This window comes from Bacillus sp. SORGH_AS_0510 (assembly GCF_030818775.1).
Classification (GTDB): domain Bacteria; phylum Bacillota; class Bacilli; order Bacillales; family Cytobacillaceae; genus Neobacillus.
In genome coordinates this window covers 2,791,106-3,252,478 of record NZ_JAUTAU010000001.1, presented here as the reverse complement: position 1 = coordinate 3,252,478, position 461,373 = coordinate 2,791,106, and the positions used below count along the sequence as shown (strand labels likewise).

458 protein-coding genes, 2 tRNA genes, 1 other RNA gene, 11 pseudogenes, 4 riboswitches and 2 other annotated features (2 of these 478 only partly in view) are annotated in these 461,373 nt (G+C 38.0%); of the genes and pseudogenes, 355 read left to right on the top strand and 117 right to left on the bottom strand.

What is annotated here, in order from left to right:
- From QE429_RS16670 to QE429_RS16655, 4 genes are all read left to right on the top strand, one after another.
- A protein-coding gene (locus tag QE429_RS16670) for a GNAT family N-acetyltransferase (protein WP_307288508.1) crosses the window boundary here: on the top strand, positions 1 to 188 show its final stretch. 274 nt of this gene lie to the left of the window's left edge; only the last 188 of its 462 coding nucleotides appear in the window; the start codon falls outside the window, past its left edge; its stop codon occupies positions 186 to 188.
- Positions 188 to 646, top strand: a complete 459-nt coding sequence (locus QE429_RS16665; RefSeq protein WP_307288507.1) for a hypothetical protein — start codon at positions 188 to 190, stop codon at positions 644 to 646. Before QE429_RS16670 ends, QE429_RS16665 begins: the two co-directional genes overlap by 1 nt.
- A gap of 643 nt (positions 647 to 1,289) precedes the next feature.
- Positions 1,290 to 2,303: an AraC family transcriptional regulator gene (locus QE429_RS16660; protein WP_307288506.1), complete on the top strand. Its 1,014-nt coding sequence runs from the start codon at positions 1,290 to 1,292 to the stop codon at positions 2,301 to 2,303.
- 126 nt (positions 2,304 to 2,429) lie between these two features.
- Entirely contained in the window at positions 2,430 to 3,224 is a 795-nt protein-coding gene (locus QE429_RS16655) for an SDR family NAD(P)-dependent oxidoreductase (protein WP_307288505.1), read from the top strand.
- A gap of 240 nt (positions 3,225 to 3,464) precedes the next feature.
- Here the strand turns inward: QE429_RS16655 and QE429_RS16650 are convergent.
- Together QE429_RS16650 and QE429_RS16645 are read right to left on the bottom strand one after the other, a co-directional pair.
- Positions 3,465 to 4,293: pseudogene (locus QE429_RS16650) on the bottom strand (tyrosine-type recombinase/integrase).
- 215 nt (positions 4,294 to 4,508) lie between these two features.
- A pseudogene (locus tag QE429_RS16645) lies at positions 4,509 to 5,739 on the bottom strand (IS110 family RNA-guided transposase); the annotation flags it as partial.
- A 350-nt stretch (positions 5,740 to 6,089) separates the two neighbouring features.
- Here QE429_RS16645 and QE429_RS16640 point away from each other — a divergent pair.
- From QE429_RS16640 to QE429_RS16625, 4 genes and pseudogenes are all read left to right on the top strand, one after another.
- Complete coding sequence (locus QE429_RS16640; RefSeq protein ID WP_307288504.1) at positions 6,090 to 6,800, top strand: hypothetical protein; 711 nt, start codon at positions 6,090 to 6,092, stop codon at positions 6,798 to 6,800.
- A gap of 430 nt (positions 6,801 to 7,230) precedes the next feature.
- Positions 7,231 to 7,944, top strand: a complete 714-nt coding sequence (locus QE429_RS16635) for a hypothetical protein (protein WP_307288503.1) — start codon at positions 7,231 to 7,233, stop codon at positions 7,942 to 7,944.
- 672 nt (positions 7,945 to 8,616) lie between these two features.
- Positions 8,617 to 8,820 carry a hypothetical protein gene (locus tag QE429_RS16630; RefSeq protein ID WP_307288502.1) on the top strand — a complete coding sequence of 68 codons (204 nt, stop codon included), beginning with the start codon at positions 8,617 to 8,619 and terminating at the stop codon, positions 8,818 to 8,820.
- A 157-nt stretch (positions 8,821 to 8,977) separates the two neighbouring features.
- Positions 8,978 to 9,247, top strand: a pseudogene (locus QE429_RS16625) (transposase); the annotation flags it as partial.
- A 203-nt stretch (positions 9,248 to 9,450) separates the two neighbouring features.
- On the opposite strand, the gene QE429_RS16620 reads toward QE429_RS16625, so the two are convergent.
- Entirely contained in the window at positions 9,451 to 9,804 is a 354-nt protein-coding gene (locus tag QE429_RS16620) for a hypothetical protein (RefSeq protein ID WP_307290961.1), read from the bottom strand.
- A gap of 650 nt (positions 9,805 to 10,454) precedes the next feature.
- Here QE429_RS16620 and QE429_RS16615 point away from each other — a divergent pair.
- Entirely contained in the window at positions 10,455 to 10,895 is a 441-nt protein-coding gene (locus QE429_RS16615) for a cell wall hydrolase (RefSeq protein ID WP_307288500.1), read from the top strand.
- Positions 10,896 to 11,655: 760 nt separating this feature from the next.
- Here the strand turns inward: QE429_RS16615 and QE429_RS16610 are convergent.
- Positions 11,656 to 12,057 (bottom strand): GNAT family N-acetyltransferase, encoded by a 402-nt coding sequence (locus QE429_RS16610; protein WP_307288499.1) that lies wholly within the window; start codon positions 12,055 to 12,057, stop codon positions 11,656 to 11,658.
- 209 nt (positions 12,058 to 12,266) lie between these two features.
- On the opposite strand from QE429_RS16610, the gene QE429_RS16605 reads away from it, so the two are divergent.
- Positions 12,267 to 13,244: a hypothetical protein gene (locus tag QE429_RS16605; protein WP_307288497.1), complete on the top strand. Its 978-nt coding sequence runs from the start codon at positions 12,267 to 12,269 to the stop codon at positions 13,242 to 13,244.
- A gap of 971 nt (positions 13,245 to 14,215) precedes the next feature.
- On the opposite strand, the gene QE429_RS16600 is transcribed toward QE429_RS16605, so the two are convergent.
- Entirely contained in the window at positions 14,216 to 15,520 is a 1,305-nt protein-coding gene (locus QE429_RS16600) for an Nramp family divalent metal transporter (RefSeq protein WP_307288496.1), read from the bottom strand.
- Between the two features lie 248 nt (positions 15,521 to 15,768).
- On the opposite strand from QE429_RS16600, the gene selB reads away from it, so the two are divergent.
- On the top strand, positions 15,769 to 17,652 hold the full coding sequence (gene selB / locus QE429_RS16595) for a selenocysteine-specific translation elongation factor (protein ID WP_307288495.1): 1,884 nt from the start codon (positions 15,769 to 15,771) through the stop codon (positions 17,650 to 17,652).
- A 236-nt stretch (positions 17,653 to 17,888) separates the two neighbouring features.
- Here the strand turns inward: selB and QE429_RS16590 are convergent, their stop codons facing one another.
- The 4 genes from QE429_RS16590 to QE429_RS16575 form a co-directional block, all read right to left on the bottom strand.
- Positions 17,889 to 19,352, bottom strand: coding sequence for a TerD family protein (locus QE429_RS16590; protein WP_307288494.1), 1,464 nt, complete (start codon positions 19,350 to 19,352; stop codon positions 17,889 to 17,891).
- A 118-nt stretch (positions 19,353 to 19,470) separates the two neighbouring features.
- Positions 19,471 to 20,928 (bottom strand): alanine/glycine:cation symporter family protein, encoded by a 1,458-nt coding sequence (locus QE429_RS16585; RefSeq protein WP_307288493.1) that lies wholly within the window; start codon positions 20,926 to 20,928, stop codon positions 19,471 to 19,473.
- Positions 20,929 to 21,084: 156 nt separating this feature from the next.
- On the bottom strand, positions 21,085 to 24,222 hold the full coding sequence (locus QE429_RS16580; RefSeq protein WP_307288492.1) for an MMPL family transporter: 3,138 nt from the start codon (positions 24,220 to 24,222) through the stop codon (positions 21,085 to 21,087).
- Positions 24,223 to 24,225: 3 nt separating this feature from the next.
- Positions 24,226 to 24,687: a MarR family winged helix-turn-helix transcriptional regulator gene (locus QE429_RS16575; RefSeq protein WP_307288491.1), complete on the bottom strand. Its 462-nt coding sequence runs from the start codon at positions 24,685 to 24,687 to the stop codon at positions 24,226 to 24,228.
- Positions 24,688 to 24,876: 189 nt separating this feature from the next.
- Here QE429_RS16575 and QE429_RS16570 point away from each other — a divergent pair, with 189 nt between their 5' ends.
- The 6 genes from QE429_RS16570 to QE429_RS16545 all read left to right on the top strand — a co-directional run bounded on the left by QE429_RS16570 (position 24,877) and on the right by QE429_RS16545 (position 30,540).
- Complete coding sequence (locus QE429_RS16570) at positions 24,877 to 25,851, top strand: efflux RND transporter periplasmic adaptor subunit (protein WP_307288490.1); 975 nt, start codon at positions 24,877 to 24,879, stop codon at positions 25,849 to 25,851.
- Between the two features lie 2 nt (positions 25,852 to 25,853).
- Entirely contained in the window at positions 25,854 to 26,564 is a 711-nt protein-coding gene (locus QE429_RS16565) for an ABC transporter ATP-binding protein (RefSeq protein ID WP_307290865.1), read from the top strand.
- Positions 26,533 to 27,708 carry an ABC transporter permease gene (locus QE429_RS16560; protein ID WP_307290864.1) on the top strand — a complete coding sequence of 392 codons (1,176 nt, stop codon included), beginning with the start codon at positions 26,533 to 26,535 and terminating at the stop codon, positions 27,706 to 27,708. Before QE429_RS16565 ends, QE429_RS16560 begins: the two co-directional genes overlap by 32 nt.
- Positions 27,709 to 27,950: 242 nt before the next feature.
- On the top strand, positions 27,951 to 28,622 hold the full coding sequence (locus QE429_RS16555) for a response regulator transcription factor (protein WP_307288489.1): 672 nt from the start codon (positions 27,951 to 27,953) through the stop codon (positions 28,620 to 28,622).
- Positions 28,623 to 28,631: 9 nt separating this feature from the next.
- A complete protein-coding gene (locus QE429_RS16550) occupies positions 28,632 to 29,909 on the top strand; it encodes a sensor histidine kinase (RefSeq protein ID WP_307288488.1) in 1,278 nt (425 codons plus the stop codon).
- Positions 29,910 to 30,003: 94 nt separating this feature from the next.
- Positions 30,004 to 30,540 carry a PepSY-associated TM helix domain-containing protein gene (locus QE429_RS16545; protein ID WP_307288487.1) on the top strand — a complete coding sequence of 179 codons (537 nt, stop codon included), beginning with the start codon at positions 30,004 to 30,006 and terminating at the stop codon, positions 30,538 to 30,540.
- A 47-nt stretch (positions 30,541 to 30,587) separates the two neighbouring features.
- Here the strand turns inward: QE429_RS16545 and QE429_RS16540 are convergent, their stop codons facing one another.
- Entirely contained in the window at positions 30,588 to 31,478 is an 891-nt protein-coding gene (locus QE429_RS16540) for a cupredoxin domain-containing protein (RefSeq protein ID WP_307288486.1), read from the bottom strand.
- A 168-nt stretch (positions 31,479 to 31,646) separates the two neighbouring features.
- Positions 31,647 to 31,862: a binding site (T-box leader), on the top strand.
- A gap of 74 nt (positions 31,863 to 31,936) precedes the next feature.
- Here QE429_RS16540 and proS point away from each other — a divergent pair.
- Together proS and QE429_RS16530 are read left to right on the top strand one after the other, a co-directional pair.
- Entirely contained in the window at positions 31,937 to 33,367 is a 1,431-nt protein-coding gene (gene proS, locus QE429_RS16535) for a proline--tRNA ligase (protein ID WP_307288484.1), read from the top strand.
- Positions 33,368 to 33,594: 227 nt separating this feature from the next.
- Complete coding sequence (locus tag QE429_RS16530; RefSeq protein WP_307288482.1) at positions 33,595 to 34,155, top strand: GNAT family N-acetyltransferase; 561 nt, start codon at positions 33,595 to 33,597, stop codon at positions 34,153 to 34,155.
- A gap of 37 nt (positions 34,156 to 34,192) precedes the next feature.
- On the opposite strand, the gene QE429_RS16525 is transcribed toward QE429_RS16530, so the two are convergent.
- On the bottom strand, positions 34,193 to 34,792 hold the full coding sequence (locus tag QE429_RS16525) for a YdcF family protein (protein ID WP_307288480.1): 600 nt from the start codon (positions 34,790 to 34,792) through the stop codon (positions 34,193 to 34,195).
- Between the two features lie 100 nt (positions 34,793 to 34,892).
- A complete protein-coding gene (locus QE429_RS16520) occupies positions 34,893 to 35,741 on the bottom strand; it encodes a DegV family protein (RefSeq protein WP_307288479.1) in 849 nt (282 codons plus the stop codon).
- Positions 35,742 to 36,026: 285 nt separating this feature from the next.
- Here QE429_RS16520 and hmpA point away from each other — a divergent pair, with 285 nt between their 5' ends.
- The 5 genes from hmpA to QE429_RS16495 all read left to right on the top strand — a co-directional run bounded on the left by hmpA (position 36,027) and on the right by QE429_RS16495 (position 41,103).
- Positions 36,027 to 37,241 (top strand): NO-inducible flavohemoprotein, encoded by a 1,215-nt coding sequence (hmpA, locus tag QE429_RS16515; RefSeq protein ID WP_307288477.1) that lies wholly within the window; start codon positions 36,027 to 36,029, stop codon positions 37,239 to 37,241.
- A gap of 415 nt (positions 37,242 to 37,656) precedes the next feature.
- Complete coding sequence (locus QE429_RS16510) at positions 37,657 to 38,433, top strand: SGNH/GDSL hydrolase family protein (RefSeq protein ID WP_307288476.1); 777 nt, start codon at positions 37,657 to 37,659, stop codon at positions 38,431 to 38,433.
- A gap of 13 nt (positions 38,434 to 38,446) precedes the next feature.
- Positions 38,447 to 39,361 carry an ABC transporter ATP-binding protein gene (locus QE429_RS16505; RefSeq protein WP_307288474.1) on the top strand — a complete coding sequence of 305 codons (915 nt, stop codon included), beginning with the start codon at positions 38,447 to 38,449 and terminating at the stop codon, positions 39,359 to 39,361.
- Entirely contained in the window at positions 39,354 to 40,334 is a 981-nt protein-coding gene (locus QE429_RS16500; RefSeq protein WP_307288473.1) for an ABC transporter permease, read from the top strand. The genes QE429_RS16505 and QE429_RS16500 overlap by 8 nt, the downstream gene beginning before the upstream one ends.
- 400 nt (positions 40,335 to 40,734) lie before the next feature.
- Complete coding sequence (locus QE429_RS16495; protein ID WP_307288472.1) at positions 40,735 to 41,103, top strand: VOC family protein; 369 nt, start codon at positions 40,735 to 40,737, stop codon at positions 41,101 to 41,103.
- An 80-nt stretch (positions 41,104 to 41,183) separates the two neighbouring features.
- Here QE429_RS16495 and QE429_RS16490 read toward each other — a convergent pair whose 3' ends face one another.
- The gene (locus QE429_RS16490) at positions 41,184 to 42,407 is read right to left on the bottom strand and encodes an NAD(P)/FAD-dependent oxidoreductase (protein ID WP_307288471.1); all 1,224 of its coding nucleotides are present in this window, start codon (positions 42,405 to 42,407) and stop codon (positions 41,184 to 41,186) included.
- A gap of 292 nt (positions 42,408 to 42,699) precedes the next feature.
- Here QE429_RS16490 and QE429_RS16485 point away from each other — a divergent pair, with 292 nt between their 5' ends.
- A complete protein-coding gene (locus tag QE429_RS16485) occupies positions 42,700 to 43,251 on the top strand; it encodes a hypothetical protein (RefSeq protein WP_307288469.1) in 552 nt (183 codons plus the stop codon).
- Positions 43,251 to 43,376 carry a hypothetical protein gene (locus tag QE429_RS16480; protein ID WP_307288467.1) on the top strand — a complete coding sequence of 42 codons (126 nt, stop codon included), beginning with the start codon at positions 43,251 to 43,253 and terminating at the stop codon, positions 43,374 to 43,376. The genes QE429_RS16485 and QE429_RS16480 overlap by 1 nt, the downstream gene beginning before the upstream one ends.
- Positions 43,377 to 43,413: 37 nt before the next feature.
- Here the strand turns inward: QE429_RS16480 and QE429_RS16475 are convergent, their stop codons facing one another.
- From QE429_RS16475 to QE429_RS16440, 8 genes are all read right to left on the bottom strand, one after another.
- The gene (locus QE429_RS16475; RefSeq protein WP_307288466.1) at positions 43,414 to 43,629 is read right to left on the bottom strand and encodes a twin-arginine translocase TatA/TatE family subunit; all 216 of its coding nucleotides are present in this window, start codon (positions 43,627 to 43,629) and stop codon (positions 43,414 to 43,416) included.
- A 66-nt stretch (positions 43,630 to 43,695) separates the two neighbouring features.
- On the bottom strand, positions 43,696 to 44,289 hold the full coding sequence (locus QE429_RS16470; protein ID WP_307288464.1) for a hypothetical protein: 594 nt from the start codon (positions 44,287 to 44,289) through the stop codon (positions 43,696 to 43,698).
- Positions 44,290 to 44,314: 25 nt separating this feature from the next.
- Positions 44,315 to 45,514, bottom strand: a complete 1,200-nt coding sequence (gene dltD, locus QE429_RS16465) for a D-alanyl-lipoteichoic acid biosynthesis protein DltD (RefSeq protein WP_307288463.1) — start codon at positions 45,512 to 45,514, stop codon at positions 44,315 to 44,317.
- Positions 45,511 to 45,747, bottom strand: coding sequence for a D-alanine--poly(phosphoribitol) ligase subunit 2 (gene dltC / locus QE429_RS16460; RefSeq protein WP_307290862.1), 237 nt, complete (start codon positions 45,745 to 45,747; stop codon positions 45,511 to 45,513). Before dltC ends, dltD begins: the two co-directional genes overlap by 4 nt.
- A gap of 20 nt (positions 45,748 to 45,767) precedes the next feature.
- Positions 45,768 to 46,934, bottom strand: a complete 1,167-nt coding sequence (gene dltB, locus QE429_RS16455; protein WP_307288462.1) for a D-alanyl-lipoteichoic acid biosynthesis protein DltB — start codon at positions 46,932 to 46,934, stop codon at positions 45,768 to 45,770.
- On the bottom strand, positions 46,931 to 48,448 hold the full coding sequence (gene dltA, locus QE429_RS16450; RefSeq protein WP_307288461.1) for a D-alanine--poly(phosphoribitol) ligase subunit DltA: 1,518 nt from the start codon (positions 48,446 to 48,448) through the stop codon (positions 46,931 to 46,933). The genes dltB and dltA overlap by 4 nt, the downstream gene beginning before the upstream one ends.
- 17 nt (positions 48,449 to 48,465) lie before the next feature.
- Complete coding sequence (dltX, locus tag QE429_RS16445) at positions 48,466 to 48,615, bottom strand: teichoic acid D-Ala incorporation-associated protein DltX (protein ID WP_307288459.1); 150 nt, start codon at positions 48,613 to 48,615, stop codon at positions 48,466 to 48,468.
- A gap of 169 nt (positions 48,616 to 48,784) precedes the next feature.
- Positions 48,785 to 49,834, bottom strand: a complete 1,050-nt coding sequence (locus QE429_RS16440) for a M42 family metallopeptidase (RefSeq protein ID WP_307288457.1) — start codon at positions 49,832 to 49,834, stop codon at positions 48,785 to 48,787.
- A gap of 174 nt (positions 49,835 to 50,008) precedes the next feature.
- Between QE429_RS16440 and QE429_RS16435 the strand changes: the two genes are divergently transcribed.
- Complete coding sequence (locus tag QE429_RS16435) at positions 50,009 to 50,320, top strand: hypothetical protein (RefSeq protein WP_307288455.1); 312 nt, start codon at positions 50,009 to 50,011, stop codon at positions 50,318 to 50,320.
- 157 nt (positions 50,321 to 50,477) lie between these two features.
- On the opposite strand, the gene corA is transcribed toward QE429_RS16435, so the two are convergent.
- The 3 genes from corA to QE429_RS16420 all read right to left on the bottom strand — a co-directional run bounded on the left by corA (position 50,478) and on the right by QE429_RS16420 (position 54,081).
- The gene (gene corA / locus QE429_RS16430; protein ID WP_307288454.1) at positions 50,478 to 51,428 is read right to left on the bottom strand and encodes a magnesium/cobalt transporter CorA; all 951 of its coding nucleotides are present in this window, start codon (positions 51,426 to 51,428) and stop codon (positions 50,478 to 50,480) included.
- Between the two features lie 76 nt (positions 51,429 to 51,504).
- A complete protein-coding gene (locus QE429_RS16425; RefSeq protein ID WP_307288453.1) occupies positions 51,505 to 52,812 on the bottom strand; it encodes a hypothetical protein in 1,308 nt (435 codons plus the stop codon).
- 114 nt (positions 52,813 to 52,926) lie between these two features.
- Entirely contained in the window at positions 52,927 to 54,081 is a 1,155-nt protein-coding gene (locus tag QE429_RS16420) for a TIGR04053 family radical SAM/SPASM domain-containing protein (RefSeq protein ID WP_307290860.1), read from the bottom strand.
- A gap of 281 nt (positions 54,082 to 54,362) precedes the next feature.
- Between QE429_RS16420 and QE429_RS16415 the strand changes: the two genes are divergently transcribed.
- The 3 genes from QE429_RS16415 to QE429_RS16405 all read left to right on the top strand — a co-directional run bounded on the left by QE429_RS16415 (position 54,363) and on the right by QE429_RS16405 (position 57,360).
- Positions 54,363 to 55,136 carry a C40 family peptidase gene (locus QE429_RS16415; RefSeq protein ID WP_307288452.1) on the top strand — a complete coding sequence of 258 codons (774 nt, stop codon included), beginning with the start codon at positions 54,363 to 54,365 and terminating at the stop codon, positions 55,134 to 55,136.
- Positions 55,137 to 55,292: 156 nt separating this feature from the next.
- Positions 55,293 to 56,747 (top strand): PAS domain-containing sensor histidine kinase, encoded by a 1,455-nt coding sequence (locus QE429_RS16410; protein WP_307288450.1) that lies wholly within the window; start codon positions 55,293 to 55,295, stop codon positions 56,745 to 56,747.
- On the top strand, positions 56,731 to 57,360 hold the full coding sequence (locus QE429_RS16405) for a TVP38/TMEM64 family protein (RefSeq protein ID WP_307288449.1): 630 nt from the start codon (positions 56,731 to 56,733) through the stop codon (positions 57,358 to 57,360). The genes QE429_RS16410 and QE429_RS16405 overlap by 17 nt, the downstream gene beginning before the upstream one ends.
- Here the strand turns inward: QE429_RS16405 and QE429_RS16400 are convergent.
- The gene (locus tag QE429_RS16400; protein WP_307288448.1) at positions 57,357 to 57,707 is read right to left on the bottom strand and encodes a hypothetical protein; all 351 of its coding nucleotides are present in this window, start codon (positions 57,705 to 57,707) and stop codon (positions 57,357 to 57,359) included. The genes QE429_RS16405 and QE429_RS16400 overlap by 4 nt on opposite strands.
- A 101-nt stretch (positions 57,708 to 57,808) precedes the next feature.
- Here QE429_RS16400 and QE429_RS16395 point away from each other — a divergent pair, with 101 nt between their 5' ends.
- Positions 57,809 to 58,252, top strand: a complete 444-nt coding sequence (locus tag QE429_RS16395; protein ID WP_307288447.1) for a GNAT family N-acetyltransferase — start codon at positions 57,809 to 57,811, stop codon at positions 58,250 to 58,252.
- A 136-nt stretch (positions 58,253 to 58,388) separates the two neighbouring features.
- Here the strand turns inward: QE429_RS16395 and QE429_RS16390 are convergent, their stop codons facing one another.
- Positions 58,389 to 58,901, bottom strand: a complete 513-nt coding sequence (locus QE429_RS16390) for a CBO0543 family protein (RefSeq protein WP_307288446.1) — start codon at positions 58,899 to 58,901, stop codon at positions 58,389 to 58,391.
- A gap of 70 nt (positions 58,902 to 58,971) precedes the next feature.
- Between QE429_RS16390 and QE429_RS16385 the strand changes: the two genes are divergently transcribed.
- Positions 58,972 to 59,586: a LysE/ArgO family amino acid transporter gene (locus QE429_RS16385; RefSeq protein ID WP_307288445.1), complete on the top strand. Its 615-nt coding sequence runs from the start codon at positions 58,972 to 58,974 to the stop codon at positions 59,584 to 59,586.
- 560 nt (positions 59,587 to 60,146) lie between these two features.
- Here the strand turns inward: QE429_RS16385 and QE429_RS16380 are convergent.
- Entirely contained in the window at positions 60,147 to 61,517 is a 1,371-nt protein-coding gene (locus QE429_RS16380) for an MFS transporter (protein WP_307288443.1), read from the bottom strand.
- Positions 61,518 to 61,650: 133 nt separating this feature from the next.
- Here QE429_RS16380 and QE429_RS16375 point away from each other — a divergent pair, with 133 nt between their 5' ends.
- Positions 61,651 to 62,157 (top strand): NUDIX hydrolase, encoded by a 507-nt coding sequence (locus tag QE429_RS16375; RefSeq protein ID WP_307288441.1) that lies wholly within the window; start codon positions 61,651 to 61,653, stop codon positions 62,155 to 62,157.
- Between the two features lie 66 nt (positions 62,158 to 62,223).
- On the top strand, positions 62,224 to 63,246 hold the full coding sequence (locus QE429_RS16370) for an FUSC family protein (protein ID WP_307288440.1): 1,023 nt from the start codon (positions 62,224 to 62,226) through the stop codon (positions 63,244 to 63,246).
- Here QE429_RS16370 and QE429_RS16365 read toward each other — a convergent pair.
- A complete protein-coding gene (locus tag QE429_RS16365; protein ID WP_307290857.1) occupies positions 63,221 to 64,768 on the bottom strand; it encodes a multicopper oxidase family protein in 1,548 nt (515 codons plus the stop codon). The two genes, QE429_RS16370 and QE429_RS16365, sit on opposite strands and share 26 nt — an antisense overlap.
- A gap of 132 nt (positions 64,769 to 64,900) precedes the next feature.
- Here QE429_RS16365 and QE429_RS16360 point away from each other — a divergent pair, with 132 nt between their 5' ends.
- The 5 genes from QE429_RS16360 to QE429_RS16340 are packed head-to-tail and all read left to right on the top strand — an operon-like array spanning position 64,901 to position 70,169.
- Positions 64,901 to 65,911 (top strand): XdhC family protein, encoded by a 1,011-nt coding sequence (locus tag QE429_RS16360; protein ID WP_307288438.1) that lies wholly within the window; start codon positions 64,901 to 64,903, stop codon positions 65,909 to 65,911.
- The gene (locus QE429_RS16355; RefSeq protein WP_307288436.1) at positions 65,893 to 66,528 is read left to right on the top strand and encodes a nucleotidyltransferase family protein; all 636 of its coding nucleotides are present in this window, start codon (positions 65,893 to 65,895) and stop codon (positions 66,526 to 66,528) included. Before QE429_RS16360 ends, QE429_RS16355 begins: the two co-directional genes overlap by 19 nt.
- Entirely contained in the window at positions 66,516 to 68,849 is a 2,334-nt protein-coding gene (locus tag QE429_RS16350; protein ID WP_373463208.1) for a xanthine dehydrogenase family protein molybdopterin-binding subunit, read from the top strand. The genes QE429_RS16355 and QE429_RS16350 overlap by 13 nt, the downstream gene beginning before the upstream one ends.
- Entirely contained in the window at positions 68,850 to 69,689 is an 840-nt protein-coding gene (locus QE429_RS16345) for an FAD binding domain-containing protein (RefSeq protein WP_307288434.1), read from the top strand.
- Positions 69,690 to 69,713: 24 nt separating this feature from the next.
- The gene (locus QE429_RS16340) at positions 69,714 to 70,169 is read left to right on the top strand and encodes a (2Fe-2S)-binding protein (RefSeq protein WP_373463207.1); all 456 of its coding nucleotides are present in this window, start codon (positions 69,714 to 69,716) and stop codon (positions 70,167 to 70,169) included.
- Between the two features lie 20 nt (positions 70,170 to 70,189).
- Here QE429_RS16340 and QE429_RS16335 read toward each other — a convergent pair whose 3' ends face one another.
- Positions 70,190 to 72,259 carry a peptidoglycan D,D-transpeptidase FtsI family protein gene (locus QE429_RS16335; RefSeq protein ID WP_307288433.1) on the bottom strand — a complete coding sequence of 690 codons (2,070 nt, stop codon included), beginning with the start codon at positions 72,257 to 72,259 and terminating at the stop codon, positions 70,190 to 70,192.
- Between the two features lie 196 nt (positions 72,260 to 72,455).
- Here QE429_RS16335 and QE429_RS16330 point away from each other — a divergent pair, with 196 nt between their 5' ends.
- The 5 genes from QE429_RS16330 (at position 72,456) to pssA (ending at position 77,438) form a co-directional block, all read left to right on the top strand.
- The gene (locus QE429_RS16330; protein ID WP_307288432.1) at positions 72,456 to 73,988 is read left to right on the top strand and encodes a carboxypeptidase M32; all 1,533 of its coding nucleotides are present in this window, start codon (positions 72,456 to 72,458) and stop codon (positions 73,986 to 73,988) included.
- A 13-nt stretch (positions 73,989 to 74,001) separates the two neighbouring features.
- Positions 74,002 to 74,640 carry a pyridoxamine 5'-phosphate oxidase family protein gene (locus tag QE429_RS16325; protein WP_307288430.1) on the top strand — a complete coding sequence of 213 codons (639 nt, stop codon included), beginning with the start codon at positions 74,002 to 74,004 and terminating at the stop codon, positions 74,638 to 74,640.
- Between the two features lie 272 nt (positions 74,641 to 74,912).
- Positions 74,913 to 75,692, top strand: a complete 780-nt coding sequence (locus QE429_RS16320; RefSeq protein WP_307288428.1) for a TerC family protein — start codon at positions 74,913 to 74,915, stop codon at positions 75,690 to 75,692.
- 353 nt (positions 75,693 to 76,045) lie between these two features.
- Positions 76,046 to 76,717: a phosphatase PAP2 family protein gene (locus tag QE429_RS16315; RefSeq protein WP_307288427.1), complete on the top strand. Its 672-nt coding sequence runs from the start codon at positions 76,046 to 76,048 to the stop codon at positions 76,715 to 76,717.
- A 19-nt stretch (positions 76,718 to 76,736) separates the two neighbouring features.
- On the top strand, positions 76,737 to 77,438 hold the full coding sequence (gene pssA / locus QE429_RS16310) for a CDP-diacylglycerol--serine O-phosphatidyltransferase (RefSeq protein WP_307288425.1): 702 nt from the start codon (positions 76,737 to 76,739) through the stop codon (positions 77,436 to 77,438).
- A gap of 216 nt (positions 77,439 to 77,654) precedes the next feature.
- On the opposite strand, the gene qoxD is transcribed toward pssA, so the two are convergent.
- From qoxD to qoxA, 4 genes are read right to left on the bottom strand one after another with little or no spacing between them, the layout of a single operon-like run.
- The gene (qoxD, locus tag QE429_RS16305; RefSeq protein WP_307288424.1) at positions 77,655 to 77,948 is read right to left on the bottom strand and encodes a cytochrome aa3 quinol oxidase subunit IV; all 294 of its coding nucleotides are present in this window, start codon (positions 77,946 to 77,948) and stop codon (positions 77,655 to 77,657) included.
- On the bottom strand, positions 77,949 to 78,554 hold the full coding sequence (gene qoxC / locus QE429_RS16300; RefSeq protein ID WP_307288423.1) for a cytochrome aa3 quinol oxidase subunit III: 606 nt from the start codon (positions 78,552 to 78,554) through the stop codon (positions 77,949 to 77,951).
- Positions 78,544 to 80,520, bottom strand: coding sequence for a cytochrome aa3 quinol oxidase subunit I (qoxB, locus tag QE429_RS16295; RefSeq protein ID WP_307288422.1), 1,977 nt, complete (start codon positions 80,518 to 80,520; stop codon positions 78,544 to 78,546). The genes qoxC and qoxB overlap by 11 nt, the downstream gene beginning before the upstream one ends.
- On the bottom strand, positions 80,510 to 81,484 hold the full coding sequence (gene qoxA, locus QE429_RS16290) for a cytochrome aa3 quinol oxidase subunit II (protein WP_307288421.1): 975 nt from the start codon (positions 81,482 to 81,484) through the stop codon (positions 80,510 to 80,512). Before qoxA ends, qoxB begins: the two co-directional genes overlap by 11 nt.
- A 351-nt stretch (positions 81,485 to 81,835) precedes the next feature.
- Here qoxA and QE429_RS16285 point away from each other — a divergent pair, with 351 nt between their 5' ends.
- From QE429_RS16285 to QE429_RS16270, 4 genes are all read left to right on the top strand, one after another.
- Positions 81,836 to 82,138, top strand: a complete 303-nt coding sequence (locus QE429_RS16285) for an iron-sulfur cluster assembly accessory protein (protein WP_307288419.1) — start codon at positions 81,836 to 81,838, stop codon at positions 82,136 to 82,138.
- 1,806 nt (positions 82,139 to 83,944) lie between these two features.
- Positions 83,945 to 85,660, top strand: coding sequence for an ABC transporter ATP-binding protein (locus tag QE429_RS16280; RefSeq protein WP_307288417.1), 1,716 nt, complete (start codon positions 83,945 to 83,947; stop codon positions 85,658 to 85,660).
- A 135-nt stretch (positions 85,661 to 85,795) separates the two neighbouring features.
- Positions 85,796 to 86,545 (top strand): Cof-type HAD-IIB family hydrolase, encoded by a 750-nt coding sequence (locus tag QE429_RS16275; protein WP_307288415.1) that lies wholly within the window; start codon positions 85,796 to 85,798, stop codon positions 86,543 to 86,545.
- Between the two features lie 124 nt (positions 86,546 to 86,669).
- Positions 86,670 to 86,870: a cold-shock protein gene (locus QE429_RS16270; protein ID WP_307288414.1), complete on the top strand. Its 201-nt coding sequence runs from the start codon at positions 86,670 to 86,672 to the stop codon at positions 86,868 to 86,870.
- 91 nt (positions 86,871 to 86,961) lie between these two features.
- Here QE429_RS16270 and QE429_RS16265 read toward each other — a convergent pair whose 3' ends face one another.
- Together QE429_RS16265 and QE429_RS16260 are read right to left on the bottom strand one after the other, a co-directional pair.
- Positions 86,962 to 87,162, bottom strand: coding sequence for a YwbE family protein (locus QE429_RS16265; RefSeq protein WP_307288412.1), 201 nt, complete (start codon positions 87,160 to 87,162; stop codon positions 86,962 to 86,964).
- Positions 87,155 to 87,349 (bottom strand): hypothetical protein, encoded by a 195-nt coding sequence (locus QE429_RS16260; protein ID WP_307288410.1) that lies wholly within the window; start codon positions 87,347 to 87,349, stop codon positions 87,155 to 87,157. The genes QE429_RS16265 and QE429_RS16260 overlap by 8 nt, the downstream gene beginning before the upstream one ends.
- Positions 87,350 to 87,621: 272 nt before the next feature.
- Here QE429_RS16260 and katA point away from each other — a divergent pair, with 272 nt between their 5' ends.
- The 15 genes from katA (at position 87,622) to QE429_RS16185 (ending at position 103,298) form a co-directional block, all read left to right on the top strand.
- Positions 87,622 to 89,079, top strand: a complete 1,458-nt coding sequence (gene katA / locus QE429_RS16255; RefSeq protein WP_307288408.1) for a catalase KatA — start codon at positions 87,622 to 87,624, stop codon at positions 89,077 to 89,079.
- A gap of 287 nt (positions 89,080 to 89,366) precedes the next feature.
- Positions 89,367 to 90,206, top strand: coding sequence for an oxidoreductase (locus QE429_RS16250; protein WP_307288407.1), 840 nt, complete (start codon positions 89,367 to 89,369; stop codon positions 90,204 to 90,206).
- Positions 90,207 to 90,494: 288 nt separating this feature from the next.
- Positions 90,495 to 91,574, top strand: coding sequence for a serine hydrolase (locus QE429_RS16245; protein WP_307288405.1), 1,080 nt, complete (start codon positions 90,495 to 90,497; stop codon positions 91,572 to 91,574).
- A 29-nt stretch (positions 91,575 to 91,603) separates the two neighbouring features.
- A complete protein-coding gene (locus QE429_RS16240) occupies positions 91,604 to 92,128 on the top strand; it encodes a CBO0543 family protein (RefSeq protein ID WP_307288404.1) in 525 nt (174 codons plus the stop codon).
- 140 nt (positions 92,129 to 92,268) lie between these two features.
- Positions 92,269 to 92,739, top strand: a complete 471-nt coding sequence (locus QE429_RS16235) for a GyrI-like domain-containing protein (RefSeq protein ID WP_307288403.1) — start codon at positions 92,269 to 92,271, stop codon at positions 92,737 to 92,739.
- Between the two features lie 89 nt (positions 92,740 to 92,828).
- Positions 92,829 to 92,975, top strand: a riboswitch (FMN riboswitch).
- Positions 92,976 to 93,099: 124 nt separating this feature from the next.
- Positions 93,100 to 94,194, top strand: a complete 1,095-nt coding sequence (ribD, locus tag QE429_RS16230) for a bifunctional diaminohydroxyphosphoribosylaminopyrimidine deaminase/5-amino-6-(5-phosphoribosylamino)uracil reductase RibD (RefSeq protein ID WP_307288401.1) — start codon at positions 93,100 to 93,102, stop codon at positions 94,192 to 94,194.
- A 2-nt stretch (positions 94,195 to 94,196) separates the two neighbouring features.
- Positions 94,197 to 94,859: a riboflavin synthase gene (gene ribE / locus QE429_RS16225; protein WP_307288399.1), complete on the top strand. Its 663-nt coding sequence runs from the start codon at positions 94,197 to 94,199 to the stop codon at positions 94,857 to 94,859.
- A gap of 43 nt (positions 94,860 to 94,902) precedes the next feature.
- Positions 94,903 to 96,096, top strand: a complete 1,194-nt coding sequence (locus QE429_RS16220) for a bifunctional 3,4-dihydroxy-2-butanone-4-phosphate synthase/GTP cyclohydrolase II (RefSeq protein ID WP_307288398.1) — start codon at positions 94,903 to 94,905, stop codon at positions 96,094 to 96,096.
- A gap of 115 nt (positions 96,097 to 96,211) precedes the next feature.
- A complete protein-coding gene (locus tag QE429_RS16215) occupies positions 96,212 to 96,337 on the top strand; it encodes a hypothetical protein (protein ID WP_307288396.1) in 126 nt (41 codons plus the stop codon).
- A 43-nt stretch (positions 96,338 to 96,380) separates the two neighbouring features.
- Entirely contained in the window at positions 96,381 to 96,851 is a 471-nt protein-coding gene (ribH, locus tag QE429_RS16210; protein WP_307288394.1) for a 6,7-dimethyl-8-ribityllumazine synthase, read from the top strand.
- 336 nt (positions 96,852 to 97,187) lie between these two features.
- A riboswitch (cobalamin riboswitch) is annotated at positions 97,188 to 97,376 on the top strand.
- Positions 97,377 to 97,507: 131 nt separating this feature from the next.
- Positions 97,508 to 99,316, top strand: coding sequence for a DUF4430 domain-containing protein (locus QE429_RS16205; RefSeq protein ID WP_307288392.1), 1,809 nt, complete (start codon positions 97,508 to 97,510; stop codon positions 99,314 to 99,316).
- A 54-nt stretch (positions 99,317 to 99,370) separates the two neighbouring features.
- A complete protein-coding gene (locus QE429_RS16200) occupies positions 99,371 to 100,105 on the top strand; it encodes a DUF4430 domain-containing protein (RefSeq protein WP_307288391.1) in 735 nt (244 codons plus the stop codon).
- A gap of 18 nt (positions 100,106 to 100,123) precedes the next feature.
- A complete protein-coding gene (locus QE429_RS16195) occupies positions 100,124 to 101,002 on the top strand; it encodes an energy-coupling factor transporter transmembrane component T (protein WP_307288389.1) in 879 nt (292 codons plus the stop codon).
- On the top strand, positions 100,984 to 102,627 hold the full coding sequence (locus QE429_RS16190) for an ABC transporter ATP-binding protein (RefSeq protein ID WP_307288388.1): 1,644 nt from the start codon (positions 100,984 to 100,986) through the stop codon (positions 102,625 to 102,627). Before QE429_RS16195 ends, QE429_RS16190 begins: the two co-directional genes overlap by 19 nt.
- Positions 102,606 to 103,298 carry an ECF transporter S component gene (locus QE429_RS16185; RefSeq protein WP_307288387.1) on the top strand — a complete coding sequence of 231 codons (693 nt, stop codon included), beginning with the start codon at positions 102,606 to 102,608 and terminating at the stop codon, positions 103,296 to 103,298. Before QE429_RS16190 ends, QE429_RS16185 begins: the two co-directional genes overlap by 22 nt.
- 28 nt (positions 103,299 to 103,326) lie before the next feature.
- On the opposite strand, the gene QE429_RS16180 is transcribed toward QE429_RS16185, so the two are convergent.
- On the bottom strand, positions 103,327 to 105,426 hold the full coding sequence (locus QE429_RS16180) for a transglycosylase domain-containing protein (protein ID WP_307288386.1): 2,100 nt from the start codon (positions 105,424 to 105,426) through the stop codon (positions 103,327 to 103,329).
- Positions 105,427 to 105,635: 209 nt separating this feature from the next.
- On the opposite strand from QE429_RS16180, the gene QE429_RS16175 reads away from it, so the two are divergent.
- From QE429_RS16175 to QE429_RS16155, 5 genes are all read left to right on the top strand, one after another.
- Positions 105,636 to 106,325, top strand: a complete 690-nt coding sequence (locus QE429_RS16175; protein WP_307288385.1) for an ABC transporter ATP-binding protein — start codon at positions 105,636 to 105,638, stop codon at positions 106,323 to 106,325.
- Positions 106,322 to 107,671, top strand: coding sequence for an ABC transporter permease (locus tag QE429_RS16170; protein ID WP_307288384.1), 1,350 nt, complete (start codon positions 106,322 to 106,324; stop codon positions 107,669 to 107,671). The genes QE429_RS16175 and QE429_RS16170 overlap by 4 nt, the downstream gene beginning before the upstream one ends.
- A gap of 391 nt (positions 107,672 to 108,062) precedes the next feature.
- Positions 108,063 to 108,329: a phage holin gene (locus QE429_RS16165; RefSeq protein WP_307288382.1), complete on the top strand. Its 267-nt coding sequence runs from the start codon at positions 108,063 to 108,065 to the stop codon at positions 108,327 to 108,329.
- A gap of 147 nt (positions 108,330 to 108,476) precedes the next feature.
- On the top strand, positions 108,477 to 109,697 hold the full coding sequence (locus QE429_RS16160; protein WP_307288380.1) for an MDR family MFS transporter: 1,221 nt from the start codon (positions 108,477 to 108,479) through the stop codon (positions 109,695 to 109,697).
- A gap of 335 nt (positions 109,698 to 110,032) precedes the next feature.
- Positions 110,033 to 110,455 (top strand): hypothetical protein, encoded by a 423-nt coding sequence (locus QE429_RS16155; protein ID WP_307288379.1) that lies wholly within the window; start codon positions 110,033 to 110,035, stop codon positions 110,453 to 110,455.
- A 47-nt stretch (positions 110,456 to 110,502) separates the two neighbouring features.
- Here the strand turns inward: QE429_RS16155 and QE429_RS16150 are convergent, their stop codons facing one another.
- Positions 110,503 to 111,447 (bottom strand): aldo/keto reductase family protein, encoded by a 945-nt coding sequence (locus QE429_RS16150; protein WP_307288377.1) that lies wholly within the window; start codon positions 111,445 to 111,447, stop codon positions 110,503 to 110,505.
- A 176-nt stretch (positions 111,448 to 111,623) separates the two neighbouring features.
- Here QE429_RS16150 and QE429_RS16145 point away from each other — a divergent pair, with 176 nt between their 5' ends.
- The gene (locus QE429_RS16145) at positions 111,624 to 111,857 is read left to right on the top strand and encodes a hypothetical protein (RefSeq protein ID WP_307288375.1); all 234 of its coding nucleotides are present in this window, start codon (positions 111,624 to 111,626) and stop codon (positions 111,855 to 111,857) included.
- Between the two features lie 123 nt (positions 111,858 to 111,980).
- On the opposite strand, the gene QE429_RS16140 is transcribed toward QE429_RS16145, so the two are convergent.
- On the bottom strand, positions 111,981 to 112,154 hold the full coding sequence (locus QE429_RS16140) for a YczF family membrane protein (RefSeq protein ID WP_307288372.1): 174 nt from the start codon (positions 112,152 to 112,154) through the stop codon (positions 111,981 to 111,983).
- A gap of 160 nt (positions 112,155 to 112,314) precedes the next feature.
- On the opposite strand from QE429_RS16140, the gene QE429_RS16135 reads away from it, so the two are divergent.
- The 3 genes from QE429_RS16135 to QE429_RS16125 are packed head-to-tail and all read left to right on the top strand — an operon-like array spanning position 112,315 to position 116,240.
- Positions 112,315 to 113,910, top strand: a complete 1,596-nt coding sequence (locus tag QE429_RS16135) for a spore germination protein (RefSeq protein WP_307290854.1) — start codon at positions 112,315 to 112,317, stop codon at positions 113,908 to 113,910.
- Positions 113,907 to 115,112, top strand: a complete 1,206-nt coding sequence (locus tag QE429_RS16130) for a Ger(x)C family spore germination protein (RefSeq protein WP_307288370.1) — start codon at positions 113,907 to 113,909, stop codon at positions 115,110 to 115,112. Before QE429_RS16135 ends, QE429_RS16130 begins: the two co-directional genes overlap by 4 nt.
- A 24-nt stretch (positions 115,113 to 115,136) precedes the next feature.
- Complete coding sequence (locus QE429_RS16125; RefSeq protein ID WP_307288368.1) at positions 115,137 to 116,240, top strand: GerAB/ArcD/ProY family transporter; 1,104 nt, start codon at positions 115,137 to 115,139, stop codon at positions 116,238 to 116,240.
- 40 nt (positions 116,241 to 116,280) lie between these two features.
- Here QE429_RS16125 and QE429_RS16120 read toward each other — a convergent pair whose 3' ends face one another.
- The 4 genes from QE429_RS16120 to QE429_RS16105 all read right to left on the bottom strand — a co-directional run bounded on the left by QE429_RS16120 (position 116,281) and on the right by QE429_RS16105 (position 119,171).
- A complete protein-coding gene (locus tag QE429_RS16120; RefSeq protein WP_307288367.1) occupies positions 116,281 to 117,912 on the bottom strand; it encodes a PAS domain-containing sensor histidine kinase in 1,632 nt (543 codons plus the stop codon).
- Between the two features lie 156 nt (positions 117,913 to 118,068).
- Complete coding sequence (locus tag QE429_RS16115; protein ID WP_307288366.1) at positions 118,069 to 118,323, bottom strand: YpbS family protein; 255 nt, start codon at positions 118,321 to 118,323, stop codon at positions 118,069 to 118,071.
- Between the two features lie 17 nt (positions 118,324 to 118,340).
- Entirely contained in the window at positions 118,341 to 118,844 is a 504-nt protein-coding gene (locus QE429_RS16110) for a GNAT family N-acetyltransferase (RefSeq protein WP_307288365.1), read from the bottom strand.
- Between the two features lie 174 nt (positions 118,845 to 119,018).
- Positions 119,019 to 119,171 carry a YpzG family protein gene (locus QE429_RS16105; protein WP_307288363.1) on the bottom strand — a complete coding sequence of 51 codons (153 nt, stop codon included), beginning with the start codon at positions 119,169 to 119,171 and terminating at the stop codon, positions 119,019 to 119,021.
- Positions 119,172 to 119,565: 394 nt separating this feature from the next.
- On the opposite strand from QE429_RS16105, the gene QE429_RS16100 reads away from it, so the two are divergent.
- The 30 genes and pseudogenes from QE429_RS16100 to QE429_RS15955 all read left to right on the top strand — a co-directional run bounded on the left by QE429_RS16100 (position 119,566) and on the right by QE429_RS15955 (position 149,922).
- Entirely contained in the window at positions 119,566 to 120,327 is a 762-nt protein-coding gene (locus tag QE429_RS16100; RefSeq protein WP_307288362.1) for an SDR family oxidoreductase, read from the top strand.
- Positions 120,328 to 120,596: 269 nt separating this feature from the next.
- Positions 120,597 to 120,956 (top strand): DUF3147 family protein, encoded by a 360-nt coding sequence (locus QE429_RS16095; RefSeq protein WP_307288360.1) that lies wholly within the window; start codon positions 120,597 to 120,599, stop codon positions 120,954 to 120,956.
- A gap of 23 nt (positions 120,957 to 120,979) precedes the next feature.
- Positions 120,980 to 121,354, top strand: a complete 375-nt coding sequence (locus tag QE429_RS16090) for a DUF3147 family protein (protein WP_307288359.1) — start codon at positions 120,980 to 120,982, stop codon at positions 121,352 to 121,354.
- Between the two features lie 195 nt (positions 121,355 to 121,549).
- Positions 121,550 to 122,728: an acyl-CoA dehydrogenase family protein gene (locus tag QE429_RS16085; protein ID WP_307288357.1), complete on the top strand. Its 1,179-nt coding sequence runs from the start codon at positions 121,550 to 121,552 to the stop codon at positions 122,726 to 122,728.
- Between the two features lie 54 nt (positions 122,729 to 122,782).
- Complete coding sequence (locus QE429_RS16080) at positions 122,783 to 123,547, top strand: beta-ketoacyl-ACP reductase (protein ID WP_307288355.1); 765 nt, start codon at positions 122,783 to 122,785, stop codon at positions 123,545 to 123,547.
- 19 nt (positions 123,548 to 123,566) lie between these two features.
- Positions 123,567 to 124,016 carry a MaoC family dehydratase N-terminal domain-containing protein gene (locus tag QE429_RS16075; RefSeq protein WP_307288354.1) on the top strand — a complete coding sequence of 150 codons (450 nt, stop codon included), beginning with the start codon at positions 123,567 to 123,569 and terminating at the stop codon, positions 124,014 to 124,016.
- Complete coding sequence (locus tag QE429_RS16070) at positions 124,013 to 124,423, top strand: MaoC/PaaZ C-terminal domain-containing protein (protein ID WP_307288352.1); 411 nt, start codon at positions 124,013 to 124,015, stop codon at positions 124,421 to 124,423. The genes QE429_RS16075 and QE429_RS16070 overlap by 4 nt, the downstream gene beginning before the upstream one ends.
- A 99-nt stretch (positions 124,424 to 124,522) precedes the next feature.
- Entirely contained in the window at positions 124,523 to 125,290 is a 768-nt protein-coding gene (locus QE429_RS16065; RefSeq protein WP_307288351.1) for a class II aldolase/adducin family protein, read from the top strand.
- A gap of 166 nt (positions 125,291 to 125,456) precedes the next feature.
- Positions 125,457 to 126,365 (top strand): ketopantoate reductase family protein, encoded by a 909-nt coding sequence (locus tag QE429_RS16060; protein WP_307288349.1) that lies wholly within the window; start codon positions 125,457 to 125,459, stop codon positions 126,363 to 126,365.
- A 23-nt stretch (positions 126,366 to 126,388) separates the two neighbouring features.
- Positions 126,389 to 127,996 (top strand): long-chain-fatty-acid--CoA ligase, encoded by a 1,608-nt coding sequence (locus QE429_RS16055; RefSeq protein WP_307288348.1) that lies wholly within the window; start codon positions 126,389 to 126,391, stop codon positions 127,994 to 127,996.
- A gap of 24 nt (positions 127,997 to 128,020) precedes the next feature.
- Positions 128,021 to 129,169 carry an acyl-CoA dehydrogenase family protein gene (locus tag QE429_RS16050; protein ID WP_307288347.1) on the top strand — a complete coding sequence of 383 codons (1,149 nt, stop codon included), beginning with the start codon at positions 128,021 to 128,023 and terminating at the stop codon, positions 129,167 to 129,169.
- Between the two features lie 15 nt (positions 129,170 to 129,184).
- Positions 129,185 to 130,369 carry a thiolase family protein gene (locus QE429_RS16045; RefSeq protein WP_307288346.1) on the top strand — a complete coding sequence of 395 codons (1,185 nt, stop codon included), beginning with the start codon at positions 129,185 to 129,187 and terminating at the stop codon, positions 130,367 to 130,369.
- A 27-nt stretch (positions 130,370 to 130,396) separates the two neighbouring features.
- Positions 130,397 to 130,780, top strand: coding sequence for a PaaI family thioesterase (locus tag QE429_RS16040; RefSeq protein ID WP_307288344.1), 384 nt, complete (start codon positions 130,397 to 130,399; stop codon positions 130,778 to 130,780).
- Positions 130,781 to 130,798: 18 nt separating this feature from the next.
- Positions 130,799 to 131,197 carry a PaaI family thioesterase gene (locus QE429_RS16035; RefSeq protein WP_307288342.1) on the top strand — a complete coding sequence of 133 codons (399 nt, stop codon included), beginning with the start codon at positions 130,799 to 130,801 and terminating at the stop codon, positions 131,195 to 131,197.
- A gap of 199 nt (positions 131,198 to 131,396) precedes the next feature.
- On the top strand, positions 131,397 to 132,170 hold the full coding sequence (locus QE429_RS16030) for an SDR family oxidoreductase (protein ID WP_307288340.1): 774 nt from the start codon (positions 131,397 to 131,399) through the stop codon (positions 132,168 to 132,170).
- A 195-nt stretch (positions 132,171 to 132,365) separates the two neighbouring features.
- Positions 132,366 to 133,535: a thiolase family protein gene (locus QE429_RS16025; RefSeq protein ID WP_307288339.1), complete on the top strand. Its 1,170-nt coding sequence runs from the start codon at positions 132,366 to 132,368 to the stop codon at positions 133,533 to 133,535.
- 89 nt (positions 133,536 to 133,624) lie between these two features.
- Complete coding sequence (locus QE429_RS16020) at positions 133,625 to 134,212, top strand: TetR/AcrR family transcriptional regulator (protein WP_307288337.1); 588 nt, start codon at positions 133,625 to 133,627, stop codon at positions 134,210 to 134,212.
- A gap of 27 nt (positions 134,213 to 134,239) precedes the next feature.
- The gene (locus tag QE429_RS16015; protein WP_307288334.1) at positions 134,240 to 135,916 is read left to right on the top strand and encodes a long-chain fatty acid--CoA ligase; all 1,677 of its coding nucleotides are present in this window, start codon (positions 134,240 to 134,242) and stop codon (positions 135,914 to 135,916) included.
- Positions 135,917 to 136,015: 99 nt separating this feature from the next.
- The gene (locus tag QE429_RS16010) at positions 136,016 to 136,879 is read left to right on the top strand and encodes a branched-chain amino acid ABC transporter permease (RefSeq protein WP_307288333.1); all 864 of its coding nucleotides are present in this window, start codon (positions 136,016 to 136,018) and stop codon (positions 136,877 to 136,879) included.
- Positions 136,879 to 137,911: pseudogene (locus QE429_RS16005) on the top strand (branched-chain amino acid ABC transporter permease). The gene QE429_RS16010 and the pseudogene QE429_RS16005 overlap by 1 nt, the downstream one beginning before the upstream one ends.
- A gap of 2 nt (positions 137,912 to 137,913) precedes the next feature.
- Entirely contained in the window at positions 137,914 to 138,681 is a 768-nt protein-coding gene (locus QE429_RS16000; RefSeq protein WP_307288331.1) for an ABC transporter ATP-binding protein, read from the top strand.
- Entirely contained in the window at positions 138,674 to 139,381 is a 708-nt protein-coding gene (locus QE429_RS15995; protein ID WP_307288328.1) for an ABC transporter ATP-binding protein, read from the top strand. The genes QE429_RS16000 and QE429_RS15995 overlap by 8 nt, the downstream gene beginning before the upstream one ends.
- Before the next feature lie 228 nt (positions 139,382 to 139,609).
- Positions 139,610 to 140,824, top strand: a complete 1,215-nt coding sequence (locus QE429_RS15990; protein ID WP_307288326.1) for an ABC transporter substrate-binding protein — start codon at positions 139,610 to 139,612, stop codon at positions 140,822 to 140,824.
- A 272-nt stretch (positions 140,825 to 141,096) separates the two neighbouring features.
- Entirely contained in the window at positions 141,097 to 142,050 is a 954-nt protein-coding gene (locus QE429_RS15985) for an MBL fold metallo-hydrolase (RefSeq protein ID WP_307288324.1), read from the top strand.
- Positions 142,047 to 143,567: a class I adenylate-forming enzyme family protein gene (locus QE429_RS15980; protein ID WP_307288322.1), complete on the top strand. Its 1,521-nt coding sequence runs from the start codon at positions 142,047 to 142,049 to the stop codon at positions 143,565 to 143,567. The genes QE429_RS15985 and QE429_RS15980 overlap by 4 nt, the downstream gene beginning before the upstream one ends.
- A 22-nt stretch (positions 143,568 to 143,589) precedes the next feature.
- On the top strand, positions 143,590 to 144,483 hold the full coding sequence (locus QE429_RS15975; protein WP_307290852.1) for a R2-like ligand-binding oxidase: 894 nt from the start codon (positions 143,590 to 143,592) through the stop codon (positions 144,481 to 144,483).
- A 43-nt stretch (positions 144,484 to 144,526) separates the two neighbouring features.
- On the top strand, positions 144,527 to 146,050 hold the full coding sequence (locus QE429_RS15970; protein ID WP_307288320.1) for an aldehyde dehydrogenase family protein: 1,524 nt from the start codon (positions 144,527 to 144,529) through the stop codon (positions 146,048 to 146,050).
- Positions 146,037 to 147,281 carry an iron-containing alcohol dehydrogenase gene (locus QE429_RS15965; protein ID WP_307288318.1) on the top strand — a complete coding sequence of 415 codons (1,245 nt, stop codon included), beginning with the start codon at positions 146,037 to 146,039 and terminating at the stop codon, positions 147,279 to 147,281. The genes QE429_RS15970 and QE429_RS15965 overlap by 14 nt, the downstream gene beginning before the upstream one ends.
- 441 nt (positions 147,282 to 147,722) lie before the next feature.
- Positions 147,723 to 148,937 carry an acyl-CoA dehydrogenase family protein gene (locus QE429_RS15960; RefSeq protein WP_307288316.1) on the top strand — a complete coding sequence of 405 codons (1,215 nt, stop codon included), beginning with the start codon at positions 147,723 to 147,725 and terminating at the stop codon, positions 148,935 to 148,937.
- 130 nt (positions 148,938 to 149,067) lie between these two features.
- Positions 149,068 to 149,922: a GNAT family N-acetyltransferase gene (locus tag QE429_RS15955; RefSeq protein WP_307288315.1), complete on the top strand. Its 855-nt coding sequence runs from the start codon at positions 149,068 to 149,070 to the stop codon at positions 149,920 to 149,922.
- Positions 149,923 to 149,970: 48 nt separating this feature from the next.
- On the opposite strand, the gene QE429_RS15950 is transcribed toward QE429_RS15955, so the two are convergent.
- The gene (locus QE429_RS15950; protein ID WP_307288313.1) at positions 149,971 to 150,732 is read right to left on the bottom strand and encodes a flagellar motor protein MotB; all 762 of its coding nucleotides are present in this window, start codon (positions 150,730 to 150,732) and stop codon (positions 149,971 to 149,973) included.
- On the bottom strand, positions 150,716 to 151,519 hold the full coding sequence (gene motA / locus QE429_RS15945; protein WP_373463267.1) for a flagellar motor stator protein MotA: 804 nt from the start codon (positions 151,517 to 151,519) through the stop codon (positions 150,716 to 150,718). Before motA ends, QE429_RS15950 begins: the two co-directional genes overlap by 17 nt.
- 457 nt (positions 151,520 to 151,976) lie before the next feature.
- Here motA and QE429_RS15940 point away from each other — a divergent pair, with 457 nt between their 5' ends.
- From QE429_RS15940 to QE429_RS15830, 25 genes and pseudogenes are all read left to right on the top strand, one after another.
- Positions 151,977 to 152,819, top strand: a complete 843-nt coding sequence (locus QE429_RS15940) for a CheR family methyltransferase (protein ID WP_307288310.1) — start codon at positions 151,977 to 151,979, stop codon at positions 152,817 to 152,819.
- Entirely contained in the window at positions 152,788 to 153,822 is a 1,035-nt protein-coding gene (locus tag QE429_RS15935) for a protein-glutamate methylesterase/protein-glutamine glutaminase (protein WP_307288309.1), read from the top strand. Before QE429_RS15940 ends, QE429_RS15935 begins: the two co-directional genes overlap by 32 nt.
- A gap of 202 nt (positions 153,823 to 154,024) precedes the next feature.
- Positions 154,025 to 155,761: a flagellar hook-length control protein FliK gene (locus tag QE429_RS15930; protein ID WP_307288307.1), complete on the top strand. Its 1,737-nt coding sequence runs from the start codon at positions 154,025 to 154,027 to the stop codon at positions 155,759 to 155,761.
- A 15-nt stretch (positions 155,762 to 155,776) separates the two neighbouring features.
- Positions 155,777 to 156,214: a flagellar hook assembly protein FlgD gene (gene flgD, locus QE429_RS15925; protein ID WP_307288306.1), complete on the top strand. Its 438-nt coding sequence runs from the start codon at positions 155,777 to 155,779 to the stop codon at positions 156,212 to 156,214.
- A gap of 37 nt (positions 156,215 to 156,251) precedes the next feature.
- Positions 156,252 to 157,142, top strand: a complete 891-nt coding sequence (locus QE429_RS15920) for a flagellar hook-basal body complex protein (protein WP_307288305.1) — start codon at positions 156,252 to 156,254, stop codon at positions 157,140 to 157,142.
- Positions 157,143 to 157,193: 51 nt separating this feature from the next.
- Complete coding sequence (gene fliM / locus QE429_RS15915) at positions 157,194 to 158,168, top strand: flagellar motor switch protein FliM (protein ID WP_307288303.1); 975 nt, start codon at positions 157,194 to 157,196, stop codon at positions 158,166 to 158,168.
- A gap of 1 nt (position 158,169) precedes the next feature.
- Positions 158,170 to 159,294 carry a flagellar motor switch phosphatase FliY gene (gene fliY, locus QE429_RS15910; protein ID WP_307288301.1) on the top strand — a complete coding sequence of 375 codons (1,125 nt, stop codon included), beginning with the start codon at positions 158,170 to 158,172 and terminating at the stop codon, positions 159,292 to 159,294.
- A gap of 27 nt (positions 159,295 to 159,321) precedes the next feature.
- On the top strand, positions 159,322 to 159,684 hold the full coding sequence (locus QE429_RS15905) for a response regulator (protein WP_373463206.1): 363 nt from the start codon (positions 159,322 to 159,324) through the stop codon (positions 159,682 to 159,684).
- Between the two features lie 172 nt (positions 159,685 to 159,856).
- Complete coding sequence (locus QE429_RS15900; RefSeq protein ID WP_307288299.1) at positions 159,857 to 160,156, top strand: hypothetical protein; 300 nt, start codon at positions 159,857 to 159,859, stop codon at positions 160,154 to 160,156.
- A 161-nt stretch (positions 160,157 to 160,317) separates the two neighbouring features.
- Positions 160,318 to 160,743: pseudogene (locus QE429_RS24485) on the top strand (MCP four helix bundle domain-containing protein); the annotation flags it as partial.
- 873 nt (positions 160,744 to 161,616) lie between these two features.
- Positions 161,617 to 162,480: pseudogene (locus tag QE429_RS24550) on the top strand (methyl-accepting chemotaxis protein); the annotation flags it as partial.
- A gap of 242 nt (positions 162,481 to 162,722) precedes the next feature.
- Positions 162,723 to 164,727 (top strand): annotated as a pseudogene (locus QE429_RS15890) (chemotaxis protein CheW).
- Positions 164,728 to 164,747: 20 nt separating this feature from the next.
- Positions 164,748 to 165,188 carry a chemotaxis protein CheW gene (locus QE429_RS15885; RefSeq protein WP_307290849.1) on the top strand — a complete coding sequence of 147 codons (441 nt, stop codon included), beginning with the start codon at positions 164,748 to 164,750 and terminating at the stop codon, positions 165,186 to 165,188.
- A gap of 34 nt (positions 165,189 to 165,222) precedes the next feature.
- On the top strand, positions 165,223 to 165,735 hold the full coding sequence (locus QE429_RS15880) for a chemotaxis protein CheW (protein ID WP_307288294.1): 513 nt from the start codon (positions 165,223 to 165,225) through the stop codon (positions 165,733 to 165,735).
- Between the two features lie 14 nt (positions 165,736 to 165,749).
- A pseudogene (locus tag QE429_RS24480) lies at positions 165,750 to 166,337 on the top strand (MCP four helix bundle domain-containing protein); the annotation flags it as partial.
- Between the two features lie 60 nt (positions 166,338 to 166,397).
- Positions 166,398 to 167,960 carry a methyl-accepting chemotaxis protein gene (locus tag QE429_RS15875; protein ID WP_373463265.1) on the top strand — a complete coding sequence of 521 codons (1,563 nt, stop codon included), beginning with the start codon at positions 166,398 to 166,400 and terminating at the stop codon, positions 167,958 to 167,960.
- Positions 167,961 to 168,160: 200 nt separating this feature from the next.
- Entirely contained in the window at positions 168,161 to 170,020 is a 1,860-nt protein-coding gene (locus QE429_RS15870; RefSeq protein WP_307288290.1) for a methyl-accepting chemotaxis protein, read from the top strand.
- 43 nt (positions 170,021 to 170,063) lie between these two features.
- Positions 170,064 to 170,345: a methyl-accepting chemotaxis domain-containing protein gene (locus QE429_RS15865; protein ID WP_307288289.1), complete on the top strand. Its 282-nt coding sequence runs from the start codon at positions 170,064 to 170,066 to the stop codon at positions 170,343 to 170,345.
- Positions 170,346 to 170,724: 379 nt separating this feature from the next.
- Positions 170,725 to 171,168 (top strand): YaaR family protein, encoded by a 444-nt coding sequence (locus tag QE429_RS15860; RefSeq protein ID WP_307288286.1) that lies wholly within the window; start codon positions 170,725 to 170,727, stop codon positions 171,166 to 171,168.
- Between the two features lie 22 nt (positions 171,169 to 171,190).
- Positions 171,191 to 171,625 carry a DUF6115 domain-containing protein gene (locus QE429_RS15855; RefSeq protein ID WP_307288284.1) on the top strand — a complete coding sequence of 145 codons (435 nt, stop codon included), beginning with the start codon at positions 171,191 to 171,193 and terminating at the stop codon, positions 171,623 to 171,625.
- A 17-nt stretch (positions 171,626 to 171,642) separates the two neighbouring features.
- Complete coding sequence (locus QE429_RS15850; protein WP_307288283.1) at positions 171,643 to 172,527, top strand: flagellar hook-basal body protein; 885 nt, start codon at positions 171,643 to 171,645, stop codon at positions 172,525 to 172,527.
- Between the two features lie 23 nt (positions 172,528 to 172,550).
- Complete coding sequence (locus tag QE429_RS15845; RefSeq protein ID WP_307288281.1) at positions 172,551 to 173,408, top strand: flagellar hook-basal body protein; 858 nt, start codon at positions 172,551 to 172,553, stop codon at positions 173,406 to 173,408.
- 168 nt (positions 173,409 to 173,576) lie between these two features.
- Positions 173,577 to 175,085: a flagellar filament capping protein FliD gene (gene fliD, locus QE429_RS15840; RefSeq protein WP_307288279.1), complete on the top strand. Its 1,509-nt coding sequence runs from the start codon at positions 173,577 to 173,579 to the stop codon at positions 175,083 to 175,085.
- Positions 175,086 to 175,383: 298 nt separating this feature from the next.
- Positions 175,384 to 175,713 (top strand): carbon storage regulator, encoded by a 330-nt coding sequence (locus tag QE429_RS15835; RefSeq protein WP_307288278.1) that lies wholly within the window; start codon positions 175,384 to 175,386, stop codon positions 175,711 to 175,713.
- Positions 175,714 to 175,821: 108 nt separating this feature from the next.
- Entirely contained in the window at positions 175,822 to 177,003 is a 1,182-nt protein-coding gene (locus tag QE429_RS15830) for a flagellin N-terminal helical domain-containing protein (protein WP_307288277.1), read from the top strand.
- A gap of 416 nt (positions 177,004 to 177,419) precedes the next feature.
- Here QE429_RS15830 and QE429_RS15825 read toward each other — a convergent pair whose 3' ends face one another.
- The gene (locus tag QE429_RS15825) at positions 177,420 to 178,271 is read right to left on the bottom strand and encodes a DNA endonuclease (RefSeq protein ID WP_307288276.1); all 852 of its coding nucleotides are present in this window, start codon (positions 178,269 to 178,271) and stop codon (positions 177,420 to 177,422) included.
- A 185-nt stretch (positions 178,272 to 178,456) separates the two neighbouring features.
- Between QE429_RS15825 and flaG the strand changes: the two genes are divergently transcribed.
- The 33 genes from flaG to QE429_RS15660 all read left to right on the top strand — a co-directional run bounded on the left by flaG (position 178,457) and on the right by QE429_RS15660 (position 204,501).
- Complete coding sequence (gene flaG, locus QE429_RS15820) at positions 178,457 to 178,816, top strand: flagellar protein FlaG (protein WP_307288274.1); 360 nt, start codon at positions 178,457 to 178,459, stop codon at positions 178,814 to 178,816.
- Positions 178,817 to 178,831: 15 nt separating this feature from the next.
- Positions 178,832 to 179,407: a DUF6470 family protein gene (locus QE429_RS15815; RefSeq protein WP_307288272.1), complete on the top strand. Its 576-nt coding sequence runs from the start codon at positions 178,832 to 178,834 to the stop codon at positions 179,405 to 179,407.
- 204 nt (positions 179,408 to 179,611) lie between these two features.
- The gene (gene flgM, locus QE429_RS15810) at positions 179,612 to 179,887 is read left to right on the top strand and encodes a flagellar biosynthesis anti-sigma factor FlgM (protein ID WP_307288270.1); all 276 of its coding nucleotides are present in this window, start codon (positions 179,612 to 179,614) and stop codon (positions 179,885 to 179,887) included.
- An 11-nt stretch (positions 179,888 to 179,898) separates the two neighbouring features.
- Positions 179,899 to 180,384 (top strand): flagellar protein FlgN, encoded by a 486-nt coding sequence (locus QE429_RS15805; protein WP_307288268.1) that lies wholly within the window; start codon positions 179,899 to 179,901, stop codon positions 180,382 to 180,384.
- 26 nt (positions 180,385 to 180,410) lie between these two features.
- Positions 180,411 to 181,856 (top strand): flagellar hook-associated protein FlgK, encoded by a 1,446-nt coding sequence (flgK, locus tag QE429_RS15800; RefSeq protein WP_307288267.1) that lies wholly within the window; start codon positions 180,411 to 180,413, stop codon positions 181,854 to 181,856.
- Positions 181,857 to 181,866: 10 nt separating this feature from the next.
- On the top strand, positions 181,867 to 182,061 hold the full coding sequence (locus QE429_RS15795; protein ID WP_307288265.1) for a flagellin N-terminal helical domain-containing protein: 195 nt from the start codon (positions 181,867 to 181,869) through the stop codon (positions 182,059 to 182,061).
- Positions 182,021 to 182,758: a flagellin N-terminal helical domain-containing protein gene (locus tag QE429_RS15790; RefSeq protein WP_307288263.1), complete on the top strand. Its 738-nt coding sequence runs from the start codon at positions 182,021 to 182,023 to the stop codon at positions 182,756 to 182,758. The genes QE429_RS15795 and QE429_RS15790 overlap by 41 nt, the downstream gene beginning before the upstream one ends.
- Positions 182,759 to 182,897: 139 nt before the next feature.
- Positions 182,898 to 183,524 carry a flagellar brake protein gene (locus QE429_RS15785; RefSeq protein WP_307288262.1) on the top strand — a complete coding sequence of 209 codons (627 nt, stop codon included), beginning with the start codon at positions 182,898 to 182,900 and terminating at the stop codon, positions 183,522 to 183,524.
- Positions 183,525 to 183,847: 323 nt separating this feature from the next.
- Complete coding sequence (locus QE429_RS15780; protein WP_307288260.1) at positions 183,848 to 184,741, top strand: hypothetical protein; 894 nt, start codon at positions 183,848 to 183,850, stop codon at positions 184,739 to 184,741.
- A 196-nt stretch (positions 184,742 to 184,937) separates the two neighbouring features.
- Positions 184,938 to 185,318: a flagellar export chaperone FliS gene (gene fliS / locus QE429_RS15775; protein ID WP_307288258.1), complete on the top strand. Its 381-nt coding sequence runs from the start codon at positions 184,938 to 184,940 to the stop codon at positions 185,316 to 185,318.
- Between the two features lie 14 nt (positions 185,319 to 185,332).
- The gene (locus tag QE429_RS15770) at positions 185,333 to 185,680 is read left to right on the top strand and encodes a flagellar protein FliT (protein WP_307288256.1); all 348 of its coding nucleotides are present in this window, start codon (positions 185,333 to 185,335) and stop codon (positions 185,678 to 185,680) included.
- A 211-nt stretch (positions 185,681 to 185,891) separates the two neighbouring features.
- A riboswitch (cyclic di-GMP riboswitch) is annotated at positions 185,892 to 185,975 on the top strand.
- A gap of 151 nt (positions 185,976 to 186,126) precedes the next feature.
- Complete coding sequence (locus QE429_RS15765; protein ID WP_307288254.1) at positions 186,127 to 186,441, top strand: hypothetical protein; 315 nt, start codon at positions 186,127 to 186,129, stop codon at positions 186,439 to 186,441.
- A gap of 22 nt (positions 186,442 to 186,463) precedes the next feature.
- On the top strand, positions 186,464 to 187,132 hold the full coding sequence (locus tag QE429_RS15760) for a glucosaminidase domain-containing protein (RefSeq protein ID WP_307288252.1): 669 nt from the start codon (positions 186,464 to 186,466) through the stop codon (positions 187,130 to 187,132).
- A gap of 156 nt (positions 187,133 to 187,288) precedes the next feature.
- The gene (flgB, locus tag QE429_RS15755) at positions 187,289 to 187,681 is read left to right on the top strand and encodes a flagellar basal body rod protein FlgB (RefSeq protein ID WP_307288251.1); all 393 of its coding nucleotides are present in this window, start codon (positions 187,289 to 187,291) and stop codon (positions 187,679 to 187,681) included.
- Between the two features lie 5 nt (positions 187,682 to 187,686).
- Positions 187,687 to 188,136 (top strand): flagellar basal body rod protein FlgC, encoded by a 450-nt coding sequence (flgC, locus tag QE429_RS15750; RefSeq protein ID WP_307288250.1) that lies wholly within the window; start codon positions 187,687 to 187,689, stop codon positions 188,134 to 188,136.
- 12 nt (positions 188,137 to 188,148) lie between these two features.
- Positions 188,149 to 188,448, top strand: coding sequence for a flagellar hook-basal body complex protein FliE (gene fliE / locus QE429_RS15745; protein ID WP_307288249.1), 300 nt, complete (start codon positions 188,149 to 188,151; stop codon positions 188,446 to 188,448).
- Between the two features lie 31 nt (positions 188,449 to 188,479).
- Positions 188,480 to 190,078 (top strand): flagellar basal-body MS-ring/collar protein FliF, encoded by a 1,599-nt coding sequence (fliF, locus tag QE429_RS15740; RefSeq protein ID WP_307288247.1) that lies wholly within the window; start codon positions 188,480 to 188,482, stop codon positions 190,076 to 190,078.
- 5 nt (positions 190,079 to 190,083) lie between these two features.
- A complete protein-coding gene (fliG, locus tag QE429_RS15735) occupies positions 190,084 to 191,094 on the top strand; it encodes a flagellar motor switch protein FliG (RefSeq protein ID WP_307288245.1) in 1,011 nt (336 codons plus the stop codon).
- Complete coding sequence (locus QE429_RS15730; RefSeq protein WP_307288244.1) at positions 191,078 to 191,908, top strand: FliH/SctL family protein; 831 nt, start codon at positions 191,078 to 191,080, stop codon at positions 191,906 to 191,908. Before fliG ends, QE429_RS15730 begins: the two co-directional genes overlap by 17 nt.
- A complete protein-coding gene (fliI, locus tag QE429_RS15725; protein WP_307290847.1) occupies positions 191,889 to 193,214 on the top strand; it encodes a flagellar protein export ATPase FliI in 1,326 nt (441 codons plus the stop codon). The genes QE429_RS15730 and fliI overlap by 20 nt, the downstream gene beginning before the upstream one ends.
- A complete protein-coding gene (fliJ, locus tag QE429_RS15720; RefSeq protein WP_307288243.1) occupies positions 193,211 to 193,645 on the top strand; it encodes a flagellar export protein FliJ in 435 nt (144 codons plus the stop codon). Before fliI ends, fliJ begins: the two co-directional genes overlap by 4 nt.
- A gap of 13 nt (positions 193,646 to 193,658) precedes the next feature.
- Positions 193,659 to 194,516: a MotE family protein gene (locus QE429_RS15715; protein ID WP_307288242.1), complete on the top strand. Its 858-nt coding sequence runs from the start codon at positions 193,659 to 193,661 to the stop codon at positions 194,514 to 194,516.
- A gap of 26 nt (positions 194,517 to 194,542) precedes the next feature.
- Complete coding sequence (locus QE429_RS15710) at positions 194,543 to 195,109, top strand: flagellar biosynthetic protein FliO (RefSeq protein ID WP_307288240.1); 567 nt, start codon at positions 194,543 to 194,545, stop codon at positions 195,107 to 195,109.
- A 5-nt stretch (positions 195,110 to 195,114) separates the two neighbouring features.
- Complete coding sequence (gene fliP, locus QE429_RS15705) at positions 195,115 to 195,861, top strand: flagellar type III secretion system pore protein FliP (RefSeq protein WP_307288239.1); 747 nt, start codon at positions 195,115 to 195,117, stop codon at positions 195,859 to 195,861.
- A 16-nt stretch (positions 195,862 to 195,877) separates the two neighbouring features.
- A complete protein-coding gene (fliQ, locus tag QE429_RS15700; protein WP_307288238.1) occupies positions 195,878 to 196,147 on the top strand; it encodes a flagellar biosynthesis protein FliQ in 270 nt (89 codons plus the stop codon).
- 3 nt (positions 196,148 to 196,150) lie between these two features.
- Positions 196,151 to 196,927 (top strand): flagellar biosynthetic protein FliR, encoded by a 777-nt coding sequence (gene fliR / locus QE429_RS15695; RefSeq protein WP_307288236.1) that lies wholly within the window; start codon positions 196,151 to 196,153, stop codon positions 196,925 to 196,927.
- A 2-nt stretch (positions 196,928 to 196,929) separates the two neighbouring features.
- Complete coding sequence (gene flhB / locus QE429_RS15690) at positions 196,930 to 198,024, top strand: flagellar biosynthesis protein FlhB (protein WP_307288234.1); 1,095 nt, start codon at positions 196,930 to 196,932, stop codon at positions 198,022 to 198,024.
- On the top strand, positions 198,021 to 200,054 hold the full coding sequence (gene flhA / locus QE429_RS15685) for a flagellar biosynthesis protein FlhA (RefSeq protein ID WP_307288233.1): 2,034 nt from the start codon (positions 198,021 to 198,023) through the stop codon (positions 200,052 to 200,054). The genes flhB and flhA overlap by 4 nt, the downstream gene beginning before the upstream one ends.
- A complete protein-coding gene (gene flhF, locus QE429_RS15680; protein ID WP_307288232.1) occupies positions 200,051 to 201,355 on the top strand; it encodes a flagellar biosynthesis GTPase FlhF in 1,305 nt (434 codons plus the stop codon). The genes flhA and flhF overlap by 4 nt, the downstream gene beginning before the upstream one ends.
- Position 201,356: 1 nt before the next feature.
- On the top strand, positions 201,357 to 202,241 hold the full coding sequence (locus tag QE429_RS15675) for a MinD/ParA family protein (protein WP_307288231.1): 885 nt from the start codon (positions 201,357 to 201,359) through the stop codon (positions 202,239 to 202,241).
- An 11-nt stretch (positions 202,242 to 202,252) separates the two neighbouring features.
- A complete protein-coding gene (locus tag QE429_RS15670; RefSeq protein ID WP_307288229.1) occupies positions 202,253 to 202,591 on the top strand; it encodes a hypothetical protein in 339 nt (112 codons plus the stop codon).
- Positions 202,592 to 202,624: 33 nt separating this feature from the next.
- On the top strand, positions 202,625 to 203,428 hold the full coding sequence (locus QE429_RS15665) for a sigma-70 family RNA polymerase sigma factor (protein ID WP_307288228.1): 804 nt from the start codon (positions 202,625 to 202,627) through the stop codon (positions 203,426 to 203,428).
- A 134-nt stretch (positions 203,429 to 203,562) separates the two neighbouring features.
- Complete coding sequence (locus tag QE429_RS15660; RefSeq protein ID WP_307288226.1) at positions 203,563 to 204,501, top strand: manganese-dependent inorganic pyrophosphatase; 939 nt, start codon at positions 203,563 to 203,565, stop codon at positions 204,499 to 204,501.
- Positions 204,502 to 204,555: 54 nt separating this feature from the next.
- On the opposite strand, the gene QE429_RS15655 is transcribed toward QE429_RS15660, so the two are convergent.
- The 3 genes from QE429_RS15655 to QE429_RS15645 form a co-directional block, all read right to left on the bottom strand.
- Positions 204,556 to 205,107, bottom strand: coding sequence for a DUF3231 family protein (locus QE429_RS15655; protein ID WP_307288225.1), 552 nt, complete (start codon positions 205,105 to 205,107; stop codon positions 204,556 to 204,558).
- A gap of 128 nt (positions 205,108 to 205,235) precedes the next feature.
- A complete protein-coding gene (locus QE429_RS15650; RefSeq protein ID WP_307288223.1) occupies positions 205,236 to 205,889 on the bottom strand; it encodes a hypothetical protein in 654 nt (217 codons plus the stop codon).
- A 428-nt stretch (positions 205,890 to 206,317) separates the two neighbouring features.
- Entirely contained in the window at positions 206,318 to 207,139 is an 822-nt protein-coding gene (locus QE429_RS15645; protein WP_307288222.1) for a Cof-type HAD-IIB family hydrolase, read from the bottom strand.
- 234 nt (positions 207,140 to 207,373) lie between these two features.
- On the opposite strand from QE429_RS15645, the gene QE429_RS15640 reads away from it, so the two are divergent.
- Both QE429_RS15640 and QE429_RS15635 read left to right on the top strand, forming a co-directional pair.
- Positions 207,374 to 209,677 carry an alkaline phosphatase PhoX gene (locus QE429_RS15640; RefSeq protein ID WP_307288221.1) on the top strand — a complete coding sequence of 768 codons (2,304 nt, stop codon included), beginning with the start codon at positions 207,374 to 207,376 and terminating at the stop codon, positions 209,675 to 209,677.
- A 298-nt stretch (positions 209,678 to 209,975) separates the two neighbouring features.
- Positions 209,976 to 210,551, top strand: coding sequence for a DNA-3-methyladenine glycosylase I (locus QE429_RS15635; protein ID WP_307288220.1), 576 nt, complete (start codon positions 209,976 to 209,978; stop codon positions 210,549 to 210,551).
- A gap of 76 nt (positions 210,552 to 210,627) precedes the next feature.
- Here the strand turns inward: QE429_RS15635 and QE429_RS15630 are convergent, their stop codons facing one another.
- Complete coding sequence (locus tag QE429_RS15630; protein ID WP_307288219.1) at positions 210,628 to 210,789, bottom strand: hypothetical protein; 162 nt, start codon at positions 210,787 to 210,789, stop codon at positions 210,628 to 210,630.
- A gap of 296 nt (positions 210,790 to 211,085) precedes the next feature.
- Between QE429_RS15630 and QE429_RS15625 the strand changes: the two genes are divergently transcribed.
- Entirely contained in the window at positions 211,086 to 211,730 is a 645-nt protein-coding gene (locus QE429_RS15625; RefSeq protein ID WP_307288218.1) for a TetR/AcrR family transcriptional regulator, read from the top strand.
- An 84-nt stretch (positions 211,731 to 211,814) separates the two neighbouring features.
- Positions 211,815 to 212,282, top strand: coding sequence for a CBS domain-containing protein (locus tag QE429_RS15620; protein ID WP_307288215.1), 468 nt, complete (start codon positions 211,815 to 211,817; stop codon positions 212,280 to 212,282).
- 325 nt (positions 212,283 to 212,607) lie between these two features.
- Here QE429_RS15620 and acpP read toward each other — a convergent pair whose 3' ends face one another.
- Entirely contained in the window at positions 212,608 to 212,835 is a 228-nt protein-coding gene (acpP, locus tag QE429_RS15615) for an acyl carrier protein (protein ID WP_307288213.1), read from the bottom strand.
- 136 nt (positions 212,836 to 212,971) lie between these two features.
- Positions 212,972 to 214,102, bottom strand: coding sequence for a metallophosphoesterase (locus tag QE429_RS15610; protein ID WP_307288211.1), 1,131 nt, complete (start codon positions 214,100 to 214,102; stop codon positions 212,972 to 212,974).
- A 201-nt stretch (positions 214,103 to 214,303) separates the two neighbouring features.
- On the opposite strand from QE429_RS15610, the gene QE429_RS15605 reads away from it, so the two are divergent.
- The gene (locus tag QE429_RS15605) at positions 214,304 to 215,065 is read left to right on the top strand and encodes an MBL fold metallo-hydrolase (protein WP_373463205.1); all 762 of its coding nucleotides are present in this window, start codon (positions 214,304 to 214,306) and stop codon (positions 215,063 to 215,065) included.
- A 41-nt stretch (positions 215,066 to 215,106) separates the two neighbouring features.
- Here QE429_RS15605 and QE429_RS15600 read toward each other — a convergent pair whose 3' ends face one another.
- Both QE429_RS15600 and QE429_RS15595 read right to left on the bottom strand, forming a co-directional pair.
- Positions 215,107 to 215,616, bottom strand: a complete 510-nt coding sequence (locus QE429_RS15600; protein WP_307288207.1) for a DinB family protein — start codon at positions 215,614 to 215,616, stop codon at positions 215,107 to 215,109.
- 139 nt (positions 215,617 to 215,755) lie between these two features.
- Complete coding sequence (locus tag QE429_RS15595; RefSeq protein ID WP_307288205.1) at positions 215,756 to 216,211, bottom strand: DinB family protein; 456 nt, start codon at positions 216,209 to 216,211, stop codon at positions 215,756 to 215,758.
- Between the two features lie 653 nt (positions 216,212 to 216,864).
- On the opposite strand from QE429_RS15595, the gene QE429_RS15590 reads away from it, so the two are divergent.
- The 10 genes from QE429_RS15590 to QE429_RS15545 all read left to right on the top strand — a co-directional run bounded on the left by QE429_RS15590 (position 216,865) and on the right by QE429_RS15545 (position 225,460).
- Entirely contained in the window at positions 216,865 to 217,734 is an 870-nt protein-coding gene (locus tag QE429_RS15590) for a LysR family transcriptional regulator (RefSeq protein ID WP_307288204.1), read from the top strand.
- Between the two features lie 181 nt (positions 217,735 to 217,915).
- Positions 217,916 to 218,539, top strand: coding sequence for an SH3 domain-containing protein (locus QE429_RS15585; protein ID WP_307288202.1), 624 nt, complete (start codon positions 217,916 to 217,918; stop codon positions 218,537 to 218,539).
- A gap of 56 nt (positions 218,540 to 218,595) precedes the next feature.
- Positions 218,596 to 219,153, top strand: coding sequence for a LysM peptidoglycan-binding domain-containing protein (locus tag QE429_RS15580; protein ID WP_307288200.1), 558 nt, complete (start codon positions 218,596 to 218,598; stop codon positions 219,151 to 219,153).
- A gap of 165 nt (positions 219,154 to 219,318) precedes the next feature.
- Entirely contained in the window at positions 219,319 to 221,748 is a 2,430-nt protein-coding gene (locus QE429_RS15575; RefSeq protein ID WP_307288198.1) for a heavy metal translocating P-type ATPase, read from the top strand.
- Between the two features lie 10 nt (positions 221,749 to 221,758).
- Positions 221,759 to 222,589 carry a hypothetical protein gene (locus QE429_RS15570; RefSeq protein ID WP_307288196.1) on the top strand — a complete coding sequence of 277 codons (831 nt, stop codon included), beginning with the start codon at positions 221,759 to 221,761 and terminating at the stop codon, positions 222,587 to 222,589.
- A gap of 98 nt (positions 222,590 to 222,687) precedes the next feature.
- A complete protein-coding gene (locus QE429_RS15565; protein ID WP_307288194.1) occupies positions 222,688 to 223,032 on the top strand; it encodes a metal-sensitive transcriptional regulator in 345 nt (114 codons plus the stop codon).
- 13 nt (positions 223,033 to 223,045) lie between these two features.
- On the top strand, positions 223,046 to 223,252 hold the full coding sequence (gene copZ, locus QE429_RS15560; protein WP_307288192.1) for a copper chaperone CopZ: 207 nt from the start codon (positions 223,046 to 223,048) through the stop codon (positions 223,250 to 223,252).
- Between the two features lie 83 nt (positions 223,253 to 223,335).
- Positions 223,336 to 224,109 carry a TatD family hydrolase gene (locus QE429_RS15555; RefSeq protein ID WP_373463263.1) on the top strand — a complete coding sequence of 258 codons (774 nt, stop codon included), beginning with the start codon at positions 223,336 to 223,338 and terminating at the stop codon, positions 224,107 to 224,109.
- A 170-nt stretch (positions 224,110 to 224,279) separates the two neighbouring features.
- A complete protein-coding gene (locus QE429_RS15550) occupies positions 224,280 to 224,573 on the top strand; it encodes a transposase (RefSeq protein WP_307288169.1) in 294 nt (97 codons plus the stop codon).
- Entirely contained in the window at positions 224,501 to 225,460 is a 960-nt protein-coding gene (locus QE429_RS15545) for an IS3 family transposase (protein WP_307290844.1), read from the top strand. Before QE429_RS15550 ends, QE429_RS15545 begins: the two co-directional genes overlap by 73 nt.
- A 243-nt stretch (positions 225,461 to 225,703) precedes the next feature.
- Here QE429_RS15545 and QE429_RS15540 read toward each other — a convergent pair whose 3' ends face one another.
- Together QE429_RS15540 and QE429_RS15535 are read right to left on the bottom strand one after the other, a co-directional pair.
- Entirely contained in the window at positions 225,704 to 226,969 is a 1,266-nt protein-coding gene (locus QE429_RS15540) for an MFS transporter (protein ID WP_307288190.1), read from the bottom strand.
- Positions 226,970 to 226,982: 13 nt separating this feature from the next.
- Positions 226,983 to 228,290 (bottom strand): alkaline phosphatase family protein, encoded by a 1,308-nt coding sequence (locus tag QE429_RS15535; protein ID WP_307288189.1) that lies wholly within the window; start codon positions 228,288 to 228,290, stop codon positions 226,983 to 226,985.
- Positions 228,291 to 228,484: 194 nt separating this feature from the next.
- Here QE429_RS15535 and QE429_RS15530 point away from each other — a divergent pair, with 194 nt between their 5' ends.
- Positions 228,485 to 229,414, top strand: a complete 930-nt coding sequence (locus QE429_RS15530; protein WP_307288188.1) for an alpha/beta hydrolase — start codon at positions 228,485 to 228,487, stop codon at positions 229,412 to 229,414.
- A gap of 21 nt (positions 229,415 to 229,435) precedes the next feature.
- Positions 229,436 to 229,723, top strand: a complete 288-nt coding sequence (locus QE429_RS15525) for an HNH endonuclease (RefSeq protein WP_307288187.1) — start codon at positions 229,436 to 229,438, stop codon at positions 229,721 to 229,723.
- Positions 229,724 to 229,731: 8 nt separating this feature from the next.
- Here QE429_RS15525 and QE429_RS15520 read toward each other — a convergent pair whose 3' ends face one another.
- A complete protein-coding gene (locus QE429_RS15520) occupies positions 229,732 to 230,049 on the bottom strand; it encodes a hypothetical protein (protein ID WP_307288184.1) in 318 nt (105 codons plus the stop codon).
- Positions 230,050 to 230,213: 164 nt separating this feature from the next.
- Between QE429_RS15520 and QE429_RS15515 the strand changes: the two genes are divergently transcribed.
- A complete protein-coding gene (locus QE429_RS15515; protein ID WP_307288182.1) occupies positions 230,214 to 231,464 on the top strand; it encodes an ATP-binding protein in 1,251 nt (416 codons plus the stop codon).
- A gap of 19 nt (positions 231,465 to 231,483) precedes the next feature.
- Here the strand turns inward: QE429_RS15515 and QE429_RS15510 are convergent, their stop codons facing one another.
- A complete protein-coding gene (locus QE429_RS15510) occupies positions 231,484 to 233,559 on the bottom strand; it encodes a metallophosphoesterase family protein (RefSeq protein WP_307288181.1) in 2,076 nt (691 codons plus the stop codon).
- A gap of 206 nt (positions 233,560 to 233,765) precedes the next feature.
- Between QE429_RS15510 and QE429_RS15505 the strand changes: the two genes are divergently transcribed.
- The 3 genes from QE429_RS15505 to QE429_RS15495 all read left to right on the top strand — a co-directional run bounded on the left by QE429_RS15505 (position 233,766) and on the right by QE429_RS15495 (position 237,506).
- Positions 233,766 to 234,794, top strand: a complete 1,029-nt coding sequence (locus tag QE429_RS15505) for an ATP-grasp domain-containing protein (RefSeq protein ID WP_307288179.1) — start codon at positions 233,766 to 233,768, stop codon at positions 234,792 to 234,794.
- Between the two features lie 136 nt (positions 234,795 to 234,930).
- Entirely contained in the window at positions 234,931 to 235,794 is an 864-nt protein-coding gene (locus tag QE429_RS15500; protein ID WP_307288176.1) for an ABC transporter permease subunit, read from the top strand.
- Positions 235,794 to 237,506, top strand: coding sequence for a hypothetical protein (locus tag QE429_RS15495; RefSeq protein ID WP_307288174.1), 1,713 nt, complete (start codon positions 235,794 to 235,796; stop codon positions 237,504 to 237,506). Before QE429_RS15500 ends, QE429_RS15495 begins: the two co-directional genes overlap by 1 nt.
- A gap of 61 nt (positions 237,507 to 237,567) precedes the next feature.
- On the opposite strand, the gene QE429_RS15490 is transcribed toward QE429_RS15495, so the two are convergent.
- Positions 237,568 to 237,942 carry a nucleotide excision repair endonuclease gene (locus QE429_RS15490; RefSeq protein ID WP_307288173.1) on the bottom strand — a complete coding sequence of 125 codons (375 nt, stop codon included), beginning with the start codon at positions 237,940 to 237,942 and terminating at the stop codon, positions 237,568 to 237,570.
- 169 nt (positions 237,943 to 238,111) lie between these two features.
- Here QE429_RS15490 and QE429_RS15485 point away from each other — a divergent pair, with 169 nt between their 5' ends.
- Entirely contained in the window at positions 238,112 to 238,504 is a 393-nt protein-coding gene (locus tag QE429_RS15485; RefSeq protein WP_307288172.1) for a hypothetical protein, read from the top strand.
- A gap of 49 nt (positions 238,505 to 238,553) precedes the next feature.
- Here the strand turns inward: QE429_RS15485 and QE429_RS15480 are convergent, their stop codons facing one another.
- Positions 238,554 to 239,597 carry a putative glycoside hydrolase gene (locus QE429_RS15480; RefSeq protein WP_373463262.1) on the bottom strand — a complete coding sequence of 348 codons (1,044 nt, stop codon included), beginning with the start codon at positions 239,595 to 239,597 and terminating at the stop codon, positions 238,554 to 238,556.
- A gap of 214 nt (positions 239,598 to 239,811) precedes the next feature.
- Between QE429_RS15480 and QE429_RS15475 the strand changes: the two genes are divergently transcribed.
- On the top strand, positions 239,812 to 241,329 hold the full coding sequence (locus tag QE429_RS15475) for a helix-turn-helix domain-containing protein (RefSeq protein WP_307288170.1): 1,518 nt from the start codon (positions 239,812 to 239,814) through the stop codon (positions 241,327 to 241,329).
- Between the two features lie 476 nt (positions 241,330 to 241,805).
- Here the strand turns inward: QE429_RS15475 and QE429_RS15470 are convergent, their stop codons facing one another.
- On the bottom strand, positions 241,806 to 242,765 hold the full coding sequence (locus QE429_RS15470; RefSeq protein ID WP_307290844.1) for an IS3 family transposase: 960 nt from the start codon (positions 242,763 to 242,765) through the stop codon (positions 241,806 to 241,808).
- Entirely contained in the window at positions 242,693 to 242,986 is a 294-nt protein-coding gene (locus QE429_RS15465; protein ID WP_307288169.1) for a transposase, read from the bottom strand. Before QE429_RS15465 ends, QE429_RS15470 begins: the two co-directional genes overlap by 73 nt.
- A 400-nt stretch (positions 242,987 to 243,386) precedes the next feature.
- On the opposite strand from QE429_RS15465, the gene hutU reads away from it, so the two are divergent.
- From hutU to QE429_RS15430, 7 genes are all read left to right on the top strand, one after another.
- Complete coding sequence (gene hutU, locus QE429_RS15460; RefSeq protein ID WP_307288168.1) at positions 243,387 to 245,060, top strand: urocanate hydratase; 1,674 nt, start codon at positions 243,387 to 243,389, stop codon at positions 245,058 to 245,060.
- Between the two features lie 25 nt (positions 245,061 to 245,085).
- Positions 245,086 to 246,378, top strand: coding sequence for an imidazolonepropionase (gene hutI / locus QE429_RS15455; protein ID WP_307288167.1), 1,293 nt, complete (start codon positions 245,086 to 245,088; stop codon positions 246,376 to 246,378).
- Positions 246,356 to 247,351, top strand: a complete 996-nt coding sequence (locus tag QE429_RS15450) for an agmatinase family protein (protein WP_307288165.1) — start codon at positions 246,356 to 246,358, stop codon at positions 247,349 to 247,351. The genes hutI and QE429_RS15450 overlap by 23 nt, the downstream gene beginning before the upstream one ends.
- A gap of 60 nt (positions 247,352 to 247,411) precedes the next feature.
- Entirely contained in the window at positions 247,412 to 248,749 is a 1,338-nt protein-coding gene (locus QE429_RS15445; protein WP_307288163.1) for a YjiH family protein, read from the top strand.
- Between the two features lie 169 nt (positions 248,750 to 248,918).
- Entirely contained in the window at positions 248,919 to 249,926 is a 1,008-nt protein-coding gene (locus QE429_RS15440; protein ID WP_307288162.1) for a serine/threonine-protein kinase, read from the top strand.
- An 85-nt stretch (positions 249,927 to 250,011) separates the two neighbouring features.
- Positions 250,012 to 251,127 carry a glycosyltransferase family 4 protein gene (locus QE429_RS15435; RefSeq protein WP_307288160.1) on the top strand — a complete coding sequence of 372 codons (1,116 nt, stop codon included), beginning with the start codon at positions 250,012 to 250,014 and terminating at the stop codon, positions 251,125 to 251,127.
- A complete protein-coding gene (locus tag QE429_RS15430; protein WP_307288158.1) occupies positions 251,124 to 251,900 on the top strand; it encodes a HipA family kinase in 777 nt (258 codons plus the stop codon). Before QE429_RS15435 ends, QE429_RS15430 begins: the two co-directional genes overlap by 4 nt.
- 54 nt (positions 251,901 to 251,954) lie before the next feature.
- Here the strand turns inward: QE429_RS15430 and QE429_RS15425 are convergent, their stop codons facing one another.
- The gene (locus QE429_RS15425) at positions 251,955 to 252,410 is read right to left on the bottom strand and encodes a hypothetical protein (RefSeq protein ID WP_307288157.1); all 456 of its coding nucleotides are present in this window, start codon (positions 252,408 to 252,410) and stop codon (positions 251,955 to 251,957) included.
- A gap of 323 nt (positions 252,411 to 252,733) precedes the next feature.
- Here QE429_RS15425 and QE429_RS15420 point away from each other — a divergent pair, with 323 nt between their 5' ends.
- The 10 genes and pseudogenes from QE429_RS15420 (at position 252,734) to QE429_RS15375 (ending at position 260,765) form a co-directional block, all read left to right on the top strand.
- Complete coding sequence (locus QE429_RS15420; RefSeq protein ID WP_307288156.1) at positions 252,734 to 252,991, top strand: glutaredoxin family protein; 258 nt, start codon at positions 252,734 to 252,736, stop codon at positions 252,989 to 252,991.
- 83 nt (positions 252,992 to 253,074) lie between these two features.
- Positions 253,075 to 253,185, top strand: a riboswitch (TPP riboswitch).
- Positions 253,186 to 253,455: 270 nt separating this feature from the next.
- Positions 253,456 to 254,268 (top strand): hydroxyethylthiazole kinase, encoded by an 813-nt coding sequence (thiM, locus tag QE429_RS15415; protein ID WP_307288155.1) that lies wholly within the window; start codon positions 253,456 to 253,458, stop codon positions 254,266 to 254,268.
- 15 nt (positions 254,269 to 254,283) lie between these two features.
- Positions 254,284 to 255,102, top strand: a complete 819-nt coding sequence (thiD, locus tag QE429_RS15410; RefSeq protein ID WP_307288154.1) for a bifunctional hydroxymethylpyrimidine kinase/phosphomethylpyrimidine kinase — start codon at positions 254,284 to 254,286, stop codon at positions 255,100 to 255,102.
- A pseudogene (thiE, locus tag QE429_RS15405) lies at positions 255,099 to 255,753 on the top strand (thiamine phosphate synthase). Before thiD ends, thiE begins: the two are co-directional and overlap by 4 nt.
- Positions 255,754 to 255,760: 7 nt before the next feature.
- On the top strand, positions 255,761 to 256,267 hold the full coding sequence (gene thiW, locus QE429_RS15400; RefSeq protein ID WP_307288153.1) for an energy coupling factor transporter S component ThiW: 507 nt from the start codon (positions 255,761 to 255,763) through the stop codon (positions 256,265 to 256,267).
- Between the two features lie 13 nt (positions 256,268 to 256,280).
- Complete coding sequence (locus QE429_RS15395; RefSeq protein WP_307288152.1) at positions 256,281 to 257,564, top strand: acetylornithine deacetylase; 1,284 nt, start codon at positions 256,281 to 256,283, stop codon at positions 257,562 to 257,564.
- Between the two features lies 1 nt (position 257,565).
- Entirely contained in the window at positions 257,566 to 258,237 is a 672-nt protein-coding gene (gene tenA, locus QE429_RS15390) for a thiaminase II (protein ID WP_307288151.1), read from the top strand.
- Complete coding sequence (locus QE429_RS15385) at positions 258,215 to 258,982, top strand: ABC transporter ATP-binding protein (RefSeq protein WP_307288149.1); 768 nt, start codon at positions 258,215 to 258,217, stop codon at positions 258,980 to 258,982. The genes tenA and QE429_RS15385 overlap by 23 nt, the downstream gene beginning before the upstream one ends.
- On the top strand, positions 258,972 to 259,742 hold the full coding sequence (locus tag QE429_RS15380) for an ABC transporter permease (protein ID WP_307288148.1): 771 nt from the start codon (positions 258,972 to 258,974) through the stop codon (positions 259,740 to 259,742). Before QE429_RS15385 ends, QE429_RS15380 begins: the two co-directional genes overlap by 11 nt.
- Positions 259,743 to 259,757: 15 nt before the next feature.
- A complete protein-coding gene (locus tag QE429_RS15375; RefSeq protein ID WP_307288146.1) occupies positions 259,758 to 260,765 on the top strand; it encodes an ABC transporter substrate-binding protein in 1,008 nt (335 codons plus the stop codon).
- Between the two features lie 127 nt (positions 260,766 to 260,892).
- Here the strand turns inward: QE429_RS15375 and QE429_RS15370 are convergent, their stop codons facing one another.
- Positions 260,893 to 261,621: a protein-glutamine gamma-glutamyltransferase gene (locus tag QE429_RS15370; RefSeq protein ID WP_307288143.1), complete on the bottom strand. Its 729-nt coding sequence runs from the start codon at positions 261,619 to 261,621 to the stop codon at positions 260,893 to 260,895.
- A 126-nt stretch (positions 261,622 to 261,747) separates the two neighbouring features.
- Positions 261,748 to 262,968, bottom strand: a complete 1,221-nt coding sequence (locus tag QE429_RS15365; RefSeq protein ID WP_307288141.1) for an MFS transporter — start codon at positions 262,966 to 262,968, stop codon at positions 261,748 to 261,750.
- Between the two features lie 287 nt (positions 262,969 to 263,255).
- On the opposite strand from QE429_RS15365, the gene QE429_RS15360 reads away from it, so the two are divergent.
- Positions 263,256 to 263,456: a cold-shock protein gene (locus QE429_RS15360; RefSeq protein WP_077617474.1), complete on the top strand. Its 201-nt coding sequence runs from the start codon at positions 263,256 to 263,258 to the stop codon at positions 263,454 to 263,456.
- Positions 263,457 to 263,617: 161 nt separating this feature from the next.
- Positions 263,618 to 264,406 (top strand): hypothetical protein, encoded by a 789-nt coding sequence (locus tag QE429_RS15355; protein WP_373463261.1) that lies wholly within the window; start codon positions 263,618 to 263,620, stop codon positions 264,404 to 264,406.
- 853 nt (positions 264,407 to 265,259) lie between these two features.
- On the opposite strand, the gene QE429_RS15350 is transcribed toward QE429_RS15355, so the two are convergent.
- On the bottom strand, positions 265,260 to 265,541 hold the full coding sequence (locus QE429_RS15350) for a hypothetical protein (protein ID WP_307288135.1): 282 nt from the start codon (positions 265,539 to 265,541) through the stop codon (positions 265,260 to 265,262).
- Between the two features lie 226 nt (positions 265,542 to 265,767).
- On the opposite strand from QE429_RS15350, the gene QE429_RS15345 reads away from it, so the two are divergent.
- Positions 265,768 to 267,129, top strand: a complete 1,362-nt coding sequence (locus QE429_RS15345; RefSeq protein ID WP_307288132.1) for an MATE family efflux transporter — start codon at positions 265,768 to 265,770, stop codon at positions 267,127 to 267,129.
- Positions 267,130 to 267,239: 110 nt separating this feature from the next.
- On the opposite strand, the gene QE429_RS15340 is transcribed toward QE429_RS15345, so the two are convergent.
- Entirely contained in the window at positions 267,240 to 267,437 is a 198-nt protein-coding gene (locus QE429_RS15340) for a hypothetical protein (RefSeq protein ID WP_307288130.1), read from the bottom strand.
- Between the two features lie 219 nt (positions 267,438 to 267,656).
- Between QE429_RS15340 and QE429_RS15335 the strand changes: the two genes are divergently transcribed.
- The 8 genes from QE429_RS15335 to QE429_RS15300 all read left to right on the top strand — a co-directional run bounded on the left by QE429_RS15335 (position 267,657) and on the right by QE429_RS15300 (position 275,703).
- Positions 267,657 to 268,688 (top strand): Bug family tripartite tricarboxylate transporter substrate binding protein, encoded by a 1,032-nt coding sequence (locus QE429_RS15335; RefSeq protein ID WP_307288128.1) that lies wholly within the window; start codon positions 267,657 to 267,659, stop codon positions 268,686 to 268,688.
- 64 nt (positions 268,689 to 268,752) lie between these two features.
- Positions 268,753 to 269,205 carry a tripartite tricarboxylate transporter TctB family protein gene (locus QE429_RS15330; RefSeq protein ID WP_307288127.1) on the top strand — a complete coding sequence of 151 codons (453 nt, stop codon included), beginning with the start codon at positions 268,753 to 268,755 and terminating at the stop codon, positions 269,203 to 269,205.
- 31 nt (positions 269,206 to 269,236) lie between these two features.
- The gene (locus tag QE429_RS15325) at positions 269,237 to 270,763 is read left to right on the top strand and encodes a tripartite tricarboxylate transporter permease (RefSeq protein ID WP_307288125.1); all 1,527 of its coding nucleotides are present in this window, start codon (positions 269,237 to 269,239) and stop codon (positions 270,761 to 270,763) included.
- A gap of 77 nt (positions 270,764 to 270,840) precedes the next feature.
- The gene (locus QE429_RS15320; protein ID WP_307288123.1) at positions 270,841 to 272,466 is read left to right on the top strand and encodes an ATP-binding protein; all 1,626 of its coding nucleotides are present in this window, start codon (positions 270,841 to 270,843) and stop codon (positions 272,464 to 272,466) included.
- Positions 272,429 to 273,136 (top strand): response regulator, encoded by a 708-nt coding sequence (locus tag QE429_RS15315; RefSeq protein WP_307288121.1) that lies wholly within the window; start codon positions 272,429 to 272,431, stop codon positions 273,134 to 273,136. Before QE429_RS15320 ends, QE429_RS15315 begins: the two co-directional genes overlap by 38 nt.
- Positions 273,137 to 273,264: 128 nt before the next feature.
- The gene (locus QE429_RS15310; RefSeq protein ID WP_307288119.1) at positions 273,265 to 273,996 is read left to right on the top strand and encodes a sigma-70 family RNA polymerase sigma factor; all 732 of its coding nucleotides are present in this window, start codon (positions 273,265 to 273,267) and stop codon (positions 273,994 to 273,996) included.
- A gap of 29 nt (positions 273,997 to 274,025) precedes the next feature.
- Positions 274,026 to 274,607, top strand: a complete 582-nt coding sequence (gene clpP / locus QE429_RS15305) for an ATP-dependent Clp endopeptidase proteolytic subunit ClpP (protein WP_307288117.1) — start codon at positions 274,026 to 274,028, stop codon at positions 274,605 to 274,607.
- A gap of 616 nt (positions 274,608 to 275,223) precedes the next feature.
- Positions 275,224 to 275,703 (top strand): hypothetical protein, encoded by a 480-nt coding sequence (locus tag QE429_RS15300; protein ID WP_307288115.1) that lies wholly within the window; start codon positions 275,224 to 275,226, stop codon positions 275,701 to 275,703.
- Positions 275,704 to 275,755: 52 nt separating this feature from the next.
- On the opposite strand, the gene QE429_RS15295 is transcribed toward QE429_RS15300, so the two are convergent.
- Entirely contained in the window at positions 275,756 to 276,496 is a 741-nt protein-coding gene (locus QE429_RS15295) for an HAD family hydrolase (protein WP_307288113.1), read from the bottom strand.
- 199 nt (positions 276,497 to 276,695) lie between these two features.
- On the opposite strand from QE429_RS15295, the gene QE429_RS15290 reads away from it, so the two are divergent.
- The 15 genes from QE429_RS15290 (at position 276,696) to wrbA (ending at position 290,268) form a co-directional block, all read left to right on the top strand.
- Positions 276,696 to 277,265 (top strand): MOSC domain-containing protein, encoded by a 570-nt coding sequence (locus tag QE429_RS15290; RefSeq protein ID WP_373463260.1) that lies wholly within the window; start codon positions 276,696 to 276,698, stop codon positions 277,263 to 277,265.
- 198 nt (positions 277,266 to 277,463) lie between these two features.
- Entirely contained in the window at positions 277,464 to 278,075 is a 612-nt protein-coding gene (locus QE429_RS15285; protein WP_307288111.1) for a TetR/AcrR family transcriptional regulator, read from the top strand.
- Positions 278,076 to 278,414: 339 nt separating this feature from the next.
- On the top strand, positions 278,415 to 278,558 hold the full coding sequence (locus tag QE429_RS15280) for a YrzI family small protein (RefSeq protein ID WP_307288110.1): 144 nt from the start codon (positions 278,415 to 278,417) through the stop codon (positions 278,556 to 278,558).
- Between the two features lie 69 nt (positions 278,559 to 278,627).
- Positions 278,628 to 279,176: a hypothetical protein gene (locus tag QE429_RS15275; protein WP_307288109.1), complete on the top strand. Its 549-nt coding sequence runs from the start codon at positions 278,628 to 278,630 to the stop codon at positions 279,174 to 279,176.
- Between the two features lie 69 nt (positions 279,177 to 279,245).
- Positions 279,246 to 279,431, top strand: a complete 186-nt coding sequence (locus tag QE429_RS15270) for a hypothetical protein (RefSeq protein ID WP_307288108.1) — start codon at positions 279,246 to 279,248, stop codon at positions 279,429 to 279,431.
- Between the two features lie 213 nt (positions 279,432 to 279,644).
- The gene (locus QE429_RS15265; protein ID WP_307290842.1) at positions 279,645 to 279,800 is read left to right on the top strand and encodes a YezD family protein; all 156 of its coding nucleotides are present in this window, start codon (positions 279,645 to 279,647) and stop codon (positions 279,798 to 279,800) included.
- Between the two features lie 126 nt (positions 279,801 to 279,926).
- Entirely contained in the window at positions 279,927 to 280,643 is a 717-nt protein-coding gene (locus tag QE429_RS15260) for a phosphoadenylyl-sulfate reductase (RefSeq protein ID WP_307288106.1), read from the top strand.
- A gap of 14 nt (positions 280,644 to 280,657) precedes the next feature.
- Positions 280,658 to 281,725 carry a sulfate permease gene (locus tag QE429_RS15255; RefSeq protein WP_307288104.1) on the top strand — a complete coding sequence of 356 codons (1,068 nt, stop codon included), beginning with the start codon at positions 280,658 to 280,660 and terminating at the stop codon, positions 281,723 to 281,725.
- An 82-nt stretch (positions 281,726 to 281,807) separates the two neighbouring features.
- Positions 281,808 to 282,956 (top strand): sulfate adenylyltransferase, encoded by a 1,149-nt coding sequence (sat, locus tag QE429_RS15250; protein ID WP_307288103.1) that lies wholly within the window; start codon positions 281,808 to 281,810, stop codon positions 282,954 to 282,956.
- A gap of 12 nt (positions 282,957 to 282,968) precedes the next feature.
- The gene (gene cysC, locus QE429_RS15245; RefSeq protein ID WP_307288101.1) at positions 282,969 to 283,568 is read left to right on the top strand and encodes an adenylyl-sulfate kinase; all 600 of its coding nucleotides are present in this window, start codon (positions 282,969 to 282,971) and stop codon (positions 283,566 to 283,568) included.
- A 27-nt stretch (positions 283,569 to 283,595) separates the two neighbouring features.
- Positions 283,596 to 284,372, top strand: a complete 777-nt coding sequence (gene cobA / locus QE429_RS15240) for a uroporphyrinogen-III C-methyltransferase (RefSeq protein ID WP_307288100.1) — start codon at positions 283,596 to 283,598, stop codon at positions 284,370 to 284,372.
- 167 nt (positions 284,373 to 284,539) lie between these two features.
- A complete protein-coding gene (locus tag QE429_RS15235) occupies positions 284,540 to 285,265 on the top strand; it encodes a sirohydrochlorin chelatase (RefSeq protein ID WP_307288098.1) in 726 nt (241 codons plus the stop codon).
- 179 nt (positions 285,266 to 285,444) lie between these two features.
- Positions 285,445 to 287,271, top strand: a complete 1,827-nt coding sequence (locus tag QE429_RS15230) for an assimilatory sulfite reductase (NADPH) flavoprotein subunit (protein ID WP_307288096.1) — start codon at positions 285,445 to 285,447, stop codon at positions 287,269 to 287,271.
- Between the two features lie 24 nt (positions 287,272 to 287,295).
- Positions 287,296 to 289,014, top strand: a complete 1,719-nt coding sequence (cysI, locus tag QE429_RS15225; RefSeq protein ID WP_307288094.1) for an assimilatory sulfite reductase (NADPH) hemoprotein subunit — start codon at positions 287,296 to 287,298, stop codon at positions 289,012 to 289,014.
- Positions 289,015 to 289,656: 642 nt separating this feature from the next.
- A complete protein-coding gene (wrbA, locus tag QE429_RS15220) occupies positions 289,657 to 290,268 on the top strand; it encodes an NAD(P)H:quinone oxidoreductase (RefSeq protein WP_307288092.1) in 612 nt (203 codons plus the stop codon).
- A 53-nt stretch (positions 290,269 to 290,321) separates the two neighbouring features.
- Here wrbA and QE429_RS15215 read toward each other — a convergent pair whose 3' ends face one another.
- The 4 genes from QE429_RS15215 to QE429_RS15200 all read right to left on the bottom strand — a co-directional run bounded on the left by QE429_RS15215 (position 290,322) and on the right by QE429_RS15200 (position 292,959).
- Entirely contained in the window at positions 290,322 to 290,696 is a 375-nt protein-coding gene (locus QE429_RS15215; protein ID WP_307288090.1) for a MerR family transcriptional regulator, read from the bottom strand.
- Positions 290,697 to 290,714: 18 nt separating this feature from the next.
- Positions 290,715 to 291,425, bottom strand: coding sequence for an SDR family NAD(P)-dependent oxidoreductase (locus QE429_RS15210; protein ID WP_307288088.1), 711 nt, complete (start codon positions 291,423 to 291,425; stop codon positions 290,715 to 290,717).
- Positions 291,426 to 291,544: 119 nt separating this feature from the next.
- Positions 291,545 to 292,636 (bottom strand): AbrB family transcriptional regulator, encoded by a 1,092-nt coding sequence (locus tag QE429_RS15205; RefSeq protein WP_307288086.1) that lies wholly within the window; start codon positions 292,634 to 292,636, stop codon positions 291,545 to 291,547.
- A gap of 29 nt (positions 292,637 to 292,665) precedes the next feature.
- Entirely contained in the window at positions 292,666 to 292,959 is a 294-nt protein-coding gene (locus QE429_RS15200) for a YciI family protein (protein WP_307288084.1), read from the bottom strand.
- Between the two features lie 247 nt (positions 292,960 to 293,206).
- Here QE429_RS15200 and QE429_RS15195 point away from each other — a divergent pair, with 247 nt between their 5' ends.
- Positions 293,207 to 294,100, top strand: coding sequence for a GNAT family N-acetyltransferase (locus QE429_RS15195; RefSeq protein ID WP_307288082.1), 894 nt, complete (start codon positions 293,207 to 293,209; stop codon positions 294,098 to 294,100).
- A 69-nt stretch (positions 294,101 to 294,169) separates the two neighbouring features.
- On the opposite strand, the gene QE429_RS15190 is transcribed toward QE429_RS15195, so the two are convergent.
- Complete coding sequence (locus QE429_RS15190) at positions 294,170 to 294,469, bottom strand: hypothetical protein (RefSeq protein ID WP_307288080.1); 300 nt, start codon at positions 294,467 to 294,469, stop codon at positions 294,170 to 294,172.
- A 144-nt stretch (positions 294,470 to 294,613) separates the two neighbouring features.
- Between QE429_RS15190 and QE429_RS15185 the strand changes: the two genes are divergently transcribed.
- Positions 294,614 to 295,072, top strand: a complete 459-nt coding sequence (locus QE429_RS15185) for a GNAT family N-acetyltransferase (RefSeq protein WP_307290840.1) — start codon at positions 294,614 to 294,616, stop codon at positions 295,070 to 295,072.
- Here QE429_RS15185 and QE429_RS15180 read toward each other — a convergent pair.
- Positions 295,047 to 296,150: a C40 family peptidase gene (locus QE429_RS15180; protein ID WP_483862227.1), complete on the bottom strand. Its 1,104-nt coding sequence runs from the start codon at positions 296,148 to 296,150 to the stop codon at positions 295,047 to 295,049. The genes QE429_RS15185 and QE429_RS15180 overlap by 26 nt on opposite strands.
- Positions 296,151 to 296,406: 256 nt before the next feature.
- Here QE429_RS15180 and QE429_RS15175 point away from each other — a divergent pair, with 256 nt between their 5' ends.
- Entirely contained in the window at positions 296,407 to 296,862 is a 456-nt protein-coding gene (locus tag QE429_RS15175; protein ID WP_307288078.1) for a GNAT family N-acetyltransferase, read from the top strand.
- 51 nt (positions 296,863 to 296,913) lie between these two features.
- On the opposite strand, the gene QE429_RS15170 is transcribed toward QE429_RS15175, so the two are convergent.
- Together QE429_RS15170 and QE429_RS15165 are read right to left on the bottom strand one after the other, a co-directional pair.
- Positions 296,914 to 297,735 (bottom strand): SGNH/GDSL hydrolase family protein, encoded by an 822-nt coding sequence (locus QE429_RS15170; protein ID WP_307288076.1) that lies wholly within the window; start codon positions 297,733 to 297,735, stop codon positions 296,914 to 296,916.
- Between the two features lie 118 nt (positions 297,736 to 297,853).
- Entirely contained in the window at positions 297,854 to 298,825 is a 972-nt protein-coding gene (locus tag QE429_RS15165; RefSeq protein ID WP_307288074.1) for a bile acid:sodium symporter family protein, read from the bottom strand.
- A gap of 217 nt (positions 298,826 to 299,042) precedes the next feature.
- Here QE429_RS15165 and QE429_RS15160 point away from each other — a divergent pair, with 217 nt between their 5' ends.
- Complete coding sequence (locus QE429_RS15160) at positions 299,043 to 299,507, top strand: SRPBCC family protein (protein WP_307288073.1); 465 nt, start codon at positions 299,043 to 299,045, stop codon at positions 299,505 to 299,507.
- 69 nt (positions 299,508 to 299,576) lie between these two features.
- Here QE429_RS15160 and QE429_RS15155 read toward each other — a convergent pair whose 3' ends face one another.
- Both QE429_RS15155 and QE429_RS15150 read right to left on the bottom strand, forming a co-directional pair.
- A complete protein-coding gene (locus QE429_RS15155) occupies positions 299,577 to 300,017 on the bottom strand; it encodes a YaiI/YqxD family protein (protein WP_307288071.1) in 441 nt (146 codons plus the stop codon).
- 124 nt (positions 300,018 to 300,141) lie between these two features.
- Positions 300,142 to 300,606 (bottom strand): low molecular weight protein-tyrosine-phosphatase, encoded by a 465-nt coding sequence (locus QE429_RS15150; RefSeq protein ID WP_307288069.1) that lies wholly within the window; start codon positions 300,604 to 300,606, stop codon positions 300,142 to 300,144.
- A 221-nt stretch (positions 300,607 to 300,827) separates the two neighbouring features.
- On the opposite strand from QE429_RS15150, the gene QE429_RS15145 reads away from it, so the two are divergent.
- On the top strand, positions 300,828 to 301,580 hold the full coding sequence (locus tag QE429_RS15145; RefSeq protein ID WP_307288067.1) for a 2-phosphosulfolactate phosphatase: 753 nt from the start codon (positions 300,828 to 300,830) through the stop codon (positions 301,578 to 301,580).
- Positions 301,581 to 301,644: 64 nt separating this feature from the next.
- Here the strand turns inward: QE429_RS15145 and QE429_RS15140 are convergent, their stop codons facing one another.
- The 3 genes from QE429_RS15140 to QE429_RS15130 form a co-directional block, all read right to left on the bottom strand.
- The gene (locus QE429_RS15140) at positions 301,645 to 302,154 is read right to left on the bottom strand and encodes a DoxX family protein (RefSeq protein ID WP_307288065.1); all 510 of its coding nucleotides are present in this window, start codon (positions 302,152 to 302,154) and stop codon (positions 301,645 to 301,647) included.
- Positions 302,155 to 302,331: 177 nt separating this feature from the next.
- Positions 302,332 to 303,297: a S66 family peptidase gene (locus QE429_RS15135; protein WP_307288063.1), complete on the bottom strand. Its 966-nt coding sequence runs from the start codon at positions 303,295 to 303,297 to the stop codon at positions 302,332 to 302,334.
- A 93-nt stretch (positions 303,298 to 303,390) separates the two neighbouring features.
- Positions 303,391 to 304,458, bottom strand: coding sequence for a tellurite resistance/C4-dicarboxylate transporter family protein (locus QE429_RS15130; RefSeq protein ID WP_307288061.1), 1,068 nt, complete (start codon positions 304,456 to 304,458; stop codon positions 303,391 to 303,393).
- A gap of 281 nt (positions 304,459 to 304,739) precedes the next feature.
- Between QE429_RS15130 and QE429_RS15125 the strand changes: the two genes are divergently transcribed.
- A complete protein-coding gene (locus QE429_RS15125) occupies positions 304,740 to 305,144 on the top strand; it encodes a hypothetical protein (protein WP_307288060.1) in 405 nt (134 codons plus the stop codon).
- Between the two features lie 162 nt (positions 305,145 to 305,306).
- Complete coding sequence (locus QE429_RS15120; protein ID WP_307288058.1) at positions 305,307 to 305,450, top strand: hypothetical protein; 144 nt, start codon at positions 305,307 to 305,309, stop codon at positions 305,448 to 305,450.
- Positions 305,451 to 305,521: 71 nt separating this feature from the next.
- On the opposite strand, the gene QE429_RS15115 is transcribed toward QE429_RS15120, so the two are convergent.
- The 3 genes from QE429_RS15115 to QE429_RS15105 form a co-directional block, all read right to left on the bottom strand.
- Positions 305,522 to 305,845: a hypothetical protein gene (locus QE429_RS15115; RefSeq protein WP_307288057.1), complete on the bottom strand. Its 324-nt coding sequence runs from the start codon at positions 305,843 to 305,845 to the stop codon at positions 305,522 to 305,524.
- 947 nt (positions 305,846 to 306,792) lie between these two features.
- Complete coding sequence (locus tag QE429_RS15110) at positions 306,793 to 307,080, bottom strand: hypothetical protein (RefSeq protein WP_307288056.1); 288 nt, start codon at positions 307,078 to 307,080, stop codon at positions 306,793 to 306,795.
- Between the two features lie 89 nt (positions 307,081 to 307,169).
- Complete coding sequence (locus QE429_RS15105; protein ID WP_307288054.1) at positions 307,170 to 307,643, bottom strand: DinB family protein; 474 nt, start codon at positions 307,641 to 307,643, stop codon at positions 307,170 to 307,172.
- A 97-nt stretch (positions 307,644 to 307,740) separates the two neighbouring features.
- On the opposite strand from QE429_RS15105, the gene QE429_RS15100 reads away from it, so the two are divergent.
- The 3 genes from QE429_RS15100 to QE429_RS15090 all read left to right on the top strand — a co-directional run bounded on the left by QE429_RS15100 (position 307,741) and on the right by QE429_RS15090 (position 309,461).
- The gene (locus QE429_RS15100) at positions 307,741 to 308,451 is read left to right on the top strand and encodes a helix-turn-helix domain-containing protein (protein WP_307288052.1); all 711 of its coding nucleotides are present in this window, start codon (positions 307,741 to 307,743) and stop codon (positions 308,449 to 308,451) included.
- 5 nt (positions 308,452 to 308,456) lie between these two features.
- On the top strand, positions 308,457 to 308,741 hold the full coding sequence (locus QE429_RS15095) for a hypothetical protein (RefSeq protein ID WP_307288050.1): 285 nt from the start codon (positions 308,457 to 308,459) through the stop codon (positions 308,739 to 308,741).
- A 150-nt stretch (positions 308,742 to 308,891) separates the two neighbouring features.
- Positions 308,892 to 309,461, top strand: a complete 570-nt coding sequence (locus tag QE429_RS15090) for a general stress protein (protein ID WP_307288048.1) — start codon at positions 308,892 to 308,894, stop codon at positions 309,459 to 309,461.
- Between the two features lie 432 nt (positions 309,462 to 309,893).
- On the opposite strand, the gene QE429_RS15085 is transcribed toward QE429_RS15090, so the two are convergent.
- From QE429_RS15085 to QE429_RS15075, 3 genes are all read right to left on the bottom strand, one after another.
- Entirely contained in the window at positions 309,894 to 310,097 is a 204-nt protein-coding gene (locus QE429_RS15085; protein ID WP_307288047.1) for a YbdD/YjiX family protein, read from the bottom strand.
- Positions 310,090 to 312,165 (bottom strand): carbon starvation CstA family protein, encoded by a 2,076-nt coding sequence (locus tag QE429_RS15080; RefSeq protein ID WP_307288046.1) that lies wholly within the window; start codon positions 312,163 to 312,165, stop codon positions 310,090 to 310,092. Before QE429_RS15080 ends, QE429_RS15085 begins: the two co-directional genes overlap by 8 nt.
- Before the next feature lie 212 nt (positions 312,166 to 312,377).
- Complete coding sequence (locus QE429_RS15075) at positions 312,378 to 312,896, bottom strand: hypothetical protein (protein ID WP_307288045.1); 519 nt, start codon at positions 312,894 to 312,896, stop codon at positions 312,378 to 312,380.
- A 207-nt stretch (positions 312,897 to 313,103) separates the two neighbouring features.
- Between QE429_RS15075 and QE429_RS15070 the strand changes: the two genes are divergently transcribed.
- From QE429_RS15070 to QE429_RS15060, 3 genes are read left to right on the top strand one after another with little or no spacing between them, the layout of a single operon-like run.
- On the top strand, positions 313,104 to 313,679 hold the full coding sequence (locus QE429_RS15070) for a DeoR family transcriptional regulator (protein ID WP_307288043.1): 576 nt from the start codon (positions 313,104 to 313,106) through the stop codon (positions 313,677 to 313,679).
- Positions 313,680 to 313,694: 15 nt separating this feature from the next.
- Positions 313,695 to 315,341, top strand: a complete 1,647-nt coding sequence (locus tag QE429_RS15065; protein WP_307288041.1) for a copper resistance CopC/CopD family protein — start codon at positions 313,695 to 313,697, stop codon at positions 315,339 to 315,341.
- A 33-nt stretch (positions 315,342 to 315,374) separates the two neighbouring features.
- On the top strand, positions 315,375 to 316,007 hold the full coding sequence (locus tag QE429_RS15060; protein WP_307290836.1) for a YcnI family copper-binding membrane protein: 633 nt from the start codon (positions 315,375 to 315,377) through the stop codon (positions 316,005 to 316,007).
- A 67-nt stretch (positions 316,008 to 316,074) separates the two neighbouring features.
- On the opposite strand, the gene QE429_RS15055 is transcribed toward QE429_RS15060, so the two are convergent.
- From QE429_RS15055 to QE429_RS15045, 3 genes are all read right to left on the bottom strand, one after another.
- Positions 316,075 to 316,806, bottom strand: coding sequence for a YhcN/YlaJ family sporulation lipoprotein (locus QE429_RS15055; RefSeq protein WP_307288039.1), 732 nt, complete (start codon positions 316,804 to 316,806; stop codon positions 316,075 to 316,077).
- A gap of 278 nt (positions 316,807 to 317,084) precedes the next feature.
- Positions 317,085 to 318,002, bottom strand: coding sequence for an MBL fold metallo-hydrolase (locus QE429_RS15050; RefSeq protein WP_307288037.1), 918 nt, complete (start codon positions 318,000 to 318,002; stop codon positions 317,085 to 317,087).
- 75 nt (positions 318,003 to 318,077) lie between these two features.
- Positions 318,078 to 318,650, bottom strand: a complete 573-nt coding sequence (locus tag QE429_RS15045; RefSeq protein ID WP_307288036.1) for a phosphatase PAP2 family protein — start codon at positions 318,648 to 318,650, stop codon at positions 318,078 to 318,080.
- A 530-nt stretch (positions 318,651 to 319,180) separates the two neighbouring features.
- Between QE429_RS15045 and QE429_RS15040 the strand changes: the two genes are divergently transcribed.
- Positions 319,181 to 320,599 carry an amino acid permease gene (locus tag QE429_RS15040; protein ID WP_307288034.1) on the top strand — a complete coding sequence of 473 codons (1,419 nt, stop codon included), beginning with the start codon at positions 319,181 to 319,183 and terminating at the stop codon, positions 320,597 to 320,599.
- A 29-nt stretch (positions 320,600 to 320,628) separates the two neighbouring features.
- On the opposite strand, the gene QE429_RS15035 is transcribed toward QE429_RS15040, so the two are convergent.
- The gene (locus tag QE429_RS15035; RefSeq protein ID WP_307288032.1) at positions 320,629 to 323,304 is read right to left on the bottom strand and encodes an AfsR/SARP family transcriptional regulator; all 2,676 of its coding nucleotides are present in this window, start codon (positions 323,302 to 323,304) and stop codon (positions 320,629 to 320,631) included.
- 205 nt (positions 323,305 to 323,509) lie between these two features.
- On the opposite strand from QE429_RS15035, the gene QE429_RS15030 reads away from it, so the two are divergent.
- From QE429_RS15030 to QE429_RS15000, 7 genes are all read left to right on the top strand, one after another.
- Entirely contained in the window at positions 323,510 to 324,190 is a 681-nt protein-coding gene (locus QE429_RS15030; RefSeq protein ID WP_307288031.1) for a DUF2306 domain-containing protein, read from the top strand.
- 2 nt (positions 324,191 to 324,192) lie between these two features.
- Positions 324,193 to 324,807, top strand: a complete 615-nt coding sequence (locus tag QE429_RS15025; RefSeq protein WP_307288029.1) for a VC0807 family protein — start codon at positions 324,193 to 324,195, stop codon at positions 324,805 to 324,807.
- A gap of 18 nt (positions 324,808 to 324,825) precedes the next feature.
- Positions 324,826 to 325,329: a GNAT family N-acetyltransferase gene (locus tag QE429_RS15020; RefSeq protein ID WP_307288028.1), complete on the top strand. Its 504-nt coding sequence runs from the start codon at positions 324,826 to 324,828 to the stop codon at positions 325,327 to 325,329.
- 17 nt (positions 325,330 to 325,346) lie between these two features.
- A complete protein-coding gene (locus QE429_RS15015; protein WP_307288026.1) occupies positions 325,347 to 326,363 on the top strand; it encodes an alpha/beta fold hydrolase in 1,017 nt (338 codons plus the stop codon).
- 73 nt (positions 326,364 to 326,436) lie between these two features.
- Entirely contained in the window at positions 326,437 to 326,826 is a 390-nt protein-coding gene (locus QE429_RS15010) for a VOC family protein (protein ID WP_307288025.1), read from the top strand.
- Positions 326,827 to 327,699: 873 nt separating this feature from the next.
- Entirely contained in the window at positions 327,700 to 328,662 is a 963-nt protein-coding gene (locus QE429_RS15005; RefSeq protein ID WP_307288023.1) for a helix-turn-helix transcriptional regulator, read from the top strand.
- A 75-nt stretch (positions 328,663 to 328,737) separates the two neighbouring features.
- Positions 328,738 to 329,370: a type 1 glutamine amidotransferase family protein gene (locus tag QE429_RS15000; RefSeq protein ID WP_307288021.1), complete on the top strand. Its 633-nt coding sequence runs from the start codon at positions 328,738 to 328,740 to the stop codon at positions 329,368 to 329,370.
- Between the two features lie 541 nt (positions 329,371 to 329,911).
- Here the strand turns inward: QE429_RS15000 and QE429_RS14995 are convergent.
- Both QE429_RS14995 and QE429_RS14990 read right to left on the bottom strand, forming a co-directional pair.
- Positions 329,912 to 330,487 (bottom strand): dihydrofolate reductase family protein, encoded by a 576-nt coding sequence (locus QE429_RS14995; RefSeq protein WP_307290834.1) that lies wholly within the window; start codon positions 330,485 to 330,487, stop codon positions 329,912 to 329,914.
- Between the two features lie 1,013 nt (positions 330,488 to 331,500).
- Positions 331,501 to 331,959, bottom strand: a complete 459-nt coding sequence (locus QE429_RS14990) for a GNAT family N-acetyltransferase (protein ID WP_307288020.1) — start codon at positions 331,957 to 331,959, stop codon at positions 331,501 to 331,503.
- Positions 331,960 to 332,115: 156 nt separating this feature from the next.
- Here QE429_RS14990 and QE429_RS14985 point away from each other — a divergent pair, with 156 nt between their 5' ends.
- From QE429_RS14985 to QE429_RS14950, 8 genes are all read left to right on the top strand, one after another.
- Positions 332,116 to 332,568 carry a GNAT family N-acetyltransferase gene (locus tag QE429_RS14985; RefSeq protein ID WP_307288018.1) on the top strand — a complete coding sequence of 151 codons (453 nt, stop codon included), beginning with the start codon at positions 332,116 to 332,118 and terminating at the stop codon, positions 332,566 to 332,568.
- 66 nt (positions 332,569 to 332,634) lie between these two features.
- Complete coding sequence (locus QE429_RS14980) at positions 332,635 to 332,892, top strand: DNA-binding protein (RefSeq protein WP_307288016.1); 258 nt, start codon at positions 332,635 to 332,637, stop codon at positions 332,890 to 332,892.
- Between the two features lie 159 nt (positions 332,893 to 333,051).
- Positions 333,052 to 334,203, top strand: coding sequence for a cell wall-binding repeat-containing protein (locus QE429_RS14975; protein ID WP_307288015.1), 1,152 nt, complete (start codon positions 333,052 to 333,054; stop codon positions 334,201 to 334,203).
- 472 nt (positions 334,204 to 334,675) lie between these two features.
- Positions 334,676 to 335,182: a HEAT repeat domain-containing protein gene (locus QE429_RS14970; RefSeq protein ID WP_307288013.1), complete on the top strand. Its 507-nt coding sequence runs from the start codon at positions 334,676 to 334,678 to the stop codon at positions 335,180 to 335,182.
- Between the two features lie 133 nt (positions 335,183 to 335,315).
- The gene (locus QE429_RS14965; protein WP_307288012.1) at positions 335,316 to 335,606 is read left to right on the top strand and encodes a hypothetical protein; all 291 of its coding nucleotides are present in this window, start codon (positions 335,316 to 335,318) and stop codon (positions 335,604 to 335,606) included.
- A 125-nt stretch (positions 335,607 to 335,731) separates the two neighbouring features.
- On the top strand, positions 335,732 to 336,127 hold the full coding sequence (locus tag QE429_RS14960; protein WP_307288011.1) for a hypothetical protein: 396 nt from the start codon (positions 335,732 to 335,734) through the stop codon (positions 336,125 to 336,127).
- An 88-nt stretch (positions 336,128 to 336,215) separates the two neighbouring features.
- The gene (locus QE429_RS14955; protein WP_307288010.1) at positions 336,216 to 336,677 is read left to right on the top strand and encodes a hypothetical protein; all 462 of its coding nucleotides are present in this window, start codon (positions 336,216 to 336,218) and stop codon (positions 336,675 to 336,677) included.
- 1,681 nt (positions 336,678 to 338,358) lie between these two features.
- Positions 338,359 to 338,796 carry a YfmQ family protein gene (locus tag QE429_RS14950; RefSeq protein WP_307290832.1) on the top strand — a complete coding sequence of 146 codons (438 nt, stop codon included), beginning with the start codon at positions 338,359 to 338,361 and terminating at the stop codon, positions 338,794 to 338,796.
- A gap of 47 nt (positions 338,797 to 338,843) precedes the next feature.
- On the opposite strand, the gene pdxR is transcribed toward QE429_RS14950, so the two are convergent.
- A complete protein-coding gene (gene pdxR / locus QE429_RS14945) occupies positions 338,844 to 340,280 on the bottom strand; it encodes a MocR-like pyridoxine biosynthesis transcription factor PdxR (RefSeq protein ID WP_307288009.1) in 1,437 nt (478 codons plus the stop codon).
- Between the two features lie 198 nt (positions 340,281 to 340,478).
- Here pdxR and QE429_RS14940 point away from each other — a divergent pair, with 198 nt between their 5' ends.
- On the top strand, positions 340,479 to 340,871 hold the full coding sequence (locus QE429_RS14940) for an iron chaperone (RefSeq protein WP_307288008.1): 393 nt from the start codon (positions 340,479 to 340,481) through the stop codon (positions 340,869 to 340,871).
- 176 nt (positions 340,872 to 341,047) lie between these two features.
- Here QE429_RS14940 and QE429_RS14935 read toward each other — a convergent pair whose 3' ends face one another.
- Positions 341,048 to 341,773: a MurR/RpiR family transcriptional regulator gene (locus tag QE429_RS14935; RefSeq protein WP_307288005.1), complete on the bottom strand. Its 726-nt coding sequence runs from the start codon at positions 341,771 to 341,773 to the stop codon at positions 341,048 to 341,050.
- 211 nt (positions 341,774 to 341,984) lie between these two features.
- Here QE429_RS14935 and QE429_RS14930 point away from each other — a divergent pair, with 211 nt between their 5' ends.
- On the top strand, positions 341,985 to 343,418 hold the full coding sequence (locus QE429_RS14930; RefSeq protein ID WP_307288004.1) for a glycoside hydrolase family 1 protein: 1,434 nt from the start codon (positions 341,985 to 341,987) through the stop codon (positions 343,416 to 343,418).
- A 345-nt stretch (positions 343,419 to 343,763) separates the two neighbouring features.
- Positions 343,764 to 344,306, top strand: coding sequence for a GNAT family N-acetyltransferase (locus tag QE429_RS14925; protein WP_307288003.1), 543 nt, complete (start codon positions 343,764 to 343,766; stop codon positions 344,304 to 344,306).
- Between the two features lie 45 nt (positions 344,307 to 344,351).
- Here the strand turns inward: QE429_RS14925 and QE429_RS14920 are convergent, their stop codons facing one another.
- Positions 344,352 to 344,522, bottom strand: coding sequence for a hypothetical protein (locus QE429_RS14920; protein WP_307288001.1), 171 nt, complete (start codon positions 344,520 to 344,522; stop codon positions 344,352 to 344,354).
- 167 nt (positions 344,523 to 344,689) lie between these two features.
- Between QE429_RS14920 and QE429_RS14915 the strand changes: the two genes are divergently transcribed.
- The 4 genes from QE429_RS14915 (at position 344,690) to QE429_RS14900 (ending at position 349,357) form a co-directional block, all read left to right on the top strand.
- A complete protein-coding gene (locus tag QE429_RS14915; RefSeq protein WP_307288000.1) occupies positions 344,690 to 345,250 on the top strand; it encodes a class I SAM-dependent methyltransferase in 561 nt (186 codons plus the stop codon).
- A gap of 128 nt (positions 345,251 to 345,378) precedes the next feature.
- On the top strand, positions 345,379 to 346,245 hold the full coding sequence (locus tag QE429_RS14910; protein ID WP_307287999.1) for a D-alanyl-D-alanine carboxypeptidase family protein: 867 nt from the start codon (positions 345,379 to 345,381) through the stop codon (positions 346,243 to 346,245).
- 190 nt (positions 346,246 to 346,435) lie between these two features.
- On the top strand, positions 346,436 to 347,266 hold the full coding sequence (locus QE429_RS14905) for a pentapeptide repeat-containing protein (protein WP_307287998.1): 831 nt from the start codon (positions 346,436 to 346,438) through the stop codon (positions 347,264 to 347,266).
- An 852-nt stretch (positions 347,267 to 348,118) separates the two neighbouring features.
- The gene (locus QE429_RS14900; protein WP_307284559.1) at positions 348,119 to 349,357 is read left to right on the top strand and encodes an IS110 family RNA-guided transposase; all 1,239 of its coding nucleotides are present in this window, start codon (positions 348,119 to 348,121) and stop codon (positions 349,355 to 349,357) included.
- An 832-nt stretch (positions 349,358 to 350,189) separates the two neighbouring features.
- Here the strand turns inward: QE429_RS14900 and ppsA are convergent.
- A pseudogene (gene ppsA, locus QE429_RS14895) lies at positions 350,190 to 352,794 on the bottom strand (phosphoenolpyruvate synthase).
- A 230-nt stretch (positions 352,795 to 353,024) separates the two neighbouring features.
- On the opposite strand from ppsA, the gene QE429_RS14890 reads away from it, so the two are divergent.
- Entirely contained in the window at positions 353,025 to 353,279 is a 255-nt protein-coding gene (locus QE429_RS14890) for a DUF3949 domain-containing protein (protein ID WP_307287997.1), read from the top strand.
- 51 nt (positions 353,280 to 353,330) lie between these two features.
- On the opposite strand, the gene QE429_RS14885 is transcribed toward QE429_RS14890, so the two are convergent.
- Positions 353,331 to 354,314, bottom strand: coding sequence for an NAD(P)-dependent alcohol dehydrogenase (locus tag QE429_RS14885; RefSeq protein WP_373463259.1), 984 nt, complete (start codon positions 354,312 to 354,314; stop codon positions 353,331 to 353,333).
- A 180-nt stretch (positions 354,315 to 354,494) separates the two neighbouring features.
- Between QE429_RS14885 and QE429_RS14880 the strand changes: the two genes are divergently transcribed.
- The 4 genes from QE429_RS14880 (at position 354,495) to QE429_RS14865 (ending at position 359,996) form a co-directional block, all read left to right on the top strand.
- Positions 354,495 to 355,061, top strand: a complete 567-nt coding sequence (locus QE429_RS14880; RefSeq protein WP_307287995.1) for a GNAT family N-acetyltransferase — start codon at positions 354,495 to 354,497, stop codon at positions 355,059 to 355,061.
- A 343-nt stretch (positions 355,062 to 355,404) separates the two neighbouring features.
- Positions 355,405 to 356,436 carry a threonine aldolase family protein gene (locus QE429_RS14875; protein WP_307287993.1) on the top strand — a complete coding sequence of 344 codons (1,032 nt, stop codon included), beginning with the start codon at positions 355,405 to 355,407 and terminating at the stop codon, positions 356,434 to 356,436.
- A gap of 235 nt (positions 356,437 to 356,671) precedes the next feature.
- Positions 356,672 to 358,744 carry a GAF domain-containing sensor histidine kinase gene (locus QE429_RS14870; RefSeq protein WP_307287992.1) on the top strand — a complete coding sequence of 691 codons (2,073 nt, stop codon included), beginning with the start codon at positions 356,672 to 356,674 and terminating at the stop codon, positions 358,742 to 358,744.
- Positions 358,745 to 358,886: 142 nt separating this feature from the next.
- Positions 358,887 to 359,996: an FtsZ/tubulin family protein gene (locus QE429_RS14865; protein WP_307287991.1), complete on the top strand. Its 1,110-nt coding sequence runs from the start codon at positions 358,887 to 358,889 to the stop codon at positions 359,994 to 359,996.
- Between the two features lie 745 nt (positions 359,997 to 360,741).
- Here the strand turns inward: QE429_RS14865 and QE429_RS14860 are convergent.
- Both QE429_RS14860 and QE429_RS14855 read right to left on the bottom strand, forming a co-directional pair.
- Positions 360,742 to 361,677: an acetamidase/formamidase family protein gene (locus QE429_RS14860; protein ID WP_307287990.1), complete on the bottom strand. Its 936-nt coding sequence runs from the start codon at positions 361,675 to 361,677 to the stop codon at positions 360,742 to 360,744.
- A 74-nt stretch (positions 361,678 to 361,751) separates the two neighbouring features.
- Positions 361,752 to 362,579, bottom strand: coding sequence for a GNAT family N-acetyltransferase (locus QE429_RS14855; RefSeq protein ID WP_307287989.1), 828 nt, complete (start codon positions 362,577 to 362,579; stop codon positions 361,752 to 361,754).
- 127 nt (positions 362,580 to 362,706) lie between these two features.
- Between QE429_RS14855 and QE429_RS14850 the strand changes: the two genes are divergently transcribed.
- The gene (locus QE429_RS14850) at positions 362,707 to 363,486 is read left to right on the top strand and encodes a nitroreductase family protein (protein ID WP_307287988.1); all 780 of its coding nucleotides are present in this window, start codon (positions 362,707 to 362,709) and stop codon (positions 363,484 to 363,486) included.
- Positions 363,487 to 363,492: 6 nt separating this feature from the next.
- Here QE429_RS14850 and QE429_RS14845 read toward each other — a convergent pair whose 3' ends face one another.
- Positions 363,493 to 364,353, bottom strand: a complete 861-nt coding sequence (locus tag QE429_RS14845) for a hypothetical protein (RefSeq protein WP_307287987.1) — start codon at positions 364,351 to 364,353, stop codon at positions 363,493 to 363,495.
- Between the two features lie 317 nt (positions 364,354 to 364,670).
- Between QE429_RS14845 and helD the strand changes: the two genes are divergently transcribed.
- From helD to nadR, 19 genes are all read left to right on the top strand, one after another.
- A complete protein-coding gene (gene helD / locus QE429_RS14840) occupies positions 364,671 to 366,980 on the top strand; it encodes an RNA polymerase recycling motor HelD (protein ID WP_307287986.1) in 2,310 nt (769 codons plus the stop codon).
- Between the two features lie 281 nt (positions 366,981 to 367,261).
- The gene (locus tag QE429_RS14835) at positions 367,262 to 367,594 is read left to right on the top strand and encodes a dockerin type I domain-containing protein (RefSeq protein ID WP_307287984.1); all 333 of its coding nucleotides are present in this window, start codon (positions 367,262 to 367,264) and stop codon (positions 367,592 to 367,594) included.
- A 147-nt stretch (positions 367,595 to 367,741) separates the two neighbouring features.
- A complete protein-coding gene (locus tag QE429_RS14830) occupies positions 367,742 to 368,161 on the top strand; it encodes a Gmad2 immunoglobulin-like domain-containing protein (RefSeq protein ID WP_307287982.1) in 420 nt (139 codons plus the stop codon).
- A gap of 434 nt (positions 368,162 to 368,595) precedes the next feature.
- Positions 368,596 to 369,408 (top strand): formate/nitrite transporter family protein, encoded by an 813-nt coding sequence (locus tag QE429_RS14825; protein ID WP_307287980.1) that lies wholly within the window; start codon positions 368,596 to 368,598, stop codon positions 369,406 to 369,408.
- Between the two features lie 162 nt (positions 369,409 to 369,570).
- Positions 369,571 to 372,543, top strand: coding sequence for a formate dehydrogenase subunit alpha (fdhF, locus tag QE429_RS14820; RefSeq protein WP_373463204.1), 2,973 nt, complete (start codon positions 369,571 to 369,573; stop codon positions 372,541 to 372,543).
- A complete protein-coding gene (locus QE429_RS14815; protein ID WP_307287978.1) occupies positions 372,543 to 373,022 on the top strand; it encodes a helical membrane plugin domain-containing protein in 480 nt (159 codons plus the stop codon). Before fdhF ends, QE429_RS14815 begins: the two co-directional genes overlap by 1 nt.
- 82 nt (positions 373,023 to 373,104) lie before the next feature.
- Positions 373,105 to 373,461: a Na-translocating system protein MpsC family protein gene (locus QE429_RS14810; protein ID WP_307287976.1), complete on the top strand. Its 357-nt coding sequence runs from the start codon at positions 373,105 to 373,107 to the stop codon at positions 373,459 to 373,461.
- A gap of 16 nt (positions 373,462 to 373,477) precedes the next feature.
- Positions 373,478 to 374,293, top strand: coding sequence for a formate dehydrogenase accessory sulfurtransferase FdhD (gene fdhD, locus QE429_RS14805; RefSeq protein ID WP_307287974.1), 816 nt, complete (start codon positions 373,478 to 373,480; stop codon positions 374,291 to 374,293).
- 199 nt (positions 374,294 to 374,492) lie between these two features.
- Positions 374,493 to 376,115, top strand: a complete 1,623-nt coding sequence (locus tag QE429_RS14800) for an Ig domain protein group 2 domain protein (protein ID WP_373463258.1) — start codon at positions 374,493 to 374,495, stop codon at positions 376,113 to 376,115.
- A 509-nt stretch (positions 376,116 to 376,624) separates the two neighbouring features.
- Positions 376,625 to 377,848, top strand: a complete 1,224-nt coding sequence (locus QE429_RS14795) for an MFS transporter (protein ID WP_307287972.1) — start codon at positions 376,625 to 376,627, stop codon at positions 377,846 to 377,848.
- Positions 377,849 to 378,113: 265 nt separating this feature from the next.
- Entirely contained in the window at positions 378,114 to 378,497 is a 384-nt protein-coding gene (locus tag QE429_RS14790; protein ID WP_307287971.1) for a J domain-containing protein, read from the top strand.
- A 142-nt stretch (positions 378,498 to 378,639) separates the two neighbouring features.
- Positions 378,640 to 380,010, top strand: a complete 1,371-nt coding sequence (locus QE429_RS14785) for a dipeptidase (RefSeq protein ID WP_307287969.1) — start codon at positions 378,640 to 378,642, stop codon at positions 380,008 to 380,010.
- 129 nt (positions 380,011 to 380,139) lie between these two features.
- The gene (locus QE429_RS14780) at positions 380,140 to 380,460 is read left to right on the top strand and encodes a ribonuclease E inhibitor RraB (protein ID WP_307287967.1); all 321 of its coding nucleotides are present in this window, start codon (positions 380,140 to 380,142) and stop codon (positions 380,458 to 380,460) included.
- Positions 380,461 to 380,641: 181 nt separating this feature from the next.
- Complete coding sequence (locus QE429_RS14775; RefSeq protein WP_307287965.1) at positions 380,642 to 381,502, top strand: ParA family protein; 861 nt, start codon at positions 380,642 to 380,644, stop codon at positions 381,500 to 381,502.
- Entirely contained in the window at positions 381,495 to 381,899 is a 405-nt protein-coding gene (locus QE429_RS14770; protein ID WP_307287964.1) for a hypothetical protein, read from the top strand. The genes QE429_RS14775 and QE429_RS14770 overlap by 8 nt, the downstream gene beginning before the upstream one ends.
- A gap of 128 nt (positions 381,900 to 382,027) precedes the next feature.
- Positions 382,028 to 382,453, top strand: coding sequence for a DUF3995 domain-containing protein (locus tag QE429_RS14765; RefSeq protein ID WP_307287963.1), 426 nt, complete (start codon positions 382,028 to 382,030; stop codon positions 382,451 to 382,453).
- A 348-nt stretch (positions 382,454 to 382,801) separates the two neighbouring features.
- The gene (locus QE429_RS14760) at positions 382,802 to 383,572 is read left to right on the top strand and encodes an NUDIX domain-containing protein (protein ID WP_307287962.1); all 771 of its coding nucleotides are present in this window, start codon (positions 382,802 to 382,804) and stop codon (positions 383,570 to 383,572) included.
- Positions 383,573 to 383,585: 13 nt separating this feature from the next.
- Positions 383,586 to 384,281: a nicotinamide riboside transporter PnuC gene (gene pnuC, locus QE429_RS14755; RefSeq protein ID WP_307287961.1), complete on the top strand. Its 696-nt coding sequence runs from the start codon at positions 383,586 to 383,588 to the stop codon at positions 384,279 to 384,281.
- A complete protein-coding gene (gene nadR / locus QE429_RS14750) occupies positions 384,282 to 385,310 on the top strand; it encodes a multifunctional transcriptional regulator/nicotinamide-nucleotide adenylyltransferase/ribosylnicotinamide kinase NadR (protein ID WP_307287960.1) in 1,029 nt (342 codons plus the stop codon). It begins immediately after the preceding gene.
- A gap of 100 nt (positions 385,311 to 385,410) precedes the next feature.
- On the opposite strand, the gene QE429_RS14745 is transcribed toward nadR, so the two are convergent.
- Entirely contained in the window at positions 385,411 to 385,653 is a 243-nt protein-coding gene (locus QE429_RS14745) for a glutaredoxin family protein (RefSeq protein ID WP_307287959.1), read from the bottom strand.
- A gap of 167 nt (positions 385,654 to 385,820) precedes the next feature.
- Between QE429_RS14745 and QE429_RS14740 the strand changes: the two genes are divergently transcribed.
- The 13 genes and pseudogenes from QE429_RS14740 (at position 385,821) to QE429_RS14680 (ending at position 400,128) form a co-directional block, all read left to right on the top strand.
- On the top strand, positions 385,821 to 385,967 hold the full coding sequence (locus tag QE429_RS14740; RefSeq protein WP_307287958.1) for a hypothetical protein: 147 nt from the start codon (positions 385,821 to 385,823) through the stop codon (positions 385,965 to 385,967).
- Positions 385,968 to 386,101: 134 nt separating this feature from the next.
- Positions 386,102 to 386,488, top strand: coding sequence for a hypothetical protein (locus QE429_RS14735; protein WP_307287954.1), 387 nt, complete (start codon positions 386,102 to 386,104; stop codon positions 386,486 to 386,488).
- A gap of 66 nt (positions 386,489 to 386,554) precedes the next feature.
- Complete coding sequence (locus QE429_RS14730; protein ID WP_307287953.1) at positions 386,555 to 386,917, top strand: hypothetical protein; 363 nt, start codon at positions 386,555 to 386,557, stop codon at positions 386,915 to 386,917.
- A 308-nt stretch (positions 386,918 to 387,225) separates the two neighbouring features.
- Entirely contained in the window at positions 387,226 to 388,119 is an 894-nt protein-coding gene (locus QE429_RS14725; protein WP_307287952.1) for an EVE domain-containing protein, read from the top strand.
- A 64-nt stretch (positions 388,120 to 388,183) separates the two neighbouring features.
- Positions 388,184 to 388,495, top strand: coding sequence for a nucleotide pyrophosphohydrolase (locus tag QE429_RS14720; protein WP_307287951.1), 312 nt, complete (start codon positions 388,184 to 388,186; stop codon positions 388,493 to 388,495).
- Positions 388,495 to 390,348, top strand: a complete 1,854-nt coding sequence (locus tag QE429_RS14715) for a DUF2075 domain-containing protein (protein ID WP_307287950.1) — start codon at positions 388,495 to 388,497, stop codon at positions 390,346 to 390,348. Before QE429_RS14720 ends, QE429_RS14715 begins: the two co-directional genes overlap by 1 nt.
- Before the next feature lie 1,009 nt (positions 390,349 to 391,357).
- Positions 391,358 to 391,489, top strand: a pseudogene (locus QE429_RS24475) (excalibur calcium-binding domain-containing protein); the annotation flags it as partial.
- A gap of 244 nt (positions 391,490 to 391,733) precedes the next feature.
- A complete protein-coding gene (locus tag QE429_RS14705; protein ID WP_307287947.1) occupies positions 391,734 to 392,060 on the top strand; it encodes a nucleoside triphosphate pyrophosphohydrolase in 327 nt (108 codons plus the stop codon).
- Positions 392,053 to 394,479 carry a DEAD/DEAH box helicase family protein gene (locus QE429_RS14700; RefSeq protein ID WP_307287945.1) on the top strand — a complete coding sequence of 809 codons (2,427 nt, stop codon included), beginning with the start codon at positions 392,053 to 392,055 and terminating at the stop codon, positions 394,477 to 394,479. The genes QE429_RS14705 and QE429_RS14700 overlap by 8 nt, the downstream gene beginning before the upstream one ends.
- A gap of 239 nt (positions 394,480 to 394,718) precedes the next feature.
- Positions 394,719 to 396,659, top strand: coding sequence for a hypothetical protein (locus QE429_RS14695; protein WP_307287944.1), 1,941 nt, complete (start codon positions 394,719 to 394,721; stop codon positions 396,657 to 396,659).
- On the top strand, positions 396,649 to 397,494 hold the full coding sequence (locus tag QE429_RS14690) for a hypothetical protein (RefSeq protein WP_307287942.1): 846 nt from the start codon (positions 396,649 to 396,651) through the stop codon (positions 397,492 to 397,494). Before QE429_RS14695 ends, QE429_RS14690 begins: the two co-directional genes overlap by 11 nt.
- 1 nt (position 397,495) lies before the next feature.
- Positions 397,496 to 398,266: a DUF6339 family protein gene (locus QE429_RS14685; protein WP_307287941.1), complete on the top strand. Its 771-nt coding sequence runs from the start codon at positions 397,496 to 397,498 to the stop codon at positions 398,264 to 398,266.
- 182 nt (positions 398,267 to 398,448) lie between these two features.
- Positions 398,449 to 400,128, top strand: a complete 1,680-nt coding sequence (locus QE429_RS14680; protein WP_307287940.1) for a DUF262 domain-containing protein — start codon at positions 398,449 to 398,451, stop codon at positions 400,126 to 400,128.
- A gap of 200 nt (positions 400,129 to 400,328) precedes the next feature.
- On the opposite strand, the gene QE429_RS14675 is transcribed toward QE429_RS14680, so the two are convergent.
- Positions 400,329 to 400,727, bottom strand: coding sequence for an ABC transporter ATP-binding protein (locus QE429_RS14675; RefSeq protein WP_307287939.1), 399 nt, complete (start codon positions 400,725 to 400,727; stop codon positions 400,329 to 400,331).
- A 196-nt stretch (positions 400,728 to 400,923) separates the two neighbouring features.
- On the opposite strand from QE429_RS14675, the gene QE429_RS14670 reads away from it, so the two are divergent.
- The 15 genes from QE429_RS14670 (at position 400,924) to QE429_RS14605 (ending at position 418,098) form a co-directional block, all read left to right on the top strand.
- Positions 400,924 to 402,831, top strand: a complete 1,908-nt coding sequence (locus QE429_RS14670) for a 3'-5' exonuclease (RefSeq protein WP_307287937.1) — start codon at positions 400,924 to 400,926, stop codon at positions 402,829 to 402,831.
- Between the two features lie 60 nt (positions 402,832 to 402,891).
- Entirely contained in the window at positions 402,892 to 404,019 is a 1,128-nt protein-coding gene (locus QE429_RS14665; protein WP_307287936.1) for an HNH endonuclease, read from the top strand.
- A 135-nt stretch (positions 404,020 to 404,154) separates the two neighbouring features.
- Entirely contained in the window at positions 404,155 to 404,235 is an 81-nt protein-coding gene (locus QE429_RS24470) for a putative holin-like toxin (protein WP_373463257.1), read from the top strand.
- 443 nt (positions 404,236 to 404,678) lie between these two features.
- Entirely contained in the window at positions 404,679 to 405,995 is a 1,317-nt protein-coding gene (locus QE429_RS14660; protein WP_307287935.1) for a M20/M25/M40 family metallo-hydrolase, read from the top strand.
- A 5-nt stretch (positions 405,996 to 406,000) separates the two neighbouring features.
- Complete coding sequence (locus QE429_RS14655; RefSeq protein WP_307287932.1) at positions 406,001 to 407,206, top strand: M24 family metallopeptidase; 1,206 nt, start codon at positions 406,001 to 406,003, stop codon at positions 407,204 to 407,206.
- Positions 407,207 to 407,208: 2 nt separating this feature from the next.
- Positions 407,209 to 408,531 carry a M20/M25/M40 family metallo-hydrolase gene (locus QE429_RS14650; RefSeq protein WP_307287930.1) on the top strand — a complete coding sequence of 441 codons (1,323 nt, stop codon included), beginning with the start codon at positions 407,209 to 407,211 and terminating at the stop codon, positions 408,529 to 408,531.
- On the top strand, positions 408,491 to 409,705 hold the full coding sequence (locus QE429_RS14645) for a M24 family metallopeptidase (protein WP_307287928.1): 1,215 nt from the start codon (positions 408,491 to 408,493) through the stop codon (positions 409,703 to 409,705). Before QE429_RS14650 ends, QE429_RS14645 begins: the two co-directional genes overlap by 41 nt.
- Positions 409,686 to 410,645 (top strand): ABC transporter permease, encoded by a 960-nt coding sequence (locus QE429_RS14640; RefSeq protein ID WP_307287927.1) that lies wholly within the window; start codon positions 409,686 to 409,688, stop codon positions 410,643 to 410,645. The genes QE429_RS14645 and QE429_RS14640 overlap by 20 nt, the downstream gene beginning before the upstream one ends.
- A 25-nt stretch (positions 410,646 to 410,670) precedes the next feature.
- Positions 410,671 to 411,594, top strand: a complete 924-nt coding sequence (gene opp4C / locus QE429_RS14635; RefSeq protein WP_307287925.1) for an oligopeptide ABC transporter permease — start codon at positions 410,671 to 410,673, stop codon at positions 411,592 to 411,594.
- A gap of 18 nt (positions 411,595 to 411,612) precedes the next feature.
- Complete coding sequence (locus tag QE429_RS14630) at positions 411,613 to 413,313, top strand: peptide-binding protein (protein ID WP_307287923.1); 1,701 nt, start codon at positions 411,613 to 411,615, stop codon at positions 413,311 to 413,313.
- Between the two features lie 88 nt (positions 413,314 to 413,401).
- On the top strand, positions 413,402 to 414,466 hold the full coding sequence (locus tag QE429_RS14625; protein WP_307287921.1) for a M24 family metallopeptidase: 1,065 nt from the start codon (positions 413,402 to 413,404) through the stop codon (positions 414,464 to 414,466).
- Between the two features lie 17 nt (positions 414,467 to 414,483).
- Positions 414,484 to 415,509, top strand: a complete 1,026-nt coding sequence (locus tag QE429_RS14620; RefSeq protein WP_373463203.1) for an ABC transporter ATP-binding protein — start codon at positions 414,484 to 414,486, stop codon at positions 415,507 to 415,509.
- Entirely contained in the window at positions 415,475 to 416,443 is a 969-nt protein-coding gene (locus QE429_RS14615; protein ID WP_307287918.1) for an ABC transporter ATP-binding protein, read from the top strand. The genes QE429_RS14620 and QE429_RS14615 overlap by 35 nt, the downstream gene beginning before the upstream one ends.
- 21 nt (positions 416,444 to 416,464) lie before the next feature.
- Complete coding sequence (locus tag QE429_RS14610; RefSeq protein ID WP_307287917.1) at positions 416,465 to 417,607, top strand: NAD(P)/FAD-dependent oxidoreductase; 1,143 nt, start codon at positions 416,465 to 416,467, stop codon at positions 417,605 to 417,607.
- Positions 417,608 to 417,621: 14 nt separating this feature from the next.
- Positions 417,622 to 418,098 carry a DUF3830 family protein gene (locus QE429_RS14605; protein ID WP_307287916.1) on the top strand — a complete coding sequence of 159 codons (477 nt, stop codon included), beginning with the start codon at positions 417,622 to 417,624 and terminating at the stop codon, positions 418,096 to 418,098.
- 114 nt (positions 418,099 to 418,212) lie between these two features.
- On the opposite strand, the gene QE429_RS14600 is transcribed toward QE429_RS14605, so the two are convergent.
- Positions 418,213 to 419,340, bottom strand: a complete 1,128-nt coding sequence (locus QE429_RS14600) for an aminotransferase class V-fold PLP-dependent enzyme (RefSeq protein ID WP_307287914.1) — start codon at positions 419,338 to 419,340, stop codon at positions 418,213 to 418,215.
- A 37-nt stretch (positions 419,341 to 419,377) separates the two neighbouring features.
- Between QE429_RS14600 and QE429_RS14595 the strand changes: the two genes are divergently transcribed.
- Both QE429_RS14595 and QE429_RS14590 read left to right on the top strand, forming a co-directional pair.
- The gene (locus tag QE429_RS14595) at positions 419,378 to 420,082 is read left to right on the top strand and encodes a Crp/Fnr family transcriptional regulator (RefSeq protein WP_307287912.1); all 705 of its coding nucleotides are present in this window, start codon (positions 419,378 to 419,380) and stop codon (positions 420,080 to 420,082) included.
- 241 nt (positions 420,083 to 420,323) lie between these two features.
- Positions 420,324 to 421,169 carry an AAA domain-containing protein gene (locus QE429_RS14590; protein ID WP_307287910.1) on the top strand — a complete coding sequence of 282 codons (846 nt, stop codon included), beginning with the start codon at positions 420,324 to 420,326 and terminating at the stop codon, positions 421,167 to 421,169.
- 476 nt (positions 421,170 to 421,645) lie between these two features.
- Here QE429_RS14590 and QE429_RS14585 read toward each other — a convergent pair whose 3' ends face one another.
- Positions 421,646 to 422,206, bottom strand: coding sequence for a hypothetical protein (locus QE429_RS14585; protein WP_307287909.1), 561 nt, complete (start codon positions 422,204 to 422,206; stop codon positions 421,646 to 421,648).
- Between the two features lie 581 nt (positions 422,207 to 422,787).
- Between QE429_RS14585 and QE429_RS14580 the strand changes: the two genes are divergently transcribed.
- From QE429_RS14580 to QE429_RS14525, 12 genes are all read left to right on the top strand, one after another.
- Entirely contained in the window at positions 422,788 to 423,240 is a 453-nt protein-coding gene (locus QE429_RS14580; protein ID WP_307287907.1) for a YaiI/YqxD family protein, read from the top strand.
- 30 nt (positions 423,241 to 423,270) lie between these two features.
- Positions 423,271 to 423,462 carry a hypothetical protein gene (locus QE429_RS14575; protein ID WP_048008527.1) on the top strand — a complete coding sequence of 64 codons (192 nt, stop codon included), beginning with the start codon at positions 423,271 to 423,273 and terminating at the stop codon, positions 423,460 to 423,462.
- Positions 423,463 to 423,928: 466 nt separating this feature from the next.
- Complete coding sequence (locus QE429_RS14570; RefSeq protein WP_307287898.1) at positions 423,929 to 424,513, top strand: hypothetical protein; 585 nt, start codon at positions 423,929 to 423,931, stop codon at positions 424,511 to 424,513.
- A 371-nt stretch (positions 424,514 to 424,884) separates the two neighbouring features.
- On the top strand, positions 424,885 to 425,313 hold the full coding sequence (locus QE429_RS14565; protein WP_307287897.1) for a hypothetical protein: 429 nt from the start codon (positions 424,885 to 424,887) through the stop codon (positions 425,311 to 425,313).
- Between the two features lie 64 nt (positions 425,314 to 425,377).
- The gene (locus QE429_RS14560; protein ID WP_307287895.1) at positions 425,378 to 425,920 is read left to right on the top strand and encodes a hypothetical protein; all 543 of its coding nucleotides are present in this window, start codon (positions 425,378 to 425,380) and stop codon (positions 425,918 to 425,920) included.
- Between the two features lie 235 nt (positions 425,921 to 426,155).
- Positions 426,156 to 426,809 (top strand): DsbA family oxidoreductase, encoded by a 654-nt coding sequence (locus tag QE429_RS14555; RefSeq protein ID WP_307290828.1) that lies wholly within the window; start codon positions 426,156 to 426,158, stop codon positions 426,807 to 426,809.
- Positions 426,810 to 426,939: 130 nt separating this feature from the next.
- On the top strand, positions 426,940 to 427,491 hold the full coding sequence (locus QE429_RS14550; protein WP_307287894.1) for a GNAT family N-acetyltransferase: 552 nt from the start codon (positions 426,940 to 426,942) through the stop codon (positions 427,489 to 427,491).
- 110 nt (positions 427,492 to 427,601) lie between these two features.
- Positions 427,602 to 427,692: transfer RNA gene (locus QE429_RS14545), tRNA-Ser, on the top strand.
- Between the two features lie 12 nt (positions 427,693 to 427,704).
- A tRNA-Leu gene (locus QE429_RS14540) sits at positions 427,705 to 427,786 on the top strand.
- Positions 427,786 to 427,871, top strand: an RNA gene (ffs, locus tag QE429_RS14535) — signal recognition particle sRNA small type. Before QE429_RS14540 ends, ffs begins: the two co-directional genes overlap by 1 nt.
- A 114-nt stretch (positions 427,872 to 427,985) precedes the next feature.
- Entirely contained in the window at positions 427,986 to 428,342 is a 357-nt protein-coding gene (locus QE429_RS14530) for a hydrolase (RefSeq protein WP_307287893.1), read from the top strand.
- Between the two features lie 174 nt (positions 428,343 to 428,516).
- Positions 428,517 to 429,746 (top strand): Bcr/CflA family multidrug efflux MFS transporter, encoded by a 1,230-nt coding sequence (locus QE429_RS14525; protein ID WP_307287892.1) that lies wholly within the window; start codon positions 428,517 to 428,519, stop codon positions 429,744 to 429,746.
- Positions 429,747 to 429,804: 58 nt separating this feature from the next.
- On the opposite strand, the gene QE429_RS14520 is transcribed toward QE429_RS14525, so the two are convergent.
- Together QE429_RS14520 and QE429_RS14515 are read right to left on the bottom strand one after the other, a co-directional pair.
- The gene (locus tag QE429_RS14520; RefSeq protein ID WP_307287890.1) at positions 429,805 to 430,674 is read right to left on the bottom strand and encodes a nuclease-related domain-containing protein; all 870 of its coding nucleotides are present in this window, start codon (positions 430,672 to 430,674) and stop codon (positions 429,805 to 429,807) included.
- Positions 430,675 to 430,709: 35 nt separating this feature from the next.
- Positions 430,710 to 431,138 carry a hypothetical protein gene (locus QE429_RS14515; RefSeq protein ID WP_307287889.1) on the bottom strand — a complete coding sequence of 143 codons (429 nt, stop codon included), beginning with the start codon at positions 431,136 to 431,138 and terminating at the stop codon, positions 430,710 to 430,712.
- A gap of 249 nt (positions 431,139 to 431,387) precedes the next feature.
- On the opposite strand from QE429_RS14515, the gene QE429_RS14510 reads away from it, so the two are divergent.
- The 4 genes from QE429_RS14510 (at position 431,388) to QE429_RS14495 (ending at position 434,316) form a co-directional block, all read left to right on the top strand.
- On the top strand, positions 431,388 to 432,140 hold the full coding sequence (locus QE429_RS14510) for a YwaF family protein (RefSeq protein ID WP_307287888.1): 753 nt from the start codon (positions 431,388 to 431,390) through the stop codon (positions 432,138 to 432,140).
- A 76-nt stretch (positions 432,141 to 432,216) separates the two neighbouring features.
- On the top strand, positions 432,217 to 433,209 hold the full coding sequence (locus QE429_RS14505) for a macro domain-containing protein (protein ID WP_307287886.1): 993 nt from the start codon (positions 432,217 to 432,219) through the stop codon (positions 433,207 to 433,209).
- Positions 433,210 to 433,287: 78 nt separating this feature from the next.
- The gene (locus tag QE429_RS14500; RefSeq protein WP_307287885.1) at positions 433,288 to 433,941 is read left to right on the top strand and encodes a vWA domain-containing protein; all 654 of its coding nucleotides are present in this window, start codon (positions 433,288 to 433,290) and stop codon (positions 433,939 to 433,941) included.
- Between the two features lie 162 nt (positions 433,942 to 434,103).
- The gene (locus QE429_RS14495) at positions 434,104 to 434,316 is read left to right on the top strand and encodes a hypothetical protein (protein WP_307287884.1); all 213 of its coding nucleotides are present in this window, start codon (positions 434,104 to 434,106) and stop codon (positions 434,314 to 434,316) included.
- Positions 434,317 to 434,332: 16 nt separating this feature from the next.
- On the opposite strand, the gene QE429_RS14490 is transcribed toward QE429_RS14495, so the two are convergent.
- On the bottom strand, positions 434,333 to 434,518 hold the full coding sequence (locus QE429_RS14490; RefSeq protein WP_307287883.1) for a hypothetical protein: 186 nt from the start codon (positions 434,516 to 434,518) through the stop codon (positions 434,333 to 434,335).
- Between the two features lie 396 nt (positions 434,519 to 434,914).
- Between QE429_RS14490 and QE429_RS14485 the strand changes: the two genes are divergently transcribed.
- The 4 genes from QE429_RS14485 (at position 434,915) to sstT (ending at position 439,214) form a co-directional block, all read left to right on the top strand.
- Positions 434,915 to 435,877 (top strand): S8 family peptidase, encoded by a 963-nt coding sequence (locus tag QE429_RS14485; protein ID WP_307287880.1) that lies wholly within the window; start codon positions 434,915 to 434,917, stop codon positions 435,875 to 435,877.
- Between the two features lie 350 nt (positions 435,878 to 436,227).
- Positions 436,228 to 436,983, top strand: coding sequence for a hypothetical protein (locus QE429_RS14480; protein WP_307287878.1), 756 nt, complete (start codon positions 436,228 to 436,230; stop codon positions 436,981 to 436,983).
- 114 nt (positions 436,984 to 437,097) lie between these two features.
- Entirely contained in the window at positions 437,098 to 437,715 is a 618-nt protein-coding gene (locus QE429_RS14475; RefSeq protein WP_307287876.1) for a hypothetical protein, read from the top strand.
- A 260-nt stretch (positions 437,716 to 437,975) separates the two neighbouring features.
- Positions 437,976 to 439,214, top strand: a complete 1,239-nt coding sequence (gene sstT, locus QE429_RS14470) for a serine/threonine transporter SstT (RefSeq protein ID WP_307287875.1) — start codon at positions 437,976 to 437,978, stop codon at positions 439,212 to 439,214.
- A 363-nt stretch (positions 439,215 to 439,577) separates the two neighbouring features.
- On the opposite strand, the gene QE429_RS14465 is transcribed toward sstT, so the two are convergent.
- On the bottom strand, positions 439,578 to 440,078 hold the full coding sequence (locus QE429_RS14465; RefSeq protein ID WP_307290826.1) for a MerR family transcriptional regulator: 501 nt from the start codon (positions 440,076 to 440,078) through the stop codon (positions 439,578 to 439,580).
- A gap of 205 nt (positions 440,079 to 440,283) precedes the next feature.
- Here QE429_RS14465 and QE429_RS14460 point away from each other — a divergent pair, with 205 nt between their 5' ends.
- The gene (locus QE429_RS14460; RefSeq protein ID WP_307287874.1) at positions 440,284 to 440,421 is read left to right on the top strand and encodes a hypothetical protein; all 138 of its coding nucleotides are present in this window, start codon (positions 440,284 to 440,286) and stop codon (positions 440,419 to 440,421) included.
- Positions 440,422 to 440,682: 261 nt separating this feature from the next.
- Here QE429_RS14460 and QE429_RS14455 read toward each other — a convergent pair whose 3' ends face one another.
- On the bottom strand, positions 440,683 to 441,681 hold the full coding sequence (locus QE429_RS14455; RefSeq protein WP_307287872.1) for an NADP-dependent oxidoreductase: 999 nt from the start codon (positions 441,679 to 441,681) through the stop codon (positions 440,683 to 440,685).
- 151 nt (positions 441,682 to 441,832) lie between these two features.
- Positions 441,833 to 442,546, bottom strand: a complete 714-nt coding sequence (locus QE429_RS14450; RefSeq protein WP_307287870.1) for a hypothetical protein — start codon at positions 442,544 to 442,546, stop codon at positions 441,833 to 441,835.
- Positions 442,547 to 442,692: 146 nt separating this feature from the next.
- Between QE429_RS14450 and QE429_RS14445 the strand changes: the two genes are divergently transcribed.
- The 3 genes from QE429_RS14445 (at position 442,693) to QE429_RS14435 (ending at position 444,721) form a co-directional block, all read left to right on the top strand.
- Positions 442,693 to 443,115, top strand: coding sequence for a DUF1801 domain-containing protein (locus QE429_RS14445; protein ID WP_307287869.1), 423 nt, complete (start codon positions 442,693 to 442,695; stop codon positions 443,113 to 443,115).
- A 13-nt stretch (positions 443,116 to 443,128) separates the two neighbouring features.
- Positions 443,129 to 444,421: an ATP-binding protein gene (locus tag QE429_RS14440; RefSeq protein ID WP_307287868.1), complete on the top strand. Its 1,293-nt coding sequence runs from the start codon at positions 443,129 to 443,131 to the stop codon at positions 444,419 to 444,421.
- Between the two features lie 177 nt (positions 444,422 to 444,598).
- Positions 444,599 to 444,721: a hypothetical protein gene (locus QE429_RS14435; protein WP_307287866.1), complete on the top strand. Its 123-nt coding sequence runs from the start codon at positions 444,599 to 444,601 to the stop codon at positions 444,719 to 444,721.
- Positions 444,722 to 444,759: 38 nt separating this feature from the next.
- Here the strand turns inward: QE429_RS14435 and QE429_RS14430 are convergent, their stop codons facing one another.
- From QE429_RS14430 to QE429_RS14420, 3 genes are all read right to left on the bottom strand, one after another.
- Positions 444,760 to 445,377, bottom strand: a complete 618-nt coding sequence (locus QE429_RS14430; RefSeq protein WP_307287864.1) for a DUF47 domain-containing protein — start codon at positions 445,375 to 445,377, stop codon at positions 444,760 to 444,762.
- Between the two features lie 140 nt (positions 445,378 to 445,517).
- The gene (locus QE429_RS14425; protein WP_307287862.1) at positions 445,518 to 445,685 is read right to left on the bottom strand and encodes a hypothetical protein; all 168 of its coding nucleotides are present in this window, start codon (positions 445,683 to 445,685) and stop codon (positions 445,518 to 445,520) included.
- A complete protein-coding gene (locus QE429_RS14420; protein WP_307287860.1) occupies positions 445,685 to 446,119 on the bottom strand; it encodes a MarR family winged helix-turn-helix transcriptional regulator in 435 nt (144 codons plus the stop codon). The genes QE429_RS14425 and QE429_RS14420 overlap by 1 nt, the downstream gene beginning before the upstream one ends.
- A 138-nt stretch (positions 446,120 to 446,257) precedes the next feature.
- On the opposite strand from QE429_RS14420, the gene QE429_RS14415 reads away from it, so the two are divergent.
- From QE429_RS14415 to metG, 3 genes are all read left to right on the top strand, one after another.
- Positions 446,258 to 446,890 (top strand): peroxiredoxin, encoded by a 633-nt coding sequence (locus QE429_RS14415; protein ID WP_373463202.1) that lies wholly within the window; start codon positions 446,258 to 446,260, stop codon positions 446,888 to 446,890.
- Between the two features lie 160 nt (positions 446,891 to 447,050).
- Positions 447,051 to 447,476 carry a VOC family protein gene (locus tag QE429_RS14410; protein WP_307287859.1) on the top strand — a complete coding sequence of 142 codons (426 nt, stop codon included), beginning with the start codon at positions 447,051 to 447,053 and terminating at the stop codon, positions 447,474 to 447,476.
- Positions 447,477 to 447,641: 165 nt separating this feature from the next.
- Positions 447,642 to 447,920 (top strand) — a binding site (T-box leader).
- 57 nt (positions 447,921 to 447,977) lie between these two features.
- Positions 447,978 to 449,612 (top strand): methionine--tRNA ligase, encoded by a 1,635-nt coding sequence (metG, locus tag QE429_RS14405; protein WP_307287858.1) that lies wholly within the window; start codon positions 447,978 to 447,980, stop codon positions 449,610 to 449,612.
- Between the two features lie 16 nt (positions 449,613 to 449,628).
- On the opposite strand, the gene QE429_RS14400 is transcribed toward metG, so the two are convergent.
- Entirely contained in the window at positions 449,629 to 449,811 is a 183-nt protein-coding gene (locus QE429_RS14400; RefSeq protein WP_307287856.1) for a YolD-like family protein, read from the bottom strand.
- 283 nt (positions 449,812 to 450,094) lie between these two features.
- Here QE429_RS14400 and QE429_RS14395 point away from each other — a divergent pair, with 283 nt between their 5' ends.
- From QE429_RS14395 to QE429_RS14385, 3 genes are all read left to right on the top strand, one after another.
- Entirely contained in the window at positions 450,095 to 450,532 is a 438-nt protein-coding gene (locus QE429_RS14395) for a MarR family winged helix-turn-helix transcriptional regulator (protein ID WP_307287854.1), read from the top strand.
- Between the two features lie 20 nt (positions 450,533 to 450,552).
- Entirely contained in the window at positions 450,553 to 451,314 is a 762-nt protein-coding gene (locus tag QE429_RS14390; protein ID WP_307287852.1) for a hypothetical protein, read from the top strand.
- Between the two features lie 535 nt (positions 451,315 to 451,849).
- Positions 451,850 to 452,014 (top strand): CPBP family intramembrane glutamic endopeptidase, encoded by a 165-nt coding sequence (locus QE429_RS14385; protein WP_307287850.1) that lies wholly within the window; start codon positions 451,850 to 451,852, stop codon positions 452,012 to 452,014.
- Positions 452,015 to 452,075: 61 nt separating this feature from the next.
- Here the strand turns inward: QE429_RS14385 and QE429_RS14380 are convergent, their stop codons facing one another.
- On the bottom strand, positions 452,076 to 452,600 hold the full coding sequence (locus tag QE429_RS14380) for a GNAT family N-acetyltransferase (RefSeq protein WP_307287849.1): 525 nt from the start codon (positions 452,598 to 452,600) through the stop codon (positions 452,076 to 452,078).
- A 300-nt stretch (positions 452,601 to 452,900) separates the two neighbouring features.
- On the opposite strand from QE429_RS14380, the gene QE429_RS14375 reads away from it, so the two are divergent.
- Both QE429_RS14375 and QE429_RS14370 read left to right on the top strand, forming a co-directional pair.
- Complete coding sequence (locus tag QE429_RS14375; RefSeq protein WP_307287847.1) at positions 452,901 to 453,446, top strand: RNA polymerase sigma factor; 546 nt, start codon at positions 452,901 to 452,903, stop codon at positions 453,444 to 453,446.
- Positions 453,424 to 454,596, top strand: a complete 1,173-nt coding sequence (locus tag QE429_RS14370) for a DL-endopeptidase inhibitor IseA family protein (protein WP_307287846.1) — start codon at positions 453,424 to 453,426, stop codon at positions 454,594 to 454,596. Before QE429_RS14375 ends, QE429_RS14370 begins: the two co-directional genes overlap by 23 nt.
- A 68-nt stretch (positions 454,597 to 454,664) precedes the next feature.
- Here QE429_RS14370 and QE429_RS14365 read toward each other — a convergent pair whose 3' ends face one another.
- Entirely contained in the window at positions 454,665 to 456,458 is a 1,794-nt protein-coding gene (locus QE429_RS14365) for a DUF4153 domain-containing protein (RefSeq protein WP_307287844.1), read from the bottom strand.
- A 234-nt stretch (positions 456,459 to 456,692) separates the two neighbouring features.
- On the opposite strand from QE429_RS14365, the gene QE429_RS14360 reads away from it, so the two are divergent.
- Positions 456,693 to 457,268 (top strand): GNAT family N-acetyltransferase, encoded by a 576-nt coding sequence (locus QE429_RS14360; RefSeq protein ID WP_307287842.1) that lies wholly within the window; start codon positions 456,693 to 456,695, stop codon positions 457,266 to 457,268.
- A gap of 3 nt (positions 457,269 to 457,271) precedes the next feature.
- Here QE429_RS14360 and QE429_RS14355 read toward each other — a convergent pair whose 3' ends face one another.
- Positions 457,272 to 457,838, bottom strand: coding sequence for a CBO0543 family protein (locus QE429_RS14355; protein WP_307287840.1), 567 nt, complete (start codon positions 457,836 to 457,838; stop codon positions 457,272 to 457,274).
- A 161-nt stretch (positions 457,839 to 457,999) separates the two neighbouring features.
- Between QE429_RS14355 and QE429_RS14350 the strand changes: the two genes are divergently transcribed.
- The 5 genes from QE429_RS14350 to QE429_RS14330 form a co-directional block, all read left to right on the top strand.
- Complete coding sequence (locus QE429_RS14350) at positions 458,000 to 458,491, top strand: GNAT family N-acetyltransferase (protein ID WP_307287839.1); 492 nt, start codon at positions 458,000 to 458,002, stop codon at positions 458,489 to 458,491.
- Between the two features lie 34 nt (positions 458,492 to 458,525).
- Entirely contained in the window at positions 458,526 to 459,050 is a 525-nt protein-coding gene (gene lepB / locus QE429_RS14345) for a signal peptidase I (protein ID WP_307287838.1), read from the top strand.
- 132 nt (positions 459,051 to 459,182) lie between these two features.
- Positions 459,183 to 459,611 carry an RrF2 family transcriptional regulator gene (locus QE429_RS14340; RefSeq protein ID WP_307287837.1) on the top strand — a complete coding sequence of 143 codons (429 nt, stop codon included), beginning with the start codon at positions 459,183 to 459,185 and terminating at the stop codon, positions 459,609 to 459,611.
- Between the two features lie 83 nt (positions 459,612 to 459,694).
- Positions 459,695 to 460,093 (top strand): transcriptional regulator SpxA, encoded by a 399-nt coding sequence (gene spxA, locus QE429_RS14335; protein WP_307290822.1) that lies wholly within the window; start codon positions 459,695 to 459,697, stop codon positions 460,091 to 460,093.
- Positions 460,094 to 460,339: 246 nt separating this feature from the next.
- Positions 460,340 to 461,373 carry the 5' portion of an MFS transporter gene (locus QE429_RS14330; RefSeq protein WP_307290821.1) on the top strand. The gene runs 169 nt beyond the window's last position, so the window shows 1,034 of its 1,203 coding nt (coding positions 1-1,034); it begins with the start codon at positions 460,340 to 460,342; the stop codon falls past the right edge of the window.

Genomic DNA, 461,373 nt, shown 5'->3' with positions numbered 1-461,373 from the left:
CACAGAAGTTGTTGAGTGAAGTAGAGAGTAGGAATTCGCAAATTTCCGTTTATAAAGTATCAACAGGTAAAGACAATCCCCCAGCGAAGAATTTATATCTGAAAAATGGCTTTACATTCCTAAGTGACATTGAAGTAGTACCAGGATTATATATTAGTAATTTTGAAAAAAGAAAGGTGGAAGAATGATGACTACAACAACGTTATCTCATAAACATTTGGCTGTGAATAGCTTTAATGCGGTGTGGGACTTGCTCGATTTGCCTCAAAGAACAAAGGAAGAGGAAGAGAAAATGATTCATCTTGCTCATACATCGTTTTGGCATTGGACGCAAGTAGAGGATCATAGTGCAAAAAATCTATCGATTGGATATTGGCAATTATCTAGAGTGTATGCCGTTGCCCAACTGGGGGAGAGAGCATTATATTTTGGTGAACGGTGTTTGGAAGTCAGTATGAAGAATGAGATTGAACCATTCTATATTGGTTATGCTTATGAAGCTCTGTGTCGGGCTAATGCACTTTTAGAAAAAGATGAACAGGCAAAGGATCAATTTAACCTTGCAATGGAATATGCACAGCTAGTTAAGGTTGAAAGTGCAAAAGAAAGTTTGATAAAGGATTTAAATTTCATTTTTTCCATATAAGTTAAGGCGGGAGCATCATTTCATGCACTCGCCTTTTTTACAGATCATTTTATTAAATGCTATTGATTATTCGTTGCAAGTTTAGGTCTGAGTAGTTAGGGGAATGATTAAATCTTTTTCTTTTTGTATTTTTTCTCAGACTGGATGCTCCTTAATGAAAAACTGAATATACATTTATATTTAATGCAAAATTGGCAAGCAGTGCTTATTGTATTAACGGAGTTTAGTTGAACAATTGTCATTAGCTGTTTTTTAACAATATGGCCATATTGTGAAGTATAGCCATATTGATTCCAGGTAAATTATTTTAATGCTAAGATCAATTAAGCCCAAGATTATAATGATTGGCTTTCTGATGTGTAGGTGCAAATAACAAAACACTAAAACATATTTAAACGACTTAGGTAATTAGGATTATTTAGGGTGTCTTTTAATGAAGCTGCCTGTATAAACGGCAGCTCCATTACGTTAATGGTACCTATAACTAACGGATTTATTCGACGTAGTTGGCTAGTAAAATGTCGCCCTTTGCTAGTTACAAGGCTACATTGAATAGGTAATATAATATCTGTCCCGTTAACTAGGCAGAACACTATCACAACCAAAACTAGTGAATGTGTAGATAGCTAAAGGAGGATCCATTATGAAGTCTCATACTCGTATAAAAATGCCGGTAGGATTTTGGGCAGGCATACATCAATTAGGGATTGCCCCCCACGAAGTGGCTCGAAAAGCACGACTACCGCTCACCATTATAACTGACCCATTTGTCACTACCGACCAATATTTCGCAATTTGGCAGGCTTATTCGGATCTCATTGATGACACTGCCAAAGGAATTATCAAGCTTACGACCGTCTTTGAAACAGCACATTATCCACCCACAGTCTTAGCGACTTACCATGCTCGTGATTACCGTGACGCTCTGAAACGAATGGCACGGTACAAACAAATGTGTCCCCCTGAAAGCATACGTATCACCGAGGGAGATGAGAACTGTACAATTGAATTAGATTGGTTGTATACCGAGCAACCAGGTCCACCGATGCTGGTTGGGATCACTCTGGCATTTCTTTTGGAGCTTGGACGGAGGGGCACAGGCCAACCTTTGATGGCAAAATTTGTCGAATTTACACACTCAATGGGCGATAAACAGGCACTTGAAGCTTACTTCGGCTGCCAAATCCGGACTGGTGCAAAATGTAACAGGTTGACGCTACATCGAGGAGATCTGGACCTCCCTTTTGTCTCGTACAACGAAGAGTTGCTGGAGATCCTGACTCCCGTATTAGACAAATCGTTGGATGAGCAGCAACGCAGTCGCTCAATCACAGAAATGGTCAAGTGGATTATGAAACGTAGCCTAACAGGAGGGCGCCCTGACATTCAGACTGTCGCAAGCGAGTTTGGGATGAGCGATCGTACCTTGCAGCGACGCCTTACTGACGAAGGCACGAGCTTCAAGCATCTTTTGACACAAGTCCGACATGAGTTAGCTCGAGAGTACCTCGCAAACCCCTCGTTCGATATTAAAGAAGTAGCCTTCATGATTGGATATGAAGACCAGAACTCGTTCTACCGCGCCTTCCGCATTTGGGAAGGTGATACTCCCTCAAATTGGCGAATTGAACATTTAGGTACAAACTCGATAAATTAACTTTGTCTTAAAAGGAATTTTATTAACACTATATTAAGAAAGAAAAACCTAATTATTACCTCAAAGGGTAGAAGCCTGTTTATTTTAACTTATTATTAAAAGGTAAATGAAATGGAGAAATGTATTATGGATATGGGATTAAACAATAAAACAGCTTTAGTTACAGGATCAACTAAAGGTATAGGTAAAGCAATTGCCATTGAACTTGCCAAAGAAGGTGTCAATGTACTAATTAATGGACGAAATTATGAAGAGGTAGAAATAATTGTAAATGAAATTAAATCGGATTTCCCGGCTACCTCTCCTCAAAATGCTACAGCCGATATTGTCGATATTACACAAAGAGAAGCTTTATTTAAAAAATACCCCACTATTGATATTTTAGTTAACAATATGGGTATTTATGAAATTATGCAATACGAGGACATCGACGATGAAGTATGGGAAAAATACTTCCGTACTAATGTTCTTGCTGCAAATGGATTATCTAAATTTTATTTACCTAAAATGATAAAAAACGATTATGGTCGCATTATTTTTATTGCGAGTGAAGAAGCAATCATGCCTTCAGGACAAATGCCTCAGTATTGTATGACAAAATCAATGCTATTATCATTGTCAAAAAGCTTATCTAAATTAACAATAGGGACAGAAGTTACAGTCAATACAATCATGCCAGGACCAACACTCTCTGAAAATGTTCACCAAATAATTGAGGGTATTTACCCTAATGCTGATATGACTTTTTCAGAAAAAGAGAAAGAATTTATGATTACAAACCTACCTCAATCTGAAATACAACGATTTATCAAGCCAATTGAAATAGGTAGACTAGCTACATTTGTGTGTAGTCCTTATGCATCCGCATTTAAAGGTTCTCCTATCCGTATAGATGGGGGAATGGTACCGACTATTTTTTAGTATTTTTCTATTTTATATATTGTATAAAAGTTTAACAAACGTATAACAATAGGATGCTCTATTACTTTAGAATTGGAGCATCCTATTCCCTTTCTTATTCCACAAAAGGGCGCTTTTCTTTAGTAAGAAGGCGTCTTTTTTATATGCTCCTTCACAAAAGATTATGAAGATTATCACTTAAACTATAGGGTGCAATAGTGAAAAGGCAGCGAAGTTATCCTTTGCCTTTTGCCAACCAATCTAAAAGTATTTTCTATAAAACTCCCTTCTAAGGCTCCCGCATAACTGAGCATAAATCCTTGTAGTCTCGTTTTTTTCGTGTCCTAATAAACTTTGAATAACATCAATGGGAGCTTCGTTGTTCAAAAAGTGTGTGGCGTAGTTGGTGAGGTTGAATTTCTTTGTTAATTCCTGCCCGACTTGATATTCGTTTTATGATGTACCTCATCTGTCCAATACTCATCCTATTTAGGTGCCGTTCAGTAACAAAAATAGCTGGATCTTTATCCTGGCGAAGGTTTAAGTATCGTTTAAGCCAGATTTCACATCGTAAATTAAAGTATACCTCTTTCTCCTTGTCACCCTTTCCAAGCACAATGGCTGAACGATTTGACCAATTAATACAATTTTTATCTAGATAAACAATTTCACCTATTCTATAACCTGTTGAAAACATAAATTCAAATAATGCCTTTTCCATTGGATTTATACAGGCTTCCCTTAAATGTTCAATTTCTCTCTCCGTTAGAAACTTCGGAATCCGTTTACCTTGTTTTGGTTCTTTTATTTTTGCTGCTGGGTTTCTAGGTAAATGCCCTTCCTCGTGTGACCAACGAAATAAAGATTTTATAAAGCGAATTCGATGAGCTAAACTTGATGGCTTTAGATGTTCACTGGATTTTGCTAAGTATCCTTTCAGTTGATCAGTCGTCAATGACTGAATATCCACATCGTTAAAGTGTTGAATCAGTAACTTGGACTGGAGCTTATATGCATTTAATGTCTGAGGAGAGAAGCCTTCAATCCTTTTGTCCGATTCATATAATTCCCAGGCTTTTGATAATAACAAAATAATTCCTCCATTTCGGTTATATTAGAGGAATTATTGCCCTGATTATAGAATTGAAAACGTGGTATTGAAGTAAACCAGCTAATAGTTTGTCAATATTTTTCAATAAAAACTTAAAATATCTCATGCTATACTAAAAATGTGCATGCCAAATAACCTTCCGTTATTCTGGTTTTGGAAGGTTTTGTGTTATTTAGTTTATTTTTGGTTCTAAATATATCTTGGAAAGTAGTTCTTTTCTTTAAAAGGGCAAATATCCAATGCAAGAGCTTATTTACACATGCTATTACAGCTACTTTAAAGGGTTTTCCTTCGCCACGTTTCTTGTCGTAAAACTCTCGCATTTTCTTGTTGCGAGGGATGATTTCATCCGTTGTTTTCTTTTTACGGCAATCACGAATGGCACAACGAACAGCCATATATAAGGCGTGACGAAGCCTACTAGACCCTCTTTTTGTTATTCGATTCTTTGTGGCTGTAAACTTACCAGATTCGAATACACTAGGATCAACTCCAGCGAAAGCTACCAGCTTTTTAGGATCAGTAAATCGATCTATCTCTCCAATTTCTGAAATGATCGTTGCAGCGATTTTTTCTCCGATACCAGGGATAGATTTGATAATATTATATTCTTCAATTTCTTTAGCGAGGGTATCTATCTCCGACTCTAACTTTGATAGGTGCTCTTTGTATTGAAGAATCATATCAATATACATACCAAGGCTTAAAATATGACTTTGGTAAACTGTCTTTTCAAAAGGGTTACGAGCTGCCGCAGCCTTAAGTTTAATCGCACTTTCTTTTGCCCCACCGGATTGATCGACTTTTACATAATTCATGTATCTTGTCTGTAATGGTTTCTTCACTTGCTTTAATAATATCCTCGGAAGAGGGGAACTCTGAGAGTGTTAAGAGTGATACCACAGAATATAAATCGCCAAAAACCCCTTTATATTCTGGAAACACTTGTTCAAGAACAGCCTGAAATTGAAGCTTGGTTTGAATTGTGACTCCAGTAATATTTTCATGCTGTCTTGTAAGATTACGAAGGTTTAATAATTGGACACCACGCTTTTTATAAGGCTCTAACTCCTCTTTATAGAACAGCTCACAAAGAAGATAGGCATCTATGGCATCTGTCTTTACTTTCCTTAAACTTGAACCTCTTGCCTTATATGAAATCAACGGATTGATAATAATCAATAAATATCCTCGTTCTTCCAAGTAATGAACAACAGGAGTTTGATAATGCCCTGTAGCTTCTAGAATTATTGAAGGCTTCTTACCAGACTCTTTTTTCACTTCCTCCAGAAACTTTACAAGATAACTAAGCCCCTCAACAGTATGAGATACTTTAAAACTCTTGCGGTATGGTTTGCCTTTATCTAAAAATGCTTGAACTTGACTTTCCCCTTTTGAAATATCCAGACCAACGACTGGATTCATTCTAAATCCTCCTCCTAAACTAGTAATTTGCCAGTACCCCTAATTCCTCCATGCAGTGTCACAGCTTCGCTTGTTATACGAGATCTACGTCCCAACCAGCCTCAATCATGTTTCTACAAGTAGGGGGCGAACGGTTTACTTGACGGGGTCAAAGCCCCACGAGCAGTTACGTTCTGCCCTGGCTACTGATATAATAAGACCAAATAAAAAATGGTCAACCAGAAATATTTAGCATTCTGGCTAACCTTATAATACGAACGTAGCAGTTTAGTTCAAGAAGAAGGACTTTAATATTTGAATATAGAAATAGTAAAAATAAAGGAAATGGCTGTTTATGTTGAGGTGGTACGATGGGAATTTTTATAAACATTTATTCAAATAAGCATATTGGTTCTGAAAAATACGCAAAAAGTTTTTTTGATTTAATGGACAAAAGTGGATTAAATATTGAAAAAGTAGGATTATTCGAACCAGTAAAAAAGTCATTTTCATTGGAGGATGCTATTTGTATGTGGACGAAAGCAGAACCTGGAATATATGACTTCGAAACCAACAAAATGATTGGTAAATCAGGCGGAATGGTTGGAAAGAGTAAGGGATATTGGTTTCAAACTCATTGGTGGTTGCACCCGACTGAGTTTAGTCTGAACTATATATCTATTTATTTAAATAAAAAAGTATATAATCAAATAAAAAAAGATATATTGCCATTGTTCGAAGGGTTAGTGGACTGTTTCGAAGCTATTTATGGCTATGTTACAGAAGAAGAGGCTGTGAGTAGGCAGCATATAACAGGAACATTAAAGGAAAGAATTCCAGGTGTCTTTTGGCTTAATTACTTTTCTCAAGTCTTTGTAGATTACTTAAATAATGGGAATTCATTTTATGAAATACCTTGGGAACGAATAAAGGAATTTAGTAATAAGGGAATTGTTACACAATTGACTGATAATCCCTTCGACCAAACAATTGCTGATTTGGAAAAAAAGGCACAAGAATTATTAGGGGTAAGTAAATTTAATGCAACTGCAAAAAATTATCCAAAAATACTTATGCAGTGATACTTATTATGCAAATGGGGTGTTGATCCGAGAAGGATTAACGCTTCTTCTTTTAGTTGAACTTTATTGAAGTAACAAAGCAGGATAGTTCAATAAAATACTAAAATATAGATAAATAAAACTGTCTCATTAGGGGGACAAAAATGGGAGTTGTTTTTACGTTCTTAAGCATATGGGTATGTAGTTTCCTCATTGCGAGAGCTTTAAGTCCCTATTCAAAAGCACACTGGAAAAATGATGTAATAATCACATTTGCACAATCATTAATAATTTCGATATTGATAGTGTTTTTTTTTAAAAGTCTTCTTCGACTAACGGTGCAGGATAGTGCAACAAGGATTAAGGAAAAATAAAACCAATTTATTTGGATGTGAAATTAAGGCATAATTATCTTACGATTATTCACTTGTTTTTTAAGGGAGATATTTAAATGGGGAGAAAAAAGAAAGAATTAAGTGTGGAGTTTCCATATTGGAATGAATTTCACCCGTCATTCATAGAAAAAATGATAAAACAACTGGATGAAAGCGGTAGTATGTTAATAGGTGAACCACTTATAAATTATATTTGGGGTTTTACTATTGACGGAGTTGAGGTGTTGTTTGATAAAGACGGAAATGGTTATACATTGGTATCCATTGTGGATTGGAGAAGTATGTCCAAGGATGCTTCAATTAGGTGGAGTTCACCAAGTGGAAGGAGAATTTCCCCAATAAGTAATGTTGCTGAATTGGATTTAACATTTAGCTGGTGTGCAGATTTTCCAATAGATGAATTAAAAAGAATGTCCAAGAAAAAACAATTTATAGTTGACTCTGAAACATTTCCATTTGATGTTGAGTATTCTAGTTTTATTGAATCCGAAATTCTTCTTGAAATAGGTCTAAGAAAACAGGGAAGCGTTGAGGAGAAACAACTGATAATTGATACACTAAAGCAAGCTTATGAAAGTTGGAACATTGAAGCAGAAAAATCAAGCGGTCATTTTATAAAATTTATGAGGTATATAAGGAAAATAAGAAATAAGTATGTTTTTTACTTTGACTTGGGTAGTAGTGGTCACGAAGCCATACGCTTTCTAATTCAATCATTAGCAACTAACGATAACTTTGGTATTTCAAAAATATTTGTAAAACAAACCTAACAAACGGTGGGAATTCTGCAATTACTGACAGCCCATTAGTTATTTTGTGTTTATGAAATAATGTACTTAAGCTAAACGGGGGCATTTCTTCAAGAAGGAGAAGTGCTTTTTTGTGGAAATTATTAAGCTAACGGAGAAGGTTAGCTTTAGAAGGAAATCTTTCATAATTTATAGAATGATACTCTAAGGATATAGGAACAAGGAGGATCTATGGAAAGAATAGCTAGGAAATCAGGTATTATTTACTTTTTTGCTGTTTTTTTAATGTTCGTGAAAAACTTCTTACCATTAGAGCAGAAATTTCATGATACATTAAGCATCATTATATTTTTAATTGTTCTTACCGTTGCTATCATAAAATATAGGTTGAAAAAACAAAGTATATGATTGGTGTTTTTTCTTTCCATAACGGGATATGAGACTGCTAGGGTTGAGGCTTCCTTGTTCCACGAACGAAGTAGGGTAGTTGAATAAGAATACGGGTTGTATAATTTCAATTGAGTCGTGAATTGACTTAATACAGGCTATTAGTTTTGAATTAAAAGTCCATTTTATTTGTTAGATAAGGCATTTGTCCTTTAATTTCTAAAATTCAAGACAAATACCCAAGAACTTTAACCCAAACATGCATATGCTCTAATGTAAAGTGAAATGAGGAGGATGAATGCTTGTATGATTAATGCCTATAATGAGAGAGTTGGTTTAGGTGGACCAGGCTCAGGTTTTGGTTTTGCACCAGGACTTGGATTTGGAGCTCCAGGCTATCCACACCAACACTACCCGAACTACCACCATCATCACTACCCGTACTACCATCATCATTACCCGTACTATCATCACCACTATCCATACCACCACCACCACTACCCTTATTAAAATTTGCTAAAGAATTTACCGTTAAAATAAAAGGGAACAGAAATTTCTGTTAAACAGGCGTGTTTTTGCAATAGCGGAAACGCCTGTTTCTTGTTTAGAATGATGAATGTTTTTGATTTATAGCTGAAGGAAACTACATTTTAATGACAATATGTAAAGGTCAAAGAACAAGCAAAAGGTCGTTACTCGCCATTTCTGGTAAGAATTCAAGGAGAAGGTACGCACTAACAGACTTTCACTTTCTGGAAAAATGCTTTATAAATTCAGAAGAGAAAAAGTGGAGCGAAGCTTCGCAGATTCGAAAGAACTGCATGGTCTTCGCTATTGCCGGTTACGGGGACTACACAATGCGAGTGAGCAAGTGTTACTCACTGCAGCGTGTCAGAATATGAAAAAGATCGCCACTCACCTAGCCAATCTAGGATAATGGGGTGACGAACTTAATTCTGTAATCAATAAATGAAAATTTAGGCATGAAATTTAAAAGGACAAATAAAAAAAGCTTGTAAAGAAAAAAATAGTACCTTCCTCAACAAGCTGAAAGCCCTTAAAGGGGCTTTTTTGTGTCTGAAAGATTCTCAGCAAGATGTATGTATAAGTGGAGGCTATTGAGATTTGGCTTAATTGTAATTAATATAGAGCTGACTGTGGTGCCTGTGGCGGAGCAGGAAGATGCACTCCCTGTGGTGGATGTGGTTGAGCAGGAAGATGCACTCCTTGTGGAGGATGCGGTGGAGCAGGAAGATGTACGGGGTATGGTGGGTATGGATGTGGAATGCCAGGTGCTCCAAAACCGAGCCCAGGAAAATAACCAAAATCTGAACCTGGTCCTCCTAATCCAAAGCCTGGATAAAACCATAAACCTAGTCCAGGTTCACCAAATCCCAGACCAGGATAAAAACCATATCCTGAACCTGGTCCATCCAGACCAATGCCTGGATAGATCCTTTCATCTGTTGGATAAGCAATATAATATGGAAGCACAATTATCCTCTTCATTTTATTTTACTTTATGCGAAAGCCCAGACGCAGTGTTTTAATATAGAGTTGGAGTTGGAGGAGAACAATGGAAGTTAACAATATCTCTTAAAGCAACCGAATATTGATTCCATCTTCCGCCGAAAAACCTATAGCCATAAACTCTTTGATGCCCGACAGTCGTCAAAAAAAACCAGAAATTGTCTCCGTTTCTAAGCCACAAATACGTGAAACGATAGATACAATTTTCGAGACCCCAGGTATTCAGGGCAGATGGCATTTGTCGTGTATTTACCATAATTCGAAGTTCACTCCTTAATTGTGATTAGACTTATAACCAATTTTATGCTCAGGGTTAAAGTTTGGATTGGATGTATGCCTAGTAGCCCACCTGAATTCGAAAAAGAATGAAGATGGAGGATATATGAATGGATTGAGCATCTATTATTATTGAGAATGGTATCTCTAACCAAAGGAAATTATAAATAGTTTACAGGCCATGGAGTTGTTCAACTAACGAGTGCGATACTTCAATAATATAGATTGCTATTCTTATTCAACAGGCAGTTGCATAAAAGTAATTAAACATTTCTTATTATCTAATCAATGACATGGGTGTAGGTTTTTTTCATACTATATTTTTGGGAGGTGATGAAATGGCAAGAGTAAGGGCTAGAAGTCATGAAGTAGATGAAATGGCAAGAATGATGAGAGCAGAAGCAGAAGGCGAAGGAAGGCAAGGAATGTTATATGTTGGAAATGTAATAATAAATCGTGTTGTTGCAGAATGCTTAGATTTCAAAGATGTAAACAATATTCATGATGTAATATTTCAAATACAAGGAGGAAATTATTCTTTTGAAGCAGTGCAAAAAGGGAATGTTTTTTATCAAAGATCAAGAACCTCTGAAAGAAGATTAGCACAACAAAATATAAATGGTTGGAGAGTTCATCCTGCGAAATATGCTCTTTGGTATTTTAATCCACATGCTCCATGCCCACCAACATGGTATGGTCAACCTCATACTGGTCAATTTAAAGAACATTGTTTTTATGAACCAAAACCTGGAACATGTGATAGTGTTTATAGAGGTTAAGCTTACTCTTAGAGTAAGCTTTATTACATAGTTAGAATATTTACATAAAATAATACTTTTAGTAATAGTTTTATCTAAGAAAGCAAGATTGTGAAGTATTGTACTTAAGCTAACAGGTGCTTTGACACAATAAGGAGTAAAAATAAAAAGAGCCTAAAATATGCAAGTTTTTATGCACTACTTGTTTATTTTGGCTCTTTTTTCATTCAAAAGAGTTATAACCATTTATCGCCTTTTTTAAATGCCCAATACAGGCTGAAAATGGCAGACTAAATAATGGGGATATTTGCTAATATTGCTATTTACACTTAGGTAAAAACAAAACAAACCAGATTTTGAGGAGTTACTTCAACTTCTCAAAAATATTGCAGAACCCACTATACTGCCAATTAGTAGAGAGTGCCATTTACAAACATGGCATTGGACGCAGGTAGAGGATCATACGGCAAAAAATCTATCGATTGGATATTGGCAATTGTCTAGAGTGTATGTTTACTTTGGTAAACAGTGTCTAGAGGTGAGTTTGGAACATAATATTGAACCATTTTATATTGGATATGCGTATGAAGCATTATAGAGGGCATACACTTTATTAGGTGAAACGGACGCTTCTAAAAAGGCGTATTCAACAGTACTAGTCTATGTAGAACAAATAGTCGAAGAGAAATCAAAAGAGATGTTAGTAAATGATTTACGGGCGATAGAATAAAACAGTGGAGGCAACCTTTTTGGGACAGCCTCCACTGTTTTATTTGTCACTCTAAATCTCAAATTCTTGGATTGAACGGCGTTTTTCATCATATTTTTCGCTGTAATTGCCGTTAGTAAATGAAGAGATTGTGCTTTTCCAAAAAGCTTGTGCTGGATAATTTCTTTCGATTTGTGTAATGTGCCATTTGCCAGGGAACATAGAAAAAAGTTTGTTTGCTGCAAGTTTTCCAAAGCCTTTACGATTATATTTTCGAATGATAAAAAATTCGAGAATGGTGTTAAGTTCTGTTTCAGTAGCACTTTCAACTAAAGCAAAACCAATAAGTTCATCTTCCTTCTTAATGAAAAAAGGGTGAAGGTTTGGGCTGCTCCAGTAGGGGGTTAGATTAACAAGGTTTGTAAAGACCGGTCTCTTCAAGGGTAATTGTTGGCAAAAACTGTGTAAATTCATAGATGTAGAACTGCATAAGGTTATGTAAAATTTGTTCCTCTTCCTTTAAAACTCTGACTAATTCAATCATTTTATCCTCCGAAATTTGCTTTCTTGTATTACTACATTTGACATCATCACCTTATTTTCCTTTATATACAAAAAAGGAATTTTACAAGTATGAATCAAATATTAACTATAAAAATATTGTAGAATTCGAGGGGAACTTGATGGATGAATCAAAGTTTTATGCTTATTGTCTGCAAGGAGATGTTCCAGCAGCGTATGAATACCTTTGTTCGATAAAAAATAAGAACAAAAAAACCAAAGCGCTAGAATTGAAGTATCATCGAAGATTCTTTACAGAGAAACCAATCTTTCGGATTCAATCTAAAGATCCTTGGATAAGAAGAGTACTACTAGCTTACTATCAATACTTTATTGCAGTTTTAACAAAACAAAACGCATTTGTAGCAGAAATTCAATTAGCACAATCTCTTGCGCCATGCATTCCCGATAAACTTTCTAATATGGATCTTGATCAGTTAGAAAGTCAATTAGAGGTGATCTTTAATAAGAAGGGCTATCACTTCTTAGGTGGTTTGACTGGTCCCTTTAGAGGTCCTTTTATCTGGAAGACAATGGAGAGGGAAGAGTTTAAGATTGAACTACCACATCATACACAAGAGGTAACCGTTTATTTTTTATCAGATTTTTTACTGCAAAGTTGGATATATTTTTCGACCTTTGGGGTAAAACGGGCGGGTGGCTGGGCAAAGCCAGAAGGTCTTTATTATGTAAATGATCGACCGAATAAAATAAATATGGATGATTCTGAGTTTCAAGTTAGCTATTTAAAACATGAGGCTCAGCATGTAAGTGATTATGCCAGCTTTCCAAATCTGCAACCAAAAGATTTAGAATACCGGGCAAAACTAGTTGAACTCATTTATGAGCCCAATTCTTATAGATTACTAAAGAAATTTTATTATGAGCGTAAAAATGACCCAGGATTTCCACATCCGTATTCATCCTATGTGTTAATGGGAAGATTAACTGAGCTTGCGTTTAGTGATGAAGAGATTGTAGAAGTAGAAAAGTGGAAAACTATACCATCTCCCTTGATTCAAAAGTGGGCTTTGAGGTTATATGAAGAGCATGCAAAGGAGTTAGAAAAAATGGGGGAAGGAGCAGTGGGAGTTATTTAAACATAAAAAACACCAAAGCTGTAATATAAAGGGTTCACTTGTGGGGTGCACGAAGATAAATTGACAGATGAAATGGCATGTTAATTGACACATGCCATTTTGTTGTTATATTAAGGTTTAATTCAATTTCTTTTAGTATTGGCAGTCCAATATTAAAGTGTTTTTTGAGTGACAATACATATTGTACATTGAAAATTCGTGTCAATTTAGATGTCATTTAGAATGCCAAAATAAGTGCAAATTAGAGGTTAATGGGAGAAGGGGAAGGAAAATTAGAGCTTCGGTTGTTGAGACGAGTTCATAACGACTGAAGCGTTATGAAAATCAGGACTTCGGTCGTTAGAAGGGTTCATAACGACCGAAGGGCTAAAAAAATCAGGGCTCCGGTCGTTTAGAAGGGTTCATAACGACCGAAGGACTAAAAAAATCAGGGCTTCGGTCGTTTAGAAGGGTTCATAACGACCGAAGGGCTAAAAAAATCAGGGCTTCGGTCGTTTAGAAGGGTTCATAACGACCGAAGGGCTAAAAAAATCAGGGCTTCGGTCGTTTAGAAGGGTTCATAACGACCGAAGGGCTAAAAAAATCAAGGCTTCGGTCGTATAGAAGGGTTCATAACGACCGAAGGGATAAAGAAATCAGGGCTTCGGTCGATTAGAAGGGTTCATAACGACCGAAGGGCTAAAAAAATCAAGGCTTTGGTCGTATTGAAGGGTTCATAACGACCGAAGGGATAAAGAAATCAGGGCTTCGGTCGATTAGAAGGGTTCATAACGACCGAATCGTTAAGAAAATCAGGGCTTCGGTCGTTTTGAGCAAAAGAGCGCATATACAATTTATTCAGATACTCTTCTTCATGTTGATTTCTGAGTAAAATAGACTGTGATTTACGCTGCCGAAACGTGGTTGGGCACCTCTTAAGTGAATCCTTTAAGTTGTAATAGCTGGTGGTGTTTTTTTTCTAATAAATCATTTTATCCCAAAAACGTCTGAACAACCAACCACACATTTAATCCCAGAATGGTGATAGCAAATAAAGTGGCTAGAACTGTGGTTATTCGTTTATTCGTTAATACACCCATAATCTCTTTCTTTTGTGTAAAGTAGATTAATGCAATGATTGGGAACGGCAGTACAATACTTAAAACTACCTGGCTTATTACAAGGGTTCGAGTTGGATCTACTCCCATCGCAACGATAATTACCGTTGGGAGCATAGTAATCAGACGGCGGAACCATAATGGGATAGTAAAACCTACAAACCCCTGCATAATGACCTGCCCAGCCATCGTACCTACCACGGAACTTGAAACACCTGAAGCCAGTAGCGATATGAGAAACACACTTGCTGCAGCTGAGCCGAGCAGAGGTGTTAATGTGTGATAGGCTGATTGTATGTCGGCAATTTGACTATTGCCAGTCGTGTTGAAAACAGAAGCAGCCATATACATCATGGATAAGTTGACAAATCCAGCTAATGTCATAGCAATGAAAATCTCTTTCGTACTAAACTTTTGGATTTTTATTTTTTCTACATCATTCCTTGGAACAATCCGTCTCTGCGTTAAGCTAGAGTGTAAATAGATCGCATGTGGCATAACAGTTGCTCCAATTACACCTACAGCAAGCATGATACTCTCATTATTGCCCAGCCATGGGACGACACTGTGATAGGCAATTTGCGAAAGATTTGGTTGAGAGAGAACCGTTTCTGCTAAGTAACACAACCCTATCAGGACGGCAAATGCTGCAATAAACTTTTCTAATGGTCGAAAACCATATTTTTCTAACATTAGTATTAAGTAGGTTACGATTCCAGTAATAATAGTTGCAATTAACATCGGAATGCCTGCAAGTAAATTTAAGGCAAGTGTTGCACCTAAAAATTCTGCAAGGTCCGTTGCCATAGCTGCCAGCTCTGATACTATCCACATAACCATTACAAGCCATTTTGGCATATGGTCTCTGCAAATTTCAGGGAGACTTTTGCCGGTTGCAATCCCTAGTTTGGCAGACATATTTTGTAAAAGCATTGCCATTAGGTTGGCTAAGACAATAACCCATAGCATTTTATAACCAAAACGTGCGCCGCTTTGAATATTTGTAGCAAAATTTCCTGGGTCTATATAAGCAATGGATGCAATGAAGGCGGGCCCAAGGAACGGCAACAATGCTCGTATCCCTTTTACTTTTCCGTTTATGGCATCTCTAGCGGCAGAAACAGTGCGGTGTTCTGCTGCTCGAGCCCTTTCTACTGCAAAGGAATCTGTCTGGCTCATAAAGACACCATCCTTTCATTTTATATTTTTCTATGATGCAAGCTTTGTTCACGGGCGAACAAAAGTTGCGTGTGTGCAAATTTATAAAACTATTATATAAAATTTACAAAAATTTGTGAATGATTTTGCCTATGGAAGAAGATTAAACTTTGATTAGAATGAAATCAACTGTCTAAGAATGTTAACTTGAACAATTGAGTTATTAAGGCTACAGTAATTATAAGAACGATTTTAAGAAGGTGGCAACCGTGGAAAAACGATATTTTACAATTGGTATGGCGGGTCATATTGACCATGGAAAAACCTCATTAACCAAAGCACTTACCAATGTAGATACCGATCGCTTAAAAGAGGAAAAAGAGCGTCAAATCTCTATTGAATTAGGATTTGCTCCTTTATATGAAGATAATGAAATACAAATCTCTGTTATTGATGTACCAGGACATGAACGATTTATCCGACAAATGATTGCCGGAGTTGCAGGTATCGATTTGGTTGTATTAGTGGTAGCAGCAGACGAAGGTGTTATGCCACAAACCCGTGAGCATTTAGATATTTTAAAGTTCCTTGGTGTAAAAAATGGCTTGATTGCTATTACTAAGATAGATCGCGTTGATGAGGAATTCATTGATCTGGTAAAAGATGATATTTTAGATGAGCTAACGGGAACGGTTTTTGAAAACTCGCCTTTTGTACTTGTGGATAGCTTATCAGGAAAAGGTATTGAAGAAATTAAGAATGTAATTATTACCACACTAAAAGAACAAGAAATGCGTGATGCTAAAGGGGCTTTCCGATTGCCGATCGACCAAGTGTTTACTGTAAAGGGTCAAGGAACAGTTGTTCGTGGAACGGTATACGAGGGATCCGTGGAAGAGGGGCAAGCCTTAAAAATTATGCCTAAAGGGCTGGAAGTAAGAGCACGGCAGATTCAAGTGCATCATAAGCCTGCACAAAAAGCTTATGCCGGACAGCGTACTGCGATCAATCTTTCTAATATTTCTAAGGAAGAGGTAGAACGGGGTGACGTCCTAGTTTCCTCAGAACATTTTATCGTATCAAAAACAGTGGATGTTGCTATTCGAATGGTAGAGGACCTAGAACATATGGTCAAACAGAGAATGCCGATTAAGCTTCATATTGGAACAGCAGAAGTTATGGGCAGGATTGTATTCTTTGATCGAAACGAGATTAAAGAGGAAAATGGTGAAATCCTTTGCCAGCTTCGACTGGAAGAGGAGATTTTGACTAAGCGGGGAGACAGGTTTATTTTACGAAGACCAAGCCCTCAGGAAACTATTGGCGGTGGTTGGGTGATTGATCCCCGCGGTAGTAAATATCGATTTGGTAACCAAACAATAGAAGAATTAGCAAAGAAAAAGGCAGGTTCACCGAAGGAACGCATTACTGCTACCCTGATTGAGGCGAAAAGTTTACCGTTAACAGAACTAATTAAACGAACCGCTTTGGATGAGACAACGCTGTTACAGCATTTACATGATGCAAACTTTGTTTATTACAATGCAAAAGAATATACTCTTCAATCGTTAATCAATTCTATAGAGGAAGATATTTTTGACAGGCTACAGGAATTTCACCTGGCGCATTCAATGAAAGTAGGGATCAATAAAGCGGAGCTGTTACAATCCTTGCAAAACAAATTCCCAAAACCATTGTTAGATTTTGTTGTTGAACATGGGATAACAAATGCAGTATTTAACCGGAAAGAGCAATTTGTATTCTTAGCTTCATTTGTTCCACATGTTCCGAAAAGCTGGTCAAAGAGAACAGAAAACCTGTTAGAAGAATTGAAACAGGACGGGTTAAAAGTTCGTTATTTGAAAGACTATTTTTCAGCTGCAGGCATACCTGAAAATCTAATCTTTGATTTAAGAAAGTTTTTAGATGACCAAGAGCAAATTGTATTGTTAGATGACCAATTTGCTTATCATGGAGAGATTTTTACTGAAGCAGTTCGTAACCTTCGAGGTCAAACAGGGCCTGAATTCGAAGTAGGCGAAGCAAAGGATATCTTGGAATTATCCAGGAAGTATATGATTCCATTTTTAGAAAGACTAGATGCCAAAGGATTAACTAAAAGAGTAGAAAATAAGCGCAAGTGGGTAAATTGAAAAATTTTCCTATTGTAAATGGTTTCTGCAAGAACCCGAGCTGATAAATAGACGGAAAAATTCCGTCTATTTAATCAAAAAATGTGAAAAAGGAAGATTTTTCTTAGCATAAGCGGAAAATCTCCGCTAATTTTACTTTTACTGCTTACTCGATTAAGGGATGCCAATAGACTTTTCATACCGGCACGTATTTTAAAAACGGAACCCTCTATTCCAAGTGAATAGAGGGTTTTTAATTATGAAAGAAACTCCGCTGGGTTTAATCCTAGCTCACGACAGATGTCAGACACCATTTGTTTTTCATTATTATCAAAATTCCCATCTGCATATCCGATCGCAATGCAATAGCGTGCCACTAATCTGGCTATTTCTGGTTTTGTTCTTATTTTTCCAAGGGCTCGGAAGGCTTCTGCCTGTCCCATCATCCGGTTATTTTCAATTTTAGAAACAAAGAGGTTAAATTTCTGAATTACTTTATTTGTATCAAAGACTCGTAATTCCTCGCTTTGATGAACAAATTCTAACATCTTTTGCCGTTCCACTGTGTCTAAATAACCATCAGCCATAGCGACCAAGGCACAAGCTGCAACAACGGCTTCAAGAACATCCTGGCTTTTATAGCGGTTAAATAATTCTTGAGCTCTTCTTTTTTGATTGTTTGCCCATTCTGCATAATCAGTTTGGGAAGGTGACCATGTACTGCCACAGTTATTACATGTAAACTTCAGTTGGTTTTTCCCGATGAAACCGCCCAGTAGCCCGACTGGTCCAAGGATTAACCCGCCAATAGCTGCTTTACCCAGTCCGAAGCCTTTTTTACCGGTTCGAACATTAGAGGAATGACAGCGTGGACAAATAATTTCGTCTCCACCATATGTTTGATAAGCTCCAGAATTCGTTGGGTATGATGACTGCGTCGGGTATCCGTATGCAGGCTGCTGATACGATGATTCCGGCTGCAGATGTATCGGCTGTTGATTAACGCCTTGGTTTGGCTGGTATGGATTATAATTGTTTTGATTTGGTTGGTAGAGATTTCTATCATTTTGCTGGTATGAATCTGTTGGTTGATAATAAGTATTAGTTTGCTGAGAAGGTGGTGCTGTTGGTGCACTTATCGGAGGATCATCAACCGTAATTCCAAAGTTCTTGCAAAGTGCGGCTAGTCCACCTTGAAAGCCGCTTGCAATGGCATTGAATTTCCATTCACCATTATGACGGTACAATTCTGCAGCAACGATAGCTGTTTCTACCGTAAAATCCCTGCCCAAGTTGAATCTAATTAATTCTTCATTCGTCATTTCATTAAAGATACGAACATATGAATCAGAAACTTGTCCGAAATTTTGCCGTTTCACCTGTGCATCGTGAATGGTTATTGTAAAGGCAATGCGGTGGATATGGGCAGGGACACGATTTAAATCTATTTTAATTTGTTCGTCGTCACGATCTCCAGCTCCTGTGCGGTTGTCTCCACTATAAATGATTGAACCATTACCCCCTGAGGGATTATTATAAAAAACAAAGTCTTGGTCGCTGTTTACTTTGCCAGTTTGTCCAAGTAAAAATGCTGAAGCATCTAAATCGAAATTGGAGCCAAGCTGACTAATATTCCAACCTAACCCAACAACTACTTTTTGAAGGCCAGGATATGATTTGGTTAAATCAACTTTCTGCCCCTTGCTAAGAGTTACACCCACATCTTTCACTCCTCATTTCATTCTTATTATGTACTACGAAAAAATGGAGGAAAAGTTTCACAACAATAAAAAGAAGGGACTAACCCGATTGAGTTAGTCCTTTAAACCTTTTACAAGATCATCCAGTCTTTTTTTCTAAAGGCTTGGAATATTCTTTTTCCCAGAAATCAGCATTTTCAATGCCTAATTTAACGGGATCAAATACAGGATCTTTTCCATCTTTAAGCTGTGCTTCATAGTCTTTCAGTACTTTCATCGCCGGTTTTGTTAAAAGGAGAATGGCGATAATATTTAGCCAAGCCATACTTCCAACACCAATATCACCTAATGTCCACGCTAGTCCTGCTGTCTTTATACTTCCGTAAAATACCATTCCTAAAATCGCAAACTTAAGTACATATTCAGTCCATAAACGCTTTGTTTTTTGATTGATATAGGCAAGATTTGTTTCTGCCATATAATAATAAGCCATGATAGTTGTGAAGGCGAAGAAGAATAGAGAAATAGCTACAAATGGTCCTCCGAAGCCTGGCATTACTGATTCAACAGCAGATTGCGTATAGGCTGGACCCGGTTCAATATCACCAAGGTTATTGACAATTTGCGCTTTACCTTCTGGGGCAACATTATACATGCCAGTGATAAGAATCATGAACGCAGTGGCAGAACAAACAAATAAGGTATCTACATATACAGAGAATGCTTGAACAATTCCTTGTTTAGCAGGGTGAGAGACTTCTGCTGCAGCTGCAGCATGTGGAGCAGTACCTTGTCCTGCTTCGTTTGAATAAATCCCACGTTTAACTCCCCAAGAAATAGCTGCGCCTATAATTCCTCCGAATGCCGCATCCATACCAAATGCACTAGAGAAGATAAGTCTTAACACACCAGGTAGTTCAGAAATATTCATAGCTACAATGATAAGGGCAACAAGAATATAACCTAAAGCCATGAAAGGAACAACAAGTTCAGCAACTCGTGCGATACGTTTAACACCGCCAAAAATGATAGTTGCTAGGAAAACAACAATAACTCCACCAGTAATTGCAGGACTAATCCCAAAAGCATTATCAACACTAGCGGCAATACTATTTGCCTGAACACCAGGTAAAAGTACTCCAGTGGCAATAACTGTCACAATAGCAAAGAGTACCGCGTACCATTTCATTTTTAGTCCTTTTTCTATGTAAAAGGCAGTACCTCCACGGAATTGACCGTTATGTTTTACTTTATAAACCTGACCTAGTGCGGCTTCAACAAATGCTGAACCTGCACCTAAGAAAGCAATCGCCCACATCCAAAATACGGCACCAGGACCTCCGAAGGCAATGGCAGTTGCTACACCAGCAATGTTACCAGTACCAACACGGCCTGATAAGGCAAGGGTTAATGCTTGGAAAGATGAAATACCAGCTTCTGACTTCCCACCTTTAAACATTAAGGGAATAATGTCCTTCATATGTCTTACTTGCAGAAATCTTGTTGCAAAAGAGTAAAATAATCCGACACCTAAGCATAAATAAATAAGTGCTGGGCTCCAAATAATCCCACTGAGCCAATTAACAAACTGTTCCATATATTTCCCCCTTTGATAGATTACTTTTTAATTATATAACAGGATATTATACAATTAAAAGAATTTTTTTAATTGTTTAATTATTCTAATATATTAGTGCGTTAACGGATTAAAAAATACACCCCGACCGTTAAAGGTTGGGGTGTATTAAATGACTTATTTTTTTACAAATGGCCACCAGTTTGCTTCACCAAAGGTTCGTACCATTACGGGAACAAATAGTGGTAACACCACAAGTGAATATAAAGCCAAACCGATTAATAGAATAGTAGCTATTTCGAGTAATGATAGTACTCCTGATGGCATCATGGCTGCAAAGGTACCACCTAAGATAATGGCTGCTGAAATGATTACAGTGCCCATTTTTTTCATTGATAGAAGAATAGCTTGTTGAACTGGCATATCACGATATTCGTTAAAACGATCCATTAAGAAAATACTATAGTCGATACCTAACGCGACTAGAATGACAAACGCAAAGAACGGAACTGCCCAACTGATTCCTGTATAGCCTAACCAATTGACAAAAATGGTTTCTGAAATGGCCATAGAAGTAAAGTAGGTTAACACTAATGAACCAATTAAATAGAGTGGCATAATGAGTGAGCGAAGTAAAATAATCAAAATAATACTAATCCCCACTAACATTAAGACAACTGTTCGAGAATAATCAGCCTCTGAAATGGTGTCAAGATCATGGTGCATACTGGATACACCACCGACAGCTACTTTTGCATTCTCCAGCTTTGTCTCCTTTACCGCCCGTTTGACTGCCTGCTTTATTTCAGGAATGCGGTCAATCGCCTCATTGGAGTAAGGGTTTTTGTTAAAGACCACATCAATAGTCATCACTTTTCGATCGTTTGACATGTAGGCATCGAGCGCTTGTTCAAAGTCCTTACTGTTTAGAACATCCTGTGGAATGTAAAAGCCGTTTTGTTTTTGCTTCGATACATCTGAAAGGTAATTCTGTGCGGAATTTAGCCCATTATATACTTGGTTTAGTCCATCTGCTCCTTGAGATAGGCCATCTGAAAGATCAGAAATTTGACTATTTATATCTTGAAAACCAGTTAAAAACTGTTCCTGCCCATTTTTTAAAGCATCTAAGCCCTTGGAGACAGGAGAGAGGCCTTCATTTATGATTCTACCTGAACCATTTGCAGCTTCCGATAGGCCAGTTTCAAGTTCACCAATTCGATTGACAAACACCTCTAAACCTTTTATGAGCTCTTCTTGACCGGCCAATAGTTTTTCGAATTGAAAATTAACTTTGTTAATTCCCTCTTGGGCTGTACCTAACTGAGAATTTAGATACTTTATATTTCCTGATAATTGTTCTGTGATTCTTTGTGCCCCTGGTGAATTAGAATTCCCTTTTATAGCCTCTTTAATAGATTGATAGTTTTGATTTTGGTTAATGGTTGGATATTCTTGTTCAAGACCACTAAAATATTGATCCATCACAAGTAGGTTTTGGTGTAAATCTTCAACATTTACGGCAATTGTATTGTAATTTTCTTTTAAGGCAACAAGCCCAGTATTAGTATCTTTGTACCCTTGTAGAAGTTGTTGGCCTCCATCCAATACACTTTCCGCACCTGCTTTGATTTTGCTTAACCCATCACGTGCCTCGCTAACCTTTAATGAACCGTCACTTAAGCCTTTTTGCATGACAGTGAGCTTTTCTTTAATAGTTCCTACTCCTGTTTTTAGATCATTGGTACCCTTAATCAATGTGTTAAGCCCATCAGTTGCTTCCTTCATTTTTGGTTGGTTCGAACTCATTTGGCTTACAGCTTCTTCTAGGCCGTTACTGATTTTTTTAATTCCCTCATTACTTTGGCCAAGCCCGTCTTCCAGGCTAACAACTTGTTTAGAAATGTAAAAGTCATCAATAGGTGAACCAGTTGGACGAGTAACAGAACGAACGGTGTTTACGTCATTGACTTTCTTTAATTCTTGACTGATTTTTTCAGTAATGGCTATATATTCCGTCGTATTCATTTGATCATCGTTTTTAATAACAATTTGAGTTGGCATCGATTCTCCAGGACCAAATGAATCGGCAATGATATTAAACCCTTTTATTGAAGGATAATCATCGCTGATTTCTTCCAGCGAGTTAAACGACAATTGGTCATCATAAGTAAATAAGAACGGAACAGAAATAAGGGCGACAAGAATAAAAGCAATTAGAGGTCTTGCCAGTGCAAATTTACCCATCACGCCCCAGAATTTGCTTTCCCCATGCTCCAGCTTTCCTTTCGATGGCCAAAAAAGTTTTTTGCCTAATACAGCCATGAAGAAAGGAACGACGGTAACAAGCGCAATTAACAAAATGGCGACTCCGACAGCTACTGCAGCAGCTGATTTATAAAGCTGGAAGGTGGAAAGCCCAATAGAAGCAAAACCAATCATTACTGCAATTCCACTAAAGAAAACGGTTTTACCCGCTGTGCGATAAGTAGTAATAATCGCTTCCTTCACATCTTTTCCTTCTGCCATTTCCTCTTTAAAGCGGCTAAGGAGCAAGATACAATAATCCGTTCCTATTCCGAATAGTACGGCTACTAAGAAAATCTGAGTAAACGTGGATAAAGGAAAATCAACCTTATCCACCAACAGAGCAACAATGGATTGGGCTGTAAGATAGCTGAATCCTACAGTTACTAAAGGAATAATGGGCGCAATGACCGATCTAAATACTAACAAAAGCACGATCAGAATAAATCCAACTGTAATTCCTTCTGTTTTTTTCAAGCCTTCCTGTGAATTGGTCACAAGGTCCTCACTTATCACCCAGTTTCCGGTATAATAATGTTCCAATTTAATTTGCTCGATGGCATCATACAAATCTTTTGATATTTCTTTTGCATCTCGATTATTAGCTGTTACCTTTACGGAAACTAAGATGGTTTTTCCATCTTTAGACACAAGCTGGTCTTTTAATTGCTCTTGTTTAAAATGGGAAAGGATTTCAGTGATTCCGAGCTCCTCTTTGTTTTTTTCCAGGATATTAACGGCTTTTTCTGCATTGAGAAAATCTTTCTTCGTTAATTTCTTTTCACTGTGGAAAACAAGTGCAGTCTGCAGATCCCTTCCTTTATTTTCACTAGATTGAACATCTCTAAGGATTTTCTCTGCTATGGTTGATGAGTAGCCTTCGGGAACAGAAATTTGTCCTTTCTCACGTACAAGGCCTTCCATATTTGGTGCCACCGTAAAAAGAGTAGCAATCACAGCTATCCAAGCGACTAGAATGAACCATTTTCCTTTAATAATCGCGTTCAAGGATTATTCCCCCAGTTCTTCCTTTTTCTTGTTAGTTAAAATTGCAGCTAACTTTTCATAAGTATTCACAAAGTTAACAATTTCTGTTTCATCAAATTGGGTAATGATCGATTCGACTAGTAAGCGTACTTTTTCTTGGCAATCCTGAAATAAGGATTCACCTGCAACAGTCAACGTTAAATAAACAACCCTTCGGTCGTTTTCATCGCGTGTTCGCTGAATCAGTCCTCTTTCTACCATTCGGTTAATAATTGCTGTTATGGCACTTTTATTCACTTCAAATGCATCAGCTAATTCAGAAGAGGTACATTCCTTAGATTGGTTGATATATCGTAATATGTAGTGCTGGTCATTTGTCAATTCATTGCCTATTTGTCCCTTAATTAATGACTCGGCTTTTTTGTGTACCTGAAAGGATAACGTCACATAGCGGTCAATCAATTCCTGTACGGTTTTATTATCCATTCCTACACCTCCCCTTTTGGAAAAAGTAGTTCAACCATTTAACTATTCACTTGTTTAACTATAAAACAAAGAAAAATTTCAGTCAATATTTTCCCTTAAGGAAAAATTAAGGTTTGAAAGCAATAATACTTTATGAAAACTTTCAGCTTCCTGGTTAAGAGCCCAGGTATAAAAAGGAGTAGAAAACAAATGAAAAAATGGGTGTTACTAACGATAGGCATACTTATAGTTGGCTTTGTCGGCTATCAATATTTTTCAACAAAAACAAAGAGCCAAACAGCATCAGCACAGGTAAGGACAGCAATTGTTCAAAAAGGAACGCTAGAAGTTAAAATCAGTGGATCAGGAACAGTTCAGCCAGTAACGAGTGAAGATATTAAAGCAAAAGACAATAACAATGAAATTGATGAAGTGTTGGTTTCTGTAGGTGAAGAGGTTAAAGAAGGGGATGAGCTAATTTCTTTTACGGATGGAAGTGATCCAATCACTGCGACAGCTGCGGGAATCGTCACTACTATTGCTGTTTCAGCTGGTGAGCGGGTAACAAGTGGACAAGTTGTTGCACATGTTACGAACTATAAAGACTTGGAGACAGTGGTACAAATAGATGAGCTTGATATTCCACAGATAAAAAAAGATCAAACTGTAAATATCAAAATAAATGCCTTCCCAGATCAAAGTTACACAGGTAAGGTGACGAATATAGCTGAAGAAGGTACTTCTTCCAACGGTGTGTCTACTTTTGATGTAACGATTCATATTGATAAACCTGTTAATCTTAAAGTTGGTATGAGTACAGAGGCTAGTATATTAACAGCAAGCAAGAAGGATACATTATATGTGCCGCTCGATGCCATTCACAGCAGTAATAATGAAAAATATGTCCTACTAACATCAGCCTCGGACAATTCACAATCTAATGGCGGAACAGAACAACAAATGGTAAAAACGGGATTAGCTAATGAAGATTATGTCGAAATTACCGAAGGTTTAAAAGAGGGACAAGTTGTTCAATTACCACAGCTTGCCACTGGTACCTCTTCAAACAATACAAGAGGCTTCATGCAAGGTGGAGGATTTGGCGGAGGAAATATGGGTGGAATGGGCGGTTTTAACCGCAGTGGTGGTCGTCAAGGACAATTTAGTGGAAGGACCGGTAACTAGTGATGGCCAAACCAATTATTCAAATTAAAGGTTTAATGAAGACCTACCAACTTGGAGGAGAGACAGTCCATGCTCTAAATAAAGTTTCAATTGATATTGAGCAAGGAGAATTCTTAGCCATCATTGGCCCATCTGGTTCCGGTAAATCCACTCTAATGAACATGTTAGGCTGCCTCGACAGACCGCAGTCGGGAACCTATTTATTGGATGGTAGAGACATCAGCAAGATGAATGACAATCAATTGGCGACGATTAGAAATAAAAAAATAGGATTTATCTTTCAAAATTTTAATCTCTTAACTAAGTTAACAGCACTTGAAAATGTAGAATTGCCATTGTTATATAGCGGGGTTCCCACCAAAGAACGACGGGAGAGAGCTTTAGAAAGCCTTGAAAAAGTAGGTTTAAAGGAGAGGGCAGGCCATTTGCCAACCCAGCTTTCAGGGGGACAGCAGCAACGGGTGGCGATTGCTAGAGCACTTGTAGGAAATCCATCCATCCTTCTTGCGGATGAACCAACAGGTGCACTTGACAGTAAAACTAGTAAAGAAATTCTACTCATTATGCAAGAGCTTAATGAAACAGGGCATACCATTATTTTAATAACGCATGATTTAGCCATTGCAAAGCAAGCGAAGAGAATGGTCAGTATTCAAGATGGCCAGCTTCAAGAAAACGGGGGTGACCTTGTTGGGAATCTTTCAATCTATTAAAATGGCACTCCGCAGTATTAGAGGGAATAAGCTTAGGTCTGCTTTAACGATGCTGGGAATGATTATTGGAGTGTCCTCTGTCATCATCCTTGTTTCAATCGCACAAGGATCGGCCAAAAATGTGACGAGTCAGATTAATCAGCTTGGAACGAACCTCTTAACGATTAATACCTTTGGCACAGATTTAGCATTATCAGAAGATAAAATCGATGGGCTTGGTAAACTAAATGGTGTGAAGGCTATTTCTCCTGTTGTTTCTGGACGGGTAAATGTTAAAAAAGATAAAACCTCTTCACAAGTGACACTAACAGGAACCAATGCTGCTTATTCCATTGTGCGTGACACTAAAGTGAGTGCAGGGCGTTTCATTACAGATTTAGATATTGAATATAGACAAAAAATTGCAGTAATCGGTGCAGATACGGCATCAACCTTTTTTGGTGCGGAAAACCCTATTGGTCAATACATTCAAATTGAGGGAACATCCTTTAAAGTAGTAGGTGTCCTCGTATCAAAAGGCAGTTCACTTGGGCAAAGCGGTGATAATGTGGTTATCGTTCCAATTAGTACGGGACAGCGGTTGGTCAAGAGTACAACGATTAATCAAGTATATCTTCAAGGAAAAAGTGAAGACCAAATGGACTATGTCATGAACGAAGTAGAAAGGAAAATGGCTTCTATATTTCCTAATAAAAGTGATTCCTATAGTGTAACAAACCAACAGGATTTAATGGATACGATGAGTTCTGTTACAGATACGATGACTATGATGCTTGGAGGGATTGCTAGTATTTCTCTACTTGTCGGTGGAATTGGAATTATGAATATAATGCTTGTATCTGTTTCAGAACGAACCAAAGAAATTGGTATTCGTAAAGCAATAGGGGCAAAAAGGAGAGATGTCCTTTTACAATTCCTTATTGAAGCGGTTGTCTTAAGTGGAGTAGGTGGGGTTATTGGGATTTTAGCAGGAGTAGGCATAGGAAAATTATTATCCTCTCTATTAAGCTTGACCGTATCGTTTACTTCTTCAGTAATGATATTATCGTTTTTATTCTCGTTAGCAGTAGGTGTGATTTTTGGAGTATTCCCTGCTAATAAAGCTTCTAAGTTGAATCCGATTCAAGCACTGAGATATGAATAGTGAAACAAAGCGGATCGCATCTATTGCGGCCGCTTTGTTTCCTCTATAATTAGAAAAGCGTAAGCGCCTTGGTCAGCCCCGACAGGCAAATATTCTTCGGGAAGAAAAGTCCGCCTTTTGACTTTTATTGCCGAAGGTTATTTGACCCGAGGGGCTAGGCGCTGGAGCTGGACAATTCTCGAAGTCGGATATTATACTTTTTTGTAACATCAAAATAGACCTTTTTACTAGGAGAGATAGAGATGCGTTTACTAGTTGTCGAAGATAATCTTTCGTTGTTGGAATCAATTGTTGAATTATTATCAGACGAATTTGAGGTTGATCAAGCAACGAATGGAGAAGATGCATTGTTTTTGGCCATGCAAAACATCCATGATGCTATTGTTTTAGACGTAATGATCCCCGAAATAGATGGATTTGAAGTCCTTCAGACGATTCGTAAAGAAGGATTAAAAATACCAGTCCTGTTTCTGACAGCTAGAGATTCCCTGGAAGACCGTGTGAAGGGGTTGGATAGCGGCGGAGATGATTACTTAGTGAAGCCATTCCAAGCAGCGGAGTTAAAAGCAAGGATCCGAGCATTATTACGAAGAAGTGGCAGCTTAACTACTAATCAGACCATACAATATCGTGGAATAGAACTATTAGGAAAAGAAAGAGACATTGTGGCAAATGGTGAACAAATCAAACTTACAGCCAAACAATATGAACTACTAGAATACCTCATTCAAAACAAAGGGGCTATTTTAACCAAGGAACAAATCTATGATCGCGTATGGGGCTTTGATTCAGATACAACCATTGCCATTGTTGAGGTTTTCATGCATCACCTTCGAAAAAAACTAGAACCATCGGGTTACCATTCTGATATTAAAACGATTCGTGGAGTAGGTTATATGCTTAACGAAGAGTAGGGGGAGCAAATGTTTCGGCAAACACTTATCCGATTAACATTTATTAATTCAATCGTCTTTATTATCCTAATTAGCGTGCTTGGTGCTATTATTTATTTTTATACGGAGAACAGATTATATAAGGATGTTAATGAGTCACTAGAAGAATCACTTAAACACTTTGAGAATCAGCCGAGACCTGGTATAGGCCCATTAAAAGGTGAGAAAAAAGAAGATGAGCCTGGGGTGAAAGCAAGATTTGTCCGAAGAGACCCAAGAATCATGACCTTAATTTGGGATGAAAATAAACAATTAATCGCGGAACAAAACCGTGATTCTGACCTTTTTCTAGATAATGAAGAGGCAATTCGACCGAAAACATTAAATAGTCTAGAGGATGTGAATGTGGAGCAATTTTCTTTTCGATATGTTGCATTCGAAGTTGTTCATCCTGAGTTAGGTAAAATTACCGTTCAATTTATTCGAAATGTAGACTCAGAAAATGAGTTACTAAAAAGACTCCTGTTAATTATTATCATCGGAATTTGTATCGGAGTCGTTCTAGCTGTTGTATCGGGTTATTTCTTAGCGGGCAAAGCACTTGTGCCGATTAAAAAGGCATGGCAAAAGCAGACAGAGTTTGTTTCTGATGCATCGCACGAACTGCGAACCCCATTAGCTGTAATCCAAGCAAAGACAGATATTCTTTTTCGATCACCAGCAGCAACGATAAAGGATAAAATATTAGATATTTCAGCCATTTCTAATGAATCAAGACGTCTGTCGAAACTTGTGGCCAATTTATTGACGTTGGCCAGGTCTGATTCCGATCAGATTGAAATGAGGAAGAAGTCTTTCCGCTTAGATGAACTATTAAAAGAAATTCTACATCATTATGAAGAGATTGCTCTATACCAAGAGAAGGAACTTCGTTTATGTGCTCTTGAACCGGTGGAATTTTATGCAGATAAAGAAAGGATTCATCAGCTTATTGTTATCTTGTTGGATAACGCAATAAAGTACACGAAAGAAGGAGGGGAAATCCTACTTTCATGCAGGCAAAGTCACTCCTCCATCCACTTAGAAGTAAAGGATAATGGGATTGGTATCCCAGAAGAAGATATTCCAAAAATATTTGACCGTTTCTATCAAAGCGACAAAGCTCGAACCGCTGCCGAAGGTACGGGTCTTGGCTTGTCAATTGCAAAATGGATTATCGAGAAACATCATGGAAAAACCAAGGTTCAAAGTAGTCTCGGTAAAGGAACGACCATTGAAATTATTTTTCCAAGAACCCAAAAAAATTAATTTTGGGTTCTTTTTTAAGGAAATCTTAAGGAACCCTCAACATAATAGGCTTATGAATGGAAACAACATTATGTTGAAAGGAGAAAACACCGTAATGAAGAAACTAAGAAGGGCGCACTTATGGATCGGATTAATTGCATCTGTATTAATTTTTATGGAGTCGCTTACCGGCTTATTAATGAATGAACCATGGTTAATGGGACAAGCTCAAGTTGAAGGTGGAAGAGGAAACTTTCAGCCGGGTCAGTTCAATGGAGGACAATTTAGACAGAATGCTGGTCAAGGAAATGGTCAAATGCAAGGGCAAAATGGGTTTAATAGAAATGCTCAATCCCAGGGACAAACTGGCTCGAATGAAAATGGACAATTTCAAGGAACTTCTGGGTTCGGCAGGAATGGGAATTTTCCTGAAGGATTTCGTGGAGAAAGAATGGGACAAGGATCATTCATGAGCACCATCCGAGGTCTGCATGAAGGAAGAATCGGTAATACTGACGTGAAATGGCTAATTGATTTAACGGCAATCGCTATGATGTTCCTTACCGGTTCAGGAATCTATTTATCTATTCAAATCCTGCGCACAGATAGAAAGAGAAAAAAGCGGTACTTAGAAAATCAAGAAGTTTTATAGGTGAAAAAAAAGCTGACTTAATTGGAGGAAGTCAGCCTTTTTGTCTTTTATTCTACGATTATTGTTCCTTTAAACATTTCCATGCCGCAACTAAACGTATATTTTCCTGTTTTATCAGGGGTAAAGGAAAGTTTGGTCGTTCCAACTTTTAAGTTAACGTTTTTAATATTAAAATCAGGAATCATAAATGTTGATAAACAGCTATCTTCCAGTGGATTATTGATCTCTAGTTCTATTGGAACACCCTTTTTCACACGGATGACATTAGGGGTGTATCCTGTCTTTGTTACGAGCATGTTTATTTTTGGTTTGCTTTGATCGGTAACATCGATTTCTGTTGCAGATGCCTTTTTAGCTGCGTTTTCTTGTTTTGTTACAGCTTGTGCTGTCTCTGATTTCCCTGGAATCTTTACCATATCAGTACTATACATAAATAAAAATAGTGATACGAGAACAGCTCCTCCTCCTAATATTGCAAATGGAGATAGTTCTTCGGTATCAATTGAAAATTTATTCTTCGTGGTTACGGAAATGTAAACAATAACAAAACCGATTATCACAATATAGAATCCTAATAAAATTCCAAGTAGTATGGTGGGGGTTATGTATTGAAGAAATAATCCAAGAATTGCTCCATTAATCCCACCGATTAACCCAAAGATAGAAGCCATTAGTATCGCAAGTAATCCAATAGGGTGTCCTGCTAAGAAGCCAATTACGAATCCAATAATCATGCTAACGCCAACAACTAAAAATGTTTCACCAGAGAGAATTCCAATAATGCTTCCGGTCAACAAGCCTGTAATAATAGCAATTACCATGCTAAGCAGTAATCCTGGAGTATTGCTCAGTTGATTTTTATTGCGGTATAGAAGGTAAATGGTATAGCCGGTCCCTATAGCAACAAGTACGGCCGATATGATTGAAAAAATAGTCATTTGATTGGTCTCCTCTTATGTGTGCTGAATCATTTTTAGAAATAAACAACATAAGAGTATTATAATTGTAAATTATGTATACAAAAGTGCCTATTAAGTGAATTATATGAACGTTTTATGAACCTTGACTTTTTGGTTGATGAAATATATAATTTCTTCAAAAATACTATTGAAACGATGACGGGGATTAGTAAAGTGAATTGTGTCTTACCAAGAGAGGAAACCATTGGTGCGAGGTTTCTTAAGACAGTCATTTGAACCTGCCTCTGAGTTCTGTATCGGATATCTTGAAGATACATGCGGATCAAATCCGTTATCATGCAAAGAGTTTAAAGCGAATGCTTTATGAATTTAGGGTGGTACCGCCAGGCCTTGGTCCCTTTTTTGGGATTAGGGCCTTTTTGCATGTATACGGAAGCTCTGTGTATTTATTTTAATAAATTTAATGAGGTGTCAAGATGGCTAAGGAATTTGTAAAAGATGTCACGGCGATGGATGATGATTTCGCCCAGTGGTATACAGATGTTGTAACTAAAGCAGATTTAATTGACTATTCAAGCGTTCGCGGATCAATGATTATTCGTCCGTACGGATATGCTTTATGGGATAATATTAAAAACGAATTAGATCGTCGCATCAAAGAAACTGGACATGAGAATGTCTATATGCCTTTATTCATTCCAGAAAGCTTATTACAAAAGGAAAAAGACCACGTGGAAGGCTTTGCTCCAGAAGTAGCATGGGTTACACACGGCGGTTCTGAAGAATTAGCTGAGCGTTTGGTTGTCCGCCCAACTTCTGAGGTTCTTTTTTGTGAGCATTATAGTAATATCATTCATTCATACAGAGATTTACCAAAGCTTTATAATCAATGGGCTAACGTTGTTCGCTGGGAAAAAACAACACGTCCATTCTTACGTACATTAGAATTTTTATGGCAGGAAGGCCATACTGCCCATGCAACAGATGAAGAGGCAATGGAAGAAACCATTAAAATGTTAAATGTATATGCAGCGATTTGTGAGGAAATCCTTGCGATTCCAGTTGTAAAGGGACAAAAAACAGAAAAAGAAAAGTTTGCGGGTGCAAAAGCGACTTTTACTATTGAAAGCTTAATGCACGACGGAAAAGCGTTGCAGTCTGGTACCTCGCACCACTTTGGTACTGGTTTTGCGGAAGCTTTTAACATTCAGTACACGGATAAAGAAGGTAAACTACAGTATGTTCACCAAACTTCTTGGGGCTTTACAACAAGAATCATTGGGGCATTAATCATGGTGCATGGGGACGACCGCGGTCTAGTCATTCCTCCAAAAGCGGCTCCAACCCAAGTCATGATTGTACCTATTGCTCAGCATAAAGAAGGGGTGCTGGACTTTGCCTATGATTTGAAAAAGTCACTAGGACAGGTTGCGCGTGTTGATATTGATGCAAGCGATAAAAAGCCAGGCTGGAAGTTCAATGAGTACGAAATGAAGGGTGTTCCAGTTCGTCTAGAGGTTGGACCAAAGGATATTGAAAATAAACAGGTAGTATTGGTAAGACGCGATACCTTAGAAAAGGTCATTGTACCAATGGATGAATTGGAAACTAAACTTGTTGCGTTACTTGACGAGATTCAGACTAATTTATACAACAAGGCATTGAATCACCGTGAAGAAAGAACTTCTCTAGCGACTACACTTCCTGAGTTAAAAGAAACTCTAGAGGAGAAGCCAGGATTTATCAAAGCTATGTGGTGTGAAGATGTAGCTTGTGAGGACAAAATTAAAGAAGAAACTGGGGCAACTTCAAGATGTATGCCATTTGAACAAGAACAAGTTTCTGACAAATGTGTATGCTGCGGCAAAGAAGCTACTAAGATGGTTTACTGGGCAAAAGCATACTAAGAATGGGGGCTCTTCCTTTTTAGGAGGGCCTTTTTTGTGTGTATTTGTAGATATATCTCAAAACCGTGTAGATATATACCGAAAATGTGTAGATAAAGGCTGAATTTGTGTAGATATAATCTAAATTTGTGTAGAAAAAACCTGATTTTGTGTAGAAATAATTTTTATTAAAAGGAATTTACAGCATCCTAGCGAATTGTATAGTAGTTAAAAGGAGGATTTGAACAATGAAACCGATACTCATCGACTTTCCAGAGCAGTTGACCACAGAAAGACTACTCATTCGCAAACCCATGCCTGGAGATGGAAAGGCCGTATATGACGCCATGCAGGCTTCTTTAACTGAACTGAAGGAATATATGCCGTGGGCACATAGAAATCAAACAGTAGAAGATGTCGAAGTGAATATGAGGGAAGCACACGCAAAGTTTTTGACTCGTGAAGACCTTCGGTTGCACCTTTATGATAAAGAAACACGAGAATTTATCGGGTCTTCCGGCTTACATAGAATTAACTGGAGTGTTCCAAAATTTGAAATTGGCTACTGGATTGATACGAGGCATAGTGGAAAAGGTTATATCACTGAAGCCACACATGCAATCACAGAATTTGCCTTTACGGAGCTGAAAGCCCGTCGAGTGGAAATTCGCTGCGACTCAAATAATTCGAAAAGCCGGGCAATTCCAGAAAAGTTAGGATTCACATTAGAGGGGATCTTAAAAAATGACGGATTGTCAGCCGATGGGATAGAAATAAGAGATACATGCGTTTATGCAAAAACGAAATAACGTAAAAGAGGTTGACTTTGTGAATCAACCTCTTTTTTTAATCTAGTAAGTATCTTTTTAAATAAAACTTAGTAATCGCCAAATATTCACGAATATAGGATTTTACTACAGCCTGTAACGGGGTTTTCGCAGGCAGCCCATTTACCTCTAGACCCTGGTCTTTTGCAATGGAAACAGCACGGTAAATATGAAACGTATTAGTCACAATCAATCCCGAGTCCGCATTTTTCGGAATCAACTTTTTAGAGTACTCTATATTTTCATAGGTATCTGTGGAACGGTCTTCCAACAAGATACGAGACTCACTGATACCCAACTTGATAAGTTCTCTTCTGATCGACTCAGCCTCAGTAATATCTTCACCAGGCCCTTTTCCGCCAGAAGCGATTGCGATAGTATTTTCGTTTTCCTTTAAATAACTGGCTGCAGCCTTAATCCGGCTTGCGAATGCAAGAGAAGGAACAGTTCCTTTTACCCTTGCCCCTAGAACAATAATATAATCGACATGTTTGGGTACATCCGTTTGAATATGCTGACTAATCTTAAACTGCAAGACACCAACATAAATTAACCCTAATACTACAAGTATACTCAAATAGGTCAATAACCTTTTTCTCATCCGTTCCAATCCAATCATTTGATTTTGTTAAAACTATGACTCTCTCTTTATATTAGACTAAATTGGATGAATTAACCAATATATTTTCTATAGTAAAAGAGGCCAAAATTCGGCCTCTTTATTCACACACCCATGACAAGCCAATTGTACCAACACCGGTATGAACACCAGCAACCGTAATGAGCATTAATATTTCAGTTTCAATTGTGGGGAAAGTCTCTTTCATTACTTTTTCCAGCTCAGTTGCTTTCTTGATATCGTTTGCATGAACAATCGCAACCTTTTTCACTGTTTTGGTCTCTAGGTCCTCTTTCAATTTATTCACAAGCCATGCAATGACTTTTTTATCCGTACGAACTTTATCTTTAATTTTGGCAGCACCTTCTTCAATGGATAAAATCGGCTTGATATTAAAGAGGGAAGCTATTATTTTTTGGCTGCCTGATACCCTGCCGCTTTTATGAAGCTGATCAAGGTTTGAAGGAATCAAATATAAGCGCGTCTTGTCAAGCAAACCGTTTAAATGGGACATTATATCGTTAATTTCTACACCCTGTTCAGCTAACTCTATTCCTCTTTTTACTAAAAAGGAAAGGGGAAACGACCCCGTTTGCGAATCAAATGCATATAGTTTAAAGTCTTCCATTTCAGCTGCCATTACAGATGATTGGTAGGTTCCAGTTAACAGGCTAGATGCATGAATGGCTACTCCAAAATCATATTCTTCCTTTAATTTACTATATAAGTCGACAAAGTCTGAAATAGAAGGCTGTGAGGATTGAAATTTTCCTTCTTCATTTTTCATACGTTCATAAAACTCTTCTTCGCTAATGTCAACAGTTTCCTTGTAGAATTCATCATTAATTACAACGTGCAAAGGGATGACATGTATATGATGCTGTTCAATAAATTCTTTACTTAGAGAAGCAGTAGTATCTGTAATCCACGCAATCTTTGGTTTATTCATAAAATCTTCTTCCTCCAGTGGAATTCTCTATAACCACACTAAACGATACAAGAGCTTTGAATAGGTAGTCAAGTTACATTTGTCATACTCAAAAAAAGAACTGACAAAAAAAATCATCATTATTTTAAAAAAGGAGTAATTGATAGATTTTTCGGTAGTCAATGATTTTTGAACTAGTTCGAATTATTCAAATATAACAATGTGTGATTTAAATCACTTAATCATTGTAATAAATCTCATATAATCACTATGCAGACAGTGATAACGTATATAGGAGTGATTACTTTGTTAAATCAAAAAACAATTGAAATTATTAAATCTACAGTACCCGTTTTAGAAAAACATGGAGAAACTATTACAACACGTTTTTATCAACTTATGTTTGGAAATCATCCTGAACTATTAAATATATTTAATCATGCAAATCAGAAGCAAGGCCGTCAGCAAAAAGCATTAGCAGGCACAGTTTATGCTGCTGCTATGTACATTGATAACCTAGAGGCTATTCTGCCAGTTGTAAAACAAATTGCACATAAGCACCGCAGTCTTGGAATTAAACCTGAGCATTATCCGATTGTTGGAAAGCATTTGCTGCTTGCTATCAAAGATGTGTTAGGAGATGCAGCAACTGATGAGATCATCGATGCATGGGCGCAAGCATATAACCTTATTGCAGATGCTTTTATCAGTGTAGAAGCAGAAATGTATGATGAGGCTGAAAAACAAGATGGCGGTTGGGAAGGATTCAGACGTTTTATTGTTGACCGTAAAGTAGTGGAGAGCGATGTTATTACTTCTTTTTATCTAAAACCAGAAGATAATAAGGGTATTGCTACTTTTATTCCAGGACAATACATCAGTATTAAAATGGAATTTGAGAGAGAAGATTTCACACATATCCGTCAATACAGCTTATCCGATGCTCCTGGTAAAGACTATTACAGAATTAGTGTAAAACGTGAAGTAGGAGCAGGAAATCCAGATGGTAGAGTATCAAATTACCTTCATGACGGAGTGAAGGAAGGCGATATTCTAAAAGTCAGTGTGCCTGCTGGCGACTTTATTTTAAATACAGAAAAGGTTACACCTGTCGTCTTGTTAAGTGGTGGTGTTGGATTAACACCGATGATGAGTATGTTAAAAACTGTTGTTGAGATTCAGCCAAACAGAGAGGTAACTTTTGTTCATGCAGCACAAAATGGTAATGTTCATGCACTTAGAAATGAAGTGGAAGATTTAACAAAGCTTGAAACAGTGAAATCATTTTTCTTCTATGATTCTCCAACGGAAGATGACCGAAAATACAATCGTTTTGATGTAGAAGGATATATCACACGTGAATGGTTGGAGGAAAAGGTTGATAAAGATCAAGCCGATTTCTATTTCTGTGGACCAGTACCTTTCATGAAGGCCATCAATCGCGCATTAAAAGAATTAGGAGTCAAGGAAGATAGAATTCACTTTGAATTCTTTGGACCAATGGGCAATTTAGAAGAATAGTTATATAGATGTGGCCGGTTCCCATTATGGGAATCGGCTTTTTATCATTTAGGCTGTGTTAAAGAACAGTGTTGATTTTTACACACTGTTGATTGGAGCGGAAGGTGCGAAGATCCTCGAAAATGCTATCGCATTTCCTTCGTGCGGTGAAGATTCGATGAAGCTTATTCAATGTCCTGTGGGAGTATGGTTTAAGGGAGACCCCGCAGGCGCGTTTCTCCGAGGAGGCTCTCCGAAACACCCACGGAAAGCGAAGCACCTGGAGCGTAAATCAACAGGCAGGTTTAACAGAGCCATCATTTAAGAAACATTCTTTTGAAAAAGTTATTGAATGTTTGTGAAATAAGGAGGTTGAAAGTTTGTTTCAAAGCCGAACTGTGATTAAATAATAGAAAAGGCCAGAAAGGAAGTTTTTATGAGTAAAAATCTTATCCGTTCAATTACTGCCGTCTCCGTATTATTTTGCCTCATCTGGCTTATTGGACTTGGTTGGGCAGTAGGAGAATATTATGCAGGGAAGCCAGAAAAAGTACCTGAAAGAACGACTGAAAAAACAGTAATGAAAAGTAAAAAAGGACTAAACATTGTTGCTTTAGGCGATTCGTTAACTAGAGGAACAGGAGACGAAACAGGTAAAGGATATGTAGGGGTTTTAATGGATGAAATTAAAGAAAAGACAAAAGGTCCTGTCCAAATTACCAACCTGGGGATAAATGGCCAAAGATCAGATCAGCTCCGCAAACAGGTACAAGAAAAAGAAGTGGGGCGGCAGATTAAGAAAGCAGACTTGGTTCTTGTAACGATTGGCGGAAACGATTTGTTCCGAGGTGGAAAAGCCATAATGGATTTTGGAACGGATGATGTTGCGACAATCGAGAAAAAGTATCTTGAAAACCTTAAGGCTATATTCGAACAAATCCGAAAGAACAATCCGGATGCCAATGTGTTTTTTATAGGATTGTATAATCCATTTATTGATTTAGACCAGGGAAAAGAGATGTCAAAGGTGGTTCGACATTGGAATTATGATAGTGCGGAAATTAGTGCAGCCTACCCTAAAATTGTATTTGTCCCTACGTTTGACTTATTTGAGTTAAAGGTCAACGATTATTTATATTCTGACAAGTTTCATCCAAATTCAAAAGGGTACCGTTTAATTGCAGAACGGGTAGCCTCATTGCTCACCTGGTAAGGAGAGGGAAATAATGGAGAAAAGTATAACGTTATCTGTAAAAAATCTAAAAAAAGAAATTGGGAGAAGAGAAATCATTAAAGGGTTAACCTTTGATTTACATGAGGGTGAAGTGTTTGGTTTCCTAGGACCAAATGGGGCTGGTAAAACAACTACGATTCGGATGCTTGTGGGTCTTATTAAACCTACATCTGGAAGTATTCAGATTTGTGGATATAACATTGAAACTCATTTTTATGAGGCAATGAAAAATTTGGGCTGTATTGTGGAAAATCCAGAATTATATCCTTATTTATCTGGTTATAATAATTTGCTTCATTTTGCTCGGATGCTTGACGGTATCGGAGAGGAACGGATTAGAGAGGTAACGGACTTGGTTGGTTTAAGTGAAAGGATTCATGATAAGGTTAAAACGTACTCACTTGGAATGAGACAACGTCTTGGAATTGCACAAGCCTTGTTAGGAAACCCGAGAGTGTTAATCCTCGATGAACCGACAAATGGTCTAGATCCTGCCGGAATTCGTGAAATGCGCCAATTTATCCGCTTTTTAGCAGAGAAGGAAGGATTGAGTGTTCTTGTCTCGAGTCATTTATTAAGTGAAATTCAATTACTCTGTGATCGGGTAGCTATTATTTCAAAAGGGTCGGTCATTCGTATAGATACGGTCCAGCAACTACTGTCCAATCGAGAAAAAGTAGTCTGGCAAGTCCATCCGTTTGAAACAGGGAAACAAGTATTGTCTACTTTAACTACGATTGAAGAAAGAGATGATGGAACACTTGTGACAGAGTTCGATGAGCAAAATGTTCCTGAATGGAATAAACAGCTTGTTCTTGCTGGGGTTTCAGTAACGGAGATGAATCGAAAAATGCCAGTGCTTGAAGATTTATTCCTCGAACTTACAGGGGGTGACTCCATTGAATAGGTTGATTCAGAATGAAATGATGAAGTTGATTGCCAAAAAGAGACTAGTTGTGATTGCCATCATTATTGGCGTTTTAGTTTTGTTATTTACATATGCGCAGTATAAGCAGGTTGAGACGCAGCGTGAAAAATTAGGGACTAGTGATTGGCGCACGATTTTACAGCAGCAAATTGTTGATACGACAAACCGTTTGAGCAGTAGCCGGATCACGGATGAGTGGAAGAAGCAATTGCAAATATCCTTACAGCAACAACAATATTATTTGGACCATGATATTAATCCAGCCGAACCTGGTGCGCCAACATTTATGAGAATATTTATTGAGAATTCCATAGATTTATTTATTCCTTTAATGGTTATGGTGATTGCCAGTGATTTAGTGTCCTCCGAGCATAGTTTAGGTTCCATTAAACTGCTGTTGACGCGTCCAGTAAGAAGATGGAAGGTCCTGCTAAGTAAATATATTACACTGTGCTTAGCTGTTTCCTTAATAATAGCTATTGCTGGGATCCTTTCCTATCTTATTTCTGGGATAGTATTTGGTTATAATGGTTGGGGGGCACCGATATTAACAGGATTTAATGTAACGGAAACAGGATTAAATACAACAGACGTGAAACTGCTTAGCCTTTGGAAGTTTTTATTGATGGATTTTGGCTTAGTTTGGTTTGTTTCCATTGTTGTGGGTACTCTTTCCTTTATGTTATCTGTTTTGATTCGAAGTACAGCCGCAGGAATGGGCGTCATGCTTGCCGCTTTAATATCAGGAGCAATTTTGAGTAATATGGTTTCATCATGGGAATCGGCTAAGTATTTCTTTATGGTAAACCTCCGTTTAACGGATTATATGAAGGGCTCGGCTCCTCCGATTGAAGGGATGAATCTCTCCTTCTCCCTAATGGTCTTGTTCGTCTGGTGGGCAGCAGCACTACTTGTTTCATTTGTTGTATTCACAAAGAAGGATGTTTATTAATGTAAGGCTTTGTTAAAGAACAGTGTTTATTTATACACCCTGTTGATTGGAGCGGAAGGCACGAAGCCTCCTCGAAAATGCTATCGCATTTTCTTCGTGCGTGGGCGGATTCAAGATGCAATTCAATGTCCTGTGGGAGTATGGTTCAGGTGAGACCCCGCAGGCGCGTTTCGCCGAGGAGGCTCACCGAAAAACACCCACGGAAAGCGAAGTGCCTGGAGCGGAAATCAACAGGCAAGTTTAACAGCGCCTAATGTAAAAAGAGGTTAACTTCCTTTCTTTGGGGTTAGCCTCTTTTTACATTGTGCATTAACTTTTTTGAAATCCATTAAAATTTGATAGAAAATTATAAATTTTATAAAATAGAATAATATAAATGTACCTAAACGGAGGGATAAACATGGCTTTTGAAATAAAGAAAATTGATCATATACAACTTGCTGCGCCACAAGGCTGTGAAGAGGATGCAAGAAATTTCTTTGGTGAGCTCTTAGGACTTATGGAGGTCGAAAAACCAGAAGAATTAAAGAAACGAGGTGGAGTTTGGTTTGAATTTGGAACCTTCCAGCTTCACATCGGTGTAGAAAAACCGTTCTCACCTGCCAAAAAGGCACATCCCGCGTTTGTTGTAGAAAATATTGAGGAATTAAAGGTACATCTGAAAAAGCATGAAATTGCCTTCCAAGAAGATGATAATCTTCCTGGAGCAAGCAGAATACATGTAAATGACCCTTTTGGAAATCGGCTTGAATTTTTAGAGTGGGTGTAAGTGGATTGGTACGATCATACTATAAAAAATGAGCCCCATTCCAGGTGTTGGATATGGGGCTTCTGTCTTAAGGAACTGAATTATTGTTTTACAGTGACTTTTATTGGCTCATGGCCTACACCAAAATGCTGCTTGTAGATGAGGGAAGGACCACCAAGATTAAACAGATACCGTGCTTCAATTACTTGTTTCATAAAGGCACCAAATAAACCAGATAGACGGAAGTTACCCACTTTTCCTACAGCTGCCCAAGTACCAATTGATGCAACCGAGCCTTTGTGGTGGTATTGAAATGCTGTTAACTCACCTCCGCGAATTGTTGCAACCATATTCATTGCACAAACATCTGCTTCTTGAAGTGCAACCTGTGCAGTAGGCGGTAAAGAAGATTTTTCATCCTTCATGAATAGTGAGCAATCACCAATACTGAAAATATTTTCGAAGCCTTCAACGCGTAAATATTGGTCTATTGGGAGCTTGCCGTTCTTAATAGGTAAACCACATTGCTGAATAATTGTATTTCCTTTTACCCCACAAGACCAAATTAACGTCCTGGTTAAGACTTCCATTCCATTCTCTAAAACTACTTTTTCTGGAGTACATTCTAAAATTTTCATACCCGTTAATAATTCAACATTATGTTTTTCAAGGACCTCGGTTGTATACTCAATCGATTCTTTAGGGAAAAATGGTATCACTGTAGGCGCCGCCTCTATTGCGACAATTTTAACATTTTCGAATGGCACATCATATTGTTTACAAAGCTTTGGGAGACCTTCTGCAAGTTCACCCAGCATCTCAATGCCAGTAAATCCACCACCTGCAACGACAAAAGTTAGTCTTGACGGATCAAAGTCTTCTTTATAAAGGTTTAGTTGTTTAATAATTTGATTATAGATTGCTTTTGAACTTCTAAAACTTCGAACTTCAAACGCGTGCTCTTTTATTCCAGGTATCCCGAAGGTCTCAACTTCAAATCCAAGTGCAACTAATAAAAAATCATATGGAACCAAATCGCCACCCTCAAGTAGAACCTCTTGCTTTGATATGTCGATTGAAGATACCGTTCCTTTTTTAAAATAGGTCTTTTCTGGGTCGATCAATTCAGGGATAGACATGGCAATTTGTTTATCGGCTGCTGTACCAACACCGGTTTTATGCAATTGAGTCGTTATATAATGATAATCATGTTTATTAATCAAAGTAACATCTGCTTCACCAGATTTTAATAGCTTCTCAAGCTTTTTGCTGGTAATAATTCCACCGTAACCTGCACCTAAAATAACAATTTTTGATCTTTTCATTATGGTTCACTTCCCCTATACAAAATGAATGTATTCTCTAGATTTATTGTGAAATGTTTCACAAGTTTAGTTTAAAAAAATGAGAGCTAAAAGCTCATTTTAGTCATTTTGTGAAATACTTCACATTCATTCTCTATTTTTAGAATACGATAATTTTTAAGTGTTCACAAGTAATTTATCCTCTAAAATTTTGTCTAAATGGTAAATTTTTTTTATTAAATTGGGAAAGATAACCACGTAGCACAATTAGGTCTGTACATTTACTAAAATAATGTCTTGAAAGGTGATAATAATGAAAATCAAAATGTTAGTTTTAATCATGGGATTATTGTTCTCATTACCGGGCTTTGCCTTTGCTACTTCACCTGAGCAAGGAGATCATGCTAAAAAGGCACCATGCGATTGCCAAGAGGAAGGTAAGCATCATCATATGATGCATAAAGATTGGCAAGCACATATGGCAGAAAAAGAGCAAAAACTGTTAACTTGGGTTGATCAATATACTCCAGATAAAAAAGCAGAATGGACAAAAGTGTTGGAGGAGAAAAAGGCACTCCGTAACAAATGGATGAGTCCTGAAAATGCCCAAAAGCGTGAGCAATGGAAAAAAGAGAGAATGGCCAAAATGGAAGAACTGAAGAAGCAATTGGATGAAGGAAAAATAACGAAAGAAGAATTTATTCAAAAAGTACACGGTGGAAAAGGAATGGGACACTGGAAGACGTTCCATGAACTGCGGATGGCAGTGGAAAAAAAGGATAATCAGCAGGCGGCCAATCTACTTAATCAGCTATTAGAACAGTACAAGCAGCATAATGTTAAATTGAATGAGATGTTGAAATAATGAGCAAAAAAAAATTAATGATTACGACACTGGGGTTAGGGGCTGCATTCTTATTAAGAAGTGAGAAGTCACGTAAAAAATTAATGGATCAATTTCAATCGTTTGCAGAAAAGACAAAAAGATAAACAAATGAGGTTGACTCAAAAGTCAACCTCATTTGTTTTATTTTTTCAAATCAATCTTCTCTTGTTTTACTTCTTTGATATCTTCTTTAATTTCTTCTTTTATATCATCCGCAATGCCTTCTGTTGCTTTTTTAAATTCACGAATAGACTTACCAAAGGCACGTCCAATTTCAGGTAATTTATTTGGACCAAAGATAACCAAGGCAACGATGAGGATTAAAATGAGTCCGGGAAAACCAATATTAGAAAACATTTTTTCACTCCTAGTGATGGGTTGTATTCATTTCACTTCACTTCATATTATACCGTTATATGTTTACTATGAGAAGGTAGCATGAAGCATAAATAGAATTAAAAATGTGATGGCTAATTTAAAATGCCAATTTCTATCGGTCCGTTTAAAACGATTGATACCAACCACCATAAGGGAAAATAGTAGTATGACAGAGGCGATTCCCGAACCATAAGTAAAGTTGAATTTAAAGCCTCTGATTATTGCTAAGAAACCATGTAGAAAGGCAACGCCAGCTGATATCAGAGCGACTGGAACATGCCATTTTCGGACGATTTTTGCAACAGATTGAACAAGTGGCTTGATTTCAACCTGTGCTATCTTAAGAGATTTAATCTGCTTTGTCTTTAAAATCCAAAAGACAGGGTAAATGGAAATAGCAGCAAAAAAGCCAATTCTAGAGATGGAGCCTAATTGTTTAAACATTCCTTTATAGTGGCGAAAGTCTTGACTCATGAGCGCCTGGTGGTTATACGAAATGTACATTAATCCAGTAACAATCAAAATAACTGATAAAAATAGAAAGGTAATAAATAATTTGCGGTCCTTGGAACTAGGGATTTTCCTCGATAAAAAGGTACTTTTTTTAGCAGAAATAGACTGCTCTCTAATGGGAATCACAACCTTTTCATAGTAATGTAGGCATCTAGTTTCTTACAACTTGATTCTTTGAATGATCTTGCTTGTAAAATTCCATAATGGCTCGGTCTGTATATACCCATCCTTTCCATCCGATATGAATAGTATCCTTCATAAAATAAGGATCATATTCATGGTTAGAGAAGTCCGCAATTTGAAACCCTTCAGCTTCTATTTGATTTTTAATCCGCTTATAGTAGGGGGAACGTCCCTCTTTAGTAAATCCTGTGAAATCGTACCACTTTCCATTTACAGGAACGGAGATAAACAAAGGTTGTGCACCGTTTTCTTTCAATACGTCGAGCACTAATTGAAAGTCTTTATATTCAGGTGATTTGCCATAGGAGGCACCTTGTTTCTTACCCTTTAATGAAGGCGCTAATTTCTTAATCTTATTATATTGGTTATTTGATATATCAAAAGGATTGTTGGTCGCTCTTTTTTTACCAAACTGCGTTGCCATAGCTTGTAATTGTCCCCAGGATTTATCCCTTACCTTTGGACTCAAATCCCGATTCCGATGAATTCCACCTACTAGTGTATAATATAGGTCCTTTTTTTCAAGCAAATCGCGATAGGCATAAGCAAAGGGGCGGACGATAGTTGCTTCTCGTTTAGTCCATACATTTTTCGAAATCTCTGCCTTATAAATGGTTGAAAGGATGGGATCATTTTCGATTGGTGAAAAAGTTAATAATCGTTTGATTGCCCGCTTTTTAATGACTGGGTCAATCTGATGATTAAAAGCAAAATCGTAACCCTGTAACGCTGAATAATTTGGAACAAAGTGTGACTCGTCTGTACCTTTCGGCTGAAACCATTGTGGGGACAAGACGAAAATAATTTTTTTCCCTTTCAGCTGGTCCGTATGTTCAGAAAAATTTAATAGATGTATCAATGATTCTGTTCCCCCTCGTCCAATAAGGAAGGGGGTGAAATCGGCATTTGTTTCTTTAAAATAATTGGAAGGATGAAACCGATCCAATCTAGCAAGTTCTGAGGACCCGTAAATGGGTAAGAATTGAGGGTCCTCAAGCATCTTTTGTTGCACATACTTTCCTTGAAACATAAAAGGATTTAATTCTGTTGCCGCTTGATTGATCCTAGATTTTGGTATCAACGACTCTATTAACTGATTCGGTAAGAGCACCAATAGTAGCAAGAGAATGAAAGCTAGGATTAATGGTGAAAATAGCGGTTTTTTCATTTCATATCAGCCAACTGTAGAGCAATGTTATTTGGTGTATTCCATAATTCCCGATCAAACTCAGAAATTGGAACAAGAATATCCAATCGTTCTTCAATTTGAATAAGTAATTCTACAGTTCCGAATGAATCCAATAAACCAGATTGAAATAAATCAATATCTGGGTTTTCCTTTACAACCTCATCTTGACAAACCTCAGTTAAAATTTCAATTATTTCATTTTTTAATTCAATTAATTCTATTTTCATAGTAATTAAACTCCTTTGTTAAATAGTTGTCCGGAAAAAATATAAAAACCAAAGCATATAAAATGAAAGGTAATTATGATAGCCACTACATGGGTAAACTTATTATGCGGCCACCATTTGTGTTTTTTATTAAACTGTTCAAACGAATTGTATAAGACCATCAGTATGGCATGATAAATGCCATAAAGAATATACTGAATTTCTAGTCCATGCCAGACACCCATAAGCAAGAATAGTAGGATGTAACCAAGGTTTGAGATTATATTTCGGTTCTTTATCCATTTCTTTTTTGTCATCCAAAAAACAAAACGCATATATACATAATCTCTAAACCAAAATGAAAGACTTAGGTGCCAACGATTCCAAAAGTCTTTAATATTTCTACTAATAAATGGCTTATTGAAGTTCTCAGGAGATTTAATTCCCATTAAATAACTGACACCAATGGCAAATGCACTGTAGCCGGCAAAATCAAAAAAGAGATAAAAACTATATGCATACATATAATAAAGATGATGTTGAAAATGGCTGTGTTCAATAAATCTTAGATTAGCAATGAAAAAGTGGTTAATAGAATAACCAATAATATATTTATATAAAAAGCCCAGAAAAATTTTGTTTATTCCTTCATATAAGAGAACTTTATATTCCTCTCCTGAGATGTTCCGCTGGACATCTTTCGCAAATCGACGGTATCTGTCGATTGGACCAGAAGAAATCGTTGGGAAAAAGAGAATAAAATATAGTAAATGGAAGAGGGGTGGAACCTGCTTGATAAGACCATCCCTTGTTTCCATTATTAATTGAATACCTTTAAACGTTAAATATGAAATGCCGAGAAATCCAATCCAATTTACTTGTGAGAAGTATGGTAACAATTTCGATAGAATTAATGGAAAGACGGAAAGGAAAACCGCCAAATAAAAAATACTGGCCTGGTTTGCCTTCTTTCGATAGTGAATGTATCCGTAAATTAAGATAATCTGCCATATGATAAATAAAATTAAAGCAATTGTTCCCTGTAAACTTGAAGCAAAAATGATACTTAAACCTATTATTGTAACCAGCAGATTATAGTGATAAAATCTTTTCCCAAGTAATCCTAGGATAAACGTTGGGGCTAACAGGATGGCGATAATAAAAAAGAAAGTAAAGGATCCATAGGGTGTCATAATAAGACCATATCCTTTATTCTTTTACGGTCCATTTTTCCGTTTGCTGTCATCGGAAGTTCATGAAAATAAGAGAATTTCCTTGGTATCATATATGCTGGCATCACTTTGCTCAACTCTCCTTTAATTGCACCAGTTAATTGGTAGGGTTTTTCAAAGGAATGTTCAGCAGGGACGATGGCAGCTAATAAATAGTCAATTTTTCCCTCGCGATCCATGGGAATAACAATTGCTGATTGGACAAATGTTGATTGGGAAAGATGGTATTCAATCTCTTCTAATTCCATTCGATAGCCATGAAGCTTAATTTGAAAATCGATCCTTCCCTGATAAAAAAGATTACCATCGCTGTCTCTAAAACCAGCATCGCCTGTCCGGTAGGCAGGTGTATCCTTATAGGTGAAAAATGCTTTATCAGTTAGCTTTGGTTGACCTAAGTACCCTTTGCTGACTCCTGGGCCAACTATGATGATTTCCCCTTTATCTCCATCAGGAACAAGGTTACCCTGCTCATCAAATAATAGTATCTCCGTATCATTCTTTGGTTTCCCGATAGGGAGGGTATGGTATGCTTTCAATATTTCATCTGTCACTTCTATGGAGGTGACAGCTACAGTCGCTTCAGTAGGGCCATAGGTATTGAAACATCTAGCTCTTGGAAACCGATTCATTAATTGCTTACAGATTCCCTGTGGTAAAACTTCACCGCAAAAGAGAAACACAGATAGTTCAGGCAGTAGTTCTTCATTAAAAGAAGGATCCATCAGACACATTTGGGCAAATGATGGAGTAGATGTCCACACTTGAGCGCCTGAACGCAGTAACTCCTCGAATAGAACCTTTGGCTTTTCAATCATTTCTTTTGTAATAGCAAAAAGGGATCCCCCCGTCATTAATGCTGGATACAGGTCCATTACTGAAAGATCAAATGAAAAGGGTGCTTGATTCAAAAACCTTTTTTGTTCCTGGATAGGAAAGTCTTCCACCATCCAGTCAATGAAGCTTTGTAAATTATCTGCGGATATTTGAACTCCTTTAGGAAGTCCGGTACTACCCGAAGTGTAAATGATATAAAAATTATCTTTTCCTTCCACCCAATTAGACTCTTCAATAGGCCCCGAAGAATGAAGGTCAGACATGATCTGTTCGTAGATAATATTTGTCACCTTGCAATCAACCAAAGGCAGTGGATGACCGGAAGTGTTGATGATTAGCTCTGCTTCTGCATTTGCGATAATATGGGTGATCCTATCAGCAGGAATAGAAGTATCTATAGGAATATAAGGATGACCTGCCATGACACTTCCTAGGAATGAAGCAATGATGGAGGAATCCATATGACCGTAAACAACAATAGGTGAATGTTTTTTTATAGTTTGCTTTAAAAGGAATGCAGCAACTTTTTCAGACTGATTCCAAAGCTCGCCGTAAGTGGTTACATGGTTTGGTGATACAAAGGCAACTGTGTTTGGTCGTATATGTGCAATGTTTCTAATTTGTTGTAATAATTTCATGGCTGAACTGCCTCCTATTAAAAATCATTGTAAATATAGGTACCGGCGCTTGCATCGTTAAATCCATACATAAAAAACAATAATAGTAGTATGAGAAAATAATAGATAAAGCGTCCAAACCATTTAAGCTTTTGATTAGCTAAGAAATGTTTTATTTTATTGAACATGTTTGTTCAACCTCACCTGTTAAAATTTGAACCTATTTATCATAAAGCGTATTTGTATTTTTAACATTAAAATCAGATGAGGAAACCATTAATTTTTCATTATTATAAAAGGAATTTTGCAAAAAAAATGACCAAGTGGTGAACACTTGGCCAACTAAAAATTGCTTATTTAAAGTACTAAATCTGATTGTACGTAATGATAGAGAAGTTTTGCTGTGTTTTCTATAGATGATTGATGCGTGCGTTCGAATGCATGTGAGGAATCAATTCCAGGCCCGATTAACCCATGGACAATATCGTGACCAGAACGAATGGCAGCAGACGCGTCTGAACCATAAAATGGATAAATATCGAGTTTGTACTCGATTTTATTTTCTTTAGCTAAACGAACTAGATTTTTCCTCAATTCATAATGATAAGGACCGCTGGCATCCTTCACACAGATAGAAACCGTGTATTCATCCGTGGATTGCCCGTCTCCCATAGCACCCATATCTACAGCTAAATATTCTACTGTTTCAGGGGTTATGTTTGAGTTGCCTCCGTACCCGATCTCTTCGTTGTTTGAAATTAAAAAATGTGTTGTAAAAGGTAAGCTTATATTTTCTGTTTTAATTTGCTTTATTAATTGAAGAAGAATGCCGACACTTGCTTTATCATCCAAATGCCGGGATTTAATGTACCCACTTGAAGTTATTTCTACACGTGGATCGAATGAGACGAAATCGCCGACTTCAATACCTAGAGCACGAATTTCTTCTGCATTCGTCACTTTTTCATCCAATCGAATTTCCATATTCTCCTGATTACGCTCTGCTTTTCCTGCGTCCTTATATACATGCACAGAAGTTTGATGCATTAAAATTGTCCCTGTAAAATTCTTTCCACTACTGGTCTCAATTTGGCAGTATTCACCTTCAATAGAGTTATATTTGAACCCCCCGATTAAATCAATTTTTAATCTGCCATTTGATTTAATTTCTTTGACCATGGCCCCTAATGTATCAACATGAGCAGTAAGCATACGATGTTTGCTCGTATCTTTTCCTTCTATAGTCGCAATCAGTCCGCCTTTTCGATTTCTAAAATTCTTGATTTGCAACTCGTTAAGAAATTTTTCTACAAAGGTGATCACTTCGTTGGTGTTACCAGAAGGACTTGGAATGGAAACTAAGTCTTTAATTAGATGTAATGTTTCCTCTGTATATGTATTTGTCATGGTTTTTACCCCTTTCTGAATCTTCTTTCTTATTATACCTAAAGTTAAGTCATTTTTTTAAAGAGTTTGCATAGAGTAACATGTATAAATTTTTTCAAGAAGGGTTAGGAAATCAAAAAATGGGTATGAATGTAATACTTACTTTATTTACTAATGGTAACGGGGGAGAAAAAGGTGACCAGAGCTGAACTGTATAACCAAAAGCCAAAGCAATTTTCTTGGAAGGGTTTAATCTTTTTCACGCTCATTAGCTTGATTCTAGCTGCAGGATTTGTATTCTTTCACTATTATGAGCAATGGACTATAAAAATAGAAGCACCGTCCGAGAATTTAGGAGAAAAGGTTGTTATTGAATTACCGACAGGGCAGAAGGTGTATACCTATGATAATTTAATCTTCAAAAAAGACGGAAAGACCTATTATAAAGGGGAACGTAACACGATTGATTTAACTGGCGGAACCGTAGCATATGAAAATTGGGAGTAACAAAAAGCGAACGACTAGTCGTTCGCTTTTCTTATTTGTCTAGCTACAGCGCCTAGCCCCTCGGGTCAAATAACCTTCGGCAATAAAAGTCAAAGAGCGACTTTTCTTGCCGAAGAACATTTGCCTTTCGGGGCTGACCAAGGCGCTTTCGCTTTTCTTATTTAAACCATCCCTTCTTATTGAACCATATCGACATTCCAATTCCAACGAGGATCATCAATACAATTGTGGCAAAATAACCGTATTTCCATGTTAATTCTGGCATATAGTGAAAATTCATTCCGTACAAACCAGCAATAAATGTAAGCGGCATGAAAATAGTGGTAATGACTGTTAAAACCTTCATTACATGGTTTGTCTGATGGGAATTGATTGAAATATAGCTATCACGGATATCTGTCGTTAATTCTCGATTGGCTTCAATCATCTCTGTTAATTTTAATAAATGGTCATGTATATCAGAAAAATACTCGTTTCTCCCGCGGATATATGTAACCCTTTGAGAATTTAGGATTCTGTATATCAAATCCCTCATAGGTGTGATGGTATGGCGTAAAGAAAGCAGGTGATGTCTCGTATCGAATAAGACTTCTAACAATTCTTCCATCGTTCTTCTTTGTGAATTCTCATCAATCTCGTTTAACATATCTTCAATTTGATAGACGAGTGGAAAATAATTATCGACCATTTTATCAAGAACATAATATAGAACATGAGAAGGATCCCATTTTTCGATTGTGGTCGAGAGGCTTAAACGTCTCCATACTTCATCAATCTCTGTTGATGGATTATGATGAAAAGTAATGACATATCTTTCACTGAGAAAGATATCAACCTCTTCTTTCGTAATGGTTTGTGGATTTAATGCCTGAGTGACAAAAAAGGTATAGTTTTCATAGTAATCAAGCTTTGGTCGCTGTAATTGATGTATACAGTCTTCAATGGCAAGAGGATGGAAAGCAAGTGGGCTCTTTAAATATTCAACCTCTTTATCTGTGGGCTCATGAAAATCAATCCAATACCATTGATAATCTCCTTCGACTAGTTGTGAGATGGAAAGATCACTTACAATTTCGTAGCTGTGGGTTACCGCAATGGTTCTAATCATAAAATCTCCTTATTGATAAGTTACTACATACAATATAAAGGATAGGCTAACAAAAAACAGCCATTATGAATGAAGTTTATCTTTTTTTGTTTATTAAAACATTCTCTTGGACCCACTTTTTACGTTTTTTCTGCTTTTGTAATCCTTGAAACAAACTTTGCAAACCAAGAAAGAAGACGGTAACAATTCCACTAAAGACAATAAAAACTGCAAAATATTCAAAAGGGTTATAGGACTGAAAATGACTCCATTTGATATTTCCTTTTAAATCATGGGTAAACAAATTCATACTAAAGATTCCACAGACAACTGTATACAAGGTTAAGATTAGCAGCAGTAAGCTGTCTCTTTTTGTTACAATGTTTTCTTCAAATTTAAATAGGCTAAAAAGAGTCTCTTTCATATTGCTATACAGTTGTTCTATTTGAAGTGTTGCCCTTAATTGCCGAAAGAGTTCTTGACCCAATGATTGTGCAGGGTAGACATTAAAGTAATAATTTGATGTAAAAGAGTTGATCAAATAATTAAGTTTCTCAAAGTCTAACGTTGCTTTATCGATATTTATTTCTGAAAAATTTTTTACAATTTTTATTAAGACCAATTGATGAAATAAATTGATGATCACCGAATAATAAAAGGGCCCAAAATATTGAGTGATTTGCTGGGGGTTCTCCATTTGTTCATCATTTGTAAAATAGGTAAAGCTTAATTCATCAAAAATCATTGGATTAGTAACTTCCACCTCATGAAAAGAGATAAAAGAATGTACATACATTTTATTTGGAGGTAAAAGTGCATTTGTTTTCTCACACAAGAATGGGCGTAGAGGAGGGAAGATCATAGAGAAAATAAAATCTCTTACAGTTGGATAACTTTCCCCGCCACATGTAATGGTGTTTAATAATTCACTCTTAAGATACCTAAAACAATTGGAGAATTCTTGTATTTGCGAATAAGACTGATGATTGATTTCTGTGCGTATTGTTAGAAAGCCAAGTTCATATGGGCAAATAAATACATCAGCTGAGAGAATTCGAAATGGGACTAGTGTATGTAACCCTTCCATTTGCGCTTCAACATTGAGTGATTTAGTGTACCTACGTAATCCTTTTTCCTGAGTTGTCTTTGGAAAAAGGATGGTGTTTGTTATAGGAAGAAAAAAATCTTCCAATTCCTTATGGGAAACCTGAAATTTACCGTAAAAGGCCGTCTCTGTATGATAATCATCCAAATGAAACGGAGTATAATGATTTCCTTGCAAAAAGTCAGCTAAGTGTTGAACTATACTGGCTTTTAATGAGATGGGGATGATAAATTGAAAGAGAGCTGTAGAAACATGACTATCTTTTGTTTGGGTGTGCTGCATGGAAATTGGTCCTTTCAAATAAAAGATTCCTAAAAACAAGTTTCCCAAAAAGCAGTAAACTTAACCCGTAAAAGCGATAAAAAGAGACTGATCATATTGAATCAGTCTCGGTTAGATCAAAAGAAATAGCAATTAAGTAATAGGTGATGTTTCATTATTCCTCATGGATAATGGGATATATACACAGAATGGTTCACTTTCCATATAATCACCTGTCACCGCAAAGGTTCTAGAGCGCGAACCACCGCAAATTTTGTTATACTCACAAACTCCGCACTTACCTTTATACAGATCAGGTTGGCGCAACGCTTTAAATACTTTTGCTTCGCGATAGATTTCTGCGAGTGGGGTGTCACGAATATTTCCACCTACAATCGGCAGTAGACCACTTGGCATTACATCGCCAATATGAGAAACAAATGCAAATCCATTTCCGTCATTTACACCCTTTGGTGCACGTTTTAAGCCATCGTGCATAGAAGCAAAGTCAGTGGTAATCGAATCCTCGTAATGAATTTCACCCTTTTCAATTAAATGATCCCGGGTTTTTTGTTGTAAAACAACTCTTCGATAATGTTGTGCAGCTGTAGTTTTAATATCATATGGAGCCGTTTTGCTCAATTCATATAGCCAGCGGAACACTTTTTCATGCTCTGCGGGTGTAATACATGCATCCATTTGGCCTCTTCCCGTAGGTACCAATAAGAAGATGTACCACATAACCGCCCCAAGGTCAGCTACTAATTGGGACATTTGTTCAAGTGAGTCATAATTGTACCGGGAGATAACAGTATTTATTTGTAAGGGCATTTCTAATTCATTTAGGTATCGGATTTTTTCTACGGTTAAATCGAATGAACCAGGCGTTCCGCGAAAATGATCGTGAATTTCAGGTGTCGGTCCGTCTAAGCTAAAACCCCATCGTGATAATCCTACTTCCTTGGCACGCTTCATTTTCTCCTTGGTTACATTAGCGGTTGCACTTGGTGTCATCGAAACACGCATTCCTTTTTTTACTGCATATTCTGCAAGTTCAAATAAGTCCTCTCGCATCATACAATCCCCGCCAGTAAAAACAAGCATTGGATTATCCATTTCATAGATTTGATCAATTAAATTAATCCCTTCCTCATGGGACAGCTCCCTTGGATCTGGAGTGAGCTGTGCATCTGCGCGACAATGAACACATTTAAGCTGACAAGCTCTTGTTACTTCCCAAATTACAATAAATGGGTTTTTGTCATAATCAATAGCATTTTGCATGCCATGTCCATGGGGATGACCCATAGCATGTGGATGTCCTTTTCCTATTCCTTGCATCTTCATCACCAAGATTCATATAATTTTATAAAACATAAAAAGTGTATCTATAGGTTTATTATAATTTTGATATCTCCACGTGCATGAAAGGTTTGTTACAATATTTCTACATTACAGGATTCTAGGGCTTACCCCTTGATTAATAGATTTCCAAAAACTACTATGAAAACCATATCTTTGGGATTTAAACCAGTCCCGTTCTCCTTTATGATAGGAAGGTAAAACAACTTAAGGGAGAGCAGCCATCCATGAAAAAACATCTACTGACAGTAGTAGCAACTGCCGGCATCTTGTTTAGTTCTTTTGGTGGAAATGCAAGTGCGCACGAAAATCTTTATACGGTACAATCAGGAGATACCCTTTGGAAAATCTCGCAAAATAATCAGGTATCACTTTCAGACTTAAAGGCTTGGAATCAGCTCACGAGTGATACAATTTACGTAAACCAAAAACTCTCATTATTGGCACCGCATAGCCATGAAACAACCTCAACTACGTATACCGTTCAAAAAGGGGACACACTTTGGGGAATTGCTAACCGCTTTAATCTATCTATTTCCCAACTGAAATCTATTAATAACCTAACCTCTGATACTATTTATGTCAGCCAAGTATTAAAAATAGCTCAATATACGTCATCTATACCAAATCCTGAGACGACTGTTTCCAAAGCAGAATTGGTTGTAACTGAAGCAAAGAAATATATCGGTTCACCGTATTTATGGGGAGGTACAACACCATCAGGGTTTGACTGCAGTGGTTACACTAGTTATGTTTTTAATAAAGTTGGGATTACCATACCAAGAACAGCTTCAACTCAGTGGTCGGGTTTGAGAGTGGTTAGTACGCCCATGCCTGGAGATCTTCTATTTTTTGAGACATATGCATCAGGACCAACACATGTGGGAATTTATTTAGGAGAAAATAAATTTATCCAAGCGGGGTCAATGGGTGTTTCAATAGCTGATATGACAAATTCTTACTGGAAGCCTCGATATCTCGGTGCAAGGACAGCTTTTTAATAGAATGGTAAAAAAGTCTTTTATCAAGCATAGAAGACTTTTTTTTACGTTTTAAAAATCTGAAAATTTATACTTTAAGAAAAATGGATTTGGCTTTATACTAAATAAAGTGTATTTGGAGGCAACGAAAATGTCATTACTGTTTCGGGGGTTGAAATGTTTAATTTAACTCTATACCATGAAGTGTTTTACCAGTCTAGAATTCCACAGGTAATTGCTTCAATAGATTTTTCATTAACTCAATATAATCCAGCTTTTTGTGATTTTGTAGGGTATCCAATGGCAGAAATCTCATCACTAACGATTGAATCATTTTCTCATCCAGAGGATATGCCTATAGATACTCAATTATTTGGAGAAATATTAACTGGTCAAAAAGATGAGTATCAGCTTGAAAAAAGATTTATTCATAAGTCAGGTGATATAAAAACAGGAATCTTAACCGTTTCAAGAGTACGAGAACAATCAACCGGCGAGGAATTTCTATTGGGACAAGTTCTCGACATTACTGAAAAAAAACAAATGGAGATGGCGTTGAGACACCGTGAGAAAAAATATCGTCTTCTTGCAGAACACTCATCAGATATGATTACGTTGCATAAAGATGATTTTACCTATCTTTACGTTTCTCCATCTGTAAAAACGGTATTAGGTTACGAACCTTTAGAAATGATTGGGGGGAATCCTCGTCAATTTATACACCCTGATGATTATTGGGAAATGAGAAAACAGTTGCGCCTTTCAACATTTCATGAGTCGAAATTAATTACATACCGCTGTAGAAAAAAGGATGGTTCCTATATCTGGCTTGAATCGACTACAAAAACATTAACTGATTCTGTAAGTGGTGAAGCAAAGGAAATCGTTTCGGTTTCTAGAGATATTCAGCAGCGTATGGAAACAAACGAAATGTTACGCAAATCAGAAAAACTGGCAGTCGTCGGGCAAATGGCTGCAGCGGTTGCTCATGAAATCCGTAATCCCTTGACACCAATTAAAGGCTTTATGCAATTGCTAAACAACGAAAATGAAATTAATCCCATTTACTTAAAGGTTATTTTAGATGAATTACAACGGGTGGAGAGTATTATTTCTGAGTTTTTAACAATGGCCAAACCTCATGCAGAAAAAACCACCATGGTTCAAATTGACCAGGTGGTGATGCAGGTAGTACAACTGTTACAGACAGAAGCGATTATGATGAATAAAGAATTAAATATCTCTTCAATTGAAAACATTCCAACCATTGAAGGAGACCCCAATTCATTAAAGCAAGTATTTATGAATGTTATTCAGAATGGTCTCGATGCTATATCAAAGCAAGGCAAGATTGATGTATCTATTTCTACAGATGAAACGGGTGTTATTGTGGAAATTGCCGATAACGGATGTGGAATTTCACAAGAAAGGTTATTAAAGCTGGGAGAACCATTTTATTCAACTAAAGAAAAGGGAACTGGTTTAGGGTTAATGACAAGTTACCGTATTATTGAGAGTCATAATGGAAAAATCAATATTGAGAGTATTGATGGTGAAGGAACCACAGTAACGATATGGTTGCCAGTCTCAATTAAGAGAAAAGAATGGAGTAGTCGTGGTAAAAAAGATTAGTAGTTTAAGTATTTTTTTTATGATTGTTGCCTTTGGTTTCCTTCAGAAAGATGAATGGTTTTCAATCGTAAAACAGGGTGGAATGGTTGCTGTATTAATTAGCATGCTTCTTGTAGCTATTTGTGTCTTCTTTCCGATCATTCCCTATCCTGTTTTAGCTGGAGGAATTGGAGCCGTTTTTGGGGCACCAGTGGGTACGATAATATCCATAACGGGTGCTATGGCTGGGACAATGGCTTTTTTTTATTTGAGTAGGTATGGGTTTAAGGATTTTGCACAAAAAAAGCTGGAAAGATACAAAAGAGTAAAAGAGTACGAGGAATTCCTAACAAGAAATTCCTTTACAGCCATATTAACAAGTCGGTTGATACCGATTATCCCTGCGCCCGTCATTACGATTGTCTGCGGTCTAAGCCAGGTCAAATGGCTTCCTTTTTTTGCTGCCTCAGTCATTGGAAAACTTCCTAATACGATTATTCTATCATTTGCAGGAGAAACCTTTAGTAGCAATAAGGTTTTATCATTTGGTTTGTATGGTCTTTATTTACTAATTATTTTATCCATTAACTTTTTGGTTGTTTATCGAAAATCAGCCAAAAAATCATTGGATTAAATGACCTTCTGAATGATTAGATCATTTTGGTTTTCAACAATGATTACATCGTTAAAAAAGCTTTTTAAAATCAGCCACTTGGCAGGGTAGGTATAAATAAAATCCTCCATCGCTTGGATTGAATAATAGACAAAGCAATCATAACTGCGCTCACCGTTCTTGAGATCATAAAGGAGAGCATGTGGGACTGTGTAATACTCGTTTAGTTGGTATGGATTGAGTTTGGTAATTTGAATGTTTTGCTCTGCCAAAAATTTTTTAATAGATTTTTCTTGGAGGGCAATGCTTTCTTCCTTTGAAAGTCCGTTAATACAAATGCGATCATTCACGAAAAATATTCCCTTCATTTACTTCCACCTCTCTGTAAACTTTCTTGGTAATGTTATTGACAGCTTGAGGGAGAAGTATACTTAAATGACAAATACATGAAAGAGTAGGTGGAGAAAACATGTCTATTTGGAGTAGAGACGGTTATACAATCAGCACGGAAATGCAACATCTTGATATCCAGGTCATACACAGGTTTTTAAGTACGGATTCCTACTGGGCCAAAGGAATATCCATTGAATTAGTAGAAAAGTCAATAAAACACTCGTCTATTTGTTTTGGGTTATTTAAGGGTGACCCAAGACTTGAAACAGCTGTTCAAATTGGTTTTGCACGTGCAACCACAGACTTTGTTCGATTTGCTTATATCATGGATGTTTTTGTTTTGGAAGAGTATCGTGGGAAAGGGTTATCGAAGTGGTTAATGGAGGTTGTTACAGAGCATTCTGACCTTAGGGATGTAGGGAAGATGCTGTTATGTACCAACGATGCCCATGGTCTGTATTCCCAATATGGATTTCATGAAATTAGTAACCCTGAGATATTTATGGAGAGAAAAAACTAATACTAGGGGCTGCTACTTCAGCAGCCCCTTACTTTTTATTTTTATACAAAAAGATCGCCATAGCAACATACACTGAAAAAAGTAGGATCAAAAATAGGGGAAGCGAGAGTATAGAATTGGTCAATTTCTCACGTCCTTATTTTAATTCGTGCAACATCGGGTGAAAAATGAAAAGTAAAATCGCGATGATGGGAATCGAACATAGCATAGCAGCCAAGGGATTTTTATAGTGAGTTCTTAAAATGATAAACATGATGGTATTAAAAATAGTGGACCATAATGGTCCCCAATCATTCTCGTATATAAATAATCCTCTTTTGTAAAAGAGATATTCTATAGACGAAAAATAGGCAATCCAAACCACAATAAAAATGATCCCTTTTTTCCCTTTTGGAAAATACTGCAGATAAATCATAATCACTACAGGAATTATGAAAAAGGTAAAAACAAGTTCAATTATCGTATGATTTAACCATTGAACAGTTACGGCTTTGTAGGCCCATAAGGTATGGTTGTAAAATATAAAGTTATAAGCTAGGTTGCATATGATAAAATACTGAATGGTTGGATAAAACTCTTTCCATCGCTTCCAGTCTACGAAAATTTTAGCGAAAATAATATATACAACCAACACAATTACAAGGTACACAGGCAAAAATCCTTTTTTAGTATATATGTTAACCAAAAAATAGAAAAAGTATGTACATAGGAGAGAGAAGATGTATAGTGCAATCCTTCATGGCTTCATTCTGGCATTTGGTCTGATCCTGCCATTAGGAGTCCAGAATGTGTTCGTATTTAATCAGGGAGCAATCCAACCAAGGTGGATTTATGTTCTCCCTGTTGTTTTAACTGCATCAATTTGTGATACAATTTTGATTTCCTTGGCCGTTTTTGGGGTATCAGCTGTTGTTTTAGGGGTGCCATGGATTAAAGTAACCCTTCTACTTATTGGTGTCCTGTTTTTAATCTATATGGGTTATTCGACTTGGAAAAGCCAAGCACAAATGCAAGAGGCAAACAGTCAAACCTTTACTCCCAGAAAACAAGTAATGTTTGCCGCGTCTGTTTCCTTATTAAATCCTCATGCCATTATGGATACCATCGGTGTGATTGGAACTAGTTCTTTGTCGTATACAGGAGTGGAGAAGTTTTCTTTTACACTTTCCTGCATATTTGTGTCATGGGTGTGGTTTTTTGGACTGTCCTTAGTGGGAAGGGTTGTCGGGAAGCTTGATCATACGGGGAGATTCATCGTGATTTTAAATAAAATTTCAGCCATCATTATGTGGGGAACCGCGGTTTATCTTATTTTATCGTTACTGTACTTTTAAGCAGTTTTTCATCCTATTCTAACTGGGAGCAAATTTGGACAGGTGTAGTTAATTTAAGTAAATCGATTCCGAAGATGAGGGGACTTCTGACAGAGATGGTTCATTCGAGAGAAAGATTGTCTTAACAGGATGCAACTTCCGACAATGTTAGTACATATTAAAGAAATACTGTCCGAACAAAAAAATACCCGGCACAAGTGCCGGGCTGTACATCCTATATATTAAGGGGGGCGGAGGTTAAAGGTTCTTCCGTGAACCTATTATTATAATAGTTGATAAATATGAAAAAACTATGAAGGAAAGATTAATAGTTTAAGAAAGGTGACAAGCATGAAGGATTACCATTGCTGTGCCACATGCACGCACTTTAAGATAGACAAGACAGGACAGAAAATTGTTTATTTCTGTGGCCGCTTAGGGTATCCAACGCAATCAAATTATAAATTTAATTGCTGGGACCCAAAGGATCACATAAAGAAGTTAATGGCAGCAAACAAAAACACATCCAATTAAATGAGGCTGACCTTTATAATTATAAGGTCAGCCTCGAATATAATTAACTACACATGTTTCATTTTCTTAAAATGCAAGGTATCTCTTGCAAACCATAAGCTCATTAAAAAACTGATTATACCAGTTATGATCAGGACAGCTCCAATCACTTTCATGCTTTCTGCTGAGATTTCTTCTCCAAAAATTAAACCAAGTATAATAGAGGATAAGATGGAGCCTAAGTACCTGCAGGTTTGAAACAGTCCTGATGTGGTACCCACTATCTCTTTTGGACTCTCTTTTATCATCGCTACTTGAAGCACCACATTACCAATACCATAGCTTAATCCCATGATCGATAGAATGATTCCGATTCCCCAATATGAAGAACCAACAAAAAACAAAGTAAAGGTGAACCCTCCAACAATGGAGAGAAAAGATCCAATGATAATAGGCTGGTATACCCCTTTTTTGTCAATCCATTTCCCAGTCACAGAAGAAATAACAATGCTGATGCCTGACATAAACAGCATTAATAATCCACTCTTTTCAACAGTTAACCCTAACACCTCTTGAAAGTAGCTAGGCAGTCCAAAAAATAAACAATAAAAAAAGATATTTAATAAAATAAACTGAACATACACCATTGATAGTTGGGGGTGGGATTTGAAAATTCGAATATCGATAAATGGTTCCTTTACCTTTAACTCTCTCCAGACAAAGAGACAAAAGAACAGGATACCAGCAATACCTGATAAATAATGGACCTTCGCTTCAAAGGATAATAGGAACCACAAAAAGAAAACCATTCCTGCTGCAAAGAAGAACATACCCATAAAATCCATAGTAGATAATAAACTTTTTATATGCTCTTTATCCTTTTTTATATCTTTAGGGAACATGTACCATCCTAGTAGAAAACTTATGATGATAAACGGGAAGTTCACCCAAAAAATGGCAGGCCAGCCTCCCCAAACAATTAAGAAACCTCCTATTGTTGGACCAAGCGCCACCATTGCTGAAGCAAAAATCGAAAGGACGGCAAGAGCGGATGCTTGACGGTCCTTGATATTGTCTCGAATTAACGCCATACCGGAGGGGTAAATAGCGCTGCTGCCGATTGATTGAATAAGTCTCATACCTAGTAATAGAAGAAAAGAGGATGATAGTGGTGCACCAAGAGCGGAAAGTGCAACAAGGACAAGTCCAGTTAAAAAAGTCTTTTTTCTACCAAATAAATCTCCAATTTTCCCGGTTACTGGCTGAGCAACAGCACTCGCTAGGTAAAAGCTAGATATAAGCCAGGATACAGTGGCAAAGGATAGCTGAAAATCCTTTTGAATACTATGTAAGGCTAAGGCGATCATTGACGAGTTGAGCGGATTTAACATCGTTCCAGTTGCAACCGCTGATAAAAATAAAGTACGATTCTTCTTCATGAGTTCATCCTTCACTATGTTCAAGTTGTTTTTAATTTTTGTATAATCTAATCATATCCTTCCTTAATATACCAAAATAATGTGGAAAAAGTGATAAAATATGCAAATAAAGAAGAATTAAAAGGAGGCATCTATGGAAAGAGATATAACGTTGATTGAATTAGAAGGAATGAAACTGAAAGAGGATGAATTTCATAGACCCTATTTCGAACTAGAAGAAAATGACGGGGTTGTAATGTTGGCTAAGGAGAAAGATTTTTTCATACTTATTGAGCAATATAGAAGACCTGTGGGAACGATTGTTCAGCAATTGCCCGGTGGTGGTGTGAAAAAAGGGGAAGAACTACAATCTGCTGCAAGACGTGAATTTCTTGAAGAAACTGGGTATCAATGTGGGACAATCCATTACTTAGGAAAACTGCAACCCGCATCTTGGAGAACAAACGAAATTACACACGTTTTTTTTACGGAGGAAGTTGGAATTAAACGAAGCCAGCAGCTCGAAGACCATGAGAAGATCAAAGTAAAAAAAGTAAAGATAGAAGAGTGTGTCAATCAAGTGAAAGAGAATAAAATGAATGATTCGGAGCTTTGCTACGCCTTATTACAGGCTATTTTAAATGGGTATATTGTAATTTAGTGAGATTGTAGAAACGAATGGTAGGGAACACTATCTCTAATTAGTTAAGTAGGAGACAGGTCCCCAATGGTAAAGAATAAGCAGATCAAGAAGCAATTGGAGAATAAAACCCATTTGATATGGAAAATGGCATTGGCATCTGCCTTGTCATGGGAGATTGCAAAATTGGCAGGCTCTAATCATCCTTATTTAGCACCCATTTCAGTTATTCTTTGTTTGCAAACAACAATTAATCAATCAATACAATTCTCCTATCACCGGATGGTGGGAACGATTATTGGGATATGTATTACGGTTCTTTTATCACCTTATTTAAGCGTAAATGGGTGGACATTAGGACTTTTAATCTTAGTAGGTTGTTTTATTGCCAAATGGCTTAAGAGAGATGAAACCGTTATTCACCAGCTGGCATTAACTGTACTTTTAGTCTTTGTGTTAGAACAAAAATCATCTGACTATCCCATTGACCGCTTTCGTGACACGTTAATAGGGGCAATTATTGCCGTTATTGTCCATATGTTTATAATTCCACCCAATTTTACAAAACAAGCTATAAAAACGATTCATCATTTTTCACACCAACTCACAACGTTATTGAACCGAGTTGCCCATTGGATTGAAACAGGCTTAGATCAAAAAGTAGGGAGTGCATTGCAACAAGAAGTCAATCAATTGCTGCAGGAGCTACACCAAATGAAAAATGTCGTGCAAGATGCGGAGGAAAGTCTTACTTACAATCCGTTTGCTGGTAAGTCAAGAAAGAATCTTCAAGGATATAAAGATAAAATTTCTCTACAAGCGTACGGATACACGTATTGCGCCACTGTTATTCAAATATTTACGGAATGGGCAAAAGCGGGTACTCTAGCTTCCAATCATCAACTGGATTGGTCAAAACAACTTCTGGCACTTGAACCACTATTTAATAGCAATGAACCGAATGAACATCCTGGTGGAACATTGAGGGTAAGCTTATCACCTAACCTCGAACCACATCAATTTCACGTTGCACTATATACTGAAACCATTTTGTTAGTAAATAAAACGGGAGTACTCTTAAATCCTAAAGCGAATTCGATGGAAGAATAATATACGGACGCATCATTTCGTAATCCTCATGCTCCAGCATGTGACAATGCCACACGTACTGACCAGTATAAGGAAAAAACGGAATAATGACTCGGGTGACATGCCCAGGTGGACATTTTACAGTGTCCTTCCAGGCGCGTTCTCCCCACTCAGGGGGGATTGGGGCACCGGTATAACTTATTTCTTGAGTTTGGTTAAAAAGCTTTACATTAAAGGGGCGGCGGTCAAGAATTTGAAATTGAACCAAATGGATATGAATAGGGTGATCATCCTCAGTTGTATTCACAAAACTCCATATTTCAGTAGAACCAACCTGCGGATTTTCTGTTATCGGAAAATCCCATTTTTTCTTATCTAAGAGAAATAAAGGTCTGCCGTATGAATCCTTTTCTTCACCTAACTCCAACCATCTAGTTTTATTTACGTTTGATGACTCTAAGGTAGGAATAGGGCCTAAATAGGCAGGGATGACACTCGTATCAATCATCGATAGTGGTTTAGTTACGCGAAACTGCATTACGCTTCCTGTTGTATCCGGGTCCGTCGGTTCTCCAGACGGGAAATGTGTTGGAGCGTCATTTTTCAAAAGAACCGTCTGACCCTCCATATTGCTGAAGTCAATAATAATGTCCATTCTTTCTGCTGGTGCAATCAGTAAGGTTTTCACACCAATGGGCCGTTCCAGAAATCCACTATCTGTGCCAATTTGATAAAAAAGCTGGCTTGAATCAAGGCTTAATCGGAAAAAGCGTGCATTGGATGCATTTAAGAAACGAAATCGATATTTTCTAGGTTCGACTTCTAAGTAGGGCCAAACGGTCCCGTTAACAACAATTGTATCTCCAAAGAAGGAGGGTATAATAGAGGGCTGAATGCCAGATGGATGATCCTCCAGTTGACTGGGATAAGCCAATGAACCATCCTCGTGAAAAGAGCGGTCTTGAAGAAGGAGTGGTATTTCAAATGATCCTGAAGGTAGATTTAAAGAACGTTCATGACTGTCACGGATAAAATAAAATCCTGCAAGACCCGCATAAATATTCAGTCGCGTTAATCCAATGGCATGGTCGTGGTACCAAAGAGCTCTCGAGCTTTGTTGATTACCATATTCATAGACAGATTTTTCAAAAAAAGGACCAGTCACATGAAAATCTTTTGTGAACCAAGCATCCGGGTACCCGTCACTAGCAGGCTCCGTCCTGCCGCCATGAAGGTGAACAACTGTTCGAACAGCAGGCTTCTCCTTTTCGGCACCATGAACCGTATGATCAATTGGAAAAAGATGATGGTCTGGGAGTTTATTTAGCCACTTGACATATACTCTTTCACCAGATTCTACTTCAAATGTTGGTCCTGGGTATACTCCTTCATATCCCCACACCTTTGTTTTAGGTAAGTCACTATGCAGAGACTGCATTTTTTCTACCATACTGACTTCATAATACGTATAATCCGCTGTTTTCCATTTGGGTTTTAATACTGGTGGAATGGACAGCAGATCTTTAAATTTCAAGAGCTTCATCATATACTCTCCTCCTAGCTGCTAATTAATAATGATTATGAAAGAAGAGGACGAAAAATTAATCATTCTAGGAATAGCTTCCTTATTAATATAAATAAACTAGAAATTTTCTGTTTGAAGTGGGGGACTTCTATGGATGATATATATCCAATTTTAGATGTAATGGAGCAGGAAGGAGAGAAGGTATTAGCAACGATTATTCGTGTCAATGGCTCTGCCTATAAGAAGGAAGGAGCATCAATGATTTTTTTTGAGGACGGTTCCTATAAAGGAATGTTAAGTGCTGGTTGTTTGGAAACGGATTTATCCATACGCGTAAGAAAAGTGATGATGCAGCAAGAGGCGGAGATTCTTCAGTACGACTTAAGTGAGGAGAGCGATTTAGGCTGGGGACAGGGGGCAGGCTGTAATGGCACGATCGATATCCTGCTGGAGCCTGTGACGGATCAATTAGTCGAGGATTTTAAGTTTGTAAAAAAGTTATTAAACAGTCAAAAACCTGTGATTGTATTAAAGCGATTAGATGAATTAGGGGAGTATGTGTTTATTGAGGAAGAAGGTGCGTCGTTTGGGAATTGGTCTGGAAATATTCCAGTCCTTGAGTTTACATCTAAGAGCGGCATTATGACGGAATTTTCTATTTTTCAACATACCTTCCAACCTAAACCCCGTCTAATAGTATTTGGAGCTGGACCTGATGCCAAACCTCTTGTCGCACTGGCTGTGGAAACCGGTTTTTCGGTTATTATTTGTGATTGGCGTAAAGAATTTTGTCAAAAGAGTAATTTTCCTAAAGCAGATCTTCACTTAATTGGAACTCCAAATGAATTAATTGAACAACTATCCTTCTCGCCATACGATTTCGCAGTGATTATGTCTCATCATTTCCATCGGGACCAGGAATTTCTCCACCACTTACTACATGAAAATATCCGCTATTTAGGTGTATTAGGACCAAGTGAAAGGACGAAAAGGCTGCTAAATGGGGAAGACATTCCACCATGGCTGTATTCGCCTATTGGTACACCTATTAAAGCCGTAGGTCCTGATGAAATTGCAGTAAGCATCGTTGCCGAAATGATTGAGGTATGGAGAACGCCAAGACATGAGCGTGTGGAGCTTTTATGGACCATCCCCGACTAGTAGGAATTTTTCTGGCAGCAGGTAGAAGTAGCAGGATGGGGTGTTCCAAGCTTAATTTACCACTTGGAAATAGGTTTGTAGGTAGCATGGCTTTTGAGGCGGCACTCGATTCCAATTTAGATGTTACCATCGCGGTCACGCGAAAGGGTGATTCACTTCATTGGTTTACTCCTTTTTCAAAAAAGAAGGGTTGGAGATTGCTAGAATGCCAACATGCGGATGAAGGACTTAGTGCTTCTCTTAAAGTAGGAGTGCGTGCGGCTTCACAGTTAGGTGCAGCTGGAGTGTTAGTGATATTAGCGGATCAGCCAAACATCACGGTTCAAATGATTAATCGATTAGTTGAGGAGTTTTCTGAGTTTCAGGACTATGACTATATATCCTATACGCACAATGGGATAGCAAAACCACCCTTATTAATGAGCAGGAAGCTTTTTCCTTTCATTGAGAGGCTAGAAGGAGATCAAGGAGCCCGTGAAATCATCCGTGGTCGAGAAAGGGGAATCGGAAAACACCTGATTGCTGATGGGAATGATTGTTTTTTTGATGTGGACACAATGGAGGATTATCAATATCTTAAGGAAAAATGGCAATCACATAAGCGATGGGAGGGGTGACAGTGGAGATTCTTGGGAAGAGTGTTATTCGTAAGGATGCACTTGATAAGGTTACAGGCAGAGCAAAGTATACTCATGACTACCATTCTTTGCCCATGTTATCTGCAAAAATGGTTATTAGCCCTTATGGTCATGCAAGAATTGTGAATATCGATACTACAGATGCATGGGCGGTTCCTGGTGTTAGAGCAATTCTTGCTGGTCAGCAATTTCCTCTTACAGGAGAAGCGATTCGGGATCGTCCGCCTATTGCCGTTGATAAGGTCCGGTATCACGGTGAACCGGTTGCACTCGTTGTGGCTGATACGCCTGCACAAGCTAAAAAGGCAGCAGACCTTATTAAGGTCCAATATGAATTGCTGCCCGTTGTTAATTCTCCAACACAAGCGTTTCAAAAGGATGCACCTTTGGTTCATGAGCGGTTAGGTGAATACAAAAAAGAAAAATATGTGTATCCCGTACCTAATACGAATATTGCTACACATATAAAAATTCGGAAAGGTAACATGGAAAGAGGGTGGAATGAAAGCGAAGCGGTAGTGGAGGCGACCTTCTCCTTTGCCCCGTCTGATCATGCAGCAATGGAAACTAGATGTGCCACCGCAGAGATCATGCCGGATGGGCATATTCTTATTACTACCTCTTCACAGGCGCCGTTTATGGTAAAAAGGCTTATTTCTGACTATTTCGGCGAGGATATTGGCAAAATTATTGTCCAAACGCCCTTGGTTGGAGGAGCATATGGAGGAAAGGCATCCGTTCAGCTTGAAATTCTTGCATACTTGGCTTCCAAGGAAGTGGGAGGTAAAGCCGTAAAAATACTAAATACGAGAGAAGAGGATATACTCACTTCACCATGTCATATCGGTTTAGATGCTTTCATTAAATTGGGAGCCGATCGAACGGGGAAAATCAAGGTTGCTGAGATTCGATTTTTATGGGATGCTGGTGCCTATTCTGATAAAGCAAATGATTTAACAAGAGCAGGAGCTGCGGACTGTACTGGGCCCTATAATATTGAAAATGTTTGGTGCGATTCTTACTGTATGTATACCAATCATCCCTACGCGGCACCGTTTAGGGGCTTTAGTCATTCTGAGCTTTCTTTTGCGATCGAAAGAACAATGGATTTGCTTGCTCAGAAATTAAGGATGGATCCCCTTGAATTAAGATATATAAATGCGATTATGCCAGGTCATACTACACCGACAAGAGTGCGATTGAATAAAAGTAATGTTGGTAATCTACAAAAATGTATTGAAAGAGTGAGAGATTTAATTAACTGGGATGAAGGGGCAATCAAAGAAATAAATGAGCGTTACATTCGAGTGAAGGGCGTTAGCTGTAGTTGGAAAACCTCAACAATAGATCCCAATGCACCCTCAGGAGTAATATTAACGTTTAATCCTGATGGGAGTATCAACTTAATGTCAGGTGTTATTGAAATTGGTACAGGAACTAAAACCGTTCTTGCCCAAATACTAGCTGAGCGTTTAAAAATGGATATAAAGAAAATCCATGTCCGGATGGAAGTGGACACACAGACGACTCCAGAGCACTGGAAAACAGTTGCTAGCAGAGGAACGTTTATGGCGGGAAGGGCTGTACTGGAAGCAGCCGATGATGTGATCAGACAGTTAATAGATATTGCTTCCGCAGTATTAAGAGCTCCTAAAGAGGACTTTGTCGTCGGGAACAGCCGTGTTTATCTAAGAGATGATCCAACAGTTGGACTTGATTTTAAGGAAATAGGCTATGGGTATGAGTACCCGAATGGGAACTCTATTGGAGGACAAATCATTGGAAAGGGGAATTTTATTTTACGACATCTTTCACACCTGGACCCTGAGACTGGGGCTGGAAGACCCGGGCCAGAATGGACGGTAGCCGCATATGGGGTTGAAGTAGAGTTTGACAAAAGGGATTATACTTATCGACTACTTAAAGCGGCTACTGTAGTAGACATTGGAAAAGTGTTAAATGAAAAAGCAGCTCTAGGGCAAGTAATGGGTGCGATGAGTATGGGGCTTGCTTTTGCGGGAAGGGAAACATTTTATTTTGACGAGTTAGGCCGCGTATTAAATCCGCAACTTCGAACCTATCGTCCGCTCAGATACGGTGAGAATCCGGAATACTTGGTTGGATTTGTGGAAACACCGCAGCTTGATGGACCCTATGGAGCAAGAGGTGTAGGGGAGCATGGGTTAATGGGAATGCCAGGGGCGCTTGGGAATGCGCTGTCTACAGCTGCAGGCGTATCTCTTCATCATTTACCGCTAATTCCTGAATTAATTTGGCGAGCAAAGGAGGCGAATAAGTAAATGCTTCCCTTTGATTTTGATTATTTTAAACCAGAAACGTTACAAGAAGCTGTCGAGCTTTATCAGTATCTCAACCAGCAGGGAAAGCAGCCTATGTACTTTTCTGGTGGAACAGAATTAATCACCCTCGGCCGCATTGATTTGGCCTATACTGAGGCTGTGATTGATATAAAGGGAATACCTGATTGTACGATTATGGAGGAAAGTGGAAAGCAAGTACTGCTTGGCAGCACACTCTCTCTTACAAGAGTGGAAGAACGGAATCTTTTCCCACTTTTGACGAAAACAGCTAGTGAGGTAGCTGACCATACAGCTCGTGGAAAAATAACGTTGGGCGGAAATATTTGTGCAAGAATTTTTTATCGAGAAGCAGTTCTTCCATTTTTACTTGCTGACAGTCAGCTCTTAATTGCAGGTCCTGAAGGAGAAAAAATGGTAATGATTCATGATGTTTTTAATCGACAGTTACAATTAGACGAAGGTGAATTTTTAGCACAGATAGTTACTGATAATCGCTTTGTAACAGCACCCTATTTTAGCAGGAAAAGGAGGCAGCAATGGGAGACTGGGTATCCGCTGATTACCGTTGCTGCCTTAAAAATAGCACAGAAAATTCGTGTAGCTGTCAGCGGGTTATGCCCATTTCCTTTTCGTTCGAGTGAGGTTGAGGAATCGCTAAATACCAAGGTACTCACAGCAGAAGGAAGAGTTGATAGGGCGCTTTCGGTCCTACCAAACCCGATATTAGACGATATCGAAGGTTCCGCAGATTATAGATTATTTGTTTTACGAAATATATTAATAGATGTGATTGATGCACTAGATGGAGTTAGCGGTTGAAGGTAATAAAGGGGAGAAGATAGCGTGAAATCACACAACATTACGTTAAATATCAACGGTGAAAATCAGATGACCACAGTTCGTTCTGCCGATACCCTTTTATATACACTACGTGGCAAATTTGGAATGACAGGTTCGAAACCAGGCTGTTTAAACGGGGACTGTGGGGCGTGTACGGTAAACATCGACGGTTGGCCAATGAAATCTTGTCTAATGTTAGCCGTTGAGGCTGTTGGAAAAAAGGTCACTACCATTGAGGGATTGAAAGGCACACCGATTCAGCAGGCTTTTATTGAAAACTTTGCATTTCAATGTGGGTACTGTACTCCGGGATTCATTATGAACTGTCATTCGTTAATTACGCAGCACCCACATGCAGATGATAAGACTATTAAAGAATGGCTGGAATCAAATATCTGCCGCTGCACCAGTTATTTTGAAATTGAAAAGGCAGTAAAATCAGTTCTAAAAAATAAATAGAGGGGCCAGATTAGGCTCCTCTATTTATTCTTAAGCTGAAAATACGTATCAAGAACCTTACGGCCAATTTTCAAATTGGCTCTGTTGTCTACCGTTCCTTGGTAGGCCCAAGGAACAATCACGGCCATTGCCACTTCTGGATTATTGCTTGGTGCATAACTTACCAAACTTAAATTCATGACAGGTGGAGGCTCTTTCCCAAATTGACTTCTTAAGGGACCATCGTAAAAGGCTTCTGCCGTTCCTGTTTTTCCTGCAGGTGAATATTGGACACCAGTGAAAAACTTAGTTGCCGTTCCACCTGGCTCCTGCATCACTTTCCTGAATCCAGATTGAACTCGGTCCATCCATTGTTTTTTTGCATCAATGGTATTGAGTACAACAGGAGAAATTTCTTGCGATACTGCCCCGACCTCCTCACCGTCACTAGCAGGTTCTCTAAATTGTTTTACTATATGTGGCTGCATTCTGTACCCGCCATTTGCGATGGTTGAGACATATTGCGCAAGTTGCATTGCTGAGTAAGTATCGTATTGTCCAATAACTAGGTCAAGTAAATATCCTGGGAGCCTACTTTGCCCCTTAAATCCTGACTGCTCATTTGGTAAATCTATTCCTGTTCTTGTTCCCAGCCCAAAGGAGGCAAATGAATTTCTAATCGTTTCAAAGGCTTTTGGGTTAGTGAAATTTAATGGTTTATCGTACTCATAATGCCCTTTCCCAATCCGTATGGCCGTATGGAACATATATACGTTTGAAGATTTTTTCAAAGCATCGATTTCATTTAATCTTCCCAAATAGGAATAGGATTTCTTGATAGGAGTGTCTTTAATTTTTATTCCTGTATCATCAAACACCGTCCCAGGAGAAATGGCTCCAGTTTTATAGCCAGTTAGAATGGTTGCCCCTTTTACGGCAGACCCCACGTTGTATGTAGTTGTAAACGTTCCAAGTGCATCATCAATCATTTCTACTTTACCATTGTCTGAGTTCTTTACTATTTTTTTACCAGACATCGCTAGTATCTCACCTGTATGTGGGTCCATTAACACAACATAGGCCCGATCGGTTAAAGCTGTACCAGGAGATTTTTTTGCTGCCCACAATTCTTCTTCAATAATTTTATCGACAGCCATTTGTAAGTCCATATCGATTGTTAGGACAAGGTCTTTTCCTTTCTTTCCAGTTGTCACGGGTTGTGTTTCAATGACACTTCCCGTCTTATCGGTAATGTTTTTTATTTTTGATTTATACCCGTGTAAAACATCTTCATATTGCATTTCCAACTGACTTTTTCCTACACGGTCATTTCGACTGTAACCTCTTGCTAAAAAGTAATCCAATTGGTCTGCCGGCAGACCTTCATCAGGTTTGGTTACTTTTCCTAAAACAGACCTCAATGTTTCATTAAAACCGTAGGAGCGATCCCAGTCTGTCGTTGTTTCAACGCCTGGAAGGGATTGAAGATTTTCACTTACAACGGCAAATTCTTTTTCGGATACATTTTCATTTTTAACAATTTGCGGTGTAAACTTATAGCCACTAATAAATTCCCTGTAAATGGCAAGAACCTCTAGATCATCGGTGGTTAATGTCTGTAGTTCAGGGTCAGTGATTCGACTTAATTTTAATCTATATAGATCTTTATCCGATAATTGTTTAGCTTCGTATAAAGCTTTTTCTTTTTTTGTGATTTTGGCGTCTGCGATTTTTGAATGTTTCATCATCCAAAAATCTTGCATGTCTCTTTTTGTTACTTTCTTAGTATCTTTTTCAATAAATTGTGCTAACTTTTCTGCTGTGTCCAGCATTTCCGCTTGTGTAAACCCCTCATTTGTAAAAGTTATGGCGCTCTTTGGGATGTTATCTACCACCACTTTAAAATCACGATCAAACATTTTCCCTCTTGGAACAGGGTGACTAACAATAATATCTTCTTTTCTTTCTAAATCGCGTTTAAAGTTTTCCCCATGCACAATTTGAACAAAGCCGAGACGTAAAATTAGGATGGAAAACAATAAAAAGACACTAAAAAAAAGAATATTTAAACGAAAAGGGAAATGGGATTTTTTCTTTTTGGGTTTCTCCAAATGTGACACTTCCTTTTATTTACAACCTATATATTTATATATTATGCCTTATTTGGTCGAGTTTTCCAAATTATTGTCTATGAAAATATTTGCTAATATTTACCCTAATTTGAATTTTTAATTTATAATTAATAAAGATGTTAATGCACAACTAGTAACATCTTAAGACATAGGGAGATAGAAGGAGGTCTACATAATGGAACAAAAAGTAGTAGATTTAACCGTACAAGAAGCGTTGGAGCAATTTAAAGCGTTAGATGAAAAAATCACTCATTTTTCAAGTATTATAGGTTTAGCAGATTGGGATCAAAAGGTCATGGCTCCTAAAAAGGGCAGAAGCATTTTTGCAAAAGCAACGGGTACACTTAGAACCGAAGTATTTAAGCTTTCGGTCTCAGAGGAGATGGGGAAGCTGCTAGAAACCCTATCGTCTAATGAGAACCAAGAAGTATTGGACGAAGTGACAAGAGCAAAGGTAAGAGAGTATAAAGAGTACTATCAAAAATCAAAAAGCATCCCTGCTGACCTCTTTCAGGAATATAGCATTTTAACAGCTCAAGCAAATGATGCGTGGGAGGAAGCAAGGGAAAATAATGATTTTGCTCATTACCTTCCTTACTTAGAGAAAATTGTGGATTACAAACGGAAGTTTGCTGAAATTTATGGTTACGAGGAGCATCCATATGATGCATTGTTAGATGAATTTGAGCCTGGATTAACAGTAAAAACACTAGACCCATTGTTTGCAAAACTAAGAGAATCTAGTGTGAAGTTATTAGAACGAATAAAGCAAAATGGAAAGCCAACCAATGTGGAGGTTTTTAATCAATCCTTTGACATTGAAAAACAAAAAGCATTCAACCGCTTTATCCTTCCGATTATTGGGTTTGATATGAATGCGGGAAGACTAGACGAAACGGTTCATCCATTTGCTCAAACGGTAAATACGGGAGATGTGCGTTTAACAACACGTTATTTGGAAAAGAATGTTCGTTCAGCATTATTTGGGACCATTCATGAGGCAGGACATGGTATCTATGAACAGCACGTGAATCCAGCATTTGAAGAGTCGGTTCTGCAAAGTGGTGCTTCCTTTGGTATTCATGAGTCCCAATCTAGATTTTTAGAAAACATGGTTGGGCGCAGTAAGGAATTCTGGACTTATTTTTATCCGAAGCTTAAAGAGTATTTCCCTACACAGTTGGAAAATATTTCGGTTGAAGAATTCTATCGTGCAGTAAATGCAGTACAGCCTTCGTTTATCCGTGTGGAAGCAGATGAGTTAACATATAATCTTCATATCATGCTGCGTTATGAAATTGAAAAAGCATTAATTGGCGGAGAAATTGAAGTTAAAGATCTTCCATCGATTTGGAACCAAAAAATGCAGGACTATCTTGGCATTACACCAAATACGGATACTGAAGGTGTTCTTCAAGATGTTCATTGGTCCTTCGGAGGAATCGGCTACTTTCCTTCGTATTCATTAGGTAATCTTTATGCTGCACAAATCCTCCGAACCATTCAGAAAGAGGTACCGGAATTCCAAGACCATATTGAAAATGGTAAGTTTGATCTCATACAGGAATGGTTAAAAGAAAAAATCCATCATTTTGGGAAGCTTTATACCCCTAATGAATTAATTGTGAAGGTAACAGGTGAGGAGTTAAATGCAGACTATCTCGTAGAGTATCTAGAGAACAAATATACGGAAGTTTACGAACTATAGAGGATGATTAAGTATGCAGGAAACTCTTAGCTTTAATAAGTTGATAACCACACAGGAGGAACTTCTGGCTTTAATGGGTACTCCTAGCGAAAGAGCACAAAAAAAGGTGATTCATCATTTAGATGAGAATTGCAAAGATTTTATTAGCATGTCCCCATTTTTGGTCATGTCCACTGCAGATGGATCCGGAAGTTGTGATGTATCACCGCGCGGAGACCAGCCTGGCTTTGTATTGGTTATGAATGAAAAACAGCTCATCATACCTGAAAGACCTGGAAACAAAAGAGTGGATTCGATGAAAAATATTTTAGAAAATCCGTATGTTGGTTTGCAATTTTTCATCCCTGGTCTGGGTGAAACCCTCCGTGTCAACGGGAAAGCGTGTCTTGTGACAGATGAAGAGTTATTAGAAAAGATGGCTGCAAAGGGGAAGGTGCCCGTTATTGGGATTGCAGTAGAAGTAGTGGAGTGCTTTATCCACTGTGCCAAAGCCTTAATACGTTCGGGGCTCTGGCAGCCTGAAAGCTGGATCGAGAAAGAATCATTACCGAGAGCTGCCAAAATTTTAACTGATCATGCCAAACTTGATGATGTCACTGTAGACGAAGTGGAAGCAAGTCTCCATGAAGGTTATAAACAAAGGTTATATTAACTCTACATTGACATTTTATTAAAAGTTTAATATATTATTAGTAATAGAATATTTCCTTTTTAAAGGGGAGTAGCTGCTACAATAAAGTCGTCATTTCGAGAACAAGTTTCTCCGGCTTTATTGGCAACATGGACGTTGTTAGCAAGACCTTTACTTTACTGTAAAGGTCTTTTTGTGTGGTTTTTTAAGGCCTTTACTGTTATCAGTAAAGGCCTTTTTATTTGGCGCTAGGGAGTATCTTAGAAAAACGTACCTAAGAGGAGGAGTTATTTATGGATGTATCTATTTTACTGGAGTATGGCTGGGTTTTACTTGTTCTTATTGCGCTAGAGGGACTTTTAGCGGCGGATAATGCGTTAGTTTTGGCTATCATGGTAAAACATCTTCCTGAAGAAAAACGTAAAAAAGCTTTATTTTATGGTTTAGCAGGCGCATTTGTATTCCGCTTTGCATCATTATTTGTCATTTCATTCCTTGTAGATGTATGGCAGGTCCAAGCGATTGGCGCACTATATTTGTTATTTATGGCGGGTAATCATGTTTTCCGAAAGTTGATAAAGGGAAAAGCAGAAGAAACAACAAAAGGAAGTCAAAAAACTAGTGGATTCTGGAGTACGGTGTTAAAGGTAGAAATCGCAGATATTGCCTTTGCGGTTGATTCAATTCTGGCTGCTGTGGCAATGGCAGTCGTTCTTCCAGATACGCCTCTTCCTAATATTGGCGGTTTGGACGGTGGTAAATTCTTAGTTATTTTTGCAGGTGGCATCATTGGACTTATTATCATGCGTTTTGCGGCTAACCTTTTTGTTAAGCTATTAGAAAAAAAGCCAGGATTAGAAATTGCTGCCTTTACAATCGTAGGTTGGGTGGGCGTTAAATTAGCGGTCTACACCCTTTCACATCCGGCATTAGCAATTTTAAGTGAAGAATTTGCTCATTCTACAGAATGGAAGGTAACGTTTTATGCTGTATTAGTTGGTATCGCCGTAGCAGGTTTTCTTTTCTCCAAAGAGAAAGCCGAAGAGAACGTGGATAAAGCTAAGGCGTTATAATGTAGACTCGCCAATTGGCGAGTTTTCATTTTACTAAAGAATTGATTATGTTTATTAGACATACTAATCCTGTGGGAAGTAATATTAATGGAAAATTCCTTGGGTGAAAAAGCTATGAGCCTGAAATGGATGGTCGATAAGATTTTGGGTCGCGTAGGCGGGCTCTATGAGCCCGAAATGCCCTGGCGGAGAAGGGTTTCGGTCGCGTAGCCGAGTTCTACGAGCCCAAACCACCTGAAGGATAAAGGTTTAGATCACGTATAGACTACATTCACATGTTCTCCGTCAATTTCCATAAAGTGTGATGTTGTTTATAATTCTCAAATGGGATAAAAATAGAAAGGATTATCATAATGAGTTTAAAAATAAGACTTGTCATCGCTTTTTTTATAAGTGCTATTTCCATATTGGGCTTTAGTTTGATATCATTGTTTATTAGTGACCGAAAGATCAATCAATTTGACCATCATGTTATTGATTTTATACAAGGTTTGGAATCGATTGGATTAACTCGCACCATGAAGTTTTTTACCACAATTGGATCGGCTCCTGTTGTCATAGGACTGAGCATTGTACTTTTATTTTTCCTTTATAAAGTATTGCATCATCGATTAGAACTAATATTGTTTATCGGGACAGTTATTGGTTCTGCACTTCTAAATGAACTGTTGAAACAATTTTTCAAGAGAGCACGACCCGAATTACATCGATTAATTGAAGTTGGAGGATACAGCTTTCCTAGCGGACATGCCATGAATGCTTTCACAGTATATGGAATAGTTTCCTTTGTTCTGTGGCGCCATATTTCCAGCAGATGGGGGAGGGGGCTATTGATTATTGTTAGTGTGGCAATGATTCTATTGATTGGTATAAGCCGAATCTATTTGGGTGTCCATTATCCAAGTGATATCATTGGCGGTTATTTTGCAAGTGGTTTTTGGTTAACAACTGCTATTTTGTTTTTCCAATTTTATATGGAAAAGAAGTATAATAAGAAGCATAAGCGAGAAAAAGAAGTGGCATAAATTTTATAATTTTTTTGGAGTGATACATATTATCAGAAACAGTATTCCTAATTTATTTACCCTTGCTAATTTATTTTTTGGATTTTTGTCGGTGATGTATTCAGCACAAGGGGATTACAAAAACGCAGCCATATTAATCTTAATTGGAATGATGCTAGATAGCATGGATGGGCGAATTGCACGTATGCTCCGTGTGGAAAGTGAATTAGGTAAAGAGCTCGACTCTTTGGCTGATATTGTAACTTTTGGGGTTGCGCCTGCGATGATGGCCTACTATTCTTATTTCAGTGATTTTGGAGTCGCTGGAATGGCCATTGCCGGTCTATTCCCATTATTCGGTGCCTATCGATTGGCTCGTTTTAATATTAATGCGGTAAAATCCTCTTTAAAGTATTTTACGGGAGTTCCAATTACGGCAGCAGGTGGATTATTAACACTATTAACTTTGTTTCATGGGAAAATGCCTGCCATCATTCTTCCAATTGCTTTTTTCGTTCTTTGCTATTTGATGGTAAGTACGATTAAAATTCCTAGTTTAAAGGATATTCCGTTGCCTAAATACGGAATTATCATCACACTTTTTCTTGGTTATGCGATTTACCTTGTCTTTAAGAAGGAACAACATCGCTTTCCATACTTCATCTATGTAGCCATTCCACTTTATGTGGCATTCATTGGTTATCAATTAGTCCGAACCAAAAGAAAGAATAGCACAAAATAAAAAAAGGTGTCAGGCACCATGTGAACATTTCACATGGGGTTGCCTGACACCCTTTTTTATTTATAGGAAAGTATTAAATTCGACTTCGAGAATTGTCCAGTTCCAGCGCCTAGCCCCTCGTGTCAAATAACCTCCGGCAAGTAAAGACAAAGAGCGACTTTTCTTGCCGAAGAACATTTGCCTGTCGGGGCTGACCAAGGCGCTTGCCTTTCCTTATTACATTCCAAATGACATAACCCAGATAGATCCTCCAACGGTTACGACCGCGATGAAAAAGGCATATCCGATGTTAACCAAATTGGACTTACCGTCTTCTCCTTCATTCATATGCATGAACATGAACAGCTGTAGACCAGCTTGAATGACCGCAAGTGAACCAATAATCCAAAGGATTGTTTTAAATGGTAATGAAGTCTTTAGTGCTACTCCAAGTGCTGCGAAAGTAAGTACTAGTGACAAAATAAATCCTAAAACATGTGTAACAGGAAACCCTTTTGTATTTTTAGCCATTTACGACACCATCCTTGCTAAATACACAAATGTAAAGATAAAGATCCAAACTACATCTAAGAAGTGCCAGTATAAGCCAATAATAAATGTTTTTCTAGCTGTCACTGGAGTTAACCCTCTTTTGAAGATTTGAATAATAACCATGGTAGCCCAGCCAATACCCATCGATACGTGGAGACCGTGCGTGCCTAATAATACAAAGAAGCTAGATAGGAAGGCACTAGTCTGCATGGTTGCACCTTCATGGACATAGTGAATAAATTCTGTGACTTCCATAAAGACGAACCCTGCACCAAGTAATAGGGTAATGATGAACCATAATAGTAAACCATTACGGTTGTGACGGCGCATTTCAAAAATCGCTAGTCCCATGGTAAAACTACTAGTTAATAGGAGAATGGTTTCAACCATGACATCTTTTATTTCAAAAAGATCCTTAGGAGTAGGTCCTCCTGCATATCTTGCATTTAATACGGAAAATACCGCAAATAGTGTACCGAATAGAATGATTTCTGCCCCAAGGAAAATCCAAAATCCTAAAATGTTCATTCTGTTTTGTTCCGTTTGATATTCAAGAGGCAATGCTGTATTCACATTAGCTGACATGGTTATTCACCCCTTTATCGACGTTTCGCCATGCTTTCTCAGTTGCTTTAATTTCATCGACTGGAACATGGAAACCGTCATTATAATCAAAGGATCTAATGATTAATCCTGCTAATATTCCGACCGTTGCTACAAGAGCGGCAATCTTCCATTCAAATACTAAGAAGAAACCGGCTACTCCGAATACAGCGCCCATATAGATTGGTAATCCTGAATTACTTGGCATGTGAATTTCTTTTATTTCATCATCATTTAGTGTAAGACCTTCGTTGTTTTTCTTCATATACCAGAATGCATCAAGTGATTTAACTTCTGGTTGTTTCGCGAAGTTATAGAATTGAACAGGTGAAGCAGTCGCCCACTCAAGTGTTCTTGCATCCCAAGGATCGTTAGAGATATTGCGGTCTGCATAACGAGCACTCCAATAAATATTGTAGCAGAGGGCACCAAAACCGATTGCTAAAATAACTGCACCAATTGCTGAAACTAGGAATAATGGTGCGTAGCCTGATTCAACAGAATAGGTATATGAGCGTCGAACCGCTCCATTTAAACCAAGGAAGAACATGGGCATAAACGTTAAATTGAAACCAATGACGAAGAACCAGAAATGAATCTTACCTAGTTTTTCATTTAACATATGTCCAAACATTTTTGGCCACCAGTAGTAAAGACCAGCAAATACCGCGAACACTACACCAGGTATTAATACATAGTGGAAGTGAGCAACAAGGAATAAAGTATTATGATATTGATAATCCGCTGCACCCATTGCAAGCATTACACCAGTTACCCCACCAATAACAAAGCAAGGGATGAAGGCGAGTGCCCAAAGCATGGCAGTCGTAAATTGGATACGGCCTTTACGCATAGTGAACAGCCAGTTAAACATTTTAACACCGGTTGGAATAGCAATCATCATAGTTGTAATTGAGAATACAGAGTTGACTGCTGGTCCAGCACCCATTGTAAAGAAGTGGTGAACCCATACAAGCATACTTAAGAAAGCAATTCCAACGACGGAAAAGACCATTGATTTATAGCCAAATAACATTTTTCGAGAAAAAGTTGAAATAACTTCTGAGAACATTCCGAAGGCTGGAAGAACAACAATATATACCTCAGGGTGTCCCCATAGCCAGAACAAGTTCGCCCACATCATATCCATTCCACCGCCGCTTAGCGTAAAGAAATGGGTACCGAAAATACGGTCAAATGTCATTAGAGCAAGTGCTACAGTAAAGATTGGGAAAGCAGCAATGATAATAATGGAAGCAACAAATGATGTCCAAGTGAACATCGGCATTCTCATTAATGTCATGCCCTTTGTTCTCATTTTTAAAACTGTTACGACAAAGTTAATACCTGTCATCAGAGTACCAATACCGCCAATCTGTAAGGCTATTGCATAATAGTTGTTACCGATACCAGGAGTGAACTCTTTCCCTGCAAGAGGGAAGTAGGCTGTCCATCCAGCATCTGGTGAACCACCAACAACGAAAGAAATGTTAAACAGCATTGCACCTGCAAAGAATAGCCAGAAACTTAGCGCATTCAATTGCGGAAACGCAACGTCACGTGCACCAATTTGCAGTGGAATAACGACGTTCATTAAACCAATTAAAAGTGGCATAGCTGCGAATAAAATCATGATTACACCATGAGTGGTGAAAATTTCGTTATAGTGCTGTGCATCTAAAAATTGCATCTCAGGGCGTGAGGTTTGTGCCTTCATTAATAGGCCATCCACGCCACCGCGGAAGAACATTAATACACCAGAAATGATGTACATGATACCGATTCGTTTATGGTCTACAGTTGTAAGCCATTCACGCCAGAGCCATTTCCATTTTTTTAAATAGGTAACTCCAGCAACAATACCTACCATTGTTAGAACAATAGCAATCTGAGAACCTAGTATTAAAGGGTTCCCCACGATGAAGAAGTCATGCCAATTAATGCCCATCGTGTTCACCTCCATTAGAATTTTCATTCTTATTCATACTCTCCATAGACTCGCCATTAGGTTCTTCATCTTTAAAGATCTTACCTTTGACGCCATGGACCTCATATAATTCTGGGTTTGTATAAGTCTTAGAGTTCATTTTTGCGTGGTCAACCCAAGCTAAATGTGTACCAATAAATGTTTCACGTCCTAAATGTGTCGGCTTTAGGAGTTCATTGTATTTTTTCTCCGTTAATTTTGGTGCCTTATCTTTAACGTCCTTAACCCATTTATCAAAGTCTTTTGGTGACTTTGCTTCAACGGTAAACTCCATTTCAGCGTAGCCCTTTCCGTTGAAGTTTGTGTTACGGCCTAGAAATTCCCCAGGCTTATCTGCAGTAAGGTACAGTTGAGTTTCCATTTTATTCATTGTGTATTTCTGACCGCCTAATTCAGGCACCCAGAAAGATTGCATAGTACCAGCTGATGTTAATTTAAACTCAACAGGTGTACCTGCAGGAATGTTAACATAGTTCACTGTTTCAATACCTTGTTCTGGATAACTAAAAATCCATTTCCAGTCGGCAGATGTAACATGGATCACGATAGGTTTTTTATTTTCATAGCCAACAGGTGGTTTTTCAAGTTTATATATCGTTGTAACTGTTGGAATGGTTAAAGCAATTACGATCAGAATAGGAATAACAGTCCAAATAAATTCCAATTTTGTGCTGCCATGTTCTTCAGGTGGCTCGTAATCTTTATTTTCAGGTGTTGCACGGTATTTCCAGATAATATATCCAAATAAACCAAAAACGACAATAACCACAAGGAGCATGAAGATGAGCGACCAATTGATCAAGTCAAGAATATCTCTCGCTGCAGGACCCTTTGGCTCGAAAACAAGCATATTTGGTTCGCATCCACTTAAAAGCAGTACAGGAAGTAGAGCTAATAATGGAACGAAGTATTTCTTTTTAAACATTGAGATTTTCCCCTCCAATAATTGTTCGTTTTTTCACAATCTCTTCGTGAATTCATTCACAAACTTTGCTAGAGTCATGCCCTTTCATAAAAACAAAAAACAATAATTAAATTAATTATTAAATAATAACTATTGGTGTGTTTGTTTCCTTAACACAATATTAACAACATAGATGTGATGTTAACATAGGTTTTTGAAAAAAGTTGTGACAAATTTGTTAAGGATTTAAAAGCCTAATATTGAGATAAAATGGAAAATGGCGTTGTTACAAGGTTCCTGCAATAATAGTTGTCTATTTTATTACATTCGTGGGATAATATAGGTGAATACATAGTTAGAGGAGAGCATATAATGAAAGTCAAAATTAACCGCAATGCTGCAAAAGCATTGAATAAAATGTTAGATCAAGAGGAAGCACAAGGAAAATTATTTCGTATATATGTAACAAGCATCCACGGAGATCATGCACACTACGATTTAATGCTCGATACTCCTACAGAAAAGGATGAAATAATTAAATCCGATAAGGAAATTGACTTTATTATTGAAAAAAATAATGAGTATCTAGATAATATCTGGATTCAATTCTTCCACGTACCAAAAGAAGAATGGCTTATTACAAATCCTTCAAAGGGTATCCACCATCATCATTAAAATAATAGAAGATAAGCTCGGAATGCTAGTAAAGGGTTCACTTGTGGGGTGCACGAAGACAAATTGAAAGATGAAATGGCATGTGAATTGACGCATGCCATTTTTGTTGTTATATCAAGGTTTAATGTCCATTTCTTTTAGTATTGGCAGTCCATTATTAAAGTGTTTTTTGAGTAAAAATACATATTTTACATTGAAAATTCATGTCCAATTAGATGTCATTTAGAATGCCAAAATAAGTGCAAATTAGAGGTTAATGGGAGAAGGGGAAGGGAAATTTGAGCTTCCGTCGTTGAGACGAGTTCATAACGACTGAAGCGGTAAAAAAATCAGGTCTTCGGTCGATTAGAAGGGTTCATAACGACCGAAGCGTTAAAAAAATCAGGACTTCGGTCGATTAGAAGGGTTCATAACGACCGAAGGGGTAAAAAAATCAGGTCTTCGGTCGATTAGAAGGGTTCATAACGACTGAAGCGTTAAAAAAACAGGACTTCGGTCGATTAGAAGGGTTCATAACGACCGAAGGGGTAAAAAAAACAGGTCTCCGGTCGATTAGAAGGGTTCATAACGACTGTAGGGCAAAAAAAATCAGGGCTTCGGTCGTTTAGAAAGGTTCATAACGACCGAAGGGCATAAAAAATCAGGGCTCCGGTCGTATAGAAGGGTTCATAACGACCGAAGGGCTAAAAAAATCAGGACTCCGGTCGATTAGAAGGGTTCATAACGACCGAAGGGGTAAAAAAATTAGGACTTCGGTCGTTTAGATAGGTTCATAACGACTGTAGGGCAAAAAAAATCAGGACTTCGGTCGTTTAGAAAGGTTCATAACGACCGAAGGGCATAAAAAATCAGGGCTCCGGTCGTATAGAAGGGTTCATAACGACCGAAAGGGTAAAAAAATCAGGACTTCGGTCGATTAGAAGGGTTCATAACGACCGAAGGGGTAAAAAAATCAGGTCTTCGGTCGATTAGAAAGGTTCATAACGACCGAAGGGCATAAAAAATCAGGGCTCCGGTCGTATAGAAGGGTTCATAACGACCGAAGGGCATAAAAAAACAGGACTTCGGTCGATTAGAAGGGTTCATAACGACTGAAGGGCTAAAAAAATCAGGCCATCGGTCGATTAGAAGGGTTCATAACGACCGAAGGGGTAAAAAAATCAGGGCTCCGGTCGTATAGAAGGGTTCATAACGACTGAAGCGTTAAGAAAATCAGGGCTCCGGTCGATTAGAAGGGTTCATAACGACTGAAGGGGTAAAAAAATTAGGACGTCGGTCGATTAGAAGGGTTCATAACGACTGAAGCGTTAAAAAAATCAGGGCTCCGGTCGTATAGAAGGGTTCATAACGACCGAAGGGGTAAAAAAATCAGGGCTCCGGTCGTATAGAAGGGTTCATAACTACTGAAGCGTTAAGAAAATCAGGCCATCGGTCGATTAGAAGGGTTCATAACGACCGAAGGGGGAAAAAATCAGGGCTTCGGTCGTTTAGAGCAAAAGAGCGCATATACAATTTATTCAGATACTCTTCTTCATGTTGATTTCTTAGTAAAATAGACTGTCATTTACGCTGAGGAAACGTGGTCAGGCACCTCTTAAGTGAATCTTTAGAATGCTAGCCAACGTTTCTTATTTTGATACCAATTTTCAAAAAACTTGAAATTGTTTACATATTTCTCATATAATCCTATTATTGCTAATTTTGAAAAAGGCTGTGTTAAAGAACTGTGTTGATTATTCCATCATCTTGATTGGAGCGGATATCAACAGGCTAGATTAACAGAGCCTTGATAAAAGGAGTTTTTCTATGATCCGCCGATTTTTTTCTTATTATCGACCGCATAAAAAATTGTTTATATTAGATTTTTTTAGTGCCATTGTGGTCGCAGCACTAGAACTGGCTTTTCCATTAGCAGTACAATGGTTTATTGATAAATTGCTGCCTGGAGAGGACTGGCAAGCAATTGTGTCAGTTAGTATCGGCCTTTTCCTAGTATATTTATTGAGTACCTTTCTACAATTTATTGTGAATTACTGGGGCCATAAACTTGGTATCAATATTGAAACAGATATGAGGCAAGAATTGTTTGAACATGTACAAAAGCAATCTTTTCGTTTCTTCGATAATACGAAAACAGGTCATATCATGAGTAGAATTACTAATGATCTTTTTGACCTTGGTGAACTTGCACATCACGGACCAGAAGATGTGTTTATTGCCATAATGACTTTTATAGGTGCATTTTGGATTATGCTGACAATCAATGTAAAACTGTCATTATTTGCAATTATAGTTCTTCCTTTTTTAATTTTACTTGTTGTGATATGTAACCTGAAAATGAATAAGGCCTGGGGGCAAATGTATTCAAGTATTGCAGATGTGAATGCTCGTGTTGAGGATAGTGTGTCAGGTAGTCGGGTTGTTCAATCATTTACAAATGAAGATTATGAGATTGCTAGATTTAAAAAGAATAATAAGACCTACCGTGCTTCCAAACTCGGTGGATATCGGGTTATGTCGTTCAGCTTATCAGGCATTTATATGATGACAAGGTTAATTACCATTATTGTTCTCGTTTACGGCGCTTGGTTAAGTTTTACAGGTCAATTGACATATGGAGAACTGGTAGGTTTTGTTCTTTATGTTAATGTTCTCTTTAAACCTATTGATAAAATCAGTGCAATTATGGAACTTTATCCAAAAGGAATGGCAGGATTTAAGCGTTTTATTGAATTAATTGATTCAGAACCGGAAGTCAAAGATACAAAGGATGCAATTGTGGTTGATTCCTTAAAAGGAGATATTGTGTTTAATGATGTTTCTTTTCGGTATGACAGGCATAAATCAGTCCTCGAACATATTGATTTGAAGATCAATGCTGGTGAAACGGTTGCATTTGTAGGCCCATCAGGAGCTGGTAAGACGACAATTTGCTCGTTAATTCCAAGATTTTATGATGTGAATAGTGGGGAAATTAAAATCGACGGTATGGATATTCGGGATTTGACTAAAAAATCACTACGTTCCCAAATTGGAATTGTTCAACAGGATGTGTTTCTTTTTACTGGCACTCTCCGTGAGAACATCGCTTATGGAAAGCAAAATGCAACGGATGAAGAAATTTATGATGCAGCACGACGTGCCCATCTTGAACAATTTATTGCTACCTTACCGGACGGCTATGAAACACAAATTGGAGAAAGAGGGTTGAAACTTTCTGGGGGACAAAAACAACGAATTGCCATTGCACGTATGTTTTTGAAAAATCCTCCGATCTTAATTTTGGATGAAGCTACTTCTGCGTTAGATACAGAAACGGAAATGGTAATTCAAGAAGCATTGATGGAGTTAGCGCAGAACAGGACAACACTTATTATTGCCCATAGACTTGCGACTATTCGCAATGCTGATCGGATAGTTGTCGTAACGGAAGATGGGATTGCAGAAGAGGGACGCCATGATGACCTCATTGAACAAGGCGGTATCTTTGCAAACCTTCACCGTGTGCAATTTCAGCGATAAAAACAGAAAGAACTCTATATATAAGTAAGAGTTCTTTTTGTTTTATATAAAATAATTATGTAAACCGTAACTTTTGTTTATTTATCGTAAAAGGTGTTACCCTAGTAAGGAAAGGGCGAAAGGAGACAAATACATATGGATAACTATAAAAAGGATGTAGAAATTAAACTTATCGCACTTGATATGGATGGAACTCTTTTAAATAAAAAAGGAGAGATCTCAGAGGCCAATCGTCAAGCAATTAAAAAGGCACAGGAAAAGGGTATTGCCGTTGTTCTTAGTACTGGTCGCTCCATTGGTACTAGTAGAGAACATGCTGATTCGCTTGAATTGACTTCATATTTGGTAACGGTAAATGGAAGTGAAATTTGGGACCATCAGCGTCAGTTAGTGGAGAGAAACCTAGTGAATACCGAACTTATCCAATGGATGTGGGAACTAACGAAACAACATCAAACCAAATTTTGGGCGATAAGCACGGATCGAAGCTGGCATAATGAAATGCCGGAGGACCTACATAGTGTAGAATGGTTAAAATTTGGTTTTAATATTGATGATGATACTACAAGAGAGCTAATTAAACAGGAGCTTGAAGCGAAAGGTGAATTCGAACTAAGCAATTCAACTCTGAAAAATATTGAGGTAAATCCTGTTGGGATTAATAAAGCAAAAGGACTAAGAATGGTTTGCAGTCGTTTAGGGATAGATATGAAGAATGTAATGGCTGTTGGTGACAGTATGAATGATTTAGCGATGATCAAAGAAGCAGGGGTCGGCGTAGCAATGGGAAATGCTCAAGAAATTGTTAAAGCGTCGGCAGACTGGATTACCTCAACAAATGAAGAAGATGGAGTGGCAAAAGCCATCCATAAATGGGTAATCTAAAGGGTGAAAATTTAATTTATTTTTTTTACATTTGAGTATAAGGTTTTAATTTGTGGGTAAAAATAATCAGGCAAGTATATTGCAATTTCATGTATAAGGTACATGCTAGGAGGCTACAAAGGAAATGGAACATGGTAAGGTAAAATGGTTTAACAGCGAAAAAGGATTTGGATTCATCGAGCGTGAAGGTGGAGAGGACGTATTCGTACATTTCTCTGCTATTCAAGGTGAAGGTTACAAATCATTGGATGAAGGTCAAGAGGTTACGTTTGAAATCGAAAATGGACAACGTGGACCACAAGCGGTTAACGTTCGTAAATCATAATGACCCACCAAAAAAACAGACTCCAAAACGGAGTCTGTTTTTTTTTATGAAAAAAGCCTCCACCAAAAGGGCAGAAGCTTTCACTTTGAAATTAAATATTTGAAATCTCCTGTACTCGTCCAACTTGTCCATCAGTGAGCCTGACTTTTATGCCATGGGGATGGAAACTTGAATTGGTCAAAATATCCTTAACCACACCTGCAGTTAGTTTGCCACTTCTTTGGTCAGCTTTTAGGACAATTTTAACTGCTAATCCTGGAAGGATATCTTTTCGATATTGGCCGTTAGACACCCATCTTTCTCCGTGAATTGCTAACCTTCTTTGTTTGCTGACTTCTCATTTTTTGTGTTGCTGAAGAGCCATTTACATTGGAATTTCCAGAAGTAGCTTTATTCTTCTTATTTAAAAGCTGCTGCTTCATTGCCTCTTGCAAACTAATCTTCTTTTTTGAATCCTCTGTTTGATTTATTTCACTCATAAAGAAATCCTCCTAAAATGTACGTTACCTACAGTATAATCTATTTTTTTCTATATTAATAATGAATCCTCACAATTGAAATAAAATTTTTTAGGGCGATATTTCTTAATTTTGGAATAACGTCCTATATTTTTAATACCTATGTAATAGTGGGTACATGTCACCTAATTGATAATCAGTACTAATTTATAATAATTATAATTTAGTATTGATTATAATAAAATTTATATTATAATCTAGTTAAGCTAAAAAATAGTTTACGAGGTGATTACATGAGTAATGTTAACAAGAATTTGACTACAGGTAATGGGGCCCCAGTCGGTGATAATCAAAATTCAATGACTGCAGGCTCACGCGGCCCAACATTAATTCAAGACGTACATTTACTAGAAAAATTAGCGCATTTTAACCGTGAGCGGGTACCTGAGCGTGTGGTTCATGCAAAAGGGGCAGGGGCACATGGCTATTTTGAAGTAACCAACGATATGTCAAAATACACAAAAGCAAAATTATTTATTGGTGTCGGAAAAAAAACACCAATGTTTATTCGATTCTCAACGGTAGCCGGCGAATTAGGTTCAGCTGATACGGTTCGTGATCCACGCGGTTTTGCTGTGAAATTTTATACAGAAGAAGGAAACTATGATTTAGTAGGAAACAATACACCCATTTTCTTTATTCGTGATGCGATTAAATTCCCTGATTTCATCCATACACAAAAAAGAGACCCTAAAACACATTTGAAAAATCCTAATGCGATCTGGGACTTTTGGTCCTTATCTCCAGAATCCCTGCACCAAGTAACTTATTTAATGGGTGACCGTGGATTGCCGGCTACTCTACGCCATATGAATGGGTATGGAAGCCATACCTTTAAGTGGGTAAACCATGAGGGAGAAGCTGTTTGGGTAAAATATCACTTCAAAACAGAGCAAGGTGTTAAAAACATGTCTCCTGATGTTGCGGCAAAACTAGCTGGAGACAATCCAGATTACCATACTGAAGACTTATATAATGCTATAGAAAACGGGGATTTCCCTGCGTGGAGACTTCAAGTTCAAATTATGCCATTTGAAGATGCGAATACGTATCGCTTTGATCCATTTGATGTAACAAAAGTATGGTCCCACAAAGACTATCCACTAATTGAGGTTGGCCGTATGGTTCTCAATCGCAACCCAGAGAACTATTTTGCCGAAGTAGAGCAAGCTACATTCTCACCTGGAACAATGGTACCGGGAATCGAAGCTTCACCTGATAAAATGCTTCAAGGTCGTATTTTTGCTTATTCTGATGCCCATCGCTATCGTGTAGGTCCAAACCATAACTTACTACCAATTAATCGTCCAAAGGTAGAAGTGAACAACTATCAACGTGACGGGGCGATGCGATTTGATAACAATGGCGGCGGTACTGTTTATTACGAGCCAAACAGTTTTGGCGGACCAAAAGAAGCGCCAGAACATAAGCAAACTCCATTCCAGGTGTCAGGGGCAGCTGAGCAAGTAGCTTATGATCATAATGATCACTACACACAGGCCGGTGACCTATACCGTTTGATGTCTGAAGAAGAAAGAACACGCCTCGTAGAAAACATTGTTGGTGCTATGAAGCCGGTGGAAAGAGATGATATTAAACTCCGCCAAATTCAGCATTTCTATAAAGCAGACCAAGAGTATGGCGAGCGAATTGCAAAAGGCTTGAAATTAGCTATTCCTCAGGGAGTATAAAATAAAACAATAAGACTAGTAAAAGGCTGTTCAAAAGTTGAGCAGCCTTTTTTCATGTTATTATGTAAATGGCTGTGTTAAAGAACAGTGTTGATTTATACATCCTGTTGATTGGAGCGGAAGGCACGAAGACTCCTGTGGGAGTATGGTTCAGGAGAGACCCCGCAGACGCTTGCGTCGAGGAGGCTCGCCCAAACACCCACGAGCCGCTCGTGCCTGGAGCGGAAATCAAACAGGCATGTTTAACAGAGCCATGTAAATAGTAAAATACGGAGGAAACATAAAAAATGAATCAACCAATTGCAATTGTCACTGGGGCTTCAAGTGGTTTTGGTCTATTAACAACATTAGAGTTAGCAAAAGCAGGCTTTCAAGTAATCGCGACAATGAGGAATAAAGCAAAAGCAGATGAGCTTCTAAATCAGGCCCAAAGACTTACAATACAATCGAATTTGATTATACATGAACTGGATGTTACCTCGGGGTCTTCCGTTGAACGATTAGCTGCACTGATTAAAAGTATTGGCCGGGTAGATGTTCTAGTAAACAATGCAGGCTTTGCTGGAGCAGGGTTTGTTGAGGAAATAACAATGGAAGAGTACCGAAAACAATTCGATACGAATTTCTTTGGTGTCATTGCAGTAACAAAGACTGTTATTCCATTCATGCGTAGACAAAAGAAAGGGAAAATCATTAATGTTAGCAGTATAAGCCGGAGAATAGCGTTTCCGGGCCTATCGCCATATGTTGCTTCCAAGCACGCTTTGGAGGGGTGGAGCGAAAGCTTACGATTAGAATTATCCCCTTTTGGGATATCTGTCGCCTTAATTGAACCAGGTTCCTATAAGACCAGTATTTGGACCACAGGCAAACAAGTTACCACACTTTCCTTACAAACAGATTCTCCTTATTTTAACTATATGAAGAGAATCGAAGACTACATTTCTTCAGGTGAAGGGCAGTTTGGCAACCCAAAAGATGTGGCAGAGAAAATAGCCAGAATAGCTTTAGACGAGAGGCCGAATTTAAGATATCCAATTGGAAAAGGCGTAAGGCCAACTCTCATGTTAAGAAAATTTATCCCATGGAAACTCTGGGAGAAGCTTTTTATTAAAAGACTTTGTTAAAGAACAGTGTTGATTTATACATCCTGTTGATTGGAGAGGAAGGCACGAAGACTCCTGTGGGAGTATGGTTCAGGGGGAACCCCGCAGACGCTTGCGTCGAGGAGGCTCGCCGAAACACCCACGAACCGCTCGTGCCTGGAGCGGAAATCAACAGGCACGTTTAACAAAGCATATTATAAAACTACATCAATAAAAAGTATTACAAAAATCTTATATTTTCTGCAAATTTCGACAAAAATTCCCTCTTTTTTCTATTAAACTAGTACTTAGTTACTAGGAGGGGAAACAGTGAAAAAGATTGCCATCGCTTTAATATTTTTCATTTTACTAACACAAGTAGGCTTGAATGGTACAGTAAAAGCCGAACATACTCAAGAATTTAATAACCTTCAAGCAGACCTGGCCGAATACATAAAACCATATCAAGGGAAAGTGACACTCCGTTATAAAAATCTCGTGACAAATGAAAGTTATTCTTTAAATAGTGAGACACAAGTTCCTGCTGCTAGCACAATTAAGCTACCGCTAGCGTTATACATAATGCAACTTGCTGATGAGGGGAAGCTTGATTTAAACGAACCATTAACTTATCAAAGCCGGCATTATTCTGGAGGAAGCGGTGTCATCCAAAATGACAAGGTGGGGACGGTCTATACAATTGGCGAATTAGTTGAAAAAGCTTTGATCTATAGTGATAATATCGCTTTCATTATGTTGAAAGAGCGGGTAGGACCCAATCAGTTTGTCGCATTTTTAAAAAGCCTTGGGGCAGTCAACGCCTATCCAGGAGGAAGAAATCTCACTTCTGCTGACGATTTAACTTTATACACAGGGGAACTGTATCGCTATTCAAATCAAAGCGTAAATGGGAAGAAGCTTATCGAATACCTTGAACATACGGTTTATAACTCTACGATTCCAAACGGAATTAAGGACGTGCCTGTTGCCCATAAAGTTGGAATGATTCCAATGAATTTAATTTATAATGATGCTGCTATTGTATTTGCAAATGAACCGTATACATTAGCCATTACAACCAGAGGAATTGCCTATGAAAAATCACAAGAAGTGATTGCAGAAATTGCTTCAATTGTAAATAATCATCACCAATTGATTGCTAAGGAGAGAAGCGAAGAATTGGCGGTAGTTACTGGGAGTACAAACAAAGCGGTAAGAACTTTGGAAGTAGGGTCATTTTATTATGATTTTTTAGAAAAAAAGCTGTATGGAACCTTTTATACACCTTCAATTGAACGTGGATATTATAAACGAACAGCCTACCAGCAGCTCGTAGCCATTTTGGATGTTAGAAAGAAAGTGACATCCCCTTTTACTTTTGATAATTTAACAATGAATTGGAAACAATAGGTATTATTAAAAGGCGAAGGAGCATCCGGGTGAATCTGAACGTATTATATGGGGTCCTTTATATTTTTTCAGCAATAAAATGGGGAGATTGGAAAAACTGGAAAGCGTTTTATCCCACCTTTCTCTTTTTAATGGTGGGTGATTTAGTCTATCAATATTTATTCTACAAGCATAGTATGTGGGAATATGTGCCTGTAGGAAGTGATAAGGGATGGGCTAAACATACCCATATTGCTTTTTTGGTCATGTTAATAAAGTATCCAGTGACAATTAGCATTTTCCTCGGCCATATGTCAAAGTCTTTTAAGAAGAAAATTGCCAATATCTTGCTTTGGACAATTATATATACCATTAATGAGTATGCTGATTTAAAGTTAGGTGCGCTTGTCCATAAAAATGGATGGAATTTAGGTTGGTCTGCTTTTTTTAGCTTTGTCATGTTTTCTGTGCTTGCGATTCATTATTATAAACCACTTCTAGCTTGGATTCTTTCAGCACTCTATGCTGCTTTTCTCTGGAATGCTTTTGATATCTCATCAAGTATCTTAAAATAATAATCCTCCTAAAACAGCCAGTTGTTATGGTTGTTTATTATTTTTTCAAAAAAATATCTCCGTAGTCGAAATATTTTGCAGGACTTTAAGGGATATTCTTAGAATAATAGAAATATGATGGAACAAAAGGGGGGATTAGCTTGGGTATCCAAGTAATTGAAAAAGAAGAGATGAAAGTAGTGGGAATATCTTGGACGGGTACATATTCAGAAACAAGTACCATTCCAAGTCTTTTTAACAAAATGGAAGCACGGCTGCAGGAGGTACCCTATCAGACAAAAGACCCGGTTCTCATTGCACCGTTTCATAGCAGGGAAACAGAATTTACATATTACGTCACTACCCCAGTAGAGAAGCTGGATGCAATCCCAGAAGGAATGATTGGCTTTACGATTCCTAGCAAAAATTATGTATTTACTACCCATTATGGAAAGCCAGAAGAAGTAGAAAATACGTATCACCGCTTGTTAAATTGGATGAAAGAATATGGATATGAACAGGACCATCATGCATTAAGCCTGGAAATCTATAAGGAAGAATATAAACATCAAAATGCAGCAGGTGATCTTCATTTTGAGATTTATTTACCTGTTAAGATTTATAGAGATTAAATCTTGCCCTTGTATAGGGCCTTTTTTAATTTTAGGGACATTTTCCTTTACTCGATGAATTAAGTATAATAACATTTAATATAGCTAAATAATTCCTTCGGGGTCAGGTGAAATTCCTAACCGGCGGTGATGAAGCCATGCTTCTTAGTCCGTGACCCGGTTATCCGCTTGGATAAACGGTGGATCTGGTGAAACTCCAGGGCCGACAGTTAAAGTCTGGATGGGAGAAGGAAAAACGAGGTTTATGGGTAGGGTGAAGTATACCTATTTTTAAGCTTTTATTTCCTATTGTCTTTTTTGGCCCTGAAGAACAGTGTTTCTTCAGGGCCTTTTTTATTCCTTAATAAAGGAGAGGATAGGATGGATGATAAATTTTATATGAATTTAGCACTTGATCTTGCAAGAGGAGCATTAGGCCAAACCACGCCAAATCCAGTTGTCGGTGCGGTATTGGTGAAAGACGGGCAACTGATTGGCTTGGGGGCCCATTTAAAAGCAGGTGAACCACATGCGGAGGTACATGCCATTCAAATGGCTGGTGAAAAGGCAAAGGATGCTACTTTGTATGTAACACTTGAGCCATGCAGTCATTTTGGTAAGACTCCACCTTGCTCTGACTTGGTTATTAGGTCTGGCGTAAAAAAAGTATTTGTTGCAACGACTGATCCCAATCCTCAAGTGGTGGGAACAGGGATTGAAAGAATGAAAAAGGCTGGAATTGAAGTGGACGTGGGTTTACTTCAAGAGGAAGCCCGTGAACTAAATAAAATTTTTTTCTACAACATTCAAACAAGACTACCTTATGTGACATTAAAAACGGCCTCAAGTTTGGATGGAAAGACGGCAACTGTCGCTGGTGAAAGTATGTGGATTACTGGTGAGCAAGCACGAGCAGATGTCCATCAGTTTCGCCATCAGCATGATGGTATTCTAGTTGGAGTTAATACGATAATGAAGGACAATCCGTCCTTAACAACAAGAATTCCATCTGGTGGCAAAAATCCTGTTCGTATTATCCTTGATACATATCTTAGGACCCCCCACCAGGCAAAGGTGATAACTGACCAAGAAGCCCCGACTTGGATTGTTACTGGAAGTGATGTTGACTCAGAAAAGGTAGAGCGTTTTAAGGAATATGGCGTTGAAATCATTCACATGAAAACAAGCACGATTTCCATTAAAGAATTACTTGTGGTTCTTGGGAAGAAAGGGATTACCTCGCTTTTTGTTGAGGGTGGTTCAGAAGTACATGGAAGCTTTTTAAAGGAAAAAGCTTTTCAGCAAGTAATTACCTATATTGCACCAAAATTAATTGGAGGAAAAGGGGCACCGACATTATTTGGAGGCCAGGGAATAGAAAAAATAGCTCAAGCCGTTTCATTGAATATTAGACAAGTAGATAGGATTGGCAATGATTTAAGGATTATTGCAGAACCTATGCAAGGAGAAGAATGATTATGTTTACCGGTATTATTGAAGAAATAGGCAGTATAGCCAATATTCAGAGAACGGGAGAATCGTTTGTTTTAACGATTGAAGCGAAAAAAGTTCTTGAAGATGTCCATCTGGGAGACAGCATTGCTGTCAACGGCGTTTGTCTTACCGTTACTTCTTTTTCATTTAAACAATTTACAGTTGATGTGATGCCTGAAACTGTAAAAGCAACCAGTCTAAATGCGATAAAACGAGGATCAAAGGTGAATTTAGAAAGAGCCATGGCTGCTGGTGGAAGGTTTGGAGGGCACTTTGTTTCTGGACACATTGATGGAACAGGGGTAATAAAAAGCAAACAGACAGTCAAAAATGCGGTTTATTATGAAATTGAAGCAGATCCCGACTTACTTAGATATATCATATTAAAGGGATCGGTTGCTGTAGATGGGACAAGCTTAACTGTATTTGCTGTAACCGAGAATAGCTTTACTTTATCCTTAATTCCTCATACGTTATCTGAAACTGTTTTAGGAATAAAAGGACCTGGCGATATCGTGAACCTAGAATGCGATATGATAGGTAAATATGTCGGACACTTTTTAACAAACCTCTCAAACAATCATACTAAAACAAAGAGTCAAAAAGGTATAACAGCAAGCTTCTTAGAAGATAACGGCTTCAAGTAAGCCATCATGTACGTTTTTAAACGGATGAAAAGGAGTGAGTGGTATGTTTAATACAATAGAGGAAGCACTATCCGATTTAAAAGAGGGAAAAGTTATCATTGTTTGTGATGACGAGGATCGTGAAAATGAAGGGGATTTTATTGCCCTTGCTGAAAAAACGACACCCTCTGTTATTAACTTAATGGTTACTCACGGTAGAGGTCTTGTTTGTGTACCGGTTGAGGAAGGGTTAGCACAGAAGCTCGATTTATTTCCAATGGTTTCAAAGAATACGGATCCACATGGAACGGCCTTTACGGTAAGTATTGACCATAAGTTTTCAACGACAGGAATTTCTGCTTATGAACGGTCAGCAACCGTCTTAAGTATGCTTGATCCTGAAGCTAAACCAAGTGATTTTAAAAGACCCGGGCATATCTTCCCTCTTATTGCCAAAAAAGGTGGGGTGCTCCGCCGAACTGGACATACCGAGGCGGCGGTTGATTTAGCAAAATTATGCGGGGCAAAGCCAGCCGGTGTCATCTGTGAAATCATGAATGAGGATGGGACAATGGCACGTGTCCCTCAGCTAAGAAAAATTGCGGATGATCTAAATGTCAAAATGATTACCATTAAAGACTTGATTGAATACCGAAACAAAAAGGACAACTTGGTAAAAAGAGAAATAGAAATTAATTTGCCAACTGAATTCGGTACCTTTAAAGCTGTAGGGTACTCCAATCTTGTTGATGATAAAGAGCATGTGGCATTAGTAAAGGGTGAAATTGACCCTGAAAAGCCAGTCTTGGTTCGGGTTCATTCAGAATGTTTAACAGGTGATGTATTTGGTTCTTACCGCTGTGATTGTGGTCCACAGCTGCATGCTGCTTTAAGTCAGATCGAACAAGCGGGCAATGGTGTCCTTCTGTACATGAGACAGGAAGGACGGGGAATTGGCTTGTTAAACAAAATGAGAGCGTATAAGCTTCAAGAAGAAGGCTATGATACGGTTGAGGCGAATGAAAAACTTGGCTTTGGTGCTGACCTAAGAGAATATGGCATTGGTGCACAAATCCTTAAGGATCTTGGGATAAAAAAGATGATGCTGTTAACGAATAATCCAAGAAAAATAAAAGGTTTGAAGGGCTATGACCTTGAGGTAGTGGAACGGGTGCCGCTTCAAATGGAAATGCGTAAAGAAAATGCGAATTACCTAAGAACCAAGCATGATAAGTTAGGACATATGTTTCATTATTAATTATATGTTGTGTTAAAGAACATTTCTGAATTTTTTACCCTGTTGATTGGAGCGGAAGGTGCGAAGACTCCTCGAAAATGCTATCGCATTTCCTTCGTGCGTGGGAGGATTCAAGATGCAACTCAATGTCCTGTGGGAGTATGGTTCAGGGGAGACCCCGCAGGCGCTTTTCGCCGAGGAAGCTCGCCGAAACACCCACGAACCGCTCGCACCTGGAGCGGAAATCAACAGGCAATTTTAAAGAGTGAATATATAAATAAAATTAATTATTTGGAGGCATTTACATGGGACACACATTTGAAGGAAATTTAGTTGGATCAGGATTAAAAGTTGGAATCGTGGTTGGCCGATTTAATGAATTTATTACGAGTAAATTATTAGGTGGAGCACAGGATGCGCTGAAAAGACATGGGGTAGATGAATCCAATGTCGATGTTGCTTGGGTTCCAGGTGCATTTGAAATTCCATTGATTGCACAAAAAATGGCAAATAGTAAAAAATATGATGCCGTGATTACACTTGGTACAGTTATTCGCGGCGCAACACCTCACTTTGATTACGTTTGTAATGAAGCAGCAAAGGGAGTTTCTGCTGCATCAATTAATAGTGGAATACCTGTCATTTTCGGTGTATTAACGACAGAATCAATTGAACAAGCTGTAGAGCGTGCTGGAACAAAAGCTGGCAACAAGGGCTGGGATGCCGCAGTCGCTGCAATAGAAATGGCTAATTTATGCAGAAATCTTGAGCAATAATCATTACACTTGAAAGCTAAAAAATAGGAGAAGGTAATGTGCCCTCTCCTATTTTTTATGGAAAATGACTAATTTATTAATGATTGGATTCCGTTTTTTTATTTATTTATGCAAAAATTGCACAGTGCAGTGTAAAATTACACAATAGTTTAAGAGGTAAGTTATTTATCAGCGGAATTTCTAGGTTTATCAGCGAATCTAGAAATTTATCAGCGAATTATTAACTGTTATCAGCGAATCTAAGAATTTATCAGCGAATCAAAAAAAGCAACAATATATAGATATAAAATATATACAAATGTAACTGTCTTTTACTATAATAGGATTAACATAAAAAAATAAATTGGTAAAACAGGTGCTAAGGTCTTTTACAAGATTATTAGCTTAATAGGGAAGTTGGTTAAAAGCCAACGCGGTCCCGCCACTGTAAATGGGAGCAACCTAAACATGTCACTGTCGATAGATGGGAAGACTTAGGGAGCGAAGATCATGAGCCAGGAAACCTGCCTGTTTTTGAACACAACGGCCTACGCGGATAGGAGAGTGTTAAGAATTGAAGCGGTTTTCTCGTTTCTTCCTTAACGTACATAACACTCCTCCTCCTGATAGGGGGATTTTTTTATGTCTATTTAATCTGGAAAGGAAGAGTCTCGAAAATGGTGAAGAAAAGTAATTTATGGTTAGTTATGCTTTTAATGTTCACGTTAATAACAAGTGGCTTCCAAGCACCTGTATTAGCAGCAGAACAGGGAAAACAAGGAACCATCACGGTAATTGGAACAGATGAGTCCAATCCCATTCTAGCTAAAACAACCGTTCAATTGGGCGAAAAGGAAACTGCAACAGAAGCACTAATACATACTGTTGGAGAAAGTAACGTTGAATTTACAGATAGCTCATATGGAAAAATGTTAACGGGTATTAATGGGATAAAAGCGGAAGGGACGAATTATTGGGCATTCTTTATTAACGGAGTGTCTGCACAGGTGGGATCCGACAGCTATATCGTACAAAATGGGGATCAATTAACCTTCCGGCTGACAGATTGGACAAAAACGCCACAAAAAACAGTTTCATTGAAAGTGGTAAATGGTGAGAAGGGTACAGTTACTGATTTATCAGGTATTGAAGTAATTGGCAGTCCAACAGCATTTCAGCTTTTACAAGTGGCCCTAGGTCCTGATAAAGTTGGCTACAGTGAGAGTCAATATGGCAAAATGATTACATCCATTAACGGTATTGAAGCCGAAGGAACAAATTTTTGGGCTTTTTACGTAGACGGGAAAATGGCTGATGTCGGCGCAGATTCATTTGGAATTCAGCCAGGCAATCAAATTAGTTTTCAGTTAGAATCTTGGCAGGCACCAGATGAAGGGAATACAGGTGGAGAAACAAACCCAAACCCAAATCCACCTGGAGGAACAGTTTCTGATAAAACCATCCAAACTTCTGTTGATTCAGCCAGCAAATATGTGTTGCAGAATCAAATTGGCGAATGGGAAGTCATCTCATTAAAACAAACAGGAAAAACGATTCCATCAACATACCTTAATTCAGTTAAATCACTAGTCAAAGAAAAGCAAGGAAAGTTCAATAGAATAACGGATACTGAACGTTATGTTCTTGGTATACTCGCTGCCGGTGGAGATCCTACTAATGTGGAAGGCTATAATTTGGTTGAATCCATCTACAATGGTAATGTCACAAAGCAAGGGCTAATCGGAGTTTCCTATGCATTGATTGCTTTGGATAGTGCAAACTTTTCTGTACCAGATTCTGCCCAATGGACACGTGAAAAATTATTGAATCATTTAATTGATAAACAAAATCAAGATGGCGGCTGGGCCTGGGATGAGACAACTACCAGCGATATTGATACAACAGCGATGATTTTAACAGCCCTTGCTCCATATAAAGAAAAAGCGGAAGTTAAGGAGAAAGTGGATGCAGCCATCAACTATTTATCATCACAATATAAAGCTTCAAAAATAGATAATAGCTCCACAGCAGCACAAGTTATTATTGCACTTTCCACATTAGGTGTGGATGCGAATACAAGCTCATTTTCTGGTCTTGTTGAATATTTCCTAACTTTTCAAAATGCCGATGGGGGCTTTGATTGGCAAGGCGGAGATGTGAGTGATGCATTCACTACTTCACAGGGGATTCAGGCATTAGCTTCCTATCAGCTTTTTATAAAAGGCAAAGGCTCTTTGTACCAACTTCCATTAGTTGAACAAAAGCCAGAAACGGAAAAGCCAGAAACAAATAAGCCTGACACTCAAACACCTACAGAGGATACAACTGCACAACCAACTGAGAATAAAAATAACAATAGTAATGGTGTTACGGGACATAAGTTACCAAACACAGCAACAGATATATATAACCTGCTAGCGGTTGGCTTATTGCTTATTCTGATTGGAAGTTTAGTTTATTTGAAGCAAAGAAAAAGATTTTCATAAGTAATGATGAGGCTGACTCCTTTTAGTCAGCCTCACCCAAGAGGAGGGTACATCATGAAAAAATGGTTAAAAACAACAACATTACTTACTTTATTATTCGTTCTGTTCTCCTTAGTCGGTTGTGGAGCAACTGAACAAACGGCAAAGGAAACCAAAAAAGAGAAAGAAAGTGTTTCAGTAGTAAAACCAAAAGAACAAGAGAGTAAGGAAGAAACAAAGGTAGTAGAAAATAGTGAGCAGAACCAAACAACAGTTTCAACAGTTACGGCTACGGAAGAGAAGAAAGAAAGTCAGGCTACAACCCAATCTAGTACGCCTAAGCAAACGAGTCCAACTAATCAACAGCAACCAACGACTGCAAAAACAAATACGGCTTCTACTTCAACTAAAAGTAGTTCACCTAGTACAGCAACCCAGAAGCCATCGTCAACTACTCCCGCATCAAAGCCAAGTACAACTACAACACCAAAGCCGGACACAACTGTAACATTATCCATTGTCGGACCAAAGGACCGCGGGACAATTTTAGCTTCCACAAAAGTTACGTTTAAGGATGGTGACACCATCTATGATATTATTGTAGGAACAGCTAAAAGCAAAGGGATTGTTATAGATTCTCGTGGAAGCGGAGCAACTGCCTATATTGAAGGAATTGATAACATTTATGAGTTTGATTACGGTGCAAAAAGCGGCTGGGTCTTCAAACAAAATGGAGTTAGCCTCACAAAGAGTATTGGGGTTACAAAAATTAAAGATGGTGATCGGATTGAATGCTTATATACCGAATAAAAGTGAGGGGAACTTAGGATGAAAGATCGTTTTGAACGTCTTCATCCTCTTGTATCCTTTCTTTTTTATGTTGGGGCTGTGACCCTTTTAATTATTATGTTACATCCTATTTTTCTTGTTACCGGATTAATAGTTGTTTTTATTATTAACTACATACATGACCAATTAAAAGGAATTCGGCGTTGGTATATTTTTATTATATGTACCTTTCTTCTCATGATCATTACTAATCCGCTATTTAATGAGAGGGGTAGGCATCTACTCTTTGAATTCAAACAGCATCGGGTTACATTGGAGGCAGTGCTTTATGGTGGAATGAATGCCATGTCCATTATTGGTATTATTGTTTTATTTATTTCTTATAACATCATCATGACACCTAATAAGTTACTATTTCTCTTTTCAAAAATCATGCCGCAATTTGCTGTTCTATTGATGTTGACCCTCCGATTTATTCCATTAATGAGAAGAAGAATGGAGGAAATTTCGATTGTTCAAAAGAGTAAAGGAATGTCTGTAGCCCATGGCAAATGGAACACAAGGGTCAAGACGGGAATGCTGTATATACAGACGCTATTAACCTATTCGCTAGAGGAAGCAATTCAAACAGCGGATTCAATGAATGCAAGGGGATATGGGAAGGCAAACCGTTCCTCTTACGAGTATTTTAAGTGGAAGAAATCAGATTTCCTATCTATTTTGTATTTAGTTGTCCTTTTTGCTTTCATTATCATTGAACGCTTTTCAGGTTACGGGGTCCTGACCATCTATCCAATTATGGAAGCGTGGCAGTTCACTGGGATGGATATCATAACATATGCTTGTTATTTAATGTTCTTAAGTTTTCCTATCATAGTAGAAGTAGGTGGAATGTTCCGATGGCGTTTATTGAATTGAATGATGTCACTTTCACATATCCAGATTGTTCAGAACCTGCCATAAGGGAGCTATCACTTAAAATTAATAAAGGTGAATTTGTCGTGCTGTTCGGTGCATCCGGTTCAGGAAAAAGCACGCTCTTACGATTATTAAAAAAAGAAATTCAGCCCCATGGAACTCTTGTAGGGCAAATTTTATTCAATGATCAAACTAGTCAAAGTACAGAAGGGGTTTCAAAGGAGATCGGCTTTGTTTTTCAAGATCCAGAAAATCAGATGGTTGCAGATGACGTTTTGCATGAAATCGTTTTTGGTCTGGAGAATATCGGTCTAGACACGAATGAAATGAGAAACAGGGTAGCAGAAATGGTTCACTTTTTTGGAGCAGAGGCCTTGTTACACAGAAAAACTCATGAACTTTCGGGGGGAAAGAAACAACAAATTAATCTTGCTTCCGTTCTTCTCATGCAGCCCAATATTTTATTGCTAGATGAGCCGACAGCACAGCTGGATCCGGTTAGTTCCAGGGAATTTTTAGATATACTAAAAAGATTAAATGATGAATTTGGGATGACGATTATTATTGCTGAACATCGACTGGAAGAGGTTTTTACATTAGCAGATCGGATTATCATGATGGATCAAGGAAGAATTGAAATAGCAGGGGAGCCGAGAGAAGTTCTTCCTAAGATTTGGGATTCGCCCAAAAAAGCGTTTATTCCTAGTATTCCAGCCTTGTTTCTAAGGATGGGTGGCAATGGAAGGATTCCTTTAAGCGTGAAGGAAGGTAGAAATTGGGCGCAAAGGGTCGGATTTGAATCACTTCATCAGGAAAAAAAAGTTTCCGATATTTCGACCGATAAAGAACTAATGCAAGGGATCAATGTGTCTTACCGCTATAATAAACAGGAAATTCTAATATTAGACGAGCTCACTTTCAGTTTACAGAAGGGTGAATGGTATGCTCTTTTGGGTGGAAACGGTTCAGGTAAATCCACTTTACTTAAAGCCCTCGCTGGTTTAATGAAGTTGGAAAGTGGGAAGATTTTTCTCGAAGGAAAGCCTTTAAAAGCATATAAAAACAAGGAATTAATAGGAAAAATCGGCTATTTACCACAAAACCCAAAGCTCTTTTTTATTCATGACACAATTGAAAAAGAAATAAAGGCTACAATGGCAGAATGGGGCCTAACCAATATGAATGAAGTACAGGCATTGCTTAATGAATTAGGTATTGTTCATTTAATGTCTTCCCATCCTTATGATTTGAGTGGCGGTGAGCTACAAAAGGCAGCATTAGCATGCTTGTTAATACGAAAGCCGGAGATACTTTTGCTGGATGAACCGACAAAAGGCTTGGATCCTTTATCAAAAGAAAACTTATCTAAGATTCTTTTAGCACTAAGAAGTAAGGGAATGACCATTTTCATGTCAACTCATGATGTTGAATTTGCAGCACTTTATGCTACGAAATGTGGAATGATGTTTCAAGGGAAAATTACTTCTGAAGAGATACCAAAGAAGTTTTTTAAAGGGAATTTCTTTTATACGACAATGATACAACGGATTTTTCGAGATAGTATGGCTGAAGCCCCGATGACGTTAGAGGAGGTTTCCCGGCCATGCGTAGCAACAAAGCGTTAAAGGTCTTACTCATTTTATTTATTCTTGTATTTTTATTAGGGTCAACGTATCTGTGGGAAGATGCGTATTTATGGTTGAGCTTCGGCTTTGTCATTCTTGCCATCTTTGTTTTTCTCGTTCGCTTTGAGCGGCGAAAGGTGGAACCTAGGGAGCTCGTTTTATTGGCAGTATTAGCATCCATTGCGGCTGTTGGACGGATTCCATTTGCAAGTCTCCCAAGTGTTCAGCCTACTACATTTGTGATCATGATGTCTGGCTTTGTATTTGGTGCAGAGAGCGGTTTTATTATTGGTGCAGTAGCTGCGCTTGCCTCAAATATGATTTTGGGACAAGGACCGTGGACTCCCTGGCAGATGGCTGCATGGGGGTTAGTTGGATTAACGGCGGGATGGTTGAGAACTACCAAGGTTATGAACAGGAAAACAGGAAGGATCATCTTTGGCATTGTATGGGGGTTTTTGTTTGGCTGGATTATGAACTTATGGGGTTTCTTATCCATCGTTCAATCGGGAAGTTCTTTTGAATGGAAGGCCTTCCTCGTTTATTTAATTGGCAGTGCAACCTTCGATACTATGCATGCCATTTCAAATGTTTTCTTTTTGCTTTTATTTGGTGACCTTTGGTTGAAAATCCTGTCCCGATTTAAGCGGAAATATGGACTGCTTGAATAGAATAAAAAAATAGCACGCATTTTGCGTGCTATTCTTTTATTGTTTTTATTTTTTCGATCAGGAAATTGATTCCTTCGCCAACTTGATACAAAGCCTTATCCAAGCCCTCTTTCCATCCTGGGGCTTTTTCTTTGATCGTTGTTCCTAGCTTTTGAGCATTCTCATTTAATTCTTTGCTGATTTTCTTCGCTTGCTCATTGAAATTTGTTTTCTGTGCAGTTTTGCCGGCAAGCTGGGCATTAACAGATACTACATCAAATTGTTCTTTAGGAAGATATCGACTCGATTCTTGCATGATTTCTTTAAAAATAGGGACCACATTAGCCGAACTTGAGCTCGGCAGGTAATGCTGCTTATCTGTTTGGTCGAAGCCGATCCAAATGGCACCGACTAGGTTCGGAGTATATCCCGCCATCCATTGATCTTTTGTCCCATTACTTGTAAATGAGAGCTGGGTCGATCCAGTTTTTCCAGCCAATTGAAGTCCTGGAATACGAGCGCGCCTGCCTGTACCTGACTCAACAACATTCAACAGCATGGATGTCATTTCATCTGTTACCTCTTTAGAAGTAACCTTGGTTGTTTTTGATTCCCGTTCGGCAATAATGTTGCCAGTCGGACCAACAATTTTTGTAATTAAGTGGCTTTCCATTCGTTTTCCACCATTTGGGAACGCCGAAAAGGCATTCGCTAATTGAAGAGGGGACACCCCTTTACTCATACCGCCAAGAGCAATGGCCAAGTTTTTATCTTCTTTTTCAACAGGAATCCCAAAGCGCTTAAGTGAGTCCATTCCTTTATTTAAGCCTACTTCATTTAAAAGCCACACGGCCGGTATATTTAATGACTCTTCTAGGGCCTTATACATGGGCACCTTTCCACTATAGGTTCTAGAAAAATTCTCAGGTTTATAATTTCCAAAGGTAATGGGTTCATCTTTAAGTTCAGAAGAATAGGTATATCCTTCTTCTAGTGCAGGAGTGTATACAGCTAAAGGTTTCATTGTCGAACCCGGTTGAGCCCTTAATTGTGTGGCTCGATTAAACCCACGGAATACATGTTCACCTCGACCGCCAACGAGCGCACTGACACCACCAGTTTTCGGATCCATTAACACGGAACCGCTTTGTACTAAGGTATTGCCCTTTCCTTTTGGAAAAAGATAAGTTTTGCTATAAACCTTTTCAAGCCCAGTCTGCAGATTTTGATCCATTTCTGTATAGATCCGATATCCTCTGGTTAAAATCTCATCCTGCGTTAAGCCGTATTTTGAGATTGCCTCATTTAATACCGCATCTACATAGTAAGGATACTTCCGTTCAACAAAGCTGCCCCCGCCATCATGTAAACGAATTTTTTGCTTCTTTGCTGTGGTGTACTCTTCCTTAGTAATCATTCCGAGCTCTTTCATTTTTGCTAAGACTACATTCTTTCGTTTCATCGCTAGATCATAATTTTTGTAAGGATTCAGGTAATTCGGTGCATGTAAAAGTCCAGCTAGCATGGCTGCTTCACCGACCGTCACATCTTTAATATTTTTATTAAAATACTTTTTAGAGGCGTTACCAATTCCCCAAGCACCGCTTCCAAAATAGACCTGATTCAGGTACATTTGAAGAATTTCTTCTTTTGAATAAACTTTTTCGATTTTAACAGCAAGGAATAGTTCTTCGGCCTTCCGCTTATAGGTACGTTCAGGAGATAGAAGAGCATTTTTCGTAAGCTGTTGTGTTAAGGTGCTTCCTCCCCCTGTGATTCTCCCAGCAAACAAGTTACTAAAAAATGCACGGGCAATCCCTTGAATATCGAAACCACTATGTTCATAAAAACGTTCGTCTTCAATGGCCACGACGGCATTTGGTACATATTTTGGCAGTTCACTAACCGTTACACCTTTTGTCCGATTGGTTGCCACATTCGAAGCAACCTTACCATTTTTATCATAAATAACGGTTGGCTGACTAAGACCTTGTTTTAAAGACTCTACATTGGCTCTTGTTGCCAGCCAGCCGAAATAAGAGATAGTTACTAAAACGACAACAAGGATTGTTAACATAAAAATTTGGGTGAGGTGCCTTTTCCTCCAGAAACGACGCAGCATGTCCCAAAGTGGATGTAATTTCTCCATGTGATCTCCTAACTTTCAAAAAGGAATTTTTGCTTCATCTATTATAAATTTTCTAGCACAAAAAGACCAACAAAAGGGTTTTTCCTACTACTATCCCCCTCTTTTATGAAATTAACTACACAAATGGAGAAAAAAGCAAAATTTGTGTAGGGGTGCGGCAGATACACTTCGTCTAATAGGATGAAGTGAGTGAGAAACAGGAGGAAATTATGATTACAATTAAAGATTTGAGCCATGATTTTGTTATTGGTAAAAAAGGAAGACAAACGATTATCCCAGTCCTTAGAGATATTTCTTTTACGATTGAAAAAGGGGAAATTGTTACTATAGTTGGTCGGAGCGGTTCTGGAAAATCAACGCTGCTAAATTTAATTAGCGGTTTTATTCATCCAATTGTGGGAGAAATCTGGATGGATGGAAAAAAGGTCTCTGATTTTAATGAAACGAAATTTGCTGAATTTCGAATAAAGAACTTAGGATTTATTTTTCAAAGCTTTCAACTCATTCCCAGCATGACTGCATTCCAAAATGTAGAACTCCCTTTGATATTAAAAGGTGTAGATGAGTATGAGAGAAGAAGGCAAACAGAGGCTGTCTTAAAGAAGGTAGGATTACTAGATTATCAGGATCATTATCCAGGAGAACTTTCTGGTGGACAGCAACAACGGGTGAGTATCGCGAGAGCACTAATAGTGAATCCGCCAATCATTTTGGCAGATGAACCGACGGGTAGTCTTGATAGTGAAACAGAAGAAGAGTTACTTCAATTCATTAAAGAGTTAAACAGGGATTTAGGCATCACCTTTTTAATCATTACACATGATGATAAGGTAGCTGACATCGGCCACAGAAAAATAGAGCTGATAGACGGTCGAATGGTGGAGGGGGTACTTGTATGAAGATGAAAGACCAATTTCGTTTTGTAAGACAAAATATGAAGAAAAATAGAACGAGAGTATACATGACAATCCTTGCTACGGCAATGGGCTGTGCCTTCTTAATCGTACTAGCTTCTGTGGGATTTGGGTTGCAGAAATCAGTAGTGAAAGAAATAACAGAGCGTAGGGTGATTACCCAAATTGATGTTCATGGAAAGGAGACCAATGATCAAGGTGGTTTCCAACCTTTATCAGATAGTGATATTCACATGTTTGAGAAGATTGAGAATGTGAAAGCTGTTACTAGAAGGAAAGTATTGCAGCAGGAAAGCACCTATACAATCGCTGGATACTTAGAGGGAGCTCAAACCTATGTCGCTCATTTTCCATCAGAAATTAAAGCTGGTTTGGAATTATCAAAAGGGAAATTACCAACAAGCAAAAATGAAATAGTCGTTGGATATAATTTTCCTCTTAATCTAGCTAAAAAGGATGTAAATGAAGAACTCTATGATGATAAGGGTCAAGTAAAAGAAGAATACCGCTATGCTGGGAATTTAATTGGTGAAACAATTGATTTAACTATTAAACAGTTTAAAAATGGGAAGGAAGAAGAAAAGAAAATTCCCTTATCGGTTGTTGGTATCACCAAAAAGCCAACTAGAGAATGGATGGAAGATCGAAACGTATATATCTCTGAAAAGGTGTTACGTGAAATTGAAGGATTTACCGGAACACCGAAAGGGATCATGCTGGACCCTGCTAATGAAAAACTAGAAGGAATAGATGCGAACGGAGAAACCTATGATGAAGTAAAAATCTACGCTAAAAACATGGAAGCGGTGCAGAATATTTCTGATCAATTAAAAGACAAGAAATATGTTACCTATTCTGTTGTAAATGAATTAAAAGAAGTCAATACGGTGTTTATGATTGCAAAAGCAGGGCTTATTTTTATAGGAACCATCGCCATCTTAATTGCTTCGATAGGTATTTACAATACGATGACAATGGCTGTCACTGAGCGGGCACCTGATATCGGAATAATGAAAGCAATTGGAGCAACTCCTAAAACGATCAAACGCATCTTCCTGCTTGAAAGTAGTTATATCGGTTTAATTGGAGCCCTAATAGGAACCATTGTTTCCTATGGAATCAGCTTTGCTGTTAATTTAGTGATTCCATTTATTATTAAGCAGGCCTTTGGTAAAGAAGCTGATTTGGATGTAACCTTTAGTTCAATTCCGCCTATTTTACCAATCATATGTATTGTGATTTGTTATGGAGTGACCATCCTATCAGGTTACCGTCCTGCTCAACGAGCGACAAAAGTAGATGTGTTAAAAGCAATGCGAAGAGAAATCTAACATAAAGTCAGGTTCCATTGGGGACCTGATTTTTTTATGTGAAAGCTGTGTTAAAGAACAGTGTTGATTAATACACCCTGTTGATTGGAGCGGAAGGCACGAAGATCCTCGAAATTGCTACCGCATTTCCTTCGTGCGGTGTTGATTCGAAGAAGCTTATTCAATGTCCTGTGGGAGTATGGTTCAGGGGAGACCCCGCAGGCGCGTTTCTCCGAGGAGGCTCGCCGAAACACCCACGAACCGCTCGTGCCTGGAGAGGAAATCATCAGACAAGTTTAACAAGTCTATATGAAAAATAATTCTAAAATCAAGGACATAAATGGACAACCAATTTTAAAACCAAACATATGCTATTAGAAAGATTGATTATAGATAGGGGGAGAGGAAAATCATGATCAACTGGAAGGTTCGTTTAAGAAATAGGCATTGGGTCATTGCATTCATCTCACAAATTATGATTTTGGCACAAGTGATATTATCAGGATTGAACTCTTTAGGTGTAACTAACTTTCAACTAACGGATGCGATTCAAAGCTCGATTTTAACAGTTGTGAATGTAGTGTTTGTCATTTTATCTTTATTGGGTGTGGTTCAAGACCCGACCACTAAAGGTTATGGGGATAGTGAAAGAGCGTTAAATTATAATGATCCAAACTGACCTAAGGAACGCAAGGGACAGACTCCATACTTGGGGGTCTGTCCCTTTGATATAAATGAATTGTTAGAAAAAAAGGTAAATTCTTTACATTTTTACAATTAAATAGTTTACTAATAAAAGCTACATAAAATTTGCGAGGTACTACATATGAAAACAGTGAAAAACTACGTGGGTCAATTTCATCCGATTGTGTGGGTATTAACCGTTGGGACTGTTTTATCAAGAGGTTCTGCATTCATGACATTGCCCTTTCTATCTATCTATTTATCAAGGCACATGGATCTCTCACCCATTATTATCGGCATAACTGTCGGAATGAGTCCCTTAATGGGTACGGTGGGGGGATTTATTGGTGGCCACTTATCCGACCGGTTTGGGAGAAAGCCTGTCATGCTCTTTGCGTTGTTTACGGTAGCTCTAGTTTATTTTGGGTTTACACTTGCTACTGGACAAGTGTGGTTTATTCTTTTAAATGCATTAAATGGGCTTAGCAATTCTTTCTTTGAACCAACCGCTCAAGCCTTAATGGCTGATGTGACTGACAAGGAAAAGAGAATGAAGGTCTACTCCTTACGTTATACAGCAATGAACATCGGAGCATCCGTGGGGCCACTGATTGGTGCGTATTTAGCTACTACATCAGCGAAATTATCGTTTGGCATAACAGGGACGATCTATTTGGTATATGCAATCGTTTTGGTTTTCTTCCTACAAAAACTTGTAATCCCAAAAGTCACTCATAATAAAAAGGATGTATCTTTTGGTACAGCCTTTAGAATCGTAAAAACGGATAAGGCTTTAAGATACTTAATTATTGGGATTATCCTAGTCAACATGGGATATGTTCAAGTGGACTCCAACCTTCCGCAAATCTTAGAAGGTACAGTGGAGAATGGCGTGGTTATCTTTTCCATTCTTCTTACCATTAATGCGGTAATGGTGGTATTCCTGCAGATGCCGATTAGTCATGTTGCGGAGAAATTCAGATTAATGCAAGTAATGGTGATTGGAGCTATATTTATGGCATCGGGTTTATTTTGTTTTAGCTTCGTGAATGGCTGGGTTACTGCTATTGTGGCGATCGTTTTACTAACCATCGGTGAAATTTTAATTTTCCCATCCAATAGCATGATGATCGACCAACTTGCACCAGAACATCTTCGGGGAACGTACTTTGGTGCTGCACAATTTAGGAAAATTGGAAACTTCCTTGGACCAATTGTTGGAGGGTACCTGTTAAGCCATTTTCACGGTCAGATCATGTTTTGGACCATAGCTACATTAACCCTCGGCAGCATTATTTTCTTTTCGATCGGCAACAAGTCTTATATAAATACCTCTGCAAAATCCGTCGGAGAAACGGTCTAGCTATTAATTTTTATGGTGTATTGAAGAACATTTTTGATTGAATAATCTGTTGATTGGAGCGGAAGGCGAGAAGACTCCTCGAAAATGCTATCGCTTTTCCTTCGTGCGTGGGCGGATTCAAGATGCAATTCAATGTAATGTGGGAGTATGGTTAAAGGGAGACCCCGCAGGCGCGTTTCTCTGAGGAGGCTCGCCGAAACACCCACGGAAAGCGAAGCGTCTGGAGCGCAAATCAAAAGACAAGTTAACAAAGCCAATTCTTTTAAAACTACCCCTATAAAATCATTGACAATCACGTATCATTGTTAATGAGAACACAAGATAGGGGAAAAAAGATGTTACAACCAATCAAAAAGATTCAGTCTGAAGAGATAAGTAGGGAAAACCAATTCACAGAACAATGGAATCAATTCATTGTTTCTTCCAAGGAATCATTAGAGCGACGATTATATCTATTCAAAAAAATAGATGGCATTCCTCTATGGAGAATTAATTATAAATTGAATAGACTTGCCGACAAAGGCATCTCTAAAGAACAATTGAAAAATGGAAAAATTATTTTAACGTTACCAGCTAAAAAAACAGGTGATGCTGTAACGGAAAACCAAAAAAAATTAATTGAGAAAACCATTGATGAATTAGAAGGTTTTGAAAACTTAAGATTGAGTCGGTTTTATAGCTATACACCTGTTTATGGCGAAAAGAAGTTATTAGATAAAATGACTCGTTGGCTTGAGATTGAAATAACGGAATTGTAATAACCGTAAAAAATGCCCATGGACAAATAGTCTTTGGGCATTTCCTTTTATCGTAAAATATCCTCAATCCATGCAAGCGTTTCTACATTTAATTTCACACCAGATGCTTTTACATTTTCTTCGATCTGCTCCGGACGGCTTGCACCTACAAGTGCACTTGCCACGTTTTCCTGTCTAAGGATCCATGCAAGAGCCAAATTGGCTAGCGTTAGATTGTTATCAGCGGCTACCTCTTTTAATAGCTCTACCTTATCAAGGTTCTCATCCGTTAATAAACCGAAAAGACCATTATATTTTTCCTGTGCTGCTCGACTTCCTGCAGGGGCCTTTTCACCTTTTTTATATTTTCCAGTTAATACACCCTGCGCTAGCGGAGACCAGACAACCTGCCCAATTCCATGCTTTTCACTTACAGGAAGGACTTCTTTTTCAATATAACGCTGCAACATGCTGTATTGAGGCTGATTTACAACAATACGGTCAAGAAGTTTTTTATCTGCGAGATGAACTGCCTCTGTTATTTGCTCTGCAGTCCACTCACTGACACCTAAATACAACACCTTTCCTTGGCGAACTAGGTCATCCATCGCGCGTAATGTTTCTTCTAGTGGTGTTTCTGGATCAAAGCGGTGGCAATAATAAATATCAACATAGTCTGTATTGAGTCGCTTTAAACTCGCGTTACATTGTTCAATGACATGCTTACGAGAAAGTCCACGATCATTCGGACCATCGCCCATTGGCCAAAATACTTTAGTAGCAAGAACATATGAATCACGAACATACTTCTTTAATGCTTTACCTACTACAACTTCAGCTTCTCCACGCATATATACATTGGCTGTATCAAAAAAGTTAATTCCTAAATCGTAGGCTTTGTCAATTGATGCAGCTGCATTTTGCTCTTCGACATAGCCTCCATATGTAAGCCAGCTTCCTAAACTAATTTCACTAACCTTTAAACCGGTATTTCCTAATCGCCGATATTCCATGTACTTTCCCCCTTAGAAAATTTCGTGACTCAAAATAAAAATACTACATTTTTTACTAAAATGTCTACAAATTGGTATTGGTTTGTTAAAATGGAAATAAATTAACAATTTAGTAGAATCCTTTTTTAAATTTTTGAATAGGATGAACTATTCTGGGTGAAAAGGGGGTCCCTTACATGTCATATTGGGTCACAGTCTTTATTTTGTTTATTGTACTTTTACTTGTTGTTGAAGAATTAATCTATTATTTTTGGAATCGATATGTTTACGGACCTAACATTGAAAGAAAGGCTAAATGGAAAAATCGAAGGATTAGCCTTTGGAAAAAACTAAAAACCATCATATTCATTTTTAAAAAGAAACAGCCAACTGACATACAAGATGCAAATAACGAAAAGAGCTCAATGTAGAATTTGAGCTCTTTTCATTTTAAATTGAACATCATTTAATTTGAAGGCGGTTCACTTTGTGGCTGACTACTTTGTTTTTTCTTTTTGAGATAGTAACGAAATGATTTAATCATAAAAGCAATACTAAAAAAAGCGATCAATCATGTACTCGGCAGCTTCCATTACTTTAAAGGGGTTAATAGCCTTCCAAATCAATTTTCGAGGCTCTGTTCCTAATAATACGTCTAAAAAGCTAATCATACCCATCAAACCACCTGCAATGAGGAATGAGACTAGTAATTGTTTCAACAGTTTCACCTTCAATCTCCATTACATATATTTTTGTTCTTTAAACAAAGCTTATGCATATCCAGAATAATGTTTTTTTGGAAGAAATGGATAGTAGAGTGCATGGTGGGGAAAATAACCATTATGAATTGTTATGGTGAGGTGGTGGCTCGTGTCAATCTTGTCAAGTATGTTGAAGAAGAAGCAAAAAAAGAGACAGAATGATAATTATAGACAGCAGGAAGATCCACTTAAACCAGAGGATTTGCCGTTACATAGGGAATATAAAGATAATATTTCACGGATAAAAGAAGAGTTCGGAAAAAGCGCTGATATTATTATTCGTGAATTTAAAATAGGCACCTATAAAGGGGCATTGGTTTATGTTGATGGATTAGCAGACAGTAATGCCATTAGTGACTTTATTTTAGAATCATTTATGGAAAGTGTACTCCCACTTGAACGTATTGATATTTTTCAATATGTCATAGATAAAGCTGTTGCTTTAGGCAGTATTTTAACAGTCGAAAATTGGAACCAGGTCTATGATAATCTGCTATCTGGGAATACGGTCATTTTTTTAGAAGGGCATAATCAGGCGGTCAGTGCGGAGACGAAAGGGTGGGAAAAACGGGCAGTATCGGAACCATCCACTCAACTCGCAATTCGAGGACCGAAGGATTCGTTCACTGAAACACTTCGGACTAATACAGCTTTAATACGAAGAAGGATTAAAAGCCCTAATTTATGGATGGAATCGATGAAAATCGGTACAGTGACGCAAACAGACATTGCAATTATGTATATTAAAGGAATTGCGAACGAGAAAATTATAAAAGAAATTAAGGAACGATTAAAACGGATTGATATTGACGGCATCATCGCCTCAGGCTATATTGAACAATTAATTGAAGATCAGACTTGGACCACCTTTCCAACCACCTTTCATACGGAAAGGCCAGATGTAGTGTCTTCACATTTGCTTGAAGGGCGGATTGCCATTGTAATTGATGGAACGCCATTCGTATTAACTGCACCAGCCATATTTATTCAGTTCTTTCAGGCGCCAGATGACTATTATTCACGGTTTGATATCTCTACAGGCATTCGGTTATTAAGAATACTGGCATTTTTAATTGCATTGGTTGGACCAGCAACATATATTGCAGCTACAACTTTCCATCAAGAAATGATTCCAACTACAATGGCAATCGCGATTGCTTCTCAAAGGGAAAATGTCCCTTTTCCGGCGTTTGTAGAAGCTTTAATTATGGAAGTAACTTTCGAAATTCTAAGAGAGGCAGGTCTAAGACTGCCGCGTGCGGTAGGTCAGGCCGTTTCTATTGTTGGAGCTCTTGTAATCGGACAGGCAGCTGTTCAAGCAGGTTTCGTATCACCAGTTATGGTCATCGTGGTATCAATCACAGCCATTGCCAATTTTTCAACCCCTATCTTTGCGATGGCGGTTGCAGCAAGATTGCTTCGATTTGTGCTAATGGGATTAGCAACGATTTTAGGTTTTTACGGAATGATGCTTGGGCTTATGTTTATGGCCATACATTTATGTTCGCTCCGTTCGTTTGGCGTTCCTTACATGATGCCTATCGCGCCATTTAGCATACGTAATCAGCAAGACGTGTTTCTTCGTTTTCCTATATGGGCGTTTAAAAACAGGCCACAATTTATTAGTCAAGGAAATGTCGTTCGGACGGGGGAAAATCAAAAGCCAAGTCCGCCGCAACCACATGAACAACAGGATCAAGCAAATAAAGGTGAGGAGTCATGAAAAAAACATTAGTCTCCCTTATAGTAATTTGCATGATTATTCCCTTTCTTAGTGGTTGCTGGAATCAAAAAGAATTGACCGATCTGGCTTTTGTAATGGCAATGGGGATTGACAAAGGTAAACATCAAAGGTTTGACGTGTCATTCCAACTTGTTAATCCTGCTAATATTTCAGCTGGTCAAACAGGAGGTGGGCAGGGTCTACCTATCGCTGTTTATCGAAGTTCTGGAGATACGATAACTGAAGCTGCCAGAAATGCGACCAAAAAGGTATCCAGACGGCTTTATTATGCCCACACCAATGTAGTGGTGATTAGTGAAGCAGTAGCAAAAGAAAGTCTGCTTTATGTGTTGGATGCGTTAGATAGGGACCCTGAATTCCGTACAACAACTGAATTAGTTATTGCTAGAGGGTCGAAGGCAGAAGATATTGTAACGACTTTAACTATTTTAGATCGACTTCCAGTTACTAAAATTACGAAACAACTTAAGGCATCGGAAGCAATGTTAGGTGAAAATTCAAGCTACAATATTGATGATTTTCTTTCTGGGTTACTTAGTAAAGGCAAACAGCCCATTGCAAATGGGTATCGACTTACTGGTGAGAAGGCAATGGCAAGAAAGGCGGAAAATATCCAAAAAACAACTACCGATGCCTTTCTACAGGCGGATGGTTTGGCTGTTTTTAATAAGGGAAAATTGAAAGGCTGGATCAACCATGAAAAAGCTAGAGGTATTATGTGGATTTTAGATAAAGTAAAAAGCACGGACATAAATGTGCCGTGGGAGGGAAAGAAAAATGCACTCGTTATTGCCCCCATTCGCTCGAAAACGAAAGTTTCCGTTCGCATCGTCAGTGAAAAACCGATTATCCATGTGAAAATTGAAAATGAAGGATGGATCAGCGAGGCAAATACAGCGGTAGATTTAGATAACCCCGAAGTAATTTATAAAATAGAGAAGTTAGTTGAAAAGGAAATAACAAAGGAAATTTATGCATCCATAAAGGAAGCTCAAAAGTTAAAAACGGATATTCTGGGCTTTGGAGAAAAGGTTCATATTGCAAATCCTAAGTTGTGGAAAAAATTACAAGGTAACTGGGATGAAGAATTTGCAAATTTACAAGTAAAAGTCCATGTAGATTCTTATATTCGCAGGCAGGGAATCCGCACAAAACCGTTCTGGTCGAATATGCAGAAATAGCTCTATTGAAAGGGGGGAGATCCTATGGAAAAGGCAAAAATAAAGGCCTCACAATTATTTGTGCTTATCGTTCTGTTTGAAATGGGGAGTGCCATCCTGGTCGGTCTTGGAGCGCAAGCGAAACAAGATGCATGGATTACTATTTTGTTTGGCTTAGCTGGTGGATTAGGTCTGTTCCTTATTTACTATCGATTATTTCTCTACTATCAAGATCTCCCTCTAACCAGCTATGTACAAAAAATTGCAGGGAAATGGATTGGTAAAGGAATTGGCTTTCTCTATATTATCTATTTCCTTTATTGTGCATCGAGAGTACTGCGCGACTTTGGCGAACTGCTAACGTCTACTATTTATACCAATACACCTCTAATTGTAATCAATTGCCTAATGATTGTAACCATTATTTATGCTATACATAAGGGGTTTGAAGTAATCGCTAGAGTAGGCGAACTGTTTTTTATGGTTATATATTTTATGGCAGTTGTTGGATTTATGCTTGTTATGTTTTCTGGATTAATTCATTTAGAGAACCTTAGACCCATTCTAGAAAATGGATTTAAGCCCATTCTAAAGACATTTCTTGGGGAAACGCTCACATTCCCATTTGGAGAAATGGTCGTATTTACGATGTTACTTCCTTACATTAATGATTCGAAAAAGGTAAAACTTGTTTGTATGGGTGGGATGATATTAAGTGGAATCAATATTACAATTACAGCGATAATTAATATTGCCGCACTTGGAACGGAGCTTTTTGTAAGAGCTAATTTCCCCTTGTTAACAACCATTAGCAAAATACGTATAGCTGAATTTATTGAAAGACTTGATGTGTTTTTTATGCTTTATTTGATCGTTGGAGGTTTCTTTAAAATTACGATATTTTTCTACGCAGGAGTTGCGGGGACAGCAGATATCTTTAAATTTGATAACCTACGAGTGCTAAGTTTACCACTTGGAGCCTTTGTCCTATTTGCTTCTGTAACAATTGCTTCAAACTATGCTGAACATATTAAGGAAGGCCTTCAAATTGTGCCTATTTTTTTACATTGGCCGTTCCAAATTATCATTCCAAGCATGCTTCTCGTTATTGCATTTTTTCGTAATCGGAAAAAGAAAACCCAACAATAAGAAAGACTGCCTATGGAAAATGTTTGGCAGTCTTTCATTATTATTGTTCTATTGGAAGAAGCACGCTTACAGTTGTGCCGGTATTTTTCTGACTATCAAAATGAATGGTTCCTTTATGTGATTGAACAATCTTATAGCTAACTGTTAATCCTAAACCTGTCCCTTTTTCCTTGGATGAATAAAAAGGTTCCCCGAGTTTTTCTAACCGTTCTTTTGAGATGCCGCAGCCACTGTCCTTGACCGTAATGAGGATCTTATCTTCTATTTTTTCGAGTCCAATGGACACCACTTCTCCCTGTGGTGACGCTTCTATTGCATTTTTAATAATATTAATAAACAATTGCTTTAATTGGTTTGGCTCACACTCTATGAAAAGAGGTTCTTTTGGATAATGAGATTGAATTCGAATATTATACATACTCGCTTCCGTACTTAATAAAGAAATCACATCATTTAAAAGTTTATGAATATCAGCATTTGTTATCTTAAGAGCCTGTGGCTTTGCCAAAAGCAAAAGTTCACCGACAATATGATTGATGCGGTCAAGTTCGTCTAACATGATTTGATAGTAATTTTGATAATTATTATCTTCCATTTGTAAAAGTTGAACAAAGCCTTTTAATGATGTCAGTGGATTCCTAATTTCATGGGCAACGCTGGCGGATAATTCACCAACGACAGATAGTTTTTCAGTTCTCCTTAACCGTTCTTCGGTTTTTCTTAGAGCAGTTACATCTCGTCCATAGCCAATAATACCTGTAATAACTCCATCAATATTAATAGGCAGGGAGGTGCATTGTAGGATAATCATTTCACCGTTGGCATGTGGAACCTCAACTTCGTACATCACGGGTTTCACTTCATCAACTACAGAGGATATAAAATTTTTCATATACTTTCGGTATTTTTCAGGTAATAATGTAATGGAGTTCCTCCCGATGGCTCGTTCCCGTTTATACCCGGTTATCTTTTCGAAAATTGGATTTAAATTCGTAATATTTCCCTCTATATCCATCAAATAAACAATATCAGGACTGTATTCAAATAATGACTGGTATTGCTGTTGGCTTAGCACCAATTCCCTAGCCATCTTCTTTCTTTCTGTAATATCACGGCCAATAATGACCAAGCCTTGTCGGCTTCCATCTGAATTAAAGAGGGGAACCTTAATGGTATCAAATGTTTTAGTTGAACCGTCTGGGACGGGCAGCACTTCTTCAATACGAGTAATTTCACCGTTTTCCCATGCTTCTTCGTCTGAAATTTCACAGTATCTTAGAGCGTCTGCATAAAAGTCTGAATACTCGGCTAACTCGGAATCCTTTTTCCCGCGATAATCTACATGTTCAAGTTGGAATAGCTGCAAGCCAAAATCATTTGCTTCTATCCAGCGGCCTTCGCCATCCTTAAAGTTTACAAAATCAACCATTGAGTTAATTAAGGTAGATAAACGCTTTTGGTCTTCCCTGGATTCGTTCAGTTCATTGTTTTTGTTAATAAAGAAATATATAAAGCTTCCAGTAATAAGTAAATAAAGAACCTCTTTTGATCTTTCAACGATCCAAATTAATGATGTCGGAACAAACTTTTCAATAAGATAATTTGAACCATAAATCCAAATTAAACTACCTATGAAATAGTAAAGGACAAGTTTAAGCTTTTGTTTCTGCATGGAAATCTCCAGTTCTTTCAAGGAAAACATGATCTCCTAGAATGAGTAATATATTACTATTGTATATATTACTAAAAAAAGCTTTATTTTGGAATATTGCAATACTGGAAAAAAACAGAGGAGCGACTGGGTAGCGCTCCTCTGTTTTTTGATAGTTTAGGACCTTAGTGCATATTCTTTGACCATTTCGTTAGTTACTAGCTTTCGAAAGGGGATGATTCCTTGTTTTGCTAATATATTGATTTGATTGGTTACCTCGTTAATTTTATCGGTAGTAAACTCTTTTCCCTGTTTACATAATAATAATGCTTCATCGATATACAGTTCTCTTTGCTGATCAAGCAGCAGAAATTGGTTAATCTTATGGTTTTGCTTATTTACATGTTCTGTAATTGCTTTATGTACACTCATGTTCTTCATCTCCTATATTAGTTAATTCTTTTGCCAAGTATAATCAAATCTCTTTCCATTCCGTCTAATTCTGCAACGTTTGGGAGATGAGCCCATTTTTCAAAACCAAAGCTGTTAAAAAGTTTAATGCTGGGTTCATTATGTCCGAAGATAAAACCAAGCAGTGTTTTAATTCCGAGGGATGGACATGCATCAATGGCTTTTTGGATTAAATATTTGCCGAGTTTCTTTCCACGAAAATCCTGGTGGATATAAATACTGACCTCGGCAGTTGCATTGTATGCAGGCCTGCCATAAAACGATTGAAAGCTTACCCACCCACAAATAGTCCCTTGATTTTCCACAACCCAAAGTGGACGAAAGGAAGGGGAGTGTTCGTGAAACCATTGTATTCGGCTTTCGATCGAAACCGGCTCAAGGTCAGCGGTAACCATTCTGCCAGAAATAGTTGAATTATATATATCAACGATGATTGGTAAATCACTCATGTTTGCATCTCTTATTGTGAAAGCTTCGTACATATTCTCATTCCACTCCCATTTCTAATACATTAATTAGATTTTATGATATCCTTCTGTACATGCATTTTCAATAGTAATTTTCTAAAGAAAAAGACTGACTCGTTTGTGTTGAGTCAGCCTTCTTCTGATGGGGATCGCAATACGATTCCATCATTCGTTTCGGTGCCATTACACTTACCAGCGGTGTGCTTTGGCATTACTCCTTAAGATGATCGCGTTTTGAGTTAATTGAGTTTCTCCATTCACCTGTGATTTTTGGCGTTTCGGCCTAGTGTTTGTGTGATGGAAAAGCTCTGAGTGTTGATCTAAATGATCTCTGTAGCTCATCAAAAATCACCTCATCATAGGATTTGAAACGATGATATTCACTAAGGAACATCATTATTATCATTTGTAAAAGCGATCGAAAATAGTCACGAACTTCCTATTTTAATTACAAAAAAGCGTATTAAAAAGAATGGTTTGGTTTACTATAATGGAGCATAATACCGATTTTATAACAAGGCTATGTTCATGAACAGTGTTGATTTATACGTTCTGTTGATTGGAGCGGAAGGCACGAAGATCCTCGAAAATGCTATCGCATTTCCTTCGTGCGATGTAGATTCGTTGTGCGGTGTAGATTCGAGGAGGCTCGCCGAAACACCCACGAACCGAACGTGCCTGGAGCGGAAATCAACAGACAATTCCAACAAAGCCTATAACAAAGGACGAGTATAACATGAAAGTAACGGGAAATACGATTTTAATTACTGGTGGTGCTTCAGGGATCGGCTTAGCCTTCGCTGAGCGATTTTTAAAAAGAGGTAATGAAGTAATTGTTGTTGGCCGACGAGAAGAAAAGTTAATGGAAGCAAAGGGGAAATTTCCGCAATTACATGTTAAGACATGTGATGTATCAAATGAATCTGATCGAAAAATGCTTGTCGATTGGGTCATGACAGAGTTTCCTAATTTAAATGTTCTTGTTAATAATGCGGGAATTCAGCAAAGAGTGAACCTTTTAAATGCTAAGCAAAATTGGGAGTATTACCGTAATGAAATATCAATTAATGTGGATGGTCCGATACACCTAACGATGTTATTGATCCCATTTTTTATGAAACAGAATCAAGCCGCTATCGTTAATGTATCGTCGGGATTAGCTGTAATGCCGGGAGTCTGGGTTCCAGTGTACAGTGCAACAAAGGCTGCACTGCATTCCTTTACTATTTCGCTAAGACATCAGTTAGAGGATACAAATATAGAGGTAATTGAGGTTCTTCCTCCGGCTGTGAACACAGACTTAGGAGGGAGCGGTCTACATACCTTTGGGGCACCATTAACAGATTTTGCAGATACAATCTTTCAGAGCCTTGAACAGGGGGAAACTGAGATTGGCTATGGTGGAACCAAAGAGCGCCTGTATAAGTCCAGGGAAGAAATTAATCAAGGCACGAAAAGAGCCTGGGAGAGCTTTTTGAAAAACAATCCGGATTTTTGATGATAATGAAGGACCATTTAATCGAGATAACTGTCCATCAAGAGGTGGATGAAGGACAAAATGAGCTGGGTAAGGATAAAAAATGTCTTTCATCCACACTTTACCACCAAATGAAACCGCTTAAAAAACCTTAATAAAGTGTTCACATGTATTGTCATAAAATTGAGGTACAATGAATACGTAAGTTGGTTTGTGAAATGATTCACAAAACAAAAAACAAGAACTAACAATAAACAGCATGTTATCCAAAAAAAAGAGGCGAAAACAGAATGGCACATCTATCAATAAGCGCATTTCTCATTCGATTCCTTTTGGGTGGGTTAGCAGTGGTCGCTTGTACAGTGGTAGCAAAAAGATTAGGAGAGAAGGCAGGGGGGATCTTTGCTGCCTTTCCTGCAGTGTATCTGGCAGCATTACTAACAATCGGACTTGATTTTCATGGTGGGCAACTGGTCTCACATTCCATTATGCTATCAAAAGGCGCTATCTTCGGAATGGCAATAAATATCGTAGTGGCACTTTTAGCAGGCTATCTTCTTCCGAAAGTAGGCTGGAAGCGCGGGATCGTGCAATCCATGGCTTGCTGGTTCACGATATCTATCGTTGTTGTTATTATTACATCCCATTAATCGATCGAAAAAAGGTGACAAACATGAATAAACAGGACTTATTTATTCGATTTTTACTAGGCGGGACAGCGGTCTCACTTAGTTATTTAATAACCGTGGTATCTCCATGGAAAATTCTTGCTGGAATATTTGCAGCCTTTCCTGCTGTCATGCTAACAGCGGTAATTATGGTAGGGATTGCATCTGGTACAAAGAAAGCAACTAATATTGCCAGAGGTTCAGTTTACGGAATGATGGGCGGGATTATTTGTGTAATCACAGTCCTTGTTACCCTACAGGCAACTAGTAATTGGATTCTCAGCATTAGCCTAGGCTTACTTACATGGCTGACAAGCTCCGTTTCCATTTCAACATTAAGAGAACGTATGGCAATCAGAAAAACTGTACGACATATATAAACTTAAAAATCCTTTAGCATAGTTTAGTGCCGAAGGATTTTTTTAATAAGATTCAATCAGTTATAACTTGTATTTTCTGAAATTTCGGAATAAAATATAATTAACATACCGACTGGTAGGTATGTTTTTAGGAAACCTATCATATAATTTTTAAGAAGAAAAACTAGAATACAAGAATAGAATGGAGTGAAGGGAATGCATTTACGTTTAACAGACGAGCAGAAAATGGTGCAGAAAACAATTAGAAGATTTGTTGAAAAAGAACTCATTCCACTAGAAAATGATGTATTAAGAAATGAAAGAGAAGGAAAGCCTAGTCTCCCACCAGGGAAATTAAGAGAGCTCCAATTAAAGGCTAAGGAAGCTGGTTTCTGGGGAATTAACACTCCAGAAAAATATGGCGGTGCTGAATTAGGACAAATGATGATGGCCATCGTCTTGATGGAAGTGTCGAAGACCTTTGTTCCATTCCAATTTGGCGGCTCAGCAGATAATATTCTTTACTATGGAAATGAAGAACAAAAACAAAAGTATTTAATTCCAACCATCAATGGAGAGAAAAAATCCTGCTTTGCGATGACTGAACCTGGTGCAGGGTCTGATACTCAAAATATCAAAATGACAGCGGTCAAGGATGGAAATGAATGGGTATTGAATGGTGAAAAAACATTTATCACAGGTGGTAATGAAGCCGACTTCGTCATGGTTATTGCCATTACAGATAAAGAAAGGCATCAAGAAACACGTGGCCGAGAAGGTGTGACCTGCTTTATTGCTGACCGAGAAATGGGCTGGAAATCAGAGTATATACATACGATGGGAGAATGGGGTCCAGCCGGTCTAGTATTTGATAATGTCCGCATTCCAGAAGAAAACATTCTTGGTGAATTACACAAGGGTTACAATCTAGGACTTGAATGGATTGGTTTTGCAAGATGGATCGTGGGTGCAAGAGCAGTTGGATCAGCTGAACGTTTATTACAAATGGCGATCGATTACTCCAAAGAAAGAATTACATTTGGTAAACCAATTGCCGAGAGACAAGCTATTCAATGGCAAATTGCAGATTCGGCCGTTGAAATCGAAGCGGCAAGATGGCTAGTATTAAACGCAGCCTTTACCTTGGACCAAGGAGAGGATAATCGTCACCTCGCTTCCATGGCTAAACTTTATGGATCGAATATGGGGAATCGAGTGGTTGACCGTGTACTACAAATTCATGGCGGTATGGGCTATACAAAGGAATTGCCAATAGAGCGCTGGTACCGTGAAGCACGCCTATGGAGAATTTACGATGGAACGGATGAGATTCAGCGCATGATCATTGCTCGTAACCTCATTAAGGGGCATGTGAAGGTTGGGCAATACGTCTAAGTGAAAATTGTAAGCGTTATCTAAAGAAAATATATCTATTCAGGAGGAGTAGAAATGGCTGGAAGATTTGATGGGAAAGTGGCATTTGTAACAGGCGGAAGCCGTGGAATCGGAAAAGGAATTGTGGAGCTTTTTGCAGCGGAAGGGGCTAAGGTAGCTTTTATCGATTTAAATGAAGAAGCCTTAAGTCAAACCACTAGTGAGTTAAAAGAAAAAGGATATGAGGTGTACTCTAAGGTCGCGAACGTTGCCGATGCTGAACAGGTAGAAAGTGCTGTAAAAGAGGTATATGAAACCTTTGGATCGGTTGATGTTTTAGTAAATAATGCGGGAGTAATCCGTGACAATTTATTATTTAAAATGACAGATTCTGATTGGCAAACAGTCATGGATGTACATTTAAAAGGTTCTTTTAATGCGGCACGTGCCGTACAAAAATATATGGTTGAACAAAAATACGGACGTATCATCAATATTTCGTCCACTTCTGCCCTTGGTAATCGCGGCCAAGCTAACTATGCTGCTGCCAAAGCGGGCTTGCAGGGCTTCACAAAAACCTTGGCGATCGAGTTGGGTAAATATGGTATTACAGCAAACTCAGTTGCTCCTGGTTTTATTGAAACAGAAATGACAAAAGAAACAGCTGCTAGAATTGGAATCCCTTTTGAACATTTAATTCAGGCAAGTGTCGCGAATATTCCGGTTGGACGTAGCGGAAAGCCGGAGGATATTGCCAATGCTGTTGCCTTCTTCGCAGATGAGAAATCTTCATTTGTTAATGGCCAGGTCATCTATGTGGCCGGTGGACCAAAATGTTAATTAGGTGAGGTGAGGATGAATGTTTAAAGATCAAATTGGTAAACAATCGAACAAGGTGAAAAATACGGTTGAAAGAGGAGCGGTAAAGAAGTTTGCAGAAGCTATCGGCGATCTTCATCCAATATATTTTGATGAAGACACAGGAAGATCGTCCCGCTATAAAAACAACATTGCCCCTCCAACGTTTCCAAGAGTATTCGATTACGGAGTGATTGAGGGCTTAAATCTGCCAAACAAAGGCTTAATTCACGGTGAACAAACGTTTCATTATGTACGGCCATTATTGGTAGGAGAAGACGTTTACTGCTATTCCAGAGTAAAAAACTACTTTGAGAAAAAAGGGAATTTCGGTGAGATGGGGTTCCTTGTTATCGAAAGCTTTGGTGATGACGAGGCAGGAAATGTCGTGTTCAGTTCGACTTCAACCGTTGTCATATCTGAGGCTGTAAGGAAGGTGTTGGTAAAGTGAGTACACTAGCACATTTACAAGTGGGAGAGTCAATTAACGAGGTTCAACTAAAGCCGGTTTCAAGAATGGATCTTATTAAATATTCAGGTGCATCAGGGGACTTTAACCCGATTCACACGATAGATGATGAAGCAAAAAAAGCGGGACTCCCAGGAATCATTGCCCACGGAATGTGGACAATGGGAAATCTGGCAAAGTTGTTTACGTCTTACTATGAAGAGGGCTTTGTACAAGATTACTCCATTCGTTTTAAGGGCATGGTGTTCTTAGATGATGTAGTCACACTTAAAGCCACATTAAAGGAAAAACAGGAGAACAAACTACGCTTCCAGGTTCAAGCGGTGAACCAGCAAGGGAATGAAGTGTTAAAGGGTGAAGTAGTTTACCACCAATACGTAACGGTCTAAGAATAACATGAATGGAAAGATACCCGGCATGGGGGGATTCCCGTCTTCATGCTGGGTTTATTTCTATCAATTTAATTAAAAATGGAAAAGGGTGAGAAAATGACAACAAAATTGAAAGTAAACTATAAGCCTCCTGTTTTTTCAACGGTGGAGGAAGAAAGGCTTCATTTAAAACAAAAATTAGCTGCCGCTTTCCGATTGTTTTCTAAGTTTGGATTCGATGAAGGTGTTGCAGGTCATATCACTGCGCGTGATCCTGAACATAAGGACCACTTCTGGGTGAACCCTTTTGGAATGCACTTCAGTCAAATTTGTGCCTCAGATTTAATACTCTGTAACCATGAAGGGGTGGTGGTGGAAGGTCATTACCCTGTTAACCGAGCAGCCTTTGCCATTCACTCCCAAGTCCACGCAGCCCGTCCGGATATCATTGCTGCTGCCCATGCCCACTCTGTGTACGGAAAATCATGGTCCTCTCTCGGACGTCTCCTTGATCCAATAACTCAAGATGCCTGTGCCTTTTATCAAGATCATTCCATATACGATGACTTTACTGGTGTGGTCTTGGATATCGAAGAGGGCAGAAGGATCGGAAAGGCACTGGGGAACAATAAGGCATGTATATTAAGAAATCACGGTCTGTTGACAGTAGGTGGGTCAGTGGATGAAGCGGCATGGTGGTTTATTACCATGGAACGATCCTGTCAGGCGCAGCTTCTCGCCGAGTCAGCAGGAAAGCCTGTAATCATTGATGACGAAGACGCCAAAGCAACCTATGAAACAGTTGGTGTTCCTGATGCGGGCTGGTTCCAATTCCAGCCATTATGGAATCGAATTGTAAAAGAACAACCAGACCTACTAAATTAGTAATAGACTCCTGTGGGAGTGCGGGTCAGGTGAGACCCCGCAGGCGCTTGCGCCGAGGAGGCTCACCGAAACGCCCACGGAAAGCGAAGCCCCTGGAGCGGAAATCAACAGGCTAGTGTATTAGAACATTTTAGTTACATACATACGATTTTCAGGAGGATTAAAAATGAAGATAGGGATTGCAGGTACTGGAGCAGTTGGTGGATATTTTGGCGCCCTTTTAAAAAGAGCGGGAAATGAAGTTATTTTTCTAGCACGGGGTAAGAACCTGGAAAGAATGAAAGAAAAAGGTCTAACAGTCGAAAGTGAAGTAGAAACGTTGACGGTAGAAGGCATTTTTACCGACAACTATGAAAAATTTACTGATATTGACCTTTTACTATTTTGTGTAAAATCTACCGATACTGTTAAGGTTGCAGAACAATTTAGCCCCTTTTTAAAACCAACCTGTTTCATCATGACGCTTCAGAACGGAGTAGACAATGAAGAAATTCTAAGCCAGTTCTTTGGCCAAGAACGTGTCCTTTCAGCAGCTACGTATATTCAAGCGATGGTGTCCGATACAGGTATGGTGAAACAAATTGGGGTTCCGCCGAGGTTAGTCATAGGTGCGTTAGACAGTCACTTATCAGAAAAAGTTAATGATATAACTGCTGTATTTAATGCGGCCAATATTATCACCTATCCTTCTAGTAATATCTTAAACATTAAGTGGAAAAAGCTATTTTGGAACGTTACCTTTAACCCATTAACTGCCTTAATGGAGGTAAAGGTAGGCGCCATATACGATGATGAAGGGCTATATCAAACCGCATTATCTATTTGTAAAGAAGCAATCGCTGTCGCCAACGCCGTTGGAATGGATATCGAAGAAGATTTTTACGAAACGATTTTTGCTCAAGGCAACCTTGCAAGAGAACATCATCCGTCCATGCTACAGGATAAATGGAACGGTAAAGCGTTGGAGATTGAGTCCATCTGCGGATTCATCGTAAAAAAAGGAAGAGAAGTGAAAGTGGATACGCCTGTATTGGAAACTATCTATCATCTTTTAACTTATCAGACAAAAAACTGATTTTAATTGCGAGGTGAAATTACTTGGAAGTACAACAAGATCGTCCCTGGATGGGGCAATACCCCGATACTACGGACCTGTCTTTTGATATTCCGGAATGTAACCTGTATACATTGTTAGTAGTGGCAGAACAAAAATATGGAAACCAAATCGCCGTTATTTTTGAAGACGAAAAGTTCACTTACAAACAATTAAAAAACCAAGTAGATCGGCTTGCTTCTGCATGGAAGCAACTTGGAGTTCAAAAAGGGGATAGGCTGGGATTAATGGTCTCTAATCATCCATTATATGTAGTTTCCTACTATGCTGCATTAAAACTTGGAATGATTGTCGTTCAAATCAATCCGCTTTATACCCCACGAGAGCTTGTTGAGATTTTCCATGATGCAGATGTTGCTAACTTAATTACAGAACCTGACAATCTTGAAAAAATAATAAACCTTCAAAAATCCCATTCTTTTAAAAATATTCTCGTAACTGAACAGTCAATAGAATCAAATGACTTTCCTTGTATTCGTTCCTTAATCCAGCGTTCACGGCCTCTTGCTGATACCTGCACTATTAGTGCTAAGGAAGATATTGCGGTTATACAGTATACCGGTGGAACAACGGGTAAAAAGAAAGGCGCGATGCTTACTCATTTCAACCTAATGGCTAATGTTTTTCAAAGTAAGGCCCTTTATGGTGAAAGAATGTTTTTTGGTGAAGAGACGATTTTAACTGCCACCCCTCTTTATCACGTATATGGGATGACCAGTGGAATGAATCTTGCTATTTATATTGGTGCAGCGAATGTCTTGGTAAGAAAATTTGAAATGGAAAAAGTGCTAGATTTGATACAAGCACACAGACCTACGTTCTTTCCAGGTGTGCCAAAAATGTATAATGCGTTCGTTCATTATCCGGAGATCGCTCGTTTTGATTTAACCTGCTTCAAGATGTGTTCAAGTGGTTCTGCGCCATTACCCGTTGAGATTATCAAGAAATTTGAGAGCTTAACAGGTGTTTCCATTGGTGAAGGGTATGGGTTGTCAGAAACGTCCCCAACCACTCATCGAAATCCTCCAGAAGGAATGACCAAGATAGGGAGCATCGGGATCCCTGTCCCTAAAACAGACTGTAGAATTGTGGATGAAAATGGAGAGGATTTGCCAGAAAAAAGTATCGGAGAACTGTTGATTAGAGGTCCACAGGTGATGCTTGGCTACTGGAATAAGCCGGAAGAAACAAATCATGCACTTCGTAACGGCTGGCTTTACACTGGAGACCTCGCAACCATGGATGAAGACGGATATTTTTATATCGTTGGCAGGAAAAAAGAGATGATTATTGTCGGCGGCTTTAATGTTTATCCTCAAGAAGTCGAAGGGATTCTATATGAGCATCCGGGAGTCCTTGATGCAGCAGTGGTTGGAGTTCCTGATCGAGAATCAGGTGAACGTGTAAAAGCTTTTATTGTTCCAAAATCCGGAGCGAACATTGATTTAGACGATTTACGGGAATATTGCTATCAAAACTTAACCCGTTACAAGGTACCCAAACAATTTGAACTGATTGATTCCTTGCCTCGGAATGCGGTAGGAAAAGTACTGAAGCGACTCCTATTAGAAGAAGCAAAGAATCAAGTTTAGGAACAAAATCTTGGAGGTGTCACGGTGAATTTTGAATTAGATGAAGACATCCTTTTTTTAAAAAAGAACGTTAGAGATTTCATTCAGACAGAAGTTGAAGCTGTCGCCATGCAAATAGAAGAGGAGAACCACATACCGGAACGAATTATTCAGCTTACGAAGGAAATGGGTCTCTTTGGTTTAAGTATTCCTGAAAAATATGGCGGTCTTGGAATTGGAATGGTCGGAAAATGTGCGTTGTATGAGGAAATTGGGCAAACACATAATGGGTATACGACCTTAATTGGGGCTCATACCGGCATCGGGTCAGTAGGAATCGTGGAAATGGGCAATGAAGAGCAAAAAAGAAAGTATTTACCGGATATGGCGAACGGAGATAAAATTGGTGCCTTTGCTTTAACAGAGCCAGCAGCCGGTTCCAATGCCGCAAATTTAAAAACAACGGCAGTAAGAAAAGGGGATAAATTCATCCTTAATGGACTAAAGCATTATATCACTAACGCGACAGAAGCCAGTGTTTTTACCGTTATGGCAGTAACGGACCCAGAAAAAGGAGCAAAGGGAATTACTTCATTCATTGTAGAAAAAGATTTTCCGGGATTTCAAGTGGGAGCTGTAGAGAAAAAGATGGGCTTGCGTGGTTCCCATTCAGCGGAATTAATTTTTGAAGATTGTGAGGTTCCTGTTGAAAATGTGCTCGGTGTAGAGGGGCAGGGTTATGTGAATGCGCTGAAAATTTTAGCCAACGGACGTGCAGGTTTGGCCTCTCGTAATCTCGGTTCCTGTCAAAAACTCTTGGATATGTCAACAAGATATGCCAAAGAACGCATTCAATTTGGAAAGCCGATTATTTCGAATCAAGCGGTAAGCCATATGCTGGCGGAAATGGCGGTTGAAATTGAAGCGCTAAGGTCGTTTACCTACCGGGTAGCATGGATGGTTGATCAAGGGATGAAAGTGATTAAAGAGGCTGCGATGCTAAAGCTTTATGGTTCAGAAGTGTACAATCGGGTGGCAGATAAAGCTGTACAAATCCATGGGGGACTTGGCTATATTGCCGATTTTCCAATAGAACGCTTCTATCGTGATGCACGAATTACGAGAATCTATGAAGGGACATCAGAGATTCAGAAAAATATAATCGCTGCCCAGTTAGAAAAAGAGTACAGCTAGACTAGGAGGATTTACATGAATGATGATATTGTGATTCTTAGTGCCGTTCGTACACCAGTCGGCAGGTATGGTGGTGCTTTAAAAAGTATCAATTCAGGAACACTTGCCTCTATTGTCATTAAGGAGGCTGTGAAGAGGGCAGGGATTACACCTGATCAAGTGGATGAAGTGATTTTAGGCGAAGTGCGTCAATCCACTGAATCCTCCAATGTGGCGAGGGTGGCTGCATTACGGGCAGGGGTTCCTGAAACTGCACCTGCGTTTACTATTAACCGCTTATGTGCATCAGGACTTCAGGCTATTGCATCGGGTGCCCAGCAAATCTCTAGTGGGCAAGCGGAGATTGTTGTTGCCGGTGGGACAGAAAGCATGAGCAATGCCCCTATCTATTTAAGAAACTCTCGCTTTGGGGGCGATAATGCAAAGTTGATTGATTCGAACACGGAAGCAGGACAACAGCCTCAGGAAATTTACGGAACCCAGTTAGGGATGGGAATCACGGCCGAGAATGTCGCTGAGAGATTTGCGGTTTCACGAGAGGATCAGGATGCTTTTGCCCTTGAGAGTCAATTACGGGCAGCGGCAGCAATTAAAAATAACCGATTTGAAGATGAAATCGTTCCAGTTGAGGTGAAAGGAAAAAAGAGTTCGATGATATTTTCGGTAGATGAACATCCAAGACCGGAAACAACCATTGAAACCTTAAGCAAGCTTAAACCAGTATTTAAGGAAAATGGAACCGTCACGGCTGGTAATGCCTGCGGGCGGAACGATGGGGCGGCTGCTCTAGTCCTAACGTCAAAAAGTCATGCAGATCTACTGGGATTAAAGCCGATTGCAAGAGTCGTGGATTGGACAGTGGTCGGTGTGTCGCCAGAGGTAATGGGAATTGGGCCAGTACCAGCAGTAAAAAAGCTGTTGGAACGAACTGGTCTTAGCCTCTCAGATATCGATTTAATTGAGTTAAATGAAGCTTTTGCCTCGCAGGCCTTATCTGTGATTCGTGAACTGAATTTAGATATGGAAAAGGTGAATGTCAATGGAGGAGCAATCGCGCTTGGGCATCCACTAGGAGCTACAGGTGCAAAAATATTAACCACCTTAATTTACGAACTATCCCGCCAACAGAAAAAAAGAGGCATCGCCACTCTATGTGTTGGCGGCGGGCAAGGAATGGCAATGATGGTGGAGCTTCTTTAAACATTCTTACTTAAAGGGGAAAAATGAATGAAAATGCCCGAAACAACGTCCACATTTTTCGATCATATGGGTTTTAGTGGGAAATGGTCTGATAAGTTTCAATTAGAGTTAGGGATGCAACCACATTTACTTCAGGATGACGGGAGCGTTCATCCTGGGGTTCTCTCCACCATGCTTGATATTACCATGGGAGCGACTATATCTGTAGAAACAAATTCATTCGCCGCTACGATTAACCTCAATCTATCGTTTTTTGATCTTTCACCTAAGGAAAAATATCATGCAGAAACTAAGATTCTAAAAAAAGAAGGAAAATATGTCACAGCAGAAGGGACCATTTACGATCAAGATCATTCCCTTATCGCAAAAGGGATCGGTACTTTTAAGACAAGTCCTATTATACAAGAATAGTAAGTGGGTGAGGAGCAATTGTCAGTATTGAACTCGGAGTTGCGTAAATTGGTGGAGGACAATTCGTTCTATAACCATATTGGTTTTGAACTGGTATCAGAAAAGGAGGAGGAAATCCTTCTTAAGTTAACACTGAAAAGAGAGCTGCTAAACACGAATAAAACCGTTCACGGCGGAGTGCATGCTTCCATGCTTGATGCAATACAATCCATGGTTCTTCGCGCAACCTATCAAACTTCAATTGCTGCTATGAATTTAGATGTCCATTATTTTGCTACAGCTCAAACAGGTATTCTTTTCGCACGTGCGACCATTCTTCAAAAAGGGTTTAAATTGGCTACAGTAGAAGCCGAAATAATAGATGAAAACCAAGTGTTAATAGCCAAAGGTACGGGTCTCTATCGCATTATCAGATAAGATGGATGAATCAAAAGACTTTTCTACGATACTAATGAAGAAATTGTCGAAAGACTGTATGTTGAATATTCTAAAAATTTCTAATATTATAAGATTATTGACATACCAACTAGTTAGTATGTTGGGGTTTTGAGTATTTAGACTAATAGATTGATTGGAAAAGTAACTAATTGAAATGAGATAAATAGGAGGAACACGTATGCATGTAAAGGAACTTTTTGATCTCAAAGGAAAAGTGGCAGTTGTTACTGGGGGAGGCAGAGGACTTGGTCAGCAAATCGCCGAAGGTTTTGCCGAGGCAGGTGCGAATGTCGTGCTTTGCTCAAGAAGAGTAGAAGCCTGTGAAGAGGTAAGTGAAGAACTTAAGAAACTTGGGGTAGAGAGCTTTGCTCTGAAGTGTGATGTCACCAACCCTGAAGATGTCAAAAATGTCGTCGATAAGACAGTAGAAAAGTTCGGGCGGATTGATATTCTTGTCAATAACAGTGGAGCATCTTGGGGTGCACCAGTTGAAGAAATGCCGCTTGAGGCTTGGTACAAGGTCATGAATGTGAATGTAACGGGTACCTTCCTAATGTCTCAGGCAGTAGGGAAAGTGATGCTAGAACAGAAATCAGGAAAAATCATTAATATTGCTTCGGTTGCAGGCTTAAAAGGCAGTAATCCTAAATTCATGAATGCCATTGGTTATAACGCGAGTAAAGGCGCAGTAATTACGTTTACCAAGGATTTGGCCGTCAAATGGGGACCACAGGGAATCTATGTGAACGCAATAGCTCCAGGCTTTTTCCCGACAAAAATGTCAAAAGGCCTGTTAGACTACGGTGGGGAAGCTATTCTCGAAGGTACACCATTGAGAAAGTTTGGTTCTGATACCGACCTTAAAGGAGTAGCGCTATTCCTAGCATCACCTGCCTCTAATTTTGTTACCGGTGACATTATTGTAGTGGATGGCGGAGCGCATGCAATGTAAGAGATTCGCTGATAAATTCCTAGATTCGCTGATAAATGCTAAAGATTCGCTGATAAATTCCTAGATTCGCTGATAAATGCTAAAGATTCGCTGATAAATTTCTAAATTCGCTGATAAAACCCGAAGATTCGCTGATAAATTATTTTTTATTGGATTTTGTAAGTTGTAAACACATTCTAAGGGGGGATTTACACAATGAAAAGAGATGCAGTGATCGTTTCAGCCGTACGTACCGCGATTGGCAGGCAGGGAAGTGCCCTTGCAGGTGTTCCTGCACATGTATTGGGAGCAGAGGTCATTAAAGAAGCGGTAAAACGAGCAAAAATTCAGCCTGAAATGGTGGATGATGTGATCTTTGGCAATGTGCTTTCAGGGGGAGGGAATATTGCTAGATTAACAGCTTTGCAAACAGGTTTATCTCTTGATTTGCCTGGATTAACAGTAGACCGGCAGTGCGGTTCGGGAATCAATGCCATCAACCTTGCTGCACAGGCAATTCGTGCCGGAGATGGAGATGTTTATATTGCCGGAGGTACGGAAAGCATGAGCCGGGCTCCTTATTTAATGGATCGTCCAGAAAAACCATACAGTCCTATGCCGCCAAGTTTCCGGAAATCGCAGTTATCTCCAAAGGAAATTGGGGATCCGCCAATGGGGATTACGGCAGAAAATCTCGTTGAAAAGTATCAGATTTCTCGTGAAGAACAGGATCAGTTTGCTCTCGATAGTCAGCAACGGATGGCTCTTGCAATGGAAGAAGGGCGGTTTGATGAACAAATTGTTCCGATTACGATTCCAGTTAAGAAGGGTGAACCGATTGTCTTTAAGACAGATGAGCATCCAAGACCACAAACCACTTATGAGGCATTGGCAAAGCTGCAGCCTGCTTTTCTAAAAGGAGGAACCGTAACGGCGGGAAATAGCTCAGGATTAAATGATGCCGCATCCGCACTTGTGATTATGTCGAGAGAAAAGGCGGAGGAATTAAATCTCACTCCGCTTGCGGTAATTCGTCACTATGCAGTGGCGGGGGTGGACCCAAACATTATGGGAATTGGTCCTGTTCCGGCGGTTAGAAAAGTAATGGAGAAGTCTGGGTTATCTCTAAAAGATATGGACGTAATTGAAATTAACGAAGCTTTTGCAGCACAGGTTCTGGCTTGCAACCGGGAGCTTGAAATGAATCTGGAAAAAGTAAATATAAACGGGGGAGCTATTGCCCATGGACATCCGCTTGGTGCAACAGGTGCCATCCTTGTCACAAAAGCAGCTTATGAACTAAAACGCTCAGAGGGTCGATATGCCCTTATTACCGCCTGTATCGGCGGCGGCCAGGGTATCGCCACCATAATTGAACGCGAATAAACACTCAGTGGGGTTGGCTTAATAAGTAAAGAGGCAGGGTCATAATTAGTCAACCTCACAGATGGTTTATTGCTGAAAGGATCTATCCGATGAAGCAAAAATTAATGGAGACTGGGATCCAGTTGTTTGATCAAAATGGATTTAAATCTACGTCTGTGCAGGATATTGTTCAATTACTAGGTGTGACGAAAGGTACCTTTTACTATTATTTTACCAGTAAAGAGGAACTGCTAAAGGATATCCACTTGTCCTATATCGAGGAACTGGTAAGAAAACAGGAAGCCATTCTCAAACATTCTCAAACGGATTGTACAAAAAAATTGTATGAAATTATCTTTATGTTAATCAGCAGTATTCGGACGGATCGGCCAAGCGCCCGTATATTCTCAAGAGAGATGAGACATTTAAGCGGAAACTATATCGACGAAATTAAAGGAAAACGTAATGTTTTTCGGAAAAATACACAAAAGCTGATTGAGGAAGGAATTCGTCAAGGGCAATTTAAGTCAAATCTTCGTGCGGACATTTTAACCATGGGGATTCTTGGTATGACGAATTGGAGTTTTTACTGGTTTAACCCAGACGGGGAGGTCCCTGAGGAAAAAGTCGTGGAGATCTATGTGGATATGATCTTAAATGGAATATCCAAAAATGATAGCGTTTACAAGTGGATCTAATAATCTATTGAACTAGGAGGATATGTAATGCTTACTCTTCATTACGAATACTGGCCAAAAATTTCTAAATCATTGAAAGTCCCTGCAACATCGTTATATGACAACCTCCGAGTGAGTGCAGCCCGTTATCCGGATCAGGATGCTATTTTCTATTACGGCAATAAGCTTTCCTATCAACAGCTGGATGAGGAAGTAACTGCTCTTGCTGGCTATTTACAACATAAACTTGGAGTGAAAACAGGAGATAAGGTACTGCTTTTTATGCAGAACTCACCTCAATTTGTCATTGGCTACTATGCAATTTTAAGAGCCAATGCAGTGGTGGTTCCTATTAATCCAATGTTAGTGGCGGATGAATTGAAATTTTATGTGCGAGATTGTGAAATCAAAACAGCTCTAGCAGGGCAGGAATTATATGATCGAATCCGTCCGTTGTTTGGAACTACTACTTTAGAGAATTTACTAGTTGCAGCATACTCAGATTATGCAGGGACTGGGTTTGAAGAAATGCTTCCTAAAGAGGTAGAAGCTCCGAGGGCTTCTTTTTCGGAGCCAGGTCATTATCTTTGGAACGATGCGCTACAGGCCAATCTCACTCCAACAGAACATACAGCAAAGGCAGATGATCTTGCCTGCCTTCCATATACGTCAGGAACAACCGGTCTGCCAAAAGGGTGTATGCACACAAACAGAACAGTGAACGCCAATACAGTGGGGGCCTATCACTGGTCAAATACCACTCCAAACGCGGTTCATTTAATGTCCCTGCCACTTTTCCACGTAACTGGAATGGTGCACAGTATGCACATGCCAATTTATAGCGGAAGTACGATGGTCATTCTAACTAGATGGAATCGGGATGCGGCAGTTGAAATGATTAAGTCACTTCAATGTACCCACTGGGTAACGATTGCTACCATGATTGTTGACTTCCTAGCCAATCCAAGGCTTAAAGCAGAGGATATCGCTTCCTTAACATCGATTTCTGGTGGGGGTGCGGCCTTACCTGAAGCAGTGGGTGAAAAGCTATTTAATTTGTGTGGTCTGCGATTTGTTGAAGGATACGGCTTGTCGGAAACCATTGCACAAACACATTTCAATCCGGCTGAGCGCCCGAAAATGCAATGTCTCGGGATCCCATCCTTTGATGTAGATGCTAGAATCATTGAACCGGCAACAGGAAAAGAACTAGGTGTAGGGGAAGTAGGCGAAATAATCGTGAATGGTCCACAGGTCATGGTAGGCTACTATAACCGTGATGATGAAAATAGAAGTGCGTTTATCGAAATTGATGGAAAACAGTTTTTTAGAACAGGTGATATTGGACGCTATGATGAGGAAGGCTATTTCTTCATAGTCGACCGTGTCAAACGGATGATTAACGCTTCAGGTTATAAAGTTTGGCCAACTGAGGTGGAATCGTATTTGTATAAGCACCCTGCGATCCAGCAGGCATGTGTAGTGGGTGTTCCTGATCCGAGAAGAGGAGAAACGGTCAAGGCTTTCGTTATTTTAAATGAAGGCTTTGAAGGAAAAGTAACAGAGGATGAAATTATTGAGTGGTCGAAACAGCATATGGCCGCCTATAAGTACCCTAGATTCATTGAATTCCGTAATCAGTTTCCTATGACCTCTAGTGGAAAAATCTTGTGGCGTACACTCCAGGAAGAAGAAAAAGCGAAAGTGGCAGATAAGGTACAGTAAATGTGGGTTCAGTAAGGGGGCCGACCGAATGGAACGCTCCCTGGCTGCCAGATGTTAGTAGGTAATGATGAAACTTAGACAAAATATAAGGGGGAAGCTATGGAGATCCTTATTCAGCAGCTGTTTAATGGCTTAACCATTGGAAGTGTTTATGCCCTAGTGGCTCTAGGGTTAACGCTTGTGTATGGAATCCTGCACATTCCTAATTTTGCGCATGGGGCATTGTACATGATGGGCGGATACATAACCTTAACGATGATGACCAAATTTGGTCTTCATTATTGGGTCGCCATATTCGTTTCTATTCTTGTTGTCGGTCTGATCGGTGTCATGATGGAGAGGTTTGTATTTCACCCGCTCAGAGAAGCACCGCCGATTCATGACAAAATTGCTGCCATTGGAATTCTCTTATTCTTAGAAGCTTTTGCCCAATTTTATTGGGGGGCAGAATATCAAAGTATGCCGACTCCTTACGGGCAAGTCGTTCAATTATTTGGCTTGACGTTTACTATGCAGCGGATCCTAATTGTTGTAGCTGCGATTGTCGTCATGCTCCTTCTCTATCTTTTCTTGAAAAAAACATTCACTGGTGCAACCATCATTGCCATGTCACAAAATCGGGAAGGGGCGAATCTTGTTGGGATAAATACGAACAAGGTTGCCATGTTAACCTTTATGATTTCTGGCGGGCTAGCCGCAATTGCTTCCTCTCTCTCAGCACCTATTAATCTAGTCTTCCCAGGGATGGGACAGCTAGTCATTCTAAAGGCCTTTGTAATCATCATCCTCGGCGGTATGGGAAGCATTCCTGGAGCCATTGTCGGGGGATATATTTTAGGCTTTAGTGAAAGCTTAGGCGCAACCTACATTTCCAACGACTACAAAGACATTATTGCCTTCGTTCTCCTTGTCATCATCTTAACGTTAAAACCAACTGGATTGTTTTCTAAGGGGGGACATTAATGGGAAAGGTATTCAATCAAAGAAATGTGATTATTGTATTAATCCTATGTGCTGTCGGGTTCCCAATAGTATCCAATAACAATTACTTCATCCACATCATGACACTTTCTTTTATTTTGGATGATAGGAGTATACGGTTTGAATTTACTAGCTGGTTATACGGGCTATCTTTCACTGGCCCATGCTGGCTTCTTTGGAATAGGAGCTTACTCTTTAGGGATTTTAACGGTAAAAGCAGGGATGAATTTCTGGGGCGCTTTCTTTTTATCTCTGGTCATTACTAGTGTACTAGGTTTCCTCGTGGGCTTAATCGCCTTACGGACGAAAGAACACTTCTTTGCCATTTATACCTTATGTTTGGGTTACATTATCTATCTCATTATTGATAAATGGGACAGCTTAACAGAGGGTGTCCGGGGGTTGATCGGAATTCCAGCACCAGCAGGGATTGGACCAATAACCTTTGATTCAGAGGTATCTCATTATTATTTAGTTCTTTTCTTCTTGCTTTTAGTGGTGCTAGTCATGTATCGGATTATTCACTCGTTATCCGGTCGGACCTATATTGCTATACGAAACAGTGAAGACCTCGCACAAACGATTGGAATTTCCACCATGAAAAATAAATTAACAGTCTTTGTGCTTTCCACCCTATTTGCCGGATTATCTGGAGCCCTATATGCTTCCTTTGTCCGTTTTATTGGCCCGGACATTGGCTCCATTACAATCACCTTTGACCTCTTAACGTATTTACTTGTGGGAGGAATTGGCACGCTTAGCGGACCATTGGTCGGAACGTTTATTATCGTTTGGCTTTCGCAACAACTCCAGGATTTTCAGCAATACCGGATGCTCATTTTCGGTCCTGTCTTAACCTTGTTAATCATTTTCTACCCTCGTGGAATTGTAGGAGCGGTTTCAAATATGTTGGCTAAGCGGAAGTTGAAAAAAGAACAGCTGCACTACCCAACTATGGCCCGCTCTAACAATAAGCCATTTATCGACCGGGAAAAGCAAGTAGAGGAGGTCTAGGGATGCAATTTTTGGAGACGAAAAATCTAACAAAGAAGTTTGGCGGCCTTGTGGCTGTAAATAATGTTGATTTTGCAATAGAGCAGGGAAAAATCAATGCCATTATTGGACCCAATGGAGCAGGGAAATCCACATTTTTCAACTTAATTAGCGGTTTCCATCGACCCAGCTCAGGACAGGTTATTTTTAAAGGACGGGATATTACTACTTTGCCTTCCAATAAAATTGCTGAGCTTGGAATTGCCAGAACTTTTCAAACGACCAATTTGTTTGAACAATCCACTGTTCTGGATAATGTCATTGTTGGACATCGTCTTCGTACCAAGTCCAACTTGCTAGATGCGGTCCTTCGAACACCTCGTTTAAAAAGTGAAGAGAAACAATGCCGGGAAAAGGCAATGGAAGTTTTGGAGTTTGTTGATTTAAACCATACCGCTAATAAACTCGTCGGTAGCTTAACACAGGAGGAAAAGAAGCGTACCGCCTTTGCTCTGGCGTTGGCAACCGACCCGGAAATCGTGTTTCTCGATGAACCGGCAGCCGGAGTCAACCCGGATGAAACGGAAGGATTAGCAGAGTTAATGAAAAAGATGGTGAATAAAGGAATTACCGTTTGCTTAATCGAGCACAAAATGTCGATGATCATGAAGATTGCCGATAAGATTATGGTTTTAAACTATGGGGAAAAAATTGCCGAGGGGAGACCTGAGGAAATTCGGAACAATGAAACGGTCATAAAAGCGTATCTGGGAGGGAGCGCCATTGCTTAGTTTACAAAATGTCTCTGTCAAATATGGGAGTTTCACGGCCGTTCAAGACATCAATATTGAGGTGAACAAAGGAGAAATCGTTGTTTTATTGGGCTCAAATGGTGCGGGTAAAAGTACCACCTTTAGGACCATTAGCGCTCTTAGTAAGCCTTCTTCTGGGGACATTCTTTTCGAAGGTAAAAGGTTAAATCGAACATCAGCAGACCAGATTGTAAAATTAGGGATTGGTCAATGCCCAGAAGGAAGGAAATTGTTCCCTGCCATGTCGGTTCAAGAGAATCTTCGGATGGGTGCCTATGTTCACCGCCGCAAAAAGGAAGAATACAAGCATTCTCTTGAGCATGTGTATGAGTTATTTCCTATCCTGAAGGAAAAAAAGAATGATGCGGCAGGCTCTCTTAGTGGTGGTCAGCAGCAAATGCTAGCGATTGGCAGAGCACTGATGTCAAAACCTAAGTTGTTGCTACTGGATGAACCATCCATTGGCCTTGCTCCATTAATTGTGGAGCAAATGTTTGAGGTTATTCAAAAAATAAATAAGGAAGGCACCACTATTTTACTTGCGGAACAAAATGCAAATGCTGCCTTAAAAATCGCTGATAAAGGCTATGTATTTGAAAATGGATCGATCGTCCTCCAAGGAACGTCAGAAGAGTTATTTGCTAATGATGAAGTACGAAAGGCGTATATTGGCGCTTAATTGAGTGTATAATTTTCGACTTCGAGAACTGTCTAGCTCCAGCGCCTAGCCCCTCGAATCAAATAACCTTCGGCAATAAAAGTCAAAAAGCGGACTTTTCTTGCCGAAGAACATTTGCCTGTCGGGGCTGACCAAGGCGCTTACGCTTTTCTTATTAAGGGGGTGAGGGACGAAGTTTTTCATCACTGTCATTTTCTGAAGATTTGTAAAATATAAGGGGGAAAACCAATGAAAAGAATGAAATCCTTTTTGATGATGAGTTTCATTTTCGTAATTATTTTCAGTCTGGCAGCATGTAACAGCACATCCGAAAAACCGGCTAATACGAAACCAGCTTCCGGAGGCGGCGGTGACAGTACTTCTGATGCAGCAGGTACAGTCAATATTGGATACACGGGTCCATTAAGCGGTCCAGCTGCCTTTTACGGAGAGCGCACATTAAACGGTGTCAAGATGGCGGCTGAAGAGATTAATGGTGCCGGCGGATTTGAAGTTGGTGGGAAGAAATACAAGCTGAACATTGTTTCATTGGATGATAAATACCTGCCAAACGAGGCTGGGGCCAACGCCAAACGATTAATTCAAGAGAACAAAACTCCTATCATTTTCACCCCTCACAGCGGTGGTGTCTTTGCCCTTCAGGTTTTCAACCAACAGGATAAGTTTCTTATTGGCGCCTACACGAGTGAACCAAAGGTTTCAGAGGTGGGCAATAACCTAACGGTGCGAATTCCTCCACGATATGATGGATATCTTAAACCATTTACTGAATACGAAATGAAGAAATTCGGTAAGAAAATTGCCTTCCTTCCAACTGCATCCCAATACGGGAAAGACTGGTCGGAAAAGTTAAAGGCTTACTGGGAAAAACAAGGTGGTAAGGTTGTGTACAATTCTGCCATCGATTTTACCAAGGAAACTGATTTCTTCACGACTGTAACGAATGCCTTAAAGGAAAAGCCAGATGTATTATTTATCGGGGGTGCGTCTGAACCAACTGCAAAGGTAGCGAAACAAGCACGTGAGCTTGGATTTAAGGGCGGCTTCATTGTCATGGACCAAGCGAAATTCGACGAAATGAAAAAGGTAACAGGCTCATATGATATGCTAAATGGTTCCATTGGCGTTATGCCTCTAATCGAATCGAAAAGCCCAGCCATTCCTGATTTTGCGAAGAAGTATAAAGAAAAGTATGGTGAGGATCCTGGATCCGAAGCCGGTCTAAATTACATTGCAATGTACATTTTTGTAGAAGCAATGAAAGCGGCAGGTTCTGTTGATGACGCGGAAAAAATCCAAGCCAAAATGCAGGATGGCGTAAGCAATATTCCTGATAATGTGAAAATCTATGAATTTACGAAGTTTACCGGCGGCGGCTTTGATGGTGAGTTAGAGGTAGCAGCCGTTGAGGAAGGTAAAATCGTTCCGATTAAGCTTAAATAATAATCAAAACAAGTAATATTTCCCCCTTGTGAAAAATTCATCCGCAAGGGGGATTTAATAGTTTTTTGGAATACCTACACATAATCCGTGTTTACTAGAAATATAGTCTATTGGTCAAACCTCCTGCGGATGAGATTAGGCCTACTGGACCAAAATCATTTAACAAACGGAAGAAAGGTCTCCTAGAGGGGCTCTATGCGACCGAAACTTCTTAAAGATCAAAAGATGGCGCATTCCAAGCCTTTTATCATTCAGAAAGGAGGAGCCGTCATATGTATAAAATTGTTCCTCTAGAACTGCAAACGCACTTTGCTGAAGGAACGGTGAACGCATTCTTGGCAATTGGTGAAACCGTGACCTTAGTGGATACAGGAAACCCCGGCAAAGAATCCTACCAGCAGCTAAAGAACCAACTACATAACCATGGCGTTCGATTAATAGATATCGACCACATCGTCCTGACTCACATCCATATCGATCACGCAGGTGCCATTCCCTTTTTACAGGAAGAAAGGGACATACCAATTTATGTGCATGAACAGGCGAGTGGTTCTATTAACACTGACATTCACGAATATGAAAGAGTCCAGCGATTTTTCAACCACTTCTTAGAAAGTTGTGGTGCTGACCCGGAAAGACACATCATCAAACGTCCTTTTCAAGAAGAAATTTGGCGTAACGTTCACTATGTAAAAGAAGGGGACCAGCTTTTGTTAGGAGGAAGGAAGTTTGAGGTGGTACATGTTCCCGGGCACAGCCAATGTGATATGTTGCTGTGGAACCGAGAGACGGGGGATACCTTCGCGGGCGACCATTTGTTGAAGGCCTTTTCTGTCAATGCCTTTATTGAACCGCCTGAACGTGTAGAACGTAGTCGTCCCAAACCATTATTACAATATCGGCAATCTCTGGAAAAGATTAGCCAGCTGCCGCTTGGAGTGATTTATCCCGGCCATGGGGAGGCATTTACAAATCACTTACAACTGATCGAAACAAGATTGAAGGAACAGGAAAAGCGGTGCGACCAAATCCTATCTATTCTTGGTGATGGTAATAAAAGCATTTTTGAGATTTGTAGTGTCATGTATCCTCGGTTAAAAGGTCGAACCATTTTCTTGGGATTGTCGCAGATACAGGGTCATCTGGATTTGCTTGAACAAAGAAAGCTGGTTAGCTGTGAAAAAAAAGGTTCCATAGTGATGTATCGAAGGGAGCGGATCGAATGAATCTTAGAGAGCTACTGGAAACAAATATTTCTAATTTTGGTGAGTATCCTTTTATATTTTTCAAAGAGAAGACCTACACAAACGTGGAAACGAAGCAAATGGCAGATCAGTTTGCCCACGGTCTGCGGAAGCTCGGAATAAATAAGGGTGACCGGGTTATGGTTTGCATGCCGAATGGCCCGGAAGTACTCTTTGCCTATCAAGGGATTACAAGAGCGGGGGCAATCATTGTGCCCGTCATGTTTACCCTTCATCCGAAAGAACTTCACTATATCGCTGAGAAGTCTGGTGCAAAAGCAGTGATCACCTCCTCGTACGTTTTAGCGAATGTGAAAAAATCGTTGGAAGGATTGGAAGAGCAGCCGGTGTTAATGGTTGTTGATCAGCCATCCACAGAACAGGTGAAAAACTTTTACGATGTGATGGTTTCGAGCGATTGTCCATTTGATCATGATGTAACGGATACGGATACAGCGGTAATTTTATACACTTCAGGAACAACTGGAAACCCAAAAGGAGTCCTGTTAACACATAAAAACCTATTTTCTAATGCGGAGAACTCGGCGAAACATAACGAGACAGAGCGGGGAACAACACTCGGTGTCCTGCCGCTTGCCCATGTGTATGGCTTAACGGTTTCCAACGTCTGTTATCTTACCGGAAGCTCGATCGTTGTTTTTCCTACCTTTGATGTAAATGGTGTGTTCCAGGCGATTGAAACTTACAAAGTACGATCTTTTTCGGCTGTACCAGCGATGATTCATGCCATGCTTTCCTTCCCACAGGCGGATCAATACGATACCTCGAGTCTGGAATCTGTCGGTTCTGGTTCTGCCCCACTGCCGGTCGCTTTACTACATGCCTTTGAGCAGAAGTTTGAGGCTAAGGTATATGAAGGCTATGGCTTATCTGAAGCTGCACCGGTTGTGACGGCCCATCGGAAAGGGATCGAGATTAAACCTGGCTCTGTCGGGATTCCAATTCCAGGTGTTGAAGTGAAGATTGTCAATGAGGATGGAGAGGAGGTTCCTGCTGGTGAAGTAGGAGAATTGATAGTCCGTGGTGACAATGTTACTCCAGGCTATTATCAAAATCCGGAGGAATCAGGGCGTGTGTTGAAGGCTGGATGGCTTTACACCGGAGATATGGCTCGAATCGATGATGAGGGTTACGTCTATATTGTTGACAGGAAAAAGGACTTAATTATTCGAGGTGGTTTTAATGTGTATCCTCGTGATGTAGAGGAAATATTAAACGGCCATGAGCAGGTGTTTGAAGCGGCCGTTGTAGGTGTTCCTGATGAACGAATGGGGGAAGAAATGGTCGCCTGTGTCGTGAAGAAGCCCGGTTCAGAGGTAACAGAAGAAGAGCTGATCCGCTACTGTCAGGACCATTTAGCGAAAAATAAAACTCCTAGAAGAATTGTTTTTCTTGAAGTGTTACCAAGGAATGGAGTCGGAAAGATTTTGAAAACGCATCTTCGCCAAACCGCGTCTGAATTGGTAATCAGACCGTAAAGGGAATAAGGAGGAGAAAATGATGGAAAAAAGAACCATTTTAACAACTAGCTCAAGGGGATTACTCGAGGATTCTTTCCCATATCGACTGTATCAAAAAGCGAAGCGACTGGGGACCTGGAATCCGGCTGATATTGATTTCAGTCAGGATCAGGAGGATTGGAAAGGGATGACTGTCGAGCAACAGCAAGATATTTTGCGCTTAATCTCTCAATTTCAAGCAGGTGAAGAAGCCGTTACCCTTGATTTGCTGCCGCTGATTATGGCAATTGCAAAGGAAGGCAGATTGGAAGAAGAAATGTTTTTAACAACTTTCTTATATGAGGAAGCGAAGCACACGGAATTTTTCCGACTTGTGTTGAATGCAATTGGGGAGAAGGGGGACTTATCCCATTTCCACACAGAGACTTATCAGAAAATATTTTATGAGATTCTGCCTACGGCGATGGAACGGCTGGTTACCGATCAGTCACCAGAAGCGATTGCGGAGGCTTCGGTTGTGTATAACATGTTTGTTGAGGGCGTGTTAGCGGAAACCGGCTATTTTTCCTTCTATGCTGCATTGGAAACTGCGGGCATTATGCCTGGGCTACTTGAAGGAATTGGGAATCTAAAGAAGGATGAATCAAGGCATATCGGGTACGGAACATTCCTTCTGCAACGATTGATTTGTGAGCACCCACATCTTTTTGATTTTGTAGTGGCAAAAATGGGCGAGTTGACGCCACTAGCAATTCGCCTGAACCAAGAAGGCATCGCAGGAAGGGAGGTTAGTTCATTCGGAGGGAATCCTGATGACGTCATGAATTTTACACTGAAACAACTATCCGTACGAATGGAAATTTTAGCGAGAGCCAAAGGCAAAAAAATCGAAGAGATTTATAGATATTCAGATAGTGAGTTAGGAGTTTTGTAAATTAAGTTTCAGTCAGATAAAGATTGGTAGAGGAGGAATTATAATGACAGTTCAAGTTGAGGTGCAAACTTTTCCCCATTTTATCAATGGAAAGTGGGAGCTGGCCAGCAATCAAGAAACCTTTGATGTGTTTAACCCTGCCAGTGGGGAGTTGGTTGCAAAAGTAGCGAAAGGAACAAAGGATGACGTGGATCGTGCGGTAAAGGCTGCACGTGAAGCCTTTGACCAAGGCGACTGGAAAAACATAAGGCCAAAGGATCGGGCCAATGTTTTATATGCAATCTCCTATAAAATTGCCGAGCACGCACAAGAACTAGCATATCTTGAAGCGATTAGCTCCGGCGGCACGGTCCGTCGAATTGGAAACAGCGATATTTTACAAATGGTCGATTTGTTCCAGACATTAGCGAAATTTACGGTAGAATATCCTTTTTCAGAAACGCTTCCAGTCCCGCCATTCCCAGGACCAGCACACAACTTTATATGGCGGGAGCCGATCGGCGTGTGTGCCGCGATTACGCCATGGAATCTACCAATGGTCATCGCCACCTGGAAGATTGCTCCGGCCTTGGCGATGGGAAACACCATTGTTATCAAGCCTGCGAGCTACACACCGTTATCCACTTTGAAACTAGCAGAAATCATTTCCGAGGTGGTGCCTCCAGGTGTCATCAACGTGGTCGCAGGCCCAGGTGCAGAGGTGGGCGAAGCGTTAGTGAGTCATCCACAGGTGGATAAAGTGGCATTTACTGGGTCAACAGAAGTGGGCCGAAATATTATGTCGCTTGCTGCAGGCACGATTAAGAAAACCACGCTTGAGCTTGGCGGAAAGTCACCTAACATTATTTTAGAGGATGCTGACTTAAACATTGCACTTCCTGGCAGTCTGTTTGGCGTGTTTTTACACTCAGGTCAGCTGTGTGAATCCGGAACTCGCTTATTCGTGCCTGATAAGATCTATGACCAAGTAGTGGAAGGGCTCGTTGCTCTTGCGGGGAAATTAAAGCTCGGCAATCCACTGGATCCGGCAACAGACGTGGGTCCAGTTATTTCTAAAAAGCAGAAGGAATCTATCCTATCCTATATTGAATCAGGGAAACAAGAAGGTGCCACGATTGTTTGCGGCGGTAAAGAAGTGAAAGTGGCTGGCTGTGAGGAAGGCCATTTCATTGAGCCGACTATTTTTACGAATGTAACAAATAAAATGAAAATTGCCCAGGAGGAAATTTTCGGTCCGGTATTATGTGTCATCCGATACTCTGAGTTAGACGAAGCTATTAAAATGGCAAATGATACAATCTACGGTTTAGCAGCGGGTGTGTGGACACGCGACGTGAATAAGGCTTACGAAGTTGCTAGAAAACTTCAGGCTGGCGTGGTCTGGATCAATGACTGGCATATGCTCCGCAGTGATGCACCGTTCGGCGGCTACAAGCAAAGTGGAATTGGACGTGAAATGGGTCAGCATTCACTGGATGCCTATACACAGGTGAAACATGTGCATACATCCATGAGTCCTGAACTTGAAAGACGGAATTGGTACGGAATTCTATTTGGCCAAAACTAATGAAGAGGTGAAGATAACAATGAAAACAACCTTATCACAATTCATGTTACGTACGGGAATCTACAGTGGATCAAATTCTCGGGCAATGGTTCCTAGTTTGTTTGCCGGCCTTGGTGCCAAGCGGGTTTTGCTATTAAGCGATAGAGGGTTAGAAAAGGCTGGTGTGGTTGAAAAAGTAGCTTCTATTTTTGAGTTAACCGGCCATGGGAGCGGCCCGCAGCTCGTAGGGATGTACCTAGATATTAAACAGGATGCAGAAAGCCAATGCATTAATGATGCGGTCCGCTATGCACGAGAAATCGGAGCAGACTCCCTGCTGGCAGTGGGCGGCGGCAGTGTGCTCGATACGGTAAAAGGGGTGAAGTATGCCCTTCACAAAGGTCTCGCTGATATTAAAGAGGCAATACCTGGCGGTTTGTTATATGAATCATTCCCGAAAGCAAATTATATCCCGATTCCTCACATCGCAATTCCGACGACGGCGGGAACAGGTTCAGAAGTTTCTCCGATTGCCGTTATTTTTAATGAAGAGATTCAAATGAAGACTAATATTATCAACCCATTTATTAGTGCGGATATGGCGATTCTGGATCCTGATTTAACAGTCGGCCTTCCGCCGTTGATTACAGCATTTACCGGCTTTGATGCGTTAACTCACGCAATTGAAGCTTTGGCGTCCCCGACTGCTACTGGCCTAACAGATGCGCATGCATTGCATGCAATTCGTTTGATTGAAAAAAATCTACCTGTGGCTGTTGCTGATGGCGGTAATCTGGATGCACGTATGGATTTATTGCAGGCAAGCTTAATGGGTATTACTGCGTTCAGCTTTGCCTTGAACGCGATTCCTGTTCACAATATGGCCCATGCGTATGGTGCGTTGTTCCGCATCCCGCATGGCTTGGCAAATGCAGTCTTTTTACCAGTGGTGATGGAAATGGTTCCTAATCTATACTTACCGAAGGTGGCTGAACTGGCGCAAGCTCTGAATGTGGATGTGAAGGCTGATGAAACTCCAGAGGAGGCTTTGGCAAAGGTTGTCGAGAAAATCCGGTTGCTGCAGCATAAGGTGGGCTTACCAACTGACTTCAAGGAGTTCAACATCACAGAAGAAGCTCTTCAAGCCGCAATTCCAGCAGTCATGAAGGACCCAGCAGCATTAAGCTTCCCAATGCCAGCAGAGTTGATTGCCGCCATCGGGCAGAAAGTTTGCCCAGTTGGGGTGAAATAAGAGCATTTGGGTGGGGACAGTCCCCCGGTGCGGTAGTGTGTTGAAGTGAATAAGGTGCAAAGGTACAGATTTCTGTGCCTTTGTTTCTTTCTTTTATTGGTTTTGGTGGGTGTGGCTGATGGGAGGCGTGGGTGAGCGACAGTAAACTGGGGTTATGCGACAGTAAAATGGCCATCCGACAGTAATGAGTGGTTATGCGACAGTAAAATAGGCTTATCCGCCAGTAATCGATGTCCATCCGCCAGTTATTGAAGGTTATCCGCCAGTAAAGTTGTTTGGGGCTGATTGGATTCGGTTATGCGCCAGTTGGAGCGGCTTATCCGCCAATAAAATGGCTAATCGCTGATTGAGACCGGTTATCCGCCAGTTGGGACACGGTATCCGCCAATGAACCACAATATCTAAAAAAACACATACAAATCAGAGAGGAGATACAACAAAATGATGGATTTTTCTTTTTCAGAAGAGCAAGAATTACTTAGGAAAACCGTGCGACAGTTTGTGGATAAGGAGATCATGCCATATATTCGCGAATGGGATGAAAAGCAGCACTTTGAGACAAGTATTTTAAAACGGCTCGCCGATCTAGGTCTCATGGGAGTTTGTATCCCTGAACAATATGGTGGCAGTGGCATGGATTATAATTCACTGGCGATTGTTTGCGAAGAACTCGAACGTGGGGATACAGCATTCCGTACCGCTGTATCCGTTCATACCGGCCTGAACAGCATGACACTCCTTCAATGGGGAAATGAGCAGCAAAAGCAAAAATATCTCACTCCACAAGCAAAAGGCTTAAAGGTAGGTGCCTTTGGCCTAACTGAGCCGAATGCCGGGTCCGATGTCGCAGCCATGCACACAACGGCCACAAAACAGGGGGATTACTACATATTAAACGGTTCCAAAACCTGGATCTCTCTGAGTGATGTCGCAGATCACTTCTTAGTATTCGCCTACACCGATAAAACAAAGAAACACCACGGCATTTCTGCTTTCATCGTAGAGCGGGAGTGGGAGGGCTTTTCCTCAAAGGCTATCAAAGGAAAACTGGGGATACGTGCAGGTAATACTGGCGAGCTCTTTTTCGATAACGTAATGGTACCTAAAGAAAACCTAGTTGGAGAAGAAGGAGAAGGCTTCAAGATTGCCATGTCAGCACTTGATAACGGCCGATTCACGGTCGCTGCCGGTGCCTGCGGGACCATTATGGCCAGCCTTGAGGCCAGTCTAAAATATTGCCATGAGCGAAGCACATTCGGTAAAGAGATCGGCAAACACCAGTTGGTTCAGCAAATGATTGCCAAAATGGAAGCAGGACTACAGCAGTCACGGTTGCTAGTTTATAGAGCAGGGTGGTTAAAGAATCAAGGGAAACGAAATACACGTGAAACGTCACTTGCCAAGTGGCAGGCTTGTGATTATGCCTATGAAGCCGCAAATGATGCCGTTCAAATACACGGCGCATACGGTTTCTCCAATGAATATCCAGTCGAACGATACCTAAGAAATGCCAAAGCTCCCGTCATCTACGAGGGAACGCGTGAAATCCATACGATTATGCAAGCAGAATATGTTCTCGGCTATCGTGAGGATAAACCATTATCCAAAACTCTACCGGCATGGCCCTTCCAAGAAGTAGAAGAAGCGGTAAAGTAAGCACATCTCAAAAATCCCATTAGAAACCTAATGGGATTTTTTTAATAATCAGAAAATAAGTTGTAAGAGAAGGTGAAATTTGGTTTAATTAAAATAGACTAACAAGTCGTTTTTTTATAGGAGGGGTTCGATGAATATACAAATAAAAAGATTAACCGAATGCACGATTCAAGAAATTATTACAGCATGGAATAGAGGGTTTGAGGGCTATTTTGTAAAACTAGAAATGACGCCTGAACTGTTTTTCAATCGGCTCGTCAATGAAGGACTGTCGTTACCACACTCCGTCGTTGCCTACGATGGGGAGGAGCCTGTTGCGATTGTCATGAATGGTTTTCGAGAAATCAACGGGAAAAAGACCGCGTGGAATGGCGGTACCGGAATTGCAAACGATTATCGTGGAAAAGGCATTTCCACTTTACTCATGGAAGAAATCTTGAAAATTTACAATGAAGAGGGCTGTGAGGTGGCAACCCTTGAGGCGATTAAAGAGAATGAAAGAGCCATTCGTTTGTATAAGCGGTTCGGCTATGAAATTACCGATTCACTTGTTTACTTATCTGGTACTTTAGAGAGCCAAAATCACTCTTCAATAAAAGCGAAGAACATTCGCCCAGAACAGCTAGCAAACTATTCTTTTTATAAGCAAGCTGTGCCTTGGCAGTGTCAATGGCAAAGCGTTAAATCGGGTGAAGCACAAATCTATTACGACAACGAACAAAATCCACTTGGCTACGCTCTATATAAGCGTGTTTGGAACCCAGAAGGGCAACTCGAAAAGGTATTCTTATTCCAAGTGGAGCTAATTGGAGGATTGTCATATGAGAACATGCAAGCCATTTTTTCCTCAATGACAGAACACCAAGACCATCCAGTTACCTATATGACAGTTAACGCCTCACAGGCCAACCCGGTAATCCAGTATTTATCAAATCACGGTTTCAAGAATACTACTGAACAGGTGCAAATGGTGAAAACTTTGTAAATACAAGAAAAGCCAGCTTCCTTATATAAAATAGGAAACTGGCTATTTTTAACTCTTACGTAAAATAACGATATTAACCCGACGGTTTGCTTGTTTATGTTCCTTTGTATCATTTGGATAGATTGGTTTGTATTCCCCGTATCCTACAAATTGTAGACGATCTTTTAAAATGCTTTTTGTTTCAAAAAAATGCAGAACACTTACTGCTCTTGCTGAAGATAACTCCCAATTGGAAGCGTAGGCAGTATTTTTAATTGGAACATTGTCAGTATGACCCTCTATACTAATTGGATTGTCAACTGTTTTCGATAAGCCAACTAGAACATCAAGGGTTTGATAGGAGCTTTGTTTTAAATCTGCCTTACCAGGATCAAAAAGGATTACATCCTTCAAAGAAATTTCTACACCACGTTTGGTATCTGTCAATGAAATAACAGCTTCCAAGTGATTTTCTTTTATATATTTTGTTAATTGTTCCTTAAGCTGGTTTAATTCCACTTCTTCCTTACTTGGTGCAGGTGCAGCTTCTGGAGCTGTAGCAGGCTTCTGTTCACTTGTTTTTTCATCAGACTCCTTATCCGAAGGCTTAATGGAAAGTCCAGAATCTTTACTTTCTATTTTTGTGCCGGTTAATTCTGATTTGAAGGCTTCCATAATTGATTCATATTTTGCTTTATCCACCGTACTAGAAGCAAATAAAACAATAAACAAGGCCAGTAGGAGAGTTAAAATATCAGCATATGGAATTAGCCAAGATTCATCAATGTGTTCTTCATGCTCTTCCTCTAATTTTCTACGCTGTCTTCTCATTTGCAGTTTCCTCGTTTACCTTATCAGTCTTTTTTCGTTCACTTGGAGCAATATATACATTTAGTTTCTTTTCTAACGCACTTGGAGAAAGTCCTTCATACACTGCAAGCAATCCTTCAATTGTAAGAAGCTTGAATTCCTGTTCGCGTTTTGAAATACGTTTTAATTTATTTGCAAGAGGATGCCACATAACATAACCAGAGAATATACCAAGCAAGGTTGCGATAAAGGCTGCAGAAATGGAATGCCCCAATTTTTCTACATTATTTAAATTTCCTAATGATGCAACAAGACCAATTACTGCTCCAAGTACCCCTAAAGTTGGCGCATATGTACCGGCTTGAGTAAAAATAAGTGCTCCCGTTTTGTGGCGTTTGTCAATTGCTGCTACTTCTTCTAATAAGACCTCTTCAATAAATTCGATGTCATGGCCGTCGATAATCATCTCTAGTCCTTTTTTGAAAAAAGGATCCTGTGTTTCAACCGCAATTTCTTCAAGAGCTAATAATCCTTCTCTTTTTGCGATTTCTGCACATTTTACTAAGCTATCTACTTGTCCAGACTTAGATGATTGTTTTGGTTCGAATAGTGCGATTTTTAACAAGATAGGAAACTTTTTTATCTCACTAAATGGAAAAGCTATTAAAATTGCAGCTGCAGTTCCTCCAAAAATAATGAGATATGCTGCCGGATTGTTTAATGCAGATAGGGATGCTCCTTTTAAAACCATACCGACTCCTATTGCTATTAACGCCAAAATAAATCCAAAAATACTAGACATCATAATCTCCTTTGTTGTTAAAAGTTTTGTACTGTAATTGTACGCTAATCATAAATTTTCGACAATAATGTTTTTGTTTTATTTTGATATAATCAAAATGTTTTTGTTAATTCCGAAAATCTATTTGACGGTAATCTATATATCTAGTAATTTTATACTAAAATAAAGACAATTATCTAAATCTACTACAGAAACTAATTTATAAAAGTGCGTTAAATATAGAAAATATTGCTACTTCCTTTATTTATTAGGCTGTGTTAAAGAACAGTGTTGATTTATACACTTTGGAGCGGAAGGCACGAAGACTCCTGTGGGATTATGGTTCAGGGGAGACCCCGCAGGCGCTTGCGTCGAGGAGGCTCGCCGAAACACCCACGAACCGCTCGTGCCTGGAGCGGAAATCAACAGAAAACTTTAACAGAGCCATTTATTAAAAAGCGTAGTGAGGAAAAAGGTGATGCACATGCAAGAGAATGGATTATCAAGATTAAGCCAAATGGTTTATGACTATTGTGGATTGGGTTTCCAGGATCGACAACAGATCCTTCAAGATAAGATTTCTAAACGTGTCGTAGAACTTGGACTAAATTTTGAAGGATACTGCGATTATTTGAGAAAATCACCAATAGAATGGGATGTTCTCATAGAGTTATTAACAATTAATGAAACTTATTTTTATCGAGAAGAAGAGCAATTAAATGAGTGTTGTTCATTAGTTCTGCCGCTGCTGAAAAGTAAAACAAGAGATAGACCTCTGAGGATATGGAGCGCTGCTTGTTCTAGTGGTGAAGAGCCTTATACCTTAGCAATGTTAATACAAGAAACTGGACTTTTTTTCCCAGGATCTGTAGAAATTATTGCCACCGATATTAACAAAAAAGTTCTTCAGAAAGCGGAAAAGGGATGGTATCATAATAGTTCTTTCGCTTTTCGGCGAATCCCAGAGAATTTATTGAAGAAATATTTTATAGAAGAAAATGGTGGATACCAAATTAAACCAGCAACCCAAAAAATGGTGAAGTTTCAATACTTAAACCTTCTTAATGAAGTAAAAGCAGGAGAAATTGGAGAAGTGGACATCATTTTCTGCAGAAATGTTTTGATCTATTTTGATCGAGATAAAACACAACAGGTGATTCGTAGTTTACACAGAAATTTAGCCATTGGGGGATATTTATTTCTTGGTCATGCTGAATCGGTAACTGATACGAACATGGGATTACAGAAAGTGCGCTCAGATAAGAGTTTTTATTATCGAAAGGAATCTGATCAAAATGAAACAGTACGGTGTATTGGTAGTAGATGATTCTGCCTTTATGCGGAGAGCCATTAGTTTAATGTTGGAAACTGACCCTCGATTTCAAGTCGTTGGAATTGCAAGAAATGGTGTGGAAGCAGTAGAAAAAGTTCAACGGCTCAAACCAGATCTTGTCACAATGGATATAGAAATGCCCGAATTGAACGGACTCGATGCACTCGAGCAAATAATGAAAAAAAATCCAGTTCCAGTAGTTATGATTAGTTCCAGGACTGGAGAAGGTGCGAGGGAAACACTTCAAGCCCTTTCTCTTGGAGCAGTTGATTTCTTTTTGAAAGAAAATTTAATTAGGAATATTAATGGAGAGGATCAAAGTAAAGAATTTTTACAGCGTTTAGCTGGAATAGTCGAAGCAAAACTTCCTACTATTCACCATGAATACAGTCTCTCTGAGAATCATAATAGAAATGAAACTAGAAAAAATACTGAGCTAATATTTATTGGCTGTTCAACAGGTGGACCGAAAGCATTACAAGCGATTCTACCAGGTTTTCCTAAGGAATTTCCCATTCCAATTGTCGTTGCACAACATATGCCGCCAGGTTTTACCAAGCATTTAGCAGAAAGATTTGATTCTTTGTGTCAAATGGATGTAAAAGAAGCCCAGGACGGCAAAGAAGTCAAACCGGGAACTATCTATATTTGTCCTTCGGGATATCAAACCCGTTTTGAAAAGGCTGCAGGTAAATTAATATTTAAAGTGGAAGATTGTCAAGACGTACTTGAATTATATAAACCATCCATAGATATCACCCTGAGTTCGGCAGCACCAATTGTTTGTGATCGGTTACTAGCAATAATTTTAACCGGTATGGGAGTAGATGGTGCAAAAGGCTCCGGGTTGGTGAAAAAATATCATGGTAAAGTGTTCGTTGAATCTGAAGAATCCTGCACGGTTTACGGCATGCCCAGAGCAGTAATGGAAGCAGGGTATGCGGATGGTCAATTTGTTCTGTCACAAATGTACAACATGATAATTTCTTCTATATAGTATTTTTTGGAAAAAAGTAGTGTCGATTTAGATGCTACTTGTTTTTTTATTTAGTTTGCAACAAAATCTATCAAAATATTAGTCTGAAAAAAGAATAAAAATACAAAAGTAAATCGAAAATTTTCATGACGAAAGCAGGTCCATGAGGTATAATGTAGATTAATTGAAAGTATGCAGAGCAAAAATGATAGGAGGTAACTGTTTGGGTATTACTCAAATTAACATCAAAATAAATCAAACAAATCAAGTGAACGGGGGAAAACCCAATTTAGCTTCCAATTCAGAAGCGACAGTAAATCCCTTCGACCAAGTATTAGCAATGTTTAATCTTCTAGGTCAAACTCCTATGATCGGTGACCAAGTTAATAAATTATCGTTGCACAATGGTGCTATTCAAATGGGAGATATCCCTACACAATTTTTAAAGATTAAACAAGTGACAGGCGAAGCAAATTCAGAGCCTATGAATACGGATTCAGTTCAATCTGAGTCTGATCTAGAAGAGCATAATTATGGGGATCGGGATCCTGTTGACTTGAATTTAAATGTTGATAATGTAATGTATAATTTACCGATGTTAAGACCTAATGCAGGTCTTAATAATTCTTTGAACCAAGATGACAATCAATCAAGTTTAAAGGTAATTAATGCTTTAGAAACTAAGAAACCTAGTTTTAATTTAGATGAACCTCAATTTAGTAGGCAACAAATTCATTTAACCAACAAAACTGACCTTGTTAAAACCAATGAAGACGATATCCTGCCAGATTCAATGGAATTAATCAATAAAAATTTAGATGAAATAGAGTCTATTTTGACTAATCTTGTAAACGAATTTTCAACTCAAGAATCAACAAGTTTTTCGATAGGAAATAATCCATCAGAAGGTGGGACACACACATCTGTAGGCGAAAACAACAGTAATCCATTATCTAGCTCTAGCCCAGAGATTGCTAAGGTGCTAGCTCAAGTCCAAGACTTGGTGGAAACGATGAAGAAATTTTCACCAAAGGATTCGGGTCAATTGTTACATAAAGTAACTCAGGTAATTGAAGAAGTTCGAAAATATGAAGGTGAAAAGAATCCATCGGAAATTCCGGCTCATATTGATGAGAAAATTCAAATAATTTCGAATGAAATAAAAGCCGCACAAAAATCTGTACCAATACTAGTACTCAATAATCATGACCAAACAACAAGTGATACTAAGCAAAATGAACTTTCTAATATTTCTCAGGGATTAAGCCTTGATAAAAATCAAGTCATTCATTCCGTTTTACCTAATGTAGGAAAATCATTTCAATTACATAATCGCTTGACTAAGGATCCTTTATCTTCACCTTTAGATGAAATTTCGAAAGTAAATGGGCAACTCACTTCATTGACAAACACTCAACAAATGTCGGGGAACGAAGTGAAAGAATCGAATTTGCAGCAACACACTGAAGTAACTAATTTTGCTCCTGAGGTAAGTGAATGGATTAACCGCTTTATGAAAATAACGAACGGAAAGTCTGGCAGCACAGAAGCTAAATTTTCACTGTATCCTGAGCATTTAGGTCATATCGAAATAAAGGTAACTTCACAGCAGGGGCAGATTTCAGCGCAAATATTGACTGATACACCAATGGCAAAGGATGCCTTGGAAGGACAGCTTCACCATTTGAAACAGGCATTGCAGCAATCGGGATTGAATGTCCAAAAGTTAGATGTAGCGCAACAGACATCCAACACGTCCGATTCTTTCCAGGGGGGAATGGCTTTTTCCCAGGACGGTTCACATTCGTCACGAGAGCAGCGAACATATACTGCAGCAACAATTAATGAAAAAGTGCAAAATGAAACAAATGAGCAAAAAGACAGAGAAGGGGAAATCGTACCTATCAATTATGGTGGAACTACCCTGAAAACATCATCGCAAATAGACTTCACAGCTTAGGAAGGAGTTTCCAGAATGAGTAACTGGGTAGATGTTACAAATGTGACAAAAAATAATTCCATTTACAATAACGTAAAGCCTTTCGAACAAAAAAGTGTGCTAGGAAAAGATGACTTTTTGAAAATCCTGACAACTCAACTAGCACATCAGGACCCTTCAAGTCCACTTCAAGATAAAGACTTTATTGCTCAGATGGCAACCTTTAGTTCACTTGAGCAAATGACTAATCTTAATAAGGCTTTTGACAAATTTGCTGGAAATCAAATGAGTCAATATGCTGCAGTGATTGGAAAAGAAATTTCCTGGATTCCTGAAGGCAATGTAGAGCCAATAACGGGTGTAGTTCAAGGTATATCTAATCAGGATGGGAATTACTTTTACTTAGTTGGAGATGAAAAAGTCCCAATGTCATTGGTTAATGAAATAAAGGAAGTCACTTCCGAAACAAAATAATAAATAATTTATGATTGATAAATAGGGGGAACAAACCATGTTAAAATCGCTTTACTCTGGTGTTTCAGGTATGAAAGGGTTTCAAACTAAACTTGATGTAATTGGAAATAACGTTGCCAATGTTAATACAGTTGGATTTAAAAAAGGCCGTGTAATGTTTCAAGATATTATCAGTCAAAATATGGCTGGAGCAACAGCGCCTTCAGGAGAGCGTGGTGGGGTTAATCCGAAGCAAATTGGTCTAGGGGTAAAAATTGGTTCTATTGATACGGTTTTTACACCAGGTAGCCCTATGACAACTAATGTTGGAACAGATTTAACGATTGATGGGGATGCTTTTTTTATCGTAAGTCCTGAAGCTAACAATGGTGCAAACTTTTTAACTAGGGCTGGTAACTTTACACGTGATGCCAGCGGGGATTTAGTTACATCAAATGGGTTTTATGTAATGGGTGTAAATGATGCTGGAGATACTGTTAAGATCAATATTAAGTCAGACGAAAAAGCCGGCATGCCTTTCACATCATATTCAATTGACTCGAATGGTTATATTTATGTTGTTCGTGAGGATGGAGAGAGTGGAAAACTAGCCTATGATACGAATACGCAGGAATATTATCTAAATAATACTAACGATCAAACAAATAATATTTCATTAGCAACAGCAGTTGTTTCGAATCCTGGGGGGTTAACAAAAGTAGGTAATACCTTCTTCCAAGTTAGCGGAAATTCAGGTCCTGCAGTACCTAGCCGAATTGAAGATAATAAGGGTGGAACGATTAATGCAGGTGTGTTAGAAATGTCAAATGTTGATTTAACTGAGGAATTTACTGAAATGATCGTTGCACAACGTGGATTCCAAGCAAATGCTAGAACAATTACTACTTCCGATTCTATTTTAGAAGAAGTAGTAAATTTAAAACGATAGTAACATTATAAATTGATTGAATAACTCAGGGAAGAGTTAGGGGGATGCCCTTTGGCAGATGTATTATCGCAACAAGAGATTGATGCCCTGTTATCCGCCTTAAATAATGGTGAAATACAAGCGTCTGATGTAACGGTTAAAGAGGAAAAGGTAAAACTTTATGACTTTAAACGCGCTATGCGTTATTCCAAGGAACAGTTGAGAAGTATTACGAGAATTCATGAGAATTTTACTAGATTATTAACTTCTTATCTTTCTGCTCAACTTAGAACCTATGTTCAAATACAGATTGATTTGGTAGATCAAGTAAACTACCAAGAATTTATCGCGTCGATCCCCTCGCGTACAATTTTGAACGTTTTTGAGGTTCAACCAATGGATGGGAAAATGGTTATGGAAATGAACCCTCAAGTTGCCTATGCAATATTAGAACGGTTGCTAGGGGGACAGGGGATATCATCCTCGGGTAACGGGTCATTAACAGATATAGAAACAGTATTGTTACAAAAGATTTTCTTAAGAGCATCAGATATTTATCAAAATGCATGGAAAAATATCGAAAATATAAAAGTGAGATCGGAAGCAATTGAATCAAATCCGCAATTTATACAAATCTCTTCCCCAAATGACACAGTGATTGTTATTGCTCTCCACATAACGATTGGAGAAATTACGGGAAGAATGACTCTGTGTATACCACATTTGATTGTGGAACCAGTTTTGCCTAAATTATCAACACATCAATGGCTTTCTTCCATGTCGAAAACAAGCGCACCTCAGCAGGATAAAATTAAGCAAAACCTGGACACTATTGGTGTACATGTAATTGCGGAGTTAGGAAGGGCTACTTTACCGATTTCCGAACTTTATAACCTGCAGGTCGGAGATGTGATTGGTATAGAAACTGGAAAAATTCAAGTCAAAGTAGATCAAGTGACGAGATTCGTAGGAAATCCAGGTCTTCAAAAGGGACGCTACGCTGTTCAAATAGAAGAAACAATCCACTCTGAAGGAGATGACATATAAAATGAACGAGGGGTTATTATCTCAAGATGAGATCAACGCACTGTTTAATCAAATGAATGAAACACCTAGGTTATCGATAGATGACTTTTTGAGCTCCTTGGAGCAGGATGCTTTAGGGGAGATTGGGAATATTGCATTAGGGAGCTCTACCACAGCTTTATCTTCACTTCTTAACCAAAGAGTTGAGATTACTACGCCTACACTGTCTGTGATTGAACAGGAGAAGATGGAAGAGTTAATAAGTGAAAAACATGTGGCTGTTCATGTGGATTATACGGAGGGAATTCGCGGTAAGAATTTGTTAATGATCAAAGAGCGAGATGCTAAGATCATAGCTAATTTGATGATGGGCGGAGATGGAACGTCCCTTGAACCGGAACTTTCAGAATTACACCTAAGTGCCGTTCAAGAAGCAATGAACCAAATGATGGGATCCGCTGCCACATCTATGTCCACTATTTTTAGTCAGAAAGTGGATATATCACCGCCTACCATTGATGTACTTGGTTTTCCGCCTAAGAAATTAGAAGACCTTGAGGATGATATTATTTTAGAGATATCTTTTAATTTAAAAGTGGGAAGTTTAATAGATTCAAATATGATCCAATTTATCCCACTATCATTCGGAAAAGATATGATCCAAAAAATCATGTCACCAAGTGCGCCAGCTGAACCAAGTTTGAATATAGAAAAAGAAGTAAAACCAGTAGCTAGTCAGCCTGTAAAGACCCAGGCAGCACCTACTTCTTATTATCAAGAACAGTCATTTTCAGAAAGCAGCACACAGCATTCACATGTTAATGCTAATGTTCAGAAGATAGAATACACTACTTTTAACGAAACAACTTCAAGCAATTCTTATTCAGGGAATATTGATATGTTATTTGATATTCCACTTGAAATAACGGTAGAGTTAGGACGCACCAAAATGCAAATTCGAAAAATATTGGAATTAGGTCCTGGTGCCGTTATTCAACTAGATAAATTGGCCGGAGAACCAGTAGATATTCTTGCCAATCATAAACTGATTGCTAAAGGTGAAGTGGTCGTAATAGAAGAAAGCTTCGGCGTTCGTATTACAGATATTATCAGCCAGATTGACCGTATTACTAAAATGACCAATTAATCAAAGAATGTAGGAGGAGAAAAAATTATGGCTAAAGTATTAATCGTTGATGATGCAGCATTTATGCGTATGATGTTGAAAGATATTTTGACTAAGAATGGACTTGAGGTAGTTGGTGAAGCAGTAAATGGGGCAGACGCTGTAGATAAATACCGTGAACTTAATCCAGATATTGTGACAATGGATATTACTATGCCTGAGAAAGACGGGATTAGCGCCGTGAAAGAAATCAGAGGGTTTCATCCTCAGGCTAAAATTATTATGTGTTCTGCGATGGGGCAGCAGCCTATGGTATTAGAGGCAATTCAAGCGGGTGCGAAAGATTTTGTGGTAAAACCGTTCCAACCTGATCGTGTCATGGAATCTATTAAAAAAGTATTGGGTAGCTAATTATCCCCTTTCGTATGATTCAAAGTTTTACGATATGAATACACGAATAAGGCGTAAAGGGAGTGGGCTTTTGTCAACACCACAATTAGGGAATTGTCCAAAATGCAGAAAGCTATATCTTCGAATTAGAAATATTTGTGAAGAATGTTATCAAAAAGCTGAAGAGGATTTTTTGAAAACAGCAGCATATTTGCGTGAATATCCTGGCAGCACAATACAAGAAGTAAGTGATGAAACCAAAGTCACGGTTGCTCAAATTCGGGAGTATATATTGGCTGGCCGAATTGTAATGGGGAGCTTTCCTAACTTAACATATCCATGTGGAACGTGTGGTAGTATGATACGATCAGGTAAAATTTGCAAGAGCTGTTCGACACAAATTAACCAATTTGAAAGTAAGAATGAACAGGAAGTAGAAAACAGTCTTAATAGAACCGACAAGGCTGGAGGCTATATAAGACATTACTTATAAAAGTGAAAGCGAGATGTGTATGGAACCAATATTATCGGTCCCCAGTCCTCTCGCTTTTTCAATAAACTATCAAAGTATTCTCGAATTTAGCTCGAAAATTTGATAGTGAGTGGTATGCATTATTTTGATTTTTTTAGTAGTACATAAAGGAGATGTAAGTAATGGTGGGGAAAATAAAAAATTTATCAATGGGTGTGAAACTTTGGGGTAGCTTTATCATTGTTTTTTTATTTTTAGGCTCTATTTCGTTTGCTTCTTACAATAAAATAAACATGTTAAGTAACGATGTCAGCGGTATGGGCAGTACTCAAGTGCCGGAACTAGAAATCATCGGAAATTTAAAAGAGGAAGTAACCAATGTTAGATTGTATGCATCCCAGCATGCCTATGAACAAGATGCAGCAACAAAAGCAAATCTAGAAAAGTATATTGAAACTGAAGCAGCAAAAGTAAGAAAAAACATAAAAGATCTTCAAAAAATAGATCCTTCTCCTGAAAATAAGAAGTTTCTAGACGAGTTTAGTAAAAGCTTTGAGAAATATGTAGCCTACACTCCTGATTTCTATGAAGTATCTAAGAGTAACAAATATGAAGATGTTCATGGGAAAATGGGACTTTTATCAGCGCTAGGTGGAAAGACAATGGTTTCACTCGACCAGCTGTCTAAGAGTGTGAAAAAGACCAATGATGGAATCATTGAGAACGCAGCTAAAGATTCTTCTAGTGCAATTATGGAAATTATTATTGCGTCGATTATTGGCATGTTCTTTAGTATCCTAGTGGCATTCCTTATCAATAATCTAATCAGACGATCTGTTTATGGTGTCGTTACAAATGCAGACATTACAACCAATTCTGCTTCTGAAATTAAAAAATCGATTGAAAAGACTGCACAAAGTGCACAAGAGTTAGAAGTATCCATGAATAAGGCCAACGATTCCGTTGGGGAACTAGTTGCTTCTATTCAACAGGTGGCTGGGAATACCAATGTAACGGCATCAGGTGTTGATGAAATTTCTGCTGCTGTTGAGCAAATGAGCGCTTCTATTAATATAGTAAAAGGAAGTGCTGATCATCTGTCTGCGTCTGCCGAGGAAACTTCTTCAGCAATCCAGGAAATGATGGCTTCGATTGAACAGGTGGCAGTTAGTACTAGTACAGTAAATGAAACAGTTGAGAAATTTTCAGAATCAATCGAATATATGAATGAATCTATTAAAGGCGTTAGTGAATACGCGATTAGTTTAACAGATACAGCAGAAAAAACATCTGGAACAGTTGAGGAAATGGTTGTTTCTATAAAGAAGGTAGCTGAAAGTGCACACACAGTTAATCAGTTAAGTAAAGAAGTAAAAGATGATGCATATAAAGGAACGATTTCTCTAAATGAAACGCTAAATGGAATGAAAGAAATTTCTAATGTGATCGATCAAACTAGTTCGGTTATGGAAACTTTAGGAAAGAGTTCGAAGGAGATTGGAAGTATCGTTGCAGTTATTGATGATATTGCTGATCAAACAAATTTACTGGCACTTAATGCAGCTATTGAGGCCGCACGCGCTGGTGAACATGGTAAAGGTTTTGCAGTTGTAGCTGATGAAGTACGTAAGCTTGCTGAAAGATCAGCACAAGCAACAAAGGAAATTGCTAAATTAATTAAAGGAATTCAAAGTGAAACAACTGTGGCTATATCTTCTATTAAGGATGGAGCAGAAAAAGTTAAAATAGGAAATGAACTAGCTGAACAAACGAATCAGGCTATCATGAAAATTGTGGAAGGTATTGCTCAAGTAACAGATGAAATGAATCAAATTGCTAAAGCAACAGAAGAACAAACTAAGAATAGTGAATTTATTACAAAAGCAGTAGAAAGTGTAACTACTCAGGCAGTTGAAATGACAGAATCAGCTAAAGAACAAACCATTACGGCAGAAGAAATTGTCAAAGGGATTGTAAATACAAAGGATCAAATTCAACAAATTTCAATTGCAACTGCAGAACAGGCAAAGGGTAGCCATGCAATAGTAGCAGCAGTTGAAAATGTAACCAACCAATCAAGTTCAGTGACTAATGCAACAAAAGAACAAGCATTAACGGCTGAAGAAATTGTTCGTAATATTAACAGTATCAAAGATATGGTACAACAAATGCTGATTGCAACAAATGACCAAGCTAGATATGGAAAAGAGATTGCTTTAGAGGTTGGGAATGTACAAAAACAAACAGAAGAATTGAATACCAGTATTGAAACACAAACAAAAGAAGTAGAAGAGGTAGTGCAGGCCATTACAGATGTAAATTCACAAATTCAGAAGTTAAAATAAATCATCCAAAGAAAGGACGCTTTCGCGATGTATGCGAAGGCGTCTTCGTTTACCATTCATTTATTTTGATAAAAGTAGATATGTTTCTATCAATATTATCAAAAACTGAAAATCTATCAAAAATATTTTGTTAAATTAGTCAAAATTTATGCTAATATGAGGTATATAACTGTATTTTTTTAGGTGTAACAATGAAAGCTTTAGTCCTACTTTTGTATGCTATTTAGCGAGGGGAAGTTGAAATGGATTTAAATAATTATTTAGAAATGTTTATTGAAGAATCAAAAGAACATTTGCAGTCAATCAATGACGAACTTTTAAAGCTTGAATCAGATTCATCAAATACTGGTATAGTAAATGAAATATTCCGTTCAGCCCACACTCTTAAAGGGATGGCCGGATCAATGGGATTTGAAGATCTTGCTTCATTAACACATGAAATGGAAAATGTCCTTGATCTTCTTCGTAATTCTAAATTAACAATTACTTCAGAAATCATGGATGTCATTTTTACATGTGTCGATTTAATAGAAAAAATGGTAGATAGTATTGAGGCTGGCGGAGAAGGAAAGGAAAATGTAACAGAAGTTGTGGCAAAATTAAAAATAATTCAAAACCCTGATCACGCTGATCTCATCCATGCTACCCGTGAGGTTGCTGCCACTGCAGAATTCGTTTTGGATGAATTTCAAGCCACTGTAATTAACGAAGCAAAGAAATCAGGAATGGGCTTATATCAGATTAAAGTCTCACTCGATCAAAATTGTGTTATGAAATCAATAAGGGCTTATCTTGTTTTCCAAGCAGCTGAAGAACTAGGTGAGTTAATTCAAACGATCCCACCTGTCGAACAAATTGAAGAAGAGAAATTTGATGATTCTTTTACCTTACTAATGTTGTCGGAGCGCAGTCCTCAAGAAATACATGCACAATTAACAAATGTGGCTGAGGTTAGAGAAGTCATTGTGGATGAGGGAACGAGTTTAGAATCTTCTGATACGACAACCACTTCAGCATTAACCGAAGAGAATAAAGTTGAGAAAGTGACTCGTACAGAAAATAAAGAAGATTCGAGCGCTGGAAAGAAGAAACCACGTGCTAAATCCATTAGGGTTGATATTGATAAATTAGACCACTTGATGAATTTATTTAGTGAATTGATCATTGATCGCGGAAGACTTGACCAAATCGCCAAGAAATCTCAACTTTCCGAACTTACCGAGACAGTTGAACATATGACGCGAATCTCTACTGACTTACAAGGACTCATATTGAATATGCGTATGGTGCAAGTAGAGCAGGTATTCAACCGTTTCCCTCGAATGATCCGAGACCTTGCAAAGGAATTAAATAAGAAGGTTCAATTAGTTATTGAAGGATCTGAAACGGAATTAGATAGAACGGTAATTGATGAAATTGGTGACCCTCTAGTCCATCTATTAAGGAATGCATTAGATCATGGATTGGAAACAGCTGAAGAAAGAGTTGCAGCAAATAAGGTCGAAGAAGGAACGATATTCATTAAAAGCCTATCAAAGCGGCAACCACGTGTTTATTGAGGTCTCTGATGATGGAAAAGGTATCAACCGTGAAAAAGTATTAAATAAGGCAATTGAACGCGGTGTAGTATCAGAAATGGAAGCTAAAACTCTAACAGATCAGCAAGTGTATTCATTGCTATTCTCATCAGGTTTTAGTACAGCAGATAAAATTTCGGACATTTCTGGACGCGGGGTAGGTCTGGATGTTGTAAAAACGAAAATAGAATCTTTAGGCGGTTTAATTACGATTGATTCTACTCCTGGAAAGGGCTCAATTTTCCATATCCAATTACCGCTAACGTTATCTATCATTTATGCGATGTTGGTAAAAGTGCAGGATGAAACGTATGCTATTCCATTTAACTCCATCGTGGAAATAACAACTACAGAAGAAAATCAAGTGACAACACTTCATGGCCAAAAAGTTATTCAATTTAGAGAACAGGTTGTCCCACTAATATATCTAAATGAAATCTTGCAAGTACCACCAAATGGTGAATCAAAGGATCAACATCAACAATTTATCGTGATCGTTCGAAAGGGTAACCAAAGTAGAGGCATTGTCATTGATTCAGTCGTTGGACAACAAGAGATTGTTTTAAAAACATTAGGCGAATATTTAACTAACTTACATGTAATATCAGGTGCGACAATCCTTGGAGATGGACAAGTAGCCCTTATCATTGACTCTAATCAGTTTTTTTAAAGAAAGGGTGAACCTAAGTGATGGAAGATATCAAAGTTATCGCTTTTACATTAAAGGATGAAGAATTTGGATTGAACATTGATTACGTTCAATCTATTGAGCGGCTTACTCACATTACAAGAGTACCAAATGTTCCAACTTATATAAAAGGTGTAATCAATCTACGGGGAAACGTCATCCCCGTTATAGATCTTCAAAACAAGTTAGACATTGGACAAACGGTTTACTCTGAAAGCTCACGTGTCATTATCGCAAAATATGAAGAGATAGAATTAGGTTTCATTGTTGATAGAACCAGTAATGTTATGAATATTTCTTCTGATAGCATTGAGCCTGCAACATCCAGTGGATTTAATACAAATTATTTTGAAGGAATAGCAAAGTATGATGGACGTTTAATTATTCTTTTAAAATTAGAAGAATTAATAAAAAATGAGACGAATGAAACGGACATAGAGTGATCTACATTTTATAACAAGTAAAGGGGGGCATCGTATGAGAGAACAAGCTAAGTTTCAGGATGCGAAAGTGCTTATTTTTAAGATAGGACAAGAAGAATATGGTGTACATATTAATCAGGTTGTATCCATAGAAAGAATGCAGACAGTTGAAATTACACCTTATCCTAATCGGGCTCCACATGTATTAGGAGTTGCATATATCAGAAGTATGGTCACTCCTATTGTCGACATGCGGGCAGCACTCACGGGGCAATCACTAACCCAAACAGATGCGACGAGAATGATTATTGTGAAGGTGTACGATAAAGAAATTGGATTGATTGTGGATGCTGCAACAGATGTACTTGACCTTCCTCCGGATTCGGTCGAGCAGACCAATATACTTGAAACGAACAATGTTTCTTATCTAATGGGGATTTCTAAGTTTGATCATCGTTTTGTTATTCTTCTAGATATTGAAAAGTTATTGGAAAATACTACGAATCTTGATGATTTAAAAGAAATGGTCCAAAACTTTATCAATAATAAAGAGGAAGCAGAAGTCTAAAGGAGAGGTTAGTCATGCAGAATAAACCACAAAAAAATATTTTAAGTACATCCTACAAGTATTTAAAGCTAGCAAATAACATCTCTATGGGTGTTAAACTATGGGGCAGCTTTATTGTCATGTTGTTATTCTTGGGATCCGTATCGATCGTTTCATATTATAAAATAAATGTTCTAAGTGACGATGTTTCTTATCTAGGGAATACCCAACTAAAAGAGGCCCAAATAATCTCCAAGTTAAAAGACAGTATTACAGATATCCGGTTAAATTTAACGAAATATTCATATGAGAAAAGTGAAGACGAAAAAAAGAAAATTGAAAATATTGTAAATGCTGACATCAAAAAGGTGAAGAATGATGTGAAGGATTTGGAACAAGTCGCAGCACATTCGAATAAAGATAAAAAATTAGTAAATCAATTTAAAATTAACTTCGGTTCATATGAAAATACCATTCCTACGATTTTTGCAATAAAAGAGGATGAAAATTACTACACCACGCATGCAAGATTAGGAGTTCTACAACATAATGGTGACAACACCATTAGTTCACTTGAAAGAATGGCTCAAAATGCGCAAAAAAATACAGATACCATTATCAAGGATGCTCAGGCACGTTCAACTAACTCTCTAATTCAAATCCTGGTTGTTTCTGTGTTAGCAATGGTTTTAAGTATTTTAGTTGCCTTTTTAATCAATGGGCTTATTCGACGTACAGTAAGCGGTGTATTGAAAAATGCAGAAATAACTACTAATTCGGCAAATGAAATCAAGCAGTCTATTGATAAAACAGCGGTCAGTGCTCATGAATTAGATGCTTCCATGAATAAAGCTACAGATGCAATCAGTGAATTAGTGGCATCTATTCAGCAAGTGGCAGGGAATACGAACGTAACTGCATCTGGCGTAGACGAAATTTCTGCTGCAATAGAGCAAATGAGTGCTTCGATTAATTTAGTAGCTTCAAGTGCGGACCAATTTGCAGCCTCGGCTGAGGAAACCTCCTCGGCGATTCAAGAAATGATGGCCTCTATTGAACAAGTAGCCATGAGTGTAGGAAATGCGGGCACAAATGTGGAGGAAATTTCCGTTTCCATCGAGGAAATGAGCCATTCAATTAGAGGTGTAAGTGAACATGCTGTCAGCTTAACGGATACAGCAAAACAAACAGCAGAAACCGTAGAAGAAATGGTTGTTTCAATTCAACAGGTAGCTGCAAGTGCAAAAACGGTTAATGAGCTAAGTAATACGGTTAAAGAGGATGCTCTTGAAGGTACGATCTCACTGAATGAAACATTAAATGGTATGAAAGAAATCTCGAAAGTGATTGACCAAACAAGTGTGGTAATGGAAAACTTAGGGAAGAGCTCAGAAGAAATTGGCAGCATTATCGCAGTGATTGATGATATTGCCGATCAAACCAACCTATTAGCACTCAATGCGGCAATTGAAGCAGCACGCGCAGGTGAACATGGAAAAGGATTTGCAGTTGTTGCTGATGAGGTACGTAAGCTTGCTGAAAGATCAGCAAAAGCAACGAAGGAAATTGCAGACTTAATCAACGGGATCCAAGCGGAAACAACTGTTGCTGTTGCCTCTATCAAAGATGGAGCGCATAAGGTAAAAGTAGGAAATCAATTAGCAGATAAAACGAACCAAGCGATAAGGAAGATTTCTGACGGAATTTCTCAAGTAACGCATGAAATGAATCAAATTGCCAAAGCAACGGAAGAACAATCCAAAAATAGCGAGTTTATCACGAAAGCGGTTGAAAGCGTAACAAGTCAGGCAGTAGAAATGACTCAATCTACTAAAGAGCAATCGGTTACAGCGGAAACCATTGTTAAAGGAATTATTAGCACCAAAGAACAGGTACAACAAATTTCAATTGCAACAGCAGAGCAAGCTGAAGGAAGTCATGCGATTGTTTCCGCAGTAGAACATGTGACTCACCAATCGGCTTCTGTTACCAATGCAACAAAAGAACAGGCGCTTACGGCTGAAGAAATTGTTCGTAATATTAACAATATCAAGGAAATGGTTCAACAAATGATGGTGGCCACCAATGAGCAAGCAAAGTATGGTCAGGAAATCTCGGTAGAAGTTGGAAAAGTTCAACAACAAACCGAAGAGCTAAATTCCACCATTGATACACAATCAAAGGGCGTTGAAGAAGTCGTCCTTGCTATTACCGACGTAAATAAACAGATACAAAGACTAAAATAATATATTTTCTCTCCAGAAAACGCCTTCAACTATGAAGGCGTTTTTGTTTTTATTTGATTAAAAAATTTATATAAACTTAACATTTTATACAAACTGTAAAGATTATGTAAAAATCTATCAAAATGAAACAAAATCGGCGGGAATCATGGTAAATATAGCTATAGATAATAGTTTTTACCTTTAAGACAGTGAGGGATTGTATGAGTAAAAATGGAAAATTTAAAAACATATTTTTAATGAAATGGTCTACAAGAACAAAAATTATAGGAAGTTTTTTTCTGGTGTTACTTATTTTATCTATAGTGTCCTTAACTGGGTTCTTAAGTACGAAAAAGTTATCAAACAATATAAATGAGCTAGGAAAACAAAAAATAATGGAGACACAATTAGAAGGGGAATTGGTTGAACATGTAACTAAGGTAAGATGGCTGGTGACAAGATATGCATTAGAAAGAAATCCAGATAAACTGCCATCAATTGAAAAAAAAATATCCTCTGAGGAATACCAAATTAAAATACTTTCTAAGAATATGGAAAAGTACACTACTGTTATTGTAAATCAAAGAACCCTTAAACATTTTAATCTATCATTTGAAGAATATATGAAACAGTTTCGTAGTATAATTGCATCTTCGAATATATTAAATAACAAAGGTATAGAAGAGCAATTAGATACACTTGAACCTCTTGCCGATCGAGCGATAGAAAAACTGAATCTATTATCCGATAATACCAATAATGAAAATAAAAAAGTCATTTCTCAGGCCGACAAGGATTCGAAAGCGTTTTTAATTCAAATTATTACTTTAGGAATTATTGCTATTATTTTTTGCATTGTTATTGCATTTCTCTTGATAAAGCTTATACGTAGGTCTGTAGATGGGGTTATGAAGAATGCTGAAGCCACCAGTCATTCTATTACTGGGATTAGGACATCAATTGACCAGACTGTGAAAAGTGCTCATATACTAGATGATTCCATGAATAAAGCCAATGATGCAATAAATGAATTAGTTGCCTCCATTCAACAAGTAGCAGGGAATACGAATGTAACAGCTTCAGGGGTTGACGAAATTTCTGCAGCAATTGAACAAATGAGTACTTCTATTTATTTAGTGGCGTCTAGTGCCAATCAGTTTGCAATCTCTGCGGAGGAAACATCTTCTGCTATTCAAGAAATGATGACGTCCATTGATCAGATAGCCAGCAGTGTGGGTAATGCAGGAACGAATGTGGAACAAATTTCAGGTTCCATCGAAGAAATGAGCCATTCAATTAATGGGGTGAGTGAACATGCCGTTAACTTAACGGATACAGCAAAACAAACAGCAAACACAGTAGAAGAGATGATTCTTTCAATTCAACAGGTAGCTGCAAGTGCCCAAACAGTTAATGAGCTAAGCAAAACGTTAAAAGAAGATGCCTATGAAGGAACAATTTCACTGGAGAAGACACTAAACGGCATGAATGAAATTTCTAATGTAATAGAACAAGCTAGTGTAGTGATGGAAAACTTAGGGAAGAGCTCAGAGGAAATTGGCTGTATTATCGCAGTGATTGATGATATTGCCGATCAAACGAATCTACTAGCTCTGAACGCAGCAATTGAAGCAGCACGCGCAGGTGAACATGGAAAAGGATTTGCAGTTGTTGCTGATGAGGTACGTAAGCTTGCGGAAAGATCAGCAAAAGCAACGAAGGAAATTGCTGCCTTAATTAACGGGATTCAAACTGAAACGACGGTTGCAGTAGCCTCTATCAAAGATGGAGCGTATAAGGTAAAGGTAGGAAATCAATTGGCAGATAATACGAAACAAGCGATTAGAAAGATTTCTGAAGGTATATCACGAGTATCGCTCGAAATGAATCAAATTGCAAAAGCTACAGAAGACCAATCCCAAAATAGTGAGTTTATTACAAAAGCCATGGAAAGTGTAACAAAACAAGCAAAAGGGATGACTCAATCTACGAAAGAGCAATCCATCACAGCTGGAACGATTGTAAAAGGAATTACCAATACCAAGGAGCAGATACACCCAAATATCTATAGCTACAGCTGAACAAGCAAAAGGAAGTCATGCCATTGTCGCTGCTGTAAAAAATGTGACTAGCCAATCAGCGACTGTTTCGAACGCAACGAAAGAACAGGCGCTTACGGCTGAAGAAATTGTTCGTAATATTAACAGTATCAAGGAAATGGTTCAACAAATGAGGATGGCCACCAACGAGCAAGCAAAGTATGGCCAGGAAATCTCGGTAGAAGTTGGAAAAGTTCAACAACAAACCGAAGAGCTAAATTCCACCATTGTTACACAATCAAAGGGCGTTGAAGAAGTCGTCCTTGCTATTACCGACGTAAATAAACAAATTCAAAGACTAAAATAATTAAATAATCAAAAGAACGACACTTTCTCAATTAAGCGGATGTGTTTTTTATTGACTGTGTTAGAAAGATTGTTGGTTTAATACCCAGTTGATTGGAGCGGAAGGCGCGAAGACTCCTGTGGGAGTATGGTTCAGGAGAGACCCCGCAGACGCTTGCGTCGAGGAGGCTCGCCGAAACACCCACGGAAAGCGAAGCGCCTGGAGCGGAAATAAACAGACAAATTTAAAAGAGATATTATATTAAAACTATCATACTTAAAAATATACAACTTTTAATGAAATTTATAAAAAGTTGGGGTATAATTACAACATAATTTTGATTTATTTTGATACTTTTTCACAAGAATGATTGGAAGAGATACGATGGGGGTGAATTCACTTGAAAATACAGGACCAGGTAAGGATTAGTATAGGGGATTCCCGTCTCTCAACAAACGACCGTACATCAGCTAATACTGCATCCTTTCAAAAAATATTCAATACTTATTCAAAAGAAATCTCGAAAGAACATCTCCAACAAATTTTGCAAGATATCGACCAGCAGGGGCAACGCTTAAGTGAAAAGCCTACTTTTTCTGAACTGAGGAAGTATAAAGAGCTGGTTAAAAGGTTTATGGGAGAAGTAACAAAGAATGGTGTTGGAATATATCAAACAGATACCTGGGATCCATACGGAGGAAATAAAACCTTAAAAACCATCCAGGTGCTTGATCGTAAATTAATGGAGTTAACCGACCATGTTCTAAAAGAGCAGGACGAAGGTCTGTCTATTTTGGACAGGATTGGTGAAATTAAAGGCTTATTAATTAATTTATATACTTGATCAATAGAAAGGGGAAGAACACGTGCAAGAATATCTAAATGTAGCAACTTTAGTAGTCAATTTTATCGCTGTGCTGTATTTAGTCATCAAGAGTTCTTTCCGAAAAAAAATGGACTATCAGCTGGAACTATCCTTAAAGATGGTATCCAATCAAGAAAAATTGATGCGTCAATTAACTGATATAAAAACAACTATAGAGCACCACGATATGATGAATCAAAGAGAGACTGAACAATGGAAGGCAGAAATGGTTCAAGCATTGAATGCGGTGAAAATTGAATCTGACACTAATGCAAAAGCAAACAATGGTCAGCATTTATTTTTGAATGATCGATATAAGGAAGTTTTTGATTTGCAAGCTAAAGGTCTCTCAGTGGAAGAGATTGCAAAGCAATTGAGTAAAGGTAATGGTGAAGTCGCTTTTATTCTCCAATTGGCTGAACAGGCACGTACTTAAGAAGAGAGGTATTTTTTATGCTAAGAGGTTTATATTCTGCAGCGTCAGGGATGTTTTCCTTAGAACGTAGACAAGAAACACTATCTAATAATCTCGCCAATGCACAAACACCTGGGTTTAAAAAGGATGATACGGTTATGCGTGCATTTCCTAAACTATTAGTGGAACGTATTAGAGACTATAATGAAACGATTCCTGGCGCTAATGGATTAACGATTCCAGGTCAGGGGGTACCAGTCGGAGAGCTAGCAAACGGTGTTTATGCACAGGAACGGATCCCGAGCTTCCTCCAAGGGGCACTTGTTCAAACAGATCAACCATTAGATATTGCTATAGATGATCAGAACATTCCTTTGCAAGTTGTTAATGGCCGAACAGTGAAGCCCACAGCCTTTTTCGCTGTCGAGCTTCCAGATGGATCGGTTGGATATACCCGGAATGGAAAATGGGACTTAGATTCGAATGGGAATCTGGTTACATCTGATGGATATAAGATACTGGGTGCGGATCATAAGCCTATTCAAGTCACTGGTGGTGTCAGTAAAGATGATTTGTACATAGATGCAAATGGTCAGGTAATTGCTAATCCTAATGATGTTGCAAATGCTAGACAGGTGGGCCAAATTGGGATGGTTGTTGTACAAAATCCTTATGATCTTACTCGCCAAGGTGGAAATGTTTATAAATCTGAAAATCCACTTCCATTTATCCAAGATGCAGGTGGGACGAATCCCGGCGTTACCCTTCACCAGGGATATGTTGAACAATCAAATGTAGATCCCGGTCAAACAATGGCCGATATGATGATGACAGTGAGGGCCTATGAGGCAAATCAAAAGGTTGTCAGTGTGTATAATCAATCACTTGAACAGCTTTATTCGGTAGGAAAGATTAACGGATAATATCCAGAATAGGGGAAAGTCACTTGAATACGTCATTATATATTTCTTCTGGGGCTTTACAAGCGTACCAACAGAAGATTGATACTTCTGCAAACAATATTGCTAATGTGAACACACCAGGATTTAAACGAAAAGATCAAAGTTTCTCTGAGATTTTGGCTTCTCAACTGAATAATCAAGGTCGAACGGATCAAGAAGTTGGGCGCCTGACGCCGGATGGATTGCGCGTTGGCTACGGAACCCGAACAGGTCTTACTCAGCTAGTCATGGAGCAAGGGCAAGGTATTTCAACTGGAAATCCTTTTGATTTAATGATTCAAGGAAAGGGTTTTTTCCAAGTAGGGTATCCTTCTTCTACTGCCGGAGGAGCTGACGAGGTACGTTATACACGCGATGGGAATTTTCATTTGAGCCCAAATCCTACTAAACAAGGAAGCTATCATTTAGTGAATGCGAACGGTGGTTACTTACTCGATCAAAATGGGAAGCCGGTTGAGTTGGATGGCCAATATGAGGTTAGTATTGATGCAAATGGTAAAATGAACTTAAGAAGCAAGGATGGCAGTGGTACACCGTTTATTTCTGGCCAACAAGTGGGGATTGTCGATATTCAAAATCCTCATGTATTAAAAAATATGGGTGGGAATGAATTTTCTATCGATTCTACTGTGTTACCTGCTGGGGCAAATGCATCTAATTATGTACGGATGCTTCAGCCAGGAGAGGTGCAGATCGCTTCTGGTTTTCTAGAAGGTTCAAATGTTGATTTAACGAAAGAAATGACAGATCTAATGACCACGCAGAGAGGGTTTCAAATGAATGCACGAGCGGTTTCCTATGCGGATCAAATGATTGGAATTGCGAATGGGATTTTAAAGTAGTTTGATAGAAAAGAGACGTGTTTTGCGTCTCTTTTTTTGTAGTAAAGGTGTATTTTCTATAAATATAGGAAAAATCACTTAACATTATTGGTTTTTGACCGATAATACAAAACAAATTAATTTTTTATACTAAACTACATAGATATGAACGGAAAAGGAGTGAAAAGAATGATTAATAGTAATAATACATTGAGAGTCACCGGGCTGGCATCTGGGATGAATACGGATGAGATTGTAGCAAATCTGGTAAAAGTTCAGAGTGCTCGTTTAAACAAATTACAGCAAAATAAAATTACGACCACTTGGAAACAGGATGCCTACCGAGATGTTAACAAAAAATTGGACGAATTTCGTAAGGCGATGGAAGGACTACGTTTGCAGTCGACTTTTAATAAGCAGACTGTAACTTCTAGTGATCCTAGAATAGAAGTAGCTTCTGCGGGTACTAGTACCTTAACAGATTTTGTGATTTCTGAAGCAACACCTGCTGAGGCAGCAAAACCAGCTACTGTTAGTTTTGCGAGTGAATCTTCAAGTGTTGGGGCTGCGGGGCTTTCGTTTACTTTAAACAATATTGACATTACACTTGACCCCAATCTTACATTTGATCAAGCTGTAGCAAAAATAAATGAAAAAAGTAGTCAAACAAATGTCAAAGCTGAAAATGTGGGTGGTTCATTAGTTTTTACTACTTTGACAACTGGATCGGCACAAAAAATTGATATTGCAATTACAGATACAAATAGCCCCTTAAAGATAGACAATACAACAAATATCACTGGAACAGATGAAAAGTCAGGCACAGTTACTATAAATGGAACACAAATAGCGGTTTCTTCAAATAAGTTTACATATCAGGGAGTCTCGTTTAATTTAAAGGAAAAAATCCCTGCAAATAGTACTATTTCAGTTCGAGTAAGCAGTGATACGCAAGGAATATTCGATACAGTAAAGACATTTGTTGATAAGTACAATGAACTTATTGCTGACTTAAATGGTAGATTAACAGAAAAACGCTATCGTGATTACCCACCATTGCTGGATGATCAGAAAAAAGATATGAAAGATAATGATATTAAGTTATGGGATGAAAAAGCGAAGAGTGGGTTGCTAACAAGTGATTCAACGATTCGATCATTTTTGACAGAAATGCGAAATAGTCTTGTAACGTCTGTTCAAAATCCTGCTTTGTCAACAGCCTTTAAATCGTTAAAAGACATTGGGATAGATTTTTCAACAAATTATAGGGAGAACGGAAAGTTAGTTTTGAATGAAGAGAAACTAAAGGGAGTTCTTCAGACAAATTTAGAAGATGTTAAAAAACTTTTCTCAACAAAGGGTACAGGGGCAACAAGTTCTTCAACAACAGTAACAGATACTAATATGCATGATAATAGTGGATTTGGTTGGAGAATCTATGACAGAATAAATTCTACAATCTCTGATCTTGGATCATTAGCTGGCTCACCAAATTCACTAGTTGACACTAAAAGTTCCATTGCAAAACAATTGAAATCCTTAGATGAAAATATTGATAGAGAACAAGATAAGGTTAACTCTTATGAACAACGATTGTGGAAGCAATTTGGACGCTATGGAAAAGGCAATACAGCAGCTGAATTCACAGGGATCTTGGCTGTCACAACAACTAGGAATGTAAATTATCTATTTTTATAGAACTGCTTTATCTAAGAGTTAATTAATCTTGGATAAAGCAGTTCTTTTATTTTGATTCAACAAAAGAAATTTCAAAAAATTTAATAAAAATTACTAAACAAAATTTAGGAAGGACCGATAATAATAATAACAACAACAACAAGATTATTCTTTGATATTACAAAATTATAAAAATCTAAAAAACATAACGAAGAAAAGCTTGTTAATATCAAAAAACTTTCAAAAACTACTAAACAATTCGAAAAGTCTTCCGATAATAAGAATTGTACAAGTTAATGAATCGATGGAGGATGGTAACGTGCTCATTGTAGGCAGAGAAATCGGGCAATCAGTGATCATAGATGATGTTATCAAGGTTACTGTCTTACAAATTGGTTCAAAACTGCGCCTAGTCATTGATGCACCAGAGAGTATTCAGATTTCTAAAGTGAAAGAGAGTACTAATAGAAAGTATCTTAAAAAAGGAACTAAAATAATTGAGTCTTCAACTCAAATTGGTGAAAACATAAAAATTACTATTCTCCAAACTGAATCTGGATTATTCCGTTTTGCTATCGATGCACCAAGGGAAATTAGTATATATCGGGAAGAATTGTTTAATGTTAAGCCAAAGGAACAAATTATTTGAGATTTTAAGTAATTTATTTTTGGTAATAGCCCATAGGGTTTATTATATATGAGTTTTAAGGGAATTTCCCAAATATTAAAGTAAATTAATTCTAGGAGGAATTTTATTATGCGTATTAACCACAATATTGCTGCATTAAACACTCACCGTCAGTTGAACAGTGCTTCAAATGCACAAGCTAAATCAATGGAAAAATTATCTTCTGGTCTTCGTATTAATAAGGCTGGGGATGATGCTGCTGGTCTTGCAATCTCTGAAAAAATGCGTGGTCAAATCCGTGGATTAGATCAGGCTTCACGTAACGCTCAAGATGGAATCTCGATGATTCAAACTGCTGAAGGTGCATTAAACGAAACTCATGATATACTTCAACGTATGCGTGAATTATCTGTTCAAGCATCGACAGATACAAATAACACAGATGACCGTGAGGCAATCGGTGAGGAATTATTACAATTAAAAAGCGAAGTTGACCGCATCTCTAAAACTACAACATTTAACGGTAAAAAACTATTAAATGGAGACTTATCTGCTACTCAAAATGGTGGAACAGCAGTAGTAGGTAAAGCATTAGCGACTTCTACTTCTGCAATTTCTAAAATTGATGTTTCAGGTGCACTTGGTGGAGACACTTATACATTATCTGATGCAACTGGTGGTAAGGTAACATTAACTCGTGGTTCTGACTCTGTAGCACAAACAATTACAGCTGAGCCTACTATTGGTGCAGATGGTAAATCAACACTTAATTTTAGTGAATTAGGTATTTCAATTGAAATTGCTGGTGCTTCTGCTGGTACCGCTGCTCAAGTAGCTGCTGACGTAAATTCTTTAACAATAACAACTGGTGCCAACTCATCAGCTAGTTTTGCTATTGGGTCAAATGGAACTAACGACGAAAAACTAGCAGTTTCATTCTCAAAAATGGATTCCACTACACTAGGAAGTGCTGGTAGTGAAATTGGAACTTTAGTAAATGGTGCTGCAAATACAATCGTTGATACACAAGCAAAAGCAGATGCATTAACATCATCCCTTGATGCAGCGATTAAACAAGTATCTAAGCAACGTTCAACTCTTGGTGCAGCACAAAATCGTTTAGAACATACAATTAACAATCTTGGTACATCTTCTGAAAACTTAACAGCTGCTGAATCTCGTGTAAGAGACGTCGATATGGCGAAAGAAATGATGAACCAAACTAAGAATTCTATTCTTTCTCAAGCAGCACAAGCAATGTTGGCTCAATCAAATCAGATGCCTCAAGGAGTTTTACAACTTTTGAGATAATGATTAGAAGGGCGTCTAGTTTGGTAACGAACTAGAGAATAACTGGGTGAATTGCTGGAACGTCCTAAAGCTTTATCAACCACAACGGAACTGGAAACGGTCAATGTAATGGTTTGAAAATGATAAGGATGAAACAATGGATAATCAGCAGCCAAGCTCCTGTGAGGAAACTCTGGAGAAGGTTCAACGACTAGGGAATACGGTCTAAGGTTAATTACTATGACTATGAATCCCGTAGGGCAGCCAAATGCTGTTCGAAGTGCCCGGCTCCATAGAATTATGGATGAAGATATAGTCTATTCTGTAATCGAAAGATACAGTCGCAAAGCAAGCGAACCAACAACCACAAGGAGTTCTTCAACTTCTTCGTTAATAATAGTAAAAGAGGCTTTGATTATCAAAGTCTCTTTTATTTTTCATAAAAGATTCAACTTTCTTAATTCACAAAGTTTATATACTACTGACCAATAGGTTCGGCCAAGTAAAATGGCTATATCCTTATCCGAGTGCCCGCTTTTCTTTAAAGAGATCAGCAATTTATTTTCATCTGAAGAATAATTTTTATTTCTATTAGAACTAGAAACAATAAGTTCGTAATCAGGGTATTTTAGTTTGCATTTTTGAGTTTCTTGTTCAATACGGTAACTCAAATTAGTTTTGTAAAACATACTTGGGCAAGTATCTGAAACGTCTTTTATGATATTTAAATAGGCAATTGTTTCATTAACAGATGTTGTTCGAAGGATATATCCATGTCCATCTTTTCTACTTGCCAACCTTAAAGTAATCTGAAAATTGTCTTGGATGTGGTTTTTAAGAAGAGTTAATTCTTCTTTGGGATAGTTTTGTAAGTATAAGTAGATATGTGGTGTAATATAAATTTTTTTATTACGATGGTTAATTTTTGTACTGATGCACAATGAACCATCATCCATGTAAAGAATAGCTAGAAAATGCGGTAGATTACAAAATTGTAATATGGATGCTGGTACTATTTTGTTCCCATTGTGGTTATAAAAAAGTGCCAATAAGTCTGTAAAAAGAGAACTGGAGGCTGACCGTAAACAATTACTTTTTGGAGTAATATAAAACAAGCCATTCATAAGTTCCATTTTCCATTCACGGTATTCTTTTTGATTTTCCCCGTAGTGCTCTCTGTAACTGCTATTTTTTCGTCTACTACCTTGATAAAGTTTGGTTAGCTCACCATCACCTATTATACTAGCAATTAGAACATTGATTTGAATATTATTTAGAGTGTGAAACACAAAACTCACCACCTATATAGAACGTATGTTTCTATATTGATTATAAATGATTTTAGGTAAATATCCAAATTTTGATCTGAATATTCATAATTGCTTTTTCGTTCATTTACATAATTTTCACTAAACATTCATGTATTTCATCCGATAATTAAGTAAAAAGATATTGTCAGAATGGGAGGCATAAAATGATAGACAAATTATCGAACTCCACTAACCAATCTGTAGAATATACAGTTCCAAAAGTGGAAGGAATTCCAAAGGTCAAAGAAATTGTACCAGAAAAGCAAGAACAGCCTCAAACAACACCTCAGCAAGTACAAACAAAAGAAAAAACACAAAAAGTAATAGATAGTATGAATGATTTTCTAAAGGCTTCCAATACACATTTAAAGTTCCAATTTCATGAAGAATTAAAAGAATACTATGTTACCTTGGTTGATGATACAACAAATGAAGTAGTGAAAGAGATTCCTTCGAAAAAGATGTTAGATATGTATGCAGCAATGACAGATTACCTAGGTATCTTAGTAGATAAAAAAGTATAGGCCTGGTAAAAACAAATGCAAATTCCACAGATAAGATTACATCAAACAAATGCACAGATTGGCCTTCGGATCACCCAACCGGTTCAGGAGATCCAACAAAAACCTGCTGATTTATCCATAAAACAGGTTCCTGCAAGGATGACTATAGATCGGAAACCTGGACGACTTGAAATTGACCAGGAACAGTTATGGAATGAATTGAATGTTAAGCGAAATGGTATTTTTAGTGAGGATATGGCAGCGTTCGCAAAACAAGAAGCTTTTGAAGCCATAGGTGAAAAAGCTCAAGAAGGCGATCAATTAGCTGCAATCGAGAAAAAGAATGACGCCATCCAATCCATCATATCAGCCAAAGTAAACCCTGGGCCCGCTGAATTTACTATCGGATTTATTCCTAGCTATGGTTCAGTCAAGATTCACTTTACTCCAACAGAGGTTGCGATAGATTGGAAACAGGGTGGAGCTGAAATTGAAACAACACCAAATAAGCCAATCCATAATTACACACCAGGTAAAACGGAAGTATATCTCCGTCAAATGCAGGATTTACAAATCGACTTTGTCGGTGGAAATATAGATAGTAAATCATAAAACGACCAACAGCGGAAAGAAAACTTCCGTTGTTTTTTATACCACTTTTACACTATAAATAGGTAATGAAATATCCAATATATTTTGATACAATTAGAAGGATATGTGCGTTTTTAACACGAATAAAAATTAATTCTAAAAGTAACTAAACTTTTAATAAAATCTGCCGATAAATAAGAATAAAGGAATAGGAGGGAACTAGAAATGAGAATAAATGATACGAAATTTGGTTTTTATTCCTATCAAAATCAAGCGAACCGTTCAAATACAAATCAAACAACAAAAAAGACATCTACTTCTGCAGATGTAAGTATTTCTTCGCGTGGACGTGAAATCTCTCAAGCAATGGTGTCTGAGCAAGCACAACGTCAACAACGCATTCAAGAACTAAAACAGCAGATTGCTGATGGTACCTATAAAGTCGATAGCAATAAGATTGCTGAGAAAATGACTGCTTTCTGGAAAAATACTTCAATCTAGGAGACGAGAAGATGGATTCCCTGAACACACTTATTCAAAGCTTAGAAACAATGGTCGATGCACATTCACGATTACTAGATTTGGCCAAAGGGAAAAGGGACATGCTTGTGAATGGGAATATTCAGGACCTGCAAAGCCAAATTCATCGAGAAGCTCTATGTGTAGATGAGATTCAAAAGCTGGAACAGATTAGAATGCAAAAAGTTCAAGAGTTTTTCGAGAAGAAAGGAATCAAAGGCGATTCCTTTACATTAGAAGAATTAATAAAGCTACAGTATGATAATCAAATTAAAGTTAAATTGACATCCATCGCAAAACAATTGCGCAGTTTAATTCAGGAAATTTCTCAGATTAATGAGAACAACCAACAATTGATACAAACATCTCTATCATTTATCCAATATTCTATTGGAATGTTTGCTAAGAAAGAACCGGCCATTGGTTATGGTCCAAATGCTAAAAATCGGTATACAAGCATGTTAGATGCTAAGATTTAGAGTTTTACTTTTTAGGAGGATTTGTCATGACATCAACGTTTCATGGGATTGAATTAGGAAAACGAGGACTAGCGGCTCAACAAACAGCCCTTTCTACCACTGGGCATAATATTGCGAATGCAAATACTACAGGGTATACACGTCAACGGGCAGATATGATTGCCACAAAGCCAGTTTCCATCCCAGGCATGCAAATCCAGTTAGGAACCGGTGTAGAGGTAGATCAGATCGCCCGATTACGTGAAGATTATTTGGATGTTCAGCTCCGTGGCGAAAATAAGAGTTTGGGTTACTGGGAAGCAAAAAGTGATACCCTTACCAAAGTGGAAGAACTATTAAATGAACCTTCCGATGATGGTTTAGCATTTACAATGGATGAATTTTGGAAGGGTTGGGAAGAGCTATCGAAAAATCCTGATAGTGCTGCCGCCCGTGCCGTTGTTAGCCAAAAAGGGGTAGCAGTAACCGAAACTCTTAGACATATATCCGCATCATTAAATCAGATGCAGGATGATCTGCAATTGGTCATAAAAGCAAAAACGGATTCAGTAAATTCCTTTGCATCACAAATAGCAAGCCTGAATGATCAAATTGCTCGGCTCGTTCCAAACGGATATCAGCCAAATGATCTTTACGATCAGCGAGATGTATTGATCGATCAGCTTTCTAAACTTGTAGATGTAAATGTTTCACCTCCTAATAAAAAGACAGGTGTGGTAGATATCTCTGTTGGGGGAGTACTGATGGTTTCTGGGAAAACAGCGAGTACTTTAACAGTAGATACTTCTGGTGGCGTCGTTGATCCAGCCAATATCAAAATTGGAAATACACAAGTAACCTTAAATTCTGGTGAATTATTGGGAAGAATCGAGTCATATGGAATTGTAGGCGGCGGTGTAAAATCTACCATTCCTACAATTCAAGAGAAAATAAATAATCTAGCGATGACATTTGCCAATGCTGTTAATTCTGTTCATGAACAAGGAATGAACTTAGAGAATATTAGCGGAACTTCAACTAATAAAGTACCATTCTTTATTGGGACAAGTGCAGGTGATCTAGCTGTGAACCCAGCTATTTTAAACTCTCCTAGTTTGATTGCTGCGGCTAAAGAGGAATCAGCCGGACAGTCATCAACCGGTAATGGTAAAAATGCTCAGGATATTGCGAATATTAAATTTACAGCTCTTACGTTTCCTGGAATAAACGCGACTGCCGATGACTATTACCGAAATATTATTGGTCAGCTCGGTATCGATTCGCAGGAAGCACAAAGAATGCAAAGTAATTCTGAAGTGATTATTAATCAAGTAGAAAACCGTCGTCAGTCCGTATCTGGAGTATCATTGGATGAAGAGATGGCAAATATGATTAAGTTCCAACAGGCTTACAACGCTTCAGCACGAATGGTAACAGTTGTGGACCAGTGTTTGGATAAAATCATCAACGGTATGGGCCGAGTAGGCTTGTAGGGGGGATAACATGAGCTTACGTGTCACTCAAAATATGTTGAATCAAAACCTATTATTTAATTTACAAAGAACCAACAAGACGATGGACCAATTACAGGAACAAGTATCCTCTGGCAGGAAAATTAACAAGCCATCAGATAACCCCTGTAACCGCCGTACGAGGTATGTTTTACCGTTCATCTTTAAACGAAATCGATCAGTATAAAAGAAATGCTGATGACGGACTCTCTTGGATGACAACAACGGATGAGGCGCTAGATGAGGTCACATCCGTGCTTCAACGGGTGAGGGAGCTTACTTTACAAGGCTCAAATGGAACCAATAGTGAAACAGATCGTAATGCAATCGCTGAAGAAATTAGCCAGTTAAAAGAGCATTTAGGAGAGATTTCAAATTCGCAGATTGGCGGTAAATATATCTTTGCCGGCACGGATGTAAAAACTCCACCGTATGATGCTTCAGCTAAACAATTTACTAACGCTAACAATGAAAAACTAGAGTTAGTGGTGGGCCAAAATAATACGGTTCAAATTAATGTGAAGGGTATCGACATCTTCAACAACGATGGAGCAGGTGGTATTTTTAAAGTACTCTCGGATATTGAATCCGATTTCCGCTCTGCTACACCTGGTTCAACAGATCATATTGCACAACTAGATGGTCAAATGGACAACCTTCTCAGACATCGTTCTGAATTGGGGGCACGGATGAACCGAATGGAGTTAAGTATTTCTCGTATAGATGGACTTGAGGTGTCTACGACACGCCTACTATCAGGTGAAGAGGATGTAGACATGGCGGAAGTTATCACGAATCTGAAAACTCAAGAGAATGTTCAACGTGCGGCTTTATCAGTTGGTGCACGTATCATTCAGCCTTCATTAGTAGATTTCTTACGTTAATTACATTAAGGCAGCACAATTTATTGTGACTGCTTTTTTTATGTGATTTTATCATTTACCTCTTAACTTTTATTACCAATTACCGATATAATTAGAGAATGTTAATTTTTTCTATAGAAATAGACACCAGGAGGACTTTATGTATCCAAAAGTGAACCAAAACATAATGATTGATATTATGGACTATGAACTATCCTGTAGGTCCAATATTGCTGAGATTGGCCAATCCGAGATACTTATCAGTATTCCACTAGATCGTGAGATTATTGGTTTGATATCAGTAGGGATAAAATTAGAAATTTCCTATCTCACTGGAGAAAGTAAATTTCAATTTACAACAGAAATCCTTGGCAGAACGAAAGATACCATTCCCTTATTACGCTTAGCAAAACCAAAGGAAAATGAGATCATAAAAATCCAGCAAAGAGAAAATGTTCGGGTCAATTCCAATTTACGTTTAATGATAGAAGAAAATGAATTACATACTATCAATATTAGTGCTGGAGGCGTACTATTCTCCTCCAAACTAGATTCTTCCTTTTATCAAGACGAAGAGATTGCAGGAACATTATTTGTGCCCGATGCACGTAGTAAAGAAATCGATTCTGTACCGTTTAAGGGTAAAGTTATTCGAGTGAGTTTGATGAGAGAAATTGAAAGAAATTATGTTGCGCTTGAATTTACTTCCATCAAACGGCCAGACCAAATGAAAATCATCCAACATTGTTTTGAAAAACAGCGACAGATTCGTTTGAAAGTGCGCTAAGTATCTACATAAAAGCCTTCTCGTTTCAAAATGAGAAGGCTTTCTCTTTTATTTTTCAAATTTTCTCTGTTATTTATCAAACTACACGTTTACAGATAATTACAAATTTTATATAATTAACATATTGATGTAAATTGTAACAATTATTTATTTTGATGAAAAGACACCCATAAAAAATTCATAAGAACGAATACATATAGTAAGAGAACAAACCAATAGTGTTTTTGGGATGACAAATGATTTTGATAGATGTATGATTGTAGTTTAGGTTTTATGTTTTGTACCAATCGTTCTTTTCTAAAAATCATGTAGGAGGTATTCTTATGAGTTTGAAATCCGCATTATTTGAGCTTAAAGAGTCATTAACGAACAAGGAATTAGGACAATCAGAAGAGTCTTTCATTCATGAGTTGGAAAATAAAAACAAATTAAGTAATGGATCACTAGTCTTTTATTTTAGCAATTTGATGATGTTCCATATGAATGAAAATAATCAAAATACATTAGATTCAAAAAAGACAAACCGAAAATGGACTAAAAATGAAATTTCATTTATGTTTCAATATATTAGAGACCGCCAAGACGAGGGTGCATTGAATATTACAGAGATTCTAGAGGAAACAGCAGACTTGTTGAATCGAGGTTATCAATCTGTAAACTATAAATATTATTCAACTCTTAAGTCCCATGAAAAAGTTCAAAAAGCCAATCAAAATGGCATTCAGTTCACAACTATTAATGAGCGCAATGTACCAGTAATTTCAATTGAAAAATTGGATGATACGCCACAGATAGCACAAATTCAAAACACTCCATCATTACAAGACGGTGATTTGTTAGATATTCTATCCGGTCTTATTACCAATGTCCAACAACTGCCCGGTCTAAATTTACATGAAATGTTAAGAGGCTTATACCAATTAACCAATATGGCTCTTCAAAACCAAGAAGCTCTTCAACAAATGGAGACGATGAAATCAACCATCAACCATGAAAAAGAAGCACTTAGGGAAAAACTGGTTAAGAAAGAACAACAACTAAGGTTAGAGAAAAAACGAAATGACGATTTACAGCTAGAAGTTTCTAAGCTTGCACGAGAGATTACTGCATTTAATAAGTTAGGGGATGCAGCTAAAATACAGAATCTTAAATCCTATAATCAAAGACTTAACTATATTATTGATGGATTTGGCATTGTCCTTCAAGTTGGAAGCTAAGGAAAAACGAAGGAAAGATACTCCATTTTAACAATGGAATATCTTTTTTATATATTTTCTAAAGTGGAGGAATATATTAACTTATCCAAAAAAATCAAAATGATTCAAAATACATCTTTTTGATGGACTTAACTTTTTTTCTTACTATCCGATAATCATAAAAACAAGAAATGCATGTAAAGAAGGAGAGTTAATAATGGTTTTAAATAATCCTTACCAAGCCTATCAAAAACAAGCTGTCACTACGTCAAAGCCAGAAGACCTTACATTTATGTTATATGAAGGATTAGTTAAATTTATACGACTATCAAAAGCTGCCTTGCAGGATAGAAGACTAGAACAAAGTAACACTTATAATTTAAGAGCACAAGATATTTTAAGTGAATTAATGGTAACCTTAAAAAAAGAATATAGTATTTCTGAACAATTACTACCGATGTACGACTTTATGAAATCACGATTGATTGAAGCGAACCTTAAGAAAAGTGAGGAAATACTTGTTGAAGTAGAAGAGTTTGCCGTGGAATTATCAGAAACTTGGGCGACTGCCATGAAACAAGTTAAAACTAATAGCTAGGGTCTGAATTAAAAATGAATGAATTGCTTAAGAAGATATATGAAGTGACAGTAGAGATGTGCCACCTATTAAAAGAAGAAAATTATGAGGAATTTGAAAAACTTTTAGACGATCGAAATACACTTATGTGTAAAGTGGATGAATTAAAAAATAGTGTAAATGGTTATGTTTATTCATCATCAGAGTTAAAATTGTTAAAAGACACATTTCAACTAGATCAGGAATTCGCTCCTTTACTTGAAAAAAAATTGTCTGAAACAAAAATTCTCATCAATCAACAAAAGAAGCAAAAACTCGTCTCTCAACAGTATAGGAACTACACTAAACAAACGAATGGTATCTTTTTAGATTCAAAAAGGTAAATTTGTCATAGAAAATGTCGAAAAAAGTAAATATTATTTGTAGTTTTTAACAAAATATGACAAAAAACTAGGTGAAACACCTTTATATTCTATAAATTAGGACTAAATACCTAGTTAATTCGACAAAATTAGGTAAAAAGTCGGGTATTCTATATTGTTAAAACATTCTATTATTTGATTAGAGATTATTTAGTTACAAGAAAACATTGAATCTCGATCAAGGCAAAACTGATGAAAATCAGTGACGCAAAGCTAAAGGGGCTAAGGGAATATACTATGCCAGCCAGTTGCCTAATAGATAGGGTGTTTTTCCTAGGTATAAAATGTCTACATAGGTATAGGACTTCTATACCCTCTGAAAGATATTTTGTCTGTTAACCCCCCTTCTGAAAGGCGGGGTTATTTTTATGTCCTTTAACATGGGGGTTAAGGAGAGGAAAAAAAGAATGTTCCTACAACAGATAAAGACAGACGAACATGTCAACAACAAGATTTTAGATTTAATGGAATTTAAAAAGAGGAAACCATTGTTTAAGCATCCGATTAAGATAACACTTGGATATCCAATCAATTGTTCCTATTATATTGTGAAAAATATTGTTTATATGGGAAAGCAGATTCTTGCAATGAAGCAAGAAGAGGATACAGATACGATTGTTTTAGTTGAAGGAAAAATTGAAAATGGCCAATTAACTTGCATTTCAATGCTTACTGAGGATTGTTTAGTAGATGTAAGTAGAATGCTAGACGGCGCGATCTAACCCATAAGAAAGGAGCTTACCATTGAAAATAGGTGATGATTGGTTTACCAAAACGATGTTAACAAGTACGATGTCAAGAAACGAAAATTTAACTACACAGGTAGGGACAAATAGTTCAGACTTTGCAAACCTTTTTACATCGGTCTTAAATGAATTAATGAAAAATGAAATACCAACGGCAATCCAACCTTCATTGCCTTCCTTCTTAGAAAATATGACCATTACTAATGAGGGTTCAAAATTAGGGGAGGATTCGTTATCTTCTTTTTCAGGAGAACCGTTACGATTTCAGTCCATTAATGCTGATAAAGTTGATGAAGTGCTTGGCGGTAAGTTAAAAGGAATGGGGGAAGCATTTGTTCAAGCTGGACAGAGATTTAATGTGGACCCTGCATTACTTGTAGCAATTGCACAGCATGAAACAGGAAATGGAACATCAAAAGCAGCTTATATTAAGAATAATATCGCTGGTATGATGGGCAAAAATGGATTAAAGTCATACTCCTCTATTGAAGAAAGTATCATGGACATGGCCCGAAATTTAAGTAAGAACTATCTTGGACAAGGGCTGACAACCATTTCAAAAATTGCAGGTAAATATGCCCCTGTTGGTGCAGATAATGACCCTAATAACCTTAATCATCATTGGGTTTCAGGTGTAAGTAAATTTTTTAGTCAATTAAAGGTTTAATTCAATCTCAAAATGTTCTATAACAAAAATTTCCTTTGTAAAAAAGTGTAGATTAATAGACCTTTTTTATAGTATATTGATGATTGAATGTTGATAATTTTGTTGATATTTATCAAAAAATATCAAATTTTACGAGTGGAAAGGAGGAGGGGCATTTTGACAAATATTAACCTCCTACAAAAGGCATTAGATGCTTCCAGTTTACGCCAACAGGTGATTTCAAATAATATATCAAATGCTGAAACTCCAGGATATAAAACAAAACAAGTAGTGTTTGAGGATATCTTTAAAAAATATTTAAGTAATCAAACAAGTTTTGAAGGAAATCGTACAAATAGTCGTCATTTAGTAATTGGCAAATCATCATTTATACCTTCAGCCAGCATTGTGGAAAATACAAATTCAGTTATGCAGAACAATGGAAATAACGTTGATATCGATGAAGAGATGACAAATATGGGGAAAAACTCCCTTTGGTATTATACACTGACCGAACAAATTAACAGTGAATTTCAACAATTGTCCATTGCTATTAAAGGAAGGAGCTAAGGAACATGTTTGATTCGTTAAATATAAGTGCCTCAGCATTAACAGCTCAGCGTTTACGAATGGATGTAGTTTCTTCCAATATTGCGAATGCGGAAACCACTCGAGGTACATATGTCAATGGCAAATGGGAACCATATCGTCGAAAAATGGTAAGCATGGAGCCTAGAGAGAAGTCCTTTAACCAAATACTACAAGGGGCAATGGAAAAACAATCGCAATCACAGTTACAAGGAGTAAGGGTTACTGGAATCGTTGAGGACAAGACCCCATTCAAAACGGTCTATGACCCAGCAAATCCAGATGCAAATCCTGATGGATATGTGATGATGCCAAATGTTGACCTGTCAAAGGAAATGGTAGACATGCTTGCTGCGTCTAGAGCATACGAAGCGAATGTTACTTCATTTAACACTGGCAAATCGATAATGTTAAAAGCGTTAGAAATTGGACGTTAGGAGGATACATAAATGAACGTTTCCGGTATAAATAGTGGATTAATCAAAATTAATCAAAATCCAACTCAAAATGTTGAATCAAATTCGACTACAACCTCCTTTTCTAATGTACTAAAAGGGTATTTGGAAAATGTTGATACAACTGTTAAGCAAGCTTCCGATCTTACTGTCAAAGCTGCGGCAGGGGAAATAAATAACATACATGATGTAACCATTGCATCACAAAAGGCGAAGGTAGCTCTAGAATTAACCGTTACTGTACGAGATAAAGCAGTAGAAGCATATCAAGAAATGATGCGGATGCAGTTTTAATAGAATGATAGAAAGCTGGGCAGGGTGAGAGATGAAACGATCATGGACAGATCAACTTAAACATACAGGGGAGCAATTTGGAAGCTGGTGGAAATCCAAGAGCTCAAAACAAAAAGGACTCATCGTAGGGACATTTTTATTTCTAATAGTTGCCCTCTCTACCTTTATTTTTTTTGCGTCAAGACCTCAATATGTACCGTTATATACTGGCCAATTATCTCAAAGGGAAGTTGGAGACATAAAAGCAGAATTGGACAAGGAAGGCTATACAGGGTATAAACTTTCTGACACAGGTACAAGTATAGAAGTTCCTAAAAAAGATGCACCGGATTTGTTAGTTAGTCTTGCTGCAAAAGGGTATCCCAAAGATAACAAAATCAACTATGATATTTTTGGACAAAATCTCTCGTTTGGAGGGACTGACAGACAGTACGATATTCTTGAACGTGAAGCAATGCAAAACCAAGTTGCAGAAGTAATTAAGCATGTAGATGGAATTAAAAATGCTGAGGTAATAGTAACTTTACCTGAAAATTCAGTGTTTATCCGACAAGAGGATGAACAAAAAGCTAGTGCTTCAGTGATGGTAGAGGTTGAACCAGGTGCAAAGCTAAGTTCGCAGCAAATTAAGGCTCTCTATACATTGGTTTCTCGAAGTGTTCCTAACTTGCCAGTAGAAAACATCACGATAATGAACCAATATAGTGAGACTCTGGCGTTGTCTGAAACTGATGATGAGGAACAAGCACTTGATAAATATGATGAACAACGGAAAGTACAACAAAATGTCGAACGGGATATTCAACAGGACCTTCAGAGTTTACTAGGAAACATTCTAGGGACAAACAAAGTGTTCGTTCACACATTTGTAAAAATGAATTTTGATAAAGTCAAAACAGAAGAAAAATTAGTTAAACCAACGGATGACAATAATAACGGAATCGCCATCAGCTCAGAAAAAACTTCTAAGACTTATAGTGGGTCAGGCTCAAATGCCGGTGGGGTAGTCGGAACAGGCGAAACCGATGTACCTGGATATGTAGGATCTAATTCTGGTGGCGATAGCAATTATGAAGAGTCTGAAAATAGGGTCAATTATGAAGTTAATAGAATTAATAATGAAATCATCAAAAGTCCTTATCAAATAGAAGATATTACAATCAATGTGGGTGTGGAGCCGGATTCAGCCAAATCCAATACTCTATCAAAAGCAACACAAGATAATATCAAAAATATTGTGGCGAATACAGTACGGACGGCGCTTGGACATCCGAATTTAAGCCAAAAAGAGATTGATCAGCGAATCACTGTTTTTCCACATACATTTGCAACGAATACAGCTAAGCAAATCGGATCTTCGCAAAATTGGCTGTTAATCGGATCAGCAGCTGCTGGAGGACTCCTTTTACTTGGGGGACTGATTTGGATGTTGTTACGGAAAAGAAGACAAAAGCAAGAGGAACTCGAGGAACAAATGGAATTCTCATCATCTGCAAACGTTAAAGAACCAGAAGAATATTTTGCTGAGCAAGATATGAGTGTGGAAAGTCAATTGAAGAAGCTTCTTGAACAAAGACCGGAAGATTTTTCAAAAGTTATTAGAACATGGATACACGAAGAGGAGGTTTAAGTCCCATGGCTTCAGCATTAAAGTTGACTGGAAAACAAAAAGCAGCGATATTGCTTATTGCGATGGGCAAGGAGGGTTCTGCAAAGGTATTTAAGCATTTACCTGAAGAAGAAATTGACCAGATAACCCTAGCGATTGCTAATATCCAGAAAGTAGATCAAAAAGAAAAAGAAGAAGTTTTGAAAGAATTTCATGAAATGTGTATTGCACAAGACTTCCTGCAAATGGGTGGCATTAGCTATGCACAAGATGTATTAGAATCTGCATTAGGGAAAGAGCGTGCGCAGGAAATTATCTATCGCTTAACGACTCAATTACAAGTGAAACCATTTGATTTTGCTCGACGTGTGGATGCCATGCAAATTTATCATTTTCTTCAAAATGAACATCCTCAGACGATTGCATTGGTGTTAGCACACTTGGAGCCGCAGCAATCATCCATGATTCTTTCTTCCTTGCCTGAAGAATTACAATCGGATGTTGCAAGGAGAATAGCAGTACTAGAACAAACTTCCCCTGAAGTCATTAAGGAAGTTGAAAACATTCTTGAACAAAAACTTGCATCTACCATCCGTCAAGACTTTACAGTGGTTGGTGGAATCGAGTCCATTGTAAGCATCCTTAATGGTGTGGATCGAACAACTGAGAAGACCATTCTTGAGCAGCTTGAATCGAACGATCCTGAATTAGTAGATGAAATCAAAAAACGTATGTTTGTCTTTGAAGATATTATTACGTTGGATCGTCGTGCCATTCAGCGTGTGATTCAAGAAGTCGAAAATCAGGACCTACTTCTTGCTTTGAAAGCTTCAAGTCCAGAAGTCAAAAAGGTCATCTTCGAAAATATGTCACAACGTATGGTCGATACGTTCGAAGAGGAAATGCAATACCTTGGGCCAGTTAGAGTTAAGGATGTGGAAGAGGCTCAAGGAAGAATTGTTTCTATTATCCGTCGTCTAGAAGATTCTGGCGAGGTAGTCATTGCTAGAGGTGGTTCGGATGACGTCTTATTCTAAGGTGTTTAAGTCTTCTAATTTATCCGTCCTTGATGAAAAAAAAGTCATTTCGCAACCAAGGATTATTTTTAATCGAAATGACCACGATTCCATTCATTCACAGCATCAAGAAACCAGTGATGCTGTGTTTCATGATAACCTAAAGCAAATCATTCAAGAGGCTGAAGAACAAGCTAAAGCTATCATTGAAAATGCAGAGTATCTAGCCCGCTTACGTGAGAAGGAAGCAGAAGAAAAAATTAGTCAATGGTGGGACGAAAATCATCAGAAACTAGAAATTTTATCTGTTGAAGCGGAACAAAAGGGATTTCATGAAGGGTTCACTACTGGCAAACAAGAAGCAGAGTTTGAAATATTAAGAGAATACCAAGGAAAAATGGATCAAGTACAAGCCTTACTGGAACAGGCATATGATGAAAAGTCTACCATCATTGCAGAAGCAGAACCTTTTTTACTTGAACTTAGTACTGTAATTGCCACACATATTATTAAGACAGAATTAAACAGTAATCCCAGTCAGTTTGTTGAATTAATAAAACAACACATCCTACGATTTAAAGAAAAAGAATTTATTACTGTTTGTGTTCACCCTGATGATTTTGAGTTTATCCAATCACAACGACCGCATCTGGTAGCTGTAGTTAATGGAGAAACAGAAATCAAAATCATTCCGGACCATTCCGTTTCTTCTAAAGGGTGTATTATTCGAACCGCATATGGCAGTGTTGATGCACGGATTGATACACAAATTGAAGAAATTAAAAAGGTGATTTTAGAAGCGAGAAGGGAGCCCGATAGTGGTGCTTTCAGTTAAAAACTATGCCAAACTCATTCGCAGTGTGGATCCGGTAAGGGTAAATGGAAAAATAACACAAATTATTGGATTGACTATTGAATCACAAGGGCCAGATGTAAGAATTGGTGAATTGTGCTCTATTTACCCAACCAATTCACAAATTCCCATTCAAGCAGAGGTCGTCGGGATTAGAGAAAATAAAGTACTGCTTATGCCGCTTGGTGAAGTACGATCAATTGGTCCTGGTTGTGATGTTGTCGCAAGTGGGAAGCAAATGATGGTAAAAGCAGGTCGACAGCTTTTAGGGAGGATACTAGACGGTCTTGGTCAGCCGATTGATGGAAAACCATTACCATTAGGGTTAGAAGAAGTTCCTACCCATGCGATACCGCCTAATCCACTCACTAGGCCCCGGATTCATTCACCACTTGGGGTGGGAGTTCGGACAATTGATGGATTACTAACGATGGGAAAAGGTCAGCGGATGGGTATTTTTGCAGGGAGTGGTGTGGGTAAAAGTACACTCCTTGGAATGATATCAAGGAACACGACAGCGGATGTAAATGTAATTGCCTTAATCGGCGAAAGAGGTCGGGAAGTCCTCGATTTTATTGAACAGAACCTAGGTGAAGAGGGTTTAAAGAAGTCAGTTGTAATTGTAGCAACATCCGACCAGCCAGCACTCATTCGAATTAAGGGCGCTTTAACAGCCACTTCCATTGCAGAATATTTCCGTGATCTTGGAATGAACGTAATGCTAGTAATGGATTCTGTTACTCGGTTTGCTATGGCACAAAGGGAAATTGGCTTAGCTATCGGTGAACCTCCAACAACCAAAGGTTATACGCCTTCAGTTTTTGCCATGTTGCCTCAGTTATTGGAACGGGCCGGAACTGGGCCAAAAGGATCCATTTCTGCTATCTATACGGTCCTTGTAGATGGTGATGACATGAATGAACCAATAGCAGATGCAGTTAGAGGAATTTTAGATGGACATATTGTGTTAAACCGCTCAATTGGTGCAAAAGGAATTTTTCCTGCTATAGATGTTTTAAACAGTGTTAGCCGTGTAATGACTGAAATCACCTCTGACGAACATCTACATGCAGCAAGAAATTTTAGAAACCTATTAGCTTCCTATAATCAGGCAGAAGATTTAATTAATATTGGGGCATATAAAAAGGGGTCAAACCGTGAAATAGATTTGGCTATACGATTAAAGCCGCAAATGGATCATTTTTTAAGGCAAGGAATCTATGAAACTTCTAACATAGAGGATGCGGAATCCTTCTTAACATCACAATTTGGAGCGATTATGCGATGAAATTTAATTTTTCCTTTCAAAAAGTGCTTGATTTTAAAGAAAATGAGAAAGAAATGGCGCATCAAGAATATGGCACTGTGAAACTAGAACAATCCAAAATTGAGGAACAAATAGAAGGTTTGGAAATGGTAAAAGATGAGATTTTTTCTCAGTATAATCAAGTCCATCGCAAAACAGTTTGGGAGCTTTTAGAAGTACAACAAGAAATTGAACATGTAAATCTTCAAATGAAACGATTGGAAAACCAATCAAAGATAATTCATCAAAAAGTGGAAGAAAAACATCAATTGCTTATTGAAAAAGCAAAGGAAGCAAAGATGTGGAACCAGTGGAAAGCTAAATCCAAGGAAGCTTTTCAGAAACAAATGGATCGAGAAGAGCAAGCCACGTTAGATGAGATGGCCATCCTTCGATACTCTCGAAGGATTTGAGGAGAGAGACAAAATGGAAGAAAAGCACCGGTCAAAACTAGCAAATATTTTTTACATTGGTATTATTCCTTTAATCTTTACGGTTATCTTAGTTTCTTTTTTATTAAATTTCATGGGTTTTCCTGTGGTAAAGACTTTTAAAGAATGGGGAAATGCACTTCCATTAATCAATCAGTTTATTGATGATCCTCCTTCTGCAGAAGCACAAAATCCTGATAACTCAGATGAATGGAAAAATAAATACTTAAAAAGTCAGTCAGATGTGAAAGTGTTAGATCAAAAACTATCAAAAATAAAAAAAGAATTAAGCTCTAATCAAAATGATCTAGAAGAATTAAAGCAAGAGAATATGGATTTACAAAGGCAATTAAAAGAAAAAAAATCACAACAGTCTAAAGTAGAAATGAAGCAAGTAGCTGATATCTACACAAATATGTCCGCATCAAAAGCAGCCGCTATCTTTGAAGCTATGCCTTTGGAAGATGCTGCACTTACGATTAGGATGCTGGACCAAGAACATCAAAGCAGTATCATTGGGGGAATAAAGGATCCGAAAAAAGCGGCAGAAATAACGATGTTGCTTAAAGAAATTGCCTCAATTAGCGAGACAGAATCCTTAACTTTTGAACAGCAAGTACATGAACTTGCATTACAACATGAGAATCCAACAGAAACTTTATCAGAAACCATTGCAGGAATGCCTCCCACTCAATCAGCAGTGGTTATTCAATCAATGATGGGGACTAATTCAATAGTAGCTATGGACATTTTGAAAAAAATCAGTACCAATAGCCGTGCTCAAATTTTAACTGAAATCACCAAAATTGATGCTAAATTAGCGGCACAAATTACTGGGGAATTAAATAAGTAGAAATAACTCCAAGGAAGGAGACAATCATGAAACGCACCATGTTGTTTTTTGTTATGTTTTTTTATCTATTTTCTTTTCAATCCACAAGTTTTGCCGCTGGTTCATCATCAGGCGGCGATCCTTCCGTCTATGAATCTATCCAAAAGGGGGATAATAAAACCTCCCCTACACCGACTACAGTCGAGGATAGCCAATCAACCTCTTTATTTCCCTTACTAATTAAATTTATTATCTCGTTTATCTTGGTAATTGGTCTTTTATTCTTATTATTACGTTTTTTATCAAAACGAGGAAACATATTGCAAACAAATGGGCCTGTTCTCCCTATAGGTGGTCATACTCTTGGGAATAATCGTTCGGTGCAACTCTTACTAATTGGCCAAACCATTTACGTGGTTGGAGTGGGTGATGATGTTACATTGATACGTACAATTTCTCAAGGAGAAGAATATCAACACCTCCTTGAAAGCTATGAAAGTCAAGCTACTGATGGTAATACACCTAAATGGTTTCCTAAGGATTCTAAGAAAATTTGGGATTCTGTATTTCGAAAACATTTACAAAAAATGCATCACGAAAATGGAGAGGAGTAGGGACAATGAAACGAAAAATAGCCATCCTTGTTCCACTTCTTTCACTTGGTTTTATTTCTGTGGCACACGCTGCAAGTCCGACGGGGACCATTTTGCCTGGGATTGATTTAGGTTCAAGCGATCCAGATAAAGTATCTAACACCATGCGTATTATTATGCTGATAACGGTACTTTCAATTGCTCCAGCGATTCTAGTTTTAATGACGAGTTTTACTCGCATTATTGTAGTTTTTGGGTTTGTACGAAATGCCTTGGGGACTCAACAAATACCTCCAAACCAGGTTTTAATTGGATTATCGTTATTTATGACATTCTTTATTATGGGACCGACATTTTCAGATATAAACCATAACGCACTTCAGCCTTATTTGGCTGGAAAAATGACACAACAGGATGCTTTTGAGTCGGCAAGTGAGCCATTAAAGGAATTCATGGCTAAGCATACTCGTGAAAAGGATTTAGCACTCTTCATGGATTATGCCAAAATGAAAAAGCCAGACCAAATAAAGGATATTCCGCTAACGGCATTAGTACCTGCTTATGCAATTAGTGAACTGAAAACCGCATTTCAGATGGGTTTTATGATTTTTATACCTTTCCTAGTCATCGACATGATTGTATCTAGTGTCTTGATGTCAATGGGGATGATGATGCTCCCGCCAGTAATGATTTCACTGCCATTTAAGATTCTATTATTCATTTTAGTAGATGGATGGCATTTAATTGTTAAATCATTGCTCGTGAGTTTCTAGAAAGGGAGTGTAATCTATGTCTACCGAACTAATCTTAAAAATCGCTCAAGAAGCGATTTATACCATTCTCATAGTAATCGCTCCAGTAGCTGGAATAGCTTTAATAGTTGGGTTAATAGTAAGTATTTTTCAAGCTACCACTCAAATCCAAGAACAGACACTAGCATTTGTTCCGAAAATTGTGGCTGTATTCTTATCTATTCTTTTTTTTGGGCCATGGATGCTGCGTCATGTTCTTGACTTTACTCAAAGTTTATTAGGCAATCTTTCTCAGTTTGTGGGGTAAGCGATGAGTATCGATGCTTCTATTTTGTGGACCTTTTTACTCGTTTTTGTACGCATCACCACATTCATGGTCACAGCTCCATTATTTTCTGGGCGTCAAGTACCAACCCAATACAAAATAGGTTTTAGTGTATTCCTAAGTATTCTATGCGTTGGTTTGGTAAAAGAACCTGTTGATTCCCTCCCAGAATCAACGATTGTTTTACTAATATTAAAAGAATTCTTGGTAGGAATCATACTTGGATTGGTAGGAAATATTTTGCTTTATGCCGTACAAATGGCAGGGTCAATAATGGATGTTCTCATTGGATTTTCTATGGCTAGTTTATTTGATCCTACATTTGGAACAAGCGCCCAACTTACAGGGCGTATGCAGAACGCCATTGCATTATTAGTATTACTGGCTACCAATGGACATCACCTATTAATAAAAGGAATTCTTTCCAGTTTTGACTGGATTTCATTGCAAACTACCATACCAGCATTTACAGATGGGAAGATCGCTACATTTTTATTGGAATGTTTACAACAAATGTTTTTGATAGGTTTCATGATGGCAGCACCTATAATAGGGACATTGTTTGTCGTTGATGTTGCTTTAGGTATTATTGCAAGAACAGTACCACAAATGAACCTGTTTGCCGTGTTTCCACCTATGAAAATATTAATCCATTTTCTTATATATATTTTTGTTCTGCCTAGTTTCTTTTATTTATTAAAAGTACTTTTTGAAAATATGTTTGGTTCAATGTATTCCATCATGAAGCTCATGGGGGTGTAAGGATGCTTCTTCGTTTAGATTTGCAATTATTTTCAGGAGAAAAAACAGAAAAAGCAACGCCTCATAAACGGCGGGAGGCGAGGAAAAAAGGACAGGTCGCAAAGAGTCCTGAAGTATCTTCTGCCCTTACACTTCTGCTCAGTTTCGGGTTTTTCATGATAGGTGGAAAGAGTTTTATAGAGGGATGTTTAGACATCTACCGTCACAGTTTCCAGGAATATTTACTTTGGGATCTATCAGATTCAAGCTCAAAGCTATTATTTAACCAACTTCTGTGGGATGTCACTAAATTAGTCGGCCCCATTTTTGCTATTGTTCTTGTTACCGGTGTTCTTGCAAATTATATTCAAGTTGGTTTTATGTTTAATCTTGAGTCAATCAAAGTGAATTTTGGAAAAATTAATCCACTACAGGGTGCAAAACAAATTTTTTCCCTTCGCTCTATTGTTGAATTAATTAAATCTATTCTGAAGATATTGATTACATCAGTCATTGTCTTTTTTATGATTTGGAATCAAAAAAACGAATTATTTTCTATAGGTGAAAAAAGTCTATTTGATTCTGCGAGATTAATTGGAGCCTTAACTATAAAAATTGGGATAACGATAGCCGCCTGCTTAATTGTATTGGCAGCTGCTGACTATTTCTATCAATGGTTTTCTCATGAGAAGAAAATTAGAATGTCAAAACAGGAAATTAAAGATGAACATAAAAAAATGGAAGGTGACCCTCTAATTAAGGGGAAGAGAAGAGCCAGACAGCAGCAATTGGCTATGAACAGAATGATGGCAGACCTTCCGAAAGCGGATGTGGTCATTACCAACCCAACGCACTTTGCAGTTGCCATTCGTTATGATATTAAGACGATGGAAGCTCCAGAAGTCATTGCCAAAGGAAAAGATCATATCGCCTTAAAAATTAAGGAAATTGCAAAGCAAAATAAGATAATGACAGTAGAAAATAAACCATTGGCTCGTGCTCTTTTTGCAGCAGTGGAAATAGGCCAGCCAATACCGGAAGAACTGTTCAATGCAGTAGGGGAGATTTTAGCATATGTATACTATCAAGAAGGTCGGTATAAGGGGATGATGGCATGAAAATAAAAGAGTTTTCCGTATTCATTGTTGTCATTTTGATCGTTACGATGATGATCATTCCACTGCCAACATTACTATTGGATTTTCTATTAATCTTCAACATCTGTGTTTCATTGATGATTTTATTAGTAGCAATGAATACGAAAGAACCATTAGATTTTTCGATATTTCCAACAGCATTATTGATTACAACTTTATTTCGACTAGCACTAAACGTGTCTACTACCCGGTCTATTTTATCCAAGGCTGATGGTGGGAAGGTAATTGAAACATTTGGATCGTTTGTAATTGGTGGGAGTCCAGTTATCGGTTTTATCGTCTTTTTAATTCTAGTTGTCATTCAATTTATTGTTATCACAAAGGGTTCGGAAAGGGTAGCAGAAGTAGCAGCTCGATTTACGCTGGACGCGATGCCTGGTAAACAAATGAGTATTGATGCTGATATGAATGCAGGATTGATTAGTGAACAAGATGCTCGTGCAAGACGTAGAAAGATTGAAATGGAATCAGATTTCTATGGAGCGATGGATGGTGCCAGTAAATTTGTAAAAGGAGACGCGATTGCAGGGATTATTATCCTACTAATCAATGTTATTGGCGGTTTTATTATCGGTATGTCCATTCATGGAATGGGATTTGCCGAAGCTGCGAGTACATTTACTTTATTATCTGTTGGGGACGGATTAGTCAGCCAGGTGCCTGCATTATTGATTTCAACTGCGACTGGGATCACTGTTACACGTGCTGCTACTGACGGAAGCCTAGGTACAGATATAATGCACCAAATTTTCAACTATCCTAAACTGCTGTATATTGTAGCCATTACTATTTCTTTGTTTGGATTATTTACGCCAATTGGCCTTTTTTTGACACTTCCTGTGGCTGGAATTCTAGCTTATGGTGCGTATTCCATACAAAAAACGGCTAAGAAAGAAGAACTTTTAAATGAGCAAGTGGAAATGGAAGCGGCAGAAGATGATATTAGTAATCCAGAGAAAGTGATTAATTTACTTCAAATTGACACGCTTGAACTGGAGATTGGCTATGGGTTAATTCCACTGGCTGATCAAAAACAAGGCGGTGATATTCTTGATCGCATTGTCATGATACGAAGGCAATTTGCACTTGAATTAGGATTGGTCATTCCTACCATTCGTATTCGAGACAATCTACAGTTAACACCAAACCAATATGTCTTAAAGTTCCGCGGAAACCGTATTGCAGATGGAGAAGTGTACCTGGATCATTTTCTAGCCATGAATCAAGGGGGAGAAGGAGAAGAATTAGATGGTATTCAAGTGATTGAACCAGCATTTGGACTCCCTGCAACTTGGATTAGTATGGAAGCAAAACAAATGGCAGAACTGATGGGATATATGATTGTTGATCCGCCTTCTGTCATTGCTACTCATTTAACAGAGGTCTTGAAGCAATATGCTTATCAGCTGCTTCGTAGAGAAGAAACGAAAGAATTAGTAGAGAATCTAAAGGCTACGCATCCAAATTTGGTGGAAGAACTTGTTCCAAGTTTACTTTCAGTTGCAGATATCCAAAAAGTTTTACAAAATCTATTGCGCGAACAGATATCCATTAGGGATTTAGCTTCTATCTTTGAGACTCTAGCAGATTATGCTGTGTATACGAAGGATCCAAGAGTTCTAACAGAATATGTACGCCAATCCTTAACACGTCAGATAACGGAGCAATATTCAGAAGGCGGCGTGATTAATGTTTTAACTGCCGGAGCCACTTTAGAGAAAGGGATCTCAGATTGTATTCAACAATCCGAAGCAGGAGGATACTACCTTTCAATTGATCCTCAAACTTCAAGAAGAATCACAGAAGTCTTACAAGAACAAATTGAAAAGGTCGTTAAGGCTGGGGGTCTTCCTATCTTCCTAACGTCACCTAATATTCGAATGTATTTGAAACAATTTGTTGATAAAATCATGCCGACAGTCCCTGTTCTAGCTTATACGGAGCTTGAACCTAATATTGAGATCCAAAGTATTGGAGTGGTTAATATATGAAAACCAAAAAAATTGTAGCAGATTCTATGCCCCTTGCTTTAAAAATGGTACGACAGCAATTAGGTGAGAACGCCATTATTGTCAATACAAGGACAATCAAAAAAGGCGGCGTATTTGGTTTATTTTCTAAACAAAAATATGAAGTTACTGCCTATGCTTTAGATAAAGAAAGTCCTAGTTCTGAACCCAAATTTTCCTTGGAATTAAAGGATAAGATTGAAAAACCACCCCTTAATATAAACAAAACAGTAATGAAACCTGAGGATGTAGAAGAGACAGGATCTGGCTTCCATAGGAATCCACAAGGACTATATAATTTTTATTCCAAGAATTCAGTTGATACAGAGCATCCTGTTACTACCAAAATCAGCAAGTCCCAACAGAATGAAAAAATGGTTTCTTCGCAAACGAAGGCTTTGGAAGACCAAAATCCTTTACTAGATGAATTACAGCAGATGAAAAAAATGATGATGACCTTCATGATGAATGGAAAACATGAAGATGGAATTCCCTCTAATATGAACAAATGGGTCACCCGTCTAAAAAAGCAGGGTGTTGAAGAGGAAGTTGTAGCAGATATTGTTAATCGTATTTTAGTAAAATATGAGTCAATTGTAGATTTGGCAGACGATAAAATTGAGACGGAACTTTTCTCCATCATTACAGAAATAATTGAACAGAAACTGCCCGTCTCGAATAGTATTCATGAGAGAACAAGGATGATTAATATCATTGGACCTACTGGCGTTGGAAAAACAACATCCATTGCAAAATTGGCAACAGAACAAGTGCTAAAGCAAAAACGTAGAGTGGCAATGATTACTACAGATGTTTATCGAATTGCTGCTGTAGAACAACTAAAAACCTATGCCGGCATCCTAAATGTACCGGTTGAAGTAGTACGTACTGCTGATGAGTTAGGGTCGTCTCTTAAAAAACTAGAACATTATGATTTGATTTATATGGATACAACCGGGCGTAATTATAAAGAAGTGGAATATCGTGAATCGATTAATCAATTTTTAAACCATCCTCTTGAAAGCGAAAATTATTTGGTATTAAGTATGACCACCAAATATGAAGATATGGAAATTTTGTTACATGAGTTTTTAGAAAGTCCAATTAAAAAACTAATCTTGACAAAATTTGATGAAACGACTAGCTATGGATCCATTCTCAATATTGCCTATAAATATCCATATCAATTGGCCTATATTACGAATGGTCAAAGTGTTCCAGAAGATATTACGAACGTCGATGCGACATTGCTTGCGAAATACTTATTAGGGAAGGAAATGTAATATGGACCAAGCACAAAGTCTAAGAGAATATATGCATCGATTTAATGTCCAGCAAAATGAAAATCATTCCGCCCGAGTCATAACCATTACGAGTGGTAAGGGCGGGGTTGGGAAATCAAATTTCACTCTTAACTTTGCATTGGGTTTAAATTCAGTTGGTAAACGAGTTGTGGTGTTGGATTTAGACTTATCAACGGCAAATATTAATATTCTTATGGGAGTATCCCCACGCAATAGCCTTGCCGATATACTGCATCGTCAAAAGTCCATTTGGGATGTATTAGAAAAAGGAACAGCTGGCATTGATTATATCGCTGGAGGACTAGAAATCCAGGACCTTATGGAATTAGATCCACATACACTTTCCTATTTCTGGAGTCAGATTCAAGAACTTCAAACCTACGCAGATTTTATTCTTTTAGACACAGGAGCGGGAATATCAAAGGAGTTAGTAGATTTTATATTAGCTTCTGATGAAACCATTTTGGTGACGACACCTGAACCAACTGCTATTGCGGATTCCTATGCAGTATTAAAAACTGTAATCCAATTTACCAAGCAGACACCAAATTTTCGATTGGTGGTAAACCGTGCTCAAAGCTATCGAGAAGCAGTTGATACATCAAGAGCGATCAAAAATGCTACAAGTAACTTTCTAAAATTCAAATTGGTAACATTAGGTTTTGTAATGGAGGATGCTCATGTAAGACAGTCTGTTAGAGCACAAACGCCATTTTTTATGTCTTATCCAAATTGTGAAGCGTCAAAAAATATTAAACAAATTGTTTATTCCTTTTTACCGCAGTCTGAGGAATCATCAAAACAACCAACCAAAGGAATCCGAGGATTCTTTGAAAAAATAATGTCGCTCGGTAAGTCAATGTAAAGGAGGAGCCTATGGTATTAAATTGGAAGGTTAATACGATAACGGGGTCAGCAGCATTCCTCCTGACATTCTTTTTTTCTTTATCAAATAACACATGGCAAACATCTATTTTAAGAGCAATGATCGGGTTTCTCATCTTCTTTTTAATCAGTTATATTTTACGCTTTGTTGTTGGGCAATTGAGCGGAAAGGGCCCAAGGAACAGTTCAATTCAATACAGTGAACAACATTTAGGAGAGACCCTTGAATCGGTACAGGAGAAAACAATCGATGAAATCATCGAGGAAGAACAATCGTTTCAGCACATTCCCCTAGGAGCGTTACATAAAGGGGAAGAGCGACAATCCTAATATATGGACAACCCAATAAAGGAGGGATAAACGTTGAATCCAGGTATTAAAGAAGCCATACCACATGACTTATTATGGAGGACTTATCGCGAAAATCATGATTCCAGGTCACAGGAAAAACTTGTTAAACAGTATATGTATTTGGTTGAGCAAATGGCGAATAAAATGAGCCTAAGTATCCCGCAACGTATTATTCCAAAAGAGGACTTAGTCGGGTTAGGCTATATAGGTTTGCTTGAAGCTATTAAGAAATTTGATTACAAAAAAGGTTATCAATTTGAAACGTTTGGTCTTTGGAGAATTAAAGGAGCTATGTTGGACGGCATTCGCCAAATGGACTGGGTCCCACGTGGCTTAAGAGATAAAGCCAAAAAGCTAAATAGTGCTTTTCGGGAGTTGGAGCAAAATCTGATGAGATCACCCTCGGAAGAAGAGCTAAGCCAATTTTTAAGCATGCCTTTGGATGAAGTAGACCAAGCAATGGCAGCTTTATCAGTATCCACCTTACTATCACTTAATGAGCCCTTGAATTCTAATGATGATGAGGGTAAACAGCAGAGCCGGTTAGATCAAATTAAGGATGATCACTCTGACAAACATGATCGCAATTTGCAAATGGCGGATTTCCAAAAAATGATGGCAGCCTGCATCGATAAAATGCCGGAAAAGGAAAGGCTTGTCATTTCTTTATTATATTATGAGGGATTATCGCAGGTAGAGATTTCAGAAGTATTGAATCTAACAAAAGGAAGAATATCTCAAATTCATTCTCGAGCGATTATACGATTACGTCAAAGCTTTGAAGCGAATGGATATTCTTTTGATTCCTTCTTATAGATATGTAGGATATGTTATGTTAATTCTGGTTTTTGTTTTGAATCCTTCAACAGAATCATATATAATTTTTGATGGGGTCATTGCCATCTCTCTGGGCTTGTCCTACATAATTTCATACGATTAGGAGTAGTAACATGGAAAAAGTACTTATTTTCGGTCATAAAAATCCCGACACAGATACGATTTGTTCTGCTATTGCATATGCAGATTTGAAGAAACAATTAGGCATGGACGTTGAACCTGTCCGTTTAGGTCAAGTTAACGGTGAAACACAATACGCACTTACTCAATTCAACGCGGAAGTTCCTCGCTTAGTGGAATCCGTTTCTGCTGAAGTGAACACTGTTATTTTAGTAGACCACAACGAGCGCCAACAAAGTGCGACCGATATCGCTGATGTTCGTGTATTAGAAGTAATTGACCATCACCGTATTGCTAACTTTGAAACAAGCGATCCGTTATACTACCGTTGCGAGCCTGTAGGCTGTACGGCGACAATCTTAAATAAAATGTATAAAGAAAATGGAAAAGAAATTAAGCCTGAGATCGCTGGCTTGATGTTATCCGCGATTATTTCTGACTCATTACTTTTTAAATCTCCAACTTGCACACCAGAAGACGTGGCAGCTGCTCGTGAATTAGCTGCCATTGCAGGTGTAGATGCTGAAACCTACGGCCTTGAAATGTTAAAGGCTGGAGCAGATGTTCGTGACAAATCAATCGCTGAATTGTTAAGCCTTGATGCAAAAGGTTTTGAAATGGGCGCTAGCAAGGTAGAAATCGCTCAAGTAAATGTGGTTGACACAGCTGATGTTCTTGCTCGCCAAACGGAAATTGAAGCAGCAATCACTTCAATCATCGAAGAGAAGAATCTTGATTTATTCCTATTTGTTGTAACTGATATCTTAACAAATGATTCTGTTGGTTTAGCGTTAGGAAGCAAAGCTGTAGCCGTAGAAAAAGCATACAATGTTTCACTTGAAAATAACACTGCCACACTTAAGGGCGTTGTTTCTCGTAAGAAGCAAATCGTTCCTGTGTTAACTGATATTTTTAACAAAGGTGAATTCTAAATTTTGCTTGAAAAAACCGTTCATGCCGGTGGTGGCCTGAGCGGTTTTTTTGTTTTAGTTTGATGTAGGTGCGCCAGGTGGATAGTAATAGGGGGGAACCTTCAGCCAGCCACGTTCGCGCATCATTTTTTTTAATGAACAGCCATATTTGAAAATCTCAACCTGAGCTTCCATCAATAATTTACATGCATCATTTCTAACACATAATGCTAAGCCTTGCCCAATCAACGTAATCTCTGCTGCAACTTTGGCAGATACTAGGTTTGCTATTTCCTCATCCGTATATTTTACGCCAAGTGGGACGGCATTTGGATCCGATTTGGGTTTATTCTCAGAAGAAGGCGGTAAAGGAATTCCTTCATTGATAAAGTAATTGCGTAACCGCTGGTTAACCTCTTTCGCAGATTGGTGTCCGTTGGATAAAGCATGTATTAATTGATCGTCAGTTGTGGTGTTTAACGCTAACTGAAAAATCATTATTCCTTCTTCAATGAGGGTAAGTAACAACCAAAAATGGTTTACTTCACCTATATGTAAGGGGTTTTTTCTTTCATCGTCCGCTATAGGTGTAAAAAGGTCTTTTAGCGACTCAAAAATATTTGTCATAGGGCAGCCTCCTTTGGTTGTATCTAAGTAACTATATTTTGTTCAATCATTTGGAATTTTATTTCCAAATTTTTAATTAAAAGATTAATTTTGCTAGTTAATAATACCTCAAAAAATTAAGTTCACCGTTATTCCTGCGGTGAACCTTCTTCTTGTTTTTCCTCCTTCTTATGATTCAATAAGAAAAATGTTAACGGCTGTTCGGAGCCAGTCATCAATTTATAGACATAGGAGGAAGTGAGTTTATAGCCATCGTCGATTTTTTCAGCAAGATAATTAGTCCGTTCGAATAGAATCGAGCGGATATGATTTACTTGGCGCGCGACCTTATCCAATAACGCCTCTTGAGTATCTAGCCGCTCCAACACCCCGCCATGAAACTCTTCTTGTTTTGTTATTTTTTCCGCCGTTTCTTTTTGCAATTCCAGCTGCTCCTGCATCTGAACAGAGAGCTGTTGATTCGTTTCTTCGTTTCTCTCCAGCCTGTTTGCAATTTCCTGATAACTCTTATTTAACTCACTGACCTGGTCCATTAAGGATTGTTTTGTTGCGGCTTCATTTTCTAAAATGGTCTCTAATTGTGCATTTTTCTCATGGAATGCCAGTAAGCTCTTCACCATTTGATCTTCCAAAGCCTGTTTAAGTGATTTGTTCGCCTTTTGCTGTTCGTTCATAAGATCTGTTAGAAAATCGTGCCGTGAAAAAACTTGATTCGGTTCATTTAGCTTTTGGGTCGTTTGATAAACATTCGGATGCTCATTTTTATTGATGAATAATCCCATACCTCTCTCCGCCTTTTTTATTTTTGCTTGTAATAGCTTATGCTTTGGGTGTGGGAGAGGGGACAGACTTGGGCTAGGTTACTTGGGGTAAAAAAAGCCCAACTTTTGTAAAAGTTGAGCGTTTTTTTATGATTTTGTATCTGATATTGGGGGCATTGATGCGAATTTCAGATTTATCTACATAAAAATGAGGGATATCTACACAAATTTAAGATTTATCTACACAAAATTAACGGATATCTACACAAATTTCGGATATATCTACATAAAAATCAAGGATATCTACAAAATTGCAAATTTCTTTTAAAAGATTTCTGGAATTCTACACAGATTAGTAATAATTCTATACAAAAATGAAGGAATTCTACAAATGATGTAAAAAAATTTACAAGTTACATAAAGTCATATTACTTCACTATATAAAACTATTAAACCAGCACTGCACCATTTAACACAAACTCTTCAACAACCTTCGCAACTCCATCGTTCATATTCGTGTCGGTCACAAAGTCCGCTTTTTCTTTAATATCATCAGGTGCATTACCCATCGCCACGCCAAGTCCTGCAAACTCAATCATCGCCAGATCATTATAACTGTCGCCCATAGCAATGACCTCTTCACGAGAGATCCCAAGCTTATCAATCAATTGATTTAAGCTTGTTCCTTTTGTTACACCTTCCTCAGTAAACTCTAAAAAGAATGGCTTTGAGCGCATAACACTTAGTTCGCCGACAAACTGTTCTTGCAGTTTTTTCTCAACAACAGCAAGCTTTTCAGGTTCCTCAAGCATTAACACCTTAACCACGGGTTCGTTTACTGCATCCACAAAGCTGTCGACTTCAAAAATTTCTAAGCCGGTAATAGCAGCTTCAACATTTGTATATTGATTACCTGCTTCAGTCACAATATAGTCCCCAACATACGTGTGAATCCACACATCTTCATTACGACTTACTTCATATAAATGGTGGACCATTTCAGGTGACAGGGTGCTGCTGAACAGCTCTTCACCTGATTGGCAGTTTGTAATTTTTGCACCATTAAAAGATAGGATAAAACTTCCATAGTCCTTTAATTGCAATTCTTCTGCAACATCGAGCATCGCAGAAGTGGGGCGGCCAGACGCTAGTACAACCTTAACCCCAGCTTCCTGCGCATCCATTAGTGCTTTCTTAGTACGTGGTGAGATTGTGTGGTCGTCCTGTAATAAAGTATCATCTAAATCTAGTACAATCATTTTATATGTCATTTTTTTAATGGATCCCTTCTAAACTATATTTCCTTCATCATCTTACTATAAGTCCAGGAAAAAAACTCATAACAATTGTAGGAAAATAAAAAATGAGACGAGGCTATCCAGTTATTGTTAAGTTAAATTTACATTAATTAATAAAATCTAAACATTCCGTTAACCTACCCTTAATAGTATTAGGTTTTAATAGAGTAGAAGTTATTAACCAACACACTAGGAGGGTTTAAAAACATGAAAAAGAGATTGACCGTAGCATTAGCACTTGGACTAATGATTCCTGCAGTAACTCCTGCAGCAGCTGCCGGTAAAGATGTTTCCATTGATTCTTTTAAGTTCAATTCTATGAAGGCACCGGATTCTATTGAAGACATGGTGAAAACATATACTAGTGCTTCAATGGATGTAACTTACAGCGACGGAAAAACTAAAAATTTCCCTCTTACTTACAAACAATTATTCCTATCAGATGAAAAGATTGTGACAAACAAAGGTGAAAAAATTCCTGCTGGAACCCCAATTGATGTAAAAGGTAATCCAATCGTAGACAAGAGCGTTCCTGGTCAGGAATCCTATTATATTTCAGATGCTCCAGATTCTAATAGCTTAATGAATGTAGGCGGAAACCTTTTCATGGTATCTCATTTTGAATATGATTCATTAGATAATGCTGGTAAATCGGCGTATGGTGTGGTTCCAGCTTCCATGACACTTACACATCTAAACCAAGATAAAAGGACTGGAGAGTTATCCGTTAAGGATGCTAAAAAGATTGATTTTTCTAGCGTAAACGGCTTATGGATTCCATGTAATGGCTCAACTTCACCTTGGGGAACGCATTTAGGATCAGAAGAATATGAACCAAACGCACGTCAATTCGAGGCTGAAATTGGAACAGATAAAGACTCTACGAATGTGAAAGGCTTTGCGAAGCTATACTTTGGGGATGAATCAAAAGCAAATCCATATAATTATGGTTTTATTCCAGAAGTAACAGTAAAGCCAAATGGTGATACCAGTGTCGTTAAACACTACAGTGCTGGCCGTTTTTCTCATGAAATTATGACAGTGATGCCTGATAATAAGACCGCATTTTTTGGTGATGATGGGAACTATACTGTAACGTTTATGTATGTTGCCGACAAAGAAAAAGACTTATCTGCAGGAACTTTATATGCTGCGAAATTTGTTCAAACTAGTGCAGAAAATGGTGGGTCTGGTAACCTTGAATGGGTGAAGTTAGGACATGCTACTGATGACGAAGTGAGAGCGATTATTGACAAGGGAACAAAATTCAGTGATATCTTTGAAACGGCTAGCGAGCCAACAGAAGGATTTACAGCGATTAAAACAGACTCTAGCGGTGGAAAAACGGAATATATTAAACTAAAGCCCGGCATGGAAAAAGCAGCAGCTTTCCTTGAATCACGCCGTTATGCAGCATTAAAAGGCGCAACAGCAGAATTCCGTAAAATGGAAGGGATCACCGTTAACGCAAAAGATAAAAAAGTATATATGGCCATCTCTGAAATTGGAAAAGCCATGTTGGAAGATACGAATCATTCAGATCCAGTAGATGATGTACGTTTAAATAAAATCAGTGCAGGTGGAACCTATGAGCTTAATTTAACAGGCGGCTTAAAGGACAAGGATGGCAACAAAATCAACAGTGACTATGCAGCATCTGATATGAAGGCAATGGTTGTTGGAGAAGATTTAGCAGCACCTGATGCTTACGGAAATAAAGCGAATCCTGACAAAATTTCAAAGCCTGATAACCTAAGTTACTCTGAAAAAATGAGAACATTATTTATCGGAGAAGATGGCGGGGAGCATACAAACAACTTCGTATGGGCCTATAATATTGATACAAAGGAACTTTCTCGAGTGCTGTCTGTTCCTGTGGGAGCAGAAGCTACTGGATTACGTGTCCTTGATAATTTTAATGGTTTCTCCTATGTGCTGAGCAACTATCAACACCCAGGTGATGAGCTTGAGAATTTTCAAGGAACAGCCGTGAATAAAGTAGAATTAGAGAAGGCAATAGAAGCAGGGATTGGAATCGACAAAAAAGGTGGAGTAGGCTATATTGCTGGATTACCACAATTAAACGGCAAACACGTTGGCTGGAATTTCAAAGACGGTAAGTGGTATTTTCATAATGAGAATGGTGATCTACAAACCGGCTGGGTGAAAGATAACGCCAAATGGTATTACCTTGAAACAACAGGTGAAATGAAAACAGGTTGGGTGAAGACAGGAAACAAATGGTATTACCTAGCACAATCAGGAGAAATGAAAACAGGTTGGGTAAAGACAGGAAACAAGTGGTATTTCCTCGCAGAATCCGGCGAGATGAAGACCGGCTGGGTAAAAACAAAGAACAAATGGTACTATTTAGCACAGTCAGGTGAAATGAAAACAGGATGGGTACAATCAGCTAACAAGTGGTACTACTTAAACAAAGACGGAAGTATGGCAGTTAATACAACAATTAATGGTTACAAAGTAAACCAACATGGTGAATGGGTACGATAATGAAAGTAATGAGTGGAATCGTAAATTGATTCCGCTTTTTTTATATATTAACAGGAACGTTTGTTCTTAAATGAAATTTCTGATATACTAAAAAAAAGGCTTGTTAAAGAACAATGTAAATTTTTTACCCTGTTGATTGGAGCGGAAGGCACGAAGACTCCTGTGGGAGTATGGTTCAGGGGAGACCCCGCAGGCGCAAGCGCCGAGGACTCGCCGAAACACCCACGAACCGCTCGTGCCTGGAGCGGAAATCAACAGACAAGTTTAACAAAGCCATAAGAAAACGGGAGGGTTCAGGATGAATAGGTGCGGTTGGGTAAATCAGGATCCGTTGTATATGGATTATCATGATCATGAATGGGGAGTACCTGTTTATGACGATCAAATGCTATTTGAATATTTAAATCTTGAAGGGGCGCAGGCAGGATTAAGCTGGTATACGATCTTAAAGAAACGAGAGAATTACCGCAAAGCCTTTGATAACTTTGAGGCGGAAAAAATTGTTCAGTACGACGACAAGAAAATAGAAGAACTTTTACATAATGAAGGAATTGTAAGAAATAAGCTGAAAATTAATGCCGTCATTACCAATGCACACGCCTATCTGAAAATCATCGATGAATTCGGATCCTTCCAAAAATATATTTGGTCCTTTGTCGGCGGTAAGCCGATCCAAAACCATTTTAATGAGTTAACAGAGGTCCCGGCAAAAACCGAAATCAGTGATAAATTAAGTAAGGACTTAAAAAAACGCGGCTTTAAATTTGTCGGCTCGACTATTTGCTATGCGTTTATGCAAGCAACTGGAATGGTGATCGACCATATTGTTACATGTGATTGTTATCAAAAAGCAATTCCTGCTAATAAGTCCTAGGCAAAGCGTATATTTTACACACAAAAAAGCGATGACTCTAATACCAGAGCATCGCTTTTTTAAATTTACCTTACAATTATTTACTTGGTTTCTCTACAAGGAAATCTGAAGCAGGAATGGGAATAATCTTCCCACCAATTTGTACATGAACGGTATCGTTGAAAATGGCTTTTACAATCCCTTTTAATGAGATTGTTGAATTAACAGAGATTTTTTTTGATTCAGATTGATTGGCCACATTAATCAACACCTTCCGATAGTTGGTAAAATATATGAAAAAAATAAATAAATGGTGATAAAGATACTATAAATAATTCGAAAAAAAATGAAGAACTCCTGCTTTTGTATAAGAAAAAATTAAAATGGAGCAGGTTATGTTACAATCCTTCCATCATAAAAGGGGTGTAAAATAATGAAATAATTATAACATGAACCTTAGTTCAAGTATTGCATGTCTTAAAATACCTGTCAATTAAAAAGGTGAACTATGGTTCAATTTTAAGGAAAGTGATATGATAATTGTGAGGTGATAAAATGTCTGAACGTGAAGATACACTAATAGGTGAGTTCCCAATTATTCCTAAGCAGGAGCGTGCCCAGCAAAAAAGAAAAGCATTGCTTGAAAGTGGACGTGCCATGTTCATTTCAAAAGGGTACGAGCAAACTACGGCAAAGGAGATTGCTGCACATGCTGGGGTAGCCACCGGGACTTTTTATCGTTATTTTTCAGATAAACGCCAGCTGTTGCTGTCATTATTAGAAGATAAGCTTGAACGGCTTCTCCCTCCTGAACCAAGCTGGGTTTCCTGTAATCCTGAAAAATTATTAACCACACTTTTAGAGGAACATTATAAACGGTTAAATGAATTAGGACTCCACCGAGTGTTGCCTGAACTGCTTCTAAAGGATTCAGAGCTTTGTGAGGTACTCGGTGCAGCAAGAAGAAAGGTTCATGACAGAATTCATTTAGGATTAAAACAAGCAAATGAAAAAGGGTGGACCTGGGAGGATTTAGATTTAGAAACAGTATCTTGGGCCATTATGATTCTAGTGGAAAATGGCTACGAAAAAGAGCGATTAACAGGTCAAAAGGAAAATGTTCAAAACATAGCCAAGGTCATTTGTAGGATGATTTTCCCCCCAGATAAGTTGGAGCAATTACGGAATCAATTGTCATAAAAAGATAGATGTTAATAATATTCAGGGTAATTTTACATTAGAACAAGGGACAATTTTTTCAATAAATAGAAAGCGGTGACGAAAATGAAGGTCAAAGATTTTATGGTGCAGGATGTCATTTCTGTAAGACCGATCAGTTCTATTAAAGACGTTATGACAACGTTTGTTGAGAAGAAAATTGGCGGTGTTCCTATTGTAGATGAAAATGGAAGGCTTGCTGGAATGGTAACAGACGGAGATATTTTACGAGCATTCAAGCCCATTGATCGGAGAATCCAAGATTATATTAGTTTTATCACGTATATTGCTGAGGAAGCATTAGAAGAACGCATAGAGGAAATGGCTAAAGTGGAAGTTATTCGGATTGCTAAAACAAAAGGAATTGTGACTGTACATCCAAACGATGAGATGAAAACCGTCGTAAACTTGTTAGCGAAACATCACTTTAAGAAACTACCCGTTATTGATAATGATAACCATGTCGTGGGGGTAATTAGTAGAGGCGATGTGATCCGAAGAATTCAGGAAACAGTTGTGAAGAGAATGGAATAATTCACTTTAAGCATTCGAAATAGGCTAAAGTGGAAGTAGACCTTTTCTTAATATAAAAAAAGTCCAATTTCACTCTGAAATCGGACTTTTTTGTTTGCTGTTTTCGTAAAGAATTTTGTTATTAATCCCGTTCAAATTCCGAATAAGTTACTTAAAAGGTGTAAAACGATACCTTCTTAGTTAGTTTATCTGTTTTATCAGCGATTTTTACCAGTTTATCAGCGAATCTAAAAATTTATCAGCGAATTGAACCACTTTATCGGCGAATATCCAATTTTATCAGCGAATCCAAAAAGCCATAAACTTTTAGAAAAGAGCCTTTTTGTTATCGTTTTTCAATAAAGTTTACAACATCGCCAACCGTTTGAAGTTTCGTTGCAACTTTGTCATTAATTTCAATGGCAAATTCATCTTCAATTTCCATCGTCAGGTCCACCATATCAAGCGAATCTGCTTCGAAGTCATCTTTAAATGATGAATCCATTCTGATATTCTCCATTTTAACACCCAGTTGGTCTGCAATAATGGGCTTTAACTTTTCAAATGTGGTCATTGAGGGAGCCTCCTAACTATTTCATAACCAACATTATAACAATCTAATTGGGACAGTTAAACATAAATATACTGCCAATATCCTGTAAAATTGTGACCAAAAGGAAGATGGTTTTCATTTAAAAGGCAGAGCTAATTCATTCTATTTCCTCTATCGAACCTGTGAACTTCACATCAATCTGAATGATCTCTGATCGGCTGCCAATCCGAAGCGGCGGGCCCCAAAAGCCATATCCCGATGAAACGATGGTATGAAGCTGCTGTTTTTGGAGGTACCCCCAGTCCACTTCAAAGATCCTTCGGGTAATTAAATGATTTGGTGCCATTTGACCTCGGTGAGTATGACCCGAAAGAAGCAAATCTACCTGATTATCTGACGCTTGTTTCACTTCAGCCGGCTGATGATCCATCAAAATAATCGGCAACGAGTGGTCAATGTCTGAAAGGAGAGTGTCAATCGACTTTCTGTTACGATCCGTTTTATCCTTCCGACCTGCCAAATAAAACATATCCTCTATTTTAATGACTTCATCCATTAATATTCTTATCCCGTTTTGTTCCATTTCTTTCAAGTACTTCGGTATCCCACCCCCATAATATTCATGGTTACCTAGAACCCCATAAACACCAAGTGGTGCGGATAATTCACTCATGATGGTCCCCATCTTCTTCTTTATAAATGGTTCAGGATCATCATCAATAATATCACCTGGTAATAAAATTAAATCGGGTTGTAGTAAATTCACCTCTTTAACAAGACGCCGTGCATGGCCAGGACCCGAGAGTCTACCAAAATGCATATCAGAAGCCATGGCAATGCTAAGCTGTGAACGAGTTTGGCCGCGTTTGGGAATCTCAATTGAAAAATGACGGACAACAGGGCTATAGGCATTAAATGTTCCAATAATGAATAGAACGATAAAGGCGATTAGTACGATTACGCCTAGCCAAGTGATTACTGTTGCTTTTGGCAGGCCAAAAAGTACTAATAAAATTGCAATAAGATTGGCAATAGGAAGGAATAAAATTGCATACTGCAAAACTCCAAACCAATAGGAACCTATGATTTTAAATAAGGCTATGCTTTTTAAGAAATGACCAATAATGTAGGAAAAGGAAAGTACACAGAGAAGGACCCCATAGACCCACTTTGTCTCAAGTCCAAATGCTGTATGGAGCCACAACCAACCGTTCCAGCCAATATAAAACGTTAAAGCAGTATAGACAATAATTATTACTAGGAAATTGATAGTATTGCGTAATTTCATTTAATATCTCCTTTAATAGGATGAATACCTAAAAACATGAATTGTAGTTCAAGTATTGCATGTTAAAAAAATACTGTCAACAAAACATCCTTCACACTAATGTAACCATCTATAACCTATGGTTATGGGTATATAAAATTTATATATTTCCTATTTATGGGTTTTGGATGTATTCTATTTTTATAACAAAAAACTATTGAGGTGAGACCATTGAACATTCAATTAATTAGGCATGCAACGATCAAGTTCCGTTTTAAAGGAAAGACCATGCTTGTTGACCCGATGTTTAGCACAAAGGGCTTACTTGGACCCGTAGCAAATGCAGCTAATGAATATAGAAACCCTTTAGTTGACCTGCCGATTACGGTAGAAGAAATAGTAAGTGATATAGACGCTATAATCATTACCCATACTCATCGTGACCATTTAGATGATCAAGCTATAGAATTACTTCCTAAAGACCTTCCTGTTTTTTGTCAGCCTGAGGATGAAGAAAAGCTGGTGGGGCAAGGTTTTAAACAGGTAATTAAAGTCCAGCATGAAACAAGTTGGAATGGAATTCAATTAACAAGAACTGGGGGGCAGCATGGGACGGGGGAACTTGGAAAACAGATGGGCCCAGTATCTGGTTTTGTTTTACAAGCAGAAGGTGAGCCTGTCATCTATTTGGCAGGGGATACCGTCTGGTGTACGGAAGTTGAAGAAGCTATTTCTCATTTTTCTCCAGATGTAATTGTACTAAATGGAGGGGAAGCACAATTCTTAACAGGAGATCCCATCACGATGGGTGTCAAGGACATTGAAAAGGTTCATGCAGCAAGCCCTTCTTCAAAAATAGTTGTCGTTCATATGGAGTCATGGAATCATTGCTTGTTAACTCGAAGTGAACTAAAGGAATTGATTACGACTCATCAGCTATCAAATGTATTTGTTCCAGATAATGGGGTGGCCCTGGAGTTTTAATTTAGAAATAAAAAAATAGCTTGGCAGAAGCCAAGCTATCTTCATTGGATGCGGATAGAGTTTTTTATCTCTTTAATTTGGTCAATATGTCGTTGATCATGTAAGTATATTAGGTCAATCCATTGATTTAAGGGTAGCTCGCCAAAAATAGGATGCTTTGCTGACTTTTCTCTCAAAATCACCTTATCCTCCACACTGTCAAGAACAGTGAGTAAGTAGTTTCTGGAATCATATAAGAGTTCAGTGATTTGCACTAATTCCAATGATTCTAAAACTGGTTTTACAATTTCTGGGGCCTCGATTTTTATAGTTCGGTCCAATAATACCTGGATATTTTTTTGTTTGACATGATTACTGGATGATTGCTTTAGACCATAATCAATGGCACGTGCAAATAATTTCTCAGTAATAGCAAGGTGATGACACACTTGTGCGATACTCCATTTGTCAAGTCCAGGACTTCTATTAAATTCTTCGTCCCCTAGTAAACTAATTTCGTTGAACAGGCTTTCTCTTGTTTCTAATAAATGTTGATGCTGTTCTTCTGTCATGAATGATCCTCCTCAGCAAATTAAACTAATTTACTAAATGTTATTACTTATTTTCATGACCTAGTACTAATAACAAAAAATAAAAAGGGCTACTAGTTGGTATTATTCAAACAATATTCTTCATTTTTTTGATACAACTTTACTTAGCTAGTTCATATACTTCTTTTATTTGCTTCATATGGTGTTCATCATGTTCAACCATACCGACCAAATATTTTTCAAGTGTGAAAGAATGCTCACCGATTGTAAATGTAGTATGGAGATTGGTATCTGTTAGTTCTTTGAGTAGTCCTTTCCGGTTGAGGATGAATTTCTCAATAAGTTCATTTTTACTAATACCCGAATGGGCAAAGTTTTGGGCATCATTATTAATTGCTTGGACATCTACTTGTCCAGTGGGGAGGGTTTCTCCAGCCAACATCAATGGTAGTCTAGAGTTCTGTATATATTGGTCCCATAATAAAAGATGTGCAACAATAGAAGCCGACGACCACTTTCCTTCACCAATCGGTGAGAAGAAAATATGATCGTCTTCCACTTGCTTTAAATCTTCTAAAAATGGAATGATTGAGCCAAATTGTAAAACAACATTCATCGAAATTCCTCCTAATTTTTTACTTTAATAATAGAATACCAGTTTTTAGGTGTAATAGGGAAAGGTGATTTAATATAAGGTAATAGCGACTAGTTATGGGTATATTCGTTAGTAGAATTAAGAAAGAGCTGACTAATTGGATTGTGCCCTTAGTAGATTAACCAATAAACGGAGTTTTTCCAGTTATTCAAAAGAAAAGTGGCTCATTTTTGCGTTTTAAAATCAGCGGAATATCTCCTTTTATTTGGACTAATTTACATCCAGTTTTCCAAAATAAGCGGAATTCCTCCGCCTATTTAATAGAACAATTCTTAAAATAAAGCAGACCAAAGCAACAATGTCTTAGAAAAGAGCCGTTTTTATGAATTAAAAAAAAAAATTATTCACATATTTTCCTCATTATTGTAATCTGAGATTAAGGTAAAATTGGGCGTTTTTAAATGATTGGCTGTGTTAAAGAACAGTGTTGATTAATACATCCTGTTAATTGGAGCGGAAGGCACGAAGATTCCTGTGGGAGTATGGTTCAGGAGAGACCCCGCAGACGCTTGCGTCGAGGAGGCTCGCCGAAACACCCACGAACCGCTCGTGCCTGGAGCGGAAATCAACAGGCAAGTTTAACAGAGCCAAATGATTAAGAGGATTTGATGTCCGTGTTGAAATTAATTCAATTAAAATATTTTGTTTCTACGGTAGAAGCAGGCAGCGTTACGACAGCGGCTAGAAATCTATTCATTTCACAACCAGCGCTCTCAAAACAACTCACTCAACTTGAGAGTGAGTTAAATTGCGAACTATTTTTAAGGAAAACGACCGGAATAGAATTAACCGAAGCAGGTAAACATTTGTACCTAAAAGGGATTGAATTATTAAAGGCCGCTGATGAACTTTCGTCTGAAATGAATCAATATGCCAAAAAACAAACCATTAAGATCGGTGCGTTGCCAAGCATTGGCACACATTTTCTACCTGCTATTGTTAATAGACTAAGAGATGACTATAAAATTGAGGTTTTAATTAAGGATACAACAGAAGAATTAGTAAGATTAGTTGAAAATAATCTGGCTGATTTTGTTTTCGCGCAAGATGTAACGAATAATCGGAATTTTGTTATGGAGAATATATTTTGGGAGCCATATGATGCAATCCTCCCAATGACGGTAAATAGTGATCAACCGGCTCTTTCTATAACAGAGTTTGTTGATAACCAACTGATCATTCATAAACATCCGTGTGACATCCGCACATTTTTTGAGAATTATTGTAGAAAAAATAATATTGGATATAAGCTTGGGATTGAGTTAGAAACAAATGAATCCATCGTTGCCTTTGTATCCAGTGGCCTTGGGGTTTCTATTATGCCTCGAATGGTTTCTCGAAATGTGAAAGCCGAATCCGCTACAATTAGGGAGTTTGCCGAAGATCAATTTGGCAGAAGCATTTACCTTATATATAAACCATCTTCAAAAAAATTGGCAAAAACAATTACTGCCATTTCAAAAGAAAATATACCGGGACACTAAAAGGCACACGACATTTTAAAAGCGTGTGCCTTTAATTATTTCTGCTATTTTGAACCTATAGAAAAATATTTTACCTTTAGAGAGGAATTATGGAAGGAATGTGGACACAAAATCACATCAATCATCGAATACACTATGGGGAGAAAGATACAACTTAAGAGGGAAATAGGAGAAGGGTATTATGACTACAGAATTATTTGCATATGGTGAACTTTCATTAAAAAGAAAAGATACTTATGGAAAAAGAAAGAAAATAAAAAGTGAACCACCAATTTTCACTTCAAGGATGGAAAAACGGGAATATTATAAGTCTGTAAGTCTCTTTGACATTCGAAACGTGATTGATGTAAAAGGACTATTAAATGATATTCATACAAATTTACATACATATGTTCAAAAAGTTAACGAATGGATCCAAAAAAGTCCTGTAAAGAAACTTGTGGTAACGGGAATTTTTACTGTTATTCTGGGGGTGTTTTCTACTAATGCGAATGCAGCTTTTATCCATGAATACACCTATCAGGTGAAAAATGGTGAAAGAATTGAAAATATTGCAGCTGCACATGGAGTAACAGCCCAAGAAATATTAGAGGCCAATGGGTTAACTTCTATTGATGGTAAAAAAATTTTATTACCTAAAGTCCAAAATCAAACGGTTACCGCTACAAAACTAAATATTAGGTCGCAACCAAGCACATCAAGTACCATTATTGGTCAATATCAAAAAGGGGATGTTGTTAAGGTCTCATATATTGAAAATGGGTGTGGGCAGCTATTCTTCTTAAAGGACGAGTTTGTTTTGTAAGCGCTGAGTACCTTTCAGGAGCTACAATTGATGCACCAACAGGTGACCAAACAAATATGTATGTAACTGCTTCATCATTGAGGGTCAGGGAAGCAGCATCTACAAGTAGTTCAATAGTAGGGTCATTACAATTAAATGATCGTGTATCGGTTACGACAATAGGTAATGGCTGGGCTCAAATTATTTTTAACGGCAAAAAAGCATTCGTTAGTGCAACTCACTTATCGAAAAACGAACCATCAGAACCAAGTAAGTCTGTATATGTGATTAAGAGCGGCGATACTTTTACAAAAATCAGTAAAGCATTTGGGGTCCCCATCTCATCACTACAAGAACTAAATCCAACTGTAGATCCAACAAGGTTGAAAATTGGACAAACAATAAAACTGCCTGAGACCACTTTTGCTAATACAAATCAAATTATAGTATCAGCCCATATAGCTGGAATTGAATCCGGTGGAACTTTCCGCTTTATAACATCAGATGGAAAAACACATGTGGCAAAAGCAACAGGAAACATGATAAACGAACTGTTTCATCATCAAGGAAAAAATATCACCCTAACACTTGAAGCGAACAGGGGTCAAGTCTTAACTTTAATTTCATTCCAATAAGAATTAAGCCTCCAATCCAATGGAGGCTTTTTTTATAAATTAATAAATAAAATTTGTTTTTTTGTTGACATTATAGGGTAGGGGGGTATAGTATAAAAGCATAAGATATATTTCCATTTCAAGGAATTGAAAAACTATTGTTTGATATAGATAGGAGGAAGGAACATGAGCACCGCAACAAAAGAAATACAACTACCAATAACCGGGATGACCTGTGCAGCCTGTGCCATTCGAATTGAGAAAGGCTTAAATAAACTTGAAGGGGTAGAAACAGCTAATGTGAACTTAGCCCTTGAAAAAGCCACGATAAAATATGATCCAGTTGTAACGAATGTGACCGATTTTACGAAGAAAGTGAATGACCTTGGATATGGTGTCTTATCAGAGAAGGTCGAACTTGATTTAATGGGTATGACCTGTGCAGCCTGTGCTGCAAGAATTGAGAAGGGGCTAAACAAACTTGACGGAGTTAACAAAGCAACCGTTAATTTTGCACTCGAAACGGCTAGTGTGGAGTTTAACTCATCTCAAATCACCATCCAAGAAATGATCAAAGGCGTAGAGAAACTAGGTTACGAAGCTAAGGTCAAACAAGAAACAACAGAAGAATCGGTCGACCATCGTGTAAAAGAAATGGAAAAACAAAAAGGAAAGTTTCTCTTTTCACTCATTCTTGCCTTTCCGCTATTATGGGCAATGGTTAATCATTTTGAGTTCACATCCTTTATTTATCTACCTGACATGCTGATGAATCCTTGGGTCCAATTGGCACTCGCAACTCCAGTTCAATTCATTGTTGGAAAGCAATTTTATGTAGGAGCATTTAAGGCACTTCGAAATGGTAGTGCCAATATGGATGTGCTAGTTGCGCTTGGAACGTCCGCTGCGTATTTTTACAGTCTCTATATCATTATTTCCGCTATTGGGTCCGGACAGATGATGTTTGACTTGTACTTTGAAACAAGCGCGGTATTAATAACTTTGATTCTTTTAGGTAAATTGTTTGAGGCCCGGGCCAAAGGTCGTTCCTCTGAAGCAATCAAGAAACTAATGGGTCTTCAAGCCAAAACGGCGACAGTAGTCAGAGAGGGTAAAGAACTTGAAGTTACTTTAGAAGAAGTGGTGGTCGGAGACATCATATTGGTAAAGCCAGGTGAAAAGGTACCGGTCGATGGAGAAATAATCGAAGGACGCTCCGCATTGGATGAGTCCATGCTGACAGGAGAAAGTGTCCCAGTGGATAAAACCATTGGGGATCCAGTTATCGGTGCTACGATCAACAAAAATGGCTTTCTAAAAATAAAGGCAACAAAGGTTGGACGGGATACGGCCCTTGCACAAATTATTAAAGTGGTTGAAGAAGCGCAAGGATCAAAGGCCCCAATCCAACGCATGGCAGACCAAATCTCAGGAATATTTGTTCCTATTGTTGTTGGGGTTGCCGTAATAACGTTCTTGGTGTGGTTTTTCGTAGTGAGTCCTGGGAATTTCGCTGAAGCCTTAGAAAAAATGATCGCTGTTCTTGTTATTGCTTGTCCATGTGCATTAGGTTTGGCGACACCAACCTCTATCATGGCGGGCTCCGGACGTGCAGCCGAAGCTGGAATTTTATTTAAGGGCGGAGAGCACCTTGAAAGAGCACACCGAATTACTACTGTTGTTTTAGATAAAACAGGTACGGTTACAAATGGGAAACCAGAACTAACTGATATAATCGTAACAGCTGATCTTAAGGAAACAGCATTTTTACAATTGGTAGGTACTGCTGAGAAACAATCTGAGCACCCATTAGCAGAGGCAATTGTAAAGGGCATAAAAGAAAGAGGTATTGATCTATTAACTGCTGAAGAATTTGAAGCTATTCCTGGTTATGGAATAAGAGCTACGATTGACGGTAAAGAGTTATTAATTGGGACACGAAAATTAATGAACAAATACGCTGTTACTTTCCAGTCATCTGAGCTCAAGATGGAAGCTCTTGAGGAAAACGGAAAAACAGCGATGTTAGTGGCAATCGATCATCATTTTGCAGGAATTGTTGCTGTGGCTGATACGGTAAAAGAAACGTCAAAATCAGCAATTCAGAAATTAAAAGATATGGGCCTTGAAGTCATCATGATGACAGGTGATAATGCACGAACAGCAAAAGCCATTGCGGATGAAGTAGGTGTTGATGCAGTGGTGGCAGAAGTTTTACCAGAAGGAAAAGCTGATGAAGTGAAGAAGCTTCAAAACCAAGGTAAACGTGTAGCGATGGTTGGTGATGGAATCAATGATGCGCCAGCCTTGGCGATTGCAGATATTGGCATGGCAATCGGTACCGGGACAGATGTAGCGATGGAAGCAGCTGATATCACATTAATGCGAGGCGATTTAAATAGTATTGCAGATGCCATCGACATGAGTAAGAAAACCATCCGAAATATTAAACAAAATCTATTTTGGGCCTTTGGCTATAATACGTTAGGAATTCCAGTCGCAGCATTTGGATTCTTGGCCCCTTGGCTGGCAGGAGCTGCAATGGCATTTAGTTCTGTATCGGTTGTATTAAATGCGCTCAGATTGCAGCGAGTAAAATTAAATAATCATGAATAGGAGCGGTTCTATGAAAAAGTGGGTAATATCCGCCATTGTGTATCTATTGGTCGTCATTGGTGCCTATACGGCATATGACAAATTTTCTGATAAAGACGTGGATCATAGTGAAACAAACAGCCATGAAACAATGGCAAATACAGAAGGCCATGGTCATAAAGAGAAGGAAGGGGGACATGAGCATGAGGGAGGTGAGGTGAAAACAAGTGAGGTGGAAACGACCTTCTTATATAAGGATGGAAAAATAACCATTGTTCTGAAGGACGCAAATGGCAAACCTGTCGATGATCTTGTGGTAAATCATGAGAAACTCCTTCACTTAATCATAGTGGATGAACATTTAGATCAATATTTACACTTACATCCTGAAAAAGTTGGTGCAGGTAAGTTTGAACTTTCTCAGGAATTACTGGATGGAGCTTATAAGGCGTTTATCGACATAAAGCCAGAAAAACTAAACTACCATGTAACACCAGTGGCTTTTACAGTAGGAGAACAGCAGGATTCGCATAGCCATAACCAACTTAAAGTTGATGAGAATTTCGTAAAAACCATAGATGGAAAAACGGCGGAAATGGAAGTTAGTTCTTTTGAAGCAAAAAGGTCTGTCATACTTTCATTCAAGGTGGATGAAACCTCATTGGAACCTTATCTAGGTGCAGCAGGACATGTGGTAATCTTAAATGAAACAGCTAACGAATACTTGCATGTGCACCCGCAAAATGAAACCAAACCAGTCTTTGAGACACAGTTTGACCAACCGGGAAAATACAAAATATGGGCTGAGTTTAAACAAGATGGAAAAGTAAGAGTGTTTTCATATGTTATTGAAATTAAATAGTTGAGAAAAGCCAATAAGTTTGAAAAGATGTTAATTTACGCCCGTCGCATTACTATACGGGGGTATGATATAATGTATTCAAAAAAGGGGGCAAATAGATGTCCAATGAACATGAACTGGAAGAGATGATCGATGAGTCATGCTGCGATCACGAAGGCAGTCATCGAAAGAGTCATCATTCAGATAAAGTGAAAAGCAACCTTGTGACTAGATTGAATCGAATTGAAGGCCAAATCCGTGGGATTAAAGGCTTAATTGAAAAAGATACGTACTGTGATGATGTGATTACTCAGATTTCTGCGACTCAATCCGCCTTAAATAGTGTGGCTAAAGTCTTACTTGAAGGACATATGAAAAGCTGCGTAGTAGAGAGAATTCAAGAAGGCGATTTCGAGGTCGTGGATGAAGTTTTAGTTACGATTCAAAAATTAATGAAAAAATAGGAGGAAATATATCATGGAACAAGTAACTTTAAATGTAAGCGGAATGTCATGTGGTCATTGTGTTAAAGCGGTTGAGGGAAGTGTAGGCGGACTTCAGGGCGTTAAGAAAGTCGATGTAAAACTTGATAAAGGTCAAGTAGATGTGGAATTTGATCCTAGCGTGGTTACTCTTAGCACGATTAAAGAAACAATTGATGATCAAGGTTATGATGTAAAATAATATTTGATGAAGCACTTGGGTTTGGGAGCCCAGGTGCTTTTTTGTATTATTTTAATAATGAACGTTTCCAAAAGGAGATGGCAATATTGAGAATGATAGATGCACATATTCATTTAGATCAGTATAGTGAGCAGGAATTAACTACTTTAATGGAAGACTCTCAATCCATTGATGCACTTGTTACCGTTTCGAATCATCTTACATCGTGTAAAAGAAATCTTCAATTATCACAAACCTTCCATAAAGTGAAACCGGCGTTTGGTTTTCACCCGGAACAGCCTCTTCCTACAGATGAAGAAAAAAGTGACCTTTTTACATGGATTGATGCCCATCGGGATGAAATGGTTGCGATTGGAGAAGTAGGACTTCCTTATTATCAACGTCTTGACAATAAAATCACTTCTAGTCAATATGAACAATATGTGGAGTTTGTAGAGGCTTTTATTAAATTAGCAAAGAAAAATGACAAACCGATTGTGCTACATGCGGTGTATGAGGATGCGTCTGTAGTTTGCGATTTATTAGAAAAGCATTCAATCGGAAAAGCCCATTTTCATTGGTTTAAAGGGGATCGCAAAACGATAACAAGAATGATGAGAAATGGATATTTTATTTCAGTTACACCTGATGTTGTATACAAAAAAGAGATTCAAGATATAGTGGTTAATGTTCCAATAGAGAGACTAATGGTCGAAACAGATGGTCCTTGGCGTTTTAAAGGCCCATTTCTTGGGCAAATGACTCATCCCAATATGATGCAACATTCGATTAGTAAAATTGCTTCTATAAAAAATCGTAAGTCAACTGAAGTTGGCGATATCCTACTCCAAAACACAAGAGATTTTTATGCGATTTAAGGTGAATGGCTCATTTTTCGGTTGTATTGGCTGATTTTGGTGAGGGAATGGCTCATTTTTGTCAGGCATTGGCTTATTTTTCGAGATGATTTGAGGTTAGTCTAAAAAGTGGACACGTATAAATGAGATTTAGTTTATAATACAATCATCATTTAAAAGGACGTGTTCATATGAAGAAACATCATACTCAAGAGTACAGAGATTATGTTTCAAAGTTAGTTGTTGAAGAAGGGAAAAAAGCCACAGATGTTTCTAAGGAATTAGAGATCTCTTATAAGACTGTTAGTCGTTGGGTGGCAGCGTATAAGGAGAAAGTAAATGTTAGCCAGGAAGGTAAGGAATACATTACACCTAAAGAGCTTGAAAAATTAAAAAAGCAACATGAGAAAGAATTACAACAGTTAAGAGAGGAAAACGAAATTTTAAAAAAGGCGATGCACATCTTCACGAAAAACCAAGCGTAATATATACCTTTATTCAAGCCCACTCTGATGAGCACGCTGTGGAGAAGATGTGTGAAGTTCTAAACGTTTCAAAGAGTGGCTATTATAAATGGCTGAAGAAGCAGAACCAACCGCAATCTGAGAAAGAAGTCTATCGTTCGGAGATCAAACAGAAAATAAGTAAGTCCTTTCATGAAAGTTTTGGGACTTATGGAAGTCCTAGAGTTCACGCTGACCTTGTGGAATGGGGTTATATCATTTCACAAAAAACCGTGGCTCGTATGATGAAAGAAATGGGATTAAAGGCAACGTCGAAAGAGAAGTTTGTAGTCACAACAGATTCCAATCATGACCTATATATTTATCCTAATCTGCTTAACCGACAATTTGACGTAGAAGAACCTAATCTAGTTTGGGTATCTGATATTACGTACATTTGGACTTTAGAAGGCTGGATATATTTATCTTCTGTAATGGACCTTTACTCCAGAAAAATTGTGGGGTGGAGTCTTGCCTCACACATGAGGAAAGAGTTATGTATACAAGCATTAAAGATGGCGATCATTTCAAGACAGCCCGGTACAGGAATAGTTCATCATTCTGACCGGGGTTCCCAGTATTGTTCTAAAGAGTATATTGATATTTTGAAAGAGCAAAAAATGAATATAAGTATGAGCAAAAAAGGTGACCCTTACGATAATGCTTGTATAGAATCCTTCCATGCCACAATTAAGAAAGATTTGATTTACAGAAGGCGTTTTAGGACCAGGGCCGAAGCTATAAAAGCAATTAATTCCTATATTAGTGGTTTTTATAATGAAAAACGAAAACACTCGACTTTAGGGCATTATTCACCAAATCAATTTGAGAGATATCACCACCAAGATAAAGTAGAAAATATCTCATAGGATAGCCATTTGGTATTAGAAATAGTCAATCAAGGTTATCGATTGACTATTTCTAATACCTGACCAAGCGAAGTGCGGTAGTGGTAATGGCTTTTAAAATCTCAAATTTTAGTGTCTACTTTCTTGACAGAAGACCAGATTGGCTCATTTTTTCACCGGATTGGATATTTTACCTTAATCTTCCAATATAATACGAAAGAAAGACCAGTTCCCCAACGGAAACTGGTCCTAAATTTTTTGAGATCAAGTAGGGGAGTTCGAAACATCTTCAGCTTCCGGTACACGTAAAAGTACGATGCCGCCTACAATAAATAACAAAATCAAACTGAACACGCCGCTATTTGTATTCCCTGTTAACTGGGCAGTAAAACCGACTAAAAACGGTCCTAGTATGGCAGCAAACTTATAAAAAATACTATAGAAACCAAAGAACTCATTAGAGCTTTCCTTTGGAACCAGCTTTGCAAAGTACGAGCGGCTTAGAGCTTGAATCCCACCCTGTGAAGACGCCACCAGCATCGCAAGAATCCAAAAATCTAACGTCGTCTTTAAGAAATATGCATAGGTACAAATGACGATATAAACAAAGATTCCTACGAGCAGCATCGTTTTACTTTTAAACTTATCTGCAAGTCTTCCATATAAAACGGCAAACGGTGCAGCGACAACTTGTGTGGCAAACAAAATAATTAATAGGTTGGTTGAATCTATGCCCAAATCAGAACCGTAGGCGGTAGACATAGTGATAATGGTATTTACTCCATCAATGTAAAAGAAATAGGCGATTAAAAATAAGAATAATGGCCGGTAAAGTTTAATCTTTTTAAAGGTTTCAAAGAGTTGTTTAAAACCATTGGAAATAGGATTTGGTACACGTTCCTTATAGTAAACCTGCTTTACATGTTTTATCATGGGAATCGTAAACAATCCCCACCATAAAGCAGTGATGGCAAAAGATGCCTGACTTGCTACCGAAACGGTTAAAGGCAGAACGCCTCTATCCGATAAAAGAATTAGTGCAATACCGATAATAAAAGGGATTGTACTTCCGATATATCCCATTGCATATCCCCGTGATGAAATCTGGTTCATCCGTTCCTCTGTTGTGACGTCCACAAGAAACGCATCATAGAAAATATTTGTTCCCCCGAATCCTATCACGGTAAACATATAACAGATTAATAAAATGAGCCATTGGCTACTTGGAACAACTGCTAACAACAACGTGAATACAATTCCAAGTCCGAAGAAAAAGGTAAAAAACCGCTTCTTATATCCCTTAAAATCTGCAATACTGCCTAAAATAGGGGCACAAAGGGAGATAAGGAGTGTAGCAAACGAATTGGCATAACCCCAATAGGCGGTAGAAGTGGAGGCTGCAAGACCTGCTTTAGTTGCTGCAGCCTTAAAATATAACGGAAAAATGGCTGTGGTAATCAGGATGGAGTAGGCAGAGTTTGCCCAATCATAAAACACCCAGCTCTTTTCTTGCTTTGACATCCGACTCATTCATTTTCCCCCTTTATAAAGCTAATAGTTCTTCGATAACCCTTCCATCTGTATTTCCTAAGCTGACACCTAGAAGTCTTGCAAAGGTTGGGCCTTCATCAATGAGGCGGATTGAAGGAAGGGTAATGGGCTTAATTCCTTTTCCTGATGCCATTAGAATGGTACCGTAATTTTCTTTTTGTGGTGAATACCCGTGACAGGCTAAGGTGTACTTTTTATCTGCTGCAGCATCCTCACGAGTAATTGTTTTTATAAATTCGCCTTCATAATCTTCTAAAAAATAAAAACCACGTGCGGCTTCAATCATAAACGCACAGGATCCATCTGCCCCTTTTTCAGCAGCTTGTTCTCCTGTTAAAATACTTTCAATTCCTGAATTAGAATCTTGAATCAACCTTTCTAAAAGAGCTTTTACTTCGTTAAAGGTAGTAACATCTTCTTTATCTTTTATGTAAATATATGCAGAGCCATCGCAACTTTTACAATATGCCTTCCAATTTATTATTTTCTCTTTCGAGTTAGTCGAAAGTAGATTCTTCTTCCGGAACAATACGTTTAAATTAACAGCCTTATTTTCATCTAAAGCACTATGGTCACCTAAGGCCACGATCGTTGAATTCTCATAGATTCCACTTTCCTTCAACGCATCAATGATTCTCCCTAGACGATCATTATGGCGATGAATGGCAGCCATAGCTTCCTCTGAAGAAAAACCATGAAAATGACGCTGGGTATCTAGGTCGGTAAAGTGGACCATTAATAGATTAGGTTTCTTTGTTTTAATGGTGTGGACGGTTGACTCTAGAACGAAGTCATCCAGCTCTGGCTGTTTTAACCCCTTTCGGATATGACCAAATCGCTGATTGAGCTCTAATTGATAACGTGGAGTACCGTTCATTAGCGAAACCATAATTTGATTATGCCATGGGCGATTTGCAAAAATTTCGGGCATATTATAGTCAATATTTGCTTTCCCGGTAACTGGCCATAATAATGCAGCCGATGTCATATTTGCTTTTTTCACTTCATCATATAAAGTAGTTCCTCGAATGCACTTTCGGAACCAATTCCAATCTGGTGACACCATGCCTGGTTGCAGTAGCGTATTATTAATGACGCCATGCCGATTAGGATAATTTCCGGTTACGATCGTTGCATGACAAGGATAGGTGACAGAAGGATAGATTGTCTCTACATTTTCAACATAAGCCCCGTTGGTTACTATCGTTTGAAAATGGGGGAGGTCTTTAAGTATCGTAAAATCTAAAGAGGAAAGACAATCAAAAGAGATGATTATTAAATGATCTGTAAGTCGAGTCATGTTATACCTCCGAAAGTATGTATCACATATTCCAATTGTACTACAGCGATGTGTTCGTTTGTTACAGAATTTTTACAAAATTTTTAATATATAAGTAAAAATGGAACGTTCCCACATTACTAAGATAGTAGTGGAAGATTTTTCTAGTATAATATAACTAAAAAAACTCTTTATGTAAAAAGGAGTAAAAAAACATGCCAAGTATCCAAAAAAGTTATTTTTTTGCAAAAGGAATTAAATGGTCAGTAAAAAGAGCCTTTCGTAAGGGTGTAATGGACAGAGAAATGAATGAAAAACGACAAATGCTGGATTCTGTCGCTAGAAGGATAGGAAAATTGCCGGATGGTTGTATGGTAGAGTCACTCCAAATTGAAGGTTTGTATGCAGAATGGCTTACTGCAGGCTCGACGATGGACGGAAAGGTAATCCTTTATTTACACGGCGGTGGTTATGCGTTCTGTTCTGCGAACACTCATCGTCCGCTTGCAGCTCGGATTGGGAAAGCAGCTGGGGTAAAAGTGCTTTTTCCAGAATATCGGCTGGCTCCAGAGCATCCATTTCCGGCCGCAATTGAAGATGCGATTAATGTATACAGGTGGCTTTTACGTGAAGGATATAAACCGGAAAATATCATTTTTGCAGGGGATTCAGCAGGAGGTGGCTTAAGCGTGGCGACCACACTAGTTTTGAGAGACCAGAATGAACCACTCCCAGCGGCTATTGTCTGTCTTTCTCCTTGGGTAGATCTAACTAGTAGTGGGGAAAGCTATAGGAGAAATAAAGAAAGGGATCCGTACTTAAACCTGGGTGGTGTAAGAAAAGCAGCAAGTATGTATGCAGGAGTAGAATCGCTCGATCATCCACTCATTTCTCCTGTATTTGCTGATTTCACAGGATTTCCACCGCTGTTCATCCAGGCAGGTAATCATGAAATTTTGCAAAGTGATGCAGAAAAGCTGTGTGCCCAGGCAAGAGCAGCTGGTGTAGAGGTTTCATGTAAGATTTGGGATGGAATGTGGCATGTGTGGCAAATCAGCGGGAATGCATTACCAGAGGCAAAACGTGCAATTTATGAAATTGGAGAGTTTGTGAAAAGAACGTTTCGGCAGAAGAGCGGCGCATAATGAAAAAAAGTAGGTGAAAAATTGCTGGCCCAGTGTGAATTATGTAATCGTGAAGACGTTGAGATTACCGAGCATCATTTAGTCCCCCGGGAAGAGGGTGGCGGGAAGTTAGCGAAAGCCAACCTGTGCATTCCATGTCATAAACAAATTCATGCTTTATATACCAATAAAGAACTTGCAGTACGCTTAAATACCATTCCAGATTTAAAGAAAGATGAAAAGATAAGTAAATTCATCAAATGGATTCGAAAACAGCCAGCATCAACCCTAATTAAAACAAAACGATCAAATAATAATCCCAGAAGATAAATTGTCATTTAGTATTTCTTTTCTACTCTAACAATACCTTTACCTAAATTATCTTTTTCAAAATAGCATATAACCTTATCGTGAACTTTGATCTTATCATCTGACCGGATTTTTTGAGCCGAAAAGTTTATTTCCGTCCCGTTATTATCTTTTCCATAATATTGATTACCACTAATTTTGCTAATCGTGTATTCGCTCGAAATTAACCCTGAGTTGTTATCACCATTAGTATTTGTTTGAACAGGAGCTACTGTATGCGATTTAATCAATACTAAAACTACTAAAATGGTTGAGAGAACCGCAAGGATGATTATTCTTTTTAACATGTTTCTTCCCCTCCTTCTATGTATTTTAAGAGAAGCAAGAGGAAAGTAAATCCTACTATATTCCTTTAGTCTTTATACCTATATCAAGAAAGTCAACAAATTATGAAATCTTTAGAGTATAATGTAAAATACTAGTATTATTAAGTTCTTGAAAGGTTACGAAGATGAACATAGTAAAGGATTTTTTGTTGCAGTTAACACTAATGGTGATGCCCATTTTTATTTATTTTACATTCATAACGGATAGGGTAGAGAGTAATAGAAAAAGAAACGTAATAATGACCATTCTGTGGGGAATTTCAATTCTATTTTGCATGTCCTTTCCGGTAAGTTTTGGCGAGAATGCTCGACTAGAATTAAGAATCATTCCACTATTAATCGGTAGTTTATACGGTGGATTTTGGCCAAGCATTTTCCTATCCAGCCTAATTATACTTTATCGACTGTATCTCGGGATTAATTTAGGGTTTTATAATACCATCATTGTCTTGGTTTTCACACTGCCTGTTATTTTATTTTTTCGTAAATTGTTTGTGAGTTCCAAAAAAGATAAAAAGGTTAAAATAGCGATAGGTCTTTCTTTGTACTATTGTCTTGCTGGACTCACGATATTTGGTATTCTAAGGGGATTTTCCATAGATTATCTTAAAGTACAGTTAATACATCTTATCTTTGCAGTGGTTTTTACTTGGTTCTTTACGTTGTTAGTTGAAACGATCAGGGAGGCTCATCAGCTGCGTTTGGAAATGCAACAATCCGAGAAATTAAGGGTTATAAGCGAATTAACCAGTGTCTTTGCTCATGAGATAAGAAACCCGATGCAAGTAACACGTGGCTTTCTACAGCTGCTTGACGAGCCCAATTTATCTAAGAATAAGAAGGAATTTATTCAAATTTCGATTGAAGAACTAGATCGTGCAAATGAAATCATTAATGATTTTTTATCTTTTGGAAAACCTACCATTAATAACTTCGAAAAAATAGACGTAGGGAATCAGTTAAAACGTGTGGTAAATATCCTTCAAAGTTACAGCCGCAACCACAATGTTAAGATTATAACGGATTTTCAGAGTAACTGTTGGATTGATGCTAACCCTCAAAAATTGAACCAGTCTTTAATAAATGTTTTGAAAAATGCAATAGAGTCCATGCCGAATGGTGGAACGGTTTGGATGACATGTTCTTCAACGGAAGATAGTTTTATAAGGATTACTATTAGAGACCAAGGAATTGGTATGACGAAAAAGCAAATAGAAAGGCTTGGCTCTCCGTTTTATTCATTAAAGGAAAGTGGAACAGGGCTAGGAATGATGGTTAGCTTTCAAATTATCCAATCGTTTAAAGGTAAAATACAAGTGAATAGTGAAATAGATAAGGGCACGGAATTTATTATTCTTATACCTGAAGTAGAATGAAAGGAACAAACCGGAGTTTTCAAGGCTCATTTGTTCCTTCTACTAACAAGGTGCTTGCAATAGATTCTGATGATACAGTAAGGAGCCCTAGGTTATTGGCGGTTTCAATAATAGATCCTTTGCCTAAAAACTGATATCTTAGCTGGTCCTTCCATAAAAAGGGCTTCTGCGCATCATTTTTGTCAACATGACTAATAGTATAAGCAGGATCACAGATCCGATAGATGTCCTTATGTTTCCTTTTGAAGGAATTGATGCTAATAACTCCTTTCATTAGCAATCCCCATACACCTGTAAGGCTCTTATTTTTAAAAGGACTGCTAGTACATTGAAGAATTGAAAGCTTGTTACCTGCTGGGAAGGTTACCATTGATTTTACCAAAGATGCATAGTGAACATCACCAGATAAAAAGATACACTCTGAAGGAGCCCATTCTGCCACTTGGTAAAGTAATTTAGTAAATCCTTCTCCATTATATTTCCACGCTTCAAAATCAAATGAAGTGCGCACATCTATCCCAATAATCTGAAAGGGTTCAACAAAATCATGCAAAAAGGACTCAATCAGTCCCATGCCATAAACGGGAGTTGCCGAAACAATTATGATAGGTGTTTTAGACTTCCAATTGCTTTCTAGAAGGATCTGCGATACCCTTAACCAGCCATGTTGGCTTAAAAGCTGTGGACACTCAGTCGTTTCCTCTATTTTGTAACCAAATTTCAACGGTTTTGGAGTAGAACTATATTGGCGCTGTGTTCGCGTATCTAAAAAGAGGGCTTTAGGGTGCGTAGGTGCAACGAAATGCCACGAGTCATATTGCCAAAGCAAATTTACCCCCTGTGCATAATTGGACGAAGCAAAGGATCCTTTCCTGATGGTCTTGAAATAGGATTCCATCTGCTCGATAAAATCAAAGTCAAAACTGCCAGGGTCATTCCCCCAGCCCTGGAAAGCCCAATATGCAGATAATCCATTTGCTATTACGTGCCTTCCCAACGGTGCGTCCCACACGTTCTTTTTCCATTCAGCAGTTATATTCCAATCATCTGTAAGGTCATGATCATCGAAAATCATATAGGTAGGGATGTTTGCAAACAGGCGCCTAACATGCGTGAGAGTTGAGCGTAGGGATAGTAGGGCTTCTTGCTGCTCAATGAAACGATCATAAATTTTCTGCCGTTCCAATTTATGTTCTTTTGAATCTTCTTTCTCACATGAAAAGGCATAATGGATAAGTCTTTGATTCTCCAGTTCTTCAAAGCTTTCAAATAAATCATGTGCTTGTGCAAAATCCCAAAGGACTGGACTCCAGGATAATACATACATGGCCGCGTATTCGCCTAACTCGACTAAATGATTTTGAGCGCGTGAAGAGGTAAATTGACAAAAGGTTTCCATAATAAACTGTCGGCCATTAACTTGATACGATGTTGTGCGAAAGGGTTCGCGTTCAAGGCGTTGATCCAGTTGATGAAGAGGTTCATGTTGACCGATTAATAGGTTGCTAATTTTTGAAATGACTGTAATGAGGGGATCAGCAACATCATCTGCATATATTTGATCACCCATGAGGAAAAGATGATCGGGCCTGTTATCAACATCAGTGTGATGCTTATCGAGTATAGAGTCGGCATTAGCAAGAGAATCTTCTCCCTCACCATGCAGTTTTCTGCAGGAACCATAAAAAATGTGGCTTGCTTTCTGTCCACTCTTTATTTGAAAGGTTGGGTATTTTAGCTTGCCATAGACAATTGACTCGGGATGTCCTGGAGTGAGTAATCCAAGGCTTTTTAAATCGTAAGTTTTCGAGTCTTTAGTAAACCATAAATTATATCCGATTAAGGAATCAACAGGAAATGAGTGGTTTAATGGGGTAATTTTTATTAAGTAGATAAATAATTGGTTACCGACTTTTACTTTCATGGCTTCGCTTACGATAGCTAATTCATGATATGTGTTTGATCCATTTTCATTTATTATTTGAAAGAGCTCTGCTTCTATCTGCACACTTTTACTTGTAGCAACCCATACAAAAACCTGGGTGGGCTCAACACGACGAATAATTGGTCCAGCCAGTAATAAAGGGAACTCCATCCTATTCACCTCACATGTAATTTGGTTTTAGGTGCCTGACACATAAATATTCAAGAGTTGATAATATTGCCATCAATAAAGCGAAAACTCCCCTTGAAAATGGATTTTTAATTGAAAGTTGATATTTTAACATAATTAAAATTATAAAATTTCTTTTATTAGCGCATAATGGAAAAGGTCTTACTACAACAAGAAAGAGGATTCAGATGAAGATTTGGTTTAATAGATGGTTTACAACAGTATCGCATTATATTGATATGATTCGGGCAAATGAAGAGGGTAGAAAGGTCACTATATACGGAACCCATCCCAATAAGGATGCACTTTACCTGCAGAATTGCGACCATGCCTTCGTAGAGCCTGACATATCAGGTGATGAGTATATAGCTTTTTGTTTAGATTTTTGTCAAACACATGCCATTGATATTTTTATTCCTAGAAAAGAGAATGTCCGTATATCCCAACGACTGATTGATTTCGAAGGTCTTGGGGTAAAGGTACTAGTTTGTCCCGATGCAAAGCTAATGGAGACAATGGATAATAAAGCAGCTGCTTACCGAGATTTAGCGAGGGGCAATCCCATCATATCCATACCTGAATATGAAGTGGTCCATACGGTAGAAGAGTTTAAAAATGCATATTTCTCATTAAAGGAAAAAGGACATGTGGTTTGCTTTAAACCTGTGATTGGTGAAGGGGCAAACGGCTTCAGGGTGATTAAGGATCAGATCGAGTCGATCCAACAGCTGTTCTATCAAGGAGTAGGCCACCGGATTCCATATGAATATGCATGTGAAATATTAAGTCAGCAGGAGACGTTCCCCGAGTTAATGGTAATGGAGTACTTAGAAGGCAGAGAATATAGTATTGATTGTCTTGCTTCCAATGAGAGGCTGTATGCTGCCATACCACGTATGAAGGGGGAAGGCCGTGTAAGAGAGTTAGTTGAAAGCTTAGAACTTATTCAAATCGCACATAAGTTCCATGATAAGTATAAACTGCCTTATGTGTTTAACATCCAGGTGAAATATAACAAAGGCATTCCAAAACTACTTGAAATTAATCCACGAATGAGCGGTGGGTTGCATATCAGTTGTTTATCTGGCATCAATTTTCCATTTCTTGCAACAAAGATTCTATTAGAAGAAAGAGTAGAACCATTGAAGCCTCGTTTCGGCATTCGTGCAAGTCATATCGAAAAAGAAATGATACTTAAATATGGGGGCAATCAATGAAAAAGCCCAGTAAAAAAGAAGGTAGACTCTGCCTTCTTTTTAATTTACAAAAAATATTTTCCAAAAAGTGTAACTTTTTTGAATGTTTATACGCTTAATAAATGAGGAGATTTTTTGTCTTAAAGGGGGTTACCATTTGAAGCGTATCGTTCATTACATACTTAGAGCTTTTTGCATTGTGATTGGCTTTGCACTTTTTCTATCCACACCCTTCTTATTCGGTGAACATGAAGGGGCTTTTATTTTCGATAGTAAAGCTTTCACAACAGTTTTTGCCAATAAACTCAATGAACTAACTCACTTTTATAAAACGGATTTTTTCATGGGGTGGATGAAAACAGATATGCTCCAAAATTATCTGTATTCTATGAAACTATTTTTGGCCTCTACTGCACTTACATTGGGAGTTGGATTTTTTATCGCAGCAATTGTCATCATGTCCCCAGCTAAAATAAGAAGAAAGTTAAGAAGTGTAATTAACTTCAGTGAAGCAGTTCCTGATTTACTCGTCATTTTTGCGTTGCAAATATTAGTCATTACCATATACAAAAACACAGGAATTAAGCTGTTTCAGCTTTATGGGTTTACTGGTAATCCGTATTTTATTCCAATTGTAATTATCTCTTTCCTCCCGACATTCTTTTTAGCACAATTTCTAATCAATGCTTTTGGCGAGGAAATGGAAAAGGACTACGCTATTTTCGCAAAGGCAAAGGGGTTAGCCTTTACGAAAATTTACCTGATTCATATGTTAAGAAATATTTTTCCTATGTTTATTGTTCAACTGAGAACATTAATCTGGGTCATTCTATCTAATCTATTCCTAGTTGAATATCTTTTTAGTTTAAGAGCCTACACTTCTCATATTGGAAACTTAGGTACATTGAGTAGTGTGGAGGCGGTGCTTGATATCATTCTCTTCACCATACCAATTATTCTTATTGAATTAGTTATTGGTGTATTGTCCATCCGTTCAAGAGGTAAAGAGGAGGCTCTGTAATGAAAAGCTATAAAAAAACGATCTTCGGCACAGGAATGATATTGATTGTCCTACTACTGAGTCTCCTTTATCCTGTTTTTGGTCCAGAAGATTATAATAAGCAAACGTTAATTTATGATCATGATGGTTCAGTAATAGGAAAGGCACCTTTTCCACCATCTCTAAATCATCCATTTGGGACAGATGAAAATGGTCAAGATCTTATGCTTATGATGATAGATGGAATGAAGGTAACTGTCCTTTGTGCCATCTTTGTTACGGTTTTACGGGTTATTTTTGGGGGTTTCACCGGAATCATTTTTTCCTTTTGGCTCCCAAAGGCAGTTCCCTATTTTAAAGACTTATTTATCGGGTTTAGGTATGTTCCAACCTTAATTATTGCAATTACGTTTATGAGTCCAATAGCATCTGCTACCAATCAACTTCCAATGATGTACACAATGATGTTTCAAATATTCATTTTATTTCTAGTAGCTTTTCCTACAGTGGCTCTCTCATCGTTAGAAATAGTCAATGATTTAAGAAAGCGAACGTTTATTGAAAGCTCATACCTAATGGGAGCAAATAGTTTCTTTCTAATCCGTCGTCATTTATTGCCGTATTTTAAGTCTTATGGTCTATTAATGATGGTTCAACAGTTTTTAGCTACCCTCGTCTTAATCATGCACCTAGGCTTATTTGAATTTTTCTTAGGTGGAGCAGTTGCAGAGGGGATATTTGGCTATGAAACTCCTCCGAGAGCGGCATCTCTATCAAACGAATGGTCAGGGCTTATCGGGCAGAACTTTGAAGTATTTATTCATTTTCCTTGGATTGTCCTTTGTGTCATGCTAGGCTTCTTTTTCCTAATCGGTATTGTAAATATGATCAAAAAGGAATTAGAGGAGAAAATGAAGCATGATTATATACTGGTTAAAAAGAAAAAGGAAAGAGCAGTGGTAAAAATAGAGAATTCAAGGCCACATACTATAAATCCTACATCATTTGTATTGGTCAAGTATCCTCATATTGACTCGGTTCAACATACAAATCATAAAGGAAGAAATAGTAAAAAAGTGGCTGTTGCAATCATATTTGCTGGTCTAGCGGCTTCTCTATTTATCATTCCGTTTATGGTAGGGGAGAAAAAAAGCGTGAACTTTGCAGCAGATAAAAAAGATCGTGTAGTGACTGCTTCAACAAAAGCGAGCGCTCCTGTTAAAGTCACACCAGTTCCATCAAACCCAGAAGATGAGAAAAAGAAAATGGAATTAGCTAAAAATTTTAATTTTAGCAAGGTCAATAACAAAACTGAGGATGAAGTGAAGAAAGTGTTGGGAGAACCAGAAAAATCAAGAAAATTAATTCTTACTTTTGAAGGTAATCTCAAGGTTCCTGCAGTGTCTTATTCCTACGGCAACAGTCGAGTGGAAATCATATTTATTGAAGGCAGTGCCAAAATTATGACTCTGTTTCCTGCTAGTTATTGTGATTACTTTAAAGGGTTAAGCCAATGTCTCGCTGGAATGGGAATTAAAGCTGATAAATTTGAATTTAAAGGACAGACTGAAATGCAATCAAAAATCAAGCACGCCTATAATGTCAGTGGTATGGAATTCATAGAGGTTGAACGCTATACGATGGGAACAAATCCGGAGATTGCAAGGATTATGGCGGTGACCGAGAAGAAATACAATCCTATAGTAAATATTGATGTTGATTATTCTAAATAAGTTTAAATTTTGATTAAAATGCGAAAGGGCAGGTTTTTACCTGCCCTTTCGTATGTCTTCTTTATTTATAGAATACTTTATCGATATTGTATTTTGCTTTTTGTGTATTAATAATATAGGTCTCATAAATTTCTCTTTCCATAGCGTCCTCTATTACACAAACAGCAATCTTATATACCTCATGGCGGTGGAGTTTAATTGGAGATACTTGGTCCTCAAAGTGACGTTTTACACGTGGTCTTAACTTTCTTGCCTTACCAACGAACAAGAGTTCATCATCGGCATTAAAAAATAAGATAATACCACCTTTATCACGTGGAATTTTATTGTAATCAGTAAATCCATAAACACTGCTTAGTGGCGCCTCAACTTTTTCTCCCACCTGCTTATTCTTCGTGATCACTATATCTGGATTTGGTATATCAATTTTAATCATATAAAAATTTCGCTCCCAACTTAATATAAACAGTCATTCCGTTTTGTTTTGTTAAGAGTTTATTATAACATAAACTTTAAACCACAAACAAAAGGCTTTCATTTTCTTTTCTAGTTGTTTTGTTATAATGAAAGAAAAACTAGTAAATATGATTAGGTGGAATTGTTGAATGCGATTAATTGTTAAAACACAAGTGCTGGCCATTTTAGTTTCTATTTTGTGGCTTTTTTATGTACATATCGTTGCTTATTTTGATCAGCCAGAACGTGCTCTGGAATATATTAACTTTTTTGTTTATGGATTGGCAGCTCTTGTGGGAATTGTCTATTTTCTTTTAGCCAAATATTTTATCGGTAGAAATTGGATGGCGTTACTATTAGTAGTAATTCCTTTTCTACTGATTTATCAGCCCTTGGTCCTGCAGGTTTCATTAAGATTCATGAAGGATGGAAATGGGGATGTAGTTAATTTTATCTCGCTGTCTACTGGAACTGTGCATCTTTTGGCTTTAATTATTGGATTAGCGTCTGCCGTTTTGTTTTCTAAACCCGCGGTAAAATAATATAACGATAAGAAGAGGTTTGACTCCAAGGCAAACCTCTTCTGACTATTTATGGGGTATAATCCACATTTGCTGTATAGTTGTTTGCAGCATTCCAAATTAAAAATTCTTGAATTCCTTGTGACTGTAAGGCCTGAATTTGATCTTCAATTTCTTTTTTTCCATAAACTTTATAATTACCTTTTCCAAGCCAAGTTGCGGTAAAATCCTGAAGCCACGGCCTGGATATCGGTGGGGAGGCTAGTAATTTCAATCTGGTCTTTTCCACCTTTGCATATTCTTCAACCAATCGATAGGGCTCAAGATCCGGTTTAGCAATTCCGAAATTTCCGGTCCAATGGCTGGGATAAATCATAGCTGAAATAACATCCACATGTTCAGCAATTTTTGAGAAGTTTTGTCCAATCCCACTTGCCTCAGGAATAACAGTGGCATTTCCAAAGGTATCAACAGACATTTTTACTTTGTAGGGATAGAGTTTCTCTTTTGCATATTCAACAAACCCTGTTACGGCAGCTACTCGGTTACTTCCTTCTTTTTTACCCATATAAGAAAGAGGTTTCTCAAGCGTTTCAAACTTTTCGGGAAATCTTACGTAATCAAATTGAATTTCCTTAAAGCCAAGGTTGACTGCTTCAATGGCCATCCCAATATTATAATCCCACACTTCTGTTCGAAATGGATTGGTAAACGAATCTCCACGTGAGTTCTTCCAGATTCCATTAGAAGTCTGAAAACTCCAGTCTGGGCGAGACGAGGCTAAAACATTATCTTTAAAAACAACAATTCTAGCGATTGGATAAATATGATGCTCTGTTAACGTCTTAATAAGTGTTTTTGGGTCTTTAATATAAGGTTGGCTAGCTCTGTAATAGGGTGAATTTTTTTCGGGTATGAAAGTCAAGTTACCGTGGTCATCCTTAATATCAATCACCATTGCGTTCAAATCAGTCTTATCGACGAGATTCAGAAGTTGATTGAATTTCGGACCATTTGTGCTGGATGCTTTTACATAAATCCCCCTAATGGGTTCTTTTAGTTGTTTACTGCTAGCGAAAACAGGCTGATTGTAAAAAAATAAAAATGAGACGATTAATAATGTAATAATTCTTTTCACATACTCACCCCTAATTTTTTTATTAGGGTTTACATACTAAAAGGAATTCATTCTGCTTCTAAAAAAATGGCTGTGTTAGAGAACATTGTTGATGTTTAACCCCTGTTGATTGGAGCGGAATTCAACATACTAGTTTAACAAAGCTAAAAAAATGAATCTTATCCAACCTTTTTAAATAGTGTACACTGAAATGGACATAGCAGTTAGAAGGGACGAACGTACAGTGGAAGGAAAATGGCTGATTGCCGATCGGGATTTAAATGAAAGAGAAGGGCTAAAATGGCTGTTAAAAACTTCATCCATCCCAGTTACAGACATTTCATTAGCGGCTGATTTTCAGGAGTTTATTTTAACATTTGAAAAAGAATGTCCTGATATTGTATTAATGGAGTTGGATATGATCACAAAAGAAGAATGGTCTACCTTCCGTGACCTCATGCATATCTATGATCCTATCCTACTTCTAACTAGCGCAGAGGCGACGTTTGAAAGGGCTCGTCTAGCTATTGAAATGCAGGCCCTAGATTTAATGATTAAACCCTTTTCAACAACAAAGGTGAAAACAGCCTTTCAAAAGGCTTCACGAAAACTGGGGAGAAACGTCCCATCAGTACCTAGAATAGAGAACTATAAAGAACTGACATATGAGGCTTTATTTATACCACAAACATCTGACACAGAAAATTTCCATATGGCTGCATTTCAATCTGAAAGTATAGACATGGTTAGCACACTACATTCCTTTTTGGCTGATTATCCATTCAATGATTTACATGGGAGTTTTGTACTGACTGATATGGTTATTCTCTTGTTCAAAGAGAAATGTCACAATAGTACGGAGCAATGTCAAAAAGCCATGAGGAAATGGGAAGAGGAGTTCTCAGATCCACTTGGAATTGTTGTCTACAGTGACCAACACTCAACGAAAACCTTGAATGAAAAGTATTCTGAAGTCAGAAAAATGCTTGATTTTACCTATTATAAAGGATATCGGCAGGTTGTTGAGTTCAAGTATTCACTAGACTGGGAACACATGGATCCATTCTTAGCACCGCCAGAGCAAAGGGACTGGGTTGACATGCTCAATGCTCTCGATATAGAAAATATAAAGAAGCGGCTGTACGATGAATTTCTACAATTAAAAGAACCCTATCCTGATCCCGGGTTAGTCAGAATTAGACTAACAAGTATCCTGGCTCAAATCAGACGGTTTATGAAGACGTACCAGTTAAATGAAGATCCCATGTATGAAAAGGAATATCGTACGATCTTCAATTCCATCCTTTATGATACCGTGCTCTATCGAACCGTACAAAATCTGATCCTGTTTATTCAAAAAATATTTCATGGGGCAGAATTAATGGCCCAAAGCCTCAAACAAGATCCGATTGAACGTGGAATTTCCTTTATGGAGAGTAATTTTTCGAATAGAAGCCTCAGGTTGGAGGATGTCGCGCAATATGTGGATCGAAATCCTTCCTACTTCAGTCATCTGCTGATTACGAAAATGGGATCCAGCTTTACAGAGGTGTTAACAGGGATAAGATTGAAGGAAGCGACGCGGCTATTAATAGAAACACGAAAGCCCGTCAAGGAGATTGCCATCCTTGTGGGCTATCAAAATGCCAATTATTTTAGCCGAATGTTCCGTGAATCCTATAACATGTCACCACGGGAGTTTCGTATGCAAAAAATGAATAGGGGATAAATAGCAGACTCAGTGTTCATACTGGGTCTTTTTTGTTTATAGGTTTAGTTGATAAGTTCAGACAGAGGTAGGTAAAAAAAGCTCAACACTGTCAGAAGTTTGTTCAAGATCTGACAGAGGTAGGTAAAGAATGCCCAACACTGTCAGAAGTTGGTTCAAGTTCGGACAAAGTCAGATGAAAATAAACCAACACTGTCAGAAGAATGTTTAAGTTCTGACAAACTCGGGCGAAAAAAGCCCAACACTGTCAGAAGTACGTTCAAGTTCAGACAGAGATAGGTAAAAAAAGCCCAACACTGTCAGAAGTTTGCTCAAGTTCTGACAGAGGTAGGTAAAAAATGGTCTTCTGTCAAGAAAGTAGACACTAAAATTTGAGATTTTAAAAGCCAAAACCACTACCGCACTTCGCTTGGTCAGGTATTAGAAATAGTCAATCGATAACCTTGATTGACTATTTCTAATACCAAATGGCTATCCTATGAGATATTTTCTACTTTATCTTGGTGGTGATATCTCTCAAATTGATTTGGTGAATAATGCCCTAAAGTCGAGTGTTTTCGTTTTTCATTATAAAAACCACTAATATAGGAATTAATTGCTTTTATAGCTTCGGCCCTGGTCCTAAAACGCCTTCTGTAAATCAAATCTTTCTTAATTGTGGCATGGAAGGATTCTATACAAGCATTATCGTAAGGGTCACCTTTTTTGCTCATACTTATATTCATTTTTTGCTCTTTCAAAATATCAATATACTCTTTAGAACAATACTGGGAACCCCGGTCAGAATGATGAACTATTCCTGTACCGGGCTGTCTTGAAATGATCGCCATCTTTAATGCTTGTATACATAACTCTTTCCTCATGTGTGAGGCAAGACTCCACCCCACAATTTTTCTGGAGTAAAGGTCCATTACAGAAGATAAATATATCCAGCCTTCTAAAGTCCAAATGTACGTAATATCAGATACCCAAACTAGATTAGGTTCTTCTACGTCAAATTGTCGGTTAAGCAGATTAGGATAAATATATAGGTCATGATTGGAATCTGTTGTGACTACAAACTTCTCTTTCGACGTTGCCTTTAATCCCATTTCTTTCATCATACGAGCCACGGTTTTTTGTGAAATGATATAACCCCATTCCACAAGGTCAGCGTGAACTCTAGGACTTCCATAAGTCCCAAAACTTTCATGAAAGGACTTACTTATTTTCTGTTTGATCTCCGAACGATAGACTTCTTTCTCAGATTGCGGTTGGTTCTGCTTCTTCAGCCATTTATAATAGCCACTCTTTGAAACGTTTAGAACTTCACACATCTTCTCCACAGCGTGCTCATCAGAGTGGGCTTGAATAAAGGTATATATTACGCTTGGTTTTTCGTGAAGATGTGCATCGCCTTTTTTAAAATTTCGTTTTCCTCTCTTAACTGTTGTAATTCTTTCTCATGTTGCTTTTTTAATTTTTCAAGCTCTTTAGGTGTAATGTATTCCTTACCTTCCTGGCTAACATTTACTTTCTCCTTATACGCTGCCACCCAACGACTAACAGTCTTATAAGAGATCTCTAATTCCTTAGAAACATCTGTGGCTTTTTTCCCTTCTTCAACAACTAACTTTGAAACATAATCTCTGTACTCTTGAGTATGATGTTTCTTCATATGAACACGTCCTTTTAAATGATGATTGTATTATAAACTAAATCTCATTTATACGTGTCCACTTTTTAGACTAACCTCAAAAAAGCCCAACACTGTCAGAAGTTCGTTCAAGTTCTGACAAAGATAGGTAATATAACCCAATACTGTCAGAAGAAGAGGTAGTGTTAGACAATGTCGCTGTGTTTCTATTCAGATTATTGATCCACCCAACATAAATTCAACTCAATAAAACATAAATAAAATACAACTAACTAAAAATATTATAGATTTAAAGGGTTTGTACAAAAAATATCTATCAATAATATAAAATAATTACCCTTTATCTATTAACGTATTCGTATTTTTCAGAAGATTTTATTTTTATAATAAAAGTAGAATATTAGATAAGGGAGTGGAATGAATGGAGACAAATACTAAGAAATCTAGAGTGATTGAAAATTATAAAGGGACAGAATTGCACGCGAAAGGCTGGATTCAAGAGGCGGCACTACGGATGCTAATGAATAATCTTGACCAAAATGTAGCCGAACGTCCTGAAGATTTAGTGGTTTATGGCGGAATCGGAAAGGCAGCTCGTAACTGGGAATCCTATGATGCAATCGTGAAAACTTTGCTTGAATTAGAAAATGATGAAACAATGCTCATCCAATCCGGAAAACCGGTGGCTGTATTTAAATCACACAAGGATGCACCGCGTGTACTGCTTGCAAACTCCAACCTGGTACCTGCTTGGGCCAATTGGGAGCATTTTCATGAACTCGATAAAAAGGGCTTAATGATGTATGGGCAAATGACAGCAGGCAGCTGGATTTATATCGGAAGCCAGGGAATTGTGCAAGGAACATATGAAACGTTTGCTGAACTTGCACGACAATCTTTCGCGGGAACTTTAAAACATACAATTACTTTAACAGCAGGACTTGGCGGAATGGGCGGAGCTCAACCGTTAGCTGTAACAATGAATGATGGCGTGTGCTTGGCTATTGATGTGGATGAAACAAGAATTGACCGCCGATTGGAAACAGCTTATCTGGATGTTAAAACAAAGGACCTGGATGAAGCCTTAAAAATAGCACATGAAGCTAAAGCTGAAGGAAGAGCGTTATCGATTGGTTTACTGGGCAATGCAGCTGAAATTCTTCCAATTATGATTGAAAAGGGCTTTAATCCAGATGTGTTAACCGACCAAACCTCTGCACATGATCCGCTGAATGGATATGTACCAGTTGGTTTTACCTTAGAGGAAGCAGCAGCCCTTCGTAAAGAAGACCCAGTGAAATATGTGAAGCTCTCTAAACAAAGTATGGCCATCCATGTGAAGGCAATGTTAAAGATGCAGGAAAAAGGGGCAATCACTTTTGACTATGGAAACAATATCCGTCAGGTGGCAAAAGATGAAGGAGTGGAAAATGCGTTTGATTTCCCTGGATTCGTTCCTGCTTACATCCGTCCATTGTTCTGTGAAGGAAAAGGTCCTTTCCGCTGGGCAGCATTATCCGGAGACCCAGAAGATATTCGGAAAATTGACGAAGCATTACTCCGTGAGTTCAAGGATGATGAACATCTTTGTAAATGGGTGAAAATGGCGCAGGAAAAAATCAGCTTCCAAGGACTCCCTGCGCGTATTTGCTGGCTTGGGTATGGAGACAGAGCTCGCTTTGGAAAAGTCATTAACGATATGGTCGCTTCAGGAGAAGTATCAGCACCAATCGTCATCGGCCGTGACCACTTGGATGCAGGTTCGGTAGCCTCACCAAATCGTGAAACAGAAGCTATGAGAGATGGAAGTGATGCGGTTTCCGACTGGCCAATCCTTAACGCAATGATTAATGCGGTTGGTGGAGCAAGCTGGGTTTCACTACATCACGGCGGCGGTGTAGGAATGGGATATTCTCAACATTCCGGAATGGTAATCGTAGCAGATGGAACGAAGGATGCGGAAATCCGCCTTCAAAGGGTACTTACAACAGACCCTGGTATGGGTGTAGTTCGTCACGCAGATGCTGGCTATGAGCTTGCTATTAAAACCGCAAAGGAAAAGGGCATCAAAATGCCAATGTTACAACAGGACTAATTCCGAGACTGAGAGGATGATAGATATGAGTAAGGCAGTTTTTATCAGAAATGCTTCTCAGCTCGTAACCTTACAGGGGAGTTCAAAAGCTCCCCTTGTAAAAGGAGCGATGTCTGAGCTTGGCATTATTGAGAACGGAAGCGTTTGGATTGAAGACGGAGTGATTCAGGCTGTAGGTAAAGATGAAGAGCTAGTCAAGAAGTTTGCTAGTCGGATGCATGAAGCCGAAGTAGTGGATGCGAGTGGCAAGCTGGTAACACCAGGCCTCGTCGATCCGCACACCCATCTTGTTTTTGCCGGAAGTAGAGAAAATGAATTTAATATGCGCCTTCAAGGGGCGACATATATGGAGATCATGAATGCTGGCGGAGGAATTCATGCGACTACACGACGGACACAATCAGCAACACACGATGAACTTTTTCAGGAGAGCTATGAGCGTTTAAATCAATTTTTGCGCCACGGGGTTACGACAGTGGAAGCGAAGAGTGGCTACGGAATGGAATGGGATACCGAGCTAAAACAGTTAGAAGTTGCGAAACAATTAAATGAACAGCACGTGGTTGATGTAGTAGCAACGTTCATGGGAGCACATGCGGTTCCAAAGGAATATAAACAAGATCCAGATGAGTTTGTGAGGTTGCTAGTCGAAGAAATGATCCCTACGGTTGCAGAGCTGGGACTTGCTGAATTTAATGATGTTTTTTGTGAACACGGGGTGTTTACGCCAGAACAATCTCGTATAATCCTTGAAGCAGGGAAGCGTTACGGGTTGATTCCAAAAATCCACGCGGATGAAATTGAGCCGTATGAGGGGGCTGAGCTTGCGGCAGAAGTAGGTGCGATTTCTGCAGACCATTTATTAAGAGCCTCGGAAAAAGGGATGAAGGCAATGGCGGAAAAAGGGGTCGTTGGAGTATTACTTCCAGGAACTGCCTATTTCTTAATGGCTGAATCCGCTAACGGACGAAAAATGATTGATCTCGGTGTACCAGTGGCACTTTCGACAGATTGCAATCCAGGTTCTTCACCAACGGTTTCTTTACCATTTATTATGAATCTTGGCTGTTTGAAAATGGGAATGACACCTGCAGAGGTAATAACGGCCGCTACGATTAATGCAGCACATGCCATTAACCGTGGAAGTGAAATCGGTAGTTTAGAAGTTGGAAAAAAAGGGGACATAACCGTATTTAATGTGGGGAACTATATGAAACTTCAATACTCTTATGGTGTGAACCACACAGATACAGTAGTAAAAAATGGTCGGGTGGTTGTTAAGGGAGGGCAATTAGTTGAAAAGCTTTCTTTATCCTAAATTGAATCCACCGAGTTTTACTTGGGTAAAACCAGATAACGGAGATAGAGTGGAAAAGGTTCATGAATGGATTCAACCACTGACTGCTGACTCGGATCCCGAACAATGCAAGGACACTGATTTTGTAGTAGTCGGTGTGCCTCTTTCCCGCTCATCAATTAGTGCGTCAGGAGCATCTGAATTTCCAGATGCTTTCAGGCGTTTATGGAAGGGCTTTACTACTTATAATCTGGATGAAGATATTGATCTTTCTAACATGACGGCGGTGGATGCGGGGGACGTTCCTATGCATGTCACCGATATCCGCAAATGCCATGACAATATCATTGCGGCTTCTAATGCACTGCATCAGCATTTCGGCACATCCACGGTGTGTGCAATTGGAGGCGATCATTCGATAACAGCCATGATGGTAAAAGGTCTGCATCAGGCTAAACCGCAGGAGAAGATTGGAATCCTTCAGTTTGATACCCATTTTGATTTAAGGGACCTATCTGATAATGGGCCGTCAAATGGGACTCCGATGAGGAACCTAATTGAGAGTGGGACGGTAGAACCTAGTAATATGTATAATATCGGTCTTCATGGTTTTTTTAACACGAAAGATTTGAAGCAATTTGCCGATGAAAAAGGGGTTAACTACTATACACTTCGTCAAGCAAGAAAAAAAGGAATAGAAGAAACAATCCGCCACTGTTTGGAGGAACTAGAAGCCAAGGTGGATACGATTTACTTAACCGTCGATATGGATGTTCTAGATATTGCGTATGCACCAGGAGTACCTGCATCAACGCCAGGTGGAATGACAACAGCAGAACTGCTAGATGGGGTACTAGCAGCTGCCAAACATCCAAAAGTGAAAACAATGGACATTGTCTGCCTTGACCCGCTTAAAGACACCCAAGTTCAACCAACAGTCAAACTCGGCACACACATATTTTTAACCTTTTTAACAGGGGTAATGTTGCGATAGGTGACAGGCACCAAAAAGGATTTTTGGTGCCTGTCACCATAAATGACAAGGGGGATGGAAATGGAAAATCAAACTGTAGTGAATGCGAAGCAACCAGAATTACAGAATAGTAATATGTTGAATATGGTAAAGTTTTTTGTTTTCAGTGCTATTGGTATTTTTGTATTCTTTGTACCGATTACTTTAAATGGAAAATCCTCAATTATGCTCGACCACTTTGTTTCGGCTATTCAATTAGCCGTTCCTAGTATTTTGCCTTATTATGCACTTTTAGTAATTTTATTAGGGGCAGTTTATCCTTTCTATAAGAAAACTTGGAGAAAGGATACGGTAACGTTAATATTTTCAATCTTGAAAATCCTGGGTTTTGTTGCAGGGGCTATGTTCGTTTTTAATGTAGGTCCAAAATGGTTTTTTAGTCCGGATATGGCACCATTCCTTTATAACAAACTAGTGATTTCGGTAGGGTTATTAGTTCCAATTGGCTCTGTATTTCTTGCTTTGTTAGTAGGGTATGGTTTGCTGGAATTTATCGGAATATTCATGCAACCAGTCATGCGGCCGATTTGGAAAACGCCCGGAAGATCGGCTATTGATGCGGTTGCCTCTTTTGTAGGTAGCTATTCTATCGGTTTGTTGATTACGAACCGTGTATTCAAAGAAGGAAAATACTCTATCAAAGAAGCAGCCATTATTGCTACAGGATTTTCCACGGTTTCAGCAACATTTATGATTGTAGTAGCGAAAACACTAAATCTGATGGACATGTGGAATGCTTATTTTTGGATTACGCTAGTTGTTACATTTATCGTTACTGCTATTACAGTTCGAATCTGGCCATTATCAAAAATGAGTGATTCCTACTACCAGGAGATGGAAGGCGACCAAGAGGTCATCATTAAAAAAGATCGAATGAAAACTGCTTGGAAAGAGGCCATGATTACAGCGAATGAATCACCGAGCTTTGGTAAAAACATATGGGAAAATCTAAAAGATGGCTTTGTCATGACCATGGGAATTTTACCATCCATCATGTCGGTTGGGTTACTCGGTTTGATCTTGGCCGAGTTTACACCTGTATTTGATTGGCTAGGATATATTTTCTATCCATTTACAGCACTTGTTCAGCTGCCTGATCCTATGCTAGCAGCCAAGGCTAGTGCAGTGGGCATTGCAGAAATGTTTTTACCTGCCTTGTTAGTGACCAAAGCAGCAGTTGTAACGAAATTTGTGATCGCTGTTGTATCCGTCTCTTCCATTATCTTCTTTTCTGCAGTGGTACCGTGTATTTTATCAACAGAGATTCCACTCACAATTGGAAAGTTAGTAGTCATCTGGTTCGAAAGAGTAGTACTAACGATATTACTCACAGCACCACTTGCATACTTACTTCTATAAAATTTGGTGCCTGACACCCCAAAAAACTCTCGCCAGCATTTGTTGGCGGGGTTTTTTGTTCATTTGGACAGTAGCCTGTACATTTTAAGTCCTCTTTGAATTAACTATATTAAGCGATACTGCATAAGTAGCTTTCTTTTTTATTCAATTATTTATAAGGAGGGGAAAAATGGATACTGAACAATTAAAAGAATGGATGAAACAAATTGAAGTGAAAAACCTGATCAATGCTGACGTAGAGGTCGTTAATAATTCACCATTAGTTTTACTTGGGAAAGGCAGGCAAGGTGCCGTCTTTCAGGTGACGGATGATATTTGTGTAAAAGTATTTGGGAACCCGGAAGATTGCGACCGCGAACACTATGCCTTGTCCCTAGGCCAGCATACGGACCTATTTCCAAAGATTCATGCGAAAGGTCCGCTCTACATTGCTATGGATATTATTAGAGGGGTAGATGTGCGTGAATATCTTCAATCACAGCCATTAACTCCAGAACTTTCTGCGAAGTTAATTGACATGTTAATCACTTTTAAGGCAATCGGTTATGAACGGATTGATCATCATAAAAGGCAGATTTATATTCAGCCAGACGGCAATTTGAAAGTAATTGATGTGGCAAGAACCGTATGGAGAGATCGGGTGTATCCATATCCAAGGAAGCTTTTAAATTCCTTAGGGGATGAAAATAAGGCTATTTTCTTAGCACATGTTCAAGAAATGGCTCCTGAATTATATCAGGAATGGCTCCACTATATTCGCATGGAAGAGTTATCCCGTGAGATTTATCAAATACTTCTTCCTCAAAAACCGGATAAGGACAAGATCAAAAATCTAAGCAAAAAGATGTTAATAAGAGATGATGAAGAACAATATGTTCTCCAATTACATGGCTTAGTTCATAAGGTGTTTAAAGAAGAATGGATTAAAACCATGCTTGCCCGTGGCAAGGATCCTGAAGCTGTGATGGAAAAAATCGATAAGTATTGGGATGAGTTGGAACAATCTCGCATGCAGGAACAGGATAGAGGAGTAAAACGCTTTGAAGGAGAAATTGACCGAGGCGATGGAAAACACCCTGGTAGAGATAAAAAACGCGATCAGCACCGACGATTTGAAGGTGAAAGATATGATAGGCATTTTCGTGGTAAAAAGAGCAAAAAAAGCAAGAAAAAATAACATTCCACCATATCATTACTGATCCATAAAATGCGTTAAACGGATGTCTAAGGAGGACCCTAAATACTGACAAGGAGAAAGCTAAATGAAAGTACTAGTAATCTGGCGACTGCTCACTGTTGGCGGAGTAAATGCTGGATGGCGAAATCGCTCCATTTATTTTAAGAATCATGGCATTGATACCGAATTTCTTTACACAACTGATCATGGCGGGCTCCACATCATGCAGGACATTGCTCCTGTCTATTTAACGAAGGATGAAAAGGAAATTCAAAAAATTATTAAAGATAATTGTTATGATGCGATTATTATTGTTGATACGGGTGCGGCATACAAATGGGTTCGAAAAGCCAACTTTCAAGGACCTGTTATTGTAGAAGCCCGAACACCTGAACTAATTAAGCTTATGCCCCATGTAAAATCTTTTAAAGGAATTCAACCCGAATTAATCATCGTACCCTCTCAATATCAAAAACGAATTGTTTCCATATTAACAAATAATGTCCCCATTGAAGTCATATACAACGGTGTAGATACTTCTTTTTTCCGTGCATTAATGGAAGAGGAAATTGATTTTCAAAGTGAACCAATACTTCCAAATGATAAAAAAATTATCGGATGGATTGGCAGATTGGACAAACGTAAAAACTGGCCGATGCTACTTGAGATTGCAAAAAAGATTAAGAATGAACGAGACGATATTGAGATTTGGGTCATCGGTGGAGCACAGAGTGTACAGCGTGAAGAATTTACGGCAGCCTGGCAGCAAGAGCAGCTCACCGATATTATTAAATGGTTCCCGGTCATTCCATATCAGCAAATGCCTCATGTCTATGCAAAGATTCGTCAATCTGGTGGATGTACTCTTGCAACCACTAAATCAGAATCCTTTGGAAATACCTTCATTGAATCAATGACCTGTGGTGTACCTGTTGTGGCATCTAGAATGATGCCAGTAACAGAATTAGTGGTTGAGGGGGAGACAGGCTTACTATTTCGTGGACAAAATGTCGAAGATGCCGTCAATCAAATATATGGAATTATTGATGATCCAATACGCTTTCAACAGATGTCTCAGGCTGCAATTAATAGAGTTCAACAACATTTTTCCATCCAAACAGTTGCAGATGCATATGTGAATTTATTAAAGAAAATTGTCCAAAAGGGCGGAGAGGTAAATGGGGAGGGGGAGATGAGATGATTACTCCTATTGCCTATCGAAAAACATTAGAAGGAAAGTCTAATGCTCACTTAATAAGTTTTAGTGATGGACATGACTATGTGGTAAAGTTCTTTCAGCCTGGGTTTGAGAGAACTTTACCAAATGAATGGGTGGGGTATTGTTTAGCACGATATCTCGGTCTGCCGATTCCATTTGCCCGGTTAGTAGCGATACCACCAGAGTTTATTGCGCAAGTTCCTGAACTGAAAGTCATGCACCATACCCAATACCAATTCGCTTCTTTATATGTTCCTGATTGTATGGACGGTCATCAAACGCCAAATATTTCTAGTATTAGTAATCACCAGTCATTAGCAGGTGCCATCTTGCTAGATTACTGGCTTTGCAATCGCGATCGTACGCGTAAAAATATAGTCTTATGTGAGGAAGATCCAGGACAATACCAATTATGGATTATTGATCATGCTGAGATTTTCGGTGCATACAACTGGATTGCCAGTGATTTAGAGGACATGTCAGAGCAGTTATTGAAGAGCGCTACACATCAGATTATGGCAAAATTTATTGAATCGGAAAATAGTTTTACGGATTATTTGGAACTAATCCAGACCATCCCTATATTTTTAATTGAGGAAATCATCTCAATGATTCCAGAAGATTGGATGGTAAGTAAAGAAGAGAAAAAAGCCATGGTCAGTGCCCTAGTGACGAGGCGTAAAAGTGTTCTTCCACACCTCATGGAGAGATTTTTGAAAAAAATTTATCTCCCTTTACATGATAATAGTATGTAAATTCTTAAACAAAGTAAAAAAACCTTGAGAGTTCAAGGTTTTTTTATTTAGAGTTTACTTTTCTTTCTTTTTCTTTTTGTCCTTTTCCTTGTCTTTATCCTTATTCTTCTTCTCGAAATCTGAGACTTGTTTTAATAGGGTTGTATTTTGTTCCTTTAAACCTGCAAGTTCTGCTCGAATCTCATCTTCAAAGCTTGAAATATAGGCTGCTATGTCGGTTTCAATCGCTAATAAGTGATTGCCAATTTTGGAGCGAAGGTCATTCTCAGGAGGACTGCTGTCTTCAATTTGTTGTACTTGTTCCTCGACAACAAGCTCTTGTTGTTGTTTAGTATCTTGTGCATCTGATTGCTCTTTTTCTACTGTGTTAGAAGATGCATTTTCTGAGGAATTTCCCAAAGCCTTTAATAGCTCTTCTTTCAGCAAGTTGTTTACCGACTGTAAAATGGAGTCTATATCAAATGTATTTTCAACTTGATCTTCTTGAATCTTCTTATTTTTTTTGCTCATTATTCTACCCACCTTTTTTAAAGTTTGAATCCCGAGCCCATTCATGAATAAGGGCCTTACAAGAGATATCATATGAAATTTTCACAGACAAGCATCAACGAATATCATGAAAGTAGAAAAAAAGGCAGTCCAGCCCTCGTAAATGAAGAATATCGCTTTCACTTTCCGACATGTAAACGCGAGAATTGTCTGTTCGTGCGCTTTCCCGAGCAATATTTCCTGAAACAGAGGTCTTCAACCTATACCGTTAACTGTTATATAATCGATGGAAGAGGAAACTAGATGAAATTTGTCGCAATATCAGTTAGAGGAGAATTATGCCAATGAATAAGTCCGTAATTGTCTATACAACGAACGACTGTATTGAATGTACAATGGTAAAACAGGTTTTAACAGAGGAAGGAATCGCTTTTGAGGCAAGAAACGTAGCCACAAACCCAGAATTTCAAAAAGAAGTAGAGATGTACGGTTTCTTAGGTGTGCCGGTAACTGTTTTCGATGGCAGAGCAGTAAAAGGCTTTACTAATGAATTAAAAGAGCTGATGGATTTAGCAAAAGGAAACACCGATTTAGAAAGGTAAATGGACTGAATGACAAATCTTATAAAATTATTTACTTTACATCTGAAATTTTTAGCAGTACTATTTAGGTAATTTCATAAAGAAGTATCTACTAGGGGTGCCCTGATCAGCGGGCTGAGAGAAAACGGCAACGTTTTTAACCCTTCGGACCTGATCTGGGTAATACCAGCGTAGGAAAGTAGTCGAGTGAATAGTATTTTTTATTACTCTTTCTAACTAACCAGGTCCAATATATGGATCTGGTTTTTTTATTTTTAAGCTGTGTTAAAGAACAATGTTGATTTATACATCCTGTTGATTGGAGCGGAAGGCACGAAGACTCCTGTGGGAGTATGGTTCAGGGGAGACCTCGCAGACGCTTGCGTCGAGGAGGCTCGCCGAAACACCCACGAACCGCTCGTGCCTGGAGCGGAAATCAACAGACAATTTTAACAGAGCCATTTTTTAAAAAAGGGGAGATTGTTGTGAAAAAAAACAGCTTGTTTGAAACATTGGAAAAGGTAAGAGAGGGAAGACCACTTGTACATAATATAACAAATGTCGTCGTTACAAACTTTACAGCAAATGGCCTGCTTGCCCTTGGTGCATCACCAGTCATGGCCTATGCAGAAGAAGAAGTAGCCGATATGGCTAAGATTGCTAGTTCGCTAGTGTTGAATATTGGTACCTTAAATTCGCAGACAGTCGAGTCTATGATTATTGCTGGAAAAGCTGCAAATGAAACCGGAGTACCAGTCATTTTTGATCCTGTAGGAGCTGGAGCAACACGTTACCGTACGGAAACTGCACAAAAGATTATGAAGGAAGTAAATGTATCAGTTATTCGAGGAAATGCGGCTGAAATTGCTAATGTTGTCGGCGAAAACTGGGAAATTAAAGGTGTAGATGCAGGTGACGCAAATGGCAATATTGTTGAAGTAGCCATCTCAGCTGCACGAAAAATGAAAACTGTCGTAGTCATCACGGGGAAAGAGGATATCGTGACTGATGGAGAAACAATCTATGTTGTTAAAAATGGACATCCAATATTAACAAAAGTTACGGGGACGGGTTGTCTATTAACCTCGGTAATAGGTGCCTTTGCTGGTGTGGAAAAAGATTTAATAAAGGCAGCAGTAGCAGCTTTATCCTTCTATGGAATTGCTGCAGAGAAGGCAGCAGAAAAAACAGATAAATTTGGACCTGGTAGCTTCCAATTTGAATTTTTAAACCAGTTATCATTGACTTCTTCTAGAGATATAGAGCAATTTGCATTATTTGAAAAAATCAGTGAGTAAAATGGGGGGATTTTTATGAAAAAAGCACTAACAATTGCTGGTTCAGATAGTGGTGGTGGAGCTGGAATTCAAGCAGACTTAAAGACGTTTCAGGAACTTCAGGTATTTGGCATGTCGGCATTAACGGCAGTTACCGCTCAAAATACATTGGGGGTCCACGGAGTGTATCCCATGTCTGTAGAGGCTGTGATCAAACAGATTCAAGCGATTGGTGAGGATATTGGAACGGATGCATTAAAAACAGGAATGCTGTTTAATGCTGAAATTATTGAAGCCGTGTCTGAACAAATTAAAGTTTTTAACTGGGAAAATGTTGTTGTTGACCCGGTGATGATTGCTAAAGGCGGAGCTTCCTTACTGTTACAAGAAGCTATTTCAGCGATGAAAACCTATTTACTGCCTCTAGCCATGGTCATCACACCGAACATTCCCGAAGCGGAAGTATTAACTGGAATGACGATCCAGTCAATTGAGGATAAAAAGGAAGCCGCGAGGAAATTACATGCATTCGGAGTCAAGAATATTGTTATTAAAGGTGGTCATGACGAGAATGAATCCGAGGCAATTGATTTATTATTCGATGGCAAAGAATTCTACACTTTTTCTAGCAAACGTATCATTACTAAAAATACGCATGGAACAGGGTGCACCTTCTCAGCTGCATTAACTGCAGAGCTGGCAAAAGGTGCTAGCGTGTATGAGGCAGTTTTAACTGCTAAGGATTTTATTCAGGCGGCGATTGAGGAAGATTTAGAGATTGGCCAGGGGCATGGACCAACCAATCATTGGGCCTATAGAAAAAAAAGAAATGGAAAAGAGGTGGCACCTTCATGACAACGTTAAGGGAAGCCTTAAGGGTCTATTTTATCATGGGCAGTAATAACTGCTTGAAGGATCCTGTTGAGGTATTAAAGGAAGCTATTGCTGGGGGGATAACTATTTTTCAATTCCGTGAAAAGGGGGAAGGTGCGTTGACGGGTGCGGAAAAATATTCACTCGCGAAGGAACTTCAAAGAATGTGTAAGGCAAATCATATCCCTTTTATCGTGAATGATGATATTGAACTTGCCCTAGAATTAAATGCAGATGGTGTCCATATTGGTCAAGAAGATGAAACGGTCAAATCAGTCAGGGGTAAGATTGGCGACAAAATCCTTGGTGTATCTGTTCATTCAAAAGAGGAAGCTTTAGCAGCCCTAAGGGACGGTGCGGATTATTTCGGGATTTGGTCCAGTTTTTCCAACCACCACGAAAGCCGATGCCAAACCATCTCGAGGAACGATTTTAATTGAAGCGTTGCGGAAGGATGGCTTTAACATCCCGATTGTTGGAATCGGTGGCATTACGATTGAAAATGCACAATCGGTAGTGGCAGCAGGTGCAGATGGTGTTTCTGTGATTACGGCAATTAGTCATGCAGAGTCACCGCTAGAGGCTGTGCAAGCACTAGGAAGAAATATTTGTGCCATATTGGGTCAGGAGTGATAGAAGAATGAGAAAAACACACAAACTTACTTTAACCGCCATGATGATTGCAATCGGAACTTTGTCCAGTAATCTTTTTTATATTCCCGTTGGCTTTACAAAGGTTTTTCCTGTTCAACATTTCATGAATGTATTGTCAGCAGTTCTTTTAGGGCCATATTATGCTGTGGCTCAAGCGTTCTGTGTCTCCCTTATTAGAAACTTGATCGGTACGGGATCACCGTTTGCTTTCCCAGGAAGTATGGTCGGTGCATTGCTCGCCTCCCTATTATTCTTGAAAACAAGGAAAATCTATCTTGCATTTTTTGGAGAAGTGATCGGGACGGGAATCCTTGGTGCTATGCTTTGTTATCCAATCGCAACACTATTCCTTGGACAAAAAGCAACATTATTTGGCTTCATTCCTTTATTTATTTTTAGCTCGTTCGCTGGTGCATTAATTGGGTTTATTATTTTAACTTTATTTTTAAAGAAAAAAGTTGTGAAACTAGAGGGAACGCAAGCAAAAGTATAAGGTGGTACAGAAAATGTGGAACGAATTAGCCGAGAAAATTGCAGTCGAGGTGGAATCAAGAAAAGAGGAACTTCTTGAATTGCTCTCCACGCTGGTGGCTTTCCCAACAGTAAGCCCACCTGCCCGAAATACAAATGAAATACAGGGATTTATTAAAGATTATCTAGATGGCCTGGACTTTCAAACGGATCAATGGGATGTATACGCAGGTGACCCAAATGTGGTGGGAATTTTAAAGGGTGAATCCTCTGGGCAGTTTAATAGTTTAATTATAAATGGGCATGTGGACGTGGCTGAAGTGGGAGATGACAGGGAGTGGGTTTCATCACCTTTTAGCACAAGGATAATAGATTCATATGTTTATGGACGTGGCGTGGCAGACATGAAAGGTGGAATGGCAGCATCCCTTTTTGCTATCAAGCTTTTAAAAGAGATGGGTATATCCCTAAGCGGTGATCTTCATTTTCAATCCGTAATTGGAGAAGAAGTGGGAGAAGCAGGGACACAAGCATGTGTTGAGAGAGGGTATACTGCTGATTATGCCGTAGTGGTCGATACTAGTGATTTACATATTCAAGGCCAAGGCGGAGTGATCACAGGTTGGATTACGATTCAAAGCAAAGAGACCTATCATGACGGACTCCGGCGAAAAATGATTCATGCAGGTGGTGGCGTAAAAGGTGCTAGCGCCATTGAAAAGATGATGAAGATTATTACAGGGCTTCAGGAGCTGGAGCGGCATTGGGCAATAACGAAAAGTTATGAAGGTTTTCCGCCTGGTACGAATACGATTAATCCCGCTGTGATCGAAGGAGGCAGGCATGCCGCTTTCGTGGCAGATCAATGTGCATTATGGATAACGGTCCACTTTTATCCTAATGAGGACTTTGAAGAAGTGATAAAGGAAATCGAACAACACATCGGCGCTGTAGCAGCTGCTGATCCGTGGCTTCGAGAGAATCCTCCAACCTTTGTTTGGGGAGGAAAGTCCATGATTGAGGACCGAGGTGAGATTTTTCCTTCATTAGAATTGGACAGAGATCACCTTGGAACAAAGGCTTTAACTGCTTCCTATGAAAAAATGAAAATGGATATGCCGAATGTTGGTATGTCAACTACCGTAACCGATGCAGGATGGCTCGGGCGGGCAGGAATTCCAACGGCCATTTTCGGACCGGGTAAATTGGAAGATGCTCATGCAGTGAATGAGAAGCTAGAAATTTGTCAGTTGTTAGATTTTACAAAAATCATAGCCTTGTTTATCGCAGAGTGGTGTAACACCAAGAAGGAGGGGTAACATGAAATTTTCTGAGAGGCTTTTTCAGAAAGTAAGTGATATTTGGGAGAAAACACATGAGCATCCTTTTGTTGTCGGAATGGGGAAAGGGGACCTTCCTATGGAATCATTTATTCGTTACATGAAACAGGATTATGTGTTCTTAATTGATTATTCTAAGCTGTTTGCTTTAGGAGCAGTGAAAGCAAAAGATATCGAAACCATGGCAGCCTTTGCCAAGCTCTTACATGAAACCTTACATGGCGAGATGGATCTGCACCGCGAATATGCCGCTCGGTTTGGGATTAACAACCAGCAGTTAGAAGAGACCAAACCAAGTCCCATTAATTTAGCCTACACCCGTTATATGCTGAATGTAGCTCAAAATGGGTCCCTAGAAGAATTGATTTCTTCATTATTACCATGCATGTGGAGCTATTGGGAGATTGGTAAGATGTTAGCTAAACAATATCAAGGTGCTAGCAGTCACTATCTATATGGTGAATGGGTGAAAATGTACTCCTCGGATGAGTTTGGTGCATTGGCAGAGTGGTTAATCAACTTACTAGATACTTTAGCAGAAGGAAAACCAGAAAGAGAGTTAGCTATCCTAGAAGAACATTTCTTAACCACTTCTCGATTTGAATATATGTTCTGGGATATGGTTTACCATGGGGGCGAGTGGCCTGTCTAATTCATCAATCTTATCAATTAATGATTTATCCTATTCTTTTGATAAAGAGAAGCCGATTTTCAAACAGATTTCGATGGACATTTGTCAGGGAGAATTTGTTTCCGTAATCGGTGCAAGCGGCTCTGGCAAAAGTACACTATTTAAGTTGATTACTGGATTACTAGAACCGGACCAAGGGGATATCCTCATTAACGGTCATCATGCCAGGACGAGATCAGGGGCTGTTGGTTACATGCCACAAAAGGATCTACTATTACCGTGGAGAACAGTGGTAGAAAATGTAATGCTTCCACTAGAGGTAGCAAAGATCAATAAGCGAAGCAAACTGCCTGAGGTTCGAGAATGGTTGGACCGATTGGGGCTCGCTACCTATGAAAATTCCTATCCAAATGAACTGTCTGGGGGAATGAGACAGCGAGTTGCTTTTTTAAGAACTCTTATGACAGGCAAAGATCTTTTATTACTAGATGAACCGTTTGGAGCACTGGATTCCTTGACGAAAAGGAATATGCATACCTGGTTATTAGGGCTGTGGGGGGAATTACAAAAAACGGTATTGTTCATCACCCATGATCTAGAGGAAGCCCTCCTACTAAGTGATCGTATTTATTTATTAAAGAATGATTATCGCGTACAGGAAGTCCAAGTGAACCTTCCTAGACCACGAAGTGCAGATCTGATTTATGAAGCAGGTTTTATATGGAAGAGAAAAGAATTGGAGTGGCTGATTCAAGATGAAAACTAGAGTGAAAAAATGGTCAGGGGAGTATGGGTTGTTTTTGTTGGTAGTGCTCCTGCTTGTCAGCCTATGGGAATGGGTAGTTAGGCAAGGGGTGATTCCCGCTTTTATCTTGCCCACTCCATCAGCCATTTGGAAATCGTTAGTTGAAAATAGGGAACTTTTGTTGGGTGAGCATCTGCCGGCTACGTTGAAAGAGATCCTAATCGGTTTTGTCATTTCAGTAAGTGGTGGTGTGCTGCTAGGGGTAGGTATGCATTTTTCCCGACCATTGGAGAAAATCCTTTACCCGTTCCTAATCATTTCACAAACAATCCCGCTGATAGCCATTTCTCCGATTTTTATCATGTGGTTTGGTTATTCAATTTGGAGCAAGATTGCTGTCACGATTTTAACAGCCTTTTTCCCCATCGTTGTGAGTACATATGACGGGCTGAAAACGGGTGGAAATGAGTACCGTGAATTACTTTTAACTATGGGAGCGAATCGCTGGACGATTTTTCAAAAAGTACAGGTACCAATGGCCTTGCCAGCCTTTTTATCAGGATTGAAGCTGTCTGTTGTTTATTGTGTCGTTGGGGCTACGATTGGAGAATGGCTTGGTGCCAGTGAAGGTCTCGGATACTTTAGTCGGCGAATGTCAGGTAATTTGCAGGCAGATGCGGTGTTTGCCGCTATATTTCTATTATCCTTACTAGGGATTGTCCTGTTTTTAGTAATAAGTTTAATCGAACGGCAAGTCTTGAATAATAAATTTCGCAGCTAAGAGAGGTAAATAATAATGAAGAAAAGCTTTTTAATCATAATAAGTTTGTTGTTAATGATGTTAAGTGCCTGTGGGAAGACCAATGAGAAATCTTCGGATACGTCAGCATCTGGCGGGAAAAAGAAGCTCGAGAAAGTCAGCTTAATGCTTGATTGGTATCCGAACGCTGTACACTCATTTTTATATACTGCAGAGGAAAAGGGTTACTTTAAAGAGCAAGGGTTGGATGTAGATATTCAGATGCCGGCAGATACCAATGACCCGCTTAAAATGGTTGCAGCAGATCAAATCGATATGGCACTTAGCTACCAGCCACAAGTTCTTGTAGCTCGTGGTGAAGATATTCCTATTCAATCGTTTGGTGCGATTGTCCGTCATCCGCTAAATCAATTAATGTTTCCTGCCGATGGTCCGGTTCAGTCACCTAAGGATTTAGTAGGTAAAACGATTGGTTATCCATCCATTCCACTTGACGAAGCGATTGTACAATCAATGGTAAAATATGATGGCGGCAATGAGAAGAAGGTGAAAATGGTTGATGTAGGTTGGGATTTAATTCCGGCTATGGCGACAAAGAAAACAGATGCATTAATTGGCGGTTATATTAACCATGAAAAATTGTTGCTAGAAAAAGAGGGACATCCGATGCGCACGTTAAATCCAGCTGATTTTGGTGTGCCGGATTATTATGAACTAGTATTGGTTGCAAGTGAAAAGGGCTTAAAGGCAAAACCAGAGGTGTTTAAGAAGTTTATGACAGCTATTGGTAAAGGACAGAAATTTGTTCAAGAGCATCCGAAGGAAGGATTATCCATTTTATTAAAGCATGAAGACAAATCCTCTCCACTTGAAAAGGATATTGAAACGAAAAGCTTAGAAATGCTCTTACCGCTTATGGACGCAAAAGATCGATCATTTGGCTATCAAGATCCAGACACATGGAACAAGGTGGCAGAATGGCTAAAAGACAATAAGGTTATTAAGAAAGAAGTAAAAGCTGGGGATGCGTTTAAGAACTTATAATGGGAAGGGAAGCACAAAAACAAAGCATCTAACGAAGGTGCTTTGTTTTTGTATATAAAATATTGTGTCCTCCTGAGGTGGAAAGTGTCCACAGGTGGTGCCTGACACCATTACAACACCATTACTACTACCGAAACGATTGGTAATAGAGTCGGGTGATTAGTCTCATTAGGTATGCGGATTGTTGGGATTTTTGCTTTCTTTTATCGTTAAGGAAGTTAATGATTGTGCTTGCATTTTTAATTCCAATACCATGTCCCCAGTAAAGGTCCTTTCCAAAATAAATCACATTTTCGGCCCGCCAATGCGGCTCTGCCGGGTTAAAATCGGGATTGTTGAAATGAAGGACATCACCTGGTAAATAGTCATCTCCTATCTTTTGATACATTTGCATATCCTCATCGAACTGCCAATCCATTAAGTAAAGGTTTTGAAACAGAAGATCAAATCGAGAACTTCCTATGGAATAAAGGGTGGCAATGTACAAAGCAATCGCCACCGCTGTGGAACATTCAAAGGCATAGAGAGTACCATTTTTAAGAATATCAAGAATAGCGACTGAGGGCCTGATGCGGGGTTTGATGAGGAAGCCCCCATTACTTAAACGGTTCCAATATTGTTTATTGCAAAAGGCATATTGAAAGGTAGTAAACTTCGCACCACTTTCTTGCAACTGTCGAGCTGCATTCATCGTATTCATTCGAAACATCAGCTCGAATTTTAATTGATCTAATGTAAAATACTCATAATTTCCACGATATTTTTCCATATAATCGATGATTATTCTTTGTTCTTTATTTGAAATATGAGGAAATAAATCCTTTGGCATTACCCGTTGCTGATTAATAATAATCATAATTGCCTCCTGTTCATACTCCCGCCATATCACTTCCTTTTAAAAAATATGTATTTACTTCACCACAAATGACACTCAATAAAAAGAGGCTGACCTCTTTACGATAGAGACAGCCTCTTTAGAACGTTATTTAGCTTTTAGAAGTGCAGGTTTTTGGTTTTTCATAAATTTGATGTACATTAGCAGGAATACGAAGGCGCTGACCATCCGGAGTACGGTGCTGATTTCCATCGATCTCTGCATTCCCGTTGTTTCTAGTAACCATATACCTACTTGTGGGGCGATAAAGGCAACGAACGATAAAAGGACATTATACGTGGTAATGCAATACGTCCTTTTTTCCTTAGGAGACTGCTCCAATAAAAGATTGAACAAAAGGAGCATCGTACCTGAAACAAAAAAACCAGATGTCATGGCAACAAACGTTAAATAGTACAGGTTCGTTGACAAAACATTTAGTATGGGTGCCGTAGCCATGCCGACAGCTACCCATACGAGCATCAGTGTATTAGATTTTTGTTCGGCCCATTTTTTCCATAATGGAAAAGAAAAGATTTGGACCAATTGATTGGCGACAGAAAAGATGCTTATCCAAAGTATCGTAGCGTGCGCATATTTGACATTATAGATATTAAATAATCCCCACACCAATTGCCAGGTGAAATTAAAACACAAAGCAGATACCAAAAACCATTTGTACCCATGATCCTTAAAGATCGACCAGTCCATGATTGAATTCTGCTTTTTATTTGTCTTTGCCTCCACCTTTTCTTTATGCTTTAGTAAAAAAAACACTTCTAGCAATCCAAAAGCAAAAGCTATGAAGAATAGACATTGGTACGCGAATGCGTTATCTGTTTGCTTTTTCATCACGATTCCTATAATCAGGGTGGTAACCATTCCTACAATAGTAAGAAGACGATTTCGGTCACTGAAAAATAAGCCACGTCGTTCTTCACTAATCATCCCGCTTATTAACGTTTGCCAACCAATGTTTGAAATGGTCCCAGGCACATTCATAAAGGCAACAATGATTAAAAATGCCCATGCTTGATAGTTAGAAGAAACGAAAACCACGCCTATTAATAATAAAAACATGATCCTTGCCCAGAAAACGGACAACGCTACCGTTTTCTTCTGTTGCTCCAGCCTATTTAATACGATTGCTGCTGGAATGGTTGTGAGAAGTGCTACAAGTGGAGGGAGTGAGCTAATTAACCCTACCTGATAATTAGTAGCACCAAGAATAGAAATAGCAAAAATAGGAAAGAAGTTACCAGCCATGTTCACAGCAATGGTTGAAACCATCCCATGATAAATACTAATTTTTTCATTATATGTGCGCATATTTGTTCACCGTTTCATAATTAAATTCACCATGTAATTATACAATCGAAAATTGATTTATAGATATAAATTAGTTTAATATTTTTAAATAATTTTTTTTGGCAAAAAAGTTTTTCATAATGAAAATTTATTTATTCATTTGCTTTATCCGATTCTTTCTGTTATATTTAAGAAGAATTATTTTTGTGGATCGGCAAGAGCGTTAAGTGATAGTGCTTTCTGTCTTGAAGATTTGAGCAAGGATAGTACCATAATGTGTGCATAGCACACAGCAGGAGGATACACAAATGGAACAAGGTAAAGTTAAATGGTTTAATGCAGAAAAAGGTTTTGGATTCATCGAGCGCGAAGGTGGAGACGATGTATTCGTACACTTCTCAGCTATCCAAGGCGAAGGCTTCAAATCTCTTGACGAAGGTCAATCAGTAACATTTGACGTTGAGCAAGGTCAACGTGGACCACAAGCTTCTAACGTTCGTAAAGCTTAATTGTAGCTTTATATAAATGAAAAAAGACTCTCTTGGAGAGTCTTTTTTTTATACATATAGAATAGTCCTCCTCATGGCAATTCTTGTTTTTCTAATGAAATGATATAATTTACTTACATACATAAGTGGAAGGAAGTGAGGAAATGGTGGTCGAATCTATGATGACACAATATATTCCGCCAAAAGGAGAGTTCGAAACCTTTAGGGATGACGATCATTATAAGGAAAAGCTTAAAGAATGGGGGTTATCCTCAGCAAAGGAAGCAAAAAAGGAATTTTGGTACAAAGACCGCAATTATCAACGTCACGTTACAATTAAGGGATACGAAACATATGGGAGTTCAGAAGACTTAAATACGATTGTTATTGAATTTAATGATGGTCAGTTGAGCTGTATTCACCCAGCCTATTTAAAGGAAATGCAGCAATCAAGCTTTGGGAAAGAAAGTCTGTTGACGCTTGAGGAGAATGAGATGTCTGCAGAAGCGCAAGATAACCAGGTTGAAGCTATTGCTTCCAACGGAAAAACTGTAGCTGCTGAAGAAATGCCCAAAAAAGAGGCAACACCAAAACCAGCAAAAATAAAAGAAGCAAAGCCCAAAAAAGAAAAGGCACCAAAACTCGAGCTTCCAACTGAAAAAGTACATTTTACGGCAACGGTTAAGCAGTTTGCTCTAACCTATAATCCATTTAATGAAGAAAACGATGAAGTAGTTGTCTTAGAAAATGTGACAATTGTCCAGGACAATCCATTAGAAATAGGATTTGCATGGTGCAGTCATAGTAAGACACTTAAAAAGTTTGAACTGGCTGTTGGAGATCAACTAGAATTTGACGGCAAGGTAGCAGCTAAGAAGTTAGCCAAGGGGAAAGAGGTAGAGGAAGAATTTTTGGTTGATGTACCTGTGTTGTACAAAGTGAATAATCCTTCAAAAATTGTAAAGAGCTAACAGCGGTATTTATAGGAATAGGCTTTTTCAATTCAATGATGAGCTTTAATTATTTGGTCCTAAAAATTTGACAGGTTTAGAACAATTCAGGTAGTGTCTGTTCCATGAAGAGGAGACTTCTGACAGAGTCGATGGAAAACAAGTCAAGATAGTCCGAAGAAGAGGAAACTTCTGACAGAATTGCTAGAAAACAGATCAAGACTGTCAGAAGAAGGAGAAACTTCTGACAGAGTTGCTGGAAAACAGGTCAAGATAGTCGGAAAAAGAGGAGACTTCTGACAGAGTCGATGGAAAACAGGTCAAGACTGTCAGAAGAAGGAGAAACTTCTGACAGAGTCGATGGAAAACAGGTCAAGACTGTCCAAAGAAGAGGAAACTTCTGACAGAGTTGCTGGAAAACAGGTCAAGATAGTCCGAAGAGGAAGAGACTTCTGACAGAGTCGATGGAAAACAGGTCAAGATAGTCCAAAAAAGAGGAGACTTCTGACAGAGTTGCTGGAAAACAGGTCAAGATAGTCCGAAGAAGAGGAGACTTCTGACAGAGTCGATGGAAAACAGGTCAAGACTGTCAGAAGAAGGAGATACTTCTGACAGAGTTGCTAGAAAACAGGTCAAGACTGTCAGAAGAAGGAGAAACTTCTGACAGAGTTGCTGGAAAACAGGTCAAGATAGTCCGAAGAAGAGGAGACTTCTGACAGAGTCGATGGAAAACAAGTCAAGATAGTCCAAAGAAGAGGAAACGTCAGACAGAGTGGATGGAAAATAGGTCAAAGTCTGCAGAATATGCGACGACATTAGTAGAACCTAATAAAAGACGCCCTCATTGGGAGCGTCTTTTTTATATAGTGATATTTTATGGAAAATAGATCCCTAAGCGCTCTCCGCAACAAAGCAAAATAAAATAATTCGGAAACTGCGTATCGCGAATAGCTCTCCCATATTTTTTCAAGGAGATAGTAAACACGTTGTCACCATCCGGCTTAGAAAACATGAGCTGTTCATTTTCTAATTGAATAGATTCAAAGTGAAATCCATCTCTTCTCCATAAAAAATCCTCATCCTGATAATAGTTGAGAATGACCTGCCGATTGCGGTAACTCGTCAAAATAGATAAATCGTTTAGTTGATTTTCCATCATTACCATCTCCCTTTGAAATCTATTTTAGAAAAAGCAAGCGAAAGACAAGGTGATGCACATCACAGCCTAAAAAAATATATGACAGCCTACACAAGACTAGAGGAGAGACAGATGAATATTAACCTTGTAAAATATGACAGGAAGGAGTTTTTATAAGAGGAAAATAGATCAAAATAGAGTATAATTAAGTTTCGGATTTTTATTAGTCAAGGAGAACACAATTATGAAACAGACCTTTACAATTAAGGAAAAGACAAAACAAATCATCGTTTTATTAATTCCAATATTAATTACGCAGCTTGGCATGTTTTCAATGGTATTTTTCAATACGATTATGTCAGGAAAATACCATTCCTCAGACTTAGCAGGGGTGGCGATTGGTTCCTCGGTTTGGAGCCCTATTTTTATGGGGATAAGCGGGATCCTGCTTGCGGTTTCACCAATCGCTGCACAACGATTCGGTGAAAAAAGAAGTAATGAAGTTTCGTCTGTTGTTAAGCATGGAATGTACCTTTCAATTCTTATTGCTATTGTAGTTATTTCCGTAGGATCCATTTTATTAGATCCCATTTTAGACAAAATGAAACTGCCAGTAGCGGTTCAAGAAACAGCCTCTAATTACTTAGTTGGCCTTAGTTATGGAATTGTACCACTTTTTATTTTTAACGTACTGCGGTCCTTTATTTACGCTCTGGGAAAAACTCGTGTGGTTATGGTGATTATGCTTGCTTCATTACCACTGAATTTCTTCTTAAACTACGCGTTTATTTTCGGTCATTTTGGCTTTCCAGAGCTAGGTGGTGCTGGGGCAGGGTATGCGACATCCATTACGTATTGGCTCATTATGGCGATGACAATCTTCATTGTGAAAACACAGGATCCATTCTCATCCTACCCGGTCTTTGGGAAAAAGAAGGAATTCTCATGGGAAGAATGTAAGGAGATTTTAAAAATCGGTGTACCAATGGGCCTTTCTACGTTTTTCGAGACAAGTATGTTTGCTGTAGTTACGATTCTACTAAGTAAATTTAATGTCACTACCATTGCTGCATATCAATCGGCATTAAATATTGTTTCCTTTTTGTATATGATTCCTATTAGTATTTCAACAGCACTGACTGTTCTTGTCGGATTCGAAGTCGGTGCACGGCGTTATAAAGATGCGAAACAATACAGTTGGCTGGGTGTTTCACTGGCCATTTGTATTGCGCTCTTTACAGGATTATTAGTCGTTCTTTTCCGTTATCAGGTGGCTGGTTTTTATTCGAATGAAGCAGCAGTAATTAATTTAACTGCTAACTTCTTGATTTTTGCATTGTTTTTCCAAATATCCGATGCGATACAGGCCACTGCACAAGCGGCATTAAGAGGGTATAAAGATGTCAACCTTGCGTTTATTATGACATTAATCGCCTATTGGCTAATTTGCCTCCCAGTTGGATTTATGTTGGCTCATTATACAACCTTAGAAGCAAGGGGCTATTGGATTGGATTAACCGTGGGATTACTTGCAGCCGGAATTGCTTTATCCCTCCGACTCATCCACATCCAGAAAAAGAAATTCGTAAGTCTTAAGGCATCGTAATGTGTCCGCAACAGGAGTACAAATGTCCACAAATGGTGTCTGACACCTAATAGTATTCTATTAAAATAGCAATTAAAAGACGCCATCCTAAAAAGGATGGCGTCTCGTTTTTAAAATAATTTTTTCATACCTAACCATTTGGTAAATAGATTTTGGTTTTTATCAGTGATTTTTAATTCGTCCATGATTAGTTTATCACGATTCGTTGAAATCCAATTCTTTAATTCTTGCTTATCTTTACAGCGCGTATAATATGTTTCCCCACCTTTTCCAAGTGCGTTGACAACATACCTACATGTGTTCCCCATAGTGCCCACCTTTAAATGTAATAATGTATTCTATATGGATTATAACAGGCTAAAAAAATTAGTCCACTATTATTTTTCAGCAAAAATCTCCAAATTTCTTCACGTGAACAAAATGAACAAAATGATTTATAAGTTTTTAATGTTGTTTAAGTGCATAATCTATGCAATTTGAAAAGATTTTGTAAAATTAAGAAAACGTTTACAAAAGGGGGAAGTAAAATGTTTTCTTTTAAAAGAATTTCAGCAGTTATGTGTGCAGGTGCTTTAGCATTAAGTCTTGGTGCATGTAGCAGCAGTAAAGAAACAGCAAGCTCTGGTAAAAAGGAAGAAAGTACAGGCTATCCTACCAAGTCTATTACCGTTGTTGCGCCATCTGGTGCAGGGGGTGGCTGGGATTTAACAGCACGTTCATTTACAAAAGTACTAAGCGAGACAAAGCTGGTGAACCAGCCAATGACAGTAGAGAATAAACCAGGTGGCGGCGGCGCAGTATTTATGGCGGAATACGCAACCCAACATGCGGCAAACAACGATATGCTCTTTGTTAGTTCACCGCCAATTATTATTAACAATCTTAAAAAAGAAGGAAACAGTCCTTATGGCTACAAAAACACTACTCCATTAGCACAGTTAACCAAGGATTTTGGAGCCATTGTTGTAAAAGCTGATTCAAAATATAAGGACCTTAAGTCTGTATTGGATGATGTGAAGAAAGATCCTACTAAACTAACATTTGCAGGTGGTTCCGCACCAGGTTCGATGGACCATTTGATTTCCATTCTTCCAGCATACAAATATGGGGTGGACCCTACAAAAATTAAATATGTTTCCTATGATGGCGGTGGGGAAGCCATTACTGCTCTGCTTGGTGGAAATGCCGATGTCATCGGAACAGACGCTTCTAGTGTGAAGGAATTTTTAAAGGCTGGAAAAATTCGCGTTTTAGCTGTCACTTCTTCAGAACGATTATCCGGTGATTTTAAAGATGTTCCGACCGCAAAGGAACAAGGAGTTGACGCAGAATTTACGATTTGGCGCGGAGTGTTCGGTCCTGAAAAGATGTCTAAGGAAGCAAAAACTTATTGGGAAAAAACCATCGATAAGCTGGTACAGTCACCGGAGTGGAAGAAGGAAGTAGAAACACAAGGTTGGGAATTACAGTACAAAAACAGTGCAGATTTCAAAAAGTTTTTAGAAGATCAAGATCAACAAGTTCAGCAGTTATTATCTGCCTTAGGCATGCAAAAGTAAAAGTTAGGGAGTGGGAAGGAGTGTATTCTCTCCTTCCCCTTTTAAATAGAAAGGGGGAGTACAAATGGATATCAAATTCGATCGTGTAGCATCAATATTATTTTTAGCAGTAGGAGTGCTTTTTATCGTTGGAAGCAAGCAGCTTGCAACCTCCTCTTATGGGAGTGTAGTAGGTCCCGATATCTTTCCATTTATTCTTGGAATCATCCTAGTTTTATTAAGTATTCGGTTGTTTTATGAAACGCTCATGACAAAAGCGCACCATAAGGAAAAAGAGAAATTGGAATATAAGCCATTTTTAATCATTTTTGTTGCTACATTGATTTATATCTTAGCACTAGAATCAGTAGGCTATGTGATAACAACTTTTGTATTTTTATTTGTTTGCTTTCAAACAATGGAAAGGTCGAAGTGGGTGAATTCCCTCATAATATCTGCTTTATTTTCCGGAATTGTCTACTATATATTTGTTGAAGTATTAAAGGGAACACTTCCAGGCTGGCCGATATGGTTTTAATCGCAGCACCTAAAGAAAGGAGGAAACATGTATGAGTACTATTGATTTTTTATTTCAGGGCTTTGGAACTGCACTTATTTGGTATAATATCATTTTTGCCTTTGTTGGGGTGTTAATTGGGACAGCTGTTGGCGTCTTGCCTGGTATCGGTCCCATGAGTGGTGTGGCACTTCTTATTCCGGTAACGGCCTCGATTACAGGTGGACTTCCACCTGAACAAGCGGCTACTAGTGCAATCATTCTATTAGCAGGCGTTTACTATGGAGCGATGTATGGGGGATCCACCACTTCGATTCTATTAAATACACCAGGGGAATCCTCCTCTGTTGTGACCACATTAGACGGGTATCAAATGGCAAAGAAGGGGAGAGCAGGAAGTGCACTTTCCATTGCGGCCATTGGATCGTTTGTAGCAGGGATCGTGACATTAATTGCCTTGATTGCATTAGCAAAGCCCTTATCCAATGTGGCGCTAAAATTTGGTCCTGCAGAGTACTTCTCCTTAATGCTTCTAGGATTAGGAGCAGTTAGCGGATTAGCAGGAAAATCGGTAACAAAAGCATTAATTATGACGGTATGTGGTTTATTACTAGGAACAATTGGAATCGATAGTGTTTCCGGAATTGCTAGATTCACTTTCGATGTACCTTGGCTTTTTCAAGGCATTGAATTCTTAACCATTGCTGTCGGGTTGTTTGCTTTAGGTGAAGTGTTCAAGACAATTTTAGAAAAAGAAGAAGAAGAGGTAGATATTGCAAAAATTAATAACCTCCTTCCATCAAAGGAAGAATTGAAAGAGTCTGCTGGACCGATTGCCCGCGGAAGTATTCTTGGCTTCTTTGTAGGGATTTTACCAGGCGCCGGGGCAACACTTGCATCCTTTTTCTCTTACATTCTTGAAAAAAAGATTTCGAAAACTCCTTCTAAATTCGGAACAGGAACCATTGCTGGGGTAGCTGCACCTGAATCTGCAAACAATGCGGCCTCTGGTGGCGCAATGATCCCATTACTGACTTTAGGGATTCCAGGGTCAGGCACCACGGCAATCCTTATGGGGGCTCTGATGATGTACAATGTACAGCCAGGTCCATTGTTATTTGAAGACCATCCACAGGTTGCCTGGGGATTAATTGCCAGCATGTTCATCGGTAACATCATGCTGCTAGTTTTAAATTTACCACTTGTGAAGGTGTTCGCGAAAATCATTCAAACACCTAAGAAATACTTAATTCCTATGATTATAGCGATTTCCATTTTCGGTGTTTACGCCGTTCAGGTGTCAACGAACGACCTCCTTCTTTTGTTGGGCTGTGGTGTTCTCGGATATTTTTTCAATAAAAATGATTATCCGATCGCCCCATTGGTGCTCGGTCTCGTTTTAGGACCTATGATTGAGAATAATCTTAGAAGAGCATTGACCATTTCTAATGGTGATTACAGTGTATTTGTCACACGCCCAATTTCCTTGGCTTTTCTTCTCATCACTGTACTTTGGTTGGTGGTCCCTTTCATGATGAAACGAAGAGGGAAAGATGTCATTATTAATGTAGAAGGTTAAGTTTCTGAAGATTGAGAAAAAACTCCTTTTTATGAGGAGTTTTTTTTATTATGATAGGGGGAGAGGTGTTTGTCTGAATGCGTATACATACAAAACTAATGCTGGGAATTTCCATACTTATCATTGTTCTTGGAACAATCATAGAATTTACTTTTAAAAATATCATGGAAACTAATTTAAAACATGAGATAGGTTCGAAGGCACTATCTGTTGCTCAGTCGATTGCCAACATGCCTGAGATTCAGGCCGCCTTTCGGACGAATAATCCTTCAACCATTATCCAGCCTATTGCAGAAAAAATTAGAACACAAGTAGGAGCGGAATTTATTGTTATAGGAAATCGAGACGAAATTCGGTACTCACACCCGAATCCCAATCGTTTAGGACAAAAAATGGTGGGAGGAGACAACGGTCAAGTATTCAAAGGCAAGTCGGTTATTTCCGAATCAACCGGGACATTAGGTCCTTCCTTAAGGGGAAAAGCACCTATTTTTAGCAACGGCGAGGTCATTGGCGTCGTTTCAGTCGGGTATCTGCAAACAGATATTGAAAAAGAAGTGTCTAGGCTGCAGAAAAAAATTTTTGTTGCCACATTAATCATTTTAATTGGGGGTTTATTGGCGGCACTATTAATCTCGCTAAATATTAAAAGAGCGATATTTGGCTTAGAACCAAAAGAAATAGCTTGGATGTACCAAGAAAAACACGCAATCTTGGAATCTATTCATGAGGGGATCATTGCAATCGATACTGATGGAAGAATTACGGTGGTTAATGAGACGGCACATACAATCTTGAAGGTACCCAATCATATTCTGCTTCGAGGTAAAAGAATAGAAGACGTACTGGTTAACACTCATTTACTTGAAGTTGTTCGGACGGGACAAGCAGAGTATGATCAGGAAATTATTATTATGGGGGATGTTTATTTAGCTAACCGAATTCCTATTTTTAATAACAAAAGCGAAGTCGTCGGTGCTGTTGCCAGCTTTCGAAGCAAGTCAGAGCTTGCTCAACTGCTGCAAGAATTATCGCATGTTAAATCCTACGCAGAGGGATTGCGGGCACAAACCCATGAATATTCTAATCGTCTCTACACCCTTCTGGGGCTGATTCAACTGGGGTCCTATCAGGAGGCCATTGACTTTATTTCAAAGGAAGTTGATGTTGCCCAAGGGTTCATCCAATTCTTAATGAGGGAAGTACCAGACCCTATCATTGCTGGGTTTATATTAGGAAAGGTTAGTTTAGCCAGCGAATTAAAAATAAATTTTACTATTGATAGAGAAAGCAGCTTTAAGGATCTGTCACCTGAAATCAGTAGAGATTTATTAGTAACCGTCATTGGAAACTTGGTTAATAATGCTTTTGAAGCAGTAAAGGGAAATGAAAAACAAGAAAAATGTGTGTCCATATTTTTGACTGATCTAGGCAAAGAACTAATTATTGAAGTGGAAGACAACGGGAATGGAATTGACTCTGAGGCGAGTGATCAGATTTTCCAGGCAGGCTTTACTACTAAAAATACTAGCAGTAATGCCGGAATCGGACTCAGTTTAGTACAAAGAGCTCTGGACGACTTAGGAGGAATGATTACATTTTCTTCAAATGTTGGAGAAGGCTCTATTTTCACAGTAGCGATACCAAAAAGCAGGGGGGATTTGTATGCACAACAGTCACGTAATCTCAGTGTTAATTGTTGAAGATGACTTAAAAGTAGCAGAGATTCAGAAACGGTTTCTTGAACAAATCGCTGGGTTCGAAACAGTCGGAATTGCAGCTAGTTACGTAGAAGCCAAAACACTAATTGAGATTCTCCAACCAGACTTGCTACTATTGGATGTGTATTTTCCAGATATGAATGGACTAGATTTACTAAAGGAAACCAAACAGCAGGCTAAACAAATGGATGTCATCATGATCACAGCAACAAAAGAGATCCATAAGGTCCAAGAAGCCATAAGCATCGGTGTCTTTGATTATATGATTAAACCAGTAGTGTATGAACGTTTTAAACAATCGTTACAACGTTATAAAGAATACCATACTAGCCTTTTACAATTAGGTAAAGAAGCTTTCCATGTCACCCAACAGCAGGTGGATAAGCTATTGCGTAAAGAGAGCGAGGGAAGCGGCAACGAAAAGCAATATTTACCTAAGGGAATCGATCCGTTGACACTTGAAAAGGTATTGGAGGTTCTAAAGCAAGAAGGGCGTGGGCTAACGGCTGAATTAGTGGCTAAAGAGATTGGTGTCAGTCGAACAACCGCAAGGCGTTACCTAGAACATTTGGTGGCGGAAGAAAAGATTGAGGCTGACCTTTCCTATGGAACAGTGGGACGGCCAGAACGGGTATACTTGGTACATCAATAACCTTTAGGACAAGGTTAAATCCAATATTATGAACATATAGTATGATTAGAAAAAATTTTTTTGCCCCCGTATCTTTTTAACCTCCTTGAAACGTTTATAGGGTAGAGAGTGCAAAAGGAGTGAAAACCATGTCACACAAACTGATAAAGGACAGCGTGGAAAGTATAGAGGATGTGTATGGGTTTGAGGATGTTTTTTGGATGGAACATTATCCAAAACTCCAGCGATATTGCCACTTTCTATCCCAAAATAAATGGGATGGAGAGGATATCGCACAAGAGACATATTTAAAGGCATTAAAATACGCGTGTCAACCCCAAAGGATGACAGCCGCATTATTAAATAAAATGGCTTACAATCATTGGATTGACCTGCTTCGTAAAAGAAAGAAGGAAACGCTTGAAGAGGATTCATCCTATTTGGAAAGTCAAAGTTCTTCAAATAGAGTGGACGGGTTGAACCACACAGTTGAATTATTATTAAAAAAATTCACTCCAAAGCAGGCAGTCATCTTTCTTTTGAAAGAGGCGTTCCAATATCAGCTCAAGGAAATTGCAGATATTCTGGATGTCTCAGAAATCGCAGTGAAAGCCAATCTTTACCGGGCAAGAAAGAGACTGGAGAAAGAAAACGAAGAGGGTCAATCCATGGGTTTGGAATCCTTTTGGGATGAGGAAAATCAAGAACAGCTTTCGGAATTGTTTTATGAGGTGCTGAAAGCAGATGACCCTGCCGTTCTCATTGAAGCCATTCCTTCGTTAAAAAGTATTAGCGGTCCTGAGCCTGCACTTATGTTTAAAAGTACTCAGAAATCCACTCCAAAATTCTCTCCTTCAAGCACTCTCTGTATGGCTGCATAGCCAATTAAATGCTTCAAGGAGGAAAAGAAATGAGTACCATTCCGTATGTAATAGAGCAGTCTAATCGAGGAGAACGATCCTATGATATTTATTCACGTTTATTAAAGGACAGAATTATTATCATTGGTGAAGAAATCAACGACCATACAGCCAATAGTGTGGTAGCACAATTATTATTTTTAGCGGCCGATGCACCCGATAAAGAAATATCTCTTTATATAAATAGCCCAGGAGGGTCTACGTCTGCAGGGTTTGCAATTTTCGATACAATGCAATACATTAAGCCAGATGTACGGACGATTTGCACAGGAATGGCTGCTTCCTTTGGGGCCATGTTGCTTCTTGCAGGGACAAAGGGAAAACGGTATGCCTTGCCAAACAGTGAAATTATGATACATCAGCCACTAGGAGGAGCGAGAGGGCAGGCAACGGAAATAGAAATATCTGCCCGAAGAATCTTAAAGCTCCGAGATCATGTGAATAAAATCATTTCAGAACGGACAGGACAGCCAATCGAAAAAATAGCAAAGGATACGGACAGAGATTATTTTATGAGTGCAGAAGAAGCAAAAGAGTATGGGATTATCGATGAAATTCTTTATCCGAAATGAAGATAGTTAGTTTAAGATGAGCTATGCGACTAAACAAGCGCATAGCTCTTTTGGTGAATTCCGATCGAATAAATCTTGATTGGAAAGATTTTAGCAATCATCGGTCCAATCAAGTGCTTTCTTGTGAGAACCTTAGCTGAATTTTGACACAGTTGAAGGAAAAAGTAGAAAGATTGTCAGAAGACAAGGCAACTTTGGACAGAGTAGGTGGAAAAAGGAGAAAGATTGTCAGAAGACAAGGCAACTTTGGACAGAGTAGGTGGAAAAAGGAGAAAGATTGTCAGAAGACAAGGCAACTTCAGACAGAGTAGGTGGAAAAAGGAGAAAGATTGTAAGAAGTGAAGGCAACTTCGGACAGAGTAAGCGAAAAAACAGAAACATTGTCAGAAGGCAGGACATATTCAAACAAGTTTTAATAAAGTAATCACGAGCTAGTCAAAACTTAAATAACTATATTTGGAATTTGTGTTTTCTTTAGATAAATTCCTTCGTATGTGACATGCGAGGATAACATACATTTATTCTAACAGAGTTATGCTACTCAGTTTATTCAAATACAACGCACCTGCAGCAAGAATCGAAAATAGGTCCATCATGAAAACAGGAGGGGCTGTGTATGAAATTTACGATACAGTATATACCGCTTGAAAAAATCAAACCTGATTTATCGCTGAAAATTACGGAGCATATTAAGAAGCTCCAAAGATTAATGTGGGACTGCATGTTTGTGCTGGTGGTCAAAAAAAGTCGAAAGGACGACAGTTACATCCTTGTTAGTGGGCAAGATCGACTAGATTCACTAAAAAAATTCACTAAAAATATTTATGCACCGTGTATAGTGGATAAAAGCGGTTCTACCGGAATGATTTCATGGTTTCATCGTTTACGAAACAAACAACCCCTAGATGACTTTCCCCTCATGCCAACCAGTTGGTCAATCGTTCGAACCTTTTTAAAACAAGAGCCTCGGTTTAAAAATCTCACCCGCTCCGAACAAATAAGAGTGCTGCTTATTGCCGCACGTTACAAGAAAACCGTGATCTATACAATGAAGACAACAGTGAATGACATTCTTAGGAATGATAAAGAAATGTAGTTTTAAAATAGCCAATAGAAAAATGGCTTGGAATATTTCCAAGCCATTTTCTTTATATCGCTTCATGAACAAAAGCGTAATCTCTAAGGTACTCAGGGAGATGCAGCAGTGACTCAAGCTCTGCAAAAGTACCACTTGGTTCAATTTCTAAATCTATAATATTATAACTCCATTCAAATTCTGATGGGATATGGATGGCATTGATACCTAACTCGATAGCAGGCTTTACATCTGTTTTTAAAGAATTCCCAATCATCCAGGTTATTTTTTTGTCGGAATCTATTTTATTCAGTACTTTTTTCAGGGTGCTCGAGTTTTTATGTTGCTGAATAAATATTCGGTTTTCAAAGTAGCGATCTAAACCTAACTGATCAATTTTCCTTCGTTGATTTTTCATATCCCCGCCTGTAAATAAATACAATCGATGACCATCCTCTTGGAGACTATCCAAAACATCATATACGTAAGGAAAGGGCTGCACGTCAAGTTTAAACACTTCTTGACCAATCCTACGTACCAGGTCAATTTCACTTTTCTTTATGGCTCTACCGTATTTGACGCAAAAAAATTTGTAGGTCAATACTAATGATTCTGGATAAAGGGAAGAATGTAAGCCATGGTTATCTACATTTTTTACATCAATTTCAAGTTGTTTTTGAAGAATTTCTTCCTTGGAAAGGAAATCGAACCAGTTTTGCAGCTGCTCAGCAAATTCATTTTTAGATTGAATAAAGTACTTGCTGCAGTGGATGAGGGTATCATCCAAATCCAATATTAAAGATTGTTGATTCATAAAATCAATTCCCCCTTTAATATGGTGTAAAATAATTATATGGGTAAAAACTGTAACAATGCTAAAAAACAATTTCCATATTTAAATTATGCCTTTGGATATAGAAGCTAAACTTGTTTAAACGTGCCGTTACACCTACATAAAACATTTAGCCGGGGGGTAGGGCTCGTTTCCTACTACATAATGGAAAGAAGGAACAATATTGAAAAAAGCAGAAGCAAAAGTAAATGCCATTTTAATAGCAGATCAACCGGAATCATTCGTGACAAGGAGGATTCCAAAAACCATTCTTGAGTTTGGCGGCATAAGAGGGGATCGGCATTTCGGTATGATCGTTCCATCAGATTCTCGTCAACCCATGTATCCAAAAGGGACAGAAATTTTCAATCGACGTCAAATTACGATTGTATCAGAAGAGGAACTTGCGGAAATTGCTGAAGGACTTGGGGTGGATTATATTTTACCCGAATGGCTAGGGGCCAACCTTCTATTAAACGGATTTCCTGAGTTGACGAAGCTTACCATGGGCTCGCGGCTACTTTTCCCAAATGGTACGGGGTTAATCTGTATGGGAGAAAATCAACCATGCATCTTTCCTGGTGAAATGATTCAAAGACATTTCGAAAACAATCCTAAGCTTGCGGCCAAATTCGTCAAAGCCGCCTACAAAAAACGCGGAATTGTCTGCGCTGTGGAATGCCCGGGAGAAATAACCGAAGGCGAAGAAGTTCAAATTCTCCTAAACGATTTTGCAAATCCGATGCAATAAATGGTGTCAGGCACCATTGAAAGACAGTGTCCATCTCAGGTGGACACTGTCTGCTTTTAGGGATAAGAAATTTGACCTAGCAAAATAAAAATTATTTAGACTAAATAGTCTTTTTAAATAACTCCTACTATGTTTTAATGGATATATATAGAATCTTATTTATGTTTTCATTTATTTACAAAGGACGGAGGTGTAAGAATGCCGCCAATCGTTTCAGATTCACATAAAGAGAAGAAGAAGAAGGAGATTTTGGCAAGTGCCCTGGTTTGTTTTGCAAAGAAAGGTTTTCAAGTGGCAACCATTGATGATATTGTAGTGCATTCAGGTATTAGTAAAGGCGCGATTTATAACTATTTTAAAAGTAAAGATGAGATATACTTAGAATTAATGAATTCAGATACAAAAGAAACTTATGAGAGTTTAGTCAAGGACCTTTCGACGTATAAAAGTGCTATTGAAAAGATTCATTTTTTGTTTAACGTTTATAGCCAAGTGGACTTTTCAAATAAAGAAATTCAAGGGAAATTTATTGTTCATGATGAATTTAAACTCCATGCTGCTAGACATCCGGATTTAGCGGAAAAACTAACGGACCGAAGAAAACACTATTTTGTCAACCTGCTTGCTGGGATTGTTAAAGATGGTCAAGAATCAGGGGAAATCAAAAAAGACCTTCAGCCAGAAGTAATGGCCGACATTTTTTGGTCAATGATTAACGGTGTCACGGTACAGTCGGTATATACAGATTATCCATTTAAAGAAGTACTAACCGAAATGAAGCAAATGTACTTAGAAAAAATAAAAGCATAAATTTTGAAAAGACAAGAAACTATTCTTGTCTTTTCTTCGTCTAAGACAGTGGAAACCAACCAAATGGTTCAAAAATAGGCTTAAATGGACTACGAAAAAATATTTTAATAATTAGGTGGTTTAAATTGACAATTATTCGAGCAGGTCAATATAATAAAATAAACTGACTAGTCGTTTTAAAGGAATCTGTTTTCAACTTCTACGACTAAAGTATGAATAATCATTCGGCCTATAAATGGAGAGAATTCTCGTCTTCAGAACGATTTCATTCTTTTTGGGTTTTTCTATACTAAGAGTAACAAATAAAGCAAAACACATTAGTACCAAGGAGTGATTGACATGACTATAAATATTTTATTCCTTTCTATAACCATAAAAAAACGGACGCTCAGTCTACAAGAAGCTGTACACGAAGAAAATGTTGAAAAACTCTATGAAAAAAATAAAGATCAACAAATCTCCATGCACCGTTTTTTTAGATAATCATTTTCTAACCTAGCAACAAAATTAGCTGTCTTTAATGGACAAAATGAAGAATGAGGTGACCTTGAAATGGCTAAGAGACAAGAAATTCCTTCAAACAAGAAGATTTCAGTTAGCCTCAACCTTGAGGGCTGGATATGGGAATTAGTGGAGCGAATTGAGAGTAACAGATCAAAATTTTTTAGGAATTTATTCCTTGAAAAAATAAAAGCCGAACTAATAAACGAGCATGTTATGACTGACATGGATGGAGTGACCGAACTTTTAGGTGAAGTATACTTAAATATTATTCAATATAAACGCCAATTAAAATCAGTAATCACAGGTCGAAAGCCAGTAAGAAGAGTAGGTTTAAAAAAAGAAGAAATCAAAAACGGTTTGTCGGAAGATTTAAAGAAAAAAGCAATTAGTATAAATATGGAACATTGGATATGGGAAATTGCAGCGAAGATTGCCCCAAATCGGTCGGCATTTTTTAAAGATTTACTTTTACAAAAAATGAAAAAAGAGTTAATAAATGCGAATGTTGTGAAAGAAAACGAGGTTATCGGGAAACAACACGCTGAAGCATATATCAAAATCATGGCTGCTACGATAGTTAATAAAAAGGTAAGTTAAAATTTAAATAGATCATGTATAGTTCAATAGGATTAACCAACACTACCTGTAAAAAGGATGGTGCTTACTATGAATAAGGAAGAAAAAGCGTTGCCTCAAGAACTTCACAATAACGTAAAAGAAAGTACAGCTAGTAAGACAGCGAACAATGTGGAAGCAAACCTAGAGGATAATGATATCCAGACAGAAAGCTCCATCATCGTTGGTAAAGGGGACCCAAACACTTCACCAGATGCAGGAAAAGCATTGCTTTAGAAAAAATTAATACGAAAGTCCCGGGAGCGTCCATAACGGTTTCATTGCCGATTAGGACGCTCTTTTTTGCTTTATATCGAGGCATAAAAATGTGCAAAAAATAATATACAAAAAATTAAATTTTTTCATTTACATAAAACCTATAGGTATGGTAGGATTAATTTCAATAAAATATAACATTACTTCCTGGCATCATAAAGGGGGGCGAACCAACTGAAAGCTAATGAAAAAGAAGAACTCTTCGCTCAGCTTGAGAAAATGCTCGACACCTTACAATTTGGTTCAATTACACTTGTCGTTCAGGACGGCAAGATCGTGCAACTTGAAAAAATTGAAAAGGTTCGTCTTCAATCGAATAAAAATCGCTGACTAGACAAACTAGAGGCGGTCTCCACTTTTACGTAAAAGGAGACCGCCTTTTTCTGTTATAAAAAGGCGGTTAGCAGAGCAAGGATTATTCAGAAGATTTTTAGAAGATAAAGGAGGCCTGTAGCAATGACGACTACAGTTACTTATGAAAATTGGCAACAAATTTCAGATTCTTTTTCAATTGAGGATTTTACCAAAGGAGCGCGTTCCGTGCTGGAGTGGGCATATAGTCATTACTCGGAACAAGAACTTGTCTATGCATCAAGCTTTGGTGCAGAGGCTATTGTTCTTATTGACTTAATTCAACAGATCAAGCCGGATGCTCATATCGTATTTCTAGATACCGGATTGCACTTTCCAGAAACGTATGAGGTGATTGACAAGATCGAAGCTAGGTTCCCAAGTTTAAATATTGAGAGAAAGTTGCCAAAACTTACGCTTGATGAACAAGCTGCAGAATATGGATCGGCCTTATGGAAACGGGATCCAGGTCAATGCTGCAATATTCGTAAGGTGATTCCGTTACGAGAGACCTTAACCTCGAAACAAGCTTGGATATCTGGGCTTCGTAGAGACCAATCACCAACACGTGCAAATACTGAGTTTATTAATAAAGATGACAAATTTCAAAATATAAAAATCTGCCCGTTGATCCACTGGACGTGGGAGGAAGTATGGAACTACATCAAAGAAAAAGATTTACCGTACAACACCTTGCATGATCATGGATATCCAAGTATCGGTTGTTTCCCATGTACACAGCCGTCAGGGACGGATAGAGATTCACGTGCAGGACGCTGGGTGGGAAGCAACAAGACGGAGTGTGGCTTACACACGAAATAGGGAGGGCGTAACATTTGCTCACAATTATCGCCATAACAATTGGGTTGTTCTTTGCAATTAATATAGGTGCGAGCGGTGCCGCCGCCTCCATGGGAATTGCCTATGGAGCGGGAGTGGTGAAAAAAAGGCTGGCATTATTGCTTTGCGCTATTGCTGTATTCTTCGGTGCTTGGCTCGGAGGAGGCGAAGTCGTCAAAATGATTGGCGGGGGAATTGTACCTAATAGTACATTTAACGTTCCGGTTGCCTTAATTGTTTTAGCCTCAGCTGCCTTGTCCTTGTTTTTAGCTAATATATTTGGAATTCCACTTTCAACAAGTGAAGTTGCAGTGGGTTCAGTGGTTGGGGCAGGAATTGTTTATCAATCCGTGTTCGTTAATCATCTAATCTGGATCATGTTCTTTTGGCTTCTGACACCATTTGCTGCCTTTCTTATTGCCATCATTGCTTCCTACATTTTAAAAATGAACTGGCTAAAAAAGTGGCTCGAAGCATCAAAGGCGGTTCCCGTGCTATCTGTCTTAGTATTACTCATGGGGATGTTTGAAGCCTTTTCTGCAGGAATGAATAATGTGGCCAATGCGGTAGGACCGCTTGTTGGTGCAAAAATCCTATCAACTGGTGATGGTATACTCTGGGGCGGATTATTCGTTGCCTTGGGAGCATTGGTTTTGGGCAAGCGGGTGCTTGAAACAAATGGAAAGAAAATTACCCAACTCAGACTCGAAGAAGGCTCCATCATCTCTGGTACCGGGGCAACCATCGTAACGATTGCATCCGTATTTGGAATCCCCGTACCGCTCACGCAAATTACGACTTCTTCCATTATAGGAATTGGCTTTGCTAAGCATGGGAAAGCGGTATTGAAAAAAGATATCGTGGTTCAACTGCTTACCGTTTGGATCGTATCACCAGTTTTATCGATGGTCTTATCGTACACGCTGATTCAATTAATTATTGAACATAATTTCTATCCAATTATCGCTATGGGAGGTGCCCTAATTTCTGTATTTGGCGTACTCTCATTAATAAAAAAGCAAAAAACTAGCATACCAGTAAGACAAGAAATGGCTAAAGACTAAGATTCTTTCCAATAGAATCTTAGTTTAATAAATAAAAATTTGTAACCAATTACCGGTTAACTAAAGAAAGGGTTTGATTCTGTTGTCATTTTTACCAAAACCACATGGGGGAAAACTAATCCAAGCATATAACCCAAAACTGGATGTAACTCACATTGAAAAAGAAGTAGTGATTGATGCAATTGCCTTAAGCGACCTCGAGTTAATTGGAGTAGGTCTGTTTAGTCCACTTACGGGATTCCTTGGTAAAGAAGATTATGAATCAGTTGTTGAGAACATGAGATTAGCTGACAATACCATTTGGTCTATCCCTGTCACTCTGCCTGTATCGCAGGAAACAGCTGCCACACTTGAAGTAGGAGAAGAAATCAAATTAGTTTTCAATAAAGAAGTTTACGGCGTAATAAAAGTATCTGAATGGTTTGAACCCAACTTAGATACGGAAGCAATTAATGTCTATAAAACTCTTGAATTGGCACACCCCGGAGTGAGACGTCTATATGAAAGAGGCCCTGTATATGTAGCAGGCGAAGTAACCTTGATTAAGAAACCTGAAAAAGGTGTCTTTAGTGATGTATGGCTTGAGCCCAAAGAAACGCGCGCTTTATTTGAAGAAAAAGGCTGGAAAACTGTTGTTGGCTTCCAAACCAGAAACCCCATTCACCGTGCGCATGAGTACATCCAAAAGGCAGCCCTTGAGACGGTTGATGGACTTTTCGTTAATCCATTAGTGGGTGAAACAAAGTCGGATGATATCCCAGCAGATGTCCGTTTAAAGAGCTATCGTGTGTTACTTGAAAACTACTATCCTACTGAAAGGGTACAGCTAGGTGTCTATCCAGCAGCAATGAGATATGCGGGACCACGTGAAGCCATATTCCACGCGATTGCCCGAAAGAACTTCGGCTGCACACACTTTATTGTCGGCCGTGACCATGCAGGGGTAGGGAATTACTACGGAACATACGATGCACAGTTGATTTTCAGTGAATTTGAAGAGGGAGAATTGGGCATTAAACCATTATTCTTTGAACATAGTTTTTATTGCAACAAATGTGAAGGCATGGCTTCAGATAAAACTTGTCCACATAGCAACGCGGACCGTGTAATTCTTTCCGGAACAAAGGTAAGAGAAATGCTTCGTGCTGGAACACTGCCACCATCAACTTTCAGTAGAAAAGAAGTTGTGGAAGTGCTAATTGAAGGAATGAAAGAAAAAACATCAGTCTAGGGAGGCAGTAAAATGACAAAAGCAACGAATATTACATGGCACTCATCATCGATTTCAAAGGAAGAGCGCCGTTCGAAAAATGGTCATGGAAGCTGCGTTCTTTGGTTTACGGGTCTGTCCGGTTCGGGGAAATCAACCATTGCTAATGCGGTTTCTAGTGAATTGTTTCGTCAAGCATTAAACGAATATGTACTTGATGGAGACAATATCCGCCATGGATTAAATAAAGACTTAGGCTTTTCCGACGAGGATCGAACAGAAAATATTAGAAGAATTGGTGAAGTGGCTAAACTGTTCGTCGATAGCGGCGCGATTGTGACGACTGCCTTTATTTCTCCATTCCGCTCAGATCGAGATCAGGTGCGCGCGTTGTTTGAAGAAGGGGAGTTTATTGAAGTATATATCGATTGCCCTCTTGAGGAATGTGAACGACGGGATCCGAAGCAGTTATATGTAAAGGCACGCCGTGGTGAAATTAAGGATTTTACGGGGATAAACTCGCCATATGAATCACCAGAACGACCAGAGATTACTATTAGGTCTGATCAGGTAACGGTAGAAGAAGCCGTTAAACACATTTTTGACTATTTACAGGATAAGAATGTAATCTAACAGGTATTATAGAAAGGATGAATAGCCATGACAGGCAAGGTGTACTTAGTGGGTGCGGGTCCAGGAGATCCAGATTTAATAACGGTAAAAGGATTAAGGTACCTGCAGCAAGCTGATGTCATCCTATATGATCGGCTAGTTAATCCAGAACTATTGCAACATGCAAAACATGGTGCGCAACTCATATATTGTGGGAAACTTCCAAACTATCATACAATGAAGCAGGAAACGATCAACCATTTTTTAGTTAAATATGCAAAAAAGGGTCTTCAAGTTGTTCGTTTAAAGGGAGGAGATCCCTTTGTATTTGGTCGTGGTGGGGAAGAAGCTGAGGAATGTATGAGGAACGAAGTCCCTTTTGAAGTCGTACCAGGGATAACAGCTGGCATTGCTGCAACTGCTTATGCAGGAATTCCTGTTACCCATCGTTTTTTGAGTAGAAGCTTTGCTTTTATTACGGGCCATCAGGCTGGTGATAAAGCGGCAGAGCACCAATGGAATCATTTGGCTAAAAGTGTTGATACCATTTGTGTATATATGGGGGTATCTCACCTTTCAACTATTATCAAACAATTAATCCAGCATGGGAAATCCCCTCAGACACCGATTGCCGTAATCCAATGGGGGACATTAAGGGATCAAAAAACGGTTATTGGAACACTTGCAACAATTGAAGAACAGGTAGTGAAAACTGGTGTTTCAAATCCCAGCATGATAGTAATTGGAGAGGTTGTTTCGCTTCACAAAAATTTAAATTGGTTCCAAAAGGAAATGCTGCCCAGCTTGCCAGTTGTGCATGGATAATCGTGGTTGTATAATATTCAAAAATTAAGTATTCCTATTGTACTTATAGTAGTTTAAAATAAATATAAGTAATCCTATTGGATTTAAGATTTTCACAATTAATGCAATTAAGATTTTAATCTGGGGTTTAACATTCTTCAATCTCATAATAAAGAGGAATTCTATCTATGAAGGCAATACTTTACATTGGACATGGGACGCGCTCTAAAAAAGGAGCAGAAGAAGCAAAGGCATTTATTGAAAGGGTAATGGATCAGGTTAATATCCCGATACAGGAGCCCAGTTTTCTTGAACTGACACATCCCTTGATTGAAGAGGGTTTCAAGCGCTGTGTGGAGAGGGGAGCGACAGACATTACTGTCGTCCCTTTGTTCCTTTTAGCGGCAGGACATATTAAACAGGATATCCCTGATGCACTATCGTTATTAAAGGTTAAATATCCTCAAATTCAAGTGAATGTTAGGGATCCTTTTGGTGTACAAGGGCCAATTCTGGATGGAGTGGCGGAGCTGATCCGTTTATCGGCAGGGGATGTAGGACCAGATGATCGGGTCTTGGTTGTTGGAAGAGGCAGCAGCGACCCAGCCGTTCATGATGATTTTGCTAAGATTACCACTGGTATTCGAGAGCGGCTTGGAATTGAACACGTATCAGTTTGCTTTATGGCTGCCGCTGAACCGCGCCTTAGAGAAGGGTTAGAGATGATTACGATAGGTGCAACTGGAAGATTGATCGTTGTGCCGTATTTATTATTTTCTGGTCTGTTAACCGCTGAAGTGAGTCAAGAAGTTCGGAAACGGCAAAAACAAGGGCAGCCGATTCTTCATACAGGCCCATTGAGCGGCCATCGGGTGATTGAGGATATTGTTGTTAGAAGAGCTACAGTGGAATAAGGTGATGGGGCGTGGGCTGTAGATTAAAGTGCCCGTCGGACAAAAAAACAGAGGCCCATGGGCACTATTAATAGTTCCATCAACAGCCCCAGCTCAAAGTAAAATAGAAGATTCATAGTCAACTAACTTAAAAAACTCAAATTTAACAAAAAAGTTTATCCTTTGTGAGGTGGATATCGTTGCAACTTCAGGTAATCAACAGTCCGTTTAATCAGGAGCAGGCAGAACTACTTAACCGACTTTTGCCCACTTTAACAGACGCCCAAAAAGTATGGCTGAGTGGGTATTTAGCAGCATCCCCGTTTACTGTTCTTGGAGCAGCTAACACGCAGGGGACAGTAGTTCCTGTCCAAGGTTCAGAACCAAAGGCATCAAAAGAGGTAACAGTTCTATACGGTTCACAAACGGGCAATGCACGCGGACTAGCAAAGAAAACAGGCAAAACATTAGAGGAAAAAGGGTTCCAGGTAACTGTCTCCTCCATGAATGATTTTAAAACCAACAACTTAAAGAAAGTCCAAAACCTTCTTATTATTGTAAGTACACATGGTGAAGGCGATCCACCTGATAGTGCACTCACATTCCATGAATTTTTACACAGCAAGAGAGCACCGAAACTCGGTGATCTTTCTTTCTCTGTGCTAGCACTTGGTGACAGTTCATATGAATTTTTCTGTCAAACTGGAAAAGAATTTGATTCACGTCTAGAAGAACTGGGCGGAACACGTTTATACCCACGATTTGATTGCGATGTGGATTATGATGAGCCAGCAACAGAATGGCTTGAAGGCGTCCTCGGAAGTCTAAGTTCAGGTCTGGAAAGCAATACTCCGGTAGCGGTAAATTCAGTAGGAGCAGCAGCTCCAGTGGCGGATTCTGTATACTCACGGTCTAATCCATTTAAAGCGGAAGTATTAGAAAATATCAACTTGAATGGCCGTGGCTCTAATAAAGAAACGCGTCATCTTGAAATCTCACTCGAAGGATCAGGGCTTACCTTTGAACCGGGAGATAGTCTAGGAATCTATCCGGAAAACGACCCTGTACTCGTCGAACAACTTCTAGCCGTATTACCGTGGGGTGCGGAAGAAACAGTGACCGTAAACAAACAAGGAGATGTATTATCTCTAGAAAAAGCACTCACTGCTTACTTTGAGATTACAGTAGTAACGAAACCGTTCCTTGAAAAAGTGGCAAAGCTTACAAATAATGTTGATTTGAAGGAACTACTTGCAACAGGCAATGAGGATAAATTGAAAGCCTATATTCAGGGGCGTGACCTGTTGGATTTTGTTAACGACTTTGGTCCTTGGGGAGATTCAGCCCAAGAATTTATCTCCATTCTACGTAAAATCCCGGCCAGACTTTACTCAATAGCGAGCAGCTTGACAGTCAACCCGGATGAAGTACATTTAACGATTGGTGCGGTCCGCTATGAGGCGCATGGTCGTGAAAGAAAAGGCGTATGTTCCATTTTAACAGCTGAACGCCTGCAGTCTGGTGACACATTGCCTGTATTTATCCAGCACAATGAAAACTTTAAATTGCCAGCCAATCCAGAAACACCAATTATCATGGTAGGACCTGGTACAGGAGTAGCACCATTCCGTTCTTTCATCCAAGAACGTGAAGAAACAGGTGCGGAAGGGAAATCATGGTTATTTTTTGGTGATCAGCATTTTGTAACAGATTTCCTTTACCAAACGGAATGGCAAAAGTGGTTGAAGGAAGGCGTCCTGACCAAAATGGATGTGGCATTTTCACGTGATACGGATGAGAAAGTATATGTTCAACACCGCATGCTTGAGCGTAGCAAGGAATTATTCGAGTGGCTTCAAGAAGGAGCGCACCTGTATATTTGCGGAGACGAGAAACATATGGCACACGATGTCCATCACACGCTTCTTTCGATTATTGAAAGAGAAGGAAATATGAGCCCTGAACAAGCAGAAGCATACCTTGCCGAGATGCAGCAACAAAAACGCTACCAGCGCGATGTATATTGATGGGATGGAAAGGAGTATTTCAACATGGTGAAACAAATCTTAAAAGCACCAGATGGCCCTCCAAGTGATGTGGAGGACATCAAAGAACGAAGTAATTACTTACGTGGTACATTAAAAGAAGTGATGCTTGACAGACTCAGTGCGGGCATTCCTGAAGATGATAACCGATTAATGAAGCATCACGGCAGTTATTTACAAGATGACCGTGATCTCCGAAATGAGCGACAAAAACAAAAACTGGAGCCAGCTTACCAGTTCATGCTGCGCGTTCGATTACCGGGAGGAGTGGCCGCACCACATCAATGGCTGGTCATGGATGAGCTTGCGGATAAATACGGAAATGGCACCTTGAAGCTGACAACACGTGAGACTTTCCAAATGCATGGAATTTTAAAATGGAATATGAAAAAAACCATCCAAGAAATTCATGCATCACTATTAGACACAATAGCAGCCTGTGGGGATGTTAACCGTAACGTCATGTGTGCATCCAACCCCTATCAGTCTGAAATTCATGCTGAAGTATATGAATGGTCAAAAAAATTAAGTGATGACCTCTTGCCACGAACAAGAGCCTATCACGAAGTTTGGCTGGATGAAGAAAAAGTAGCAGGTACGCCTGATGTAGAAGAAGTAGAACCGATGTATGGTCCGCTTTATTTACCGCGGAAGTTTAAAATCGGGATTGCTGTTCCTCCATCTAATGACATCGATGTCTTTTCACAGGACCTTGGGTTTATCGCTATTGTGGAAGATGGCAAGTTAATTGGCTTCAACGTGGCAATTGGCGGTGGAATGGGCATGTCTCACGGTGATACCGCTACCTATCCACAGCTGGCAAAGGTAATTGGCTTCTGTAAGCCGGAACAGTTGTATGAAGTAGCGGAAAAAACGATTACGATTCAACGTGACTATGGTAACCGTTCTGTTCGTAAAAATGCTCGATTTAAATACACGGTTGACCGTTTAGGTATTGAAACAGTTAAGACAGAGCTTGAAAATCGTCTTGGCTGGAGCCTAGAGGAAGCGAAACCGTATCATTTTGACCATAACGGAGATCGTTACGGCTGGGTTAAAGGCATTCAAGGAAAATGGAATTTAACCTTATTTATTGAAGGCGGCCGGGTGGCGGATTTTGCTGACTACAAACTGAAAACAGCTCTTCGTGAAATTGCAAAAATCCATACAGGAGATTTCCATCTAACACCAAATCAAAATGTGATTATCGCGAATGTATCAAGTCAGAAGAAGAAACAAATCAATGCACTTATTGAACAATATGGATTAACGGACGGGAGCCGCTATTCCGCTCTCCGCCGGAATTCGATGGCTTGTGTGGCGCTACCGACTTGTGGTTTGGCAATGGCAGAGGCGGAACGTTACTTACCAAAGTTAATTGATAAAATTGAGGCCATTGTGGATGAGAACGGCCTCCGCAATGAAGAAATCACGATTCGAATGACGGGTTGTCCAAACGGATGTGCTCGACATGCACTTGGTGAAATTGGTTTCATCGGTAAAGCACCAGGAAAATACAATATGTATCTAGGTGCAGCCCATGACGGCAGTCGTCTTAGTAAAATGTACCGTGAAAATATTGGGGAAGATGAAATCTTACAAGAATTAAACGTCGTTCTTTCCCGTTATGCAAAAGAACGCAATGAAGGGGAGCATTTCGGAGATTTCACGATCCGTGCAGGGATCGTGAAGGCAACAACAGACGGAACGAACTTCCACGAATAAAATATAAAACTCGGGTCCAATAACCTTCTACAAGTTTAGTCAAAAAACGACTTCTCTTGCAGAAGGTTATTGCTTTTTTTGGTTGAACAGGGTACTGGCAATTTTCAGTAGATACTATTTTCGGAAGGAATTTTGTTAATAATAATTCTCATAGGTAATTTATTATTATAAATGTGCTGATAAAGGCAATGCTTATAAGTAAAGAAATAAAGGGCGTAGCATGTTCAGCTGATTTTATAAATAAAATGAAGGTTAAAAGAAACGTAAAAAAGGTACCAATAAGTAAAAGTAGATTTACAGAATAGAGTAAAATGGTATCTATCCACAGCAAAAAAATTCCTCCCCCTATTACATAATGGCTCTATAATTTAATAATAAAAGCTGTTTTTTAAGTGCTGATGGATTTTATGTAAAGGTTTATTAAGTTTCTTCCTTAGTGGCAAATAATGCGAGAGCTTTAAGTCACTATTCAAAAGCACACTGCACAATCATTAATAATTTCGATTATGATAGTATTTTTCTTTTAAAGTCTTGTTCGACGAATGTATGTAAATTTGATACGCAAGAAATAATAGGTGGTGTAGTAAAATGGGTTTCTTATCCAAATTATTTGGCAATTCAACAACAAAGGGGACAGAGAAAATGACAAATGTTAAATTGGCCGTAGTATTTTACAGTATGGGTGGTACAAATTATCAACTTGCAAAATGGGCTGAAGAAGGAGCAAAAGAAGCAGGTGCTGAAGTTAAAGTACTAAAAGTTCAAGAATTAGCTCCTGAGTCTATTATTGAGAGAAATGAAGTATGGAAAAACACAGTGGAAGCAACGAAAAACGTTCCAGTTGCAACAGGGGATGATATTGAATGGGCAGATGCAATCATTTTTAGTGTTCCGACTCGATTTGGAAACATGCCGTCACAAATGAAACAATTCCTTGATATACAAGGAGGACTATGGGCAACAGGAAAAACAGTAAACAAAGTAGTCAGTGCCATGACTTCAGCACAAAATCCACATGGTGGTCAGGAAGCTACACTTCTTTCATTATATACTTCTATGATGCATTGGGGTGCGATTATAGCGACCCCAGGTTATACTGATCCAGTTATATTTGGAGCAGGAGGAAACCCTTATGGAACAAGTGTGACAGTTGGCCAAGATGGTAAAATGATTGAAGATGTTCAAGCGGCTGTAAAACATCAGGCAAAGCGTACAGTAACAGTTGCAGAATGGGTAAAGAAAGCAAATCAATAAGTTTATTAAAAAACAAAGAAAACTCGCCATTTTTTCAGGCGAGTTTTGCTTTTTTATATGCCATTTACGTCGTCCATTTCACGTTCAAGTCTTGCAATCTTTTGTTGAATTTTTCTTAGATTTTCTTCCGTATCTCGAATTTGTTGTAAAACGTTGGTTTCGTGATGTCTGATCATTTCTAATCGTTGAGGGGTGTAATCCGCCCCCTCCATTGACCAATCAATAAATTGTTTAATTTCCTTGATGGGCATTCCAGTATTTTTTAAACAAAGAATGATTTCTAAAAATTTTAGTGCACCTTCGTCAAAAACCCGATCCCCTTTTTCCGTTCTTTTTAAAAAAGGCAACATTCCTTGATTATCATAGTAACGTAATTGGGAAATGGATAGGTTATTCATTTTGGCGACTTGCCCAATGGTATAATTCATACTATTCTCCTTAAGGGATTACCAAGGAATAATTCCGTTTTGGTTAAGAATTTTTCCATTATAATTTGTTTCGCTTAAGGCGTATTTAACAATGATTTGCGCACCTTCGGCAGGTGTTTTGCCTCCCGGAGCATTTCCATTAAGATCTGTTGTGGTAAAACCAGGTGTCACACCTAGTATTTCTGGACCATTCGTACCGAACTCTTTACCAAATCCTAATGTTAAAGCATTCACAGCGGTTTTTGATGAATTATAGCCTAAAATATTTAGTGGATGAACATCGCCATTGTCGAACATTGTTTGCGAAGCCATATCTGTCGTTAGATTAATAATTTTACCATTTGGAGCTTTTTTAACTAATGGTAAGAAGGCTTGGATCATTTGGAATGTACCAAAAAAGTTAACATCGAATTCTTGACGCAGGGTTCCAACGGTTAATTCACTTGGCAAAATATTAAAATCCAATGCAATCCCTGCATTATTAATTAACAAATCTAAGTGATCCGTAAATTCGAGAATATTTTTAACAGAGTCCTGAATGGATTGTGTGTTTGAAATGTCCACTTGGACAAATGAAACATTTGACATACCTAAAGATTGTATAGCTTTTTGACCAAATTCCGCGTTGCGCGCTCCTAAAAATACATGGAAATCTTTTTCTGCTAATTGACGGACAGTCTCATATCCAATCCCTTTATTTGCTCCTGTTACAAAAGCGAATTTTGTCATTTTATTTCCTCCAATGTTTATCTTGATACGATACAAATAAAAGGATACAACCTAAACCTAAGTTTAGGTCAAGGTCTATTCGAATTTATTTTTCATACAAATATATCCATTTTTATCTGTTAAACAGATTTTGTTTTTCCACGATAGCCAATTTTAAAAAACAATCGAAGCAATGGTGGAACAGCAAAATAGATAAAAAATAAGCGGAAAAGCTGATAACCCGTCACCATAGATAAATCTGCATGTATTTCGTGAGCGAGTATCCCCATCTGATCCATCCCACCAGGAGCCAGGCTTAAGAAACTGGTGGATGGTGAAATACCATAGAGCGAAACGAGTAAAATGCTTAAACCAATGGAACCCAAAATCATGACCATTCCACTAACAAGCGCAAGCGTGATAATTTTTGCTTTATGCTGCAATTTCTCAGGTTTTAATAGCAGTCCAATATAACTACCGATCATAAACTGGGAAACATCCAAAATCTCTGGTGACAATGACGGACCTTGAAATCCAGACATCGTGGCAATGGCAGTTCCCAAAATCGGCCCTAATAAAAACGGAGTAGGAAACTTAAGTCTTTTTGCTAAAAATGCACATGCAATGCACAGTAAAGCAAATAGAATGAACGTTGGTAAAACAGGTCCAGAGAAGGGCATTGCTTTTTCAATTAAGTCTGCACTTGACTTTGCAGGTGTATTTTTAAAGTAAGACCCTAAAATTAGAAAGGGCACTAGGAAAATTATCATTAATAAACGAGCTACTTGAAGAAAGGTAACGGTGGTAATATCGATTCCTTTGACTTCTTCTGCGAAAATAATCATTTGCGATAGCCCACCAGGAATACTTCCTGTTAATACAGTAGGATAGTCGACGCCTGAAAGCTTGGAAACGACATAAGCAATTCCTGCACAAAATGAGACAAGTAAAACAGTCATAAGCAGCATGGAAGGCAGCTTAGCTACTATTTGTAAAAGTGCCGACTTCGTAAACGATAAACCGATTGAATATCCAACAATAATTAAACCAGTATCACGAATATAACTCGGCCAGAAAAACTGAATCCTAGAAAATCTGGCTCCAATTAAAACTGCTGACATTGGACCAAGAAGCCAAGGGATCGGTGTATGCAGGACAGTGAACACGAGTCCACCGATAAATGCTGATATTAAGGTTGCAATAAATCGAATTCTTTTGTTGTCTTTAGTCAATGAAACCCCTTCTGTCTGAAAAATTATTTTTAACGACCTTCCATTAATGAAACACGGTATTTATGTAATTCACAATCCATAACTCCGTTAACCACGGCTGGATCATTCTCCATAATCTTTTGTGCGACTTCCCATGATTCTGAACGAAATATACAAATGCCCATGGCGCCGTCTAAGCACGGACCTGCGAGGATAAGCTTTTCTTCTGTCAAAAGCTCATTTAAATATTGAAAGTGGGTACCCATAATCTTATTTTCTTCTTCTGTCATGGTCTCGATAAAATTTTCCCGCTTTGGCCTAATTACATACACAAACTCTTCCACATTCAATCCCCCAATTTACGATATGATTACCCTATTTTATCATGACTAGTGTGTTATGGTAAAAAACTGAACTTGTAATCGCAGAACAATTGGCAGGAGAATAAAAAATAATCTAGAACAATAAAAAGATGATGTTTTAAGTTTTAGGCTGTGTTAAAGAACAGTGTTGATTTATAAATCCTGTTGATTGGAGCGGAAATCAACAGGCAAGTTTAACAGAGCCTAGTTTTAAAGGGGAGTGCAAGAAATGAAAGTAGAATACTTATGTGAAGAGAGAGTAGCAGACTTTGTTGCCTATTGTAAGAATCACAAAATAGAAATAGATGACTCATTTTTGTATGACGAGCATCTAGCAAACTTTAAACCAGATAAGGAAAACCCGACCTATATTGTTACAAACCAAAAGGGAAGAATGGTAGCAGTAGGCTCATTGATGTTGAATGATTATAATCGGCGCGGGCGGAAAGCTCGCTTTAGGATTTTTCATTCCGAAGAGGAACATCTTGTGAACTACCAAATGTTGATGCAAGAGTTGTTAAGGCATACAAACGAGATAGATGAAGTTTTTCTGTTCGTTCCATTCACTAATGAAAAATTGGCTCATACTATTGAACTATTGAAGTTTTTGGCGGAGCGCTACACGTTCTTACTTGTTAGGGGAAATGAAGAGGTTCCCAAGTTCAGCATGTTAGACGGGTATGAAATTAGACCATTCCGTTTAGGCATGGACGAAGAAGCCTGGTGTACGGTTCGAAATGCTGCCTTTGCGAATTTAAAAGGAAGTGAAACCCCCATCACACCAGACATGGTGGTGAAAATGATGACAAATTCGGATCATATCGAAGGGGCATCGCTTATCCTTTTTGACAAAGAGCGCCCAGTAGGAGTGATTCGAGGTGCTGTCGATGAATATGAAGATGCGCCTATTATGAATATCGGTCCCATTGCAATCGTGCCTGAATACCAGGGCAAAGGTTTAGGAAGGTTCCTGCTTAGGTATTTATTGGATTTTGCCAACAGAACGGGATATGACAGAACCATTCTCTGTGTCAATGCAGAGAATGAAAGGGCCAAAGCGTTATATATTCAAGAGGGATTTAAACAAGTCGAAGGAGTGACATGTTATACTTTTCGATTATAGAATGCTGGATGTGAAACGAAACAAGAGCAGTTCACCTTAAGTAAACTGCTCTTGCTTGATAGGAATAGTTTAACGGTCACTGCTTTCCATGCGGTCATGGTCATGGCCATGTTCATGTTCACTTTCAAATTCATCAGGACTAAAACCAAAAGGTCCTCTTGGTCTATGTTGTTCTACACGGAAGAGGGCAACAATGGTTTCAATACGAATAGCGACTAGCGTAGAACGCATTCTGCCTCGTGTCTCCAACACAATCACGTCACTTCCCACTTCAAGAAGTCTTCCAGTAAAAGTACCTTGAAGTGTTACCACCTCAACTTCCCGTTTGAGTAACTCATGGGCAAGCTGATGGAAATTTATCTCTGTCATACCTCATCATCTCCTTCACATTACATTAAATGCAGTTTTATGAAAAACGCACCATTTTTTTTGAATTTTTTAGGTATTAAACCAAGTAAACTGAGTAGCCCAATGAAATGACGTAATTAAGTAATAGGAGGTTTTGTGGTAAATATGAAGATTCATAGTAATTTTTCAAAAAGTAACCTTGATGAAATGAGAGAGGTTTATCGCTCAGTGGGTTGGACTAAACATTCCAATGAAATCATTGAACAAATTTTCGAGGCAAGTAATGTTGTTGCTATTGTAAAAATGGATGATCGAATTGTTGGATTTGGAAGAGCCATGACTGATGGAGTGTTTAATGCTGCAATATATGATGTGGTCGTTCATCAGGAATATCATAAGCAAGGCATTGCTAGAAAAATAATGGAGTATCTCCTAAACGAACTTAGTCATGTTTCCTGCGTTCATCTAATTGCGACAACGGGTAACGATGAATTTTATCAAAAGCTGGGTTTGAAAAAGGTGAAAACAGGGATGGCGAGCAACACCATGGTCATCTACCATAATAAAAGAGAGGCAAACTGTATCCAATACCATTTTTTTATATCCGCACAACCCGCCCTTTAAATGCATTTTTCCAATAACCTTGTGACATATCGGCGATCGCAACACCGGTTGAGCTTTGAGAGCCAATGAATTTTCCGTCACCGATATAGATACCGACGTGTCCGTCCTTTTTATATGTATCAAAAAACACAAGGTCCCCTGGCTGCATATCTTTTGCAGCAACCTGCCTGCCATCATTCTTAATAGCAGAAGTCGTAGTCCCGATAGTCACGCCCGCTTGTGCAAAAGCCCAATGGACAAAGCCGGAGCAATCAAATCGGCCACGTGCAACATCATTCGTACTTCTACCGCCGCCAAATACGTAAACTGAATTGCCAATATACTTCTTACCTGCGTTTATTACCGTACTTATGTAATCACTTTGTTTAGCTGGTATCGCATTTATGTATGTTTGTTTAACAACTTCTTTTTTACTAACTTCTTCTTTAACTTGCTCCTTTAACAAACTGTATTCATTCTGTTGTTTAATCAGATGTGACTTTAATGTCTCTAAGTTTTTTTTCATATTGGCTATTTCAGTAAGCTTTTTTTCTAAAGCTACTTTCTTGGTATCATATTCCTGTTGTTCCGTTTCTTGCTGTTCCAATAGAGTTCTGTCAGCTTCGGCAATTGCAGCGACTGCTCCAACACGTTCCACAAAATCACGAAAACTAGTGGAACCAAGCAATACATCAATGTAGGAGACATGCATGTCTGTGTGCTGATAAGATAGAGCTCGGTCCTTTAATACACTCTTCCTTTTTTCCATACTCTCTTCTAAAGTTTTCATCTCTTTTTCAAGTTTTTCTACCTCAGCTTTTGCTAGTTTTCCATAATTTTCATTTTTGAGAATTTCAACATTATTTGCTTGAATAGCATCGTAAACTCGTTTCATTTGTTCCTTTACATTATTTGGGTTTGCTTCAAGGTTGGGAATTTCTGCTGCAATGGTTAATGAATTTATGGGAGTGGTTGACTGCGATTGTGATTGAAGGTTTTGATTATGTAGGTTAGTTAAAGATTCTGCATATACACTATGTAAAAATGGGTTTCCTGCTGATACTGTGAGAATAATCACTATACTTAATATCATTATCAACTTTTTGATCACCAAACACCACTACTTTCTTAAAAAATTCATTGAATCTAGTAACAATAATTTTCTAAATGTTCGTACTATTTAATGTATCAATATTGTAGCAAATCATTCTATCAACTGTGTTATAAGAATATTACATTTTTATAACAGAGGGGGAGTGAAACTGTGTAAGATTTTCTTACATAATCGTTGAATGTCCGATGGTTTATAGATAGGATTTAATTAAATAGAAACTGAGAGTAATTAGGAGGCTTTTATGGAAATTAGAAGCGATGATTTAACTGGACCTGAAATTGCAAGTTTAATAAGTGAACACCTTTATAACATGTCATTGAACTCTCCACCGGAAAGTATTCATGCTTTAAATCTTCAGCAGTTAAGGAAACCTGAGATAGCGTTTTGGAGTGCATGGGATGGTAGGGAATTACTTGGATGCGGCGCACTAAAAGAGCTAAATAGTGAACATGGGGAGATCAAATCCATGCGAACTTCTGCCTTGCATCTAAGAAAAGGTGTGGCAAAGCGAATGCTACAACATCTGATTGAGGAAGCGAAGTTACGTGGTTATCAACGTGTAAGTTTGGAAACGGGCTCAATGGAGGCATTCGAACCAGCAAGAAGATTATATGTTAGCTTTGGATTTCAAAATTGCAAGCCTTTCTCTGATTATAAAGAGGATCCCAATAGCGTATTCATGACACTGGAATTATAATGTGTGTATTATGAAAAAAACCGTACCTATAAAGATACGGTTCGTTCGTACTTATACTGAACTTTTTCTAATTTGATGCTTAAGCTGATACATGATTTGCTCTGAAATGGCTGTATATCCAGCTACATTGGGATGGACACCATCTGGGGAGAGGTTTTGCAGCTTGTCTCCATTAATGACCTTTGTTGTTTCAATAACGATGGAACCTGGAATTTGATTCGCAACTTCATAGATATGAAGATTCCATTTAGGCAGCATTTTGTCTGCTATAGAATACATTTGATCATCAGGATGGATGGGGTTATACAATTCTAGAAATACAATCGTGGCCTTCGGATTCACTTTGGTAATTCTGGTAGTAATCTCATTAAGATTTTTCGAAAAAGAGGTTTGCAGTTGATCGTAGTCTTGAATGACGGTTCGAAAATTTTGACCACGGGCCATGCGAAGAACATCATTGCCACCAACATTTATGGTTACAATATCAGACTGCTTAATCGATTCATCAAAGCGACCTTCCTGAACTAGCTCATTTAATTCACCACTAGTAATCCCATTGATACCTTGGTTATCAAAGGTAACTTGTTTGTTGGTCTGTTCCGCTAATTTAGTAGAAAATTGGCTTACAAAGTTCTCATTCGGTCCAGCACCAACTCCTCGAATAATTGAATCTCCAATGGCTAGAAGGTGGAGTTCCTCTGTTTTAGCATTTTGGAAATAGTTAAGATACGAAATTTGATTGGTTTTATGATTAACAGCAACCGCTGTCTGTTTTTTCATTTTGTATATCTGATACTGCGGATAGTAAAACCAGGCTGAAACCCCAAGTCCAATGATGAAAATGAAGATGAATAGATATTTTAATATTTTCATAGCATACACTCCTTGATTAACACTATTATAACAAGGTTAAAAGGAGAATGGTTTAGGGGGTCATTTCCAAAAGGTAAAAAACCATCTTCTTGTTTGAAAGAAGATGGTTTAGAAAAAGCTATTTTGCTAATGTTTGATCAGCATTTATCTTTGCAGTTGACTTTTCGTCTTCCATGCGACTAAAAATAGTTGCTAAGACTGGCCCTGAAATGTTATGCCATACACTGAAAATAGCACTTGGAACAGCTGCTAGTGGAGAGAAGTGAGCAGCTGCAATAGCAGCACCTAAACCAGAGTTTTGCATTCCAACCTCGATTGCCACCGCTTTTTTCTTCGAAAGATCCATCTTAAACATTTTTCCAAATGAATATCCCAGTAAATACCCAAGGCAATTATGTAGGACAACTACCGCAAAAATAATTAATCCAGTTTTGGCAATGGCTTGTTGGCTAACAGATACAACAGCCGTAACGATTGCAACAATGGCGATAATAGAAACCAGCGGCAAGACCTTCACACTGGCTTGTGCCTGTTTATTAAATAGTTTTTTAACTACAACGCCTAGAATGATAGGGAACAAGACGATTTTTACAATGGATAGAAAAAGACCCCCTGGATCCACAGGAATCCATTCGCTTGCAAGTAATAAAATGAGTGCAGGTGTTACAAGTGGAGCTAGGATTGTTGTGATGGATGTAATGGTAACACTTAGTGCGACATCCCCCATAGAAAGAAAGGTCATTACGTTTGAGGCGGTTCCCCCAGGACAGCAGCCGACCAAAATAACGCCAACTGCGACTTCGGGTGATAAATTTAGGCCTTTTGCTAAAAGAAAAGCAAGGGCTGGCATAATTAAAAATTGACCAACCACGCCGATAGCCACATCTTTTGGGCGTTTAAATACTTCTTTAAAGTCGTTGGCAGAAAGGGTTAAACCCATTCCAAACATGATGATTCCTAACAATAACGAGATATGTGGAGCAATCCATGTAAATGTAGCGGGTGAAAAGAATGCAAGTGCTGCAAATAGTAGCACCCAGATGGCAAAAGTACTGCCAACAAACTGACTAACTTTTTCTAGGGTTTTCAATGTGTTTACCTCCTCTAATATTTCGTATTGCAAAGTATTATAGAATATTATTTCAATAAACACAATAGTTTGAATATTATTTTATTTTTTAAATTTAAAGCGTTAGTGAATGAAAGCGTTTTCTGGGAGATGTAGGAGAAAAACGTTAACAATCTTAGTTCGCTTTGAATATGAATAAATGAATGGGATTAAAACATCTATGGATGGAGGAGGACCAATGAATATCACATACGAGCATCGTTTTGGGCTGCCAAGGAACGTTGTCTGGAAGTATATAAAAAATGAAAAAGTTCTAAGGAATTCAATACCTGGTTGTAAATCGTTTGTGGAAACGTCAAAAGGAGTATACCAAGCAGAGTTAGATGTGAACATCGGTCCGATCCAAGATGTCTTTTCATTAAAGATTAGATTTTTCGAGAAAAATCAGTCAACCTATCAGCTACGCGTTGAAGGAAAGGGAAATGTTGGCGAAGTTGTGGGTAAGGCAGACCTACTGATAAGTGAAGTTCAAGGCGGGTCTAAAATTACATGTAGGGCCGATGCGGATGTAACGGGTGCCCTTGCACTAGCTGGAAAAAGTGTATTGGATTCAGGTGCCAGCAAAGGGTTAGACACTTTTTTTGAAAAACTGGAAAAACAAATTAAACGGACTATTTATGAAATGAGAAGAAATACGAGATAAAATTAGCGTTAATCCGTGGGATTAACGCTAATTTTATGAGAGATTATAAAGAAAAAATAAACGTCCCTTTTAATGTGAGATCGCTCTTTTAAAAAGTTCCTTAAATTTCTCCCTATCTTCTGATGTAAATGGTTTTGGGCCCTTTGTCCGTTTTCCGCTTTTTCGAGCCATTGCACTCAAATAACGAGTTTGTAATAATTGGTCAATATTTTCATTGGTATAGCTAGACCCCTTATGATGAAGTACCTTACAACCTTTTGCTAAACCCAAAGAGGCAAGACCATAATCTTGCGTAACGATTATATCTCCTTTTTCTGCTAACTTCATTATCCGATAATCCGCAGCATCTGCTCCAGAGTCAACATAAATGGTTTCTACACCCGATGGTTGTTCTGCATTCGAAAAATGAGAGAAGCTAGTAACAAGGATAACAGGTATGTCAGCATTCGTACCTTCAGAGATAATGATATCTTTTACCGGACATGCATCTGCATCAACATAAATTTTCATCTTTATCTCCCCAAAGATCATTTTGAGTTGATGATAATGGCAGATTAATCCTTTGTCAAATGATAAAGATGGTTTACCTAAAATCATTAAACACAGTTATTCAATTATAGGTCGCCTATTTACGTTATAAGTTTTGTTCTCTGCGAATTTTATTAAGTAATACCCGGCAGCCAGCGGAAACAAGTCGAAAGGTTTCCTCAAAATCTCCGGTGAAAAATGGATCAGGGATATCTTTTTTGTATTTGGTTAGGTCGAGCAACCTAAATATTTTTGTATGATTGGGCTTGCCCGTTATTCTATAAATATTTTTTATATTGCTTTCGTCCATACCGATAATGTAGTCGAACTTCCTAAAGTCTTCTTTCTTTAGTTTGCGTCCAACTAGACCGTCAGAATAGATATTGTATTTTTTTAATATATTTAGTGTTCCTTCATGCGGCGGGAAGCCGATTTGTAAGGGACTAGTTGCAGCGGAATCAACTGCAATTTTATTTACCAATTTTTCCTTTTTGACTAAGTGGCGAAACAAAGCTTCAGCCATCGGTGAACGGCAAATATTCCCCAAGCACACAAATAAAACGTTGATCATGCACTATACCCTCTTTTCCGTTTGTAATGACAAAGTATGTATGGAACATAATTTGGGAACGGCGTTAAGGGATAAACAAAAAACTCTCTTTTGGACAAAAGAGAGTTTTTTTTACAGACCTCAATCCTAATTTTACCATTTTATAAATATAAGTCTATTATTTTTTTGTTATTCCTTTAAAATCAAGGTTACAAACTTAGTAAGCTGAAAGGGTGATGATTATGTTTTTCGATCAAGATCGATATGAATGTAAAGTGGAGTGGGGAAGGCGCGGAGCAAGAGAGGCAGCGGATAGAGGAGATATTATCGTCATTGTCGATGTCCTAAGTTTCTCATCCACAGTAATAACTGCCTTACGAAATGGGGCACACATCTATCCGTATCCTCAGAGCTTAGATGGAAAAAAGTATGCGAAAGAAATTGGCGCTGAGTTTATCTTAGGAAGAGCAGAGGCTGCGAAAATCGGAAAGCCTACGTTATCACCGGTTTCTTTTGGACAAAATCATAGGGAGCGAAAATATGTTTTGACCTCAATTAATGGGGCATTTTGCACGTGGATTGCATCCAGAGTTCCTGCCCTGTTAATTGGATCTTTCCTCAATGCCGAATCTGTGGCAGTAGCTGCTAATCAAATACAAAAGCAAACGGCCTCCAATATTACGGTTATCCCTTGCGGTGAACAATGGGGGGAAGTAAAAGAACACGAAGATACTCTCCGCCCAGCGATTGAGGACTATTTAGGTGCTGGAGCTATACTTTCCTATTTAGAAGGAAAAAAGTCTCCTGAAGCTGAGCTTTGTATGACTTCATTTCTTCATACAAAAGTAAATCTTGATGAATTAATTTGGGAGTGTGGGAGCGGACGAGAGCTACGAGCAAGAGGCTTTGAAGCAGACGTCACACATTGTAGCCGTTTAAATGTATACCAAACCGTTCCGATTTTGAAAAATGATCATTTTATTGAATATGCTTAAGAATTGTTTCGATAAGACCATCAACCAATGACGTTGATGGTCTTACCTGATTATGTATCATTTGTTAGGCACCTTGAGGAATTTGCGCTTCTGTCTTCTTAAATAGTAATTTCTTTAAAAATGGAATAAACCATCGGTCTAATCCAATTTTTCCAGCGTTTAATCCAGCAATTAAAATGAATAAGCTTAATAAAACCATTTGAGGATTGGTGCTGGTTGTTCCTGAGAACATATAGGCAAAGTTCATAGTTAGACCCATTAGTATTGAAAATGAGGTGAAGATTCCTAAAATTAATCCGAGACCGACTAAAAATTCACCCCAAGGAACAAGTACATTAAAAAGGTCAACATATGGTAGGGCGAACTCTTTAATAAACGAACCCCACCAGGGTTGAACAGAAGGGTGGTCACCTGCCATATTTTTAATTGCTCCATTTAAAAATCCTGTTGCATCGAATGCTCCACTAGAGATTTTCCCCCAACCTGCCTGGATCCACTGCCATCCAAGATAAAGCCGCAGCACTGTAAGTAACAGTGAAATGAAACGGTTTTCCTTTAAAAATTGAATAAACATACTAAACGCCTCCTTTTAATTGATAACGATTATCATTATCGTTTAGAATGTCATGCGAGTCAACGAGTGAAAAGTACTAAGTTTCAATATACCGTATAGAACAATATTCCTATTCCACCATTTTTAAACAAAAAAGCCCTTCTTTTTAAAAGAAGGGCCGTCGGATAGATCGTATTCTTAAAATCTAGTGAATTTAATCGTTTTGTCCGAACTATCAATTTCGACTTCGCCGCCAATAGGAAAGGTGAAAATAGGCTGGGTATGTCCAAAATCTACATCATATAACACAGGAATTTCCTTTAGTTGTGGATGCTTATCCAAAATGAACAGCAGCTGTTCTTCCGTTACTTTTGAAACTCGTTGGAATCTACCAATAACGAGACCCTTTATCTTTCCTGCAACTTGTAAAAGGGAAGTAAGGTCACGTGCGAATGTCTCTGGAATGGTCAATTCATCATCTTCTATAAAGAGTACACAATCCTCAAGTGCTGGCATATAGGTAGTGCCTTGTAATAAGTTCAGGGTGCATAGATTTCCACCATATAAAGTCCCCTTTGTCGAACCTTCACTGTACGTTTTCCATTTTGCCTCTCCAAAATGACGGTTTTCTTGGTCTAAATACCATGAATCATCACTCCAGACAGGTGAGGCTTCCACGCTGAATTCTTCTGATTGCATGACGCATTTTTTAAAAAAAGACGTTTGGTATTCCTGGGCTTGACCCATTTGAAAACTGGAAAAGTGTGGTCCTGAGTATGTAATGAATCCAGCTTGAGTGGTGATTGCAGTGGCAATCGCTGTAATATCACTATAGCCACAGAACACCTTTGGATTATTTTTAATTAATTCATAATCTAAATAGGGTAATAGTTCATTACTATTAAATCCACCTATAACAGTTAAAATCCCTTTAACATTTGAATCTTGAAATGCCTCATGAATATCCTGTACTCTTTTTTCAATAGATGTAGAGTTTTGTAGATCCGATTCAAAAATGTTTTTTCCAAAGGTTACTTTAAAACCTAGATCTTCTAAACGTTTCTTAGCTTGTTTGACTCCTACCTCTGACATAATTCCTGCACTTCTACTTGGTGCCACAATTCTTATTTCATCGCCAACATTTAGTTTTACTGGTACATGCATAATACTCACTTCCATTACTGATTATTTTTTCTAATATATTCCACTATTGGGCAACTTGGCAAGATTTAATTTGTAAAAAAAAACATCCCAAGTTTAATTAGAGATGTTTTTCATAGTTGGTGTTTGGAAATGATTACGAAAATGAAAATATAAATGATGGATCATGCCTAAAAATACAAAAATCCATGCGGCAATTGCAACATATATCATCACTCTAGGAATGATAGTTAAAAACGATAAGTCTAGTGCTTTTGACAATTGGTATGTGCTAGTTGTATACATGGCAAGCGGGAAGGCCATGCCCCAAAACTGCGGATCATAGGAAAGTGGATAGCGATGATAGATATGGCGCCATATCATTAGTATGAATAATAGTGGAATCCACCAGGTACCAGTGATCCAAAAAAACAAAGTAAAGCCCTTTAAGAAAGGTGTTATTTCTGTTAAAAAGGACCAGGATTTTGCATGTAAGATTAAAGTAGATCCGGATAAGGTAGTAATAGCAACTGCTCCCATATTAATCCAGTAAGGTGGTGTAAGGGCAGAATGATCTAACTTTAAGAAGGTAAAACGATAGAAAATAAGTGTAATAATGTTAAGATACAACATGCATCCAAGGAAATACATACATAAAGAAAAGAACAAAACAATTGGTCTTCCAGAACCTACGTGTGGAGAAAGCAGGGAGCCGAGAATAGAAAGGGAATGGGTGGCAACTGCTGCAATCAACCAAGCACCGTTAATCCCTTCAACCATCGAAGGTTTATCCCGTCTCACCGTCACTGCTGGAAAGAAGGTGTACATAATCACATGCCATAAAAAAATAGCAATTCCCCATAAGTAAATCGCAATCGTATATTGGTTTGCGACAATAATAAGTTGGCAGCCCAATACACTAGTTCCAGCTACTAATGTAAAAAATCCTGGCCCAAGTGAATGGCTGGTCAAATCAGCTGCCATTCTAGGAAAATAGCAGAAAATACGTGTAAGAGTCAGGACCCATAAAGAAAAATAGGCAATGATGTTAATATATAATAACGTCTTTGAAATAATCTCCATCCCAAGCAGGTGTGTTCCTATCGATAATGCCCCAGTAGCCATGACTAAGGCAAAATAACCAGGAAAAAGATTTTCTGCTTTATGTTTTAAGTAAGAAAACAATTTCTTCTCCCCCCTAAACTATCTACCAAAGATCTAGAACCTATTTTATCATAAAAAAAGTCCTTCAAATTAAAGAAGGACTATTTTTACCTATTTCAACGGAATTAACCAAAACCATGGGGCTATTAATAATAAACATCATAGCACCGACTGAAATCATTTCTACTAGTATTTCAAAAATCAGCTAAATTTATGTTTATATTCAAAGTAAAAGCAGGAGAAATACTTAGTTTGTTGAAATATTTTCAAGAGAAATCGGCCTGTAATTTAGGAGGGAGAATATGTCAACCCATTTATTAGAAGATTTTAAAGAGTTTTTAACAGATTATCGAGCTTCTTGGAATAGTCTTGATGCCGCAAGTATTTCAAGTCACGCTTCTAGGGATTTGAAGGCTAGATGGGCAAATCCCAATGCTAGGATTTCAGACTGGGGATATGATGAGGCTTTTGCAGGTTGGAAGCAAGCGTATAAAATGTACGAGGGAAGAAATCCTCAATGGTTTTTTGAGGATATTCTAGTTGAAATCAATCAACAACAAGAAGGTGTTGCAGTATTTTGGGTAAGCCTTGCGCTCGATGGGAAAATGCTTAAAGACAAGTTATTATTTGTTGAAAGCTTCCGAAAAGAAAATGGGGAATGGATGAAGATTAGAGAATATGTTGAAAATAGTTTTTCTTCTCAATAGGAGATACATTAGGGTGATTGAAACACAATAACCCGTCTGGTAAAATCAATTTCCCCAAATTATCTTCCTATTCCGCCTATTTTGTAAACGCTTTTATGTGAAGTGTTTCACATGTATAATAAAAATATAGTTAGCCATTAATCTAAATTGGAGGAACTAACCATGCTAAATGAAATCATGTTTGAATTAAAAAACTGGTGGTTTGGAGCAGAAGTGGACGAGTTTGATGAATTTGAACGGATTGAATCCAAGCATACCAGGGTTCACCATGATGAAGATATTTACGAAATCATTCGCGTGCATTGATGAGAGGTTTGTAAAAAATAGTACATAAAGGGAGCCCTAGAAGTTTTCTAGGGCTTTCTTTTGACAAATGATTAACATGACCTTTTAATTTCATAATGCTCAAAACCACTTTGGGTTGCATATACTTCATACCATTTATATGTTGGCGTCTTGAACCATTTCAGTTGTGGTAAATAAACCAAATAACATACTTTGCCATTTGCATCTAACACCGTTTTGAATACTTTTACAATTCCGTACCCAAAAGTTTGATCCAAATAACCCTCCATACCATCTCTGACCCAATTCTTTTTTTCTTCCGTTTCCTGCTTATGTAAATCCAACAGTCCCCCAACAAAAATACTTACCATGAATAAAGTGATAACGATCAAACCGAAAATCACTAACTTTATCATAATACTAACCTCCTTTTTTCAATGATTTCAAATCGATTGTACATCCGTTTGTTGATGGAAAGTGTGATGGAAATAACAAGTAGCTTTGGATTTTTGAACATTTGGTGAAGAGTGGGGGGGAATTAGCAGAGAATTTTGTTATAGATTTAGAATTTATATAAGTCCTTTGAATTTCCTCGATTTGGACAGAGTAACTGGTAAATGAGTGAAGACAGTCAGAATCTACCGCTAATTCGGACAAAGTATCTAGTAAATGAATCAAGTCAGTCAGAATCTACCTCTAATTCGGACAAAGTATCTAGTAAAGCAGTGAAGACAGTCAGAATCTACTACTAATTCTGACAGAGTATCTAGTAAATGAGTGAAGACAGTCAGAATCAATCGCTAATTCGGACAGAGTGTCTAGTAAATGAGAGAAGACAGTCAGAATCTACCTCTAATTCGGACAAAGTATCTAGTAAAGCAGTGAAGACAGTCAGAATCAATCGCTAATTCGGACAGAGTGTCTAGTAAATGAGTGAAGACAGTCAGAATCTACTACTAATTCGGACAGAATATCTACTAAATGGGTGAAGACAGTCAGAATCGATCGCTAATTGGGACAGAGTGTCTAGTAAATGAGTGAAGACAGTCAGAATTCACCGCTAATTTGGACAGAGTAGCTAGTAAATGAGTGAAGACAGTCAGAATTCACCTCAGATTCTGACAGAGTAGGTAGTAAATAAGAAAAGACAGTTAGAATCCTAACCAAAATTTATACATAACTCTTAAATTTTGCATCCTTATCTAATTTCGTACTCTGAAGTGTATACAGATCCTACCAATATCAACAAAGTTTACGGGATGAGTCTTCAAATTGAAAATGCGGTAAAAATGATAGCCCAGTTCGATTTGAACTGAGCTATACATTGTCTCCACTTAAAGCCAGCAGCTTACTGTATTATTGTTTAAATCGTAATAGTCAAGTGAGGCTTACTAAAGTGAGTAGTTCCGCCGCTACCCACTAGTAGGTAACCATCTTTAGGGAACACTACAAGTCTACTTGTATTATCAGAAAGTAATACTTCTACTTTAGCGTTGTCTTCTAGAGCAGTATATTTGACATACCCAGTGGAAGTAATAGTAGTTTTCCAGTTATCATCAAACTCTGCCCTTAACACGCGGTTGGAAAAAGTTTGATTTGATTCTGTTTTTGTATTTTTATTTGATCTTGTTTTTGGACCTGGTTTTTTCATTTTGCTCTACCCTCCTTTGTAGGATGCTCTAAATATTTTATTCACCTTTGAGAGAAGGGCTTGGACAAACTCTACATTTTGATCTATCATCAATCCCAAATCATCGGTCGCTCTATATGTAACATTCGTAAATATTGCAAGAGTTGCCCAGTGTGTACTGCATCATGATAAGATTTTCGCTCTAATGTATCCCCAAGTGACCTCCTTATGGGCTTATGTGGCCAATCAATCATTGTTGTGCCAAGGTCATTAACATTCAATGAAGATACATAATTAATAAATTCCTCATGAAAGACAGAGGCCCTGTCTACCTCATCTTGAAGATTAGTATATGGAGATGTCGACAAATGTCTAAGTTCTTCTTCGGTTGGTAATCTATGATCCTTTAAAATCTTTAACCAACTTAAATCATGTAGTAATACATGACGAATGATTTCTCCAACTGTTAGGGCAGCCTTATCGGGTTTCCATGTCAGTAAATCATCTGGAAAAGCAGCTGCAGTGATTAAAAATCTGCGTCTACATTCCTTATAGTCTAATAAAAATAATTCAAGTGAATTCATATCTATTCCCCCTGTGGTTAGTTTCATTTGTATTGTAGAATATGGAAATAACGATTATCATCGAAGTATGGATTACATTTTTGGAGGAGGGGGAGAAATGAATTTTGATCCGATCGTTTCAGAGGTTGCAACATTAATTAGTGAGAAATCACGATCGACCATGTTATTAACTTTATTGGACGGAAGAAAGTATACTGTTTCGGAGCTGGCAACTGCCTCAAAAATAACACCGCAAACTGCAAGCTTCCATTTGGCAAAAATGGTGGAGAAAGGAATTGTAAAGTCTGAAAAATTTGGAAGGCATAAATACCTCTCACTTTCCAATGCAGAAGTAGCCAATGTATTGGAATCCTTACTTTGTTTAACACCGGAACGAAAACCGAATTCGTTTAGAGAAGTTTCACGAAATAAAGAGATTCACTTAGCGAGGACTTGTTATGATCATCTTGCTGGTAAATTAGGGGTAGGGGTTACACATTCATTATTAAACCTTAACTTGATTGCTGATACGGGTGAGAAGGATTTTGAATTGACTGCACAAGGGGAAGAGTTCTTTACAAATATGGGAATTGATATTAAACAAAGTAGAAAAAAGAGACGTTCCTTTTCATGTAAATGTCTGGACTGGAGTGAAAGGAGATATCATCTGGCCGGCTCACTTGGAAATTCCATTCTACAATTCACACTTGAAAATAATTGGGTTGAACGTATCCCTTCAACACGGGCACTTAAGATAACAAATAAAGGGATGGAGGGATTCAGGGAGGCTTTTGGGTTTAACCCTCATTTACTAATGGAGAATAGGTGAGTATATTGAAATTTTTAATTAAAAATAGGATTAAACCAATAGCGATTGTTCAGTTGCTTTTATTTATCCCATTGATTATCATTGGGATCCTTGTTTTTAGAATGAAAGATCATGTCGATTTTTTCTACTTAGGAATGTTTCAAGGGATTTTTGCATTATATTGGATTCTAACAGCAATTGAAAATTTTATACTAAAAAAAAGAGTCTTTTCACTTGTTGTTTTCATTTTAGCAATAATGTTTATCTATTTTTCAATAAATTCCTTTCACACATTAACCATTCAACCATGATGTTTAGTTCTATAAAAGAGTAATAGATAATATTATTGTATTTCATATAGTTCGGTTGCAGGTGCCATATAGCTTTTACAAAACTAGGTTTCATAGATCCTTACACTGGGTAGTTAATTAAGGACTACTCATTCTAAGGAGGAAATTCAAATGTATGAACATGAGAAGCACTTGGTAGGAGTTTATGAGACTGAGCAAGAAGCTATAAAGGCAGTAGAAGATTTAAAAAGACAGGGGTATGCTACAGAAGATATTTCTGTTATTGGAGCGAATAATGACACCGTAAACGAAATTAATGACGCGACTGGCACAAAAACGGAAGATGACCTACTTGCAGGTGCAGCAACAGGTGGTGCCATTGGCGGACTTGTTGGATTATTAGCAGGAGTTGGGGCACTTGCCATACCAGGTATTGGTCCTTTCGTAGCAGCAGGACCAATTGCCGCAACTTTATCTGGTGCAGCTCTCGGTGCTGGTGTAGGTGGGCTGGCAGGAGCATTAGTAGGTATGGGCTTCGAGGAAGATGATGCGGACCGTTATGAAGGTTATGTTAAAGAAGGGAAAATCCTAGTTCTGGTTGATCGACGTGAAACCCGCGTAGGAGATGAGCATTTTGATACTTTAGAGGATGATCGCCTTTCAGGTAGAACAATGAATACGAATGAACCAACAAATGCAGTACTTACTTCCGGCAATCCTAATGATCCTCGTTTAAGATAAAATGAATAATTAATAGGAAGGGTACCTTACTTTTTTTAGTGGGGTACCCTTTCATTTTGATTGAGCTGACGGTGCAAAAATAGGTACAAGTTCTAACAGAGAATGGTTGGAAAGACCCAATACTGTCAGAAGATGGCGCAAGTTCTGACAGACTAGATCAAGAAAGGCCCCACACTGTCAGAGGATGGCGCAAGTTCTGACAGAATCGCGTAGGAAAGGTCCGACATTTTCAGAAGATGGCTCAAGTTCTGACAGACTCGACCAAGAAAGGCCCGACATTGTCAGAAGATGGCCCAAGTAGACAAGCGCAGGAAAGGTTCAACACTGTTCGAAGTGAACTCAAGCAAATAAAGAATAACGAGAGTATTTATACAATAAAATAGAGTTTCTTGATATTAAAAAGCCTATATCCCAAAGGATACAGGCCTTAACCTAACAACACCGCGACACTTTTCCGCCCTTACCATTATACCGGGCTTCCTGTGCCTCACAAAAGAATTCCTTCCGCGATTTAATCGGATCCTCTGGATGATGGACCCTCATGTGTTCCACGTATTTTTCATAGCTTGGGACACCAACCAGCAGGGATAAAAATTGTTTCCGATATGAAAAAACGTCTCTCAGTTTTTTAAGCATAGTGTTTGATATCTCCATCACCCCGAGGAACATACGGAGACTCATGTAAATCCATTTTATGATTTTTCAAAACCTTAATCCAAATTCGGAAGGAAGAGATTAATACAGCTATTACCACAACCATGAAAAATCCACAAAGAGCAGCATCGATATAGTCATTGAGCAAGACTTGCTGCATTTGTTCTTTATTTGCAGCAGGTGCCAATACTTTCCCACTATCTAAAGCTTCCTTGAAAACCTTAGAATGAGCCAAGAAGCCGATTTTTGGATTCTCATGGAATAATTTTTGCCATCCAGCAGCCATCGTCACAATTAATATCCAAGTGGTTGGAACCAAGGTGACCCATACATACGCTCTTTTTCCCATTTTGAAAAGTACCGTAGTACCTAAGAGAAGGGCGATCGCAGCAAGCATTTGATTGGCAATTCCAAATAACGGCCATAACGTATTGATCCCACCGAGAGGGTCAATAACCCCCTGATACAGAAAATAGCCCCAGCCAAAAACACATAATGTAGTTGCGATAATATTTGGAATCAGCGCTTCTGTTTTTGCAAATGGCTTATAGGCAGCTCCAATAATATCCTGAATCATAAAGCGACCAACACGTGTTCCGGCGTCAATGGTTGTCAGAATAAAAAGAGCTTCAAATAAAATGGCGAAATGGTACCAGAAGGCCATAAGTGTCTTACCGCCAATCACTTTTGAAAAAATAAACGCCATTCCGATTGCAAGAGTAGGTGCACCGCCTGTTCGTGAAAGAACGGTTTGCTCACCGACATCACTGGCTAGTTTGGTTAAATCGTCAGGTGTAATGGTGTAGCCCCAACTTGATACGGTTTGGGCAGCCTGTACCGCATCCGTACCAATGACAGCTGGAGGGCTGTTAATGGCAAAATAAATACCTGGAGTCAGCACACAGGCAGCAATCATGGCCATTACGGCAACGAATGATTCTGTCAACATGGCACCATAGCCGATTGGTTGTGCATGTGATTCGCGTTCAATCATTTTTGGTGTAGTACCTGAAGAGACAAGAGCATGGAATCCTGAAACGGATCCACACGCTATCGTGATAAATAGGAAAGGAAATAGATTCCCTGCAAATACAGGGCCTGTACCATCAACAAACGTTGTCATACTAGGCATCTGTAAATCAGGAGCAACAATTATAATTCCTAAAGCGAGACCTACAATGGTACCGATTTTTAAAAATGTACTCAAATAATCACGAGGTGCAAGAAGCATCCAAACGGGTAGGACAGAAGCAATGAACCCATAAATAATCATCATAATTGCAATGGTTTCACCTGAAAAAGTAAACATCTTTGCAAGGTCGGCATGCTGAGAAACGTATTGTCCTCCATAAATAGATAGGAGGAGAAGAACTACCCCAATCAGCGAGGCCTCACCCACGCGACCAGGACGGATATATCGCATATAAAATCCCATCAAGATAGCAATAGGGATCGTTGCCGCAATCGTAAACATTCCCCACGGGCTTCCGGTAAGCGCTTTCACCACAACTAGTGCTAAAACGGCCAATAAAATTATCATAATACCTAAAATACCAATCATTGAAATCAAACCAGTGATAGGCCCGATTTCTTCTTTTATCATCTCACCCAACGATTTCCCATTCCTGCGCATGGATCCAAATAAAATGATAAAATCTTGAACAGCACCTGCCAGTACAACACCGACCACAATCCAAATGGTCCCAGGAAGATACCCCATTTGTGCAGCCAAAATAGGTCCAACCAACGGTCCTGCCCCAGCAATGGCTGCAAAGTGGTGTCCGAATAGCACCCATTTGTTCGTCGGAACATAGTCCTTTCCGTCATTATTAATTTCTGCCGGGGTTTTTCGCTGATCATCCAGCTCGAAGACCTTCCGTGCCATAAATTTGCTGTAGAAACGATAGGCAACTGCATATACACAGATAGCGGCGGTTACGAGCCAGATTGCGTTAATGCTTTCACCGTTGCTCAGAGCCATGACAGCAAAGCCGGCAGCACCGAGCGCAGAAACCATTCCCCAAATAATGATAGATTTTAATGCTTTCATATAAACTATCCACCTTTCAAAATTTTTGTATTCCTCTAGAATTATATTTTATTAGTCCCATGAATTATATATAGGGTTATCCGATTTTTCTGAAAAAACAAAAAATGATTCTTTTTACTTATGTTAAGATTTGGAAAAAAGAGACTTTTAGAGTGGTTGGGAAATTTTTGTGGATTTTTACGATCGTTGGGATGGGGAAGCCTTCCTTTGTCCTACTTTGAAATCATTAGGAAATTTAACCATGTAAGAAACCCCATTAATACTAATACTAGTGTGATAGTTAATAATTTACTCAGAAATTTACTAGTATTCATTTCCTCACTAATTACACGAAACAAGACAACGTTCACCAATAAATCAACCACAACAATGAAACAGATTATGACCTCTGTGTGATTAGACGGTATCATAACCCCAAGCATAGCGCCCATCATACCGCCCATTACTCCCGCCGTCATTCCTTCTAGGGCAGCAATTAGAGAAATGGGCCTCCCTGTCATATAGCCGACAATTATCCCGATAGATACAGCGATCATCGTAGGAAGTGTTAAATCTTTATCAACTACATAAATCCCAAAAATAGTTCCTATAGCGATACTCGAAATCATTGAGTTTACCATACTGATCATCATACCTGTCATTTGACGAAAACGATTTCTATTAATATATGTATAAAAAACAATCATACAAGTAAGAAAACATATGAATCCAAAACTAACAAAAAGTAACATTAATAGTTCCACCTTTCCATTAGACATCTAAGATATATATGAAAGCAGGAGCTTGGCTCATACCAAGGTGTGTTACTTTTTGTGAAAAAATGTGATAAAAACATAAAAAATCACAAAAAATTCACATTTATATCTTGTTAATGAGGTTTAAATAACTTAATGTATTCATGTACAGAAATCTAAGTAAGAAGGTAAGGAGGTCCTAATTTGCTTCCAATTGAAAGACAAAATCAAATCGTCGGGTGGCTTAAGGCGGAAGGAACGCTCTCCATTGCTGAGATTAGTAAGAGACTAAATGTTTCCGAAATGACAGTTTATCGGGACATTAAGCCGTTGCTAGAAGAAAATAAGATCAATAAGACGTCTGGCGGAGTATCATTGGTAAATGTTGTGAAGGGGTCGCCCAATGCATGCACCTTTTGTTTAAAAGAAATGAATAATCGACATCCAATGCAAATCATCACGAATCAACAAACAGTTGAGCAGTTTTGCTGCCCACATTGTGGTTTGTTACGCTATAAAGATATCGAAAAAAATGTCTCTCAAATCATTTGTCGTGATTTCCTACAAAACACAACGATAAGTGCAAAGGTGGCATACTTTTTACTGGATGCAGACTTTAATTTGAATTGTTGCCAGCCACAGGTTCTGACCTTTGATTCATTAAAATATGCACAACAATTCCAAAAAGGTTTTGGTGGAATCATTTTGCGATTAGATCAGGCAGTTGAAGAAATTACAAAGAGAATGAGCGGGGAGAATGGCTGTGGGTGCAAAAGTTAGAAAGGACGTGCTGAATTGATCAATCAAAATAGAGGCGTTCTTTTCATTCTTATACTTATTTTACTAGTATTTTTGTACCCAGCATTCGCTTCGGCACATGCATACATAAAAAAATCAACACCCTCTGAAAATGAGACCATTTTACAAGCGCCTGAAAAAGTAACGATTGAGTTTGACGAACCGATTCAACCATCTTATCATTCGGTGGAAGTGTTTGATTCAAAAGGAAATCGAGTGGATCAAAAAAACGAGCAGATTGATTCGAAAAATTCTTCAATCATTGAATGTGATTTAAACAGTAATCTTTCGGATGGAACGTACCGTATCCAGTGGAGAGTCGTATCAAGTGATGGTCATCCAGTTCAAGGGGTTATTCCATTTCAGATTGGTCATACTTCAGATGATTCAGAGAGCATCAGTCAAGAATCCAAAGGATATACACCTAAATGGGACCTTCTTGTAATCCGGTGGCTTCAATATGTAAGTAATGCAGGGTTTGTTGGATCACTCCTATTTTACTTGTTTATTTTGCCTAGAGAATTGAGGCGAAACTTGTGGGTAAACAATGCTGTTAGAAAAATCATAAAAGTTTCTTTCCTGACATTGTGTTTAAGTATTCTTTTGTGTTTACCATTGCAGGCAACGGTAGAATCTGGCTTATCTTGGAGTAAAGTCCTAAATATCCAAGTGTTAAAGGAAATGATAGAGAACACCCAATTTGGAAAGACATGGATTATCCAAATAGATGGATTGTTTTTACTAGCGATATTTACATATTTATTAATAAAGAAAAGACTTGGTCAACCATGGCTACTTTCGATCTCACTTCTTCTGGGGATGGGATTGCTTTTAACAAAGTCATTTACAAGTCATGCTGCATCATCCACTAATCAGTTTATGAGCCTAACATTAGACTTTCTCCATTTATTAACTGCTTCGATTTGGATTGGAAGTTTGTTCGCATTAGTGGTTTTGGTTCCATTAAGAAGACAGGTTGAAATAAAGCATTTATATATAGAAACCATCAAACGTTTTTCCAAATGGGGAATCCTTCTTGTTATTGTTTTAATCACCACTGGTTTTTGGAGCAGTCTCTCCTATATCCCTAATCCACGATCCCTTATTTTTACTGTTTACGGGAGAGTATTATTAGGAAAAGTAATACTTTTTGTAGTTATGCTTGTTTTTGCTACGGTTAACCTAATAAAAGGAAGGCGTAGCAAGGAAACAGGATGGAGAGCATCACTTTGGGGAGAGCTTACAACTGGAATAATTGTGTTAGTTCTATCAGTTATATTAACCAACTTGCCAACGGCTATGGCATCGCCGGGGCCGTTTAAGGAAACAAAGACAGTTAAGGGAGACAGAATCACATTAGAAGTGACGCCGAATGTGATTGGAGAAAACTCGTTCTTCTTGAAGTTAAAGGACCAAAAAGGTAAGCCTATCACAGAGATTGAACAAGCAACACTTACATTTACTTCACTGGAAATGGATATGGGTAAAAACACAAAGATATTAGTGAAAACTAGCAATGGGAACTACAGAGCAAAAGGGTTCGATTTTACTATGTCAGGTGACTGGAATGTGCATGTCCATGTTCTGACAAAGGATTTAGATTCTATTGATACTGATTTCGAAGTCAAAGTAGGTAGCAAATAAGAAACAACATAGAGGAGAATTATGATGAAAAGAATGATGAAGAAGATTTCAAAGGTAGTTTTACCAACAGTTTTAGGGTTATTTGTATTCTCAAGTGTGGCTAGTGCCCATGTTTCAGTGAATCCAAAAACTTCCACAACAGGGGCATGGGAAACATATACTGTTAAAGTGCCGGTAGAAAAAGATGTCCCAACAACAAAAATTACTTTAAAAGCACCTGAGGGTGTGGAAATCATGTCCTATCAACCAGTACCTGATTGGACCTATACGGCTGACAAGGATGCAAATGGAAAAGTCAAAACCATTACTTTCGAAGCTACAGGTGAAGGAATTCTTCCAGGTCAATTCCAACAGTTTACGTTTGTGGCTAAAAACCCAGAAAAAGTAACAAAAGTTGCTTGGGATGCCTTTCAATACTATAAAGATGGCAGTATTGTAGAATGGACAGGGGATGAGGGAGCTGACACACCACATTCCATCACAGATATTGTGGCAGGAGATTCAACTGATGATCATCATGAGCATCAAGCAACAACGGAGGATACACACAAAGAAGAAACTAAGGATGTTGAGGCAACGTCCAATAATTTACCGCTAATATTTTCGATTTTTTCAGTTATTCTATCTTTAGCTGCATTTGTTTTAGCTATACGTAAAAGAAAATAATAAGCAAAAAGAAGCACTGCCGACTTGATTAAGTACGAGCAGTGCTTCTTTTTTTTAGTTCTGTATATTAGAATGATCGTCTAATCGTATTGGTAATGTCGTTCCATAGTCCGTCTCTGTTTCGACCATTACCTGTATCGGTTGTATAGTCTGTAAGGCGATTAAAGAAGTCGGTATCGTATGAAATATAAACATTGTTTACGCCTTTTTCCGCAGTACGAACTTGGTGAGCGATATCTTTTTCTAAATGAGTGGAGGCTTTCACGAAGTTTGCTCCACCATTCATACCAGTGTCACGGACACCTGTAGTCCCACCAATATTAGTCGTACCTGGTTTTAACGCATTGTCAGTATTATCAGTAGCAGTCACACCGGTTGTACCTGGGTAGTTACCGTTTAGCCCTGTTCCTGCACCGCGTGCGCTAATATCATTGGAACGAGTCAAATCTGTTGTACTCATGCTGCCACCACGTGTTGTGGTAGTACCTTTAGTACCCATCCTTGCCTGGTTTTTACGATTGTGGAGTTTGACAGACACGTATGCATCATTGTCTCGAATGATAACATGCGCTAATTCAACAGCTTGCAATTTTTCTACACTTCTTCCAGCACGGTTAGATACACGGAAGTTTTCGTTTGAAACATTTGCTATATCCCTTAGCCCGTTGTTATTGTAATTAACATTATTGGCATTTAAATTGTTTTTGGTTACATGATCGCCACGGTCATTAACTGCACAGCCTGTTAATCCAAATAGGGTAGTTGCTAAAACGAAAGTCGCTAAACCTTTTTTCGTCAAAAATGTCCACTCCCTTATAAAAAAAGTCTTACATACATATCGTTGCCTTTTTAAGGGGAACTATTCGATTTACGGATAGGTAAAAAATGTTCAATCGAATAACAGTCTTGTTTCGTGTCATGCTAAGAATATGTAGAGGTGAGTTCATCAGAAGGTAAAGGGGCATTCGCTCTTAAATGGGTAAGATTCGCTTATAAATGTAAAAAATCCGCTCATAAAAAGTTAATCCATCAAAAAATAAAAAGGGGACCCCAATTTTTATTGGATATCCCCAAAAATTAAATGACCGTTTCACCAATTAGTAATACCTTTAGTTGTTCTTCTGGTAATTGTTGCTTTTTCCATTCCTTCAAGAGCCGTTCTAATGCTTCTGGTCCCGTATCATCTGCTAAACGATAAGCTCCATAATGCATGGGCACAAAGGTTTTGGCATTCAATTCTATAAAAGCTTTTACACTGTCTTCGGGTGAAATATGAGAAACGGCCATAAACCATTCCGGCTCATAAGCACCGATTGGCATAAATACAGTATCAATCGAAAATCGTTCGGCTATTTGTGTAAATCCGCGGAAGTAACCGGTATCACCAACAAAGTAGTATGTTTCTCCTCCCTTTAGTTGAAAAATCCAGCCCCCCCAGTGAGAAGTGTTCATATCCCTCAAAGACCTTCGAGTCCAATGCTGCGCAGGGACAAAATGGATGGTTATTCCTTCGTATTCGGTGCTCTCCCACCAATTCAATTCTGTAACTTTGTCATAACCCTTTCTGGTAAAAAGAGACTTCAAGCCCACTGGAACAAAGTAGTGTGGGTTTCCTTTTAATTTTTTCAAAGTAGGAAAATCTAAATGATCATAATGACCATGAGAAATAACGACAATATCAATCTCAGGCAGTTCAGCTAACGAGATTCCGGGCTCTGTTAGCCTCTTTTGAAAGCCCATTCGCTTAGCCCAAACCGGGTCCGTTAAAATGTTCAAACCATTTAACTGAAGCAAAAAGGTCGAGTGGCCAATCCATGTATATGAAGGTTGGCTTCTATTGTTTTTAATTTCAATTACTTTTTTAGTCGGACATTGCTCGATATTAACCGTTAAATCCTTAATTTTATTTCTTCTCTCTTTTTGCCATTTCCTCATATCCTTGAATGATTTGTTATTTGAAACCTGATCCAAGTTTGTATATCGCTTCATACTCATTCCCCTTACTACGCTCAAATACTCACTATTCTCAAGCTGAGTATAGCAATATTCAACGAAATCAGCAAAAATTTGTTAATCATGTAATTGTCGGGAAGGAGAGCGTAAATGAATCAAAGTACGGATTGTGCGAGCAAGGAAGGGTCTCCAAATTTTTTCAGTAAAGTTGATGATGATGGCAGTCACATTCCCAAGGATCGCGCTCCCTAGGACATCCGATGGATAATGCTGACCCATCCAGATTCGTGAAATACCCACCAAAAAGGATAACAACCATAACCACAGTCCCCAAGTACGTTGATAGAGAAAGACAAAAGCCGATACGGCAAATGCCAAGGATGTGTGTCTGCTTGGGAAAGTTGAATCCTTTCTAGATGGGACAGGCGGTAATAAGTGAACAGCCTGCTTCATGAAGGGCCTTGGTCTAAAAAATATCCATTTCATGATGTGGCTAAGTAAATAAGTGATACTAACGGTCACACCGGCAATTAGGGTTTTTCTTTTATTAAATTTGCTTCGAAATAAGAGTAGAAGTAAAACGAAAAGATAGACATAGCGAGTTCTCGTTGAAAGGTTAACCATGATGAAATCGATTATGCGAGAATATCCAGCCATTCCGTTTATGGCTTTAAATATTCGATTATTCATAAAAAAACGTCCTTTCATTTGCACTAATTAATAGTGCTAGTGTCTCCAAAAGATAGGTAAAAATGTAATGGATGCACCCTATGGGCCCGCATATTAAGTCAGAATCAATTGGGCGTGCGCTGTAAATAATACAAAAAGAGTGAAAATAGAATTAGTAAGTAACCGCAACCAGTGCCCGTGATGAGGGAAAAAAGAGAAAACCGGTAACTAGTCCGAGCGACCAGTGCCCGTGATGACGTTAAAAAGAGAAGACCGGTAACTAGTTCGAACAACTAGTGCCCGTGATGAAGGAAAAAAAGAGAAGACCGGTAACTAGTCAGAGGGACTAATGCCCGTTATGAGGGAAAAAAGAGAAGACCGGTAACTAGTCGGAACAACTAGTGCCCGTGATGAAGGAAAAAAAGAGAAGACCGGTAACTAGTCAGAGGGACTAGTACCCGTAAATGTGAAATAGAAAATGAAACGGTTACTAGTCTTATTACCCCGTAACGACAAAAGGTAATAATATTTGAAATAGGAGACCTCTACTTATGGAAAAATCAAGCAAAGGACTGTCGGCGTGGCAGTTAACAATGATGGCCTTAGGAAGTGTTATTGGGGGGTCATTCTTTTTAGGGTCCTCAATTGCGATACATGCTGCGGGCCCATCCATTTTAATTTCTTATATTATCGCTGGAGTTTTAGTATTTTTTATCCTATACGCACTTTCAGAAATGACCGTAGGAAATCCAACTGTCGGATCCTTTAGTACCTATGCGGCACAAGAGCTTGGCGAAGGTACAGGATTTGTTGTCGGCTGGCTTTATTGGACAGGTATTATTCTTTCTATGTCAAGTGAGGCGACGGCTATCTCCATCTTAATTCAAGAATGGTATCCAAAAGTATCCATTGCCTTACTTGGAAGTGCCATATTAATTGGCGTCACACTTGTCAATCTTTTAGGAGCCGATAAATTAGGCAAGCTGGAAAGCGGCCTTTCTGCAGTGAAAGTTTTTGCTATAATCTTCTTTATTCTTACAGCTATAGTGCTTATTTTCGGAGTGATGCCTGGAAAAACTGCCATCGGATTAGGTGAATTAGCAAGAGAGCCATTTATGGCTGGAGGAGTTAAGGGAATTGCAGGAAGCATGTTGATTGTTCTTTTTGCCTATGCCGGCTTTGAAATCATTGGTTTAGCTTCATCTGAAGCAAGCAATCCAACTGAAACCATTCCGAAAGCAATACGCTACACTGTGTTTTCTCTCGTTGGATTGTATATCTTATATGCCATTGTTCTGCTGCCACTTATCCCAACAGCGATACTAAATGAAAATATTAGTCCGATGGTGGCTTCTCTTGATCGATGGGGAATTGGTTGGGCGGGAACCGCGCTCAATCTAGTGTTAATCTCGGCCATTCTTTCGGCGATGCTAGCAGCTATTTTTGGATTAGGAAGAATGATTCGGTCTCTTGCTGATGAAGGTCATGCACCTTATTGGTTAAAGGATACAAAGGATGTACCGTACCGTGGGATTTTATTTTCCGGGTTTGCGATGCTTGTTGGGTTAGGGTTTGGACTTTTGTTTCCAAGAGTGTATTTGGTCTTGATCACATCTGGTGGTTTTGCCTTGATATTTACCTATGCGGTTATAATGGCTAGTCATATCCGATTTCGAAAAAGAAACGGGTGTCCACCGGGAGGAATCTGTCAAATGCCTGGCTTTCCATACACCTCTTGGATTACGTTAATTTGCATGGTCGTTGTGCTAATCAGCATGCCATTTATTCCTGGACAAGGGACTGGACTTGTAGCAGGGATAGGATTTGTTGTAGTATATTCTCTCATCTATCTAACACTAAGATACCGAGCACGCTCTCGGATAACTCCTGAAACCTCACTAAAAGTTGATTACCAATCGGGCCTTTTAACCGAGTTTTCGGAAGAGCTGACAGATAAAGAGGATAAATAAGAAGGACCCCACCGGGTTTGGTGGGGTCTTTATTGACCATGATTTGAAAACCATTCCTGCAATTTTGTTTTAACCGGAATGCCTAATTCCCCTTCAATGGCATGTTCCATTTTAATTCCAATATGCTTAGCATGACTGATTTTTCCGTTTTTTACCAACAGCTTAATATACTCCCAATATACACCCTCGGCAAATTCATCATGCTCAAGGATTTTTTCATAATAGGCCATTCCTTGAGTAAAATCCTTTTGACCCCAATAATATTGACCTAATTCTTTAAGCGCCCGAAGATAACTTTGTTTAGTAGATTCCCTAATGGGTTCAAGAAAGGCTTCATATGGATATTCAGCTAATAAATCACCTTGATAAATACTCACTGCCATTTCTAGATTAGCCATTCGTTCTTCAGTTGACTGCCCAGCTGCTTGAACTAAAAGGCGAAACCGTTCAAGGTCAATCTCACAATGGCTTTTATCTAGAAAAATAAATTCCCCGGTTTGAACGATATACTTTGACAGCTTTGCTGACTCCAAATCCGGTTCTAAGGCCTTTCTAAGAGTGGAAAGTGAGACATAAAAGCGATTGTTTTGTGATGAATACGTTCCGTCTCCAAATAATTCTTCTAGAAGGATGTCTTTCGGTATTTTTTGCTGATTTTGTATGGCTAAAAAGAATAGAAGACGTAAACTGGATTTTCTTTGCAGGGCCACATCATAGCCCCCAAGCTGGAGCTGAAAGTGTCCTAATAGCTTGATTGACAGCTTACAATTTTGCTCTGAAGAAACGATGATTGTTTCCTTTGGCTTATTACGAACCATTTCCAGTAATTGATGAACCATGGTGCAAAAATAGCTGTAATGGGAAAAATATTTTGAAGCACTCTGTAAATATTGTTCTGCCAGTATTGGTTCGTTTTTCATGAAATAAATCATTCCAAGTTCGAGATAGCCCCAGCCAAGGTCGGTATCTAATTTAAACTTTTCCGCTTCGATCATACCTTGATTAGTAAAGAGTAAGGCTTTGTCGAAATCTTTCTTTAATCGATAATATTTTCCGATGGCAATAAGGGGATAAACTCGTGCTCCTTCATCGTCATATTGATTAGAAAGCTTGAGGAGCTCATCGACAAATGGTTCTGCCCGTGAGAGTTCATTCCGTTCCAATAACAGCTCGGTTAATACCCACGTGGCATGCATCCGGCTATCAGAGGAACCCCCCAGTTCGATGTTCGTTAACGCCTTCCTTGCAAGTGTAATTCCTTCTTCTATTTGACCATTGAAGCGGCAGCATTGAGCTGCCAGTGCAAGATTCACGGAAACTAAGTCTGAATCACCAAGTATTAGACTGCCTTCATATGAAGAAAGGAAGAGTGAATACGCTTCATCAATTTCACCGGAATAAAACAGGATGATCCCAAGTCGATGTTCAAGATAGACGAGGGAAGAAGAAACACCTTGCTGTTTTAAGGAAGATAATGTTTGTTTTAACGGGCCGATGTAACTTTCAAGGATTGGGATGGGAACACTTCTGAACAAAAAGTGAGAAAAAAGCGCCATCGAAATCGATGGGCATATGGTTTCTAGAGATCCATCAAGTAATAAAATAAACCGCTCAGGTGTGTAAAGATTCATCATCTTTTGCATAAGCCTAGCAGCGTCTCCATAGCTATTCGCTGCTAAAAAATGGGCAAAGGCAAAATAATAGTGATACTCCGCTTCGTATAGCTTTGCTGCTTTTAAATGTAGGTTCCGTACTTCATGCTTTCCTTTAGTTTCAATCAACCTTTCATATAAATAGGCACGAAAAAGGGGAAGATAGCTGTTTTTTCCTTCTATATTTTTCTGAATATAAAAACGTTGGTTAAGACGCGCATTTGCCCATTCTTCTGGAACCACTTGTGTAAAAGAAGCAATCAGCTGATGATCCCATTCATGCAGGATACTGGTTTGCAGAAGGAAGTCAGTTAGCTCATCTGAAGCGTGTAACAACTCCGTTTCTAACTCCAAAAATAAATCAGAAAAAGGGAACATTCTCCGGTCCCATCTGCGATGCTTAGGATGAATAGCCTTCCAGGCATCAAGAATCAGAGGAAGACTTGCAGGCCATCCGGATGTTTTCCTGTGAATAAGCCCTACATCATACTCTTCCAAGGGTAAACCATTTTGCTGAAAATAGTCCTTTAGTTCTGCTGGTGTAAATGTAAGTTGATGTTCGTTCATTTCCGCAAGTCGATTTTGTACTTTTAATTTGGTATACGGAAAGGCAGGGCGCTGTCTACTAATGACTACAAAGGTAACGAATTGGGATGCATGCTGAATCAGCTGTAGCAGGAAATCGCGTAGCATGGTTGATTCAACTAAATGAAAATCATCGAAAACAATAACTAATGGGTGTTCCCTATGAGCAAGCGTTTCGAGAATGGTTATTTCTGGTCCTTTTAGTTGTGATTCCCTGATAGACAGGCCATGAGCGAGAAGATCCATAATCTCCGAAAAGCTTCGACTCAAATCCAGAAAGGAGAACCAAAGTGTCAGAATTTCTCGAGTACGAAGGTAATGGGCAAGTACAGTTGTCTTTCCATAACCACCGCCTGCTATGACACTGATGAGAGGTTTGGAAAAATGTCGGTCCATCTCCTCGAATAAAGAAACGCGTGTAAAGGAATGATCGCTGGGCGGAATCTGTAAATCTCTAGATAATACCATGGAGAATGCCTCCTTTCCTGTAAGAGTTTGTAAGTTTAGCATAATAGAAAATTATAACATATGTAAGAATTTCTTGGAAAACTGTAAGAAATCTGTAAGGTGGAGGGGTTAAAGTTAAGGTTAGGGACAGTCCCCCGGCGATTTAACGCAACGGGGGACTGTCCCCAACTAACTAAATCATCCATAAAAAAGGGGACAACACAAAATGAAAAAATTAAAATCAAAGACCTTATGGATATCCTTATTTGTTACCGTTTTTCTATTTATTGCTTACGTAGTCATTCAATATTTTTTCGTCAGTGCAAAGGAATCAGGTGTGGTTCAAGGGAAACTGGCTACGCCACATTTCCCTTATAAACCATGGATCGGATTCTTATATGTCCATATCGTTGCAGGGTGCACTGCTTTTATTATTGGTCCTTTTCAGTTTCTCAAAAGACCAGTTGGAAAAGGGGCAGCCCGCCATCGTAAACTCGGCTACATCTATGTTCTGTCTATCGTCTTAGCAGGACTCGCAGGCATGTATTTATGTTGGTTTGCAACGGGCGGAATCATCAGCGGATTAGGATTTTTTATGTTAGATCTATTATGGCTGGTGACAACGGGAATGGCGTTAAGAAAAGTTTTGCAAAAAAAATTCACTGCACACCGCCAATGGATGATTCGCAGCTATGCCGTAACCTTTGCATTTGTAACGTTCCGACTGTATTTACTTCCTTTTACATTATTATTTGGCCTTTCTATACAAACAGCCATTCAAATAGCTTCGTGGCTTTGCTGGATCACTAATCTATTACTAATTGAGCTTTATTTAAGGAAGAAATCTGTTAGTAAGGCAGAAATTACTCGAATGAATAAAATCACAACAAGAAAAGAAGGGATTTAACCATGATGAAACGAAAGGATATTTACCTGACTTTGATTATTAACGGCCTTGTACCTTGGGGGATTTATATGATTTTATCTAAACACATGAGCAGTGTCGCTGCACTTTCGATTGCCACACTCGCACCTTTAGCGGATAATCTATATTTTCTCTTAAAACGGAAGAAGCTAGATGTTTTTGGAATGCTTATGCTGTTTACATTTATTTTAACATTGTTGCTAGTCATGCTCGGAGGCAGTGAAAAACTGTTACTGATAAAAGAATCATTTATCACTGCGGTGGTTGGATTTATTTTCTTGGTCTCGCTTTTACTGAAAAAGCCATTAATGTTCCATCTAGCACTCCGTTTTATAGGACCAAGCGGATTTGCAGACAACTGGAAATATGATTATTTTCGATTTGTTATGAGGCTCATGACTTTTGTCTGGGGCATGGCACTCGTTCTTGAAGCAACAGTACGGATTACCTTAGTGTTTGTCCTATCTACGGCTACGTATCTAGCCATCTCAAACATCATTTTATATGGTTTTATTGGCGGAGCCATCATATGGACTGTTTATTACCGTCGAATTTCCGGAAATCGACTAAAACTCATTGTCAGTAATGATAAGTGCTAGATTAATGAGGTGTGGATCATGATTATAACTAGATTATCAGAGGCAGATAAGGGTCACATTCTTTCATTATTTAAGGCTGTAACAGCTGAGTTGCAAAAAGGCGGCATCAAACAATGGGATCATTTTTACCCCAATCGATTTATAGTAGGTAAAGACTTGAAAGAGCAACATCTTTTTGGAGTGAAGGAAAAGGGTCAGGTGATTGCTGTCATTACAGTTGACCGGAACCAAAGCAAGAAATATCAAACCGTCATTTGGGAGGACACTGCAGAAAAAGCCGGATGCATCCACCGGCTGGCTGTTCATCCAGAGCATCAAGGAAAAGGGTTAGGAAAACAATTGCTACAATTTGCAGAAGATCAAGTGGGAAGGGTAGGTCTTCAAAGCATCCGTTTGGATGTATTTTCATCTAATCCTTCTGCCATATCCATGTACGAGAAAGCAGGTTATCAAAAAAGAGGGCAAATTTTCTTTCCTTTCAGGAAAAAGCCTTATTTCTGCTTTGAAAAAAGAATTGAATAAGATAGGAGGAAAGAGTATTGGTCGTTTTGTATGTATTAGCAGCAATTGGACTCTGTTTGATTCTTGGAGTCCTTTATCAATGGGCCGCTACTAAATATGACGAAATGCATTACCCTGCACCAGGTAGGTTTGTAGAAATTAATGGACGAAAGATTCATTACCAGAGCTTTGGGATAGAAAAGGGACCTGTAGTCATTTTTGACCATGGCTGTGGAATCGGCTCCTCTTCCCTGATTTGGAAACTGGTTGCCGACCAAGTTTCGCAGTTCGCTAGAGTGGTTATTTATGATCGAGCAGGATATGGCTGGAGTGAGCCGGGTCCTTATCCAAGAACAAACGAATCAGTTGTAGAGGACCTTCGTGTTTTAATTGAAAAAGTCGTTATAAAAGGACCCATTGTTTTAGTAGGACATTCCTATGGCGGGTTAAATGTACGTCTATTTGCTAAAAAATATCCGAATTTAGCAGCAGGAATCGTCCTTGTGGACGCCACCCACGAGGACGAACTAACCAGCCGTTTCCCAGACAAACATGTCAAGGGACAACTGATGGGACGCAAAGCCTTTAAATTAATAAAGTATATGTGTTACGTTGGTATGTTAAGAATCATGGGGCATTTCCGTGCTTTCTCTCAATTACAAGATATCTTAAAGAAATTCCCTAAAAGACTACAGCCCATCTATCAATCCACACTTTTTATGAATAAAACAGCAAAGACCGTAGAGAGCGAGTTTTCCCATCTTGATTTAGGCTACGATGCTGTAAGAGGGGCGACACTTGGAAATACCCCATTAGTGGTCATTAAAAGTGGAATAGTTGAAAATCTAAATGGATACTCAGAAGCGGAAGTGGCAGAAACGAAAAAAGCCTTACACGAAGTAGCGGTAGAAATGTCAAAGCTATCGACAAATGGAGAGTTATGGATCGCAGAAACAAGCGGCCACAATATTCATATCGAGGATCCTGATCTAGTAGCAAAAGCAATTCGGTGGTGCCTGTCCCCCAGTACGTTAAAGCAGGAAAGGATCGATTGATGTAGAAAAAAGGGTTTTTCTGTTTAAAGGAGAATTAATTTATTTGGTAGATGTTAATGAGAGGATGATGAACATGAACACTTCAAAGGTAACTCCCATTAAAAATGAGATGGGGGCAGTATTTATCCATGTGAGTGATTTGAAAAAATCTGTGGAATGGTATAGTCACATATTAGGATTGAACGTTGATTTAAGTGAAGTGAACTCCCCTGTTTATAACATACCCGTTCGTGGGACAACTGGATTGACTTTAGATGATCATACATTTGATCCAAACTTTAAGCATCAACCAGGTTCCGGTCCGATCTTTAATTTTATCGTTGAAGATATTGATAAGGCTTACAGTTTTATTAAAGAGAGCGGGATAGAAATTGTAAGAGAAATCGAAAGAATTGGGGAGCACTTTGCTTGGTTCAACTTCGCTGACCCTGATGGAAATGTGCTGATGGCTTGTACTTGCTAATATTAAAAAAGACATTCAAAAAAGGATAACGGATTCCGTTCCCTATCACTAAGATTGACAATGCAAGTTATATTGAGTGGGAATTTGTATATGAATTTGCCACTCGTTTTTTATTGATTTAAAGCCATTCGGGTTGAAATTTAATATAAATTTGTATAGTAAAATGCCCTGAAATTTTCGGGGTACAATGGATGTTGGTACGGTTGTTTCATTTCACTTTTAATTATCATTGTCGCTTTAAACTTTACTAGTGACTTGGGGCAAGATTTTAAAAAGTATTGGATTAAGTACAGGAAACTCAATATTATTTGTTTGGGAATTATTTTAGTATGTTTAATATTGGTAATTTTTTTGTTTAAATAATAAAAATAGAGTGAGTGTTTCGGTTGTTTTTGTTTCTCCTATTTTTTACTGAAATTATTATTCCTACTTTAAACGTTGATTCAATTTTGGTTGAAAGAATAATTGATTCATTAATGGGTTTATGCTTAATTGCTTTTGTCTTTAAAGTGTTTTTCTTAAAAGGCAAATAGTATTAATTTTATTAAGCTAACGGTGCTCTACTTCAAAAAGAGTAGAGCTTTTTTGTTGTTCTTTTAACGTCACAGGGAGTTAAAGAAGTTTTCTTTCCTGGATAGGTGCATACTGTGTAGGACAACCTTATGAATGAATTGTATAAGTTGTTAGACTTATAAATAAAAAGAGAGATTTCCATTGGATACAATGGTTTTACCATCTTTACAAATTCTCAACTAGAGAATGAACAATCAGGTTACAGAGTTGAAATTGAAGAGCAATCACTAGTTTGTTCTAATAACGGAGATTGGAAGGAAAATATAATAGAAAATAAATTTCATATAGAGGTGGGATTATATGCCTAAGATTGACAATATGTTAGCAATTCTATGGATGCTTCGTTCAGGTAAAAAAATTACTGCAAAACAAATTTCAGAAAAGTTAGAGATGAATATTAGGTCTGTGTATCGTTATATTGATACAATTTCAACAAGTGGCGTACCTATAATTTCAGAACCAGGACATAACGGTGGATACACTTTATTGAACAATTTTATTGAGGCTCCACTTTTTTTTGATTTTGAGGAGCAAACTTCACTATTTCACGCTGCTGTTTTTGCAGAAGAAGCCGGATATTATGGAGGTGAAGCACTAAATAGGGCCATTTCAAAACTAAGTAAATACTCAAATCAAGAGCAGGAAACAAAGATAAACCAACATTTAACTAGTCTAGAAGTAATAAGTCGATTAAGTTCACTCTCTATGGAACCTTTTTTGAAGGAGTTGGAGCAGGCCGTTTCTGACGGGTACTCAGTAAAAATTCTCTACCATAAAAGTGGCGAAGAGCAATTAAATTATAGATTGGTCGATCCGTACAGAATTATCTATTGGAATAATAAGTGGTATGTGATTGGATTTTGTCATCTTAGGAATGATATCCGTAGTTTTAGAGTAGATCGAATTGAAAGTCTAATGCTAACCGAAAATAAGTTTATCCGGCCAGAAAATTTTTCAGCACGTGACTTTTTTATAAAAAGTCTTCTTCCAACTATGGAAGATAAGGAAGGGATTATTTCTTTGGTTATTAATGGGGATAAAAGTGTATTGGCTGATATTTGCCAACATTGGTTTTTAGGACATTATTTACAAGAACGGACTTCAAATCAAGCAGTTTTTCTTCTTGAAAAAGATATGATACATACATATGTACCTTATTTACTTTTACCGTACAATAAATCTATTAAAGTTATTGAGCCAATAAGTCTTAAGAAAAGAATTATTGAAGTTCTGTCGGAATTAATAAAATTTCATCAAGTATAATAACTTCCCTGACGTTAACTGTCAGGGAAGTTTTATTATACTAGCTATATCAATTGTGAATGGGAGTGTTATTGGGTGCAAACAAAAAAAGTTTTTCTATATGTATTTAATACAATGTCGGACTGGGAATATGGATATTTAATTGCTGAACTAAACTCAGGTAGATATTTCAAAAAAGATTTAGCACGCTTAAAAGTAATTACAGTAGGAGCTAATAATGAAATGATTACAACTATGGGAGGACTGAGCATAAAACCAGATATTTCACTTGATGAATGTACTCTTGAGAGTAAAGATCTTTTAATCTTACCAGGAGGAACTACTTGGAGTGAAGAAATTCATCAACCTATCTTGGAAAGAATTGGCCAAGCTTTAAAACTTGGCACTATTGTTGCTGCAATTTGTGGTGCAACTGAGGCCCTTGCGAATATGGGATACTTAGATACTAGAAAGCATACAAGTAATAATTTAGAATACACTAAAATGGTATGTCCTAACTATAAAGGAGAAAAGTTCTATGAGGTGGGATCTGCGGTATCTGATGCGAATTTAGTTACTGCATCAGGAATAGCTCCTCTGGAATTTGCGATGGAAGTACTGAAAAAATTAGATGTATTTGCAGCAGATACATTACATTCATGGTATAACCTAAATAAGACTCATCAACCTGAATACTACTTCCAGTTAATGAATTCAATAAATAGCTGAGCCAGAATATCAACTTGGCAGTTTTAATTAGTTCAAATAAAAATAATGAAGTAACTGAAAAGTTCACTTTCTCTATTTTGTTTTGCAGAGAAGTTGGGCTTTTTAATTTGGAAATTCCTTATCCTTGTAAATCAGCATTTTCCTGACGCTCCCTCTTATTGAAGATACTTGCAACTTTCCTGAAAGAAGTTTTTGAACAAATGCACTCAAACTAATGGGTGCTTTTCTTGAAGAAACTGAATTTCAGGCCTAAAATGCGGTTCATTTTTTCTCAAGATTGTATTTTTTCAACCTTTTATGGTAAGCAACTTTTCATTTCACTCTTTTTTTCATTAGCTTTAGATTGCTTGACTTTGCATTTTTTTAGGGATCCTTAAGCCAAATTGTTTTGCAGGTATGATTTACTTAATGTATGCGTCATCATATTAAATTTAGGCTATATTAAATCCTGATGTTAATCTATATGATAAGAAAGCCACCTCGATGAAGAGGCGGCTTATTGAGCTATTGTTTCCGTCGTAATCTGCTTTAGGAGAAAAGTTCATCTAATCGTCTGGTAAACAAGGGCTATGGCTCCAGAATTAAATGTCTTGTTTTCAATCAGGTTAAGATTGATTTTCTCCTTTAGACCTTGGAATAACGGCAACCCGCTGCCAATCAGGACGGGAGAAACTGTAATTTTATACTCATCTATTAAATCAAGCTGCATAAGGTAGTGTGCTAACCTAGGACTACCGAGGATGACCATATCCTTGCCTGGTTGCTGTTTGAGGTTCTTGATTTCTTCCTCGACATCTTCTTTCACCAATATGGAATTGTTCCATTCGACTTTCTCCAACTTCGTGGAAAAAACGATTTTGGGTGTCTTTTCGATCCACTCGGCATGATCCCGTTCATGTTGCGAAGCTGAGGGATCAGAGGGCACAGAGGTCCAGTAACTGTGCATCATCTGGTAAGTCTCACGTCCCCATATGACTGTGTCGGCAGTACTCAGGATTTCTTTCGCGTGTTTCTCCAAGTCAGTATCGTATGAAACCCAGCCAATGTCCATTTCACCATTCGGACCTTCTACAAAACCGTCGAGTGATGAGTGTAGAAATAGAACAAGTTTTCTCATTTTTAGTCTCCTTTGTTCATGAGGGATATTTTTTTCATACTTCTTTTCGTCTAATGTAAGTATAGCCAACCTTCTATAAATTTTGGCAAAAAAGTTCTATAAGTAACACTATTTAAATAAAATGTCAGGATCAGGTCCCGTTTTGTTTTGTTAAAGAGAAGAATGTCAAGAACCACAATTAACCAAACGGGGTGCTTTTGTGGAAGAACTAGCTGCCATTTTCGGCGGCTTTTCCTATTGAAGTAACGATCAGGTTAGCTGAAGAAGGATTTTGAGTGAAAAATGTAGAATTTCGATAGGTAACATTCAAAATCGGAGAGGGACGAAATGAAAAATAAAGAAGTAGAAAAGAGAAGATTATAAAATGATTGAAAAGTCTTGAAAGGACGTTAATTACTTTGAAAAACAAGACCATTGTTCGAATGCCAAGTATTTATATATGGATAGGGTTGGTAGCAACAACTCTTTTCACAATAGGTGGATTTGGTGTTGTTCTTTTTCCTAAAATTTTTGTAGAAAGCCTACTTTTAGAAAATTTATTAATATCTTTTCCATATGTCCTATTAGGAACGTATTTGATAATGGTTGGTTTGTTCTGGAATATACAGGTGGATAACGACTCCGACTATTATATTTATAGAACAATCTTCGGTCGAACTTACAAAATATTTTATAATGAAATTTCGTACTTCAAAACTTGGGAGCACGTAATGTTTATAAAATACAAGGGGAAAATTTTTGTTGTCCATCCCTACGCAATAAATTATAATATTTTTCTTCAAATGCTTATTCGAAAAGATCTTAAAAAGAAGTTTAAGGGTAGACAGTAATTTATTCCTATCAAGTGAAGTTCAATGGAATTGTGAAAAAATGTACTTAAGTTAAACCAGCTAATAGTTTGTCAACATTTTTTAATAAAAAGTATAATAACGTCATGATATACTAAAAATGTCTATGCGTCTCGGTATTGAAGAACGATTTTAACCTAGATTTCAAGGTTGAAAATATGACTATCATATAGATTGTTTTGAAAAGGACCATAAGTACATATTATCCTTGCTTCCAATTCTTTTCATATTTAATTTTTCTAAGACTTTAATTGAGGAAATATTATCAATCAAACATTCTGCAACTATTTTTTTAACATTACCTGATGAAAATGCCCACTTTAAAATTTCATTTACTGCTTCTGTTGCAAATCCCTTGTTTTGTGCTGCTGGTACAATTCCATATCCTACCTCAACAATATTTTCTGAGTCTGGCTTGCCTTTAAACCCGATATCACCAATGATTGTATTATCATCTTTATTTATAACAAGCCATACACCCCATCCTAAAAGGGAAGGTTCGTCCTTTAATTTCTTCAAGTAATTATTTATATGGCTACCCATTTTAAATTCTTTGGTTGCATACATAGATAATGATTCATCAGTGCAAGGGACAATTTTTAGTCTTTGAGTTTGAAGTTCCATATTTTTCTCCTTGTTTACTTAATTTTTATCACTTCTGTATACAAAACTATGTTCGCCAATCATATTCATTTCTCCTGCTTATTGAACAAACGGGCAGGTTGGTTTAACAAGAAATGGTAAAATGAAAGAAAATACAGTTATGTGGGAGAGAGTAATATGGATATTCGTAAACTAAATACAGATGAAGAGCCTCCAATGGATTTATTGTTATTAGCTGACCCTTCTAAAGTAATCGTTCAAGAATATATGCAAAGAGGAGAATGCTTTGTAGCTGAAAACGATGCTGAAATTATTGGGGTTTATGTACTCCTGCCGACAAGACCTGAAACGGTGGAGTTGGTGAATATTGCAGTATTAGAAGCCCAGAACGGTAAAGGCTTTGGGAAACAACTTGTAATAAATGCAATCGAAGTGGCTAAGTCAAAAGGATACAGAACCATAGAAGTCGGAACTGGAAATTCAAGCATTGGACAATTAGCACTTTACCAAAAATGTGGTTTTAGAATTACTGGTATTGATATAGACTTTTTCATTCGGCACTATCCAGAAGAGATTTTCGAAAATGGCATACAGTGCAGGGATATGGTTCGACTATCTCAAGATTTATAGATTTAAAATAGAAAGCATTGTTGAACTAACGAGTGCTTGAGTCTAAGAAAGTCAGGTGGGTGAAAAATGAACCAACCAACAGTAAGTGAAATAATAAATAGACTAGATTTAGTTCTTACAGACAGAATGACAAGGGAAGAAGTTTCGGGTTGGGCTTCGTACTATGTAATGGCTGATAATCGTACCATTGATGATGAAATTGTTTGGGAGTTACTAAAGATAATTAGTGGTATAGACATTTTAGATTCACCGAAAACTTATCTCCATAATGAAGAGGATATTAAGGACTGGATCAAAAATGCAACTAAATCCTTATTGAAGTAACGGGTGCATTAGTTCAGTAAGATGAAGGTATTCTAGGAGATCAAATAGGGGATTGAATCCTTTGAACCCTGGGATATAAGGTGGTATTCTTCTAAAGAAGGACTATTTGTAAATACATAGAATAAGTGTAATGTAAATTATTATTTTAGGAGGAACTAGATGAAAAAAGCTCTTGTTCCGATAGTGCTTATCAGTACTTTGTTGTTTCCATCCCTGGCTTTTGCGGAGGGGCAGATTCAACCGACCACTCCAGTTATTCAGACACAAATAGATACTATTACTACTGGTTGGAAAAACGAAAATGGGCATTATTTTTACTATAACGATCAAGGAGAAAAGGTTACAGGGTGGCTTCATTTAGAAGGGAAAACCTACTATATTGATTCCGTTAATGGCCGCTTAACCGGGTTACAATCCATATACAATGATGCAAACAATTTATTAGAGTACTATTATTTTAATGTAGAAGATGGCGCGATGGTAACGGGCTGGTTAAAACGGGATGGTAAATGGTATTTTTTCGAGAAGTCTGGCAAGATTGTAAGAGGATTCTTTAAAGATGTTGACGGTAAGAATTATTATCTAGATGATAACACCGGTGAGATGAAAACTGGCTGGATTGCTGACGGAAGTGATTGGCATTATGCGGATGGAAGCGGAGCTTTTAAGACTAGTTCCTGGCTCTTTTATAAAGGAAGCTGGTATTACCTTGATCAAGACAGCTATATGGTAACCGGAGATGTCAAGGTGGGATACAAACTCTATTTTTTTAAGCAAAATGGAGCTTTGGTCAACACAGCAGGCTGGCAAAGATATGGAAGGGATTGGTACTACACGAATCCTGATGGAACACTTGTAACGGGTTGGAAGAAAGTCGGAAATAAGTGGTATTATTTCAGTGTGTACAGCGGTTTCATGTATACAGGCTCTCAGGTAGCACCTGCAGGTCATTATACAGAAAGATTTTATTACTTTGACAGAGACGGTGCCTTAGCATCCACGGAAGGCTGGAAATTTGATGGGGTAAACTGGTACTTTACACGGACAGACGGTTCCGTGCTTTGGAACTGGCAATACATAGGGGGATATTGGTATTATTTTGACCATTACGGAAGGATGTTTACTGGTGTCCATCAAATTGATAGTAAGACCTATTTCTTCACAAATAGCGGACATATGTATACAGGTTGGCTGAAATCGGATGGATATTGGTATTATTTCAACCGAAGTGGGGAGCAAGTTTTTGGAAAAGCTACGATTAATGGTGTGACCTACAACTTGGATCCAATTACAGGACAGTGGATCCCTTAATTATGGTAATTGAGGTGTGTTAAAATTTATCTGCTAGGGAGCCTAAGGGGAAAATACCCTAAGGCTCTTTTTATATGTCAGTATAGCGTCCAAATGGGCTCTTTCCATAAACGGGAGATTTCTTATTCAAGTAACAGGTGCACGTGCTTAGGGACAAGCTGTTATTTAGGCAGTCTTTCTTATTGTATTAACGAAGCAGTTTAGCTGAAGAAGGTTAAATAAAAACAAGCAGAGAATTATTATGTAAGATAATATGCGAGGAATGATTTTGATGAAGCAGCACATCTCAATAGAGGTTGGAAACTGGAAAAGTGAAGACATTGATGAACTTAAGGATTTAGTTTTATCCTTGGAACGATACCCGTTTGCTTATTAAGCTAAAGAAGCAGTTTAGTTTAAGAAGGAAAATAAAAACAAGGTGAAGAATTTATCATACCTAGGCAGGTTAGTTACAGATAAATGGAGTGAACAAATGAAAATACAAGAAGCGTTAAAATATGCATTAGACAGTGAAAATGTAGAGGAAGCCGAAAGTTTATTGAATAAAGTCGGGGAAAATAAATACAAGGAAGCTATACCTGTTCTTATAAATTATTTAAAAAGCACAGAGAATCATAGGATTCGTAATGCAATTGCATTAGCACTCAGTGACATTGGGGATGAAAAAGCAGTAAAACCACTGATTGAAATGATAAATGATTCCAAAACATTAGGTTATCGGGGCTCATTGTTATATGCATTAAAGCCTTTTGATTGTTCAGCATATCTGGAAACATTGGTTTACCACCTACTGACAGGAAACTATGAGGTTCAATTAAACTCATTTGAACTAATTGAAGAGAACATTAATTCATCTATTAGCGATGAAGTTTTATTGAATTCTATCTTAAAGGTGAAGAATGAACTCGATGAAATAGAGCGTCAAAAGGAGATATTTACAGATGCATTAGAAATTTTATTTTCACTAAAGAAAATCTAAATTAGACTCCACCTTACTCAACTAACAGGGGCTTTTAGTCAGGATGATTTGATCGCTGTGGCGGTCATTTTTTCTTTTGAACTACCGTGGCAGAATAGCTGAATTAGAAATGGTGATATACAGGAGGTTATAAATGGAGATTCCAAGTGAACTTGATGGTGCAAAGGTCATACATATTACTAAAAATTCTTTGGAAAATAGGTACGGATATGTCGGAATAGTCGATGATAGCAGAAATTTAATTGATAAGATCTATATAACTGCTGTTGCTATTTGCAAATATGATGGTAGTAAAGAATGTTATCTTTTCTCCTGTGACTTAGATTGGGAAGTTATTGGTGATATGGATTACGACACAATAGAAGACGCAAAAGAGAGTGCTATAAACAATCATAATGTTAAAGAGGAGGATTGGATATTTTAACTAACGTGGCAACATTCCTGAAATAAGTTTGTGAACAAATGTACTTAAACTATAGGGTGCGTTGATCCAGGTAGGATTAGCGTCCTTTTTTGTTGAACTCTTAATTAAACAAACGGAGCAGTTTAGTGCAAGAAGGAGAAGTAAGTGTATTTGGTGAAATATATCATAATCACAAACAAAAAGGGATTAAAGGTGTGGTTATGAAACTAATTGAGTGCGTTACTGTTAAGGGAGTTAGGTATGTTGGTGAATCAGGGGAGTCTATGATTATTGATTTTAGGGAATGCAATCAGAACTGGATACAGTACAGAAGCAGAACTGAGAAACTAAAGAATGATGAAATACAAGAAATTATAAGACAAGACAAAACCATTGGGCAAAGGGATAGTGATTCAAATCCGCCTTATTTTGAGTTTTTTACAAGACCCTTTACACGACTTGAGTTTGAATCAAAAGGCGCATTTCAACAGTTTAGAGATACTATTGCAGCGACTGGATGGAGTACAATCGATTTAACTTAAAGGCAGTTCGTATTAACTAAAGATGCAGGGTAGTAAAATTGAATCAAATCAAATACCAGATAATGCTCCAAGATTAGGAGGTAGCATCTTGGCAATATGGGATTATCAACTAATACTATTTCCAAAAGGGAATATAGCTGAATTAACTGAAGAAGGGATGGATTTCATAGGACCATCTTCTTTTGAATTTAATCAAGCAATTAATATTCTAGAAAGAATAGATGAAGTGAAAGGTGATAAATCTTTAAAATCCTGGGATTCTTTCGATGATGAATGTTACTTTCTATATGATGATGGAACATACAAAGTTGAGATTGAACTGAATACAGGAACTAAGGCTCAAAATGCAGATTGTATATCTATTAGAACTAACATAGATAAAGAGAATGGATGTATAGTCAAAGCATTGAAGATATGTACCATACTTTCTGAATCTTTAAATTTATCTTGTTGGAATATGAAGCTCGGAGGACTAATTGAATTAAATAATATTCAAGATGTAGAAAAAACAATAACCCATTTTAACAAGTTGAAAAGCCGAACGATTTAATAAAATAGTTCTCCTTCAACCCATAGGAATTAGAATTAAAAGGTGATTTGTCAGTGTTAATTCATAAGTTTCAAATAAAGTTTGTGAATTATTGTACTTACACTAACGGGTGCATTAGTTGTAGAATAAACTCCAAAAATGGATATTAAAAATAGGCTCAGTGTGAACTGAGCCATTTATTTTTTTTTGAAAAAACGTATACAAAAGGCAGTACAAATTGAGCTACATTTTCGTTTGTATTTTCGGGTTTTATGATAGGAAACGGAACCAGTTAAAAAGGAATGTCAGTTTTATATTTATGTATCAAACTTTTTTGTAATTGTTCCTTCATAATTCTTGAGTAATCTCAGAAGGTATATGTTGGTGCAATAAACCAAGAAATAAACGGGAATGGAATAATAAACTTTCCAACCATTATACTTATAAACGTCTAAAATGAAAGCTAAATATTCAAAAGTTGTATTTAGGAGAGAGATGAAAAATAAAAATATAAGATTTATTATCACAGATTTATGATAAAACCATTTATCATAAATGAAAATAAAGGTATAGGTGGCAGGTCCATAGATAAATAAATATAAAAATAAATCCAACAACTCAAATTCCTTTGAATCCATCACATCATATAAATCAAGTGGGGGGCCAGCAAGGAAATGATCAACGGTTATTCCAATCGAAATATTAAACAAAAATAATATGATGCTGGTTGAATAAGAAAATCGTTTAGGAAGTAATTTTACAAAGATAATGGTATAAATGACGCAGAGAATGAGTATAAAAATTTCATTTTCATCAAACCTTTTTGGAAGGGGCATGGTTTATACTACTCCTTGTTAGCTTTTCAAATGCATATATCATAATAAGGGATAACACTATAATAGAGCTTCCCATAAATGCTGACTTACTAAATGTCCAATTATGTAGCTTTACTATATGAAATTGATTATTTAGAACTTCAAGATAGTAACAGACAAAGATCCAGCCAATTGATAATAAAACTTTCAAGAAAAATCGTCTGAATATGTGTAGTAAGAAAAATAATGAAAGAGGAAGTAAAAACGTTCGATCGATGATTAGGTGAAAAAGGTTTCCCTGCCGATTAGTTAATGTAAGTAATTGCTGATTAAGTGCGAAAATGTCATATGATAAAGTAACAATAAAGAGGATGAAAAAATAGTTGCCTAGCGTTTGAATAGGATCCTTTTTACAAGCTCTGACCCAAAAAATTAAAAGAATCATACATATTAGTATTTTGATTAAAGGAATCATACGTTTACTCCTTGGACATACCGTAATAAGATGATTATTTCCTAATATTCACTGAAATATCCGTTACAAACTGTTAGATGAAATGTATAAAGTGGATGGTCAATTTTTAGCACAATTGGATGGTTAATAATCTATAAAGTTAGGTTATTATTAAGTTAATTATATAGACAAAAATACGGTATGGGGTGTATTATGAATATCATGTTTGGCTTAGTTATTTTAATCTTAATTATTTCAGTGGTTTCAACTTTATTGATTACCAATAAACCAGATGAAAACTATAGCGGCTCCACTAAAAGAAATACAACTAACTTAACTCTTATATATGTAGTTATTATTTTTATCGCGCTAACTTCACTAGGAATTTACATTTGGCTAAATTAGTCACTATAGACAATGGAGATGATGAATGATGATGTGGACAATTGTTTCAATCATTGTAATTAGTTTAATAAAAATATTAATGACCTGCTTGCCAACGGGTACGGTGGAATGGCTGATGAGAAAATTCGATGTACATTCAAAATTGAATGTTCAAGAAGTGACGGTAACATTGGACGGAAAAGAGATTATTGGCGAAGAAAAGGAAAAGATAATTAATAATTTTAATGAAGCTATTTTCATAGAAAAACAATATATCTTCCCAGGTACCGAAGAGCTTTATTTACACCCAGAGAACAGCAAAACACCATTAGTCATCGAGTCGAAAAGTGGTAAACATGCTGTCAGGTTATTGGTATTCCAATATGACGATCATGTCGATGTAGTTAAACAGTATAAGAAGAAAGTAGCTGCCTATAGTGTGAATTCTAAAGATCTGCAAAAGTGGTCTTTAAAAGCTGTAATGTAAACCAACCATTATGGAAATGGCTCAGTTTTGAAAACTGAGCCATTTTTTTATGTTGTTACAGTATGAAGGGCATCAGCAAACCTTCTTACACCTTCATTGATATTTTTTTCAGTTTCCCTGGAAAAAGTAAAACGAACATATCCTGTCTCCGAACCCATCGTTGAACCCGGTACATAAATAACACCACGTTTTATTGATTCTTCTAATAGGCGATTTTCATTAAACTCTTCTTTAATCTTGCACCAAATATGTATTCCCCCATTAGGAATAGTAAATTCCACCTGTCCCTTTAAATAGTATCGAAGGCTTTCCACTATTTGATTCCTTCTACTTTCTAGTTGCTTTACTAAGTTATAGATATGAGAGGGAAAATCTCTCGAACTTAAAAATTCATTGGCGATCCATTGTGTATAGCTTGCATGCCCAAAATCGACTTGTTGCTTGGCATCTGAGAGCCTTTCGATTACCGCTTTTGGTCCAATAATCCAGCCAATTCTTAACCCGGATGCAACGATCTTGGTTAGTGAGCTAATATATAGAACATTTCCATATCGGTCTAATGATTTTAGAGTTTGCATCTTTTCACCGGAAAATGAAGTTAAACTATACGGATCATCTTCCACGATCGGGATGCCGTATTCAGAAGATAACTCAAGGACTTTTTTACGTTTTTCTGCAGATAATAACGTTCCAGATGGGTTTTGATAAATAGGATTTAAAAAGATCATCCTAATTCTATGTTTTTTATATAATTCAGATATGTCATCAGGGTTGATACCGTCCTGACCCACTTGTAAAAAGTACGTTTTAATCCCTGCTGATTTAAAAACAGGCAAACCGTAATGATAAGAAGGATCTTCGATAGCAACAGCATCACCAGGTTTTAATAGACACTGAACGACGAGATGCAGTGCTTGTTGCGCACCTGATGTTATTAATATGGAAGAGGGGTCTGTTTGTATATTCCTAAACTCTTCAACATGTTCGGTAAGTGTCTGACGTAGGATACGATTACCTTGTGGATGGTCATAGCCCAAAGTTCCAATAAAGGATCGATTGGAGGTAATTTCTCTAAGTGATGTCATTGGAAAAAGATCCTGAGACAACTCACCACTGGCCAAGTTTATTAATTCGTGCGCTGCCGTTTTCTTATGTATTTGTTGTGTAACAGGCAAGTTGGGTAAAAACGTCCCCGCCTCAATATATCTGTTCCAACTAGGGATACGTTTCTTAGACATTCCCCAAATATCTTTGCTAATGGTGGTACCACTGCCCCTATTCCTATCAATCAGTCCATTTGATTCCAATAGGTCATATGCTGCAACCACTGTACTTCTGTTAATACCAAGTTCCTTTGCAAGGCCTCTTTCGGAGGGCAAGGGCATATCATGTGAAAAGGAACCATCTGCAATTCCATCTTCAATAAACGAAGCAAGTTGTTTATAAATGGGAACATTAGAACTTCTATCGGGTTTCCAGTCCATTTTTTACATCCTTTAATCTAGAATATTTTTCACTATTGTATCCTTTTTCAAAATAATATGCATTCTAAATGCTAGGAAGTTTTCTAACCAGGAAGGTGAAATAATTTTGGAGGCGAATAAATTCTTATACCAGTAATTAAGAAAATAGACGGTTACGCGATTGGACAATATGATGAATGATTAGTGAAAGGAGAAACCATGGAAGAAATCAAAAAGAAGTTTAACTCAATTGACGAATACATATCACAATTTCCTCTTGATCTTCAGGAAAAACTGCAAGCCTTAAGAAAGGTGATTAGGGAGTCTGCACCAGATGCAAAAGAAAAGATAAGCTATCAAATGCCAACTTTTGTTTTACATAAGAATCTTGTGCATTTCGCTGCCTATAGAAATCACATTGGCTTTTATCCTACATCAAGTGGAATTGAGGCATTTAAACAGGATATATCAAATTATAAAAGTTCTAAAGGAGCAGTACAATTTCCTATAAATCAACCTTTACCATTTGAATTAATTAGTAAGATAGTTAAATTTAGAGTGGATGAGGAACTAATGAAAGCAGAGAAAGCTAAAGTGAAAAGGAATAAATAAAAAGGGAGTGGAATGGGATGGAGCATGAATTAAAGTAATTCATCAAGAAGTGTGACATTGCCATAAAGAACGATACCTGTATGCAGGACATCTTTCTTGTTGCACAACTAAGTTTTGTCTTTCATACGTGAAAAGTTTGTAAAAGCAAATTGTATAGAGCCGCTTTAATTGTAAAATTAACGACCTAATTTATAAATCTCACGAGCAATCGATTCAAGAATATAAACAACAGGAACCTGGGTAGTAATATTCGCCTCTTCGAAAAATTCCTCTGTAACATAATAAGGAATGTTGATATCAGACATTTTGGCAATGGTGGATAGTTTATTGTTAGTAATACTTATTATTTTACTACCTTCTTGTTTTAATTGATTCAGATGAGTAACTGTGAAATTATTTTCACCTGAAACTGATAAAGCAATGGTTACACTATTATCGCGGAGTTTTGTATGAATCGGAAAATGCGGATCCTTAATATACAATGAAAACTTTCCTAGGCTTGAGAAATATCTCGCGCCGTATTCCGCAAGAATTCCAGAGCTTCCTATCCCTATAAAAATAACATTGTCTGCTGTGTGAACTAGACTCGCGGCCTGTCTAATTTTTTCCTCTATATCTCCCTTTAATGTCCGCTCAAAAAACTCTACTATAGAATGTTGGGCACTTTTTATCACAGTCTTTTTATTTCCTTCTAAATGCATCTTAAGTTTGACTTTAAATTCGGAAAAACCCTCACAGTTTACTTTTCTACAAAAACGTAAAATTGTGGCTGTAGAAACATGGGTTTCATCGGCTAGCTCGCGAATTCGCATATAAGCCACTTTTTCAGCATTTTGACTGACATAGTTGTATAAAGATGTTTCTAATTCATTGAAAGAGGCAATGACTTCGTTGGAAAACATGAATTGGAACTCTCCTTTATCGTCAATAGCTCTATTTTACCACAAAAAACACAGCGTTACATTTATGAAACAAGTGACTAGTCATGTTATTAAAAACTATATTCTTCTACTTCATTTACTATCTAGCTAAAGGTCGTTATTATTCCATTATAGAATTAAACCAACTAACAAATAGTAAGGATTATGGAAAAAATTTCAGGAGGGTACTCGTATGAATAAATATCATTTCCCTGAAGGGTTTTTATGGGGCGGAGCAACAGCAGCCAATCAAATGGAGGGCGGCTTTGATGAAGGGAATAAAGGATTGAACATTGCCGATGTACTTCCAGGCGGAAAAGAAAGACTGAACATTCTCCAATCCCCTGGATTCAATTTTGAAATCGATGCAGAGAAATACTATCCGAACCATGAAGGAATTGACTTCTACCACCGTTACAAGGAAGATATCGCCTTATTTGCAGAAATGGGTTTTAAAGTATTCCGCATGTCCATTGCATGGACAAGAATTTTTCCAAACGGAAATGAGCTCGACCCCAATGAGGAAGGTTTAGCATTCTATGACCGAGTATTTGATGAATTGCACAAACATGGAATCGAACCTGTTGTAACGATTTCACACTATGAAATGCCTGTTACCCTTGTAAAAGAATACGGGGGATGGAGAAGTCGAGAAGTGGTGACCTTCTTTGAACGATACGTTCATGCAATTTTCAACCGTTTCAAAAATAAAGTGAAAAACTGGATGACCTTTAATGAAATCAATAGTGGTTTAATCATGCCAATCATGGGCCTTGGTTTTGCGATCCATAAAGAAGAGGACAAATACCAGCCAACGTTCCAGGCGTACCATCATCAATTTGTTGCCAGTGCGATTGCTGTAAAAGCGTGCCGAGAAACCATTCCTGACGCGCAAATTGGCTGTATGATACTCTATGCTCCAGTGTATTCCTATGATTCCAACCCGGAAAATGTCATGTATGCCTTGCAGGAAGAACGTTTCTTTAACTATTTCTGTGCAGATGTGCAGGTGCGCGGGGAATATCCTGCGTTTATTAAGCGTTTTTTCAAGGAGCATAACATTGAGTTAGACATTAGGGAAGGTGATTTGGAATTAATCAAAGAGGGCACCGTTGATTATATTGGTTTCAGTTATTATATGTCTCGTACGGAGAAAAAGCAGAAGTCCGTTCTTGAGAATGCTCAAGGAAATTTGATTGGCGGGGTGCGGAATCCATTCCTAAAGGCAAGTGATTGGGGCTGGGAAATCGACCCGGTTGGCTTACGAATTAGCTTAAATCAATTGTATGACCGGTACCAAGTACCTTTATTCGTCGTGGAGAACGGGTTAGGAGCCTATGACACTGTGCAAGATGACGGCTCCATTAATGATGATTATCGAATTGACTATCTTCGCGATCACATCAAGGCAATGGGCGAAGCGATTGAAGATGGTGTGGAACTAATGGGTTATACAAGCTGGGGATGTATCGATATGGTCAGCATGTCTTCAGGCGAGTACTCTAAGCGGTATGGTTTCATTTATGTCGACAAGCATGATGACGGCAGCGGGACATTGGAACGCAAGAAGAAGAAGTCGTTCTTTTGGTATAAGGATGTTATTGAGACAAATGGCGGGAAACTTTAGGATGGAAAAATGCGTCTTTGCTAAAAAGCAGAGACGTATTTTTTTGGTATGTTTGGGGGCTAATCATGTGACTAGTGCCCGTGGAAGAGGAAAACGAGCCGAAACGGTAACTAGTCGGAGGGACTAGTGCCTGTGGAAACGGAAAAAGAGAAGGAATGGTAACTGGTCGGAGGGACTAGTGCCCGTGGAGGCGGCAGAAGAGAAGGAACGGTAACTAGTCGGATTGACTTAATGCCCGACGAAACTGAAAAAGAGAAAGAACGGTAATTAGCTATAAGGGAAGGATTTTTTAGTTTTTACTAGAAATCTTAAATAATTGAAATTGTTTAAGGAGTGTTTTCAGGTGTGTTAAATATCGAGATACGAAGGCCAAAAACGGAGGATATAGCTAACCTGTATCAATTTTTTGAAAAAGTAATTATAGATACTTTTACAAAAGAAGGTATTGGGGATCAGTTAGAGGATATAGAAAATGAAATTGAAACGAAGAAAAATTATTTAGTAAGTGACCTTGGAAGTAATGGAAGGAAGCGATTTTTTCTTATTGCTATTCACTCTGATAAAATCGTTGGGTCAATCGAATACGGGCCTGCAAGCGAACTCATATGTAAATGTACACACAATGCTTATAAAGGCATACCTGAGATAGGTACAGTATTTATCCATCCAGAGTATCAAAGGTTGGGAATAGGAAATTTATTATTGAAAGCAATGTATAACACTTTAAAAAGTGAAGGAATAGATGGGTTTTGTTTAGATAGCGGTTATGTGCGTGCACAAAAAATCTGGAAAAAGAAATTCGGAGAACCTGATTTCTTGTTAAAGGATTATTGGGGCGAGGGATTTGACCATATGATTTGGAAAGTAAAAGTCAGCTATTTGATTTAAGAATACAAAAAACAACTCCAATATGAAGTTGTTTTTTAGAGTATGTTAGATAACTAATTTCAGATCTTTTTTGTCATTCTTTGTTTTGTTTTTAAGTTGAGATTCCAATTGAGCTAAGTCATATTGATCTTTTTCTTTAAGCCCATTAATAATTACATTTGATGCATAAATACAGATTAGAAACACAGCGATGGTAATTAACCAAGCTACTACCATTTTAAAATCCCCCTTTGAATTAACTTAAGTTCATTTTAATTAAATTCAAAGGATACAAATGTGACATAAATCACATAAAATAAGGGATTTATTCTCTATTTTTGAACACTTTTTGTATTTTCATAGTGAATACTGGTGAAAACAAAAATTTATTAGGAGTGAAACGATTGTCTAACAAACAAACTGAAATCAAACTAGTAATTGGTGCAGGGGAATATAACAATAATCCAGGGTGGTTACATACACAAGAAGAGGAACTAAATTTAATAGATGAGGACACATGGACTAAAAGATTTAGATCCAATTCTATAACTGCCATTTTAGCCGAGCATGTTTGGGAGCATCTTACCTACGATGAGGGAGTAAACGCAGCGAAAATCTGTTATCGATTTCTTAAACCATCAGGATATATTCGATGTGCTGTTCCAGATGCTTATTTTCCAGATGAAATTTATCAAGGTATTGTAAAGGTTGGGGGACCTGGTCCAATAGATCATCCAGCCGCCACACATAAAATTGTGCACAATTATAAAACCTTGAAAAACATGTTTCAAGCAGCGGGATTCGAGGTTCAATTACTTGAATATTGTGATGAAACTGGTGAATTTCATTCCAATGAGTGGGACGGAACAAAGGGAGTAATCTTTCGGTCAAAAAAATATGATCCAAGAAATCAAGGGGACCAGCTTGTCTTCCCATCCTTAATTATTGACGCAATAAAACTTTAATTTTGGGGACAGTCCCTCACTGCTGTAAAGCAGTGAGGGACTGTCCCCATTTTCATGTAGTAATTCTGTTTAAACTGGAACAAAATAAAACGGATAAGATTTGAGGTTCTTTCAATTGGAGGTACATCATGACAAACATCGGGAAATTTGTTGCAACATCACTATTAGTCCTTTTGATATTGAATGGAATGCTCATAATGAAGGGCAATTCGGCGGAGGTTGAGAGACAATCACCACCACTACCTCCGCAAATCGAAGGTGAGTATGGAGTCACCATAAATGCTAAAACCGGAGAGATTCTTTACGACAAAAATGCTCATTCTAAAGCTTATCCTGCAAGTATGACCAAAGTGTTAACCGCCACTCTTTTAGATGAACGAATGAAGGATGGAGACTGGTTAACGGTTAGTCAGCATGCAGCCAATCAAGAATGTCTCTGTTTGGGTCTTCGAGCAGGTGAAAGGATGACGAAACAGGATGCAATGAAAGCTTTGTTATTGCTGAGTGCCAATGACGTCGCCGTTGTCATTGCTGAAAACGTCGCAGGAAGTGAGAATGGCTTCGCAGATCTCATGAACCAAAAAGTACAACAATGGAATCTCAATGACACCCATTTTGTTACGGCTAACGGTCTGCACCATCCTAACCATTATACAACCCCTTATGACATGGCCATCATTACAAAAGAAGCGATTAAACACCCGATGGTACTAAAAGTCATGTCGACACAAACCACCGACATTAAAACGAGCAGACAAGAAAAAATCATCCGTAATTTAATCAATATTGGTGCTATGCCTAACGTCATTGCAGGGAAACCTGGATTTACAAATGCCGCACACCATACCCTCGTGGAATATTTAAAAAAGGGAGATAAGGAAATTATCGCGGTTGTCATGAAGGCAAGAAACAAAAGATCAAAATACAATGATATCCAAACGATGGCAAATTATGCTTTTGATCAAATGAACTCAACTGAAGAACGGACATTTTAGTATATCTAAAATGTCCGTTCTTTTTGAATGCTATAATTAGAATTCAAATTAAAGCTAAATAATTCCATATAAATAGAATAGTGAAGGATAAGTATGGAATTTGTTAGAATTATAGATGTACATAAAAAATTATATTATATTTATTACACTTAGATGTTATTAAGTTTTCTTTTATAAGGAAGTGTGAGTATTGTCTAATTTACTTAAATCTAATAGTTTAGGCCCTGACTGTGAAAACTGTTTTGGCTTATGTTGCGTAGCTTTACCCTATGCCAAATCGGCTGATTTTGCCTTTGACAAGGATGGGGGGACGCCTTGTAAGAACCTACAGTCAGATTATCGTTGCAGCATTCATAGTAATTTACGAAACCAAGGCTTTAAAGGGTGTACAGTATTCGAGTGCTTTGGTGCGGGCCAGAAAGTATCCCAAGTCACATATAATGGCAAGGATTGGCGTGAAAATCCAGAAATAGCTAAAGAAATGTTTGATGTCTTTCCGCTTATGCAACAGCTTCATGAAATGCTTCTTTACTTAGATGAGGCACTGAGTATAGAAGAAGTTCGTCCGATTTTTGAGGAATTGCAACAAGTATTAGAGGATATCGAACGCCTAACTAATCTTAGTCCAAACGAGATCTTAGTCCTTGATATACCGAGCCATAGAGCCATTGTAAATAATTTGCTGCTTCAAACAAGTGAATTTGTGCGAGCAAAAGTGAAAAAAGTAAAAAATCAATCTAGCAAGCTTAAAAAGGGAATCGGTCTAATCGGTGCCAACTTAAGCGGGAAGGATCTTAGAGGAAGTAATTTTAGAGGGGCACTTTTGATTGCTACAAATCTACGAAAAGCTGATTTGAGATTTACTGACTTTATTGGTGCAGATTTGAGAGATGCTGACCTCAGTGGGGCAAATTTACTTGGAAGTATATTCCTGACACAAGCACAAGTAAATGCTGCAAAAGGGGATAAACAAACGAAATTACCGGCTTCTTTAAAGGTACCGCAGCATTGGTTGGAGTAGAAGGAATAATAACTTCAAAAGGATCAAGGGTACACGGTATTTAGTTAGCAGGAATTAATGTTTCAAGAAAGAAAAACGACGCAAAGTTAGGTTTGCGTCGCTTTTTTTATTAAGGCTGTGTTAAAGAACAGTGTTGATTTATACATCCTGTTAATTGGAGCGGAAGGCACGAAGACTCCTGTGGGAGTATGGTTCAGGAGAGACCCCGCAGACGCTTGCGTCGAGGAGGCTCGCCGAAACACCCACGAACTGCTCGTGCCTGGAGCGGAAATCAACAGGCAAGTTTAACAGAGACTTTATTAAAGAATAAGGCAAAAGTCGAAGTAGAGCGGCCCTACGTCTACTTTTCAATAAAAGAATAAGGCAAAAGTCGAAGTAGAAGGGTTCTACGTTTACTTTTATATAAAAGAATAAGTAAAAAGTCGAAGTAGAGCGGCCCTACGTCTACTTTTATATAAAAGAATAAGGTGAAAGTCGAAGTAGAACGGTGCTACGTTTACTTTTATATAAAAGAATAAGTAAAAAGTCGAAGTAGAACGGTGCTACGTTTACTTTTCAATAAAAGAATAAGGCAAAAGTCGAAGTAGAACGGCCCTACGTTTCGTAATATAAGGTTAGCCAGAATTTTCTGGTTGACCTTTTTCTATATGGTCATATGATTACGGTAGTCGGGGTAGAACGTCGCCCCCGTGGGACTAGATCCCGTCAAGTAAACTGTTCACCCCCTACTTGTATAAACATGTTTCAGGCTGGTTGGGACCATGATCCCGTTTAACAAGCGAACCTATGACATTACAAGGAGCTTTAGGGGATACCGACTAATATGTATTTCTAGGAGGAGGAGTAATTAATATGAATCCAGTGATTGGTCTGGATGTATCAAAAGGGGAAAGCCAAGTTCAAGCATTTTTAGATAAAGGAAAACCATACCGTAAGAGTTTTAGTATTAAACATGATCTTAAAGGGTTAGAAAGTCTATTAGAATTCCTTCTAGATGTGGAAAAGGAAACTGGTGGTTATCAACCTTCGGTCGTTTTAGAATCAACTGGGCACTATCATATTCCCGTTATTCAGTTTCTAGAGGAACAAAATTATGTTTATATTATCGTGAATCCACTTATCTCACATAGAGCCAAGAGCTCAAGCCTTCGAAAGGTTAAAACTGATGCGATTGATGCTTATCATCTTTGTGAACTGTTTTATAAAGAAGAACTAGAGCCTTATAAGAAGCGTGGTGTTCAACTCTTAAACCTTCGTAATCTAACAAGGCAACAAGAGAGTATTGCAGAAATATCTGCAAAAACAAAGATACAGCTACATTCCTTAATTGATCAGGTCTTTCCTGAGTATCGAGGGGTTTTTGGAAGCCTCTATTCAAAGGTATCTTTGCTTACTTTACTAGAATTCCCTACTTCTAAGGCAGTATTAAGTGTAAGTGAAAAAGAATTAACTGATAAAATAGGTTCGTTATGTATGAGTCGTTCGGAGTCATGGGCAAAGGAAAAGGCACAGAAGTTAAGAGAAGCCGCCAATCGTGATCCTTTTCAAAACAATCTCTACGATAGTCATATTTTTAACCTTGAAATCTTGGTTAAGATTGTTCTTCAATACCAAGAGCATCTATCCAATATTGCGAATGAAATAGATGCCCTCGCAAGTGAAATTGAAGAATATGAGATTCTTCAATCTATCCCTGGAGTCGGAGAAAAAATCGCTGCAACGATTATTTCTGAAATCGGAGAGATAGATCGGTTTAATGATGCCAAGAAGTTAGTTGCATTCGCTGGAATAGATCCTAGTGTGTATTCTTCTGGAAAGTTTACTGCATCGGTAAACCGAATAACCAAACGTGGCTCATGTAGGCTTCGCCACGCCTTGTATATGGCTGTTCAAAGTGGTATTCGAGATTCCCGTAAAAAGAAAACGACTGATGAGATCATTCCACGTAATAGAAGACTACGTGAGTTTTACGATAAGAAACGAGAAGAAGGAAAACCCTTTAGAGTAGCCATTATTGCTTGTGTAAACAAACTCTTACATTGGATTTATGCCTTACTAAAAAGCAGAACAACTTTCCAAGATATAGCTTAGAACCTATATCTAACTAAATACAACAAAACCTTCCAGAAAGAGAATTTAGGAAGGTTATTTGGCATGAACATTTTTAGTATATCATGAGGTTATTAAACTTTTTATTGAAAAATGTTGACAAACTATTAGCTGGTTTACTTTTATATAAAAGAATAAGGTGAAAGTCGAAGTAGAACGGCCCTACGTCTACTTTTCAATAAAAGAATAAGGCAAAAGTCGAAGTAGAAGGGCTCTACGTCTACTTTTATATAAAAGAATAAGGCAAAAGTCGAAGTAGAGCGGCCCTACGTCTACTTTTCAATAAAAGAATAAGGCAAAAGTCGAAGTAGAAGGGTTCTAGGTCTACTTTTATATAAAAGAATAAGGTGAAAGTCGAAGTAGAACGGCTCTACGTTTACTTTTATATAAAAGAATAAGTAAAAAGTCGAAGTAGAACGGCTCTACGTTTACTTTTTTATTAAAGAATAAGGCAAAAGTCGAAGTAGAAGGGCTCTACGTCTACTTTTATATAAAAGAATAAGTAAAAAGTCGAAGTAGAACGGTGCTACGTCTACTTTTCAATAAAAGAATAAGGCAAAAGTCGAAGTAGAAGGGTTCTACGTCTACTTTTATATAATAGAATAAGGTGAAAGTCGAAGTAGAAGGGCTCTACGTTTACTTTTATATAAAAGAATAAGTAAAAAGTCGAAGTAGAAGGTGCTACGTTTACTTTTCAATAAAAGAATAAGGCAAAAGTCGAAGTAGAAGGGCTCTACGTCTACTTTTCAATAAAAGAATAAGGCAAAAGTTGAAGTAGAGCCGCCCTACGTCTACTTTTATAGATATTCAGCAACTACAATATCGTAATATACCCATCTGTTCCATGCACGCGAATTCGTTGTCCATCTTTTATTAGTTTGGTAGCATTTTCGACCCCGACAACTGCTGGTAAGCCATATTCCCGTGCGATCACTGCACCATGTGTCATCAGTCCGCCAACTTCGGTGACTAGGCCTTTTATGGATACAAACAATGGTGTCCAGCTAGGGTCGGTAAAAGGGGTGACTAATATATCTCCTTCATCTAAATCAGCATCTTCCATGTTTAAGATGACACGTGCTCTTCCCTCAATAACTCCGGAAGAAACAGGTAGACCTACAATAGCGCCGGCTGGGATATTTTCTCGTTTATACTCACCTGCAATGATTTCACCATCAGACGTGATCACACGTGGGGGAGTTAGTTTTTCATAGAATTTGTACTCGTCTTTTCGTTTGCAGATGGTCTGATAATCCAGTTTATTTGTGCAGACGACTTCGTGAAGTTCTTCAAAAGTGAGATAGTATATATCTTCTTTTTCATGAATAATACCCGCTTGTACGAGTTGTTCGGACTCTTTCAATAACGCTTGCTTATAAATGAAATAGCGACTAATCATGCCGTATTTTGGATATTCACGGTAACCGATGAAATTCCGGATTAGGTCGATCATATGTTTTGTTTCTTTGGCTTTTTGTTCACCATCTGGTAATTGCTTCAATCGATCTAATATCTCTTGTTCTTTTTTCAAAGCAACACGCAGTCCTTGCTCAAATTTCCGATTGCTGGCATTAGACTCAAAGTTTTTGATGTTACCCAGAATCATAGGGAGAAGTGTAGTTGGTTTTTCGCTCCAACGACGTCTAGTAATATCGATTTCTCCGGCACATCGCATTCCGTATTTGTTGAGATAATCATAAATAGTGTCCCGAGCTTCCTTTCCTCCATTAAAATTAACCAATTCATCCAGAAAGTTATCATCTTTTACATGTTGTAAATAATCAATTACCTCAGGATAAGGACGAATCACATCTGCGACATCCAATAATGCTAGACCCATTTCTGACGTAATATTGTGTGGTACAGATTGTGAAAGTATGTCTGCTACGTTTTTTTCACCCAACCACTTATCTATGTTTTCATTGATCCACGATGAAGCATTCATAGCTGACATAAATACACGCGAACTCTGTGGGTTAAATAAGATCTTCTTTAATTCCTGGATATCTTCTAAGATAAAATCAAGTAAATTCACTCCTGATTTCGTTTGGATGTTTTGTTTTAACTCTTCTATCGATGTTTGAGTACTCTTAATCAAATCAGCAACGATTGACGGATTGCTTTCGATTCCTGATAGCAAATCAGTATTGTATCTGCTGGGACTAGGCGGTTTTTGATCATTTGGTATCGATTGTATAAAATCTCCTCGCTCTACGACGGTCACGAGTGCGTCTTTCATGAGGGGGTCATGTTGGCCCATGTTTTTTAATAACATGTTTCTGCTGTCAGGTGAAGCCAGCATAGGTGTAACATCAACAAACAACCTTCCACCTGCTTTACGCATGGGCGCAGGTGTGGTTAACAGGAAAAAAGACAGTCCCAATGGTTTCATAGGGTCGGTCATCATTTGTTGATGACCAACAGATACATAGACGTGATTTCCTTGATCATTCGCTTCAGGAATTGGGAAAAGCGTAGTAATTGGCCGACTCTGGACGATATAAAATGTATCATCAATCAAACACCATTCGATATCTTGTGGACAACCAAAATAAGCTTCGATCTGTCTACCTATGCGTGCTAGTCGTAAAATTTGTTGGTCAGTAAGAGTTTGAGTTAGTCTTTTGTAGACCAGGATCAATCTGAATTGTCTCTGTTCCGCCTTCTTTTCGTGCATAGATTGCCAATTTTTTGGTTGCTATCATCTTGTTGACGATTTTCTCATCCCGTACTTTATAACAATCGGCAGATACCCATCCAGAGACCAGTGCTTCTCCAAGTCCAAAACTAGCATCGATTGATAGCAGCTTTCGGTTAGAAGTAATCGGATCAGCCGTAAATAAAATCCCTGAAGCCTGAGGGAAAACCATCCTTTGAACGATAACAGATAAATAAACTTGTTTGTGGTCAAATCCGTTCTGTATTCGATAAATCACAGCGCGATCCGTAAAAAGGGAAGCCCAACATTTTCTGATATGCTGCATGATTGATTCTTTGCCGATGATATTTAAATAGGTATCATGTTGACCAGCAAAAGAGGCATAAGGTAAATCTTCAGCAGTCGCACTAGAACGCACTGCATATGCATATTCTTCACCAAGTTGGGAGAGATAGTGAATAACTGCTGTCACTACATCTGAAGGAATCTCTACTTCCATAATGAGCTGCCGGATTTTCCTGCTGATTTCACCAATTTGATTTCGATCTTCTACTTTTAGCATTGCTAGTTGATCCAACAATGTTTGTAGCGTTTCGTTTTGTTCGATGGCTTTTTGATACCCAACAGTTGTAATACAAAATCCTTCTGGTACTTGAATCCCTTCGATTTTGGATAATTCTCCTAAATTTACCCCTTTTCCGCCAACGAGCAAAAGCTGAGTTTTTTCCATTTCCTGAAAACCGAGAGCCAAAGAACTCATTCTACATCTCTCCTAACCAATAATGTGTTATTGATTTTAGCAGTACTAAATGAGAATAAACAGTCTATATTATCCATTTTCTACATGATATAATTAAATTAGGGAGAGGTTCATTTTTAAAAATAACCAACATAATGTTAAATAATTCCATAAACAATTGAAACTTTTATAAAATACAACCGTATTATAGATTAAGGAAAATTTTTCTTGAAAAGAGGGGAGGATTTCAGATGGGTCTATATGCGACATTAGGAATTATCGGTGCATACCTCTTATTATCGCTTGTTCTTTTACCTGTGCAATATAAGTATGTTAAACATCTAAAAGATGAGGATAAAAAACGTCAAGAACTTGGACTTAGCCAAGGGGATTATTATGATAAAATGAGTTTTGAAAATCAAGAGCTGCATTATAACGCACAAGGAAATATACTTTTTATCGGCGCAAACCTACTGGCTACTCTCTTGTATAAATGGAAACATTAATGGTTGAAATACTAAGTGCCTCATTCATTAGGAATGAGGCATTTTTTCGTTTTATATAGTGATGACTACTTTTCCTTGCGCATGCCCTTTTGCAAAATACTTGAAGGCTTCTTTCACTTCACTTAATTTATAACTTCGATCAATTACAGGCTTTACTTTGCCGTCTTCAATAAGTTTCTTCATATAAATCAGGTCTTTTTGGTTAGCTCTTTGCAAAAAGGTACCCATTTTCTTTTTTTCAGTGAGAGAAATCCAAGGACCGAGTGCCATTGCTTGGAACATTTGAGAGCCGGAACCACCAACGTGAACAAATCTGCCATTTGGTTTTAAAGCTTTTTTATAATCCGACATAGAGTGATGTCCATTCACACCAACAATGAGGTCATAATTCTTCATCTTTTTCGTAAAATCTTCTTTCGTATAGTCAATCGCATTATCTGCGCCAATGGAACGGAGAATGTCAATGTTTCTTGTACTACACACTCCAGTCACCTCTGCTCCAAACGATTTTGCAATCTGAATAGCAAAAGTCCCGACACCACCAGAAGCCCCATTAATCAGCACTTTTTGGCCTGACTCAATCTGACCTTTATCCCGCAACCCCTGTAGAGCGGTAACCCCTGCCATAGGAACAGCTGCCGCTTCCTCAAATGATAAGTTCGCTGGTTTTACTGCTAAGGCACTTTCAGGAACAGCTACATATTCAGCAAACCCACCCCAACCACACCCTGAAAGGTCACCAAAAACCTCATCGCCTGGTTGAAAGTGCTTAACATCCTTTCCAACGGCTTCCACCCGTCCTGCGATGTCACCACCAGGTATACGGTATTTCGGTTTTGTCAGCCCGAAAGCAAAACGAGCTAAGAAGGGCTCTCCCTTTAAAAGTACCAAGTTACCAAAATTCAAGGATGCTGCATGAATTTTTACAAGTACTTGATTGTCTTTAGGATCGGGTTTATTTATCTCTGTTAATTGAAGTACTTCAGGTGGACCATATTTATTAGAAACGACTGCTATCACGTGAAATCCTCCCATTCTATTTAAAACTAAACTCAATAATCAATAACTAGTGCAAAGTCCTCAAAAACTCTAATTAAATCATATTCCAATTAAGTAACATTAAAGACCAAAATGAATGGTCCTTTTCCGAATAAAAGGAAAAACATCTTTCATGGAGAAATATAAAAAAGAAGTAAACAAAACCGGAGGGATCCTGTGTATTACAAAGTTGATAATTTAGTTATTCGCCCAATTATGGAAAAGGATTTGCCCAAACTATGGGATTTGATTTATAAAGAAGAATCACCTGAATGGAAAAAGTGGGATGCACCTTATTTTGAACATAAGCATGTACCTTATGATGAATATTTAAGTCAAAAAGAAGCTATTGTTGAACAAGATGATCGCTGGGTTATTGAAGTGGTTGGTGAGGTAATTGGCACACTAGGATATTATTGGGAGCATAAACCTTCTAATTGGCTGGAGATGGGAATTGTTATCTATAATCCGACCTATTGGAGCGGCGGGTATGGCACGCATGCCCTTCGTCTTTTAATCAATCATTTATTTAATTCCTTACCATTGGTACGGGTAGGTTACACCACCTGGTCAGGGAATAAACGAATGATTAAGGTGGGCGAAAAGCTTGGGATGACCTTGGAAGCGAGGATTAGAAAGGTCCGTTATTATAATGGAACATACTATGACTCTATTAGGATGGGACTTTTACGAGAAGAGTGGGAAGTGAATGAAGTATTTAAGGTAGCGGCTTTCAATCATTAGTAATAGAGATTAGAGAAGTTATAATGATTTTTTATAAATGATTTGGAAACAATGAGTTATGCGAGAATTAAATAAATTCTTTTTGAGCCGACAAAATTGTTGATTATTTGATTTGCTGATAAAATCTCAAATTCGCTGATAAAAACATAGATTCGCTGATATATTTTATTATTCGCTGATAAATGCTTGAAATTCGCTGATAAATCGTAAAATTCGATAGAAAAGTGTAATTTTACATTGAATTTGGTGCCTAATGGGGGAACATTATATTGTAGGAATCAATAACAGATATGGTAGGATAAAAAATAGAAACAATTCTTGAAAATAAAATGGAGGCAACAATATGTACAGCTTTAAGAACGACTATAGTGAAGGCGCACATCCTAGAATCTTGAATGCATTACTTGAATCCAACCTTATCCAGGCGGATGGCTACGGCGAAGATCAATTTTCGCAGCAGGCAATTGATTTGTTAAAGAAAAAAATGGGACGGTCGGATGTGGATATCCACCTATTATCAGGGGGTACACAAACAAATCTGACTGCCATATCTGCTTTTTTAAGACCACATGAGGCGGCTATGGCCGTAAGTTCCGGCCATATATTAGGGCATGAAACCGGTGCGATTGAAGCAACTGGCCACAAAATCATTTCCATTGAAGGTGTAGATGGAAAATTGATTCCTGATCATGTGAAGGCTGTATTAGAGGGACATCCTGATGAGCACATGGTAAAGCCAAAGCTTGTGTACATATCAAATTCTACTGAAATAGGCTCCGTTTATACAAAAAAAGAACTCGAGGAATTACGAGATGTTTGCCATGAAAACAATCTCATTTTATATATGGATGGCGCAAGACTAGGGTCAGCTTTATGCTCAGATGAAAATGACTTGGAATTGAGCGATCTACCAGGACTTGTTGATGCTTTTTATATTGGCGGAACAAAGAATGGAGCGCTTATGGGGGAGGCATTAGTGATTTGCAAAGACTCTCTTAAGGAGGATTTTCGCTACCATATCAAGCAAAAGGGCGGGTTGCTTGCTAAAGGTAGAGTCCTAGGTATTCAGTTCCTTGAGCTTTTCCGGGATAATCTGTTCTTTGATTTAGCTATGCATGCTAATAAGTTGGCAGGTAGATTAAGAGAGGAAATTGGCAAGGCTAATATTCCGTTTTTAATCGATTCTCCATCGAATCAAATCTTCCCCATTCTACCTAATTCTCTGATTGCTGAATTGGATAAGAAGTATGCCTTTCATGTGTGGGAAAAAGTAGACGAAGGACATTCAACGATTCGTCTTGTCACTTCATGGGCTACTCAGGAAGAACAGGTCGAGGCGTTTATAGAGGATTTTAATAAGCTGTTAAGCAAGTAAAGGCTTTTTATTTAAAAAGGGCTCCTATTAACACGTATTATTATGCTGTTATTAAGGAGTCTTTTTTTTGAAGTTATTTTTACATAAAAATGGAAATTAATTTGGATTTATGTATACCAAACCCATGTACATATTGTAAAATAAAGATATTAAGAGATTTTGTCGAATTTGTGCGGAATGAATGGAGTCTTTTATAAATTGAGCACTGCATGCCAATGAAATGGAGTACAAGGAAATGTCAATGGAGCAAACAAGATATTCTCGTCTTGCAAACATAACCAAATTAATTAATACGAAGCTTGAACTACGGGATCTGTTGGAGCAGGTAACAACGGCCATATCGGAGGAAATCGTACAATGTGATGCGGTTGGAATTTATTTACCACAAGAGGATGGAACATTCCGGGGATATGTTGGAAAACCAAAACACCTTAATGTCTGGACACTGGATATGCATGTGATCGATACAGAAATCGATTTACTTGCAAGGGAAGTCATTGAATCACAAAAAAAAATCTATATTCCTGATACCTCAAAGGATCACCGCCCCGATCCTACAGCCGTGGCTGCATTCCAAATTAAATCGTTGTTAGCCCTTCCAATCTCGTTTGAACAGGAGTTATTTGGTCTTGTCTTTCTTTTTGATTATGGGCAGCCAATGAACTTAACAGAATTAGAGATTCAAACGGTAGAGGCTTATGTAAATATGGCGGCCGTTGCCATACGAAATGCGCTTAATTTAGCCGAAAAGGAAAAATTAATCTCAGAAAAGCAGCTGCTACTTGATGTCACACGCGAATTATCCATGTGTTCAACATTGCAAAGCAGCCTTGATATATGTTTCAACTATTTAGGAAGGGTTTTAAGTAACAATCATATGGGAGTCCATCTGCTGGACCCTACAGCTGGTAAAAACATTCTCCAGGTGAAGGTTGGAAGTGGAATAGCGTCAGAGTGGAAAGAAACCTTTCAAAAAATGGGCCCTTGTAATGAAAGTGTACTTCAAGCGGTTATGAAAACCAAAAAAGCTTTACTGATTCCAGATGCGTCAGTTGATGATAGGTTAAATCAGGAAATTTGTAAAAGGTATGGAATAAAAGGCCTGTTCTTAATTCCGCTTGTTTCTATGGGGGAGGTCTTAGGAATATTAGGAGTGGTTCATACCGGAGAGGATCCTCTTGTCTACTCGGAATCGCAACATCAGCTGGCACAATCGATCGTGGATGCAACAGCATCTACTTTATACAGCTTACTGTACATGGATAAATTGGAAAGCATGTATGAGAAGAGGACAAAGGAACTAGAAGTGGCAAATGAGCAAAATCACAATGTCATAGAAAGTATTACAGATGGTTTCATTGTGTTAAGTAAAGATTGGAAATATCTTTATGTTAATAAATACCAGGACCTTCCGATGAATAAAACACCTGAAGATGTAATAGGGAAGGTAATATGGGAAGAGTTTCCTAGCTACATAGATACTGTCTTTTATAAAGAATATCATCGGGTAATGGCTGACAGGATTCCCACCCATTTTGAAACCCATGCATCCTACTCGGATAAATGGTTTGACATAGTGGTCTATCCGTACGGGGATGGAATTTGCAGCCTAATCAAAGACATTACTGAGAAAAAGAAATATGAAAAAGAATTGAAACGGTTATCAGGACTCGATCTAATCGCACAAATGGCAGCGGGCATCAGCCATGAAATAAGAAACCCAATGACAACCGTCCGAGGTTTTCTGCAGATTTTAGAAAGAGAGGATGAGTTTGGGCGGTATCAGAATTATTTACATATCATGATTGACGAACTAGACCGTGCGAACAACATCATTTCAGAATTTCTTTCTATGAGTAATACGAGGTCATCTGATTTACAGAAGTTAAATTTAAATTCGATTATTAGCGATATGACTCCCTTAATCCATGTAGATGCCTTCAATCAAAATAAATACATTGAGATTGAAACGAATGACCTTCCAGAAATTATGTTGAACCGGGATGAGACAAGGCAGTTAATCATCAATCTTTACCGCAATGGCTTAGAGGCCATGAGTGAAGGGAAGATCCTAAAGATCAAAACGTACATGGAAGACGGTTATGTCGTCCTTGCTGTTCAGGATCAAGGTCAAGGAATCAAGCCGGATGTTTTTGAAAAATTAGGGACTCCATTCTTCACCACCAAAGACAAGGGAACCGGGCTTGGATTAGGTGTTTGTTACGCAATTGCTGCTAGGCACCAAGCAAAGATTGATATTCAAACAGGACCAGACGGTACTACTTTTTTTATAAGGTATACATATTAAAAGGTGACGAGAAAACTCTCGTCATTTTTTTTGCATAATCAGCAGTTTACAACAGTAAAAATTATATAAGGTTTATTTTTTTAATAAGTCCTTTTACATTTTTTATGGTGGAATTATTTATGCTGGTGAGGAGGAGTTTTTGTTGAAATCGATTGGAATCTTAGGCGTGGGTCAAGCAGGTGGAAATATAGCGGAAATCGCATCAGCCTTAGGTTTTCAGACAGCACTGATCAATACTAATCAACAGGATGGTGCCGTAAATACCAGGGTAGAAAGGAAATATTTTGTTCCGGGCTATAATGGTGCCGGTCAAGAAAGGTCATTAGGAATAAGTGCTGTTAAAGAACATTATCAAGAGTTGATCGATTTTATTAGCCATTCTTTTAAGAATATAAAGCTATTATTACTTGCTTTTTCAACGGACGGTGGTACAGGATCTGGAATGAGTCCTTTTTTGATTGACTTATTAATTGACCAGTTACCTGGAATTAAGATAGGGGCTATTGCTATTATTCCTGAACGAAACGTATTAGCGGGAAATAGAATCAATACAGCAGAGTGTATTGAAGAACTTTCAAAAATTGAGGGGATATCTTCCCTATTCCTGGTAGACAATGATCAGATGCGCAAACAGAAGCCACAATCTAGTAAACACGAAATATATCTTTCTGCAAATCATCAAACGATGGAAGCGATTAGTCATCTCCTGAAAATCACTAAAAAGAGTTCTTTTTATGGGAACTTCGATGAAACCGATTTGATGAATATATTGGGAACAAGAGGTGTAACGATTATCTCTTCTGCTGCAATTACGGACGCGAAAACGACCTCTGATGTCTCAGGAAAAGTACAAATCTCATGGGGGAACTCCATCTTCTGCCCGGTTGAATCAAAAGGAGTTATTCGGGCAGGACTCATTTATGAAGGACCGGAGAATATTTCAAAACTCATAAATGTACCTTCCATCTTCGAAAGGGTTGGAGAACCGCTACAATTATTCGAAGGAACCTATATCTCAGAAACGGATCCCACTATTACAACCATTCTAGCTGGACTACCGTTTCCAACTCGTCGATTGTCTACTCTTGAAGAACCTCTAGAAAAAAACAAAGAGAGATTGCAGAATCTTGTTAATAAGGAACACACGCAAAAATATGAATCTCGAATCAGTTGGGCATCCAATTTAAAACTTAAAAAAATAGAGCGAAATAATGTATCTTTAGGTTCTAAGTTAAATAAATATCAGAAATAAGCTTAATGAAACCATTGAATAACAAGAAACACCTTGGTCAATACATTTAACTGGTTAACTTTAGATGTGCAAACATTGTAAAACACATAGGAAATTGCACGTGAGTAATTCTAATGGGTTCCGTTTTGAGATGCTTTTTTTAAAAGACGTGCCGAAAAGACAATCGTATCGGTTTAATAAAGAGTTAAACTCGCCATAGTATTTGGCGAGTTTCTTTATTTTGATTTTATTAAACCTCCCTTACTTGTGACGGTTCACCGTGATGCGTCAAAATGAGGTTCTTTTGGATTGGATTTTTGAATTAAACACAATCCCCATTTAAATAAGATGTCTTTTCCTTAATCGATTGCTCAGCAAGGGGGAAATAAGAGGAGATTTTCCGCTTAATTTAAGAATGGAGCTGCAAAGAATAATCTCTCATATTTGCATTTTTTGATTCAATAGGCGGAATTTATCCCTCTATTTTAGCTTTTTTTACTCAAAATCACTAAATAAGAGGAATTTCTCCGCTTATTTATCAAACCCCGTTTTAGCGTTAAATGAATTTGTACAACTTACAGGTGCGTCACATGAATAAAGATAATACAAAAATGCATAGAGATTGAAATCTCTATGCACTTTAGACTGTGAATTGTGATGTGAAATTTATTTGATTTGCCATTTGATTAGGAATGTGAACTAACGTTTTGCACCTCACAAGTAACCCCGTTACTCTGCATTCCGAAGTGTTTTTTATATAATCTCTTTAACGAATCGCTCCATGAGGAAGAACAGCATGTACACCCTTTACACCATTGACTACTTGTGTAATTCGGAGGTCAACAGCTACACTAGCAAGGGCCATCGCTTCGACCTTTTCTATTCCATAAAATTCTTGGATGAGCTTAACCATATCATGTAAAGCAGTGGCAGCGGCCACGTTTAAATCTTCATCAAACCCAAAGGTAATCCAACCAGTTGGGGTCTTTGCTCGAGGCATGTTCAACGATAAATCGTCTCTAACAATTAAAGTCACATCAACTAGGTCCATCGGACACTCAATTGCTGTACCGGAAACCTCTCCATCACCTTGAAGTGCATGTCCATCCCCAATTGAAAATAATGCACCTTCTACGCCAATCGGCAAATACAGGGTGCTGCCTTTAACCAATTCCTTACAATCAATATTCCCACCGCAATAGCGGGGAGGGGAGGTGACATGTACACCAGGTTCAGAAGGAGCGACACCCATTAATCCAATGAAAGGATCAAGGCCAACGTGAAATTGTTTTCCGCCTATTTGAGCAGTACCGGTCATCGTGGTTGCATTTAACTCCCAATCTACCTGAATTCTTTCTGATTCAGACAATCCAACACTATCATTCTGCCAATTTTTGAATCCGCCAGCCCAATTACGTCCATACCAGCCTGGCACGACATCATTTAATTTTACTTCAAGTACCATTCCAGGCTTTGCCCCACGAATGGCGATAGGACCAATCATCGGATGTCTACGATCATCTTCCTTTACAGCCGATTCAAAAACTACTCTTTCTTTATCTTTGTAACTCGAATATCCCCACTCAATATCTGGAGTAGTCACTTGTAAGCTATCCCCAGAATCAATTGTTAAAATGGGTTGATAGTCTTTACTAAAGGACCCGTGCAGGTTCTCGGATTTTAAGTCTAGTTTATGTAACATCGATGTCCATCTCCAGTGTGAATTTGTAATATTTATAATATTAATATAACATTAGTAGACAATCAAAGTATAAATTAAAATTTATATTTATAGTAATCCTGCGAGTGGTAGCTTCTAAAACCGCATGATTCATACAGCTTTAAGGCGTGTGCATTTTTGGCTTCGACTTCGAGATAAACGGAAAGCCCTTTTTGGGATTCTGCTTTAACAACTTTGGTTAATGCCTTTCTCCCAATTCCTTTACCCTGTAATTCTGGAAACACAGCAAAGCCATAAATCCATGCTTCTCCGTCGGCTTCATCCACACGAATTTTTCCAGCAGTTTTTCCATCTGCTTCAATAATAAGGTTTTTCTCTCTTCCGTTTTCCCTAATTTGCTGATTGAATTTACGTGCTTCGTCCTCATCAAAACCAAACGCTGACACCTCCAGCTGTATTTCTGCTTCGAAATCCTCTGCTGTGGTTGAGGGCCTCAGACTAACAGAAGGATCCTCGGTAAGCTCCGTTTGATGCCATTTCATTTGGTATTCTGCTACGTAAAAGGAACAAGGAATCGTCGATAAAAACTGCTTCGCCGATTGAGAAGAGGTTGGGGCATTCAATAAAACCTTGTTAATATTGCGCCTTTTAGTATCTTCAATTCCCTGTTCTAGTAATTTAGTAAAAATTCCTTTTCTGCGATAATCGGGATGAACCATCCCGCAGAGCTCTACTTTATTACCAAAGTCATAACTGGCAAGGAAACCAACAAGCTTGTTATGCTCATAATGAAAAAAGTCTTCCTTTTCCTGTCCAGTTCTATTTTCAAGCATATCAAAATTAAGTTTCAGATCAAAACCGCCATCTTTCTCGCAAACCGCCTGAAGTTCTTTTATGGCAGCTAATTCTTCTCGTGTTAACATGAATTTCACCTCTATTAATATAATCCTTACATTAAATTCTTTAAGAACTCACTATTATCCTCCTTTATTGATAGTAGATTTTATGTTAATGGTTTGCTAAAGTAAGATAAAAAAAGGAGTGAGGGCATTGGAATTTAATGATGTTATCCACGGGCACAGGTCCATCCGAGAATATGAAGATAGGGAAGTAAGCCAAGAAATGCTGGACCAAATATTAGATGCAGGTATTCGTGCTTCTTCAAGTGGTAATATGCAATCCTATTCGATTATCGTCACTAAAGACAAAGAATTGAAGAAAAAATTATACTCTGCACATATGGATCAATCGATGGTAGTGGATGCACCTATACTATTAACTTTTTGTGCTGACTTTAATCGAATGAGAAAGTGGCTTGAGCTGAATGACGCACCCGTACAATTTGATAATTTCATGAGCTTTATGATCGGTGCCATTGATGCGACGTTAGCAGCTCAAAACTGTGCTTTAGCAGCAGAAAATGCAGGACTAGGCATCTGCTATATGGGCTCAACACTAGCCAATTGCGATCAAATTGGAGAATTGCTAAACTTACCACCAAATGTCGTACCCGTTGTAGGCTATTCATTGGGTTACCCCGCAGAAAACCCTGCTCCGCGTGATCGACTGCCAAGACATGGGCTTGTTCACTATGACCAGTATCGTGATTATTCAGATGAAGATATTCTAGAAATCTACAAAGAAAGAGATGAAAAAGGCTGGAAACGCTACATGGACGTCCCTAGACTAAAAGAAATGACAGAACGTTTAGGCTTAAAAAATCTAGCACAAATCTATACCATGGCCAAGTATACGAAAGAATCTCATCACGAGTTTTCGCAGACTGTCCTAAAATACTTGGAAAGCCAGAATTTTATGCATAATGAGTAATACATATTAGATATGACTGTGGGATTGATTTAACCAATCCCACTCTATGATTTCACCATTAATGAACAATCGTAACGGTTGATCTTTGATGAAGCCTGCTTCACGCATTTCGTACATCCTCTGGTTATAAAACTGAAAGGACTTCTCTTTTAAAATTCCATAGAAGTAGGCGATTGGCTTTTTCACGCTGCTCGTAAATTTTAGTTTTCGCATTAGTTGTTTAAAGGATTGAATAGCGAGTTCAATGGCTGAATTCTTATCTAGCTCAAAGTCACGGGCGACAATCTGAGCCATATGCCAGTATTCTTCAATGAGTTTTGCCTCTGGAAAGAAGCATTGGACCAATTGGACAAACGGCCGTGGAACACGATCACTCACAAAAGTGTGGTCCAATTCAGACGGTGTTTCTTTACGTTTATAAATCTCGTGATCTTTTTCAGTTTTTAAAAGATTAATAGTTTCTTTAGGGCAGTCAAGGATTTCCGTTTTAGGTAGTTCATTGGTAGGAAAACGATTAAAGACATAGAGATTGCTAGTCTGGGATCCGTTTTTTCGTTCGGTTTCATAGACAGTGAACATGCCTATTTTTTTGCCTTTCAAAATCATTCGTTTAAAAGTGGAACGGGAAAGAATGTTTTCCTTGTACTCTTGATTAATCGCTTTTAACATGGTACCGATTTTAGCATTACAAACCCCAGGGATTTTGGCAGAGAACCGAACTAAAGTTTTTAATCCAACCAACTCACCTTTAGTAAAATCTTTCTTATGATCGAGCAACCACATTTCCATATGATGATTAAACTGCTTTAAATTCTCGAACTGTGAAAAACTTTCAAATCCCTCAATGTTTCCAGATTTTAAATTCATAGTACCTGAACCACCCTTATCAAATTGATTTAGGCCATCATACGTGGGTAATCCACATGTCCGGCATATTCACAATAACGGGTTAGGCTAAGTAATACGAATCACGAAAAATCACATTTGAGGGCTTTTTTGTCATTTTTCGAACCATTTTAGCTTCAAAAATGAATTTTGAAGGCGATTTTTGTAATTTACCTCATAATTCACCACAATATTTTCATTCTTTATTTGATGCATTTTTGAAACACTTGACTAGACACAAAGATTTAGTATATTCTAATTATTCGTGCTTCCCAATTGTTAGGTGAGGAGTGAATAAGATGAGTGCTAAAGACCAAGTGTCTGTCCATAATCATAAAGACTATCAAGCAGAAGTAGAGCGCCTGGAGTTTACGAAGGAATACATACGAACGGTTTTAGACATTTCGAAAGGGAATAAGGAATTTTTTGTTGAAAATATGAGGCAATCTTTTGCCGATCTGAATTCTGGTGATAGTAGTTCAAGCTACACGGATCTCCTCGCGAATGCCAGCTTTCTTGAATTAGCAGAAACTGAACTGAAAAGATTAGAAAGCGTCATTGGCAAACCCTATTTTTCAAGGATTGATTTTACGAGCAATAGTACCAACAAGGAAGAAGTTCTCTACATAGGAAAAGTATCATTATTTGACCGTGTGACACAGCTGCCCATTATCGTGGATTGGAGGTCTCCAATTGCCAATGTCTATTATGACGGCCGGCTGGGAGAGGTATCCTATGAGGCATACGGAGAGGAACAATCAGGCTACTTATCCTTAAAAAGGCAATATGACATCGTCGAGGGACTCTTAAAAGACATAAGAGACATCGATTTAACTACTCATGATGAGCTGTTACAGAAATCTTTGTCTGGAAAAGCAGACAATCGCTTAACAGAAATCGTGGCGACGATTCAAAATGAGCAAAATGAAGTAATCCGGGCATCTCTGAAACACCCGATTATCGTTCAAGGGGCCGCCGGAAGCGGGAAAACAACCATCGCACTCCATAGAATATCCTACTTTCTCTATTCCTTTGGGTTTCAATTTCCTCCAGAAAAATTAATGATTCTCGCACCAAACAGACTGTTTATTGACTATATTTCCGCCGTCCTACCGGAATTAGGGGTCAACAAGATTAATCAAACCACCTATATCGATTTTATGAGAAGATGCCTCGGCCAGAAAATCAAGCTATTTTCACCTAACTCTAAACTGATGAAGCTGCTTGAAAAGAATGGGAAAAATAAATCGCTTCAATGGGTGTCTAGCTATAAAGGATCGCTCGAATTTAAGGAAGTAATCGAACTATATGTAAAAGAATTGCAATATAAACTAGCTCCACAAGAAGATTTTGTCGTGGAAAATTCCGTTCTGATGAAGGGTCTTAAACTAAAAAAACTTTTTCTAAAAGAATATACGTACTTACCAATCTATAAAAGAATTGAAAAGATAAAGAACCTGTTAGAAGAAGATTTGAAAAAGAAGAAATCGCTGATGTTATCGAATCTTAATAAGAAATATGAAGAGGCACTAGAGAAAGCCCTATTTAACACAAAGCTGAAACCAGATAAAAGAAAGCAAAAAGTTGTTTCCTTAATGGAAACAAAGGAAAAAAGAAAAAAGAGGGTGGAGCAGGAGGCAAAGGTCGCAGTAAAAAAATATATGGATGCGTTTGTCATGAAAGATATTTTCACCCTGTATAAGGAACTAATGACTTCTCCTGAAAAGATCAAAGAGCATTCCACAACGCTTTCAGAACAAGAATGTAAGCTTTTAAGTAAATATTGTCAGCGAATTTTTAATCGAGGAGCGTACGAGTTAGAAGATTTAGCACCGTTATTTTTCATGCAGGCAAAGCTCGAAGGTATCGATGAAAAATATAAAATGCGCAGTATTTTTATAGATGAAGCGCAGGATTATAGCTATTTTCAATTTGCTGCATTAAAAGAAGGCTTTGAGACCGACCTGTTCACCATTGTGGGAGATTTGGCACAAGGCATTCATTCTTATCGTGGCTTAAACAGCTGGAAGCCGGTTTTGGAAGAAATCTTCCCGAATGCAAACTATCAAGCCTTACAAAAAAGCTACCGGACAACCGTTGAAATCATGAATCTGGCTAATGATATCTTAATGCTGATTGACCAAGACCTGCCAAAAGTTGTACCAGTTATTCGGCATGGTGACAAGCCATATTTTAAAAGGATAGAACCTACGAATTTGGAGCAGGTGAGGTTGCAGCTGGAAGAGGATATTTCCTCTTTTAAAAAGGAAGAACTGCACTCCATTGCGATTATTGGACGTACCGATAAAGAATGTCAAAGAATCCACCAGCTTTTTGAAAACAGTGATCTGCCGATTCAGTTATTAGAGGAAAAAGTAGAGATGAAGAAGGGGCATATCGTAATTTTACCTTCTTACCTATCAAAAGGGTTGGAGTTTGATGCCGTGTTACTTGTCTGCTTAGAAGAACCGTATTCTGAAGTAGATTTAGACATCAAATTGTTGTACGTATCGATGACAAGACCGATGCACCGGTTGTATTTGTATGGGAAAGAGCCGGCAGACTTTTTACTCAATAAAGCGGATAGTTTACATTTTCAAACTAAATGAGCGAATGATTTAGGTAATTAAATAGTATAAAATAAGCTTGGTATACCAAGCTTTTTTATTTTGTAAATTATGAAACATCCTATTTCTTTTAATGGTTATATTTTTACCCCAATATATTTTTTATTTCTAATCTTTTATATCTAATAAATTACGAAAAATCAAACTACTATACTCTCATTTATCCTGTAACCATCAACAAATATGGACAGATAACTGGGGAAAAATTACCGATTGCCTTAGAAGAACTAGAATTATCAGTCGATCTTCCAGGCCATTTCACGTTGTACAAGCCGTTCTTTGTTGGATACGTGGACGATGATAGTAAGACTGTAGCGTATTGGTTTTCGGGGATGTATGTGGGAGCTGCCACACCAGGAGACGCCAATAAAGACAATGTGATTGATGTACTCGACGCATTATACGTAGAACAGCACTGGGGCAAAAACGAACGCAGTGCCGACATCAACTTCTACAAAACTGTCGATGACAAAGATATAGCCTACATTCAGAAAAACTATTTAAAGAAAAATCCTTCAGCCAAAACAACACCTGAACCGAAAGAACGTGTTGAAGGTACAACATTAAGTGATTTTCTTACAAGATTAGGATTGTAGTAGAAATATATATAATTATTAGAAATAGTAAATAATAACTTGAAAAGTCGGTCAGTATGACGGCTTTTTTGTTTGGCTAAGATTAATCCTGTTAATTAATTCTTGGAAGTTTTAATGTGAATAAAATAAAGTAAGGGGGTGTAAAAATTGAAAAAAATCAGTTGTATTTTTTCTATATTAATAGTCATGATTGGTTTAGTGTCTTGTCATCAACAACAAGAAGGAACAACTAATCAACAAAAGCCAGTTCCAAATATACCTGAGAAAAAGGTGTACCATAACCAAGTGTTTAAAGACGTGGTTGTAGCTGAATCGGAAGAGAAAATCATTATATCAGGTAAAGCCCAAGTATTTGAAGGAGTTTTTCACTATACTCTTTATGATGGAGAAAAAGTATTGTTGGATAATAAGTACCAAACAGATGGTGCTCCTGCATGGGGAGAATTCGAAATTACCTTTGAAAAAGATAGGGTAACTACTAATGATACTAAATTGGAGTTATTTGTCTTCTCTGCGAAAGATGGTTCAAAAGTGAATATCTTAAAAATTCCAATACCAAAACACTAAAGCTAATGGACGATTCTCATGGCTGAAAAGTAGTTATTGTTCATTTGCAGAACAGATAATATTTTTCTTTAGGAGAAGGTAATACTTTAAAATCCAATGTGAAACCAAAAAAGTTCCTAAAATGTTCACAAATCTATGAATCCATGTTACTATAAGAAAGGTTTATAGAGGATGGAATGTTCATTGATGTAGGTTAATTGAAGATTGACTGTATATCCTGTTCTTCCATTGTGTCTGTAGCGGGATGGATTGCTAGTATATAAAATGCTCAGTTATCAGCCCACTGTAAAACGGTACATGCATTGGCATGTGGACCGATTTATGGTGGGCTTTTTTGCGTTTTCTTTTAGAAAAAGTGGTGGGCGCAGTTAGCGGCAATTATCCAATTGTATAAACAATTTGCTTTTTATATTCAACTTACAGGAGGAAATGATATGGCGTTTCATAGTTCACAGCGTATTGCGGAATTAGCAGTTGATGCAGGGGCAAAAAAAGCATCGATGCGTGCTGAACATGCACTATTATTAGGATTTTTAGGTGGAGCCTTTATTGCATTAGGATTTTTATTAGATATTCGCGTCATTGCCAATTTACCGAAGGAATGGGGTACATTCAGCTCACTTTTAGGTGGTACGGTATTCCCGGTTGGACTCATGCTCATTATTATTGCGGGTGGAGAATTGTTAACAGGGAATATGATGGCACTTCCGATTGCTGTACTAGCAAGGCGCGCAACGCTTGGGCAGCTGGCGAGAAATTGGCTCTTAGTATTAGTCAGTAACTTTATTGGTGCCATCTTTGTCGCATTTTTCTTTGGTCATGTCCTAGGGTTAACGGAAACAGGTCCATTCCTTACAAAAACTGTTGCTATCGCACAGGCCAAAATCGACGAAACCTTTCTTCAAAGTGTGATCTCGGCAGTCGGCTGTAACTGGCTTGTTTGTTTAGGTGTTTGGCTTGCCTTTGGGGCAGATGATATCGGTGGAAAAATTCTTGCGATTTGGTTCCCAATTATGGGGTTTGTTGCGATCGGTTTTCAGCACGTGGTGGCCAACATGTTTGTTATTCCTGCAGCGATCTTCGCGGGACATTTCACATGGGCAGATTACTTTGCTAATTTTGTCCCAGTAGTAATCGGAAATGCAATTGGTGGGGGAATTTTTGTAGCCCTAATCTATTGGATGGTTCATAAGGATTCACTTCAACCACTTTCAAATGCAAAACCAAGCGTAAAGAAAGCTGGATAATCAGGTAAGGGTTTTCAATGCAAAAAACAATATTAATAGTATAATTAATAGAATAATAGGAGCATTTTGATTTAAGTGAAAAATTCGTATGAATTTAGTGCTCATTAATCATGTGTGATTTTTAAATAGATTTCTCTGCATTCAACTAAGGAGGACTTTACAGTGAGTGAAAAAGTGAATGTTCTGATTAACGGAACAGCACACGAAGTAGAAAAAGGAACTCGTATTTTAGACTATTTACTCAAACAGGAGATGGAGCATCCGCACATTTGCTATTCTGAGGTTCTTGGACCGGTACAGAGCTGTGATACGTGTATGTGTGAAGTTAATGGCAGCATTATGCGTGCCTGTTCTACTGTGGTAGAGGACGGAATGGACATCTTGACTTCGTCTGAGCTGGCAAAGAACGCTCAAGAGGAAGCGATGGATCGCATTCTTGAGAACCATCTATTATATTGCACCGTATGTGACAATAACAATGGCAATTGCCGTGTACATAATACGGCAGAATTGATGGGAATTGAACACCAAACTAGACCTCACCGTTCGAAGGGCTACGAAGTAGATATGTCGCACCCGTTTTATCGCTATGATCCGGATCAATGTATTTTGTGCGGACGCTGTGTGGAAACTTGTCAGGATCTTCAAGTGAATGAAACACTAACTATTAACTGGGAAACCAATCAGCCGCGTGTATTATGGGACGGAGGAAAAAGCATTAACGAATCCTCTTGCGTATCCTGCGGTCAATGTGTGACTGTTTGTCCTTGTAACGCATTAATGGAAAAGTCCATGCTTGGAAATGCAGGATTTATGACAGGTATTTCTGATGACTTACTTACACCTATGATTGATATCGTAAAGGCAGTCGAGCCTGATTATCAAACCATCATGGCCGTGTCAGAAGTAGAAGCAGCCATGCGTGAAGAGCGAATTGAGAAGACCAAAACCGTTTGTACATTCTGCGGTGTGGGTTGTTCATTTGAAGTATGGACAAAAGACCGTGAAATTCTTAAAATTGAACCATCTGAAAATGCGCCAGTTAACAGTGTTTCCACTTGTGTAAAAGGAAAATTCGGATGGGATTTTGTCAATTCACAAGAACGTATTACCACACCGTTAATCCGTAAAGGTGATGTGTTTGTGGAAGCGAGTTGGGATGAAGCTCTTTCACTTGTAGCAGAAAAACTTGGTGGAATTAAAGAAACCCATGGCAGCGATGCAATTGGCTTTATTGCTTCATCTAAAATTACGAACGAAGAAAACTATCTGATCCAAAAGATGGCTCGTCAAGTGTTCGGAACCAATAATGTGGACAACTGTTCTCGTTATTGCCAGTCACCTGCTTCATGGGGACTTCAGCAAACTGGAGGCATCGGCGGTGATTCTGGAACGATTCAGGATATCGCGGGAGCTGGTCTTGTCATGCTAGTTGGATGTGCGCCAGCAGAAGGACACCCTGTTCTTTCTACACGTATTAAACGTGCGCAAAAGCTTCACGGTCAAAAATTGATTACCGTGGACGTTCGCAGACATGAAATGGGTGACCGAGCGGACTTGTTTGTTCGTCCAAAACAAGGAACAGACTTTGTATGGCTTTCCGCTATTACAAAGTATATCATTGACCAAGGCTGGCACGATGTGAATTTTATCACAGAGCATGTCAATCACTATGATGAATTCTTAAAAATGATTGAGCCGTACAGTTTGGATGAGGCAGAGAAGATTACGGGAATCGCAAAAGAAACCTTAATTCAAATGGCAGAAATGATGCGTGATGCGGATGGAACTGTCATTTGTTGGGGAATGGGTGTCACGCAAAATATTGCAGGCTCACACACCTCTGTTGCGATTGCAAACCTTCTTCTTGCAACAGGTAACATGATGCGTCCAAACGCTGGCGCCTACCCATTACGCGGGCATAATAATGTGCAGGGTGCTGCAGATATGGGTACTATGCCTAATATCTTCCCAGGCTATCAGTCCGTAACAAATGTGGAAATCCGTGAAAAATTCGAAAAGGCGTATGGTGTGGAAATCTCACCAAATCCTGGCCTTGACAATATTGAAATGCTCGGGGCTGTCGACCGAGGCGAGATGAAAGCAATGTACATCGCGGGTGAGGACATGGCATGGGTGGATGCAGATTCGAACCATACACAAGCGATGCTTGAGAAATTAGATTTCCTTGTCGTACAAGAAATCTTCTTAACAACAACAGCCCAATTTGCTGATGTTATTTTACCAGGAGCACCTTCTCTTGAAAAAGATGGAACGTTTACTAATACCGAACGCCGCGTGCAGCGCTTATACCAAGCATTACAGCCGCTAGGCGATAGCAAACCGGACTGGTGGATTTTTACACAGCTCGCGAAAAAAATGGGCTTTGATTGGAATTATACACATCCAAGTGAGATTTTTGACGAAATGGCAAGCTTAACACCTTTCTTCAGCCAGTGTAACTATGAAGTGCTTGAAGGCTGGAACAGCTTCCACTGGGGTTCTCAAGATGGATCAAACACACCGCTGCTTTTCACAGACGGCTTTAATTTCCCTGATAAAAAAGCTCGCTTCGGCTTGTTTGATTATGTACCACCAATGGAGTTCCCTCAGGAATTTGATCTCGCGTTGGATAATGGACGTCTGTTGGAACACTTCCATGAAGGAAACTTAACACAGAAATCTGAGGGACTAAATTACAAATTCCCTAAGGTATTCGTGGAGGTTTCTCCAGAATTAGCGGAAGAACGCGGAGTAAAGGACGGCACACTTGTACGTCTTGTCTCACCATACGGAGCTATTAAACTTCCTGTACTTGTAACCGACCGCGTAGAAGGGAAAACAGTGTATGTGCCAATGCATTCTTCAAGCCACGAGAGTGCGGTAAACCTTCTGACTGGTGGGGCGGTGGATGTCGTGACACATACCCCAGCTTATAAACAAGCGAAAGTACGGATGGAAGTACTTGAACTGAAAGGTGAAAATCCGCTTCCAAGATACAATCCACGTAATGCGACCCGTACACCGCAAATGGGCCTGGAAATCTACCGCAAGTGGGAACGCAGTGACTACACACCGATTGCCGATGTGAACGAGTATGTTACACCTGGTTTTTATGACAGGAGGAATGCATAATGGCCAAGCCGATTAAAGTCATTGAAAAAATAGAACTGACAGAAGAACAAAAGAAAATGCAATCCCTGGAGAATCTTCTCTCCGGGGTTGCGGAAAATAAGGACTCGTTACTTGAAACATTGAGTCTGATTCAAGAATTACACGATAGTGGAATCTTAGATGCGTTTGGAAGTCTTTTAAAAGCGAAAGAGAAGGCAGCAAAAATCGCTGTCGGCCAGCTTACACGAGAGCCCGTCACGAACATGATAAACAATGCGATGGCAGCAGGCGGTATGTTAACGGAGTTGGACCCGGAAACAACGGGTAAGCTTGCGAAAAGCCTGACCCATGGATTAAAAAAGGCGGAGCAGGGATTAAAAGAGGATTCCAAAATTGGACTATTGGACTTAATGAAGGCGTTAAAAGATCCTGATATTAACCGAGCAATCGGTTTTGGCTTTAATCTGTTAAAAGGCATGGGTGAGGGATTAAAAGAGTAAAATGCAAACCCATTCGGTGAAGTTGATGAATGGGTTTCCTCTTCAAAACCTAACTAAGTGTATGAGTAAGGAGGGACAATTTTTGGCAAAGAATTTGGAGCATCAATTTAGCATGCTTGTTCGTGAGATTCGGAAGGAATATGTCGGGAATGGTCCAAAGGAAATTACGACTAAATTTATCGGTTCTTGGGCGATAAGTGAAATGAAAGGGAACCTGACGAATGTGGAGAAGTTTATGATTACTTCGGATCATGGTGAACAGATGGTCCATGAAACGAGAACGAGATTTGTGAAGGAAATCTATAAAAAGCCAGAGGTCCTTTTAAAATTTCAAGAATTGATGGGTGCAAAAGTACTACGGTTATTCTCTGACATTAATATCAAAGAAGATATTGCGATGACTGTATTCGTTTTTGACCAGCCGATTGAGGGAAAGTAACTGGGAGTGAAAAAGTATGGATCAGCCAATGAAACTAGAAAGTAATATATGGCGGTATGAGGATGGAGCCATACAAAGAGTGACGGATACCATCGTCACGGAATATCCGATCACCATTGTTCTAAATGGGGAGGAATTCGCGACACTCGTCTGCAGCCCTGAGCACATCGAGGAATTAGTGGTTGGCTTTTTGGCGTCAGAAGGAATTATCAGAAGTATCTCAGAAATTAAGGAACTTACGATGATTGAAGCGACCGGGCGCGCCATTGTCAATACGCATAAGGTCAACAAACTAAACGAATTGTTCCATTCCAAGCGAGTAGTCACCTCCTGTTGCGGAAAAAGCCGTCAAAGTTTTTATTTTTATAATGATGCAAGAACCGTTAAACCATTGGAAAACGTTGATGCGACGATTTCTATCGACCAATGCTTTCAGTTAATGCAACTGATGCAGGAGTCGTCTGTAATCTTCCAGGACACGGGTGGGGTTCATAATGCAGCACTTTGTGACCGTAATGGTATTATTGTGGATAGGACGGACATAGGGCGACATAATGCTTTAGATAAAATTTATGGTTATTGCTTGCAGCATTCGATCTCCCTTTCAGACAAGATTATTGTTTTTAGTGGTCGAATTTCTTCAGAAGTTTTGCTAAAAGTAGCGAAAATAGGTTGCGGGATTGTTCTGTCAAAATCAGCACCAACCGAACTAGCCCTAAGGCTCGCGGAAGAGCTTCAAATTACGACCGTTGGTTTTCTCCGCAATCATTCCTTAAATATCTATACAAGACCGGATCGGATTGAGGTAAAAGGGAAGCAATCACTAACTTAAAGAAGTACCGTTTCAGCAATTGAAGCGGCACTTTTTACATTTATTCGAATGTTTGTTTACGTGGTGCATGTAGATCATGGTTCATGTTGGGAAAATTTTTAATTTTACGAATTCACCACACTACCTTAATACTAGTGTGGTACTTTAATGAGGAACACACATTAAAGGAGTGATTTGATTGACACGTCAACGATTTTCAGTGATTGCATTAGTTTTTCTATTAATCTCCTCTCTTTTTTATGTTACACCGAATGCTTCAGCCGAGAATGCACTAGATCCTGCTCCACAGCTGCAGCCAGTCGGTACGGCTAATGGGAAGAAAATCTTATTTGATAATACTCACGGACAAACGGCAGGAGCGGCCGATTGGGTTTTGGATGGAGGGTTTTCTGACTTTGCCAATGCCTTAGCAAACAAAGGGTATTATGCAAAAGAACTGCGTAAAAATTCACCGATTACCTATGAAGATTTACAAGGCTATAATGTATTCATTATTGGAGAAGCAAATATCCCTTACAAAACATCTGAACAAGCTGCCATGATCCAATATGTGCAAAATGGCGGGAGTCTCTTTTTTATCGGCGACCATTATAATGCGGACCGCAACAAGAATCGTTGGGATGCTTCGGAGGTCTTTAATGGTTATCGAAGAGGTGCCTATTCCAATCCTACAAAAGGAATGAGTACGGAAGAGGCTTCGTCTGCAGCCATGCAGGGAGTAACAGGATCGGACTGGCTTTCAACCAACTTTGGAATCCGTTTCCGTTACAACGCGATTGGCGATGTAACAGCCAATGATATTGTGGCACCAAGTCAAGCCTTCGGAATTACTACGGGGGTCTCTACTGTTGCCATGCATGCAGGGTCAACGCTAGCTATAACCGATCCGAATAAAGCAAAAGGAATTGTCTATCTTCCTTCAACATCTTTGGCGTGGGGAAATGCTGTGGATCAAGGTGTCTATAATGGCGGGGGCAGAGCAGAGGGCCCGTATGCAGCTGTCGCTAAGCTAGGTATAGGAAAAGCAGCATTTATCGGAGATTCTTCACCTGTAGAAGATGCGAGTCCAAAATATTTACGTGAGGAAACAGGCTCCAGTAAGACAACGTACGATGGTTTTAAGGAACAGAATGATGGTACATTACTTGTGAATATCATCGACTGGTTGGCAAAACAAGAAAGTTATACGGCGTTATCACAGGTGAGCGGACTGCAGCTTGACCAGCCAACTTCCTTATTATCGATGGAAAATCCACAAACATCTACTGAGCCTCAGGCTGAACCGTGGGCTGCACCAGCAACAGGCTATAAATGGTATGATTCTTCCACGTTTAAATCCGGTTCCTATGGTTACGGTTCTAGTGGATCAGGCGGATCCGGCGGGACAACGGTATTGAATGAAAAATTTGAATCGGGAACCAAAACAGCTTATACTTCAGGCAATGTAACACTCGCAAGTGGTTCATGGTATTTTGATAATGCGCTTATTGGCAATTTGTCAGGAGATAAGAAAACGGGTACACAGTCGGCACGTGTACGATCAGCCGGAGCTATTACCATGAACTTCAATGTAAGTGGAGCAAAAAGCATACAGATTTCTCATGCTAATTTCAGTACCGATAGCGGGGCCAATTGGCAGCTTCAAATGTCTACTAATAGCGGTTCGTCGTGGACAAACGTAGGAAGTACGAATACTAGTACATCCACTTTAACGGTGAAAACATTTACGCTGAACCAAACAGCACCGGTACGCTTCCGCATTGTTGTTTCAGGTACAACAGGACAGAGAATTAATTTTGATGATATTGTGATTAGTAACTAAAAAACGTCAGGAAAGGTTCTCTGGGTTTTTATTTGACCGTATGTAAGAATGGCTAACAATGACAGTCACTGTTTGTATTGATGTTATAAATAATTATAATATGTAAACAATAGACTTTTTTGGCTATCCTATGTTTTGGATAGCTTTTTTAATGACAATCTTTTGGACTTTCCGCTATTCTCTTTTTGTTGGCAGATGCTCTCTTAATACCAATGTTTTCCGTTACTAATCAAAAACAAGCATCGTTTAGTTTTGTGACTGTAAACTTTCCTTGTTGGTAAAAAATATTAGTTTATTATATTAAAATATTGTCATGTGACGAATAACATGCTACTATTAGTTGAAATTAAAACCCTTTAATTTGGTCCAGAGAGTCCAAAAAGGCGAAAGAAATCTCATACATATTACTTATGTCTATGATACCCTTTTGTCCTTTGGATGGAAGGGTTTTATTTTTGCCACTATCTTTTAATCTAAGTCCCGTGAGGCTTGAAAGGAGAATGACAAAATTGGATTATCGTAAAAAAACAGTAGTAGCATCAGTAGCAGGTTTAACATTAGAGGGCATGGATATCATGTTTATATCCTTTGCGATGTCAATGATTATTTCGCAATTTCATATTGATATGACAGCCGGAGGGCTAATTTCTTCTATTACAAATCTAGGAATGCTTGCCGGGGGAGTTATTTTCGGTATATTAGCAGATAAATTTGGCAGAGTTAGAATATTTACCTATACGATTCTACTATTTGCTATTGGAACAGCATTAACCGGGCTGGCACAGAATATTGAACAAGTCTATATATTTAGGTTTATTGCTGGCTTAGGGGCTGGTGGAGAATACGGGATTGGTATGGCACTCGTTGCGGAGGCATGGCCAAAGAATAAACAAGGGCGTGCTTCTTCTTACGTTAGTGTGGGTGCTCAATATGGTGTTATCCTAGCTGCTCTTCTTAGTGCGGTCATTCTTCCTTCTTGGGGATGGAGAGGATTGTTTTTCGTTGGATTGGCTCCGGTTATTTTCGCCTTTATCGTACGAAAGAATTTAGACGAATCACCAGTATGGCTGGCTTCGCAAAAGAAAGAAAACCTCGTGAAGAAACAGGGGAAATTAACGCAATTGTTCTCTACCCCTAGAATTACTTTCACCACGATTGCTTTGGCCATAATGGCAACGGTCCAGATTGCTGGTTATAATGGTTTGATGATTTGGCTTCCTTCTATGCTCCAACAATCACAAGGATTATCAGTATCAAGCTCTGCTCTTTGGACTATTAGTACGGCAGCAGGAATGATTGCAGGAATGTTAACATTCGGAATCTTTATTGACCGTTTGGGAATGAAGCGCTCATATGGAATCTTTTTAATAGCTTCGGCTGTCGCTGTCTTTTTATACTCCTATGCATCTGGAAGTGCTGGCCTTCTAATTGGCGGTGCGGTTGTAGGTTTCTTCTCGAATGGAATGTTTGCAGGGTACGGAGCCTTGATTAGTAAATATTATTCAGTAGAGACTCGTAGTACAGCAACTAATACCATTTTTAACTTTGGCAGAGCCTTAGGGGGATTATCTCCTATATTAGTGGGATATATCCTGCAGCACGCTAATGTAACGGCAGCAATGGGGTATCTTGCAATGCTTTACTATATTTCCTTTCTAGCAATGATTAGCTTGCGAAAGGTTAATAATAATCAAGAAGAAAATAGGGTACCTAACTTATCGCATTCTGCATAAACTCGAAAATAACCTCCTCCAATGGAGATTTCCATCCATACGCCAATTATACTTTTTGTTTTTGAAAAAAAAGAATGTACTCAAAAAAGGAGTTGCAAGTGTGCAGCTCCTTTTTTATTATCCTAAATTCGTTTAACAAGTGGGTTTCCCATGAGAAAAGATAGTAGGGTTTAAAATACGAATATTTAATATAAAACAAGAATACTATTTTGGAAGGATTAAAAACGGGAGATTAAGCTATTTAAACCGAAAGAGGGCGGAAATCATGGGATCTATTGGTAATTACTATCGTATTTTAGATGTCCCCTATGATGCAACATTTTTTGAGATTAAAGAAGCTTATCGAAAAAAGGTAAAGGAAGTACATCCAGATAAAGAAAAAGGGAATGCTGAACAGTTTAAAAGAGTGAAAGAAGCATTTGAAGTTCTTAAAAATGTTGAAAAAAGAAAGAGCTATGACAATTTACTTTTTAATGAAGCACATAATAAAACACTTCATCAAAAACAGGAATCTGTAGCTAAAACGAATCCTAGTATAAAAATCGTAAAGATAAAGCCTAAAACTCGAAAACAGTTTAGTTTATCATCTGTAACCTTAAATGCGTCTCTTGTTTTAATTGGATACTATCTAAATAAAAAGCGAAAGTAATTTATGTGAGGTTATAGAAAAAGAAAAATTATTTGATTAAATACTGGAAATATAGATGATTTTTGTTCAAACTAAAAGAGACCAAAGAATACATAACATCTAATGTCAATCCAATTGAAAATAAACGAGAAAAGGTGAGAACATGAGTCAATTATCAGAATTAGTATCCAATGAACATACACAAAATGTCGAGGAATTAAAAGAGTTGCTAAGAATTCCAAGCATTAGCTCCTTATCCGAGCATAAAGAGGATATTCAAAAAGCAGCGTCTTGGATTGCCAAAAAGCTTGAATCCATTGGAATGGAACACGTTGAAATCATCCAGACAAAAGGTCATCCTATTGTGTATGCCGACTGGCTTCATCAAGAAAATGCCCCAACCGTCTTAGTATACGGACATTATGACGTGCAGCCTGTTGATCCTGTTCATCTATGGGAAACGCCTCCATTTGAACCGACGATTCGTGATGAAAAGATTTATGCAAGAGGGGCAACTGATGACAAGGGGCAAACATTCTTACATATAAAAGCAGTGGAAACACTATTAAAATCAGAAGGTACATTACCAGTAAACGTGAAATTTTGTATCGAAGGGGAAGAAGAAATCGGAAGTCCCAATCTTCCGCCATTTTTAGCGGAAAACAAAGAGAAATTAGCCTGTGATGTAGTGGTCATTTCTGATTCTGATATGTGGGACAGGGGTGTACCTGCGATTACCTATTCGTTAAGAGGTCTTAGTGCATTAGAATTTTCACTAACGACTGCTAACTCTGATTTGCATTCAGGCATGTTTGGCGGTGGAGTGCAAAATGCCAACCATCTATTGGTACAGCTTCTTTCCACTCTTCATGACGAAAACGGAAAGGTAAACGTCGAACATTTCTATGATGATGTAGTCGAACTCACCGAATTTGAAAAGGAACAAATTAAAGCATTAGATTTCAATGAAGATAAGCTAAAACAAACATTAGGGTTAACGGAATTAACGGGAGGAGAAACTAACGATTTTCCTTATTCTGAAAGAATCAATTCACGTCCAACATTAGAGATAAATGGGTTATGGGGAGGATTTCAAGGAGAAGGGACAAAAACAGTCATCCCGAACGAGGCTCATGCGAAAATTACCTGCCGTCTCGTCCATAATCAGGACCCGGTAAAAATTCAGGGATTAATTAAAAAGCACCTGGAAGAACATGCACCAAAAGGATGTACGGTGGATGTGACCTTGCAAGATACGGGAAATCCATTTTTAACACCGATCGATAGTCCGATGATTCAAAAAGCGGCAGCAGCATATGAAACCGTATATGGGAAAGAGCCTGTGTACAAAAGAGAAGGTGGTTCGATTCCAATTGTATCGGATTTCAGCCATTCACTACATGCGCCCGTTGTCTTAATGGGATTCGGTTTGCCAGACGAAAATCTGCATGCTCCAAACGAACACTTTAACCTAGAAAACTTTGATAAAGGAATCTTAACTATTTGTTCTTTTTTAGGTCTTCTTAATAAGTAAAATAGTGCCGGTCACTACCCGTTGAATCGGTTGCCAAATCTATAAAATCTTAAAACGAGCATTAGTAAAAAAGAAATAATTGAATGACAATGACACCATTGTATGTACTAGAGTATGGAGGAAAAACAAATGAAATTTCCAAATGATGTCGATGGACAGGCATTGCAAAGTCTATTTAAAGATGGAGTGAATTTTAAGAAACCACAATCTGTCGAATTTTTTGTAGCGGTACCGGATCAAGCTACTGGTGAAAAATTATCGGAAGTACTTAAAGGAGCGGGCTACAATTGTTTCTTAGAACAAGATGACGAAACGGATGAGTGGGCATGTAGTTCTTCTAAAAAAATGGTATTAAATTATAATCAAATCATTAAGATTCAAAAGGAATTGGATAATTTAAGTAAACCATTTGGTGGTTATTCCGATGGTTGGGGCGTTTTTGTTGATTAGAGAGTAGGGGAATGGCGAACAGTGACTTTCACTGTTCGCCATCTCATTATTTATCTATACCAAACCTGACCGGATTGAGCTTCAGATAACTCGATCACTAATATAAAAATGTCCCATTTCACATGGGACAAAATATCTATGAATATATTTATGACATGCTACTTAGAATGGGGGAGTTAGTATGTCTAAAGTTATAAGTATTATAAACCTTAAAGGGGGTGTAGGAAAGACTACTCTTACCGTTGGATTGGCTGAGTTTTTAGTTATTGAAAAAGAGTATAAAGTCTTAGTCATTGATTTGGACCCACAAACAAACTCGACTGTCTCCTTGATAGGAGAGGATGAATGGGCAGTGAGGAATAGTTCTAATAGAACATTGTTTCATTTATTCAAAGACAAGATAGATGATACCAGCGATTTTGACTTAGAAAGCTCCGTGGTACAAGGCTGTTCTAACCTATATGGCGGATTGTCTAATTTGCACTTATTGCCATCAAGTTTGGACTTCGTACAAATTCAGGATCGTCTCATTAATATTGGCCAAACCGCTTTAATTCGTCCGATTGATGTACTAAAACGGTCTGTAAATGACTACATAAAAAATTATGATTACGTCTTAATTGATTGCCCTCCAAATTTAGGACTTGTCACACAAAATGGATTAAATATAAGTGATTATTACCTAATACCCACTATTCCTGATCATTTATCTACTTACGGAATCCCACAAATAATATCCAGTGTTAATAGTTTTAATAGAAGAACAGAATCAAACGTTCAAGCACTTGGTATTATTGCTTCCATGTATCGTTCCAATGTTACTAGGCACCAAACTACCTTAATGAAAATGCAAACAAAAGCAGCTGCTGGAGAGCTACCAAGGCTGTTTGAAACAAGAATTCCTCTTGCATCCAAAGCGGCTGATGCGACTCATTTTGAAGCAGAAGGGGTAAATACAATAAAACAAAAATATGGTTCATCTGGGTCCCCTTTATTTGAAGCATTTTCACAAATAACAGAGGAGTTTTGTCAATATGTTTGATTATAATAATCCAAATATTAGGAAGCAAATTGCAACTATATTTATAGCAATTGCCAAAAAGATCGAAGAAGATGACGAATTCGCAAAAAGTATACTCAGCTGTTTAGACGAAAGATCTAATGACATAAAAAATACGAAGAAAAAGAAAAAATCATCACAGACCATCTCAAAAACCTACGATATGAATATTTATGAAATGTATCAAAAGAATGGCCCTCATGGCCTATTAGAATTTCTCGAACCCTTAGATTTGAAAGATTTGAAAAGAATAGTAGTAGAAAATGGTTTAGACCCAGCGCAAAAGGTAAGAAGATGGAGATTAAAAGAAAAGATAATCAAACATATAGTAGAAACAATAGGTAAACAGATGTCAAAAGGAGAAGTATTTTTTAAGTAATAGGCGGTTCCATAAAACTTTCTATGAGGATTGTGGTGGAAGTATGAAGGTTTAGATACTTAAATTGAAAGGATAATAATATTATGTAAACAATAGTATAAAAACTTTCATACAGATGAGGTGGTAATTTGATAAAGATTTTAATAGGAATAACGTCTTTAATATTTATAATTATTGGTATGTTACACGTTTTTTGGGCATTTGGTGGAAGTTGGGGAGTAAATACGGCTCTTCCAACTAAAGATGACAGTAAATTACCAGTTTTACGACCAAGAATGTTAGGCACACTTTTTATCGGATTACTTTGCTTTTTTGCATCTGTACTTCTAATAGTTCAATTAGATTTGTTAGCAGCCATCAAATCCTCTCCACTTTCAAAATGGCTTTGTATAGCTGGAGGAATTGTTTTCTTGTTACGTGCGATTGGTGAAGGGAAATATGTAGGATTTTTCAAGAAAATTAAACATACTAGATTTGCAAAACAAGATACAGCCTTCTATTCACCTCTTTGTGTGTGGATTAGTCTCAATTTTTTTCTAGCATCATTTATATGAGATTTCGACAATCTACATATGGATGAGCGAACTTGCAAGTTGTAAAATACATTTTCAGAGTATTACGGATAAATGGAAATTCAAAAATAAAAGCAATGGAAAATGGATTCCATTGTTTTTTCTATTGCTATTTTTATGTTAAAACTATACATATTTTTTTCTGGAAATTTTTACAAATATCAATAAGAAATGGCGAACAGTGACTTTCACTGTTCGCCATTCTCATGGAAAAAAAACCACCAGAACCGTCCCTATGGTCCAAATGGAAAATATTGTTGACAAAACAGGCAGTAAAGGAATATATTTTAATTAACAATTAACAAAATGTTAATTAAAGAGGTGGTTAAAATGGAAACAAACAATAAATTTAATACTCCAGATGGTTATACCAGCGATGTAGCTGTATTTACGATCACATCTGAGATGATTGGTGAGTATAAGCCGCCACGAAAAACATTGAAAATCATGCTGATTAAACGAAGTGAGCACGATCATGAAGGCAATCCAAACGTCGAAGCAGGGAAGTGGGCACTACCAGGTGGCTTTGTCCGCACGGATGAGACAGCATTCCAAGCGGCAGAGCGTAGGCTACTCGAGGAAACAGGTGTTGGTGGATTACGGATCAAACATTTTGGTGTCTATGATGAACCCAATCGCGATAGTCGGGGATGGATTATCTCCAATGCCCATTATGTCATAGCAAAGGAATCTGCCTTAAACAGTCGTAAAACAACCTATGATGCCGCCGAAATTAAGCTATTTTCAATGGAAGAAGCAATAGAGCTAGACCTCGCGTTTGACCATCGCAAAATTATTGATGATGCCATTTGGTTTATTCGCAAGGATATGGCGCTAACCACATTGGCGAAGCATTTCTTACCGGAAGAGTTTGTCCTTTCTGAATTACAAGGGGTGTTATTAACCGTTTTAGATGACCCATCGATTTCGACAGATGCGGCTTTTTTCAGGAAGGCCCCCACACTGCCGTTTATTGAAGCGGTGTCAGAAAACGGTAAGCCGAAGAAATCCAATCGCTATTCGAAAACGCCTGCGCAACTTTACCGGTTTAATGAGAAACAACCAATTGTTTCAGTGTATAGAAATAAACTACAAGGCTAAGGGAGAGAGTGAAATGGGGATATTTAAAAATTGGTCACGATTTGAAATCATCTGGCTGCTTACATTCACTATGGTTAACATCTATTTATTCTTTGCATGGGAAGACTCACTCATCGGTTTAATTTCATCAATAACTGGCATGCTGTGCGTGGTGTTAGTAGCAAAGGGGAAAATATCAAACTATTACTTTGGGATCATTCAAACAGGAACCTATGCTTATATTGCCTACGGTTATGGTTTGTACGGAGAGGTAATGCTCAATGCGCTGTTTTACTTCCCGGTGCAATTCATCGGGATTTATCTGTGGAAAAAGAATAAAACAGATCATGGTGTCAAAGGTGAAGATGTCATCGTTAAGAGCCTTACGAAAAAGGGATGGCTATATACCATATTATTGATGTTTACTCTTATAGTGGGTTATGGATTTTTCTTAAAATTCCTCGGCGGGAAAGTTGTTTGGACGGATTCAGCCACAAATGTATTATCGATTGCCGCACAAATATTGATGTTAAAACGATATACAGAACAATGGCTATTATGGATGGCTGTAAACGTCCTATCCATTTTCCTATGGATAACTGCTCTCGTTACGCAAGGTGGTAATGATTTCTCTATGTTAGTGATGTGGTCAGCATTCCTGGTAAATAGCATATACGGGTATATCAACTGGAGAAAGTTATCGATCAAACAAGTGCAGGAGGCGGCGTAAATGACAGTTGGTTTTATCGGAGGAAAGTTCCTACCACTACATCTTGGCCATGTGTATGCCATAACCTATGCCTCATCAATGGTGGATGAACTGTACGTTATTTTATCACATAGCGAATTACGAGACAGTGAACTCTGCCTGGATACAAAAATGGATTATATCCCAGCTAACATTCGCTTGCGCTGGCTTTCCCAATTAACAAAAGATATGACGAATGTAAAAGTAATAGCGATTGAAGATGATCAAGATAATGACAACTATAACTGGGCTGAAGGCGCTCACCTTATAAAAGAGAAAATAGGAAAGCCGATTGATTACGTCTTTAGTTCTGAACATGAATATAATGATATTTTTAAAGAATTATATCCGCATTCTAAACATATCCTGATTGATCCGATGCGTACGCATGTGAACATATCGGCTACTGCAATTCGTAAGGAAGGTGTTTTTAGGCATTGGGAGTTTATCCCTACTATTGTCAGACCTTATTTTGTAAAAAAAATTGTAGTAGTTGGTACAGAAAGCTGCGGGAAATCAACCCTGACGAGAAACCTCGCGAAAATTTACAATACAACATACGTTTCAGAATATGGCCGAACACTATGTGAAGAATTAGGGGGCTGCGACGGTATTTTGGTTGCGGAAGATTATCAAAAGATTGCCTATGGTCATAAGATGGAAGAATTTAAGGCCATTGAACAGGCCAATAAGCTAGTATTTATCGATACAGAAGCTATCGTTACTCAATTTTATTCAAACCTCTACAATGATGAACATCAACCGGTGCTCGATGAAATGGCCAAACTACAAGATTACGATCTTTGGTTATTCCTTGAACCCGATGTGAAATGGGTGGATGATGGGTTAAGAGTGCATGGAGAGGATACGGTCAGAGACAAAAACAATCGTCACCTAAAGGCATTGTTAAAGACGCATATCATTGAGTACCATCTATTAAGTGGAAGCTATGAAAATCGATTAACAGGTGCAATGAAGTTGGTTGATAAGTTGCTATTGGGAGACATTTAATAATCAGCTACCAAAGAAACAAGGTAGGTCCATGGGAATTTTCTAATTGGGAACATAATTTCAAAAAATGCGAACAGTGACAATCACTGTTCGCCCTTTTTTATATCCCTAATACCTCAGCCAACTTCGATTGATCAAATCCTAAAACAACTTCTTCACTATCTCCGTCTTTGATTATAGTTGCTGGAGTAGCTGCAGCACCTAATGCAATAATTTCTTGGAGATATTGATCGTTTTTACGAATATCTCTTTCTTCAAACTCAATTCCGTTTTCTTTGAACCATAATTTTTCCGCATGGCAAGGCGGGCATGTTTCTTGCGTATAAATAATCACTTTTTTCATTATTACTACCTCCATTTCATTATGGTTATTGTATCACGGGAACGGAACTTTGGTGTTCAATAAGGATCTACTTGATTGTCTTTTGTTTAAATTCCTCATTTAATTGTTTTCCTAAAGGAAAATAATGTTAAAATATAATCACCACGGTTCTGGGGAGAGGGTTTATAGTGTTGAGATTTATTGATGACCTAGCAGGAGCTGTATCTGATGTTTTTACATTTATTATAAGGTCGATTAGCTATTTACTTGCAGGAATGATCATTGTAGCAGTTCCGATGTATCTGTTTGTGTGGGTATCTGGTTTATTTCAGTGACATAAACAATTAACACAGGTAAAAACTGAAGATCAGCCAATTGTTCTCCAACCGTTGCCTTTTGAACTAAAGAAGGATTGGGAAAAAACAGTGTCGAATACATAGAGAAAATTAGGAAACCAGAGGTCAATTAGATGAATAAATGTAGAACTATAAATTATTTAATTTCCGCAATTTTATTGTCAATGTTGGTTGCTTGTTCATCAACAACTAACGAATCAAAAGCAGCAGGAGTAAGTAAAAACCATAACACTTTAGCACAGATTGTATATGATAATAAAATTTATTCAATTGAGGGTAATCTGACACCGGATGATAAGATACAACAACAGGTGGGAAAAGTAGAAAAAATTGCTGAGAGAATTACTGAAAATGGGCAAGGAAGAATCATTTCTTCAAAAATAAAACTTGAAACTGGTAGTGAAATTTATACTATCAAAGCTGCCGACATAGATACGGTGATTGCCGTTAAAATTCATAACAAGTATTACACTGCCATTTTTTCTAATAAACTCGACTAACTATTTAAAAGCATTGGGTTAGGGAATACCTAGACTTTAGGGACTAAATAATTGAAGGTGAATAATATGCTTCTAGTTCAAATTGGGGCAATTATATTAGCGGTATTTATAGGATATATTCTAGCTAAAAGAGAATACAAAAAATTTACAGAGGCAGAACAAGAACAGTTTCGAAAAGAACTAAAGAACCCTATCCAGGTCCTATTTCACGTGCTACATCAAATTGGATATTTTATATTTTTCATAGGTATTGTTTTTAACAATGACCCGATAAGATATATAGCCTTTTTCTTAATAGGGACAGGTTGGATAATTGATGGAGCAAAGCTATGTAACGTCAATAGAAAACGAGGGATGATTTTGATATTCATTGGGTCTATGGCGTTTCTAACCACTTCATTTTTTGCAATAAGATCCTTTTGGTTTTGATCTTTTGAAAAAGTGGTTTATTTAATTCTCGACCCCGTACACCAATATATACGGAACACTCACAAATGTTGTTTTCCCTCAATATTTGTGGGTGTTTTTTGTTTTGGGAAAAGGGATAGTTTGAATCATGAAACAGAATCTTGGGGATGGAACTCTGGTGTTCAATGAAATCTAATAGATTAACTTTTTTAAATACCATTTTATAACATATTTTCTGTATAATAGAATTGTCGAAATATAGTTCCAAACATATGTATAGTGGAGAGATTACGAAGGTGTCAAATAACTATCAGTAGGAGATTTTGAAGATGATATCAGAACAATCACAGACTAGGAAACATCAAAATACATGGATTTTCCAAGGAAATCCTGATGATTTTAAAATAGATCAATATATTAGTGAAAACAATGAAATTTGGTGGTCACTGAATCAACAGCATTTTCTTGACCAAATTTCAGAAGGGGATCTTGTTTATATTTGGCGCTCTGATGGCAAGAAAAGAGGTACAGGCGGAATTATTGCAACAGGGATCGTAAATGGAGAGCCAAGCTTAAATATTTCTCCAAGTAAATACTGGCTAAAAAAGCCAGATGAAAATGAAAAATTTCATATTCCTATTATAGTCGAAAACCATCTAATTAATGAGAATTACATACGAAGAACGGCACTAAAGGAACATCCCAAACTCAATGACTTATTAATACTCCGGATGGCTAACAATACAAATTATTTAGTAAATGATGAACATGCAAATTTACTATATAAGCTTTGGGAGAAATATATAAAACTGCATACAAAGCAAATAAGAAGAGATGAACTAAAAGATACCGTACGAAATGATTTAGAAGCAGATAAAGCTCAATTTGACTTCTATTATAAAGATGGTGAAGCGAAAAGTTATTACGGAAACCGTTATGAAAGGAAAGCAAAGAACCGATTAAGAGCAATAGAGATTCACGGAACTACATGTGCAGTATGTAGATTTAATTTTGAAGACGTGTATGGTGAACTTGGTAAGGATTTTATTGAAATCCATCATAAGCATCCATTAAGTACTCTTGAAACAGCAACTGAAATTGATCCAAGAACAGATTTAGTGCCGGTTTGTTCAAATTGTCATCGGATGTTACATCGAGATAGGGACAATGTGTTAAGTGTGGAGGAACTTAGGGATATGATAAAAAGGAAGGTATTCATCTAACACTTGTAAGAGGGATTGTTAATAACTAATCACAAATGATAAGTAACTAATAGGAGAGTCTATAATGAATGAAATCCAACAAAAAGTTTTAGCTTTTCGTGATGAACGTGATTGGAAAAAGTATCATGATGAAAAAGATTTGGCCATTTCCATTTCACTTGAGGCAAATGAATTGCTTGAAAATTTTCAATGGCGCACAAGTGAAGAAGCAATCGTGGAATCCAAACAAAACATAAAAGAAGAAATGGCAGATATTTTAATATATCTTGTGCAACTTGCTGACAAGTTGGAGATTAATCTAGAAGAGGAAGTATCAAACAAACTAGTAAAAAACGCGATTAAATATCCAGTCAAAAAAAGTGAGGAAAAAGTTTAATGATTATTTATAATGAGACCTCTTCGAACTTTTTAAACCATATTTATGAAAATAAAATTGGCTACGTTCTTAAGGAAAACGTTCTGGCCAAAATGAATAAAGTAGTTTCATTTAGTGAATTGAGGTCATGGGAAAATTCCCTTCCCCAAATGGCTAAGGTCCTAAGGGATGCAGACTTAAAAGAAGATACACATGTTCTATTGGAGTATAAATTGCCTTCATCTGAAAAAAGAATAGATTTTCTAGTCGCAGGACAGGACGAACAGGGGACAAAAAATGCAGTAATTATTGAGTTAAAGCAATGGCAGAAAGCAAAAGTGTCTGAAGGAGATGGGATTGTTCGGACTTTTTTAGGTGGAAGCGAACGGGAAACTGTTCACCCTGCGTATCAGGCATCTTCATATAAAAGGTATTTACAGAATTTTAACGAGTCCCTATACAAGGACTCAACATCTATTCAGCTTCACTCATGTGCTTATTTACATAATTATATTATGGCTAGTATAGAGGAGCCACTTTTGGATAATCGCTACAGCAGATATTTACAGGAATCTCCTGTTTATTTTCAATTTGATGATCGGGACTTGGCAAAGAAAATCAGAAGGTTGGTTTCAAAAGGGAATGGAAGGGAAATTGCAGAAAGCATTGAAAATGGAAAAATTAGACCATCAAAAAAGTTGGTGGAAACAGTTGGTTCATTAATAGAAGGTAATGAAGAGTTTGTTTTACTTGATGAGCAAAAGGTTGCCTATGAAAAAGTAGTTAGTAAATTTAATCAATTCAAAGCACAGACTGACCAAAAGCATGTGATTATTATAAAAGGCGGCCCTGGCACAGGGAAATCTGTCATTGGATTAAATTTAATGAGTTATATGCTAAAATCGAAAGCTTATGTGGAGTATATCACACCGAATCAGGCATTTAGGGAAGTGCTTCGTAAAAAGTTAATCGGGTCTTCAGGCCATGTGGAGGTTCGGGATCTTTTTAAAGGTTCTGCTTCTTACGTACATACACCTGAAAATTATTTTGATGTCCTCATTTGTGACGAAGCCCATCGACTAAAAGAACAAGGACATATGAAAAAGAAGATTGAAGGAGAAAATCAAGTAACACAAATCATTAGATCTTCACGTTTAAGTGTGTTCTTTATAGATGATCTTCAAAAAATCTCGAAAAAAGATATTGGAAGCGTAGAAGAGGTAGAAAAAGAAGCAGCTAGGTTTGGAGCAGCTATACATACAGTTGAACTTGAGTCACAATACCGTTGCTCAGGATCAGGAAATTATATATCCTGGCTCGATAGTCTTCTTAATAATGACCAAGAACCATTTAAGCTAGAAGGAGATTTTGATTTTAAACTAGTTTCCAGTCCTCAAGAATTAAAGGAGGAAATAATTGAAAAGCGTGGTGGCAGATTGTTGGCAGGTTACGCCTGGGATTGGACTAAAAATCTTGTGGATGGAAAGCTTGTTGATGATGTTGTGATCGACGAGCATAACTTTGCACTGCCATGGAATGATCCCAATAGAATTGACTGGGCTATTCACCCAGAATGTGCCAACCAAATCGGATGTATTCACACAGTTCAAGGTTTAGAAATGGATTATGTTGGTGTGATCATTGGTAAAGACCTGGGATATGACGAAGAAACTAAAAAAATAATCATAAGAAGAGACGAATTTAAGGACAAGGGAGCAAAACCAGCAAAGCCGAAAAAAGGGCAGGTGGACCCACTTGTAGAACTTGTTCGGAATACGTATAAAACTTTAATGACTAGAGGAATGAAGGGTTGTTATGTTTATTGTTGTGATAAGGGGTTGGAAGGGTATATTCGATTGCATTCAGTAAATTAAATTGAATTGCTAAAATTACACTGGTTAAAAGAATAAAAAAACATTCTCTGAGAAATTTTCAATGATGGAGAAGATAAGAAAAATTTTTAAAATACTACAAAAAAGACAGTTAAGCTCCAATGAAAGGTTTGGTTCTTTATTCTCTCGTTTTAAGAGGAGGGGTTTTTGTAAAAATACTCCTAAATTAATTATTAAATGTTAAAACAATTACGAAATGAAGGATACCTAGATTAGGAAAAATAATAAATTGGATGAAAAAACCCTTTTTATATTCTTTTTCCTTTATAATTGATAATTGTCAAAAGATAAATAGAAAATAGGGGGTATTATTTTGGCAACATTTTTTAACTGGGTAGGATTTATTATTACGGCATATTTTCTTATTTCTGGGATTAATGGTTTAAGGAAAGGAAATACAAAAGCTACACAGAATTTCTTAATGATGGCAGTCGGCATTATCATATGGTTATTTGCCTCAGGAAATTCAGCGATTATGGTTATATTCGCTTTAGGATTCATCCTGTTTATTGTCTTCCTCCTCTTAGCGATCATCTCATTGATTAGAAGAAATGGAAAAGCAAAGAGGTATTTTATTATGATGGTAGGAGCTATGGTAGTATGGATCGGAAGTGCCGTCATGATTCCAAATGACAAAAATGATACAAAATTAGAAGCAACAGAAGTAAAGAAAAAAGTGGCTGATGAAGCTGAAAAAAAGGCGAAAGCGAAAGAAGCGGCAATTGCCAAACAAAAGGCAAAGGAAGAAGCGGAATTAAAAGCTAAACAAGAGGCAGAACAAAAGGCAAAAGAAGAAGCGGAATTAAAAGCTAAGCAAGAAGCAGAACAAAAAGCAAGAGAAGAAGCTGAATTAAAAGCTAAACAAGAGGCAGAGGCGAAAGCACAGGAAGAAGCAGCTGCTAAAGCTAAGGAAGAAGCCGATGCAGCAGCAAAAGCACAAGCTGAGGAACAAAAGAAACAAGAGCAGGCTGCTGCAGCAAAACCTGTTCAATCCACTGAAACTTCATTTGCAAATTGTACTGAACTAAGAAAAGTCTATCCTAACGGAGTTCCTTCCAGCCATCCTGCCTATCAGGCAAAAATGGACCGAGACCATGACAATTATGCGTGCGAAAGAAATTAAAAAGAATGCACGCATATGGACATTGACAAACTAATTGGATTTGCCAAAACCTGTGTAGATATAATCTATGCAGGTTTTTTATGTGGGGAGTAAATATGATGGATATTTTTTACAAAGTTCTGACATCTCTTTCTGTGGATGAATTAACTTCTATTTCATAGGGTTTAAATACCTTTTATTTTTCCCATTTTTTAGTTACTTCGATATAATATTATATATGTAATTTAAACGGAGGTAGAGAAGAATGCCTATATACAACAAACTAGTCCGTGATCGTATACCAGAAATCATTGAAAAAACAGAAAAACATTTTACCACAAGGATTTTAGATAATGAAGAATACATAAAAGAACTAAAAAATAAAAGCTTTGAAGAACTTGAAGAGTATGTAAATGCTGAAAATGATCAGGATTCTATTGAAGAATTAGCTGATCTATTAGAAATTATCCATGCACTGGCTGAATGCCATGGAGCATCTATTGAAAAGGTAGAAGAAGTCCGAAAAAATAAAGCCGAAAAGCGTGGCGGTTTTAAGGATAAAATCTTTTTAATTGAGGTTGAAGATGAGTAAGATTCAGCTCATAACAAGCAATCTAGGCAGCCAACTAATTGAGAAGCTTGAAGGTGCCGATACTGTTTGTATTTTATCTTCCTTTGTTATAAAGTCAGGGGTCCATTATTTAAAGGAAGCTTTAAAAAGGGCAGCACAAAATGGTGCTGATATTAAGATTTGTACTGGGGATTATCTCTATATTACACAACCAGAGGCTTTGGAAGAGCTGCTATCGATTGATGAGCGGATAAGTGTTCGCATATGGAAAAGTAACGGCGTATCCTTTCATCCAAAGGCCTACCTTTTTCAATCAAACGAAAATGATACTCTGTTTATTGGGTCATCTAATCTTTCACGCTCCGCATTGAATCATGGTGTGGAGTGGAACCTTTCAGTACTTGATGAGAAAGAAGTCTTTCATGAAGCGCTAACAGAGTTTTTAAATGTTTTTTATTCAGATCGTACAGTCCCATTAAATAAGGAAACTCTATCAGAATATAGAACTGTATATGATGAATACCATCGTAAATATCCCAATCTATCGGGTAAATGGACAGAGCTAGAGGAATTAGATTTAATGCTACCTTCTATAGAGGAAAATCAGCCCCAGGTTGTGTTAGAAGATCCAGTCGAATATGAAAGTGCAATTCAGCCTAGATTTGCCCAGATAGAGGCACTGGAGGAATTAAATAGAACACTGGAAGAAGAGTATAATAAAGCACTTGTGGTTATGGCAACTGGACTGGGAAAAACATATCTAGCAGGATTTTTTTCGCAAAACTTTAAGAAAATTCTTTTTGTGGCCCATCGTGAAGAGATCCTTTATCAAGCTAGAGATTCCTTTAAGAGGATTATGCCGGAAAAACAATATGGCATTTACAATGGGAAAATCAAAGAAAGTCAAGCTGATGCAGTATTTGCATCCATCTATACCTTAAGTATAAAAAAACATCTGGAGCAATTTCAAAGGGAAGAATTTGATCTGATCATCGTTGATGAATTCCATCATGCTGCTGCCGATTCCTATAGGCGTGCTCTTGATTACTTTCATCCTCGATTCTTGTTAGGAATTACAGCTACACCTGATAGAAATGACAATAGAGATGTTTACGCCATTTGCGATGGAAACGTTGCCTTCCGATTAGATTTTTTAGAAGCAATTTACCGGAGATGGTTAGCACCTTTTAAGTATTTGGGTGTATATGATGATACAGATTATAGTCAAATTACCTGGCTGGGAAATCGATATGATGAAGAAGAATTACTTCTAGCACAATTAAGAAAGGAATTGGCTCTTAAGGTACTCCGTGCCTGGGAAAAGAATAAGCAGACAAAAACCTTAGGCTTTTGTTCTTCCATTAGACAAGCTGACTTCCTTTCGAATTTTTTCAATAAGCATGGGCATGAAACGGTTAGCCTTCATTCACAACAAATGGGGATAAATAGGAAAAATGCAATTTCTCAACTTTCAAAAGGAGAAATTGATATTATCTTTACGGTTGATTTATTTAATGAGGGAGTAGATATTCCATCAGTAGATACGCTCTTATTTGTAAGGCCGACAGAATCATTGAGCGTTTTTACACAACAAATTGGTCGTGGTCTTCGATTACATCCTGGCAAGGAAGCATGTGTAATCATAGATTTAATCGGAAACTATCGAAATGCCGATATTAAACTAAGTTTATTCGACACCCAACCCGGTGAAGGGAAAACTAGGAACATCCAACCTACTTTACCAGAATTCTGTGAGATCACTTTAGATGTAAATGTTATTAATCTTCTCCAAGAAATGTCCAGAAAGAGGCAGCCAAGAAGAGAAAAGCTGTTGAATGACTACTTAGAATTAAAAAAGGAGTTAGGAAGAAGGCCAACTTATTTGGAATTACATTTACAAGGTCGATCTGACTCTCCTCAGTATAAGCAAGAGTTTCAATCCTATTTTGGATTTTTAAAATGGGCAGAAGAGCTAACCGATCGTGAAGTCGAAGTATTTGATCGTTACGAAAACTGGTTTATTGAAGGCGAAAGAACTGGTATGGCTAAAAGCTATAAAATGGTTGTTTTACAAGCAATGCTAGAACGTGGGAAATCGCGCTGGTACAATACAATCACTTCAAAACAAGCTGCACCTTTTTTTCATCAATACCTTATGGAGAAAGAACACCGGAAAAGAATTGACTTTTCGGACAAAGGTGCCCAAAAACTATGGAACTATGATGAAAAAGGTGTCAGCAAATTAATCGCAACCATGCCAATGACAAAATGGAGCGGCAGTTCAAAAAGATTAATTTCGTATGAAAATGATATTTTTAAATTGAACTTTGATGTGGCTAAGGAAGATGAAGAAATCCTTTACAATTGGACCAAAGAAATTTGTGAGTACCGGTTGCATTACCATTTTGAGAGGAAAGCGAAGAACTTCCAGACTCATTAAGCTTTTAGACTAGAAAATTTAAAGTCCTCAGGTTAAATATGACTTGAGGACTTTTTATATATTAAAATAACGAAAATTAATCGATTTTAATATTGTTTGTTTGTTGTTTTATGGAGAATCATGTCTATTAATGTAAATTGTTGGATGTTATAATTTGTAATATGTACTATTTTAATATTAATATTATTAGTTAATATATATTATTTGCATTTAGATCAATGAACTATGGGGGAGAGAACATGAATACCTATTGGAATTTTCCGGCTGCCGTTGGTGGAATGATCAATTCAATCAATAACGCGGGGCTGGAGACTTTTAGAGGAAATGCTTTAGATTCTCTTACAAGAGAAATTTGTCAGAACTCATTGGATGCAGTGAAAGATAAGGATAAGCCTGTACTAGTTGAGTTCAAAAGTTTTTCAACACCAATTAATATTTTTCCAAAAAGATATGAGCTAATTAGAGATTTTAAACTTTGCGAGCAAACCTGGAATGGCCGCAATAAAAAAAGTGAAGATTTCATTCAGGAAGCTTTATCAATCTTAGGCAAAAATGAAATGAAGTTTTTGAGGATTAGTGATTTTAATACAAAAGGCCTAGAAGGTGCTAAGGATGGGGAACTGGGCTCTCCATGGTCATCCCTAGTGAAAGAAGCAGGTTCATCAAATAAGGAGGGCGATTCTGGAGGTAGCTTTGGAATTGGAAAATCAGCTCCCTTTCTGAACTCCAAATTGAGAACGCTTTTTTATTCTTCGTTTGATACTACTGGTTATCAATCACACATTGGCGTCGCTAATATTATGTCCTTTAAGAAAAACGAAAAACAAATTACTTTGGGGAATGGCTATTATACTCATAATGACAATTCTACTGCTATTCCTGGTTTGCTGGATCTTGATGAGGATTTCAAGAGAAACGAAACTGGAACGGACATTTTTGTTTCTGCCTTTGATCCAAAGGCTGATTGGGAAGAAGAAGTGAAAAAATCTGTACTAACTAACTTTTTCATCACGGTCTTTATAGGAAAATTGGTTGTGAAGATTAACGATTTTGAAATCAATGACCAAAATATTGGCCAATTGATTTATGAGCTTGAGGATAACGAAGATAATCGGATTTTAAAAAATTATTATAGTCTATTAGTCTCGAATAAAACAATAAAAGTACCTTATCCGGCAAAGGTCTACTCAAAGGATATTCAATTTGAAGAGGGTGAAGCAGAACTATTTCTGCTTAATGGAGAGGATTTAAATCGACGAGTATTAATGACTAGAAAAACAGGTATGCGGATCTTTGAACAAAAGAATATCAGTGGAAGCATTTCATTTACTGGATTACTAATGATAACTGGTACTAAAATGAACAACATTTTCAAACAAATGGAAAACCCAGCACACAATGAGTGGACACATGAGCGATATGAGAAGGATCCTAAGTTAGCCAAAAAGATTTATTCAGAATTAAAGAAGTTCATTAGAGATACCGTTAAAAAAATGCTCCAAGAACAAATTACAGATGAAATGGATGCTGTTGGTTTAAGTGACTTTTTACCAAATAAAGATTTAAGCGCTTCCTCATCCGTTAGTAAAACGGAGTCACTAAATTCTTCAATTAAAGCCATTATTACAAAGCAAAAGGAAAAAGAAATCACTAAAAAAACTAGAAAAAAAGGTAAGGAAACAAAAGATTTCGAAGAACAACTAGCTGGTGAATTTGGCATTTCTCCTACTGGGGATCAAGGTGGGAATGGTACTGGGGAACACAGTAGTGGAGGAAATGAAGGTGCAGGAGCAACCGACTCTAGTGGTAATAATGAAATGGATCAAAACCAACAAGGGGATAAGGGAGACCGTAAGGAGCGCAAGCCAAGTAGAAATCCTGTACAGATGAAGCAAAGGTATGTTTGTGTAGATAAAAATAATGGAAGATATAAGTTTAATATTGTTCCGGAAAAGACATTGCAAAGAGCCCGTTTGGTTTTTAGTGTAGTGGGTGAGCAAAGTGATTACGATTTGCCAATCAAAGCTGCTTCTACAGATGATGGGAATGTTACAATTGAAAAATTAAGTTCAAATACAGTGTATCTTAACTCACTAGCAAAGAATAAGAGTTTTATTCTTAATGTAGAGATTGATTATTCCAATTATTGTGTGATGGAGGTGGAGCTATATGAAAATTAATAATTCCTATCCATACCCAGTTCTATATTTGAATAATGATGACTATGTAGAATCAAGTTTTAACACCAACATCAAAGTGTACGAATCTTTTGGGGAAGTAAAAATTCATGCGGATTTTCAATTAAACAACCAAGGGATACATGAATTAATTGAGAAACAATTAGGAGTGTATTTGATTCATATCGAATGTGGTCAAACAAGTTTTCGGCAGGCTTATGAATCTAGTTTAAAGACCTTGGATATCTCTATCCCAACAAGTGTACTTAGGGGTAAAATTTTAATACACTCATTTATTCTTGCGAAAGAAAAAATTGATCACTATCAAAATCATTTATTAAGTGATTGGTTTAAGGATATCCCCATTACATTTGAAAAGGGTAACTTTCTTGCCATAGGGGATGCGATTGAAACTACCTTATTTGAAGAGAATTTAGAACTGCTAAATCTTCCTTCGATTGCTAAAGTAACCAAATCGCATAAGAATGAATTCATGGAAGTAGATATTCATTCTAGTATTATTACCATTTCGCTCCCTGAATATGAATATAATCAATATGCATCCAATGCTAATTCAAGATTTAAAAATACCATTCTATCTACGGTAATAGTTCCGAGTCTAGTTTATGTGTTTTCTAAGATACAGGATAATAGTGGGGATCTTGAAGAATATACGTGGTACCAAATCCTTGAGAAAATTTTTGCAGAGAACAATTTAAGTATACATGATGTCGGTACTGATTCATTATCTGCGTTAAAAGCAGCACAAATGGTTTTAAGAAAACCGTTAAAGACTAGTTTCGAAGAAATAGAGAAGCTAAATAAAATGGAGGATTAAAGTGAAATTATCATTCATTTCAGATGAGACTCTAATGGATTTAAGAACGAATTATGATTTCTATAAAGAGTATTATCATACAAAAGATAACGACTGGTTTGACCGATACTTTAGTGAAAAAGGCCGAGTAATCGAATCAAAAGTTGAATTTGAACTACCTGAGTTTAACTTGGATGATGATTATGCGGTAAGCGATAGAGAGAACGTAAAGATTATATATGATTCTCTTAAACATCTAAACGTCTCCCAGGCTACACAGGAAAAACTTTGGTCAGGGTTGGCTCATTTACAATTTAGAGAGTTTACCTATTATCGTTTAGAAAATGAAATCCATCAAAAAAATGATAAACGTATTAATACCGCGCTTTTCTTCAAAAGTGGAGGAAATAAACGCTCCCTGTTTGTGCACATTATTTCGCGTCTATGGTGGGTGGGTTACATGACTTACGACGAGTCAAACATTAGCAACCCATACTGGTTAACAGATTTCTTCACGGAAAAAGACTTCTCCGCAAGATGTGTGGTATTTTTCTCAAGTAACTTTACGTCTAACCGAAATATTACAAAGGGAATATTAAAATCTCTTATTAAGTTAGAGAGAAGAGGAGTTTCTATTAAACGAGATCATTTCGTGCAGGCTAATAAATACTTAAATGTTGTGGGCGGAGCTATGATTTTGGATTTGCTAACAACGGATGAAGTCGAGGAAATGATTTATAACTACTTAAGTAAATATTACGGCTTAAGCTTAGAGAAACTACTTGTTAAATAAATAAATTCATTAATTAGAATGAGTAACATAGATCTATATCTATCTACTCATTCTTTTTTTTATAAATAACATTGAATACAGATAAAGGGGTTGGTAAGTGGTGTGTTGATCAATCATATAAATTACGTTAAGATTAATATGTATATTTTGGAAAAAATATTATTCATATACAGAGGTGGATTATGAGTGAGTTATTAAAAGCAAGTGAGAAAGATTTAAAAACATATTTGCTAATCAAAAATGATAAATTATATATTCCATATACACAAAGACCATACGAATGGACAAAACCTCAAGTGAAGAGATTATTTAATGATTTAATTTCTGTCTATGAGGATCAAACAGAACAGAGAATCCATATTTTAAACTTTTTTACCATTTATAATGAAGATGGTAAAAAGTTCATTTACGATGGACAGCAAAGAACAGTTACACTCATATTGATTATTAAATCGATTACCGAAAAAATTAGTTCCTTCGGTAAAAATGAATTAGCTAATAAAATAATAAGTGATTATATATATAACGAAAGTTGGGAAGAAGATCAAAAACAATATAAGTTAAGATTCGACAATTCTAACACAGATCGATTTTTTCGGGAATTTTTGGAGAGCGGAAATTATAATGATGACGATAAATCAAGAGATAACACAAAGCATATTATTGAAAACTACACTTATATTAGTGAACTATTACAAGAGTATATTGACAATAATAATTTACAGTCCGAAGACTTAAAAAATGTAGTTAAAGCAGTAACAAATAGGGTGCAACTAGTCCTCTTGGAAACACCAAGTGAAGACGTTGCAACAGATATGTTTGAAACTTTAAATAACACTGGAAAGAAAATTGCTGATTTTTACGTGTTGAAAAATTCTTGTATTAAACATTTAGGTGAAGAAAACACAAAGACTTATTGGAATGAAATTGAGGCAAACTTGGATGGGATCGATAAATCCGATTTTTTAAATACCGTTGTAACTTTAATAAATGGAAAGACTCTTAAAGCACAGTCCTTACAAAAAATTGAAGATTATGGTTACCTATCAAGTGCAAGTTCCGTTGAAAACTTTTTGAACAAATTAAAAGTCGCATCAAAATATTATCTTGAAATTAAAAAGCCTGAATTAAAAAACTACTCAGATAAAAATTCATTAAAGAAATATAAAAAAATCTCAGAGGATTTACATTTATTTAAATCAAAACAACATATTCCCATAATTTTATCTTTGTTTATGAAAAATTACCAATTAGATGAGATAAATCAGGTATTGAAGATTATCTTGGGTATCAACATTAGAAATTTTTTCATTAGTCAAAGAAAAGCTAATACTGTTGAGAAAACATTTGCTGACTTATCAAAAAAGATATATGAAGAAAAGATACACTTAGAGGAATTAAAACAGGAATTAAATAAAATTAAGATCAACGATAAAGAAGTCGAAACAGCCCTTTCCAATAGAGAATTCAGCTCTAAAAATGATGAAAGAAATATTAAGTTTATTTTAAGATCTGTTTATGAATATGAAAATAATTTAGAAACTCTAATTTCAAATGATCACCAAAAAGTTAATCTGGAACATATTTTACCTGTTAAGATAGCAGCAAATAGCCAATGGATGCGCCTCTATCCAAATGAGGACGAACGGAAAAGGTTAACTGCGAATATAGGAAATATGACAATTATCCTAGGTAATATTAATTCTTCTGCAAGTAACAAGGACTTTGTAGATAAAAAAGACCTTTATATAAACAGTACCATTGTTCAAAATAAAAAAATTGCTGCTATGACCCAGTGGACAAAAGAAGAAATAGAAGAAAGACAAAAACTTTTGGGTGCAAAAATCACTGAAATTTGGTAAGGTGAAATATCATTCAGCCCTTAAACAATTATAAACTCTTTAATCCAAATAAAAACCTCGAGTGTTATTTGCTCGAGGTTTTTTATACTATTTCTCACAATTAATATAATTAAATAAATAGCAATCAAATAAATAGGGATCATTCCATTAGGGAGATATGAAATATTTCACCAACTATAACACCTTATTAAAATAATTTATCAATTATATTTTTTTCTAAGAATGCCTTTTTTGACTAAATTAACTAATATCCCTTTATTTTTAAATTTATTGTAAGCTATTAGTTTATTTAAATCCTTCACTGTTAATGTTGCAGGATCCACAGCAAGTTGAAATTCCTTAGTCTTCTCAATTAAAGCAAGAGCAAAATCAATTTGCTTTGGAGATAAGGAGAAGTCTTCTTGATCCTTTGAGTGGACTGCAGAGTTTACCTTTTCTTCTACGGCTTGTTCAATGGTTGCAGCATGCTCGCGTAATCTTGCTTCTACTAATGCTTCGACTTCCTCTTGGCTAATCGATTTAACTTCAGATTCCGAAGGTTTTTGGTTTTGATTGGTATTGAATAATTTTTCCAGAATTCCCTTTAACAATTTTGACACTTCACTTTCATCACATTTTCATTCTTACCTTATGTATGAAAAAATTTCCTTCTATTCTATTATTCAAACAAATACATAAAAAGACAATACTTTTGGCGGAATTTTGTTGAATTATTGCCTATTATTTGTAATTTTTTAGGTTGATGTTCCTATTTGTAGTATAATGGAGAAAAATGCAAATTTTGGAGCGGTTGTTATGGCAGTTACGATTCCTGAGACTATTCGTTCTTCGGCAACAGCAGGTGAACGGTTATTTTTTCGGACATTGAAAACCTTTTTACCGGATGATTATATTGTTTATTTTGAACCGGAAATACAAGGGAAAAGACCTGACTTTGTTATTATTGGGCCAGACCTCGGTATAGTCGTTTTAGAAGTAAAGGATTATACAAAAAATACGTTATTTCAGGTTAATCATGATGAATGGCATATTGTCACGACTTCTGGCGACCAGGCTGTTATTAAAAGTCCGATGAAACAGGCAAGGGACAATATGTTCCATGTGGTGGATGTATTAAAAAAGGATAAAAGCCTTGTCCAACTTGATGGTAAATATAAATTCAATTTAAAGTTCCCATACGGTCACGGGGTAGTGTTTACTAGAATGTTCTCCAAGGATTTTATAAAGGAAGGCTTATATTCAGTTATTGAACCTCATCTTTGTTTGACTCGGGATGAAATCGACCCGGATAAAGAGGAGTTTTCTGAAGAAATATTGATGGAGAAAATACTCAATATGTTTGTCGTTCCATTTAGATTGAAGGAACCACTGTCACTTGAGGATATCAATGCCATTCGCTATCATTTGTTCCCAGAAGTTCGGATTAGTGCCGAATTTAAAGCGCCAGTTCCTTACCAAGATCAACTTTTGCTATCTTTGCATGACATAAAAACGATGGATCTTCATCAGGAAAATCTTGCAAAGCAAATTGGTGATAAGAACAGGTTAATTCGAGGAGTCGCCGGAAGCGGGAAAACAATCATTCTAGCAAGCAGAGCAAAAATGCTGTTAAAACAAAATCCTGATTGGAAGATCCTAATCCTTTGTTACAATATTTCACTCGCAAATGCCATCCAACAAATGATTGTACATATGTTAAATGAACCAGAGGATTTGTTCGATTTTGATCAACAAGCCAAAAAAGTTCAGAATCAAAATATTATTGTTCGTAATTTTCATTCATGGTTAAAGAATGATCTAAAAATAAGAGAGCAGCAGCTACCTGATATAATTGATAAACTTGAAAGAAAGGAAGCGATCCTTCCCACTTATGACGCTGTATTGATAGATGAGGGACAAGATTTTGAAGCAGAGTGGCTTCGTTTGGTTAGCTTGCTTATTAATGAGGATACACAGTCTCTTTTATTAGTAGAAGATCGCGCTCAGACCATTTATCAACGGAAGCGGTCTTATCTCCAGGATACGGGTCTTAGCTTTCAAGGCAGGTCAAAGGTTTTATCGATTAATTATCGTAATACCCAGCAGATTGTGAAGTTTGCATGGGATTTCTATAGAAAGCATTCTGTGTTCAAAAATAAAGTGGTGAATAGGGAGCTAGAAGGTGAAATTATTGCTCCTCAAAGTACCAAACGGAAAGGGCCTGAGCCTGGAATTATAAAAGCAGCAAACTTTTTTGAGGAAATGAAGATTGTTGCCCGGCAGATCAAGAAATTGCATAAGGAGAGAAAAGTTCCTTATGATGATATGTTAATCCTTTATCGAGTGAAACGTACACATCAAGCTCCCATTATTGATATCATCAAACGTTCTTTAAAGGATGGAGGATTACCTTTCTTCTGGATTACAGAGAACGATAATTCAAAGCGCTCCTATGAAAAAGAAGATGGGAAGATTAAGATAAGTACAATTGACAGTAGCAAAGGCTTGGATTTCCGTGCAGTTTTCATTGTAAATGTGGATTCCATGCCATTTCCTTTGGAAGAAAATAAGGAGAGGGAAGTTTCCCTTCTATATATTGGTATGACAAGGGCTAAGGAATATCTTTGTTTATCCTATTCAGGGGTATCTGAGTTCACAAATTATTTAGATGCTATTATTCAAGAGAGACAAGAATTGAAAAATGGTGTTACTAGAGTAAATTAGGAATATAGAATTGGCTGCCAGGTTTCTATAGTATGGCAGCCATTGTTTTAGGGGGAGCAAATGAAAAATTACTATAAGATAGAAGGAGACATAGTAGTTGTTTATCTTAAGAATTCTAAAGATAACATAACAGGAGAAGCTCTAATTAATATACGTGATCTAGAAAAAGTTCAGCTATTTCCAAATACGTGGAGGTTACAAAAATTAGGGGAGAGGCAAGAGGTTAGAGGGACTTATAGAGTTGAAGGAATAAAAAAGCAGGTTACATTAGCAAAATGGATTCTAGACTTTCCTACGAAGCCTATTTATTTTAACGATGGTGATTCTCTAAATCTTATAAGAGAGAATTTATCTTTTAAAAAACCATTAAAAGGAAATGAAATTATTACCAATGAAGGTCTTAGTTACATTGTTATCTCGAGAAGAAATGAGGAAGACATAAAAGTTACTATTGATTCTGATAAGATTGAATTAATTTCAAGTTACACATGGGTTTGTGATAAAAAAAGTGATATCAATGATTATGTCATTTACACCAAGATTTATGAGGGAGGAACTTCTAGAAAAATATCCTTAAGAAAAATGATTTTGGGTTATGATAAAGATAAAACAGCTTATTTTGTAAATGGGAACCGATTGGATTTTAGATTAGAAAATATTAAATTATATTCAGATAAAATGACGAATGATTATTATATTGAGGAACAGGTAGCACATATCTTTATTAAGATAAGTAATGAAGAAACGTATACTGTGACCATGATTGATGAGGAAGATTTAGAAAAAGTTATGCAACTAGGTTATACTTGGCACTATTATCAAGGGAATGGAGAACCTTATATTGTAAATACAATAGTCGAAGAAGATGGGAAAAGAAAAAGGGTTTATCTACATAGAATAGTAAATGATTGTCCTGAAGATAAAGTAGTAGATCACATTAATCATGATACCTTAGACAACAGGAAGAGCAATTTGAGAAATGTTTCAATATCTGCAAATCAGCAGAATAGAAAGGGAGCAAATAAAAATAGTCTCTCGGGAATAAGAAATGTAAATTGGGACAAAACTCATAAGGATTGGATAGTAACGTGCGGACAAAAATATATTATGAGAACAAAAGATTTCGAGGAAGCTAAATTAGCTGCGATTCGCGTAAGAAGTGAGTTGCTTCCTTATTCTATAAAATAGACACTTTTTAATTAATTTCACCAAAGGAACATTTGTTCTATTTTTTATTTGGATTATGATAAACTATAAATGCAATAGAATAGGATTTCTCAAGGGTGGTCGGCACACTCTCTAGCAGAATGGGGGTGATGCTGAATGACAGTGTTTGAAACACTAATGATTACGATTGCTTTTGCAAGTCTAATCGTTACTGTACTGTCATTTAAACAAAAATAATCCACCCTTGAACTAAGAGGCTTGGGTGGATTACTACTCTAAAATAGCCGATCCCTTTGAGGGAACCATCTATTGCTGGACTGGACATGTTACAGCATGTCTAGTCTTTTTTAATTTATTCATTATTACATTAATTATAACCGGCACGATACAGTATTTTCAAACTAAATTTACCTCGAAGGATCCAATAAAGGCTCTAATGACATGAAAAAGTCGTTGGCGCCTTTTCTTATATTTATCATTATTGTCTACCAACTGATGACTACGCCACCAAACGGTTGGAATTGTTCGCTGGTATATTAACTGCAGTAATTAATATTCATATTAAATTAATATACATTTAGAAATTTTAGAAAATTTTGATTTTGTAAACTGTTTTACATTCAATTGGGTGGATAAACCTTATAATGAGTTAAAAGTTGGATAGTAAAAAGGTGATAAATGTGAATTCGATTAAGAACTGGTTGGATGTGAAATGTGAGGCGGCTGAGTACCTAAGTCATATCATTCGAATCAATACTAGTAATCCCCTTAAAAATGAAATGGACGCCATTCAATATCTAGTTGAAGTGGCGAAGCAGAATGGATTGTATACATACGTCCATAAAACAGATGAAAATAGGGGAAATATAGTCATTTCATTAACCCCTGATTATAGTAATCCGATTGTTTTATTGTCCCATTTAGATGTCGTACCAGCAAATGAGGTAGATTGGGAGGTGCCTCCATTTAGTGGGGAAATTATCAATGACATTTTATGGGGAAGGGGAACCATTGATACAAAACAATTAACCATCACCCATCTAATGGTATTGATTTTATTGAAACGTAACAACGTCCCACTTAAGAGGGATATTATTATGATTGCAACCTCAGATGAGGAAAACGGAAGTCAGTTTGGGTTGCTTCCTTTTTTAGAAAAACACCCTACCTTGTTTAATAATAGCATCGTATTTAACGAAGGCGGAGGGTTCCCGCTATTGATTGAGAATCAAGCTTATTATTTATGTGAACTTGGACAAAAGGGATTGGCCAAAGTCAGGATAACAGCTAAGAACGATTCCTCGTCCAATCCATATCTTCCTAACAACAATGGAATGCAGGTAATCCTTGACGCGATCAATGCTTTCCAAGAACCAAATATCTACGAAAAGATTCCTCCAGCCACATTAGAATTATTTACTACAATTGCTTCATCTCAGGATTGGCATTTTTCTGAACATGAATTGGAGCTTTTTTTAAATAAAATACCACCTAACCACCTTTCTTTATTTAAAGCCATGTCAAAAACCACTTTTTCCATTACAAAATGGAATGGCGGAAAGAAGCATCCAGAATTAATGAACCAATATGAAATCTTCTTGGATAGCAGACCGGTTCCGTCTGTCAATAAAGAAACATATGAGAAACTGCTGGAAACCATTCTAGGTGATTTACCCGTACAATATGAGATTCTATCCTTTTCACAAGGCTATGAGTCAGATATTAATCATGACCATTTGGCGCTGTTTGAGCAGGAGCTTCAAACGGAGGTTCCTAATGCCAAGGTCGTCCCATTTTTATCGATTGGCGGGAGTGATTCAAGGCACTTAAAGGGATTTAATACCCAAATCTATGGTTATTGCCCCATGCTGCCCGATATGAGCTTTGATAGAATCATTAAAATGGTGCATGGGGTAAACGAAAGAATACCGTTGGAGTCATTGAGATTTGGCATTCAAAATATGTATAACATCCTTGTACAAATGGAAGGAGTGTAAAGGGAATGATATCTGCTGTAAATTCAATCACCTCTGAAAAATTGGAACAGGCCACAAGACTGCTGAACGAAAATGGATTAGATACATGGCTTATATTAACGAGGGAGGGCACAGATCCTGCCCTGCCATTAATAGTAGGGATACGGTCAGTTCATAAAGCTGCCATTTTCATTCGAAGCAATGGGGAGCATATTGCCCTCACATCTGTTAGTGATAAGGGAAGTTATGAATCTACCAACTTATTTAAAAAAGTGCTTGTTTATGAAGCTGGTATGGAGGAGGCCTTTCTTACACTCTTTGAGGAAGTCCAGCCGCAAAAGCTTGCCTTAAACATTTCTGAGAGTGACCATCTTTGCGATGGGTTAACACAAGGATTATATGTGTGGTTGGAAAATGTCATTGGAAAAGAGCGCCTAGCAGGTATGGAGGTATCAAGTGAGTCGGTTTTGAAGAAGCTGCGCAGTGTGAAAACAGCAGGAGAGCTTCAAAATATTAAGAAGGCCATTAGGTACACAACAGATATTTTTGATGATGTATTTAAGCGTATTACATGCGGAATGACAGAACTGGAAATCGGTCAATTATTTGTTGATGAGATGGGGAAAAGAGGAGTGACAAACGGTTTAGGTCATCCTAATGATCCCCCTCTTGTATGCATAGCTAGAAAAGGGCTAGCACATCGGAAACCTGCGGACCATCAAACTGAGCCTGGCGATATTGTCATAATCGACTTCAGCCTAAAGTATAGCCATTATGTATCAGATATTGCCCGTACCTGCTACTTCTTAAAACCGGGTGAAAAGCAAGCGCCTGTGGAAATCCAGCATGCTTTTGATACTGCTATTGATGCTATTACGGCTTCCATTGAGGCTTTAGTTCCTGGTAAGGCGGGTTATGAGGTGGATGCTGTCGGAAGGCAAGTAATTGAAGATGGCGGTTATCCAACCATTCGCCATTCAGTCGGCCACCAGATTGGCCGTGCCACTCATGATGGCGGAACTATATTAGGGCCCAAACGGGTACCGCCAAGACCTGAAGTAGAAGGGATTATTGAAGTCGGGGAAATCTATGCTATTGAACCAACTGTCATCCAAGATAACGGTCTTCCATGCATCTTAGTGGAAGAGAATGTTCTTGTCACTGAAAAAGGACCAGTTGTTTTGAGCAAAAGGCAGACAGAACTTGTGCTGATTCAAGCGGAAGGTAAATAAAGATGAGTTTGAAAAATGAGGCACTGGATTATTTTATGAACATGCTCAAAATCAATACCACAAATGAGCTTGCTACCGAATATTTATTAGCCAATTATCTAAAAGAAATCCTAGACAACAATAATATAGATTCCCAAATAGTTTACAGTAACAAAGGCAGGACATCTATTATTTCTAAATTAGCCGGAAAGAAAAAACATCTAAAACCAGTAATTCTTCTATCACACTTAGATGTTGTTGCAGCGAAGGAAGAAGAGTGGACGTTTCCCCCTTTTTCAGGGGACATCTATGAAAATAAAATTTGGGGGCGGGGAACGCTTGATACAAAGCAACTTACTGTGATGCATCTGATGGCTTTCTTGCATCTAAAAAGATTGAATGTCCCGTTGAACCGGGATGTCTACTTTATAGCTACAGCGGATGAGGAAAATGGAAGCAAGGAAGGAATGGAGTTCATTTCCAAACAGTTTCCAGACGTTTTTAATAACAGTATTGTTTTAAGTGAAGGCGGTGGCTTTACAGTCCAAAGTGAAAATGGAGAAACCCTTATGTTATTTGCCTCCGGTGAAAAGGGAACAGCAAGGGTATCCATCACAGCAGCAGGAGACGGGGGGCATGCTGGATGCCCGCCGGAAAACCAAGCCGTAGGAAAGCTTTCACAGGCACTTGACTACTTAATGAACATTAGTTTTCCTGCAGGTAATTACCCGGTTCTTCAACGGTTTCGTAACGAAATGGAAGAGATGATGATTGTAGAAAATGAACAAGGGCAATTGGTGAAAAGACTCTACGAATATATGAAGGAAACAACCTTTACGCCTGAACTCATTCGTATTGGTGATCAGTTGAATGTGATTCCTTATAAGGCTGAAGTTCTTCTAGAATTCAGAACTCTGCCTAATCAAACAAGAGAACAGTTTGAATTATTTATGAAAGAATGGACTGCGCCACCTGATGTACATTACCAATTATTATCCTTTCAGCAAGGATATGAAAGCGACCCTGAGGGTGAAATTATTTTGCTGTTTAAGACTCTATCGGAACGATTGGGTTACAAAATTAGGTGGGTACCTTTTACTGCCTTAGGTAAAACGGATGGAAGATTTATAGGAGAAATGGCCAGCCAAATATACGGGCTTTCACCTACACTGACATTATTTACAGAGGTGCTCAAAAGGGTGCATAACAAGGATGAACATATCGAACTGGAATCCTTTGAATATGGTGTACAACTGATGAAGGATGTTTTGGAGGCATTTTGCATAAGCAGGGGAGGCGGAGAGAATGTATCAGATTCAAAAGGAAAAGTTGAATCAGACCGTTGATAGTTTAAGAGAATTAGAGATTGATATGTGGCTCATTCTTACATCAGAGGGCAGTGATCCCTGCATCCCCCTTATTACAGGGGTAGGAACAGTGGGGCCAGGTGTATTCATCTTTACAAAAGAAGGAAGAAAACTGGCATTATGCAGTAGTATCGATGCTCAAGATTTAGAGGAGTCGGAGCTTTTTGATGAAGTATGTAAGCATACTGGAAGTCTTGACACTCTATTAGTTGAAACAGTAAGAAAGTTAAACCCAAGGAATATTGCTTTAAATATTTCGGTTGAGGAGCATTTGGCTGATGGGTTAACCGCCGGGCGTTACCGTTGGTTAAAAAATACTCTTAAAGGGGTATTTCATGGGGAATTTGTATCCTCAGAACCATTTCTAACCCTAATTAGAAGTATTAAATCTAAGACTGAGATTGAAAGAATTGAAAAAGCGGTGAAGGTAACAGAAAGAATTTATAAGAGCGTATTTACAAAAATGAAGGCAGGAATGACAGAACGCGAATTGGGAACTTTATTCATTGCAGAAATGGAACGGGAAGGTGTTGTGAATGGGGTGGATCGTTCGCTATCCTTGCCTATCGTTTTAAAGGAAAATATCGCCCATAGAGGGCCGGGTGAGGCTGTCATCAATGAAGGCGATCTTGTTATCTTCGACTTTAGCGTTGAAGTGGATGGATATGTTTCGGATATTGCCAGAACCGTTTACTTTTTAAAAGAAGGTGAAACCGAAGCCCCAGAACCAATCAAGGCTGCCTTTTCAGCTGTTCATAAAGCCATAACAAGGGCTGCTGTTATGATGAAACCTGGTGTAAAGGGGTACGAAGTGGACGGGGCAGCTAGAAATTATTATGTGTCTCTTGGCTACCCGGAAATTACTCATGCAACAGGCCATCAAATTGGGAGAGATGTACATGATGGAGGCATTCTTTTAGGTCCTAGATGGAAACGATATGGAAACGCACCGTATGGGGAATTAAAAGAAGGTATGGTTTTCACCATTGAACCTACCCTTTTTTTGGAGAATGGTATTCATTTTATTGTAGAGGAAAATGTTGTTGTTACTTCGAATGGAATTAGGTATTTATCTGAGCGCCAAGACGAGTTGATTCTTATTTCCAATAACAGGAAAGCGAGGGAGGGGATTCTTGAAAAAATACCTGATTAAAAGATTACTTCAATCGATTCCCATTCTATTTGGTATTTCCATTATGACTTTTGCCATTATGCAGTTAGCACCGGGAAATCCAATGCAAACCATGATTGATCCAAAAATATCAGCAGAGGAAATAGAAAGAGCTCAAGAAAACCTTGGGTTAAATGATTCCCTTCCAGCCCAGTATTTCACTTGGATTACGCAAATTTTACAAGGAAACCTTGGATATACGATTAAGACTGGTCAGCCAGTTGGCCAGTTAATACTCGAACGCCTTCCGGCTACATTACTGTTGACAGGGACTGCCTTTATTATTGCGTTTGTTTTAGGAGTTCCTTTAGGGGTATACTCCGCAACTAAGCGAAATAAATTGCCTGATTATGTATTGACTGTTATGTCTTTCATAGGCATCTCTATTCCATCATTCTTTTTTGGTTTAGGTATGATTTTTATCTTTGCTTTAAAGCTAGGATGGCTTCCAACTTCTGGGATGGTTACAATAGGGGCCAATTATACTGGATTTGCCCTCTTTATGGATTATTTTAAGCACGTGATTATGCCAGCTCTTGTCTTGGCATTACCGACAGTGGCAGTTGTTATGCGTTTTACACGTTCCAGTATGCTGGAAGTCCTGAATCAGGAATTTATTCGAACAGCAGACTCCAAAGGGTTAAGCAAAGCAAAAGTATATCTCAAACATGCATTAAGGAACGCTTTAATTCCAGTGATCACCATATTCGGACTATCCATTCCCTTTTTGTTTGGTGGGGCATATATCACAGAACATATTTTTAACTGGCCTGGAATGGGCAGCTTAGGAATTCAATCTATTGTTGCAAGGGAATACCCCGTTATTATGGCTCTAAATCTGTTTACATCCATTTTAGTTATGGCCGGTAACTTACTGGCAGATGTCATGTATGCATGGGCAGATCCACGGATTAGGTATTAAAAAAGTGGGGAAGGGGGGATTGTCCTTGAATGGCAGTATTGAGGTACAGCAAACAAACACAGAGATCGTTCAGAAAAATACAAAGAAAAGATGGCGGGATCATGCTGCTTGGAAAAGATTTAAAAAGAATAAACTTGCGGTCTTCGGTGCCATTATACTTCTGATATTTCTCATTCTAGCAATTTTAGCACCACTTATATCTCCTTACAGTCCCTATGAATCAACGAAAGGAGAATTTGGGGACATTAATGTGCTGGCACCGCCAGGCGATGGTCATCTACTAGGCACTGATAGTCTAGGAAGAGATATGCTATCGAGGATCATTTATGGTGGGAGGGTTTCCCTCACTGTGGCATTTGTTGCAGTTATGATTGCAACAATAACAGGGGTGTTTCTCGGACTTGTAGCTGGCTTTTACGGGAAATGGGTTGATACTGTTATTATGCGTATAACTGATGTCGTCATTTGTTTCCCGGTATTATTCTTAGCCATTACCGTAGCCACCATTTTAAAGCCCAGCCTTCTCAACGTCATAATTATCATTGGTTTGGTTAGTTGGACAACGATGACAAGGCTTGTAAGGGGGGAAGTATTGCGTCTTCGGGAAATGGAATACATCGAAGCAACAAGGGCAATGGGTCAGAACGATGCTATTATCATTTTAAGGCATATCCTGCCCAATATCATGGCACCAATTGTAGTCCAGGGAACATTACAAACTGCCGAGGCGATTTTAACCGAATCAGCATTAAGCTTTTTAGGAGTTGGAGTACAGCAACCTGTCCCGAGTTGGGGCAATATGCTAAATGAGGCTACATCGATTATGGTTTTACAATTTAAACCTTGGGTATGGATGCCTGCTGGATTTGCTATTTTACTCACCATTCTTTGTATTAATTTTGTAGGGGATGGCTTACGGGATGCATTAGACCCAAAAGTTAAAAATTAAATAGAGGGGGATATTATAATGAAGAAAAAGAGAAGTCTTATCGGATTAATTTTCTTAATTTTCACACTATTATTATCTGCTTGTTCATCTGAGAGTGCTTCCAACACAAAGAACCAAGAGAAAAATAACGAGCCAGCAAAAGAAGTAAAGGAAAAAGTAGGGGGCACCGTTACCGTTGCCTTTAATAGTGAACCAGGTAATCTTAACCCTGTCATTTGGGCAACTACCTCAGATACGAATGTCACCCATATGATATATGATTCGCTTGTTATACCAGATAAAGAATTAAAAATGGTTGGTAGTTTAGCAGAAAGTTGGGATGTGTCAGAGGATGGCAAGTCCTATACATTCCATCTTAAAAAAGGCGTGAAATGGCATGATGGGGTGCCATTCACGGCAAAGGATGTTGAATTTACTTTTACATCGTTGGCAGATGCTAAATATGATGCAGGGGCCTATTGGAGAGTCGATCCCATTGTAGGAGCAGCAGAATACAAAGAAGGCAAGGCCGATAAGGTTGCAGGTATTGAGGTCATTGATGACAATACCATTAAATTTACAACGAAAGAACCATTTGCACCATTTATTTCTGGATTATTTATTGGGATTGTTCCGGAACACATTTTAAAGGATGTATCACCTGGTGAATGGGAAAAACACCAGTCAAATCGTGCTCCAATTGGAACGGGTCCTTTTAAATTTGTTAAATGGGAAACTGGACAATATATAGAATTAGAGGCAAACAAAGATTATTTTGGCGGAGCACCTAAGTTAGATAAGATCATTGTTCGTTTTGGGGATGCAAATACAATGTTAGCATCTGTATTAAGTAAGGATGTTGATATTACCCCGGTACCTGTTGCCGAAACTCCTTCTGTGAGTAGTCTTGACTACGCGGGATTAGTTACTCAAACATCGTTAAGTGTGTACTATGTAGGGTTCAATTCAAAAAATGCTCTGTTTAAAGATGTTAGGGTCCGTCAAGCATTAGCACATGCCATTGATAAAAAAGCAATCGTTTCTTCTATTCTTGGTAAATATGGTCAAGTTGCGGATGATATTTTCCCGTCTAAGCATTGGTCACATAATCCTGATCTACCAGTCTACGATTATGATAAGGCTAAGGCCGAGGCCCTGCTGGAAGAAGCCGGTTATAAGAAAAATAGTAAGGGAATTTATGCAAAGGATGGGAAAGAACTCAGCTTTACGATGGAAGTTCCTACCGGTACAAAAGAAAGAGAAAAATCAGCCGTTCTCTTAAAAGAAATGTGGGAGAAAGTTGGCGTAAAAATGGAGATTAGATCGCTTGATTTTCCAACGCTGGTCACAAAACTTTTACCGAAAACAAAGGATGGAAAACAAAGAGCAGTAACAAAGGACGATTATGATGCCTATATCCTTGGTTTTGGTGTTGAAGCGGATCCAGATGAATATAGAAGTTATTTCGGAACTGCGTATATGCCGCCTAACGGATATAATTTCGTCAGCTATTCGGATCCAAAAGTAGACCAATTGTTAGAGCAGCAGACCAAGGAAATTGATTTAGAAAAACGCCAAAAATTAATTTGGGAAGTTGGGAAGAAACTCGCAGAAGATGAAATATGGATTCCATTATATGAGCAGGTATCACCTTTCGTCGTAAATAATAGAGTGGCCGGTTTCGATCCGGATTTTAGAGGAGCTACATTCAATGCTAAAGATTGGGCAATAAAGGAATAAATAGGGTTAGTGGAAAGGGTGATATCGCTCGGGCACAAGAGGGAGATATCACCCTGACTATATGAGGTACCCCTATGGAGGTGAAAGGATGAACAGTAGGATAAAAAAGCTGCGTAATCTGATGGATAACAGGGGGCTGGATGCCTTGTTTATCCAATCCTATGAAAATAGAAGATATTTTTCAGGTTTTTCTGGAAGCAACGGCTATTTGCTTATTACATCTAAGTATTGCGGCTTGATTACTGATCAAAGATATACGGAACAGGCAAAGGAACAGGCCACTGATTTTGATGTCATCACACATGGAATTGATCCATTTGTAACAATCCAATCTGTTTTTCAGGACAAAAAGATATCGACCATCGGTTTTGAATCAGAATCACTTTCTGTACACCTATTTAATAGACTTAAATCCTTAATCCAGAAATGTGAATGGGTTCCCCTTACAAGTGAACTCCTCAAAATAAGAAGGATCAAGGATGATGAGGAAATTAAAATAATCCGCCAGTCTATTGCTATTTCAGACAAAGCTTTTAAAGATCTAATACCGTTAATAAAACCTGGAATGACTGAAAGGGAAGTCGCAGTAGAATTAGAATATTTGATGGGAAAACACGGGCATGATGGTCCTGCCTTTGGAACAATCGTTGCTGCGGACGTACGTGCCGCACTTCCACATGCGGTTCCTTCAAATAATCAAGTTAAGGAGAATCATCTTCTATTAATCGATTATGGAGTTAAATATCAAGGATATATGTCAGATATGACACGTACGCTCTGGATTGGTATTCCTAATGAGGAATTAAAAAGATATTATCACCTTGTTCATGAAGCTTTAGAACGGGCCATTGAAGAAGTAAAGCCCGGAATGACCGGTCATGATTTAGATGCTATTGCAAGAGAAGTATTTTTTAGGGAGAGGCTAGAGAGTTACAGTTTAAGAGGTCTTGGACATGGTGTAGGATTACAAATTCATGAAAATCCAAGGATTGTCTTGCAATCTGAAGAGGTATTAGAACCGGGAATGGTATTCACCATTGAACCAGGATTATATTTACCTGGAAAAGCGGGTGTTCGGGTGGAGGATGTTGTCCTAGTTACGAACAACGGTTGTGAAGTTCTGACTAATACTCCGAGACATATCCATATCTAAGTCAAAGGAGAATGGCTATGGAAAACTTATTGGAGGTCAAGAATTTAAAAACATATTTTTATCAGGATGGCAAGGAAACGGCTGCAGTTGATGGGGTTACTTTTGACTTAAAAAAAGGGGAAACTTTAGGAATAGTGGGGGAGTCGGGAAGTGGTAAGAGTGTTACCTCACTGTCCATTTTACAGCTCATATCTAAGCCTCATGGAAAAATTATTGAGGGTGAAGTAGTTTTTAAAGGAAAAGATCTCGTAAAAATGGGAGAAAAAGAGATTAGAAAAATAAGAGGAAATGATATCTCCATGATTTTTCAGGAACCAATGACATCGTTAAATCCAGTTTTTACGGTTGGTAATCAAATTATGGAGGTTCTTACCCAGCACCAAGGACTTTCGTCTAAAGAAGCAAGAGCTAAGGCAATTGAGATGCTTAAATTAGTGGGAATACCCTCGGCAGAAAAAAGGGCAGAGCAGTATCCTCATCAGTTATCTGGCGGAATGAGACAAAGGGTAATGATTGCAATGGCTTTAGCATGTAACCCTGATTTGCTTATTGCTGATGAACCAACAACGGCACTTGATGTGACAACACAGGCGCAAATATTAGAACTTATGAATGATCTGAAGGATAGGTTGAATACGTCCATTCTATTGATTACTCATGACCTTGGTGTAGTTGCGGAAACAGCCGATAAAGTTGCTGTAATGTACCTTGGCAGGATTGTGGAATATGCCGATGTCGAATCATTCTTCGAATCTCCCAAGCATCCCTATTCTATTGGACTACTCAAGTCCATTCCTAATATTGATGGCAGGGTCGAACGGCTTAATCCAATTACTGGGCAAGTTCCTCATCCTTCTGAAGTAACACAAGGCTGTCGATTTGCAAACAGGTGCGAATATGCACAATCCATTTGCCTGCAGGAGGAACCTCCGCTTATTGAATGCAAAGACAGTAAAATTAGGTGTTGGATCTATTCAAACCAATGGCCAGTTGGAAAGGGGGATTTACATGGCAGAGAAATTGCTACAGGTGGAAAATCTTAAAAAGTGGTTTCCTGTCGAGGGAGATAAGCTAATTACGAAGTCAACGAGCGTTGTAAAGGCAGTGGATGATATAAGCTTTCATATAGATAAAGGTGAAACGCTGGGACTTGTTGGTGAGTCTGGGTGTGGAAAGTCAACTGCAGGCAGGGTAATTCTTCGATTAATCGAGGCAACCGAAGGACGAATTCTAATTGAGAATGAGGACATTCGAGCACTCACATCCAAAAATTTAAAACAAAAAAGAAAGGATATGCAAATTGTATTTCAGGACCCATATGCCTCACTAAATCCTCGCTTAAAGGTAGAGCAAATTCTGGAAGAACCAATGTCTATCCATTTAGACATATCTAAAAAAGAACGAAAAGAAAGAGTTAAGCAAATTATGCAGGATGTAGGATTAAACCATGCCTATATCGATCGGTATCCGCATGAATTTTCTGGCGGCCAGCGGCAAAGAATCGGTATTGCAAGGGCATTAGCTGTAAATCCAAAACTAATTATTATGGATGAACCTGTATCGGCACTTGATGTATCTGTACAAGCACAGGTATTAAATCTTATTCAAGACCTTCAAAAGAAATATGGTTTAACATACTTATTCATCACACATAATCTAGGTGTCGTTAAGCATATTTCAAACCGGATTGCTGTCATGTACCTAGGGAAAATAGTAGAGATCGCGGATCGTGATGAATTTTTCGACAATGCTAAACACCCGTATTCAAAAGCGTTATTGTCTGCCATCCCAAGACCAGACCCCAAATTAAAAAGGCAACGGATTATCTTAAATGGGGATATCCCGAGTCCAGTGAATCCACCTGAAGGCTGCCGGTTCCATACTCGTTGTCCATACGTTATGGAGGAATGCATGTCGATATCTCCAGAACTAAAGGATACAGGAAATGGCCACTGGGTTGCGTGTCATCTTCGTTAAATCCTAGAAAGGGAGAGTAGTATGAAAAATTACGATGTCATTATTGTTGGAGCCGGAATCATTGGCTGTTCCATCTCTTATTTTCTCACCGAAAAAGGATATTCAAATGTATTAGTTATTGATAAAGCTGGAATAGCATCAGATATCACCGGGATTTGCCCAGGGGGTGTCAGGCAGCAGTGGGGTACAGAAATTAACTGTATCATGTCTAAAGCATCAACAGAGTTTTTTAGAAATATTAATGAATTTCTTGAGCCAGAGCATGAAATAAAATTTAGAGAAGTTGGATACCTATATACGTTCCATTCCGAAGAGGCAAAAAGGAAATATGCTCAGAGTGTGGCATTACAAAACTCACTTGGAATCCCTACTAAGTTTTTATCCCCTTTAGAAACAAAAGAAATTGTACCAGGTATTAACGAATCAAGTTTCATTGCAGCTTCCTTTTGTGAAACCGATGGGTTCGCAGATGATGCCTATCATGTTACGCATAGCTTTGCGACAGCTGCAAAGCGGAAAGGTGTTCAATTCATAAATGATGATGTGGAGCGAATCATTGTAGAGAATGGCGTGGTTAAGGGAGTTTATTGTAAAAATCGTGGGAGCATTACTTGTGATAAAGTCGTGAATGCGGCTGGATTGGGTTCTAAAGCATTAGCAAAAACTGCTGACGTAGATTTGCCTATTAATTTTGAAGTAAGACGAATTTTATATACCAATCGAGTTTCAGAACGAATTCTTGAGCCCCTGCTTATTTCATTTGAAATGGGGTTTGCAGCCAAACAATTAACCGATGGGACTATTTATTTAAGTTATCTTGGAAAAGACTTGCAGCCACCGTTTAATATGTTTGATTTTCAGTTAAGAGCTGCAGAAGTCGGTACAGAAATTTTTCCGCCTCTTACGGATCTTGTCATCCATTCACATGTTGATGGTACATACGACAGTACTCCGGACCATCAGGCTATTTTGGGTTGTGTAGATGGGTTACCAGGTTATTATCAGGCGGTGGGAATGAGCGGTCATGGGTTTATGATGTCACCTGCGGTTGGGGAGGCTGTAGCTACAATCGTGGCTGACCAAACACCAAAAATTGATGTTTCAAGTTTAAATTATCGGCGATTTAAAAATAACCAGCTGATTTTTGAACCGAGTGTGGTATAGGAGGGAAAGATAATTTGAATACATTTACGATTACCTTTTTAGATTCAGATGTTTCACTCAAGGCAAGAGTATTAAATGAGAAGGCCCCTTCGACAAGTGCCGCTTTCATGAGATTGCTTGGGAACCCTATTTATACAACCGGAAGGCATGCAATGTATACAGGGAAAGAAATTTCTATCCAATTGCCAGTAGATGTTTGTAAAGATACATCTCTTCATGATCCAGCAAAAGAAAATCTAACGTGTTTCCCTCAGCCAGGAGATATTCTTTTTACCTTTATGCCTGAGTACGCATGGGGGGGAATTCCAACTCCAATCTATGATTTTGGGCTTTTTTATGGAAAAGATGCACGCACCTTTTTTCCAGCTGGTTGGATTCCAGGTAATCTTTTTGCAAGAGTGGTAGAAGAAGATTTGGTAGAACTTGAGGAAATTGGCAAAGTCATTCATATGAAGGGACAGCAAAAAATAATGATAAGCCAGAACCTTTAATAATCCCCAATTATTAAATTGAGCGCACCTGTTTTGAAAGGTGCGTTTTTAATTTCAAAAAAATAGCTAGCCTAATATTAGGCTAGACTCAATCAATAAGTATAATAGGGGGAATTACAAAGTTAAACGGCTTAATTGAGCTAAACTTTCATAAATGTCTTCTTTGGTATTATAAATATGTGGTGCGATACGGATGACATCTTTTCGGGCCGATACAATGATGCCTTGCTCTTTCAATAAATTTTCAATCCTATTAGCATCCTTAATATAAATTGCTGTGCTGGCACCTTTCGTTTGTAAATCTAATGGACTAGCAATCTGAAATCCCATTTGCGTAGCCGTTTCTAAAGTATAAGATGATAAATTGTTCAAATGCTGCTCTATTGCCTTGATCCCAATCTCATTAATGAGAGAAAGAGCTGCATCAGCGATATAAGCATTAACCACTGGAGGGGTCCCAGTATTAAATCGCTGCGTGGACTCAGCTAATTCCAATGATTTTAAATTAAAGTCAAAAGGGTTTTTCTGCCCAAACCATCCAATGGTCGACGGTGATAATTGTTCCGAAATCTCTTTTTTTACATAAAGGAATGAGAGGCCAGGTACCCCTAGAAGATACTTCTGCATTCCCGTTACCAATATATCAATATCCATATCTTTAACGTCTATTTCCATACTGCCGGCAGACTGATAGGCATCTACTAAAAGAAGAGATCCCTTTTTATGGGCAATTTTTGCGATTTCTTTAATATCTTGTTTGAATCCATTGTAATAGGAAACATGGGGAATACAGGTAAGTCCTGTTTTCTCAGAAATATATGCTTCATAGTATTCAAGTGGTATGACATTATTATCCGATGGTATAAATGTAATCTTAAAATTTTGAAGTCTTTTTTGTGCCAATACTGCTTGACCAATACAAGGAAAATCCATTTCTGTTACACAAACCTCTTGCATATTTAAATCTAATGAGTGTAATATAGATGAAATAGAATCAGAAACTGAAGATAAAATGGCTACTTCATCAGGTCTACAGTTAATAAGTTCAGAGAATTTCACCTTTGCGCTATTCACCTGTTCCATCCAAACATCCCAAGACATACCTTCTTCTATTAAGCTATTTTTATATGCATCCATGGCTTCAATTACCTTACGTGAAATTGCACTTTGTGAACAACTTGAAAGTATGATTTTCTTTTCTAAGATGGGAAATTCCGATCTAATTCCTACTAAATTTTCCATAAGCAAAGTCCTTTCATATCAAAATGAGGTGAAGAAAATGAATGATATTGTTAATGAGTTCAATTTGCTCAATCCTTGGCTGGACTATCTTCCTTTCACATGGCAGGAATTAAAGCAAAAATCCGAACAAATTAGATTTGAAAAGCACGAAACTATTTTCCACCAAAACGAAGTTGGCCATTATATATATTTAATTGAATCTGGGCGCGTTCGGTTGTTCTTGATTTCACCAAACGGAGAAGAAAAGGCGCTCACAATTATCGGGAAAAATGGGCTACTAGGTGAGTGTTCTTTGAATGGTGACTCCCGTTATGCTACTAATGCAATAACCGCTTCTGAAGTAATACTACATAGAATTTCAATCCCAACCTTTTTTGACTTTCTTTCGAAAAACCCGCAATACATTCATCAAACTCTTGACCTTATTACTAAAAAATATCGGCTTTTGTGTTCGCAATCTTTACAATTAAGCTATATGAAAGCCCTGCCAAGGGTTTGTGCAGCTTTCATTCAGCTATCTTTACAATATGGCGTAAGGACAGGTGAGAAACAGGTTCAAGTAACCATTAGTTTTACTCATCAAGAAATGGCAAACTTGCTAGGTACTACAAGGGTAACCATTGCAAAGAATATTAAATGGCTGGAAGATCATTCATATATTGTAAAAAAAGGAAAGTTATATGTGATTAATAATATTGAAGAGCTTGCTGAGTTGGCTAATGATAAAATGCTATTTCCTTAGGTTTATTATATTTTGAAAGTTCAAAAAATAATGTAAAATAGTTAACAATGTCATTATTTTTTAATTTTGATCTTTTTATGGTGTCAGGCACCAATAAAACAATGTGGTTCCATTTAAAAAACCACCAGCCATTCACTAGAAAAAAGTCAATGGAGGTTGGATTATACAGTCAAATGAAGTAGAAGTGATTGAGATTGTTACTATCTTGAAAGATATATTAATCAATCAACCAGGATAAACGGTGGGGATCATTACCTTTAACTCTAAGCAACAGTCGAAAATCCAGGATCAGATTGATAAGCTTGTAAGTGAAGATGAGGAATTCAGTTCTGTTTATAATCAAATGTTAACTAGAGATTTGGATGAGCGTGTTTTCGTGAAAATTATTGAAAATGTCCAAGGGGATGAAAGGGACATTATTCTCTTCTCAATTGCATATGCAAAGAATGAAGAAGGCAAGGTTTATAATCGGTTTGGGATGCTGAATCAAAAAGGTGGAGAGAACCGTCTAAACGTTGCCGTCACACGGGCAAAAGAAGGAATCACGGTAGTTTCTAGTATTGAACCGGAAGAACTAAATGTTGCTAATACATCTCAGATGGGTCCGAAATTATTAAAAGCTTATCTAAAATATGTAAGAGCAGTATCACATGCACAAGTAGAACAGATAAATGCTGTTGTGCAAGAAGTAAATAAAAATGTAAATACACATGTGCAAGAAAAAGAATTGCAATTTGACTCTCCATTTGAAGAACAGGTTTACCATCAATTGAGAAATCTCGGATACGATGTAACAACTCAAGTGGGGATGTCAGGATATAGAATTGACATGGCTATTATTCATCCGCATGATTCATCGAGGTATATTTTGGGGATCGAATGTGATGGAGCCATGTATCATAGCTCGGCTAATGCCAAGGAAAGAGATGTCTATCGTCAACGGTTCCTTGAAAGCAGAGGCTGGACAATCGAACGTATTTGGAGTCGAAACTGGTGGAAGAACTCATCGGCTGAGATTGAGAAGATTGACCAGAAAGTGAAGGAATTGTTGAGGATTGAAGAGGTAAGGGAGAAGGTTGTGAAATAAATAGTGTGATTGTTTGCTCTTTGACATCAAATATGTCAGAGAGCATTTTTTTTGGAGCAATATAAAACCTATCCATTAATTGGTATATAGGATTCAGAGGATTTGTTTCAGGGGTTAATAAAGAAGTATCCCAATCTTCTTGCGGGTGACCAGTTTAATATAGATTTACCAGGAAGATGAAGAGTAATTAATTACAGCCATTGAAATGTACGACTTCAATTACATGAAGTGTACAAAGAATAATAAGACGGTCACCACCGCAATATTACTGGTAATAGGAGGAATAAATAAAATAAATCTAAAGTTTGGAGTATCAATCATGTAAAAAAATTTGATTAAACAAGACCAGCCTTGCGCAAACGAGACGGGACTGATTTTAGGGTAACTCTTGTAGTACGTAGTAGACACATACTGTACAGCAAAAATCTACAATTATAGAAGACTTTGTGAAAAACTATAAAGAACTTAAAAAAGGTCTATAAATATGATTTCAACCTTCTAAAATTACTCAATGAAAGTCCACTATAAAGATCTTTATATGGACATACAGGAGTGATTGTTTTGTAATCGATTGTACTTTTATCAAACACCAAAGCGTGATTTTCCCAAAAAAGCAAAGACTCGATGAGTTCTCGTTTTGTTTTGATGTTAGGATCTTCAGGTTCTTTATAAGCCCCATTGCCGGGAAACATAGTGACTAATAAGTATTGATTGTTGTTATGTCTGGTTCTGTTAAGGATTACAACAAAGGAACTGGTAATGCTGCCCTCTCTATTTTTAACAAACCTAGTATATAAATTTCTCTCTTTACGCTTAGCGTAAACGATTTCTGAATTCTCATCCGTGTTTACCAATGTTGAAATTCCAATGGGTACGGGTGAATTAATAATGAGTTTCTCTGATTGATTTGAAAGGTGGTCGAAATAGCCATCTTGCTCATAGCTCTTTAGCACTTCTTCCCAATCAAAAAAGAAATCATTCTGATGAACTTCCATATGAATTTTGCATCTATCAGAAATAATTATTTTCTTTTTCATTATCTTTTTAACACCTCTTAAATTCGAAAAGACTAAATGCTGTTGGTCTAGTTTATTTAGTTTCTTACGCATTTTTTTATTTATACAAATCCTACATTAGAGGTTTATTGTTAAGTGCGCAGTACAACAATACTATGAAATTATTAAAAGTGTTACCGCTTTGCAAAGTAAATTTGTGAACTATTGTACTTATACAAACGGGAGCGAGAGTTGATCAACAAACAATATTGTTATTGTGGTAAATGATGTCTTTTGTTGTATAAAAAGGATAGATGTATACAGGTGATCATCCTGTCATTTATCCTTTTTCTTTTACACTTATAAAGTGTGTGACATTATAATCAAGTATTCAGTTCTAAGGTATCCTAGAGATTTAATAAAAGCAGATGATTTAGCAACCTATTTTGTAGGCAATTGAACGAACATTTGCCAACAAAATTCTATAAAGTATAATATGAAGATATAAAAATACAGCAAAAGGAAGAACTCTTAATTATTTTTAAACAAAATTCACCAGTCTCTTTTATAGTTGAAAAAGATTAAGTTAAATAGTAAGTCGAACTTCTTAACAGGAGGGAAAGATGAAAATTTATGTGGATGCAGATGCTTGTCCGGTGAAAGATAATATTATTGCAGAAGCAATGGATTTTAAAATTCCGGTTATCCTTGTTACAAGCTTTTCTCATTTTTCTAATGCAGAACAGCCATCAGGAGTGAAAACCATTTATGTTGATTCTGGAGCAGATGCTGCAGATTATCGGATTGTGAAGTTAGTGGAAAAAGGAGATATTATCGTGACGCAAGATTATGGTCTTGCGTCACTAGGTTTAGCAAAAGGAATTATCGTTCTCCACCATAAAGGATTTAGATATACAAATGAAAATATTGACCAATTATTACAAACACGTTATTTAAGTGCAATGGCTAGAAAAAGCGGACAGCGAACAAAGGGACCAAAGCCTTTTACAGCAGAAGACCGGGAGCAATTTAGGGATCTTTTTAAACAGGTTATTTCTAGTAAAAATTTAAGCTAAACTCAGAAATTCAGAAAGGAGATAAATATTTTGAAGTATTTAAAATCGCAAATGCAACAACTAATTAAGGAAAATAAAGAACTGCATACACGCTTTAAAGAACTGAAGGCTGAGCATGGTCTTGAGAAAAACAATGCCCTCAAGGCCTTGTACCATTCAGAAGTTGCGGATGGAGGAAAGTATCAGGTAGCTTACCAAGCACTTGATCAGCCCAAAAAGTAGACTCGTATATCTAATTATACTTACAAAAAATTCTGTTATAAATGCTGGATGGTTATAAGTGGATTAAGTTAGTGACCAAAATATGAAGTAGGTTGCTACGCAGTACAACAATACTGTGCCGGAAAGCTTAACAAAAGCCTAATTCCTCAGTAAAAATAGGAGGATTAGGCTTTTTCAATTCATTATCCCTAAAGTTTTTCTATTGGCAAATGCGTTGACAACAAGTGGAAATTCCATGGCAACTGATGATAAAAAACATGGCAGAAGTGATTCATTCATGTGGCTGTAATCAAGTAATTGATAAAATTAAAGTTTATGTCGTTCGATGTCTGAGTTATAATGTGAAGTATATTGATAGAATCTTTTACTATTTTTGAAATATTGGCATTAGATTTTACAGAATTAGTAATGAGACTAACCTTGTGCTGATTCATAAATACGAAAACGATTAGAGGGGTCGAAAACATTGTCATTAGAACTATTATCAAAAAACACAGCAGAAGTTTTTCATGCTTTTATTAGTCAGCCTCATTGGGATAAAGTTGAGCGGGAAGAAGGAATTAAAAAGGTTTTAATAAGATTAAGAGATGGTGTAGATTCTGAGGAAGAGTATTTAGAGGAACTCTTAAAGTATGTAACCTTCCAATATGCAAATACAAATACGGCGATTTCTTTTCTAGCGCAGTGTATTGAAGAAGAACAGTTTTTCCCACTAGAAATCTTCCATTCGGTCATGGCGGATGTTCCGAAACAAGTGGAAGAAACTAATTTTCTTGAAGAAAATATGCCTCGGTTTCAACAGTTAGTTTACCAAGGATCGGACATTAAAGAGCAAGTAATCCATGCTGAAGGTGTTTATTTCCATACCAAAATTGTAAACGATTTGTTGGTTGAATTTATAGGGACATTCCTGCATCCGGATAATAGAGACTACATGGTGAACTTCTTGGAGTATTCTTCAAAAGTAGTCATTGATATGGTTATGTATTTTTGCCAAACGCATTCTAATCTTATTGCAGAAGAGCTGAACACGATTCACTCATCCAAATAGAAACATTTGCCTGACCGGACATGTACCAGCATGTCTGGCTTTTTTTTTATAATTTTTCTTACATATATACTCTTGTCAATTTTGTGAAAACCATTTGGATTAGCGGCGATTTATTGAAGTGAATGATATAATTGCTTATGACTAATAAATTCTCCTATTTGATTTTATATTTCCTCCCTAAGCTATCTTTTTTCCTACCCATAAATTCTTTCGTTTATTGTTTCCTTTGCTCTCTCATTCTTTATTCTAGTTTATTTCCCTTTTTATTTGCAGTCTTCTGTGTCTATCTGACCTTATTTATAAATTTTTGGAAGGGAAGTGTTACGTAGTTAAAAAAATCATCTTTTCATTTTAAGGAGGAGGAATAGTTGATGGCATCATTTTTACGTCCTGTAGCTTGCCCTGATTGTGGAAGATTTGCTGTTGAGGATTATTATTACAGGATTGGTGCAGGCTATATCATCTGCCAATGCTGTGGTTGTGAAGTTGATCGCGAAGCAAAATATGATCCGGAAAATAACACTTCTTATTTTGAAATTGAAAAAAGAAGGGGGTATGGTAAATTCTTTTTGAAGATGAAGGATGGAACCTTCAGTAGTAAACTATTAATGAGTCCATTAACCAATGAACAATTTGAAAATCTCAAAGGCAAATTTTATAACGATGATGTGGACCGGGAGAAGAGTTACCTAGTTACTTATAAAAATGGTGAATTTGAAACATTATTTGGCAGTGTCCCTGAGGATTTTCATTTGTCATTTGCGGAGTATATCGAAAAATATGGATATGATTGTATATAGAGGTACTAAAATTCATTTTACAATGAAATTGATGTTTGGTTAATAATGGATCGGAGGTGCGTTTATGGAAGAGACATTGAAAATGATTCTTTCAGAATTGCAACATATAGGTACTGGTCAAAAGGAATTAATAAGCCTCACAGACCATCTAGAAAAGGGCCAGAAGGAGTTATTGAACCGCTCAGTAAATTTAGAAAATGGACAGGAAGAATTAATTACAAGTCATAAGCAATTAACGATTCGAATGGAAGAGGTTGAGAAGGGCCAACAAGAGGTAATAAGCAGCACAGAAAATTTGAAAAAAGGGCAAGAAGATTTAAATACAGGTCAGCAACAATTAATGATTCGGATGGACCATGTTGAGCAGGGACAACAAGAATTAATAAGTCGAACAGCAAATTTGGAAATGGGACAAGACCAATTAAAATCTGGGCAACAAGAGATAAAAGATATTATAAAACACACTGCCACACTTATGACTGAGAATTTCACAACCATTAGAAGGGACATGAAAGCATTGGCATTTGATGTTAATTCTGATGTAGAGCTTTTATTTAAGGAAGTAGCAGAAGTAAAAAGAAAAGTAAATAAATTGGAACACAAATAAGTATAAATAACGTAAAGTTACTGGGGAAATACCACAGATTAAATGTGAGTCAATTTTACCCTAAATAATGGCTCATTTATCCATGGATCATTCTTCATTATAGATATGTGCAAAGCACTGAATCATATTCTGTGTAAAATAAACCCGTTTCCCTTATACTATACAAGAAAAACAAACGGGAGGGACAACCATGCATATTGAAATGTGGACTGATTTTGCTTGACCATTTTGCTATATTGGCAAAAGGCATCTGGAGGATGCCATTAAACAGATTGACCATCCGATTGAAGTAACCTATCGTTGCTACGAATTGGATCCGACAGCGGGTCGGGACATTAAAGAAAACATTTATGAAGCGTTAGCTAAAAAATATGGGATGAGCATCGAGCAAGCAAAAGCCAATACTGAACGAATGGTTCATATGGCCAAGGCAGCTGGACTAGATTATCATATGGATACGCTCATTTTAACAAATACCTTCGATGCACACCGTGTGACGATGTTTGCTAAGAAGTATGGTTTAATGAAAGAGATGACAGAGCGCATTTTACACGCGTATTTCACGGAATCCAAGCATATTGGTGATCATAAAACGTTAACAGATTTAGCAGTAGAGGTAGGGTTAATCCGGGAAGCTGTTGAAAACATGCTTGCAAGTGATGAAATGGCGAATGAAGTGCGTGCGGATGAACAAACCGCACAGCAGTACCGAATTACAGGTGTTCCATTCTTCCTTATTAATAAAAAGTATGCCCTATCCGGTGCACAACCAACGGAGGCATTTGTTCAAGCATTGAGAAAAGTCATTCAAGAGGATGAAATCGTTGTGTTAAACAACGATGATGGAATCGTCTGTGATGAAAATGGTTGTGAAATTCCTAAAAAGTAATCCGTTTCCTTACGTAAAAACAACCTGATTGAATTCAGGTTGTTTTTTACTAATCAGTAAATAATAATAACAAAATGATAAGGAGGTATACTTGGTAGCGTTTTTGCGATAATGCTCCAGGTAAAAAGGTTTGAATTTTAAAACTTATGATCAATGGAATGAAGCGATTTGGGCCGAAGCAGGCTTCATCTATAAACAGGCTTTTAAGGACAAGGGAGCAAAACCAGTGGAAATCATTCGAAACATGTTTCAAAAAGGGATTTGCTATTTGCATGTTGGCTATATAGAAGACCAAATCGTAGCGATGGCCCTTACCGGTAAATTGAATGAACTGGATGCTTTATTAATTGATTATTTGGCTGTTCATCCAGATTTTCAAAATCAAGGGTTAGGGAAGAAAATGGTGAACTATATTCATGAATGGTGTCAGACTAAAGAACACTTTGATGCATTAATTATTGAAGTAGAAGCAGAAAAAACACCGGAAAACCTGAAAAGAATTCATTTTTGGCAGCAGTGCGGTTTTACCTTGACTGATTATATTCATCAGTATATTTGGGTGCCGGAGCCTTATCAGGCAATGTATGTTCAAACCACTTCTAAGCATAAGGAATTTACTGGTGAGGATTTGTTTAAGCATATTGGAAAGTTCCATAAAGCATCTTTTCAGAAAAAGAGATAAAAAACTTAGGAGTTTTGTCTACCAAAATTTACAGGTAGCTTCCAATTGGTGTGGATGTTATAGTTAGTTTGTAAGTTCTTAACGGAACTTTTTGAAGTAGTTCTTCATACAGAGAAGTACTCAAGAGGCTGAAGAGGCGCCCCTGCTAAGGGTGTAGGTCGGGTAACCGGCGCGAGGGTTCAAATCCCTTCTTCTCTGCCATAATATTATTTTGCGGGTGTGGCGGAATTGGCAGACGCACCAGACTTAGGATCTGGCGCCTTCGGGCGTGGGGGTTCGACTCCCTTCACCCGCATCATAGTCCAACAAGGACACTAAGAAACTGGTCAGGGCAGGAATGCAGCAGCCATAACTAGTGAAATTGTGTGGGCTATTACATAGTGCGAAAGCGATCAACGCTAATCTCATTCTTATATGAGGTTAGCGTTTTTTCTTTACCGTTTTGGACTTGAAAAGTTGTGGTATACATGGAAAAAAGGATAGGAGATGATTATATGGATGAAAAACGCAGTTATTTCATTAACATACAATCCCACGAGATTTTTGCTGAACCGAATGGAGGGGAATGGGATTTTAAGATTAACGCAACGGAAAGCCAAGTTGCTGTGCTGGAACGGTTATTTGATAAAACCGATGAAACAGATTGGGAAAGTTATATTCGGGCCCATATTCCATTTCTTGAATACCATCATCAACCCGAAAATAAAGAATATGACATGCGAATGATGGTGATTTATTCTTTACTCTATTATTTGGGCGATGAAAAAACTCGTGCACATATTCGTGATATGGGAATCTTGAATAATGAATTAGAAAACGAACAGTCCCTACTGGGGTACCGTGAGTTTTAATGCATTTTAGCACTCAATTTTTGGGTGCTTTTTATTATGGTCTAAAAGAAATAAATCACTATTGTTTACGATTGAGTAAGAATAGGTTATAATGAAAATTATTTTTATTTAGCATATCGAAATAAATTGAAATAAGTGAATAAACTAATATTTTTTTTAGAAAGGCGATGGATTTTGAATAAACCGAGTGGAAAGAAACGAATACAGCTGGCTTTACTCCTTGGATCACTTGGACTATTAGGACCTTTTACAATTGATACGTATTTGCCGTCCTTTCCAACGATTGTAAAAGATTATCACACCACAGCTTCACTGGTACAAATTAGTTTAACTTCATGCTTATTAGGTCTAGGTTTGGGGCAATTGATCATTGGCCCTTTGAGCGATGTGAAAGGCCGTCGAAAACCTTTGATCTTCTTTATCATCTTGTATTTACTGGCTTCGCTGACATGCGCTATAGCGCCAAATATTTATTTCCTTATTGGATCTCGTCTAGTCCAGGGCTTTGCCGCAGCAGGTGGACTTGTGATCTCAAGAGCGATTGTCAGAGATCTTTTTAGCGGAAGGGAACTGACCAAGTTTTTTACGATGATGGTGTTAGTTGGGAACCTCGGGCCGATCGTTGCACCGATTGCTGGCGGAGGGATTCTTGCTTTTACCAATTGGCATGGGGTTTTTGTTGCATTGGCTTGTCTTGGTGCGGTGTTGTTCTTCACTGTTATATTTAAATTAGAAGAAACTCTGCCCGTAGAAAATCGTGTTCCTAGCAATCTACCACAAATTATAAAGAATTTTGGTTCATTATTTAGAGACCGAACGTTTATGGGATACGCACTCACGCAAGGTTGTACTACTGCTGGGATTTTTGCCTATGTATCTGGTATTCCGTTTGTCTATCAAAATATTTACGGAGTCACACCCCAACAATTTAGTTTTTTATTTGGAGTAAATGGAATTGCTTTGATTATTGGAAGTCAGATGGTTGGGCGATTGGCAGACTTCATTCCGGAGAAGACATTCTTAAAGATTGGATTGGTCATCTCTAATGTAGCGGGTGCTTGGTTACTCGTTGCTTTGCTTTTAAAAGCACCACTTTTCGCAGTAGCCATCCCAATTTTCTTTTTCGTATCGTCCATCAGTATTATTGGGACGACGTCTTTTGCTTTAGCTATTGAATCACAAGGACACATAGCGGGCAGTGCCTCAGCCTTATTAGGCGTATTGCCTTTTGTTCTCGGTTCAATAACAGCTCCGCTTGTAGGAATAGCAGGGGCGAATACAGGGGTTCCAATGGGTGTTATTATCTTCTGCGCCAGTTTTCTGGCGTTCCTATCCTATTTCAGTTTAGTTCGTAAAGCTTCGATACGGATACAAACTACTAATAACATAATCCCAAAACGCTAAACTCATACTTATTTGAGTTTAGCGTTTTTTCTTCTTATTATGAGTTACCTTAGCAAACTTAAATATAATTAGCGCTTTCAATAAGATGCTTTATATTATTAAGCTGAAAAGCACCATATATTCTATTTTTGGATGTAAGCTCGTTTATAAAAAACTGTTGTAACTGCTCTTTATTTGTAAACCGTTTTACGGTGCTGTTATCCGACCAATCATGAAGCTCTTTATCATCGTCATTAAAGAATACCAAGGAGTTTATCCATGTTGTAATATCTTGACTTTGTAAATAATTTGATAGGATGACGGCTGTCTCCTGAACCTGGCTAATTGGATTTTCATATGTCTTTACAGTTAATGCTCCCGACTCATCCTTATCGAATATAAGCGTTTCCTCTTTTTCACTGTCCACAAACTCTGCTAAAAAAGAAAACCTATGGCTGCCCATTTTTGTTAATCCCAATAATATATGACCTTTCCAGTGTTTTGTTTCTAATACATATATACCAGTTGATAAGAGTACAAGGTGATCGATCTGCCGATAATTGCCGTTTATCTCAGGTATAAAAATATTCGGCATAATAATCATTTCATCGGGTGGAATAATTTTTTTTCGAATTAAATCAGATTTGAAATTTTCGAGTATCTGATGGGTGATGATTTCCCCTTGGTTTCTATAATTTTTCCGTATATCTTCATTTTCGATCATGAGTTTTTCTATTTCACGTTGGTATGATTCGGACAAATGCATAACCTTCTCATCGAAGTTGGCTGCTGCCGTTTCCATTGTAGCTTTTTGCAATTCTTTAAAGGCTGTTAACTCTTGGAAATGGTTGTTTCTCATTTCTTTTTGTTTAGCCTTTTCCTTTTTAACTTTATAAGCTAACCAAGCGACAGATGCAGCTAGTAAAGTGGAAATAATTAACCAGGTCATTTATTTTCTCCTTGAATATCAGATAATATTTTTGTTTAATAGTTTTTTAGTAGCATTTTATCTAAATCACGGACTTTATCATAGGAATTCACGAGCTTCTCAGGTACCAAGGTTCTACCATACTCCCAAGCAGTCGTTTCTATTTTAGCTAAAATCTGTGTTTTAACTTCCTCCTCTAAATACTTTAAAACCCTTAAATCATGTTTGTTGTTCTGAAATACTAAATAATAACCGAGCTGGCGATAGAGGATAATTTTAACACAGTCTTCATCTGTCTCCTTAATTTTAAAGTTAATATTAGCTATGTATCCATTAATTTGTAAATAGTTAAACTTAATAGTATTAGTCGATACATTATAGCTCATAGGCGCAAGTAATTTATTGTTAATTTCATAATCAATATTTAATGTGTGCTCATGTAAAGTATTTTTAATTATTTTCTCAATATCACGTATATAAAGCATCTTATTGATCGCTACCTTTCAAAATCTTCTACTCTTTATTTTTAAGAAATAAAAGTGGAAAGTAAATCCATCAATTTTCCTTTGGACTTTATTCCTATCGTTATCTCTAAGAAGTATTTAGAATATGAAGTCACAGGAAATGATCGTTCGGCCGTTTAAAATCATTAAAAACCATGACAATTTTTTATGTTAATGAATACATTTAGATTAACAGCATTTCACCGAACAGCGAGAGGTGGTGATAACATCATGTTTTCTGTTACAGGAATGCAGGGGTTTGAGTTGTTTTCTGCAGCGCATATTTGGACCTTAGTGGTATTCTTTGTTGCTTGTGGTGTACTTGTGTATTTCAGAAATAAAGCTAAGATTTATCAGAAGATTATTAAATGGACACTGTTTCTTCTTTTGCCCGCTTGTGAGATTTCTTCGCATGTATGGTTAATCCTAACCGACCAATGGGATGTGAGCGATCTTCCTTTACAGCTGTGTTCGCTTAGTACCTTTTTAGCCATGTATTTATTTTTGAAAAAGAATCGAAAGATGTTCTATTTATTGTATTTTTTCGGTACGCTTCCTCCATTTTTAGCGATGGTTACACCAGAAATGGTCTACACATTTCCTCATTTTCACTTTATCGAATACTTCCTTCATCATTCCGTACTTCCGTTAGCCGCATTATATTTCATCCTATACGAAGGTTACAGGGTTCCAAAGAAAGCCATCTTGTTTAGTTATGTAACCGCTAACATTATTGCCGTTCCCATTTTTATTTTGAATAAGCTGATTGATACGAACTTTTTCTACTTGGCTGCGCCAACAAAATCAGAAACTATTCTGACCTTCTTCGGAACGGGAATTATGTATTATATCAATCTAGAGATTGCCGCACTAATTGTATTTGGGATTACCTATATTCCAATGGAGATTTTACAAAGGGTCGAAAGGAAAAAGAAAGCTGTAGAAAAGATTGAAGTACCATCAAGTGTTGGGCCGGACATGTAATTGCATGTTCGGTCTTTTTTCAATTTGATATAATAGAAGTAAGAATAAAACGTTTAAAATGGGGATGGGAATAAGTATGCCATTAGAAATTGTTCGTAATGATCTTACCAAAATGAAAGTGGATGCAATTGTCAACGCCGCAAACACCGGGCTCCAAATGGGTGGCGGTGTATGTGGAGCCATTTTTCGAGCGGCAGGTGCTGGTGAACTGCAGGGGGCTTGTGATCAAATCGGTGGGTGCCAGGTAGGAGAAGCTGTGATAACGAATGGGTTTAACCTGGAACCAAAATATATCATACATACGCCAGGACCGATTTGGCAGGGTGGAACCAATCAGGAAGCTGACTTGTTAAAGAATTCTTACTTTAACTCTTTAGAACTAGCAAAAAAATATCGGTGCAATTCGATCGCCTTTCCATTAATTTCAACAGGCATTTATGGCTATCCCAAGGAAGAGGCTTTGCAGATTGCGATTTCCACTATAAGTTCCTATTTATTACATCATGATTTATTCGTTTACCTCGTTGTCTTTGATAAAAGTTCATTTGGTATCAGCAAGAAATTATTTCAATCCATTGAAGAGTATATCGACGAGAATTATGTTGATGAAGCTGGTCTCACGTTTAATCGTAATAGGGTAGACCCATATGTCCTGGAAGAGATGCGTGAGAATCAATGCGAGATATTTAAGGAAGCCGAATATTCCTTAGTAAATCTGTTAGATCAACTCGACGAGTCTTTTTCTGAAAGGCTGTTGCGTTTCATTGACGAAAAAGGCATGACAGATGTGGAGACCTATAAACGGGCCAATCTTGACCGGCGTTTATTCTCAAAAATCAGGACTAGTGTTGATTACTCACCAAAGAAGAAAACTGCCGTAGCATTGGCTATTGCGTTGCAACTGGATTTTAAGGAAACGTTGGAATTGCTGTCCGCTGCCGGTTATACCTTGTCACAGAGCAGTAAGTTTGATGTCATTATTCAGTACTTTATTCATCAAGCAAACTATAATATCCATCAAATTAATGAGGTTTTATTTTCTTTTGACCAACCATTACTTGGTGCTTAAAATGTCGCTTTCGAAGCGACCTTTTCTTTTTTTTAAATTGGTATCCTTTGTATATCAACGAACGGAGGATGATGATTTATGAAAAAGAATGTGACTGAGTTAGTGTTTATTTTAGACAAAAGCGGCTCTATGGCAGGCCTTGAAGCTGATACGATTGGCGGCTATAATGCCATGCTTGCGAAACAGCAGAAGGCCGAAGGGGAAGCCATTGTAACTACGGTTTTATTCGACCACGATTACGAGTTATTGCACGACCGAATCAATGTAAAAGGCATTTCGCCTATAACCGATAAGGATTATGAAGTTGGCGGCACAACGGCATTATTGGATGCGATTGGATTTACCATTCAGAAAATCGTGAATGTGCAAAAGAGAACTAGTGAAGAGGAACGAGCCGAAAAGGTGCTGTTTGTTATTACAACGGATGGGATGGAAAATGCCAGCCTTGAGTTTACCGCTGATAAAATCAAGAAGATGGTTCAGATGCAAAAAGAGAAATATGGATGGGAATTCCTGTTTCTTGGAGCGAACATTGATGCGGTTGCAACAGCGGCCAGATTTGGTATCGAGGAAGACTTCGCCGTGGATTACCATGCGGACGAGGTTGGAACACAATTAAATTATGAAGCAGTGAGTGAAGCCGTGAGTAATCTTCGCTGTGGTAAAACAATTGAGCGGAGCTGGAAGGAAGGGATTGAGAGGGATTACAATCGTCGGATGAGAAATGTATAATTTTAATAGAAATAGAAGGGAGCAGAGAAATCTGGCTTCCTTTTTTGTGAACTGTACATTTCCTGATTCAGAAGTAACTTCTGACAGAGTTAGTGGAATAGAGAGAAACATAGTCAGAAGGTAATTGAACTTCTGACAGAGATGGCAGAAAAACGAGTCACATTGTCAGAAGGTAAGAGAGCTTCTGACAGAGTTGGAACGAAAAACGAGTCACATAGTCAGATGGTAAAGGAACTTCTGACAGAGATGGCAGAAAACGAGTCACATTGTCAGAAGGTAAAGGAACTTCTGACAGAGATGGCGGATAAACTAGAAACATTGTCAAAAGGATGCGAAGGAAGCAAAGAAAAAGAAGGTGAATCCACCTTCAAATAGTTTTTGTCAGTATGCTTTAGGTACGCTGGATGGTAGCAGTTGAAAAGTTTTTAACCATCCGCTGCAGGTTTTTATGACCTTCTCTTAGTTTGATTGTTTCCTCGATAATTTTCTGAAACCCTTCTAAATCCCTGTCATTTGCGTAAAGTAAAGACTTCGGTAGACCTTCGACGATTTGTTGTAAAGATAAATCTCCTGCCAAGAATCATGACCACCTTTCAACTTATTCGTTAGACGTCTGTTCCGCCTGTTTTACTAATTTTATAATCAGTTGGTTTTTTCCTGCCAATACGTTATAAAACTTATCTACATTAAACACCAAATTTGATGAAAAATAGGTAAATTACATCTTTTTCGGACAAAATAAGACGATAAATCAAAAGCCGCAACAGGAATTTGTAGAAAATTTTTCTCATTCACCATTCTCTTTTTCTATCATTCTCCTATATAAAAATTGGAAACTAAATTTTTTTCCCAATAAGATAGGAGTTGAATGATAGAAAAATATGCCAAAAGAATCAATATTAATAGATTCAGAATTGTTAAACTATTAATAACATCATGGGTTGGCTTCAATAAATCTGTAGGAGGGAAAAAGATGGAGCGACAAATGCGCTTAATTCCGTACCAATTGATTGCAGAGGTTGAAGAAGTAACCGAGGTGCCAAACGGGGTAGAAATGATTCAAGCCCCAAAAGTGTGGGAGAAAACAAAAGGAAAAGGAGTCACGGTAGCCATCCTTGACACTGGTTGTGACTTGACCCATCCCGACTTAAAGGAACGGATTATTGGTGGTAGGAATTTTACTCAGGATGACAAAGGTATTAAAGAGGTTTTCCGGGATTACAGCGGTCATGGCACGCATGTGGCAGGTACGATCGCAGCGACGATGAACCAAAAAGGAGTTGTTGGTGTTGCTCCTGAAGCCAATCTACTAATTGTTAAAGTCCTAGATCGAAATGGCTCCGGTCAGTATGAATGGATTATCAATGGTATCTATTACGCGATTGAACAAAAGGCGGATATTATTTCCATGAGTCTTGGTGGCCCTGAGGATGTCCCTGAATTACACGAAGCAATTCAAAAGGCGATTGCGAATAATATTTTGGTCGTATGTGCGGCTGGCAATGAAGGAGATGGCCAGGATACAACCAATGAATTTGGCTACCCTGGCTCCTACAATGAGGTCATTAGTGTTGGCGCGATTAACCTAGACCGTCAAATTTCTGATTTTACTAATTCTAATAATGAAGTGGATCTTGTGGCTCCTGGTGAGAATATCCTTTCCACCTATTTAAGAGGGAAGTATGCAAGGCTGAGTGGAACTTCGATGGCCACACCACATGTTTCAGGTGCTTTAGCCCTTTTAAAAGCCCTTACGTTCGAATCATTTGAGAGAATGCTAACAGAGCCTGAACTTTATGCGCAAATCATTAAGAGAACGGTTCCACTTGGGTATTCTCCAAAGCTAGAAGGGAATGGGATGGTGTACCTGACGGCTATTGATTATTTAGCTGGAGTTTTCGATAAAACTCAAAATGTTGAAGTTATGAAGGTTTAGATAAAACATTAAGGAAGCAGTGCCGAATATTTCTTTGGCACTGCTTTTTTTAATTATTACACTTTTGTGAAATCTATTATAGTGATCACCATTTCAATTATATAAATGATATACTAGGTTTGTTATTTACTTCAAATTTCCTTCTAGCTAAATCTTCATCCACTACTCATTTACTGCCACTTACATTTACTCTTTCAAAGCTATCTAATCATACATAAACCCTCTAATTTTTTTTATCCTTGTTTTTTGTATATAGGAAGGCCAGTTTTGCCATTTTCTTAAATGAGTATATTAGAGCAATCTAAATATAAATAACATCAAAAATAGATTTGAAAGGAATGAGAGAGAAGATGAAATTAAAAGAAAACGTTAGAAATGTTTTTGAACTTGTTCAAGCAGACCTGAAGGCAAAGACATTTCGGCCTGATTATCCCGTTTCAGAAGAAATAAGACAGCTTATGGTAGACGAATTTATTCGGGATTTTATGATCTATGCATTCGATGAGTATTACCATGATGAGAATCTTTCCCTTCTAGAGGAATTGGTAGATGACCATGAGCCTAGGATCGAAAAACGACAAGGTTTAATAGACAATCTGTTTTGGTGGCATTTGTTATATCAATCAACTCGACAGCCTAAGTTGAGATGTATGGAAGATTATTTAGCGCAGAAAAAACATCTGCTGAGAAACAAACCCTTCATTACCTCATGGTTAAAAGAATGCAATCGTGCCGTTCCTAAGTTCTATTTTGTCGGCCATAAATATAATGATCGCGCGTTTGTTGCAATTGATATTATGGCAGAAGAAACAATGGATGTTATAGTGAATGATCCAACCGCAGTCCCTGTTAAAAAGGGTGAAATCGTAGCAGGAACCTTACTTCCACTAGGTGGCGGTTTATTTTTCCCAATTGTTGACTTCTATCATTTCGACTACAAAGCTAGAGAAGCGATGGCCAGCTGTATCCATCATCATTATGAAAGATATTTAAAAACATCTACACTACACGAGGCATTTATTCATGTCCTTTCAGTTATGTTACAAATAGAAAAGATCATCTCTATGGAGCAAGGAAAAGCATCCTCAGTAAACTCTTCACTCTAATTTAAGCCTCTATTTTCTATCAAAAATTATTTCACATTCAAAAAGTTTCAGCAGTTAATAAAGTAGAATTCAATTGCAAATTCCCTTATAATAAAAAAATGGATGGTGAGCGGAATGGAAGAACAGATTCTTGGAATCTTAAAAGAATTACAAACGGGTTTGAAAGAAGTACAAACGGATATAAAAGAAGTAAAAACGGATATCAGAGTATTGCAAACGGATATGCAAGAAGTAAAAACGGATATTAGAGTATTGCAAACGGATATGCAAGAAGTAAAAACGGATATCAGAGTATTACAAACGGATATGAAAGAAGTAAAAACGGATATCAGAGTCTTGCAAATGGATATGCAAGAAGTAAAAACGGATATCAGAGTATTGCAAACGGATATGCAAGAAGTAAAAACGGATATCAGAGTTTTGCAAACGGATATGCAAGAAGTAAAATTGGATATCAGAGTATTGCAAGCGGATATGCAAGAAGTAAAAACGGATATAAATGAATTACAAACAGATATGAAAGAAGTAAAAACCGATATGGTCGATGTAAAATCTGATATTAAAGAGGTCAAGGAAACTGTTAATAGAATTGAAACTGCCCAAGCTGAGGACGTAGTAGGAATTTTGAAGGCGAGTAAAAAGAAAACAGATTTCGAAGTAGATTATCTAAATAACAGGTTAACAGAAATGGACAAACGGTTGTTTCATATCGAAAAGCGAATTGAAAACTAATCCATAAAAGCTCTAGTTACGACTAGAGCTTTATTTTTTTTAGCTACGATGACTCGATAATCTTTTAATTTACAATAGTAATGAAGCTATTGTAATATATCTAAATATTCTATATAATACTACTTATTATTTAATGGTTAAGGTGATGAGGTACAGCGGGAATTGATGTTACTAGTTTGCTAGAAATGTAGACTCTTGCCAAGACTTCTAAAATGACCATGAAATGTTGAAATGATCTTACACTACTAGGGGGGCTATCTTTGAAAAGTTTATGGAAGAAATGGAATCAATTGAGTTTGGTCAAACAAATTATTGTTGGTTTGATTATTGGAATCATTTTGGCTGTCTCGATTCCGGATGTTGCAAAACCAGTGGCCATTTTTGGATCGTTATTTGTTGGGGCATTAAAAGCAATCGCACCTGTATTGGTACTTTTCCTGGTTATGTCGGCCATTGCGCAACATAAGAGTGGCCAAAAAACGAATATGAAAACCATCATCGTCCTATATCTTTTGGGCACCTTTTTAGCTGGATTTATTGCGGTAATCGTAAGTTTTGTGTTCCCTGTTAGCTTAACTCTAGGTAAAGGAGCGGAGGATGTTACGGCTCCTGGGGGTGTAGTGGAAGTCCTAAAAACATTACTTCTAAACGTAGTTGATAACCCAGTAAAAGCAGTTTTTAACGCGAACTATATCGGTATTTTAGCATGGGCGGTACTACTTGGTTTGGCACTGAAAAATGCTGCTGATACTACTAAAACATTGATTGCTAATTTTTCTGATGCGGTTTCGAAATTAGTTACATGGGTTATTCGATTCGCTCCATTAGGAATCATGGGTCTAGTATTTGACTCTATTACTGCAAATGGAATTGAGTCTTTACTAAGTTATGGGAAATTGCTGGCTGTTTTGATTGGATGTATGCTTCTTGTTGCTTTAGTAGTGAACCCAATCATCGTGTTCGTAAATATTCGCCAAAACCCATATCCACTTGTGTTTAAGTGTTTAAAGGAAAGTGGAATTACAGCATTTTTTACAAGAAGCTCGGCTTCTAATATTCCTGTGAATATGAAATTGTGTGAAGATTTGGGTCTAGATAAGGATACGTATTCTGTATCTATTCCCCTGGGTGCGACGATTAATATGGCTGGTGCAGCCGTTACGATTTCTGTCTTGACACTTGCAGCGGTACATACACTTGGCATTCAAGTGGACATTCCTACTGCAATTATTCTTAGTGTATTAGCAGCGGTTTGTGCTTGCGGCGCTTCAGGTGTTGCCGGTGGTTCATTGTTGTTAATTCCTCTTGCATGTAGCTTATTCGGAATTCCTGGGGATGTGGCGATGCAGGTGGTTGGAGTAGGATTTATTATCGGAGTTTTACAGGATTCGTTTGAAACAGCTCTTAACTCTTCTACAGACGTTCTTTTTACAGCAGCAGCTGAATTTAAGAAGCAACGTAAAGAAGGAAAGACCATCCGTATTCAAAAAGCTTCATAATGAAGGAAGCACTTTTAAATATAAAAAAATGACGTGTGAATGGTCACATGTCATTTTTTTATTGTGTTAAAGAAGTGGATGTAGGATTTATGGTAATATAAGAAAAAAGGTTGTCGAATATATTTGTTAAAAATAGTATGGGAGTAGTTCGGTAAGTAAATGAAGATCTATAAGCTTAAGAAAAATTTTAATGGTATAAAAAAAGGAACACAATTCTATTTAATTGCTGAATCCGAATTTATTGGGGTCAAAGATTTTGTATTGCGGACCAAAGATTTAGCAATTAGGATTTCAGTTAGTGAAAAGGAGCTACAAAACAATTTTGTTTATATAAAGAACCTATAGTATAGTGTTTGTTCATGATTATTTAAGGTTCTCGTAATGTTCATGGAACACCTTAAACAGCCTTTCATCACCTCCCCGGTCAGGATGGAGGGCTTTCAGCAGTTTTTTAAATTCTTTTTTTAGTGTTTGGCTATTATTCGAGTTTTGTTTCTTTAAACCCAACAACTCATCATAGGGAAAAGTACTAGGTTCGGTGCCTTCAATTTGTGAGTTAAGCAATTTTTTTAAGGTGCGTACTTTTGATTGTTCAATATGTACACGGGTTTTTAGTAGCTCTAATTGCTCGGTAAGGTACCGGTTTTCACGATGTGACTGTTCATTTTGTGAAATCAGTTGTGCAACATGCTTTTGAATGATGAATTCAGTAAGATCCTTAACGCTGATTTTGTATGTAGTTTTCCTTCTTTGGGCGACTTCGGCCTTAAGTTTTCCTTCCTCAATCCAATTCATTACCATATCTTCACTTGCGGCAATGCCAGCCGAGGTTAAATGTTCAGCTGCTTCTTTTACGTTCAGCATAATTTTCACTCTCTTTTTATAAAATCAATTGGAGCTTGCACAAAATATCATATCATTTAAATTTTTCAAAAAAAGAACAAGAGTGTGACATTAAATTAAAGTCTATTTACAAGGGCATGACTTTTTTTGAAAAAATTAAGCACCCTTTTTAACATTCTACATATAGTAACTTCTGTGTGATATTGTTAGAAGGGAAGTAAGTAGAATGGACCGTAACCAATTAGCTATTACAACTAATACCGAGTACAAAGAAGGGGATACTGGATACAAGATTATTGAATTTAATGTATCAGATCCTACCGAAAGTTTATTTTCTGTGGTCACTCCTATTAAAAAACAATAGTATGATTTTGGTAGTTAAAAAGAGGGCTACATTACTAAGTGGATTAAAGCTAGGGGAAAAGCGCATTTTTGGTATGAAGAGATGGTCGGTGGCCAGGTGTTCTTTAATTTGCAGTAATGCTACTAAAAGCAGCGGATATTATTATGCCGCTGCTTTGTTTTTTAGCGTTTAAGGGCTTTGTTCACTGCGAATTTTATCAAGTAATGCCTGGAAGAGCATTTGTAGCTTTAGAATAAAGTTTGAACGAAGAGTAAACTACAACTATTTAATTTTTAATATTATTTTCCCTTTCACTCTTCCTGACTCCACATATTCCATCGCTTTTTGAGCTTCTTCAAAAGGAAAAACTCTATCAATTATAGGTTTGATGTTACCAGCCTCAATAAAATCTGTGATTATCTGTAATTGATTTCCACTTGGTTTCATAAACAAAAACGTATATTGAACATTATGCTTCTTCCCAAGCGCAGTAAGTTTATAACTTGCTGCTGTAAACAACAACGTTTTAAAAAATCCTGAACCATATTCTTTACCAAAACGAGCATTCGGTAATCCCGAAACGGACACAATTTTTCCTCCGCTTTTTATCACTTTGAATGATTTTTCAAGTATCTCGCCTCCAAGTGTATCAAATACGGCATCAAAGTTTTTCAATTTCTCTTCAAATTTTTCTGTCTTGTAATTAATAATTTCATCTGCACCAAGAGATTTGACTAAATTCGTACCTGCTTCACTGGCAGTCGCTGCCACAGTTGCACCCATTATTTTGGCCAGTTGAATAGCAAATGTACCGACACCCCCAGAACCAGCGTGAATTAGAATTTTTTGTCCCTTTTGTAAATGCAAAATGTCTGTTAGGGCTTGATAGGAGGTTAACCCAACCAGCGGAATCGATGCTGCTTCTTCAAAGCTCAAATTCTTTGGTTTTAAGGCGATGTCATTTTCATGAATACCGATATATTCAGCAAAAGTACCAATTTTACTCTTACGTGGGCGACCATAAATTTCGTCCCCCACTTTAAAACGAGTGACTTTTGCGCCAACCTTCGCAACGACACCAGAAAAGTCATTCCCTAAGATTAGAGGCATTTTATATTTAACTAACAATTTCACTTTCCCATCCCGTATCTTAAAGTCAGCAGGATTAATACTGGCTGCATGAATTTCTGCAAGTACCTCATATTCATCAATCTCAGGCATAGGTATTTCTGCTAAACGCATTGGAACTTTTCCATACCTATCAATCGCCATTGCTTTCATAGAAATTACCTCCAACAATCAGTTAATGGTTTAAGTTGATGAACCATATCACCGAATACCACAATATACTATTGTTTTGTTAGGTGCAATATTGAGAAAGCAAATCGCGACGAATACATATTAGGGGACAGTCCCCCAGCGCGGTAATGCTTTACTGCGGCGGGGGACTGTCCCCATGAATAAAGGTTTGCATGTCATTGGCTAATATGCCTGTTTCGGAGGGATGCCAGTAGTATGTTTGGCCGTCGTACATAAAGTCGTACATGTAGGCGACAGGGTCTTCTGTATAGAGGACCATTTTATAATAGACAGGGTCTCCTTTTTCTGTGTTTGGTTCGAAGCTAGGGGAGTCTTTACTATTTTTCAATATTTCAATGAAGCGGGAAACCTCTTCTACTTTAGTTATTTCCGAAATCCGCTTGTTTCCTTCTGTTGTATAGGCCTGATAGATTTCAATTTTATTTACTTTTTCGAGGGGAAGGTCATCGTAGTGCCATTTGTACTGAGTTTTTTCCCTTGAATAATAAAGCTGATATTGGTGAACGGCTGTAGATGACTTTAAGGCGATTAGATTTGGATACCCCTTTACAGAAAAGATGTCTGTCCCTTTTTCGTGAAAAGCAGCATCTCCATTTTTCACTTTATATTCGGGGTCGGAAACATTGTCTGAGACCCTAAATTTCACCTCACCTATTTTCTTCCCGATGAACTTTTCATCCGAAATCGCAGCGGAATATATTCCGTCATACATGGTTCCTTCCCATTTTACAAAATCAACCCAATCAATGACTATGCCTTGATTTGTCTGGCAACCAGTTAAGAACACTATAAACAATAGTGAAATCATGCTTACTAATTTCCTCAAAATACCACCTCCTACTTTAATAGACGTCCAAAGAAACCTTTTGTTTCAAATGTTACAATAAAGAAGGAAAAATCCTTTTTATGGCGTAGTATTAAGTGTGACCATAATTATTATAATGGTAATTATGGAAAAAGGAGGTTTTTGCTATGTATGAATTAAAAACTAAAGAAACCGACAATAGTGTCATTGAATTTATTGAACAAGTTGAAAGTCCAAAGAAACGTGAAGATGCCTATAAACTATTAGATATATTTACAGAAACTACTGGCTATCCGGCAAAGATGTGGGGACCGAGTATTATTGGATTTGGCTCGTACCATTATAAATATGATTCTGGACATGAAGGTGATGCACCACTAGTAGGTTTTTCACCAAGAAAAGCAAAAATCAGTTTGTATTTTGCCACAGGCGATACAAAGAGAGAACAATTATTAAAAGATTTTGGAAAGCATACATCGGGTAAGGCGTGTGTGTACGTGAATAAAGTTGCAGATATTGATGTTGAGGTGTTAAAAGCGTTAATCAAGCAATCTGTTGCTTTTTTGCAAGCAACTTATCCAAAACAATGATAAGGAGACTTAGATGAAAAATATAAATGTTTTGTTTGACACAAAAGAAATGGCGCGAAAATCATTACCATACTATTATGATTATGGAAAAGTTGTGTCTACGCTTCAAGACAAGCTTCATAACGAAGTGGGAATTGATTTTCAGATGTATTCTGATGAAGATACATCGAATGAGATCTGGGATATCCTTGAAGAGGACTTAAAGGAGGAATCTTCAGAGGTTCAGCTTATTTGTCATATCTACAAAGAAGGGGAAACGAGAACGATTTCGTCTAACCATAACGATAAAGCGATGGAGTTCATCGTCAAACCACGGATTAATAATGGTCTATTTTATTATCCGAATTATGAAGTTGCCCTTGGAAAGCTTTTAATCTATCAAAGTGACGGAGAAATGACCCGTGATTTTATTTTTGCTAAAAATGATGCGTGCATGATTTCATTTTTGCAGTATGTTCTTAAACGAAAAAGAGACTATATTAAAAACTATATCACTGTTTTTACTGATACAGAAGAAGGGGTAGAAACAGAGATTGATAGTATTACTACGATGGTAAATCGGGAAGATGTGTTTTTAGAGGAGACAATGAAGCGAGAGATTTACCGCTCCATTGATGAATTCTTTTTAGAAGAGGGACAATTTTTCAAGAAGTATGATATCCCTTATAAAAGAGGGATTCTGCTTTACGGTAGGCCAGGGAATGGGAAGACAACGCTCGTGAAATCGATCGCCAGCAGCATTCATGCGCCAGTTGCCTATTGGCAGATTACAGAATTTACATCGAGTTATACAATTAAAGAGGTATTTAAGTCAATTCTAAAATTAGCGCCATTAGTATTGGTGATTGAGGATATTGATTCGATGCCTGCCAGTGTTCGTTCAGTTTTCCTTAATGTGCTAGACGGGGCAACATCAAAGGAAGGGATCTTTATCATTGGGACAACGAATTATCCTGAAAAAATTGATCCAGCGTTGATGAACCGTTCGGGTCGTTTTGATCGTGCTTACGAGATTAAGGTACCAACGAAAGAGCTTCGCCATCAGTATTTACTTAGCAAAAAAATTGATCAAATACTTTCTGCGGAAGAGTTACAGGAAGTCATTCAGTCTACGAAGGATTTTTCCTATGCGCAGCTAAATGAATTATATACTTCTATTGCGCTCGAATGGCATTATGAACAGCAAGTAGATGTGTTTAGACTTTGCGCAGAATTAAAAGATATTCAGAAAAAACAACAGAAGCAGGAGTGGGAAGAAGCTCATGCTTCATCGATTGGTTTTTCTAATTTTGATGATGACTATTAAGGTATTCTCATCGAGTCAGTGGTATTTTGCCTCTGACTTTTTTAAAAATGGAAGGGGAATAGAAAATAAGACAAGCGCTATTTCAAGCAGCTTGTCTTATTTTTTACATAGTCATTTTAAAAGTAAGCAAACTAAAATTGTGTATGGCAAATTTTCATGGTAAGGGAGGGTTTCTGTATGGCTAAGAATAAAAAGGATAAAAACAAGGCTCTACCAAAAGCTGATGTAGAGTTTGCTCAGGAAAATGCAAATGGTCTTGAAAAGAAAGCGTTAAATGCACAAAGAGATGTGAACAAGTAAAACGTATGGGACAGTTTATCTGTCCCGTATCGTTTTTATTAATCATTTTTCATAATTATGGTGTCAAACATATTGGCCACGGCTTGGCAGCTGTCAGAAATTTCTTCTAGTCCTTCATAAATGGATTTGTATTGAATGATATGGATGGGGTCATTTTCCATGGTGAATAACTGTTTAATGGAGCCGCGTAGGATGTGGTCACAGGTAGATTCAAATTCTTTAATTTTTAATACATGTTCTCTAATATCTTTTAATCGTTTGGCAGATAAGAGGGTAATCGCTAGATCAATTTCGTACACACAACTTTTGATTGCTTCTATAAAATTAAGCATAAACTTGTCCTTTTTCAAAATAGAATACATCTCAAAATGAGCAGCGGTATGTTCTAAACCGTCTAAAATATCATCCATCCTAAGAGAGAGTGATAAAATATCTTCTCGTTCAAGAGGAGTAATGAATACTGTATTCAAGTCTTTAATCAAATCATGAACTACTATATCTCCATTGATTTCAAATTCTTTCATTTTGTTTGAAAAAATTTTTAAATCATTTTCATCATTGATTTCGTAGTCAGCAAAGTAGTTTACACTCTCCTTGAGGTTTAAGGAAAGGTTCATTAAATAAGTAAAGAACTTGTCTTTCTTTTTTGATGCCACAATGATTCCTCCACTTGGTCAAATTCATGTTTTTTACAATTACTATAATAAATGTGGCAATAAGACACTCTGTAACGGCTTACGTCTATGGCTAGTAACCAAATAAAAAAGAACCGAAGAGGGTTCTTTGTGTAAAAGCATTATTTTTTAAGAGTTTTCTTTGCTTGCTGACTCTTTATTACCATAATTGTTGAGGCTGTTATTATTCCTGTAATTAAACATTTGTACATATCTTTAAAAATCAAACCCATCACTATGCCTATGATGACACCGATAACTAAGATAGTCACTCGTTCTCTTTGACTCATCATGATTCCTCCATTTTTTTAAATAATACATTCACTTTATGAAGAGCGAAGCTTAAATCGAGCTGATCTTCGTCGGTTAATTTTGCTAGATTATGGCTGAATTTTTGATAAATTTCGGTCCACTTTTTTTCCTCAATTTCTTTCCCTTTTGGGGTTAGGGACACCAGTACCGCTCGTTTGTCTTTGGTGTCAGGCACCTTACTCAAGTAGCCTCCTGCTTCTAAGTCACTAATGATATTTGTTAGTTGTTGCTTTGCGATATTAAGACCAGAGCTGATTTCTTTAATGTTCAAAGGTCTCTGTTGCATATACATAAATTCGACCACGTGATTCTGCATGTGTGATAGGTTTACTGATCCCTTGTTCAGTTCTTTAAAACTTCCAAAAAGGTTAGGAATCAGAGCCAGGTATTCTTTTGCAATATCGTTAATCACTGATAAACCTCCTTTGTTTAGTAATTATTTTATTACTAATTTATAAATAAAACAATGTAAAATATTATTTTTAGTAAAAAATAATTTACCATTAAATTATTCAACTGGACAATAAACTAAACATACAATACAAAAAGCATGAGTTCAAATGGGGGTGGGTTAGTGGATTTTAGAAGTCATCAGGATGGATGCCATCTTCCTAGCTGTGCACAAACGATGGATATTGCTCCATTATTTACGGCAGAAGCTTACGATAATGTAGAGAAAAAAATAAAAGCGGTTAGTCTTGAAAGTTATCGTGGGCAATGGGTAATTTTATTTTTTTACGGAAGTGACTTTACATTCGTTTGACCGACAGAATTGGCAGCGGTCGCTGCTATTCATGATCAATTGAAAGTAATAGACGCTGAAGTATTAGGTATTAGTACTGACAGTGTGTATGCTCATAAGGTATTTACAGAGGTGTCTCCTTCAGCATCGAAGGTGAAATTTCCGCTGTTGAGTGATCGAAATCTTGAAATTAGTAAGGCATACCGAGTACTGAATGAAAACTTAGGTTCAACCTTTAGGGCAACAGTTATTGTGGACCCAGATGGTACGATTGTTACAAAAATGGTCTACCCTTTGGAGGTAGGGAGAAATGTGTATGAAATTTTGCGCATCCTCCAGGGAATTCAACATGCTAGAAGGACGCAAGAGGGAGTACCTGCCAATTGGGTTCCAGGTCAGCCGGGAATTGTTAGGGATCCCAAATATATTGGGAGAATATAAGGATTTCTTAGCGTTTCTACTTATTGGTAGAGACGTATTTTTTTATGAAAATTAAGACTAAAGTTGTAGACAGTATCAAACTAAAAATCGATTACAGGGTTTGTTTAATAATGGTAATATTCTTATAGTGAATATAAGTAAAATGAATGAGGTGAAAGGTATGAGTCATGCTTGGTCTGATCAACTACAAGTGGTTCAATTTAGAATTGCACGGCCGACGAATCAGTTACGAAAGGTGGTTGAATTTTATCGTGATGGTTTGGGATTAAAAGTAGTCGGTCATTTTGAAAATCATAATGGGTATGATGGGGTGATGTTAGGGTTGCCGGATACAACCTATCATTTGGAGTTTACCCAGCATGAAGACGCGGTTCCATGTCCGCCTCCATCAGAAGACAATTTGCTCGTTTTTTACATGCCAGATCTTGATGCGAGAGATCAAGTTGTTAAGCGTTTGGGAGATATGGGTTATTTCGAGGTGGAACCAGAAAATCCATATTGGAAAAATGCAGGAGTAACTATAGAGGATCCAGATGGCTGGAGAATCGTTTTGCAAAATTCATATTTTGGAAAAAAGCAAGAGTAGAAAAGTTATGATGATGGGGGGACAGTCCCCCGGCGGGGTAACGCATTAAACAAGTGGGGGACTGTCCCCACCTAGAGTGAAGCTTTAAAGTAACGGGGGACTGTCCCCCAAAAAAAAGGTTGCCAGTCTATTTTCTCTGTTGTATAATAAATCCAATTTAACCGCAATTAGGCAATGATGAGGAAAAGTAAAGTGATTCTATTTTTCACAGAGAGCTTCGGTAGCTGAGAAGAAGCAAAAATACTCATTTGAACAATGGCCTCTGAGCTTCGCATTGAACGTAACTTTTTTGTTATAAGTAGGCTGCGACGAGTTTTGGGTACTCGTTATCAAAACCACAGTATAAGAGCATCTAAAATGAATGCTCCGTACTTGTTGAGACCAATTGTGTGAGCATTTGGTGAATTAAGGTGGAACCACGAGAAAATCAACCTCGTCCTTATCTATTTATAGATAGGGGCGGGGTTTTTTGTTGTTTCAAGAAAAAAGGAGGAATTGTAAATGAATGTTTTTATTGGAGGCGCTTGGCCATACGCGAATGGCTCATTGCATTTAGGTCACATCGCAAGTTTACTGCCAGGGGATATTTTAGCCCGTTATTATAGGCAAAAAGGGGATCAGGTCTTGTATGTTTCAGGGAGTGACTGCAACGGAACCCCCATTGCCATAAGAGCAAAACAAGAAGGTGTCTCGCCAAGAGAAATAGCTGACCGGTATCACGTAGAATTTGAAAATAACTTTAAACGATTGGGATTTTCCTATAATTGCTATACCCGAACAGACACTGAGCACCACCGCAAAACTGTACAAGAAATCTTTCTCGAGCTTTTGGAAAATGGGTACATTTATAAAAAAGAAGTAGAACAAACCTTTTGCGAAACCTGTGACCAGTTCCTCCCTGACCGGTATGTGGAGGGATTATGTCCTAATTGCGGTCAATCTTCCCGAGGAGACCAATGTGATTACTGCTCGACTATATTAGATCCATTAGATTTATTAGAGAGAAAATGCAAGTTATGTGGAAATTCTCCAACCGTAAAAAGGACGGAACACTTTTATTTTTCGTTAAGTTTGTTTCAAGAGCAGCTTCAATCTGTAGTCAGCCAGGCAAAAGCAAATAGAGCATGGCGTGAGAATGCAGTCCATTTGACAGAAAGATATCTCAATGAAGGTTTGCTTGATCGAGCAGTTTCAAGGGATATTGAATGGGGAATTAGTGTACCTGTCGAAGGGTTTGAAGCGAAAAAAATTTATGTCTGGATCGAAGCGCTCTCTGGTTATTACTCCGCAAGTAAAAGATGGGCGCTGGAAACAGGGGAAGACGAATCAATATTTTGGGCTAAAGATGTGACCACTTACTATGTCCACGGAAAAGATAATATTCCATTTCACAGTATCATTTGGCCGGCTATCCTTATGGGAATCAATAGCCCAGCGCTGCCGGATCATATTGTTTCAAACGAATATTTGACACTTGAAAAGAAAAAGATTTCCACCAGCCGTAACTGGGCTGTATGGGTACCAGATGTTTTAGATAAGTATCATCCTGATTCCATTCGATATTTTTTAACCATTAATGCTCCGGAAAATAGGGATACGGATTTTTCCTGGAGAGAGTTTATCTATAGTCATAATGCCGAATTGTTAGGTGGGTATGGGAATCTCGTAAACCGGACTTTGAAGTTTATCGCGAAATATTATGATGGTAGGGTACCACAAAGTTTCCTGGATCCTACCATTGAAAAAAAGATAAGAAATATTTACGGGACTGTGGGTCAGCTTACCGAACGGAGTCAATTTAAACAGGCGTTAGAAGAGATATTTGATCTGGTTAGGTTCACCAATAAATATTTTGATGAACAAAAACCGTGGAAACAGGTGGAAGAGGATACGGTTGGCTGCGATCATACACTTTTCAATTGCAGCCTTATTATTATCAATCTCGCCCAATTACTTGCTCCATTCTTGCCATTCTCAAGTAATCAAATAAAGGATCTGTTAGGTGTGGAAGAATTTACTTGGACGTTTATCGAATCCACTCCTATGACGGTGAAGGATGTAAAACCGTTATTTGAGCGAATTGACATCAAGACCATCGAAGAAGAACTAGAAAAACTTAATAGGCAGGTAAAATAAATGCATCGCAGCTGAATTAATAAATGTGTCTGATACACGATAAACGAATGGTGAACGACTTTTGTTTATCGTCTTTAAGTGACAGAAGTTGCTCAATCAAATTAAGTCGATATACACGGCCTTTAATCGTTTGTAGATTACCATCTGTATAGTAATCCACGGTGATTTGCTTGTTTTCAGTAAGTTTCTTTAAAAACATATTTTTGGTTCCTCCTTTTAATAACTGATTTAACACAAACCCATTATATAACCTGTACTTTAAGGCAGAATGAATAAAATGTTAAGAGATTATGAAGAAGGGCAAGGATTGGGGACAGTCCCCCGGTGGAGTAACGCTTTAACTCGCCGGGGGACTGTCCCCATTTAATTCCCCATTTTACATAAAAGGAATTATTTGGTATAATATAGTTAAGTTAACTTAACTGTTTAGATAAGTTAAAGTGTTAAGTAAACATTAATTATTACACATGGAGTGAATGGTTATGGATATGATGAAGCTGTTGATGGAGGCTCAAAGGTATTCTGAAGAGATGAGTAAGGTGTTTTTGAGTGAATTTCAGACACTTTTTCAAGAGTATGATCTATCCTCAAAGCAATCGTTAGTGTTAAACCTTCTTAAGGATACTGAAAGATTTACCATGAATGAAATTGCTCAAATTATCAACGCAACACCAAGTGCAGCTAGTCAATTCGTAAAAGTATTGGAAGAGAAAAAATATGTAAAAAGAGAAACCAATAAGGAAAATAGAAGAGAGATTTTTGTGTATTTAGATGAAAAAGCTTTAGAGTTTTTTATGGAATTAGAACAGGCAGAGAGGCGTGTGTTAGAAAAATACTTCATGAAGCTTTCTCCGGAGGATATCGTGGTTTATCATGATGTGTTGAAGAAACTCTCTGATATTGTAAAGGAAGAGGAATAAAATTGAAATGGGGGGCTAACATGAGTACATTTCCAGTTAAAGTTTGGATATTTCTTGAAGTCCTATTAGTCTGTTTAGGTATATGGAGACTTAGTCGATTTGTCAAAGCTTATAAGAATACGGAAAAAGATATTCTGGTAGAAGAAAGAATAGAAAAAATGGTTTTAAGCCAAGTAAATAATAAAGTACTGGCAACTTTTGTTACAAGGGACCTTTTAATGGTCTATTATCTCTTTTCAAAAACGAAAAAAAGAAATCTAGATAGCATAAATGTATTTACCCTTCATAAAAAAATGGGTTATGGTGGGATGGTGTTTGGTTTTATCTTTGTTTTATTGTTAGAAGGGATTGGGGTTTCGTATTTCCTTCATAACTGGAGCAGATTAGCGGCATGGATTCATTTGGTTCTTTCCTTGTATATGATTGCCTTTCTAATTGGTGATTACAAAGCCATTATTCGAAATCCAGTTCTTTTATATCAGGATAAAATTCATCTCAGATTTGGTTTGCGAATGAAATTAGAAATATTTATAAGAAATATAGAGCGGATCCAGAGTGGGAAAATTAATTATGAAATAGACAAAAAAAGAAAAGATGTGTGGGTTGCTACCTTATTAGAATTTGAGGGTCCTAATATTGAAATCGCTTTAAAGGAACCTGTTTTGATTAAAGACGGTATTGGTAGGAAGCATTGGACAAGAAAAATATACCTGTCATTAGATGAAGATGATGTATTCATGAGACAGGTAAACACAATCGTATCAAAAAATGAGGTGGTGTAATTGACTGTAGTTGTGGTTAGTTGTACTTTTTACATTAACCTATGAACCAATTGTTGGTTATTATAATTTTAAAAAGTTTAAGAGAAATGTGAAAAAAGATGTTAAAGAAAGATTGAGATTTTACAAGAAATCAATTATTAGCATATGGGTTCCTACATTATTCATTTTAGGATTAGTGCTATTCACAGACCTAACATTCGAAAAAATTGGTCTTACATCCATTACACTACATACTGAAAGGCTTGGAAAATGAGTTACCTATTCCGCTATTATAATTGGGTTGATCTTTGTTCTCTCAATATTGGTTTTAACAGTCGGGTATAAGTTTAATAGAAAGATTAAGAATTCTATAGATAAGATGAAAAAAGAAGAGTCCAATAAAAATAAGCATGGAGAAATGATGCCAGTATCGATAGAAGAGAGAAAGGCCTGGACATTCGTATCTTTGACTGCAGGTATAACCGAAGAAAATATTTACCGTGGATTTTTAATTTTTTTCTTAAGTTATTTATTTCCAGATTTATCGATATAGTTTATGTTAATTCTATCCTCATTATTATTCGGGCTTGCCCACACATATCAAGGAATTTCAGGAGTGGTACGAACAACACTTATTGGGCTTTGGTTTTCTATCGTCTATATCGGTATTGGGTCTATCATTCCATTAATCTTCTTTCATGCTCTGGTAGATTATTTCTGAAAAGTAGGTGAAGAGTAACACGTTAAATCCCCGGGGGACAGTCCCCCGGGGGTTTAACGCGTTACTTGGCTGGGGGACTGTCCCCATATCCGAAGAGCTTTAGTTCTTCTTTGTCATTTGGCAGTGTAATGTGTCCTTCGAAGGTCATGCCGATTTTTTCTAACAGTTTGGAGGATGCTTCATTATCTTTTGAAGTGATTGCCACTATTCGCTTAAGTCCAAGTTTTTCGTAACCATATTTTAATGTCGCAGACGCTGCTTCAAAGCCATATCCTGCTGCTTGATATCGTGATACAAAAGCAAAGCCGATATCAGCATCATCTAATCCTTCTCTTTTTATCAATCCGCAAATTCCAATCGGAACCTTTTTCTCTTTTAGTTCTGTTAGAAACAACCCAAAACCAAGGCGCTCATACATTTCCATCGGTCCATTGACAATATAGTTTCTAGCATCTTCTATTGTTCTTATGCCTCTGTCTCCGATGAACTGTATCCAAGTTGGATCATTTAAAAGTTCTAGAATAAACTCTGCATCTTCTGGTTCTAGCCAACGTAGGGTTAACCTTTCAGTCTCTATTATCTTCAATTTAAAATTCACCTCATTCATTAATCTTTCTAAAAAAATCACACTGCCTATTAGTATAACAAGAATTAATAATTATGGTACAAGTGGTAGGCATTTTAGATAGACAAAACATTACTGGGAGAAGAAGGAAATAAAAAGTCGTTAGAGAATATAATTGGGGGACAGTCCCCCGGTGCTTTAATGCGTTACTTAGCCGGGGGACTGTCCCCCAAAAAAATGTCCCAAAAATGTTTTTTTATTTTTTTGAAACCATTCCCTTGGTTGAAACGACTAATTGGCAGGTGAAGGGGGAAGAGGAGATTGAGTGAGCGAAATGAGATCATTGAAAAGCTGTATGAGCAGCATTTTGATGATGTTTATCATTATTTGTTATATTTTACGAATAGCAAGATAGAAGCGGAGGATCTGACGCAAGATACCTTTATTAAAGTATTTAAGGCTTATGAAACTTTCCGGCAGGAATCATCTTTGAAAACATGGATTTTGTCTATTGCCAGAAGAACGGCAATCGACCATTATCGAAAAAAGAAGATGATTTCTATTTTGCCTTCAATTTTAACGGATAGTAGAAAAAGTGAAGACTTTATTCCTGAAGAGGAAATGGTTCAAACCCACGATTGGGGTGTTCTGCAAAAAGCTCTAATTCATTTAAAGCCAGATTATCGCAATGTGGTTATCCTTCGAGGACTAAAGGAGTATTCGATTAAAGAAACAGCTGAAGTACTTGGATGGAAGGAATCAAAGGTAAAAGTGGATTACCACCGGGCTATTAAGCTCCTTAAAAAGTACGTTAACGATTCTAACGAAGGGGTGGTGATTTTCAATGAACGAAAAAATGTACGATAGTTTTTTACAGCCATTAAAAAACAGGCCAGATTTAGAACCAGACCAAGTGTTTAAAGAAAATCTTCACAAAAAATTGACCGCGATGGCTCAGGAACAGAAGACTGCAAAAAGAGGAATCCGAAAGCATCTTTTACCGAATTTACTTACAGCCGCCGTATTGATTATTGGGATGATTGCTGGTTACGATGTTATTTTTAAAGAAAAACATGAAATTGAATCGAAACATGCCACTCCCGCAGAGAATACAGTCATCAAACAGATGAAGCTTACAGATCAAAAAGCGAAGGAAACGGTGGGTCTAGCATTTGAACATGCATTGATCATTTATAATGGTGGCGGTCCAGAAATGGGTGAGGTGTTTTCCTATAAGGGTGAAAGTTACAGATATTTGGGTGAAGATTTCAATACAAAGAAAAAGATTCTTGCTTATTTACAAGATGTGTATACGAAAGAGGCGGCTAATAGAATTTTTGGAGCATTGGACATTATTGAATATCAAGGTAAACTTGCCCAACCAAACCGAGTGGCAAACGCGAATTTATTATGGCAACAAGCGGAAATTGCCAGTCGAAAGCAGATCAATGACGTAAACTGGAATATAGAGTTTAAAGTTCCGGTCGATCTGGCTGATACTGATCCATTTCGAATTTACCATATCGGTTTAAAGTACGAAAATGGGTGGAAACTCGATGGTTCGCTGCCTTTTAGTGCAAATATCGAAGGAGTAAAGGTAGAAGAACCCGTTGTTGACTCAGGTTTTCAGTTAAATGATGAACAAATGAAAGTTTATAAATCTTTTTCTAGAGATTTAAACGAAAACCATTTAAAAGATCTTGATCCAGTGAGTATTGCAATGCTGTATGTCCAGGCAGAATTTGAAGGGAGATACGACATTGCCTACGCCCTTTATACCGATAGGGCAGGGTATGTGCAGTGGACGAAGGAGTATGATGAGAAAATCCCAGTCTCCAATCGTCCGGTAAGAAAGATTATTCCCAAAAGCTACGCAGGACTTGCAGAAGGGAAGTTTATTAAAACCGGAGAATTTACGGGCTATGTTCAATTTACCAATTCCGTGGGTGAGCATGGTTTCCAAATGGTTATGGATGAAGATGGAATTTGGAATGTGGCCTTCATGCCATTGCAATAAAGGAAACGAACACTAAATCAAAACGAAAAAGCATGATAATGTTCCATCATTATCATGCTTTTTCTGTATTATTTTATTTGTACAAATACAAATAATAAGGCGTCATACTGATTGTTTTGCTTATCAATATTCAGATTTTGTACAACAATCGTCATTTTAACAAGATCATTTTCTTTAGTAAAAGTTGCTTCTTCTGCCGAGATTTGCTCCTTCATACCCTGATAATTATAAAACTTATCATAGATTTCCTTGGTGTTAAAGGTAAGTAATTCCTGACCATTTTCACTCTTTACTTTTATATCTATTCGATTTTTATTGAAATTTTTCATTAAGGTATACGACTTTTCGTCTTTTTTAATAACACAAATCTTTTGGTTTTGTTGCTTATCGTACATATTAACATCAGTCTGTACAAAGAGGTCGTATCCTGTGATTGAAATAGGCGTAGAAGGATCCAAGTTTACATAAACTGGCTGTTTGAAGTCTTCGTCTACAGGTTCTTGATACTCTTTAAAGCCAAATGTTTCTGAAAAATCCTCATATACTTTAAAATCTTTTGGCAACCAGGAGATATTCTTGGTGTAACCCATCTCGTCTAGGTAATAAACGGTTTTTGTAATTGTCTTTTTATCCTCGTCGGGGATGGCTTCTTTTGGCTTAATTTTGTTATTTTCAAGCATATTATTTTTTACTAGTACGTTTTCAAGTATTTTGATTTGACTTGTACGGCTGATCGTGAACGCATCAACAGGTGGTACGATAGAAACAGCTGCAAAAACGATTAACATTGCTGCAATAATGCCGTTCTTCCGTACAGGTAATATACTGAATAAAATCCCTGCTGCTGCAGCATACACACCAAACAAAATCACATAATAGCGGGTATGTGTGATTCCTGTATCATTTAAACTTATAACGGATGACGCGATTTGAAAAAGGACGATCGGTACTAATATCTTAGGGAAAACCTTTCTGAAAAAGGCTGTAAACTTATTTTCGATTTCGCTAGCCAAGATATAAACCAAGATTACCGTAATCGCATAGGAAACGAGCATTGGTTCTAGTAAGTTGTCAGTCCAAAAATCTCCTCCGATATTTTTCACAATGTAAATTACTATGATTAAGGTAAATACCGCAATCAAAGGAATAACAATATAAGATATTAGGATTTGTAAAAACTTAGGGCAATTTGCTGCGCTATCGATTGTTTCCTTTTTACGGTTCCATTCCGCTTGGGTTTTTTTAGGGTCGTGGGTACCGAGATAAACTGGAATGAGTGATAAAAAATATATCGGTGCAAAAATACTGAAGATAATGTTTGCTGCATGTGAATATGCTTTATAATCAATCGAGAAAATTAATAGGTCAGTAGCCCCAAGAATGATGCCAACACCAGCCATAATAATTCCTGAGAAAAATAATGAGATGAAAAAGGACTTAAAGGCGATCATGAAGCTGGAATTAAAAGTAATGCTGCTTTTTATCACGGGAACCCAAATGAAAGCAATAAGCAGGGCGAACAATGCGACTCCTGTTCGAATACCCATTTCCATACTAAGTGAGTCTGTTGGTTTAATAATGAGGTAGTATCCGGCCGATAAAAGGACAGCGGCTCCCATTAAAGTAAATCGACTAGTAGAATTAGAATAGAAACGTTCATAGATCATTTGACATACCGCACTGAGAAATGCGCCCACAATAAAGGTCAAGATAAATTGCGTCTGATCTTTCTCTGCATTGATACTATAAGCAATAACAATGGCAGAAGCTAAGAGAAATAGTGTCGTCAGCGGGAAACGGGTAATGGCATCCGTTAATCCAGTAAGACGATCTTGTAGCTTTTTCATCCATTTCATCTTCATCGAACCCCCTTTATTTTCTTTATTTATCTTCACTAATAAAAATTCCCTTTCTTTAAAAAATATTTCCAATTCCTTCATACAATTATATCATATGGATAAACTGGTGTAAATTTACACTTTATTTTCGGGGGACAGTCCCCCAGCGCGTTAATACTGCACTACGCCGGGGGACTGTCCCCGTAAAGGGGGGTTATGTATAATATAATTAATACAAAATTATTTTAAGGAGTAATAATGAATAAACCATCTATTTTTTTAAGATATTTAGAGATAAGTGATGCAGAGGGGATGCTTGTAATTCGGAAAGAAAACCGCGATTTTTTTCAGGCATTTGAACCTACGAGAGATGATTCGCATTTTTCATATGATCAGCAATTAAGGGAAATTCAAAAAGCAATTATAGATATTAAAAACGATAGTTCCTATACTTATGGCATTTTTCATCGTGAATCCCAACAACTCATCGGCAGAATTACCTTATCCAGTGTCGTTCGCGGCCCCTTTCAAAATGCTAACCTTGGTTATTATCTAGATAAAAAACATAACGGGAAAGGCTATGCGTCAGAAGCAGTTCGTTCCGTATTAAAGCATGCATTTGAAGAATTACAACTTCACAGGGTTCAAGCAGCTGTCATGCCTAAGAATATAGCCTCTAAACGTATTCTAGGAAAGGCGGGGTTTAAAAAGGAAGGATATTCCCCCAAATACTTGAAAATAAATGGGGTTTGGGAGGACCATGAGATTTACGCAATTACAGTAGAAGATTATGAACCAATAAAAAAAAGAGTCCATGAAGACTCTTTGATTTAAGTCTTATCCATTCTTTTCAAAAAAGAAAAACACATTTGTGATCCATTTTGCTATGATTGCACCGCAAATGTAGAATAAAAATAGATGAAAGAAATTCGTCCCACCTTCGAATTGAAAGAAGTGGAGGGCTGACAAGATGGGTTTTAAGCCGAAGGCAAATAACGCACAAAAAATGATGGCATAGATGTAGTAATTTTTCTTTCGTTTTAGTGTCCATTGATAAAGTAACATAAACACAACAGGGATGAGTGATGTATCTAAGGTAATGCTGATTGGAAGGATCGGAACAAGCTTATAAGGATACTCCCATAATCCAAGTCGGGTGGCAAAACCATCTATATATCCAGCCATCATATGGACACTATAACCAAAAAAGCCAATGTGAAAGGCTCGCTTTCGATCAATAGTAAAAAATAAAATTATAAGTGGCAGGATAAACAAAATGGCATTCACCCAAAAGTGCCAAGTATCAATGTTGGAGTATTTGGACCAGTAGTCAATCCAACCATCTGACAGTTCCTTTTGAATCCGTCCCAACCGTTCAAAACTGTTGACCTGAACATCCTTCATATATGAATCCCTCTTATCAAAAATGTATTCATAAAATTAGTTTGTCGCCAATTAAAAAATTTACTCAAAATTCCCCACTCTAATTACATTAAAACCAATTATTGGTAAGTGGAAGAGCATGGCGTTATAATTAAACTATGTTTACAAACGGGGTGAAGGAAATGGCCAAAGAGGTTGTAATTAAAGAATATTCCAGAAAGTATCAAGAGGAAGTGCTCGAATTAATACTAAACATCCAGCAGAAAGAATATGGTGTAGCCATTACGAAAGAGGATCAGCCTGACTTATTAAAAATTGAAGAGTTTTATCAAACAGGAAATGGGAACTTTTGGGTTGCTCTTTCAGGTGACCGAGTAGTAGGAACCATTGCATTATTGGATATTAAAAATGGTCAGACGGCACTTAGAAAAATGTTTGTGGCCAAGGAATTTCGAGGAAAAGTCAATCAAACGGCGAGTCTTTTGCTCAATAAACTTTTTGACTGGGGAAATGTAAAAGCAGTTACAGAAATTTTTCTGGGTACTACCCCACAATTCCTTGCAGCCCATCGTTTTTATGAGAAAAATGGATTCCAGGAAATCAATTCAACGGAATTGCCCGAGAGTTTTCCTATCCTAGCAGTGGATAAAAAGTTTTATAGATACTCTTCTTAAGATTAAAGGTATGGTACCATAAGGAGCTGAATTAATGAGCGAGTGGAAGAGTTGGGGGAAATCTTTGTTTATTGCGATTGGAGTAACCATTACCGTAAGAACCTTTTTCTTTACACCATACATAGTGGAAGGGTCATCCATGGAGCCAACGCTGCACAATCAAGAAAAGATTTTTGTAGAGAAAATGCCTTGGAACGATCATTTTAATAGGGGAGAAATTGTTATTATTGATGGAAAAGAAGAGTTCTATGTAAAAAGAATCATCGGTCTTCCCGGCGATTTGATTCTCATGAAAAATGATCAGTTATTTGTAAATGGTGTTCAAACTAAGGAACCTTATTTAACGGAAAACCGGAAGGAAGCGATGCAGATTGGCAATCGGTTAACAGGTGATTTTGGGCCGATAACCGTACCCGAAAATCATTTCTTCGTAATGGGGGATAATCGATTATATAGTATGGATAGCAGAAACGGCTTAGGTTTTATTAAAAAAGAAGATATCGTAGGTCATAGCCAATTTGTCTTTTTTCCTTTTACTGATATAAGAAATACTAAGTAAGCCGCGCGTTTCTACGATGAGTAGAGACGCTTTTTTTAAAAAATAGGCTCCATTATCCATTTTTTTGCATTGACTTATCGAACTGTATAATATAAAGTTACAGTATAAACTGATTAGGAAGGATGGGTGACGATGAACAGCGATTTCGTAATTGCTCTACATAGTCTTGTTTTATTAGCTAACTTACCTAATCAAATGGCCAACAGTGAGGTCATTGCTGAAAATGTTTGTACAAATCCTGCTAGAATTCGAAAAATTATGAGTACATTACGAAAAAGCGGGTATGTAAAGACTAAAGAGGGCATTGGCGGAGGCTATGTGCTAGAATGCGACCCTGAAATAACAACCTTGTCTCAAATATATCAGGCCATGTCGGTAGGTTCCCTTAAACCGAATTGGTGTACAGGTGATCCGGAAAAAGCCTGCGTGATTTCTTCAAATACTCAAGTGGTAATGGACAATATTTTTACTGAAGCTGAGATGCATCTACAATCCTATTTAAAGCAAGTCACGATTAGCAATGTCCTTGAAAGGATAAAGGGCTGTAAGTTGAAGGAGTAGGCTTCTTCTTTTTTAAGAGTGTTTATCTCGATTTCGTAATAACTTATTTCAAAATACTTTATTTGTAAGGAGTGTGTTTGAAAATGGTTACTCTATTCTCTACACCAAGCTGTACTTCTTGTCGTAAAGCTAAGGCGTGGCTCGAGGAACATCATATTGATTATACAGAAAGAAATATATTATCACAGCCGCTGACTAAGGATGAAATTAAGTCAATCCTTCGTCTAACTGAAGATGGAACAGATGAAATTATCTCTACTAATTCTAAGACTTTTAAAGAATTAGATATCAACATTGAAGCTTTACCATTGCAGGATTTATACGAGTTAATTATTAATAATCCCAAAATCTTACGTCGTCCCATAATGCTGGATGAAAAAAGACTGCAGGTTGGCTATAACGAGGAAGATATCCGCAGTTTCCTACCACGCAAATTACGTACATTTATTAACTTAGATACACAACAGGCAGCTAGTTATTAGTCAATAATATGCGGGGGGAAATGATTCGTATGTACGAATCATTTCCCCCCGCTTTTTCTTTGCATGAAAAAAATATTCAAATCCTACGGCTACCTAAATCAATTGCAGTTGATTTTATTTCTATTTCCGGAAATTTCGTGAGTGAAAATAATTTGTCGTTATGTTATGATTATCCATAACAAAAAACGGTTGGAAAAGAAATACATTACACAAACAGCATTGATCAACTTATGGGAGATGGACAGAGTGCTAGGTTGGAAACGAAATTTATGGGTGTTATGGATTGGGGTCTTTTTTACAGCGGCAAGTTTTTCTATGGTCATTCCTTTTTTACCGATATTTCTTCTGCAAATAGGGGTCAACGAACATACGGAAATGTGGTCAGGCTTGTTATTTAGCTCAGCTTTCTTCGCAGGTGCCATTGCAGCCCCATTCTGGGGAAGGGTGGCAGACCAATACGGCAGAAAACCGATGATTGTCCGAGCGGGTATCGTTCTCTTTTTTATCTATTCCTTAATGGCCTTTGTCACAAATCCTTATGAAATATTGGTGCTGCGTATTTTGCAGGGCTTGCTTAGCGGCTTTATTCCAGGTGCTATTGCCCTAATAGGAACAAATACACCGAATGAAAAAGTGGGCTATGCTCTGTCGTTAATTTCAACAGCTTCAGCGTCCGGGACCATAATCGGGCCACTTCTAGGTGGAGGTATTGCTCATCTTGTGGGAAATAGGTGGGCTTTTGCAAGTGCAGGAAGCATCGTGCTTATTGCCACACTATTAATTATTATTTGGGTAAGAGAGGAAAACTTCACTCCAAGCAAGGAACGCGGTTCTGTTAAAAAGGATCTTCAAATTGCGTGGACCAACAGGCCGTTTATGCTCGTCCTTCTTCTGTTGGTTGTAACTTCATGTTCAGTGATGACAATCGAACCTGTTCTTCCATTATATATTGTCAAACTTGGTGGATCTTCTGACAATGCCTCCCTTATTGCGGGTCTTGTATTTTCTCTCCCTGGAATTGCTTCTGCCATTTTTGCACCCTATTGGGGGAGATGGGCAGATAGAATTGGTTTTCAACGAGTACTATTCATTGGTTTGTTAGGGGGAGGAATAGGGATGCTTGCACATATTGTGTTTAGCGATATTTGGGGCTTCTCACTTGTCCGATTCGCTTTCGGTATATTCTTCTGTGCGGTTTACCCAGCTTTAAATGGTCTTGTCGTTAAGTCAACCGAAAGTGAATTCCGTGGAAGGGCATTCGGTTTAAGTCAAACAGCGAA

Coding starts and splice junctions, on each gene's coding strand:
- QE429_RS16665 (WP_307288507.1), top strand. CDS start 188: ATGACTACAACAACGTTATCTCATAAACATTTGGCTGTGAATAGCTTT.
- QE429_RS16660 (WP_307288506.1), top strand. CDS start 1,290: ATGAAGTCTCATACTCGTATAAAAATGCCGGTAGGATTTTGGGCAGGC.
- QE429_RS16655 (WP_307288505.1), top strand. CDS start 2,430: ATGGATATGGGATTAAACAATAAAACAGCTTTAGTTACAGGATCAACT.
- QE429_RS16640 (WP_307288504.1), top strand. CDS start 6,090: ATGGGAATTTTTATAAACATTTATTCAAATAAGCATATTGGTTCTGAA.
- QE429_RS16635 (WP_307288503.1), top strand. CDS start 7,231: ATGGGGAGAAAAAAGAAAGAATTAAGTGTGGAGTTTCCATATTGGAAT.
- QE429_RS16630 (WP_307288502.1), top strand. CDS start 8,617: ATGATTAATGCCTATAATGAGAGAGTTGGTTTAGGTGGACCAGGCTCA.
- QE429_RS16615 (WP_307288500.1), top strand. CDS start 10,455: ATGGCAAGAGTAAGGGCTAGAAGTCATGAAGTAGATGAAATGGCAAGA.
- QE429_RS16610 (WP_307288499.1), bottom strand. CDS start 12,057: ATGAATTTACACAGTTTTTGCCAACAATTACCCTTGAAGAGACCGGTC.
- QE429_RS16605 (WP_307288497.1), top strand. CDS start 12,267: ATGGATGAATCAAAGTTTTATGCTTATTGTCTGCAAGGAGATGTTCCA.
- QE429_RS16600 (WP_307288496.1), bottom strand. CDS start 15,520: ATGAGCCAGACAGATTCCTTTGCAGTAGAAAGGGCTCGAGCAGCAGAA.
- QE429_RS16585 (WP_307288493.1), bottom strand. CDS start 20,928: ATGGAACAGTTTGTTAATTGGCTCAGTGGGATTATTTGGAGCCCAGCA.
- QE429_RS16575 (WP_307288491.1), bottom strand. CDS start 24,687: ATGGATAATAAAACCGTACAGGAATTGATTGACCGCTATGTGACGTTA.
- QE429_RS16570 (WP_307288490.1), top strand. CDS start 24,877: ATGAAAAAATGGGTGTTACTAACGATAGGCATACTTATAGTTGGCTTT.
- QE429_RS16565 (WP_307290865.1), top strand. CDS start 25,854: ATGGCCAAACCAATTATTCAAATTAAAGGTTTAATGAAGACCTACCAA.
- QE429_RS16555 (WP_307288489.1), top strand. CDS start 27,951: ATGCGTTTACTAGTTGTCGAAGATAATCTTTCGTTGTTGGAATCAATT.
- QE429_RS16550 (WP_307288488.1), top strand. CDS start 28,632: ATGTTTCGGCAAACACTTATCCGATTAACATTTATTAATTCAATCGTC.
- QE429_RS16545 (WP_307288487.1), top strand. CDS start 30,004: ATGAAGAAACTAAGAAGGGCGCACTTATGGATCGGATTAATTGCATCT.
- QE429_RS16540 (WP_307288486.1), bottom strand. CDS start 31,478: ATGACTATTTTTTCAATCATATCGGCCGTACTTGTTGCTATAGGGACC.
- proS (WP_307288484.1), top strand. CDS start 31,937: ATGGCTAAGGAATTTGTAAAAGATGTCACGGCGATGGATGATGATTTC.
- QE429_RS16530 (WP_307288482.1), top strand. CDS start 33,595: ATGAAACCGATACTCATCGACTTTCCAGAGCAGTTGACCACAGAAAGA.
- QE429_RS16525 (WP_307288480.1), bottom strand. CDS start 34,792: ATGATTGGATTGGAACGGATGAGAAAAAGGTTATTGACCTATTTGAGT.
- QE429_RS16520 (WP_307288479.1), bottom strand. CDS start 35,741: ATGAATAAACCAAAGATTGCGTGGATTACAGATACTACTGCTTCTCTA.
- QE429_RS16510 (WP_307288476.1), top strand. CDS start 37,657: ATGAGTAAAAATCTTATCCGTTCAATTACTGCCGTCTCCGTATTATTT.
- QE429_RS16505 (WP_307288474.1), top strand. CDS start 38,447: ATGGAGAAAAGTATAACGTTATCTGTAAAAAATCTAAAAAAAGAAATT.
- QE429_RS16495 (WP_307288472.1), top strand. CDS start 40,735: ATGGCTTTTGAAATAAAGAAAATTGATCATATACAACTTGCTGCGCCA.
- QE429_RS16490 (WP_307288471.1), bottom strand. CDS start 42,407: ATGAAAAGATCAAAAATTGTTATTTTAGGTGCAGGTTACGGTGGAATT.
- QE429_RS16485 (WP_307288469.1), top strand. CDS start 42,700: ATGAAAATCAAAATGTTAGTTTTAATCATGGGATTATTGTTCTCATTA.
- QE429_RS16480 (WP_307288467.1), top strand. CDS start 43,251: ATGAGCAAAAAAAAATTAATGATTACGACACTGGGGTTAGGGGCTGCA.
- QE429_RS16475 (WP_307288466.1), bottom strand. CDS start 43,629: ATGTTTTCTAATATTGGTTTTCCCGGACTCATTTTAATCCTCATCGTT.
- dltD (WP_307288463.1), bottom strand. CDS start 45,514: ATGAAAAAACCGCTATTTTCACCATTAATCCTAGCTTTCATTCTCTTG.
- dltB (WP_307288462.1), bottom strand. CDS start 46,934: ATGACACCCTATGGATCCTTTACTTTCTTTTTTATTATCGCCATCCTG.
- dltA (WP_307288461.1), bottom strand. CDS start 48,448: ATGAAATTATTACAACAAATTAGAAACATTGCACATATACGACCAAAC.
- dltX (WP_307288459.1), bottom strand. CDS start 48,615: ATGTTCAATAAAATAAAACATTTCTTAGCTAATCAAAAGCTTAAATGG.
- QE429_RS16440 (WP_307288457.1), bottom strand. CDS start 49,834: ATGACAAATACATATACAGAGGAAACATTACATCTAATTAAAGACTTA.
- corA (WP_307288454.1), bottom strand. CDS start 51,428: ATGATTAGAACCATTGCGGTAACCCACAGCTACGAAATTGTAAGTGAT.
- QE429_RS16420 (WP_307290860.1), bottom strand. CDS start 54,081: ATGGGTCATCCCCATGGACATGGCATGCAAAATGCTATTGATTATGAC.
- QE429_RS16415 (WP_307288452.1), top strand. CDS start 54,363: ATGAAAAAACATCTACTGACAGTAGTAGCAACTGCCGGCATCTTGTTT.
- QE429_RS16410 (WP_307288450.1), top strand. CDS start 55,293: ATGTTTAATTTAACTCTATACCATGAAGTGTTTTACCAGTCTAGAATT.
- QE429_RS16400 (WP_307288448.1), bottom strand. CDS start 57,707: ATGAAGGGAATATTTTTCGTGAATGATCGCATTTGTATTAACGGACTT.
- QE429_RS16395 (WP_307288447.1), top strand. CDS start 57,809: ATGTCTATTTGGAGTAGAGACGGTTATACAATCAGCACGGAAATGCAA.
- QE429_RS16385 (WP_307288445.1), top strand. CDS start 58,972: ATGTATAGTGCAATCCTTCATGGCTTCATTCTGGCATTTGGTCTGATC.
- QE429_RS16380 (WP_307288443.1), bottom strand. CDS start 61,517: ATGAAGAAGAATCGTACTTTATTTTTATCAGCGGTTGCAACTGGAACG.
- QE429_RS16375 (WP_307288441.1), top strand. CDS start 61,651: ATGGAAAGAGATATAACGTTGATTGAATTAGAAGGAATGAAACTGAAA.
- QE429_RS16370 (WP_307288440.1), top strand. CDS start 62,224: ATGGTAAAGAATAAGCAGATCAAGAAGCAATTGGAGAATAAAACCCAT.
- QE429_RS16365 (WP_307290857.1), bottom strand. CDS start 64,768: ATGAAGCTCTTGAAATTTAAAGATCTGCTGTCCATTCCACCAGTATTA.
- QE429_RS16360 (WP_307288438.1), top strand. CDS start 64,901: ATGGATGATATATATCCAATTTTAGATGTAATGGAGCAGGAAGGAGAG.
- QE429_RS16355 (WP_307288436.1), top strand. CDS start 65,893: ATGGACCATCCCCGACTAGTAGGAATTTTTCTGGCAGCAGGTAGAAGT.
- QE429_RS16350 (WP_373463208.1), top strand. CDS start 66,516: ATGGGAGGGGTGACAGTGGAGATTCTTGGGAAGAGTGTTATTCGTAAG.
- QE429_RS16345 (WP_307288434.1), top strand. CDS start 68,850: ATGCTTCCCTTTGATTTTGATTATTTTAAACCAGAAACGTTACAAGAA.
- QE429_RS16330 (WP_307288432.1), top strand. CDS start 72,456: ATGGAACAAAAAGTAGTAGATTTAACCGTACAAGAAGCGTTGGAGCAA.
- QE429_RS16325 (WP_307288430.1), top strand. CDS start 74,002: ATGCAGGAAACTCTTAGCTTTAATAAGTTGATAACCACACAGGAGGAA.
- QE429_RS16320 (WP_307288428.1), top strand. CDS start 74,913: ATGGATGTATCTATTTTACTGGAGTATGGCTGGGTTTTACTTGTTCTT.
- QE429_RS16315 (WP_307288427.1), top strand. CDS start 76,046: ATGAGTTTAAAAATAAGACTTGTCATCGCTTTTTTTATAAGTGCTATT.
- qoxD (WP_307288424.1), bottom strand. CDS start 77,948: ATGGCTAAAAATACAAAAGGGTTTCCTGTTACACATGTTTTAGGATTT.
- qoxC (WP_307288423.1), bottom strand. CDS start 78,554: ATGTCAGCTAATGTGAATACAGCATTGCCTCTTGAATATCAAACGGAA.
- qoxB (WP_307288422.1), bottom strand. CDS start 80,520: ATGGGCATTAATTGGCATGACTTCTTCATCGTGGGGAACCCTTTAATA.
- qoxA (WP_307288421.1), bottom strand. CDS start 81,484: ATGTTTAAAAAGAAATACTTCGTTCCATTATTAGCTCTACTTCCTGTA.
- QE429_RS16285 (WP_307288419.1), top strand. CDS start 81,836: ATGAAAGTCAAAATTAACCGCAATGCTGCAAAAGCATTGAATAAAATG.
- QE429_RS16280 (WP_307288417.1), top strand. CDS start 83,945: ATGATCCGCCGATTTTTTTCTTATTATCGACCGCATAAAAAATTGTTT.
- QE429_RS16275 (WP_307288415.1), top strand. CDS start 85,796: ATGGATAACTATAAAAAGGATGTAGAAATTAAACTTATCGCACTTGAT.
- QE429_RS16270 (WP_307288414.1), top strand. CDS start 86,670: ATGGAACATGGTAAGGTAAAATGGTTTAACAGCGAAAAAGGATTTGGA.
- QE429_RS16260 (WP_307288410.1), bottom strand. CDS start 87,349: ATGAGTGAAATAAATCAAACAGAGGATTCAAAAAAGAAGATTAGTTTG.
- katA (WP_307288408.1), top strand. CDS start 87,622: ATGAGTAATGTTAACAAGAATTTGACTACAGGTAATGGGGCCCCAGTC.
- QE429_RS16250 (WP_307288407.1), top strand. CDS start 89,367: ATGAATCAACCAATTGCAATTGTCACTGGGGCTTCAAGTGGTTTTGGT.
- ribD (WP_307288401.1), top strand. CDS start 93,100: ATGGATGATAAATTTTATATGAATTTAGCACTTGATCTTGCAAGAGGA.
- ribE (WP_307288399.1), top strand. CDS start 94,197: ATGTTTACCGGTATTATTGAAGAAATAGGCAGTATAGCCAATATTCAG.
- QE429_RS16220 (WP_307288398.1), top strand. CDS start 94,903: ATGTTTAATACAATAGAGGAAGCACTATCCGATTTAAAAGAGGGAAAA.
- QE429_RS16215 (WP_307288396.1), top strand. CDS start 96,212: ATGCAACTCAATGTCCTGTGGGAGTATGGTTCAGGGGAGACCCCGCAG.
- ribH (WP_307288394.1), top strand. CDS start 96,381: ATGGGACACACATTTGAAGGAAATTTAGTTGGATCAGGATTAAAAGTT.
- QE429_RS16205 (WP_307288392.1), top strand. CDS start 97,508: ATGGTGAAGAAAAGTAATTTATGGTTAGTTATGCTTTTAATGTTCACG.
- QE429_RS16200 (WP_307288391.1), top strand. CDS start 99,371: ATGAAAAAATGGTTAAAAACAACAACATTACTTACTTTATTATTCGTT.
- QE429_RS16195 (WP_307288389.1), top strand. CDS start 100,124: ATGAAAGATCGTTTTGAACGTCTTCATCCTCTTGTATCCTTTCTTTTT.
- QE429_RS16190 (WP_307288388.1), top strand. CDS start 100,984: ATGGCGTTTATTGAATTGAATGATGTCACTTTCACATATCCAGATTGT.
- QE429_RS16185 (WP_307288387.1), top strand. CDS start 102,606: ATGCGTAGCAACAAAGCGTTAAAGGTCTTACTCATTTTATTTATTCTT.
- QE429_RS16180 (WP_307288386.1), bottom strand. CDS start 105,426: ATGGAGAAATTACATCCACTTTGGGACATGCTGCGTCGTTTCTGGAGG.
- QE429_RS16175 (WP_307288385.1), top strand. CDS start 105,636: ATGATTACAATTAAAGATTTGAGCCATGATTTTGTTATTGGTAAAAAA.
- QE429_RS16170 (WP_307288384.1), top strand. CDS start 106,322: ATGAAGATGAAAGACCAATTTCGTTTTGTAAGACAAAATATGAAGAAA.
- QE429_RS16165 (WP_307288382.1), top strand. CDS start 108,063: ATGATCAACTGGAAGGTTCGTTTAAGAAATAGGCATTGGGTCATTGCA.
- QE429_RS16160 (WP_307288380.1), top strand. CDS start 108,477: ATGAAAACAGTGAAAAACTACGTGGGTCAATTTCATCCGATTGTGTGG.
- QE429_RS16155 (WP_307288379.1), top strand. CDS start 110,033: ATGTTACAACCAATCAAAAAGATTCAGTCTGAAGAGATAAGTAGGGAA.
- QE429_RS16150 (WP_307288377.1), bottom strand. CDS start 111,447: ATGGAATATCGGCGATTAGGAAATACCGGTTTAAAGGTTAGTGAAATT.
- QE429_RS16145 (WP_307288375.1), top strand. CDS start 111,624: ATGTCATATTGGGTCACAGTCTTTATTTTGTTTATTGTACTTTTACTT.
- QE429_RS16135 (WP_307290854.1), top strand. CDS start 112,315: ATGTTGAAGAAGAAGCAAAAAAAGAGACAGAATGATAATTATAGACAG.
- QE429_RS16130 (WP_307288370.1), top strand. CDS start 113,907: ATGAAAAAAACATTAGTCTCCCTTATAGTAATTTGCATGATTATTCCC.
- QE429_RS16125 (WP_307288368.1), top strand. CDS start 115,137: ATGGAAAAGGCAAAAATAAAGGCCTCACAATTATTTGTGCTTATCGTT.
- QE429_RS16120 (WP_307288367.1), bottom strand. CDS start 117,912: ATGCAGAAACAAAAGCTTAAACTTGTCCTTTACTATTTCATAGGTAGT.
- QE429_RS16115 (WP_307288366.1), bottom strand. CDS start 118,323: ATGAGTGTACATAAAGCAATTACAGAACATGTAAATAAGCAAAACCAT.
- QE429_RS16110 (WP_307288365.1), bottom strand. CDS start 118,844: ATGTACGAAGCTTTCACAATAAGAGATGCAAACATGAGTGATTTACCA.
- QE429_RS16105 (WP_307288363.1), bottom strand. CDS start 119,171: ATGAGCTACAGAGATCATTTAGATCAACACTCAGAGCTTTTCCATCAC.
- QE429_RS16100 (WP_307288362.1), top strand. CDS start 119,566: ATGAAAGTAACGGGAAATACGATTTTAATTACTGGTGGTGCTTCAGGG.
- QE429_RS16095 (WP_307288360.1), top strand. CDS start 120,597: ATGGCACATCTATCAATAAGCGCATTTCTCATTCGATTCCTTTTGGGT.
- QE429_RS16090 (WP_307288359.1), top strand. CDS start 120,980: ATGAATAAACAGGACTTATTTATTCGATTTTTACTAGGCGGGACAGCG.
- QE429_RS16085 (WP_307288357.1), top strand. CDS start 121,550: ATGCATTTACGTTTAACAGACGAGCAGAAAATGGTGCAGAAAACAATT.
- QE429_RS16080 (WP_307288355.1), top strand. CDS start 122,783: ATGGCTGGAAGATTTGATGGGAAAGTGGCATTTGTAACAGGCGGAAGC.
- QE429_RS16075 (WP_307288354.1), top strand. CDS start 123,567: ATGTTTAAAGATCAAATTGGTAAACAATCGAACAAGGTGAAAAATACG.
- QE429_RS16065 (WP_307288351.1), top strand. CDS start 124,523: ATGACAACAAAATTGAAAGTAAACTATAAGCCTCCTGTTTTTTCAACG.
- QE429_RS16060 (WP_307288349.1), top strand. CDS start 125,457: ATGAAGATAGGGATTGCAGGTACTGGAGCAGTTGGTGGATATTTTGGC.
- QE429_RS16045 (WP_307288346.1), top strand. CDS start 129,185: ATGAATGATGATATTGTGATTCTTAGTGCCGTTCGTACACCAGTCGGC.
- QE429_RS16040 (WP_307288344.1), top strand. CDS start 130,397: ATGAAAATGCCCGAAACAACGTCCACATTTTTCGATCATATGGGTTTT.
- QE429_RS16030 (WP_307288340.1), top strand. CDS start 131,397: ATGCATGTAAAGGAACTTTTTGATCTCAAAGGAAAAGTGGCAGTTGTT.
- QE429_RS16025 (WP_307288339.1), top strand. CDS start 132,366: ATGAAAAGAGATGCAGTGATCGTTTCAGCCGTACGTACCGCGATTGGC.
- QE429_RS16020 (WP_307288337.1), top strand. CDS start 133,625: ATGAAGCAAAAATTAATGGAGACTGGGATCCAGTTGTTTGATCAAAAT.
- QE429_RS16015 (WP_307288334.1), top strand. CDS start 134,240: ATGCTTACTCTTCATTACGAATACTGGCCAAAAATTTCTAAATCATTG.
- QE429_RS16010 (WP_307288333.1), top strand. CDS start 136,016: ATGGAGATCCTTATTCAGCAGCTGTTTAATGGCTTAACCATTGGAAGT.
- QE429_RS16000 (WP_307288331.1), top strand. CDS start 137,914: ATGCAATTTTTGGAGACGAAAAATCTAACAAAGAAGTTTGGCGGCCTT.
- QE429_RS15990 (WP_307288326.1), top strand. CDS start 139,610: ATGAAAAGAATGAAATCCTTTTTGATGATGAGTTTCATTTTCGTAATT.
- QE429_RS15985 (WP_307288324.1), top strand. CDS start 141,097: ATGTATAAAATTGTTCCTCTAGAACTGCAAACGCACTTTGCTGAAGGA.
- QE429_RS15980 (WP_307288322.1), top strand. CDS start 142,047: ATGAATCTTAGAGAGCTACTGGAAACAAATATTTCTAATTTTGGTGAG.
- QE429_RS15975 (WP_307290852.1), top strand. CDS start 143,590: ATGGAAAAAAGAACCATTTTAACAACTAGCTCAAGGGGATTACTCGAG.
- QE429_RS15970 (WP_307288320.1), top strand. CDS start 144,527: ATGACAGTTCAAGTTGAGGTGCAAACTTTTCCCCATTTTATCAATGGA.
- QE429_RS15960 (WP_307288316.1), top strand. CDS start 147,723: ATGATGGATTTTTCTTTTTCAGAAGAGCAAGAATTACTTAGGAAAACC.
- QE429_RS15955 (WP_307288315.1), top strand. CDS start 149,068: ATGAATATACAAATAAAAAGATTAACCGAATGCACGATTCAAGAAATT.
- QE429_RS15950 (WP_307288313.1), bottom strand. CDS start 150,732: ATGAGAAGACAGCGTAGAAAATTAGAGGAAGAGCATGAAGAACACATT.
- QE429_RS15940 (WP_307288310.1), top strand. CDS start 151,977: ATGCAAGAGAATGGATTATCAAGATTAAGCCAAATGGTTTATGACTAT.
- QE429_RS15935 (WP_307288309.1), top strand. CDS start 152,788: ATGAAACAGTACGGTGTATTGGTAGTAGATGATTCTGCCTTTATGCGG.
- flgD (WP_307288306.1), top strand. CDS start 155,777: ATGAGTAACTGGGTAGATGTTACAAATGTGACAAAAAATAATTCCATT.
- QE429_RS15920 (WP_307288305.1), top strand. CDS start 156,252: ATGTTAAAATCGCTTTACTCTGGTGTTTCAGGTATGAAAGGGTTTCAA.
- fliY (WP_307288301.1), top strand. CDS start 158,170: ATGAACGAGGGGTTATTATCTCAAGATGAGATCAACGCACTGTTTAAT.
- QE429_RS15905 (WP_373463206.1), top strand. CDS start 159,322: ATGGCTAAAGTATTAATCGTTGATGATGCAGCATTTATGCGTATGATG.
- QE429_RS15885 (WP_307290849.1), top strand. CDS start 164,748: ATGGAAGATATCAAAGTTATCGCTTTTACATTAAAGGATGAAGAATTT.
- QE429_RS15880 (WP_307288294.1), top strand. CDS start 165,223: ATGAGAGAACAAGCTAAGTTTCAGGATGCGAAAGTGCTTATTTTTAAG.
- QE429_RS15875 (WP_373463265.1), top strand. CDS start 166,398: ATGGTTTTAAGTATTTTAGTTGCCTTTTTAATCAATGGGCTTATTCGA.
- QE429_RS15870 (WP_307288290.1), top strand. CDS start 168,161: ATGAGTAAAAATGGAAAATTTAAAAACATATTTTTAATGAAATGGTCT.
- QE429_RS15850 (WP_307288283.1), top strand. CDS start 171,643: ATGCTAAGAGGTTTATATTCTGCAGCGTCAGGGATGTTTTCCTTAGAA.
- fliD (WP_307288279.1), top strand. CDS start 173,577: ATGATTAATAGTAATAATACATTGAGAGTCACCGGGCTGGCATCTGGG.
- QE429_RS15830 (WP_307288277.1), top strand. CDS start 175,822: ATGCGTATTAACCACAATATTGCTGCATTAAACACTCACCGTCAGTTG.
- flaG (WP_307288274.1), top strand. CDS start 178,457: ATGATAGACAAATTATCGAACTCCACTAACCAATCTGTAGAATATACA.
- QE429_RS15815 (WP_307288272.1), top strand. CDS start 178,832: ATGCAAATTCCACAGATAAGATTACATCAAACAAATGCACAGATTGGC.
- flgM (WP_307288270.1), top strand. CDS start 179,612: ATGAGAATAAATGATACGAAATTTGGTTTTTATTCCTATCAAAATCAA.
- QE429_RS15805 (WP_307288268.1), top strand. CDS start 179,899: ATGGATTCCCTGAACACACTTATTCAAAGCTTAGAAACAATGGTCGAT.
- flgK (WP_307288267.1), top strand. CDS start 180,411: ATGACATCAACGTTTCATGGGATTGAATTAGGAAAACGAGGACTAGCG.
- QE429_RS15795 (WP_307288265.1), top strand. CDS start 181,867: ATGAGCTTACGTGTCACTCAAAATATGTTGAATCAAAACCTATTATTT.
- QE429_RS15790 (WP_307288263.1), top strand. CDS start 182,021: ATGTTTTACCGTTCATCTTTAAACGAAATCGATCAGTATAAAAGAAAT.
- QE429_RS15785 (WP_307288262.1), top strand. CDS start 182,898: ATGTATCCAAAAGTGAACCAAAACATAATGATTGATATTATGGACTAT.
- QE429_RS15780 (WP_307288260.1), top strand. CDS start 183,848: ATGAGTTTGAAATCCGCATTATTTGAGCTTAAAGAGTCATTAACGAAC.
- fliS (WP_307288258.1), top strand. CDS start 184,938: ATGGTTTTAAATAATCCTTACCAAGCCTATCAAAAACAAGCTGTCACT.
- QE429_RS15770 (WP_307288256.1), top strand. CDS start 185,333: ATGAATGAATTGCTTAAGAAGATATATGAAGTGACAGTAGAGATGTGC.
- QE429_RS15765 (WP_307288254.1), top strand. CDS start 186,127: ATGTTCCTACAACAGATAAAGACAGACGAACATGTCAACAACAAGATT.
- flgC (WP_307288250.1), top strand. CDS start 187,687: ATGTTTGATTCGTTAAATATAAGTGCCTCAGCATTAACAGCTCAGCGT.
- fliE (WP_307288249.1), top strand. CDS start 188,149: ATGAACGTTTCCGGTATAAATAGTGGATTAATCAAAATTAATCAAAAT.
- fliF (WP_307288247.1), top strand. CDS start 188,480: ATGAAACGATCATGGACAGATCAACTTAAACATACAGGGGAGCAATTT.
- fliG (WP_307288245.1), top strand. CDS start 190,084: ATGGCTTCAGCATTAAAGTTGACTGGAAAACAAAAAGCAGCGATATTG.
- QE429_RS15730 (WP_307288244.1), top strand. CDS start 191,078: ATGACGTCTTATTCTAAGGTGTTTAAGTCTTCTAATTTATCCGTCCTT.
- fliJ (WP_307288243.1), top strand. CDS start 193,211: ATGAAATTTAATTTTTCCTTTCAAAAAGTGCTTGATTTTAAAGAAAAT.
- QE429_RS15715 (WP_307288242.1), top strand. CDS start 193,659: ATGGAAGAAAAGCACCGGTCAAAACTAGCAAATATTTTTTACATTGGT.
- QE429_RS15710 (WP_307288240.1), top strand. CDS start 194,543: ATGAAACGCACCATGTTGTTTTTTGTTATGTTTTTTTATCTATTTTCT.
- fliP (WP_307288239.1), top strand. CDS start 195,115: ATGAAACGAAAAATAGCCATCCTTGTTCCACTTCTTTCACTTGGTTTT.
- fliQ (WP_307288238.1), top strand. CDS start 195,878: ATGTCTACCGAACTAATCTTAAAAATCGCTCAAGAAGCGATTTATACC.
- fliR (WP_307288236.1), top strand. CDS start 196,151: ATGAGTATCGATGCTTCTATTTTGTGGACCTTTTTACTCGTTTTTGTA.
- flhB (WP_307288234.1), top strand. CDS start 196,930: ATGCTTCTTCGTTTAGATTTGCAATTATTTTCAGGAGAAAAAACAGAA.
- flhA (WP_307288233.1), top strand. CDS start 198,021: ATGAAAATAAAAGAGTTTTCCGTATTCATTGTTGTCATTTTGATCGTT.
- flhF (WP_307288232.1), top strand. CDS start 200,051: ATGAAAACCAAAAAAATTGTAGCAGATTCTATGCCCCTTGCTTTAAAA.
- QE429_RS15675 (WP_307288231.1), top strand. CDS start 201,357: ATGGACCAAGCACAAAGTCTAAGAGAATATATGCATCGATTTAATGTC.
- QE429_RS15670 (WP_307288229.1), top strand. CDS start 202,253: ATGGTATTAAATTGGAAGGTTAATACGATAACGGGGTCAGCAGCATTC.
- QE429_RS15660 (WP_307288226.1), top strand. CDS start 203,563: ATGGAAAAAGTACTTATTTTCGGTCATAAAAATCCCGACACAGATACG.
- QE429_RS15655 (WP_307288225.1), bottom strand. CDS start 205,107: ATGACAAATATTTTTGAGTCGCTAAAAGACCTTTTTACACCTATAGCG.
- QE429_RS15650 (WP_307288223.1), bottom strand. CDS start 205,889: ATGGGATTATTCATCAATAAAAATGAGCATCCGAATGTTTATCAAACG.
- QE429_RS15645 (WP_307288222.1), bottom strand. CDS start 207,139: ATGACATATAAAATGATTGTACTAGATTTAGATGATACTTTATTACAG.
- QE429_RS15640 (WP_307288221.1), top strand. CDS start 207,374: ATGAAAAAGAGATTGACCGTAGCATTAGCACTTGGACTAATGATTCCT.
- QE429_RS15635 (WP_307288220.1), top strand. CDS start 209,976: ATGAATAGGTGCGGTTGGGTAAATCAGGATCCGTTGTATATGGATTAT.
- QE429_RS15625 (WP_307288218.1), top strand. CDS start 211,086: ATGTCTGAACGTGAAGATACACTAATAGGTGAGTTCCCAATTATTCCT.
- QE429_RS15620 (WP_307288215.1), top strand. CDS start 211,815: ATGAAGGTCAAAGATTTTATGGTGCAGGATGTCATTTCTGTAAGACCG.
- acpP (WP_307288213.1), bottom strand. CDS start 212,835: ATGACCACATTTGAAAAGTTAAAGCCCATTATTGCAGACCAACTGGGT.
- QE429_RS15610 (WP_307288211.1), bottom strand. CDS start 214,102: ATGAAATTACGCAATACTATCAATTTCCTAGTAATAATTATTGTCTAT.
- QE429_RS15600 (WP_307288207.1), bottom strand. CDS start 215,616: ATGACAGAAGAACAGCATCAACATTTATTAGAAACAAGAGAAAGCCTG.
- QE429_RS15595 (WP_307288205.1), bottom strand. CDS start 216,211: ATGAATGTTGTTTTACAATTTGGCTCAATCATTCCATTTTTAGAAGAT.
- QE429_RS15585 (WP_307288202.1), top strand. CDS start 217,916: ATGACTACAGAATTATTTGCATATGGTGAACTTTCATTAAAAAGAAAA.
- QE429_RS15580 (WP_307288200.1), top strand. CDS start 218,596: ATGTATGTAACTGCTTCATCATTGAGGGTCAGGGAAGCAGCATCTACA.
- QE429_RS15575 (WP_307288198.1), top strand. CDS start 219,319: ATGAGCACCGCAACAAAAGAAATACAACTACCAATAACCGGGATGACC.
- QE429_RS15570 (WP_307288196.1), top strand. CDS start 221,759: ATGAAAAAGTGGGTAATATCCGCCATTGTGTATCTATTGGTCGTCATT.
- QE429_RS15565 (WP_307288194.1), top strand. CDS start 222,688: ATGTCCAATGAACATGAACTGGAAGAGATGATCGATGAGTCATGCTGC.
- copZ (WP_307288192.1), top strand. CDS start 223,046: ATGGAACAAGTAACTTTAAATGTAAGCGGAATGTCATGTGGTCATTGT.
- QE429_RS15550 (WP_307288169.1), top strand. CDS start 224,280: ATGAAGAAACATCATACTCAAGAGTACAGAGATTATGTTTCAAAGTTA.
- QE429_RS15540 (WP_307288190.1), bottom strand. CDS start 226,969: ATGAGTCGGATGTCAAAGCAAGAAAAGAGCTGGGTGTTTTATGATTGG.
- QE429_RS15535 (WP_307288189.1), bottom strand. CDS start 228,290: ATGACTCGACTTACAGATCATTTAATAATCATCTCTTTTGATTGTCTT.
- QE429_RS15530 (WP_307288188.1), top strand. CDS start 228,485: ATGCCAAGTATCCAAAAAAGTTATTTTTTTGCAAAAGGAATTAAATGG.
- QE429_RS15520 (WP_307288184.1), bottom strand. CDS start 230,049: ATGTTAAAAAGAATAATCATCCTTGCGGTTCTCTCAACCATTTTAGTA.
- QE429_RS15515 (WP_307288182.1), top strand. CDS start 230,214: ATGAACATAGTAAAGGATTTTTTGTTGCAGTTAACACTAATGGTGATG.
- QE429_RS15510 (WP_307288181.1), bottom strand. CDS start 233,559: ATGGAGTTCCCTTTATTACTGGCTGGACCAATTATTCGTCGTGTTGAG.
- QE429_RS15505 (WP_307288179.1), top strand. CDS start 233,766: ATGAAGATTTGGTTTAATAGATGGTTTACAACAGTATCGCATTATATT.
- QE429_RS15495 (WP_307288174.1), top strand. CDS start 235,794: ATGAAAAGCTATAAAAAAACGATCTTCGGCACAGGAATGATATTGATT.
- QE429_RS15490 (WP_307288173.1), bottom strand. CDS start 237,942: ATGATTAAAATTGATATACCAAATCCAGATATAGTGATCACGAAGAAT.
- QE429_RS15485 (WP_307288172.1), top strand. CDS start 238,112: ATGCGATTAATTGTTAAAACACAAGTGCTGGCCATTTTAGTTTCTATT.
- QE429_RS15475 (WP_307288170.1), top strand. CDS start 239,812: ATGGACATAGCAGTTAGAAGGGACGAACGTACAGTGGAAGGAAAATGG.
- QE429_RS15465 (WP_307288169.1), bottom strand. CDS start 242,986: ATGAAGAAACATCATACTCAAGAGTACAGAGATTATGTTTCAAAGTTA.
- hutU (WP_307288168.1), top strand. CDS start 243,387: ATGGAGACAAATACTAAGAAATCTAGAGTGATTGAAAATTATAAAGGG.
- hutI (WP_307288167.1), top strand. CDS start 245,086: ATGAGTAAGGCAGTTTTTATCAGAAATGCTTCTCAGCTCGTAACCTTA.
- QE429_RS15445 (WP_307288163.1), top strand. CDS start 247,412: ATGGAAAATCAAACTGTAGTGAATGCGAAGCAACCAGAATTACAGAAT.
- QE429_RS15440 (WP_307288162.1), top strand. CDS start 248,919: ATGGATACTGAACAATTAAAAGAATGGATGAAACAAATTGAAGTGAAA.
- QE429_RS15435 (WP_307288160.1), top strand. CDS start 250,012: ATGAAAGTACTAGTAATCTGGCGACTGCTCACTGTTGGCGGAGTAAAT.
- QE429_RS15430 (WP_307288158.1), top strand. CDS start 251,124: ATGATTACTCCTATTGCCTATCGAAAAACATTAGAAGGAAAGTCTAAT.
- QE429_RS15425 (WP_307288157.1), bottom strand. CDS start 252,410: ATGAGCAAAAAAAATAAGAAGATTCAAGAAGATCAAGTTGAAAATACA.
- QE429_RS15420 (WP_307288156.1), top strand. CDS start 252,734: ATGAATAAGTCCGTAATTGTCTATACAACGAACGACTGTATTGAATGT.
- thiD (WP_307288154.1), top strand. CDS start 254,284: ATGAAAAAAGCACTAACAATTGCTGGTTCAGATAGTGGTGGTGGAGCT.
- thiW (WP_307288153.1), top strand. CDS start 255,761: ATGAGAAAAACACACAAACTTACTTTAACCGCCATGATGATTGCAATC.
- QE429_RS15395 (WP_307288152.1), top strand. CDS start 256,281: ATGTGGAACGAATTAGCCGAGAAAATTGCAGTCGAGGTGGAATCAAGA.
- tenA (WP_307288151.1), top strand. CDS start 257,566: ATGAAATTTTCTGAGAGGCTTTTTCAGAAAGTAAGTGATATTTGGGAG.
- QE429_RS15385 (WP_307288149.1), top strand. CDS start 258,215: ATGGGGGCGAGTGGCCTGTCTAATTCATCAATCTTATCAATTAATGAT.
- QE429_RS15380 (WP_307288148.1), top strand. CDS start 258,972: ATGAAAACTAGAGTGAAAAAATGGTCAGGGGAGTATGGGTTGTTTTTG.
- QE429_RS15375 (WP_307288146.1), top strand. CDS start 259,758: ATGAAGAAAAGCTTTTTAATCATAATAAGTTTGTTGTTAATGATGTTA.
- QE429_RS15370 (WP_307288143.1), bottom strand. CDS start 261,621: ATGATTATTATTAATCAGCAACGGGTAATGCCAAAGGATTTATTTCCT.
- QE429_RS15365 (WP_307288141.1), bottom strand. CDS start 262,968: ATGCGCACATATAATGAAAAAATTAGTATTTATCATGGGATGGTTTCA.
- QE429_RS15360 (WP_077617474.1), top strand. CDS start 263,256: ATGGAACAAGGTAAAGTTAAATGGTTTAATGCAGAAAAAGGTTTTGGA.
- QE429_RS15355 (WP_373463261.1), top strand. CDS start 263,618: ATGACACAATATATTCCGCCAAAAGGAGAGTTCGAAACCTTTAGGGAT.
- QE429_RS15350 (WP_307288135.1), bottom strand. CDS start 265,541: ATGGAAAATCAACTAAACGATTTATCTATTTTGACGAGTTACCGCAAT.
- QE429_RS15345 (WP_307288132.1), top strand. CDS start 265,768: ATGAAACAGACCTTTACAATTAAGGAAAAGACAAAACAAATCATCGTT.
- QE429_RS15340 (WP_307288130.1), bottom strand. CDS start 267,437: ATGGGGAACACATGTAGGTATGTTGTCAACGCACTTGGAAAAGGTGGG.
- QE429_RS15335 (WP_307288128.1), top strand. CDS start 267,657: ATGTTTTCTTTTAAAAGAATTTCAGCAGTTATGTGTGCAGGTGCTTTA.
- QE429_RS15330 (WP_307288127.1), top strand. CDS start 268,753: ATGGATATCAAATTCGATCGTGTAGCATCAATATTATTTTTAGCAGTA.
- QE429_RS15325 (WP_307288125.1), top strand. CDS start 269,237: ATGAGTACTATTGATTTTTTATTTCAGGGCTTTGGAACTGCACTTATT.
- QE429_RS15320 (WP_307288123.1), top strand. CDS start 270,841: ATGCGTATACATACAAAACTAATGCTGGGAATTTCCATACTTATCATT.
- QE429_RS15315 (WP_307288121.1), top strand. CDS start 272,429: ATGCACAACAGTCACGTAATCTCAGTGTTAATTGTTGAAGATGACTTA.
- QE429_RS15310 (WP_307288119.1), top strand. CDS start 273,265: ATGTCACACAAACTGATAAAGGACAGCGTGGAAAGTATAGAGGATGTG.
- clpP (WP_307288117.1), top strand. CDS start 274,026: ATGAGTACCATTCCGTATGTAATAGAGCAGTCTAATCGAGGAGAACGA.
- QE429_RS15300 (WP_307288115.1), top strand. CDS start 275,224: ATGAAATTTACGATACAGTATATACCGCTTGAAAAAATCAAACCTGAT.
- QE429_RS15295 (WP_307288113.1), bottom strand. CDS start 276,496: ATGAATCAACAATCTTTAATATTGGATTTGGATGATACCCTCATCCAC.
- QE429_RS15285 (WP_307288111.1), top strand. CDS start 277,464: ATGCCGCCAATCGTTTCAGATTCACATAAAGAGAAGAAGAAGAAGGAG.
- QE429_RS15280 (WP_307288110.1), top strand. CDS start 278,415: ATGACTATAAATATTTTATTCCTTTCTATAACCATAAAAAAACGGACG.
- QE429_RS15275 (WP_307288109.1), top strand. CDS start 278,628: ATGGCTAAGAGACAAGAAATTCCTTCAAACAAGAAGATTTCAGTTAGC.
- QE429_RS15270 (WP_307288108.1), top strand. CDS start 279,246: ATGAATAAGGAAGAAAAAGCGTTGCCTCAAGAACTTCACAATAACGTA.
- QE429_RS15260 (WP_307288106.1), top strand. CDS start 279,927: ATGACGACTACAGTTACTTATGAAAATTGGCAACAAATTTCAGATTCT.
- cysC (WP_307288101.1), top strand. CDS start 282,969: ATGACAAAAGCAACGAATATTACATGGCACTCATCATCGATTTCAAAG.
- cobA (WP_307288100.1), top strand. CDS start 283,596: ATGACAGGCAAGGTGTACTTAGTGGGTGCGGGTCCAGGAGATCCAGAT.
- QE429_RS15235 (WP_307288098.1), top strand. CDS start 284,540: ATGAAGGCAATACTTTACATTGGACATGGGACGCGCTCTAAAAAAGGA.
- cysI (WP_307288094.1), top strand. CDS start 287,296: ATGGTGAAACAAATCTTAAAAGCACCAGATGGCCCTCCAAGTGATGTG.
- wrbA (WP_307288092.1), top strand. CDS start 289,657: ATGACAAATGTTAAATTGGCCGTAGTATTTTACAGTATGGGTGGTACA.
- QE429_RS15215 (WP_307288090.1), bottom strand. CDS start 290,696: ATGAATTATACCATTGGGCAAGTCGCCAAAATGAATAACCTATCCATT.
- QE429_RS15210 (WP_307288088.1), bottom strand. CDS start 291,425: ATGACAAAATTCGCTTTTGTAACAGGAGCAAATAAAGGGATTGGATAT.
- QE429_RS15195 (WP_307288082.1), top strand. CDS start 293,207: ATGAAAGTAGAATACTTATGTGAAGAGAGAGTAGCAGACTTTGTTGCC.
- QE429_RS15190 (WP_307288080.1), bottom strand. CDS start 294,469: ATGACAGAGATAAATTTCCATCAGCTTGCCCATGAGTTACTCAAACGG.
- QE429_RS15185 (WP_307290840.1), top strand. CDS start 294,614: ATGAAGATTCATAGTAATTTTTCAAAAAGTAACCTTGATGAAATGAGA.
- QE429_RS15175 (WP_307288078.1), top strand. CDS start 296,407: ATGGAAATTAGAAGCGATGATTTAACTGGACCTGAAATTGCAAGTTTA.
- QE429_RS15170 (WP_307288076.1), bottom strand. CDS start 297,735: ATGAAAATATTAAAATATCTATTCATCTTCATTTTCATCATTGGACTT.
- QE429_RS15160 (WP_307288073.1), top strand. CDS start 299,043: ATGAATATCACATACGAGCATCGTTTTGGGCTGCCAAGGAACGTTGTC.
- QE429_RS15155 (WP_307288071.1), bottom strand. CDS start 300,017: ATGAAAATTTATGTTGATGCAGATGCATGTCCGGTAAAAGATATCATT.
- QE429_RS15150 (WP_307288069.1), bottom strand. CDS start 300,606: ATGATCAACGTTTTATTTGTGTGCTTGGGGAATATTTGCCGTTCACCG.
- QE429_RS15145 (WP_307288067.1), top strand. CDS start 300,828: ATGTTTTTCGATCAAGATCGATATGAATGTAAAGTGGAGTGGGGAAGG.
- QE429_RS15140 (WP_307288065.1), bottom strand. CDS start 302,154: ATGTTTATTCAATTTTTAAAGGAAAACCGTTTCATTTCACTGTTACTT.
- QE429_RS15135 (WP_307288063.1), bottom strand. CDS start 303,297: ATGCATGTACCAGTAAAACTAAATGTTGGCGATGAAATAAGAATTGTG.
- QE429_RS15125 (WP_307288060.1), top strand. CDS start 304,740: ATGTCAACCCATTTATTAGAAGATTTTAAAGAGTTTTTAACAGATTAT.
- QE429_RS15120 (WP_307288058.1), top strand. CDS start 305,307: ATGCTAAATGAAATCATGTTTGAATTAAAAAACTGGTGGTTTGGAGCA.
- QE429_RS15115 (WP_307288057.1), bottom strand. CDS start 305,845: ATGATAAAGTTAGTGATTTTCGGTTTGATCGTTATCACTTTATTCATG.
- QE429_RS15110 (WP_307288056.1), bottom strand. CDS start 307,080: ATGAAAAAACCAGGTCCAAAAACAAGATCAAATAAAAATACAAAAACA.
- QE429_RS15105 (WP_307288054.1), bottom strand. CDS start 307,643: ATGAATTCACTTGAATTATTTTTATTAGACTATAAGGAATGTAGACGC.
- QE429_RS15100 (WP_307288052.1), top strand. CDS start 307,741: ATGAATTTTGATCCGATCGTTTCAGAGGTTGCAACATTAATTAGTGAG.
- QE429_RS15090 (WP_307288048.1), top strand. CDS start 308,892: ATGTATGAACATGAGAAGCACTTGGTAGGAGTTTATGAGACTGAGCAA.
- QE429_RS15085 (WP_307288047.1), bottom strand. CDS start 310,097: ATGCTTAAAAAACTGAGAGACGTTTTTTCATATCGGAAACAATTTTTA.
- QE429_RS15080 (WP_307288046.1), bottom strand. CDS start 312,165: ATGAAAGCATTAAAATCTATCATTATTTGGGGAATGGTTTCTGCGCTC.
- QE429_RS15075 (WP_307288045.1), bottom strand. CDS start 312,896: ATGTTACTTTTTGTTAGTTTTGGATTCATATGTTTTCTTACTTGTATG.
- QE429_RS15060 (WP_307290836.1), top strand. CDS start 315,375: ATGATGAAGAAGATTTCAAAGGTAGTTTTACCAACAGTTTTAGGGTTA.
- QE429_RS15050 (WP_307288037.1), bottom strand. CDS start 318,002: ATGAGTATGAAGCGATATACAAACTTGGATCAGGTTTCAAATAACAAA.
- QE429_RS15045 (WP_307288036.1), bottom strand. CDS start 318,650: ATGAATAATCGAATATTTAAAGCCATAAACGGAATGGCTGGATATTCT.
- QE429_RS15040 (WP_307288034.1), top strand. CDS start 319,181: ATGGAAAAATCAAGCAAAGGACTGTCGGCGTGGCAGTTAACAATGATG.
- QE429_RS15035 (WP_307288032.1), bottom strand. CDS start 323,304: ATGGTATTATCTAGAGATTTACAGATTCCGCCCAGCGATCATTCCTTT.
- QE429_RS15030 (WP_307288031.1), top strand. CDS start 323,510: ATGAAAAAATTAAAATCAAAGACCTTATGGATATCCTTATTTGTTACC.
- QE429_RS15025 (WP_307288029.1), top strand. CDS start 324,193: ATGATGAAACGAAAGGATATTTACCTGACTTTGATTATTAACGGCCTT.
- QE429_RS15020 (WP_307288028.1), top strand. CDS start 324,826: ATGATTATAACTAGATTATCAGAGGCAGATAAGGGTCACATTCTTTCA.
- QE429_RS15010 (WP_307288025.1), top strand. CDS start 326,437: ATGAACACTTCAAAGGTAACTCCCATTAAAAATGAGATGGGGGCAGTA.
- QE429_RS15005 (WP_307288023.1), top strand. CDS start 327,700: ATGCCTAAGATTGACAATATGTTAGCAATTCTATGGATGCTTCGTTCA.
- QE429_RS14995 (WP_307290834.1), bottom strand. CDS start 330,487: ATGAGAAAACTTGTTCTATTTCTACACTCATCACTCGACGGTTTTGTA.
- QE429_RS14990 (WP_307288020.1), bottom strand. CDS start 331,959: ATGGAACTTCAAACTCAAAGACTAAAAATTGTCCCTTGCACTGATGAA.
- QE429_RS14985 (WP_307288018.1), top strand. CDS start 332,116: ATGGATATTCGTAAACTAAATACAGATGAAGAGCCTCCAATGGATTTA.
- QE429_RS14980 (WP_307288016.1), top strand. CDS start 332,635: ATGAACCAACCAACAGTAAGTGAAATAATAAATAGACTAGATTTAGTT.
- QE429_RS14975 (WP_307288015.1), top strand. CDS start 333,052: ATGAAAAAAGCTCTTGTTCCGATAGTGCTTATCAGTACTTTGTTGTTT.
- QE429_RS14970 (WP_307288013.1), top strand. CDS start 334,676: ATGAAAATACAAGAAGCGTTAAAATATGCATTAGACAGTGAAAATGTA.
- QE429_RS14965 (WP_307288012.1), top strand. CDS start 335,316: ATGGAGATTCCAAGTGAACTTGATGGTGCAAAGGTCATACATATTACT.
- QE429_RS14950 (WP_307290832.1), top strand. CDS start 338,359: ATGATGTGGACAATTGTTTCAATCATTGTAATTAGTTTAATAAAAATA.
- pdxR (WP_307288009.1), bottom strand. CDS start 340,280: ATGGACTGGAAACCCGATAGAAGTTCTAATGTTCCCATTTATAAACAA.
- QE429_RS14940 (WP_307288008.1), top strand. CDS start 340,479: ATGGAAGAAATCAAAAAGAAGTTTAACTCAATTGACGAATACATATCA.
- QE429_RS14935 (WP_307288005.1), bottom strand. CDS start 341,773: ATGTTTTCCAACGAAGTCATTGCCTCTTTCAATGAATTAGAAACATCT.
- QE429_RS14930 (WP_307288004.1), top strand. CDS start 341,985: ATGAATAAATATCATTTCCCTGAAGGGTTTTTATGGGGCGGAGCAACA.
- QE429_RS14920 (WP_307288001.1), bottom strand. CDS start 344,522: ATGGTAGTAGCTTGGTTAATTACCATCGCTGTGTTTCTAATCTGTATT.
- QE429_RS14910 (WP_307287999.1), top strand. CDS start 345,379: ATGACAAACATCGGGAAATTTGTTGCAACATCACTATTAGTCCTTTTG.
- QE429_RS14900 (WP_307284559.1), top strand. CDS start 348,119: ATGAATCCAGTGATTGGTCTGGATGTATCAAAAGGGGAAAGCCAAGTT.
- QE429_RS14890 (WP_307287997.1), top strand. CDS start 353,025: ATGGGTCTATATGCGACATTAGGAATTATCGGTGCATACCTCTTATTA.
- QE429_RS14885 (WP_373463259.1), bottom strand. CDS start 354,314: ATGGGAGGATTTCACGTGATAGCAGTCGTTTCTAATAAATATGGTCCA.
- QE429_RS14875 (WP_307287993.1), top strand. CDS start 355,405: ATGTACAGCTTTAAGAACGACTATAGTGAAGGCGCACATCCTAGAATC.
- QE429_RS14870 (WP_307287992.1), top strand. CDS start 356,672: ATGTCAATGGAGCAAACAAGATATTCTCGTCTTGCAAACATAACCAAA.
- QE429_RS14860 (WP_307287990.1), bottom strand. CDS start 361,677: ATGTTACATAAACTAGACTTAAAATCCGAGAACCTGCACGGGTCCTTT.
- QE429_RS14855 (WP_307287989.1), bottom strand. CDS start 362,579: ATGTTAACACGAGAAGAATTAGCTGCCATAAAAGAACTTCAGGCGGTT.
- QE429_RS14845 (WP_307287987.1), bottom strand. CDS start 364,353: ATGAATTTAAAATCTGGAAACATTGAGGGATTTGAAAGTTTTTCACAG.
- helD (WP_307287986.1), top strand. CDS start 364,671: ATGAGTGCTAAAGACCAAGTGTCTGTCCATAATCATAAAGACTATCAA.
- QE429_RS14825 (WP_307287980.1), top strand. CDS start 368,596: ATGGCGTTTCATAGTTCACAGCGTATTGCGGAATTAGCAGTTGATGCA.
- QE429_RS14815 (WP_307287978.1), top strand. CDS start 372,543: ATGGCCAAGCCGATTAAAGTCATTGAAAAAATAGAACTGACAGAAGAA.
- fdhD (WP_307287974.1), top strand. CDS start 373,478: ATGGATCAGCCAATGAAACTAGAAAGTAATATATGGCGGTATGAGGAT.
- QE429_RS14790 (WP_307287971.1), top strand. CDS start 378,114: ATGGGATCTATTGGTAATTACTATCGTATTTTAGATGTCCCCTATGAT.
- QE429_RS14785 (WP_307287969.1), top strand. CDS start 378,640: ATGAGTCAATTATCAGAATTAGTATCCAATGAACATACACAAAATGTC.
- QE429_RS14780 (WP_307287967.1), top strand. CDS start 380,140: ATGAAATTTCCAAATGATGTCGATGGACAGGCATTGCAAAGTCTATTT.
- QE429_RS14775 (WP_307287965.1), top strand. CDS start 380,642: ATGTCTAAAGTTATAAGTATTATAAACCTTAAAGGGGGTGTAGGAAAG.
- QE429_RS14770 (WP_307287964.1), top strand. CDS start 381,495: ATGTTTGATTATAATAATCCAAATATTAGGAAGCAAATTGCAACTATA.
- QE429_RS14760 (WP_307287962.1), top strand. CDS start 382,802: ATGGAAACAAACAATAAATTTAATACTCCAGATGGTTATACCAGCGAT.
- pnuC (WP_307287961.1), top strand. CDS start 383,586: ATGGGGATATTTAAAAATTGGTCACGATTTGAAATCATCTGGCTGCTT.
- nadR (WP_307287960.1), top strand. CDS start 384,282: ATGACAGTTGGTTTTATCGGAGGAAAGTTCCTACCACTACATCTTGGC.
- QE429_RS14745 (WP_307287959.1), bottom strand. CDS start 385,653: ATGAAAAAAGTGATTATTTATACGCAAGAAACATGCCCGCCTTGCCAT.
- QE429_RS14735 (WP_307287954.1), top strand. CDS start 386,102: ATGAATAAATGTAGAACTATAAATTATTTAATTTCCGCAATTTTATTG.
- QE429_RS14730 (WP_307287953.1), top strand. CDS start 386,555: ATGCTTCTAGTTCAAATTGGGGCAATTATATTAGCGGTATTTATAGGA.
- QE429_RS14725 (WP_307287952.1), top strand. CDS start 387,226: ATGATATCAGAACAATCACAGACTAGGAAACATCAAAATACATGGATT.
- QE429_RS14720 (WP_307287951.1), top strand. CDS start 388,184: ATGAATGAAATCCAACAAAAAGTTTTAGCTTTTCGTGATGAACGTGAT.
- QE429_RS14715 (WP_307287950.1), top strand. CDS start 388,495: ATGATTATTTATAATGAGACCTCTTCGAACTTTTTAAACCATATTTAT.
- QE429_RS14705 (WP_307287947.1), top strand. CDS start 391,734: ATGCCTATATACAACAAACTAGTCCGTGATCGTATACCAGAAATCATT.
- QE429_RS14700 (WP_307287945.1), top strand. CDS start 392,053: ATGAGTAAGATTCAGCTCATAACAAGCAATCTAGGCAGCCAACTAATT.
- QE429_RS14695 (WP_307287944.1), top strand. CDS start 394,719: ATGAATACCTATTGGAATTTTCCGGCTGCCGTTGGTGGAATGATCAAT.
- QE429_RS14690 (WP_307287942.1), top strand. CDS start 396,649: ATGAAAATTAATAATTCCTATCCATACCCAGTTCTATATTTGAATAAT.
- QE429_RS14680 (WP_307287940.1), top strand. CDS start 398,449: ATGAGTGAGTTATTAAAAGCAAGTGAGAAAGATTTAAAAACATATTTG.
- QE429_RS14670 (WP_307287937.1), top strand. CDS start 400,924: ATGGCAGTTACGATTCCTGAGACTATTCGTTCTTCGGCAACAGCAGGT.
- QE429_RS14665 (WP_307287936.1), top strand. CDS start 402,892: ATGAAAAATTACTATAAGATAGAAGGAGACATAGTAGTTGTTTATCTT.
- QE429_RS24470 (WP_373463257.1), top strand. CDS start 404,155: ATGACAGTGTTTGAAACACTAATGATTACGATTGCTTTTGCAAGTCTA.
- QE429_RS14655 (WP_307287932.1), top strand. CDS start 406,001: ATGATATCTGCTGTAAATTCAATCACCTCTGAAAAATTGGAACAGGCC.
- QE429_RS14650 (WP_307287930.1), top strand. CDS start 407,209: ATGAGTTTGAAAAATGAGGCACTGGATTATTTTATGAACATGCTCAAA.
- QE429_RS14645 (WP_307287928.1), top strand. CDS start 408,491: ATGTATCAGATTCAAAAGGAAAAGTTGAATCAGACCGTTGATAGTTTA.
- QE429_RS14630 (WP_307287923.1), top strand. CDS start 411,613: ATGAAGAAAAAGAGAAGTCTTATCGGATTAATTTTCTTAATTTTCACA.
- QE429_RS14625 (WP_307287921.1), top strand. CDS start 413,402: ATGAACAGTAGGATAAAAAAGCTGCGTAATCTGATGGATAACAGGGGG.
- QE429_RS14620 (WP_373463203.1), top strand. CDS start 414,484: ATGGAAAACTTATTGGAGGTCAAGAATTTAAAAACATATTTTTATCAG.
- QE429_RS14615 (WP_307287918.1), top strand. CDS start 415,475: ATGGCAGAGAAATTGCTACAGGTGGAAAATCTTAAAAAGTGGTTTCCT.
- QE429_RS14610 (WP_307287917.1), top strand. CDS start 416,465: ATGAAAAATTACGATGTCATTATTGTTGGAGCCGGAATCATTGGCTGT.
- QE429_RS14600 (WP_307287914.1), bottom strand. CDS start 419,340: ATGGAAAATTTAGTAGGAATTAGATCGGAATTTCCCATCTTAGAAAAG.
- QE429_RS14595 (WP_307287912.1), top strand. CDS start 419,378: ATGAATGATATTGTTAATGAGTTCAATTTGCTCAATCCTTGGCTGGAC.
- QE429_RS14585 (WP_307287909.1), bottom strand. CDS start 422,206: ATGAAAAAGAAAATAATTATTTCTGATAGATGCAAAATTCATATGGAA.
- QE429_RS14580 (WP_307287907.1), top strand. CDS start 422,788: ATGAAAATTTATGTGGATGCAGATGCTTGTCCGGTGAAAGATAATATT.
- QE429_RS14565 (WP_307287897.1), top strand. CDS start 424,885: ATGGCATCATTTTTACGTCCTGTAGCTTGCCCTGATTGTGGAAGATTT.
- QE429_RS14560 (WP_307287895.1), top strand. CDS start 425,378: ATGGAAGAGACATTGAAAATGATTCTTTCAGAATTGCAACATATAGGT.
- QE429_RS14530 (WP_307287893.1), top strand. CDS start 427,986: ATGGATGAAAAACGCAGTTATTTCATTAACATACAATCCCACGAGATT.
- QE429_RS14520 (WP_307287890.1), bottom strand. CDS start 430,674: ATGACCTGGTTAATTATTTCCACTTTACTAGCTGCATCTGTCGCTTGG.
- QE429_RS14515 (WP_307287889.1), bottom strand. CDS start 431,138: ATGCTTTATATACGTGATATTGAGAAAATAATTAAAAATACTTTACAT.
- QE429_RS14510 (WP_307287888.1), top strand. CDS start 431,388: ATGTTTTCTGTTACAGGAATGCAGGGGTTTGAGTTGTTTTCTGCAGCG.
- QE429_RS14505 (WP_307287886.1), top strand. CDS start 432,217: ATGCCATTAGAAATTGTTCGTAATGATCTTACCAAAATGAAAGTGGAT.
- QE429_RS14500 (WP_307287885.1), top strand. CDS start 433,288: ATGAAAAAGAATGTGACTGAGTTAGTGTTTATTTTAGACAAAAGCGGC.
- QE429_RS14485 (WP_307287880.1), top strand. CDS start 434,915: ATGGAGCGACAAATGCGCTTAATTCCGTACCAATTGATTGCAGAGGTT.
- QE429_RS14480 (WP_307287878.1), top strand. CDS start 436,228: ATGAAATTAAAAGAAAACGTTAGAAATGTTTTTGAACTTGTTCAAGCA.
- QE429_RS14475 (WP_307287876.1), top strand. CDS start 437,098: ATGGAAGAACAGATTCTTGGAATCTTAAAAGAATTACAAACGGGTTTG.
- QE429_RS14465 (WP_307290826.1), bottom strand. CDS start 440,078: ATGCTGAACGTAAAAGAAGCAGCTGAACATTTAACCTCGGCTGGCATT.
- QE429_RS14460 (WP_307287874.1), top strand. CDS start 440,284: ATGGACCGTAACCAATTAGCTATTACAACTAATACCGAGTACAAAGAA.
- QE429_RS14455 (WP_307287872.1), bottom strand. CDS start 441,681: ATGAAAGCAATGGCGATTGATAGGTATGGAAAAGTTCCAATGCGTTTA.
- QE429_RS14445 (WP_307287869.1), top strand. CDS start 442,693: ATGTATGAATTAAAAACTAAAGAAACCGACAATAGTGTCATTGAATTT.
- QE429_RS14440 (WP_307287868.1), top strand. CDS start 443,129: ATGAAAAATATAAATGTTTTGTTTGACACAAAAGAAATGGCGCGAAAA.
- QE429_RS14435 (WP_307287866.1), top strand. CDS start 444,599: ATGGCTAAGAATAAAAAGGATAAAAACAAGGCTCTACCAAAAGCTGAT.
- QE429_RS14425 (WP_307287862.1), bottom strand. CDS start 445,685: ATGAGTCAAAGAGAACGAGTGACTATCTTAGTTATCGGTGTCATCATA.
- QE429_RS14410 (WP_307287859.1), top strand. CDS start 447,051: ATGAGTCATGCTTGGTCTGATCAACTACAAGTGGTTCAATTTAGAATT.
- metG (WP_307287858.1), top strand. CDS start 447,978: ATGAATGTTTTTATTGGAGGCGCTTGGCCATACGCGAATGGCTCATTG.
- QE429_RS14400 (WP_307287856.1), bottom strand. CDS start 449,811: ATGTTTTTAAAGAAACTTACTGAAAACAAGCAAATCACCGTGGATTAC.
- QE429_RS14395 (WP_307287854.1), top strand. CDS start 450,095: ATGGATATGATGAAGCTGTTGATGGAGGCTCAAAGGTATTCTGAAGAG.
- QE429_RS14390 (WP_307287852.1), top strand. CDS start 450,553: ATGAGTACATTTCCAGTTAAAGTTTGGATATTTCTTGAAGTCCTATTA.
- QE429_RS14385 (WP_307287850.1), top strand. CDS start 451,850: ATGTTAATTCTATCCTCATTATTATTCGGGCTTGCCCACACATATCAA.
- QE429_RS14370 (WP_307287846.1), top strand. CDS start 453,424: ATGAACGAAAAAATGTACGATAGTTTTTTACAGCCATTAAAAAACAGG.
- QE429_RS14365 (WP_307287844.1), bottom strand. CDS start 456,458: ATGAAGATGAAATGGATGAAAAAGCTACAAGATCGTCTTACTGGATTA.
- QE429_RS14360 (WP_307287842.1), top strand. CDS start 456,693: ATGAATAAACCATCTATTTTTTTAAGATATTTAGAGATAAGTGATGCA.
- QE429_RS14355 (WP_307287840.1), bottom strand. CDS start 457,838: ATGAAGGATGTTCAGGTCAACAGTTTTGAACGGTTGGGACGGATTCAA.
- QE429_RS14350 (WP_307287839.1), top strand. CDS start 458,000: ATGGCCAAAGAGGTTGTAATTAAAGAATATTCCAGAAAGTATCAAGAG.
- lepB (WP_307287838.1), top strand. CDS start 458,526: ATGAGCGAGTGGAAGAGTTGGGGGAAATCTTTGTTTATTGCGATTGGA.
- QE429_RS14340 (WP_307287837.1), top strand. CDS start 459,183: ATGAACAGCGATTTCGTAATTGCTCTACATAGTCTTGTTTTATTAGCT.
- spxA (WP_307290822.1), top strand. CDS start 459,695: ATGGTTACTCTATTCTCTACACCAAGCTGTACTTCTTGTCGTAAAGCT.